Genomic DNA, 399186 nt, shown 5'->3' on the forward strand with positions numbered 1-399186 from the left:
TGCTATCTTTTTTATTTTTTCATACATCTAATTCTATTACAGATTTGTTAAAGGTCATCTCTTCATACACCTTTAAATTTTGATATATAGTTCCTAATAATGGTGCCGCTATAGAAAATTTCTCTGCTACATCCAGTAAATATCCTTGCAAGTGCTTCCCTTCAATAAATGAACCCTTTTCCATATCACGCTGCATCGATGACTTCATATCATACGAAATTTTATCAATCGTTTTCATATGTTCCTGGGCAATATTTTCCTTTACTGGAGCTCCTAATACTCTCATGATTTGTACAGATTCCTCAAACACATTACGGATAAAATCACGGCCGCCTTCACTTTCACGAATTGGTCCAATTGGTGCACGCATTAACGTTGTCACACCTGACATTACAGTAATAAATAAATATTTATGCCACATATCTTGCGTAATATTTTCACTTAAAACAAAACTAGACTTCGTACCTGCAAATGCTTTAGAAATATGCTTTACTCTCTCTGAATTTTGAGACTTAATTTCTCCAAACACAAGTCTGTTGGCAGCACTAGTTTGTACAATTTCTCCTTGATCGTTTAACGTCGTCTCGATAAAGCATAAACCGCCAATTACTTTTTCTTCGCCGAATTCTTTTTGTAGTAGTGATAAATGAGCGATACCATTTAACAATGGAATGATTACAGTATTTTCGCCAACAAACGGCTTCAAATCTTGAATAGCCTCGTTTAAGTGATACGCTTTTGTTGAAAATAAAATGACATCAAATGGAGAAGTTCTCTCTTCTTTCGTTATTAATTTCGGTTGGAAGGAAAAATCCCCGTTAACACTTCGGATTACAAGTCCTCTTTCCTCTAATTGTTTTTTCCGTTTACTACGAACAAGAAATGTAACATCTTCTCCCTTTTCGACTAATCTGCCACCAAAAAACCCTCCGACTCCACCAGCGCCTAATACTAAAATCCGCATACAGCATCCCCCTTTTCAAAATACAATTTTACAACTTTTAGTATACATAACATTATACATGTCCTCTGCTAAATAAGCTGAATTTTCACTCTCAATTGAGTATAAAACAGTGGTTATTTTCAAATAAATTTGGGCATGTTGTTTCTATAGCATATATGGAAAGGAAACAATGTAGATGGAGGCAATACAAACAATTGAGGAAAAAGGTGTAGCAACAGCTATATTCCAATTTATATTCCCGTTTTCGTTTAAAACTGGATATGAACAAAATATGTTCCCTTTCTTACAAAAAAACGATTTTCGTCCTTTTCGGCTCGATCATCTCGATGATGAAAATACATATTATGGGGAGTTTAAAGTTTCACATCAAAATATGGAAGCATACTATCTTTCATTTACAAATAAAATTCTCTTTCCTCACTCAGAGCATCAAAAGGGCTTGCAACGTTATTCAAAAGATCTTAACTTAACTGGACATTTAACAACAAACCTTATTTCAATTCCATTCAAGATACACTCTATTGATGTAACACTTTGTCCTTATGAACTTGGCTTCTTAACAATTCGAACAGAAGTAAACACTGCTCCAAACATGACTTTATCTGAAGCAATCGAATTCGCAGATCGCTTCCGTGTACTTGAAACTAAAACTGATACAAATGAGTCTATTTGTATTGAATGTAACGGAAAAAAGTATTCCCAAGTTGAAAAATTCATTTTTGGTTATTTATTTCATGGCGTAACTGATTTCTTTGAAAAGAAGAGATTAAGAAGTTCATACTTTCAAACCTTCCCTTTCTTTGAAGACCAGAGAATGTACGTCCAAACTTTATTGTCACTAAAAGAAGGTATGGAACTTAATGAAGTGGATGTTTATCGTACTTCCAGTCTTTCCGGATTAACAAGTGATGGTAAGCCATATGTGAGTGCAAGTAACCTTCCTTACATTCATAACTATTTAAAAAAACACGCTTACCAGAGATGGGCTCCAAATCGTTATTTCATTATGGAAGAACATATTTTTACATGTGTAACAAATGAAGGAGAACGCGAAATCGATAAACTTGCTAGTCAAATGTACGGAGAATTTTATTACGCTTTATTATTAAACCTATTCCATAAAATTGTTTTATTAAAAATGGCAAACGCCTATGCTGAGCTAAATATTGAACAAGATACTAATGAAATAGAGAAATTAATTTATTCGATTAATTCGTTCACTGCTAATTATTTTTCTTTAGAATTAGTATCTCAATCACAAAGTGAAGATATTTTCTTCCGCTTAAGAAAACTTTTTAATATTGAGGTTTTATACTCGAACGCGAAACAAAATCTTGATAGTTTGTTTAAATATCAAGAAAATGTCGCCTCAAAAAAAGATAGTCTCTTATTATTAATTTTAACGCTCTACTCTGTAGTTGGCCAAATGTTAGGGTTTACTATGATCGATCTTCTAAGAAACACCGATTCAAACAAAATATCGTCACCTCTTGAATTTTTCGCTCTATTAATTGCGATTAGCGGCATTGTCATTTCACTTATTTTAGGGGCTCAAGGGTTATACCAATGGGCTGTGCAGCACAAAAGAAGAAAAGCATGGGTAAAACAAACTGTACTGTCTGCTGTAAAAGAAAAAGAGGATAAAAATTAAAGAAGGTTATTTCCAAATATGTGGTATGCTGCAGTAAATGAAATTTTTATCAGCGATTTTTCAAATATATCGACTTACCGACAAATGACAGAACCGTATAACAAAAAAGGTACTCCAAAATAAAGCTTGGAGTACCTTTTTATTATACGAATTCAGCTTACTTCCCTGCTTCGATTTTCTCTAATGCAGCAGCTACTTGCTCTTCCGTTAATTCATGTTGTATTACGTAGCGGTTACGTGGACTTACACGACATTTATGAGAACATGCACGTAAATATTTCGCTTCGTTTTCTTCAGAACATAAAATTTTCTTATTACATTCTGGATTTGAACAGTTTACATAGCGCTCACATGGTTCACCTGTAAAGTGGTCTTTACCAACGATAACATGTTCTTTTTGATTTACTGGTACAGCGATACGCTCATCAAACACGTAACATTGTCCATCCCAAAGCTCACCTTGTACTTCTGGGTCTTTTCCGTACGTTACAATTCCGCCGTGAAGCTGACTTACATCTTCATAACCTTCACGAACTAACCAACCTGAGAATTTCTCACAACGAATTCCGCCTGTACAATAAGTTAAAATCTTTTTACCTTCAAGTGTTTCTTTGTTTTCTCTAATCCAATCTGGTAATTCACGGAATGATTCAATATCAGGTTTAATCGCACCTTTGAAGTGTCCTAAATCAAATTCATAATCATTTCGTGCATCAATGATAACTGTATCTTCTTGTTTCATTGCCTCATAAAAATCTTTTGGCTCTAAATACTTCCCAGTTATTTCGTGTGGGTTAATGTCATCTTCTAGACGAAGTGTAACTAATTCTGGACGAGGACGTACGTGCATTTTCTTGAATGCATGCCCTTCTTCTTCATCTATTTTAAATACGATACCATCAAAACGTGGATCATTGTTCATTGCTTCCATGTATTTTTCTGTTTGCTCTACAGTTCCAGAACAAGTTCCGTTAATACCTTCTTTTGCTACAAGAATTCTTCCTTTTAATTCAAGTGAATTACAAAATTCTAAATGCTCTGCCGCGAATTCTTCTGGATTTTCAATTGTTGTGTACATGTAATATAGTAATACTCTGTATGGTTTTGTAGTTGCCAATGTATTTCTACCACCTATCTAATTTTTAAAATCATGTATAAGTTAACGTTCATATCAAAACATATATAATAAGAAAATGAATCCCATTTTCTTTTCTTTATACTATTTTCTATCAGTTAACAAAAATAAAAAAACAAGATTACACATCAAAACACTATGGTTATGTTGTAATCCCAATATATTATATATCATACAAATGCAATTCCATCAATTAATATGCTGTATTATCGGCTTTATGTTCACATAAATTTCAAAAACAGCCCTTTAATTCACTATGTTTCCCCATGTCATCACACCATAAACTCCCAATTCATTTTACATTATCACACCATCTATTGCATAAAGGCATATAATTTGCATTAAGGAAACTTTCGTGTTCAAATGAAATTATCACATAACATATTTAAATGTATTGAAATAATGAGTAAGAATAAATACAATAATTTCATCAAGTTAACATTTTAAAGGGGAAAACTACTATGAATAAAGATATAACAAAAGATGAACATCTCCCTTCTGAAAGTACAACTGTACAATCAGCTCACTTAGCTTTAAGTGGAGAAACAAAAGGCTGGAAAAGACTGTTACCATTTTTAGGGCCCGCTTTTATCGCGTCCGTTGCTTATATTGATCCTGGCAACTTTGCTACAAATATCGCAGCTGGTTCACAATATGGATATTTACTATTATGGGTTATATTCGCTTCTAACTTAATGGCTGTATTAATCCAAACTTTATCGGCTAAATTAGGAATTGCTACAGGAAACAATTTACCCGAAATAGCTCGTGAAAACTTTCCAAAGCCTGTGTCTATCGGCTTATGGATACAAGGTGAACTCGTTATTATGGCTACAGATTTAGCTGAATTTATCGGGGCAGCACTCGGATTGTATTTATTATTTGGAATACCTATGTTACCAGCTGCTTTAATTACAGCAGTCGGATCATTTATTATTCTTGAGTTTCAACGCAGAGGATTTCGCTCACTAGAAGCTATTATTACAGGGATGATCTTTATTGTAGTAATAGCATTTGGGATCCAAGTTTTTTATGCAAAACCAGAATTAAGTCCCCTTCTTTCAGGACTATTTATTCCGAAATTCCAAGGTGTAGACAGTATATTACTTGCAGCAGGGATTTTAGGTGCGACAGTTATGCCGCATGCAATATACTTGCATTCTGCATTAACACAACGCCGCGTGGTTGGAACAACTGACGAACAAAAGAAAAAGATTTTTCGTTTCGAATTTATCGATATTATTATTGCAATGGTTATCGCTGGAGCAATTAATGCAAGTATGTTAATTGTAGCAGCTGCACTATTCTTTAAAAACGGTATGCACGTTGAAGATTTAGATGTTGCTTACACTCAATTTACCAACTTAGTAGGTCCTGTATCGGCTGCATTATTTGGGATTGGACTTTTATCAGCAGGTTTATCAAGCTCTTCTGTAGGTACAATGTCAGGTGATATTATTATGCAAGGATTCATTCGCATGCATATTCCGTTATATTTACGCCGATTTATTACAATGATTCCACCACTAGTTATTATCGCTTTAGGTGTAAATCCAACTTACGCTCTCGTTATGAGTCAAGTTGTCTTATCATTTGGTATTGCATTTGCACTAGTGCCACTTATTATGTTTACAAGTAATAAAAAGATTATGGGTGCACTCGTTAACCACCGTATAACAACATTTATCGCATGGATAATTGCAGCACTCGTTATCATTTTAAATATTTTCTTACTGTATCAAACGTTTGTAGGGTAATGAAAAAAGGGTATTCCAATTTTAATTTGGAATACCCTTTTTCAATTCATTATTTGTATTAATCCTATAAAGTCTTTTTAAAATAAATTATATAATTTATTTCCAGCCAATAATTTCCCTACAATTTGAATAATCTTTATTTTCAGATTAAATTATATAATAACAAATACATTCTATTTTCATGTGCAAAGGAGCGAAAATATGTTTCCTTTATTAAAAACTGAAAGACTTATTTTAAGAGAACTGACCGAAGAAGATGCACCGCGTATACTACAATGCTTTTCTAATACTAATGTACTGCGCTATTATGGCCAAAAACCGTTACAAGATGTTGATCAAGTGAAACAAATCATTCATAACTTTAAGCTCAGTTACAATGCAAGAAACGGTATAAAATGGGGAATCGAATTAAAAGACAAGAAAGAACTCATCGGTACCATTGGTTTTCACGATTGGTCTTCTGAGCATAAACGAGCCAATATAAGTTATGCCTTTTTACCTGAACACTGGGGAAAAGGATATGCGACTGAAGCTGTTTCTGAGGTTATATCATACGGTTTCCATACGATTCATTTAAAGCGGATCGGGGCAATTGTATTTCTTGAAAATGAAGCTTCCAATAAAGTACTATTAAAATTAGGCTTTGAAAAAGAAGGCGTTCTAAAAAATTATATGTATCAAGATGATATCCCATATGATACGAATTTTTACGCTTTATTAAAATCGGTTTAATAGAATTCATGTGTAAAAAACCTTACTTTTAAAAAGTAAGGTTTTTTGTATTTATTCATTAGCAATATAAGCATTCTTATAAGTATAAACACCACCAAATTGATGTTTTTCAATCCCTTTTACATACTCCTTTTGTACATACGCTGAGCCAATATGATAAAGCGGCGCCACCGCAGCATCTTCTAATAATACCTGCTCGGCTTCTCGCAACGCTTCCCATCGTTTTTCCCTATCTAGTACAAAATCCGTTTTCGCTTTCTTTATTAATTCATCGTAACGAACATTAGAATAATTCATTTTATTATTCGGATTCCCTGTCGTAAATAACTCTAAATAACTAATTGGGTCTTTATAGTCAGGTCCCCAATTTGCCATAGTTATATCGTAATCACCTGTTTGTTCTAACTGTAATTTTTGCTTAAATGGCTGTTGTTTAATTTGTATCGTTAATCCATGCAAATACTTTTCTAAGTCACCTTTTATATATTCTGCCATACGTTTTGCGTTATCTTGTTCAAATGTTAGAAACTCAAGGTTTACTTCGCCTACTCCAAGTTCTTTTTTCGCTTCTTCCCAAATCTTTTTCGCCTTTTGTAAGTCATATAGAGAAAGATCTCCGTTTTCTTTTCTAAAATCTTTGCCAGTCTCTTCATTTACATGACCAACTGGTACAAGTCCACTTGCAGGTTTTGCTCCGTTATTAATAAAGTGAGCAACGAAATCATCTTTATTTAACGCTAATGAAATAGATTGACGCACCTTTTTATTTGCTAACGCGGTATTTTTTTCATTAAAACGAAGCATAGCAATTCCAGGATCACTCGACATATGTAATTCCTTATTCCCCTTATACTTGTCTACAACTTGCGAATTAATAGGTACCCGGTCCAAATCTCCGGCTTCATATAAATTTACAGCTGTCATTGTATCCTTCACGATATGAAAGTTTATTTCGTCTAGTTTCACTTTCTTTTGATCCCAATATGTAGCATTTTTCTTTAATTGAAACTCTTGTTCATGCTTCCATTTTTCTAATACAAATGGACCGTTATATATGAGATTACTAGGTTCCAATGCATAATTGTTTCCTTGTTCTTTCAAAAATGATTCATGCTGTGGTAAATATATAGGTAATGCTAACAACTGTAAAAAATACGGAATTGGCTGTTCTAGTTCAACTTCTAACTTATAATCATTTATAACCGTAACTCCAAGTTCATCTAGAGACATTGCTCCCTTATTAATCTCTTTGGCATTTTTTACATAAAAGAGCATGGACGCATATTGAGATGCTGTTTCAGGGTTAATTGCACGTTTCCACGCAAACATAAAATCATTTGCTGTTACATTATCCCCATTTGACCATTTTGCATCTTTACGCAAGTCAAATGTATATTTCTTACCATCTTCACTTCTTTTAAACGATTTTGCTATGGCTGGAGTAGGCTGATCTTGATCATTTAATACATATAACCCTTCAAATATATTCTGCATAACGTGCGCTGATGTACCATCTGTTGTTTTCACAGTGTCCAGAGAAGGAATTTCTTCTGATACTGTTACATTTAACACTTGTTTTTTAACCTCTATGTCACTTTTATCCGCTTTATTATTACAAGCTGTTAATAATAAAGATGTAACAAGTGCCATTACCATTAAATGGCTCTTTTTTCGCTTCATGAGTTGTTCTCCTTAAATATAAAATATTATAAAGCGTAATATATTATAGCAGAAATATGAACAGAAAGATGCGACATTCTTTTGAATATTTATTCGTTCGAGAAAAAAGCTATCCTTTTAAAAAAGGATAGCTTTTTCAACTGCCACATAATTATCTATCTTTGTAAACCTCGTTTATAACGACTCGCTTCAAATATAATACGCTCTTCATCTAACGTTTTACATTCGCCATTCCAAACGACACGCTTTCCGTTAATAATTACATCGCTTATATCTTTTCCACTAGCTGCATATACCAGGTGCGATAACACTTCATCTGCTGGTTGTAAATGCGGCTTATTAGATGGGTCAATCGTAATAAAATCAGCACACTTTCCAACCTCAAGTGATCCTGTTTGTTTCATCCCGATTACTTCAGCAGCTCCTTTAGTCGCAAGTGTAAGAGCTGTTTCAACTGGTAACGCTGTTGCATCTTGGTGAATACCTTTTTGTAGTAAAGTCGCTATGCGCATTTCTTCAAACATATCTAAATTGTTGTTAGATGCCACACTATCTGTTGCAATTCCTACTTTCATTCCTGCCTCTAGCATCGCTTTTACATTTGCTATACCAGAACCTAGTTTTAAATTACTATTTGGGTTATGTGCTACTCGAACATCATGTTCTCCTAAAAATGCACGCTCATTTTCATTTAATACTACACCGTGTGCAATAACTGTTGGGCGTTTAAACAACCCGCAACTTGCTGCATATTCTACTGGACGTTTCCCGTACTGCGCTTCAATATCACGTACTTCACGCTCTGTTTCCGAAAGATGAATATGAACCATCGTTTGATTTTCTACTGCAATACGAGCGCACTCTTCTAACAGTTCTGCACTACATGTATATGGACTATGCGGTGCAACCATCGTAGTTAACATGCCACTTTCGTTATAGTAACGCTTCACATATTTCTCAGCTTCTTCGATTGCTTTCTTTTCATCGTCTTTCGTTCCGAAGCTAAATAAAGTTCTTGAAACAGCAGCTCGCATCCCACTCTTTGATACCGTTTCCATAATTGCATCTTGATCTACTCCAATTGGATTAAACATGTCAGAGAATGATGTTGTACCACTTTTCACCATTTCAAGTAATCCTAATTCCGTACTAGCAACCGCAAGCTCTGGAGTAAACTGACTTTCAAGTGGCCAAATTCTCGTCTCCAGCCATGGTTGTAATAACATATCATCGCCAATACCTCTTAAGAGACTCATTACAACGTGTGTATGTGTATTTACAAGCCCTGGTAAAACCCACTTTCCTTTCATGTCAATTACTTCATCTACTGCAAAATCATTAGCGAATTCTCCGCTCTTTACATCTATAATTTGATCATTTTCTACAATGATATATCCATTTTCTATCACTTCGTTTTGTTCATTCATCGTTACAATTGTAGCGTTTACATAAGTTGTTTTCAAAAGTATTTCCCCTTTCAACTCTATGAAGTTCCCTTTAATAAGTTACCACCATTATAGTAACTTATTAAAGATTAAGAGTCAAAAGATAATTTTAATTCTTTTGTTATTTTTTCCTTCAAAATGCTATATTGCTTTTCATTTGTATCTGCAAATGCTTCTTCCCGATTTGACTTTTCATCCATATAATTCAATTTCCCATTGAATTGAGTCTCTGTAAAATCAAATCTCTGCCCATCTATAAAGTTATAAAAGTGCCATACCTCTCTTACTTTTGTCTTTTTAATTTCTCCTCCGTATATGTCTTGAACGACAAGAGCTGTAACACCACATTGTCCCTTTGCTGGATTTTCAATTGTCCACTTTGAACTTGTTTCAATCGACCACGATTTTATTAGTGCTTCATATATTCTTTTTTCCTTTACATCATCCATTCTAATCTTCCCCTACTATTAATAGTTTTACACATCATATTTCAAAAGAGGCAGTAAACGACCCTTAAAGACAGTTGATGGTGTCTCTCCTATTAACTGTGCTCCCATTTTTAAGTAATATCCTTTTGCATTCGGATCACTATCAATTGTAAAGCTTTTTATTCCTAGTTCCTTTGCTTACTCTATTACAAACTTCCACATTATTTTTCCATACCCCTTTCCTTTGTAACGAGGATGAATGTATAAGAAATCGAGAGCTTTATCGTTATGTAAAAATGAGAAAAACCCAATCTTCGTATTATCGTTTTCTAAAACATATACAAAATTATTTTTTATGTACTCTTCCGTAATTGTTAAATCTTCCTTACAGGCAAGTATGAATTCTTCACTATAATTCCACGTTGCTTTTGAATGTAGTGCGAATTCACTTAATTCATTTGCTTCACTTAATAACGCTTCTCTTATCTTCATGATTCTTTTTCCTCACTTTCAATATGTAAACTACTAAATTGATTCGGAAAGCACTTCAAAAAACCTTTTATTTCCATAAATTAGAAATTACTTTTATAAATCTTTATTATAATCATTACGATTTTTAACAATTTATTTAAAGAAAAAGCTTTTTCTAAAACATGAGGAGTTTGTCCACCTCTTGTTTGTGCTTCTTCGTAATAAGCTCTTAGCTGGTCACGATACATTGGATGTACACAATTCTCAATAATTAGTTCCACTCTTTCTCTTGGCGCAAGTCCCCTTAAGTCAGCATACCCCTGTTCAGTGACGATAACATCTACATCATGTTCAGTATGGTCTACATGAGAAATAAAAGGAACGATGCTTGAAATGTTACCACCTTTCGCAATCGATTTAGTAACAAAGATAGCTAAGCGAGCATTTCTTGCAAAATCACCAGACCCACCAATACCATTCATCATTTTTGTACCTAAAACGTGAGTAGAGTTAACATTTCCGTATATATCTAATTCTAATGCAGTATTAATTGAGATTAATCCAAGGCGACGAATAATTTCAGGATGATTGGAAATCTCTTGTGGACGCATCATTAATTTGTCACGATATTTTTCAAAGTTAGAAAATACTTGTTGCATTTTCTCTTCAGAAAGCGTGATAGAACAACAAGAAGCAAAATTGACTTTTCCAGCATCCATAAGATCAAAAACTGCATCTTGTAAAACCTCGGAATATACTTCTAAATCTTCAAATTCTGAATCTAACATTCCGTGCAATACTGCATTAGCCACTGAACCAATTCCTGATTGTAACGGCGCTAAACGATTTGTTAATCGGCCTACTTTGACTTCTTCTCGAAGGAATTCTATTAAATGCTGTGCCATAATAACAGTTTCTTCATCCGGAGGAACAATTGTCGATGGCGAATCCAATTGATTCGTAAACACAATTCCCTTTACTTTTTCAGGATTTATCGGGATACCAATTGTTCCAATTCGATCATCCGTTTTTACGAGCGGAATTGGAAGTCTTACCCCTTGTTTACCTGGTTCATATAAATCATGCAGTCCCTCTAATTGCGTAGATTGAGCCATATTCATTTCAATGATAATAGACTTAGCATGTAAGGAAAATGCTAAGGAATTTCCAATTGAAGTGGTTGGAATAATCATACCATCTTCAGTAATCGCAACCGCTTCCAAAATAGCAACATCTATATCCATAACGTCAGCACGGAGTAACTCTGCTGTATGAGATAAGTGCTGATCCACAAATAAAAAGTCTCCGTTATTAATTCCTTTTCGCATAGTTGCATCGGCTTGGAAAGGCAATCTTTTCCCTAAAATCCCTGCCTCAGCAAATAATTTATCTACATCCGAACCTAAGGAAGCCCCTGTATAAACATTTACTTTAAAAGATTTATCATTCTTAACTCGATTTACAAGTGCAAATGGAACTGCTTTTACATCACCAGCACGTGTAAATCCACTTAAACCTAAAGTCATTCCACTTTCAATCCATGAAGCTGCTTCTTCGGGTGTAACTACGCGATCTTTTAATCGTTGATCCCTAATTCTATCTAAATTATTTTCCATATGTATTCCCTCTCTTAATGAATATTCATAATTATTTTACACATTAACACCATCAAAATAGGGGTTTTCTTACACAATGCCGAAAATTCAGATAAAACAGCGGATCTAGGTTCTAAAGCAGAAAATTTTAGAATCCTAGAAGCTTACGAAAATAGCTAGCGTATGACTGACTCACTGGTACCCTCTCTCCGTTATCCATAGAAAGTACAAAAGTAGAATGCGTATCAGGATAAATCGCTTTAATATGATTAACATTTACAATAAAGGAATCTTTCGGCAACAAGTATTCGAATTCTTGTAGCGAGTACTTATGTGTTCCTGTTAACTCTTCTGAATTCACATACGTCTTTTTATCTTTAGCTTCTAAATACATGACCTTTGAAAAAGGAACCGGAACCCATCCGTCTGTTGTTTTTAAAGTAACGACTGACTTACCATCCGTTAAAGCTGGATAAATTGCCGTCACGCAACCTTCAATCTTGCCATTATTTGAAAATGGTACCGCCATTCCATGATAAGGAATACCGAAAATATCTCGGTTAATAAACTCAGAGGCTTTTTGCTTCGTTACCATTGCTTTATGAGCAATCGTCCCTTCCTTAATAGGGTCCCCAGCGCTAATCTTTAAATCAATTCGTTTACTTGGCCGATAGTAAATATATTCTTTCGTATTCGAAACGGCAATTGATATTTCATCTGAAAATAATTCCCCAACTACATCTAGTAGTATACCTAATGTTTTATCTTCCATAGTATGAGCACCTCATTCACTATTATACTACTATTATGATTTAAAAAACCGTTCAGCAATTTGAACGGTTTTTTAAACAATTTAGTTTACCTTAGCCCCATAACATCTAGCTACCGCAACTGCCTGTGCTATATCTAATTTTACATTTTTCAAATTAAAGCTTGTAAAGTCAATTCTATCAACTATCGCTCCCTTTAAATTTGCACCGCTAAGTTTCGCCTTACCTAATTGTGCACCGGTTAAATCCGCTTCACGTAAATCTGCTTTTTCTAAATTACATTCATATAGGTCCGCTTCCATGAAACGTATACCCTTTAACATTTGTTTACTTAAGTTCGCAAACCTTAAATTCGTATATGACCAATCACCCGATATGATAGTTATTCCGTCTAAATTCGCTTCTTCAAAATCAGAGCCAGTCATTTTACATTCTTCAAACTTCGATACGAATAAATTCGCACCAACAAACTTACAATTCGCAAATGTAGTTCCTTGATGAATAGAAGCGTTAAAAAGAGCACCGGTAAAATCACATTCTATGAAGTTACAATTTTCAGTAGAAACTTCCGATGCATCTATCCCTCTAAAACGGCATTTTATGAATGTACTATTCTTCAATTCCTCTTCCTTAATCAAAACATCTTGAAAATCTATTTCTACATATTCTTTATTAACAAATTCACTCATAACTATTCCTCCAGCTCCTTAAAGAAACCTCACTTCAAAAAGTGAGGTTTCTTCTCATACAATATGCTTATCTAACCAAGAAATCAAATCTTGAAATACTTCATCTTTATTTACTTCATGGAACATTTCATGTCTGCCATTTTCATATAAATGCAGCGTTACATCTGTCACGCCGCATTTTTTATAATTTTCATATACTTCTTTTACACCTTTCCCCATATCCCCAACAGGATCACGATCTCCTGAAAAAATATGTATCGGAAGGTTTTTCGGTGTTTTTTTGAACTCTTCTAGTTTATTTACTTCTAATACACCAGAAAATAATTCTCGATAAAAACTCGTTGTACAAATGAATCCACATAATGGGTCCGCAATATATTTATCTACTTGACTGTTATCTGAAGATAACCAATCAAATTTTGTACGATTTGGTTTAAAGTGTGAATTGAAGTTTCCGAAAGATAAAAAATTTAACATTGGACTTTTCGTTTTTTCCCCGCGTAATTTCATCTCAATTGTCGCTACTTTATGACCGATACTTCCTAAAATCCCTGGATTTCCACCAGTTCCTGAAATAAGGAATCCATCATATAATTCACCTTTCAGTTGTACAGCACGTCTTGATAAAAAAGAACCCATACTATGTCCAAGTAAAAATAACGGGCATGTCTGCTCTTTTCTTATCGTTTCTGATACAAAAATAACATCAGAAACAGCCTCATTCCAACCTACATTTGGTTTAAAATGACCATAATCTTCTTCTCTTTTCACTGTTTTCCCATGACCTTTATGATCATGTGCATAAACACCATACCCTGCTTTTAATAACGCAGCAATAAAGTCTGTATAAACACCTGCATGTTCTGTCATACCATGTGCAATTTGAATAATTCCTCGCGGATCTCTTTCTGGTAGCCACTTACGTAAATAAATTTCCGATCCATCCAATGCCGTAACGAAACTTTCCTGTACGTTCATTTCGTCAGCCCCCAACTCTATTATGTATATCAAAAAATGAATATCCATTCATTATTCTTATTATGTATTATATGCAATTGCTTTCATTATGACAAATGCCGCACTTTTCCAATTAGCTCAATAACTATTATGTTGACGAATTTGAAATAAGATTATATAGTTACTTACATAAAGTAATTATTATATTTTTTGGGAGGTTTCTATTATGATGCCATCATTATTTTTAGCACACGGATCACCGATGCTTGCTATTCAAGATACAGACTATACAAGGTTTTTAAAAACACTTGGAGCAACATATAAACCGAAAGCGATTATTATTTTCACTGCTCATTGGGAAAGTGAAGCATTAACGATTTCTTCATCAGATAACGAATATGAAACAATTTATGATTTTGGAGGTTTTCCTCCTGAGTTATACGAAATCAAATATCGTGCGAAAGGTTCTTCTAACATTGCATCTATGTTAGAAACAAAATTTAAAAACAAAGGTATTCCAGTCCATCATAATATGACGAGAGGTTTAGATCATGGCTCATGGACTCTTCTGCACCGCATGTATCCAGAAGCAAATATTCCTGTCGTCCAAATTTCAGTCAATCCATTCCTTCCTGCAAAAGAGCAATTTAAGATTGGAGAAGCACTTAAAGGGCTTGGACAAGAAGATATTTTAATAATCGGTAGCGGTGTTACTGTTCATAACTTACGAGCTTTGAAATGGAATCAAACGACACCCGAACAATGGGCAATTGAATTTGATGATTGGATTATTAAACATATGCAGACTACTGATAAAGATGCATTATTTAATTGGGAGAACAATGCCCCTCATGCACAATTAGCAGTACCAAGAGCAGAGCATTTTGTTCCTTTATTTATCGCTATGGGAAGCGGTGAAAATAACGGTGAAGTCATTCACCGCAGTTATGAGATGGGTACATTAAGTTATCTTTGTCTTCAATTTTAAAGAAAAGGATGAAGCAATCGTTGCTTCATCCTCTTCTTTTTCATTCACTTAGTTAACTAACTTCCAAATGTCGTTTCTCTGATACCTCTTCGTTCTTATTATGAAAATAAACCCAAATGCACGCAATAAATAATAGTGATGATGTAGAGAAGAAAACATATTGGAAGCCCGCATGTGCTGCAATTTGTCCACCAAGTACTGGTCCAATCATATTTCCTAAAAACTGAAACGATTGATTATATCCAAATATTCGTCCCGTTACATGGGTTGGTGTATGTTGTTTTAGTAGAGTTTGTACGGAAGGTAATAATCCTGCTTGTGCGATACCTAATAAAAATCGAAGAATTAATAGTTGCCAAGCTGAGGTTACAAATGCTTGCGGGATAAAAATAATTCCTGCAGCAAACAACGCTACAACTAACGTTTTTTGAGGACCAATTTGATCTGATAATCTACCTAGCTTAGGAGCTGCCATAATAATAGCTAAACCTGTCGCAGACATGACTGCACCTGCAATCATTTCAATATGAGCTGTTCCTGGGCCTTCTAAATTCTTTACATACAATGTAATAATAGGTTGAATTGACATGTTCGCAAGTTGAATAATAAATGTTGTTACAAATAAACTAATAATTAAATGCTTTGCTGGAACCATCGTCCATACTTTTTTCTGTTGTACTTTTTTTGCTTGAGCGGAGTGATTCTCTTCATGTAGGAAGAAAAAAACGATGAGAAAAGAAAGGAATAAAAAAGCTCCTGTAACAAGAAAAACATGGCGCATTCCAATTAACTCCGACAAATAACCACCAAGTAATGGGCCAAGTAAAGAACCGCTCACGCCCCCAGTTGAAATTGTAGAAATTGCCCAACCTGAATGCTCTTTCGGAGTTTCTGCTGCAATAAATGTCATCGCCGTTGAAAGGAAACCAGATACCGCTCCCATCAAAAATCTTAGTGCGACTAGTTGATACACATCCGTTACAAACCCCATAAGCGTCATAATAATCGCCATACCAAGGCTCGCACGAATAAGCATCAATTTCCGTCCATGTATATCACCAAGCTTTCCCCATATTGGTGATACGATCGCACCCATTAAAAATGTTATACCAAATGCAAGTCCCGACCACTGTGCAATACTAGAAGTGCCAGTTACTCCTAATTCCTCAATATAAAAAGATAAAAAAGGAATTACTAAACTCATACCGGCTGCAGTGGTAAAACAACCTAGCCAACAAATCATCAAATTTCGTTTCCAGCTGGCCATTTTCACACCTTCTTTCTTTAGATACCCATTCTACACCCTTTCTTGTAAAAAGTTTAGTAATTTGCTTTATTTGTAAAATCCACTACAAAACCCGCTATTTTCTAGTGAAAATCACTACATCTCTACATTATTTTCATAAAAAAACCAACTCCCATATATGGAGTTGGTTAATTACTCTCTACCGGTATTAAACGTGCATTACAACATCGCTCATAAAACTCAACCGGACCTGCTTGTCCAATAATTGCGTATTCATATCCTTCTTTCTTCATACTATGTAAACAACGATATAACAATTGCTTCCCTACACCATTCACACGATTTTTTTTCGCTGTGCCCATTGGACCAAACAATCCCTTCTTTCCTCTCACTACATCATAACAAGCGAAACCTACTATCACTTCTTCTTGTTCTGCTATATAAATAGGTAAATTATCTTTATATGTACGAAATCCATACTCTATTGAATGTAACCAACGTTCACCAAATTCCTCTTTAACAAAACTTGCTAATTTTTCAAAATCAGAAGGGCTAGCCTTTCTAACAGTACAAATTAAATGATTATAAGTAGGAACAAAACATTTTAGATCGACCGCTAAATCTCTTGGCTCAGCTATAATACGTAATATATCTTTTTTTATTTGTACATTTCCAATAAACGTATCTACATGAAATAGTGCATATATAACATGTCCTTCATTCATTATTACTTGCTGGAAACGTTCCATACGTTTCTTCGCTATTTGTAAAATTTCTAGCACCTTATAAGATACCTTATATTGTCCTATTTTTTCATACTCTTGATACGGTGAGTCGTATTGTTTTCGTATTGAAAGTTTTTCTGAAAACTCTATCCCCACTTTACGGAACAAATACATATACAACTCGCTACAAACTCCAGTACCTTCTTTACACATACCGATAAACAGATGAGCTGGTTGAATGATATTACTTTCTGCCTCTTCTGCTGCAATCTTCAATATGTTATGAACACGTTTTGTAAATTTATACTCCTCCATATGTATCTCCATCCTCTATTACTTTACTAGTAAACCGTAACCATAAATAAGTGAAACGATTATTCCAACTACCAATATACCTGGCAATAAATTTGCCACCTTAATTTTAATAACACCAAGTAAGTTCAATCCAATAGCGGCTATCATAATACCACCTGTAGCTGTCATTTCCACTATAAATTGATTCATTAATTCTTTCGGGACCAAACTATTAATTTGTGTTGCAAAAACCGCAATCCCTCCTTCGTATAAAATAACTGGAATCGCCGAAAATACTACACCAATTCCTAAAGTTGTCGTTAATATAATAGAAATAAATCCATCGATAATCGCCTTTGTAAATAAAATATCATGATTGCCACGAATCCCGCTGTCGAGTGCACCAAGTATGCCCATCGCACCTATTGCAAAAATTAAAGTAGCAGTTACAAAGCCTTCTGATATGCTCCCTTTCCCTTTTGATCCAACTTTATTTTCTAGCCAATCCCCTAAATGTTTTAACTTTCTCTCTAATTGTAGCCATTCCCCGATGACGGTACCAATCACTAAACTTAGTATGACAACAAGAAAATTTTCACTTTTCAATGCCATTTGAAGCCCAAGCACAGTAACCGCTAAACCGATTGCATGCATAATTGTTCCCTTCATACTTTCTGGAATCCTACTAAATAATTTACCTAGTAAAGTACCAAATATAATACAAATCCCATTTACAACTGCTCCTAATATAACCATTTCTTATTCTTCACCCTTCGAATTCTTTATTTCTATATTTTGGTTTATACATTGATTTACAGGTTATCTATATGTTAACTTAATATTAAGAATATTAACAAATGTTTTCCACAACATAAACCGCAATTTTTTTTGTAGTAATACATAATGTGAAACTTTAATTAACGTGAGTTTTATTGCCCACAAATTGCGGTATAAATTTAAAAGGGACGGTATTTATGAAAACTTTACTAAAACGATTTCTGTTAATAGCCTTTTGCATTACACCAATTGTTTTATTAATTAACTACTCTTTTACTTCAAAAGCGAAAGACAAACCCGATTTGCAAAACAAATCTAGTAAAACCGCTTCAACAAGTGAAAAGAAAATAGAAGACCCGGAAATTACACTCACTTTCTCTGGTGATACAATGTTCGATTGGCAATTACGTCCTGTAATCGAAAAAAATGGGGCTGATTATCCATTCCAACATGTAAAAGAAGAAATAACAAAAGCTGATATTTCTTTCGTTAATTTAGAGTCAGCATTTACAACGAGAGAAAAGAAAGCTCCTGGACAACTGTTTTGGATTAAAAGTGATCCATCCACGCTACAAGCTATAAAAAACACTGGATATGACATCGTAAATATCGGAAATAACCATACACTTGATTATGGGCAAGATGGATTATTAGACACGATTTCTCACGTAGAAAAATTAAAATTCCCTTATATCGGAGCCGGAAAAAATGCAAAAGATGCATATACAGCACGAGAAATGACTGTAAAAGGGAAAAAGTTCAAATTTCTTTCCTTCGTTCGATTTATGCCTGATACGAACTGGGTAGCTGGTAACAATAAACCTGGTGTTGCAAACGGATATGATTTAAATCTCGTAACAAAAACAATTAAAGAGCAAAAACAAGATGCAGACTATTTAATCGTCTATATGCATTGGGGCGTTGAAAAATCAAATCGTCCGGTAGAATACCAAAAACAATATGTACCTAAAATGGTTGAAGCAGGAGCTGACGCGATTGTCGGGAGTCACCCGCATTGGTTACAAGGATTTGAGTATTATAATAAAGTTCCTATCGCTTATTCATTAGGTAACTTTTTATTCCCAAGTTATGTGAGTGGGAAAAGCGCCGAAACTGGCGTATTAACTTTAACTTTTAAAGGAAAGGATGTACAAATGTCATTCAATCCTTACATCATTCGTAACAACCAAGTTTCCCCTGTAAATGAGGAAGAAAAGAAAAAAGCTCTTCAATATTTACAAACAATTTCAACTGATGTAGAAATTGATGCTACAGGGAAAATAAAAAACAAACGAAACTAGACAGCTCAAGATCTATTTCTCTGTAACATACATTACAGAATAGGTAATGAACATGCTGAAAGACTTATTAGAAAATGTAAGTTTGTTAGAGAATATTTATAAAATATCTATAGCCGTTCTACTTTTATGTTCAATTTTCTCTGTTAGACTTCTAAAAAAAATAAAACGCGAACGAAAACTTACTACCTTTGAATTTACTATGTATGTAATCATTCGTATTGCGATACTCTTTTGGTTAACTAGCTTTATCCTTCTTGAATATGGAAAATATTTAGTTTAACTATAAAAAAGATAGATACAAGTAGCGTTTCTACTGCTTATATCTATCTTTTTTATTTCTAGTAAAACCGTATGTTATCCCTTTCCTTCTATTAAATAAGTAAATCAAACAAGATGGGATTTTTATTAAGCTCCATAAATTGAATATTATTTTCTTTAAAGCGAGTAATTAATTGCTCATAATCTTCTTTATGTTTCAACTCTACGCCGACTAACGCTGGACCATTTTCTTTATTATGTTTCTTAATGTATTCAAAGCGCGTAATATCATCTTCTGGTCCTAATCCTTTATCAAGAAATTCTCTTAGCGCACCTGAACGTTGCGGGAATTCAATAATGAAGTAATGTTTTAATCCTTCGTAAATGAGCGAACGTTCTTTCATTTCTTGCATTCTATCAATATCGTTATTTCCACCACTTAGCGTGCATACAACTGTTTTACCCTTTATTTCATCTCTATATAAATCAAGCGCTGCAATAGATAGTGCACCAGCCGGTTCAGCTACAATTGCATTTTTCTTATACAGTTCTAAAATCGTCGTACAAACTTTTCCCTCTGGTACTAAAACAATGTCATCAATTACATCTTTACAAGTTTCAAATGTTAACTTTCCTACTTTTTTAACAGCTGCCCCATCAACAAAACTATCTATTTTCTCTAATGCGACATTTTCATTTTGAAGAAAAGCCTCTTTCATAGATGCAGCTCCCATCGGCTCTACACCAATAACCTTTGTAGCAGGACTAACACCTTTCACATATGTACCAACACCTGATGCTAACCCACCACCGCCGATTGCCGTAAAGATATAGTCAACCGATTTCTCCATATCATGCATAATTTCAACTGCAACTGTCCCTTGACCAGCAACTACATACGGATCATCAAACGGATGAACGAACGTCATTCTATTTTCTTCACAATAGCGCTGCGCTTCTTGGAAAGAGCTATCAAATGTATCACCAACTAATACGATTTCCGCAAAATCACCACCGAAAAATTGTACTTGTGATACTTTTTGTTTAGGTGTTGTCGTCGGCATGAAGATTTTTGACGCAATCTTCAATAAATTACACGTATAAGCAACTCCTTGCGCATGATTACCAGCGCTCGCGCATACAACACCGTTTTGTAATTGTTCTTTTGATAAACTTTGAATTAAATTGTACGCACCACGAATTTTGAAAGAGCGAATCAATTGTAAGTCTTCTCGTTTTACATAAACGTCACAATCATATTTCTCAGATAAAACTGTATCACGTTGTAACGGTGTTTTAATAACGATATCTTTCATGCAATTATGAGCCATTAAGATATCTTCAATTTTCACTCTCTCCTTTACCTTCTGCACCATTATATATCATCCTTATCTCTTTTAAATTGGCTCAATCAAAATCCGGGATTTTTAGAACTGCACCTGTATTCGCCGATGTTACCATCTGTGCATAACGTCCAAGCCAGCCAGTTTTCACTTTCGCTTCTGGTCGTTTCCATTCTTTTTTACGCTTATCTAATTCTTCATCACTAACTCTTACTTCTAGCAAGCGTTCTTCAACATCAATACATACAATATCCCCTTGTTCAAGAAGTGCAATCGTTCCACCCGCAGCTGCTTCTGGTGAAATATGTCCTACTGAAATACCACGTGAAGCACCCGAGAAACGACCATCCGTTAATAGCGCAACATCTGCACCTAATCCCATTCCAGCAATCGCTGAAGTTGGCGCTAACATCTCTGGCATACCAGGGCCACCTCTTGGTCCTTCATAGCGAATAACAACTACATCGCCTTTCTTCACTTTTCCAAGCATAATGCCCGCAAGCGCCTCATCTTGTGAATTAAAAATAACGCAAGGTCCTTCAAAACGCTTTACCTCTGTTGCACCGCTTTTAATAACCGCTCCATCTTTCGCAAGGTTTCCTTTTAATATACGTAATCCCCCTTCTTCACTATGAGGGTTTTCGAGAGAATGAATAACTTCCTTATCTTTAATCTCTGCATGAGCAATGTTTTCTCTTAACGTCTGCCCGGTAGCCGTTATTCGGTCTAGATGAAGCACCCCTTCTTTTCGGCTCATCTCTTTCAAAATTGCACTAATCCCGCCCGCTCGATCAATATCTTCCATGTGCCAATTGGAAGCAGGGCTTACTTTACATAAATGTGGTACACGTCTTGAAACGGCATCAATGCGATTCATATCGTAATCTAAACCCGCTTCTTGTGCGAGAGCTAATGTGTGCAATACTGTATTCGTTGATCCACCCATTGCCATATCAAGCGCGAACGCATCATCAATCGCTTCTTCCGTTACGATGTCTCTTGGTTTAATATCTCTTTCAATTAAAATTTTTAATTTCTCTGCTGCTTGTTTAATTAACTCTTCACGTCTTGGATCAATTGCTAAAATACTCCCGTTACCAGGAAGAGCTAAACCTAACACTTCACATAAACAGTTCATAGAGTTCGCCGTAAACATTCCGGAACAAGAACCACAAGATGGACAGCCATGATCTTCAATATCCTTTAATTCTTCTTCTGAAATTTTCCCAGATTGATAAGCTCCTACTCCTTCAAAAACAGAACTTAAATCGACAACTTCTCCTTTAGATGTTTTTCCTGCTGCCATCGGGCCGCCTGAAACAAACACAGTCGGAATGTTAATACGTAGTGCAGCCATCATCATACCAGGTGTAATTTTGTCACAATTTGGGATACAAATCATACCGTCAAACCAGTGTGCATTTACAACCGTTTCTACTGAATCTGCAATAATTTCACGACTCGGAAGAGAATAACGCATACCGATATGTCCCATCGCAATACCATCGTCAACTCCAATCGTATTGAATTCGAATGGTACCATACCTGCCGCGCGAACTGCCTCTTTTACAAGTTTCCCAAACTCGTTCAAGTGCTTATGCCCTGGAATAATTTCAATAAAAGAATTACAAATCGCTATGAAAGGTTTATCAAAATCTTCATCTTTCAAACCAGTTGCTTTTAATAAACTACGGTGCGGCGCTTTATCAAAACCTTTTTTAATCATGTCACTTCTCATCTTGTCAAATCCCCTCTTACGTATTTTTCACTTACAATCACTTACTCTATTTTTTCACTAATTCTTTCGGTGCATGAATCCAGCTCATCATTTCACGAAGCTCTGCCCCTACTTTTTCTAACTGATGATTTCGCTCTGCTTTTTTCATCGCATTATACGTTGGACGCCCTGCTTGATTTTCTAAAATCCATTTCTTCGCAAATTCACCTTGCTGAATTTCTGTCAAAACACGCTTCATTTCCTTCTTCGTTTCATCTGTAACAATTCTCGATCCTGTTACATAATCTCCGAACTCTGCCGTATCTGAAATAGAATGGCGCATATTCGTTAAACCGCCTTCGTACATTAAATCAACAATTAACTTTAATTCATGCAAACATTCAAAGTATGCAATTTCAGGTCGATATCCACCTTCTGTTAATGTTTCAAAACCAGCTTTCACAAGCGCAGTTACCCCGCCGCAAAGCACTGCTTGCTCTCCGAATAAATCCGTCTCTGTTTCTTCTTGGAATGTCGTTTCAATTACGCCTGCACGTGTACAGCCTACACCTTTTGCATACGCAAGAGCTAAACTTAATGCTGTTCCTGTTGCATCTTGATGTACTGCCACTAATGCCGGAACACCATTTCCTTCTTGAAATACACGACGAACGAGGTGACCTGGACTTTTTGGCGCGACCATCGCTACATCTACGTAACTTGGCGGGTTAATTTGTCCGAAGTGAATATTAAATCCATGTGAGAAAAGTAACATTTGTCCTTCACGAAGATTCTCTTCTACCTCTGCTTTATACACATAAGCTTGCTGTTCATCTGGCAATAACATTTGTACAACTTGTGCGGTTCGAACCGCTTCTGAAACAGACATTACTTCAAATCCATCTGCTTTCGCTACTTCATACGACTTACCAGGACGAACACCAACTACAACTTCTACACCAGAATCACGTAAATTTTGTGCTTGCGCATGACCTTGTGATCCATAACCAACTACTGCAACAGTTTTTCCTTGTAATAACTATACATTTGCATCTTTCTCATAATATGTTTTCATATTCCATACACTCCTTATAATTTATTTACTTGCAGGACATCAATTAATTTTTTCAACTGACTAACAAGTAATGTCGCTTCATTTTCAGTACAAACTGCTGTGAGTTTCATTTCAGAAACACCACTTGTATCTCTTTCATTTAAATGTAAAGAAGAAATATAATAACCACGCCGAGCAAAAATCCCACTTATACGTAATAAGACGCTTGGCTCGTTATGAATAACGAGTGAAAAAGTATGACTCATTCTTCCCACCTCTTCATAATCATTTCGTTATTCCCTTTGTTTGGCGGAACCATCGGAAATACGTTTTCACCTTCTTCTACACAAAAATCAACTACGGCAGGACCTTCATGAGCAAATGCTTCTAACATCACTTGTTTCGCCTCTGTTGAATTTGTCGCTCTTAATCCCTTCACTCCATAAGCTTCTGCCACTTTCACAAAATCTGGCGATCCAATTTTTGATTCTGATAAACGATTTTCATAAAACATTTCTTGCCATTGCCTTACCATCCCTAAAAATTTGTTATTTATGATAAATACTTTTACAGGGATGTTATTTTCAGCAATTGTTTGTAGTTCTTGAATGTTCATTTGAAAAGAAGCATCACCTGCAATACAAATGACAAGTTCTTCTTTTTTAGCTAGCTGAGCACCAATTGCTGCTGGAAAACCAAACCCCATTGTTCCTAATCCTCCAGAGGTAAGGAACGTCCGAGGTTTTCTTGCTTTATAGAAGTGAGCAGCCCACATTTGATGCTGTCCTACTTCTGTTGTGACAATCGCTTCACCATTCGTTAATTCACTTACTAAGTTGATCACATGCTGTGGTTTTAACTCAGATTCTTTTTGCTTATAAGAAAGTGGATATTCTTCTTTCCATGCCTTTACTTTCTGAAGCCATTCGTCTGTTTGTGTATAAATAGACATATGTAACAACATGTGTAACGCTTTTTTCACATCACCAACAATGGGATGCTCTACAGTTACATTTTTATGAAACTCAGAAGGATCAATATCAATATGTACTTTTTTCGAGTGCGGAGAAAAAAGTTCTAATTTTCCTGTTACACGATCATCGAAGCGAACACCTAATGCAAGTAGTAAATCACATTCTGTTACCGCCATATTAGCAGCGTATGTCCCATGCATACCAAGCATCCCTAAAAACAATGGATCTCCCGGTGGATATGCACCAAGTCCCATTAAAGTTGAAACGACTGGAATACGGTTCTCCCTTGCGAATTCAAAAAGTTCATCGGATCCACCTGAATGAATGACACCTCCCCCAATATAAAGAAGCGGACGCTTTGATTTTGAAATTGCTTTAGCTACCTCTCTAAGTTTCATGCTGTCTGGTACAAGTTCTGGTTTGTACCCCGGAATATCAACTTCTTCATTAAAGAAACTGGTGACTTTTGCATTTTGAACATCTTTTGGAATATCGATTAATACTGGTCCCGGGCGTCCGCTTTCGGCGATGTAAAAAGCTTCTTGCACAATTCGTGATACATGATTTACATCACGAACTTGGTAATTATGCTTCGTAACAGGTACTGTAATTCCGACAACATCCGCTTCTTGAAATCCATCTTTACCAATTAAAGGCGTTGCAACTTGGCCGGTAATGACAACTAAAGGAATCGAATCCATATAAGCGTCTGCTAAGCCGGTAACTAAATTTGTCGCCCCTGGGCCAGAGGTAGCAAAGACTACCCCGACCTTTCCAGAAGCTCTCGCATATCCTTCAGCCGCATGAATGGCAGCTTGTTCATGACGAGTTAAAACATGTTTCAAACCACTTTCGTATAACGCATCGTATACTGGTAAGATCGCTCCGCCTGGATAGCCGAAAACGGTCGTTACACCCAATTTCTTCAAACATTGAATCACGTGCCCAGCGCCTGTCATTTCTTCACACTGTAACTTCTCATACGCTGTATACTGCTGCTTCATTTCAATTAACTCCTCTCCTTATTTATGCTAAGCTTTCCGTCAGCCCGGGAACACGTACTCCTCTTTCTCTCGTTAATTTTTTAAATTCTTCGGTCAATTGTTTCGTTACACTTCCTGGTTTCCCATCTCCAATTTCTCTCGAATCAACTTTTACAACTGGAATTAACTCCGCTGCTGTTCCTGTTAAAAATACTTCATCCGCTACATATACATCATGGCGAGTGAATGGTCTTTCCTCACATGGAATACTCAGTCGTTCACATAGCTCGATAACACTATTTCTCGTAATACCTTCTAATGCTCCTAAATAGGATGGTGGGGTTAATACTTTTCCATCTTTCACAACGAAAACATTATCGCCAGAACCTTCACAAACATATCCTTGTTGATTTAACATAAGAGCCTCTAACACTCCTGCTTGTGCCGCTTCAATTTTTACAAGTACGTTATTTAAGTAGTTCATTGACTTAATGCGTGGATCTAATGCATCTGGCGTATTACGTCTTGATGCAACAGATACAACGCTTAATCCATTATCGTAAAATTCCTGAGGGAATAACTTTAATTGTTCTGCAATGATAATAACGCTCGGTTTCACACAACTTCTAGGGTCGAGCCCTAAGTCACCTTTTCCTCGTGAAACAATTAAACGAATGTAAGCATCCGCATACTCATTTTTTTGCAACGTTTGTAAAACTGCTTCTTCCATTTCGTCAACTGTCAGTGGGACTGTAAGTAAAATAGATTTTGCCGATTCATATAATCGTTTTACATGTTCTTTTAAACAAAATACATTTCCTCCGTAACTACGAATCCCTTCAAATACACCGTCTCCGTATAAAAAGCCGTGATCATATACTGAAACAACTGCCTTTTCTTTTTCTACAAATTCCCCATTCATGTAAATGTACTGGTTTCCCATCTCACATCGCTCCTCTTTTTTTCTCTATTTTTTGCAATCTATTTCTACATCGATTGCTGAGATGAGTATTTTTAACAGAATATTCAGTATATAAATATTAAAAATATACTCGTCTCAACAATCGATTACTTACATACTTGTAGCAATCCATTGCTGAGACGAGGGAATCGTGGTACCACTCAGCTTCCTTACACTTCTCACGAAATATAAGCTCTGCAAGTCCAATTAGACTTTTGTTTTTCTATCGGGAACAAACCCGCTACTTTTTACTAATTTTCAAAAGTAGTGCTCCGAGGTGATTTTCAATGAGTGCATTGTTACCACCCTCACAGCCTCGGGGCAGCTCTCTGAAACAATCTTTATCATTTACTCTCCTCTTCCACGCATTCTCTTATTCTATTTTCTAAAATAAAAACTCTCGCCTCAGCAATCAACTACTACAATTTAGTAGCTTTGATTGCTGAGGCGAGAGTTTCGCGTTACCACTCAGCTTCCTTATACTTCTCGCGAAATATAAGCTTCGTAGGTCCAATTAGACCCCCGTCCTTTTACCGGAGACGATGCCGCCGCCCTCTACTCAGTTTCCCTTTCGCAAGCGATGCTCCGAGGTGATCTTCAATGATTTGATTGTTACTACTCTCGCAGCCTTGGAGTAGCTCTCTGAAACGATCATAATCATCTACTTTCCTCTTCTTTGCATATACAACATATAAAGTTAGAAAATTTTTAATTAACTTTTATTTGTTACACGTATTATAGGACGTTGTTCTTTTCTTTGTCAACATGTTTTTTCAAAAAAAATCTAAATTCATTCTATTTATTTTTTCTCAAATCAAAATTGGAATGAATTACTTACATACACTCATATATTGCTTAAGTATGTTTGCACTACTACATAAAGAAAAATTTATGAGGAGATGAGAAAACTATGTTAAAAGGGAAAGTAGCGTTAGTTACAGGAGCAAGCCGAGGAATTGGACGAGCGATCGCTAAACGTTTAGCAAATGACGGTGCATTGGTTGCTGTTCATTACGGTAATCGAAAAGATGACGCTGAAGAAACTGTTCATGAAATTCAATCAAATGGTGGCCAAGCTTTTTCTATCGGCGCAAATTTAGAATCCTTACATGGTGTAGAAAACCTTTATAAAGCTTTAGATACTGAATTACAAAAGCGCACTGGTGAAACACAATTTGATATTTTAATAAACAATGCTGGCATTGGTCCTGGTGCTTTTATTGAAGAAACGACTGAACAATTTTTTGATAGAATGTTTTCAGTAAATGCAAAAGCACCATTCTTTATCATTCAACAAGCACTGCCACGTTTACGTGACAATAGCCGAATTATTAATATTTCATCCGCTGCGACCCGCATTTCTTTACCTGATTTTGTTGCATATAGTATGACGAAAGGCGCTATTAATACAATGACTTTTACACTAGCAAAACAGCTTGGAGCACGAGGAATAACGGTGAATGCAATACTTCCAGGATTTATTAAAACAGATATGAATGCAGAACTCTTGAGCGACCCGATGATGAAGCAGTACGCTACTACTATTTCCGCTTTCAATCGCTTAGGTGAAGTAGAAGACATTGCCGATACTGCTGCATTCCTTGCTTCTCCAGACAGCCGCTGGGTTACTGGACAATTAATTGATGTGAGCGGAGGATCTTGTTTATAAAAAACATATATTTTCAAATCTTTTTTATTGCGCAATAAAACAATTTATATAATACTATATAAAACATATACATTTAGGAGGATTACAGCAATGTCCGAAAAAACATACGAACTCGCAACCTTCGCAGGCGGTTGCTTTTGGTGCATGGTAAAACCATTTGATGAACTTCCTGGTATTCATAAAGTACTTTCTGGCTATGCAGGAGGTCATGTAGAAAACCCAACATATGAACAAGTAAAAGTTGGAACATCTGGACATTTAGAAGTTGTTCAAATTACATTCGATCCTTCTATTTTTCCTTATCAGAAATTACTAGACTTATATTGGCCACAAATCGATCCAACTGATGATGGCGGACAATTCTTTGACCGTGGTCCATCTTATCGTACCGCTATTTTTTATCATAACGAAACACAAAAAGGGCTTGCTGAAAAATCAAAACAAGCTCTTGCAGAAAGCAGTATGTTTAAAGATCCAATCGTGACTGAAATTCGTCCTGCTGCACCTTTTTACGAAGCAGATGACTACCACCAACATTTCTATAAAAAGAATCCAGAGAAATATGCTACTGAGCAAAAAGAATCTGGCCGTGAAGACTTTATTAAAGAAAATTGGCAAAAAAAATAATAAAAACGCATCGTGCTTTTTTAGTACGATGCGTTTTTATTTTTGATAAAAGTACCATACAATTAACAGAACAATTGCTGTTAGTGACCAAAGTACTATCTCGTTTTTCACTCTATTCTTTTTCTTAGTCATTTCATTCCCTCCTAATAACAATTAAACATATTCAAGTTTTTCTTTGTTTAATTGTCCACCTTATATACATGAATACATCCTTACAAATTCTAATAGCAAGACCACCAATAATTCCGATTGCAATTGAAATTACTAACATCTGTCCAAAACTAAAAGAATTTGTGTACGTTATGTAGAGAACGATACATATAAGTAAAACATCCGGTAAAGAAAGTAAAAACCTTTTAAGCATTCCTTTATCTCCTCTATACTTTATTTATATCTTCTACTGTAATTTTGAAAGAAAGTTTGTTCAAAAATTCCATTTAGACCCTCATTTTACGAAAAATAATAAGAATCCCTTTTTAAAAGAGATTCTTATTCAGCAGATTTAAGTTTAATTATTTTCTACATATCCTATTCCATAATTACTCCTAAAATAGAATAATATTACTAATCATTTATTGTAAATTGACTATTTGCCAGGCGACCGAATGTCGCGCCAGCTACCTACATCACATTGGCCAAATTCATTATTACCTACCGCGACCACCGTGCCGTCTGATTTTAGTCCGACTGTATGTGCACAACCAGCCGCTATCGCTACAATATCGCGCCAATCGCTTACGTTACATTGACCATACTCATTCCAGCCCACGGCCACCACGGTACCGTCTAATTTTAGTCCGATTGTATGATTCGTACCAGCCGCTATTGCTACAATATCTATCCAGCCACTCACATCACACTGGTTATGTTTATCATTCCCCACTGCTGTCACCGTACCGTCTCGTTTAAGACCAACAGTATGAAGATACCCAGCCTTGACCGATACAATACCTCGCCAGCCACTTACATTACATTCCCCTTCTTTATTCCGGCCCACCGCTACTACCGTGCCATCCGATTTCAGGCCAACTGTATGACAACGCCCCGCCGCTATCATATCTTTGGGCCATCGCTTCACTTTTTCTCTCGATAAAAGGTAATCCATGTTTTACCTCCTTGCATATAAGCAACTGTATCATAATAGATATTTTTATCAAATTTCATTATAAATCTACATTTACAAAGAAAGCTTATTTTACTTCTTCCAAAAATAAAAACCTCCAGTTTAAATACTAGAGGTTTTCTCGTTATTTCTTCAAGCGTTCAATAAAATCGTTCAATTTATCTAGCGATTTCATATTCTGATTGCAAGCTACACCATCTTTGCAAATGTAGTTTCCCTTTTTAACGAAAGTTCCTGGTACATCACCTTTAATTTCAACTAAAAACATCCCTACTTCTTCATGCCCATGACATAATGAACAAATACTTTTTTTATTTAAACTTTGGAACGTTCCTTGCAGACCAACAAACTTATTTTTATCATTTTTCGCTATAATAAATTTCCTGCTTGATCCTTTGTCAATCCAGCTTAAATAAGATAATTCTTTCATATCCAGTTCTTCCATATCGGGAAGTTTTAGCTTTTTTGCTTTAGGAAATAATTTTTTTAATGTTTGTGCTGTAACTTCTTGAAACGGAATTACATACGGATTTATTTTCATTAAAAATGATTCTGCATCTTCTCTATTTTGAACTGTTAATACCGTATCAATTAACTCTTTCTGTTCATCGGTTAAATTCTCAAATACATGTATTATCTTTTCGATCGCAAGTGATTTTAACGCTTGAATTACACCTCTATCGTTTGCCGTTGCATGCCCGTTTGCTAAAATATAAGCTTGTGATTTTATAAAATTATATTGATCACTTCTAATAAACGCTTCCATCTTTATCACTCCATACAAATTGTTGATCTAGTTTTATTGTATACAATGATTACGTTTTTTGATATGTAAAAGATAACTTAGAAACAAACATTACATACATCACTTATTCTCTACCGCTGCATTTCCTGACAAAAGAAGCCATCATCTGTTTTCCATTCCGCATATAATACGTCTTCAAATTTAGTAATTCCTTTTTGCTTTATTTGTTTATAAAGCCACCCTTCATCAAATCCTGCTTCCCTCAAATTATCCTTAACTACTTTCCCATCACTAATTAATGAAATTGGTAAGTAGACAGGCTTATGTTTTAAACTTAAATCATTTATAGTAGGAGATTCGTATTTACTTTTTTTCAGAACGCTTATGTTTCCATTAGGTTCCAATATCATATATTCAACTTCTCGGATTGAAAATATATCTTTTTGTTGCCTAAGCATTTGTTGTAATTGGTTTATATCCAAATGATTCGATTTTAATTGATCTCTGTCAATATATCCATTACGAATAATAATAGAAGGATATCCTTCAAAAAACCTTCTTGTCCCCCTATATTTTTGCGTTATCACTTCTATTGCGTAAATTAATACTGTCCATACTAGTACCGCATATAAAATGGACCAGACTTTCACTTCAGGGTCATATATCGTATTTCCAACCAATTCTCCGAGTACAATGGCAGAAATAAAATCAAAAGGTGTTAGCTGCGATATTTGTGTTTTCCCTAATATTTTAGTAGCAATTAATAAAACAAAAAAACCAACAAAAAGTTCTATCGTTATTTGTCCAAGATGATTCATATATGTTCACCTTTCTGCTTTTCACTCAAATGTTATGTATCCAATTTAGTAAAAAATGGCACATTGTCGCTATTATCATGTCCATTCACATCCAATAAATACAAAACAAAAAGAGTCTGATTCAAAGTAATATATGAATCAGACTCTTTTCCTCTTATTTAGAATACACAATCTTTTTAATCGTTTCCCCAGAAAGAAAATATTCTTCTGCAAGTTGATGAATAGCAATCCCACTTTTAAACGCTTCTTTAATTGCTTTATTTCTTTCATCTAGTTGTTTTCTTCCGCCAGATCGTGTACCCCATTTATAATGTTTCGTTTCTTGTTTCGGAATGTAAATTGTTTCACCTTGTATATACTTTTGAATTTCAGTAATTAAACTCTCTGGTAAAACAGCATTAGCTTTTACGTATTTCATTTCTGCTCGCCCCTTATTTTTTATGGTTCATTTCAATAAGGTGCAAAGCCAAATATAAAAAATGATACGAGCTCATATAGGCGATTGTATATTACTTGTCTACCTCACGCAAAGTATCGCCATTTCCATACTTGGCTTTGCATGAGACGTTGCAGTGTCTGGCAATTGAATTATAATCGCCATATAAACACCTCCTAATATACCTTTTGCATTTTATTATATGATAAAATCCCTCTCCTTGCATCTTCATACTTTTTCAGCAATAAATAATTAATTTTGATATAATACTTTTTATTGAATCAAAAATCATTGTGAGGTTACGTTATGAGGAAAAAAATTATCATTACAATCGTTACACTATTCTTTATTATCACGGCATTATTCGGAACATACAAATTGATGAACGCAAGAAGCTTTCAATTATTTGGAGATTTAACACAACGCGTAGAAACAAATGAAAAAGTGATCGCTTTAACTTTTGATGATGGCCCTACTAACAATGTAAAACAAATATTACCGTTACTAGATAAATACAACGCTAAAGCTACTTTCTTTTTAATTGGAAATGAATTAGAGAAAAGTCTATCATTAGGAGAAGCTATCGCGCAATCTGGGCACCAGCTTGGAAACCATACATATTCTCATAAAAGAATGATTTTCAAAACACCTTCTTTTATTAAAGATGAAATAGAAAAAACGAATTCATTAATCCGCCAAACAGGATTTACAGACGAAATTGATTTTAGACCGCCTAACGGAAAAAAATTAATTGGACTACCCTATTATTTAAATAAAAATAATATTGAAACGATTATATGGGATCTTGAGCCCGATACTTTTTATAAATCTGCGGCTGATAAAATTAAATATGTTAATAAAAATGTAAAACCAGGTTCTATCATTTTACTGCATTCTATGTATGATGAGTCTGATGACAATTTAAAAACGATTGAAGGTATTTTAGATTCTTTATCTAAGAAGGGCTATCAGTTCGTAACAGTAAATGAATTGCAAAAAAGAGCAAAATAAAAAGAAAGGTGGCGTATCTTTGTATGATACGCCACCTTTCTTTTTATATAATGCCAAGTACATTTAAGAATACGATAATAATCGCAATTGGTGCGATAAAGCGAAGTAAGAATAACCATAATACGAATAGTTTATAACCTTTATTTTTACTTACACCTAGCTCTTTCATTAATACATCTTTCTTCATTTTTAAAGGAACAAAGATAGAAACTAATAATACACCAAGTGGCATTAAAACGTTACTTACTGCATAGTCCGCTAAATCAAAGACTGTCTTTCCGAAAATCTTCAGATCACTTAATATACCGAATGATAATGCTGATGGTACCCCAACAACGAAGATTAATAACCCTACGATTAAGGCCATTTTTTCACGTTTCCCTTTACCTTTTGATGTTAACGATGCAACACTAATTTCTAACATCGAAATTGCTGATGTAATCGTAGCGAAGAAGAATAGTAATAAGAAAACGATGAAGAATAATTTTCCGAATGCCATTTTACTGAAAATAGCTGGCAACACGATAAATAATAGTCCCGGCCCTTGAGATGGTTCCATTCCAAATGCGAACACAACTGGGAAAATTGCAAGTCCTGCAAGTAATGTAATAACAAGAGTTAAGGCTACGATAGAAAATGCTGAACGTGGTAAGCTTTCTTCTTTCGGTAAGTATGAGCTATACGTTACCATAACGGCTACCCCGACAGATAATGAGAAAAACGATTGCCCCATTGCGTATAATATAACTTCTGATGTTACATGTGAGAAATCAGGTTGTAAGAAGAAACGAACGCCTTCTCCAGCACCATCTAATGTAAGTGCACGAACGATTAATACAAAGAATAAAACGAATAGTGCTGGCATGAAATATTTATTTACTTTTTCAACACCATTTTGTACACCTTTACTTACGATGAAAATAGTAATAAGGATGAATAATAGCTGTGATCCAACTGCTAAATATGGATTGGAAATGATTTCACCAAACGTAGCTTCGTATGCTCCATTTCCTTCCCATAGTCTACCTGTAATTGCATTCCATAAATATAATAAAATCCAGCCTCCTACAACACTGTAGAAAGAAAGTAATATGAAACATGTTACAATTCCTAATTTACCTAACCAAGGCCATAACGTTTTAGGAGCAATCTCTCTATATGCATCGACAGCCTCTTTTTGTGTACTTCTTCCAATAACAAATTCAGCTAATAATAGCGGTAAACCAATTAATAATGTGAAACCGATGAAAATTAGGAAGAACGCTCCGCCTCCTCCAATGCCGGCCATATATGGGAATTTCCAAATCGCCCCAAGACCAATTGCCGAACCTGCTGCAGCTAATACGAAACCTAATTTCGATGTCCATTGCTGTGAATTCATTTATTAATCTCCTCTCTGTCTCTTTTTCTTTGTTACAATTCGGTATTTATATTGTTCTATCAATACTCTTTTCTAATACGTTCACTTCCTCCCTAATAATAAAAAACGCCCCTACGTAAATACGTAGGGACGACAAAAATATCGCGGTACCACCCTAGTTGTGAAGAATACTAAGAAACCACCTAAATAAAAATGCCCCTACGCAAAAACGTAGGGACGATAAAATATCGCGGTACCACCCTAGTTATGAAGCCACACCAAAGTTAGGACCTAAATAAAAAACGTCCCTACGTAAATACGTAGGGACGATAAATATCGCGGTACCACCCTAGTTGTGAAACAATCTTCACCACTTTATTTGATAACGGTATAAACTACCGTCTTTCATTTCCTCATAATGCGAGATTTATGAAAGATGCTCCAGGACGAACTTCATGAATAATCTATATACTGATTCACACCAACCATCAGCTCTCTGAAATAGGGAGATATTCACTACTATACCCTTTCATTGCCCAAATATTATTTTCCGAATTGATTACTATCATTTTTATCACACATTAAAAATAGTGTCAACTTATATTTTGAATTTTTATGTATTACAATCTATTTAAAAATTTGAAATATAAGTTTTAGTTTAGAAAACAAGTAGATTAGTACATAACGAATTCTAACAGGCAATAGAAAAAGAATTACGTATTATTGATACTTATTCCAGAAGAAAAATCATCTAGAAACATAACCTATCTCTATCTGTATTAGTTTTTAAGAGTTTGATGGATACCAAGAAAATTTCGCATCACTATCCAGTGGTCTATTTTTCGTTTCTTCTTTAATTACACGAAACCATTCATTTAAAATTTGAGTTTTGGGCAATTGAGCAGCAAGGTTATCTTCCCAAATTATATGTGAGAACCAGGCTTTCGTTTCCCATTCAAACTGCAATTGTGCGAACGAAATTATAGGGTGATCAGCTTCACGAAATTGCTCATTTACTGCATTTGAAACTTCTGGAGCTAGCGGTAACAACTCGTTCTGAATTCTATTTCTTATCGTCACATTTTCTAGCTGATCCCAGAAATACAATTGCCCATTTATTTGATAAAAAATATCAAATGAAGCCTCACCTTTCTTCAAATTCAATAATACGAAGGCACGTTCCACATCATTGTCAGCCGCCTTTACAGCATTAACAATTATATTTTGTGCCATTGATACCCAGTAACTAGTCGCTTCCTCTACCGGTGATTCAACATACAATTCTTCACTTAATTCATGAAGAGTGGCTTCTTGCTCATTTACTTTTTCAACTTTTTTAAAAAACCTATTAAAAAAACCCATAACTTCCCCCTTATTACTGTTTTCTATTTCACAAAATAAAAAATAGATTTTTCTTGCTCATCCACATTTACTCCTGGCGCGTATGTATGAACTTGTTGCAACACTTCTTCTATTAGCAACTCTAACTCCTGCACACTATTTTCTGGATTCCCTATTAATGTGTCCGCCATACGTTCATATAATTTTTCAGGTTTAATAGTCATTCGTTCCACATTATTAGGCATCCATTTAAACGCTGGATGATGTACGTACATTTTATTCAAACCAAATAAAACACCGAATACGTTCCTTTGTACTTCGCAAATAACGTCATAAAGCATAAGCCAATCTTTCCGTTTTAAAAGCGCCTTTCGATTGTGCCAACGATTACTTAACCATAGATTTTCTGAAATCATCCGTTTTACTAGTTCATCTGGATATGCCGCTACTTTTTCTTTTAATTCATTCACTTTCCCTTCTCCATACAAACTAACACCATCATGAACGGATGATACAATACATTGTTTTTCATAACTTATATCATATTGATCCACCACATCCGAAATCACTTTCTCTACTGTCTCTGTTAAAAAGTTACTAATCTCTAATTTAATTCCCTCTTTCGTTAAATACGTTTCCGACCATTCTTCTTCCTCATACGGATGATACGATAATATTTTCCCATCAATATGATAAATAGGGGCCCTACGATCCTCATCTTCCGGCGGTGTTGACCATAAAATATGTAATTCTATATCTGAATGTTCATCTTCAAGCTTTCTAGCTACTGAACCCGCTAAAATAATGGCTTCTACTTTCGGATTTTTCCTATAAATCTCTGACATCTCTATCGCTTTCTCTTTTAATCCCATTTCATTTCCCCCTAAAATTGCAGTAATCCCCTATATTCCATTTATCTATTTCGATATTACAGCTTGCATTACCTTTTCAAATTCCTACTGCATCATATTTCTATCCAAAAGCGCTGAATAACTTCACCAGTACGAGAAGAAACTATTTCATTTTCTAACACACCGCCGACCTTTTGAATCGTTTTAGCAGAACCGATATTGGATTTATCGCAAGTTATTAATACTTTCTGCAATCCTAATTTTTGCGCTTCAGCTAATGCAAGCTTTAGTTGTTTCGTAGCGTAACCGTGGCGACGTTTATTCGGATGGACACTATATCCAATATGACCGCTTTCCCGTAATAATTCTGGATTTAATCTATGTCTAATATTCACAAAACCTATAAGTTCTCCTTTTTCAAAACTTAAAAACTGACTAGATGGCATTCGATTAGCTAGTAAATTTTCTCCTAATTCTTGTTTACTCACTTTTTCAAACCATTCATCAAGAGAATCAAAGTTTTGTAAAGAACTACTTCCATGTGGTTGTTCCCCTGAGTGTAAAAACGCGTGTCTATACGCTGTAATATGCTCACTATATTCATGGGTTGGTTTTAATAGTTTCATTGTTCTTCTCCCCCTCTTTATTCCATAAAACAAACACCTTAATAGCAGTTATTCACTATTAAGGTGTTTCTATCCTTTTTATTCAAATAACCCCATACTCAAATAACGTTCACCTGTATCAGGCGCAATACATAAAACTTTTTTACCAACGCCTAGGCGTTTCGCTATCATGATTGCAGCGTAAACAGATGCTCCAGAAGACGGACCAACTAATAATCCCTCTTGTCTAGCTAAGTTTCTCATTGTCGTTAAAGCCTCTTCGTCTGCAATTTGAATAATTTCGTTATACACTTCTGTATTTAAGTTTTTCGGGATAAACCCTGGGCTTGTTCCTACTAGTTTATGAGGACCTGGTACACCACCTGATAAAACGGGAGATCCTTTCGGTTCCACTACTGCAATATATAAGTTTGGTAATTTCTCTTTTAACGTTTCACCAGTCCCTGTAATCGTTCCGCCTGTTCCTGCCGTTGCAACAAAGGCGTCAAGCTCTCTATCCATTTGTTCATAAATTTCAAGCGCAGTCGTATAGCGGTGAATATTCGGATTAGCTGGGTTTTCAAATTGTTGCGGAATAAAACTATTCGGTATTTGCTTTTGCAATTCTAACGCCTTCGCAATTGCTCCTGGCATTCTTTGTTCTGCTGGTGTTAAAACTACTTCTGCTCCGTATGCTTTCAATAAATTAATACGCTCTTTTGACATATTATCTGGCATAATTAAAATCGCTTTATACCCTTTAGCTGCTGCATTCATCGCTAAACCAATCCCTGTATTCCCGCTTGTCGGTTCAATGATTGTATCTCCTGGTTTGATGAGACCATTTTCTTCTGCAACGTGAAGTAAATTATAAGCAGCACGGTCTTTCACACTGCGCGATGGATTAAACATTTCTAGTTTCACATACACATCTGCTGCGTCTTCCGGAATAAATTTAGATAATCGGACGACAGGTGTATCGCCTATTAATTCTGTTACGTTTTCACATAATTTCATAGCGCATCCCCTATTCTATCGTTTTCTTATCACTTGGCAGTAACCATGAAGTGAGTCCAATTAATGGTAGACAACTACATAATAGCATAATAAATTGCAGGCTATATATATCTGCTAATTTCCCAAGAACTACTGCACCTAATGCTCCAAGTCCAAACGCAAGACCTACGATTAATCCTGACACCATTCCCACTTTTCCAGGTACAAGCTCTTGTGCATATACAACAATTACACTAAAACTACTTGAACTAATAAAACCGATACATAAAAATAACGGTACGACCCACACAAGTGAGACATGTGGTAATAACAGTGCAAGTGGCGCTGAACCTAACATTGAAAATACGATGATATTTTTCTTACCAAATCGATCTGCTAACGGTCCTCCGAAGAAAGTTCCTAACACACCAGCAATCATAAATGCGAATACGAAATACTGGGCATTTTTTATAGATAAACCGTAATGCTCTATTAAGTAAAATTGATAGAAATTCCCGATACCAGCACCGTACCAAGAGCGTACAAAAGTAAGAAAAACAAGAAGTATAATAACGAATTTAATGTGTGTACTTACAATTGCATTTTCCGCCTCAAGCGCAGCCCTCTTCTTCCTTCTTACAGCGCCGGTTGCTAATTCATTTTTGTACCAATTCGATACGAAAATTAATAATACAATTCCTACTGCTGCAAATGCTGTAAAACCTAATGAACCAATTTGACCGAGTGGAACGAAAATTAGCGCTGTAAAAATAGGAGCTAAGGAATTCCCCGTGTTTCCCCCAACTTGATAAATCGCTTGCGCTAACCCTCGTTTTGCACCTGCCGCCATATACGCAACACGAGCGCCTTCTGGATGAAAAACTGCGGAACCTAAACCAATAAATAAAACAGAAATAATAACAATAATAAAGTTTGGTGCAAACGCGAGTCCAATCATTCCAAGCATGCTTGAAAACATACCGAGTGGTAATAAAAATGGTGATGGCTTCTTATCTGAATACATACCAAACACCGGTTGCATAATCGATGACGTCATATTTAAAGCAAACGCAATCCACCCTACTTGCATATAGGATAAATTCATCGTTTTTTCCAAAATAGGAAACAACGCCGGCACAACTGCTTGCATCGAATCATTTAAAAAATGCCCAAAGCTAATCGCAAATAAAATTCGATATATTGTCGGTGTTTCTACAGTTTTTTTGTGTGAAACTGCCTGCATATGTGAATCTCCCCTTTCTGTACAAAATATATATTTATTACAGTAGGTGTAATAAATTCTGACTTTTGAAACATTTCTATTCTATACTGCTTTCATTTCTTTTTCCAGAAATATAACTTAACTCCCGTCATTGGCTTGCATCCTTGTAACTTTCAGCGGTAAAACAGTACAAAAAAAGACAACCCAATCACATACTGGGTTGCCTCTTACATTAAATTGCAAAATGCTTATACTTCTCGTAATCACTCGTCTTACATTCTATTTCTAATTTGGTACCTTCGTTTTCGTAACTCGTAGATAAAACGTGTGCATGATTATTGAAATACGAAACTACCTGTCCTTGATCATATGGAATTAACATTTCACACTTCGTATACTCTTTATAGATGTGTGAGCGAATCATTTCTACAAGTTCTTCAATTCCAACATGTTTCTTCGCTGATAAATAAACGCGATCTTCTTGCACTTTCGGAATTTCAACATCTACCATATCTGATTTATTATAAGCATAGATCGTTGGAATATTTTCTACTCCAATTTTCTTTAACGTTTCATTTGTAATATCAATTAATTGTTCATAATTTGAATTTGCGTAATCTACGACGTGAATAAGTAGGTCTGCTTCCGCTACTTCTTCTAACGTTGAACGGAACGCCTTCACAAGATGATGTGGTAATTTACTTACAAATCCAACTGTATCTGTTAATAAGAATGATTTATTATCTGGCAAATCAATATTTCGTACAGATGTTTCTAACGTCGCGAATAACATATCTTTTTCAAATACTTGTTTTTCTTCTGTACCATTATAAATTTCAAGCATTGCATTCATCGTCGTTGACTTTCCTGCATTCGTATAACCTACTAATGCTACAACAGGTATTTCATTTTTCTTACGTTGCTTTCGCTGCGTTTGACGCTGGGCAACGAGCGCTTCTAAATCTTTATTTAAAACTGAAATTTGTTCTTCAATTTTACGACGGTCTAACTCTAACTTCTTCTCACCGACACCTTTATTTTTCGTACCAACGCCGCCGCTCTGTCTTCCTAACGATTCACGAAGACCGATTAAACGAGGCATCATATACTGAAGATGGGCTACTTCTACTTGTAGCTGTGCTTCTTTCGTTTTCGCACGTTGCGCAAAAATATCTAAAATTAAAATGGTACGATCAATTACCTTACAATCTAAATCCTCTTCTAAATTTCGAATTTGTGAAGGAGATAACTCATCATTAAAAATGACCATATTCGCATCTATTTCTTGTACATACGCTGCTACTTCTTCAATCTTTCCTTTTCCGATATAATGCGATGGATTTACTCGTTGTAAATTTTGCGTTACTTGCCCAATTACCTCTACATCACAAGCTTCCGCAAGATTTGTTAACTCTTCCATCGAATATGCAAAATCATCTTCATTACCTACATTTACTCCAACTAAAACTGCTCTTTGTAATACTTCTTCCATATATTTATTCCTCCATTTCGATTACGTAAAATAAAAAACACAGGTCGCTGCCTGTGTTTTCGTAAACGGATAAGGGTTCATCAAAGAAATAGAAGAAAGCTGTGCTTTCATCCTATCTCATAGTAAAAAAAGTCCCAAAATCGTATACGTATCCACAATAAGTGTTCACCTATACAATCCCATTCTATTTATAAAGGCAAAACAAAAAGAGGGCGTATTCGTCCCTCCCTCTTTTTCACATATAAGCTTAATAAAGGGTTCCTTTAAAATAGGCAGACCAATCCCGTTCACTCTGTACACAGACAGAGCCTTTGAGCGCTATTCAATTATTGGCACAAAGTATTGAGACGTAATCTGATTAAGATCAAAGGAAGCCCCTCCGTTCATTTTAAGTTACATAAAGTGTAGCATAAGTAATTCGCTTTCACAAGGTTTAACAACCTATATCACACTAAAGAAAATCGTTATATTTTTACTTTAATCGTCATTTTTTGCGAATTTTTCTCACAATAAAAATAACAAAAGCAATTATCAATTTTAGAAACTTCTCGTATATTATTTTTACAACACTCGCTAAATTCCTTCATAGTAAGTTAAGTCGTTCAATACATCAAAAATCTATATTGACATTTTTATAACCTAATATTAGTATCAGGTTATAAAAATAAAAATTAGGAGATGTTCCTATGCATTCTAAATCTCGTATTACTGCAATTGGTACTTATGTTCCAAATCAAATATTGTCTAATAACGATTTAGAAAAGATGGTCCATACGAATGATGAATGGATTGTACAAAGAACAGGAATGAAGGAAAGAAGAATCGCTAGCGAAGAAGAATATTCCTCAAACTTAGCCATTAAAGCAATTAAAAATTTATGTACAACATATAAGAAAAACTTAGAAGATGTCGACTGTATCATTGTCGCTACTACTACTGCTGATTACGTTTTCCCTAGCGTTGCTTGCCAAATACAACAATACTTCAACATACCTCATACACTAGCTTTTGATTTAAATGCAACTTGTGCTGGTTTTACATATGGACTACACGTCGGTAATAGCTTAATCACTTCTGGATCACATGAAAAAGTACTTGTCGTAGCGACAGAGACATTATCTAAAGTTACTGATTATACCGATAGAACGACCTGTATTTTATTCGGTGATGGTGCTGGAGCTATTTTATTAGAAAGAGATGAAGACACCCCAAGCTTTATCGCTGCTCACATGGGAACAAACGGTGATGGCGGCATTCATCTATATAGAACAAACTTATCTACTACTATGAATGGCACACCACTGCAAACAAATGAAAAAATCGTTCAAAATGGAAGAGAAGTATATAAATGGGCAACACGTACAGTGCCAAAAGGCATAAAAGATTTAATACATACCGCAAATATGCCAGTAGATGATATAGACTGGTTCATACCCCACAGCGCTAACTTACGAATGATCGAATCTATTTGCGAAAAATCTCAAATTTCAATACAAAAAACATTAACGAGCGTGGAATATATGGGGAATACCTCTTCAGTCACCATTCCACTCGCTCTAGATTTAGCTATAAAAGAAGGGAAGTTAAATAATGGAGACACACTTTTACTATACGGATTCGGTGGTGGTCTTACACATTTAGGGCTTATTGTAGAGTGGAATTTAATTTAAGTGTATAAAAAGAGGCTCTAGTCAGTAACTAGAACCTCTTTTTCATTTAATTTCTTGCCCCTTTTCGAGACCATATCACAACAGGAATAAGTAATAACGCTAACACGCCTCCAGCCAATGACAATACCGCATAACTTGAATTCGCTACTACCATACCTGACATCGCTCCACCAGAAGCTCCAGCTAGCGCAATAAAAACATCTATTTTCCCTTGTGTTTTAGCACGTGTAGACGGTGTTGTGGAATCAACGATTTGTGCTGTACCACTTATCAATCCGAGGTTCCATCCTAGCCCAAGTAAAGAAAGAGCAACGATTAATAATAATAAAGAATCACTTGGCGCTATCGCAGCTATGACACCCGCTGCAAGTAAAATCACTCCACCAGCTATACTCATTGTAGTTCGGCCAATTTTATCAATTAACATTCCTGTAACGAGAGATGGAAGATACATTGCACCTACATGAAAACCTATCACAAGTCCTACTGCACTTAAACCGTGACCGTGGTGTCCCATATGAACTGGCGTCATCGTCATAATCGCAACCATCACTATTTGCGTAAGTATCATTACGATTGCTCCAACTGTAATACCTCGTTTATTTTCTTTCGCTTCTTCTGTTACTGGTTGCCCTTTATATGTATGTTCCTGTTTATATCTTTCTATTATGTTAGCAATAATTAACGGATCTGGACGAAGCATAACAAAAAGAACTAGACCCGCCAGTATAAATGCTGCTGCCGATAGTATGAACGGACCTGCAAGTTTAGGAACTCCAATTGAATGAGCAAAACTTCCCATTACCCCTACTAAATTTGGTCCTGCAACTGCACCGAAAGTCGTCATTACCATCGTAATACTAACAGCCGTTGCTCTCTGCTTCTTATCTGCTAAATCTGTACCTGCATAACGAGCTTGTAGATTCGTGGCTGTACCGGCACCATATATGAGTAAAGAAATAAGTAAAAGAATAATACTATTTGTTAAAGCTGCCATTACAACACCAATTGCTCCAAATCCACCTACTATGAACCCTGTTGCAAGACCTATCCGGCGTCCATATCGTTGCGAAAGCTTCCCTACTATGAAAGCTGCTAATGCCGATCCTAATGTAAACATAGCAGTTGGTAATCCTGCAAATGCATCTGTTCCAAGCATTTGCTGCGCAAGAAGTGCTCCCACTGTAATACCAGCAGCTAGTCCTGCACCGCCAAACATTTGTGAAATGCTGACGATTATTAACGTTCGTTTGTATAGTTTTTGTTGCTCTTCTTCTGTGTACACATGATTATCTATTAAAGCCCCTGCCTTATCTAGCAATTCCCCATCCTCCTTTTAAAATTAAGCCCTCTTGTTAATGTACTATGTATAACGTTACATATTCAATGGCATTTTCCATTCATCCCTTTCATTCTAAAAAACTTTCTAATCATACTCGACTTATCCCATGCTATATTAAAAATACTATTATTCACAATATGCAAGGAGGAAACAATGAAAAAAACAGGCTGCTATAGCCTGTTTTTCTTTACGCTTCTTCTACTAATCTTCCCCTTCTCTTTTTACTCAAAGCTTTCCCTTCCCAAAACAACAAACTTACGAAAGCACAAATTAAAATAATTGGCACACTTGCTTTATATAAATCTGTAAAACTCATAGCCATCTGATTCTTGGCATAATGATTCACATCATTTGAAAATGTGAGTACCTCTTTCTTTATACTTTCCTCTTGTTTTTCAACTTCTTTTGTCACTTGCCTCATAACTTCTTCTCTTTTTACATCTCTATATTCTACTGGAACTTCTCTTAATATTTCATCCGTCTTGTCGCGAATCAATTCTTCCTTTTTCTCTTTACTTAATCCTATTGTCATTGCATTTTGTTTCTTATTTATATTCGACTCTAAACTTTGATTCTCTATTTTCTCTTTAGTCATTTGTAAAATTTCAGTTTGCTCAGCACTATTCACATGAATATTACGCACCTTTTCTTCTGCATAACGATATACTTTTTCTTTATTTACAGTTAAATTGTGAGTTAAGTTAGAGACAAATATTGCAACCGCCAATACAATTCCAACTTGTCGTAACATTGATACAACACTTTGAGAAGCAGTTAACAGTTCTCCTTCAAATGAAGAAGCACTTAAAACTGTAATTGGCCCCACTACTAAACCATATCCAACACCTAATATCATACACGGAATAATAATTTCTATATTTGTTGAATGAACATCAATCATTTGCAACCAATAGTAGGAAAGCCCCATAACAAGAAATCCTGACAAAATAATAGTTACTTTTCCGAGTTTTTTAATTAAAGTTGCTGCAACTGGTGAGATTAAAAATATCATTGCTGAAATAGGTGTCACTAAAAAAGCCGCTTCAATTTCCGTCCGACCTTGTAGTTTCGTCAAGAACGTTGGAAGCAATACAGTAACTCCAATTAAAAATAAATTACTTAATATAACAACGATAGACGCTCCGACAAACATTCGATCTTGAAATAACTTTAAATTCACCATTGGGTTATGAATCTTTCGTTCTACTAAAACAAATAGAATAAGAGAAATAGTGCTAATTGCATAACAAGACAAAGCAATATTACCTTGCCATCCCCATGTATTACCTTTTACTAATATGAGAGTAAATGAAAAAATTGCTGTGCTACTTAATAGTAGTCCTATCCAATCTATTTTTGAGATAATACGTTCTTCATTTTTTATTTGTAGCATGATGCAACATAACACGATTCCTATTATACAAACCGGAACATTAACGAAGAACACCCATCTCCATCCTAAATTTTGCGTAATAATTCCACCTATCACTGGTCCCATAGCAGCTGACAATCCTTGTGTTACTCCTAAAATCGCAAGCGCAACATGCCTCTTAGCTAATGGCATAGCTGATACACCAATTACCATACTTGTTGGAAATAAAATCGCCGCACCAATACTTTGTATAAAACGAGAAAAAATAAGAAAATCACCTGTATTAGCAAAAGCGCAAAGTACCGATCCACCACCAAAAATCACCAGACCAAGAACATACATCTTTGCTTTTCCAAAGATATCAGCTATCCGCCCTAACGGAATGGCAAGTACTGCAATCGTCATTGTATAAACATTTAATACCCAAGACATCTTTTCTAATGAAGTATTTACACTCGATTGTATTGCTGGTAAAGCTATATTCATAATTGTCGTATCAATCATACAAAGAAAGATACCTAGACACATTAAAAAGACAATCTTAATACCCTTTGATTGTTCCATCTTTATATACCCCTTTATTTATTGTGAACGCGTTTTTCATTCTTCTGTTTTATTGTTTTCTTCCGCCTCTAACTCTTCTAATTTTTTCTTCAAAGTCTCTACTTGTGCACTATACGATGCAATACCTACATCTAGTGAAATTTCTTCGACGAAAGTAATACCTACTCTCCACTTTTCATATTTCAATCGAAGATCTGCAATGTACGCTTCTTTTCTTTCAATTTCATCTTTAATCCATTTTTTTATCGTCACATCATCACTATAGTTGCCAAAATACATTCTCATTAAAAAATCCGAACGTAAAACATCCTTCTCTACAGGCGTCTGCATATATTGATAAAACTCTTCACGTCCTTCATCTGTAATAAAGTACATTTTCTTATTCGGTTTCCCCTCTTGCATGACAACCTCTTTTTTTATTTTCCCCTCATTCTCCAATTGTCGTAACGTTGGATAAATCATTCCAAAACTTCCATCAAAAAAGTGGGTAAATACGTCTTCAAAAACAATTTTAATATCGTAACCAGACATTTCTTTTCCCATTAATAAACCTAAAACAACATCTCTTCCCTTCAAAGTAAAACCCCCACATATTATATAATCAATAATCATATNNATATGATTATTGATTATATACCTTATTCTGTTAATTGTAAAATGTTTCTAAATAAAAAAGCCCCATAATTTGGTTTTACCAATTCACAGGGCCATTTTCTTATTTACTCCTTCACACCTACATCTTGCAAAACTTCAATATCCTCTTTCATTTCATAATAATAAGAAGGCAATTCTATACCATGTTCTAAGAAATAATCCTCTATGAATGAAATAATGATTTTTAACGTTTTCACACGGGCATACAATTTATCGTTACTTTCAATAATATGCCACTTCGCATTTGGCTTACTTGTTCTTTCAAACATGTCTTCCATCGCTTCAACATACTCATCCCATTTTTCACGATTACGCCAATCTTCATCTGTAATTTTCCATCTTTTCAAAGGATTTTTCTCTCTATCGTTAAATCTCTTTAACTGTTCCTCTTTACTTATATGGTAGAAGAACTTCCCTATTATGTAATGGTCATCTGTTAGTAGTTTTTCAAAATCATTAATCTCATCATATGCTCTCATCCACTCTTCCTTTGTAGCAAAACCTTCAACACGCTCAACTAACACACGACCGTACCATGAGCGATCAAAAATGGTAATTTGCCCGTACTGTGGAATTTTGCGCCAGAAACGTTGCAAATAATGGTAACGTTTTTCATGAGGTGCAGGCGCTCCAATTGGATCTACTTGGAACCCACGTGGGTCAAGATGTTCCGTCACCCGCTTAATTGCCCCACCTTTACCAGCCGCATCCCATCCTTCCATAACAAGCATAACCGCGATTTTTTCTTCTTTCAAAATTTGTTGTAATGCTAATAAGCGCCTTTGATATTTTTCGAGTTTCTTGTTGTACTTAGATTTTGATTCAATTTTTTTCGTTAAATCTACTTTAGCAAGATGTCCATTTTCCATAAAACAAATCCCCCTTGTTGTATGACAATGTTATTTTAACATATTTTTGGTAATTTTTTCATATCCTAAAAAGCTGTGTAGGAACATCTCTACACAGCTTCCTTCTCTAATTTCACATTTAACTACATTAAAATAAATAATTTATACGGAACTCTTAGTATATTCTTTTTTTAAAACGTAAAAATAGCCCTTTTAAAAAGGGCAGTAATCTAAGTATAGAAAAAACAAATTTATTCTTTCTTACTACATACGTAATTATGCCAGCTATAAGAGTAGTGAATAAGATATTGATTCACTACTCACAATACTCACTTTACATTATATGGTATATTTACTCGTAAAAAGAAGATAATAACAAGTAAATCCATTAAAGAATGGGAGCTCTCAAAAAATGAAACGAAAAATATTAACTCTCTTTACGCTTATATGTTTAGCACTACCAATGCAAGCTAGTGCTTACACATTTCAGTCACTACCGATTGCGTCAAAGTCTAAACAATGGTATGTCGAAATTGATAAATCTCATAACTCAAACAAGCAAGCAATCCAGCCAAAGCAAGGTGTATTTGATACGTATAGTTTACTCGTAAAAAACATCGGTCATGATGTATCAAACGTATCTGTGGAAATACTTGATAACAATCCTACCTCTAAGGCTACCTTTAAACCTACTACACCTAATGAAAATATTTCTAAAAGTCATACAAGCTTTGAGTACATGGTATTCCCATTAGACTTTAATAGTCATAATTTTAAAGTTGTGATCACTTGGGAAGAAAAGAATTTCTCTTATAACGGCCATCCGGTAAATGAAGGTAAAAAAATGAAACAAACATTTGTATTTAATGAAGAATAAGTCCTAATTTCTTTAGGACTTATTCTTTCTTATGGATACCAATCGATACAGCACTACATCTTCCTATGCAAGATTGGTTTAAAGAGAGATTCCCATTATTTTTTGAAACAGGCACTTTTGAAATTCAACGTGTTTGGGATAATGAGCTAAATAAACAAATTTCTATGACAATTACCCATACATAAAAAAAGCTTGGAAACCTGTCCAAGCCTTTCTTACTTCTAAGTAATTTTTTCAATCTTATAATGAATATGTAAAAATTTAAGTCCAAATATCCACATGCTATGATGAGCTGTTAACATTTTATCCTTATCCTCTGTAATGACGAAAGTCTCTGCTAACGGTAAACGGATTGTTAAGAACTGAGTATGTAAATAAATACCCTCATCTCCCTGACCATTTTCTCTTAACTTACTAGTAATGATTAAATCATGACTATCATTATATATTTTCAAAATACCAGTCATATTCGAATAAGGTAAAGGTAAGGCGATATTCATATATGTCTCATTCTTATTTGTATGCTTTGAATAAAGAGCTACAAAAATAGATTCACCTGCTTCATTTTTCCTTAGCCAAGCCCTTACATTCTCTCTTCCATCTTTCTCATCTATTACATTAATGATAGAGCCATGCATCGTTTCCCAATTGCCGCCCATCCCTAAATGTATTTGTCCCACACGCTTACTCATTTTCTCATAACAAAATGCAAATGGGCGGAACCAACGAGCCCATTTAATATTTGATTGCAACTCATACTCTGTTGTATTTTCATAAAAACGAATAATACTTAAAGGTACCTTCGTCACGTCAAATGACTCACTATGAAAATCAGTTATTTGATCAACTAAACCGTTGTATTCCTTACTGCCTACTAAATTGCCGCTATATAAAAAAGCCTCACCAATTGCCACACTTCCTCTTAATTTACTCATTGGTTTCCCATAGTATTTATAATTCGGAACACTCTTTTCGATCATCCAGCCGACAAATGCCGGTAACGCTACTCCAATTCCATTGACAACACCATGAATCCAAACCATTTGAGCAATTGTAATCGTCATTACATGCTTCAAATTCCCGTATGAGTATATAAGTGAGAACATAATTGTAACCATGAGTGTACTAGACGAAACGATTAGTAGAATCTTTGCACTGATAGCATTAAATTTTGCTCTCCAAACGTAAAATCCATACCCATAAATCGCACATAAATATAGAAACACTGCAAAAAATTCAAATATTCTCGAGTATGTAATTCCTATTGCGACTGTCATAGGTGAAATCATGATGATAAACATAATAACATCATATACTTTACTTCTCTTTTCTCTTTTTCTCCCTATTAAACCAGCTGATAATGGCAATAGAAACGCCGAATAATGAAAATGTGCAGCTGTGAGTAAAACAATGTCAGAGCTAAACTGCATAATTGAAAGTTTTGCTACTGAAGCAAAAAACCAAAAACCACCTAAAAACAAATAAATAAACGCACTATCTATGGCGGTCTCTTCTAACGGCTTCCATCCTCTTTCTAGCAATCTACTTACACCAAATAACGCAACAATTCCTGTATATACAAACCAAACTAGCGCAAATACATAGTGATTTGTGACGAAAGCTAGCATTGCACAAATTGCTGCAATTGGATATAAAAACGATACGAATTTATAAAATAATAAATACGATCCATCTCTTTTTCTTTTATCAATAATACAAAGTGACATTGGTATAAATAATAAAACAGATAATAATATAATTGCTTCAACAGGATTTATATTCGACCGCTCACATAATAGAAAAACAACATAACCAGCAAGCCCAAATATTATATTTTTCATATCGTTTATTTCCTTTCCACAAATGTTCCCTTATATGAAAAAAGCGAGCCAATTAACGGGTTTCGTACTTGTACATGAATTCGAAAACACTGTAGTGTTGCATCATAACTTTCAACAATTTTTGCTTCACCATACAAGAATTTTGGCAACGGAATTTTTCTTCCAAACATATAAAACCATTGTTTCTTTGAAGCAATATGCATTGCCCCTAACTCATCGATATGAAAATGTAGTGTAGAAACGAGTAAATGTGGTTCGCCAAAATAATCTACAATTTCATTTTCGTTTTCATCCAATTGCATAACTGCGTTAAAATATCTTTTCTTATTATGAAAATAAAAAGTACGGTTCCACCTTACTAATTCTTGTCCATATTCATCTCGCTCAGCTATGTTTTGTATCGTAAATGGAATTTCCTCTCCTCGTTCCGAGAAAAACATTCGAAACTTCGATGCAATTTTCAATATAAATTTCACGAAAAAAGAGCCACCGTAAATTTCATCCATCTTTCCTTCCCCTGTAAAACTATTCTCTTCTGTAATGGCATAACGCTTCTGCAATTCAGGATGAAGATTTTTATAGGTATCCCCTAATAATCGTTCATACATATTAGCCATACACTTATCCCTTTCTCGCCCTCTTGCAATTTTTCGCGCTTGGTAAATCGAAACTATTTATATAACCGACAATTGATAACCCCATTAGAAGAACATTTAATGTAATCGGATTAAACGGCCCTGTAAAGCTTGCGATATTCGTAAATCCTGCCGCTAACGTTAAAACTAGTAATACAATAATATGCAGTATAAATAATTTTCGTTTTGTTAGTGGCAACAGCCATACGACACCGAAAATTATTTCTAACACCCCAATTATTTTAAGTATATATACACTACTTTCATTTGAACCAATTAATACAGAAAGCATCTTTACTTCTTCTGAATGAGTAAACAGTAGTTTCGGCACTATCCCTTGATATATCCATACAAAAGCAAATAAAAAGCATACGAGCCAATACGTCATTGTTCTTCTAATTAGTAACCTAGGATGAAGCCCCTTTTCTAACCATAATTTTAAGGCATCAAAACTCCAAGCGGTCGCCCAACCTAATAACGGACGAAAAATATAGGAATCTATTACATTTCCTATACGACCAAATCTTGTATCATAATCATATTGTGTCTCAAAATGGATGTATTCTTTATTCGGCGTATACTTCCAATAACCACGTCCTATTTGAATAAGAGATAATGTATTATCCGTCCAAAATTTTAAAGAGGAAATTCTTTCACCAGTTTCTTTTCTTATTTCACCTATTGATTCCCCTTCTCCAGCTATTTCAAGCCCAAATCCAATCTTTGTTTTATACAAAAACTTCTGTGGTTCTCCTTCTTTTTTCCCTAAATACGAAATTTCAGTAAAGCGAGCATCCCACTCTGTATGTATATCTGGTTCTTGCGTATATCTCCATAATTTTTCCATCGTCGTGTTCATTTTTGTCGCAACATAAATAGGCTGTTTCCTTTTCATTCTCCCACCTCCTATGCACTATAAGTTTAATGTACATGCAATGAATTTATTTTGCTACATTTTTCACAAACTTTTCTGGAAAAAGAAAGAATTTTTAAAATATATATAAAACACTTGATTCCACGAAAAATTTAAATTATTATAAAACAAATGTTACCAATAACTTCATAAATCAAACACTCTCGCCTAAAACGTGAGATAGAGGTTGCGATACTTATGAGTATTCTAATGGAGACACAGAGATGTCTATGAACTTAGATGAAAGGAAGTATTGCCGAAATTGATAAATTTCTCTGCATTTGTCAATTGGGGCTGTTTTCGAATAGAAACAGAACTGTCATATGTACAGACGTGTACGTATGAAGAGCTATCTACAAAAAAGAGATATCATTTTTTTATGATATTCCTTTTTTGGCGGTTTTTTTATTAGCTCCGTTTTCTGTTTCCCTTTTCCTGTAACAGCACCATCCTCACTTATTTGAGATGGTGTTTTTTGTTTGTCTTTCTGGTAACTACAGGAGTATTGGGATTTATATATTTCCTAATCTATTCTTAAAAATAGACGAAAGAAGGAATTTGTAATGGAAACAATTGTTCAAAAATTTGGTGGCACTTCTGTCGGAAGCGTCGAACGCATTCAACATGTAGCAAATTTAATTATTGAAGAATATGAACGAGGTCATAGCATTGTCTCTGTCGTTTCAGCAATGGGAAAAAGCACAGATGAACTTGTCGCACTCGCTAACGCTATCACAGAAAATCCAAGTAAACGTGAAATGGATATGCTTCTATCTACAGGAGAACAAGTAACTATTTCATTATTAACAATGGCACTGCAAGCAAAAGGCTATCATGCAATTTCATTAACAGGGTGGCAAGCAGGTATTACGACAGAATCTGTACATAGTAGTGCACGGATTACTGACATTCATACAAATCGTATTCAATCTTATCTTGCTGAAGGCACGATTGTTATCGTAGCTGGTTTCCAAGGTATAAGTGTAGAAAATGAAATTACAACGCTTGGCCGTGGTGGTTCTGATACGACTGCTGTCGCACTAGCCGCTGCACTTAAAGCAAAAAAATGTGATATTTATACGGACGTGACAGGCGTATATACGACGGACCCACGAGTTGTAAAAGATGCTTACAAATTAGACGAAATTTCTTATGACGAAATGTTAGAGCTTGCTAATCTCGGTGCCGGCGTATTACACCCGCGCGCTGTTGAGTTTGCTAAAAATCATAACGTAGTTTTAGAAGTTCGCTCAAGTATGGAACAAGAAAACGGAACAATTGTAAAAGGAGAATGTAACATGGAACAACAATCAATCGTTAAAGGTATTGCATTTGAGGATAACATTACACGTGTCACAATTAAAGGATTAGAACAAGGCTCGCTTTCAACAGTTTTCTCTACATTAGCAGCAGCACACATTAATGTAGATATCATAATTCAAAGTATTACAAATGAAGGAACTGTACACCTCTCCTTCTCCATTCATTCGAATGATTTAAGAGAAACTTTAGAAGTTTTGGAACAAAATCAAGAAACTCTTCACTATGAATCTGTAGAACATGAAAATCACTTAGCAAAAGTATCAATCGTAGGATCTGGCATGGTATCTAACCCAGGTGTCGCTGCAAATATGTTCACTACTTTAAAAGAAGAAGATATTCATATTAAAATGGTAAGTACATCAGAAATTAAAGTGTCTGTCGTTATTGACCGCCTTCATTTAGTAACAGGCGTTGAGGCGCTGCATCAATCATTTATGGCGAAAATTGAGCCTTTCGTGCAAATGAGCTAATCTCATCTATTTAGTAATACTAAAAAAATCATATTAATGTATTACATTCCTATTAAATAAAAAGCTGTTCGTTAACACGATGCTATATGACATATTAAAAAACACCTTGTCACATTTTCCTATACTGTGACAAGGTATTTTTAACTGAAAGGAATTTGTAACTACTTAGTAGTATAATTATGAGGATAATTAAATAATAGACTTTTATACATAAGGAGATAAGACTATGGCAAAAAACAAATTACTACGAATGGACAATGTCAGCATCGTTGTAGAATCCCTTGATAACGCAATCTCTTTCTTTGAGGAGATTGGCTTGAATCTCGAAGGTCGAGCCAATGTCGAAGGTGAATGGGCTGGTCGCGTAACTGGACTCGGTTCTCAGTGCGTAGAGATCGCTATGATGGCCACTCCAGATGGCCACAGCCGAATTGAACTTTCGCGATTTCTCACCCCTCCTACTATAGCAGATCACCGAACAGCTCCTGTAAACGCCCTCGGTTATCTACGCGTCATGTTCACCGTTGAAGATATTGACGAAATGGTATCGAGACTCACTAAGCATGGTGCAGAGCTCGTTGGCGAAGTAGTTCAGTACGAGAACTCGTATCGTCTCTGCTACATTCGTGGAGTCGAAGGAATTTTAATCGGTTTGGCGGAAGAACTCGGTAATAAGTAAGCAAGTGACGTTTTGTAAAAAAGAGGGAATAGCTCTATATTTAAGCTATTCCCTCACTTCTATTAAAACAGATGAATGTTTTCTTTTTTACAAGCTGCACGTAAATCGTCAGGCCATACAGAAGATTGAACTTCACCGATATGTGCTTTACGTAAGAAGTACATGCACATTCTTGATTGTCCAATGCCACCGCCGATTGTTAATGGTAGTACGTCTTCTAATATACCTTTATGGAAATCATACTCACGTTTGAAGTCTTCACCAGTTTTCGTTAACTGCTCATCAAGTGATTTACTATCAACACGAATTCCCATTGATGATAATTCAAATGAAGATTGTAGTACTGGGTGCCAGAATAAAATATCACCGTTTAATTTCCAATCGTCATAATCAGCTGCGCGTCCGTCGTGCTTTTCACCTGAACGAAGTGCATCACCAATTCCGATAATAAAGACTGCACCATGTTCTTTCGCAATTGCATGTTCACGATCTTTCGGTGTTAATTCTGGATATTTATCTTCTAGTTCTTGAGAAGTAATGAAAACAATCTCTTCTGGTAAATACTTTCCAAGGAACGGATATTTTTCAAATAAGTGATCTTCTAAATCTTTGAATATTCCATAAATTGTTTGTACTGTTTTTTGTAAGTAATCGACAGTACGCCATTCTTTTTGAACGATTTTTTCCCAATCCCATTGGTCAACGTAAATGGAATGCGTTGCATCAAGTTCTTCATCACGACGAATCGCGTTCATGTTTGTATATAAACCTTCACCAGCTTCGTATCCGTATTCATGTAATGCAAATCGTTTCCATTTCGCTAGTGAATGAACAATTTCTAATTCTTCTCCTGAATGTAACATATCAAATTCAATTGGGCGTTCTACACCGTTCAGGTGATCGTTTAATCCTGATTTTTTCGTTACGAATAATGGTGCAGATACGCGGAATAGTTCAAGGCGTTTTGCTAATTGGTCCTCGAAAAATGTTTTAACTTCCTTAATTGCGATTTGAGTCTCTCTTACTGTCATTAATGATTGATACATGGTGGTTTCCTCCTAAAATGTTTGGATGTTGTGAAAAGAAGCCAACAAAAAAAGCCCTTCTTTCCCAAAAAACTGGGACGAAAGGCTTTGGTTCCGCGGTACCACCCAAATTAGCAACAGAGGTTGCTCACTTATACAGTACGGAGATAAAATATCTCGATACTGTTCTTCTTGTAACGGCGAAGTTCCCGGCTAAGTCTACTTTCCTATAAAGGATTTCGGTTAGCAACTCCAGGAGGTTCTTCATAATAGGCTTCGTATCAGGCTCACACCACCCCTGACTCGCTTAAACTACGTCCTACTACTACTCGTCCTTTCATAGTCGTTTTGTTGTCACATCTCTGAAACATTTTATTAATGATTATTCTATACAAAAAATAAAGAAAGTCAACAAAAAGTTTTAAAATGTTTTTCAATTCTTTATTTTACGGCTTTATTGATTGTTGTTAATTTAACATCTTTACTTTTTCTGCCTCGTCAATCCAAAAAATGTTTCACTGATCGAAACTAACGTATACACAACAATTAATGTGATCGTTCGGAATATAGAATCCGCAGTATTTCTTATTATTTTCATTTTCTTTATAATTCCTTTCAGTTTACTTGCAATTTCATGATATACTATAGCATTCAAGCAGTTTATTTTTACTTAAAGTAATCATAGTCATTTATAAAGAGTATTTTCTAAATCATTGACTATTATCAAATAAGATTTTTATATAACGGAGTGATCATATGAGTAAAACGAAAGCAAAACCGAAAAAAGGTGTAGGACAAGGTACAGGAAGTAAAGGATGGAACCGTTGGCAATCAAGTGCAAAGAAAAAGGCAGCTGCCAAACCATACAAAAGTAAAGGTACAAAGAAGTAATTTAAATAACATTTGATTTCTTTACTTTGTACAAAACAAAATATAATTATTACAACAAAAAAGCTATGCCCTCATCAATTTGAAGGCATAGCTTTTTTATATTAAATCATTAAAATATCTCGAATTTCTTCCTCTGTGATTGAGGACAATTTCTCTTCTCCCGGCTCAATCACTTCAGCGATTAAATTTTTCTTACTTTCTTGCAGTTCATGCATTTTCTCCTCAATTGTTCCCTGAGCTACTAGCTTTATAACTTGCACTGTATTTTTTTGTCCCATTCGATACGCTCTATCGGCCGCTTGTTGTTCAACAGCTGGATTCCACCATAAATCATATAATATTACTGTATCTGCACCAGTTAAATTAAGTCCGGTACCACCAGCTTTTAAAGAAATGAGAAATAGCTCTCCTTCTCCTTCGTTAAACCGATCGCACAGCTCTACACGTTCCTGCGCTGGTGTACTCCCGTCTAAATAAAAGTATGGAATTGCTTGTCGATTTAACTCACGACCAATAATAGAAAGCATCTTCGTAAATTGAGAAAAAATTAATATTCTCTTCCCTGTACTTCTACATTCCTCTAGAATCTCTAACAGTTGTTCAAATTTAGCTGAACTTCCTTTGTAATCATCAACAAATAAAGCGGGATGACAACAAATTTGTCGCAATCTCGTTAAACCAGCTAAAATTCTAATTTTATTTTTACGTAACGTGTCTTTGTCTAAATGCTTCAACGTTTCTTCCCTTAACTTCGCTAAATAAGCAGCATAGAAACTCTTTTGATCGGGTAATAACTCCGATGATTGTAAGTGCTCTATTTTCTCTGGCAACTCATTTAATACGTCCCCTTTTAACCGTCTTAATACGAATGGTTTCACTCGCTTCGCTATATCTTCACGCCTTAAATCACCGAACTCTTTTCTTCCTGGTAATAATTCCGGGAAAACGACATGGAAGATAGACCATAGCTCTTCTAATGAATTTTCTACAGGTGTCCCCGTTAGTCCGAAACGGTATTCAGCTTGAATTGTTTTCACAGCTCTTGCCGTTTGTGTTGTAGGGTTTTTAAACGCCTGTGCTTCATCAAGAAATAGTGTATGAAATGGTCTTGCATATAATCTTATATCTCTTCTCAGTAATGGATATGACGTAATTATGACATCAAATTCCGCTATATCTTTCAAAATCTTCCGGCGCTCTGCTTGGTTTCCATCTGCAATAACCGCTCTAATATGCGGGGCGAATTTTTTCAATTCACTAAACCAATTATAAACAAGAGATGATGGTGAAACGACTAATATAGGCAGCTTCTTTTCTCGAATCTCAGGCAAAACAGAATCTATAAAAGCAATGCTTTGCAACGTTTTTCCAAGTCCCATATCATCTGCCAAAATACCGCCAAAACGGTAATAAGCAAGTGTTTTCATCCATTCGAACCCATATACTTGATACTTTCTCATTTCTGCATTTAAAGTATTTGGCACAGCAAACTTTAATTTTTTCGGATTTTGAATGTTTTCTACTAACTCTTGAACAGAATCATCCACACTTAAAACATTGCCTTCATGAAGTCCATTCATCCATTTTACACTCCGAATAAGCGGAACATTTACCTCTTCTCCATGTAAAAATTCTTTCCGAATACCTGATTCTTTTATAAACTGATTAATTTCATTAAACTCTTTACTCTCTAGCGATAAAAAAGAACCGTTCGCCAATCGATAATATTTACGTTTCTCTTCAAGGGCCGCTAATACACCTTTAATTTCTGCTTCTGGTATTCCTTTTATATCAAAACGAAATGACAACCAATCAATTCTTTCTTTTCTTCTCACTCTAATAAGAGGAACTACATCCCCTTTACTAATTCGCAATTTAATTGCTGTCGTCGCATAAATATCAACTAAACCTTTTAATGTTGGCACGACGTGATATAAAAAGTTATACTCAGCTTCTTCATTATGCATAAAGTAACCGCCTTCTGTTTTTGCAAAGGCACTTTCACTCATAATGTCTAAAATCTCTTTTTCCTTTTTCTCATCACGATTAAAAACAGACGGCTGTCCATCCTCTTCTAGCGGATTAATCATGACGTTCCCATAGTGAAATTCAAGACCTGCTAATAAGCGATTTTTCACGCGGTCTAAATACAATTTCGCTTTTAGCGAAGGTGTTTCAACACGATCCGATATTACTTCATCAATGTGTACAGTTCCGAGCTTCATTAATCCTGGTACAACTTTCCCGACGAAATGTTCCATCTTACTTTCTGGAATATAAAACTGATTACTATTTGAGCGACTTATCATCTTTTGTAATTCAATAAGTCGCATACAATCTTCAATGTGTAAGTGATATAATTTCCCATCGTAAAGTGCATTGTTATACATATCCATAACTCGTACACGATTTAGACCATCTATATGAAGTGTAAATCCGCCATTATTTCCCTTTGTAAATTCAAAGTGTAACGGCAACAAACCTTTTGAAACTTGTAATCCCTGAAACAGTTGTTCATTTTGTTTCAGCTGTACATATTCAACTTTAGAAAGTGAAGAGAGCATATCTTTCCATGAAGCTGGTGGTATGAATATCATACTTTCATCTTGTTTCGCATGTACTTCTAGCGCATCCTCATACATTTTTTCGTTATGATACATTTTAATGAGCTGCTGGATAATCGCATCCGTTTCTTGTTTAAAACTATGTACATCTGGCGTATATGTAAATTCATTTGAACAATGAAAAGACTCTCTTTTCTCCACCTTAGAAAGAAATTCTCTAATATGATTTATGAAATACACTTTGGCAAGTTTCAATTGAATTCCAAGTAGAGCTCCACCACTTCTCGTAGCTACTGGTGTACATATAAACTCAACATCTAATATTTCGCGTGTATCAAAACGGTGTTGTTTACTTTTTGGCCTCAGTGGTTTGTCCGCAAACAGCTGAAACATACCACTTGTCAATTGATCGTTTCTGTTACTAGTGGAGCTCATTCCACCTGTTTGTTGATTATAGTTTATTTGTATTAATACTGCTGCAACATGTTGACAATACGTTTGAAAAGACGATAATGAAGGACAACTACATTTTGCAACAACATCACCCTTTTTAGCTTTTTCTACTGTAACATGGAAATCCTCGTTCCCTTTTACTGTAGCCTCGCAAATTTCTTTATTTTTATCATAATGATTTATTATCACTTTATTTGATTTATAATAGGCTTCACCTCTTTTATATGAGGTCTCTCCGCACACTTCTTTAATAATCGATTTATTCAATGTGAAACTCATCGCTTTGACACTTCCTTAATATAAAACCATTTTCTCTTACTTAACATTTTACATGCTCCACGAGAAAATATAAAATGTTGATTTAACAAAAAAGATGCTTATTTATAAGCATCTTCTTCACTCTATTTCCATCAACCTCTTCGCCTCAAAATACAACACTTGAATAAACTTCTTTGTATTAATTCGCGTATGACCAGAAGATGCAAGTTCATCTTTCGTCATTTCTGTCATCCGTTTTCTAACTACAGTGAAATCGAAAAATTTTGGAGCATAGCTTTCAAATTTTGGATTTGAAAAGTCTGTTAGTCCTAAAGAAGCCAAATGATTTAACGACTGATAAATAGCTCGACGTACTCTTTGTTCAGACGCTTTTTTCTCTTTATCAATATCCGCCTCTAAAGCTATATCCCCTAATTTCCTTATCGTAATATGATGAAAAATTTCTTTTAACGCAGGAAAGCCAAAGTCAAATGTCTGTGCCTTTTCTTGACCATATAAATATTCCAGCATACTAAGTAAATCTTTACTTCCATTCTCTCCCGCAATACCGAGTTCTGATAGTAAAAAGCGCCCTAAATCCCCTATCTTTTTTCCTTCTTGTACTGGTTCAGTACGCAATTGCGGTTTTTCCCACTGAAACACGTTATTCAATGATTTTTGAATATCATGTATAGAACGCTCCAATCTAATACGCTCTATCACTTTGCGTACAACAGATACAACTTCGATTTTATTTAATGGTTTTGTAATATAATATTCTACACCAAATGTATATGCCTCACCTATAAGCTGCTTCGATTCCACTTGAGAAATCATAATAATTTTCCCCGTGAAAGTTGACGCAATGTGACGAACTGTTTCAATTCCGTCCCTCATCGGCATCAACAAATCAATAAATAAAATATCTATTTTTTTAAAATTTAGTTGATCCGCTTCAATAAAAGCTCCGTCATCCGCCTCACCAATTACTTCTCCAAGATCTCCATCTTCAATAATTTGCGACAGCATTGAACGGAAAACTTCATCATCGTCTACGATATAATAAAACAAATCTATTCCCCTTCCCGCTTTAAACTGCACTCCGGTAAACAAACGATAAACTTACACCCTTTTCCGGTTTCATTGTCTTCTAATCTTACTTCTCCGCCTAGCTCTGTTACCATTTCATGTATGTAAGAAAGTCCAATGCCTGTTGACGGTGTTCCTGTTTGATCATACTTGGAAGTAAACCCGGGCTTAAATACTAATTTTTTATACTTTTGTGCAATACCAGGGCCATCGTCAATTACTTCAAATATTACATGTTGCTCTCGTTTATATAAATCAATATGAATGAGACCTCTATCTTCAATTGCTTCCACTGCATTGGCAACTAAGTTATTAAAGATTGATAGCACTGTATACACGTGATATGCAGCGTGTTCACCTTCTATATATTTAGAAAAACGTATATCTTTCTCTAGCATTCCAGCGTACTTTTCATTTATTCTTACAATCATTTCTGTAAGCTCATGTCCGTCTACATACTCAGCTACATTTTTATCTAATAAGAGTTTAGATAATCCCGCAAAAATTCTTTGATTATCCTTTTTTATTTCGTGCACTTCTCCTGCTATTTTCAATGCTGTTTTATTATTGGGATCATCGTTCGCTTGTAAATTTCGATATAGTTGATATGCTTCTTGTGTAATTAACTCTGCATTTTGTAATGTCTTTTTCAAATGAACAGATTCCACATATAAATTAGAAAGATGCATTAACATGTTTTCATTTTCTTTTCGAACTTGCGATTCTTTTAATTTCGTTTCATATAAATTCATCATATTTAAAAAACCAAGTGCAAAGAAACTACGAAAAATAGCAATAATAATAAGTTTATTTACTTCAGAAATCGTTATTGTTGTACCGAGTACTAACATGTGATAGAACGCAAGTTCTGACATACTTGCAACAATTTCAATTGAAATGCCAAGGCATCCAATAATGATTGGTTTCTGATGGAACTTATTTACCCTGCAAAGCGAAAAAAGACTGCCATAAATAAAATAATAGAAGAACACAGGATAACGCAAATAAAATGATTCTGTCATATGAAATGAACCTTGCATGATCCAGTCAAGACATACTCGGAATAAGACTACAGATATACCAACAAGAATACCTGCAACTCCTGCTGGTACTCTTCTTAAAAATAATAATAAAAAGAAAAATAGCGGTGTACCGAAGCTAACTCGAAACGTATCATTAAAGGGATGAAAGTTCAGCTCCCCAGCAATAGGAACAACGACCATTAATATAATTAAAAGGGACATATCTTTCTTCCATAATTGATTCCAATTCAAAGGTGCCACTTCCTATACTTTTTTTCAGTAGTAAAGCGAAAGCCCGCTTATTGTTATAAACGGGCTTTTTTTCTATATTCTAACCTTTTCTACCGCTTTTATTTGGCGGTACTCCGGCTCCCATATTGCTTCTTTCACTGCCATCTTAATATCGTTATCACTTAAGTTCACTCTTGCAACACCTTCTGCAACTGCAACTTTAGCTACTTCAATTGCAACCATTTCTGAGATATTACGTAATTCTTCGACCTCTGGTAAAATAGGTGCTCCTGGCTGACTTGTATCTACCATACTTGCAACTGCTTCAGCAGCTGCTGCGAACATTCCATCCGTCATAACGCTTGCACGTACTACAATTGTTCCAAGACCAAGCCCTGGGAAAATAAGTGCATTATTTGATTGTCCAATCACATACGTTACACCGTTATATGTAACTGGTTCAAATGGACTTCCTGTTGCAACTAATGCTCTTCCTTCTGTCCACTCGATTACATCTGCTGGCTTTGCTTCAGCAAGCGGTGTTGGATTCGACATTGGTAAAATGATTGGTCTTTCTACGTGAGAAGCCATTTCTTTAATAATTTCCTCTTTAAATGCGCCCGCAACAGTAGATGTACCAATTAAAATTGTCGGTTTTACATGTTTCACAACTTCAGCAAGTCCGATCATATCATTTTGCTTCCACTCACTTACTTCCGCTTCTTTTCTTGCGTACGGAATTTGGAAATCAAGAAGGTCTTCCATATTATCTGTAACTAATCCGTTACGATCAATACACCAGAAACGCTTATATGATTCTTCTTCAGATACGCCTACGCGGACCATCGCATCTCTAACTTGATCTGCGATACCGATTCCAGCCGTACCAGCACCAAATACAACAACGCGGTGTTCACTTAATGGTACACCAGAAGCTTTCACTGCCGATAACACAGCAGCAAGTGAAACTGCACCTGTACCTTGAATATCATCATTAAATGTACAAATATCATGACGATATTTATCTAAAATTTTTCGTGCATTTCGAGAACTAAAGTCTTCCCAATGTAAAAGTGCTTTCGGGAATTGTTTATTCACTGCTTGTACAAATGTATCAATAAATTCATCGTAAGCTTCACCAGTTATACGAGGGTGACGATTTCCAATATAAAATGGATTGTTTAATAGTTCCTCACGATTTGTACCCACATCTAAAATTACCGGTAATACACGGCTAGGATCGATACCAACTGCGGCCGTATAAACAGCTAATTTCCCGATTGCGATGTTTATACCACCAACACCCCAGTCACCAATTCCAAGTATGCCTTCTCCATCTGTTACAACGACTAAATCAATGTTTTCAGCTGTTGCACCGATATTGGCGAATGCTTCTTCGATACCCGACGGATCGTTAATTGATAAATACACACCACGCGGTTTACGGTATTCATGACTATACCTTTGAATTGCTACACCGACTGTTGGTGTATATACAATTGGTAACATTTCACGTAAGTGATTTGTTAATATACGATAAAATAATACTTCATTTCGATCATGTAACGCTGTTAAATATACGTTCTTTAATAAATCATCCGGCTGAGAACAGAATTGTTCATATGCTCGGCGTGCTTGTTCTTCTAATGTTAAAACTGCTGGCGGTAATAACCCTTTTAAACCTAATTCTTCTCTCTCTTCTTGCGTGAAAGCGACCCCTTTATTTAAAAGTGGTGTCGATAATACTTCTACTCCTCTTAATGTCGTTTCTAATGAACCATTAGAAGCTACTGTAAACTTACTCATAACATCCCTACCTCTATTCATATATAGCATTTCTATATTGTAAACAAAAAAGAGGGGATTGTCCCCCCTCTTCTTTTAATTTTTCTTTAAAAGAGTTGCTCCTGCAATCCCTGGGTGCGTCATTTCGAATGGATCTAGAATTAACTCTAAGTCTTCTTGTGACAGTACACCGTTTTTCACACAAAGTTCTCGAACGGATTGACCTGTTGCAATTGCTTCTTTCGCAACGCGAGCTGCTGCTTCATAACCGATATGAGGGTTCACGGCTGTAATAATTCCTACACTCTTCTCAACATACTCTTTTAAGCGATCTTCATTCGCTTCAATTCCTTTTAAGCAATTATCTGTAAAGGCACGGAAACCGTTATTCATAATGCTAATAGATTGAAGTAAGTTGAAAACAAGTACTGGTTCCATAACGTTTAATTCTAACTGTCCTGCTTCTGAAGCAAGGCAAATTGTATGGTCGTTACCAATTACTTGGAACGCAATTTGATTAATTACTTCTGGCATAACAGGGTTTACTTTCCCTGGCATAATAGATGAACCTGGTTGACGAGCAGGCAACATAATTTCCGCTAAGCCAACACGTGGACCTGATGCCATTAAGCGAAGGTCATTCGCAATTTTAGACATATTCATCATACATACTTTCAGTGCTGCTGATACTTCTGTGTATGCATCCGTATTTTGCGTTGCATCTACTAAGTCTTCTGCACCAACAAGTGGCAGTTCACTAATTGTAGCTAAATGTTTTACAACTGCTTCAATATATTCTGGATCTGCATTTAAGCCTGTACCAACTGCAGTTGCTCCCATATTTACTTCATATAGATGTTGACGTGATTGCTTGATACGTTTCATATCACGTTCAAGTACGCGAGAATACGCTTTAAATTCTTGTCCAAGACGAATTGGCACAGCGTCTTGTAAATGTGTACGACCCATTTTAATAACATGATCGAACTGCTCTGCTTTTAATTCAAATACATCGTGCATATAACCCATCGTTTGTAATAAGCCTTCTAATGCATTTAATGTTGCAATATGAATCGCCGTTGGGAATGCATCGTTTGTTGATTGCGCCATGTTTACATGACTATTTGGACTAATATAATGATAGTCTCCCTTTTCCATTCCTAATAATTCAAGAGCACGATTGGCCATGACTTCATTTGCATTCATATTCATTGAAGTACCTGCTCCGCCTTGGATTGGATCTACGATGAAATGATCATGCCATTTTCCATCAAGAATTTCTTGAGCGGCTTCTGCGATCGCGCCGCCCTTGTTCAATTCCAATCTTCCTACATCTGTATTAGCAAGCGCTGCAGCCTTTTTTACAATTGCGAATGCTTTAATTAAGCCTTCATGGATTTTGTATCCTGTAATTGGGAAGTTTTCTACTGCACGCATTGTTTGTACGCCGTAGTATGCATAGTTTGGCACTTCTTTTTCACCTAAAAAATCTTTTTCAATTCGAACACCATTTTTAACTTCAGTTAATGTTGCCATGATTATTCACTCCTTAACGATTTCTTATGCTGCTTTTGTTTCTTTGACTGTTTCTACATATTGTTTTGCTTTCTCATTATCGAATTCGCCTTCCCACTTCGACATAACAATGGCCGCTAATGCATTTCCTAATACATTGACAGATGAGCGAATCATATCTAAAATGCGGTCAATTCCCGCAATTAACGCGATACCTTCTAGTGGTAACCCCATTGAACCTAACGTTGCTAATACAACAACGAACGATGCACCTGGAACTCCCGCCATACCTTTGGATGTTAACATGAGAACGAATAATAACGTTATTTGCTCCGTTAATGACATGTGCACACCGTACATTTGTGCAACAAACAATGCCGCTAACGCTTGATAAATAGCCGATCCAGTCAAGTTAAATGTATAACCTGTCGGAATTACGAAAGAGGCAACTGCCTTTGGACAACCGAACTCTTCCATTTTTCTCATTATATTAGGTAAAACAGCTTCTGAACTTGCTGTCGTAAACGAAAGAATCAGTTCTTCTTTTAAAATTTTCATTAATGTAAAAATGTTTACGCCAACCATTCGTGCATTAATACCTAATACAATCACAACGAATAGTATAACAGTTACGTATACAGCTAGCACTAGTTTTCCTAGCGGAAGTAATGTCGCTACACCAAATTTTGCAACCGTAACGGCAATTAATGCGAATACACCAAATGGTGCAAATTTCATCACTTGATTTGTAACCCAAAACATGGCTTCGAGTACGCCTTCAAAAAAGTTAAAGACAGGCTTTCCTTTTTCCCCAATTGCCGCAACTCCTAAGCCGAATAATACTGAGAAGAATATAATCGGTAATAGGTCACCTTGTGCAATCGATTCAAATACGTTTTTCGGTACAATGTGAACAATTGTCTCAGCAAAACCTTTCTTCTCGGTTGCATCTGCAGTTTGTTTATAAGAAGAAATATCACTTTGCTGTAAATTACTCATATCAACACCAGTACCTGGTTGGAATATATTCGCTGCAAGTAATCCCATTAAAATAGCAATTGTCGTAATAATTTCGAAATAAAGAATTGTCTTACCGCCCAGTTTCCCAAGCTTTTTCATATCTCCTACACCAGCTACTGCAACAATTAATGCTGAAATAACAATTGGTACTACAATCATCTTAATTAAGTGAATAAATATATCTCCAATTGGTGTGATATAAGAAATCGCCGTTTTATTGCCATAAAAGACTGCCCCTACTACAATCCCTAAAACAAGCGCTACAAAAATTTGTGTTGCCAATCCGAATTTTTTCATTTATGTTCATCCCCTTCATGCGAACGCTTTCAATTTGAATTTATAAAAGCTACTTACACATCTTATAAGCGAACCTACAAAATCATACAAAAACCTACAAGTTCGTCACAAAAAATTCAAATATTTTTCTTCTTTTTTTCATTGACACCATTTTGTTAAAAAACGATAAAATAAACTTGATAAGTAATCAGATTGTTTCGTATAATCAAAAAGATATATACTTAAAAAAAATCGAAATGAAAAGGAGTGGATGTTATGAGAAACTATACAAAGAAATTCGTCCTATCTTCTTCTTTTCTTTTTCATTTTCTTAAAAAGGAACAAAGGCATTCGCCTTTGTTCCTTTTTTATTGCGATCTATATAGGGGGAATAGTTATGAGACCATATAAACGTGTCTTAATTAAATTAAGCGGCGGTGCACTTGCCGATCAAACTGGAAATAGCTTTAACTCCAAACGATTAGAACATATCGCAAACGAAATTTTATCCATTGTTGATTTAGGTATCGAAGTATCCATCGTCATCGGTGGCGGTAACATTTTTAGAGGTCATCTAGCTGAAGAATGGGGAATTGATCGCGTAGAAGCTGATAATATCGGTACGTTAGGTACAATTATTAACAGCTTAATGCTTCGCGGTGTTTTAACAAGTAAAACAAATAGAGAAGTGCGCGTTATGACTTCCATTCCATTTAATGCAGTAGCTGAACCATACATTCGTTTGCGTGCAGTCCACCATTTAGATAACGGTTATATCGTTATCTTTGGAGGCGGAAACGGGCAACCGTTCGTGACGACAGATTATCCAAGCGTACAAAGAGCTATTGAAATGAATAGTGATGCCATATTAGTCGCAAAACAAGGTGTCGACGGCGTTTTTACAAGTGATCCAAAGCATAACAAATCAGCAAAAATGTACAGCAAACTAAACTATAATGATGTTGTTAGACAAAATATACAAGTCATGGATCAAGCAGCATTACTGCTTGCCCGAGACTACAATTTACCAGCACATGTCTTTAACTTTGATGAGCCTGGAGTGATGAAACGAATTTGTTTAGGGGAGCATGTAGGGACGTTGATTAATGATGATGCTTCATTGCTGGTGCATGAAAAATAATGATTTCCCACCAAAAAAGGGTGTCTTTTGTAGGCACCCTTTCCTAATTCATCATCACAAATAGAAGTCAACCAATCCCGCTACTTTCTCCTTACAACGCTCCCAAAAAGATAACTTTTCAAAAAACTCTTTCGTCATTTCTTTCGAATCATGAAAATCCTCTGTTAACGCCTTATTAACTTGTTCTACAATAGGACCACCATAAATATAAAAATTCATTTCATCATTTATATTGAAGCTACGCGAAGTAAAGTTTGTTGTACCTATAACAGTTAACTCATTATCAATCAGCATTAACTTTCCATGAAACATTCCTTTTTTATACCCATATACAGTAATCCCATTATTAACAGCCTGACGTATGTATGGATACGCCGCTTCTTTTATAAGAGGTAGATCTGGTTTATATGACCAAAGTATTTTTACTGTAACACCACGCTTTTGCGCCGCGATTAAAGCATTCATAGATTCTTTATTTTTCGCTATAAAATACGGCGTTGCAATTACAATTGAGTGCTGAGCTTGTTTTATGAGCTCTATATATTTCTCAGCAACGTAATGGCCATTGTAACTAGTCATAGTATGTAATGTATTCCCTTTGCTAGCCTTATTCGTACTTCTCTTTATATCTTCTTTCGTATCTCGCTTCCAATCTAAAGCGAATTGCTCCTCTAAATCTTTTGCTCCTTCTCCTTTAAGCCGTACATGATAATCACGCCAATATCCAAATCGCTTATCTTTCCCCAAGTACTCATCTCCTATATTAAATCCGCCTGTATAGCCAATTTCTCCATCAATCGTCGTAATACGGCGATGATTACGATGATGTAGGGAATAAAACCCGAATGGTAATTCCTGTTTTCTACTATATGTAAAATGCACGCCACTTTCCTGTAATTCTTTTTTCACCTTTCTTTCAAATGATAAATCGTTAAGTAAATCGACAGATAAATATACGTTTACTCCTTCTCTCGCCTTCTCTTTTAATAAGTTTAAAAAAGTATGGCTACTTTTATCATCCGACAAAATGAAAAAGTACGTGTAAATAGATTGCTTCGCCTCTCTTATATCAGTAAATAACTGTTTATAAAATGACTTTCCTTCTACATATAATTGAAAATCACTATAATGAGGAGCGTACTCTGTCGGCATATTTTTCCCGACTTCCATTTTTCTTCCGAGCGTAACGTCAATATGCATCCAAATTAAAACAAAAACGAAAATAGTAATTACAATAGAAGTAACTCGCAATATTTTTTTAATCATTTTGATTTCCTTCCGCTCATTTTCTTTCCACCTTTCTATTTTGTCATTCAAATTTAGATTTCATGCTTCATACAAAAAAGGATGCGACTTAACGTCACACCCTTTTCATATTAAACAAAGTTTCTCGCATCATTATTTCTTCCAAACTTATAAATAGCAATTAAGAAGAATGCTACTGCAAAGGCAAATAAGATTAAAATATTTAAATACAAATCTGAAATTGGAATTCCTTGTTGTAGCTTTGATACTGTGTCTAATAGCCATCTCTGCGGAAGAAAATCAGCTACTTTTTGTACCGCTTTTGGCATAATGTCATAAGGAAAATAACATCCAGCCAGTAAACATGTCGGTACAATAATCATATTTTGCAGTGCATTTGCTGATGCTGAGTTTTTCGAAAAAGCGACAAGGACTAACGATATTCCAATCGCTATTAAAGCAAATAGCATGAGTACACCAATCATCACTATGAAAGGCATATTGATATTTATATGAAAAATATTCGTTAGGAATAAGATTGTAATCAGAATTTGTACTGTTAATAGCAGCATATTTACCCCGACATTAGATAATATGAATTTCTTCCCATCTATCGGCGTTGATAAGAGTCTAAAATACGTTCTATTTTCTTTTTCTTTTAAAATATAACCTGATAAGTTCGCTGCTGAAAATAGCATAAACATAATAAGGTAACCCATCGTTTGGTTTGTCATATCTTTATTTTTCGAAGTATCTTCTAGCGTCTCAGTTTTCATTTTAAATGAACCTTTTTGATATCCTGCGTACATAGTATCAAATGCACTTTGATCTGTTCCTGCTACTTTACTAATAGCTGCTACATTATCAATATAATTGTATAAATATGATTTTATAAATCCTGTTACTTGATCACCTTTAATCGATGAAATTTCAATATGATTTGGTTTCCCTTCTCGAACACTTTTTGAAAAACCAGAATCTAATGTAATAACTCCATCAAGTTTTTTGAAAGTGAGTTTATCTTCTACTTCAGATTCTTTAATTTTACTTACCTTTACATGATTTAATCCTTCTAAAAATTTCACCGTATCATTTGCTATAGATTGATTTTCTTTATTAATAACCCCGATATTTAACGTCCCTTGCCCCATATTCCCATACATCGAGAAGGAGATTAGTGTTCCAATTATCGGCAAACTAATAATAATGAATAACCCTTTTTTATTTTTCAAAAGTACAGATAACGTTTTTTGTATGAGCCATAAAATATCTTTCATACTATAGCCCCTCCCGTCTACGTAATGCAATAATTGCAATTAATAAAAAGAGTGCTGAAATGCCAAGGTTTAAACATATTACCGGTAGTGCTGCTCCTACATCATTTGCATAAATAATTTTCATAACAGCTGTGTTTGCCCACGTTAATGGTGATAAATTCGTAACGAAATTTTCTTCTATTACGAAATATGCACCACCAAAAATAGAGGATAATTGCACAATAACCATAATAATTGCTCTAGATGATTCCGGTGTTTTTGTAATATATCCAATTCCTAAACCGAAGCTAATTGCTAGAAAAATTTGTGTTAATAAAATAAGAAATATGATTCCAAGATGGTCGCCCCAATTCGCTTGAAAAACAAATTTACTAAATAACATGACGAGTAATATGCACAGAGCATTTGCTACTAGGCTACCAAGTACTTTTCCAATGAATATTTCAGCCTTACTTATAGGTGCAGCAATGAGACGATCTCCTGTTTTACGTATTCGTTCTCCTCGAATTAAAGAACTCGCTCCCATCGCAGCATATAGTGCAATCATCGTTGTCATTACAACCGCGTAGTAATCCATAGAACCTGGTTTTTTCGCAGCTTGTAAAGATGTTTCTTTTATATAATCATTATGATTTCCGCTTGAAAAAACTGTGCTCACCTTACTAGGATCTACTTTTGCAACTTCGGCCGCTACATTGTACTTATCAACAAATGTTGTAAGCATGCCTTCCACAATACTTCCCTCAACACTACTTTTGTCACTTCCATAAAATTTTGCACCATCTTTATTTAACTCTACATAAGCAGCATATTTATTTTGCTTCACTTCTTCTTTCCCATCTATACCTTCGGAAGCTTTTTTAAAATGAATACCCGATTTATCGACTTCTTTCGTAAATGCTTCGAACGATTGAGAAAATGTGCTACTCGCTTCATCTTTGTAGAGCACTTGTATATCTTTAATCGCTTGACTATCGCTATCAAATGCATTCGTTAACGCTGTTCCTAACACAAGCATAAGTACAACCGGAAATGCTAACATAAAAACTAAAGTTCTTACGTCTCTGAAATCTCTTTTAATATGCATAACTGCAATATTGAAGATGTTCAATTGATGAACCTCCCTTTACCTTTTCTTCATTTACCTTTTATTTATCTCGTAAGTTTCTTCCAGTCAACGTAAGGAATACTGTTTCTAAGTTCGGGGCCTGCTCCTCTACCGAACGAATTTCAATATCATGATTAATGAAGTGCTGAATAATTTTATTTAAATTGTTTACTCCTGCATCCGAGTTTACTTTAATTACGTTCTCTTCAATTTGAACAGCTTTCACACCGTTTATCTCTTTTAACTTTTTTACATCTAAATTTTCTACTGACTTCACTTCAACCCAAATATCTTTCGTATCAGTAATAATCGCTTTTAACTGTTCTTTCGTACCTTCTGCAATTACTTTACCGTGATCTACAATTGCTATTTTCGTACAAATCTCTTCTACTTCTTCCATGTAGTGGCTCGTGTAAATAATGGTACTTCCCATTTCATTTAATTTTCGAACAGACTGGAGAATATAGTTTCTTGACTGTGGATCAATTCCCACTGTCGGCTCATCCATAATAATTAACTTCGGTCTATGAGCGATCGCACAAGCGATATTCAATCTTCGTTTCATCCCGCCAGAAAAGTTTTTCGGATAACTTTTATGTTTATCACTAAGCCCCACAAACTGAAGCGCTTCCTCTACTCTTGCTTTTAGCTCTGCTCCTCTTAAACCGTACAATCCAGCAAAGAATTTCACATTTTCATAGGCAGTTAACTCTTCATAAATCGCAATATCTTGCGGAACGATACCGATATTCATCTTCGCAAATCGATTATGTTTTTTTATATTTTTTCCTAATATGCTAATTTCACCTTCATTACTTCTTAACAACCCAGCAATCATATTTATCGTTGTACTTTTACCAGCACCATTTGATCCTAAAAAGCCAAATATCTCTCCTTCTTTAATAGATAAAGACATATTATCTACCGCGATGAAATCACCAAATTTTTTCGTTAAATTTTTAATTTCTAATGTATTCATCATTTCACCCCTATTTCGGTTTCTCTGCTTTTAGTATAAACAAAAAAAATGAACCTGCTCAGTGCAGAAGTTCATTCTTTTCACATGAGATTATTCACTTTTTTCATATGAGATGGTTCATCTTCGTCCCATTCTCTTATATCGGCAACAACATCGTCACTGAAAAACCACTTGTTCCATCTACAATAATTTTCCCATTTACAGACGCTGTTCGCTCCTCCATCCCCATAATACCGAGACCTTTCTTAACAAGAGCTGCGCCTTTTCCGTTATCCTTCACTTGCACCTTAACCATCTTATTAAGTACATGAATATCTATAGAAATAACTGTCGCATCAGCATATTTCATCGCATTTGTTAGTGCCTCGGTAACATTTTCACCAATAATTTTCCACTGAATGGGAGAAATCATATCTAAGTTTCCCTTATATACGAAAGGAATGTTTACATCATGCTTACTAGCAAACTCCTCTATGAATAATTTCATACGGTGAATGCCAATTTGCTCAGTTGGTGGCTTCATATTTTTTAATGTAATGCGAATACTTTCAATTCCATCTTTTGAAATATGAATTGCATTTTGTAATAACTCCGCAGATTTTTCTTTATCTATCCCCATTAATCTCTTTGCAGCTTCCATTTGAATTAATGCACCTGTCATCGAGTGACCAATTTTATCATGAATTTCTTGTGATAACCGATTTCTCTCTTCTAGCTTAAATGTGTATTCTGATTGTCTTATGTACTCTTTATTTTCATGTAAGTTTTTCGTAAGTCGTTGCATATCTTTTCGCATCTTATCATTTTGCGATTCAAGCTTTACTACACGTGATATATATCGATCTGCCATAGTTAAAACGAGAAAAGAAAATGCAACAATTAATCCATAAGTCATTCGAATGCTTTCATCTGTAATTGTAATTGGAAGCATCATAATAACAAAGCGTGACCAATTCTTGTCTATGTAATGGAATGTAATTTCGTATAAATTCAAAGGTAAAAACAAAATAAAAAACGGATGAACCCTCCATGTTAATAACATAACTACACTAATTGAAATACAAATCAATATTTTTTTGTACGTATCTTTTTTTAATATAGAGATTAGCACGTTTACAGAAAGATATAAAAGCAAAGCAAATATAACCCATGGTAAGTTCGTAACATTTGAATGTATGTAACTGAACACAATATATATAAAGACAATTAATTTACTTACAGTTAACCAAAATTCCATATCATTAATCTACTTTCCCTGTTAAGTAGTAAATCGCAATTTGTGTGCGATGTTCAAGTCCCGTTTTCCCTAAAACTGATGTAATATAATTTGCGATTGTTCCTTCAGATATAAAAAGCTGTTTCGAAATTTCTTTATTTGAGAAACCTTTTGCAATTAATGCGATAATACTAAGCTCTCTTTCAGTAAAAAGACTTTTATCTATTTTACATTCTTCCTCTTTACTTTCCATTAAATTGGACTTAATTTTATCGAGAACTACATCTTGCATAACAGTTTGGCCATTATATACCCCTTTTATTGCATCACGAATACGCTCCGGATCGTTATTTTTTAATAAATACCCTTTCGCTCCGTTTTTTACTGCATCCAAAATATATTCATCATCATCAAACGTCGTTAAAATAAGCGGTTTTGTTTTCGTCTCTTCACAAATAAACTTCGTCGCCTCTACACCGTTCATATTTGGCATACGAACATCCAAAAGAGCAATATCAACTTCATGCTTTTTACAATATGCTACAGCTTCTTCTCCATCATTTACTGTATCTACCACTTCGAACTCTTCATATGTATTTAAAATAATTTTCATGCCTTCTCTAATAAAAGAATTATCGTCTGCTATTAATATTTTAATTTTCATGTTTGTTAGTATGGACCTTCCTCCTACTAACATTCACATCCTTTCTCCGTATAACATTTCCTACTTGCTCATTATATACTTCTGCTTACCATTTTTTCACACTTTTTTCATCTAGCTCTTCTGCAAAAAATATATTATTCTTTTTTTACAAAATGTGTAGGGTGACTTATCATTCTTTACGTCTATATAATAGAATGCGTCAAAAAGGAGGGAGAGACCCATTGAGGAAAAACAATTAATTGAAAAAGCACAACAAGGAAGCGAACATGCTTTTCGTATCCTCGTGCAAACATATCGTCATTATATTTTTCAAGTTATCTTTTCTATTGTAAGACATGAAGAAGATGCGAAAGATGTTACACAAGAAGTATTCGTAAAAATTCACGCCTCTCTCCCAAATTATCAATTTCGCGGATTAAAAACGTGGATGGCACGTATCGCCACCAATCACGCTATTGATTATAAGAGGAAGAAAGCTCGAGAAAGTGAAGAACTCTCCTTATGTAAAGAAAATGAGGAAAATATACAGTCCTCTCATAATATTGAGGCTTTATTATTGACGAAAGAGCAGAAATTACTCATTGCTCAAAAACTGAGAGAACTTCCTGAAAATTACCGTGACGTCGTTCTCGCACATTACTTAGAAGAAAAAAGCTATCAAGAAATTGCTTTACAGGAAAACATTGAAGTAAAAACAGTCGAAATGAAACTGTATCGGGCAAGAAAATGGATTAAAAAACATTGGAAGGAGGAAGAGTTTCTATGATGCATTATTCAAAAGAAGATTGGCGCAATTATACATTAGATTTTATAGAAAGCAATGAACGTGAATCTATGGAAGAACATCTTTATGAATGTGATCATTGTTTAGCACTTTATATGGAAAGTATTGATGAACAACATGAAAACCTTCCAATGATAAATGATGATTCATTTACGAACGAAGTTATGACGCAAATTAATTTTGAAACACTACAGTCTAATGAAAATATAAAAACAACCTCACTAAAGCGCACGATCATTCACTACATAATTGCGACTGCGGCTACAATTATTTTTATGGTAAGTGGTTTATTTCAGTATATTTTTACAGCGACATCAAATTTAGAGAAATCTTCAAAACATAACGAGTCTTCTATCTCACAACAAATTGTAAACAAATCGGTAGACACATCGAAAAAGGACGGAGGTTCAAAGCATGAATAAAAATCCCTTTTTAGCACTTGTATTAGGGCTAATTCCTGGGCTTGGACATTTATATTTAAAGAAATTTGGACGGTTTATTTTATATAGCGGAGGGGCTGTATTTCTATTTATCTTTGCAGCATTTTGTACAATAGCATTAGGAGCCCGTGATATTGCTTTTCTTTCTCTATTTTTACTAGTCGTGTTATGGGCAATCAATTTATTAGATTTAGTTATCACTATTATTAATCAATCGAAAAAACAAGCTGCCGGAGAATTCATAGAATCCTCTAAAGAGAGCGAACGATTTTATATCATTCTCTTATCCATCATCCCTGGACTTGGCCATTTTCAATTAGGACTTATGCAACGCGGACTTACATTTTTAGTAGCTTGCACAGGAATCGGAAGTATGATCATTTTCGTTGCACTTTTAACATCGCAAGAAAGTTTTCTTATCTTCCTTATTACATTACCTGTTTTATGGATTTACAATTTCTTTGACGTTGTTCAGCAACTCCAGAAAAAAGAACGTGGCGAGCAATTAGATGATCGTACTATTTTCGAAGAGTTTGAAGAGCACCGCGAGCAAGGAAAGAAAAATAAAACATTTGCTTCTATTTTAGCGATGTTCCCCGGAGCAGGTCATATGTATTTAGGCTTACAACGCCGTGGTCTTCAGCTTATGGCAGCCTTTTTACTATCTATTTATTTACTCGACTTATTAAGACTTTCTGCGTTTTTATTTTTAGTGCCAATCATTTGGTTCTATAGCTTTTTTGATGCTTTACAGCAAACAGCAAAATACGGAAAAGAACGAGTACAAGACGAACCCATTATCGATTATTTTATAAATCATCAAAGATGGATTGGTATCGGATTAATTACACTCGGTGTTTATTATTTATTAGATCAAACAGTCCTTCCTATTTTGAATGATTATTTTGTAACTATATTTAATATTCATCTTAGTGAACTATATTATCGCTATTTCCAAACATCTATCGTTGCGCTCCTTTTAATTGGCGGCGGCTTTAAATTGTTACTTGGAAATAAAGAAAACAAAGGTGGGGCAAGCGAATGAGGACTTGGCGTGTTGGAACATTCTCAATGGGGCTTTCTATTATATCGTTAGGATGCTTTTTACTATTTTCAGTCGTAAAAGGAATTCAAGTATTAGATACACTAACTGCATGGTGGCCAGTTTTACTTATCATACTTGGAGCTGAAGTTTTACTATACCTTGTATTTTCTAAGAAGGAACAATCATTTATTAAATATGATATTTTCAGCATTTTCTTTATCGGCGTTTTAGGAAGCGTCGGAATTGCTTTTTACTGTTTATTATCAACTGGATTACTAGAAGAATTTCGTCATTCTATTAACACAACGAGACAAACGAGTAATATTCCAGACGGACAATTTGATATACCTGAATCTATCAAAAAAATTGTAGTAGATGCAGGGCATCAGCCTCTAACGATAGAGGGAAATAATACAAATCAAATTCACCTTTTGGGAACTTATGAAATGACGACGAAAGCAAATGAAAAACTCAATTTAAAACAAGATGATTTCCTTTCAGTTCAAACGGCTGGAGAAACGATGTATATCAATTTAAAATCATTACCTGTTCAACATACGTTATTTAGTTCAGCACCACAAGTGAAACCAACGCTTGTTCTTCCACAAAATAAAAATGTGGAAATCCGTGCTTCAAATAACGAACTATCTCTTTATCCAGGTCAATTACAAAATAATTGGTTTGTACAAGAAAGCTCAAGAGTGTCTGTCCATCTTGCAAAAGAGAGTGATGTTTCTTTAACAGCAGTAACGAATCAAAAAGAAACACACGGAAGCACACCTTGGGAACAAGTAGAAGATTTAACAAAAAAAGAAAATACTTCTTCAGAAGAACATCCAGAATTAAACAACCAAGAACATTGGTATAAAAATTCAATTAAAACTGGAAATGGCACGCACAAGTTAAATATTGAGAAAACTTATAATTTAAATATGAGCGTTATTGAAAAATAAGAAAAACCTTCCGCAATTGCGGAAGGTTTTTCTTATATAATCGCTTTAATTCCTTCTAACACTAATCCAATCATAAATCCGCAAACCGCCCCGTTCACTCGGATCCACTGCAAATCTTTACCGACATTATTTTCAATCATTTCGATTAACGTTTTATCGTCTAACTTATCAAGGTTTTCTTGTACAAGCTTACCAATTTTCGAATGGTTCTTCTCAATAAGATTCACAACTTGTTTTTGTAACCAATCTTCTATTTTTTGAACTGTCTGTTCATCTTCTTTTATTTTATTCATTTGTTTTTGTAAAAATGGAATAACATATTGATTAGCAAATTCTTCATTATTTACAAAAGCAACTGCTCTTTGTTGTACTTGCTCTAACATCTCTTTTATTTTGTCAGTAGCATTCCAATTCGCAATCCACTTTTCTTTCCAATTTTCTAATTCCTGTAATAAAGCTTCATTTTCTTTTACATTGATAATTTCTTGACGAATCTTCGCTAATATAAGTTGTCTTGTGCTATTATCAGCCTCTTGTAAGCTGTTAATATTACTAATGATAAACTTCTGCAAAATACCGCCAATTTTATCTTCATCTACAATATTCATAAATGATTTCAAAGTAAACTGCAAGAATCCATCTACTTTTATATTTTCCATCGCCTTCATACCTAAGCTACCGAGCTGGTAACGAGCTTCATCTTGCGCTGTCCAATCTTTTACCTTCACTAATATGTAATCAAGTGTCTTTTCATCATATTCTTGCACAACTAATTGATCAACAAGCACTTGTAAAATATTACTTGTATTGATTGTATGTAAATATGTTTTTAATTCTTTTTCAATAATAACAGCTAACTTTTCTGTATCTATTGTAACAATTGCTTTCTCTGCAATCGTTACAATCCCCTTTTTCACAGCATCAGACTGCATTTCTCTCTCAGCAATTTGCAGTACCATTTGTGCTAACTGCATCTCTTTTACTTTATTCGTAATACTTTCTTTCGTTAGCCATTCATTTTCTAACGTATGAATGAGCCCTTTCGTTACCCGTTTACGGTTTTTAGGTAACAAAGCTGTATGCGGAATTGGTATTCCCATCGGATGACGGAATAAAGCAGTAACCGCAAACCAATCCGCAAGTCCCCCAACCAATCCAGCTTCAAATCCACCTTGTATAATCTCTCCAGCTACCGTTCCTTGAAAAGGGATAGAAGCCGCAAAGCCGACACCCATAACCCCAAGCGAAATACCCGCTATATATTTAGTCTGTAATGACATCGTATACACATCCTCTTATTATGTAAAATAAAGCTTTTTTGTTATATTTATTCAATATTAGTTATCCTTTATATATACTATAAAGAACTATTGTGAAAATAACAAAGATTTTTATGTACATGAAAAAATGAGGCTACAACTAGCCTCATTTTTCTTATATCGTTAATTCCAAACCTTTCCTATAATATTCATTCATTACATCTTTAGGAACCATACTTCCACCCGTTCCCCACACAATATGAGTACCTTTTTTCACTTTCTCTGTTAACTGTTGCTTTTGTAAATACTCATCTTCTTTACACACTTTCACTGGCCCTATCATACCTGCTAGTGCAGAAGGCTCTAAATAAATATTCTCCGTATCAGCTAGTTCTTTTAACAATCTATATAACTCTTCATCGTTTACTGTATAATTTCCACTTAAAAATGGTTCCATCGTTTTCCCGACAAATCCAGACGGTCTTCCTACCGCAAGTCCATCCGCATCTGTTACATTATCAATTCCGATATCTTGAACGGCAATTTTGTCATGAAGGCCTGTCATTAAGCCGAGTAACATACATGGTGAGTGTGTTGGCTCTGCAAAGAAACAATGAACGTTGTCTTTATACAATAACTTTAAACCGAATGCTACTCCGCCAGGTCCTCCTCCTACTCCGCACGGAAGGTAAACAAATAAAGGGTGATCTTCATCTACTACAACCTCTAACTCTTCTAATTGCTTTTGTAATCGTGATGCTGCTACTGAGTATCCTAAAAATAGATCATGTGAGTTTTCATCGTCTACAAAATAACAGCTAGGATCCGCATCTGCCTGTCGTCTTCCTTCTTCTACTGCTTTGCTATAATCATCTTCATATTCAATAACGTTTACACCTTTACTTCTTAATAAACTTTTCTTCCATTCTTTTGCGTCTGCTGACATATGAACAGTTACATTAAAACCTAGATTCGCACTCATAATTCCTATGCTAAGTCCTAAATTCCCTGTAGAACCTACCGCAATTGAATACTTCGAGAAAAACTCTCTACATGTATCACTATCTAAAATGGAATAATCATCTTCTTCTGTTAACATTCCGTGCTGCAATGCTAGTTGCTCAGCATGTTTCAACACTTCATAAATGCCACCTCTAGCTTTAATTGATCCTGATATCGGGAGATGACTATCACATTTTAATAATAATTCTCCTAAAATAGGTTGCTTGTAATTTGTCTCTAAAGCTTCTTTCATAGAAGGTATTTTTACTAAAGGTGATTCGATTATGCCGTTAGTCCCTTTCGTTTCAGGAAAAACTTTCGCAATATATGGCGCAAAACGCTTTAATCTCTCTTCCGCATCTTTTACATTCTCTTCATTAAGTGGTGAATCTTTTATTGCCCTTTCATACTTTTCTATGTGTGGGTTTATCCAAAATACTTCTTTTGTTGCAATAAGTTTATTCACTAATGGGTATTCTGCTTGTAATGCCCCTATTTCTTTCATTTTGTTTCCTCCTTATATCCTTGTAGCTCACCATATAATAAATTATAATTAAATTAATTTTAATATAGTTTAACACAAATCGTTCACTTTAGTTAATTTTAATTTAATTTATTTAAATATAATTTAATAACCCTTGAGGAGATTTTCATTATGGAAAATATAGATATTGGTAAAAAAATTGAAAAACAAAGAAAAGAAAAAGGTTTAACTAGTAAAGAACTAGCAAAGATGGCCGATATTACACCATCTATGTTAAGTCAAATTGAGCGTGGGTCGGCTAACCCTTCTATTCAAACATTAAAAGTGCTTGCTAAAGCTCTTGATGTGCCAACATTTAGCTTTTTACTTGAAGATACAAATACAGACGATTTAATTGTACGTTCCCATAAACGAAAGAAAATGATTATCGATAATTTATCATATGAAATGCTTTCACCTGATTTCACTGGAAATTTAGCAACAGCAATTATGACCGTCCCGCCTAATACAGCTTCATCAGAAAATGTGCTAGAACATAAAGGAGAAGAATTAGCATTTGTCTTAGATGGGAAAATCACATTATATTTAAACGAGGAAGAATACGTATTAGAAACTGGTGACAGTGTAAAGATACCTGCTTATTTAAAGCATAAATGGGTGAATCATTTTGAAAAAAACGCGATAGTTTTATTTTCTGTTACTCCGCCGATTTTTTAATGTATAAATAAAAACAGGATGGTTCTTATAAAATGCGGATTATCCTGTTTTTATTAAATAAGAAAGTGAAATTTTTGTTAAAAACTTAACAGTTGGACCCAATCCGAACAATCCTCCTAAAAACATATTTACAACTGAAACTATCCCTCCCATTGATGCTAACGTATCATGAGTCAGATTCATCCCACCACTACCAGAGGCACTTGTAATATTCACATAAAAATAAGAAATACGTAAAAATTAATTGATTTTTCGGAATTTTGTTGAAAAATATGGTAAAATCACTCTTATACTTCTTCTATTTTGTTATTATAGAAATAATTAAATTAGGATACTTTTATCGGATGGGGGAATATATAATGAGTGTGTTATTAAAAGGGCATGAACAGATTGTCAACGAATTAAACATTTTATATCAAGTAATGGTAGCGGAGCAATTAATTGAAGCGAAACAATTAAAAGAAAAAATAGAGAAACAGATTAATAAAATTGAAGCTGATCAAAATCTATCGCTTTACTACTCCCTACTAAACTTTAAATATAAGGTCCTAACCGATTGGACAAACATTAAGTATGATACTTTTAGTCAAATTGTTCGTTTAGACAATCCAATAACTGAAGACTTTATTACTTATTATTATCACTTTTTTAAAGCTGAACATGCTACCATTATTGGAAATTATGATGAAGCAAAAAAAGAATACGAAAAAGCTGAATCCCTTTTAAAACATGTACCAGGCGAACTAGAAGAAGCTGAATATAAATATAAATTTGCTATATTTAATCACCATACAAACAAACCACTTACAGCAATCAATTATGCAAATCAAGCTAAAGAGATTTTCTCAAAATATCCACGTTATGAAATTAAAATAGCTCTATGCGAAAACATTTTAGGCTCATGTTCTGTTTATTTAAAACAATTCGAACAAGCCGAAGAGAACTATAATTCAGCAATCAATATTTTACAAAAGCTGAAAGACGATACACTAATCTTAAAAGTTCGAAATAACTTAGGTTGGCTCTACTCTTCTCAAAATCTATCAACCCTTGCTATTAGACATCTTACAATAGTTACAAACAAATTACCTAAACACCTAAAAGCCAATTTTCTACAAGCCAAAGAACATTTTATTTTAAATGAAAAAGAACTTGCAAACCATTGGGTTCAAAAAGGCTTAGAAATTTGTAATGAATTAAATAATCAAGAATATAAACACCATTTCACTATCTTAAAAACACAACACACTGGTATTCTAGACGACTTAGAAAACGCAATCATTGCAGGCACTACATATTTTAACAGTAAAGAATTATACGATTATGCACAAGAATATTACGAATTATTAGCAGTAGAATTTCATAAAGTGAATAAAATAGAGAAATCTCAAAAATATTTTTTCAAAACTTACGAAGCAAAACAAAAATTATTAACTAAGGAGGCACTAAGATAATGAAAAAGATTAGTTTAGCTATTTTAACCTTTACATGCATACTTGCTTTTGGATTTAATAATTTTACTGAAAGTCAACAAGCAAAACAACTTCCAAAATGGGATACAGATAAACAAGAAACACATGCAGACCTATAGAAACCTAAAAACCCCTAATAAAGGGGTTTTTAGATTTCTACAATATAATGATTTAGCATATGATGAAGAAATATGCTTATAAAAGATAGCCATACACAGATACTCTCTGTACATGGCTATTTTTTATTTTTTCGACACTAACAAAATCCCTAAACTAATAATACAAAAGCTCATTATTTGCTGTGCTGATAGACCAAACAGAACCGAATTTTGTTCACTAACAAGCGAAATAATGATTTGAGCAAACCCCTCAATAATTAGAAAAACACTTATATTCTTTCCATTTCCAAGCCTTTCATTTTTCATCCATAAAAAGCCCATTATACAAAGAGCAAGGATGATCTCATATACGAAAATAGGGTGATATAAAAGTTTAGATTCATATATTTTTATTCCCCATGGTAGTGTCGTTTGTGCGCCTACTTCATGATGTAATAGAAAATAAAAGATAATACTCACACACAGACTAAAAGGCAATACATCAAGTAAAATACGAAGCGAAAATTGCTCCTTTTTACTTTTCCAAACAATGTATACACTCGCAATTACGCATCCTACTACAATATGTTGCATACTCCCAACAGCTAATATTGCTTGCACTGGCGCCCCAAAAGCCCATACAGGATTTAAAATTACTGGCGCAAACTTCCATACAAATACGATGATAATAAAAGCATTTGTTACGGCATCCATCATTTTTTCATATGATACATTTTGATGCCTCATCTTTCGTTTCATCAACATAAATCCAAATAAACTTCCAATTATAAGAGATATGGGTTGTAACCTCACGATCCACTCCATCGTCACGAAATCTCCTTTTAATTCTCAATCAATTTCTTAAATTTCTTTTCTAATTGATCTGGTGGTAATACACCTCGTACATGATCTACTATGATTCCATCTTTATTAACAAAAAATGTCGTCGGTAAAGAGAATACTTTATAATCTAGTCCAGCTACTCCGTCCATATCTAGTAGAACAGGAAACTCAAACCCATAGCGATTAGCAAATGCGCTTGCTTCTTGTACTGGGTCACTAACAGTTGCATTCACCGCAAAAATTTCAACATCCTTTTTATATTTATCATACATATGAACTAAGTCAGGTGCCTCCATTTCACACGGCCCACACCATGATGCCCAAAAATTAATAATATACGGTTTTCCCTTGGCATCATTTAACGACTGCAACTTTCCGTCTAATCCTTTTAATGTGATGCCAGGTGCTTTAAAACCTACTTGTGGTAATACTTCTTTCTCTTGTAACTCTGCTTGCTTTGCTTTTCTTTCCTTTTCTTCTTTCTTTGAATTATAAAAGTTAACCCCCGCCCAAACGAGAGCACCTACTAGTATAATAGCAATTAGTTTCTTCACTTTTCTTCCTCCTCATTTTTAAAAGCCTGTAAATCCACCGAATAGACGAATAAAGAATGCTGTAATTTTCGTCATTTGATTTGTATACAATAAAATACCTGTTACAATCATCATTCCACCGCCAATTTTCATCATGACATTCGCATATGTAACAATCCATTTTACCTTCCCAATAAAGAATGCCATCACGAAAAATGGAACCGCAAACCCAAGAGTATACGCTGTAATATAAAGAAGTGCCCCTTCAGGATTCGTCGCGCCAAGCATGAGTACAGCTGAAAATATCGGTCCAACACATGGCGTCCAACCCGCTGCATATGTCATACCGACTAAAATCGAGCGAATATATCCAGTCGATTTACTTCTATACTGCACCTTTTTCTCTGCCATAAGCCACTTAGGCTGAAACAAGCCCGTCATAAATAGCCCCATTAAAACAATAAAAATCCCACCAATTTGTTGAATCAATTTTTGGTTAGATGAAAATGTTATTCCAATCCAGCTTACCGATAAACCTAACGCGTAAAATATAACCGAAAATCCGATCATAAAAAATATGGTATGTATAATCGCTGATTTTTGCATAATCCCACGATTTTCTTTTAAATCTTGGATAGACACACCTGTAATATAAGATAAATAAGATGGATATAACGGTAAAGAGCACGGTGATATAAATGACAATACTCCCGCCCCAGCCACAAGCCAAATTGTTAAATCTGCTGCATTCATTTTATTCCCCCTAAAACACTACAATAAGTAGTGTTTATTCTTAAAAAAAAGAGGCTATATGCACTCTCCGACAATAAGTACAACCGACATACAGAATAAACCTACTGTTACATATACCGAATTCGTATGTAACGGAATAGTAAGCTTAACAACCTTTTCATTTAACACTTGCTCGATTCGTAAATTTATTGCTGTTTTTGCAAATGAAGCGGTAACACATCGATTTTCCATTGTCTTTATTTTAATTAATTTTAATAACGCGCTACCTAACTCAAATGAAGATTCCATTTTTTGCATCGCATATTTATCAGCAGCTAGCTCCTGATACGTATGATATCGCTGTAACAACCCTTTTAATATCGGGATGTACATCATTCCTTCTGCTAATAACGTAAAACAAAATAATTTTAGCGGATCCCAATTCTTTTGATGATATTCTTCATGGAAAATAATTGCATCAATTTCTTCATCTGAAAACGTCTGAAGCAAACCTTCCGACATGACAACTTTCGGACGGAATAATCCAATTGTAAATGCCGCAACTTCCGTAGTCGGCAATATATATATTTGTTTTCCTTTTCGGATGAAAGGGATAAGTACTTTTTGTAATTTTTTACTATAGAAAAATTGTCGCCAAATTCTTTTGCACACGATTAATATAGTAAGTAATAATAATCCAGCGATTATAATACGAATCAGCGATAATTCTTTCATATGTTTTTCTAACTGGAACAAGCAAAAATTTGAAAGAAAGAACATCTTATTTTGAAACAGAAATGGATATGTAACGTAATACACTAACATACTGAAAAAGAGGGTACTAACAATTACTGCTAACAATACGATTTTACGCATTTGCCATTTCATTTCATTAATCCTCTTTTTTTAACTGACTCAATTTGTCTTCTAACTTTTTTATTAAAGTCGGATCAGCCTGCTCTAACTCATCTAACATATGATTTACAACTAAATCTCCAAATTCCCCCATCAATTCCTGTGTCATTTTCTTCGTTTGCTTGGATAAGAATTCTTCTTTTGTTTGTACAGCACGATATATGCCACTTCTTTTTACAATCTGTTTTTCTAAGTGTAACTTCTCTACTAACCTGTTCATAACTGTCATAACAGTGTTAAAATTCACAGGCGATTCTTCACTTAATTTCTGCTGCACTTCTTTAATCGTAATACCTTTGTTAGACCAAACAATCTCCATAATTTTCGCTTCAAGCGGTCCAAAGAAATGATTTAACCCGTGCTCATTTAATTTATAGTTTTGAGTAAACATAGTATGACTCCTTTCACACTACGAATTGTAGTACAAATTAAATAAAAGGTCAAACACGAATGAGATACACTAAAATTCACTACTTATAAATACGTACGCCATTCCATTAATTATAAGCCTAACTTATCTCCAAATGTATCAAAAAGATACTGCTCTAATATTTGTACACTAAACTTCTCATTACGCCCAAGTGCAAATAATTCCCGATCTTTCGCTACGATAGTATCTAACGGAATAGCTACATTATCCACTATTTTTGTAATTTCAATTATATTACTTTTTACATTTACTTCTGTTTTAAATTCAACATTTTCTAACACTATATGTGAACGTCTTCCTGATGCAAAAAAAGTAAAATTAGGATTTTTAACAACGCCAATTTCAGTCTCTAACGCATATAAATAGTGAAAAATTACATCTCTGTGCCCATCTTTTATTATTTTTTCATCCTTCTCATCGTCTAAGTATTCTTTCAGCTTCGTTGTAAATTCAAATCGAAAATCCACTTTTTTCACGCTCCTTCTTTGTATTTCATATTAAATAAATATATTGAAATAATTTTACCATATTGTAATACAACTTCCTATTAAAAGTAAAAACTGTTTTGGAAAATCGCTATTATTTCCGATTTCCTTTTAAAATATAAATATAAATTCAATATGAATTAATACTTCATTATATCTATTTAAACATATTTTTTCCATTTTTTGAAACATTAGTATGAAATACTATATATCAATGAATGGTTTCTAATTCACTGATATATATAATCAGTGTTTTCTTTACTATTCCGATATACTTAAGCTACATTTTCTAATTATTGATTACATTACAGAAGGAATGTAACTCTCTTCTATCGAATTTTTATATAACAAAAATGATTAGGTGGTGCTTTACTATGAAATTAGCTGTCATTGGTGGCGGTGATTTACAAGATTCAAATCACTTGCCTATTAATGAACGCCTTATAGAATTAACAAATAAACAGTATCCAAAAGTATTGTTTATTCCAACGGCAAGTCATGATGATGAAAGCTATATAAAATTATTTTTAGACACGTTTGAAAAACAATTACATTGTGAAGTACAAATTTTACGTACTACAACAGATTCACCTTCTAAGTATGAAATAGACGAGATGATTCATTCAGCCGATTTAATTTATCTAGGTGGCGGGAATTATATTCACATGTTTACGCAATGGAAAGAACATAGACTCGATGAAAAATTATTATTGGCTCTGCAACAAGGAACACTTATTGCTGGTTATAGCGCTGGTGCTATGTGTTGGTTCACGTCTAGTATCCGATCAGATTATGAAGGTTCTGGTTATATAGAGAGTAACGGATGGGGGATTGTTAATAAAAGATTTTGTCCACATTATAATCAATTAAATAGAATGAACGCCTTCCATTCCTTTTTACAAAATCATCAAGGGAATATAGAAGGAATTGCACTGGAGGATAATTGCGCTTTATATATTACAGAGGAATCCTTTGAGATTATCGGTGAACCAGAAAAAGCGTGGGAGTTTTATATGAGTGATAAAACACTCATTAGACAACATTTTGATATAACTTTAAAAAGCTATTTGTAAACCTGCACCTACAAAAAAATGTCCCTAAGTCAAATAACTTAGAGACATTTTTTCTATTTAACTAACTAATCGTGTAATTCGTTTCTTTTGCCATGAAAGCTTATAATATGCATACTGTAGTATTAAGCTGACAATAAATGCTGCTGGATACCCGATCCAGATCCCTTCTATTCCAAGACTTGTATGGTAAGAAAGATAATATGCTACGGGTACTTCCACAAGCCAAATTGAAACAACTCCAATAACAGTTGGCCAAAGTACTGTACCACTCGCTCGCATTGTCGCACTAATAATTTGTGCATGACCGAAAATTAAATAACTCCATAACGTAATCATAACTAAGCTATGAGCAATTTCAATTGTAGTTTGACTCGTTAAAAATAGTGATAAAATGTCTCTTGAGAATAAGTAAATAAGAGCTATTAACACACCACCGATGACGTAGTTCATAATAATTCCGACCTTCACAACTTTCTGCAATCGATCAAATTGATTCGCCCCAATTGATTGTGCTGCAAAAATAGAAACTGTAATACCAAGGCTAACTGCTGGCATTTGTACATAACTTGCAACTTGATTCACAACTCCGTAAGCAGCTGTTGCATCCGAACCGTAACGATTTACAAACGCGATTACAGCAATTTCAGATAATGAAACTAATATCATATTAATACTCGCTGGAATACCGAGCCTTAGCAATAGCTTTAATAACTCCCCATCCATTCGAAGGTATTTTCTAACCGTGCTATCTAGTTGTAATGGGTGATTTTTCTTCTTTAAATACAAAAGCATGACAATAAACGTAATAACTGTAGATATAACAGAGGCATAGGCTGCTCCATACACATCTAATTTCGGAGCTCCTAACCATCCAAAAATAAGAATTGGTAATAAGATCATATTTAGCGCTGTACTTACAATTAAAAAGTAAAATGGCGTTTTAGAATCTCCTGTACCTCTCATAAATGTTGTGTATGCGAAATATAAAAATAATACTGGCATCGATATAAATAAAATTCGTGCATAATGTACACTTATTTCAATAATATTTTCTGGCGTTCCCATTAGACGCATAATATCCATCGCAAAAATACTGCCTATTATCGCCAACACAACTCCAATAATAAAGGTAAATGTCAGCGTCGTACCAACGATAGCTTTTAAACGATCTTCGTTTTTAGCACCAAACGCCTGACCAATTAAAATAGAGCTTCCTGAACCGATACCAATTACAAATGAAACGAGCAAGAAAAATAATGGGAAGAATGCTGATATAGCCGCTAAATCATTAACTCCAAGCCATCTTCCTACTACTACCATACCAAATAATTGTCCAACTGATTGTAGTACATTACTTAATAATAATGGTACTAAAAACATCGACATCGATTTCCAAATCGGTTTACTCTCACTTTCCAACTTATGTGACTCCGCACCTTCTTTATTGTTATCTGCAGGTGGTTTCAAATTTCATTTCTCCTTTTATTAAAAATCAATTTTCAATATCTATCTCTTTGTATAGTTGTTATAATACTGTGCTTCTATTCACTTTCTTTTCGTATGATTATAACTTCACCCAATATTGACTTCCATCGGCTGTTCGATCTAAAAATCCATACTCGATTAAATATCTTCTTAAAGTTACGAAATCAGGGTATACATTTTCTATCACTGTATTTACTTCTTTTTCAGTATACTTTTTATTACTATCAAACTTCTTTACTAAATGACGTAATATAATTAATTTACGCTTTTGTTTTTTCGGAAATTTAGAAAGAGGTCCATCTAATCCTTCTGTAAAATGAGCTTTTAATACTTCATCATTTTCTTCTTCCGTAATATTGTATCGATCATCCACCATCGTTGCTGTTCTATGAATTGGTACAAATTTCGTTTGTACTTTTGATTTTTCTTCTGATAATTCCATTAGAGCTAAAAATACTTTTGCTTGCTTCATTTTCTCTCGCAGTGTAAATCGATGATTACGAATTGTTGATGTACTTCCGCCATCCAACTCTTTTACAATTTCTTTATCATTCAGTCCCATATGGAAAAACTGAACCATTTTCTTTTGTAAATCCGTTAAACCAGTAAATTTCTTATCCATATTTAACAAATAATCAAACATAGACGTATGCTCATTTTGAATATGCAATCGGACGAACTTCTCTGCTTCATACAAAACTTGATTATCTTGATAAATAACACCTTTAATAAATGTTTCACCACAAGCTAAGCAAATGTACTCCTCTTTTTCTCCATCAAACACATACCCTTTCTTTAATTCCTCTATTGACGCATCCCAAAACTTCTCTGAAATACCACTCATACTAAACACTCCTTCAAAATGTTTATTCAAAAACCAAACAAATCACTATAACGTTTATTACCACTTCACCATCTTATCATAACACAAACAAACATTTCAACATTTCGTTTACCCATTTTATAAACTTTTATAAAAACATCTACCGAAAGGGTTTAATACAACGAAAAGCGAATGTGTTTATAGAAATTCATTTTATATGATGTGGATTAGAACATGGATATTCTTCAAGACTCTTGGTTTACCGTTAAGCAAATTGCACAGAATACATATGCGATTAGTGAATATGGAACCGGTATTCATCCATTACAAAACTTCAGTATTCAATTTCAACTACAAAAAAGATGTTTCCGTATAAGAAAACACCTTTTACTTTTTATCCCACATTTAAGGGCAGTAAGACTCCCACATCAAAATTCAGCGGAAGCAAAGAAGTTAAATGAGGGCGGGCTGCCCTTAAAAGCCCGATTGGTGAGGGCTAATAATCAGTTGATTAAAGTTTCAATTTATATATTCTATTTACAGTCTCTACTAAAACCTTACTTGCTTGTACAAATGTATGCTTTCGATTTCTATCTTCAACAAATTTATTAGCACAACTACTCATAATCATCATACAACTAATTATGACTAACACTATCTTTCTATTCTTGTAAGTCACTTCATGTCACTCCACTATTACAAAACTTCTTTTGAATTTATCCTATCAAGAAATTTTACATGAATAATAAAACGTGTGAATATGCAATTCTGCATATTCACACGTTTTATCAAAATGTTATGATTTAATTTAGTTAAAGAACAAGTATACCGAGGTGACTAACTTGAAATTTAAAGCGAAAAAAAATCCATTCCACGTCATTTTCATTACATTATTTCTAATTATTTTTTTCGTTTCGTTATTCTTCCAAAATGAAAATTCTATTTTTTTCACTCTCATGATGCTATTAAATATCGTGAATCTTTCTTCATTCTATTTCTCTCACTACAACGTAACGGAATCATCTCTTGTTGTAAAACACGGTTTCATACTTCGTACTGAAATCCCATTTAAAGACATTCGCCATATTAAGTACTCTGGCAAAAAACTTCGTTCAAAAAAATGGACTAGGCAACAATTAGAAATTAATTATAATTTATTTGACTCAGTGACCACTTTCGTACCACAAGAAGAAGAAAAATTCATTTCACTCTTAAAAGAGAACTGCCCACAGATGAAAGTAATGAATACGCCTGCTAACAAATAATATATTTTGAAGCTTGCAGTATTGCAAGTAGATGAAACATAAAAATGAACATCAAAAAAGCCAAGATTCTATACTAAGAACCTTGGCTTTTTCTATTACTCTTTTGGAGCAATCATTTTCTTTGGATCTACAATTTCATCAAATTGCCCTTCTGTTAGTAGCCCAGATTGCAATGCTGCTTCTTTTAAAGTTAATCCCTCTTTATGAGCATACTTCGCAATTTTCGCTGCATTTTCATATCCGATATGTGGGTTTAGCGCTGTTACAAGCATTAGTGAACGATTCACATTTTCATTAATTACTTCTTCATCTGCTTCAATACCAACTGCACAATTGTCATTAAACGAAACAATTGCATCCGCTAATAAGTGAGCTGATTGTAAGAAGTTATAAGCAATAACAGGTTTAAATACGTTTAACTCAAAGTTACCTTGGCTCGCAGCAAATCCGATTGTTGCATCATTCCCCATCACTTGCGCTACAACCATCGTTAATGCTTCACTTTGCGTTGGATTTACTTTACCTGGCATAATAGAGCTTCCTGGTTCATTGGCTGGAATAATAATTTCTCCAAGACCACTACGTGGACCACTTGCAAGCCAACGTACATCGTTAGCGATCTTCATTAGATCTGCAGCTAATGCTTTTAATGCACCGTGAGTATATACAACTTCATCATGGCTCGTTAATGCATGGAACTTATTTGGTGCAGAAACAAATTGTTTACCTGTAAATTGACTAATTTCCTCTGATACCATCTCACCAAATTTAGGATGAGCATTAATACCTGTTCCAACCGCAGTTCCACCAATTGCTAACTCTTTCATATATGTATTGCTCTCTGCAATCATACGCTCTGTTTTTTCAAGCATACGGTGCCATCCGCTAATTTCTTGCCCTAAAGTTAACGGTGTTGCATCTTGTAAATGTGTACGACCAATTTTTATAATATGTTCAAATGCAGTTACTTTTTCTGCTAAAGTTCCTTTTAATTTCCTGATTGCTGGTAATACGTGATTTTCTACTGCGATTACACAAGCTACATGGAGCGCCGTTGGAAATGTATCATTTGAACTTTGTGACATGTTCACATCATCATTTGGATGAATATGTACGTCAGATCCATTCTCTTTCAAAATTTGATTCCCACGATTTGCAATTACTTCATTCACATTCATGTTTGACTGTGTACCACTACCTGTTTGCCATACGACAAGCGGAAAATGTTCATTCCATTTCCCTGCAATCACTTCATCAGCAGCTTCTACAATTGCTTCTGCTTTTTCTTCTGATAACTTTCCTAATTTTTGATTGCTAAGCGCTGCACTCTTCTTTAAAATTGCAAATGCTTTTACAATTTCAAGCGGCATTTGCTCTGTTCCAATTGGAAAGTTTTCTTTACTACGTTGTGTTTGTGCTGCCCATAATTTATCAGCTGGAACTTTTATTTCTCCTAATGTATCTCTTTCAATTCTGTACTCCATGTTTTCATCCCCTTGAAAATATAATACCTACATCTCTTATAATAACAGACTTTTTCTTAAATGATAAGAATTCTCACTCTTATATATAGATATTTTATATTTATTTTAAAAAATTCCTCTTGACCTAAACTTAAGTTTAGGCTGTATCCTTTCCATTGTAACCTACTATAACACTACTGGAGGAATTCAATATGAAAAAATATGCTTTTATAACAGGTGCGAATAAAGGAATTGGATATGAACTTGTTCGTCAATTAGCAGAAAAAAATTATCACGTATTTTTAGGTGCTCGTAATGAACAACTTGGACAACAAGCCGTAGACTCTTTAAATGTTTCAAACGTTTCCTATATTCAAGTAGATATTTCAAATTCACAATCCATTCAAGAAGCAACAAAGAAAATTCACGAAACGACTGACCATTTACATTTATTAATTAATAACGCAGGCATTGCATTAGACTTCAATACGCTACCTAGTGAATTAAATATTGAAACTTTACGCCAAGGATTTGAAGTTAACTTTTTTGGAACTTTCCAAATGATACAAGCCTTTTTACCATTATTAAAGAATTCAAGCAACAGTAAAATACTAAATGTAACAACTGACATGGCCTCACTAACAATGTTTGCTAATGGTGAAACACATCCAAAACTGCTATTAATGCTTTAACATTAGCTTTTAGTAAAGAATTTGCTACTAACGGTCCAGAAGTATTTGGGATAACTCCTGGTTTTACAACTACTGATCTTAATGGAAATTCCCCTGGTGGCCATACAACTATTGAAAGTGCTAAAATTATTATTAAATATGCATTAAGTGAAACAAACTATAATGGTAAAATACTAAATAAAAATGGCATTATACCTTGGTAACAAAAGGATGAATGATATGTATTATACAATTGGGCAAGTCGCCAAAATGCAACACTTAACTATTTCTCAAATACGTTATTATGATAAACAAGGACTGTTCCCTTTTCTGCAAAGAAATGAAAAAGGAGATCGAGCTTTTGATGAAGAAGCACTCAAATACTTAGAAATGATTTTGTGTTTAAAAAACACTGGTATGCCTATTCAAAAAATAAAACAATTTATCGACTGGTCTATGGAAGGAGAATCTACCATCTTTCAACGGTTGGAATTAATGAAACAACAAGAGACCAATGTCTTACAGCTCATCCAAGACACTGAAAAAAAACTTAAAAAAGATACAACAAAAAATTGCTAAATATGAGAATGAAGTAACTTCAGCAGATGCTATTACAAAATAAAAAATCACCTTCTACATATTGTAGAAGGTGATTTTTATTTTATGATGCTTGCTTTCCTTTATCTGCATCATCTACATACCAGATGAATTTGCCTGTATATCCGTAAATAACTGCTAAAATTAACGATACGAAGCTTAACCACATAAACGGAACGTATGAGAACGTTGCTACACCTAAAATACCCGCCATAAAAATACCATTATCAGACCATGGAACCATACCTGAAGTTAACGTTCCACCTACTTCTGAGTTACGCGCTAATACACGACGGTCTATTTTTAATTTATCATAGCTATCTTCCATAATTTTTGGTGTTAAAATTAGTGATACATACATCGCACAACCAAATATATTAGCTAAGAATGCCACGATTAATGTAGACAATGTTACATTACCTGCAGAATTTAATTTCTTCTCAAATTTTGATACGATTACTTTTAAAACACCTAGTTTTTCAAGTAATCCACCAAATCCTAAACCGAAAATAATAACAGCTACTGAGCCAAGCATGCCGTTAATTCCACCACGGTTTAATAACTTGTCAACAAACTCAACACCAGATTGAATTGAGAATCCGTTATAAGCTGTTCCAATCGCCTCTCCAAAGTTCATCCCTTGGAAAAGAGTTGCCCAAATTGCACCAATTAAAGCTCCCATTGCAATTGTTGGCATAGACGGTTTCTTCATCGCTAATAGAACGATAACAATGACCGCTGGAATAAGCATCCATATTTTAATATCAAATTGCTTTAATAAAGCTTCTTTTAAAAATTCTACTCGATTCAAATCTACATTATCGCCGCCATACATCCAACCAGCTACAGTAAACATAATACTAGTAATAATATAAGCTGGAACATCTAATACGAGCATAGCTCGAACGTGAGCAATAACATCTACTTTCGCCATAGAAGCTGCAAGAACTGTGCTATCAGAAAGTGGTGATAATTTGTCGCCGAAATAAGCTCCTGAAAGAACTGCACCAGCAACAAGCGGAAGTGGTAAACCAAGTCCTTCACCAATCGCCATCATAGCAATACCTGCTGTTCCCACTGTTCCCCAAGACGTTCCTGTTGCGATAGAAGTTATAGAACAAATAATTAATGTTGCTAATAGGAATATGCTAGGGTGAATAAATTCTAATCCATAATAGATTAATGTTGGTACTACCCCACCAGCAATCCACGTTCCAATTAAAGCACCTACTGCAACTAAAATCAGTATTGCTTCTAATCCGTTAGAAATCCCTTTCGTAATTGCATCTTGCAATTCTTGATAACGAAATCCTAATCTTAATCCAAGCGCAATTACTAAAAACCATGAAATAAATAGCGCTAATTGAATTGGGAGATCAAAAATCGTTTGGAAGGAAAAGACAACAGCAAGAAATAGTAATAAAAGAACTATGATTTCTAGCATCGATGGTAATCTTACACTTTTCATTTTTTTCTCTCCTTACAAGTCGATAACATGACGTATGTCGTCTTACATGTATGTAATATACAATTAGCGAAGACAAAACAAAATTTTCATATTATTTCGATTTATTTTTCCAGTATAATATATTCACAACCCTTTCTATTGTAAAAGTAGATTACGTTTTTCGCAATGAAAAATATAAAAAATGTTGTATTTTTATTTATCCCGATATTTTCGGCCAATAAGACCTCCGCCTTAAAATTCAGTAAGCGCAAAGCACTTAGATAAGAAATTAACTACTGTAAAATTCCGAATTGATATGAACGTATTAAAGCTTCACTTTATTTACAAAGAACAATCCCATACTAACTTTTTTAATATTTGCTGCAACAAAACTTTTTACAACTATCTTCACTTTTTAATTAACACCATTATTTTCTACACAAAAAATAGGGCACACATCATTAAAATGATGCATGCCCTATCTTTATTTATACATATTTTGTATTTCTTCTTTATTTTTAAGTATTTCCTCAAACTTATCACTACAACCCTTCGGAAATAACACTCCCAGTCCATATGAATGCGCAAATTGAAAATGCGGGTACTTCGCTTTTACCTCATCCCAAAACTGATATACGCCGAAATCACCACTTCTAACTTCAATATCATGAAATAATACAATACCGTTTTTCGCGACTTTCGGTAGCCATGTGTTATAATCGTGAGAAACAGCTTCATACGTATGATAGCCATCAATATGCAAAAGATTTATCGTTTCATCTTGAAACCGGTCTACAGCATCATCAAAAGTAGATCGAATTAAATTTCCTATATTAAGGTAGTTATCGCTCACTACTTTTTCTACTATTTGAAAAACCCCTTCTCCATATGGACCTGTATGCCCATCTCCAGCCCAAGTATCTACTGCAAAGCATTTAGTCGATAACCCTCCATCTTTTACTCCCTGACAAAAACTGAAGAAAGAAGCACCTAGATGTGTACCTAACTCAACTAAAGTTTCTGGTTTTTCAAATCTTACTAAGTCATATGCAAAATCTAAATGTCCACTCCACGCAGATTGTGACCGAATAATAGGACTAAATGTTTCAAATTCAAATGATGGTTTATGAGTAACCCAGTTCATCGCATAACTCCTTCTGCACATATTTTTAACAAACCAAATTACTCTTATCTTTATTTTTTTATCGCCTTGATTATGATTCTATTTCATGAAAATATGAAGAATTTATTCTTTTCTATTGAGGTAAAGCGTCATATACATATGGTTCAGTTGGCTTATTAATTTTCTCGATTTTGTTTACTTTTACAAGTGGAAAGACTGTTCCTTTATATGTCGTTTCATCTAATAATCCTGTTATTTTCACCCATGTTTCTTCTGATATTTTTTCAACATTTTGCCCGGTAACAATCATCCCCCAGACTGATGCATCCGCAATACAACAAGTTATGCCATATCGAGCCACTACTGCTTTATTACCCGTCACATCCTTATCATTATATATAAACCCTGAGAATATAATTTCTTTCCCTTTAAACCCTTTTACATCTTGACCAATTATACTCATTGTTTGAACATAATCCTTATCCTCTACTTGTAGTTTATGCTGTCCTAACATACTTTTTACTACTTGCTCTTCCGTTTCATAAGTCGTTGATAAATTTGATGTTTCATCTGGATCATCGAATACCTCTCGCCCATCAAAATCATCCTGTTTCCCCTCTTTTTCGTTCCCTTCCATACTTCTCGCCTGTACACTTTGATTCATACCCCTTTTTCCTGCTAAACTTCCATCAATTGTTACATTTCCAAATAGAAAAGCACTAATAATCGGAACAACAAATAAAACATATACAAAGAAACTTTTCATCCCTGATTTTAATGCTGTATGATGCTTACAACAATTACAATCATCCTCTTTTTCTCTCCCATCTCTCCAAACTTGTAAAGAACCAAGAAGTAAAATCACTACAAAAGCTATATACGTAAATTTAATCATTTTTGGAGCGATAAAATTATAAATATTCCCTGTTACAAGTAGTTTAAATAAGAGCATTGCTAAACCAATTAAAATAATACCACGAATATAGCGATGATATGCCTTCTGCTCCTCTTTCTCCATTCTTTCTCACCTCCTATAACATTATAATTTGCAGGATGGTATACACAGATACAATGACAATTCCCATTAAAAAGAATACAAATTTCTTTTGAAAATATGCAAATAGCATTAACGTATTTTTCATATCAAGCATCGGCCCAAACACAAGAAATGCGAGAAGTGCCTTTACTGAGAAAACATGTCCAAAAGATGCCGCTATAAAAGCATCGGCTGCAGAGCAAATTGATAAAACATAACCAAATCCCATCATAATAAAGGGGGCAATTACTTCGTTATGTGCTACTGCATCCAGTACATTCCGATCAAAAAACGTTTGAAATACACTTGCTAAAAAAGCACCAATCAATAAATACTTACCAGTATCAAAAAACTCATCTACAGTGTGATTCATAACATCTTTCCAACTCTTTTTTTTGCTTGTTTGAACTGAAACCTCTACGTCTTTTAAAACATTTCTTTCGCGATAGCAATAATACACAATTAGACCTATGAATAGAGCAACTAAAATTGTTATCCCAAAGCGTGCATATACAACATAATCATTTTTTTGAAACGCATATACAGTAGATAAAAAAACGACTGGATTCATAATGGGTGCACTCAGTAAAATAACAATGCCTACATGAAGTGGTAACCCCTTTTGAATGAGCCTTCTTACAATTGGTATAATGACACATTCACACATTGGAAAAAGAACTCCCACAAATACTGCTGGAATCATTGCAACAATCGGAGATTTCGGCATTACTTTTTGAATCATATCTTCCGTCACAAACACTTGAATAAATGAAGAAACAATTACCCCTAATAAAATAAAGGGTATTGCTTCAAAAATGATACTTAAAAATACTGTATTCACATTCAACCATTCCTGTGGTATATTTTTGTGCAAATTTGCTAGACTTGTAAAATCTACAAAAAATAATAAAAAGAGAAACATAGCGATAAGAGCTATGCCTACTAATTCTTTTGAAACTCTATTAAAGACCAAGCTTCTCGCCTCCATTTTATTTATATGTAAACATGTGCTTGTCCAAATGCTTCATACTACAGCACAAATTTTATAGTCTATTTCTATTCTCAAATCGTAATCATTATGATTTATTATTGATTTTTCTTTTTCCATCGTTTAATATAAAACGTAATCATTACGATTTAAGGGGAGATCATTTCATGAAAAAAGTACCTATCACTGTATTAAGTGGGTTTTTAGGATCTGGAAAAACTACCTTACTACATCACATTTTGACTAATAAGAACAACTTAAAAGTAGCTGTTATCGTTAATGATATGAGCGAAGTAAACATTGATGCATCTCTTATAAAAAAGGGTGGTTTTTCACGTACGGAAGAGAAATTAGTAGAAATTCAAAATGGTTGCATCTGCTGTACACTACGAGAAGATTTAATGATAGAAGTGGATCGTCTTGTTGAAAATGGTGATATTGACTATATTATTATTGAATCTTCTGGTATAAGTGAGCCTATTCCAGTTGCTCAAACGTTTACTTATACAGACGAAGTTCTTAACATTGATTTAACGAGAAATTGTCGCCTCGATACGATGGTTACAGTTGTAGATGCAAATAGGTTTTGGGATGATTTTGCAGATGGAGAAAGTTTATTAGACCGAAAACAAGCAATCGATGAGAATGATACCCGGGAAGTTATTGATTTATTAATAGATCAAATTGAGTTTGCAAACGTAATTATTCTTAATAAAATAGATTTGCTAGAAAAAGAAGATGTGATAGAGCTTCATCATTTACTAAAAAAATTAAATCCTAATGCAAAAGTTCTTAAATCTTCGTTTAGCAAAGTACCATTACAAGAAATTTTAAACACAAATCTATTTAATTATGAAGAAGCCAGTCAATCGGCCGGCTGGATACAAGAATTAAATAGTGAACATCATACACCGGAAACGGAAGAATACGGTATCAATTCCTTTGTTTACCGTCGCAAATATCCTTTCCATCCCGAGCGCCTTATGAATTGGCTAGAAAAATGGCCTTTAGATGTTGTAAGAGCGAAAGGATTCTTCTGGCTCGCATCTCGTAATAATATGATAGGGCTTCTATCTCAAGCAGGTTCCTCTATTACAATTCAAGGAGCCGGTGAATGGATAGCCGCATTACCTGAAACTGAAAGAAATCAAATGATTGCAGAAGAACCAGAAGTATTAAAAAACTGGGACGAGCGATATGGAGATCGAATAACTGAGCTCGTATTTATCGGTATTGATATGAATCGTTCTGTGATTGAACAATCATTAGATGATTGTCTATTAACAGAAAAGGAAATGGAACAAAAGTGGAATACATTTATTGATCCTATTCCGGCTTTTACTTATACTTCATAATAATTAATAAAAGGCTTCAGTAGAATGAAGCCTTTTTATTTTATAGCACTCTTATTTAATAGGTTTGCTTTAATTATAAATACAACTGTACCTAAAACAATTAATATAGTATATATGTTACCAACTACATCACCTATTTTTTCTAAGCCAAGCGGTAATATTATAGTAGCAACTCCGACTATATAAGAAAATGCTCCTGAAAGCTTCACTAATTTATTTTTATCTCCAACAAACGTTTCTTCTTGATATCCTGCTAACAAAAACAACCTCTAAAGAACAGCACCCTATTATTCAAGCGCTACAAAAACAAGATGAAAAACAAATGGAACAAATGATGTCTCAAAACTGGCTCCGTCCCATGAAAGAAATATAAAAAATGATTTCTATGAAATAATAAAGCTGGCTACACAAAAGTGTAACCAGCTCCTTATTTACTAATCTATGTGCTATGCCTGAATATTTGCGTAATCCTCAATATCTTCATACTCTTTTTCTAATTCCTCTAAAGACAGCTCGTATAATTGTCGGTCACGAATTTTAAACACACCTGCTCCAATTAACTCATCAATTAAATGCCTCTTACGATTTTCAACAGCAAAACGGAGTTGACTACTCATCTTTAAAAAAACTCCTTTCCACGATCATTGAAAATGATAATCTTTATCAATTACCACTTTTGATTATAAAAGATGACTCTTTATAAGTAAAGTAATTTCATGAAATATTTACCTGACAAAGTATTTGTGGCCACATTATATATATGTATGCCGTGCGAAAAATGTTATGACACATTTTCTTATCCTTTTTCTTTCATACTTTGCAGGTTGTCTCACTATGATTAAATTCACCATCTATTTCTACTTGAATGGTGACATGTTCTACATGAAACTTCTCCTTTAATACATCCGTAGCCTCTTTTAATACATTTTGCGTTTCATCACCTTTAATAATCAAATGGCAAGTTAATACTTGAAAATCAGATGTGACAGACCATATGTGCAAATCATGAACTTCTTTTACAACCGTAATATTTAATAATGTACTTTTTACCTCTTCAACATTTATGTGCTGGGGTGCACCTTCCATTAATATATGGACGGTATCACGTGTTACACGCCATCCACTAATAATGACTAAAATAGACACAAGAATACTAGCAATCGCATCAGCAACCGTCCATCCGAAAAATTTAATACATAGCGCTGCAATAATCGCTCCGACTGATCCTAATAGATCGCCTAATACGTGGAGGAAAGCACTTCTTAAATTCAAGTTCCCCTTCACATCTCCGCCTCTCATTAATATCCAAGCTGATAAAATATTAATAAGCAGACCAAGTACAGCAATAATGAGCATCCCATTACTAGCAATCTCAACTGGTTCTTTAAAACGGCGGATTGCTTCAATAAAAATGTATACCGAAATGACAATAAGAACGACACCGTTACATAATGCTGCTAACATTTCGACTCGCTTATATCCATATGTTTTCGCAGTTGTTGCTGTTTTTTCTCCGAGCTTAAACGCAAGTAAACTTAAGGCTAAAGATACCGCATCACTTAACATATGCCCCGCGTCAGATAATAGTGCTAAGCTATTTGTTACAAATCCACCAACAACTTCTGCAATCATAAAACTTGTTGTTAGTAGGAAGGCAATTAGTAACGCCTTTTTATTTTTTGAATGACCATGATCATGCGAATGTCCCATACGAATACTCCTTTAAGTACAATATCTGTATGTTAGTATGAAACAAACTCCCCATCTTTATCCCGAATTGACTGATTGTAAACGCCCGCTTCCTCTGTATACACACTTCGCTTCTTTTTAAACAATCCCTTTTTCTCAAATAAAACAAGACTACTTCTTTTTTATTTTCATATTGTTTACTAATGAAAGAATTTTTAAGGAGGTTACTAAAATGAAACGTTTATTTCTCTGTATGGAACGTGAACTTGTTGTAGTGAAAGAACAATATGATGACTATGAAACGACTTACCACTTACAAAATATGCAACCTACCTGTATCGCTGTTGATCCATTTCAAAAAAATCGTGTATATTGCGGAACATTTGGACGAGGTCTATGGTTAAGTGACGATAGCGGGGATTCATGGAGACCAATTGGAGATTCTTATCGTTACTTTGATTTTCCTAAAGAAGATGGTATTTTGCACTCCTCTATCACTTCCATAACAATAAGCTCAAATGAACAAGTTAACGGATATGGTGTCGTTTATGTTGGCACAGAACCGAGCGCTTTATTCCGCTCTGAAAATGGTGGTGAAACGTGGACTGAACTTAAAAATATGAAATCATTATTATCTTCTTATACGTGGGCATTTCCGCCTAGACCTTTTACCCATCACGTACGCTGGATTACAGTTGATCCAAACAACCCTAATACAATACACGTTTCAATCGAAGCTGGTGCTGTTATTCAAAGTAATGATAAAGGGCATACATGGATCGATAAAAAATTCGGTGCCCCTATCGATGCTCATCAATTACTTATGCACCCTGAAGCACCAAATCGCCTTTATGCATCATGTGGTGACGGATTTATGGGCGGACCTGATCGTGCATATCTTGAAAGTTATAACAATGGAAACAGCTGGATCTCATGCAGTGAAGGACTTGAACATCATTATTTATACAGCATGGCTATCGATCCCGCTGATTGCAATACGATTCTCGTTTCAGCTGCACCGAGTGCTGATCTCGCTCATCACCATATTCCTTATGAATCTTATATTTATCGAAAAACGAAAGATACTCCTTTCCAGCAAGTACAACAAGGACTACCATCCGCAATCGGTACAGTCATTTCGATGTTTGCGACAAACAAGGCAGAGCCACATACGTTTTACACGTTAAATAACAACGGCGTGTTTCAATCCAATGATAGCGGCGAATCGTGGGAACAACTAAACATTCCGTGGAAAGATGAGTATAAAACGCAGCATCCACATGCGTTACTCGTAACTAGTTTTTAGCGAAAAGAGAGACTGCCTAATGTTTTTAGGCAGTCTCTCTTCTATTTCTTTAAATCAATTACGATATCATCTAGAACAATATCTTTACTCTTCGCTTCTTTTTTCGGCACTTCAATTTTCTTCTCTTTTCCATTCACATACTCCACTCCACCATGATTTTCAGGTGTATGCACTCGCAAATTCACATGAGGCGTAACGATAAGCTTTGTAGCATTTTTATTCAATTTTTGGAATGTAGTACTCCAACTACTTTTATGTGGTTCTGCTACTGTACCCGTTCCGCCATTTCCTTCACCAGCGTATTGATTTCCTAAATCATCTTTTATTTCTAGCTCAACATCTGCACTATCCCATATGCGCCTTAATGCCTTAGATTCTTCCTGATTATAAAAAACGATAAATGACATAGGTGTTACTTCCATTTTGTCTATATTTACTTTTATACCTTCTTTTTCGGAAATCCCATTAACTTTTATATCCTTACTATCCATCGCCTTTAAAGTAAGAGCAAAATTCCAATTCCCTTTTATTGATTTTTTTTCTTCGTACATATTAATTGATTCCATATTCCATCTAACATTTGCAACGTCCATTCTTTTACTACCAAGATCACTTGTTGTAGTCATACCTACATATTTTTTATCTCCTACTTTCGTAGTTTTAGAACTTCCAGCCGCACCATTAGACATGCTTACTTGCGGGGAACCAAATATGCTCGGATGCTCTCCTAAATCTTTTTCACTTTCGATAGAATACGTTATCGTTACAGTTCTCCCATCAAACACAGCATCATTAATTGTAACCTTAACCCCATTACTCTCTCTCGTCATATTCAATTCAGTCGAAAACTCTTTATAATTTTCATGTAGCCCTGTTCTACCATTATCTAAAAATCGGAATATATCTCCTACTATAGGAAGACCTCCAGCATAGGTTGGAAAACCAATACCAAGTGTTGCAACTGATAGTCCTACTAAAATAGATGCAGCAGCGACACCTTTTTTCCAACTTTTCATCTTTTTCTTCGTACGTATCGATTGTTTTACATTACGCTTCACTTTTTCTTTTTCAATTTCAGAAGCCTCAATTTCCTCTAGTTCTTTTTCATCTATATCAATATCATTTAATAGTTCATAAATGTCTTTCATATTGCACTACCTCCAAAACTAATTTTCGTAGCATTTTGTTGTAGTTTCTTTTTCCCCCGGTACACTCGATTATCAATTGCTGCCCGAGTTAATCCTAACTTGTCACCTATTTCCTCTGTCTTCATACCAAGTAAATATTTCATAATGAATACCTTTTGATCTAACGGTTCTAATTGATTAATGAGCTTCAATAATTCTTCCCTATCTTCCATAACGATTAATTCGTCTTCTGCTGATTTTTCTGTACTGATATGAAACTCATCTGAAATAATTTCTACTTTTTTAGTCGCTTTTCGGTAATAATCAATTGCTTTAAACTTTGCAATCGCTGCAATCCACTTTTTAAAATCACTCGGCTCTCCATGGAATTTATTTGCGTTATTCCAAATGGAAAGAAATATATCGTTTATACATTCCTCTATGAGTCCATCATTTTGAATTGGAAGTAGAACTTTATGCGTGATCCCCTTTATGAGTGGTAAGTATGTATCGACAACAAATTCTAACGCGCCTTCTTTTTGCCGCTGTAATCTTTTTATAAAATTTTTCTCATTTGATTTCATGTAGCGATTCCCCTTATTGTTTTGTAAAAGCTTTTACACCCTATATAACGTCTGAAGAAATTTTTTCTCTCATCTTTTTTATTTTTTGTATGTAATGGAATACTTCCCCTTAGCCATTGTCTCACATGACTATGCGTTCAAAGAAAATTTTCTCAAGTCTACAATTTAATTCATGTAGTACACTATTTATATAGTCATTCTTTAATTTGGTGTACATTTTATTTCATTAATATATTTTTAAAATTAGGAGATGAGATGTGTATGTGTGGAATTACAGGTTGGGTAAATTGGAATAAGGATCTCTCCAATGAACATGTTATTTTAGAAAAGATGGCAAATAGTATCCAGCATCGTGGTCCTGATGCTGAAGGATTTTGGTTTTCACCTCGCGCGGCCTTTGCACACCGACGTTTAATTGTTATTGATCCAGAAGGCGGGACGCAGCCGAAGACATTTCGTGCTGGTGATTATACGTATGCTCTTACTTATAATGGAGAAATTTATAATTTCCGTGAACTGAGAGAGCAACTTCAAAAATGTGGTCATACATTTGAAACCCATTCAGATACAGAAGTATTACTACATGCTTATTTAGAATGGAAAGAAGACTGCGTACGACATTTAAACGGAATTTTCGCTTTTGCATTATGGGATGAACAGAAGCAACAATTGTTTTTAGCACGAGATCATTTAGGTGTAAAACCGCTCTTTTTTACAGAAAGAAATGGCAGTATTATTTTCGGCTCTGAAATTAAAGCATTATTAGCGCATCCATCTGTCCCTGCTGAAATTGATGCGGATGGAATAAATGAAATATTTGGATTAGGCTTATTTCGCACTCCAGGATGTGGTGTGTTTAAGCATATTCAAGAAGTACGTGCTGGACATTCTATAACATTTACACGTCATAAAAAAGTAGTTACGAAGTATTGGAATTTAGAAAGTAAGATCCATACAGACTCTATAGAAGATACATCTTCGCATATTTTATCTATTTTACAAGATACAGTAAAAAGACAATTAATTGCCGATGTTCCTCTCGTTTGTATGTTATCAGGCGGATTAGACTCTAGCGGTATTACTGCACTTGCAGGTAAAGAATTTGCAGAGGAGCACGAAACACTTCACACGTATTCAATCGACTTTTTAAATAGCGCCAAAGATTTCGAGCTGACATTTGCTCGCACTGGCTTAGACGCTCCTTGGGTAAAACGTGTTTCCGAACATGTAGGGACATCGCATCATGACATTATTGTGAATGCTGAAGAATTAGCAAATCACTTATTCGTTCCCCTCCATGCGAAAGATTTGCCAAGTGCAGGCGAAATGGAAACTTCACTATATTTACTATTTTGCGAAATGAAAAAAGATGCAACCGTAGCTTTATCTGGTGAATCGGCTGATGAAGTATTCGGGGGATATCCTTGGTTTCATCAAGAAGAACTACTGTATGTAGATAAGTTTCCATGGTTAACAAACTGGAAAAACACATCTTCTCTATTATTAAACGAAGTAACAAAGCAATGTAATCCTGAACACTATATCAATAAAAGATTCCATGAAGCTGTTCATGAAGTACCTACTCTTGAAGGGGAAAGTAAAAAATCCGCGAAACAACGCCAAATGTTTTATTTATTTTTAACGAGATTCCTTCCTTTCTTACTTGACCGTAAAGATCGTATGAGTATGGCTGTTGGTTTTGAAGTTCGTGTACCGTTTTGCGATTATAGATTAGTTGAATATTTATGGAATGTTCCTTTCAACATAAAAAGTATTGATAATATTGAAAAAGGCATTTTACGTAGAGCACTACAACCAGCTTTACCTGACGATGTACGCAATAGAAGAAAAAGTGCTTATCCAACTTCACAAGATCCACACTACTTACAAACAATCCGTAATTTAACACTTGATATGTGTAGCAATAAAAACAATCCTATTTTCTCACTTATTAACCATTCCATCTTACTTTCAATTGCTAATCAAAGTAATAAAGAGATTAACAATTTTGAGGCAAGAAGTGCCATGGAGTATATGCTACAAGTAAATGAATGGTTGAAAACATATCATATTCATATTGCTTAACAAAAAAGAGTTCAAGGATAAAAACCTTGAACTCCTTTTATATTAATTAGCACATTGTTTATTATCAGTATCAATAGACCATCCAATAATCGTGGCACAATCTCTACCTTTCCACTGCAATACATTTGTTAATACGGGCTCAATCTGCAAGCAACTTCCGTCGTGTAATATTTCTACTAAAGATTGATCATCATCAAACCTTCGTTTGTCACACTCTAAAATACCATCTGTTGCCATTACAATGTGATTCATTCCTTTTTCTAATCCTCTTACACCTGACGTAAAGCAAGGTGTATTTGCTGCAAAAATATTTTTCCTACCAATATATTCGTAATTTTTCCGTTTATTTAATCGTCCTTTTCCATTTTTCGTTTTCTCAGAATGGAATAAATACGCGAAACAATCACCAACTGATAACCAATATAAAAATTCGCCTTTTCGTAAACAAATTAAGCAAGCGAGTTCCTCATCATCTTGATCACATTTTTTAATAAATAACTCATCTGTAAATAACGCTAATAAGTACATATGTGTATGATGAAAAGCTAAATGTATTGGATATGAGAATAACTCTTTTAGTTTTTCTTTTCTTGCCAAAATCGCTTCTATTATATAATCTATATTTTTTGTTTTGTGATGTGTATCAAAAATCATAACAAATTCAAATTGTAATTCAGGATCCCACCAAGCAAGCACCGCATCTCCTCGTTCATATGCATCACTCTCTTGATTCCCCCCATATACGCCGACTGAAAGAGGACCACATTTTTCAACATGTATTTCATCTACATACATCTGTTCATGACTAATCCATTTGAATGTATTCACAGCTATCATCCTCTCTCTTGCTAAATGTATACCTTTACACATAGATTACCTTATATTTCAATAAAAATAAACTTTTTCAACATTTTTTATCCAAATAAAAGGATTTTATTTCTAAAATAACGAATATATCTTACTATACGATATAAAAAGGGGATTTATTATTATGAACAACATTAATCAACATTGGGAGAGCATTTATTATCACTTACGATACGAATACGAGGACAACCTTTCCCACCAAGCAATTCGTATTTTACAAATCGTTTCTCGTGAGAAAGATATAACAATTGGAAAAGTCGCTACTGAGCTTAGTCTTTCTCATAACACAGCGTCTGAACACATAAAGCGCCTTATTCAAAAGGGCTTCATCGTTAAAGAGAGAAATAAACAAGATGAAAGAGTGGTAAACCTTACATTAACAATTGAAGGGATTGAAGTATTAGAAAAACATACTTTACTGGATAAAGAAAAGATAAAAATATTAGAATCACAGTTATCAAAAGAAGAACAACAATTAATTGAAAAAGCATTTTCGTTATTAGCGAAGGAGGCAAAATATGCATTTCCTCGTTAAAGTAATCGTTTCGGCACTTATTATCGGCGTTATCACTGAAGTTGCTAAACATTTCAGTACGATAGGTGGCTTTATTGCTGCCCTTCCACTCGTTAGTTTACTTAGTCTATTTTGGATTTCATTCGAAGGCGGGAATAAACAAGAATTAAGTCAATTTGCTTTAGGGGTATTATATGGATTCCCCGCATCAGCACTACTATTATTTATCGTCTATATTGGTTTAAAAAATTCATTTACACTTAGTACATCTGTCCTACTCGGTATAGGTGTTTGGTGTATCGTTTTTGCTTGTCGAAAATTATTTCAAGCTTAGGAGGAATTAACATTCATAAACTTGTAGAAATAATGGGGCAAAATATAGAAGTACATATAAAAGGAAGTGGTAAACAAACTGTAGTCATTCAAACCGGAATGAGTTGCTCATTTTATGATTGGTTTCCTATTATAGAAAAGCTTTCAGAGTACTTTACAGTCGTTTCATACCATCGCCCAGGTTACGGAAAAAGTGATGTAGGCCATCAGCCGCGTACAATAAGGCAAGTTACAAAAGAGCTACATATGTTACTAAACAAACTAGCTATTCAAGAGCCATTTATTCTAATCGGTCATTCCTACGGAGGATTATGTGCACAACATTTTGCGATGTTACATGAAGATAAGCTGCAAGCACTTATTTTAGTTGATTCTACTTCGATGAACTTACACCGTTTAGATGAACTTCATTTACCAATTTCTGATCAAACTGATTCTGATGATGTTTGGTTTCAAAAATATAATATGTATTCCAAAATGGATGTAGACACACTTTATAATGAACTAAAATCTATGCTCGCCAATCAATCAAAACAGCAAATTGAATTCTCTACCTCCGCCTCATTATATAAAGCGACAGCTTCTGAACTATCTGAGTGGAAAAACTGTGCTCTCTCACTAAAAGAGCTATGTAAAACATTAGAAATACCATTAATCGTTATCGGTAGAGATCCTCAATATTCTATTACTCAATTGACTAATGGTGGCATGCCAAAAGAGGAAGCAACACAACTTGAAGCAATGTGGCAAGAACTAATTCATGAACAATTACACCTCTCAACTAACAGCCACTATATTCTTGCCCAACATGCTAGTCACGGTATAGAAAATGATCGACCAGATATTATTATTGAAGCAATTCATTTCTTACAAATCAAAAAAGGAAGCAACTAAAGCTGCTTCCTTACTTATCTTCTATTCATAATCTTCTTCATCATCGATTTCTTCGTAATATGAACTACCATTACTTACATATATAGGGCCATTCGCAACATCAATACGTAGTACCCACGCCCATGGCACAGCTAAACGTTTATGTATCGCTCGCCAAAAGCTCATTGATTTTCTTTCGTACTCCTGGAACTCCTGAAGTAACTCTTTGTAGGAGGAACCGTCTAACTGAATATTTGCTTCTAACAAACGAGAATGAGCATAGTACTGTAACTCTAGTTCAGCAGCAATTTCCATTTCTTCTTCCGTTGCCATACCAATAATTGTTCCATCTTCTGGTGCAATTTCATATACGTTTTGAACTTCAATAAGCCCTTCTTTCTCTTTCTCAAACATGTAAACAGCCTCCTTTAACATATATTTTTTATGTTACAAAGTCATACTTCTACAATAACTTCTCTGTTTCCTCTTTTTTTGATAAACTTTTACAAAATATTTAACCGATGACCTGTTTTCTCTATTCTTTCAGCAGAAATGAAGCGATTTTTATCAAAATTTAATTTATACACATCAGGCATATGAAGTGTTTTCCAAAACTCAAAATCATATTTCGAATTAAAATAATTCATTAGTAATACCATAATATTCCCATGCGTACCTATTACAATGTTCTTACCTTCATATTGTTTTAATATATTTTGCATACATATTACAGCGCGCCTTTGTGCGACATCACTCGATTCTCCGCCTTCGTATGCAAAACTCCAATCTTTCCACACATTCTGCATAGCAACATTAAAATCTGCTACTGGCTCTGTACCCAATAATCTTTCACGCAAATCTTCTTCTGTTTGTATTAATAATTTATATGTATTCGCAATTCCTTGTACAGTTTGGATCGCTCTTTTGTACGGACTAGAAATAACAACATCAATATGTTTATCTTTTAATAAATGCGTTACATTCTCTGCATCACAGTGCCCTTTTTCAGATAAAGGTCGTTCCCTTTCTTCTTTTGTATATGTAGAGTGGGCATGGCGAACGAAATAGATTGTCGTCATTTATTCATCTCCCTTTTCCGTTTTTATCCAAATTCAATACATTACCATCAAATCCCTTTACCTTTATTATAAGTACTGTCAAATTTAAATGTTGATTTTCATATTAATAAAAGGGAAACACCTCATATGGTATTTCCCTCAATTAAAATAGACTACATCCAATTAAATACTTTATCAATTTTATTTCTATCGTATTCTAATATCCAATCATTATATGTATTATAAATATCCCTAATTGTATCAGGAGAGATAGCTAATACATCACAACCTCTATCATCATAAACGTGAAATATAGTATTCTTGTTAACATTTATAAAATACACCCTATGAAAAATACTCGGTTTTATTCCCATATCTTGATTACAAATTGCTTTTAGCATAGGAATGTATGTAAAGTCAGAGATTTCACATTTCAAAGTATATCTATGTGTTTTATATGCTCCATCTTCATCTGGAAAAACATAAGGGATTGTATTTTTCTGTAACTTAAACAAATCGGACTTCTCTTTGACATACTTAGAAAAGATATTCAATTTCTGTTTGAAAGTTTCACCGTTTGCATTGTCATTTACATCCACTACAATATAAATATCATCTTTTGTTGAATGTAAAGACTGAAATAAAGTAATCGTCCTTTTATAAACGCCTTCTAAATATAGACAATTTTCATAAATGTTATTACAATCATAGTCCACACCTAATCTAAAACGAATACCAATATCCCAATTATAAAATAGAGGTGGTCTAAGTTCTAAATTCGGAAACGTTTCAAGCATATACTCATTCAACCTCATCTCAATACCTACCTTTAATACCATGTTGTTTACATAATAAAATTATTTCATTATAATTTATTTCTAAACTCTTCATCTGTTATAGCATCTTGAATAAAATAATTTATATTATTTCTCAGCTTTTGATATACAACTTGATCTTCTATATCGTTAAACATAATTACAACTTCTACTTTATTCCCTTTCTTATCTGTAGTATACAAGCTTTTTGTCAATACGAATGCGGTAGAACCACCTTTTTGCCCCGCAAATTCTAACTTACTATTATTAACTGTTCCTTTGAAAATATTCTCGATTTCTTCCTGCATTGATTTTGGAAAATACTTTCTACTATTTATTTTTCCCATTATACTCATATAATCTTTAGCGTTTGCACCCACTAATCGATCTGACCAAATTCGCTGAAATTCCATATCTACTTTTAATGGAATATCCCGCTTTTTCCATTCTTCCTCATCTTTCATCCATTCCTGTATTTGTAACACATGTTTATTATATTCATCTTTTGACATGTTACGTAACGTTTTTAATGACTGATTTTCTGGCACATGAAGTTCTTTTTCTACGTATCCTCTCATATATAGTGCAGCCGTATAAGAAGTGAACTTATCATGACTAGTAAGCTCTAACTCTTTTATACTTTCATTTACTCTTTCTATTCCAAGCTTTTCTAACAAATATGTTGTATTTGCATTAGAACTATAATGAATCATTCCTTTAGCGACTTCTTCTAAAGCGATTTGTCCATTTTTCACTAATTCTCTCGCTTTGGCATCTTCTAACCAGTTAGGATGTGCTCCACCATCAGTATCTTTAACGTAATATTTTTCTAGCTCGTGCAATGAAATTTGTTCATCACGACTTATTTTTCCTTCTGAAACTTGCTTAGCAAATTCAACTGCTATTAAGATTTTTGCCATACTTGCTAATGGCAATTTTTTATTTTCATTTATAGAAGTTAATACTTCTCCATTTCTTTTAATAAGTAATGAACATGTTTCATCTTCTTTATGTTCTTTTATGTACTTTAATACGTAATCAGGATCTTCTTTTGACAAATAGTAATTCATAATAACAAAGAAAGCTATAACAGCTACTATAATGACTCCTGCAATTATTCCTATAATCTTTAATATGTTCACAATATACCCCCTCTAAAAAATTTCCTTCTATATCATAATTATACCGAAACGAATTACAAAATTATACAAAAACGAATAAATATTCCTACAAGCAAAGAATCATTTTTTTATTTCACACTGTATTGTATGGAAAATCTCATGAATATGTCTAACTTTCACACAACAAAAAAACATGCCTTCATTAGGAAAGCATGTTTTGTGATATCCTTCACATTGTTTAGTTAAAAAATAAATGTTTACTTACCATGATGTAACATTAAATCACTAAGTTCTTCTTCAATGTGATTTAATTTCGCAACGCTTTCTTTCCATTTATGAATATAACGTGAAACCCCAACAAAAAACAAAACAATAATTGTGGAAAGAATAATACCATATACGATTGCTACAGTACTCATAGTTACACTTCCTTATAATTAGTAATGTGGTTATTAGTTATATTTTTATTATAAACCTTTTTCTTTTAAAATACTTCAATTTCAACTTTTTGTAACAAAATTGATTTTTCTAATATTTCATTCGTAAAAATGGCATATTTTTCACAAATTATACAAAACTTCACCATATGTACTATTACCATATGAGTTATATTATTAAATAGAATAAAGGGGATGATTACTATGACGACTTGGTTTATTGTAATGTTAGTTGTATTTGGGGCATTTAAAATTATCGTTTCTAGCCTTCCTAACACTGTTATTGAATCCATTATTAGCAAGTACGAAACACATCCAAAACTTGAAGAAGAGAATGTGACTATTACAATTCACGGAAATAACGTAGAAGGCGAACAGAAATCAAAAATTATTCATGATTTTAACGAAGGTTTATTTTTAGATCGCTATTATGCACCACCCCATAATGAAGGCACTCCTTTAATTATCAATGCAAAACGTGGTAAAAAAGATTTCACATTTTATATTTACAGTCATGAAGAGCATGTTGATGTTGTAAAACAATATAAAAAGAAGGTAGTTGCTTATAGTTTACGCTCTAAAAATCTTCAAAATAGTGATATGTTCGTGTCAGCTGATTTAGCTTAATACTCATATATAAAAAGGAATCCATGGCATATGGATTCCTTTTTACTATTTACTGAAAAATAAGCTCTGTCTTCAAACTATCTTTCGGTAACAACCAGCCTTTTTTCTCTAAACTCGCCATTAATAATTCCCTTTGTTTTGTCGCAATACTTTCTTCATTTGTTTTAAATGACACTTCTATTACGAAGTCATCTTCTAATTTTCCGGTATTACTTAATGGCCAAATTTCAATATTTGCTTTTATGTTTTCAAACTCTCCTGTATATCGTTTCATTAATACAGGACCGTAAATACGGGAATTCTTTAACATCTCTTCTCCCCAATTTGTATACAACCATCTGTTCATTTTCCCTGGTAATTTTTCCATTAACATATTTTGAGCAGCTTGTTCATTTGGTAAATCAAGTATTCCATATCCTTTAGCACTGTAACTTTTCTTATTTGAAATGCTTAATGTTTTCTTCTCAAATCCCCAATCTATTTCCGCCTCATAACTATCCGTATTACTATCGAATCCTTCTTTTTTAGCTACTTCTAGTGCATCTTGAATTACACCATTTTGAATAGGATATCTTTTTTTATATGTTAGTTCAAAATCTTTACTAAATTCTTTCTTTCGAATTCTAGCAAACCAACCTTCATCACTTAAACTTTTATTTGCAGTATCTAAAAATTGTACTTGTATTCTTTCATATTTTGTACCAGCCTGGAAATGTTCTAGCACCTCTTGCTTCATCTCTTTGTTATAACCTAATACTTGTTCTGGCTTCAATAATAACTTTACTTCAAAACTAGGTTTCATTGGACTAGCAGCAAATCCTTCCTTAACGTTATAAAGAAAACAACAAAAGAAAATACTTACGAATACAAATACTTTTTTCATATACCTATCCCCTTTACATTTTAAATGACTTCTATACGTTCCATTGCAAGTGAATATACATTTTCATATCCTGCTGTACTTAGCTTTTGTTGTAATCGATCCGTATCCTCTTTCAAAGCATGCACTAGCACCGTATGTTCTGGTAATAATGTATTTAACATCTCTTTAACGTCTTTTATACTTTGGTGAACTTTATACGGAACTCGCTTCACCCTACATGTACTCCTTACATGTTCTTTCATAACTCTTTCTGCAAAACTCCCTTTCGCAATATGCCCAGTAAAAATAACGGAATTACGTTTTTCATTCCGAAGCTGTTCATAGCATAACTGTGCTCGTTTCGTTTGCATATTCGCATCACTCATTACAACTATTCCATAACTATTTTGCATACTAATGTCATTATCCATAACGATTATGTTTCTTTTTAAACTCTCCATAATCCATTTAAGTTCTTCATTATTTTTTATCCAATCTTTATATATGAACATCTCTTCAAATCCAGCCAAAATTTCTTTATCTACTATAAGCGGAAATTCTTTATATCGTTCATATAAATACAATACTATATCTTGCGCCCTACCAAGTTGTGGCAGCGGTAGCAATGCTATTCCTTTATTCTGCATAACTCGCTCAATTTCTGCACATAGATCATCTAATCTTTCATTTTGCGAAACATCATCTGTGTGGTAAGCGGCATCTACAATTGCAACTTTTATATTGTGGCCCAATTTCTCAGGTAAATTAGCTCGTAGTATATTAGACTCTGCTGAATAATCGCCGGAATAGAACACGTATGTATTACACAAATCAACTAAAAACCAAACAGCTCCCAATACATGCCCACTATATCCCCATTGAAACCGCAATGTAGGAGTAATTTGTATCCATTCATTTGGATTACTAATCTCATCAATACATACATAATTTAAATCTTTTATGTGTTGGTCGCTATAAGGTAAATTCCACCCTTGCATCACATTATAGTTTCTCCATTTTTCATAATATAACGGCAGTTGCTCCTTCGTATAACGAGTCGTCCAAATTTTTTTCTTATATCCATACTTCGCTAATAAAGGTAAACCCATCGTATGATCTTCATGAATATGTGATAAAAATACCGCATCTAAAAATGGAACAGCTTCTCTCTCTATTTCTGGATAACTCTTCTCATATGATCGATTAATACCACAATCAAATAATATTTTCGTCTCTTTATTTTTTACAAAATAGCAGGAGCGACCGTATTCTCCTGCCCCACCCCATACTTCTATCCTCATCATGCTACCCCTTTTCGCTTTTGCTCCATATGTTGTAGCAGTAATAAGCACATTGTTGTAAGTCCAACAGAAACAACGGCCATCGCCATGCCTATAGATACTTCACCCTGTTCAAATTGAGCAAAAATAAACGTTGCTGACGTTTCTACTGATGGAGGTAATACGAGAAGCGATGCTACTAACTCTCTTATCGAAATTGTAAATGTCATCGCCCATCCAGCAAGAATGCCTGGGATAATAAGAGGCAATATTATTTTTCTAAAAATATAAATATAATTTCCCGAAAAAACACTTCCTGCCTGCATGAGAGAATCATCAATTTGTCCGAGTGATGATTTTACATATTGCACCGTGTAAGGTAAAAACAGCACAACATACGTTACGATAACCATGACTGGTGTATTGTAAATTGACAGGGCCATATATGGTGAATTCCAAAATAGAATAAGACCTACAACCATAACGATTCCTGGTACCATATTGGGTAACATACCGCACATATCGAGCCATTTTTCAGAGTTTTTTTTCCCCTTTCGAATCATAAGTGCCAAAAAGACTCCAATCATTACCGCAATAATCGCTGTTACGAGTGAAAAAAGAAAACTATTCCATAAAGCCTCTAATCCCGGAGATCCCATTGTAAACAATGCCTCATAATGGCTTGTTGTAAAGTTATTTACATGTAAACCGCCGCCTCTTAATTTTGACAAAGAAGCAATCAGTATAGAAAAGTATGGAATTCCAATTGATACGATTAATAAACCAATTACATACATCCATGCTACAACGCGCGTAAATATAGACAAAGTATATCTTTTAGATTTCACACCTTTTCCACTAACCATTGCATATGAATACTTTCGATTCAATACATTTTGCATATACCAAATGAGCATACAAGCACTAAGTAATAAAGAAGATAATGCTGTTGCACTACTAAAATCAATTGGCCAACTCGAAATAAATTTATGGATTTCTGATGTTAACACGTGGAATCCTATTCTACGTCCGAATGTAGCCGGTGTTCCAAATTCAGCAATCGTCTTTACGAAAATGAGTAAAGCACCCATTACATAACTTGATACTAATAACGGCAATATTATTTTTCTTAAACGATAGAAAAAACTTCCGCCATGAACTGCTGCAGCTTCTTCTTTACTACTCCCAATCTGAAGTAACGTGTTTTTCAGCATGAAATAAAGGAATGGGAATAAATGCAGACTCATAATTAAGACCATACCTCCTAAACTAAAAAACGATGATGAAACTATCTTTAACATCGGAAAAAATTGTTCAAAATAGCCGTTAGGTTGCATGAACAAAATCCAGCCCATCGATCCAATATACGGCGGTGTCATAAATGGAATCATAAAAACAATATCTAACTTACTATACTTTCCTACATCTGTTTTGCTCATAATAAACGCCAATGGAAATGCAAATATTGTAGCTCCTATTACAACGAGTACACCTAGAAGCATCGAATTTAGAAAAATCCCAGCTAATCCACCACTCTGCATCACTTCAAAAGGCTTTAAAAAGTTCCAACTGCTATTTTCATATACACTAGAAAATAAAATAAGAAAAAGTGGAATGACGATTAACATCGCCACAAGTAATAACGCTATCGTCATTCCAACTTGTCTTACTGATACGAATCGATTTACCATGGAATCACCATCTTATTGAAATACTTTCTTAAATTGTTTTCCTATTTCATCTTGCTCTTTCTCAACTGTTTTCCAATCAATATTTAATACTGGAATCTCTTCTACATTCGGTCTATTTTCAGCTTTTATATCTGTTCTACCAGGCAATAAATACGCTTTAGAAACTTGTTTTTGTACATCATCGGATAATAAATAATCAATAAACTCTTTTGCGCCTTCTACATTTTTACTATCCTTCATAATCCCCGCTGCGCGTGGACTAATAACTGTTCCGCTTTTTGGATATACGATATCAACAGGTTCACCCTTTGCTTTTGCGCTATACGTCATATAATCAACACCCGCAATTACCATATCTTTCGCACCTGTTACAACTGGATCTAACGCTTCCTGGTTTGCTCCTGCTACTGTAACTTCATTTTTCTTAAGCTGTTCAAATAAATTCCATCCATCTTTTCCATTCTTTTTCACATATCCTGTTACAAAGTCTAAAGCTGAACCTGAAAGTGCTGGATCTGGAAGATTCACTTTTCCTTTCCATTCCCCTTTCGTTATATCGCTCCAATCTTCAGGCGCTGTCTTCACATTTTTTGTATTGTACACAATCCCTAATGCTGAAGCACTATACCCGAAATAATGTCCTTTATCATCTGACCATTCAGAACGCAGCTTATCAGCTTGTTTCGCTTCTTTATAAGCTAACGTTTGACCCTCTTTCTTTAATCCTTCCATCGCTGGTAATGATGCAAGTACGACTACATCAACGACTGGATTTTTCTTTTCAGCTTCCATTCTCGCTAAAATTTTACCAGTTGTCCCTTGAAACATTTCCACCTTTATACCAGTTTTCTTTTCAAATTCTTTTTGAATTTTTTCTGCTAACCCTTTTGGCCCTGCACTATATACAACAATTTTCTTTTCATTCGTATTTTTACTTTTTGCATCTGCATTGCCTGTCTTTGAACTACACCCTGTTACTACAGCCGAAAATAATAAAGTACATACAAATAAAGACTTAAGCGAACTGAATTTCTTCATACGATTCTCCCCCTATATGATGAATACATTTTTTTGGCACATATAACGATACTGGTTTACCGATACTTAATTTACTATTGTGATAAGCTGTCCATATTCCGAGTGCCCCCATGTTTACTTTTATTTCATACCGTTCTCCTACATATGTAACGTGCTTAATTTCACCTGTATACATTTCGCACACTTCATTTTTCGTCCAGCTTACATGCTCTGGACGAACCATTTTTTTACCCTCTACAAGCCAATTCGCCTTACCAACAAATTTGGCAACAAATTCATGAGACGGTTTCACATAAATATCTTCCGGTGTTCCTTTTTGTAATACTTCTCCTTGTTTCATGACAATAATTTGGTCTGACATTGACATTGCTTCTGTTTGATCGTGAGTGACATACAGTGCAGTTAAACCAATGGAATGAACGATATCCATAAGCTCTATTCTCATTTCTTCTCGTAAAATTGCATCGAGTGCACTTAGCGGTTCATCAAATAAAATAAAATGAGGTTTTGTTACAATTGCTCTAGCGAATGCGACACGTTGTTGCTGTCCACCAGAAAGTTCGTGTGGATACCTTTTCTCCATACCTTGCAGGCGAACTCGCTTTATCGCATCTTCTACTTTTTCTCGTAAATGATTTGTTTGCTTTGTAGCCCTTAAACCAAATGCAACATTGTCAAAAACAGTCATGTGCGGCCATAAAGCAAAATCTTGAAATACCATACCGATATTCCGTTCATGAGGAGGTGTCTTTATCTTTTTTGCAGCAGAATACATGCACTGGTCTCCAAAATATATTTCTCCCTTATCCGGTTCTTCAAGCCCTGCTATCATTCTAAGTAAAGTCGTTTTCCCACACCCCGAAGGTCCTAAAAGTGTAGTGAATTCCCCTTGTTTCATTACAATCTGCAACGGCTTTAACGCCTGTGTTTTTCCAAATGTCTTTTCTAATCCACTAATTGTAATATCCATTGCTTCACCTCTCTCCCCTCATTCTTAACCTGCTTTCATTCTATATGGAAGATTTATACTGAATGTTAATGTACTGTAAAGATTAAATTAAAAAACTTCTAATAAACTATTTATTTCTATAGATTTTTTCTATAGTTAAAATAAAAAAGGCGGCAATTCATAATGAATCTCTTAAAATTAGAAATTGTAGTACTTATTAAGAAATACAAAAAGCTTACAATTGTTGCAGAAAAACTTGGCGTTAAACAACCAACTATTACATTTCATATAAAAAGCTTAGAAGAAGAACTCGGTGTGTCTTTATTCGAATTACGTTCTGGAAGGTATTTCTTAACAGAGGCTGGTGAGGCTTTGCACCATTATGCTTCTAAAATAGATGCACTTATGAAAGAAGCTAGACGTGTCACGCAAGAGTTTAAAGATTTTAATAAAGGTGCTATAACAATCGGCGCTAGTTATGTACCAGCGACTTATCTTTTGCCAGAAGTCGTTCATGAATTTCAATGTGAATTTCCCAATATAAAAATAACGCTACTAGTTAAAACAGCCCCTGAAATTCGAATGATGCTACAAAATCACGAAATCGATCTTGGGATAATTTCCGCTGCTCCATTTGATGAACCACTTTTAAAACAAACGAATATAATACCTGATACACTTGTTCTTGCCTTTTCCAAAGAACATCATTTTTCAAAGAAAGAAAATGTATCGTTACAAAATATCGAAAAGGAACGCATACTATTGCATCGTAATCCATCTACAACGAGAGATTTACTTACAAAATGGATGTCAGTTCATAACATTACATTCCAATCAGAAATTGAATTAGACTCATTAGAAACGATGAAACAAATTTTAAAATATGGTAATGGAATTGCCTTTATTTCTAAACTTGCTATTGAGCAAGAAATACAACGAAATGAGTTATGCTATATACCAATCCCAGAATTTGAATTTCAGCGTAATATTTATACGATTCATCATGAGGACAGATGGAATTCTAAAATCATTTCTTTTTTACTACAGAGCATCCATTCATTTGCAACAAAAAATTAAAAGGCTGTCGTTATGCACGACAGCCTTTTACACTATAAATCTATTTATTTTTCTTTGCCTCAATTTTTGCTTGCGCCTCTTCAGCCTTATCTAATGCTTCTGATACTTTCTTCTCTTTTTCTTTCACTTCATCTATACTATCGACAGCTTTAATAATTTTATCGATTCCTTCTTCTTCTACCTTTCTACGCTTTGCTACTCTTTCATTCACTTTCTCTTCTACATCTTTTGCTTTTTGAAGCATATTCTCTGCATTTGATGTTACAGCTTTTTCAAGTGCATCATCTTTTTTCTTTTGTAACACTTCATTTGCAATGTCTTTCGCTTCTAAATACTTACCGTCTTTTAATGCTGTTGCCCCGTGATCCATTTTCTCAGCAACTTCTTTATATGATTTCGCTTCATTTCCTGATTTCGCTTTTTCTGCTTTTTCGAACCACATTGTTGCATCACTATACTTTTCATCTTTCAATGATTGCATACCTGTTTCAATATATGTGTCATAATTGCTACATCCAGCCATTACGATTAATAGAAAAAGCATAACAAAATTTAATTTTTTCATGCTGTTGTCTCCTTTTCTTTGCAAGCTCACTTTACTTTAACATACATGAAAAAGAGTTTCAAAAACTAAAATACTAATTCGGTCATTTTTATTTCATTAAGTCAAATTTCCTTTTAGGCAGACACATCCACTTGCTTTTTCATTACATGCTTCTTTACTCCTACTAATACAACTAACAATAAGCCTCCGCCTAATGTCATCATAACAATGCTAGTTGGCAACATATCTAATAATAATCCATACACAATCATACCGAGTGGTGCGATTGCAGTAGAAATTGTTTCAAGTAAGCCGAAAACGCGTCCTAAATAATTGGGATTTGTCGTCTTTTGCAAATGTACTTGCATCGGAATATTTACAACCATCATTGATATACCAGTTAACATCATAAAAGCGATATAGTAAATAAAACTTGCTACTTTCGGAATGGTGACTACTAATGGAAACACTGTACATAAACTCAAGCTCGCAAATAAAAACAACCCAATATAAACAGAGCGAAACGGATTATTCACTTCTTTACGTACTGATAACGCAATTGCACCAATTAACATCCCAACTGCTAACATTCCCTCTACAACACCGAGTTGCTTCGAAGATAGATGCAAATTTTGAACAATAATATATGGAAGTGAAACGAAAAGTGCACTCGCAAAAAAGTTTACCCCTACTGCAATTTTCATTAAACCATATATTTCATGCTGTCTTTTTACATATGAAAACCCTTCTTTTATACTTGTCAAGAAATGCTCTTTACTTTCAGCCATGTCTTTTTTATATAAATCGAATACGATAAATAATTGTACAATTACCGCTAAAAAGAATGTAATGCTATTTAGCAGGAAAAACGATTTAATTGAAAAGAAACCAAATACAACTCCACCAATAATCGGTGCTAAAATATTTGATAAAGATGCTGCCGTCTGGTTCAAAGCACTCGCTTTTTGAATACGTCCTTCATCTACTAAACTTGGAATAGATGAAGTTAATGCAACAGAATAAAAACTCGCACAAATTGATAATAATGCTGCTGAAACATAAATAAACAGAAGTGATGGCCCAAAAGTAGTTGCAAGGATAAACATAATAAGCATTGTTAAACTACTTAACAAATCAGTACCGATGACAAGCCATTTTCGATTAACACGGTCAGCTACAGCACCAGCAATCGGTCCACAGATCAGCCTTGGAATCGATCCGCAAATAAGCGTAGTTGCAAACCCCATTCCTGAACCCGTTGTCTTTAATACGTATAATCCCATTGCAAACGTATAAATACCCGCTCCTAACAAGGACGTCATTTTTCCAATCATCATTAAAATAATATTTCTCGTTGCAATCTTCATTTTCCAATCATTTTGACCTATATTTATATCCCCCATTATGACACTCTCCCCTTAAAAGTTAAATTATGTTAAACTTATTATATAATCAACTTTCCAATTTTTACAATAAAAAGTTTAATTGTATTTAACTTTTAAATTATAAAGGAGCATATAATGGCTACTCTCGGTGCAAAAATTAAAACGTTACGAAAAGAAAAAAAGCTTACTCAAACTGATTTAGCAGGTTCAGAGCTGACAAAAAGTATGCTAAGCCAAATTGAAAACGGAAAAGCTACACCTTCCATGAAAACATTACAATATATTGCTGAAAAACTTGGATGCGAAACGAGTTTTTTACTAGAAGATGATGATGTGGAAAAGATAGAACTCATTCAACAAATGGAACAACTAATAAAAGCAAATAAGTACGATGAAGTATATGAGATCTTACTACCTATCGTTCAAAAAGAGCTACCTCCTACTTTGAATACCGCTCGTTTATATAAACAATTTGTAACAGCTGCGGCTAAAATGAAAGATTACAATATTGAACATTACGTGGAAAAGGCTACTTCTATTTTTGAAAAATATACGTTATACCGGGAAAGTACGGAAACAAAATTAAAATTATCCTTTACGATATTCACACGTAAAAAATATGCTGAATGTTTACAACTCATTGCTAGCATCCGAAATGACTATGAAGAGAAACATTTAGAAATGGATCTCATTATACATATCGAGTTATATTTATATGAGGCGATTATTTTTCTTGCATATGGTAATTACGAACAATGTGAAAGTGTCATTTTAGATGCGCTTGCATTTTCAAAAAAACATCAAGTGTATTATAAAACAGATGAATTTTACCGTATTTTATCTTACCAAAAAGTCCTAACGGCTGATAAAGAACAATATTTACATTACATAAAAAAATCAGAGCAATTTGCCATTTTTACAGAAGATACTTTATCTGCAGCGGTTATTAATCTTTTAAAAGCTTACTACTACAACACAATTACTCATGAATATACTATTGCATTAGAACATGTAGAACAATTTCGAGAACAACTAAAAGATGAGCGAATTTTTCAAGATGATGGATCGTATTATCTTGAAAAAGGAAAAGCTTTGTATGGTTTAAAACAATACGAAGAAGCTTTAAAAACATTACAACGTGCTATCATACCAGATTATATAAACCATCCACTTGATCACGCACGGCTTACAACAGCTGGGGCATATCGTGCTCTTTGTTATGTCAAACTTAATGATAAAAAAAGAGCTCTTGAAGAAGTAACAGAAGCATATGAAATCGTACAGTCCTATCCTGATTCCATCTTTTCTTCATTTATTAAAGAAACATTACAAATAATACAAAAACTTTAAGGATGTCTCAAAATGGTATATTATTCCTCTTTTTTAGCAAAGATAATAATGATGGGAGGAATATAAATGAATATACAACGTGCAATAGAGCTTTCTGTGTCAGCGGAACAAGCCAATGTCAGTTTTCAAGGCATGCCTGTTATGATTCAACACGTCGATGAAAGCAATGAAACCGCCCGCATATATGAAGTAAAAAACCCAGGACGCGAATTAACTGTTCCAGTTAATAGCTTAGAGGAAATATAAGAAATGCCACTTCTCTTTTGAAGTGGCATTTTTCTTATGAATCAAAAATACAACTATTATTTCTTCTAATTTTTTAAGCTTATAATAAGAAAATGTAAATTTTATACTCTAACCCTATATTTTGTGATATTTTATACTCTGGAAATAATTAAATCTTTATAGATGAATAATATAAATTTTTTTCTATTTCCCACTCTATACATAAAGGAGGAATTGTATGAGCCTCTCTATATACGAAGGTTTAGGTATTATTTTTTTCGTAATCATTATTACTTACGCCCTTGCACACAAATATTTATGGTCAAAAAAATTACTTATTATTCTATTTCTCATTTGTAATGCTATTTATCTTATTTGGCGAACTTTTTATTCGTTACCAACTATTAATCTCATAAGTATTATCGCTGGTATTATATTGTTAATTACAGAATGGGCTGGTTACTTACAATCTATCGTTTTTAGCATTGTTTCATGGAAACCATATAAACGGAAAGAAGTACCATTATCCACTTTTGAAAAACTACCTACTGTCGACATATTTATTGCCACTTACAATGAACCGATCGATTTGTTAAAACGTACTGTAGCTGGTTGTACGTTGATTACTTATCCGAAAGAGTTACTAAACATTTATATTTGTGACGACGGGCGCCGTGAAAGTGTAAAGCAACTTGCGGCAGATTTTTCTGTTCATTACATAACTCGCACCGAAAACAAGCATGCAAAAGCTGGAAATTTAAATCATGCGATGCTTCATTCAAAAGGTGATATTATCGTAACAATGGATGCCGATATGATACCACGAGCTAACTTTTTAGAGCGAACGATTGGATATTTTTCTAAAAATAATGTTGTATTCGTTCAAGCACCACAAGTTTTTTATAATGCTGATCCTTTCCAATATAATTTGTTTTTTGAAGATAACATCGCCAATGAACAAGATTTCTTTATGCGCCAGTTAGAAGAAGGGAAAGATCGCTTTAATGCTACGATGTATGTTGGTAGTAACGCCCTATTTCGCCGCACCGCGCTTGAAGAAATTGGAGGATTTGCGACTGGAGTTATTACTGAAGATATGGCAACTGGTATGCTACTACAAGCTAACAAATGGGAGACTATATTTGTCAATGAAACACTAGCTGTTGGATTATCCCCAGAAACATTTAGTGATTTATTAAAACAACGGGACCGCTGGTGTAGAGGGAACATTCAAGTCGTAAAAAAATGGAATCCTTTCACTATAAAAGGATTATCTTTTATGCAGCGTCTTTTATATGCAGATGGAATTCATTATTGGTTTTTCGGTGTTTATAAAATGATATTTTTATTAGCACCGCTATTATTTTTAGTATTTGATATTTATAGTTTAGAAATTAATTTCATGCACTTATTTATGTTCTGGGCACCTGCCTTTTTAACATCACAGCTTATTTTCAAAGCTGTTTCTAATAAAAAACGAACAACTACGTGGAGTCATGTGTACGAAGTTGCTATGGCTCCTTATATGGGATTTGCTATTTTATCAGAAATTTTCTTACGTAAAAAGTTTCAATTTCATGTGACAAGAAAGGGAGTTCAAAATAATACAAGGCATTTTTTATGGATTGCAAGCATCCCTCATCTCATATTACTCATTTTAACAATTATTGCACTTATTCGAGCAACACTTATGCTCTTATACCCTGAGCAATATTATATTGAAAGAGAGAGCTTATATATTAACATTTTCTGGTTACTATACAACGGGATAGCTATTGTCACTTCACTATTTGTAGCATTTGAAAGACCGCGTTTTCGAAATTCAGAACGTTTCGTAGTAAATTTACCAGGTACTTTATATGCCGAAGATATGATCATTTCTTGCAATATCCTTGATATTAGTGAAACGGGGGCACGTTTTGAATTAGATTCCTCCATTCCATTTGAAACTTTATCAAGTCTATCTTCCTATATGCTATCTTTTGGCGAGGTAGAAAAGATTTATAGTACAAAAAAATGGATTCGGAGACAAGAAAGTTCTGTACAAGTTGGTGTATCATTTGATGATGTATCCCATGAGCAATATTGTAAACTCATTCTTCATCTATTTAGTAAACCGGTTAATGACCGGGTGGAAAAGGTGTACGATAAAGCATTTCTTACACTAGCAATTGCATCTTTCATAAAAAACACAAAAAAAGCACCAAGACAATTTCGCAGGCAACATATACGTGAGCAACTGATGTCTCCTGGAACATTGCATATGAATGGGATGCCGATTGAAGCGACCATTATCGACTATAGTACAGGTGGGTGCCAAGTACAAACGAACATCCCTCTTGTGATTGACCAAATTATACAAGTAACAATGGAAGAACGTAATATTCAAAAGAAAAATGCACAAGTGTGTTGGATTCAAAAAAAGGGTCGTAAAATATATGCTGGATTAAAATTCACAGCGTAAAAAAGAAAAGAAGCGTCGTGCTTCTTTTCTTTTTTACATGCTAAAATACTTATTAAAGGGGGGAATGTATATGAAAAATACTTCACAAAAAATGAGTCATTATTATGCCGTGATATTCACTTCTAATTTATCAAATGATACAACAGACTATAATACCGTTGCCGAAACAATGGAGGAACTTGCAAAGCAACAACCTGGATTTTTAGGTGTAGAAAGTGCACGAGGTAATTCTGGACTCGGAATAACAATTTCTTATTGGGAATCACTTGATGCAATTGAAAATTGGAAGAAGAACGCCTTACATAAAGAAGCGAAAAAAAGAGGTCGTGAGCAATGGTATGAAAACTTCCATCTGCGTATTTGCCTTGTTGAGAAAGAATTTAAGTTTCAAAGAGGCACAATATAACTATGAAGGAAAAATTAGCTCTCGTTATTGTTCATGAAATATATGGTGTGAACGACCATATGCATCACGTTACCGAGCAATTTACTTCATCTCATATTGACGTATTCTGTCCTAATCTTCTGCACTTACAACACGCATTTCATTATCGTGATGAAGAAAAAGCATATGAACATTTTGTAAATCATATTGGATTTAATGATGGAAAAGACCAAATTGAAGCATTCATCAATACCCTTTCAAGCAATTATACACATATTGGACTTATCGGCTTTAGTGTTGGAGCTACCATCTCATGGCTATGTAGTAACAATCCGAAAATAGATTTTATCATCGGATGTTACGGTTCTCGTATACGCGACTATGTTCACATAAAGCCTACATGCGCTACACTACTTATATTTCCTGAAAAAGAAGCTAGTTTTTCAGTATCCTCTTTAATTCAAACATTGCAGCAACAAAAAAATCCTTTACTAGAAATACAACAACTACACGGTGAACATGGATTTCTAAATCCGTACACTGAAAAATATAACGGGCACTCTACAAAACAAGCATACAATGTAATAGATTCATTTCTTGTAAAGTGAAACTTTATTAGTTTTTTATTTGGGTTATTGTTGTTAGTTATTTCGGGGATGTAATAGAAGAAGGAAGAAAAGCCAACATTCAACTTTTCTTCCTTCTATCTTTACCTTTAGCTTTCACTGTCACTGATTCACAAGGTGTATAATATATTTGAGGTGTCGCCTTATCAACAAACATCATAAACGTAATAAAGCCGATAATAAAGAAAATAAACAACGTTAACAAAATTGCTCCTATCGTTAAAAGTATCATAACACCACCCCTATATTTTTCATGTTATTACACCTTTCGCTATTATATGAGCGTAATCCTTTTTAGAAAAAGAAACGTAACAAAATAATCACAACCACTCCCGTTAATACTGTACCTAATAAACTACGAGTATATATCGCTACAAGAAATGTGGGAATTGCTGCGATAAGGTAATCCCACTGCATCGTCTCATGCATAAATAAAACTTGTGCTAAAAGCGCTGCTAATATCGCAATTGGTATGTAATTTAACCATTTTAAACCCCAGTCAGGAATTTGTAGTTTGCTAAATACGAGTAGAGGTAAAATACGTGGCACGAGTGTAACAGCTCCTGCTGCTAGTAAAAGTAATAATACATCTAATCTCATTTCCATTTTTCAATCACCACTCCAATCGTCGCAGCTAGTAAGGTTGCGATAATAACCGCTATACTATCTGGCATAAATAGGTGTGAAACGTATGCGATGATAATCGCTACAATTGCAACACTTAAATGAATTGCTAGTTTTGGTTTACTACTTATGAGCTGAAGAACAAATAATCCAATAAACATCGCTGGTAATGCATAATCCATCCCGTATGTATGTGGATCTGGTATCCACTCACCAAACAGTCCACCAATAATAGTAGCAAGAATCCAATTTAAATACGCTGTTACGTTAAGCCCGATCATCCATCTTTCACCTAAATATCCTTTTTGCGCCGCGTGTTGCACTGCAACGCCGAAAGTTTCATCTGTAATTTGCGAACCGATGATTAAGTTTTTAAATAGAGGAATTTTCGTAAAGTACGGCGCGAGTGCAGCACTCATAAGAAGGTGGCGCAAGTTAACAAAAAATACAGTAAAAATAATTGCGGAAGCAGGAGCACCGGCTGCATACATACCAGCTAATATAAATTGGGCAGAACCTGCATAAATTAAAGTGGACATAAATGCAATTTCAATGATAGAAAAACCTGCTGTTTTTGCAATTACACCAGCTGCTATACCGATGCTCAAGTAACCAAATACAGTTGGTAAACAATCTTTTACTCCTTGCTGAAATGTATCATCGCTCTGCAAAGCTACATGTGCCTGAGCTTTACTCATCTCTATCATCCTCCATTCCTTCTAAAGTTCGTTTTCCTGTTACGACATGAACTAAATCTATATTTTCACGCCATAACGTATCTAACTTATCAGCTCCAAATTCCTTCGTGATTTCTTCAACCATAATATCGTGCCGCACATACTCTGTAGCAACGAGAACTAGCGCTGGGTCATACGTTGTAACGGCCCATGAAGTGCTATCATTTGAGAAGTTCGCAATTAATACTTCCTCTCCATCACGCGCAATAACAGTTAAATGACCACCCATTCTCTTTTCAACAACGTGAGGCGTCATATAATTATGGTGAAACGTCGCTCCTATTTTTGTTTCTGGAGCTCCAAATAAGATTGAAAATATATGTACGCCTTCCTCTTCCTTTTGATAAACGTATGGCTCAATTTCATGCACTTGATCTTCCCATACAGAAATCCATAATTCTTCCTTTGCCCTATTAATTATATTGCATATTTCTTTTAAAACACGATCATTTGAGCGAATATGCGAAATTACATCTATTTGTCGCTCTTGTTCTAAACAATTTAATTTCTCATCTAAAAATTCAAAGGACTTTTCAAAGTCTTTTCGCATTCGATTCATTAATTCGGTAGCTGGTACTGGTACATATTTAACTGGTTCAGAAGGTACAATATGCACTGCTCCTTTATCCATTAACTTACCGAGTACCTCGTAAATCATAGAACGAGGTACTCCTGTTTGTTTACTCACTTCATAGCCAGTTACTGGGGAATGTTTTAACAATCCAATATACGCTTTACATTCATATTGGGAAAATCCTAACTTTTGTAATTCCTTTATAATTTCATCCATCGGTAACCCCTCACAATCTAAATCGCTCTTACTTCAAAACGGCGATTTTGCTTCCCTTTACTTTTTACTTTATCAATAACAAGTGTTCCTATTTCACTCGTATTTTTCACATGTGTGCCTCCACAAGCTTGTTCGTCTAAGTTTTCAATTGTAACAATGCGGATTTCTTGGATAGTAGTTGGCAGGAGATTGATTGCTGTTTTAATCATTCCTACAGCATTTTCTGCTTCTTCGCGGCTCATATAACGAGTGGAAATTTCTTTATTTTGCTTAATAAGTTTATTCACTTCCTCAACAATTTCTTCTACTTCCACGCTCGATAACTCTTGTAACTCATTAAAATCGATACGTGCTTTATCAGGATAAATTTGATTTCCGGTGCATAGAGCTCCATACTTTTCATAAACTACAGCTCCGATAAGATGCAGTAAAGAGTGATGACGCATTAAATTATGACGTCTTTCCCAATTAATCTCTAATTTAACTGGACCTAATTTTACTTGAGCTTCATCTTTTATATAGTGAACTATTTCTCCCTGCTCCTTCTTTACTTTTTCAACTTCAAATACAGACCCATCTTGTACAATGACACCCGTATCACATTCCTGTCCTCCACCAGTTGGATAAAAAACTGTTTCTTTTACAAATACTTTATTCCCTTCCACTCTTATCACTTCTGTCTCGCAACTCGTTTTGTATGCATCTTCTAAATATAATGCCGTTTTCATACTCTCACCTCTTTAGTAGTTATAGTTATACCTACTAATATAAAAAATAATATTCATACAGTCAACTTATATTTCAGAATTTTTAATTTTAAATAAAAAAAGCCTTTTATAATAAGGCTTTTTTCTACATGCTATTATTTATTTTAACTGTAAAGTATTTAACATGTTTCCCGCCAAATGCTCCCGTAAAGTAGAACCTGTATACTCTTCTCTAAATACTCCCGCCTTCACAAATAAAGGAATGACTTCACTAAAGAATAGATTTAGTGACTTGGGAGGTCCTCCTGGAATAGCAATAAATCCATCTAACGCTCCGGCCTCAAACCTATCCATAATTTGCTTCGCAACGTCTTTTGGTGTACCAACCGCAACCCAATGAGCCGATCCAACAACTTCTGGTCGCTCTAGTATTTGTTCAACTGTTGGTTCATTTTTAATAATGAAATGCCGTAATAATTCTGCATGTGTTTTACTACGTACAGTTTGATCCCGACTTGGCAGCATCTCTTCGGTAATTTTACTTTCTAGCGGAATCCCTCTCGCATCTAATCCGAGAACCATTTCAAGTAACGCATATCTCTTCTCTTTTGTGAGATGTTGATGAGCTTGTCTATGCATTTCTAGCGCCTCTTCATATGTATCACCTATAAAGAAATATAATCCAGGTAATACGCGTATAGCATCTTGCTTCCGGCCATGCTGTTCTGCTCTTCTTCTTAAATCTTGACGAAGTTCAATACCTGACTCTACATCTGGCGTTGCAGCAAAAATTGCATCTGCAACAGAAGCAGCAAAATTCCGACCAGACTCTGAAGCACCGGCTTGAAATAATGGCATTTCTCCTGATATATGCTGTGGGATATTCAGCGGACCTTTTACCTCAAAATATTCACCACTATGTTCAATTGGCTTGGCCATCTCTCTAATAACTTCAGTGTTATCTATTTTCAACACTTCATAAGGATGACTCCTCCAAAGTTTTCTTACTAACTCTGTACATTCTGCTGCTTTCGCATATCTCTCCTCAGATGATGGCATCCCTTCCTCACCAAAGTTTTCAGCACCGTCAATTGATGTAACAATATTCCACCCTACTCGGCCGTTACTAATCCAGTGTAACGATTGTAATTGCCTTGCTAATATATATGGTGGATAAAATGAAGTTGAAGCGGTTGTAACGACTCCAATTTTTTCAGTTGCGTACGCAATAGCAGTAAACAATAATGTTGGGTCTAAAATTACATTCCCTTTATTTCTAGCAATTAAATCTGGGTGGGCCACTAAATAATCGGCTTTAAAAACAAAATCTAACTTAGCCTTTTCTGCCTGTAGTGCCAACTCTACTTGCTCATCAATTCCGGAATTAAACTCATTCTCTTGTTCTTTCTTTCTAGAAATTAAACATAATCCAATGCAAAGTTGATTCTTTTTAGACATCTTCACACCATCCCCTTATTTTTAATTCACTTAGTTAAACAAATGTTGCTGTCATTATGAAATTCTATTCTTATGAAAATAGATAAAATGATATTGATAATCATTATCATTTTATGATGTAACTGTAATAAAAGCAATAACAAAAAAGACTCCCACTTTTGGAAGTCTTTTATCTCAATATTTCATTCGCTTCTTTTTCATAAATTTTATCAAATGACGTCATAACACGCTGTGATGCTTGAATCATTTTTTGATCCGTCATAAGATCTGCCATCTCTTTCGTCATATCAACATTTGAATTTTCTAGCATATGATTTTTTACTATTCCTGTTCCGTTCGGTAAATTAGCAATGTTTCCTTCTGCTAGTGTAAAGCTTTTGTTCTCACGTTGCACGAGACGAGCATTCGTTTCGGCATCTACTGTTTTTGTTTGTAAACGAGCAATATTATTTTGTGTTACTTCATCATATAATGTACCGTCTGCTTGTACAGCAACCTTTGCTCCTTCTGGAATACGAATACGCTCATTATTCTCTCCCATTACGAAAGCACCTGAAGATGTTTGTAAATAACGATCACTATTTAATGTGAAACTACCATCTCTCGTTAAAAACGTTTCATCATTTTTAGAAGTAACGAAAAATGATGTTGTGCCGGCCGCGCCGTCATCTAAAAAGAAATCTGTAGCGCTATTTGTCATTTGTATATTTCCTTGTACTAAATTCACATGTGTTGCAGCTGGTACTACAGCGTAATCGACCGAACCGATATTTGTTACCGCCCCATCTCCTCGGCGATATGTGTCTTGTACATCAAATACTTTAGACGTCATATTTTCTGCTTTAAATCCTGTCGTTTGAGCATTTGCAACGTTATTCGAATGAACATTAATACGCTGCATGTAATTCATCATACCCATAGAACCTATATAAAGACCGTTCATATTCGTTTGAATAAGGCAAGCGCCTTATTCTTCACCTCTTTTCTACGATGTTTGTAACATTTGTTTCGCTAAATGTTCAGCTGTAGCGATATGTATATTTTTCCTTATGTCTTGGCCATCTGTCATTAATACAATAGGAGCTGATGATACTGCTGGAATTTTCAACAATTCGCCACTACTTGCTGTTTCATCAAATTTTGTAAACACAATACCATCTATATGAATATCTTTAAAGTTTGTAATGATTTCAATCATATCTTTACTTTTCATCGAAGCTGATAACGTTAAACAAATATAATCTGGTTCTACTTGTCCCATCGTTTCAATCATTTCTTCCACTGTTTCTGACTTACGATAATTTTTTCCGGCTGTATCAATTAAAATATAATCGACGCGTGCTTCTTCTTTAAAATACGTAAGCGCTCTTGTCATTGCAGCTTCATCACGCACAGCAATTACTTCCGATCCAATTGTCTTTACGTTATCTTGCAATTGCTGCACTGTCCCTATGCGAGAATGATCTGTCGTTATAAAACCAACTGTTTTGTTCTTACCGTGAAATTGCCATGCCATTTTGGCGAGTGTCGTCGTTTTACCAACGCCAGTTGGACCGATTAATGCGATTGTTTGTACTTCTTTTTCAAAGACGTTTTCCGTATTAAAATGAGATTTCATATCTTCCAATATGTACCTGATAACTTCTTCTTCTGTAATCATCGTTGCATTTTCAAACTTTATTTTTAACTTTTCAGCATATGCATAAATGAAATATTGTTCTACATCGTTTTGTTCTAGCATCCGAATTACTTTTTGAATAATAAACGGTACAGATTCTTGATTTTCTTTCTTTGGAGCTACTTCTTCTTTCTTTACCTGAACGACTTGTTTCACAACTTTTTTCTTTTTCGTTACTTCCGCTTCTTTCGTCGGTTTCACAACGACAATTCCTTTTTCGAACAGCTTTAATAGTTTCTCTTTTTTTCTTGCCCATTCTTCACTATTTCCTGTTTGCATCGCCGCGTATGACATAGAAGTCGTTACGTTTTCTAAATTGTGCAGTACTGATTGAATTCCATTCGCCTTCACAATTTGTTCTGAAGGATCATTCACAACATCCATTAACTGTTCATGAAATTGAGCTGTACCTTCATTCACTTCTTCCTGTTTTTCTTCTGGAAAAGCAACTAACATTTCATAATCCTTTTTCCAGAAAAACGGTATATTTCGTTTTACACTTTCATCGACAACGTAATAATAATCTGTACCATATTGGTCAAATAACTTTCGATACAATTCATTTTTCGAAGCTGCTTTTATTCGCATTAACGCTTCTTTCTTTTCTGTACTTTCCATTACTTCACCCCCTACTATTCAATATAGGCAATTTGATCCACAACAATTTCTGGTGCTAATTCGCTAATACAAAGTACTTGTGCTTCCACTTGATAACGTTCTAGCAGTCTTACGATCGCAAATCTAAAATCTTTTCTACGTGTTAATAACACTGGTTCTCTTCCCATTAAACGTGCTTGCTTAAAGACGCGCTGCACTTGCTCAACGACACGTGTTTCTAAATCTAAATCCCAGTTTAATAAGTAACCTTGATATGAATTATTCACAACATCCGCATCTAACTCAATTGAATCAGAGAAGAGCGCTGCATATATTTTTCCGTCCGGATTTTTCGCATTTTCACAAATAACTTTTGAAATACATTCACGAACAAATGATGTCACACCGTCAACGTGGTTTTGATAAATTTCTTTGCCGTCAATAATACCTTCAATAATTGTTGGTAAATCACGAATAGAAATACCTTCTTTTAGAAGTTGTTTAATAACATTTTGAACGAGTGATAAATCAATTTCTTTCTTCTTAATCTCTTCTAATAGAACGCCATTATCATTTTCAAGCGAGTTAATTAAGTCTTTTACATGTTGACGCTGAATTAATTCATGAAGATTACGTCTAACAACAACATCTAAATGTGTAATTAATATGCTAAGTGGCTCTAACACTTGATAGCCTTTCATTTGTGCATCTTGCACCATATGCTCTAAAATCCAATATCCATCTTCACCGAAAATTGGATCTTTAGCTGGCTCTGCATCTAAATCAGCCATTACGTTCGGTGTTTTCAGTGCTAATAAATAACCTGATTTTAAAACACCTTCAGCTGCCTTAGCACCTTTAATTCGAATAATGTAACGTCCGCGTGGTCTAAAGCTCGTATTATCTTTAAAGTTAATTCCAGGAACGTTAATACCAAGGTCAGTAATAATCGACTTCCGCATAAGAACAACTTTATCACGAGCTGTTTCCCCGTTAATTTTCTGCTTTACAAGTGCTGCTAAATCTAAACCGAGTTCTACAATAATCGGATATTTATCCGTAAATACTCCGAATGAATCTTCCACTTGTTGCAGTTGCTCATCTTCGCCTTGAATCATTTCTAATTCTTTTTGAAGCTCGTCTTCTTTTTCTTTCTTTATTCGATTTTTATTACGAATGCCTAAGAAGATAATCGTTCCACCAACGAGTGCGAATGGTAGAAACGGTAGCGGAGTAAAAATACCCATTGCGATAAATAAACCACCTAGTGCATATACAACGACTTCATGCGCTAATAACTCTTTAAAGATACCTTCTGTTACTGTATCCGGTGAGCCGTCAAATACACGCGTTACGATAATACCTGTTGAAATTGCAAGCATTAATGAACCGATTTGGTTTACGATTCCGTCACCGACAGTTAACTGTGTATAATGAAGAGCTGCATCTGCAAAGCTCATTCCTTGCTGCATCATGCCGACAATTAAACCGAAAATAATGTTTACGAATAAAATGACAATCCCGAAAATAACGTCCCCTTTAATGAACTTTCCGGCACCATCCATCGCCCCGTAAAACTCTGTTTCCATATTTAATTTTTTTCGTTTTGCCTGTGCATCTTTTTCTGAAATAATACGCTGGTTTAAATCAGCATCGATAGACATTTGTTTCCCCGGTAAAGAATCAAGTGTAAAACGAGCTGCTACTTCAGCTGTACGAGATGCACCGTTTGCAACGATAAACTGGAATATGATTAATACTGTAAAAATAACGATACCAATTAATAAGTTTCCGCCAATTACGAACTGGCCGAACTCTTCAATAACATGACCTGCATTTCCATCTGTCAAAATCGCTCGCGTCGTCGAAACGTTAATCGATACGCGGAAAATCCCGATTAATAACAACATCGTTGGAAATGACTTTAATTCATCCCACTCGTTAATACTTGTCGCTCGCATATAAATAAGCACTGACATACTTAGTAGAAAAACGATAATGATATCAAGTATAAATGGTGGAAGTGGAATTAAGAGCGCCACTACGAATGACGCTGCTAAAAAGATAGAAAAATAGGTTCTTGCAGACTCTATCTTAAACAAAGAGATCTCCTCCAAACGCGCTATTACACTTCAAGTTCGTTCGTCTGAATTAAATAGCGCATAACTTCAATTACAGCTACGTATAAATCTTCTGGAATCGTCTCATCTTCCTCGACCTGATAATATAAAGAACGAGCAAGCGGACGGTTTTCCACCATTGGTATTTCTTGTTCACGGGCAAGCGTTCGTATATATAATGCGAGCTCATCTTCCCCTTTTGCAACGACAATTGGTGCTGCATCAACGTGTTTATTGTAACGAAGTACAACCGAAATATGCGTCGGGTTGTTCACAATAAACGTTGCACCATCCATCTTCTTCGCGATTGTCCCTTGCAAGATGGCATGCATAAAGTTTTTTCGTTTCCCCTTTACTTGCGGGTCCCCTTCATTATCTTTATGCTCCCTTTTTACTTCTTCTTTTTTCATCTTAATATCTTGCTCGTACTCCCATCTTTGATAAATGAAATCGATAATAGAAAGAACGATTAAAATAATTAAAATGGCTAAAAAGATAAATTTAATTTGGCTAATAATTTCAGTAAGTGACGCTGTCCAGTTAAATCCAATCATACTAACAATCTTCTCTAAATTCTTTTTAAAGAGAACGTACGAAACGTAACCGATTAATCCCATATAAAACAGTGATTTCAAAATATCTACTAAACTTTTACGACTAAACAATCTCGTAAAATAGTTTTTCGGATTAATACGTGACGCTTTCGGTTTAATGACTTTAGAAGAAAATAGGAAGCCGACTTGAATCATATAATTGAATAAATGAAAAGCATATACGAGTATTAATATCGGAGCCGATACTTTCAGTAATAAAATCCCCATTAAATAAAAATACTCGGTTGAATCTGTATTTTTTCCAATTTGATCAAACAGCACCGCTACGGAATTCGCAATCTCAAACCCTAGCCAATCTCCGAAGAAATAAACGACAACTGCTAATACAAGTATGGAAAATAAATTATTTAAATCTTTACTCCGGGCAATATTCCCTTCTTCACGCGATTTTTTACGCTTCTGCGGGGTGGCCTTTTCTGTTTTATTATCCTTTGCCATGCGCGTCCCCCTACTTCGTTAAGAAAAAGTTAAATAGTTTCGTATACTCTTCAAGTAATACATCCGTCATATTTTTAAACACATAACCGAGCATCGGTACACTCATCGCAATAAACAAAATCCCACATGTAATTTTAATTACGTATGCATTCATAAAAACGTTTAATTGCGGAGCATTTTTTGCAATTAAAATAAGAACAAAGTTAATGATGAATAAACTTCCCATAAGCGGCAGAGCAATTTCAACCGCTGATGTGATCGCAAATAATAACGTTGCGAGTAGACTATCTAAAAAACTAGTCGTCAACAATTTTGAAATCGCCTCTGTATATTGAAACGACTTTAAAATAGTGGCAACGAAATAGTTAATGCCGCCCAGTGAAATAAAAATAATAAGAAAAAATATATCAAAAATTGTTGATAGCAAAGTGGACTGTGACCCTGCATTTACATCAAACAAACTTGCTTGTGATAAACCAATATCAAAGTCTAAAATATGCCCTGCCATTTTCGGAATGTTCCACAGCATTTCTACAATTTTTGAAAGTGATAATCCAATTACAATTTGCGTTCCTGCATAAGCTGCAACGTCCCAAACTGTCTTGATGTGAGAGACATCCACTTGATCCGCCACTGTAATTGAAAGAGCGAGTCCAACTGTAACCTTCGCCATTGCTGGAATGGATCGGCCTGAGAAAAACGGTAAAAAATATAAAAATGAAGTAATGCGACAAAACGCAAAAAACGTTGCCGCCCATAATTCCATATTCATTTCAGTTCACCTATCTTAGTACGAACGCAATAGCGATGGGATTTTATCAAATAAATCTAAAATAAGCATCGTTAACTCTTGGAACATCCACGGACCTAAAATGATAATTACGAGCACAATACTCGCCATTTTCGGTAAAAACGTCAGCGTTTGCTCTTGAATTTGCATCATTGCCATAATAACCGCGATAATAATAACGACAATCAGACTTACAACGGCAATCGGCATTAAAATCATAACCCCTTTATAAAAAAAGGTTTGGAAAATATCTATAATTGGTGACGTATTCATTTATATGACTCCTATCACATAGCATCAAACGCTTCAGGCGACCGTCTTAAACATAATATCGACAATTTTTGTATATCCACCTAAATATACGAAAACGAGTATTTTAAACGGTAAACTTAAAATCATCGGCGGTACCATCATCATCCCGAGGTACATTAAAAGTGTACTAATAATCAAATCTATAAATACAAACGCTAAATAAATGAACATCCCTGTTAGTAAACCTTTTTGAATTTGCGTTAACGTAAAGGATGGCACGAGTGTAAATAAGGAAAGATCTTTCAAATCTTTCGGCAACTCTTCTCCGCGTACTTTCAGCATCATTTTCAAATCATGCTTATACGTATGCTTTGACATATATTCTTTCATAATAGGAGCTGTCGTTTCCGCAGCTTGACTTACTGTTATTTTCTCTTTCGTCATCGGATCCCACACATCGCTCTTCAGTTGCCCGAGTACAGGCTGCATCGTAAAGAGTGATAAAAATAATGCAAGTCCAACAAGCACTTGGTTTGGTGGTAAATTCATTACCCCAAGTCCTTGACGTGTAATCCCTAGAACGATCATAAAATAAGTAAAATGTGTAAATAATAGAACGATAGAAGAAGATAATGATAAAAGGGTAACGAGCGCAAATAGTTGTACACTTGAATTACTCGTAAACTCTTTTCCATTTTCAAAATTAATAAAACCGTTCGGGGCTGCATACGCTGGATTTACAAAAATAATTGAAAAAACGATAGAAAATACGAAAATAACGGCTAATACTGATAACTGTTTCTTTATTCTCATGATGGATCCTCTACTTTTTTCGTTTCACTCTTCACCGCGTCTTCTAGTGCTTGTTGAAACTGATTTCCTGTTCCGGTTAATTGCACAGACTGTACACCGTTATTACTAATAACAGTGAACACTTGCTTTCCGTCCACTTCAAATAAAAAGGCACTCGTTTGATGATTTAAATAAACGCCGTCTTTTACTTGAATATGGCCATTTTCACCCTGCTTAAAAAACTGCTGTTTGCGCGTCTTTTTCGTCATATAATATGCACCGTAACCGAGCGCACCAAACAGTAAAACGACTTGAAATAAGGTCGTCATATACGACATATGACTCCTCCTCTACTCTTTATCTTGCATTTGACTTTGCGCTTTCATAAGCGCCGCTTGTTTCTTATCAGCTTCAATTTCAGAAATGATAATACCGAATTTCTCGTCCATTACGATTGCTTCACCGATGCCGACTTTCATATTACTTAAATACACATCTACTTTATGTCCTAAGTTTTTCTCTACTTCAAGAACATCGCCAACCTTTAGCTGCTTCACATCACCAAGCGTAATAGATGACTTTCCAAGCTTTACACCAAGTTCAATCGAAATATCTGAAACAGTATCAATATGTGCTTTACCTGCTTCATTTCGCTTTCCTGCAAAATCTTCTAATCCCATTAATGACACAGGAGATACTTCATGCTTCATATGGATCCTCCTACTCTACAAAACTTTTAAATAGGAGCGCCTTACGCGTTCCATCTTTTCCAATAAAACAATTAAATTTATGCTTTCCATCTACATAACCAAGTAATTCATCCGAAACTTTCGTATGAAGCGGAATAATATCGCCTTCTTCAATTTGTTCAATCTCACTCATTGTCATTTTCTGCTCACCAATTGCAACGTGAACAGGTTTGTACACTTGATTTACTTTCACTTCCACTTCAGACGTATACTTCCTACGTTTGTCCGAAGAATGTTCGACAATATTTTCAGACGTTAACTTATCCATAATTTCTTCAACAGATAAGAACGGAATCCCGATACGCACCGTCGTATTCCAAAAATCTGTTTTCATATTTACGTTAAGTAATGAAATGATATCGCTCGCTGTCGTAATCTTTAATGCATTCGGATCTGTTTCCGTCGTTACAAATTTCGGTTCAATCGCAACAACACTTTCAAATGATTGCTCTAAATTTTTACAAAGAAGCAAGAATATATTATCAAGCGTTAAAAACTCAAATGCTGTTAACGGTCTGCGCATCGTAAAGTTACGCTTACTATCTCCGCCAAGCCAACATTCATGAATATAAATAACGAATGCTAAATCAATCTCAATAACAATTTCTCCAAGCTCTGGTAAACCGAGATCAATCACGCAATATAAATAATAATCTTTCGGCATTTTCTCCACATACTCACTCGTAAATGGAACTTGCTCAACTGTTGAAGGCTCTAGTTCAATTGGAATACGCATACGCGCTGATAACGTCTGTGACGTCTGTTTTCCAAACGTAGAAGCAATCGCTTGCAAACTACGTAAATGCTCAACACCGAACTTCTCTGGTCTATTAAAATCATACTCTTGAAATTTCTCTTGCTTTCCTGCTTCTTGTGCGAAAGCTGGCATTTCCTCGCCTTCATTTACCGCCTTCAGCAGGGCATCAATTTGCTCTTGGCTTAATTTTTCGCCACTCATGACAATCCCCTTCCCTACCTTTTCAATTCAACGATTTCAACGTACATCTTCCCATTCTTCGTTAAAATCTTTCCGGTTCCAATCTCTTCATTCTCAAGCATAAGACGCACCGTATTTTTCGTTGAATTTTCAAGACGATACAATGTACCTTTCGTAATATGAAGCAGATCTTCAATTTTCTTTTTCGTATTTCCGATTTCAAAATAAATTGTTAACGGAATATCATCTTGTAATTTCAAATCTAGCCAACTCCCATATCATGTTCACGAAAATTTCATGTTCTCTCTATATATGAAACTCCCTATTTTGAAACGTCGATATTTAATATTTTTTTAATATATCCTTGCGTTTCTTTAAATGGCGGCACGCCTCCGTACTTTCTCACATTCCCAGGACCAGCATTGTAAGAAGCAAGCGCCAATACTAAGTCGCCATTATTTTTCTTTAAATAACCACTTAACTCTTTCACGCCACCTTCAATACTTTCAGCTGGTGAAAAGGGATTCTTCACACCCATCTCCTTCACATTCGCTGGCATAAGCTGCATAAGTCCCATCGCACCGGCATGTGACACCGTTTTCGGATTAAAATTAGACTCTACTTCAATCATTTTTTGAATTAACGTTTTTGGAATTCCGTATGTACGACTTACACGATCAATAATATCCTCATACTTCCCTTCATTGGAAGAACGTATTTTTTGAATATTATACTTCTTCGTTAATTCCCACGTATCAACAGCCTCATTTTTCGTTTCTGGGAAACGTCGTTCAAACTCTTTTTGCGCAACTTGCACTTCATCTGCTTTCTTCGTTTCAGCCTTTTCTTCAGGCTTACTCGCTTCCTCTACTTTATTAATAGTTTCTTCAGGCTTATTAACAACCGCTTCTATTTTCGTAGATTGTACCGGCTGACTCATATCTTCTATGTTTGCCGGCTGCGTAGTAGCCTTCGTCTCCTTCGCAGGTTCACTCTGCAACTTCTCTTGAAAACGACTACTAACAAATGCTTGTGGACTACTTAGCTTTTGCTGAATTTGTCCTTTTTTATATGCAAGCACTTCTTTTACTATATTTCCAACTATCATAATATCACCTTTTCGGTAAACAAAGATAATCTAATATTAGAGTTTTTTTTTAAAGTTTGCAATAATCCTTTTAATAATTATGTAATAAAAAAATGAATATATTGTTAAACTGTTATTTTTTTATATTTATTAATTCGAATTTTTAGTTGACACCCGCTATGACAGGGATTACAATAAATCTCGAAATTGATTTTTTCGCATATTACCGTTTTTCAATTTGCAGAAAAGTCAATATAAAAAAATGGGGGTTCTTAACATGAGAATTAATACAAACATTAACAGCATGCGTACGCAAGAGTACATGCGCCAAAACCAAGCTAAAATGAGTAACGCTATGGACCGTTTATCAAGCGGTAAACGTATCAACAACGCTTCTGACGATGCAGCAGGTCTTGCAATCGCAACTCGTATGCGTGCTCGTGAAAGTGGATTAGGAGTAGCCGCTAACAACACACAAGACGGTATTTCATTAATCCGTACAGCTGATTCAGCAATGAACTCAGTATCTAACATCTTACTTCGTATGCGTGACCTTGCAAACCAATCTGCAAATGGTACAAATACATCTGAGAACCAAGCAGCTCTAGATAAAGAATTCGGCGCATTAAAAGAGCAAATCAATTACATCTCTACTAACACTGAATTTAATGATAAAAAATTATTAGATGGTTCTAATGAAACTATTGCAATTCAAACATTAGATAACGCTGATGAAGGTAAGAAAATTGATATTAAATTAGCAAACGTTTCTACACAATCACTAAGTATTGATAAACTAACAATTGGTGGCGCATCACAAAAAACAATTGATGATGTTGCAGGCAAATTTACTGCACTTAATACAACAACTACTACTGACAAAGCTGATATTCAAAAAGAAGTTGATGCTGCTATGAAGGAATTCGATAAAGTTAAAGGATCTATGTCTGCAGCAGATGCTAAAGCCGTTACTGACAAATTAGCAGACTACAATAATGCCGCAGATACAGATGTAGCTAAAGCTGCTGCAGCTAAAGCCTTAGGCGGTGCGTTCGATAAAACAAAAGTAACTGTTGCTAATCCTAATGCTGCTGTCGCTGCAATTGACTCTGCACTAGAAAACATTGCATCTAACCGCGCAACTCTAGGTGCTACATTAAACCGTCTTGACTTTAACGTAAATAACCTGAAGAGCCAATCTTCTTCTATGGCTTCAGCTGCTTCTCAAATCGAAGACGCTGACATGGCGAAAGAAATGTCTGAAATGACTAAGTTCAAAATCTTGAACGAAGCTGGTATCAGCATGCTTTCTCAAGCAAACCAAACTCCACAAATGGTTTCTAAATTATTACAATAAGCCATTTGAGTTAGTTTCCTGAATAAACCTCTCTGCTTGCGGAGAGGTTTATTTTTTCTATATAGATGAATTATTTGTAAAATATTTCTTTTTTCAGGCGGCAGAGAGCCTATGCGATTGTGTATAAGCGGTCAGTACCTATTTTAATCCTCCTCTTATGTTAAAACACAAACAGCAAATGAGCATAAGCCTTTTTTATTTTTTCATGACCGTGTATTAGCTTTAGAACACTAACTATATCAATCTATAAGGAGTGTCTATTATGCGTATTGGTACGAATGTTTTAAGTATGAATGCTAGGCAGTCGTTGTATGAGAATGAGAAACGTATGAATGTTGCAATGGAGCATTTGGCGACTGGTAAGAAGTTGAACAACGCTTCGGATAATCCCGCTAATATTGCAATTGTGACTCGAATGCATGCGAGAGCAAGTGGTATGCGCGTGGCGATTCGTAATAATGAGGATGCGATATCAATGCTTCGCACGGCAGAAGCTGCCCTTCAAACTGTGACGAATATTTTGCAGCGTATGCGTGATTTAGCTGTTCAATCCTCAAACGGTACAAATTCAAATGAAAATCGTAATTCGCTGAATAAAGAGTTTCAGTCTTTAACAGAAGAAATTGGCTATATTGTCGAGACGACTGAGTTTAATGATTTATCCGTATTTGACGGTCAAAACCGTCCTATTACATTAGACGATATCGGTCATACGGTACATATGACGAAACATATTCCCCCTTCCCCTACCCAACATGACATCAAGATTTCAACAGAACAAGAAGCAAGAGCAGCGATTCTTAAAATTGAAGATGCTTTACAAAGTGTGTCACTTCATCGTGCCGACCTTGGTGCTATGATAAATCGTTTACAATTTAATATTGAAAATTTAAATAGTCAAAGTATGGCGTTAACAGATGCTGCATCTCGAATTGAAGATGCAGACATGGCGCAGGAGATGAGTGATTTTTTAAAGTTCAAATTATTGACTGAAGTTGCACTTAGTATGGTTTCACAAGCGAACCAAATTCCGCAAATGGTCTCTAAACTACTACAATCATAAAAATGAATCTTCCATCTTTGGAACGATTCCATAAAAACAAAAGGGAAATACATATAAACTATGTATCTCCCTTTTATTTTGTACCCAAATTTTATTACTGTGTTACCGTCATAACTTGTCCGCTACGGTCAACCATTATTTTCATTTTTCCGTCTTGTGCATTATATAGCCCAAGTTTATGTAATTCCATTTTACAATCTTGTACGAAAGTTGGTAATTTACGAATTTGATCGATATCAGAACTTGTAATGAAATGAATTAAAAGCTGCGTCATACCTTTAATATCTTGTACAAGCTCTTCTTTCTCTCGTTTTAACCTTTCATTTTCTAGTTGTAACGACTGCAATTCACCTTCTAGACTACGTGTATTCTTTGCTTCTCTAAAACGCCCTGCCGCCATACTAGAAAGCTTATAAATACCTTCCATAAACTGATGTAGTTCGTCTTCTTTCCTTTCACTACATTGATTAATTGTTTCAAAGTTATCAACGATACCAGATATAACTGTTACAAGATTTTTTTCATCCTCTTTATGCTGGATTTCTTCTTTTAATTCGTACTCGTTTTCTTGTTTTCTTGCAACGATTGTTTCTTTTACTGGTATATATTTTCGCTTTCGTCCTGGTTTTTGTTTTTCAATATTTTCAAACGGTATTTCACGTTTTTTCAATTTATAATACGTATTTTGCAATTGACTTTCTGTTTTTGGAAAAAGATTTAGTTCATTTTTACTTACGTATTTTGAAATATTTAAAATGTTTAAACCGTGACGTTGACAAAATTGATACACTTCATACAATAGCTCTAGTTCAGACTTCAGCCATGTAATTGCTGATTTTTCGTACGCTCGCATCCCGCCATTTTTTTCTATATCTATTTGAAATAATACCATTCTATTATGTAAATCAACTAATTCTTCATACTTTACTTGGAATTCTTTTTCTATTTTTTTTAATTCCACCTCTAGTTGCATATCGTTCATTTTATTATTTGACATGTTTTGTAAAAGACCTAATACATTAATTGCTGTGTGGTGATACATAATCTGTGCCACTCCCCCTCATCCTTTCACAATTCTCATCTGACTCCCATGTCTTTTAAGAAAATAGCAATTTTTATATATCCATATTATAACAGTTCGAAATTATCTGTCAAATGATAAACATACAAAAATGTATAGAAAGTATAAAAATTTGGAAAATGTTTTTTATTAATATGTAAAATTGCATATTAATTACATTTAATTATATTATATGGTATTTTGAATGTTTTTTCACCGAAAAAATTTGCGTTACCACGAAATGTTACTAAAGTAATCAAAAAAATACGTTCACTTATATTTTCAAATCAAAAATCTCTAAATAAAGATTATTCACACATACAGCGACAAACACCCAAGAAACCTTTCATTTTTCTACCAATTTAAAGTATATAATACTAAAAAGGAACTAGCCAATGCTACACATGGCTAATTCCTTCCCCTCTCTAACAGAATAGAGTTATAAACCCAGTCTTCAAATCCTCAATCGAAGTCTCACTTCTTCTTACCTAAAACTACTTCATACCTTTGAACTCACATCGCATGAGACTCTATTAAGCACTGAAAACTTCCTTACATAAGTAGTTTCTCTATTCCTACTCAATAGAAAAATGTTATACACCAGCTCTTCTACTTACCTATAACCACTCCATATGTCTCGTCTCAACATCGCATAGGGCTCTTATTAAGCACTGACCGCTCAACACTTGGCTAGAGCTTCTATTCCGGCTAAATAGAAGCTTTTAAAGCACTAACTTATCAACTAAACCAATTAGCTCTTGAATATCTGGCTTACTTACTTGAGCATTTGCTCCTACAGCTTCACCTTTATGGAATAATTCATTTGTAATTAATGAAGAGAAAATAATGACTGGTAAACGATTCATTACTTCACTATCCTTAACCACTTTCGTTAAATGATGTCCATCCATTTTTGGCATTTCAATATCCGTAATTAGCAAGTGAATATGTTCAAACATTTTTTCGCCTTGCTCTTTCGCTAATTTTTCAATTTGCGCTAACGCTTCTGCACCATTGCTGAAGAAGTTCATTTTCGTATATCCAGCTGATGATAATGTTTCTTCTAATATTTGGCGAAGCATCGCTGAATCTTCTGCAATGTAAATTACTTTTTCAGCTCGATCTGTTTTTTGTTCTAATCCTGCAATTGATTTATTGTCATAACCAGTGCCGCTAATTTCACATACAATTTTTTCATAATCTAATAGTAAGATGATTTTTCCATCTAGTTTTACAATACCAGATGTCGTTTCTTCTAGTCCCATAGATAATGAAGCTGGTTCATCAATTTGTTCCCACGAAATACGTTGAATACGATGCACTTCATCAACGCGAAAAATAACTTTCATTTGGTTTAATTCTGAGATGATAAATTTCGTTTGATCAAGTGGCTTTGTTGACTTTAAATTAAGAGCCATTGCCAAGTTAATAACAGGTAAAATTTCACCACGTACTTGAACAACACCTTCAACTGCATGATGAGATTCTGGCACAGTTGTAACAGGGAATGGATTAATGATTTCACGTACTTTCATTACATTAATACTAAATAGGTTTTCACCAACAGTGTACGTAACAATCTCTAATTCATTTGTTCCGCTTTCTAATAAAATACTTTGTGCTTGTGACATAAAGGTGTCGCTCCCCTTCCATTAATTCCGTATATCTAATTATTAAGCTTTATAAAAGAGAAAAAGTCAACTACCTATATAAAAAATATAGATAGTCGATCGATTCATTTTATTAAAAAACAATTAATCTTGTATAAAAGAAGCAAGTGCTTCTAATAACACTTCTTGCGCCCCTACAATTTCTGTCGGCATTGCTTCCCATTTTTTCGAAAGCTCCGTCTCTACTCTTATTCTTAGCTCAGAATTCATTTCTGCTAGCACATATTCTTTCGTTGCTATATCAACATCAAGTAGCGCGAGTGCATATAATTCCGGGTCATTTATTTTTTCGAATAATCGTTTTAATACCACCGGTGCTATATGTTTTAATTTTTCAATATGAATTTCCTTATCCGAAAATAGTAACTCATATTGAATAAACGTAACATTTTCTTTAATCACTTTAAAATAGCAATTATTTTTTTTATCATTCACAAAATAACCGTTTGGATCGGCAATAATACTCTCTACTTTACGGATTAAATCTGGCAAACTATTCGCCGCCATTACAGTCCGCTGCTCAACCTCACTCGGCGAAATGAATGTAACGCGATACTTATTTTGCGCCATCCTCCTCACCTCTCCTTTTATAGAAATTCAGTCTAATTGTATACTACAACTACCTTAAATTAACTTAAAACTATTTTATACTACCACTTCTTACACTACCACACTACTCTAGTAACGCTACATATCTCTGGTCTTACACATCGGTCGGGACTCTATTAGGCACTAACCGCTCCAAAACATCGCCAGGTCCTCTCTCAAAACCTAAAAAGTGCTTTTAAGAACCTTTCAATAACTCTATGTTATTAAACCAAAACGCTATCTGCTGATCCGTAATATTTGGCAACATAACAAAAAACTCACGACACTTCATCTCATCCTTAAACAGTTGATACTTCCAAACGCTATCGCTACCAACACTTATGAAATAAAACTCATGGATACGGCCAATGATTGCTTGTTTTTCGCCAAATGAATACGGAGGCACTTGCTTAATTTCAAATTGATCTGGTAAATATACATGCTCTTCTCGTTCTATTTTTAATACTTGCTCGGCAAGTTCACGTTTATTTTCGAAAAAAGGCAATTGTAAAATTCGCTCTTGTCTTGTCATACGAATAAAAAACCCTTTCTACTCCATTACATTTTTTCTTTACGATATATTATCGAATTAAGTTTACAACTTCATTTAATACTTCATCTGAAACTTTAATCACTTTCGCATTTCCTTGGAATCCGCGTTGGTATAACATTAAGTCAACGAATTCTACAGATAAATCTACATTGGCACCTTCTTGTGCACCACCACGTACTTTACCTGCACCGTTTTGACCAGATGCACCAAGAGCTAAAATACCTGTTGTATTCGTCGCTGTATAGTTACCATTACCTGTTTTCATTAGTCCGCCTTCGTTCGGGAACATCGCAACAGCTAATTGACCAGCTGATTTCATACTTCCATCAGAATATTTTACCATCACATATCCACCGTCAGCAATGAAACAATCTTTAACCGTCGCTGCTGCTCTACCATCTACGTCTGTTACTGATAATGTTTTATCTGTTGGATGGTTTGTTAAATGACTTAAGTCTAATTTTATAGAGCCGCCATCAAATGGAATATTGGCCCCTTGCTCTTTCGGATTTGGATTTCCAACAGCATCAAATGTCATATTACCACCTGCACCTGGAACATCCTTAAACTCTGTTTCTTTTTTCGAGTCATTACGCATTTGTACTTTATATGTATAATTATGTTCGCTCGTTTGTTTAAACTCGACACGCATTGTCCATGTATTCCCCGCATTATCATATACAGGTAAATCTTGTGTAATTTGTTTTTCACCAGTTGGAATATTACCTTTAATTGTCCCTTTCGATGTTCGAATACCACCAATTGCTGTTCCCATTGGAATTTGCAACGGTCCTGGAATTCCAGATAAATCAACTTCACCAGTTGCCTCATTCGCAGGGTATGCAAATACATATTGACCTTCAGTATTCGTAATATAGTAATCTGAAGATATCCCAAACGTACCTTTACGAGTAAATTCCATATTTCCGCCTTTTGAATCACCTACAACGAAGAAACCATTACCTTCCATTGCGGCTTGTGTTTTGCCACCTGTTAACGTAATTGTACCATCACTATAATCGGTAACTGTACCACTCATTTTCACACCATTACCAATACTTTTCGGATTTGTTCCTGCGTATTTACCGTCACCTTTTGCACCAATCGAATTGTTATATAGTAAATCATCAAACATTGCTTTTTGTTTTTTATAACCTACTGTTTGTGCATTGGCAATATTATTTGAAGTTACACTTAATGCATTTTGTGTTGCATTCATCCCTGTAATACTTGTATATAACGCTTTAATCATAACGTATGGACACTCCTTATGAATTTGTAGTTTTTACTTCTTCAGTTACTTTTTGATCGTCTTTCTTTGCGTCTTCTGGGTTCGTTTCCCCAATCGGTTTATCAGACACTCTCTCAACGAAACGAAGAGATACAACCTTATTATTAATAACGAGCTGTACATCGTTATTTTCCGCAAGGCGAACTGTTTCTACTTGACCGGTTACTTTGTTTCCGTCACCGTCAACACCTCTTACGTATTTACCTAAAAACTTCATTCCACCATCAAGTGCTGTTGAATACATCGTTGATTGCAGCTTATCTACTGCTTTCGTCATATTCTGTACTTGTTCCATAAGAGATAACTGCGCTGTCTGATTCATCATTTGATTCATATCCATCGCATTAAATGGATCTTGATGTTGGAAACTTGATAAAAACAATTTTAGGAAATCATCTTTCCCCATTACCCCAGGAGTCTTTTGCGCTCCTGCCGAAACTCCATTACTTTGTTGCACTGGCGATTGTACACCATTAACAGGTACATTACTTTTTTGCGCTCCTGCTTGTAACGGAATATGATTTGTACTCGTTGTATTTAATCCAACTGTTGGCACGCTTTATTCCTCCAATAATCCCGCAAATTCTGTTGATTGTTGTTTTTCATGATTTGTATTTGCTAATTTCTGTTTTTGCCTTTGCTCTTGTTCTCGCTGTTCTTTACGATTTTCATCTTTATCTGAATAGCTAATTTGAATATTGATTTCTTTTTCTTTTAACTTTAATTTCAATTCATCAAAAATGATTTCAACACGTTTTTTCGCATCGTGTTTTTCCATTTCTACGTGAACATCAATTTGATCTCCGTGTTTTTTCATAAACACTGTTAATGTACCAAGTTTTTCTGGATTTAACTGAAATAAAACACGTTCTTGTTTCACTACAAATTTTTGCAGCGCTTCTACTTGTGCTTCCATTTTCTTTCCTAAGTCAGGTAATGAAACTTTCTCAGCACCACTATTTGATTTCCCTACTTGTTCGGTACTCGTCGTTTTATTTAATAACTCTGCACCTGCAGAGCTCGAATCATTTAATGCATCAACCTCTGGCAACTCTACCTTTGCATCATCGCTCTCAAGTTTCGGAAGATCTACCTCTTTAGACTCTTCTTGTTTCTTTGCAATATTACAAGTTTCTGTTTCTACAACTTTCAATGCTTGCATCGTTTGCTCTGGCATCTTCATTTTGTCTAATACCATTTGCATTGTATCTTCTAAACATATAGCATTTTTGATATTCATATTTGAAAGAAGTTCTTGTAATTGTTGTAATTCAGCTGCAGGTAATTCATTAAGTTTAATATTGCCATATTCTTTATATAGCTCTTGTATTTTTTGTATGTATTGATATAACAATTCCGGCTGCACATGTAATTGCTCAATTGCAACCATTTGCTCAGATACAGCTAATAACAACTGTTCTGTCTCTTTTTTTTCTTCTTTCTTTACAATAGGCTCTTCTTTCGTTACCGATTTTTTAGAAAGAATATAATCTTTTTTCTCTTCTGTTGGTGCTTCTTCTCGTTTCGTTTTCTCCGTTTGCGGCTGTTTTTTATTTTCCATTCTCATCGTACGATCGAATGAAGAATCTTCATTTTTTGATTGTACTTCTAGCCCTTTTTCTTTTTGCGGAGGTAAACTTTGTTGCACCGGTAATACAGACTGTATCACTACATTCACCTCATCCATTCATACACATTTTCAAATCCAGAAGCATTTTTTCTTCCAGCTTTTCTTGTGCTTTCGCAAGCTTTTTGCAATCTTCTTGATACATCTCATCAATGACACGTTCTTTTTCTTTTACTTGCTCTAAAAGGCTTTCATTTTTTTGAATAAAACCTTCCGTTTTTTTAATTTTTCGATTCCATTCTTCTATTCTTTCAGGTGAAAACGTATGTGAAGAAAGCATGCCCGCCATAATACGTTGCCCAGTTTGTACGACTTTACTACGCGATTTCACAACATATAAATCATATTCTTTTTTTTGTTCTATTTTTCTTTTTTCAGCTGTTAATTCATACACTTCTTTTAAAATATTTTCTTTTTCTTGATTTATTTGCAATTTTATTGTGTCGTACTGCTGTTTATCCACCTGTTTTCATAGCCCCTTCCTATTATAACGTTCTCTTTTTCTATTATATAGTTTTTTTCCAAAAAAATCTGTGAAATATTAAAAAACAAAAAAATAAGACCTCTTAGGCAGAGGCCTTATACTATATGGTGTATCGCTTGAACGATATCATCAAATTGGAAACTATCCGATCGACCTTGCTTTAAAAATGTATTTATACCTTCTACTTTATTTTTACATTCAAAAATATAAGCATTTTCTTCATTTTCTTGAATCGTTCCTAACTTAAAATACAATTCATTTTCTTTATAAATTGATAAAATTTTCCTCATTTCATTTGCAAGTTGCCAATGATGTGGTGACACGATTTCTTCCATAATCCTACTTACTGAATCTAATACTGAAATTGCAGGATAATGACTAAGCGTTGCAAGCTCACGCTTTAATACAATATGTCCATCTAAAATACCACGTGCTAAATCTGGTACAGGGCCATTTAAATCGTCCCCATCAACAAGCACCGTATAAATACCTGTTATAGATCCCTTTTGTGTTTTCCCGGACCGCTCTAACAGCTTCTTCATATAACTTTCCATTAACAGTGTTTTACCACCAATCGGTAACTCTTTAACAGCAATATCAACACTTCTTCGTGCATCGGCAAAACGAGTAACAGAGTCCATCATAAGTAATACGTTATTGCCTTGATCACGGAAGTATTCAGCAATAGACGTTGCAAGCTTCGCTGCACGAAGTTGCATAAGATGACTTTCATCTGACGTCGCTACAACAACGACGCTTTTTCGCATCCCTTCCTCGCCTAACTCTTTTCGAATAAAGTCTTTTACTTCCCGGCCACGTTCTCCTACTAAACTAATAACGTTTATATCAGCTTTTGCATTTTTTGCTATCATTCCAAGTAAAGTAGATTTACCAACACCTGACCCAGCAAAAATACCAATCTTTTGACCGATACCAATTGTTAGCATAGAATCAATTGATTTTATTCCTGTTTCAAATACATCGGTAATCTCTTCACGTTCAAATGCATGTATAGGCGGTGCATCTAGTTTTATTTTCTGTAATGGAATGTTTTCAGCTTCCTCATTTAATACTTCACCATTTGCACTTAACACTTTTCCGAGTAAGTGATTACCACGTGGTACAACAACATCTTCTGAAATTAAAGTCACTGAATCTCCATAACATACTTTTTCTGTCTGTTCAAATGGAAGTAGCATATTATTTTCTTTTTCAATGGCAATCACTTCACATAAGACCTTATGTTCTCCAACGAAGCAAACATCTCCAATCTTCGCTTTCGGCCCTTTTGCTACGAAAAACTGTTCTTGTACACTATGAACTTTGCCTACTTTCGTATACAGTGGTGTTTCAATGAACTTATTCCATTTTTCGTTCTCATTCATTAACAGACGGCTCATACATTTTGCTCCTCAAATAACTTCTCTTCTTCCCATTTCTGACGAAGTTTCGCAAATATAGGTGCAAATTTAAATTCAAAGAACTCTTTCTCTTCTTCCAGAACAAATTCACCAAACTGCAAGGAGAAATCATATTTCCATTCTACTAATTGTAGTAACCAATATTCTTTCGTATTTTCCTTCTCTTCTTGAATACGTTCAAACGTTTCTGGATGTACTGTAATGATTAATTTTTCAAATGAAGTTGGCAATGTTTGCACGATGCCAGTTAAAATAGGTAACACATCAAGCGATCGTGAATCTACCGCTTGATTCACGATTTTTTCTGCTAGATGAAAAGATTGATCCCATAATAACTCTGTCCATTCATATGCTGTTTCTTGTTGTTCTTTTTGAAACTGCACACGCGCTGCTTCCATCTGTTCCATTTGTTCATGAATATGCATTTGAAATTGTTCTTTATCTTGTAATAACTGCTGCCGCTCTCGTTCTAGCATTTGCTTCTCTTGCCTTAGCTGATTCATTTCCATATGTAATGACTCTTGCTGGGCGCGAAGCTCTGCATGATCAGCTTGTAATTCTTCCTCTTCTATTTGAACTGAAGCTGGTTTTGGAAATTGTAATTCATACGTTTCTTCAGAAAAAGAAACAGAATTCTTCGGAATTCTGTTTTTAAATAAGGACATCCTCTTCACCTCTTTGAACGATAATTCTTCCTTCTTTCTCTAGCTTTTTCACTGTACCAGTGATCGTTTGCTGTGCTTTTTCAGCATCCGTCATCTTAAGCGGTCCTAAGCCATCTAATTCTTCTAGAATCATCTCTTTACGGTTTGAAGACATACATGTAAATAGTTTCTCTTTAATTTCTTCTTTTGCAATTTTAAGTGCTTTCGCAAGAACACCGTTATCTGTAATTTCTTCTAATACACGGCGAAGCGCAAGATCTTCAAGACCAAGTAAGTCTTCAAAGACAAACATATTTTCTTTAATTTTCTCAGATAACTCATAATCGACTTCATCCAGCTTTTGAAAGACTGTTTTTTCAACACCACGTGAAACATTATTTAAAATGTTTACGATTGTTTTCAAGCCATCAGTTTTATTAATTGCACTGAATGCCATATTATTTAATTTCGATTTTAACAACTCACCAATTTGATTAATTAATTCACCATCAACTTGTTCTAACTTCGCAATACCCATTACCGTCTCTACTCGTTTATGATCTGGCAATCTCTCAATTAATTGAGAAGCAAGCTGCGGTTTAATATAAGAAGCGATAATTGCAATTGTTTGTGGTGATTCATCATTAAGCACTGTAAGAAGTGGCTCTAAATCTGTAAGTGAATTTAAGAATTCAAATGGATTATCTTTGTTATACCAAAGATCTTCCAATAATTTTTCCAGTTCGTCTTCTGGCATGTTTTTAAATATGCGACGAATGTATTCTTTATCTGGAGTGACTAAGTTCAATTCTTTTACATTTAGTTCATATAAGAACTCTCCCAGTACATTTTCTAACGTTTCTGGTTTATATACACGAAACTTCGCGATTTCACGAAGTAATACTTCTTTTTCCTCAGCTGTCATATATTCAATGACTTTTGCTGCCACCCCTTCTTCTAATGTACGAATAAGGATGGCAGCTTTTTCTTTGGAGGAGATTTCATCTAACATCGTTGTTCCTCCCTTACTGTCCGTTTAGCCATTTTTTAATTACTTTTGCAGTACCTTCTACATGTTCTTTCGTAGCATCCTGCACTTGTTCATCTAACGTTGGTTCTTTCGGTTCTTCTGGTTCAGGTTTTGGCTCTGGCACTATTTTTTCTTCAGGAATTTCCAAGATACTTTCATTACTTGCAGCAATTTCATCTTCTGCTAAGTATTCTTCATATTCCTCTTCTTCTTCTTTCTTTCTCTTACGTCTTGCTAATAAGAACCATACTAGACCACCGATCGCTAATAAGCCAGCTGTAATTCCACCGAATAACCACCAGTTCATGCCACTTTTTTCTGGCTCTTTCTCTTTTTCGACTTTCGGCTGATCGAACTGAACAGTTACAACGTTAACTTGACCATTTATAAAGTTACCGTTCGGATCAGCTTGAAGTCCTGCCGCTGTTCCGATTGCTTCTTTAAAAGTTGTCATATCCATTCTACGTTTTACTAGCGTATCATTATCTACCCATACAACAACATTTGTTTTCGTTAATTCTGGGTGTTTCTTAATTGTTTCAACTGTTTTATCTATTTCATAGTTTTCGATTTTGTTACCATTTTTATTATCATAGACAACTTTACCATTTTGATTATTGTTCGTACCGTAGTTTGGCACTTCACCGTTCGCTGTAATACCAGCACCTTGCTTCGGATCTGCCCCTTCTTGCGCAGTAGAGCTTTCCTCTTGCTCTTGTTTACTACGAAGTACACCTTTATCACCATATTTCTCTGACTGACGTGTAACTTCATCGTAGTTTACAGATACTTTCGTATTCACTTTATATTCATTCGGTTTAAACATCGTCATTAACGTTGCATCAATATCTTGTTTTAATTTACCTTCAAGTTGGTGCTGCATCTCTACTTCTTTCTCATAAGAAGAAGAACTACTAGAATGTGCTTCATCTGTCCCTTTTGAGATAACACCTTTTTTACTATCAATAACGCTTACTTCTTCTGCCTTTACACCAGGAACTGCTGCACTTATCATTTGCTGTATACCTGCAACTTGATCAGCTGTTAACAATTGGCCACGCTTCACCCCAATTGTAATCGCCGCTGTTCCTTTTGCTTTTTCTTCATCAAAAATTGTCTCTTTTTCAGGCAATGTAATTTGAACATTTGCCGTTTCAACTGTCGCAAAGTTTCTTACAATATCTTGCTCCAATTGCTTCTTCGTACCGACAATTTGCTTCATTTTTTTATCTTGCTCACTTGAACCGAGCGAGCTTTCTAATAAAATTTCCTCACCGCTTTTAGAATTAAACGGTAAGCCCATCCCATTCATTTCTTTTCGAACCCATGGAGCATCATTCTTTTGCACACGAATCGAACCATCGGTCGCTAATTGATAATCGACACCTAACTTCGATAATTCTGCTGTAATCTCTTGTTTATCTGTATCATTTAAATTTTGATATACAACAACATATTTATCTGGCAAGGTGAAGTATAAAAGTGCTCCTGTTACAATCGCTAAAAGCGCAGCACCAATTACTAACTTATGCCACGTTTTTAACGATCGGATAACATTTTTCATCTTTTCCATTTAAACACACCCGTCTACTTTCCTAAATTTGCATATTAATTAGTGACTTATAATTTTCAATAAGATTATCACGTACGAGAGCAGCTGTTTTCATTTGAGACTCAGCTTTCTTTTGCTGAATTAAAACGTCATGTGTTTCTCCTACCCCTTTAGTTAGTAAATCATATACTGCTGTTTGCGCATTGTTTTGCGTTTGATTCATATCTTCCAATAAATCAATAAACTTTTTCCCCTCAACTACAGATGTTTGAGAAGTTTTCGGTGCACCAATTGACTGAATTGCTCCAAATGGTTGTGTATGTAACATTGGTTGGATTTTCATATTACTATCTTCCCCCTTATCCTCGGCCGATTTCTAAATCTTTATCAAGCATTTTTTTATTCGCATTTAATACACTCGTATTTGCTTCATACATTTTTTGAGCAACCATAACATTCGTCATTTCAGCAGTTACATCAATATTTGGATAACGTACATATCCTTCTTCATTTGCGTGCGGATGCGTCGGATCATACACTAAATTTTCCGTTTTGTCTGCTTCAATACTTTTTATCTTTACTCCGTTAGTAGGAGCCCCATCTAACATACTTGCAAAACTATTGTTTGATTCTAGCACCACACTACGACGCTCATATAAATCTGTCCCCGGAGCCGCCGTCGTATTTGCATTTACAATATTGTTAGAAGTAACTTCCATCCACTTTCTCGCTGTCGTTAGCCCTGAGCCACTTGCATTAATTGCCTGAAACATCCGTTGTCTCTCCTTCTACCTTTAACGTCCGCGTGCCGCTTGGTTAATTGCATATTGTGTATTAATTGCGTTAACTGAAATACCGTATAACTGATTTGTTTTCATTAAATCTAGCATTTCTGTCGTTACATCCACACTATTTCCGTCTTTATTCGTTTGCATTGATTTTGTTTGAATCTTTGCATATGTATTTTTCGTATTTACTGTCGGCAAGTGCATTTCATTCGTTTGATATAAATCTGGATTGCTCTTTAAATCAGCCGCATTGTTTTTATATAATGCACTACTTTTATTCATCTGCTCAGCAAATGTTACATCTTGTGCTTTATAGCCAGGTGTATTTGCATTTGCAATATTACTAGAAACAGTATTTCGTTTCGTCACTAAATAATTCATATAATGGCTTACATCACTCACTAAATCTGGCATATTCCACACCCTTTCTTTTCTAAATTAATGATCCACTGATAGAAGTTTCACTTCATTATTTATTTTCTTATATGCATTTATTAAAATATTTACTTTTATGTACCCCTACATATTTTATTCCATTTTTCCATTGTTGTCTTTAGAAAAATACAAAAATATAAAAAAGAATGCAAAAAACTGTATACACACAGTAATCTATACAACATTTCAATATATGAACTATAAACTAAAGTCCATTTTTCTATTATTTAGATTACTATTATTTTTCATCACAGTCATAAAATGAAACCTCAATCAGCGGAGTTCTTTATGTAAACGAAGGAATAGACCCCCTTTTAAAAGGGGAATCTGTTTCCAAACGTTATTATTAATATTTACCGTAAAATGAATTAGCCTTCATTCGTCCATCATTTGTCATAATCATTTCTTCCAAAATCTTTTGCTTATCCCGAATATGCTGTGCTGCCTTAATAATAAATGGGCTTACTTCTGCTGCAACTTGCGTACGCGTTTCTTCATCCAATGTCATCATCCAGCGATTTAACATCTCACTCTTCTCAGCAAACTCTCTGTCTGACACTTGCAATTCACCGATTTCATTAAAACAGCTGACAAACGTCCGATAAATATCATTGTTCATTTTCAAGTGCTCCGCGGTAACCGTCTATTAAATCTTGCAACACTTTCACAATTGCATCAATATCTTTCGCTTCACGCGTTACTTTCATCGTTTGAATTTGAATGCTAATCCAATCGTATAAACCATATAAGCTATCATATAAATCTTTCGTAATTTCAGGATTCAATTGAAGTTTTAATTCTTCAAAAATACGTTCTAACTTTTCAAGAAGTGCGTCCCCTTCTTGTAAGTTAAAAGTATGTAAAAGTTCTTCTAAATTACGAAACTCTACAATACATCTTTCATAAATAAAAATTGTATTTTTAATCGGATTACTCGTCATAATATCATTTTGCATATAACGTTGCCATGCTTGCATATGATCACTTCCTCAACTTTCATTAATCATCACTTTTTTGTTTTGTCATTGCTTTAATTGTTTTTAGTTGGCTATCAAGCGCCGCCAATGTACTTTCTAGCTTTTGATACTTCTTCACAATTTCATCTTGCTTTTGCAAGTTTTGCGTCTCAATATCTTTAATCTTTTTATCTAAATCACTTACACGTGAATCAATGTTTTTAACTCTCTCGCCGACTACGCCTTTATCACCGAATAGTTTATCAAGCGGTTCTTCCATCATTTTTCCTAAACCGTTAGAACTAAAGAAAAATTGCTTCGCTGCATCTGGCTTCTCTTTTAATGCTTTCGTTAACTTTTCGTCATCAATTTCCATCGTTCCATCTTGCTTTAATTGAATACCAAATGTGAATAAATAATTACCATCTTGAGAAAATGTTACGACATTGTTCATCGCTTGACGTACACTTTGCATAATAGCTTGACCTTGGAAAGCTCCACCTTTTCCAGCAAAGATATCTACTGTAGAAACAGCTTTATTATAATCAGCTACCATTTTTTTAATAACATTCGATGCATCTGTTACGTTTGAGTCATTTACTGTAAATTTTAGGTCTATACCTTTTGTTTTGGGATCTGTTGTTGTACCTGCATCTGGCGCCCCTTCTACTTTCGGCTCAGTTACCTTTAACAACTCAATTTTCACACCGGGAAGAGCTTCAATTGTATTCGTAGAACTTTCATCTGTAATACCATTAATACTATATTTAGCATTTTGTGCTTCATTGATTGTATTGAGCGCTTTGCCATCCGCGTTAGCTAAACCAATATCTTGAAATAGCGTAGATGTGTTCGCCTCAAACTTAATCTGTCCATCTGTTCCCTCTTTTTTAGAGGTCATGAAAATTTTATTTCCAAGTGTATAAGCTGATACGCCATAATCTCCATCATTAATCTTATTAATTAAATCTTTATATGTCATATCTGTTGTTACTTTTAATTCTTTACCGCCTAGTTTTAATGTTTCATCTTTAGGAAGCTTTGCATTTATATCTTTAATTTCATTAGAAGCTATTTGATGACGTTGCGCGAGCTGTGTAATTGTCATATTAAAAGTTCCTGCAATTGCACCACCATCAGCTTTTACATTAATATATCCGTCTTGTGATGTTGTTACTTTTTTCTCATTCCCTTTAAAAGCCGCTAAGTTTTTAAAAGTTTGCGTGAAAGAGCTAAATTCTGATTTCAAACTTGTATATAATAATTTATCATTTGTAAGGTCGTTCTTTTCTTTCGTATACGGTGTCTTTTTCATATCTAACGCATTCATTTCTAATTCAACGAAGTGAGAAGTATCGATCATATTATTTCCAAGATTCCAAATCTGTTGTCTACCACCAATGCCTGTCATCGTTCCTGCCATATTTATCACTCCTTATTATTTACATATAATCTAAGATGCTCGTTTTACTCATCGTACTAACAGCTTTAAGCGTCGCTTCATACGTTGCATTTATATATGCTAAGTCAGAAATTGCGACCGCTAAATCAACATCCTCAATTTCTTTACGGTTTTCTTGAAGCGCTAAGTTTTGCTCGCTTAAAATTGTTTTAAACGTCTCCATTGTATTCATTGTTGAACCAACTTCAGTTGTACGGTTAATGATGCCATCTAAGTTTGTCTTATTTTCTCCTAATAACGGTTGTAACGCTTTTTGATCACCTTTTTGCATCGCTTCGCTCATCTGTTTTAACGTTTTTATAACCGGAGATAATAATGCTTCTCCGTTACGAAACGCTTTTAATTCATAACCGTCATTTAGTTGCCAATTCACATCATCTTTTCCACCTTGATATGTACCATCTTCTGTAAATGGTTGCTTCTCCGCACTATCACCACCGAAAATATAACGGCCTTGCTCTTTCGTATTTGCTAAATATACAACTTGTTTTAAAATTTGATCAATCTCTGCACCAATGGCTTTCAATTCTTTTTCACCATTTGGCTCATTTAATGCCTGTACCGTTAATTGATCTGCTCTCGTTAAAGATTTAAAAATACCTTGTAAAGTATTCTCAGTTTGTGTTAATACATTTTTCGAATCCGCTATATCTTTTTGCATTTGCTCCATATTCGCCAATGAATGTTGAATCGCAAATGACTTACTTGCCGCAAGTGGATCTTCACTCATAAGAAGGTTTTTCTTCCCTGAAGTTACTTGATTTCGATGATATTGCTGTTGCACGTTCAAATCCATTAACTGATTCTTTGCCCAGCTTGCATTTTGAAATGTTGATACTCTCATTTCTATCTCCTCCTTATATATTTTCAATCAATTATTATCACTTATCGAATAATCGAAAATAGACTATCAAACACTTCATTCATCGTAGTAATAGCTTTAGAGTTTGCCACGAAGTATTTTTGGAAGGCCATTAAATTTACCATTTCCTCTTCCATATTTACCCCTTCGACGCTCATTTTTTCTTGCTGAATGCCTTCTAATAAGTCCCCATGAATTTTTTGATAACCATTCACTGCACTTTTATCAGATGCAACACGAACTATAAATTGGTCTAATGCTGCTTTATAAGAAAGACCTTCTTTATAATCTCCATCTGTAATTGCTGCTAGTTTATTTGCTGTTTCAGCAGATATTTTCATTTTCGAAATATCTTTTTGGAATTCTGGATTTAACTTCATATCCTTCGCATAATCTCCAACGAAGAAATCTTTTCCCATTACTGTATTCACTTGACTTTTCACTGAACTCATTAAGTCTTCAAGATTTTTTTTATAATCAACAATTTTCGCTTTCGTATCAATCGCTGATTTTATTGCTCCGCTAGTTACAGAGATTTCTGAACCGTAAATCTCAACTGACATTGGGTCTTTTTCTTTATTTAATTGAAGTGGATATGTATCTTGCCCATTTACTGTTAAAATACCATTCATTCTAACGCTCGCGATATTAGGATTCATAGATTCATAAGATACTTCGATGTTTGCATACTTAGACATCTCTGTAACGATGCGATCTCGCTCATCTAAAAGTTGATTCGGTACTTGTGTACCCGCTTGTCCAATTTTATGATTCGCTTCTGCTAAACTAGCAGCAAGACGATTAAATTCATTAACATGCGCTTCAATATCTTCTGCCGTCTGCGCTTCCACTGTATCTAAGTTTTTCGCAAGACGATTTACTTGACTTGTGAACTTCCCAGTTTCAGAAATTAATGTATCGTAGTAGTTTGGTTGTTCTGGATTTTTTGCCACTTCACGAAAGGCATTAAAGAAACCGTCCATTAAACTAGATAATGAATTCTTTCCTGTCGTTCCAACCATAGACTCTACACGTGATAAAGTCGAATTCATATAGTTATAATAAGAGAGCTGAGATAATTGATCATTAAACTGCTTCGTCTTTACCTCATCAGTAATACGGTCAACACCTAGCGTTTGTACACCGTAACCAATTCTCTGTTCTGGCGTATGACCATTACTTGCTCCAACAGATCCGTAATTCACCATTTGACGCACATAACCCGGTGTATGAATGTTAGATAAGTTTTGTTTCGTTGTTTGTAATCCCATTTGAGCCGCTAGCATCCCTGATAGCGGTGTATTATAATCAGATAATCTCATAAAGCTTCACTTCTCCTTTACAATAGTTCATTCATAAAGATTTGCGAATTATTGTTTCGCTCTAAATTATATTCAGAAACAGAATCCACAATACTTTCTGTAGTTTTTAATAGTACGTTTAAGTAATATTGATTTTTCAAAAGAATCATTTTTACATTCTCTTCTAATTCAGTTACGTTTTTTTGTAATTCTTCCATTTTTTCAATTTCTTCTTGAGAAAAATACGAAAATAATGCACTTACACGAGATGCTTCAACATCTTTTTCTTTACAAAACTGAACAACCATTTCTTCGAATGAGCTAGATAGTCCTTTTAAACCATCAATGTACTGCAATTGTTCTACTTGTAACTTTTGAACTGCATTTATATCTTTATTTTTTAAATTCTCATATATTTGCTCTCCAAGCGCTTGAATATTTTCATACGCCTTTTGTATAATAACGAGCTTTTCATATAATTGTATGTACATATAGCTTCCTTCCTTTTACAAGACTAAATTCACAATTAAACCATGGATTTCTCCAATTTGATTTAACATTTCTAAATGTCCTGTTTTCGTATTAATTAAATTCATAACATCTTCTAATTCATTCAATCCCATTTCTGCCTGTTTCACAATCGTCATTTTCTGTGAATATCCATAACGTGGGTGACGAGACATGACATCTTTATACTGCAATACATTATCAACGTAAAAATTCAAAAATGATTTTACTGTATTTTTGTATTCCATTACATTATCAAGCGTTAATTCCATTTCAATTTTTTCTTTAATTTCTCCAATATTATCGACAAACGCTTCCATTTGTTCTAGTAATTTATCTTTTTTCGGATCTGCATGCAAATTATCCGAAAATGCAAGTCCTGTCCTGACATTTGCATCTTTCGGCATTTGAGTAGCAGGCGGTATATGCGATAAAATTGGATTATGCGAGATAGAACGTAGCATACATATCACCTATTTATTTTTTTATTTCTTCCTAAACTTAATCGTAAAATCCAGTTATTTATAATTATACTCTGAACAGTAATATTTTGCAGTTATTTTTTATAAAAGATATGTTACAATTTAGCATGAGGTGGCACAATTCTATGAATATTTTCCTTTGTGGTTCAAATCAATTAACAGCATTAGATCAAGAAGAAATTAAAAAATTTTTAACTGACTATGCTCACAAACATAAAATTTACATATTATGTTATAAATCTATTGAAAATGAGGTTCTTCGTTTTTTCGTTGAAAATGAAAGACTCGCTCAAAATTTATGCCTTTACACGCTGCAACCATTGCAAGCAATAACAGATGAATTTCAAGAAGTCGTTGATTACTTAAAAAAACACGGAGCCGAATATGTTGCTTTCGATCATCCTTCTGACTCCATTTACCGATCAGATTATATGTTTTTTGTTAAACAAATTATTGAAGACACTGATCTAGTTCTCTGTTTTTATAATGGGGACAAACATACATCTGTCATCCCTGTCGATGTTGCAAAAGAAGCAGGTATTGATGCTGTCATTTATGATTTACCAGGATTACATGAAAAGCAAATGAAAAAAAGCTTTGAACAAAAAATTCGTATGATGTAAAGGGGGCGGCACAATATCATTATTGTGCCCATTGTAAATATGATAATTGAACAAGATTATGATCATTTTATCGCGAGTTTTAAACAACAATTCAATATGGATATCGCTTCGTATAAGCAAGATAGAATGCGCCGTAGAATCGATGCTTTCATTTCGAGAAAAGGCTTTGAAAACTACACTAATTTTTTAAACAAATTACGTGCTGATCAAAATTTATTTTTAAATTTTATTGACTATATTACAATTAACGTTTCAGAGTTTTTTAGAAATAAAGAACGATGGCAAACTTTAGAGTCGAAAGCACTACCTAAATTACTCGAACAAAATAGCGGAAAATTAAAGGTATGGAGTGCCGCTTGCGCTGCTGGTGAAGAACCGTATACACTTTCTTTAATTTTATCAAAGCATCTAGCTCCATTTCGTTTTGAAATTCAAGCAACAGATCTTGATTTTCATATTTTAGAAACTGCAAAACGCGGTCAATATACAGAACGTTCGTTAAAGGAATTACCTAATGATTTGAAAGAACGTCATTTCACAAAAGAGAATGATCTATATTCATTGCATCAAAACATTAAACAAAACGTCTCGTTTAAACAACATGACCTTTTAATGCAGTCGTTCGATACAAATTATGATTTGATTATTTGTCGCAACGTAATGATATATTTCACAGAAGAAGCAAGAGTAAAACTTTACGAAAAATTTAGTCGTTCTTTACGAAAAGGCGGTGTACTATTTGTTGGTAGTACGGAACAAATTTTAACACCCGAGCGTTACAATCTTCAGCGATTTGATACATTCTTCTACGAAAAAATATAAAAAAGGTCGTCACAATGGAGTGACGACCTTTTTACATAACTCGAATTAAAATAATACCGACAATCCATATGAAGAGAAAAAGAAACGTCATAGACCATTTATGTTCTTGCATCGTTTGTTTCAATGCCTGTGATAATTGTGTCATGTTCATTTCCGCAAGCGCTCTCCATACACTTACATCCCGATCTTTAGCAATGCGGTCTGTAACGCTAATTAAAATTGTTTCGTTAGACAATTTCGTTATATAAGCAGTAATAACCGTTACCATCAAATTTATATTTCCTTCTGAAGAATCACTTTCCACTCTAGAAATAAGTGCGCTCACATCTAGTAACGGAATATGTACTTTTCTACCAAATGATAGTTGTACTTCAGCGAAATCATATGTTCCATCTAACAAAGGAAGGTCTTTTATATGCGCCTGCTTAACAAGCCCTTGTAGGCTTCTAATTACTTGTTCAAATATTTTTTCTGTTTGCTTACCTTCTCCAGATAACGTATGTAGCTTTTTAAAAAGTTGTAACACTGTATCCATCTCTTTAGAAAGCATTTCCTTCATAATCTTTCCATCACTTAAACTTGCAAGTAAAATACCTATTTCATTATTTTTCGAAATAATTTTAGACTGTCCAGTAAACACTAAATTGCTACGCTTTCGTTCTTTCTGGATTTCATGCTCCGAAATAGCTGCAGGCTGTTTTAATGGTTGTAGCGTCTTATCTTCAATTGTCGTACGTTTAATCTCCATTTAAGCGCCTCCACTACTATGAAATAATTAGCCCCATTCTTTATTACTCTTTAAAACTAAAAACAGTACGAATAAACCTGACATGATAGTAAACACATCCGAAGCTTGTACTCCCTGTTCACCTTTTTCTTCTTTCTTGTCTTTTGATTCTTCTTTTTGTTCTTTCTTTTTAGAGGCAACTTGTTTGTTATTTTTCTCTTTTTGGTCCTTCGCCTTATGTACTTCCTTGTTGTCTTCGAACGGCTCTTTTATGACGTAAGTAAATTCCTCTTTCTCTTTCAACGGTTCTTTTATAAACTTATTTACTTTCTCATCTTGCTTCGGAATTTGAACAACTGGTAATTTTTCTTCTGGAAGCGGGTTTTTGACTTTCAAATCCTCTTGCTTCTCATTTTCTTTCTTATCTTCTAATTCATTTTCTAGTTTATTATCTAATTTATCTTCTTTCTCTTTCTCTTCTATCTTTTTGTCATCTTCGTTTTTTGGCGCCAAAATAGAAATGGTATATTCACTTTCCTCAACAAGTTTATTACCTGCTGCATCTATTATCTCTACATGTAATTCGTATGGCCCAGCTGGCAATTCTTCTGTTATTTCAAATACTTTTTGCCAATCCATATCATACTTGTTGTAGTCTAATAAAAACGAAAGCTCTTTATTTTCTTTCCCTTTTAATGTAACGCGCACTTCTTTTACAGCCGATTCTATATCTGACGCTTTTACTCGTATATGTATAGAATCTCCCTGTTTTCGTTCAACTAAGTTTTCTTTTACTTCATCAATAGTAACTTCCTGTAACTTTGGCAATTCTTTATCTATAGTAGGCGTTTCATTTTTAATACGAATGAGCGGGACTTTCAATTCATTTTTTATGAGGTCTTCTTTCTCATTCTCTTTGTAACTTTGAAAGAGCTGAAGATTCCAATCACCTTGCAAATCAAAATCCCCTGCTTTATAGTTAGCAACCCAGCTCTTCGTTTCTTCATCATACTCAAAAGATAGCATTCTTTCTTGCGCATATTGCTCGCCATTTTTTTGTAACTGCAATATACCTTTCATGCTTTGAATGTTTTTCCCATTTGGTTCTACAGCAATTCGCACTTCTTCGCCAACTTTAAGCTCCGGCTTATTTACTGTAACAATTCCTTGTTCCGTTTCTATCTTTCTTCCACCCAATTGTTTATTTACTGCTTCTTGTTGTTCTACTTCTTGTTGTTTTACTTCTTTTTGTTCTACTTCTTTTTGTTTCTCTTCATCTTGTTTCGTTTCCACTTGCTCTGACTTTTCTTCTTGTACATTCACTTCATTTATTTTTTGATCTGGCTCAATTTGTTCCTCAGCCTGACTTTGCAAGGGGAAGAACAAGCACACATGTATGCATAGCCAACTCATTAGAAAAAACTTTACGTTTTTCATCTACTAGTTCAAACTCCTATTTCAATGCCTTATAATGATTTCGTTACTTTTACTCCGAAAAATCCATCTACATTTACAAGTTCACCATACGCCACTAATACATCATTTACATAAATACGAATCGGTTCATCAATATCCTCATCTAGTACAACTGCTTCATTTTCTTGTAAACTTAATATATCTTGAATCGTTTTCACTGTACTTCCAAATACAAATTTCACGTTCATTTCTACATTTTGTAGAATGGACGTGTCCATATATACTGGCTCCATTTGTTTTACTTCTTTAAATTCAATAGGTTGCACAACTGGTTCTACAATTTTTTCTTCTTCAATTTCTTCTGTGGCAATCTCTTCTTCTTCCACCATTGGATACAGAAGTCGCCTTACCATTTCTTTCGCTTCAGAAATCGGCAAAATTTGATACATTTTCGATTGAAGCAGATCACCAATTTCAAGATTGAACGTAATTTGAACGAGTTCGTCCACTTCCATTGAATCTCCCAAATACTCCATTTCTTCTTTTAACGTTACAAATTTAACATTTGGCGGCGTCATGTCCATTTTTTCTTGAAACATTTCTGACATCGCCGTAGCAGCATGCCCCATCATTTGGTTCATAATCTCTTTAATACCGCTCAGTTCTAATTCAGTCAACTCTTTTTCCGGATCAACTTCCCCTGTTCCCATCATCATTAAATCTACCATTGTTAAGGCGACATCTTTTGTAAATACGAATACATTCTCATTCTTTAGCCCTTCAACAAAGTCGACATTTAAAATAACAAATGGTACTGGTACTCCATCATAATGCCGAACATTGATTGCTTCCACATTTGGTGTACTAATTGTAACTGGCTGATTTAAAAGCGTTGACAATACTGTTGAAGCGGAACCAATTGAAATATTTGCAATTTCACCAAGCACATCTTTCTCTTCTTGTGTTAAATGCTCTTTTTCAACTTCTTCTACAATCTCAGTTTCCACTACTTCTGCTGTCTCGTCTTTTTCTTCTACTCCACCAGATAATTGCATTAATTTATTTACCATTTGTTTCGCATGCTCAACAGAAACAATTTGTACAAGTTTAGAGTTTACAAGATTATCTATCTTTAAATCAAACGACACTTTAACAATCGTATGATTTCCATCGATTTCAGAGATTTTCTCCATTTCTTCTGATAACTTTACAACTTTAATCGTCGGCGGAGACATATCTACTGTATCTTGGAAGAATTCCGACATAGATGTAGCTGCGAATCCCATCATTTGATTCATCGCTTCTTGTACAGCACTTAGCTCTAATTCACCAAGTTCTTTTCCGTCCTCCACCTCGCCTGTTCCCATCATCATTAAATCAGCAATAGACAATGCAACATCTTGCTTAAGGACAAGAAGGTTTTCCATATCTAATCCTTTTGTAAAGTGAATGTTTAATACAACATGTGGAACTTCGACATCTCTTGAATCATATAAATCTACCAACTCTATGCGAGGAGCAGTAATGCTTACTTGCCTATTTAAAATTGTTGATAATACAGTCGAAGCTGAACCAAATGATATATTTGCAATTTCGCCAAGAATATCGCATTCTTGAGGCGTTAAATGCTCATTTTCTTTTTCTAGCACAATCGTGCTCGTATCCCCTTTTGTGTGTTGCTCAGGCATTTTCCCTGCCTCCTCATTTCTGTTTTTCTATCAAATGATATAAACTCTCATTTGATTTTAGCAAACTTATTATATAAAACGTTAATATGTATTTATTGCCATTATTAGAGTAGTAACGATTAGTCAAAAAGCTCCCCAATTGTATACAAGTGGGGAGCTTTCCTTCATTCCTATTATAAACCTTCTGGGTTTAAAATGAGGACCACTCGTCCATCACCGAGAATCGTCGCACCAGAGAAATAATTAGAACTCTCTGCAAAGAAGTCACCTAATGACTTTAAGACTATTTCTCTTTGACCGATAATTGTGTTTACAATAAGTCCATAGCTGCGATGTGTATTACGAACAATTAACACAGGAACCATTTGACCATCATATGACGCAAACGCCTCATCTACTGTTTTTTCACCAAATACAGTACTTAAATGTTTCACTTCAATAATTTGATTACGATAATTTAACACATCTTTTCCTTGTAAGGATTGGATGTCTTCTTTCTTAATTCGAATTGCTTCAACGATATTTCCAAGAGGTAAAGCATAACGCTTATCATTCGTTTGAATAAGCATAGATTGAATAATAGACAACGTTAACGGAAGTTCAATTCTAAATGTACTTCCCTTTCCTTCCTCAGAATCAATAATTAAATGTCCACCTAAACTATGAATCGTATGTTTTACAACATCTAATCCGACACCGCGTCCAGAAAGATCTGATACAACTTCAGCTGTACTAAATCCTGGTTGGAAAATAAGATCAAACACTTCACGATCTGTTAATCTATTCGCATCTGCTTCAGTTACAACGCCATTTTTAATCGCTTTTTCTAATACTTTCCCTTTATTAATACCGTTTCCATCATCCGTAATTTGAATAACGACATGATTTCCACTATGAAAAGCTTCTAATTTAATAGTACCTGTCTCATTTTTACCTGCATCACGTCGTTTTTCAACAGTTTCAACACCGTGATCGATTGCATTTCGAATTAAATGAACGAGCGGATCACCGATTTCATCAATAACAATTTTATCTACTTCAGTATCTTCACCTGTAATTTGTAAATCGATTTTTTTCCCTAAATCTTTCGCTAACATACGTACCATACGCGGGAAACGATTGAACACAGTTTCAATTGGCACCATACGCATATTTAATAGTACATTTTGAATATCTTTTGAAATATCGCCTAATCGATTTAAATGTTCAATTAGTTCCTTGTTTTGAATCGTTTGAGCCAATTCATCAATGCGCCCACGTTCAATTACACTTTCTTCAAACATATTCATTAATCTTTCAATTTTCTCTAATTGAACACGAATTGAACGATTCTCCACTTTAGCATTTTTCGTTTTTGTAGTACTTTTAGCTGGCTGATTCGTTGCCACTATCGGTGATTCTACCTGCGTAGCCACAGCTGGTTGTAGCGTTTCTTCTACTTGCACAACTTCTTGTGTAACGACTTTTTTAGAAGCTACTTCCCTCGATATAGGTTCTCCTTGCTTTACTTCCACTTTCTCAATTTCAGAAACATGAAGTACTACTTGTTTCAATTCTTCTATACTACAATCCGTATCCATAAATACTGTAAATTCAAATCCGAAAGCATCTGCTTCAATTTCTTCAATACTCGGAGCTGTTTTTTGTATATTCCCCACATTTTGTAATGCTTCAATACACATAATGGCACGTACTGCTTTTAAAATTGCTTGCTGTTCAACTGTTATATGCACTGCATGCGAAACTGCATCATCGTTGTCTATATGATTTTGCTCTATATGTTCCGTAGTAGTTTCTACATTACCGTTCAATAATGCTTCTAATTTCTGTTTAGTTGAGACTACATCAATATTGCCCATTCCACCTTGTTGCACATCTGCAACCATCTTCTCCAAATTATCAATGCACTCAAAAATCACATCAATAATATCCGCATTTACAACTATATTCCCATGACGAATTTCATCTAACACATTTTCCATCTTATGTGTTAAATCAGCCATCTCCGTAAATTCCATACTCGCAGACATACCTTTGAATGTATGAGCGGAGCGGAATATTTCTCCTACAACATCCATATCAGCAGGATTTTGCTCTAACACTAGCACATTTTCATTTAGCGACTGTAAATGTTCTTCTGACTCTTCAAAAAATATATTTAATAGATCTGTTTGCATTTTTATCCCCTACCTGTCTAACAAACATTTCATTTATGTATAACAATTTAGTGTTTTATAATGAGAAAAAAGGGGGCCACACGTCGATCCGCTATCACTGTTTTGATTCCTTGTGGCACCCCTTCTATATTAACTATTTGCTACTTTTGTTAAAGCTTCAATTACACGATCCGCTTGGAATGGCTTTACAATAAAGTCTTTTGCCCCGCCCTTAATTGCATCTAATACCATACCTTGTTGTCCCATTGCAGAACAAATAACAACCTTTGCACTTGAATCAATTTTAATAATTTCTTTTAATGCTTCAAGCCCATCCATTTCTGGCATAGTAATATCTAATGTTACAATATCAGGTTGAAGTTCTTTATACTTTTGAATTGCTTCTACCCCATTCTCTGCTTCGCCAATAACTTCAAATTCAGCATTACTTTTTAATAAGTTTTTAATCATCGTTCGCATAAACATCGCATCGTCTACTACTAAAATTTTATGTGCCATTCTTTTTAATTCTCTCCTTCTATGTATAAATATATCTTAATATTTCACCTTATCATTCTCACTCATTATACAAAATAAAATGATAAAATTTAATATTTTTTTAAAAGAATTTTCGTATTTTTATTATTTTATTATTAAAATAATAATATACTACTCTTTTATATAAATAACAACGCGACGGTTTTTTTCCCAGTTTTGCGGTGAATCATTTGGTACAATTGGCTTTGTGTCTGCATATCCTACCGCAGCTAGCCTTTTATCATCCACATTATACACTTCAATTAAATGGTGAATCATATTTGCCGCTCGTGCTGAAGATAACTCCCAATTTGAAGGGAATTTCTCGTTATGAATAGGTCTACTATCTGTATGTCCCTCTACAACAATTGGGTTAGGTACGGATTGAAAAAATCCAACTAATTGACTTATTATCCCTTTCGCTTCGGGCTTAACGTTTGCATCGCCTGTATCAAATATTAAATTATCTACTATAACGACGCTTACCCCTGTATCCTCTCGATATACATTCACTTGACTAATACCGTTATTATCTACATACGCTTTTAACTTCTTATATAATTCATCCATTCTCTTTTTTGAGATCATCTTTTCATCATTTTTTTCATGTGAAATATCCGGTATTGTATTTTCCATTACTTTTGCATCTACTTGCCCCGTATCACTAAACTTTTCAAGCATCTTTGACAATTTTACTGCATCTTGCTTTGATGTAGCAACTAGTAATACAAAGAAAGTTAATAATAACATTGTTAAATCTGTAAAAGTCGTCATCCAACGAGGCGATCCCTTTTGCGGTCCTTTACTCATCATACCACTCCTTGAAATATTAGGCTGCTCCTTTTACCTTTTTTACCTTTGTTTCGTATACGTATGTATCCAGTTTCAACTTTAATTTAGAAGGGATTTGTCCACGATACAATTCTGAAATTGCTTCTATTACAAACTTCTTCTCTGTATATAAATCTTCAATACCACGATATACTTTTTCCGCAAGAGGGATTGCAATCATATTCGCAAGTACGGACCCATATAATGTCGTTAACATCGCAACTGCCATCCCTGTACCAATTTGCGATGTATCTTGTAAGTTTTGGAGCATAATGATAAGACCGATTAACGTACCAATCATTCCCCAAGCTGGAGCAAAATCACCAATTTTATCTAATAATGCTGCTCCTTTTCTTAACTCATACACTTCCGTTTCAATATCTTTCAGTAACACTTCTTTTAATTCATCTTCATCGTAACCGCTTAACATTAATCGAATTCCTTTCTGAATAAAAGGATTGTCTACTTGCTCTCCATCAACCTCTAAAGAAAGCAAGCCGTGCTTTTTAGACTTTTTCGAAAAATCGACAAACAAATCCGTTAACTGTTCTAAATCTTCTTCTCTTCTATGTAAAACAGTAAAAATGCTTTTCGTATATTTTTTTATTTCTCCAAATCGATATGCCACAACAATTGTCGCTGTTGTTCCCCCTATGACAATTAAAATAGATGAAACATCTAAAAAGTTTTTAAAAGCTTTTATTCCACCGCCGCCAAGCATAATTGCCGCTATCACTATAATGAAACCTACTATAATGCCCACTGGGCTAGAAATATCAAACTTCCTTTTTCTTCTTTGTGGTCTAGCTAATACTTGATTTTTCTCTCCCATATTTCTGCCCTTTCCTTTCCATTTTTATATAACATTTTTTTATTTTAATAATACGTTTTCACATATAACATGTATTATACGCTTATCATCTGTTTATCGCAATATACTCATAAAATTGACACATTTCATTTCTATATTAGAATTATAGTATGGATAAATGAGGAGGATCACGATGGAACACAACATTTTACAAGTCATTGCATTAGCAGAAAAACTAAAATATGAAATGCGACATAGCTGGCTTTCTAACGGACGTCAAGAAAGTGTTGCCGAACATACATGGCGTATGTCTCTAATGGCTATTTTAGTTGAACCTTATTTGGATCAAAAAGTAAATATTGAGAAATTACTTAAGATGGTTATTATTCACGACCTAGTCGAAGCCGAAGCTGGTGATATCCCTGCTTTTGATACGATGAATAGTCACGAATTACAACTACAAAAACAAAAAAATGAACTAGAAGCTATTTTAAATATTAAACAAACATTAACAAGTTCTCTCGGTGAGGAATTATATGACTTATGGATGGAGTTTGAAGCGAAAGAAACGTACGAAGCAAAAGTTACTAATGCACTCGATAAACTTGAGGTGAAAATCCAACATAACGAAGCTGATATTGATACGTGGTTACCAATTGAACATAAAATGACATTCCAAGTAGCAAAGCATACAAACTTTGATTCTTTCCTATCTAAATTACAAAAAATTATTGAACAAGATGGAGAAAAGAAGTTAATTGCTGCCGGTATTGATGTTGAGGCATGCAAGCAATAATGAAATAAGACACTCAACAAGAGTGTCTTATTTCATTATTGTTGATATAGCCTGCTTATAAATAAGCTGTTGTTTTCCATCCACTAATATTAAAACTGTAAATTTATCTACTCCAACAACTTTTCCTACTATTCTAACGCCACTCTTTAAGAAAATTGTAACTGTACCTTTTTCTTCTTTTATTTGTTTATACAATTCTTCCTGTAAATGTTCCAATTACTGTCCTCTCCTTCTCGTGAAACATCTTAATATAAAAAACTATAAATTTTTTATTTATGCACTTTGTCTTTTCCATTCATAAACTTATTAATTAGTATATCTAAATCTCGGCTAAATAACAAAACTTTATCATGATCCAATCCGTGTCTCGCAACAAGTTGAATTAACTCTTTCTTTTTGTTTTCTATTTTATTTTGTAATTGTCCCATCTCCATCTCTATACTAAAACTCCCTTTTCCCATAATATTACTTGTAAAATTATAGTACATATTCTCTCATAAAAAAATAAAAAAATGGTTTTTTTTACAATTTTTTATTTTTTTATGCCTAAATTACGAATCACGTAAAGGTTCATTTACAAATCACTAACATACAATCCTAATGAATCTACAGGCATTTGTCTAATTATAAATGAGACTGGCTCGTTTTCTATACAAAAAACATACTGTATATAGTAGTCCATGAACCATATAGATTAACTTACTAAAAAGGAGGAAAACATATGAGTTATGGTGGAAGTTGCGCTGGTTTCGGCGGTGGATTTGCTTTGCTTATCGTACTATTCATCCTTCTAATCATCATCGGATGTAGCTGTTGGGGTGGCGGCGGATACGGATATTAATATATCCTATCCTTGACAAATGAACTAAAAACTATAGAAAAACAGCTCATATTTGAGCTGTTTTTTTCATACTTTCGTATGAATTTATATCCCTCTTATTTGCGATTTCAACTAACAAAATATCGTTTAATATGGAATAAGAAACATTTTTCACTGATATAAAAGATCGTTATACATACATATTACAAACAAAAATTATTTTAACATTAATTCTTGTCGGCATTTCATGGGGCATTATTGGAGGCGCTTATCAGCTACTCCTAACGATCTATGCCGAGAGAATTTTCCACACTAACATTGGAATTTTATATACAGTTCAAGGCATTGGGCTTATGATTGGAAGCCTTCTCGTTAATCTTTATATGTCTCATAATAAAGAAAAAATGAAAAAAGTATTCGGTTGAGCCTAATTATTACAAGGAATTTTCTTTCTCGGATTCATTCTATCCGATCAACTTATTATCGGTATCGTTACTTTATTCTGTATGCGCATAGCAGGAGGAATCCTCGTTCCACTTGATACGACATTACTTCAAACTTACACACACGAAAATATGATGGGTAAAGTTTTTTCATTCCATTATTCCGTTTACGGATCTCTTATTCAGTTATCTATGTTTTTTACAGGAGGGCTGTTAGAAATTCTTTCTCCTCAAATAATTGGCAGTTTATTAGCTACATGCTGTATTTTTGTAAATTTTATATGGCTTTTCTTGTTTATCGCGGGGATCTCAGTGAATAATCTAATGATAATCAATAGATTATTCACTGAGATCCCATTCATTATTTGTTTCCCAATAATAAAATTGCTTAAAAATGTCAGTCTAATTTTTTAGTTAATGATCCTTATATGGCAACACTATTTGAGAAAAAACTAGATATTTATGTTAAAATATAAATAAGTTTGTGAAAGTTTGCACTTAAATAAGAGACTTCAACTAGTTAAACTTGATTAAAGAGGAGGGCTGTTTTGGGTATCACATTCATTTTCATATGTATTATATTAGTGGCTTCTATTCTGCAAGCAAGTACAGGTTTTGGCTTTTCCATAATGGCAACCCCTTTCTTACTTATGTTATTTTTACCACAAGAAGCTATACAAATAAACATTATTTTATCTTTAATTATCTCCATTTCACTCATTTGGAAAATAAGAATGGACGTTGATTTTGTTCTACTGAAAAGGTTTATTTTGGGAAGTATAGTTGGTGTACCTTTTGGTATTTTAATCTTCATTTCCGTTAACATAAACACTTTTAAATTAGCAGTTAGCATCCTACTCTTACTATTAACATTGTTGCTAATATGCAAAGTTAAGGTTAGATCAACACAATCTAGAGATTTCATAGTTGGTGGATTATCTGGTCTTTTAACGACAAGTATCGGTATGCCAGGTCCTCCCCTGTTACTTTATTTTACAGGAACTAATACTGAAAAAGAGAAGTTAAGAGCAACTACATTAGCTTTTTATCTGTTTATATATTTCATTAGTCTAGTAACTCAAATACTCTTTACTGGCACAAACAAAACCATTTGGGAATCAAGTTTTTATGCCATTCCAATTTTATTTTTAGGTTTGTTTATAGGTCAAATTATTTTCAAATGGCTTAATCAACGGATTTTTAAAATATTTACGTATATCCTTTTAAGTTGTACGGGTATGTATCTTCTTATTGAAAGTTTGCATTTATTATAGAAGTTGCTTTAGGTTATGCATTAAGAATTAGGTTTCGAATGAAATATCATGATGTATTTTTAAACGTGATAATGTAAAAAGCGGCTATTATGCCGCTTTTTACATTATCAAATTGGTCGATATTAAACCAAATGACAGTAAATACATCGTTATAACAATCATCCACATATTGTTTTTCAATAGGGTTACTTAATGATTTATGAATAATGTACAAAATTAATTTTCCATATTGATCAATCACTTCTTTCAAAGCATCTTGATCATGTTTTTTCATAGCTATAATTAAATCCTCTTCAGAATTGAAAATCATAAGCATCTTCCTTCCTCAGTTCCCCTTTAGCAGCTGCTTTTACTTACTATTGGCATTTCATTCTCTTTTTCTATCACTTTTGTAAAAAATTATTAATTTTTATTTCTATGTATATGATAACAAACAAAATACCTAAGTTCAGAAAGAATAAAGAACTTTCTGGCCTTAGGTATTTCTCCTTCCAAAAAAGGCAAACCCACATCACAGGTTTGCCTCTTTACTCACTTCTTATTTAAGCCTTTTTCACTTAAAAACTCTTTCATATGCATTCTTTTTTCTTTGGACATAAATGAACTCATTGATTCCGTCCACGTTACGTTTTTTTGATTTGATGATCTTTCTTTGTAATACGCGCTCATCGTTTCATCATATTCATTTAGTAATTCATCATATTTCTGTTCATTATATCCATTTTCATGAAGAACTGCTGCTACTGGTAAACGTGGTTTAACTCCATGTTCTTCATCTGGTACACCGACTGTCATTCCGAATACAGGATATACTTTATCCGGTAAATGAAGCAATTCGCTCACTTCTCTCGGATTATTACGAATACCACCAATATAACAAATACCGTAGCCTAATGACTCTGCCGCTAGTGCTAAGTTTTGCGCAAAAAGTGATGCATCTACCGTCGCAACGATAAAGTCTTCTACTCCCTCATGCTTTATCTCTGTACCATGTTTTTCACATGCAATTTCAAGTCGTTTTAAATCTGCACAACAAATAAAAAATGCTGCACAGTCTTTCACATGGCGATTTCCGGATAGCTCTGCTAGTTTAGCTTTTAATTCCTGATCTGTTACATATATAACAGAATACGCCTGTACAAAATGTGATGAAGCTGCATGTTGTGCAGCGTGCACCATCTTTTCTACTACATCTTTCGGAATGGATTCTTCTTTATATTTACGAACTGAAACATGTTGCTCCATCTTATGTATCATCTCATTCATGAAAATCACTCCTTTTTTCTCTTCATAATGAAAAATTAACATACCTTTTTCAATATTCACAACTTATAAGCACAAAAAGAGCAATTCAAAAAGAATTGCTCTTTTTTAAAACGTTTATCAATACGGTAAATGAAATTATACTTATCTTATTACGCCGTTTTCAAAACTTTAATACCTCTGACGATATTCCAAATAAAGTAATAAATTCCTACAAGAATGAACACTGCATATGTGATAATCATTCCAATTCCAGCACCGTCAGATTGATCGAAACCTAAACCGTACATTCCTGATACTGCTAGTCCTCCAAATAAGATTGCGTATGGGAAAACATGTGACCAAAATGCTTTTTTTGCGTGATACTTCACTTCATCTTCTGCAACAAAGTACACGATAATTGGTAGTAAAAATGGTGCAAAAAATATACTAAAGTAACATAACGAAGATAAAATATTATTTCCTTTCATCCGATTCACCTCTAAATAGTTTTTGTTACCTTCATTATGTCAGGAAACCATTCCAGAAACTATCGCTTTACCTTTCACGAACGTGACATATTTGTAAGATTTTCCTCTAAAATAATCCCGCCTGAAATTTCAGGCGGGATTATTTTCTCTATATTCGATTCATAAACCAATATTGTGTAATTGCTAAATATTCTCGTACATTCGATGGAATGATGATTGGTTTCGGTGTTTTTGCCGGAAGACCTTCTAATTGTAAACCTTGTTTGGCCGCTATTTTTTTCGCTCTAAACATATGAAAATCGTTTGTTACGATCATACCTTTTTTCATATCGGCTGGTATTAACGGTTTTGAGAATGTAATGTTCTCATCTGTGCTCGTAGATTTGTCCTCCATTATAATACGGTCTTCTGCGATGTTTTGTTTTATTAATCCTTGTTTCATTGCTAATGCTTCTGAAATGTCTTCACCTTTTCCTTGTCCGCCAGATACAATAGCAATTGTTTTCTCATGTGATTTTAAATATTCAGCTGCTTTATCAATACGATATTGCAATGAATAAGATGGTTTCGTCCCATTTACTTTCGATCCTAGTACAATTATGTAGTCAGCATCGTAGGTTGCATTCATATGCCCATGCTTATAAATGTGATATTGTAAAAAACCCATATACACGGCGCAAATCATTATGACAACTAAAATGCACTTCATTATTTTCTTCTTTCTCATATTCATATACTCCTATTTTCTTTTACTTCCTTCATGATAATATCCATTTATTTGTTTGTATACAGACAGATTTCAATAAACCCTAATTTATCCTCTGAAAGGTAATATTTATATTACTTTCGGGAATAGTAAGTACAACTTTACACGAAGGAGTGTCTCTATTGCTTCTCTTTTTATGTAACGTGTCGTTCTTTTTTATCTTATTTTTACTATCGCTTAAGTTACTCGGTAAATCCGCGTTAGCACAACTAACTCCTCATGATTTTGGGGCTATAATTTTTTTATCTTATTTAGCTTTCCAGGCCATACCCGTCTCTGGTGCTTTACAAGCATTTCTCGGTATGGTTGTTATCACATGTTTACATTTACTCCTTACAAAATTAAGCCTATTTAACAAACTAAATCGCTTTATTCTCGGACACCCTATCATTTTAATTAAACATGGTGATATTATTTTTGAGAACTTACAAAAAAGTAGATACCCCATTGCAGAACTCCTTTCTAATCTTCGCGTTGCAGGTTATCCAAGTGTTCATGAAATTGAATACGCTATTTTAGAAGCGAACGGCGCTATTAGTATTTTACCAAAAAGAGAACTTGTACCATTAACTCCAAAAGATTTAAACATAGATGTTAAGTATGCTGGGTTACCAATTGCCCTTATCGTCGATTCACAAATTCAATATGATAACTTAAAGTTAATACATAAAAATGAAAAATGGTTATATAAAGAATTAAAAGAAAAAGGAATTACAAATATTAAAAACGTTGCCTTTGCTTCTGTTCAAGAAACGGATGGATCTTTTGCGATTAGTTTAAAGGAATAAAAAATCCCCTTAATTGCTTAAGGGGATTTTCTTCATCATATCGCTTCTTTCTCTCCTGCCATATTTAATGGAACAGGATGTTTTATACGATTCATCGTAAATACGATAATCGCTGTCATTACTTCCGCAACTGGCATAACGAGCCAAATTCCGTTTATCCCAAATAATTTTGGCATAATCCATAACAATGGAAGAATAAATAGTAATCCTCGGCTCATTATAATAAGTACTGATTTCTTCGTTTGTCGCACTGATTGGAAGTACTCTCCATACACAATGTTATAACCTAAAAATACGTATTGGATAAAGAATAAACTAATACCTGTTAAGGTTAACTCCAATAATTCTGGAGATTGAACATCAAATAAACCAATGATATATTTCCCGAAGAATAATCCGACAATTATCGCAACGCCTCCGAGGACAACTGCAATTTTCACAGCAAACTTCAATCCTTCACGCAATCTTTCTGATAAGTTTGCACCATAATGGAAACTAGCAATTGGTTGCAATGCAGCACCTACACCGAAGAATAGTAGTAATGTCATTGCATGAATACTATTCACCATCGCATAGGAAGCTACTCCTACTTCTCCTGCATATTGGACGAATGCGATATTAAAACCAATCGTTACAATTGCAACCGTACTTTCTGCTGTAAAACTTGGGAAACCAATCACCATAATTTGTTTGACAGTATCCCATTCAAAATGGAATTTCGTCCACTTTAAGATACTACTTTTTCTAAAGAAATGAGTTAATAATACAAGGAAACCAATCGCTGCCGAAAGAATAGTCGCTGAAGCAGCACCTGTTACGCCCCATCCAAAAATAAAAATAAAGATGTAGTCAAACACGATATTTAATACAGCCGTTACAACAAGACCTGCCATCGCTAAATTAGGATTTCCATCATTTCGAATAAATGTACTTAAAATATTTTCTAAAACGTATATCATTCCAAATGTTAATAATACGTGTAAATAGTCTAATGCATACGGTAAAATCACTTCATTTGCACCAAATAAGTATGCTAAATCTTCTATTCTCCATAAGCAAATAGCTGCTAAAACACCTACGATAACAACTGCTACCGTCATTGATTGAGTAAAAATAGACCTTGCTCTCTCTCGTTTATTTTCACCTAATGCAATGGAATATAACGTTGCCCCGCCCATTCCAATCCATAATGAAATAGAGAAGAAAATCGAAAAGGCTGGAATAGCCACGTTCACTCCTGCTAAACCGTTCGCCCCAACTCCTCTACTAATCATAACCGCATCAATTACAATATTCACTGACATTAATACCATTCCGAGGACGGCTGGTATTAAATATGAAATAAATAAGCTTTTTATCGGTTTTTCTCTTAACTTTTCTGTTGCTTCCATACTCTAATATGCTCCTTTTTTTCAACTCTCTTTTCTTAGTTTAAACCTTCAAGTAACTTGAAGGTCAATAGAGAATTAAAAAATAAGTAACTTAATTATCGTGTTTGATCCTCATTTGTAATTATACGAGTCTTACAACTTATTGCTTTATTTTTTCATTATAGGAATTTGAATTTCTGTTACTTGCTCCTCAGGATCTTCTGTTACAGACCAATCAATCAATCCAATCTCAATCGAATCTCCATGTACTTCGTAACCTTCTTTATCAATGTATGTAAGTAACTCCTTGTACGTTGCATCTGTTTCTTCATATGGTCCATGATGATAAGAACAAGCATATAAACCTTCTTTAATTTCATCTGAAGTATGCACTTCATACGGCATATAATCCAAAAGAATAAATACACTGCTATATGCTTGAAACTCATTTTGCATTAATCCTTTTTTCGCAACAGTTACACCAATATCTCCAGAAAATAAACTATCATCCATTTGCCTCATATTTTTTTGCAACGAATGGATGTAGTACTCAAACATATCATCCGTCGTATTCGGGGCAACCGCAATTGCTGTAATTTTCCGCTGCGGGATCTCTTTAATTACCATTTGTTCAGCTTTTGCTTTTGTTGCTTCCTTAATTAAATGAATTCTATGCTCCATTTTCGCCAAAGCATACTCAATTTCTCTTTGTTTTTTCAACATCATTTCTTGTTGTTTTTCCAGTAAATTGAGTGCGTATGCTGGATTTCTTTCATCAATATATTTTTTAATTTCCTTTAATGGAATGTTTAATTGGCGTAAAAACTTAATCGTATCTAATAGTGAAAATTGATCGATTGTATAATAACGATAATTCGTTTGAGGATCAACAATGGACGGATGAAAAATTCCTTTTTCATCATAATACCTTAATGTAGATTCTGCGATATTATGCATTTTTGCCATTTCTCCAATTGTAAAACGTTTATTTAATAACATCTTTTATTTCCTTCCATTTCTATTTATTTCATTATATGTTCATTTTGTCTTCAAAACAAAAAAGAATTCCCATACGAGAATTCTTTTTTTACTATTAAACCTCTATTATTATAGGAAGAATCATCGGCTTTCGTTTTGTATTTATATATATATACTTCCCTAACGCTTCTCTTACCTCCCTTTTCAAAATACCCCAGCTATTCACATTCTCTTTCTTTAAATTATTAATTGTAATAACAGCTAATTTATTTAATTCTCTTAAAAATTCTTCTGAATCACGAACATAGACAAATCCACGAGAAATAATATCAGGACCTGAAATTATTTCTCCATCCACTTTATTAAAAGTAATAACTATAACGAGCATTCCATCTTCTGAAAGTTGTTTACGATCACGTAATAATGCATTTCCAACATCTCCAATTCCTAATCCATCTACATATATATTTCCTGCCTGTATTCTTCTAGATTGAATTGCCACTTCATTACTTATATCTACAACATCTCCATTACGTACGATAAAGATATTTTCCTTTTCAATACCAATTGATTCTGCTAACAAACTATGGTGATGTAGCATTCTAAACTCTCCATGAATTGGAATAAAATATTTTGGCTTCATTAATGTAAGCATTAACTTCAACTCTTCTTGATATGCATGACCGGATACATGCACTCCAGTAGAACTACCTGATCCGTAAATCACCTTTGCTCCTAATGCAAATAAATTATCGATAATTCGAGAAACGTTACGTTCATTTCCTGGGATAGGGGTCGCGGCTATAATAACCGTATCTTCTGGTAAAATATCCACTTGTCTATAGTTTCCACTCGCTAAACGCGCTAAAGCTGCCATCGGTTCTCCTTGACTTCCTGTACAAAGTATCGCTACCTGCTTTGGATCTAAACGATTTACCTCACTCGCTTCAATTAACATGCCGTCTGGAATATGTAAATATCCTTTCTCTAGAGCAACTTCTACTACATTTACCATACTTCTCCCGAGCAAAGCCAATTTTCGATTTGTTTTTATACATGCTTCAACTATTTGCTGAACACGATTCACATTAGAAGCAAACGTAGAAATAATTACTTTTCTATTTGCTTTCATAAATATTTCCTCTATCCGTTCTCCTACTGACCTTTCTGATGGAGTAAAACCTGGGCGTTCTGCATTTGTGCTTTCAGATAATAAAGCTAGTACACCTTCACTTCCTATTTTAGCCATTTTATGAATATCAGGATGTTGATTATTTACTGGTGTTAAATCAAATTTAAAATCACCTGTATGTACTACAGTACCTTCTGGTGTATGAAAAACAATACCGAGACAATCCGGAATACTGTGGTTCGTTTTAAAAAAGGTTGCCTTAATAGAACCACAATCAATTTCTGATTCTGAATGAATAACGATTAATTCCGTATCATTTTGAAGATTGTGTTCCTTTAATTTAATTTCAATTAAACCTAACGTTAACTTTGTTGCATAGATTGGTACATTTAGTTGTTTTAAAAAATATGGTATTCCGCCAATATGGTCCTCATGCCCGTGCGTTACTACTAAACCGCGAATTTTTTCTTTATTTTCTTGTAAATATGTGACGTCTGGAATTATTAAATCAATCCCTAATAAACTTTCATCTGGAAATTTAGACCCACAATCAATGACGACAATATCATTTTCATATTGGATAGCATACATATTTTTTCCTATTTCATTTACTCCACCTAAAGCAACAATAGACAAGTTATTTTTTAATGAATTCAAATGATAAAACCTCCTTTTCACATTTATAATTCGTGAAATAGCATTTAGGCTTTATTATTTGTAATGAAAAAGGACTTCATACTATTTTATACATATAAAATTCACACGCTACTCTTACACCTATATCTCAATAAGACAGCTTCTTCCCCAAAAAGCTCCCATTTTTTCATTGATTTTTTATAAAATCTATTATATATTAATTACAGGTTCAAATTACAAGTTCAAAAGAACTTGTAATCAGACCCTTTTGTTTAATGGGTTTTACATATTTTCATTAGGCAAATTCCGAGAAATCGTATGATAAAATTAAAAATGACGAGGAGAGGATCAGATGGAATTCGAATTTTTCTTTCAAATTGCACTTATTTTATTAAGTACAAAGCTTGCTGGTGATCTTAGTGTTAGATTAGGTCAACCTTCTGTGCTAGGTAAATTAATTGTCGGTATCGTTATCGGCCCAGCTATATTAGGTTGGATTGAAAATTCAGAGCTTCTAACTCAATTAAGTAATGTCGGTGTTATTCTTTTAATGTTTATGGCAGGACTTGAAACAGACTTAGATGAATTAAACGCAAATCGCAATTCTTCTTTAGCAGTTGCACTCGGGGGTATCATTCTTCCATTCGTAGGTGGTTACGTTTCCGGTCTTGTTATGGGAATGGAACAAGGAAACGCTGTATTCTTAGGGTTACTTCTGTGCGCGACAAGTGTTAGTATTTCCGTTCAAACACTTCGTGATTTAGGTAAAATGAAAACACGTGAAAGTACGACGATGCTTGGAGCCGCTGTATTTGATGATATTCTTGTTGTTATTTTATTAGCATTCGCAATGAGCTTCTTAGGCACAGATGATGTTAACTTAACAATGATTATCTTGAAGAAAGTAGTATTCTTCGCTTCTATTATTTTAATCGGATGGAAAGGTGTACCAGTGATTATGCGCTGGTTATCACCACTACGCGTATCTGAGTCTATCGTGAGCGCAGCTCTTATCATCTGTTTCTCATTCGCATATTTCGGCGAATTATTAGGAATTGCTGGTATTATCGGTGCTTTCGCTGCTGGTATTGCAATTTCTCAAACAAACTACAAACATGAAGTAGAAAAGAAAGTAGAACCAATTGCTTACGCTATGTTCGTTCCAGTATTCTTCGTTAGTATCGGTATGAATATTACATTTGACGGTATTGGCAATCAAATTTGGTTCATCCTAGCATTAACAGTAATCGCTGTATTAACAAAACTAATTGGTTGTGGTGTTGGTGCACGCATGACTGGATTTGATGCAAAGTCTTCTGCAATTATCGGTTCTGGTATGGTTTCTCGTGGTGAAGTTGCACTTATCATCGCAGGAACAGGACTCTCTTCAGGTCTATTAGCACAAGATTACTTTACAGCAATCGTTATTGTCGTTATTTTAACTACAATGATTACACCACCAATGTTAAAATACACTTTTGGTGCTAAAGATAAAGCAATGAATGAAAGCAAGTAAATAAGTTTACTATAATAAAAGGAGATTGCTATCTTATAAAATAGCAATCTCCTTTTTGTTTTACCCTTAAACAATCTCGTTCTTTTTTAACCATTTTTCAAAAATAATTCGTGCTTCTTCATCATCGATATCATTACTAAATGAATACACCTTAATGCCATAATCATCTATATATTCGCCTAGTTTCATTTCCTCCACTTTCTTATAAAAACCGTCTACCTCATAGTGCGGAAGATAAGCATCCCAAACTGGTTCATTTATTCTTTTGTACGCCGTCACTTCTAAATCATATCCATCTTCATAATATCCGATGTGATAATGTTTGTTCGGATCATATTTCTCCATTAAAAGTCCCCTCCTACTAAACAAAAGCGAGCCTTATATTACAGCTCGCTCCTCTCTCTATTTATTAAATACGTTCCATCGCCGTCTTCAACGTTCCAACAACAAAGGCAATTTCTTCACTTGAAATAATAAGCGGCGGTGCTAATGTTAAGACGTTATTATATCCTGCTGTTGTCATACCGTTGCGTCCTATAATTAAGCCCTTTTCTTTACAAGCATTTACGACACTTGCAATTTTGTCGTTATCAATTGGCTCTTTCGTCTCTTTATCATTTACTAGTTCGATTCCAACTAATAGACCTTTTCCTCTAATATTCCCAACAAGCGGATGTTCTCCAATTTCATCTTTTAGTTGCTCTAATAAAAGGGAACCCATTTGCGCAGATCGCTCGATTAAATTTTCATTTTCCATAATCTCTAAGTTTTTAAGTGCTAATGCACAAGCTGCTGGATTTCCACCAAATGTATTAATATGTCGGAAGAATTCATACTCTCCCTGCCCTTTAAATGCTTCATATATTTCTTTTTTCACAGCTGTTGCAGATAATGGTAAATATGCGCTCGTAATGCCTTTTGCCATCGTAATAATATCTGGCTTCACATCATAATTCATAAATCCAAATGCTTTTCCTGTACGACCGAAGCCGCAAATCACTTCATCACTAATAAGCAAGGCACCGTGTTTTTGACACGTCTCATGAACAGCTTTCATATAGTCTTGTGGTGGCATTAAAATGCCCCCACCTGTAATAATTGGTTCCATAATAAAAGCGGCAATTGTTTCACTTAATTCCCACGTCATAACACGATCGACTTCTTTCACACATTCTACATCATAAATATGCTGCCCTTCAATCCCAGGCATACGGTAACAATCCGGTGGTGTTACGTGTAAAAAGCCTGAAGCAAACGGCTCATATTGATATCTACGCTGCGCTTGTCCCGTCGCTGCCATTGTCGCCATTGTATTCCCGTGATACCCACGATAACGTGACATAAATTTATAACGATGTGGTTCACCTTTTTGCGCATAGTATTGCCTTGCTATTTTAAAAGCTGTTTCGTTCGCTTCTGAACCACTATTTGAGAAGAAAATAACATACTCTCCCCCAAGCCACTCATTTAACTTTTCAGCAAGCTTTATAGCTGGTTCATGAGATTGTGACATCGGAAAGTATGATAATGTTTGTAATTGCTTATAAGCCGCTTCTGCGAGCTCCTTTCTTCCATATCCACTATTCACACACCAAAGACCACTCATACCATCTAAATATCTTTTTCCTTGTATATCTTCAACCCAGCACCCTTCAGCTTTTGCCCCTACCATTGTACTATTTGGACTAAAGGGACGCATTCCGTGCCAAACATATTGCTCATCTTTTGCTAATAATTCATCAGTTTGCTTCGTTTTCATCATTACTTCCACCTTCCATAACAACTTATTTTTCACAAAAGCTGCGCTGGTGCCATGATGACTTAAATTTCTCCCTGCTATTTTCATTCCACAAAATTAAGACAAATCCTACTTACAAATCAGTAATATTTACAAGAAAATGACAAAAGAAAAAAGAGCTTTTCTTATCTATCGAAAAGCTCCTCTTTTATTTAATGTGAAGACGCATCACTAATACCGTGACCAGTATTAGATTTCACAAGAATTTCATCAAATTTCGCTGCATCTTCTTTCTTACTAGATAAAACAGTTCCTAAATATGCTGCAAGAAATCCGAGCGGAATTGAAATAATTCCTGGTGTCGTATATGGGAATATCGCTTCCCCAACAAAAATAGCTTTTCCAGCTACAGGGTTCCAAACATTCGGACTCAACGCTACGAGAACAATTGCTGATACGAGCCCTACAATCATACCGGAAATAGCACCCGTTGTATTAAAACGCTTCCAATATATTGTAAATAAAATCACTGGTAGATTTGCACTCGCTGCAACTGCAAATGCTAATGATACTAAAAATGCTACGTTTAATGTTTGGGCAAATAATGCAAGTATGATAGATAGTATCGCTACGCCAATAGATGCATACCGAGCCATAGATACTTGCTCTTTTTCTGTTGATTTCCCTTTGCGAATGATCTCATTATAAAAATCATGAGCGAATGCTGATGCTGCCGTTAATACGAGACCTGCCACTACAGCCAAAATTGTTGCAAAAGCAATTGCTGATACGAAAGCAAATAAGAAATCTCCACCTAACGCTTTTGCTAATAAAGGTGCCGCCATATTACCAGCTGGGTTCGCTTTAATAATCGCTTCATTTCCTACAAAAGCCGCCGCACCAAATCCTAAGAAAATCGTCATAATATAAAATGCACCAATTAACCACGTCGCATATACGACAGATTGACGTGCAGTTTTTGCATCACGTACTGTAAAAAAGCGGACAAGTATATGTGGTAATCCAGCTGTACCAAGTACTAGTCCTAAATTTAAAGAAAGTGTATCAAGACCATCCTTATACTTTACACCTGGATTTAAAAATGAATCTTTTAATGGTGTAGCTGTTTTCATTTGAGCGAACATTTCAGTCACGCTGAAGTTGAATTTTGCGAAAACGATAACAGAAATAATAAACGTACCAGCCATAAGTAATACAGCCTTTACAATTTGTACCCAGCTCGTTGCTGTCATACCACCAAAAATAACATACACCGTCATAAGTGTTCCAACGATTAATACAGATGTCGTATATTCAATTCCTAATAATAATTTAATAAGTGCACCCGCGCCAACTAATTGTGCAATCATATAAAAGATAGAAATCGTCATCGTATTAAGAGCTGCGACTCCGCGAACTTTTTTCGCATCAAAGCGTGCTGCAATCATATCCGCCAAAGTGTACTTTCCTAAATTTCTAAGCGGTTCTGCAACAAGATATAGTACAACTAAATAAGCAACTAAAAAACCGATACTATAAAAGAATCCATCAAACCCAGTTAATGCGATTGCTCCGGCTATACCAAGGAATGAAGCAGCAGACATATAATCTCCAGCAATGGCCAGACCATTTTGCCAACCAGTTAATCCCCCTCCAGCCGTATAAAATTCACTCGCATTTTTCGTTTTTTTCGATGCAAAATAGGTTATGACAAGCGTACCAAGAACAATAATTAAAAATAGTGCAAACGCAGTAGTATTCAAGTTCAGCCCCTCCCTTTTTGCATATCTTGCAGAATTTTTCGGGAGATTTCATCAAATGATTCTGCTTTTTTGCTATAAATCATACATAGTGCCCATGTCATGATAAATTGGGAAAAAGCAAATACCCACGCCCATGTAACGTCACCAAATGCAGGTGTATTGAGCACCTTTGAATACGATGTTAAAATAGGTAATGCGATAAAAAAACTAAAAAAGAAAATACTCATTGGAATGATAAACTTCTTTTTCGTATTTAATAACAATTGAAATTCTTCCGACTGAACGACCTCTGTATAATTCACCTCATTTTGCAACTTACGTGCTGACGTATCATCTCGTTTCATTAACCGATCCCCTCTCTTACTTGAAATGCAATTCCCCCTTGCATACCTAAAGACTAAATTTTATAAATATTCAGAAACTTATACTTATTGTAGACAATCCGTGCATTCATGCAAAGATTTTTTGATAGACATTTTTCGGCAATTTCCCCTAAATTTTTAATATACTTTTTCAACATAAAGTGACACCTTACTTATTTTTTCCTCATTAAGACAAAAGCAGTGCTTAACGCACTACTTTTGTCTTTTTTTCCTTTTCTAAATTACGAGCTGTTTCGCTTAACTCAACCTCTTTTCCGTCTTTAAGTGTTCCAAATATAAAATCGAATACTGGATTTGAAACACCGAACCAAAACTTTTCGTTTTTATAATGGTGTAATATATGTTGTTTTTTTAGCCATCTTCCAAACTTAGTGACGGGACGAATCGGTCTATGGGCAATATAATGTTTCCATTCGTAAACGAGCAGCATAATAATCATTCCGATTCCAAATGAAAGTGTAATAGTAAGACTTTTTGTAATACCATATGCTATAAGTAAATATATAGTAAAACTAGGTATACTAAACCATACAGGTAAAAACAAAAGTTTTAAATCATCTGGATATACGTGGTGATCATAATGTAATCTTCTTAACATTTTTAATAGAAATGTGTTTTTAGGTGGCTTTATATGGAATAAAAAACGATGTGTCATATATTCATTCAGTGTATAGAAAACAATTCCAAACATACATGCTAACATGCCAAACCACGTTAAAAATTGCATTTTTAAAATAATAATGAAAATAAATAGAATGCTATACATAATGACGATATCATATTGTAAAAAGAACTCTTTCCCCACTTTCTTCATCTTGTTTCCCCCTTTTCCAAAAAAACAGCCGCAACATATCGTTACGACTATTTCTTTTCTATTCTTATTCTATTCACTTTACAAATTTGCCTGCTGTTCTATTGTCGAGAAAAAATTGTTTGGTCCAAATATATTTTGCTTTGGAATAATATGTTCCACTGCAAACACTGTTACTTCTCCTCTTTGCACTTCTCCAATAATGAGACCAAATATTTGATGATTTACTGCAAACGTCGGTTGCTTTGTTTGTAGCAATCTTGCAGCATTATGAAATACTGCTTCATATAGTGGATTTCTATCAGTAATTTCTTTTCGGATTTTTGGCGCTAACGTAATTATAATTTCTTTTCCGTCAATAGTGGTTCGATACATAAAAATCTCCCCTTCAATCTTATGTGAACAACTGTAAAGCTTTGTATGCAAAATGTATAGAGTAACCTACTAAAATAATACCTGCTCCGGCTGTTATGTAGCCAAGCGCTTTTGGTTTTAATAAAGTTCTTCCAAAATGTACAGAAAAAGCAATATTTAAATTCCATAAAATAATACCTGCAATAATGCAAAGACTGTACAAAAAAGCTTCTTGTTTCGTTACCTTCGTAAGTAATGAGCTAAGTGTACTTCCGTATATACCAAACCAAAAAACAAGATTTAATGGATTGGATATCGCAATTAAAAATCCTGCCATAAACGATTGCTTAAGACCACCTACCTCTTCTTTTTTATATTCCATGTTTGAGTGGGAAATTCCTTGTTTTACACTTTGAAATCCTAAATAAAATAACAAGAAAAAACCCGTGCAATACATGAAGGCTTGTACATATGTATACATAAACACAGAAGATAAACCGAAATAAATGAGAAGCATAAATAAAACATCTGCAGTCATTCCACCAATTCCAACAACCCAAGCATGCCAAAACCCACGTTCAATTCCTCGTTTTAACATTTCAATATTAATCGGCCCTACTGGCGCAGCTAATGAAATACCTAATACGATTTGCTGAATAATTGCTCCAATCATCGCTCTATCCTTTCTACTCTCTTTACTACTAGTTAATGATGTAATTTGAAAAAATAGACTAGCTTTCATAATAAAATACCCTTTTTTATCCAAAATATACAAAAGAGCCATCTAGGTGATGGCTCTTACTTTTCTATCCTATGAAGAAAAGGACATTTCCCTTTTATTGGTTCTACATCGTCTCCTATAAAATATTGTTTCCATTCACGATGCTCTGGGTCACCATAATGACTAATGTTAGGATGTTTCGGCAATTGATCCCACTTTTCAACTCGCTCACGGACCATTTGTCTTGAATATGCTCCTTTAGGACGATCCCCCTCTAATCCATCAAAAATAGTGCGTGGCTGAAACCCAATAACGAGAGAATTCCCTAAATGTCTAGTTTTTCGCTGTTTATAAGCTGGCGCGTTTCCAAATGCGAATATTGGCTCACCACAAAATGAAAATTCCCATAAATAATGGTCTGGATCTTCAGGAATTTGCTTTGGCCATGCTTGATTATCGTTTTCATGTAAATACTGTAACACTTTCCAAAAGGAATCACGGTAATATTCGAGTGATCGTTCTTCACATTCCGGTTCTACAAAAAGGAAAAAGCCCCTTCTTACAATCGGCCTCTCTTTCATTAACTCTAAAAAAGATAACATTGTATGCGGCAAATGACTCCAATCATTATGAGAAAGAAATGAATAACGAAGTTCATTCTTTTTCAAAGCTGTTAAACCGAAATAACATGGAAAAGTTGGTTCTAACACGACACTTGAAAAAATCTCAAATTCTTTTGCAACCCAATCCGGTATGTCGGTTCTCGTTCTCATTCCTTCATTATCTAATAAGTACGACCTATTCATTCTTTCACCTCGTTATGTATAGCATTCAATTAAGAATATTACATACTCGGCCTGTCCTATACCTATTTAAAAATTTGATTGGAAAATTATTTAAAAATATAAAAAATAAAACCGCTTACTTGACTAAATTCTCCCAATTCGTGTATATTTAAATTAATCATTTAGCAGAATATTCAAGAATATAGCATTTTTAGTTTATATTATTTCTTTAAATGAATTTCACTAAATGAAAATAGTAAACGCTTTTAGGAGGAATTGTAACATGCAAGGAAAAGTAAAATGGTTTAACAACGAAAAAGGTTTTGGATTTATCGAAATGGAAGGCGCTGACGATGTATTCGTACATTTCTCTGCTATTCAAGGAGACGGCTACAAAGCTTTAGAAGAAGGTCAAGAAGTATCTTTCGACATTACTGAAGGTAACCGTGGACCTCAAGCTGCTAACGTAGTAAAACTTTAATCCAACATATAACAGGAGGTTACCTTACTTGGTAACCTTCTTTGTTATTCCTTTGTATATTTCCGTTTTACAGAGCAAAAACTATGTAAAATGCGCACTATACAAAGGAGGAATTATTAATGGGATCAGAAGTAAATGATTTTGAAGAAGTAAAATTCCGTGTAGAAACAGCACAAAAGATGGTAGGTTCTGCAACAATTTCAATGGATCCAGACACATTAGAGCATGCCACTACTGCAGTAGAAGCAGCTCGCTCACAGCTTGAAATTATGAAATCTGTTGCAGTAGATTTAGATGAACCATTTTTAATGAACGAGGAAAAGAAACTAAGCAAATGCGAGCAGCAATTAAACGAAGCAAAGCACTAAAAAACATCCAGAGAATTTTCTCTGGATGTTTTTTTATGACAACTGTTCTCCATACTTTTTCAATGTTTCTCCAACTGTACATTGTCTTATACAAAATGAATGTGCATAATATTTACTATTTGTCTTTCGATTATGTTCTCGCAAGAAACATCCTTCACAATATGTTTCTAATAAGTCATTTACCTCTGTAATGAGTTGCTTTTTATCCACCTTTGCACCTCTCTATTCGGTTATTTCTTTATGACTATCAATGACTGTCCCTTCTAATGCTTGCGTTGCTAATTGATGTGCTTCTTTATTTTGTTTTCTAGATATCGGATCACATACAAGTTTTAATTTCATTTGCTTCGCCTTTTGTTCAATTTGATCTAAATAATGGTTTAAATGCTCATCATAACAAGGCCATTCTCCCGCCAATTGCTGCAATACAACTTGAGAATCTCCGCGAAGTGTAACTGCTTCATATTTAATCCCTAATTCCTCGAGTATATTCATACCGTATAATAGTGATGCATATTCCGCTTCATTATTATCATCTATACCTTCTATATATGCATTGCGGCGAATGCGGTAGTTTGTATTTCCTTTTTTATAGTACACACATATACCAACGCCAGCTTCTTTCGTTTGCACATCATACCCCCCATCAAAATAAACGAGTATTTCTTGGGGCTCTTCCTCTACTTGTTTACTCAGTTTTTTCATTTCCTTTAATGACCATTCTGCATCCATTTCATCGTAAAATAAAAGTTCCTTAGCTCTTCCTGTTTTCTCAAAATCCTCTGCAAATTGAAGTATTTCTTCTATGTTCATATAATCTGTTGTTAATTCCGTCTGCAATCCTCGCTTCGTTTTATACAACCAATGAATTTTATATTTCATACTAGATTCCCCTTATATAAGACTTCTTATATGTAGCCAGCTAATGAAAGCCTCACTTTATTTTATTATATTTTATCTAGAGTCACAGCATTATATTCAATATGATTACATACAAAAAGAGCTATCCCTATAGGAATAGCTCTTTCATCTATTACATAAATCTTTCAAATTGTACTCGCTTATTAATCCAGTACATTACAGGCATACCAATGGCCATTACAACAAATTCACCGACTGCACATGTTAACCAAGACAACATAAATGGTAAACCCAATGCAAGATGAAGTTCAATTGCAATCATAAACATTGTAATCGTAAAGATAACCGTATTAAAAATCATACGAGCCCAAACACCTTTAATAAATCGCATAGAAATAATCGTTGCAACTAATGCAAGAATAGATTGCCCTACTCCAAATACTAAATCATAAGCGATCATAGGTGAGAAAAAGAGATTCGTTAAAAATACACCTAATACAATTCCGTAAATTGCTTTCTTGTTAAATACAATGAGATGATTAAACATCTCTGAAATACGAAATTGTACATTCGTAAAGCCAAATGGCTGAATAAGCATAGAAACAGCAATATATAATGCCGCTAAAATACCATTGCCGACTAAAGTTCTAATATTCATGACAAAATCTCCTTAGTTTTTTTACGTGGGATGGTTTCGAACCACGTTATTCTTTTTTTTAGCAACAAGATTATATTTTACGTGGTAGCCCCTCTTTCGTCAATAGATTCCTATCATGAACTACCTTTTTTCTTTTAGACAACGTATAATGAAACATATGAAAGATTTAGGAGGTTTCACTTCATGATAGCAACAATCCAAAATGAAAAAGTGATCGTTTCCATTTCTGACAAAGGTGCAGAATTACAAAGCGTTCGCTTAAAAGAAGACAACACACAATATTTATGGCAAGGTGATTCTACATATTGGGGACGCCGTGCACCAATTTTGTTCCCAATTGTCGGCCGATTAGTAGATAATACATACTACGTAGACGGTAGACCATATTCATTAACACAACACGGTTTCGCTCGTGATCTTACTTTCTCTGTGAAAGAACAAAGTGAAACAAAGATCACTTATATCGTTACTAATAATGAAGAAACGTTAAAAAAATACCCATACGAATTCGAATTACTCATTTCTTATGAGCTAGAAGGACAAAGCGTTCATGTAACATATGAAGTAAACAATCCTACTTCTAAAGAGATGTTCTTCTCAATTGGGGCACATCCTGGATTCAACTTCCCTTTATTGGATGGTGAATCATTTACAGATTATCACTTATCGTTTAATGGTTCGGAACGCTTAGAAACAAGCGTATTAGAAGGACCTTACCTTTCAAACAAAAAGCAATTAATCGCTGAAAATACAACTGAATTGCCACTTACATATGATTTATTCAAAAATGATGCGCTTATCTTTGAAAATATGAATACGAATGAAATTTCGATTCGTTCTCATAAACATAATAAATTTGTAAAAGTAGAATTTGATGGCTTCCCATTTGTCGGCGTATGGACACCAGGGGATAACGCACCTTTCTTATGTATTGAACCTTGGTATGGAATCGCTGATGAAGTAAATCCAGCAAAAGATTTCAAGGACAAAAAGGGAATTCAATCTTTACAAGCGAATGAAACATTTACATGTCGTTACAGCATCACAATCGGATAACTACTCTATCCCCTACTTCAAAAAAATATTTAAGTAGGGGATAACCTTATAATTTGGAGGTTTCTCATTTTGATTGAAGTATATATTGATGGTGCATCAAAAGGAAATCCTGGTCCTTCTGGTGCAGGAGTGTTTATTAAAGGCGTTCAGCCACCTGTACAATTATCATTACCACTTGGAACAATGTCCAATCATGAAGCAGAATACCGCGCTTTACTTCTAGCATTAAAATATTGCATCGAGCATAATTATAGCACTGTCTCTTTTCGTACAGATTCCCAGCTTGTCGAACGGGCTGTTGAAAAGGAATACGCAAAAAATAAAATATTTGCACCTCTTTTAGATGAAGCACTACAGTACATAAAAAACTTCGATCTCTTTTTTATTAAGTGGATTCCAAGTAGTCAAAATAAAGTAGCTGATGAATTAGCTAGAAAAGCTATATTACAAAATTAACGGGGGTATGAGTGTGAAAAAAGATTGGATTGCTCCTCTTGCTTTATTATTTGTCTCTTTTATTTGGGGAGCTACGTTTGTTGTCGTTCAAAATGCTATGTCTTTCGTTGGTCCATTTACCTTTAATGGTATTCGCTTTTTATTCGCTGGAATTATTTTATTATTCGTTCAAATGATTTTCTCAAAAAACACTTCAAAACAAGATATAAAACAGAGTAGCCTCGCTGGATTAATCGTTGGGTTCTTTTTATGTGTTGGCTATGTATTACAAACATTTGGCTTACTTTATACAACTTCTTCAAAAGCAGGTTTCTTAACAGGGCTTAGTATCGTTATGGTACCAATTTTGTCTTTTATCTTTTTAAAACAAAAAGCTACCATTTTTATCGTACTTGGTATTGCTGTAGCAACAGCAGGTTTATACTTATTAACAGTTGCTGATTCTTTCCAATTAAATATAGGAGATATACTTGTTCTCGGTTGTGCAATCGCTTTCGCTGCCCATATTCTTATTAACGGCTTCTTTTCTAAGAAAATATCACCTTTATTATTAAGCACATCTCAAGTATTAGCTGTTGGTATATTTTCTTCTATTTGCGCTTTCTTGTTTGAAGATTGGGAAAAATTATTTTCAGTATCACTATGGACGAATCAATCTTTTTTATTCGCACTCTTTCTAACTGCCCTGTTTGCAACATCTATTGCTTTTTTCATTCAAACATCGGCCCAAAAGCACACTTCTCCAACGAGAGTAGCAATTATTTTCGCAATGGAACCCGTTTTTGCTGCATTAACAGGCGTTCTCGTTGCGAATGAACAACTTTCTATTTCTGCTATTATCGGATGTCTATGTATTTTCCTGGGCATGATTTTTGTTGAATGGCCTTCCAAAACAAAAAAAGAAGCGCAGGCTGCGTGAAGTTATGCTTGTAACTTCCGCATAAAAGCCTTAGCGCTTTTTTTATCTGTAATTTCTTCCTCTTTCAATCGTTCTAATAACGCAACGAAATAACTACCATCAAACTGCAATTGATGTTTAATTGTCGCTTCTATTGCTGCGTTCACAATCCCATCAGACGCACCAGTATATCCTTGTCCGAACATAATAAACCCTTGTGCTTCCTCTGATAATTTAAATCCTTTCGTATGTAAGAATGAAAGATAATCTTCTACTGTTTGCATGTTATTCCCACCTACTCAAAAATTCTCCATCTCCTATCATACATGTTTTTACACGCTATGAGAATGAAATTTCTTTGACAACTTTGTAAATCGCTCTTCTAATTCGCTTGCAATGGAGGATTTCCTAACAATCTGAAGGAATATGTACAGTGGAACTTATTTCATATTAAAGGGGAGACACGATGAAACAAGCACTATTAATTATCGACGCTCAACAAGAATTAATTGATGGAAATGAGCAAGAAAATGAAGTTTTTCGTAAAATCGAGCTATTATCTACACTAAATACAGCCATGCAGAAAGCAATAGATTCCAATGCTCTTATTGTTTTCGTAAGAGATATCGATGTTGCTTCTGGCAGCGGAGAAGGATTTGAAGTACATAATCAAATTCAAGTACCTCAGTCTGCAATCTTTATTAATAAAGCAGCAACCAATTCATTCTACGGCACTTCTTTACTTGAACTTTTAAAAGAAGAGAAAATTGGCCATATCGTTATCGGTGGATGTAAAACAGAGCATTGTATCGACACCGCAGTTAGAACTGCGACTGTACAAGGATTTGATGTTACATTAATTAAAAACGGTCATTCCACAACTGATTCTAACGTATTATCTGCAGAGCAAATTATTGCTCATCACAATAAAACTTTACACGGTCATTATAACGTTGATCATTTTTCTATGGTGAGAGATATCGAGGAAGACCTCTTTCAGCCAACTCATGACCAATATCGTGATTAAATTAGCTCAAAAAAGAATCCTTCATTTAAAAGGATTCTTTCTTTATCCAAAAATTTGTGCTGCAATACTATATAGTTCACTATTTCTTTTTATTAACCGATTACTATTTTTCATCATAATTGGTGGTGTATTCACCTTTTTAAAACCAGCAATCTCTAATTCTTTCATGAAATCGTTCTTTCCTTCTGGTACATCCATTCTTAATTTTCCATTATGCCCTCTTGCTAAATCATGTACCATTCTCATCGCCATCGCATTATTTTTAGCAACGACTGGTCCTATTATTTTATTTTCTGGCGTTTGTATACTTATACCGTATCCTACTACATTTTCTTTCGTATCCTTTACAACGACACACTGCTCACTTTGCATAATTCTTTGTTTTAAAAACTCGTTTCGGCTTGTCCCAAATGCGCCTTTATCTATTTTTATTATTCCTTCTAAATCACTCTCTTTATAAACCATCATATATTCTTCATTTTCTGCACATTTATGATTCGCATTGTACGAGTTACAAATATATTTAGAAACATAGCTTACTACCCTAAATCCTAATGTTTCATATAAGGGCTTCCCTTCATCCGTAGCAATAAGCATACATGGAGTTTGAGCTGATACGCTATTCATACATGAATTCGTTATCATCTTTCCAATCCCTCTCCCCTTATAATCTGGATGTACAATTACCATTCCAATAGATGCCAACGCCTCCCCGTATAATATAATTGCTGCGCTAGCAATAAGTTCCTTTCTCTCATTCCAGACGCCGTATACAATACCTGAGTTAAAAACTGCTTCAATTTCTTCTCTGTTATAATCCCAGCCAATATAAGAAGATAACGCTACAATATCGCCTATTTGTTCTTTCCTAAGACGCTCCACCCTAATTTCCAATTCAATCATACTCCATCCCCTTATCTAGACATTTAAATCATTATTACTAAATCAACTTGTACATGTTTCCCTTTATTTGTCACACACATATGTTATTTTGACCAAGACTATATTGTAAATGAGGTGACAACATGCCCATTACGAATCGATTTTCTACCACCACTAACGGCGCACTCGCTATTACAGGTAATACTTTAGGCTTAAGTAAAATTAGTAATCAAAACCGTGCTGGTACAATCGGGGCCATTGGTGCGTTCGTAACTACGAATACAGCTTTACAAGTTCCTACTTTTCCTGCTGGTACAACATTAAACTATACACAAAATAGTTCTACCGCTATTTTAAATATCCCTGCTGGCAGTACTATTCTTTACGCAGAACTCATATGGGGAGGAAATTATTTAACTCGCGATCAAAATATTACAAGTGTTCTAGGAAATCCCGTTTCATTTACGACACCCGTTTCAACATACTCAATTACTCCTTCAGCTGTTACAGCTTCAAATCAAACATTCGTTTCAAACTCTATTACATTTGGCTTTTATACTCGTTCAGCAGACGTAACAACTCTTATTCAAGCGGGAGGTTCTGGTTCCTATACTACAGGAGCTGTCCCTGGACTTGTTGATCCTTTAGATGCTTCAAATGGATCTATTAACTCGGCTGGATGGACACTCATTGTCGCTTATCAAAACGGAACATTGCCTGCAAGAAACTTAACCATTTACGTAGCTGGTAACCGTGTTTCTGCTGATACTGGTAGTGCAGATGTAGCTGTTTCAGGATTTTTAACACCCGCAGGAGGACCTGTAAGCGGGAGATTATTCTTAAGCTCCACTGAAGGAGATGCAGATTTAACCGGGGATCAAGCATTATTTGGACCAAATTTCAGTTCATTAAATGCTTTATCTGGGCCAAATAATGCTGTAAATAACTTCTTCGGTTCTCAAATTAATAATGCTGCTGGAAACTTAGATACAACTGGGACATTTGGAACGCGAAATCAAAGTGCTTCTACAGGCACAAACATCTCCGCTGGGAGACAGGGCTGGGATATTACTTCTATTGATATTTCTCCTTATTTAACAAACTCACAAGTGTCCGCCGCAATCCGTTTAACAACTAACGGAGATGCGTATATGTTAAATACAGTCGGTTTACAAATCAACATAAATTCACCTACTATACAAGCAACGAAAAGCGTGAATAAAAGTGTTGCTGCAATTGGAGATATTCTCACTTATACAGTTACGATCCCTAACACCGGACTTCTTCCGGCGAATAATGTTACCTTTACAGACATTCTCCCTAACGGGACTTCCTTTATACCTGGCACTGTAACAGTAGATAATGTCCCGCAAACAAACGCAAATCCCGCCGCTGGTATATCTCTTGGAACAATCAATAATGGTGCTTCTCGTACAGTAACTTTCCAAGCTACTGTCGTTTCTCTTCCAAGTCAAAACCCTATCTCTAATACCGCTAATATTACATTTCAATATACACCTATCGCCGGAGGAACAACCTTTAACGGTCTTGCAACAAGCAATTCTGCTGGGACACAAATTAACCTGGCAGATATTAATGGAACAAAATCAGTCAACAAAATTTTTACCGATATTGGTGAAACATTAACTTACAGTATTGCCTTAGCTAATATAGGAAATATCGCTGCAACGAACGTTATATATACGGATCCAATCCCTAGCGGAACTACTTTCATTCCAGGAAGTGTAACTGTTAACGGAGTTACTCAAGCTGGAGCGAATCCCGCTAATGGTATATCAATTGGTTCGATTGCCGCAAATTCCACTACTACTATTTCATTCCAAGTGCTCGTTCCTTCTATCCCTCAAACAAATCCAATATTAAATAGTGGAACAACAACATATCAATATATTCCTATACCAAATCAACCTGCAGTAAGTGGGACTGATACGACAAATATCGTATCTACTCAAGTGAATAACGCTACTGTAACAATGGTAAAAGCAGTAGATAAAAATTTTGCAGATATTGGTGATACACTAACGTACACCGTTTCTTTTACAGGTACAGGTAATACAAATGCGAACAATATTATTTTTACAGATGTCATTCCTACTGGAACAACTTTTGTTTTAAACAGTTTAACAATAGATGGCACTACACAAGTGGGCGCAAATCCCGCTAACGGCGTGAACATTGGATCCATCCCAAGCGGCACAACAAAAAATGTTACATTTCAAGTAGTAATAAACACAATACCCGCGTCAAATGTCGTATCTAATGGATCAAATGCTTCTTATCAATATACCGTCAATCCTATCCAATCACCCGTTACAAAAAACATTTCTTCTAATCTCGTTTCCACTCAAATTAACAATGCGAATGTAACATTAACAAAATTAACTAACAAACAATTTGCCACAATTGGTGAAACGATAGGTTATACAATTCTTATTACAAACAGTGGAAATACAGCCGCTAATAACGTACAACTAACAGATCCACTTCCAAATGGAACGATATTAACATTAGGTTCGGTAACGCTCAACGGCGTTTTGCAAAATGTAGATTCTCTCGTTGCTTTACCTATTGGCACAATTCCTGCTGGAGCTACTTTTATCCTCTCTTTCCAAGTAACAGTTATTAATATTACTTCACAAAATCCTATCCTTAATAACGCTTTTGCCTCTTACATTTACACTGTAAATCCAAGTCTGCCACCAACTTCAAAAACAGCAAATTCTAATTCTGTTACATCTACAATTAGACTAGCAAATCTCCATGCTAATAAATCTGTAGATAAGACGTTTGCGGAAGTTGGCGATGTATTAACTTACACCTTTGCTCTTACTAACGATGGAAATGTTGCAGCAAACAACGTATTACTATCCGATTCCATCGCGAATGGCACTTCCTTTGTACCGAACAGTGTTATAGTTAACGGTGTTACTCAGCCGGGCATAACACCAGCTAGCATCAATATTGGTAGCATCAATGCTAATACTACAATTACAGCTTCATTCCAAGTAGTAATAACTAGCATTCCAAATCCAAACCCTATTTCAAATAGCGCTTTCGTCTCCTACAACTTTATCGTTGATCCAAACGCTTCACCTGTAAATAAAAACACTACTTCAACCACTACGTTTACTCAAGTAAACGATGCAAATGTCATTTCAGCAAAAACAGTGGATCAAGCGTTCGCTACCGTAGGGGATATATTAACTTATACTGTTACTTTGACGAATGCAGGAAGTGTTTCTGCTGATAGTCCTACTTTCGTAGATACAAATCCAGACGGTACTACCTTTATTCCAAACACTTTTCTTATTAATGGTGTACTCCAAAATAACGCAGATCCAAATATAGGTGTTCCACTACCTTCCATTCCTGCTAACGGCTCACTTACCGTCTCTTATCAAGTAACCGTCACCTCTTTACCAACACAAAACCCAACGATAAATTCATCTAGTACACAGTATAGTTTTATTCTAAATCCGGGAGATCCACCAACTATAGAAATATCTGTAAGTAACACTGTAAGTACACAAATTAATTTAGCTAATGTAGTTATTGTCAAAGAAGTAGATTTAACTATCGCCGATGTAGGGCAACCAATCACATATACAATTTCTTTAGCTAATCTTGGCAATACTACAGCAAATAATGTTATTGTTACTGATATAATCCCTAATGGCACCACTATCGTACCAAATAGTATTTTTATAGGTGGTGCTTTACAACTAGGTGCAGATCCCAGTACCGGTCTTCAAGTCGGCTCCATTCCTTCGGGTGGTTTTACAACGATTGTTTTTCAAATAAGTGCAAATGGGCTACCTTCACCAAATCCAATTCAAAACAGCGCTTCACTTCAATATAGCTTTATCGTTGATCCAAATTTACCCGCTCTTGTTAGAAACGCTGCTAGCAATATAGTAACTACACAAATTAATACTGCTAATATCATTGCTACAAAGCTAACAAGCACAAACTTTGCTGATGTCGGTGATATCATATTATATGCGACTATTTTAACAAATAACGGGAATATCCCTGCTGCTAATGTAACGTTTACAGATATCATTCCAGCGGGTACCCTCTTCATTCCTAATACTGTAACGATTAATAATGTCCCTATAGCTAATGCAAATCCTGCTAACGGCATTTCGATTGGTACGATAGGAGCAAATTCATCACGCACCGTTGCATTCCAAGTTTTTGTACCAACTATCCCTGCTGTAAATCCGATTACAAATCAATCAGGCACAACATTCCAATATACGTATGATCCATCCAAACCCGCTGTGATGCAGATGGTTGCTTCTAACACTGTACAGACAACTATTAATAACGCCTCAATTGCCGCTACTAAATCGGCAGATAAACAGTTTGCTAACGTAAATGATATTATTACGTACACGACTACTTTAACGAATAACGGGAATACACTTGCATCAAATGTAATATTTACAGATGTAATCCCAAACGGGACATCGTTCATTCCTAATAGTGTTACTGTAAACGGGAATGCACTGCCTAATGTCAATCCAGCTAGCGGAATTGCAATCGATCCAATAGATCCGAATACAAATACGATCATCTCGTTCCAAGTACAAGTAAATTCTATCCCGAACCCGAATCCAATCCCGAACCAAAGTAATACAACGTATCAGTATGTCATAGATCCTAACTTACCTCCAGCATCCGCTAATGCGCTGAGTAACGTAATAACAACTCAAATCAATAATGCCACGATTATCGCTACAAAATCAGTGAACACACCGAATGCTACAATTGGAGATATCGTTACTTATACAATTGCAGTTACGAACACAGGAAATATCCCTGCTAGTGCTACAGTTTTAACAGATGGGCTTGGACCTGGTGCATCCTTCATCCCAAATTCCGTTACAATAAATAACGTTTCCCAACCTGGATTAGATCCTTCATTAGGGATTCATTTAGACGATATTTCACCAGGAAACACTACTTTCATTACATTCCAAGTGAAAATTCTGGCTATTCCACCTAGTGGAACTTTAACGAATAATGCTCTTGTAAACTACGAATATGCAGTGAATCCAGCTGAAACGCCAGCTATTGGTAGTACCGTTACAAACACAACAGTTACACCGATTATTGACGCTACTTTAGTAATAAATAAAAGTGCTAGTACAACTTTCGCTACGATTGGTGATACAATTACATTCACTTCATCTGTTACAAACACAGGAAATACTACTGCGAACAACATTGTTTTTACAGATACAATTCCAAACGGTACTACCCTTGTCCCAAATAGCTTTAAGATAAATGGTGTAACCGTCCCGAATGCAAATCCACAAAACGGTATCAATATTGGTAACTTAAATTCAAATGCATCGGTTACACTCAGTTTCCAAGTAAACATCACAACGCTTCCAAACCCTAATCCAATTCCGAACAAATCATCGCTTCAATATAGCTTTATTGTTGATATAAATGAACCGCCTGTTTCACGAACAGTTCAATCCAATACAACTTTTACGCAAGTAAATTCAGCTTCCGTTATCGCAACGAAAACTGCGAGCAGTGCATTTGCCGCTGTTGGCGATACAATTACGTATACAACTACTCTCACTAATAGCGGAAATACTACCGCAAACACACCTGTTTTTATCGATATATTACCAACTGAACTTTCATTCGTTCCTGATAGCGTACAAATTAATACCATCCCACAACTTGGATTTAGACCAGATAGCGGAATCTCTTTAGACTCAATTCCAGTTGGAGGAACGACAACAATTAGCTTTCAAGCTATCGTTGGCTCAATACCAGCTACAAATCCAACTTTGAACCAATCCAGTACGACATACTTGATCATTGTTGACCCTACCCAGCCACCGGTGACAGAAACAGCTACAAGTAATCCAACTTTAGTTCAAATTAATGAAGCAATTATTCAAGCAACGAAAAGTGTGGATCGACTATTTTCTGACGTAGCACCTGGAAATTCATTTTTAACGTATACAGTTTTATTAGAAAATGTAGGGAACACAACTGCTACGAATATCATTTTTACAGATCCTATTCCAAATAACACAATATTTATAGAAGATAGCGTTCGAGTCGGCGGAGTTTTATTGCCTGGGGTAAATCCAGCGAATGGAATACCAATTGGGGATATTATTGCAGGAGATTTTACAAACGTCACCTTCCGCGTTCAAGTAGTTAGTATTCCAAATCCAATTTTCACAATTGGACCTGGTGGACCAAACTCACCGGTTGTAAATAGTGCCTCCATTGACTATCAATTTATTACAGGACCTAATTTACCACTCGTTTCAAGAAGTACGACATCCAATCCCGTTGCGACACAAATAAATTCCGGAGAAATTGTGGCAATCAAATCTGTAGATAAAACTTTCGCAACGATTGGCGATACAATTTCTTATACAATTACATTAAGTAACCCTGGAAATGTCACTTCACAAAATATAATTTTCACAGATATTTTACCTGACGGAACGACATTCATATCTGGCACTCTTACAAACGATTCTGGTACACAGCAAATCGGAAATCCAGCTAGCGGGATACAGATTGGAAATATAAACCCAAATGGAACGGCCGTTATTTCTCTCAACGTACTTGTTACAAACATTCCAAGTATAAATCCTATCTCTAATTTTAGTTCCATACAATTTGAACATGTGATTGATCCTAGCCAACCTTCTGCATTACAAACAGCTGTATCTAATACAGTTTCAACGACCATTAATAGCGCAGTATTAACTACAACAAAAAGTGTTGATAAATCTATTATTTCCGTCGGGGATACACTTACGTATACAACGACTATTACGAATACAGGAAATACACCAGCTACAAATATAACTTTTACAAGTGCGATTCCTCCTAGTACTACTTTTGTACCAGATTCGGTCACTACAAATGGCATCCAGCAGCTTGGTGCACAGCCAGCACTCGGAGTAAATATACCAAATATCGCTCCTGGTGAAACAGTAACTGTTACTTTCCAAGTAAATGTGATTTCTGTTCCCCCTTCAAGCTCAATTATGGGTAACGATACAATTTTATATTCTTATACTGTTGATCCAAACGGAACTCCTGCTACTACTTCTACTTCAACAAACATTGTTACAAACCCTGTATTAGATGCTATGATAATGATGATTAAATCAGTTGATCAAACAATTGTAACGCTAGGTGATACCATTACCTATACGACAATTTTAACGAATAATGGTAATACAAATGCAACGAATATTACTTTCACCGACCTTATACCAGATGGTACAACGTTTATTACTGATAGCGTTACAATAGATGGCATCACGCAAATTGGTCTTAATCCTAATACAGGTATAACGATTGGAGCAATTGCTCCTAACAGCTCAATATCTATAGCATTTCAAGTTACCGCTACTTCTACACCTGTTCAAAATCCTATTGCCAATTCCGCTAGTGCTTCTTACACATTTATCGCTGATCCAAATGCCCCTATTGTTTCAAGAAATGTTACTTCAAACACAGTGTTCACTACGATTAATACAGCTACCATTCTTTCATTAAAACAAGTCGATAAATCCTTTAGTCGTATTGGAGACACACTCACTTATACTGTCGCTTTAACAAACAATGGAAACTCATCCGCACAAAATGTTATATTTACAGATACAATGCCGAGCGGAACTACTTTTATTGCAAACACATTCTCTATTAATGGGGTTCCTCAAAGTGGTGCGGATCCATCGAATGGTGTGAATATTGGGACTATAACAGCCGGGACTACAGTAACCGTTTCGTTCCAAGTTACTGTAACGTCATTACCAACGGAAAACCCCATTGTAAATTTCTCATCAACATCGTACCAATTAGTCTCACCACCTGATGCAGAAACTTCAATTAGCAATCCTGTTTCAACGCAAATTAAAGAAGCCATATTATCCATGACGAAAAATGAAAGTGTATCCTTTGCAGATATCGGGCAAACTGCTTTTTATACTACTTCTATTACCAATGTAGGAAATACCGATGCAACTAACATTGTTTTCACAGATGTATTACCAAGTGGACTCACATTTGTTCCTAACACATTAACTGTCAATGGCGTTTTACAACCTAACGCGAATCCAAATACAGGTGTATTACTTGCAACACTTCCACCAAATGAAATATATAGTATCGTCTTTCAAGTGACAGTGAACAGTATTCCTCCTAGTAACCCAGCACCAAATACAGCATCAACGACGTATGAGTTTACTGTTGATCCAGGTAATCCGCCAGTATCGAGTACAGCTACTTCCAACACTACACTCCTTCAAATAAACAACGCAACTATTATTAGCACAAAAACAGCAGATCTTACTTTCGCGGATGTTGGTAATACAATAACATTTACACTTAACCTCCCTAATACCGGGAATGTGACTGCAACTGATGTAACTATTATTGACATTCTTGATAGTAATTTAAGTTTCGTTCCAAATAGTTTCACAGTTAATGGGCAAACCATTCCAAACGCTGATTTATCTACTGGTGTAAATATTGGTTCCATTAATGGTGGTAATGCGGCAATCGTTACATTCCAAGCAACTGTTATTACACTTCCAACACTTAATCCCATTTCTAACTCTGCTTCTATCACATATCATTATGTCGTTGATCCTAGCCAGCCACCTATTACAACTTCCAATCAATCTAATACAACGACAACACAAATTAATAGCGCTACCCTTACTGCACAAAAAAATTCAAATGTATCTACGGTAGATATCGGGCAGGATATTACCTACACCGTTACAATTACAAATAGCGGAAATGTTAGTGCGACGAATGTTATTTTTACCGACCTTATTCCAGACGGAACTTCCTTTGAACCGAATAGTTTTACACTGAACGGAACTAGCATCCCAAATGCAAATATCATTACAGGCGTTCCAATTGGTGATATTGCGCCAAACGAATCTGTCATCGTAGCATTCCATATTAATGCCAATGAAATTCCGCCTATAAATCCAATTACTAATCAAGCTAGCGTTAGCTTTCAATATATCGTTAATCCAGCTAATCCTCCGGTTTCAAAAAACATTACTTCTAATAGCGTTTCAACACAAATTGAAAGTGCTATTTTAAATACGATTAAAATAGGAGATAAAGCATTTGCAACGATTGGTGATACGATTACGTATACAACAACTATTACGAATACAGGAAATATCCCAGCTAACAATGTTGTATTCTCAGACCCTATACCATCGTGGACACAATTTGTTGCAGGATCAGTTGTTGTTGATGGAACTCCATTAACATCCGCTTCTATCATTGACGGCGTTGGCATAAATACAATAACTCCAAATCAAATCGTAACAATCGTATTCCAAGTTCAAATTGTAAGCAACCCAACAACGCTCACACCTGAACTCCAAAACTTAGGATTTGTTAACTTCCAATATAACGTAGGCAATGCATTACAGGCTCAACCTGGCAATGTGGAAACGAACGTCTTCGTTACCTCTATTAATTCAGCAATACTTTCAGCTGTAAAAACTACTAATACAGCCTTTGCAAATATTGGAGATACAATCACTTATACAGTTTTGATTCAAAATAATGGCAATACAAACGCTACGAATGTAAATTTCTCAGACATGGTTCCAGCAGGAACAACCTTTGTTGAAAATAGTTTTACTGTAAATGGAAGTAGCCTTCCAGGCGCAAATCCAAATAACGGAGTTAATATCGGAACAGTTAACGCGGGTAGTTCCTTAACCGTTACTTTCCAAGTCATTGTTACATCAACCCCACCTTCAAATCCGATTACAAACGTAGCATCTATTCAATACGCATTCATCGTTGATCCAGCCTCTCCTCCTGTTACAAGTACGATAAATTCTAATAGCGCTTCAACACAAATTAATAACGCGACTGTTACAACTGTTTTACAAGCAAATCGAACAATCGTATCTATCGGAGATGTAATTACGTATACAGCAACATTAACGAATACTGGAAACTTCCCTGCAAACTCTGTATTACTCATTAACGGAGTTCCTGAAGGAGCATTATTTGTTCCAAATAGTGTTACGCTCAACGGGATTTCACTTCCAGATGCAAGTCCAACTCTTGGTATTCCAGTTGGTATTATCGCACCAGGTGATTCCGCTACTATTACGTTCCAATTTCTTGCAAGTTCTATTCCACCGCAAGGAGCGATTATAAATCAAGCACTTACAAGTTACACGTATATTGTCGATCCAAGTCAACCTCCTGTTACAGCAACATCCTCGTCTAATACGGTTAATACAGCTGTTGTTGATGCATCGTTATCCGCAATTAAAAGTACAGATTCTCTCGTACAATCTACTGACGGTACAATCACTTACACAGTAGTCGTTCAAAACAACGGAAATACTACTGCAAATACAGTTACTTTAACAGATTTGGTCCCAGAAGGAACTGCATTTATTCCGAATAGCGTAACTATTAATAGTGTTTCCGTTCCAGGTGCCGACCCTAACGTAGGAATACCATTAAACCCCATCGCACCGTCAGAAATCGTCACTGTAACATTCCAGGTTATCGTTCAATCTATTCCAAGCGTGAACCCAATTTCTAATACAGCCCGTATTGACTATACTTTTATCGCCGATCCAACTGCTCCTATCATCTCTCGAACAATTACTTCGAATCCAGCTTTCACACAAATTTCGGATGCGACTATCCTTTCTTTAAAAGCAGTCAATGCACAACAAGCAACAACAGGTGATATTTTGACTTATACAATAACATTAGAAAATACAGGAAATATCCCAACTACGAATCTCACATTTTCAGACACTATCCCTCAAGGGACTACCTTTGTAGAAAATAGTTTTACACTTAACGGAACAGCTATACTTGATGCCAATCCTAATGTAGGTGTTACTTTGCCTAACCTAGCTGCAAACGCTACGCACCTTATTTCGTTCCAAATTCTTATTAACGATTCATTCTCGCAAGAATCAATTACAAATCAATCCAACACAACTTATACAATTCAGCCAGACCCAGGGCAACCGCCTATTACTGAAACATCTACTAGTAATATCGTCATTACAAATTTCGTGCAAGCACAATTGACAATTACAAAAACATCCAATCCAACAACTGTTGATATTGGCGGAACTATACTTTATATTTCTGAAGTAAAAAATATCGGCAATGTTGACGCAATAAATATTAATTTCACAGATTCTATTCCAGCTGGGACTACATTCGTTCCCGATAGTGTCACAATTAACGGTATCCTTCAGCCAGGTGTAAATCCAGAAAACGGAATACCGATTGGAACAATTCCAGCAAACAGTTCCAAAACGATACTATTTCAAGTGCAAACAAATAATCCACCTACTGAAACCGAAATTGTAAATCAATCTTCAGCAACTTACCAATATGTAAGTATTCCTGCAGCCCCACCAGTAAATCGTTCTGCAAATTCTAATATCGTTACAACATCACTTCAAAATGCAAATATTATTTCTGTTAAAAGTGCGGATGTAACTTTCGTATCAATCGGGCAAATTATTACCTACACAAATACACTTCAAAATATAGGAAGCGTTCCAGCTAACAATACCGTTTTCATTGATAACATTCCAGAAGGTACTATATTCATTGAAGATAGCTTAGCAATAAATAATGTAATTCAGCCTGGCGCTAATCCTGAAAACGGAGTAACTCTCGGCACGATACAACCAAATGAAACAGTCACTATTTCATTCCAAGTACAACTTACAAATATACCAGAGGGCAATACAGTCATTAATATTTCAGACACTTCGTACGAATACCAAATTGACCCTAGTTCTCCAATTATTCAGCGTAGATCGTTATCAAATGCAGTAAATACTGAAGTGCGGACGGCAAATGTTAGTGCCAGTAAATCCGCCAATAGATCCATTACACGCATTGGTCAAATCATCACATATACAGTCGCAGTTACAAACGCCGGTACAGTACCTATTACAAATACTCTCCTAATTGACGCAATTGCAGCTGGGACCACATTCGTTCTAAATAGCATTCTTGTAGATGGCATACCGAGACCTAATGAAAATCCAATTACCGGTATCAACCTTGATATTATCCTTCCAAATAATACAATTATTGTTACTTTTCAAGTAAGCGTAGTCTCTATACCGCCACAAAATAACATTAATAATATCGCAGTCATTCACTATGAGTATGAACCAGACCCAAGCGCACCACCAATTTCAGAAACGACATCTTCCAATAGTACAAATATACAATTTATTGATGCTATTCTTATTGCTACAAAATCCGCTAATACTGTATTAGCTAACATTGATGAAACCATTGAATATACAGTATTCATTCAAAATAACGGATCGACTACAACTAACTCCATCTTTTTTACAGATACTATAGCGGATGGAACAGTATTTATTCCAGGAAGTGTAATAGTTAACAATACTGTACTTCCTGCAGCAGATCCGAATATCGGCTTTTCCATTCCTAATGTCGCAGCAGGTCAAATAGCTACAATAACATTCCAAGTTTCCGTTACGAATTTACCTGTTGTAAATCCAGCACCTAATACTGCAAACATCGTCTACGACTTTATTTTCAATCCTGACTTTGCACCAATTCAAAAATCTACTACTTCCAATACTACTTTCGTTCAAATTAATGATGCTGATATCGTTTCACTTAAAACTGTTGATTTGACCTCTGTAACAATTGGTGACATTTTAACTTATACAACAACTTTAACGAATACAGGGAATACGGATGCCACTGCTGTTGTATTTACAGACAATATACCTGATGGAACAACTTTTATTGACGGTAGCGTTTTAGTAAATAACATTCCTCAGCTTAACGCCAATCCAAGTGCAGGTATACTTGTAGGAACGATTACTCCTAACACTTCTATCCCAGTCACATTTTCTGTTACCGTCGTAGCTCTTCCTGCTAGCGGCCATGTTCAAAATCAATCAACTTCTCGTTATACAATAAACGCGGAAGAACAAATATCGACTAGCAATATTACCTTCACTGAAGTTATTTCTGCTAATGTAATTGCGACAAAAACAACGCCTATCCAATATGCTGACTTACAAACTATCATCCCTTATACAATTTCCATCATAAATAACGGAAATATACAAGTCGAAAACATTATTGTTACAGATATCATCCCAGCAAATACGAGCTTTATAGAGAATAGTGTTATCGTGAACGGCAATGCTCGGCCAAATGACAACCCTCTTAACGGTATACAAATTGATAACATTCCGCCTAATACGACAGCAACTATTCTATTCCAAGTACGGGTTACTTCGATTCCACAAACAAATCCAATCTCTAACACGAGTACAATTGAATATGAATACACGGTACCAGATCGACCACCTATTACCGAAACTATTATTTCATCAGCTGCCGCAACAGAAATTAATCACGCGAATTTGAATAGTAATAAGGCTGTTGACCTTGCATTTGCAACGGTTGGTGATACGTTAACGTATACGATTACACTAAATCAAACCGGTAATGTTGCAACAAATGATGTAAACGTTCAAGATATTATTCCTCAAGGTACTACGTTTATAGAAAATAGCGTCATTGTAAACGGAGAAGCTCTTCCAGGAGTGAATCCAGTAAGCGGCATACCAATTGGCACTATAATTGTTGGTGGAGATGCTATCGTTTCATTCCAAGTAACTGTGACTTCTATTCCAACACCAAATGAACTAAACAACAACGCAATTACTACTTTTAACTATATAGTCAACCCAAATAACGTACCCGTTACAAATACGACTACAACAAATACCGTCACAACTACTGTCCAAAATGATAATGTCATTGCCATAAAATCTGTTGATGTAACGAATGCCTTACCTGGTCAAACTTTAACGTATACAATTACGATTACGAATAGCGGTAATGTAACGATTGAAGACCTTCTTGCCATAGACACCGTACCAATAGATACGACTTTTGTTGCTGATAGTGTTACGATTAACGGAATCAATCAGCCTAATGAAAATCCTGAAAATGGTATTACGTTAGGAAATCTTGCTCCTAATGAATCTGTTATTATTACGTTCCAAGTGACAATATCTTCTTCTACTCTTCAATCTACAATTAATAATGATGCTTCTGTTTCCTATACCGTTATCATTGATCCAACAAAACCACCTATTACAATTACAAAACAAACAAATACCGTTACAACGACAGTCATTGATCCGATGGTTCGCATTGAAAAAACAACTGACAAATCTATTGTCGTTATAGGAGATATCATTACATTCACATTAGCGGTATTTAATCACTCCCCCATTCCGACAATCAGTACTTCTGTTATAGACAGCATTCCAGCTGGTACAACATTTATAGAAAATAGCGTAACAATTAACGGTACTTCGGTTCAAAATGTTCGTCCAGACACTGGTATTAATATTGGTTCTTTATCTGCAGATACAGTAGCAACTATAACATTTCAAGTTCTCGTAACTTCTATTCCTTCAAACAGTACAATTATAAATTCTGCAACAGTTACCGCTGCTTTTCAATTGACACCACAGGATCCAATTATTACTTTCATTGTTAATTCAAATATTGTTCGTATACCAGTTCAATTTGTAACTGCAACAGTCACGAAAAACGCTTCCGTCAGCTCCGCTTATTTAAACCAATACTTTGATTACACGGTGCGTATTACAAATACTTCCGAAATTTCACTCTCAAATATTTCTTTACAAGATACCATTCCAGCAGGTTTACAATTTATAAACGGCACTGTCTTTATTAACGGTGAACGCTCTCCACTAGCGAACCCAAATATCGGTTTCCTAGTTGCCACTAATTTAGAGCCAACTGAAACAATTATCGTGTTATTCACCGTACAAGTAATAAGTCCACCTATTAATAATCAATTTAAAAATACGGCCAATATTTCGTTACAACTTCAAGTCTCGCCTACCGATCCACCAATTACAGTAACCGTTACAAGCAACGAAAACATCGTCACCTTTGTTCCAGAAAATCCAGACGAAACACTTCCAAATTTAAATTGCTTCTTTGACGGTGAACGCTTCATACGGATTACTCCCCAAAATGCAAGAAATTACCTTTGGACTTGGATTTGGTGGAATTAAATTAAAAAAGAGATTGTAGTTTGGTTGAAACCAAATTACAATCTCTTTTTCATTGCCTTTATCACACTACGTTATAACTCGTCCAAGGATATACAATTAAGCATCACCTCAAGTTATTTTAGTCGTAATAAGTTGGCCAGCTTCATTAATAGTAACTTTCCATTTCACTCCACTAGCTGTCTTCATGATTATGCCTTTACTTGCCTCTATTTCAATATCTCCAAACATTCTTCCACCAGTTGTAGCTAACCAAGCATTCCCATTTTCCATAGAAGACCTTGCAAAAATGCGATTAATTCGAAAACGCTTATGATCTTGAGAATAACCACTTAATGTAATTCTTACTTTATATAGTTGATTCGCCTTCATATTCGATATAATTGTATCGCCTACATTTAATGGAACATCCGATGCGATAACCCAATTTCCAGTTGCGCTTAATGCATATTCAATTTTAATTTTTTTCGCGCTTTCTCCCCATCCAAAATACATTCCAAAACAATTTAACATTTGTATTGGTTTTTTCGTAAAATCCAGTTCAATGACAACTGGATTACTATCTGGAACGTCAATATAGTTTACACTTTGTTCATCTATTAAATTAAAGCAATTTGCGAGATTTCCACCGTACGGTACTTTCCCACTTACTTGCTTAACAATATACTTTTGCTGAGCATTTACTAATATATCATCTTGATTGCCTATTAAGTGAGGTTTATTTAACGTAATCGGTAACTGAATTCGAAGAGATTCTTCATAGGTAGACTTACAAACATTGTATTGCCCTTTATCTACAATAGTTGTCGAAAGCAGATTTGAAAAAAGGTAGTTACGATGAGAATTAGAAGAAAATTCAATGACAATTTGTTCACTACTCATCCGGTACGTATCCCAAATCATACAATCAAATGTATTATACGCACCTGAGCAACGAATTACTTTTTTCGTTTGTTGTCTACATTGCACTTGAATATCATGAAACGTATTTCCTGAACTTTCATTTGGCAAATCACTATTTCCATCTACTTCAATCCCATACCCGCATCCATCAATAAATATAGATTGAAATACATTGGCGTTAATCCAGCAAGGTGTATTGATATCATTTATATATTCTGTCTTCAAATGTATTGCAGTTTGAAAGTTTTTAATTTGAATAAATTTAACTTGAAAGAAACTAATAAAATCCCATGCCTTTTGACAATAAAAATGTATAGCTTTTCCTTTATACGATGGGGTTGCATTTACTATATTTATATTTGATATAACCGATTGATTAGGTACTTCGATTTGTTGTGAACCAGAAACATAAATAACAGCAGATTGAAACAATGGATTTATAACTTGAATAGTACCACCAATTACCGAAGCGTTACTTTGTAGCTCAAATGCATTAAAATCCCCATCAATTTGCAGCGTTACGGTAGGATCTAACTCTAATCTTACATTTGATTTAATAACAATTGGCTTTACAATTTTGTACGTATTTACTCCTGTAATTCTTACCGTCGAAATTCGGTTAGCTACACAATAATCAATAGCTTGTTGAATTGCTAATGAACTATCATTTCCTGAGTTCGGAACTGCGCCAAAACAATTAATATGAACGCTACTTTCTGGCACACAACCTTCTTGGGAAGAAATATATTCTGACAAAATAAATTCACTCCTCATATTACCTTTTTCATATAATATGTGAGTTCTCTCTTAAAAGTTTCTATAATAAAAAAAACAAACGACCTACCCGGTCATTTGTTTAATTCATATATATTTTTCGTTTCTTCTATCATTTTAGTTAACGAGAAATACCTCACTGCTTTCTCTCGTGCTTCGAGTCTAATAGCATTTACCTTTTCTTCATTCCCTTGTAGTTCCTCCAGTGCACTTGCGAATTCCAATTCGCAATATTCAGATACCAAAACACCTGATTCTCCATCTATTACCGCTTCATGTATTCCGCCAACATCTATTGAAACAATTGGTGTCCCTGTAGCCATCGCTTCAATTACTACCATTGGAAATACTTCACGAAAAGATAATAAAAGTAAGGCATCCATTTTCCCTATAAACTCATGCGGTTCTGAAATATTTCCTAGCATCTTTACACTTTGTCGCAATCCATATTTTTCTATTTCTTTCATAATCGATTCTTTCTCTGGTCCATCACCAGCAATATAAAACAGAAAATCATGTCTCTTTTTCAACACATTTGCAATTTTGACAAATAGTTGATGGTTTTTCTCTTTGGATAATCTAGCTAATATCCCTATTTTATATGTAGATTCTTTCTTTTTCTGCTGGAATAAAAACTTTTCAATATCGACACCGTTATAAATTGTATTTATTTTTTCTTCTGCTACATGAATTGAGATTAAATTATTCTTTTCAAACTCACTTACTGTAATAATATTGTTCACATATTTATTCATGAAATAACGAAAAAGCGTTGGCATTTTCTTTTCTAATATCGTTACATTATGTTTCGTATAAACAATTTTTATCTTTTTTTTAATAAACTTTTGAAGTAGCAAAGCATATAATACCATTCGCAAACTATTTGCATGAATAAGTTCTATCTTTCGTTTACAAATTTCGTTTCGTAAATAATAAATATTTCTCAAATGATTCCATCGACTAAGTAATATAAAATTTTCTTTTCTAGTAAGAGATTCATATAGTTCTCCATTACCTGCAGCTGTATAAATCTCAAAATCCTCATAATGCAAATTACTTTCCAATTTACAGAAATAGCTCTCGGCTCCGCCAGTTATCAATTTATCTGTCATCAACAGTATATTCATAATTGCGTCTTCCCAACTACATTGATTTTATTTTTTTTATAAGCATGATAAGCATACTTACTAAAATAGTAAAAAATTTGCACCGAATTCAGTCGTTCTTGTTCCCTTAACAATTTCCAATACCGGAAAGCTGCTCTAATTTTATTTCTAGAAACAGAATTTGTAACAATTCTATATTTTGCTAATACTTGCTGTATCCCTTTTGCTTCATACCCTTCATGTAATAAGTTCAGCCATAACGCTGTATCTTCCGGCTGTATACTAGGCATTTCGACATACGGAATTTTTTCACGATCAATCATCACTGTTAAACACCCGATAATTGTATTCCCTGCTAAATAATGATAGTCAACAGATTTTGGTACACTCACTTCGCGATTTAGTTCATTACCATTTTCATCAATTAAACTATACGACGCATATGAAAAAGCAATATTCATTTCTTCCATAAATAATAATTGTGTCTTCAATTTATGCGGCAACCATATATCATCACTATCTAAAAAGGCAATGTACCTTCCTCTCGCCTCTTGAATCGCTAAATTCCGAGCTTTAGCAGCACCGACATTTTCTTTTAATGATAATAACCTAATTCGTGAGTCTCCTTCTATTATCTCTTTAATTTTTGCGGCAGATTGGTCGGTTGAACAGTCATCAACGATAATCATTTCCCAGTTTTCATACGATTGATTCTGTACAGATAAAATTGTCTCACCTATAAATCGTATACTATTATAAGAAGGTGTTATTACAGAAACATAAGGCGGCTCGTTATGTGCTGATAGACATTTTACCATCTATCTTTCTCCTTCCTTCATATATTGAAATATACTTCACAACAACTGCTAAAAATAAAAAGAACGCTTCGTTAATAATGAGTGACAATGACATCATCTGAAATAAAAATGCAATCATAGTCAATAGAAGGTATGGTTTTTCACGAAATAAAGTATGCTGCGCTAGCTTGAACATTAATATGAATAAAAACGCGCTATATAGAAGAAAACCAATTGTACCCGATTCAGACAAAATTTCTAAAAATGTATTGTGTACATATAATTTTTCATTAAATTGATACTCATAATAATTCGAAAAGTTAAAAGCACCGATTCCGATATATGGATTGGATAAATAATATTTAAAAGCAGCTTCCCATAATGTAAATCTACCACTTCCATTATCATGGGAAAAATCAGAGATTCGTTTATTTAATATGTCATCTAATTGGCCCCCCATTACACTATTCGATAAACTAAAAATAACTAAACTAAACAATACTAAGCTCATAATTATTTTTACTTTTTTAACGAAACTAGACATACATATATATACAAAAACGACAAGTACAAGAGCTAATATACCGCCCCTTGAAAAGGTTAATAGACTCGTCGTAACACATAAAATCAACCCTAATATATTGGTGATATTTTGTAAATTCGTCATATAGTACATAAAAAATATTGTATTATAGAAAATGAAAATATTAGGATCATCTAGCAATCCAATTAACCGTGGATATCCTCTATCAACTAATAACCCAGCAAAAATTTCTCTCTCTTCTCCACCGTATAAACCAAAGTATTGTAAACCGATTATATAGAGTATTAGACTTACAACATTAAATACTACTCCTACATAAGCAATAGATGATTCAAGTACCACTATTTCAGTATTCCCCAATAAATTCCTCATTATAAAATAGCATCCTAAAACGAGTAGCACGCCAAAAATCATACGAATACTAGCATTTAAATACATAGAAAGAATTCCACTTAAACAATAAATGAAATAAAACAGTAAAAATACAACTTCATGAAAATATAACTTTTGAATATGAAAGTCTTTAATTGTTAAACAAAAATATATGACTAAAAAAATCATATATACCTTCAATGAAAATCCAATATATAAATTGTATTTACTTAACATAACAAATAATATTAGAAGAATAATCCATCCCATCGATACTTTCATATTATTTCCCATAGGCTATATCCCCTGTTTCGTAATATAATCCTTTTTGCGTATTTTTCTTATAAAAGAAAGAAGAAGTTTTTTTAGCTCATAATCATATAGGAATATGGCAGCTACTACAATTAGTATATTAAGAACAAGCGCAATCAAATGATATGTATGCACTATATATTGCACTCCAATAAAGGTTACACCAAAATAAATTGTATACGGTATTACAATTTGGAATACAATTTTTTTCTTCACTACACTTACCGCTATATATCCCACTAAAGCGACGATTTCAAATAAAACCATAGCGTATGCCGCTCCTATCACTCCACCAATAATACTAAAGCTATAAAGCATAACCCCACCTATCACCAATGCTACACACTGCACAACAGTTCTTTTATTTTGACATCCACTCGTCGTTAAACCGTCAGCAATGGCAATATTTAAACTTTGTAGCACAATAAGAAATGATAATATTTGGAGTGGTTCTACTGCATTGCTCCATTCTTCATGAAAAAATATAGAAATAAAGTATGGTGCTAAATGATATAAACCGATCGTCATACATATTCCTACAATCGCCATTGATTTAATTTGAAGCAAATTTAATTTCGTATGCTCTTCTAAATTATTCTGGTTATAATGCTTAAAGAGCACTGGAAAAAATGCACCTGCAATTACCCCTGGTACTTGATATAAAGCTGCTGGCATCCGGTACGCCACTGCAAAAACACCTACCATATTTAATGGCAATGTATAGTTAAGCAAGATAGGCGCTAATTGTGGCGTACCCATTATTAAAAAACCGCTAATAATAAAAGGAGTTAATTGCCAAAATAACGCTTTATGAATTACGACTTTCATATTCATTTTCGTCTTTCTTCTCATGATATATATACTGAATAAACCGCCGATCATATACCCAAAAGCATATAAGCGAGCCGTTACATACACCGGTAACTCTCCGAAAATACAAAAACATGTAATTATAATAACAACCGATGATGATACAACTTTAATGAGCGCTATATACTTCATACGTTCCGTCAGTTGAAAATAGGCAATCCCTATGTTTTGCCAAGTTAATCCTATTAACATGAAAAACATTACGTTTATCATCATATAAATTAAATTTTTATCTACATACATATAATGAATAGAAATATAACCGATGATAGAAATAAAAATAAGTAGAATCATTCTTGTTTTTATATACGATGATAAAATCTTCTCTAAATCTGCTCCATCCTTTGCCCCTTCTCGAAGAAATGTATTACTAAGTCCTAAGTCTGTAAAAAATAACATAACAAACGTCACTGCTATGGCAACACTAAACATCCCATAATGTTGTGCGTTAAAAAAGTTTGCTAAAGCAATTAAACTGACAGCCTGAAGAAGGTTAGCTAAAATCGTGCTATAAAATAGATGGATAATATTATTTAGAATAGATCTACCCATACCAGTTCTCCTTTGCAAGTAACCTACTTACATATGTTGTTTGTTTACATATATATTTATCTTGCACCATTACCGTTCAATACAATTAAAACGGTCTTACATAAAATACGGATGTCCATCCGAATCGTTTTCATTTCAATATACTCCATGTCTAACCTCAACTTTTCCTTTGGATCAAGATTATACCCTCCATTTATTTGTGCCCATCCTGTTAAGCCTGGTTTTACCATTAAACGATCCTTAAATTCTGGAATATACGCATCAAATTCATTATAAAAAAACTCTCTCTCTGGTCTAGGACCTACAAAAGACATATCTCCTCTTAAAATATTTAAGAGTTGTGGTAATTCATCAATTCTCGTTTTTCTTATAAACAATCCAACTTTTGTAATTCTTTGATCATGTTCTTTTGCCCATTGTGGTCCGTTCATTTCAGCATCCTTTACCATCGACCTTAATTTAAATACATTAAACTTCTTCCCGTTTATACCTAAACGTTCTTGAAAGTAAATTGGAGCCCCTGATGTTTCTAAAGTAATCATAATACAAAAGAACAACATAATTGGTATCGTTAATAGTAACAATATGATTGAAAATATAATATCAAACAAGCGTTTTACACTTCGATTCAATATGCTAGGCTTTTCTTGAGCCGGAATCGTATACAACTTGGCTTGATTTGTTTCACGAATCATGGATCGTTACCCCCACATTCAAGAATATAAAATTATACCTATTAATTCACATTCTTTTCTCTTTATATCCGCTATTACTTTTTGCACTGTACGTAGTGAATCTTTTCGCTTTTTAACTGCTAAAACCACTCCATCGCACTTCCCTGCAATAATGTGCGTAGCAGGAAGGTCAAATACTTCAGAGGAATAAAAGAAAATGTAATCAAAATCTTCTTTCCACTTAGCAATCGCATTATCAAATTCATCCATAGCAATTAAGGGTGTCCCTGTGTGTACTGTTTTTTTTGCAGGAATACAATATAAGTATTTAGACAAATTACTAGAAAAAGATTCATAATTGCAGGGGGAAGAACTTATTATATCGTTTACTGTTATCATGTGATTACTTTGTAATAATACATGTAGTTTAGGGTCAGAAAAATTCACATCAATAAGTAACACCTTTTTCTTCATTTCCGCAAACACTAGCCCCATATTTACTATAAGCGAGGCAACAACACCTCTGTCCTTCGTTGAACTAACTGTGAACAGTTGTTTTCCAGATTTTTTCAGCTCGTGATATACCGTATAAAACTGCTCTTTCATCAGATCATCATGCATATTGAATGGCAGCTGTTTCTTTGTCCTAAACATCGACATGTTCACCTCGATATATAGATGATTGTTTATCAACCTCTGTAGGTTTCTTTTTTCTATTCGGTTTCATATTTATGTAACCAATAACAGAAACTGTAGTTATTTTCTCTAAATCCTGTTCCACGTATATACGTTCATCAAAATAATCTCGAAATACAGCTAAACCTATACCAACAAAAAAACTAACAATTAAAGAAATAGGAATGATTAGTTGAAATTTCGGAAACAATTTTTCGGCCTGTTCCTGTAACTCAGGATCAGTTAATACTTTCACTCCTTGTACATTTGTGTACTGTTGAAAGCTTTTTTGTGATTGCTCTGCCAATGTCTTTACTATGTCTTTCACGACTTTCGGATTGGAATCTTTTACTGTAACAGTTACAATTTGTGAGTTGTCCGTATTTACCACCGAGATTTTTTGTGCTAATTCATAACTTGATTGCTCTAATTTCAAAGTTTTTTTAACTGTTGAAATAATTAATGGGCTTTTTAAAATATCGACATACGATGTTACTAGTTGCTTATTTTCTTGTGTTTTATTTGTTGAATTTTCCTTATTAAACTCATCTAAATTCCCAACAAGAATTTGCGTTGAATATTGATATGACGGCTTTAAAACATACATAGAGATAAGAACTAAAGAAGCGGTTAAACAACACATCGTTAAAATAATCGTTACGAATCTTCTTTTCAATAATTGTTGAAAATCTTTTATACTCATTTCTTGCTTCAATTATTTCACCGCCCTTTTCTGAATAACATCCTGCAAGTCACTCTTTACAGATAACCCTTTCTCCTTTCTATCCACTTGTTTTGTTACATACTTTCCGACTCTCAATGCAAATTTTTCTACATATATATACGAAAGCATTGCAAATATAAACGAAAAAACAAGTGAAAAAATTAAAATAATAGGCAACGGTAATATTTTATGGAGCATGTATATAAGGGAAAATAACGATATAATATGATATAAATAAAGACTGTAAGAAATCTTCCCCAAATATAATAAGTATTTATTACGTAGTAAGGACGACAAAGTTGATATTGACAAGCTTAATATGACAAATAGACATGCGCTTATCGCCACTACATAGTCTCGAAATATAAAATTATTGAGCACTTTCATTTCTCCAATAAGCCCTTCATACATAAAAAGTAAAATCGCAAATAAAAACCATGCAATTTTCGTGTTTTTAGTACAATTACTATAAAAAACTATTAAATTATTTTTATACTTCGCAACTAGTGCTCCTAGTAAAAATAGCACCGTATAATGCAAAGTTAATGCATAGCTTGTTAATGTTAAGCCCGAACGAAACAAAAATAATATGATGACAGAACATATACTAAAACTAAACAATAATAGTAATGAACCCCTTAACGTTTTTCGTAAGCAAATCATCAAAATTAACGGGAAAATTATTGATATTCGCATTTCATGGACAAGCGACCAAATCACACCGTTATATGCATCTGTATTATATTTCCCAACCAATAAAATATGTTGTGCGATTAAGCTTGAAGAACTTTCAATCGTCCATGAGCGATTAAACCATTCACTTAAATAAGAAATACCATATTCACTAATTGTAGTCTGGCATATAATCGCTATAATTATTGCCACAATATAAGGAATATATATTCTGCATATACGTTTTAAAAGGTATGACCCATAGCTACTATAGTTTTTTTGAATAGATTCATACAAAACAAATCCGCTCAAAACAAAAAAGATAATAACAGATTCGTTACCACTACTAAAAATTAGACGAGCAGGTGTTTCTTTTAATAGATACACAACAAATGGTTTATTATCTTCATAACTGTAATTTTGAAATGCTGAAAAAATCATTAAATGATGACCAATCATTACTACTAATGAAGAAATCCCTCTTATAGAGTCCAATTCTTCGTATCTCTTCATCTTTTTACATCAACTCCTAATGAAATGATACTAATCATTTCAAAGCGACATCTTTATTCATATTCCTCTCCTTTCTTTTCATTCCAATTTTTCATATTAAAATGATTTTATAGTATAAATTTGAGTGTATTGTAACATTTTTTGTAATATTATGAATAGTAAATCTCAAAAATTGGTATATACCAATTTCAACCTCGAAAAATGAGTAATATTGATAGAAAAACACTATAAAAATATCTTGCATATTTACAAAATTAAAGAGATGAATAGCGTTTTTTCAATATAAAATAAAAAAGATAGCCTATATAGGCTATCTTTTTTATTTTATTTAATTACTGGCACCACTATATGCTACATGTCGTTTCTCAATTCTTTCTTCAATTTCTTTCATATTTTCTTTATTATTTAATAGTGATTGTTTATTTTCAATTAATAATTGTTTAAAAGATTTTCTCACTTTTTTTCTCATTTTCATTGTCCTCCTTGGGGGATGGTTTATATAAAAGATAAAGAATTATCTGTGTGTCCTTATAATAATTGATTGTTGTGAATTCTATTTGAACTTCATATGAAAATTCCGTTTATTTTCTGACAACTTTGTGAACACGAAAAAAAGACTCTCTAAAACTATGTTGAAATTAATTCACTTCATTATAAAAATTACTATTTCCATCAACTTTTATCATTATATCTTGTCGAAACATTTATATATTTAAAATTGATTTCGACATAATTTTATTTACTATAATACTGTTTATAAAAACAAAAAGAAGGTGTTGCATAAGTCAAAGTTCGACTTATGCAACATCCCTCTTTCTAAACTATTTATAGCATATTTATTAATATTTCAGGTCTTCCCCAATTCATTTCTTCACAAACAAATTTAAGTTTTTCTTCATCCATTGTGTGTAGTCCCTCTTCTAGTGCACATGAAATTGGAACTTCACAGTGAATTTGTGCTAATTGCAACGAAATATTTAAGTTCTCTAAATCACTTTCAATCTTCGTACGCTGCGCTTTCGTTAATGATTCTACATTTTCTAGTACAGCGGATACTGTTCCGTGCTCTTGAATAAGCTTATACGCTGTTTTTTCACCGATACCTTTTACACCTGGATAATTATCACTTGTATCTCCCATGAAAGCTTTTGCATGGACGATTTGCCACGGCTCTACACCTTTTTCTTCCATGATTTTCTCCGGTGTGTAATATTCGTAATTTCCAATTCCTTTACGCAGAAGCATAACTGTAACGTTCTTATCAACAAGTTGAAGTAAATCTGTATCACCAGTTAAAATATAAACTTCAGCTTCATTGCAATATTGTTTTGCAAGCGTACCGATACAATCATCGGCTTCGTAGCCTTTCATACCGATAACTGGAATGGATAATTTCGCAGTCATTTCTTGCACTAAATCAAATTGAGGAATTAATTCTTCTGGTGGCGCTGCACGATTTGCTTTATAATTCGAGAACGATTCTGTTCTAAATGTCGTACTTCCCATATCCCAGCATGTAACGATATGTGTTGGTTCGATCGCTTGCGTAGCTGTTAACAAGTGTTTCATATAACCATGAATCCCGTTCGTAGGGGTTCCATCTTGTCGTTTCATAAATTGTCCGTAGACACTTGTTGCGTAAAAAGCACGAAATAATAGTGCCATACCATCAACTAATAATACTTTTTTCATAATTCCTCTCCTATTAAAAAAATAATAACCTCACGTTATCACGTAAGGTTATATAAATAGATTACCATTCTACGTTTTTGCTCAACTTTGTCTATTATACATGGTTTTTGTATATTTAGCACCATTCACACATTAAGACATCCTACTACAACAAGTATGCAATATGCCTGAATACGTATTTTTTCCAGTAGAAACAACGACAGCCTTTGCATTTCCACTAACAATATGCGAACCTTTAAAACATACATTTTCAAGCTCAAGTGGATTATAATCTTTCATCCGTTTTAATGGAATAAATCGTTTACGTTCAAGGTGATAGCAGCTTTCAAACTTCTCTATACTCGCTTCGTTTCCCGTTAACACAGACTCATTTACTAATAAATCATCTGCATAAATAATACGTACATCAGCTGGCACAGCATCTCCAGCCGAAAGAAAAATCATATCTCCAGGTACAAGTTCTTGCACTGGTATCTCCATCATTTTCAGTTCACTATTTAGCCCTGTACTACTAGAACATTCTACTCTAGATACAGTAATCGTTTCACGTTGTAACTCATCACACACACGTTGTTTTGAAAAACCTGGGATCATGCCACCAAGCTTCATCATTACTTCTGCAAGAAGTGCTCTTTTTGAAGTTAGTTCATTTCGGCCATATACTTGAATACGTTTTTGTGCCTCTTTCATTGATAGTCCGTCTCTTGTTGTTTTAAAATATGCAAATACAGATTTTACATCTCTTGTTGCAATTTCAATTAATAAATCTTTATTTTTTTGAAGCATTGTTTGTTCTTTTATTGATTTTTTACTTAGTTTATATGACGTGTTACCCACAGTTTTGTTTGCATATAACATATTATCGTCTCCTCCTTTACAACATAGGAAGAAACGCTTTGTTTCTCAATTTATCCACTTTACTGTGAAAGTGTCTAGCGCTTTATAAACGCTACATTGTGATAAATATAGAGGGAGGAACAAATCGTTTCCTGCCTACATCATATATTTTTGATTTGAAGTATATGGGTAACGGAACCGAGTCAGAATTTGACATGCTCCTCACCTCCTCGTTTAATTTTATAGTTTATACTATGAAATTACTCATAGCTTGGTAACAAAAAAGACCCCTACCCTTAAGAGAGTAGTGGCCATTACATACACAAATAAACGATTTCTAATATAATTAGAAATCTACGGACCTCTCCCTCACCGAGTTTTAGCACTGTATAGCATAGGTACATTACCAGCTACGTTAAGAAAAACCTTAATTCGATCATTCCTGTTGACCCATTGGCGTCTCTCGACATTTTTGGGCAGTAGCATTTCTCTATACAGGAGCCTCACCTAACAGAGACTTATTTTCATTACATTGAAAATGTTACTCTTATTTAAAATAGATGTCAACCGTAGCCTACAATTTTTTCAAAAGGTATGGCAAACTAACATATATAAAGTGAAACTTTAATCAGTGGGGTTTTGTTCATCCCCCACTGATTATTAGCCCTCACCAATCGGGCTGCCCGGCAAATAGCGGAATAAAATAAAAAACTTTACGTTTAAACGTAAAGTTTTTAATAAGTTATACAGCCAGCAATTACAATCCCAATTGAAAGCGATAAAAACATAAGAAAAAGACCGACTGCTTGATTATCTTCTTCAAGACTTTTGTTTATATTAAAGCGTGGTGTAAGCCACTCAGCTAAATAAAAAACGATAATTTGAGCCAAAATCCCAACTGCTCCCCACGAAATCATATCAAGAAGTGAAATTGAATTAGCTGCTGTCGAATATAAAACAATAGCTAACCCAAGTAATCGTCCTCCAAGCACATAGCTTACCGCCTTATTCCCTTGAGCCATTAACTTAAATTCCTTAACTTTCGTTGTCACTTCCATCAAGAACAGACCAATACATAAAAGTCCGAGTGTTACTGCTAAATATGATAAAAAATTAATCATTTTTCCCCCTCCTTTTTATACCTACCGGTAAATAGTACGATTCATTTCCTGTAATCTTTTCTCCCGCGCGAATACCGATACTACTTGCTTTTCCAGCAATTAAAAAAGAACCAAACACATACGACAGTTTCTCCATCCCTTTTTCTGTTTCCAAGGATACGACTGGAAGTTCTATATACTTTTGAAATATCGGCAGTGAAGTTTTATACGTTTGATGTGCATTTTGAAGCATAATATTTTCATCCTTATCGCGAATCGTAATTGTATCTCCTTCTCTACCAAATGAAGGTTTTTGAACGAAAGAACCTTTTCCTAAAAATAAATCTGGTTCTAAATATGTAGGTAACATATATTCTTTAATCCACTGTTGTTCCTCGTTTGTATAAAAGACTTCTTCTTCTGCTAACCCCCAAATAAGACACTGAATTGATTTTGGCTGAAGTAAAAATGCTGACAAAGGATTTATTATAAAAAGCTTTCCGGCTTTTACAAGTTGCAGCAGTTCCACACCTACCAAATCTCCTGTTTCAGGATCTTGATCCTCAATTAAATCTTCTATCGGATATGTTTGACGATATAAAACATCAATCTTCGCCCCATCTTTATCAACTAGAGCACCTTTCGTAATTCTAAGTTCTGACATTGGCACTACTTTATTTTCAACATGGCATAACTGACTTAAATACATAGTCGTATTCCAATCCTCAATATGTTCATGATGTGCTGTAAAAACAACATTTGGATTGTCTAATCCCTTTGTCGCTTCCATTACAGCTTTCGTAACACCAGAAGATAGTAATCGTTCTTGATCCGAGTTTGGATCATCATAACCTAGGTTTTCACAAACTTTTCCATTCATTTGAAAGCATTCCATAATAAAAGTTGGTGTATCACTATTAAACTCAAGCATTTTAATTTGGTTATCAACCGTTATAACGAAATCAAATCGTGAAATAACAGATTCAGGATATAATCCTTTCATTCTAATGAATGATAAGCTCGCAGGAGGAAAACCAAGCTCAAGAATCTGTTCGTCACTTAAATTTCGCAAAAGTCTAGCAGTCTTAAAAAATATTTTACCCATTCGTTCAGTCGCTAAGTGTAATTGTTCCAAAGTCTGATTTGTTATAGAAAAAACATGAAACAAACTATATTCACATTCATATAAATCCGACCAAAAATTCGGATATTTTAAATAAAAATCTTTTCGATCCCTTATGTATTGCGACATATTTTAGCCCCCAAATCCTCCCTTTGAACCGCTTCCAATTCCACCTTTAAATTCAGCAGACGATTGATACGATTTAAACGCCGATGAATTTTTAAAAGTGGATTTATTTTGATAATATCGCCCACCATAGAAATAATGCCCACGATAACCTGAACTACTATCATCACACTGCCATACCCCAAGTTCATCATCCCAATCCCAATCAGAACAACTATTATCATTCGGTTTTGGGGGAAGATCTTGTGCGCAACCAAATAAAGTGCCAGTCATTAAAGACGTTACGACACCACCTACTAGCCATTTCGTTTTTGTCACCTTCGCACTCCCCTTTTTAAATTCTATTCCTATTATATAGGATGGCATGATAAAGTAGAAGAAAAAGGAAGAAGAGGGATGAAATGCGCTTAGAATATCGACTTAATGATGAAACGAAAGGGTATCCTGCTTTATGGAACTACGCCAATATTTCTAATTCTGAAATCATCGCACGCATGACTTGTGAATATTTTATTAAAGAGAAAAATACTTATGTTGTTACTGCAACTTCGGTTGATCCAGACGGAACAGCAGTTATTTATATTCAAAAAGAAGTTTTCGCCAATGACCCTTCAGACCCTACATACTCCCACATCGGTTTTGAAATTAGAGAACTAAGTGAAACGAGTTCAAGCTTAGTAGATAGTCAAGATGTATGGAACTACGAAGAAATTTTACCATCTCTTCATTCAGATATTATATATATTCAGCGAGACGGCATGTCTATGGAATTCTCCTTGGATTCAAGAGAGATTGATGAAGACAGAAAGTGCTACATTTATTACGGAAACTTCACAGGTGAATCAAGATAATATTGATATATCTATGCAACAAAAAAACCTTACGTATAAAACGTAAGGTTTTTATATAGCCCCACATATGCCGTTCTCTCTAGATGTCCATAAACCTGCTCTCACAGGTGGATGCTCTCACAAATGTTTGTAACTTCCTTCTTAAAAAGATGGCATGTTAGCTACATTTAAATATTGAACTTCCATATTAAACTTATTGGTTTAAGACATGCATAAGCTACGTACACCGTAGGAATTTTATATAAGGTTAGTTGAAATAAGACCCCCGCACGTGCCGCTCCTCGTAAATGTCCAAAAACCCGCTACTCGCAGGTGGATGCCCTCACAGTTACCGTACATCTTCCTCCACAAGGAAGGCTTGATGATGGTCGCTAAATATTGAGCTTCCGTATAACTAACATCGGTTTTAGACATAAATAAGTTACGTACACCGCAGGATGTATTATTTACTTGTCGTTATATTATCACATTGTTTCCAATGTGTAAAATACAAAGTTTTTCGAGCAATCTCTTGCTTGTGACCTTATTTTAATACAAATTATTTTTGCATGCAAGTGATTAATCTTCTTCTTTTGCAATTTGATTTTCTGGATAAGAAATCCAATCACTCCAGCTACCCGCATACAATTTAACATTTTGGAATCCAGCCAATTTTAACGCAATGATATTTGGACATGCCGTAACACCAGAACCACAATATACAATGGTTTCCTTATCTTTCGACAGATTTTGGAATCGTCCTTGTTGCTCAGCTTCATTCTTAAATTGTCCTGATTGCAACATTCCATCCTTCCAAAAATAGTTTGCTGCTGTCGGAATATGTCCTGCTTTATGATCGACAAGTTCCTCTACACCAGCATAACGTTTTGGCTCTCTTGAATCAATTAACGTAACATCTGCACCTGCCTGGATATTCTCTCTTACTGTTTCCATCGATACAAGCATATGATCTTGTATGTTTGTTTTGAATGTTTTTCGTATAACAACAGGAATTTCCGTTGTTGTCGGTAGTCCATTCTCTTTCCAAACCGGGAAACCACCATCTAATATATATACTTTCTCATGTCCTACATAGTTACATAACCACCATAAACGAGCAGCATTTGCACCAGCTTGACTGTCATACGCAATTACTGTCGTATGTTCATCAATACCAACCTCCGAAAGCTTGTCCGCAAACTCTTCAATGCTTGGCAACGGGTGGCGGCCACCATGCTCTACTATAGGACTTGATAAATCTAAATTCAAATCAAAATATAAAGCATGAGGAATATGTTCTTCTTCATACTTTTCTCTACCCCAATTAGGATTCGCTAAATCAAAACGACAATCGATTACACGGACGTTCTCATCTTCTATATGCTCACGTAACCATTCGACTGTAACTATCATCTTTAACGACCTTCTTTCTCTTGTAAACGACTTACATACTCCATAACCATTTCTTCTGTAACATATTTACGCTGCAAGGTAACACCATTTTTTGCAAGATCATTAATTTGCTTTGTTACAACATTAATGACATCAACCGAAAATTCTTTCCCATTTGACGCAAGAGATACGGCTGCTTCAATAGCTGCTTCACGCTGCGCATCTAATTGTAAACATGCTTTTACACTTTCATTTTGTTTACGAGAATGTGCTGTAATTGCTTTATGTACTTCCATCTTCTCTTCCCCCTAAATAAGTTATACGTTCTAATTCAATTCCATTGCAAGCCGAATCATATCACGGCATACAATGCCATTTTCAATAATCTCTTCTTCATAATGCTTTGAAAAGTAATCAAAATCAATAGAAAAAATACGAAATCCACATTTTTGATATAAAGCAAGTTGTGAAACACTAGAATTACCTGTACCAATTTCCAGTTTTGACATACCATATCCTTTAGCAGTTTCTACAGCATGACTTACTAGCTTCTTTCCAATCCCTTTTCCTTGCACATGCTCTGCAACCGCAATATTCATGATTTCCATCGTCTTTGGCCTTGTTTCTAAAAGAACATATACACCGATAACGCTACCCTCTTGCTTTGCTACGTATGTTAATCCTCTTTGTACATATGTAGCTATTTGCCGTTCACTTGGATCAGCAAGTAGCAATAAAGACTTCGGTATAGCTTCTTCTTTCGAAATATACTCTATTACTACACCCATAAAAATTCCCCTTTCTCTATTGTTCTAAACCCTTCTTGTCTACCATAAGTAATAGAAAGGAGGGGTTCATCATGGACAACAATGAGAAAAAATGCAACGTCATCTCTATTGATGGAAAGAAGAAGAAAAGCGACACGTATTCCTACCCAAAATTAGTAGTAGAAAACAAAACATATGAATTTTCTTCATTCGTCTTATGCGGTGAAACACCAGATGGCAGACGACTCGTTCTTACTCATATGATTTCTACCGATGAATTTGCTGGATTTGTCAAATCTTTAGATACTGTACTGCAAAAGAAAATTGAACGAATCTTTTTCTCATAACGACTATATAACATAAATTTCTTTTTCAATCTCTACTAACTGCTTTTGCAATTGTTCTTTACTTTGTTCATATAGAGATACATCGATCGTTTCAGCCAATGCAAACAATATACTTTCATAATAGTTCATCACATCTTGTTGCATCACTTTTTGGAATAAGTTCCACTTCATATCCCATTCTTGCTTATAATGATGAACAAATAAATCTTTTTCATCGGCTACATAGTTTGATACGAGCGGTTCTAATACAGATTTAGCGTCTTCTTGCATAAAAGCTTTGTCATTCTTTTCAAAAAAGCTTTTCTCATTTTTAAAATGTGCCAGTGCTTTTTTGAAATCTTTTATTTCAACTGAAGGGAACGGTTCTTTATGTGTAATATCTTTATATTCATACTCCACTGTTCCATTCATAGAAATTGATTGATTTTCTACTTTACAGTTCACTACAATTTCGTCCTTTGCACGCTTCATCGCTTCGTCTATCCATTTTTCAAGACGTAATGATGTCGCACGCATTTCTTGTAATAAATCATGCTGAATAAATGCTACTAATTCCATAACACACTGTTGCAATTGTGTTTTCACATTTCCATCCGTTCGAAGTGACGCCGGATTAATAAATTCAGTAAACACATCGTTATAGCGTAGGAATAGACGCTGTTGCACGTAATAAAGCAACTCTTTCACTTCATTTTGCATCGCCTGTTCTTCAGCAAGTACACTATATGATGAAATGATATGAAGTAGTTGACCACGCTCTGCTTCATATTTTTTCGTTTGCTTCTCTTTCTCTTCATTCCCCTGCTTTGCACCATTTATCATGTTTACTAAAAGCTGATCTGCCCCTTGCAACGCACCATATAGAGCATGCACAGAAACAAGCATTAAATCTCTCATCATAAAGGACGTAAATGATTCCTCAAACTTAGTAATTCCAGAGTTTTGTAAAATACCATACTTCTCTTTTTCAACATTCTTTCCTTGTTTCTCTTCAAGCGCACATAAACTTGAAATTGCAAATAAACGCGGATTTCTAATACCGTATTGCAGTAGCTGATCTGCGATATAACCTTTTACCATTTCAAGTTCTTCTTCAGACTCTGCTAAATCCGCCGCATTAATTAAGAAGAACATTTTATCAAGGGCAAAGGTATCCTTTACACGACCAAGCTGAATTAAAAATTCACGATCAGCACGAGAGAATACATGGTTATAATATGTTACAAATAAAATAGCATCTGCGTTTTTAATATACTGGAATGCAACATCCGTATGGCGAGCATTAATAGAATCCGCTCCAGGTGTGTCTACAAGCGCTACTCCCTGCCTTGTTAAAGCACAATCATAATAAAGCTCCATATACTCAACGAAGCATGATTTTTCTTCGTTCGCTACATAATCAGAGAACTCTTCTAATGTAACTTGTACTTGTTCTCCTAAATAAGTAGAAACTGCATCATACCCTTTTTGTACCGCTCGTAAAAAGCTAAATGTTGTTTTTTGCTTCCCAGTTGGTGAAGGATATTTCATAACTTTATCAATTTGTGCTAACGCCTCATCTAACGTAGTAATCTCATAATGAAACAGCTTATAAACAGCTTTCATATCTTCTAATAAAGCTTGCTTTGATTTGAATTGAACCATTACTGTTCCGTGTGGTTTTTCCTCTGTAACCGGCAAAATTTGATTAATCGTTGCCGTCGTCGGATTTGGTGATACAGGAAGTACCTTCTCACCTAGTAAGGCATTGGCAAATGATGATTTCCCAGCACTAAAAGCTCCGAATAACGCTACTGTAAATTGTTTCGTTTCCACACGACGCCTTTTTTCTATTACCTCTTGCTGTACATGTTTCAGCGCTGGCAATGGCTCTAATATCATTTCAGCTTTCTTCACTTTCTCTAATATACGCTGAATATTTAAAACTGCTGTTCCTTTTATCTCTTCTTCATGAGCCGCCCCGTTATCATTTACAATCTCCTGCTCTTGTAGTGTAAATTTCTCACTAACAATTTGTTTTTCACGTTGCAATATCTCCTCTATTTGCAATCCTTCTGGTGTAGCAACACGCTCGCGCCAAATATTTTGTAAATAACTTTCATATGTCTCTAAATTGTTACTGTATTGTAATTCCGTCTCTTTTGCCGTTTGCAACATCGTATATTTTTCAATCTCTTGTTCCATACGAGCAACTGCTTCCTTCACCTTTTGCTTTAAAACGACTGCACTTTTATCAAAAATTTGCTGAGCTTTTGTAAAATAACGTTTCTTCAGTTCATTCGCTACATCCGCTGTATAAAGAAGTAAGTAATCACCTGTGAAACCTGCACCTTGTTTAATGACTTCAGCTAACATTTCTGGTCCAAAAGCAATTTCTAAAGCATATATGTCTTTCCCAATTTCCTCCGTGAACAATCCTTCTTCTTTTAAGAAGGCCACAATAAATTCTTTCACATGAAAATCAAGTTGCGTTTCAACAGTCTTTTGAAGGGCAGAATAAAACGCCTCTACACGTCTTTGTTTTTCTTGCTCCGTCTTTCCTTTTGCAAATAGCAAACCAACTTTAAACTTTGTTAATTTCGTTTCTAAATATGCATTTGCCAATTCTCTCATTTCAAATGGCATTAAATACGCGTTATCTAATATAGCTTGTAAACCTTTTATAAATTCGTTTCTCACATGAGATTCTTTACTAGCCTCGCGATGTTTAATTTCCGTTAGCTCTTCTTTCTTTTCAACTATTTCTGAAATCGAAAGCGGTGATGCTAACTCTTCCTCATATGTCAAAAGAGCTTTTTCATTTTCAGAAAGAATAAACGAGAAATGTTCCCCCATTAAATATTCTGTTTCTCGCTCCATTCCATCTCTTACATACTGCTCTTTTTCTTTCATAATAGATGTAATTAATGTTTCTAAGCTTCCAATTTCATTTTGTGGATGGTTCATCATTCTTAATGACGTATAATAAACTCCATCTACTTCAATATCCCAGTTAGAGAACGATTGTTTTACACTATCTTTATAATCCTCAAACGATAATTCATTTTCTTTATGTTTATCTATTTGATTTACAACGAGATAAACCGTTTTATTACGTTGTTTCAATTCTTTAACAAATTGTAAATTCACTTCCGATTGGACGTGATTATAATCCATCATATAAAAAATTACGTCTGCTAGATGCAGCGTTGATTCTGTCGCTAATTGATGGGCATCATCTGTTGAATCAATCCCTGGTGTATCAACTAACATAACACCCTCAGGAATTGGCGCATCATTCCGATAAATATGAACACCAATTACCTCATCACCGTCTTTACAAATTTGTTTTAATTCTTCCGCTGAATATGCACCATCATATTCGTACTGTTCTCCAGATTTAATCGTTACAACAACACGATCAAATCCCTTTTCAATTTTAACGACGTTAGCGCTTGTCGGAATTGGACTTGTTGGTAACAACTGTGCTTTATATAGATGATTCATCATCGTTGATTTCCCTGCAGAGAAGTGACCGCAGAACGCTATCATAAGCTGTTCTTGTTTATATTTTTGAATCACCTCAAACAACTTTAAACTATTCTCTGCATCGCCGTGTTTTTGCCACTCTTCATAAAAACAAACAAGTTTTCTCATACCGTTTGTCTGTACTATGTTTGTCATCCCCTTGTTCCCCTTTATCCAAGATGTATATACTTTTCCCTGCTATTTGCGAGCTCATAACCAGTGAGAGTTACACCTACCCATTGATTACAGTTTCACTTTACTATCATACTAAATTTTCAGCATATTCTCATTAAAAATAAAAAATCCCTTTCATTCTTTTTACAAATGAAAGGGATTTTATGTCATATCACTCATTTTGCTGTTCCTACTCCATTTAAAACATACTTTGTAATAACTGCATATACAACGACTGTACCTGCTACTAATGCATATACCATACTTACGCACCAACCTTTTTTGATAATGATTATCACTTTTGAATACAGTTTATCATTAAAGAGAATCATTATCAACACTTTTCATAAAGAAAGCCCCTTATAGGAAGGAGCTTTACTGCCTGTTTTGAAGAAGGTTAAAACTTGTTGTGCACTCTTATTATATCTCATAATACGCATCTTAACAGTTTTAAAAATTGGAAATTACCTATATACCCTCTTCTTTACATTTTGTATAATAAAAGGGAATTACTTAACAAGGAGGAAAATAATGACACAAAACATTTCACAAGGCGAGAGGATACATTCCATCGATATTATTAGAGGAATAGCTGTATTAGGTATTTTTCTTGTTAACTGGCCAATTATTGCCGGGGTTGACTCACGTGATATTACAGGAATTTACGAAGGGATAGACAGCTATATTCGCCTATTTTACGATATGTTTATTCAAACGAAATTTTATACAATTTTTTCGTTTTTATTCGGATTAGGTTTTTATATTTTTATGAATCGTGCTGAGGCGAAGACCGATCGTCCAAAAACTTTGTTTGTTCGCCGCTTACTTATCTTATTATTATTTGGGTTCTTACATTACGTTCTTTTATGGGACGGTGACATTTTACATACTTATGCAATTACCGGGTTTTTCTTATTTTTATTTTACAAAAGAAAGACACGTACTATTTTAATATGGTCAATTGTACTATTAAGTTTCATGCAATTGTTCACATTATTAGGTTCTCTTGTCATGTTATTAGTGCCGGTAGATGAACTAGGCCTTTCCATAGCCATTATGCCGTTAGAAAACTGGGGCTTACAAATTACAGACAGATTCTATTCTTTCTATTCTGAAGCAATAAGTAACAGTCTTATTATGCTTCCTGAAACACTAGGATTGTTTTTACTCGGATTATATGCCGGTAAAAAAGACATTTTCCGCCGTGCTAAGGAATTAGATCCAAAACTTAAAAAATGGCAAATCATTATGTTCATTTTAACATTACCGATGTGGTTTATTATGGTTTACTTCTTTATGAACAATCAACCATACACACCATTTTCACTTATGGGTATTACGATGATAAGCGGAAAGACATTGTTCATCTTCTACATTGTCACGTTAATGCGTTTATTACAAAAAGAAAAATGGCAAACAGTATTACGTCCATTCCAATACGTTGGACGAATGGCGTTAACGAATTACATCTCACATACAATTGTTACATTACTTGTATTTGGGCTACTATTCAAAAATGATTATCTTGCTCCATTATGGGTTGGACCACTATTCTGCGTCGGTTTCTACACGTTACAAATCTTTATTAGCCGCTGGTGGCTTTCACATTACCAATACGGGCCACTTGAGTACATTTGGCGTCTTGGTACTTACGGGAAAATGATGCCACTTAAAAAGAAAAGCAAGGTCTCATAACGAGACCTTGCTTTTTTACGCTTCTCTTACTGCACTTTGCATAGACACCGGCTCTTCTTTTACTTTCACTTTGCGCTGCGGCACCATATTAAATACGATATTTAACAATACTGCTGATGCACTTCCAAGTACAATTCCGTTATCTGTTAAAATACGAATGCTTTCTGGAAGTTGTGAGAATAATGTAGGAACGACTGTTACGCCAAGCCCAATTCCAACAGAACATGCAACGATTAATAAGTTTTCTTGTCTTCCAAAGTCAACGCTACTTAACATTTTAATACCATATGCCATAACCATACCAAACATTGCGAGCATAGCACCGCCAAGTACTGACTTCGGAATAATTGTTGTGATAGCTGCAATTTTCGGAATAAACCCAAGAGCGATTAACATACCACCGCAAGTATAAATAATAACGCGATTTCTTACTCCAGTTAATTGAACAAGTCCTACGTTTTGAGAGTATGTTGTATATGGGAACGCGTTAAAAATACCACCTAACACCATCGCTAATCCTTCTGCACGATACCCTTTTGTTAATTCTTTTTCACCGATTTTTTTATTGCAAATATCAGATAATGCAAAGTATACACCTGTTGCTTCTACAATCCCTACACAAGCAACGAGAATCATTGTAATAATTGGTGTTAATTCAAATGTTGGTGTACCGAAGTAAAATGGCTGAATACCATGGAACCAATCCGCCTCTCCAACTGCTTGCAAGCTTACTTTCCCCATAAATGCTGCAACGATAGTACCGAACAACAAACCTAATAGAATAGAAATTGAACGGATAAACCCATCAAAGAAACGATACATAATGATGATAAATAATAACACTCCAAATGCTAACGCTAAGTTTTCAAGACTTCCGAAATCTTTGCTTCCTACTCCACCAGCCATATCATTAATAGCGGCTGGAACAAGTGTAACTCCAATTACTGTAACGACAGACCCTGTTACAACTGGTGGAAACAGTTTTACAAGCTTTCCAAATAATTTCGCAAAAATAACAACGAATAACCCGGCAGCAATAATTGCCCCATAGATAGAAGACACACCGTATTGTTTTCCAATTGCAATCATCGGCCCAACCGCTGTAAATGTACAACCAAGTACAACTGGGAGTCCAATACCGAAAAAGCGATTTGATAATGCTTGTAAAATTGTCGCAACGCCGCACATTAATAAATCAATTGAGACTAAGTATGTTAACTCTTTTTGATTTAAACCAAGTCCGCCGCCTACAATAAGCGGTACGATAATTGCGCCAGCATACATAGCAAGCATATGCTGCATACCAAGCGATGCAATTTTAAATGGATGCTGCTTCATTGCTTATTTCACCTCCGCAGTTTCATGCTGTACAAATGCAACTGTGCCGTTATCAAGTGATGCAATTTCTGCTAGTGATTCAACACGAACGCCTTGTTCACGAAGCTTCTTTCCTCCATCTTGAAATGCTTTTTCAATAACAATTCCAATTCCTGCAATACTCGCTCCAGCTTGCTCTACTAAACTCATTAAACCTAAAGCAGCCTGACCGTTTGCTAAAAAGTCATCGATGATTAATACACGATCATTTTCATCGATATGATTGCGAGATAATGAAATTTCATTCGTTTCTTGTTTCGTAAATGAGTATACGTTTGCAACGTACATATTATCTTGTAACGTTAACGATTTACGTTTTCTTGCAAAGATTACTTTTACACCAAGCTCTAATGCAGCCATAACTGCTGGTGCGATGCCTGAAGATTCAATCGTTACGATTTTTGTAATGTTCTCTTCTTTAAAACGTTTAGCAAATTCTTTTCCAATCTCTTGCATAAGTACTGGGTCAATTTGATGATTTAAAAATGCATCTACCTTTAATACGTCACCAGATAAAACCTTTCCTTCGTTCAAAATCTTTTCTTGTAATACTTTCATGTTTGTTCCCCCTCTTATGCAATAAAAAACTCCAAAAGCCGCCACCACTCGTTACAAGTGAGAGACGCGCTTTTGGAGTTTCGCAAAAAAGAATGCTAAACAAGCAATATATTCGTCCTCACTCATAGTCAAAGTATTTACGGTACTTCGGTAGAAACTTGCAGGCCATATCCCCGCGATTATATGAGTGTAGCTAACTATTTATTTTATAGATGGATTATAACGCACTTTTTATACTTTGAAAAGTATTTATTAACAAAACACGTACAAATTTTATAAAAACATCATTTTCGTTCGAGTTTTGTAAACTCTTACATATTATTTCAAAGCGTCGTTAAAACAATTGGCCCATCTTTTGTAATTGCAATTGTATGCTCATATTGCGCTGATAATTTCCCGTCCATCGTTCTTGCAGCCCATCCATTTAAATCTACTTTCGAATATCGCATACCTACATTTACAATTGGCTCAATTGTAATTACCATTCCTTCTTGCAACTCAGGCCCTTGTCCTTGTTTCCCAAAATGAAAAATTGCTGGTTCTTCATGGATCTCTTTACCTATTCCATGTCCCGTAAAGTCTCTTGCGACAGAAAAACCTTCATTTGCTACGTAACTCTCAATTGCATACCCAATGTCTCCTACATGATTACCGATTACCGCCTGATCAATCCCTTTATACAATGCATTCTCAGCTACTACCATTAACCTTTCCGCTTCCTCAGAAACATTTCCAACTCTATACGTCCAAGCAGAATCTGAAAGACCACCATTTAAGTTTACTACCATGTCAATTGTTACAATATCTCCTTCATTTAAAGGAACATCGGCCGGAAACCCATGACACATTTCATCGTTTACAGATGCACATATCGCATATGGATACCCATTGTAACCTTTCTGTTCAGATGTGGCACCATGCTGTTTTAAATACATTTCAACAAACGTATCAATCTCTTGTGTCTTTATACCTGGCTTTATCATTTTCGCAATTTCTTTATGACATGAAGCAAGTAATTTTCCAGATTCATGCATCAAATCTATTTCATTTTTCGTTTTAATTGTAATCATACTACCTCTACCTTTCCTTGCTAAACCTACTATTTACTACTAAAATTCTATCATACACATCTTCTTCCACAATTTCCAATTACAAAAGCAAATATCCTTTATCTCTATTTTCCGAATATAAATTTTTAGTTAATTCGATTTTTAAGATATTATATCTAGTATTTTTTATTGATATTTACTTATAAACAAAGTATAGTGTTACCATACTATTAAAAGGAGGATTATTAAAGATGATGCACGCAGGAAGACTACGTCAGCAAACTTTGAACAATAAGTAACTTAATATGTTCAAAGGCTCTGTTTTCATAAAGCAGAGTAAACGGGATTAGTCTGCACATTTTTAATAATCTTCAACGGAAGAGTACACTTTCCACATGAAGAAAGGCAGATATACGTCTGTCTTTTTTTCGTATATTTTTTCATACAAAGAGAGGCGTTTATTCATTATATCCTCGTTTACTCTTAACCACAGACAGAAGCTCGTCTGTGGTTTTTTTATGATTACATTTCCTTATATCTCGCTACTTTAATCATATTGATGTAGTTAGAAACAATTAGTAACAGAAAACATTAAAATTAGAATAAACATTTGGAGGAAATGGGAATGAATACACTTAAAGTTAAACAATTAGCAAATAAGGAAGGACTAAATATATTAGAAGATTCAATAGTAATTAATGAATCTGGCGTTGACTTTCAAGTAGCACACGTTAAAGAACAAAACGGAGATAAATGGATACTAAGAATTCCTCGTAGACCAGAATCTATGAGACATGTCCAACGAGAAAAAAAAGCATTAGAACTTATGAAAAAACATGTAGAATTCCAAGTTCCTGATTGGTCTATATTCTCTGAGGAACTAATCGCTTATAAACAACTAAGTGGCGTTCCTGCCGCTACTATCGATATAGAACGACAAGAATATATATGGAACTTTAATGAAAAGAATGCACCAACTGAATACAATATTTCATTAGGAAAAGTTCTAGCGAATTTACACTCATTACCTCAGCAAAAATTTAATAATATAGGTGTTGAAATTCTTACTGCTAATGAATTAAGAACTTCTATGAAACAAAGGATGAATCGAGTGAAGGAACAATACCACATCAATCAAAACTTATGGGATCGTTGGCAAGCATGGCTAGCTGAAGACTCTTTTTGGCCATCTCATGTAGGAGTAAAGCACGGGGATATACATCCAGGTCATATCCTGATTGATAAGAAAAATAATGTAACTGGCTTAATCGATTGGACAGAAGTAGGGATAGCTGATGTATCTATCGATTTCGCTTCCCATTATCTGCTCTTTGGGAAAGATGGACTAACAAAGTTAATTAATTCTTATGACAATTCTGGCGGTAAAACTTGGTCAAGAATGGATGAACATATTATCGAACTTCTAACAACAAATAGTATCACTGTTGCTGAATACGCTCAAGTATCAGGTTTGAAAGACATGCATGAAATAGCTGTACACATGCTATCAACTGAAAGTTAATGAAGTTGCAAAAAACAGAAGAACCCTCTTCTGTTTTTTGTTATTTTCCACATATATAATTCATTTTCAAAAACTCAAAACAACTACCGTTTGTTTTTTGTATAAACGTCCCAACTGCTTCAAACCCTGCCCTTTTATATACTTTAATAGCTCTCTCATTAAATTTCACTACTGATAGTGTTATATAATTGCACCCATATTTTTCTTCACTAAAAGCTAGTCCCGCATTCACGAACTGTAAACCAAATCCATTGCCAGTTATATCAGGTCTCATTCCAAGTCCTATATCAACCGTTCCATTATTCATTTTACAAACAGTAAAAAAACCAATGAGAGTGCCATTTTCCTTTACAGAAAATGTATGATTCCCTCTACTCTCATCATGTAAAAACTCATCTAAATCTTCTTCATCTGCCGCTATATCATAAAAAGAATATTTCCCTTCATAGTGCCAGTTATATGCAATCTCTTCCGCTTCTTCTTGCGTCATTACTGTATATGTATAAAGCATTCTTTTATCCCCCTTAAAAAAAGAGCTGCAATTAAGCAGCTCTTTTTTATAACTCATAAATTTCTTTATACTTCGCTTCTAAATAATCTGCTAAGTAGTTTGCATTTAATCCTTCGCCTGTCACATCTTCTAAAATTTCAAGTGGCTTTTTCGTTTTACCGTATTGGTGAATATTTTCTGTTAACCATTCACGAATTGGTGTTACGTTTCCTTCTTCTAATAATGCGTCAAAGTTCGGAATGTCTTTTAACATTCTTTGCTTAAACTGTGCTGCATACATGTAACCAAGCGCATAAGATGGGAAGTATCCAAATGAACCACCAGCCCAGTGAACATCTTGCAATACACCTTGTGCATTATTTTCCGGACGAATGCCTAAATATGCTTCCATCTTATCATTCCAAGCTGCTGGTAAGTCCTTCACTTGTAATGTACCATCAAATAATTCTTTCTCAAGCTCATAACGAACCATAACATGAAGCGGGTATGTAAGCTCATCTGCTTCTATACGAATGAATGACGGTTTCGATTCGTTAATTGCATCATAAAACTCATCAACTGACATATCATCAAATTGACCATTGCTATACTCTTTTAATAAATCATAATTCTTCTTCCAGAATGATTTATTACGGCCGATAAAGTTCTCAAAGAATAATGATTGTGATTCGTGAATACCCATAGATGTACCACTGCAAAGTGGTGTACCTTCAAATTGTTCTGCAATATTTTGTTCATATACTGCATGACCACATTCATGAATTGTTCCAAAAACAGCCATACGAAAATCTTTTTCATCATAGCGTGTCGTAATACGAACATCCCCTCTATTTAATGTAATTTCGAAAGGATGTACTGTTTCATCAAGACGACCTGCTTCAAAGTCATAATTCAATTGCTTCAATAATTCTAATGTAAAGTTCTTTTGTTTTTCTTTTGAAAATCGTTCCGATAAAGCACTTGTTTTTAATCCTTTTTTAGACTCAGAGATTTCTTTTACAAGCGGTACGATGTGCTCACGAAGTTGACCAAATACGTGATCTAAAACTTCCACTGTAATACCTGGCTCATACATATCTAATAATGTATTGTATTTATATGTTTCATAACCCCAATATGTAATAAATTTCTTTTTAAATTCCACAATTTTTTCTAAGTACGGGCGGAACATTTCGAAATCAGATTTTTCGCGAGCTTCTTCCCACACACTCTCCGCTTTCGCTTCTAATTTCACATAAGCCTCATATTCAACTTGTGGAATTTTTTTATTTCTATCATATTCTTTCCGGCACTCTTCAACCATTTTCTTCGTCGTTTCAGAAAGTTTATCTTCGCGTATTAAAGCTTCAAGCTCTGTTAAATAGTTTCCCATCTCATCTGAAGTCGACATAGCAAACACTTCTGACGAAAGCATACCAATTACTTCAGAACGCTGATCCACACCTTTTTTTGGTGCACCTGTTCTTAAATCCCAAAACATTAAACTTAATGCTTCTCCATAATTCTGTATCTTCTTCACGTATGTTAAAAATTGTTTTTCTACTTCATATGTAGCAACTGTCATCGTATAAAAGCCTCCTTTTTCTACCTCAAACTTAATTCGACACGGAAACATAAATTCCTTTTATAATAGAAAAAAGCTTGGCAAGCGCCAAGCTTTTTCCTTATAATTCTTTACCTTCTACTGGCAGTACATTTTTCACAGCTGCAACTACTTTCTCATCTTCTGAATCAGATAAGAAGATTGATATAGCACCTTTATCGTCGCTCGTACGAATTAAACGTCCGATCCCTTGACGAAGTCGTAAAATCATATACGGTACATCTACATCCCAGAATGGATCATTTACGTGCTTACGTTTCGCTTCAAACACAGGATCGTTTGGAGGGAATGGTAATGACCAAATGATAACATGTGATAATGATGAACCTGGAATATCTAAACCTTCCCATAAATGAACGGCACAAAGTACAGTCTCTTCTTCATTTTGGAAACGAGAAACGAGCTGACTAATTTCCTGATCTCCTTCATATAGGAACGGAACTGACATTTGTTCTTTACTTACATATTCTTTAAACGCTGCAAGTTCTTGTGTTGTACGGAATAATACAAGCGTACGTCCATTTGTTTTTTGTATATTTTCAAGTGTATATTGACACTTTCTTTCCCATTCATTTTCTTTCGTATGCGATAGTAAGTTTACCGCCATTTGCTCCTCATAATCAAACGGTGAGGCAACTGAGAATGATAAGTAATCTTTTACCCCTAGACTATTTGCTGTAAATGCGAATGAATCGTTGTTCGATAATGTCGCAGAAGAGAAAATATACGGGATTTTCTTCGAGAATACTTTCTCTTGTAACACCTCTTCAACTGCACGCGGCATAATAACTAACGTGAAGGCACCATCACCTTCTTCACCCCATGTAATTACATTTTTCTCGTGCATAAACAGACGAAGTGAATGTTCTAACACATCTAAATGCTCATCAACGATATTTAAGTCATACGTGTTTACTGTATGCATTTCACTTTCAAATACTAATGCATCACCGACTTCACCAATTTTTGCATAAAGTCGCTTCGCTTCAGCTGTTACTTTTTCTGTCACAGTAATTTCTAAACGATCAGAACCGGCAATTTCCTTTTTATTCTCTTGTAACACATCAAAGAATCGCTCTGTTTGCCAAATTGTTTCTTCTACTAAATGTGCAAACTCCTCGCGAATATCGTTTTGCAACAATCTCGTTAAAAGTTGCTCCATCATCGTTTGCTTTAAACGGTATGTTAAAGCTTTTTGAGCTGCATATTCTACAAGATGTCCTTCATCGAATACAACGCAGCTACTTTCTGGTAATAATGGAATTTGCCCTTCACGCTTACGAGCATCGTACGTCCAAATATGATCCATATAGAAATCTTGAGAACAAATAATTAAATCTGCTGCTTTACGATAATGTTCACGAGAAAGAGTTTGTCCACAGCGATGACGAGAATCACAAGTAAAGCAATCTTGGAAGTAATCCCAATTTACTTTTGACCATTCTTCGTCATTTAAAAGTGGAAATTCTTTTCTGTCACCATAGTGAGTAAAGTTTTGCATCGTACCATGATCGAATACAAACTGTGGTAACTCGTAATATACGTCTTCAATTACTTCTGGAGCTCGTCCACTCATAACATCTTCAAGTTTACGTAAGCATAAATAATTATCCATTGATTTTGCAAGCCTTACATCAACAGATAGCCCTAATGCTTCAGATAACTTAGCAATGTCCCCTTCTTCTTTCACAAGCTGCTCAATTAACGTTTCATCTGCACAAGCAATAATAGCTGGTTTCCCAGTATAACGCGCGTAACAAATTGCATATAGAAGATATACAATTGTTTTCCCTGTTCCTACACCCGCTTCTGCGAACATAACTTTCTTTTCTTGGAAAGCGCGTTCTAACTGAAACGCCATAAAAATTTGTTCATCACGCTCTTCAAAGCCTTTTTCCGGAAGGATGTCGTAAAATACATCTCCAATCCACTCATTCAACTTATCATAAAAATTATCTTGTTTTCCTACTTCAAATGGTAATCTCTTCTCAGTAAACATCCTTAGCCTCCAACCAAAAAGTTTTTCTATAAAAAGATAATAGCAACTGCTACGCATATGTATGCATTTGCTTTCCCCTGTTGCCATACATAGAAATTCACGAAAAAAAATTTTCCTTTCGAAAAAGGAAAATTTTCTTCTATATTAATGACTTTAAATACCGTTTATCAATCGCTGTTTCATGTGAAAGAGCTGACAAATATTCTTCTTGTGCTTTTTGTATTTCATCTACAATCGCACCTTGACTATCCACTTCTTTTCCGAGCTCATCATACGTACGGTGAATAGCTTTTTGAATCATTGATAATTGGAAACTATCCATATCACTTCCTCCTTTACGCATTACATAATAGCCAGTATATGCGCGCTGAAGGAGTTTTATACTATGAATTACGCGGTGGACGTTTTCCGAAGTATTGGTAGTAATCTGTACGGATAAATCCGTTAAACAGTTTACGCTTCTTCGACGCATCTTTTCCGTAACACTTCTCAAATGCTTCGTAGCTTGTTAATACATACGCTGACCATGTATCTAACGGACGGAATACTTGTCCCATTTCTTTATACAGTTGTTCAACGAGTGCTTTTTCACTTAAACGTTCTCCGTATGGAGGATTCGTTACAACGTAGCCATAATCCTCTTTTGTTGTGAAATCTTTTACCTGCATTTGTTTAAATGTAATTAAATCACCTAAACCTACTTCTTCTGCGTTATCTTGAGCAACTCGAATCATACGATGATCAATATCTGATCCTATGATTTGTAATCGTTGATCATAGTTCGCTAAATCTTCAGCTTCTTGACGCGCTTCACGCCAGTTTTGTTTACCTACCCAGCCCCACTCATCTGATGCGAAACCACGGTTAAATCCTGGCGCAATGTTTTGCCCAATTAATGCCGCTTCAATCGGAATTGTACCTGATCCACAGAATGGATCAACAAATGGACGATCTGGCTTCCAGTTTGTTAATTTAATTAAAGACGCAGCTAATGTTTCTTTTAACGGAGCTTCCCCTTGATCCATACGGTATCCACGTTTATGAAGTCCAACACCACTCGCATCAATTGTTAATGTTGCAATATCCTTGAGCATTGCAATCTCGATACGGAATAACGGACCATCTTCTTCAAACCAAGTTGTACGTTTATATGTTGTTTTTAATTTTTCAACGACAGCCTTTTTAACAATACGTTGGCAATCCGAAACACTGAATAATTCAGATTTTAAAGATTTACCGATAACAGGGAACTCGCCATTCTCTGGAATATAATCTCCCCAGTTTAATGCTTTCGTTTTTTCAAATAGCTCATCAAATGTTGTTGCTTTAAATTCGCCAACTTTAATTTTTACACGATCCGCAGTACGTAACCATAAATTCGTGCGACAAATCGCCTTTTCATCTGCTTCAAATGTTACTTTGCTGTTTTCTACTTGACATTCATAACCAAGATCGCGAACTTCTCGGGCAACTAACGCTTCAATACCCATTGCCGCTGTTGCAATTAAAGTAACTTTTCCCATTTGCATTCACCTCTTATGTATATTCAAACAATAATTAATAGCAATTGTTCCTATTAATCATTACATTTTACGAAAAATTTTCTCATTAACCATTTTAACTCATACTTTATAACTTCATACAAATAAAAAGCCCTCCTCTAACAAAGGAGAGCTGAGTTATTTCATAGTTGGTTCATAACGTTCTGTAAGCCATGTTCTGTTCCTTTGTACTACAAACGGCCCACGCCTCGTACTCCGGTGGCAATCATCTATCTACAGGTTATAAAACCTGTCCTTTCCCGTCGTTCATTTCCTTGGAAAAGATTCCCCTACCATTATTTGGGTTTCTCGCTCGTGGGGTTTACCTCGTTCCACTCCTATCATTTCTTCAAGGACTTCGTCACTGTGGCACTTTAAAGGTAGTCAAACCATATCCGAAAGGACTTAGGTTTTTTCCCTGCCGTTAAACCAGCCTTACAGCCAGAATACCCTAGCTTATGAATTGGCTAGGCACGAACACTACAGCCATCTCAGGCCGTGCGAGCATGGACTTTCCTCTACAACGTTGGCGTTGCAGCGATTACCCAAACGTTATGACATCCATTAGTATAGTGGAAACAAAAAGATTTTGCAACGTTTTTTTCTATGTAAAATGCTTAAACCTTTTCCCACCTTACATCATTCGTATAACTTACTTCCAAATACAGCTTTTTCTAAGTTAGATAAGCGTTTTAAAATATCCGTATTCGTGTTGTTATAAACCGGTTGTGCAACTGGTGTTTGTACAGGTTGTTGTGGAACTTGCGTTACTGCTAGTTTTTGTTCCTCTAATTCACGCTTTAAACGAGCATTTTGTTGCTTTAATTGCTCAAACTCTTTGTGGAAAGCTTCATAGTCTTTAATGATCATATCAAGAAACTTATCTACTTCTTCTTGCTGATAACCTCTCATACCTGTTTTAAATTCTTTTTCTAAAATATCTTTCGCTGTTAATTTAATTTTATCCGAAATCATTTTCTTCACCTCAAATTTTTACCAAAACTTTCATTAACTAAATTTTTTCAGAAACAATGCTTTTTGTCAATCATATATACGAGTACTATATTACATATTACTCTGCATTATTCCACTGTTCCTCTTCTATTATATCTTGTAACTCAGAAAAAAGAATGAAATAACTGTGATAATTTTCTATTTCCCCTTTTTTCTTTGCTGTTTCTACAATATATTTGGGACTTCCTGGTTTTTCTTCATCGTATACCGCTAAAAGTGCATCACTTTTTTCAATAAAAAATTGATTTTTTAATTTAAATTGCTCTGGGCTTTCATACTTCCGTTTCGTGATACTATCAACATGGTCTGCTTGAGAAAGAATAAATTCGTAATATTCACGATTATCTTCTTTCCAATTTTCTTCTTGTTCTAAAAACGGAGTGAATACCGCTAATTTTAAATCTGGATATTCTACTTGAATTTCAAAAACAACTTCAGCAGCCCATAATTCTACACCTAACTGGCCGCTTATTATAACCCATTCTAAACCATCTTCTACAAAAGTGGTTAATTTACGGTGTAATGCCTTTTTTATACACCCCACCCCTGGATGATCATTTTTAAATATTCCAAGTTCAAATGGCTTATATCCTGTTACTGCAATAACTTTCATATCAACACTCCAATTACAAAAAAAGAACTAGCATTTCGCTAGTTCTAACATATCATTTACTTTTTAAATATTCCACCAACGTTTGGTCCGATATTTGGACCTACTGGTGATACATTGTTTGGTAAAAACGGTGATACATTTGGTCCTGGTCCAAACGGTGATACATTCGGTCCTGGCCCAAATGGAGATATTTGATGACCGTGGTGATGATGACCATGGCCACACGGTCCACATCCACCGCCGAATCCTGGGTCGATTGGGTCCACAACATTTACATTTGAATTTGTTTGTGGGAAGAAGTTTTGGTTTTTAATTTGTTGATGATGTACATGTGTTGTATGTGTTGGGAAAATGTGTGGCACCACCGTTGTTGAAAAAGAGTGTGTTACGCATTGTTTCGTCGGATGAACGACAGGAGCAGTTGTACAAATAGGTCCTACAGGCTTATGCCCTCCAAAACAAGGATGACAATGATGCATAGTTTTTTCTCTCCTCTCTCGTTAAAAAAATCTGATTACACTTTACAGTATGAGAAAAGAGAGAAAGCCGTTTGTTATATATACCCATTTATTACAAGGAAATTTGTCTAGTCCTTTATTTCATATACCATACTTTCATAGACAACTCTTCAACATTACTTACCAAAAAAGCCTCCAACTTGCTTTACAATACCTGTCACCTGATTCATCGCATTCATCATTTGTCCAGCTGTATTCATCATTTTATTTACATCATAGTTACCATCGGATGTTTTAAATTGAGAAACAAAACTAGAAAACTGACTTGGCTGTTGTTGCTTTTGTTTACTCTGCGTCGGGTACGGCTGTTTTGGTGGATAAAACATCGCTTGTTGATTAGCATAGGGCGATGGTGGTGGCATATAATATTGCGAATTCATATAAGGCTGCTGCTGTTGTTGATTCATGTATGGTTGCTGAGCTTGTGATTGTTGAGCTTGATTCACATAAGGTTGCTGCTGTTGTGATTGTTGAGCCTGATTCACATAAGGTTGCTGCTGTTGTGGTTGTTGAGCTTGATTCATAAACGACACTTCAAACGGTTGATAATAATTTTGATTTCCATAATAAGGCTCGAAAGGATACATATTATACCGTAAATATGTATCCGTATTATATTGGTACATATTTTGCTGTGCATATGGATTTGTTTGCTGATATACGTTAGATTGTTGAAACATGCATTCTCTCCTCCTTCACATAAGTTTCTACATATATAATATGTACCTATAAAATAATATGTGTGATGGAGTATCTGTCTATTTTTGTCGGAAGTTTAAATTTTTAAAAAATTAAAAAAGAAAACCCTTCCATGCTATGATAATTAAGAAGAAGATTCTCATGGGGGAGGAATCAACATGGTATTAGGGGATTTAAAACAAGCGTTTTCTCAAAAAAAGGGGTATTGCACAGAGAATGCAAATGAATTATTAGACTTTGCGAGACATTGGTATCTCGAAGGAAAAATATGCATTTCAGATTATCGAACATTAATAAAAGAATTAGAAATAAACGGCGCAACAAAACCTACAACAATGACAGAAGCATAAAAATAACAAGAGGGTTCTCCCTCTTGTTATTTACATTGCTCAACTATATTTTGCAAAGTATACGAAATGGCTTGGTGTGTTTCAAAGAATCGTTTACCTTTACCTTTATTTACAAAGCATTGTAACACATTCGTTTGTAAATTATCGTATACTTGATCAATTTGCTGTACATGTATATACTTTGGCTTTTCTTCTTTAATCCACGTATAAGCTAATTCTTTCCACTTCTTTAATTCCTCATCTACCATGTCTACAAATGGTTTCATATCCTTATAAAAGTCGTATTCGATTAGTTCTCTTTTTTTTATATTCGCTTCATTATTATACTGCATGAGTTTTTCTGAAGACTGTATTAATGCTTCATTCTTCATCTCTTTCCCACCTTATTATGCACTCACTACGACGTTTTGAAATGTCTTTACCCAATTCCCTTTTTCTTCGTGATGCACTAATTTATTTTCCATATGTTCAATATGCATTTCTGTTATTTCTATCTTATTACATATTTTTTCACTCGCATCCTTTAATGCATGATTCATTCTAATCCCTATATTCATTTCCAGCAAATCGAGAGAACTTAACATTTGATCCATTTTTTTCATTACATCTTCCTTCTGAACCATCGCCATATACAAAACGCCTCCTTCTTTGCTTTTCCTTTGTCATGTAATTTCGCCGAACGATTCACCACTCCTGCCCACATGACAAAACTAGTTGTTATTCGTCAAAGAAATCATTTCGTATGTCATTTATAGAAATGGTAACAATACAAAAAGGAGGTGTAGTACAATGGCAAAGAACAAAAATGAAAAAAAGAAAAACCAAAACAAACAACAAAATAAACCCGAGACTGGCAATCCAAAGCTAGATGGTCCAAACTTCCCTGCTACATAAAGCGAGACTTTATTACGTACGGTTAAATTTCAAGTCACCCTTAATCTCCTACTAGCATTACGTTTTGAGATTAAAGTCGTAGCAAGCATAGCAGGATTATTTCAAATTAAGAAGTCCCGTCTTCAAAATGGAAGACGGGACTTCTTTTTCATTATATCATGAACTCATCCATCCTTTTAACGAAACGATTTACGATAGATATCCTATAGATTTGTTCCCTCTTTCTCCTATACCATTCTGTTATATTAACTTCCTCTTTAGGTTCTTCAAGTACAAATAGCACATTCATTTTCATATTTGCACAAAACCAATCTCTCATTTCTATTTCTTCATGTAAAACAACAGGATAACTATCTCTAAGTGCTGGCGTACACGATTTTCTAGTTTCCTTTGAGTAAAATTCATAATCTTCTCTAGACCCAGTATGTGTAGTTTGCACTGCAAACTTATAAAACGAACCATTATAAATTGGATGAAACAATAACCATGCTAATTTTTTTCCCAGTTCTATACGCTGTTGTAACGTTTCAAATTGATAAACCGAAAATCCATACATCCTCCCTTCAATTGTTGGGAAGATAACTGCACTAATATGAAATCTTTCTTGTACTTTAAAAAGTGCAGTATGGAATACATGTTTTTTAAAATATGTGCTCTCAATGACTGGTTTTTGAATTTTATTTTGTTCATTTATAATAAGGGCTGTTATAAGCCTATTCATATCTCTTTTCTCCCAGAAAAGTAACCATTCTTTTTCCATAAAAATTGATACGCTGAAATATTGCAACAAATGAAAGAGAGGTGTACGTCTCTTCTTACTTTCCTCATACAATAATAGCTGAGGAAAGGCATCTAAGAAAATAATCCAATTAGCTTGTTCGTACAGAAGAAATAAATGTTTTTTTACCGTTTTAGGTAAAACAGTAGCATAATATCTCCCTTCTAAATCGGTCATATTCCATCCCGCATTTCTCGAAACCATACTCGCTAAAAAGGCCCACCTGATTTCACTATTTCTTAAATAATATTCTTGATAAGATTGTGTCCGAGAAATATTGTCCACATTAGCTATTTCTGTTTTCTTTGTAATATTGCGAATGATTGCTTTTTCTTCCTCTGTACAAAACTTTTTTTCTCGATTTTGTTTAATTTTCATATAATCATTCCATGTCAACATAAATAAGTCATCATACCTTTCATCAAAAAGGTCACATCTTTTTTCATTTTTTGATATAATCACCTTTGTAAGTAATTCTTAGTAAGTTGGGAGTGGACACACTATGACCATTCGTTACCCAAATGGAAAAAGGTATAATCAAGCTTCACAACCTCAAAAAACACCTATAAAAACACATACTTATAGCAACAGAGGTATGTCCCTTGAAGAGGAATTGAATGAAACAAATCAATATTACTTAACCCATAATATTGCATGTGTACATAAAAAACCTACACCTCTTCAAATTGTAAAAGTAGATTACCCCGCTCGAAGTGCTGCAGTGGTAAAAGAAGCGTATTTTAAACAACCTTCTACAACAGATTACAACGGTGTATACAAAGGGAAATACATCGATTTTGAAGCAAAGGAAACAAAAAATAAAACTAGTTTCCCACTTCAAAACTTCCACCTTCATCAAATAGAACATATGAAGCAAGTGGTTGCTCATAATGGAATTGCATTTGTCATTATTAAATTTACACTTTTTGATGAATTTTATTTATTAGATGCAAAACATATTATTGCATTTTGGAATCGTCAAAATACTGGTGGACGCAAGTCGATTACGAAAGAAGAAATAGAAGAGCATGGATCCTTATTATCATGCGGTTATCACCCTCGGATTGACTATATCCGTGTACTAGACACGGTTTATTTTTCGTGATAGAGTCATCACTAAGGCTCTTTTTTCGACTTTTGGGGAGAGAATGAAAGGTAGGAGAAAGTATAATGTCAGATAATTATCGTTCTCGTACAGAACGAAATCATGTGAAAAATCAAGAGAAAAAAACACATAAAGAAGAAAAACCAAAGAAAAAAGGCTCCTTTTTCAAGAAATTCCTTATAGGTTGTCTACTTCTTGGTATCGTTGGTCTCGTAGCCGGCGTTTCCGCTTTCTTTGTTATGGTAAAGGACGCTCCAAAATTAGACAAATCCAAACTCGTTAATCCTTTATCAACAAAGTTTCTTGATAAAAACGGGAATTTCTTCTATGAATACGGTGCTGAAAAACGAACGCATGTTACTTATGATCAAATTCCAAAAGTAGTTGAAAATGCATTCCTTGCAACTGAGGATTCGCGTTTCTATGATCATAATGGAATTGATTTTAAACGAACTACAAAAGCAGTTATGGAAAATGTCACTGGTGGTTTCGGTTCCCAAGGTGGTAGTACGATTACACAGCAAGTCGTTAAAAACTATTTTCTAACGATGGATAAAACTGCTAAGAGAAAAGTACAAGAATGGTACTTATCTTATAAATTAGAGCAACAATACTCTAAACATGAGATTTTAGAAATGTACTTAAATAAGATTAATTTAGGTAACCGTTCATATGGTATTGCGACAGCAGCGCAAAAATATTATGGTAAAGATTTAAAAGACTTGCAATTACATGAAGCTGCTATGCTCGCTGGTTTACCCCAAGGTCCAAACATTTATGATCCAACAAAAAAGGAAAATGTTGAACGAGCAACAAATCGTCGTAATGTTGTATTATCATTAATGAATCGACATGGTTATATAACAAAAGAAGAAATGAATAACGCCGTTAAGATCCCAGTAACAGAGGGCCTTCAACCGTCTTCAGAAGTAACTGAGATGAAGTATCAAGCATTTTTAGATGCGGTTGTAAAAGAAGTTGAAAAAGAATATCCTGATGTAAATATCGGTTCAGATGGTTTAACGATTCATACAACACTTGATCAAGATGCTCAAGATTACGCTGACAAAATTATGGATGGCAATCTTATTAAGTATCCAGACGATCAATTCCAAGGGTCATTCGTATTTATGGATACACAGTCTGGAGAAGTTCGAGCAATTGGTGCTGGACGTAAAGAAAGTAAGTCTACTTTCAAAGGTCATAATATGGCAACTGATTTAAAACGCCAAGTTGGTTCAACAATGAAACCAATTTTCGACTACGGTCCGGCAATTGAAAATTTACAATGGTCTACATACCATCAATTAAACGATTCAGAGTATACGTATTCCAATGGTAAAAAAATACAAAATGCAACAAAGAGCTACAAAGGTGACGTTTCACTACGTGAAGCTTTGAAAAAGTCATTAAACATTCCAGCTTTAAAGACAGCACAAACAGTTGGTCTTAATAAGTCAAAAGAATTCGCTGAAGGTTTAGGCATGACCTTTAAAGAAGGAAAAGTCTACGAATCAACAGCAATCGGTAGTAACGAGGGGTCTCCATTGGAAGTAGCAGGTGCATATGCAACCTTCGGTAATAGTGGTAACTATAATAAACCACACTTCGTAAAAGAAGTAACCTTCCCGGACGGGAAAAAGAAAAGCTTTAAACCTAAGGAACAACGCGCAATGCAAGACTATACAGCTTACATGGTTACTGACGTTCTTCGTGACGTAGTAAAACCTGGTTCTGGTGGTACAGGTCCAACAGCATACGTTTCAGGTGTTGACGTAGCAGGTAAAACAGGAACACAAAACTTTGATGCATCAGTTCTTCAAAAATATGATATCCCAGCTGATGCAAACAGAGATAGCTGGTTTGCTGGATATACACCACAATACACAATGGCTGTTTGGACTGGTTACGAAAAAGATGGTCCAAAAAATTATGTTAGTGATCGCTCCACTAGAATTGCACAGCAAATGTTCCAAATAATGATGAGCAAATTCGCTACAGATAAATCACGCTTTGAACGTCCTTCTTCTGTACAAGAAATAAACGGAGAGTTATACGTTAAAGGTGCGAAAAAAGATGCAATTAAACAAATTAAAGTAGATGCCCCTAGTGGTCTGAATGTCACTTTTGATGGCGCTAGCACAGTTACACTAAACTGGTCTGGACCAGCAGAAGTTGACGCATATGCAGCCAGCTATAAAGCAACTGACGGTTCAAGTGGTAGCCTATCAATAAGTGGTACGACAGCTACTCTTGGTGGTATTAAACCAGGTGTTACTTACAGCTTCTCTGTAGTAGCGAAAAAAGGTACTGGAACAAGCCCAGCAATTGGTGCATCCTTCACTGCGCCTGGCGGAACTCCAGATGCGAAAAAAGCTGATGAAGAGGCTAAGAAAAAGGCCGATGAAGAAGCTAAGAAAAAAGCTGATGAGGAAGCCCAGAAAAAAGCTAATGAAGATAAAGTAAAACAAGACGAAGCTAAGAAAAAAGCTGATGAAGAGGCTAAGAAACAACAAGAACAGCAGCAACAAGAACAACAACGTAAACAGCAAGAAGAAGCTCAAAAGAAAGCTGATGAGGAAGCTAGAAGAAAAGCTGAAGACGAAGCTAAGAAAAAAGCTGAAGACGAAGCTAAGAAGAAAGCTGAAGAAGAGGCCAAGAAAAAAGCTGAAGACGAAGCTAAGAAACAACAAGAACAGCAACACCAAAATACCGGAGGAGATACACCTCAGGCAGACGGTGCTGTTGTTACAACAGAGTCCTAATAAACAAAAAAAGAAGTCCGTTTCTCTTAACGAGAAGCAGACTTCTTTTTTGTTATCATTTTCTTTACAAACAGCTTTTCTATTTCGATATATAACTGCGCTAATTGAATATAAGAATGATAATTACTCGGTTTCTTTATAATGAATGAATACCTTTCCATAAAATTAACAGGTTGCACTTTTAATTTATTCGTATTTATTTGCATTTCATTCAAACTATGAACAGGTTGCTCATTTAACCAATAGACAACCGATAACAAGTGAGCTGCAAAAAGAATCATTGGCCCCTCAGCCTCTTGCTTATCTCTATTTCGAAACAGTATAGCAATGTCTTCATGCTTATTTTTCCATACATTCAACACTGCTGGAATACTGTTTTCAATTTCCTTCCATGGCTCATACTGTCTTTCAATATCAAATATAAAGTAAGTATTTTGTATTATTTCTTCAAAAGACTCGTCTGTATGATACTCAATTGAATTTACGCTTTCTTTAAAAAATGGTAAGCAATGAAATTCTTTCGGTATTTCTATAACTCGCTCCATCCTTTATTTCACCTTCATTCGCTTCTTTCCTTCACGACATACTTCTAACAGCCTGCACTCCTCACATTGCGGTCGTTGTGCTTTACAGTGATAACGTCCAAAGAAAATCATACGATGATGCGTAACCCCCCACTCATCCATCGGTACTTTCTTCATTAACGTTTTTTCTACTTCTAACACAGAGTCTTTCCATCTACAAATCGCTAATCGTTTACTCACTCGCTCCACATGTGTATCAACAGCAATTGCCGGAATCCCAAACGCTACGGAAACTACAACATTCGCTGTTTTCCTTCCTACACCTGGTAATTTCGTAAGTTCATCTCGATCGCTCGGTACCTCCCCATTATAGTCATCTAATAACATTCGGCATAATTTTTGAATGTTTTTTGCTTTATTTCTATACAATCCGATAGAGCGTATATCTTGTTGTAATTCTTCTAGAGAAACACTTAAATAATCTTCTGGTGTTTTATATTTTTGAAATAAATTTCTTGTCACTTTATTTACAAGTACATCTGTACATTGTGCAGATAACGCCACCGCGATTACAAGTTCAAATGGATTGTCATGAACCAATTCACAATGTGCTTCTGGATACATATCCGCCATTGTGTCTAAACAATAACGGATTTGCGTTTTGTTAAGCATATTTCCCCTCCTATATTACTGCTCCAACCAATTATAAAAAGGCACTTTACCAGTAAATTTCGTCTCTTGTTTTGTCATTTGTTGTGCTCTTTGTTGATTCGCTCTAAATTTTTGACCTTGATTTTGAGCCTGATCTACCGTTTTAATTCCATTCTTTTTCCACTCAAATAAAATACGATCAATATATCGGAAATTTAGTTTTCCACTCATTACAGCTTCTCTAAGAGCCGCTTGAATTAAATTTGGATGATGTTGATCTTGGTCCTCCCACATTCCTAACGTTTCACATTCGAACGGCGAAAGTGGTCTTCCAAATTCTTTTTCGAATACTGTATATAAATTTACTTGCAGCTGTTTTTTTTCTTTTTGCTCTTCCTCTATTGATTCATCCATTAAGAAATGTAATATTTTTTCCCATAACGGTTGTAAAGAATAACTTTCGCACATCATCGCTTCTGATCTTTGTCCACCTTCTAGTGATAAAAAACCTTTTTGAATCAACGCCTGAATTATTTCCATACATTTCATTTCTGTTATCGTCATCCGTTCAGAAATCTCTGAAGGAGTCGGAAACGAATTACCTGATTCTAAAAATGTATGTATATGAAGTACAACCATAAATTCCGTCTCATTTAAACCTAATTTTTTATAATGCATCATAAGCAATTTTGGAATTGCAATGCTTCCCTGCTCAAACCACTGTAACATCATTTTCTTTTTCATCACCAAACACCTCGCTCTCTAGTATAACACACCTTTAGCTATTTCTTTTTGCCACAATTCGTCAAAAAAACCTCCCCATTAATAGGGAGGTTTTGTATATTACATAAATGAAATATACAATTAAGCTTGCACTTTACTTTTCATAAATGTATGGATGCGTTCCAATGCTTTCTCTACTTGTTCAAGAGATGTCGCATATGATAAACGAACATTATTTGGAGCACCAAATCCTGTACCTGGTACAAGAGCCACTTTTTCCTCTTCTAATAGAGCTTTTGCCCAATCATCAACTGTTGCATATCCTGATAAAGCTACAGCTTCTTTTACGTTAGGGAATAAGTAAAATGCACCTTGCGGTTTAATACAAGTAAAGCCAGGGATTTGAATTAATTTATCATAAATGATGTTTAATCTCTCTTCAAAGGCTTGACGCATTGTTTCCACAGGTTCTTGTGAGCCTGCATATGCCGCAATTGCGCCGTATTGAGCGATTGAAGTAGGGTTTGACGTACTATGACTCGCTAAGTTCGTCATCGCTTTAATAAGCTGCTTATTTCCTGCAGCATATCCAATACGCCATCCTGTCATAGAATGAGATTTAGATACACCATTAATAATAAGTGTTTGTTCTTTTAATGCATTAGAAAGCTGGGCAATTGAAATATATTCTACGCCACCATAAATTAATTTTTCATAAATTTCATCAGAAACAATTAAAATATCATGTTCTAAACATACTTCTCCAAGCTGTTGTAATTCTTCTTTGCTATAAATCATTCCTGTTGGATTGCTCGGTGAATTAATAATAACTGCTTTCGTTTTCTCTGTAATTGCCTCACGCAGCTGCTTTGCTGTAATTTTGTACTCATTGTCTTCTAAACCTTCTACATAAACCGGCTTACCGCCAGCAAGCTTTACTTGCTCTGGATAGCTTACCCAGTAAGGAGTTGGGATGATAACTTCATCTCCCTCATCAAGTAATACTTGGAATAATGTATATAATGCATGCTTTGCGCCATTACATACAATAATTTCAGATGGATCATACGCAATACCTTGATCGCGAGTAAATTTCTTCACAATTTCTTGTTTTAACGATTGTAATCCACCTGTTGGTGTATACTTCGTATGCCCTTCTAACATCGCTTTATGTGCAGCATCCATAATATGCTCTGGTGTATTAAAGTCAGGTTCCCCTGCCCCTAATCCAATTACATCATGACCCTCTGCTTTTAATGCTTGTGCCTTTGCTGTAATCTCTAAAGTTGAAGACGGTGTTAAAGCAGCTACTCGCTTTGCTAATTTCATTTGTAGTTCCCCCTACATCTATTTTTCAATGCTATATCGTCTTAAAAATTTTCCATCTTTAAATTCAAGATAGTAATAACTATAACGATTGTCATCATCAATATATGTAACTTCCCATAGTGGTACATCATTTTCAAAGCCTAATTTCACTTTCATAATCTCTTTCGGCTTACTTTTTGATTCCTTACTTTCATTGCCGACTTGTTCTACTGTTCTTTGTATAGCCTCTTTTTCAGAAATACCTTCGCTCTTTTTCCTTACTACAGTATCCCCTTTTTTCTCAGGCACCCAAACGATAAGTTGTTCTCCCTTTTCATCTGTACCTTGCACGACTATATATGCAGATTTTCCGTTGTAATAATCAACAGATTTCACCTTTGTAAGCTTTGCTTTTTCTTTAGCAATTTCTACAAATTTCGACTCTTTTGGAATTTTCTTTCCCATCGCTTTATTATAAACATACGCCCCATATATTCCGCTAGCAACGATAACAATAATGATTGCAAAGATCCACTTTTTCATTGTATCGCTACGTTCTGTAAATCGTAAATACAGCTGTTTCTTTATCTTTTTCGTCTAATGCTAGTCCGAACATGAGGTCCTGCTCTTTTAACGTACGATTCAAACTATCAACAATTTTATACAAATCAGACGAATATTTAATACGCGTCGTTGATAGTACTTCGATTTTCTTCTCCATGAAAAAACTCCTCCGTTACACAAAAATTTCTAATTATAGAAGAACGCAATGCGGTTACAATAAGAGTACATTCTTTACAACCCCTGCTTCATCACCCATCTATTATAGCAGGACATGTACAGCAAAAAAAGGTTTCAAGTCGAAAACCAACACATTTTGTATACAAGAAGTAAGAAAAATAAAATTCCTCCTACCCACATTTTTTACGCCTGAAGTTTATAAGTACTTCAGGCGTATTTTTCTTCCATTTTTATTCATTTAATGGTTCTTCTAATTGTACTAATAATTCTTCTAATGGCCCTTCATAAAGAGGTACGTTAGGGATCGATTGTAGAAATCGTTTTCCATAGGAAGAACTCGTCAAACGACGATCTAACACTACTACCGTTCCTGTATCTGTATTCGTTCGAATTAAGCGGCCGAATCCTTGTTTGAAACGTAATATTGCTTGTGGCAACGCTAATTTAGCGAATACATCCTCACCTTGATTTTTTAGCCACTCACCTTTCGCTTCCATCATAGGTTGATGAGGAGGCGTAAATGGTAGACGGACAATAACAAGACAACTTAAGGCATCTCCTGGAATATCTATCCCTTCCCAGAAACTACTCGTCCCTAATAAAATTGATTTGTCGAACTCTTGAAACTTTCGAATTAAGCGGCTTCGACTTCTATTATTCACACTTTGTGTGAGTAATAAATAACCCTCTAATTCATCATTATTTTTTAAATTCGCATACGCTTCTTTTAACATTTCATACGAAGTGAATAAAACAAGCATTCTGCCTTTTGTGGCTTTCGCTATCTTTGCAATATGTTCCGATACAGATTCAATATATCGCTCATTACTTACTTGCTTAATAAAAGGTACATCCGTTGAAACCATTAATTTCATTTGTTCATCATAACGAAATGGCGACGGAACCTTTAAAGTATTTGGAGCGAAATCATGTAAACCAAGTTCCTCTTTTATATAATCAAACGTATCGTTAACTGTTAGTGTTGCGGATGTAAAAATAACACTCTTTTTTTCTGTTAAAAATTTATCAGCAAATCTTTCACCAATATGAACAGGCTGTGCATATAGAACTGTTGAATGAATCGTCCCTTTCGTTTCAGTCTCCATCCAAGTTACATACGAATTCTTTTCTAATACGAGTAACTGTAATGATTCTGCCATCTTTCTCAGCAACTCAATTAAATGCATAAATTCACCTGTTACAACATGCATCTCCCATTCTAACTTACTTTGCAATATATCCACTTGCTTCTCAAGAGCAGTTACTACCCTTCTTAATTCATATATAAAACGATTTGTTAATTCGACGATACTATCCCACAACTTACCTTTTTCTAGTTCTGCGTTATACCTATAGATGAGCGGCATATTATTTGTTCCTTGTTCTTGCTTTGTTTGTTTAAATATAAAATTACGTAACATTTGGAAGAGTTCATCCGCATCAAACTTAAGTTCCTTCAAACTATAACTTATCATACGGAAAGTTGAACGAGATGCTTGCTCTGATTTTTTCATCATTTTATATACTTTGGAGAGTACATCTTCTGTTTCTAGCGTCCCAAGACGAGATATAACCAATTGAAAATACATACAAGAGAACTGTTCACCCAATGTTCTACTCGCAGCTTCTTCAATATGGTGAGCTTCATCAAAAATAATATGTTCGCATGAAGCAAACAGCGGTTCTTCACTTGAAAAATCTTGAAATAATAACGCATGATTTGTAATAACGATATCTGCAAATAAAGCTTTATTCTTCGCTCGCTGGTAAAAACAACGACTAAACCAATTACTTTGCATACCGCCTGGACTATACGCATCACTACAAATACGATTCCAAAGTAACTTTCCGCCCTCAGGAATATTTAATTCGTCTCGATCACCCGTTTCAGTTTGCAATAGCCAAACTAAAATCTTGGCTTTCGTAAGTGCCATATCATAATTTTTTTCTTCCTCTTGTAAAGCATACTCAAATTTGTGTAAGCAAAGATAATGCTTTCTTCCTTTTAGAAGAGCTGCATCAAATGAAAATGGCATTATTTTTTGTAATAACGGAATTTCTTTTTCTAATATTTGTTGTTGGAGTTGTACCGTTTGTGTACTTATAATGACAGGTTCTTCTTTTCTCTTTGCAAAATAAAGACTAGGAAGCAAATACGCAAGAGTCTTTCCTGTTCCTGTACCGGCTTCAATTAGTGAAAAACGAGAATCTCTTAACGCCGTATATATCTCTTTCATCATCAGTTGTTGACTTTCTCTTCTTTCAAACTTTGGCATATGTGATTCCAATTTATCCATCGTTTTATTCAAGAAAGCATCAAACTTTGATGAACACGTTTCTCCAAGGTTTAAGGAATAGTTCCGCTTTTTCAGCGCAATATTTCGATGTATTTCATACTCCGCTATATCTTCTTTACCATGCATTACTTTCTTTAAAATATTTTCAGAAAGCACATCAGCTATATCACTTTGAAACACGTCGCTTAATTCATAAAGCGATTGCAACGTGACAAGTGGTAACTTTACAATTTCATTTAAAAATTGTAAAAATAATTCCGCTGTTGCAAGAGCATCACTATCCGCACGATGTGGTTGATCATGTTCTAGTTCGTGCTTCTTAGCTAAATCACGTAATTTATAACTATCAGCTGTCGGTAAAAGAATTTGAGCCAATTCAACCGTGTCGATTTTAGGACAATGTATTTCTGTATATCCAGCCTGCCTTAATTCTTCATTTAAAAAATTCCAATCAAAGTGAACATTATGCGCAACGAAAGCCGCACCTTGTAATAGCTCAACAATCATCGGGGCTACATCTTGAAATAACGGGGCTTGTTTTACAAGACTTTCATCAATCCCTGTTAATTCTGTAATAAATGGTGGGATCTCTCTCTTTGGGTTAACAAAAGACGAAAAAATCTCCAATATCTCTCCATCTTCTACTACAACAGCTGCAATTTGGGTAATTTTATCCTTCCCATCTTTCCAGGAGTTCCCTGTCGTCTCTAAATCAACAACGACATAACGCTTACTCATATATGTAACACCTCAATTTCTTACCGTTCAAACAACAATAATTTATATAATGTTACTATACCACGTTTTATCTCATCTTAATGAAAAGATGCACAAAAAAGCTATCCCCGCAATGGAGATAGCTTTTCTACTTATAATATCGTACCCGCTTTTTCAGCACCTAACATTTCAATAATTTGATTATTGTCGTCTAGTACTGCAATTTTTGGTTCTTGTTTATGAACCTCTTCTTCCGTAACTAGCCCATAACAAATAATAATTACTTTGTCCCCTGGTTGTACAAGCCTTGCCGCAGCACCGTTTAAACAAACAACACCACTACCGCGTTCCCCTTTAATAACGTATGTCTCTAAGCGAGCACCATTATTATTATTTACAATTTGGACTTTTTCATTTTCTACAATATTTACTGCATCCATTAAATCTTCATCAATTGTAATACTACCTACATAATTTAAATTTGCCTCCGTTACAGTTGCACGATGTAACTTTGCTCTCATCATTGTGCGAAACATAGATGCTCCCCCTTATTTAACCGTTAATGTTATATTGTCAATTAATCTTACATTTTCAAATTTAACTGCAATAGCTAAAATGATTCGTCCTTCGACTTTCTCTACCATTGTTAATGACGGATATGCATATAAATCCGCATAATCTACAGTGCCTTTCGTATGCGTCTCAATATACTCTTTCACAAGATTTGTAATGATTTCCGGATTACGTTCACCTGCCTCAATTCTTTCTTTCGCTATACATAGACTGCGGTATAAATGAAGAGCCTCTTCACGTTCATCTTGTGATAGGTACACGTTACGAGAACTTTTCGCTAATCCATCTTCTTCCCTTACAATATCAACTGGTACGATTGTAACTGGAATATTGAAATCAGTTACAAATCCTTCAATTACTGCAACTTGTTGAGCATCTTTCATACCGAAATAAGCACGCGTTGGCAGCGTAATATTAAATAGTTTCATTAGTACAGTTGCAACACCAGCAAAATGACCAGGTCTTTGTTTACCGCATAATACGTCCGTGCGTTTCACAACTTCTACTGTTGTTGTTTGTTCTGATGGATACATTTCTTCTACACTCGGATAAAATAAATAATCTACACCGTTTTCTTTTGCTACATTTTCATCTCTATCAATATCACGAGGATATCGATCTAAATCTTCATTTGGGCCAAATTGCAGCGGGTTTACAAATACACTTAAAACTACAATTTCATTTTCTTCTCTTGCCTTACGTAATAAGGTAGCATGCCCTTCATGTAAATAACCCATCGTTGGAACAAAACCAATACTTTTTCCACTTGCATGCAGTTCGTTTGTAATTTGCTGCATCTCTTGCACTGTAGTTACGATTTTCATTATTGTTTTCCCCCGTATAACGCTAAGCGGTCTTCTTCTTTCATTGTGAACGAATGTTTTTCTTCAGGAAATTGCCTTGTCTTTACTTCAGTAACGTATTGTGAAATCCCGCGCACAATCTCCTCTTGAACAGAAGTATATTGCTTCACAAATTTTGGAACACGATTTACGCCATATGAGATAAGATCATGATAAACAAGCACTTGCCCATCTACTTTTTGTCCTGCACCAATCCCGATTGTTGGTATTGTTAGTTGTTCTGAAATAAGTTCTGCTAACTGCATTGGTACACATTCTAACACAAGCGCTATTGCACCAGCTTCTTCACATTTCTTTGCATCTTCTATTAATTTTTTTGCACTCTCCGCATCTTTTCCTTGCACTTTATATCCACCCAACACTCCTACAGATTGAGGTGTTAAACCTAAATGCGCTACAACAGGAATTCCTGCGTTCGTCAAATATTGAATCGTTGATATAACTTCTCCAGCACCTTCTACCTTCAATGCGTGCGCCCCGCTCTCTTGAACGATGCGGCGTGCATTCATCATCGTTTCTTGTAATGATACGTGATACGACATAAATGGCATATCAGTTACAATAAACGTCTCTTTCGCTCCGCGGCGTACAGCTTTCGTATGATGAATCATATCCTCTACTGTTACAGGTACTGTTGAATCGTATCCGAGTACAACCATTCCAAGAGAATCTCCAACTAAAATCATATCAACTTCAGCTTCTTCTGCTAATTTAGCAGATGGATAATCATACGCCGTTAGCATTGTAATCGGCTCACCTTGCTCTTTCATCTTCAAAAAATCTGTTTTTGTTTTCAAAAACTACTCCTCCTTTATGCAGGAGAGAGGAGATGGCCGAAATCATATAAAAAACCCCTCTGGCCATAAAAGGGCAGAAGGGTTTTGTGTTAGTCGGCATTATTCATCCCTCTGTCCCAGTCCGTTATTGGATCAAGGCAGAATCCAAGTTATTATTTTTCATATTACTTCGAATCATGGTGCAGTTCACTCTGATACTGCCCACATTCGAACTAATTATAGCAAACTACAAAAAGGAATTACTACATTTTTTTGAAAAAATAATTTTTTATTCTTATTACGGTATATGAAATTTAACAAGAGAGTATATATGCTATAAAGTGAAAATTTAATCAGCCCGACAAATAGCGGGATAAAGTTTTTATAGATAATTCAATCTTGAAAAGATACATGTTTTTTCAACGCATGTTAAAAAAATCTAAGTTAATTTCTTCTATAATCAATTGAACTGTATAGTATAACTCTTAAACTAATGATGCAGGTTAATTGAGGAAAAGTACTTAACAAAGGAGAATTGCAGATGTCTATGAACAGGTGGTTATTTCGATTCAGCAGTTTGCTTGTAATGATTGTATGGTGGATGTCTTTAGGATCCTTTCATGTATTTGCCTCAGTTAATGTCGTAACACAACCCACCGATTTAACGAACGTGATTGAGGTTGAACTAAATGATGATTACTTTAATCCAAATGTCATCACGATTCCGCTTGAAGGATCTACAACATTACTATTGAAAAATAAAGGTAAAAACGAGCACACCTTTACAGTGAAAAAACTCGGCATTGACGTCGTAGTCGAGTCAGGAAAAGAAAAGAATATTACCGTGAAACCTAAAAATACTGGTACATATGAATTAATATGTCGATACCATCTTCTTAAAGGAATGGAAGGCAAAGTAATCGTCAAATAACATGCCAGGCCAACTAGACGGAAGATATTTTGAAGTGAACTTTAAATATGAAAAGAATTTATTATCATGTTACAAATTCAACTCAAAAATATTGAAATAAAAAGAAGTTCCAAAAGAGGAACTTCTTTTACTTAATTTCGATATCTGCAGAATGAATATGATGTACTTTCCCCTCATGATCCTCCAGAAGTAATACACCATCCTCTGTGATTCCTTTCGCTAACCCCGTAATCGTCTCTCTCATCGTTCGAGCAGTAATTTCTTTCCCGATGCTCACAGCGTAACTTTCCCAAAGAATTTTAATGACAGAGAAACCATTTTGTAAATACTCTTCATATAATTTTTCTAGTTGTAAATAGATTTGTTGCATAAGTTCTGCACGAACAATCGGCTTACCTGATTCAATCGCTAATGAAGTAGCAATGTGCTGAATTTCTTCATCAAAATGTTCTTGCTTTTGATTCGCATTAATACCGATGCCCATAATGACAGCATTAATTTTATCAGGATCCGCTTGCATTTCTGTTAATATACCTACAGCCTTTTTACCTTGAATTAAAATATCATTTGGCCATTTTATTCCCACGCCTACACCTGTACATTTTTCAATTGCCTGTGCAACACTAACAGCCGCTAACAAAGTAAGTTGCGGTGCATGATGAACTGGAATCGATGGGCGTAAAATAATACTCATCCAAATTCCTGTTCCTTTTGGTGAATGCCATTTTCTGCTTAAACGACCTCTTCCCGCTGTTTGTTCTTCTGCTACAACGATAGTTCCTTCTTCTGCACCTTCATAAGCAAGTTTTGCTGCAATGTGCTGCGTTGATTCAACAGTTTCTTCAAAATACACTGTTCTACCAATTCGCTTCGTTTGTAGCCCTAACTGAATTTCATTAGCAGTCACTTTGTCTGGCTTACTTGCAATTCGGTAACCTAATCGGCGCACAGCTTCAAGTTCATATCCCTCACTCCGGAGATCTTCCATATGTTTCCACACAGCAGTTCTTGAACAACCAAGTTTATCACTAATCGTTTGGCCGGATACAAACTCGCCATCCGCTTCAGAAAAAACTTGTAATAACTGCTTTCTTATAGTAGATTGCATCCTTGCAGCCACTCCCTTATACGCTCTTTCTCATTAACTACGTTTCCTTTTACAATTGCTTCCTCGATTTTCTGAAGCATGTCAGCAACCCACGGACCAGGCTTTTTGTTTGCCCAGTTTAATAAATCATTACCAGTCACATTCATTTCTTGACGACCCTGGATTGGCAATGCATGAAACATTGATTGTACTCGTTTAACAGATGTAGGATTATAGCTTTCAATCATCGCTTCATATACTCTCTCTGCCATTTCAGCGATATAAATTCCCGTTTTATAAAGAAGGACTGTATCCCAATCCTTCTCCTTTCTAGTACGGATTGCCAATAAAACTGCAACAATATCTTTTATTTTTTTATTCGAAAACTTCCATTGACGTAAAAAGACAGATGGATGTTCTTCTCCGATACAATATAAGAAAAATGCCCACGCCTCAATATCCGTTTCGAAAGAATCCCATTTATACTGCGTAGCTTTTAACAGTCTCTCTTCTGACATTTGTAAATATGGCAAATGAGAAAATAGCTTCGTCTCTACTAATTCTTTGAGACCTTTCACACAATATGTACCAGTTAACAATTTCTCAAACTCTACTGTAATGCGCTCAATTGCTATATGTTCTAGCAAATGTCCATACGTTTCAATCGCTTGCTTCGTTTTCGTTTCTAATGAAAAACCTAACGCGCTTACAAACCGAATACCACGCATCATTCGCAGGGCATCTTCTTGAAAACGATCCGCAGCATTTCCAACTGTCACAATTTCTCTCTGTTGAATGGCTTCCTGTCCAGCAAATAAATCAACCATTTCGCCTTCTTCTGTCATAGCAATTGCATTCATCGTGAAATCACGACGTTTTAAATCCTCTTCTAATGAACGAACAAATTGAACACTACTAGGTCTTCGAAAATCTTCATATTCGCTTTCTGTTCGAAAAGTAGTTACCTCATAAGGCTCACCATTTTCTAAAACAATCACAGTTCCATGCTCAAGACCAACAGGAACATTTCTTGGGAATATAGCCATCACTTCTTCTGGTAAAGCAGATGTCGCAATATCAATATCTCCAATCGGCCTATCGATAATAAGATCTCGTACGCTCCCACCAACAAAGTAAGCCTCATGTCCTTGTTGTTTTAATGTCTCAATAATAGAACTAGCTTTTTTAAATCTTTCCATTTTTGTCATCCCTTAGTACGTCATAGTAAATCGTTTCATATTGTGAAACAATTTTTTCTGAGCGAAATTGCTCATAAACACTTTCTCTTGCTCGTTCTCCCATATTACGGTGAAGTTCCTCGTCCTTTAATAGCTGAGTAGCTTGATTTGCCACTCCTGTTGTATCGCCAACTTCACATAAATATCCTGTTTCCCCGTGTTGAATAACCTCTGGAATACCTCCAACCCGTGTTCCGATACAAGGTACACCACACGCCATTGCTTCTAATAAAACAAGACCAAAACTTTCCTTCTCTGATAGAAGCAACATTAAATCACTCATCGCAAGTAGTTCTGCAACATTATCTTGCTTCCCTAGGAATAAAACACGATCTTCAATATGTAAATTCTTCACTATCTGTAAAATCGTACAGAATTCTGGTCCGTCTCCAACAAGAAGCAACTTCGCATCTACTTCTTTAACAATTTTAGCAAATGCCTCAACAACATCCTGCACACGTTTCACTTTACGGAAATTCGAAATATGAATAAGTACTTTTTCACTCTCACTTATACCGTATTCTTTCTTTAATTGAGACATATTACGTTTGAAATATACACGTTCGTCTATAAAGTTATATACCGTTTGAATTTCTTTACTTGGTTTTACAAGCTCATGCGTTTCGTTAATTAATGAATGCGAGACAGCAGTAACAACATCCGATTGCTCAATACCAAAACGAATTAAATTATTTAACGAAGGGTCGGAACCTAACACAGTAATATCTGTTCCATGCAAGGTTGTAACAATTTTAATACGCTCTCCGATCATTTGTTTTGCTAAATATGCACAAATTGCATGTGGTATTGCGTAATGCACATGTAAAATGTCTAAGTTTTCTCTTTGTGCAACCTCTGCCATTTTACTTGCTAACGCTAAATCGTATGGTGGATATTGAAATACAGAGTACTGGCTTACCGTCACTTCATGAAAATATATGTTTGGATATACTTTATTTAACCGGAATGGTAAACCCGATGTAATAAAGTGAATTTCATGCCCGCGTTCCGCCAATTGCTTTCCTAATTCTGTTCCAACAACTCCAGAACCACCTACAGAAGGATAACATGTAATACCTATTTTTAATTTCATTTACATCCCCCTAATAAATCAGCATGTAATAAAACCGGTTTCTTACTCATAAATCCCTCGGCATACAAGACTCCAACTTCTTTTCCAAACATCTTCTCACGAGCAATCACAGTTTCAACGTATCCTTCTGTTAACGGTGTCTTAACACCATCACTTCCTGTTGAAAATTGACTTTCATATGCTTCTAATGCTTCCACCTTTATAGAGAGGTACTCACTTATATCTATACAAAAATTCGGTTTATGAAAACCATTAATCATATAATTATAAAAAGACTCCACACGATGTGGTGAAAGTTCCGGCATATATTTACGGATTCCTGCTGAAAAAATAGCCTCTTCCACAAGCTTTGCACAATTTGCATGATCTGGATGACGATCTTCATAGTATGGCGCAAAAACTAGTTTTGGTTTATATGTACGGATCACCTTGACAATTTCACGTATATACTCTTCTTTCATATACAAACCACGGTCTGGCATCGCTAAATTCAGCCTCGTTTTTACTCCCATTATACGAGCTGCGACCTCTGCTTCTTCTTTTCTCAACTCTATCGTTCCATTGGAAGAAAGATCAGCTTCTGTTAAATCACAAATACCTACTTCATACCCTTGCTTTGTATATTTAGCGATGGTACCAGCCATGCCGATTTCAACATCATCGGCATGAGCACCAAACGCTAATATATGTAATCCACTCATAATTGTTCCCCTCATTTTCTTAACTTACGATAATCTAAATCTCCTCGCTCTAATGCGTGCATCAACATTTCAGCACTTGCCATATTCGTTGCAAGTGGAATCGCATATACATCACATAAACGAAGCAATGCATTCACATCCGGTTCATGCGGCTGTGCTGTTAATGGATCGCGGAAGAAAATCACCATATCTAAATCGTTTTTTGCAATCATTGCACCAATTTCTTGATCTCCACCAAGAGGGCCAGATTGATATCTTGTTACAACTAATCCAGTCGCTTCCATAATACGAAGCCCTGTCGTTCCTGTTGCAAATAATTCATGTTGCTCAAAAATTGGTTTATATGCGTATGCAAACGAAACCATATCATTTTTCTTTTTGTCATGTGCGATTAAGGCAATTTTCATCCGTTGTCTCCCCTTTAGTCGATAATATTTTCTAAACCGTACACAAGATGATCAAGGTTCATTACTGTCTCAATTGATAGTTTTACACCTGACATAAATGATGCACGATTGAATGAATCATGACGAACTGTTAACATTTGTCCATCTCCACCAAACATTACTTCTTGGTGTGCAATAAGCCCTGGCAAACGTACACTATGAATGTGAATACCGTCTACATTTGCACCACGTGCACCTGCTAGTTGCTCTACTTCATTTGGATGACCTTGCTGCTTTGATTCACGATTTTGACGAATTAATTCTACCGTTTTTACAGCTGTACCAGATGGTGCGTCTAATTTTTGATCATGATGTAATTCAATTACCTCAACATCTTGGAAATATTTCGCTGCCATTTGTGAGAATTTCATCATAAGAACTGCACCAATTGCAAAGTTTGGAGCAATAATTGTTCCTACTGCTTTTTCTTTTGCATTCTCTGTTAAACGTGCCAATTCTTCTTCTGTAAATCCAGTTGTACCAATAACAGAACGAAGTCCACGCTCAACTGCAAGTGTAACGTGTTGTTTCCCAACTTCTGGTGTTGTTAAATCTAACAACACATCTGCTTCTACTTCATCTAAACAAGTATGTAAATCAGCGTAAATCGGTGCATGTAATGCTGGCATGCCAGGTAAATCAGAAATCTTCTCACCACCATGCTTATAATCCACTGCTGCTACTAAATTAAAATGTTCCGTTCTTTCCATAAGAAGGACTGCTTCATGTCCCATACGTCCTCTTGGTCCGGCGATAATTACTTTAATTTCTTTCATTATTCTTTCTCTCCCTCATCAATACGTGTCCAGCGATCTTTATCACGTGTATTAAATTTATTCATTACAATGTTATGTGCTGTCTCTAAATCAATATTTAAACTATTTGCCATACAAATCATAACAAATAATACATCTCCAAGCTCTTCTTCAATACTATTTTCTTTTTCAGTTGTTTTCTTCGGTTTCTCACCATAATAATGATTTACCTCTCTTGCAAGCTCTCCCATTTCTTCCGTTAAACGAGCCATCATTGCAAGCGGACTGAAATAACCTTCTTTAAACTGACCAATATATGCATCTACTTCTTTCTGCATATCTTTCATCGTTTTTGCTTCCATACTATTCACCTCTAATCCTTCCTCTTTCATGTTAGCCAATTCATCGCGATTTGACAAATATTATTCCCCGCCAAACACCTATTTGCGACCCTTTTTTGGATAGACTATAATAAAGTGAAACTTCTTTTGCGATTTTTGCAAAAGATCAGCCCGAACTAATCGGGTTCCTACGGCTGGTTCGCCTTTCTTCAGAACTTTATCTCCTACAAGCCGTTGGTACGGGGTAAAGTGAAACTTCTTTTATGTGCTTTTCGCAAAAAATCAGCGCACACCAATCGGGTTGCAACTAGAAATTACTTATTATTATGTTTTACTGTTTCAGCGGAGCAATGCAATCATTACATAATTAGGGGGATTTCTATATGACATCAAAATTGAAGATGCGAAATATTATTTTTATTTTAATCGGTTCCGCTATATTTTCTTTCGGTATTGTCAATATCAATATTGAAAACCACCTTGCAGAGGGTGGGTTTACTGGTATTACACTATTATTGTATTTTTTATTTAAGTTTGATCCTTCCTACTCAAACTTAATTTTAAATATCCCTATATTTTTTATTGGTTGGAGGTTACTTGGCAGAACGACATTTTTATATACATTAATCGGCACCTTTAGCGTATCTTTATTTCTATGGATTTTCCAGCGTTACGAAGTGCTAAACTTACATTTAAACTTGCAAAATGATATGACACTCGCAGCTTTATTCGCTGGGGCATTTATAGGTATCGGCCTTGGAATAATATTTAAATATGGCGGGACTACTGGCGGTGTAGATATTATCGCACGACTAGCTCACAAATATGTTGGCTGGAGTATGGGAAAAACAATGTTTATGTTTGATGCTGTCGTTATCGTAGTCTCTATTCTTACCTATTTATCATACCGCGAGGGCATGTATACGCTAGTTGCTGTTTTTATCGGTGCTAAAGTCATTGATTTTATGCAAGAAGGGGCTTATGCTGCAAAAGGAGCGACTATTATCTCAGAGAAAAACGATAAAATTGCTGCCAAAATTTTATCTGAAATGGAGCGCGGAGCAACCTTTTTAAAAGCCGTTGGATCGTATACAAAAGTGGAACGTAACGTATTGTATTGCGTTGTTGCTAAAAATGAAATCGTGAAATTAAAAAATATTATTACGTCTGTAGATCCTCATGCTTTTGTCGCTGTAAGTGATGTACATGATGTAGTTGGTGAAGGATTTACGTTAGATGAAAATAAAAACCCTTTACATAATTAAATGTAACTAGAAAAGCACCTTAGCTTTTCTAGTTTTTTATTACAAGTCTTTTAAGCTTCTCCAAATCCTCATAAATAAGCTCCAATAAACTCCGATTATAAAAAATAGAAGCTGGATGAAAAGTTGGAAAAACATGATATTCATTCTCTGACCATATAAACTCTGCACTTTGCATATCCTTTAATTTTTGAATGGGCTGTTTTAATAATTGCCCATGTACATCTGTGATTTTTTTATTTTTTCCTGTTAAACGTTGAAGACCGATATTTCCAAGCGTGACGATAAGCTTCGGATTTATTTTCTCTAATTCATAATCTAATAAAGGCGCATGGGCAACTATTTCTCCTTGATTTGGCGTTCTATTATACTTTTTTTGTATGATTTCACCATTTCGTTCTTTTTTCTCTCGCCATTTATAAGGTCTACTCCGAACAGCGCTCGTAATATATACTTCTTCCCTTGTAACGTGAATACGCTCTAAAAAACCCATTAATTGTTTTCCCGCCCTCCCGCTAAACGGAATCCCATTATGAATTTCTGTTTCACCAGGCGCTTCTCCTAACAACATAAATTTGGGATTTTCAGGGCCTTGTCCACTTAAAAAACCTTCTAGTTGATAAGGAGCACTACGCTCTTTCACTTGTTTTACTAAATGGTCTGGATATTTCATTTCCCCCCACCGCCTTTCCGCATTACTTCTATTATTTCTATTTGCAATACATTATATAATTCAAGCCACACAACAAAAAAAGACTATCAAAATTGATAGTCTTTAGTCGTCGCTACGCTGCATACCAGTATACATTAATACGAGACGTAATAATTCAAATACCGCTACAGCTGCAGCTGCTACATATGTTAATGCTGCCGCATTTAATACTTTACGAGCTTGGCCATATTCATCTGTTGATACAATACCTAACGCTTCAATTTGTTGCATCGCACGCTTTGACGCATCAAACTCAACTGGTAATGTAACGAGCTGGAACACAACACCTGCTGCCATTAGAATGATACCTAATAACAACAAACCAGACATTTGTGCAAATATACCGATTAGGACGAAAACCCAAGACATATTCGAACCAAAGTTTGCAACTGGCACTAACGAATGACGAACGCGCATAAATTTGTAATCTTTTGCATCTTGAATTGCGTGTCCTACTTCATGTGCTGCAACTGCCGTACCAGCAACTGAATGTCCATAATAGTTATCTGTTGATAATCGAACCGTCTTAGCGGTTGGATCATAATGATCTGATAAATGACCTGGTGTTTCTTCTACAGCTACGTTGTATAATCCATTTTCATCTAAAATTTTTCGAGCCACTTCCGCTCCTGTCATACCTGATGTTGAATAAACTTGTGAATACTTGCTATAGGCACTACGTACTCTTGACTGTGCATACAACGGTATGATCATTATGATCGCGAAGTAAATTAAATAAAACATCATGAACCTCCATTGAAGTTTTAATTATAGTACTTCTCATTCTATTTTCTTCTGCCACTATTGTCAATAAATAAACCTTACAATCCATATCTTTACTTATTACATTATCTATTTTTAGAATGTACATTACTTTTTCTTTTCTCTCTCTCTCCTTTATACTTTCTCCATCCAACATAAGTTAATGTGAATAAAATAAGTCCCCCAGTAATTGTCATAAACCAAATGAGAGAGGGTGCAATTTCATCCTTTTTTACTGTGTGAAATATCTTTTGCAAATCCCCTTTAATAATCCCTAATTGCATTTGGCCGCCTTTCGTTTTTAACATAACGTTACGAAATTCATCCAAATAAGATAAATGAGCATTTACACGCTGTACCTCGTTTTCTGGCAAAGCAATCATTAAGCTTGGATAAATAATATTGAATTCATTTAAAAATGTATTTAACGTTTGTTGAAACTGCCCAACATCTTCTTTTTTCATCGCTTTTTCCATTTGAGAAAAGGCATCCATTACTTTTCTTTCTCTTTCCATCCAAAGCGGTTGATATTTCGATACTTGCGCATCAACAGCAAGTTGTAATGCCAGCACATTATCCATTTTAGCTTGCTTACCTAAACCTTCTTCAAAGAGCGATTGTTGCGCCTTGTCGTAAGCTAAAGAAATAACTCTAACTTGATCTGGTGTTACTTCCTGCTTCTTTTCATTCCCCTTGATTAAAAATTGCTCTGAGAAAAGTTGTAATACTTGTACTGCTTTTTCATCTTCATTACGCTTCACTAACTGTAACGAGTCATCTAACAACCCTGTTAGCTCATTCCACTCTTCAGCATATATACGTAATGGAAACATTATAATTAGAAATGCTATCAATCCAATTAATGTTCTCTTCATCCCGGTCCCCCCTATAACTACTAGTACAAAATATGTTAATTGGGACAAGAATAGAACAGAACTGAACCGAAAAATATATTATCGTTTTACAAAGAAAAAATTCTCTTTAAGCAGAGAATTTTTTCTTTGACATCCTTTTCTTTTTTACGAAATATCTATATAAACTATAACAAAGTATACTACCACCTAAAATGAATAATAAAATAGCACACGCAGCATGCATAAAGAACTCCTCTGGTAGCATTAATATAACTGGATCCGTTTCAATATCAAACATCCAATAATCATTACTGAATAAAAGCTTATGGAATAATACAAAGCTCTTTTCAAAATTAATAGCGATTGGTAACATAAGCGCTATCGGAAAAATGATTGTTAAAATCGATCCGTGCAGTAAAAACTTTTCATTTTTCTTTTTTAATAAATAAATTCCGCCTATCACTGCAATCATAATTGTCGCATACATCACATATTGAATCTTTACTAAAATATTTTTAACATCTACAAAATGAATACGGCCATTTGTAGACATATCTAATGTTGGCAAATGTAATGCTCCGTCATAAAACGGGGATAAATATGTAATAAGCACATCGTAATTTCTTTTAATTTCATCCTTCGTCATATCCGCTAAATCAGGAATATTTAAAAAATCAATTTCAAAATAATACAGCCATTTTCCATACACAACTGCCGTTGTTGCAAGTGCAAAAATAGAAAATGCTATGCTATATGAAACAATTAAAGTAATCAATCGATCCAATATTTTTGTACCACTCTTATTTTTCTCCATGTTCTCCCCCTAAATGTTCTAACCATCATAAAGAAAATTGTTTCCTGTGCTCACGTAAGCAACAATAATATGTAATACATAGTACAGCAACGCTTAACCAAAACGTAAAATAACCAATTTCCTCTACAAACAAATGCATAATTCCATATCGCGGCATTTGCCAAAATAAATAATCAATTGCATCGTTATGCAACGTCCACACACCCGCTACTATAAAATGCCATTTTTTTATACGGTAAAATGGAGCATATAAAACACCTTGCACCGCCATCGCAAAGTGCGAAAGCATTAACATGTAGCCCATAAGGCCAATAGGACCTTTTACGTAAATCATAATCGCATTTACAACAACAGCCCAAATACCATATTTTATTAAAGTAACAATCGCTAGCGCTTCTATTAATCCCCAGTTTCTCTTTGTCAAAAAAGCAATTAAAACAAAGACAAAAAAGAGACTCGCCATAGGACTATCTGGTACAAACGGCCAAAATATAGGTGACGTTTCTTTCAATTGATTTCCGTACCATATAAACCCGTAAATTGTACCTAATATGTTAACAACCAATAAAAATAATAATACCGAGCGTTGTCTTAACATTGCATACAAGTACACCAATCTGTATGTCCAACACCTTTCAAGCAAAGTAATTCATTCACTAAATCCTACTCTATTATAACAAACTTCATCCAACTAAATAGAAAAGCTGACTACAAATTTTGTAGTCAGCTTTTTATTATTTTTTATTATACTTTGCAACGAATTCCGAAAGCTTCTTCAGTTCCTCATCTGTACCTTTAAATACACCTTTAGGCATGGAACCTTTTCCATCTTTCGCAATTTTAGCAATTTCTTCTGGCTTTAAAGTTAAGTTTTGCAGTGCTGGTGCTGCCGCCCCGCCCTGTAAGTTGTCACCATGACATGTTAAACAAGTATTTTTTTGCATTAATTTATAGCCATCATCATTTTTATCAACTGGCGCTGTTTTTACAATTGCTCCTTGTTTCTTTGCAGCTTCCCAGTCGTGGTGTGCTACAGATTCCCAAGTTAAAAAGATAATCGATGCAATTGCTAAAAGCATAAATCCAGTTGCTACAGGACGCTTCAATGGACGTCTTTCTGGACCTCGATCAAGAAATGGAGCTAACAGTAATGCACCAAACGCAATCCCTGGCATAATAAACGCTCCAATTACAGTAAATGAACCGGAAGCATAAGAATACTTTAATAACTGATACAAGAATAAGAAATACCAATCTGGAAGTGGTATATATCCAGCATCTGTTGGATCCGCCATTCTCTCAAGTGGCGACGGATGCGCCACTGTTAAACATAAATAACCGATTAAAAAAACTGCACCAACCATCCATTCTTTTAACAAGAAGTTCGGCCAAAATGCTTCTGTTTTCCCTGGGTATTCAGAATAGTCTTTTGGAATATTTGGTTTCCGAGCTACTGGTACCCGAGAATCTCCTACAAACTTCATCCCTTTGCCGCGATGCATAATCTCCCTCCTTTAGTTCTTTCCCCTTTAATTTAGCAATCTCTTATAGTGGACCGGAAATACCTTGTTTGCGAATCATGATGAAGTGGAAGGCCATTAAACCTAGAAGTGCTGCTGGTAAGAAGAAGACGTGAATAGCAAAGAAGCGAGTTAATGTTTGAGCGCCAACAATTTCGGAATGACCAGCGAGTAATGTTTTAATATAAGGACCAATGAGCGGTGTTTGCTCTGCAATTTGAATCCCTACTTTTGTAGCAAATAAAGCTTTCATATCCCACGGTAATAAATATCCGGTAAAACCAAGACCTAACATAACAAAGAAAATAAGAACACCAACAATCCAATTTAACTCACGGGGCTTTTTATACGCACCTTGGAAGAAAACTCTGAGTGTATGTAAAAACATCATTACAATTACGAGACTAGCACCCCAGTGGTGCATACCACGAACAATTTGCCCATAAGCAACTTCATTTTGTAAATAGTAAACGGATTCCCAAGCATTTTTAATATCAGGCACATAATACATCGTCAAAAACATTCCAGATAAAATTTGAATTACAGTAACGAAAAAGGTAAGTCCTCCAAAGCAATAGACGAATGCAGAAAAGTGATGTGCCGGGTTTACATGTTCAGGTACTTCATGATCAGCGATATCACGCCATATTGGTGTAATATCTAATCTTTCATCTACCCAATCATAAATTTTATTTAACATCTACTTTGCACCCCCTCTTGGCTTTGCTTTTCCTAGATACAGCGTTCCATCTTTCACTTTAGACTCGTACACATCAAGCGGAGCAAGGGGTGGCGTACCCTTAATGTTCATCCCATCTTTTGTATAACGCCCCCCGTGACATGGGCAAAAGAATTGATTCGGATGTGCTTTGTCCGAATTCCAGTTAACTGTACATCCTAAATGTTTACATACTGGAGAGAACGCAACAATGTCTCCGCTTTCATCTTTATGAACCCAAGCCGATTTTGGTTCTTCAGACTTGTACCAACCATCAACCTGCTTCACTTTAAAATCGAAACGCTTCGGCTCTGTTGTAATATCCTTTACTTGCGCAACAGCAACCATATCTGTTCCGGCTTCTTTTCTTAACACCGGATCAAGCGCAAATCGCGTCATCGGCATTAAAATACCGGCAGCCATAAAGCCTCCTACCCCTGTGAGTGTGTAATTTAAAAATTGTCTTCTTGACACGCGATGTTCTTTCTCGCTCACGAAAATTTCCCCCCTCTATCAGAAATTGTCCCCTCGTGATAAATTATATAAAAAATAAAAACTAGGACACTATCATGATATAATACGCTCATGCACAGGTCAATATCATACTACTCATAATAATAAGAACTTTCTGTTTATTGCGAGTTTCCCCACTTCTCTTCCAACATCACCATTATATTTTTTATATGTGCATGAATAACTTCTCTCTTTGCTTGATCACTAAATTGTTCTAATGCTAATGAAGGAAACCAAAATAAATCTCCCTGTAACTCTTGTATATCCTCTTTCCATGAAAAATCACTTGTAACATAAGCAATATGCTTAAAACCTTCTCTTCGTAAATGATTTGTCCATTCTTGCAAACGACCTTTTTCATTCTTTTGACTTTCTACTAAATACGTAAAAGCAGGCAGTAAAAGCACTCTTCCTTTATACTCTCTTTCCAATTCCATACTCAACAATTCGATAAATTCACCTTGTTCTACAACCATTTTTATTTCTTTCGCTGCCGAAATTGATAAAAGCGGTATTACTCCTGTATCAACATACTCTCTTGCTTGCTCAAACTGTTCCACATCTTTTACAATCCATTTCAAATTTCTTCCCCCCTTCATTTACAAATGACAGAACTTTCACTTTATATATATTAAACCATACTAAAAGAGGTAAAAAAAGAAAAACTACCCAATATAGGTAGTTTTTCTTGATAAAAGTCTGAAATTTGTAAAAATATTAATCCAAATACATTCTATAAAGTTTTTAACTCTGCCGTTAATCTATGAAACGCTTCCTTATCTTGCTTATCTAACGCTTCATCAATTTGTTTCAAAAGGCGTTCTCTTCTAAACGAAAATACACTTTCTTCCAAAAACCTTTCTGCAAGTAAACGATCTTTTTCATTTACTTCAATATGCTTTGGTAGATATGGGTTTTCTTCTAATACAGCTACATAATTCGCATTTTGAAACGATGATTTAAAGTTGAGTTGAATATAAATATCCTCATCTCGATTTAAACGAATATCATGAAACGATTTTTCAGCATCTGTTGTCATAACATTTTGTTTAAAAAAGTGAAACGGTGTGTCTTTCACACAATTCGCTGACATCACTAAGCCACGCGGACAATATTTTGCATGCTCTACGAAGTGGACTTTATGCATCAATTGGTCGTGACTCATTAAATAATTCAGAATCCATACACATTCACGCTGTTTCAGTTGGTAATTATTCAAAAACCATTTTACAAAATCCTTCTTCTCGTTTACAGAAACAGGGGTATTCATAGCAATTAAGTCCCTCCTCTGTCTTTCTCTTTTCTTTTTAGATTCAAGAAGCGGCATTCAGTTTCCTTCCAACTTATGAAAAATCCTCTAAATTATATAACAACTCTTCAATATGAATTTGTGTCGGGTCTAGTTGTAATAACTGGGTAAATACTTCTTTCGCCTCTTTTCGCTTTCCTTCTTCCAATAAGAAATAACCGTATTCTTCTAAGAAGTCTGGATGATTCTTAAAAGAAGTATATGCACTTTCATAGTGTTTTAATGCATCCGAATACATTTCTAATTGTTTTTTTGCATACGCAAGGTCCCAAAGTAGTTGTGTATCTGGTTCTCCACTATCAATAGCACGCTCTACAATTGCAATTAAATCTTCGTACTTTTCTTGTTCTTTTAAGATATACGCATATTTTAATGTTGCGCCTAAATGCCCTGGATCTAACTCAAGTGCTTTTTGAAGAACTTCCTCTGCTTCTACTATTTTTCCTAATTTCGCCGCAATGTTCGCTAACTCTACATAAAACGGAACTGAAAGCTCATCTACTTTAATTCCTTCATGAAGCGTTTCATAGCTTTCTTGAAGCATTCCTTCTTTTTCATAGCTTTTCGCTAAATACATGTACAGTGATGCGTACTCAGGGTCTAATTCTTTTAGTTCTTGCCAAGCACCGATTGCTCTCTGATATTCTTCACCTTGGTATAATGTGAAGGCATATCCAAATAATGAGTGAATATCTTTTTGTTCCTCTAGGCCTGCTTCATAATAAGAAATCGCCTCTTCCCAGTTTCCAATCGCACTTAACGTTTCTGCAAGACGAAGTGCGATTACAACACCACCCATTACTTTATGTTCCGCTAATAGCGATTCATAATAAGTAATTGCCTTTTGTTCTTCACCTTTACTACTATATAATTCTGCTAACCCAAACGTAATAACAGGTTCATCAGGCATCATTTCTTTCGCCTTTAATAGTTTTTGCTCTGCTACATCATCAAAACCTTGCATTTGGAATAAATCTGCAACAAGTAATAAAGATTGAACATATAAATCGTCATTTTCTGGAATATCATGAAGTACTTCAATCGCTTCATCTTCTTTATCTAGATCAATATATAATTCTGCTAAAAATACAGTGAATTCACTTTCTTCCGGATACAGTAAACGTAAGTCTTCAGTAATCGCTAATGCCTCATCTGTAAATCCAAGTGTATGATAGTAACGAGCGATATCATACTTCTCTTCATCATTTGCAATTTTTAATTGTTCTTTTAATAATTGTAATCCTTTTTCCGCTTCACCATTTTCAATATATGAAACAACTTGTTCAAACTTTTGCATAAACGTCTCCTTTAATTCTAAAAAATATTCTCTTCTGTTCATTTACCCCGCTATTAACGGGCAGTAAGACCCCCACCTCAAAATTCAGCTAAGGCAAAGAAGTTAGTTTGGGGATCAACTGCCCGTAAAAGCCCGATTGGTTCAACTAATAATCAGCGGGGGATAAACATCCCCCCACTGATTAAAGTTTCACTTTATCATAAGCAACTCACTGTTAGAACGCAACCTTTAGAATGAGCATGCTTCTTCTTATACTTCTTCTTACAGAGTAGGTAATTGTTCAAAAGGTTCGGATATGACACCGATACCTTATCATCATCTTCTATTGTACCGCTTTCTTTTATGACCGTGCAAATAACTTCTCTCACTAATTATCAAGCCATACAAACCGTGATTTACAGAACAACTTAATTACCAGTCTTCAACCTTTATTTTTAATACGATAAAAAAGGCTCCTATAATAGGAGCCTTCACAATCTCTTAAGAATATGTTTCTTCTTTCTGTACTTGCTCATTTACAAGCTCTTTCAGCAACTCTATAATTTCATCATTTTCTTCTTTCAAACCGACAGTAATACGAATACCATCATCGATACCAAATGCAGCACCAGAACGAACGATATATCCTTTTTTCATTAATCGTTCGAAAGCTTCATTACCCGGTATACCAAGTTTTAAGAAAATGAAATTTGTTTGAGATGGATAATAGAATACGTTATATTCTTTACAAAATGCATAATACTGATTTAGACCTTCAGCATTCTTTTTCACACAATCTTGTAAAAAGGCTTGATCTTCTAATGCAGCGAGTGCTACAGATTGCGCTACAGTTGATGTATTGAATGGTAACCTTGCTACTTCTAGCTGTCCGATTAACTTCGCATCCCCAATCGCATATCCAATACGAAAAGCAGCTAAACCATATGCTTTTGAAAACGTGCGTAAAACCATAAGATTTTCATACTTTTCAAGAAGTGGTAATGTTTGCGGATAGTCTTCTGCTTCCGCGTATTCATAATATGCTTCGTCCATAATAACGAGAGCCGACTTAGGAACCGATTCTAAAAATGAAAGTAATTTTTGTTTCTCAACATATGTACCTGTCGGATTATTCGGATTACAAATCCATACAATTTTCGTTTTATCATCTACTTGCTCTAGCATTGCATCTAAATCGTGAATACCATCTTTAAGTGATACTTCACGAACTTCTGCTCCTTCAATAACAGCATGGTGATGATATTGTGAAAACGTAGGATTCGCCATTACAACGTTTGTTCCTTCATGTAGTAACGCTCGGCTAATCATTTGAATGACTTCATCTAATCCACTACCAAATAGTAGTTGTTCTGCTTTTACACCTAAATGTTCCGCTACTTTTGTCCGAAGTTCAAAGGCATATCCATCTGGATAAAGGGCATATTGGCTCGCTAAAGAAGTTAATGCTTCTGTCACACGCGCTGAGCAACCGAATGGATTTTCGTTCGATGCTAATTTCACAATTTTCGATAATCCATATTCCCTTTTTACTTCTTCAATGTTTTTCCCAGGTACATATGCTCTCAAAGTTAACAATTGCTCTTTCACTCTCATTTTTCTTCCCCCAGTCATTTCATTCAATTTGATTACAATACAGTTATAGCCCCTTACTGTAATCTTTTATCATAACCGTCACTATTACGAGAATACCTCTAAATGAGCACTTCACAACACTTCGCTATCATTTTAAACCATATCTTTTTGAAATGCCTCTAACGCAATATGAACAGTCTCATCTGAAATAGATACGACATTCACTACCCCATATTCCTGCATAAGCACCATATGAATTGCTCCTGCATTTGCTTTCTTATCTTGTTTCATCAATTGAACGAGGCGCTCTACATTCAAATCTCTTGGCATTTTTGGATAGCCGTATTTCAAGAACCACTGCTTCATATCTTCATAAGCAAGATTAACCTTGTACACTTGCTCACTTAAAAATATGGCGAATAACATTCCAACCGCTACGCCGTCACCGTGAGTAATATTTCCATACCCTAGCTCTTTTTCAAGAGCATGTCCTAACGTATGTCCAAAGTTCAAATGGGCACGTACACCCTTCTCTGTTTCATCTTGTGATACAACATTTGCCTTTACAGGAATCGCCTTCGTTAATATATGGATTAACTTCTCATCACGAAGATCCGCTAATGTTTGCACTTCTTCTTTTAACCAATGATATAGCTCCACATCACCAATAAGAGCATGCTTTATCACCTCTGCATAACCTGAACGCCACTCTTTTTTAGGAAGAGACTGTAAAAACGGTGTATGATATACAACTGCTTCTGGCTGATGGAATGCACCAATCATATTTTTACCTAACGGATGATTAATCGCTACTTTCCCACCTACTGCGCTATCGTGCGCTAATAAAGTCGTCGGAACCTGCACAAAGCGAATACCACGCATAAACGATGCAGCAACAAAACCAGCTAAATCTCCAATCATTCCGCCTCCCAGTGCAAGAATTAAAGAATTTCTATCTAATTTATTTTCAAGAGCTGACGTATGAGCCGCATAGAAATTTTCGAAAGACTTCTCTTTTTCGCCACTTGGTACAACAAACGAAAACACGTCCTGCTCCACTTGTAATGCATCGATAACTGTCTGTAAATGTAGTGATGCAACAGCTTCATCTGAAATGATCATTACGTTAGATACAGCTGGCTGCATATTTTGAACGATCATTGTTAAGTGTGACAACGCTTCTTTACCAACATGTACATCATATTCTTTTGATTTCGTTTGAATATGTATGTTTCCCATTAAAATCCCCTCGCATATTCATTATGTTTCTCAATATTTTCACGAATCAGTTCCATACGATCTAATCCGAATTGTTCTATTAAAGCTGTTGCTAATTCCCAAGCCACAACCGCTTCTGCAACGACACTAGCTGCTGGTACTGCACAACTATCTGAACGTTCAATGCTCGCTGTAAAAGGCTCTTTCGTATCAATATCTACACTTTGAAGAGGTTTATAAAGTGTAGGTATCGGTTTCATCACACCGCGCACAACAATTGGCATTCCAGTCGTCATACCACCTTCCAATCCACCTGCATTATTTGTTCTTTTTGTATATCCATGCTCCTCATTCCATAGAATTTCATCATGAACTTCACTTCCCGGTCTATGCGCTGCTTCAAAACCAATTCCAATCTCGACACCTTTAAAAGCATTAATACTCATAATTGCAGCTGCTAATTTCGCATCCAGTTTTCGATCATAATGCACGTAGCTACCTACTCCAATTGGCATTCCTTCCACAATTACTTCAACGATTCCACCAATTGAATCACCATTTGCTTTCGCATCATCAATCGCTTTCATCATTTGGTTACCAGCTTCGTCATCTAAGCAACGTACAGGAGATGCTTCTGTAATACTCTTTAATTCTTCAATTGAACTATACGTAACCTCCTTAGCTTGTACACCGCCAATTTCAATTACATGGCCCGCCACTTTAATACCAAGTTCTGCTAACACCTTTTTAGCAACCGCACCAGCAGCAACACGCACCGTCGTTTCGCGCGCTGACGAACGTTCCAGTACATTCCTCATATCTCTATGACCATATTTAATTGCACCATTTAAATCAGCATGCCCAGGCCTTGGTTTTGTCACTTTCCTTTTCATCTCTTTTTCTTCTTGTTTCGTTAAAGGTTCTGCACCCATAACTTTTATCCAATGGGCAAAATCACGATTTTCAACAACGAGTGCAATAGGGGAACCTAATGTTTCTCCATGTCTAACACCACTTAAAATTTGCACTTGATCCGTTTCAATTTGCATGCGTCTACCACGCCCATACCCCTTTTGCCTTCTAGCTAACTCTTCGTTTATATCATCCGCTACTAAAGACAATCCTGCTGGAACACCCTCTATAATTGTTGTAAGTTGCGGACCATGAGATTCACCAGCTGTAATATATCGCATACGTTATTCCTCTTTTCGTATATGTATTTATCTCACTATATTAACTTTTATCATTCTAAAAATATTAAAGAAATTATATCATATATCGACCATTTTCTTATTCTATATTTCCGATAGGCCTAATTTAAATATCAATATATCATAACAGCTCAAACTTCGTAACTAATTGAAAATAAAAAAAGTGCAAGAAGAATACCCCTATTCTTCTTGCACTTTTTACTATTATCACAGTGATTAAAGCGTTTACAAATTATTTCAAAATAATTAGTAAATCCATTCATTCATTAATTTTGAGTAGTCAACTAATTCTTCTTCTTTAAAGAAAATAGCAATCTCGCGCTCTGCGCTTTCTAAAGAATCAGAACCATGGATAATGTTTTTCGCAACAGTTACACCGAAATCTCCACGAATTGTTCCAGGAGCTGCTTCATGTGGTCTTGTTTTCCCCATCATGTTACGCGCTGTATCTACTACACCTTCACCTTGCCATACCATTGCGAACACAGGTCCAGATGTAATAAAGTCTACTAACTCACCAAAGAAAGGTTTTTCCTTATGCTCAGCGTAGTGTTGTCCAGCAATTTCCGGAGTGACTTGCATTAATTTTGCACCAACTAATTGAAAGCCTTTTTTCTCAAAACGAGCTACAATTTCCCCAATGAAGGCACGTTGTACACCGTCTGGTTTTACCATTAGAAATGTTTTTTCCATAAAAAATCTCTCCACTTCTGAATTATGTATGTAATTGTATATCCCCACACACATATTATCACCCTTATCACAATTGTGCAATAGTTTTGAAATAGAGAGATTATTTTATTTTTTAGAATAAACATTAAAATTTTCGTTTTCCAATATACTTTGCAACATTTTGTAATGCGTACTTTGCTTGTCCACGTGGGAGTGGTTTTATTATTTCTAAAGCTTTATGTAAATAACGTTCACTAAACGCAAATGCTTGATCAATTGCTGTACTATTTTTTACAGCATCAATAATTTCTTGCATTTCACTTGCTGTTGAATTTTCATGTACAGATGTGATTTTCTGACGAAGTACGGGATCTTCCATCGCATATAAAGCAGGAAGTGTAATATTCCCTTGTAGTAAATCTCCACCAGCAGGTTTTCCAAGTTTCTCTTCTGTAGAAACGAAGTCTAAAATGTCATCAATAATTTGATAAGACATTCCTACAAAATACCCATACCAAAATAGACGATTTACCGTATCACGATTAGCACCAGCAGCAATCGCTCCCAATTGACAACTCGCGGCAATTAATAATGCTGTTTTTCGCTTTATTCTTCTTAAATACGTTCTTAAATTTTGGTCATAATTGTATTTATCTTTAATTTGTTCAATTTCACCTTTACAGACTTCTAAAATAGTATGCGATAACGCTTGATGTGCCTCTGGAATTTCGATATTTGTTATACATTCAAGAGACTTAGCGAACAGATAGTCCCCTGTATACATCGCAATACGATCTCCCCATTTTGCATTCACAGTCGCACTGCCGCGTCGTAAAAATGCAGCATCAATAACATCATCGTGAACAAGAGAAGCCATATGAATAAGTTCTAACGCAACAGCAACATGCTTAATTGCATCTAACTTATAATCTCCAAATTTCCCTGCAAGCAACACAAATACAGGACGAATTCGCTTCCCACCAGCTTCAATAAGCTGTAATGCTGCCTCTTCTACTAATGGCTGTTCAGAAGCGACTGTCTTTTTTAATTCTTTTTCTATCACATTAATATCCGATCGTAAAAAAGAGTACATAAGTTGTAACTTCATATTGTTCACCTTAACCTAAAACTTCTTTTTTCTATTTTGATTCTGGTTTAATACCTAAATGCATCGCTGCTACCCCAAAAGTAAATGGTTTTACTTGCACACGTTCAAGTCCAGCTTGCTCAAACATTTGAGCCAGTTCTTTCATCCCTGGGAACGTACTAGCAGATTCTTGAAGCCATGAATATTCTTTATAACTTTTCGCAAACATCTTTCCAAATAACGGCATGATATATTTAAAGTATAAAATATACCCTTGTCGAAAACCAATCATTGTTGGTTGAGATGTTTCTAAACAGATTACTTTTCCACCTGGTTTTACTACACGTGTCATTTCTTTTAATACGTGCATATAATCCGGTACGTTACGTAAACCAAACCCAATCGTCACATAATCAAACGTATTATCTTCAAATGGAAGTTCCATTGCATTCCCATGTAGAAGTTCTACTTGTTTTAATTGTAACGCCTCTACCTTTTGCTTACCGACAGATAACATATTTTCACTGAAGTCTAAGCCAACAACCTTTCCTTGTTCACCTACCGCTCCAGCTAGCGCAATTGTCCAATCTGCGGTTCCACAGCATACATCAAGCGCTTGACTACCTGGTTGTACATCCATAATTCGCATCGTTTCTTTACGCCACGCTTTATGTCTTTGAAAACTAATTACAGAATTCATCACATCGTATTTATCAGAAATCTTTTCAAATACGTCATGTACTCTTTCTTCTTTTGATTGTTGCATGCTCGTACCTTCTTCCAATGTAAAATTGCTTATGTCTTCTATTTATCCCTTAACACAGAATTTATTTCATTAATGTCTATGTGATTTTCTAAAAATTGTTTTTCTTTCTTTCTCAATTCCATCATCCAACTATTAATCACTACTTCTGCTTTATCCCCTAAAGCATCTTGCATCGCTTGAAAAACAGGTGAATGTTGTTTATCAGCATACAATTGAATTTCTTTTTGAAGACGATTTCCACCTAATACGTATGTGATAAATGGCTTCCAATGTGATAAATGAAAATGATCACATGTTTTTTGAAGGAGCGCAGACTCAATCGTTACTACGCTTTTCATTATGTCATCCGTCGTTTCATGCGCTTTTTGGTATAACATAATTTTGTGTTCATTTATCTCTTTAATTCCTTCAGCAAGTGCACGAATTAAAACAATATCACGATTCATAGACAATAAATAATAATATAGTCCACTATAGTAATCGCCTGCAAGTACTGTTAATTGACGACATTTATGCGATTCAATCGCTTCCTCGCCTGCTTTATTTGATACCTTTTCATGCGTATCAAGCGCAATTTGCACAAGCATAATCGTTACTACGTAATGCTCAATTTGTTCTATATGTAAGTTTGCACTCTTTAAAGCACCATATAACAATGCTATCTTTTCTTCATCAATAAATGGTTCTTCAATATAGTTTATAAAATAAGGATGGCGTAATTTCTCCATCAATTTCTCTTTTATACCCGCATACCCTCCGTAGATGTCACACACAAAAAATCACCCTTGTTTTCTAATTCATAAAACTTATTATAACACATACACTCTATTTTCTATAACCAAAACTTGGCTACACCTACCATTCATGTAAGCAATTTTTCTAATCTCACTCTGTCTAGCTAAAACTATATCATTTATTTACTAAAAAAAAAAAGAAAAGCAGTTTCCCGCTTTTCTTTACTTCGTTTTAATAAACGATAAAATTTCACTGCGCGCTGCAGCATCATTTTCAAGCACACCACGCACTGCTGTCGTTACTGTTTTCGCACCTGGTTTTTTCACACCACGCATCGTCATACACATATGTTCTGCTTCTACTACTACCATTACACCATGAGGCTCTAATACTTCCATAATAGAGTTCGCTACTGTTGATGTAATACGTTCTTGCAGTTGTGGACGACGTGCAATTGTATCTACAGTACGAGCTAATTTACTTAACCCTGTCACCTTTCCACCTTGCGGAATATATGCAACGTGAGCAACTCCATAGAATGGAACTAAATGATGCTCACACATCGAATAAAATGGTATATCTTTTACTAGTACAAGCTCTTCGTGATCTTCTCCGAATACTTTATGCAAATGCTCTTTCGGATCTTCATGCATACCTGAGAACACTTCTGCGTACATTTTTGCAACACGTTTTGGTGTATCAAGTACTCCCTCACGATTTGGATCATCCCCAATCGCCTCTAAAATAAGGCGTACTGCATGTTCAATTTGTTCTAAATTAACTTTTGCCATCCGCTAGCCCTCCCGAAAACCTAAAAGTGATACGAACACATTCTAGCATATTTATGTTTTTAAAAGCAAAAAGAAGAGTTCCCAAAAAGGAAACTCTTCTTCCCTGTTAATATGTAAGGATTATTTAACCGCATCTTTTAACGCTTTACCAGGTTTGAATGCAGGTACTTTACTTGCAGCGATTTCAATCTCCTCACCTGTTTGTGGGTTACGACCTTTACGAGCCGCACGCTCACGAACTTCGAAGTTACCGAATCCGATCAGTTGTACTTTATCACCTTGTTTTAAAGCTTCTAAGATAGAATCAAAAACAGCGTCTACTGCTTTTGTTGCGTCCTTTTTAGAAAGGGAACTTGCTTCTGCAACAGCATTGATTAAATCTGTCTTGTTCATGCCATTCACCTCCTCCCAAAGATAAGACTGTATAATGATCATAAAATGAGTCTTACTTTCATTTGTAGGCAATTTTTACAAATTCTATACTACAAAGATGTAGATAAATCATTATCAACGCCTATATTATACGATTCTCCTTTATAATTCAATATTTTTAAGGAAATTGTTACTGTGAAAATGTGAAAATCTGATGAAACTTGACAATTTACAACAATGTATTAGATAATGACTGTTTATTTTTCTATTTTATAATCAAAAAAAAACAAAAAATCCCTCTACAATGAGAGGGATTTTTCTTATAGTATAATCGCAATTAATCCGCCAGATCCTTCATTAATAATTCTTTCTAGCGTTTCTTTTAATTTATATCTAGCGTTTTCTGGCATTAAGGATAATTTCGCTTGAATTCCTTCTCGAACAATTGAGCTAAGCGAACGTCCAAATATATCAGAATTCCAAATTGATAACGGGTCATCTTCAAAATCTTGCATTAAATAACGAACTAATTCTTCACTTTGCTTTTCAGTACCAATGATCGGTTCAAACGTTGACTCTACATCTACTTTAATCATATGAATGGATGGCGCTACCGCTTTTAACTTCACACCAAACCTTGAACCGTGACGAATAATTTCTGGCTCATCTAAGCTCATATCTGCTAGCGCAGGCGCTGCTACACCATATCCTGTTTGTTTAACCATACGCAGTGCGTCTGCGACTTGGTCGTATTCTGTTTTCGCATGAGATAAATCGAGCATAAGCTTCAATAAATGATCTTTCCCCCGAATTTCTACCCCTACTACTTCTTTTAAAATCTGATCATATAATTCATCTGGCGCATATAAATCAATCTCCGCCACACCTTGCCCCATATCAATGCCAGCTAAGCTCGCTCGATCAATAAATTCATATTGACTAAACTGCCAAACAACCCGATCCACATCACGAAGACGTTTTATATCCTTCACAGTTTCTTGAACTGCTTCTTGATAACTTTGACGCAACCAATGCCCTTCATTTAGCACCATTACCCAGCTCGGAAGGTTCACATTCACTTCTAATACAGGGAATTCAAATAGCGCTTCACGAAGTACATTATATACATCTGTTTCTCTTAAACTCTCCACACTCATTGCAATAACCGGGATATCATATTCTTCTGATAAACTTTGGCGTAATTGCTCTGTATCTGGATGATACGGCTGTACCGTATTAATTATCATAATGAAAGGTTTTCCTACTTCTTTCAATTCATTTACAACGCGTTCTTCTGCCTCTATATAATCTCTTCTTGGAATTTCACCAATTGTTCCATCTGTTGTAATTACAACACCAATTGTTGAATGTTCTTGAATTACTTTACGCGTGCCGATTTCTGCAGCTTCATGGAATGGAATAGGTTCTTCATACCAAGGGGTATTAATCATGCGCGGGCCATTCTCATCTTCATAGCCCTTCGCTCCTGGAACCGTATATCCAACACAATCTACTAATCGAATATTCACTTCAAGTCCTTCATCTACTTCGATAGAAACCGCTTGGTTTGGAACAAACTTCGGTTCCGTCGTCATAATTGTACGACCAGCAGCACTTTGAGGCAATTCATCCTGCGCTCTTTGACGGTCAGACTCATTCTCAATATTTGGAATAACTACAAGTTCCATAAATTTTTTAATGAATGTTGATTTCCCTGTTCGAACAGCTCCTACAACTCCAAAATAAATATCACCGCCTGTTCGTTCTGCAATATCTTTAAAAATATCTACCTTTTCCAAGTGATTCCCTCCCTCAAAATTTTTGGGAATAATTCCGCGTTTATAGTCAACTAATACCTTCTCTAACGTTGCCTATAATATCTGATATAATATAATGGTATTCTAGAAGTTCGGACAATATATCATATAATTTTGTCCAATTTCATATGACTATTAAAAAATATCTTTTGTTTGCATCGTAAGTTGTATAACATAAAAAACCTTTCTTCTAGAACTTATTCACTAAAAGAAAGGTTCATGACTTATGATTTTAAAAAAATTGGTTCTCCGTCCTTTACTGTGTACGGTAAAGAATAAGCTGGTACAAACGGGGAACCTTTCGAAAGTATATTTCGAATATCTTCTCCCTCCGTAAACTGCCCTTCATTTTTTTTCAAAGCGTCATATAAGTCGATTCTATAATCAACAAAAACTTCTCCTTTTTCATTAATTACAAAAGGAAGTCCTTTACCAGAATATGGACTTGTCACTTGTGGCACATCTTTATATCCTAGTTTTTTAAAATCCAATTCATATACACCATCTGAAATTACTTTTTTAAAAGGTGGATATTGATGTTCATCACGATACATCCTAAGCTTTAAAGATAGTTCCTGAATTTGTTCAGCCATCCTAACATCAATTAACTTTACTGTTGGATTTGTTTCAACGTCTATTAATACGTATTGATATACTCCTCCACTTTCATATGCATTCCCTGGTGCTTCTTGTATGTAACGCGGGGCAATCTGTTGAAAGTCGATTGGATACTTTTGATAAATAGGTGTACTCATATCCCTCGTCTTAATTGGCAATATCCCATCATTTTGCTCCTTAAATGTCACAACAGCTTTTTGAACAACCTGTAGCTGATCTTCATAAGGAACCGCATTTTGCTTCATATTTTCTTTCGGATACAGACACCCCGTTAAAAGGCTCATACAACAAAATATTAAAATAATATGGACTTTTTTCACTAGCATCACCTTTTCATACTAATATAACTTGCTCCGTATGTAGTATTTTCGAGACCATTCCATTTACTGCTGTACAGGTCCACTAAATACAACAAGAAAAATAACAATTCCTGACACAACCATAAGGGTGTACGCTACTAACGCTGTAATCCCTTTCAAAAATTTATTCTGTATTTTATGTCTACTTAATAAAATAAAACTTACTGCAAAAAACATAAATCCAATTGCCCCTAAAGCCAACCACATTTTCATAAGCCCTTCTGACATATACACACCCCTTTTTATTAATCTATTTTTATACTATTTTAACAAATTAAAATCTTTAAACAAATACAAAAAGAACATTTTACTACAAATTACGAATATGTAACTTTAATCAATAGGTTTTTCAGCATTTTCCACTAATCTAGATAAAAATAAAACCGAAGCGATTGTATCTCTCGCTTCGGTTGACCAAATATGCCCAAAAACAGCTCTATTCCCATTCTTTCATGGCTATCATATGCAATCTACAAACTCTTTGTTTCTCATAATTTATTTTTTAAACATTTTGCTTAACGAGCCAAAATCTGCTGGCATATTATTATTAATAATCGCTTTTACAATTTGATCCTCTTGCTCTTTCGGCACTTCACGTCCCGCCATAAGAGCCACTTGATGAATTAATTGACGAAGTACAGTTTCATCACGTAAATTCGCATTTTGCACGGATGACGCTAATTTAAAAATATCCTCTTTATTTACTTTCGCTTCCTTCTCAATATTATTAAAAATGTTATTATCCATTCTTTTCACCCTCTCCTCAAGTTACTCTTCATCCTATGCAAAAATAAAAAAATGGTGAAAAGACCCATAAAATAAAAAAGCGACAGAAGTACAAATGTACTTCTGTCGCTTTTCTTTACAGTAAGTCAGGTATAGCTTCCACTTCATGTTTTCGAACACGTCCCATCAATGAGCCTACCGCATCTTTTACGTTATTCCCATTGAACAGCACGTCATATAAAGCAGCTGTAATCGGCATTTCAACTTCCATTTTCTCTGCCAATTCATGAGCAGCTTTCGTTGTTCTTACACCTTCTACAACCATACCCATGCTTTCTAACACTTCTTCTAAAGAATGTCCTTTTCCAAGCATATTTCCAGCGCGCCAATTTCGGCTATGAACACTTGTACAAGTTACAATTAAGTCTCCCATACCGGTTAGACCAGCAAACGTTAACGGATTCCCGCCCATTTTTCTTCCTAAACGAGCAATCTCTGTTAAACCACGTGTCATCAATGCCGCTTTTGCATTATCACCTAATCCAAGACCATCAGTTATACCAGCAGCTAATGCGATAATATTTTTTAACGCACCACCAAGTTCAACTCCAACGATATCTGGATTTGTGTATACACGGAAATAACTATTCATAAATAAATCTTGTACTTCCTCAGCCGCTTCCATACGCTTTGCTGCAGACGTAACTGTTGTCGCTTGTCGTAAACCAACTTCTTCAGCATGACTCGGTCCAGACAATACAACAACATCTTTAATTAAGTTCTCTGGAATTTCTTCCTCGATCACTTCCGAAATACGTTTTGACGTACCAGGTTCAATCCCTTTACTCGCATGAATCCAAGTAATCGGTTCTGTAACAATTTCTTTCATCTCTTGTAATACATCTCTGTACGCTTTCGTCGGTACTACTAGCAGTACTGTATTTACATCTACTAATGCTTCTTCTAAAGAAGAGTAGGCTACGATTGTGCTTGGCAATGTAATGCCTGGGAGATATCGACTATTCTCATGTTTCGTATTCATTTCATCCATAAGTTCTGAGCGATTTCCCCAAATACGTACATCATGTCCATTGTCAGCTAATACCATCGCTAACGCTGTTCCCCAGCTACCTGCTCCTACTACTGTGATTTTTGTCATAAAATCACATCCTCTCCATTAGTCTCTTGCTCGAGCAATAATGTGAATCGGCGTTCCTACAAAACCGAACGCTTCACGTAAACGATTCTTTAAGAAGCGCTCATATGAAAAGTGCATTAATTCTGTATCGTTTACAAACACAACAAATGTCGGTGGTTTTACCGCAACCTGTGTCGCATAGAAGATTTTCAGACGGCTACCATTATGAGTCGGTGTTGGATTCATCGCTACCGCATCCATAATTACATCGTTTAATACGTTTGTTTGTACACGGATACTATGGCTTTCATTTACCTCATTGATAACCGGTAATAACGTTTGTGTACGTTTTTTCGTTTTTGCAGATAAGAATACAATCGGTGCATAATCCAAGAATTGGAAATGAGCACGAATATTTTCTTCAAATGCTTTCATTGTTTTTTCATCTTTTTTCACTGCATCCCATTTGTTTACAACGATAATAACAGCTCGTCCTGAATCATGAGCATATCCAGCGATTTTTTTATCTTGCTCAATAATTCCTTCTTCTCCGTCTAAAACAACTAAAACAACGTCAGAACGTTCAATCGCTCTAAGTGCACGAAGTACACTATACTTTTCTGTACTTTCATATACTTTTCCTTTTTTACGCATACCAGCTGTATCAATGATTACATAATCTTGATCATCTTTACTATATGGTGTATCGACAGCATCACGCGTCGTTCCTGCGATATTACTTACAATTACACGTTCTTGACCAAGAAGTGCATTTACAAGCGATGATTTCCCTACATTTGGACGTCCAATTAAAGAGAAACGGATTGTTTCATCGTCATACGCCTCTTCTTCAATCTTTGGAAAATGATTTGCAGCTTCATCTAACAAATCACCAAGTCCTAAACCGTGTGTACCTGAAATCGGGAATGGCTCGCCAAATCCTAATGAATAAAAATCATAAATATCACTACGCATTTCTGGATTATCAACCTTATTTACCGCAAGTACAATTGGTTTTTTAGAACGATACAAAATTTTAGCAACTTCTTCATCCGCTGCAGTTACACCATCGCGACCATTCGTCATAAAAATGATAACATCTGCTTCATCAATCGCAACTTCCGCCTGTTGACGAATTTGTGTCAAGAACGGCTCGTCTCCAATATCAATTCCACCTGTATCAATAATGTTAAACTCATGATTTAACCATTCTCCCGCACTATAAATACGGTCTCGAGTTATACCTGGGATATCTTCTACGATTGAAACTCTTTCTCCAACTATTCTATTAAAAATAGTAGATTTTCCTACGTTCGGGCGGCCTACTATTGCTATTACTGGTTTCGGCATATACTTTCATCCTTTCAACTTGCTTCTGTTTATTATGTAAAAAACCCTTCTTTGTGCAAGAAGGGATTTGCATTCCAGAATATTTCTCAACGTATCAAAACACCTCACATTATAACACACGTTCCTAATGTTTCACAATAATATATACATTCTCTTGTAAGCGATGCGCAATACCATCTAAAATTGCCTCTAAATTATTTGCAACAAATTCTAGTTCCTCCATCGACTCACAAACAAATAAAGGAGCACCACCTGCAAATTTTTCTGGCGCTGTTGTAATAACTGCCAGGATAACGCTTTCTAACATCATCTCTTATCTCCCCTTCCTTTCGGGGCTTCCGATGACATATGGACGGCACTTTCTAACGTTGGTACATTTCCTATAACACTTATCGCTTTCTCTGCATCTTGATCTTGCGGTAAGACAAAAATTCCAACCCTACCATCCTCTAAATCACGCTTTGCTAACGGTACAAGCGCTGGTGTACCAGAATCTCTATAAATCCCTAGCGCCACCGAAACATCGTGTAAAACAGCTTGCCGTTGCCCTAAATTTGAGATTGTCACCATCGCATCAATTGATTTCGGTTTTAAAATAAACCCCATGCCATATTTCATAATCTCTTCTTGCCTCGCCGGTAATCCAATATTCATAATATAAATATTATCAATATACAGTCCTGCCCCTTCAAAACGAAGGGGCACGTGCTCAATTTCAACAAGATCATGTAGCCTTTTTCCAGACATTAATTTTTTCGCAATAAAAAATGCGATTATAGCCATAATTACTCCCGCAATCCATGAACGGAACCCTATATACGCAAATGTCGTTGCAAACGACGTTAACATCGCCAAATAGTTGCGACTTTCAAAAACCAATGCAATTCCTTCAATATATGTATTTCCACGCGGTACGAGCTCATATCCATCTAATTGTTGAAGCGTGTTTCTTTCCATATTACGTACATCACGAAATTGTGTTGCCGCTAACGTAAGAAATGTAATGGCAGAAAAATCTTTTTTCAAAATAGACGGGATTGCAATCGCTCCTAAAGCAGCTGCAATTAACCCCATTGCAATATGAATAATTTTCCCATGCAGCCTCGTCGGATATTGCCGCGTATCCGTCCGAAGCATTAACACTCTTGTAACTGTCCCCGCTATTACGCCGCATAAAATGGCTGATGTATATTCAGTCATGCATTACCCTCGCCTTTCTTTTACGTGTTTTTCTCTTAAACTGTTCCATGTATACTGATGCTTTTGCAATCCAAAACAATACTGCCATGAATAATGTAGAAACGGCGACGATATCAAAAAATGCTAAACTACCGTAATCATATGGAAAATTCAATTTCCGAAAAATAAATGTCACTAGCAACTCTCCTTGTAACATCCCTACATATAGGGAACATAATCGTAATATGCGATCCCCATGCAATAACACCGATGCATACACAAGAGCACTACTTAGCAGAAACACTCTATCCACCACAATCCAAATCGGATCATATATTTCTAACAAATGAAAACTTGTATATAACATTGCAATAATAAGTGCCGAAAGTAAGCTATATAATTTTTTCCAAACAGAATATAGCGTAATTCCTATAAAAGAAATAATACAAAGTAGAAGAGCATTTACTGATACCACGAATGAGGCAATCGTTACATGTAACGGAGAGCAAATTATAAAAATCATTATACAAGCGCCTAACTTCCACCGAATAGGGTCCTTTTTCATAAAAAAGGTTACGATGATCCACCCTATCCAAGCTACAAAATAAAAAGTACTTCCATCCATCAACTTCACCTCCTATGTTTTCCATTATGGGAACTTTTTATGAAAGTTAATCCACTTTATTTACGCATAGTTTTTTCTTATAACAGCAACACTTTTAACAAGGAGGTGTTATTTATTATGGGTAAAGATCGCCAAGAACGAAAACTACGAGAATCACGCCGCGTTGAATCTGATCGTAATCAATCACTACAATATCCAGGTGCAACTGGACTTGATACACCAGAGCAGGCTCGAAAACAAAACCAGCACTAATTAATACAAAAAGACGGTTTCGATGTTGTACGAAACCGTCTTTTGCATAATCATTTTAATGATTTTTATTTATATTGAAATAATATTTTGTGTACTATATCCTCCTATCACTTCTTTTACCCCCACCTATTTCCCTTATAAAAGCAAGTCCTCTCAAAAATCCAGTAACTAATCATCTTCATTTTTTAACCTTTTTTCAATTACAATTTTTATAAAATACCAATTCCATTCTCCACTTTATATTACGAGAAAGAAAAGAAAACAAAAAATCAACCGAACGGTTGATTTTTTATCTCCTACTATAATGCGCAGTATCAATACCACGCTGCATTAACCAATGATATGTTTCACCTTTTACAACAAGAGGTACAGATTGCAACTCTTCTATCGTCTTCGCACCAAGAGCTGTCATAATAAATTTCAAATCTGTATGTAGAAGCTCAATTTCATCCACTAATTTCTCGATACTATCTTGCATTAAAATACGTAAAAAGTAACCAGCAAACGCAGTTGTATTCGCCCCTAATGCGATTGCTTTCGCTACGTCAAGCGCTGTCTGTATACCCCCTGATGCAATAAAAGAGAGGTTATTATTTGTAGAGGTTGCTTCAATAATCGAGGTTGCTGTTTGTATGCCCCAGTTATTAAAATAAGAAAGCATTCGCTGTCTTCTTTCATTTTCAACAGCAGCAAAATTCGTACCACCTTGCCCACCAATATCAATTGCCGTTACACCTACGTTCGCTAACTGTTGCATTGTTTCCTTACTCATCCCAAATCCAACTTCTTTTACAATGACAGGAACTTTACTATTTAAAACAATTTTCTCAATACGCTGAAGTACGCCAGTAAAATCACGGTCTCCTTCTGGCATCGTTAACTCTTGTATGACATTTAAATGAATTTGCAATGCATTCGCTTCAATCATATCAACGGCACGCTCTGCCTGCTCGATAGTTGCCTCACTACCTAAATTAGCAAAGAAAATACCATTTGGGTTTACCTTTCTGATCACCTTATAAGAAGCAGCCTCACTTTCATCTTTTAACGCCGCCATTTGCGAACCTACAGCCATAGCAAGGTTATGTTGTTTCGCTACATATGCTAATTGCTCATTGATATGTAACGTTTTCTCTCCTCCACCACCAGTCATCGCATTGATAAAAATCGGCGAACTTAGTGAAAGTTCGCCGATTTTTGTTTCACATGTTATTGTGTCATAATTTGAATTTGGCAAGCTTTGATGCACAAAATCAATATCATGAAAGCCATGCGTACGAGACTGACCAGTAGAAAGAGCGTATTCAATATGATCTAATTTACGTTTTGCCCTTACCACTTGTACCCCTCATTATTTCTTTAATTTTTTCAGTTGTTCACCAATAATATCACTTAATTGGAAAGTAGCAGAATCAGCATTTGGCTCATACTGACTATAATCTTCAATTACATTATTTTCCTCAAGCACTTCTTTTATACTTAAAGAAATACGTTTCTCTGCTGCGTGAACTTCAAGTACTTTCACTTTTACTTCTTGTCCCATTTCCAATACTTCATTCGGATTTTTCACGTGACGATTTGCAATTTGAGATACGTGTACAAGTCCTTCAACGCCAGGTAAAATCTCAACGAATGCACCAAATGTAACGAGGCGTTTTACTACGCCCTCACGAATATCTCCAGCTTTTATTTCGCCAGCAACGTTTTCCCAAGGTCCTGGTTGAGCTGCTTTAATCGATAAAGAAATACGTTGTGTATCAGCATCAACAGATAACACCTTTACCTTAACCTTTTGACCTTGCTCTAAAACTTCAGAAGGTTGCTCTACACGTTCGTGTGAAATTTGTGAAATGTGAACTAAACCGTCCACGCCACCAACGTTAACGAAAGCACCAAAGTCAGTTAATCGTTGCACTGTTCCTTCAACAACGTCCCCTTCTTTTAATGAAGAAATTGCTTCTTTTTTCTTAGAATCTAGTTCTAATTCTACTACCGCTTTATGCGAAAGGATTACACGATTTTTTTCACGGTCTAATTCAACAATTTTCACCGCTAACGTTTTACCTTTATAGTCAGTAAAGTCTTCTACATAATGTACTTCTACAAGTGAAGCTGGGATAAAACCGCGAACCCCAAGATCCACAACTAATCCGCCATTCACAATATCTTTTACAGTAACATCAAACACATGACCAGAAGTAAATTTCTCTTGTAATTCTACCCATGCTTTTTCTGCATCAACAGCACGTTTAGACAAGACAAGATCATCTTCTTCTAATTTAATAATTTTCAACTCTAGTGTTTGATCTAATTCTACAACATCGCTTGCTTTTTCAATATGAACGTTAGCTAATTCACTAATTGGAATTACGCCATCTGTTTTGTATCCAACATTTACAAGCACTTGTTTCTCTTCAACTTTCGTTACAGAACCTGTAACAACGTCACCAACTTGTAATTCTTTTGAATCCATAACTTCTTCATTCATTTTCTCTACCATGGAAATACCTCCCTACAGAATTGACAAAGCATTTTTTATGTATATACGAAATGAAAACAAAGTTTTCATTTGCATGTTTAAGAATTTCTCATCACATACTTTTTTCAATACCATTCATAAGAAAATATATTAAACCTATATAAATAGTATACAGCAAAACCAGCTTGAAAAAAGTATGTTTTGAAATATAATAGCGAATATATTCTGACAGTTTTATTCCTCTTTAACTAACTTCTTACAAATCAGCTCATTTGTCAAGGAAAGAGACTCACAATTCACGTATCCTTTACATTTCTATTTAAACAAAAAAGAAAGGGGATCATCCCCTTTCTTTATTTCGCAAACACTCCTGAAACAATACTCATAATTTTTTGGACAACTTCTTCAATTGATAAAGAAGTCGTATCTAATTCCAATGCATCATCAGCCTTTTTTAGTGGAGAAACTTCGCGTTCTGAATCTAATTTATCACGCTGAGCAATTTCTTCTTTTAGCTGCTCTAAATTAGAATCGAAACCTTTATTTAAATTTTCTAAATGTCTTCTTTCCGCTCTTTCTTCAACAGAAGCAAGCATAAAGATTTTCACTTCAGCATCCGGTAATACATGTGTACCAATATCACGGCCGTCCATTACAACACCGCCTTTTTTCGCTAAATCTTGCTGACGGCGTACCATTTCTTCACGAACAAGGCGATGCTTTGCTACAATAGATACTCGATTCGTCACATCAGGTGTACGAATTACTTCAGAAACATCTTGTCCATTTAAAAATACAAGCTGTGTATTTTCTCCTTGCTGAAATTCAATATTTACATTCCTTACAACTTCCATTAACTGCTCTTCATTTTCAATATCTACTTTTTGTTCAAGGGCTGCATATGTAAGCGTACGGTACATTGCGCCTGTATCAATATAAACGTAAGAAAGTTCCTTCGCAACAACTTTTGCCACTGTACTTTTACCAGCAGCTGCTGGACCATCTATAGCAATTGAAATTCGTTTATCCATTGTAACACCTCATTTTTTCACTTATAAAACAAAACGAAAAGCAGGTGTTCACCCTGCTTCTTCTCATTTGCTTCACGTCATTAAATCCTCAATTATTGTAGCATAATCCTTCATAGAAGAAAATGAAAACTACCTATTCACCTGTAAGATTTCCGCTTTGTCTTTTACCATGACACCTTCATAATAAACAATTTTAGATAAATATTTCACTGATGACTTATGTATAAATAACAATTGCACAACAGAAAGACAAATAAATTGTATTATTAATATACGAATAAAAATTCTCTCCATCTTTTCCACCGTAATTGCTCCCTCCTATACTATATTTACACATCTCGTTTCGTAATTTTATACATCGTACATATAGCAGTTAATTTTATTGTCATTTGCGAGGCATACTTTTATACATTTCCATTGTCGAATTTACTAAAAACATGTTATGTTCTAAATGTATTTTTTACTTGAAAGGGGTATAAGAATTGAAAAGAATCCTAGTTTTACACACAGGTGGAACAATTGCAATGGAGGAGGATAAAGAAACTGGAGTCGTACAACCAGGTGAAAAAAATCCTCTTTTAAAATTCATTCCTGATTTAGAAGGCGATGTTGATTTAATCGTTGAAGATGTGTTCCATTTACCATCTCCCCATATGACACCGAGCGAAATGTTACAATTACAAGTCATCATTGATGAAAGAGTAAAACAAGACAACATTCATGGCGTAGTCATTACGCATGGTACTGATACATTAGAAGAAACAGCCTATTTCTTAGATTTAACAGTACAAGCAACTATTCCGATCGTTGTGACAGGTGCAATGCGCTCTAGCAATGAATTAGGTGCTGACGGCCTATATAACTTCTTATCAGCTGTAAAGGTTGCTAGTTGTGATGAAGCTGCAGAAAAAGGTGTTTTAGTCGTATTAAATGACGAAATTCATTGCGCTACAAATGTAACGAAAACACATACAAGTAATGTCGCAACATTCCAAAGCCCACAATACGGACCAATTGGAATGGTAACAAAACGCGGCGTTGTCTTCCATCACGCTTTAGTACATCATGAAACATATACGATAAACACAGTGTCTAAAAATGTAGTTGTTCTAAAAGCATATGCTGGCATGGATGATACATTATTAGCAGCAATCGAAAATCTTCCTGTAGACGGTATTGTTATCGAAGCGCTCGGACAAGGTAATCTACCTCCAAGAACACTTCCTAGTCTAGAACGATTATTAAATAAAGGTATTCCTGTCGTATTAGTTTCTCGCTGTTTCAACGGTATCGTTCAAGACGTATATTCGTATGAAGGTGGCGGTAAACACTTAAAAGATATGGGCGTTGTATTCACATACGGCTTAAATGCACAAAAAGCACGTATTAAATTACTTGTCGCATTAGAGAATACAAATTCTCATGAATCCATTCAAAATATGTTTATGCACGAATAAAAAGGAGTTGTCGAGATTTTCTCGACAACTCCTTTTTATTTTTCTCTTGATGCAATGGTTTGCGCAATCGCATCTCCATGAAATCTACCGTTCTCGATAAATATTTCATTTGCATTATTTCCAGCAGCAATGACACCTGCAATGAAAATATTTTCAGCATTCGTTTCCATTCTATCCTCTGTATAAATTGGACGTCCTGTTTCTTCATCAATCTGAACACCCATCTTCGTTAAGAAGCTATGATCAGGATGATAACCAGTCATCGCAAATACAAAATCGTTTTGGATTGTATAAACTTCACCATCAACTGTAAACGTTAATGTATGCTCAGTAATTTCTTTCACATGAGCCCCGAAATGCATTTGAATTGTACCGTTTCGTACTAACGCCTCAAATTCCGGCAAAATCCAAGGCTTTATGCTTGGCGAATACTCAATTCCACGATACAGTACCGTTACACGCGCACCAGCTTTAACAAGTTCTAATGCGGCATCTACACTCGAATTTTTCCCACCTATAACTACTACGTCTCGATCAAAATAAGGATGCCCCTCTTTAAAATAGTGAGCTACTTTCTTCAATCCCTCACCTGGAACATTCATATAATTTGGATTATCATAATATCCAGTTGCTACAACAATATATTTCGCTATATATGTTTCTTTACTTCCGTCACACTTTGTCGTCTCAACTTGAAAAACTCCTCCATCTTTTTGAACTTTCTCCACTCGCTCAAAAGCATTTACACGTACAGATTTACGTTTTACTACTTCACGATAATACGCAAGCGCTTGATTTCGAACTGGCTTACGATTTTCTGTAATAAAAGCTACATCACCAATTTCTAATTTTTCACTAGAAGAGAAAAATGTTTGATGAGTTGGATAATTATAAATGGCATTTACAATGTTTCCTTTTTCAATTACTAACGGATTTATCCCTACCTTTTGCAACGAAATCGCTGCCGCTAATCCGCACGGACCGCCTCCGATTATAATAACTGTTTCTTTCTGCATACTCGTCCACTCCTAGTCTTCTACCAATACACTATTTATAAAAACAAGAAAAAACCTACTTACAGCAGTAGGTACCTATCTTTATTGTATTCATTTTTCATATATTTGTCATCTAAACGAAACGTACATCCGATAGACATCTGCTAAAAACTGCTGAAATTTAATACCTTGTTTCCCTAATACATTCTCAGGATCAATCTTTCTAGCTGGATCAAGCGTTTTATGTGACACGATATCTTTTTTCGGATTTAAGCCAAAGTTTTGGCATAAATACGCATGATACCATGTAAAACGATTATATGCTTCCCAAAAGTTAACATCACCGCCATAACAAAGTTCCACTCCAATGGCCGCCTTATTCGCGTCATAGCCGTATAAGTCATTATCCGTCGGCACACCATATCGAACATGATACGCAACTTCATTTATAGGAATAATCTCCAATATTGTTTTATCATCTATAAATGTATGCGCCGAAGCTTTCGGTTGTAATTCATTAAAGTAATCTCGATTTCCTATCGCATTGCTTCCTGGATTCCCCGTATCATGGCTTACAATAAATCTCACTTTAGTCAGAGGAATCCCCGGCCGTGAACTTCCATATCCAATATAGTTGCGTTCTATAGGAAACATCGCCATTGCTACCAACTCCCGCTCTAGAAGATTACCTTACTTCCTTATATATGTATTCGGTAGCAACGTCCTTATCGCATATTTCTTACACGAAGAGAAAATCGAAAATATTTGAAGTGAACACCATAAACAACAAGATACTTACAGCCACTCCATAAAAACCGTAAAACCAAACACAATCTTCTTTCGTATCTAAACCGAAAAATTTATTTACCGATTGTAATAATGTGCCACGCTTGCTTTGTTTGTTTCGTAATACTTCCACTCGCTCTACAACATCTGCTGGCATCATAAATCTTTGGTCTACTGTCATTTTCATCATTTATCTCTCCTTAAAATCATTTCCGTTTTGTTTATCTAAGGAGAGTATAGCACGTTTGTTCGTATAGAACAAACGTGCTTTTTTTATTTTTATTTTATTTTTCAGCAAGCCAAGTAAAAATTGAGATTACAACGGCAATAATCGGCCCTACTACAACCACACCAAATATCAAAAACAGTAGCCCTTCCCCGAACATTCTAACGGTACTTACTTTTCGAGCTTTCATCGTTCTTGCAAGTTCTCCCTCTAACCTCTTAACCTTTTCTTCTAATTGTTCTACTCGTTCCAGCATTTCATTCTCCATATATAACACCTCATTTAATACTTCAACAAAAAAACGTGATTCCCTCGAAAGGAAATCACGTTTTCTCAAGATATAATATTTTATACCCAACCTCTGAAGCGGCTTGCTTCAGCCATTTTACGAACACCAACCATGTACGCCGCTAAGCGCATGTTCACTTTACGAACTTGTGCTGTTTCATAAATAGAATCAAATGATCTTACCATTACTTTTTCTAAACGTTGTTCTACTTCTTCTTCAGTCCAGTAGTATCCTTGGTTATTTTGTACCCACTCAAAGTAAGATACTGTTACACCACCAGCACTTGCTAACACGTCTGGAACAAGTAAAATTCCGCGATCTGTTAAAATTTTAGTCGCTTCTAATGTTGTTGGACCATTTGCAGCTTCAACAACGATTTTCGCTTTAATATCATTAGCATTTTCTTCTGTAATTTGGTTCTCAATTGCAGCTGGAACTAAAATATCGCAATCAAGTTCTAACAATTCTTTATTTGAAATTGTATTGTTAAATAGCTTTGTTACTGTACCGAAGCTATCACGACGGTCTAATAAATAATCAATATCTAATCCGTTTGGATCATGTAACGCACCGTAAGCATCTGAGATTGCAATAACTTTCGCACCTGCATCATGCATAAATTTAGCTAAGAAGCTACCAGCATTACCGAACCCTTGGACAACAACGCGTGCACCCTTAATATCAATGCCACGTTTTTTCGCAGCTTCACGAATACAAATTGTTACACCTTTCGCTGTTGCTGTTTCACGGCCATGTGATCCACCTAATACAAGCGGTTTACCTGTAATAAATCCTGGTGAATTAAATTCATCAATACGGCTATACTCATCCATCATCCATGCCATAATTTGAGAGTTTGTGAATACATCTGGAGCTGGAATATCTTTCGTCGGACCTACGATTTGGCTAATTGCTCGTACATAACCGCGGCTTAATCTTTCTAACTCACGGAATGACATTTCACGTGGATCACAGATAATTCCACCCTTACCTCCACCATATGGTAAATCAACAATACCACATTTTAAACTCATCCAGATTGAAAGTGCTTTCACTTCATTCTCTGTTACATTCGGATGGAAGCGAATTCCACCTTTCGTTGGACCAACAGCATCATTATGTTGTGCACGATACCCTGTAAATATTTTAACAGTCCCGTCATCCATACGAACTGGTATTTTCACTGTCATCATACGAATTGGTTCTTTTAATAATTCATATACTTCGTTTGGATAACCCAATTTTTCTAACGCTTCACTAATAACAATTTGTGTTGAATTCAATAGTTCAAAATGTTGTTCCCTTTGTTGTTGTGTTTTTGTTTGAGTTCCCTTTTCGGCTACCATAGTAAGTAAACCCCCTGTAATTTCACTTGTTTAGTAAACCTTCATTGCCTAGTATACACCCTTAAATTTGGAATGCAATAGAAAACGCTAACAAATATATACAAACTATTTTCTGTTGCAAGCGTTTTCACTATTATTATAGTCCTTTTATTACTTTTAGAAAAGTAAAATACTTAAATATTTAAATATTTTTTATTTTACTCAAACATACTCCCATAAAACTGCATATTTTATTTTAAAAAAGTATGTTGGAGTATTTACAATCATCCCTTCCCTTATCCAAATAAAAACAAAACCTCAGCTATGTTGTATTAGCTGAGGTTTTGTTTTTTCACAAAGTAATTGTGTATTTGTTCTATCGCATTAAAATCCATTAATTCTTTACCGTACTCCATGATGCGATAAATAGTTGCGGTAGACGGATTACCGTATTCCGCTAAAATAGCTATAAAATCCGCCTTTAACAATTGAATTTGTTCCTCTTCTTCCATCCAAAGATAGAAGCGCTTATCCCACGTATATAGCTTTCCGCCAGTTACACCAAGGTTATATAAGCGATTCGACAGGTTAATTATGTCATCTAGCGTAGCAAACTCATATAATATATGCTCACTTTCATCTAGAGTCACTTGCATTTCAATAAACTCGTCACGAAACTCATCATCTGTATCCATTTCTTGATTTTCTTTCGTTACAATTACAACCATCCCTTGTGCTTGTAGAGAAAATACTTCAACTGCAATCGGACCATCTGCTTCAAATCCTAATTCCTTATTTGCTTCTTGCATCATATCACGAAATAATTGCTGTACTTTCGGCGCATTTCTCCATAAATCTTCTTTCGTTAATCCTCGTTCAGATAAATCATCAAATGTTAGAAAAATTTTTATCTTATTGTAATTTAATCGTTCCAGCCTCATCTCATACCCTCCCTACGTAACCAATGCATCTAATTTTTATTATATGAAATAGAAAATAGATGGTTCTTTTCGAACAACTATTCCGACATTTTTAACCATTCATCCCATTCTTCTTTTGTATCACCAATTAAGGTTGTTTCAATGTCCAACTGGTTTAGAACGCCTAGCTTTCCGATAAAGCCAACAGAAAGAGATTCCCTTTTTTCTTGTAATAAATTTATAAAGTTCATCGTCTTTTTCATTTCTTGTTCGTCAGCACAAGATACAAATACATATTTCGGCTGTATTTCTTCTACCGCTGACAACATACCATCTTCAGCTAAGCTTGTCCTAATATATATCGCCTCATATCCTTTTAAGCGTAAATACGTTGAAAAAATAAATCCTTGCAATGCATTCTTTTCTAACACAATAACTTTGTGTAAAGAGGAAAACATTGAGGCATTGTGATACACCATTCCTAGACGCGTTTGTAAAAATGATAGTGCATATTGGAATTGCGCCATTGAAATCTCATTATTATTTTTTGACATTAATAAATTGTCTGTCACTCGAAGAACGATACTGGCAACAACCTTCTCTGTTGAATATATACTAAAAGCTTCGTTTAATAATGCAGTAATTGTAATTTCATCAAATTTTAACAAAGCTTGTAGCAAATCGTCCACTAAAACAACTTCTTTATCGAAAGGTATCTCTTTTTGAACTGTACTCTGCAAACGATTCTCTTCTAATAACTGAACTGCTTGTCCAATCATCATACCGGAAGAAACTTTTTCCATTAACCATTTTAAAATTTGAATATGTTCTTCTGTATATAAACGATGCCCAGCTTGATTCCGCTTTGGGGCAATAATTTGATATCGTCTTTCCCATGCACGAAGCGTACTCGGCTGAACTCCAATTATATTCGAAACAGCTTTTATATTATATTTTCCACTAAGAGTTGGCATCATTTCCCTCCGCACAATGTAATGATATGTGTTTGAGCAGGTGCTCGGAAACGAAGTGGTATCAATGTTGTTCCGTACCCATTACTAACAAAGAGAATCGTATTCAAATGGTTATATACGCCACCTTTTAAATATTTTTTAGATGGGAATAATCGGATTTGTCCCCCATGCGTATGTCCACTTAATACAAGTGAAATCTGCTCATTTCCAGACATCTTTTTTATTATATCAGGGTTGTGACTAACTAAGATACGAAAACCTTCTTCTTTACAATCCGCCAATGCCAAATCTAGACGATCACGGTGCAATCCAACATCATCTATACCGAGCAAACAAATTCTCTCTCCTAATTCAGACTCAAATACCACTCTTGTATTATCTAAAACTTTTACGTTATTTTCTAATAATAACGCATCTAATTCATGATATTCTATCTCATAATCATTGTTTCCCCACACAAAATATACAGGAGCTATCTCTCTTAACTTTTGGATATTCGCAGAGATTTTTGATAAAGAGACACCTTTCTCTGCTAAATCTCCTCCGATAATTACTAGATCTACTTTTCCTTTTACTTGTTCAATTAACAAATTCGAAATAACTCTTCTATGAATATCAGAAATAAAAAACACATTTACTTTTTGAAAACTTTTCGGAAATTCTTTAAATACTAAAGTATGTTCCAACACCGTATTACGCGTCGCTTCTTTATACATCACAAGAAGTAATAAAATCCCCATGCCTATGAGAGTACTGAATAATATAATCCATATCATATTTTTTACTCCCCTCCTCATAAAGATAATCCTAGGCTTTTATAACAAATTGTGATCGCCTAATTCACTAGCTCTCTTGCTTTGTGGATTTATCTTTTATCGGAATTTTTAATTCTTGCCCTGCACTCACTTCATCTTCTTGCAAGTTATTATACTTTTTAATGACTTCAATCCCATTTTCATCCGAAAAATATTGCTTCGCTATACTTTCTAAAGTTTCTCCCTCTTTCACAGTATGCGTTATCGCTTTTTCAGACTGTTTCTGTGAATCAGATTTAGCTGAATCAAAGAAGATTACTTCAAACGCACTTTTCCCGGCATTATTACTATCGCCCTTCACCTGAATATATTTATCCGTATACCACAAAATACTAATTGGCAGCAGAATGAATAGAAATGTTAAAACCCGGACGAAAATGTGATTTATTTTAAACTTTTGTTTTTTCTCTTTATTTCTATGAATTTCACTACGCGGCGGTAAACTTTCTTTTTCTTCCACTCGCTCAACTTCTAATTCCTCTTCAAAATCAGGAATTCGTTTCCTCATGTTGTTCACCACCACCTTCCATTTATTTTCTTAATTGGAGTCCCATTATAAAATCAACAAGAAAGTGTGCAAAGATTGTTATAAACAAATTCCCTGTCCATTCAAATACATAACCAAAGACAAAACTAATGAAACAGACGAAACAAAACAAAAATGGCTTTGTTATATAACGAATATGTAACACTGCAAATACTAAACTCGCAATTACAATTCCAAAATGAGTCTGCACTACACCTCTAAATAAAAACTCTTCTGCAAAACCGATTACGAACGTAATAACGAGTAAATGTAGAACCGACATTCCTCGAAACATCTTATCGTTAATACCACCATCATCAAACCAAGACTCTGGAAACACTCGCATTGCAACATAATCTAATAACACAATACCAATCGCTAACAAACCACCTATAATAAGTATAGATACTGGTTCCCATTTCCATAAATTAAACACTTCTTTTACATCTTGAAATAATATATATGCTAGTAAACAGCCAATACCGATAATAATTAACTGTGTTATATATAGATTCAGCCTTATTTCCTGCGGACTCATATCTTCAACATTATGCCTTTGAATGTTCATCATTCCTCCATCTTTTCTAGGCCGAAAAGCTTTTGTAACTCTGTTTCCCAATTATAGTCGAAATCCGATTGTTGCGCTCGTCTTTTTTTATAATCTTCTTTTGTAATACCGCAATAATCGCAGCAATTATTTAACTCTTTCTCTTTCCTATAACCGAACTGTTGCAGCACATATTCACGTCTACATCCTTTAACTCGTATCCATGACTTCATATTTTCTAATTCACTATATTTATTACGCAACCTTATTTCTACTTCAGCTATTAATCGGTTCATAATTTCATCTGACAAACCCTCTAATAATAATCTTCGTTGTTGTATAATTCCAACCTGTTCGAGATGATAACGAACGAAACGCCAATATTGCTCATTAAATCTTGCTGCATTATAACAAATTTCTTCTACATCTTCTATTGGTAATTCTTTCGTTTGAAACATTCTTTCTTGTAGTAAAGAAAATAAAAATTGTATTTGCGACTTACTTGGCAATTCATCCTCAATGATTGAAAGTGGTAAATCATGATCCAACGGACTACACAATAAAATAGCTATACTCGGTTTGCCATCTCTTCCAGCTCTTCCGATTTCTTGTAAGTAAGAAGCTATATTAGTTGGATAATGAAAATGAATAATATATTGCGTATTCGCCTTATTTACCCCCATACCAAATGCACTTGTACATATTACAAGCTGCAATTGATCGTTCATAAACTGCTGTTGAATTAACATACGCTCTTCATGTTCCATACCACCATGATAAAAAGCTACACCAGTAACACCTTTCCCTCTCAAGTATTCCGTTAACCTTTCTGTCCACGCTCTACTTGAACAATATACAATCCCCGGCCCTTGTAAATACATCACCTGCTCCAAAAGCGCCTCTTTCTTTTCTTCTATCGTCTCTACAAATTGCACCTCCATTGCAATATTAGGACGGTCAATAGAGTATACATGTTCCGCGGCACCCTTTAAATTTAAACTGTCTGCGATATCTTGCAGTACCCCTTTTGTCGCTGTGGCTGTCAATGCTAACACTGTAGGAGAACCAATATTTTCAATAACTACATTTAGTTTCTTATAGTCCGGTCTAAAATCATAACCCCATTGAGAAATACAATGAGCCTCATCAACAACAAATAATGAAATATGAATTTTCTTCAATTCCCTAATTAATAACTCCGACTGTAACATCTCTGGTGAAACAAAAATAAATTTATATGAAGATAATTTTTTCATCGCTTCTCTTTTTTCATTTAATGTCCGAAAACTATTAAATGCTATCACTCGGTTTTTCACAACATACTTTAATTGTGTCACTTGATCTTCCATTAAAGATAATAACGGCGATACAACAAGCACTGTTCCTTCTCGCATAAGCCCCGGAAACTGATAGCACATAGACTTTCCTCTTCCAGTCGGAAGCATTGCTATCACATCTTTTCCTTCTAATAAATCTGTAATAACTCCTTTTTGACCTGGACGAAATTCAGAATATCCAAACCACTTATATAAATATTCTTCAAGTTTCATTTACACCCTCCATCCGCGCTAATACAAGACGAACTTCAAAATAAGAGATATCTTCTCCAATCGCTTGTTTCAAAACACGTAACTTCCGCGTTTGCAATGCTTCAATTACTTTTATTACTTTGTCTATCTTTTCTTTTTCCATAAACATTTCAATAGAAAAATCTTTTTCTCGCAAAGCAATTTCAACAAAATGATCTTCTATCGTTGCAACCTTCAAATTCCGAATCGTTGCTATTTCTTCTAAAGAACGCCCTTGTCTCCAAAAATTATATGTTTTTTTCGTGGATAAACTAAATAGTTCAGCTCTCTCATTTGGATAAGATATAATTTCAGCTAATAGCGGAAATTCATTTTCTTTATCACGAACTTCTTGTATAAAGAAATGCATTGTACCCCAAAATAAAAAATACACCCTGAACATATCTTGTTTCGTAATTTCTGCTAATTGTTGCAATGTACAACCAATCCGTTCATAACCCGTTAGTCGATATGTTACAATCGTCGCTTCTATCGCATTACTTTTTTCTAAAAGATTATGTACTTCCGTCCACAGTTTTCTCGCCAATTCACTTCTCTTATATGGCCTTCCTGTTAGAAAACGTTTCACCCACATCATTATTTCTGTATCTTGTTGAATCGGGATAAACTTAGTATTATTCTGTTGTAAATTTGATATAGTTTGAATAATCAATGACAATTTTTTCCAAAATGTTTCACCTAATTCTCCATAATGTAAACCATGCAAATGCGCTGGAAAAGCATAAACTTCCTCCCATTTATGTAACTGCGTTTTACCCTTAGGTGTTAACACATATGTATTTTCATGTATTTCTTGAATAAAATCTGCTTGCAACAACTTTACAACTTCACCATCATAGTCATTTCTATTTAATGATTTATATATTCCGAACAAAAAAGAAATTCTAAACATATTTCCATCTTGTAAAGTTTGCGAAGAACGTTTGCCCTTTAGTAAATAATAAATAGATGAAACGGTTCTTTCACCATTCAATTGTTTTAAACAATGCAACAAAGTATATTGTATTTGCATGACCGCTTCCACCTTCCAATCTTAACTTCATTCTTTTCAGTACAATTACACTATCTACTGTCGCTCATTAAACTTATCATAATAAGAACTATATACTTGTATATATTCTATTGTATCAAACGAAATCATATTTACGTATTTTGAAAATCTTATGACATAATTCAAAAATAAGTTGACACTCTAATTGATAAGCATTATCATTATAATTTTATGTTGAAAAGTTTTACAAACCGTTTTACAATAAGGTTATAATTTTTATGGCAAGCTTTTCACATACATATTATCAGGAGGGAAAAAAGATGGCAAAATATACAATCGTTGATAAAGATACTTGTATTGCATGTGGTGCTTGTGGCGCTGCTGCACCAGACATTTATGACTATGATGATGAAGGTATTGCATTTGTAACATTAGACGATAACCAAGGTATCGTTGAAATTCCAGATGTATTAATTGAAGATATGATGGATGCATTCGAAGGCTGTCCAACTGACTCAATTAAAGTTGCTGACGAATCATTCGACGGAGACGCTTTAAAATTTGAATAGTCTTTTATTAACTTCAAAAAATGCCCCTCATATTGATGAGGGGCATTTTTTGTATCTAAATTTTATTTTCCTTAATAAAAAACCATTAGTAGTTCCACACTACTAATGGTTTATATATATTATGCATTTTTCATTTTTGCAAACACCCATACTTTCAGGCGTGAGAATAATGCCACAAATACAATTGTTACAACAATTCCTTTAATTAAATTAAATGGTAAGATTGCCGTTACAACCGTTGTTCTTATAGCTTCGCTAGACATAGCTGGTGAATTTAAAAACCAAGTGTACGCCGGGAATATGATGATGTAGTTTAATACACTCATAATAAGTGCCATTGTAATTGTCCCTAGCATTAACCCTGTCGTTAAACTCTTCACAGTACGATACTTTCTAAATAAGAAAGCTGCTGGTCCAATAAATAAACATCCTGCAATAAAGTTTGCAATTTCTCCAACTGGTACTCCCGTTAAACTTCCTTGAATCCCGTAATGTAAAATGTTCTTTATTGCCTCTACAATCACTCCAGCTACTGGTCCAAAGATAATTGCTGCAATTAGAGCTGGTACATCACTAAAATCAATTTTCAAAAATGGCGGAAGCCCTGGGAACGGGAAATCTAACATCATTAGTAAATATGCAATACTACTTAGCATCGCTACACTCACCATCTGCACCACACTGTTTTTTTGTTTCATCTTTCTCTCTCCTTTTCCATCGATCTTCTCATGGAAAGTGGAAAGGTTCTGCTATGCCTATTTTTTCATAGAACGAAAAAACCCTTTGTGTTTTACACAAAGGGAGAATTTAAGGCACATCAAACAGACGTTCAAATCCATATCTTTTTTGAACGCTTGAACCTCCATCTTCTCCCATCCAGACTGTACTGTCGGCTTTGGAATCACACCAAATCCTGCCTTAACGGCTCGCGGGCTTAGAACAAAATCATAAATAGTTCATCACCGCCGGTCGGGATTTTCACCCTGCCCCGAAGATAGACCGATATTCTATTTTCCCCTTCATTATACAACAACCTCATAACATTGTGAACAAAAAAATTGTAACTTATTTAAAATTAGTTATTTATTTTTCGTAACAATAAATAAATTGCGAGATATTTTACAATACAATCCATATTTTTTATTATTCGGCATTTCTCTTTTGAATTACCTAGTCATATATAATTAAAAGTGATAAGATATTGAATTGTTAAGATAAGAACATTTTCTGAGTTATGGAGGAAATGTCATGAAAAAAGAAAAGAGACATTCTATTCGAGAAGCAATGAAAAAAAACTTAAGAAAAGAATACTTTTACTTAAAAAAAGAATTACTTTTCTACTGCCCAATTGATTTAGGCACATTCTCAAACGAGACATACTATGCTACTTTCGATGAAGATGGCATCAGTATTTATCAGTATGATAAAAAAACAGAAAGTAAATTAAAATTGTGTGAGCGTCATCCGTGGAAAAGTTGGAGTAAAGTGAAGATTGATCACTATTTGACAACTTCTCAATTTATTTTTCAGGGTGAGCGAAATTGGATCTTATCCCTTTTTCAAAAAGGAAAAGAAGCTCAAAGAATTATTGAAGAGCATACATCTTTACAAACAGAAGTTGTTTCCCGCTCTTTCTTAAAAAAACTTCCTGGTTTTCGTTCTAATACACCACTGAATAAATACATCGGTAGCATTTGTTACACTGCACTTATTGCATTTTTATTAAAATGGATGATTCCATTTCAAGCACCACAAATCGCCCTGTATTCTATTTCGATTGGTTGTATGCTTCTTGGCCTACTTTGTTTGACAATCGGTTTAATTGAACCGACTATCGTACTGTTTCGAACAAAAGAGAAAACAAGAACAAAAGTTTTTTACTTATATAGCTATTTAGCTATTTCTGGATTTATATGTGTCTTTATTTTTTGGTAAAAGAAGCCGTCCCAAAATAAATTTTGGGACGGCTTTCTTTTAGATATAAATACTCTAATTCACTCAATACTTCTAGCAGAAGCGCCCATATAATTTCATTTACATTGAACCTTATTTAAGAATATTCAAAGTTTAATTTTTGAGACGTTACCTTTACTTAACATATAATTGTTGATTAGGATAAATTAGCTCTTGCTGCAATCCATTTTTTTCTTTAATTTCCTTAAGTGTCATACTAAATTTCCGTGCAATACTAACTAAAGTATCCCCTTTTTGTACGACATATAATGATGAAGAAACAACTTCATTTCTTTGTTCACTTAAAACAAGCAATGGGTTCATCGCATTCTTTTTCGCCATCGTCCATCTTCCTTGATGAAGTTCTAGATGTAAGTGTGCACCTCGCGATTCTCCCGTGTTCCCTACTTCTCCAATTTTTTCACCTTTTGAAATATAATCTCCTTGACCCACATATCTCTTATTTAAATGTGCATATACAGCCTCATATTCTCCGTGTTTAATAAATACAACATTTCCATAACTACTTGAATAATAAGACTTCGTTACCTTACCATCTTGGATAGCTGCCACAGGCGTTCCAATCGGTGCAGCTACATCAATACCATAGTGTTTTCCATGCCTTGTCCCAAAATAATCACTTATCTGACCTTCAACAGGCCATGTCCATCGATTTTCTTCTGCATAAACATGTAATTGAGATACAAACAGTATACTCAATAACATGACTCCGCATTTTAAAACTTTCATATACATCCTCCGTTTTCTAATTACCACCATACCTTCTCTATTTTGGTATATTACAGAAAAAAGTATACAAAAAAAGAAAGTGAATTACTCCACTTCCTTCTCTTTCTTATCACGAAAAACTAATGCACTACGGTTATACTCCACATCTTTCACTTGTAATCGGGCATTTATTACTCTAGCTACTGCAAATAAATAGTCAGATAATCTATTTACATACTTTAGAACAACTTCATTTATTTCTCCTTCTTTTTGTAAGGACACGATACATCGTTCTGCTCGCCTTACAACTGTACGTGCAATATGAATAGCAGCTGCCGACTCGCTTCCACCTGGTAAAATAAAGCGCTCTAGCGGCGGTGCTTCTTCTATATACAAATCAATCTTTCTTTCTAAGCTTTCAACCATCTCAATTGTCACCTTATAAGGAATTTTTTGTTCCACTATTGCCAAGTCTCCTCCGCAATCAAATAGCTCATGTTGAATATTTTCAAGCTCATTGTAAATATCTCTATAAGTCCCGCCTTGAAGCTTAGTCATTGCATATCCGATATGAGAATTCGCCTCGTCTATTGTTCCATATGCTTCCACACGGATATCATCTTTATCAACCCTACCGCCTATTACACTTGTCGTTCCTTTATCTCCTGTTTTTGTATATAATTTCATTTCTTCACAGCACCTCTCTTGTTATTCTTTATTCGAGCAACATAGAAAAAAGTTCTACCATTCTTTATTTAATTGAGTTTACAAAAAAATAAAAAACAGCAGAACTTTATTCATTATCAACTTTAAAAACACATATCTAAATTATACGATTCGGTAAATATACAGAGAATGTAGTTCCTTCTCCAACAACACTTGAAACAGAAATTTTACCATCATGACCTTGAACAATATTTTTCGCAATCGCAAGCCCGAGTCCTGTTCCACCCTTTTTCCCACGTGTTCTTGCTTTATCAGCTTTATAGAAACGATCAAATAAAAATGGAATATCCTCTTCTGGAATGCCTGCACCCGAATCTTGTACTTCAAAAATGAGGCCATTATTTTTCGAATCAATTACAAGCGTTACATGTCCGCCTGCGTTTGTATGACGTATTGCGTTATCAATTAAATTCGTCAATACTTGCTCCATACGATCTGCATCAAACGGGTATTGTTCAATTGAATCTTTGAAATCAACCGTTAACGCGACCTCTTTATCCTTTGCAATCCCTTGGAATTTACGACCTATTTTTTCAACGAAAGGATGAATATCAACTTCACCTATATGTAACTCTACATTACCACTTTCCATGCGTGCTAAATCTAATAATTCATTTACAAGTTTACCTAAACGAACGGATTCATCATAAATGATTTGAACAAAATCATCAATTTCTTCTTTCGTTTGCACAATATCATCTAAAATCGCTTCACTATACCCTTGCAGCATTACCATTGGTGTACGAAGTTCATGCGATACATTCGCAATAAAGTCTTGACGCATCTTTTCAAGACGGCGTTCTTCCGTCATATCTCGCAGTACCGCTACAGCTCCACGAATTTTCGTTTGATTGTAAAGCGGCGTCATAAGAACTACATAGTTCCCTTTTTGTAAATTAATTTCAACAACTTGTTGTTGTTCACTTTCTACAACAAGATGGAATAGTTCCACAAGTTCAGAAGGTAGTTTTTTACTTAGCTCTATCTCTTTTTCTTCTTGCCAAACTTGTAAGAAATGTTCGGCCGGCGGATTAATTACAACGACTTCACCTTCTTGATTTAACGTAATAACCCCATCTGCCATACTACTTAAAATACTAGCTAACTGTTCTTTTTCTTGCTGCAGTGCATTCATATTAAACTTCAACTGTTTCCCCATTTGATTTAAGGCCGTTGCAAGCTCACCAATCTCGTCCTGAGACACCATAGGAGCTTTCGCATCAAACTTCCCACGCGCCACCTCAAAAGCAACTTCACGCATTTTACGGAGTGGTGCTGTAATTCGAGTAGACAAGAAGAATGCAAAGAACGTTGTTAATATAATCGCAATCCCTGCTGATAAGAATATAAAATCAGTCGTTCTCTCCATGCCTTGTATCGGTACTTGTAAAGATTCGTATACGAACACTGCACTTTGATTTTTTGACTGCACTGGTTTTCCGACAATCATAATATCATTTTCAGTGTTTTTATTCTTTCTACTATTAGAGGCTTTTCTAATGTTATTCTTAATTTCTTTTTTGTCTGTAAAAACAGCCGCTAATTCTTTATCTTCTTTCAAATCATCCATTGTAAGAGTGACTAACCCTTCTTGTTTCGGCGAAGATGATATTTCTTTACCATCTTCTACAATAATGATCCTTGAAAGTGAATCAGAGAATTTGTACGCGATATTCTCAATCGTTTTTACATCGGCACCTTCTTCAATTAACTCTGAAACACTTGTTGCAACTTTTTGAAGCCTATCTTCACTCATATCAACATAATATGTTCTAAAAAACTGTGAAAGTAAAATCGCAACAAATCCAAGCACAAACGAAACGAGAAGTAATATAGTCATCCATAACTTCCCTACTACACTTCTCCAAAGCATCAGTCGTTCACAACCTCAAATTTATAACCTACGCCCCAAACGGTAACAATCATCTTCGCAGCATCTGGTGATTTTTTACTTAACTTCTCACGTAAACGCTTTACATGCGTATCAACTGTACGTAAATCTCCGAAGAATTCATATTGCCATACTTCTTTTAACAATTGCTCACGATCGAATACTTTATCAGGAGCTTTCGCTAAAAATAATAGTAACTCATATTCTTTCGGCGTTAAGTTTACTTCATTACCATCTGCAGTAACACGGTGTGCATCGTTATCAATTGTTAAGTGCGGGAATACAGTAACATCTTTTGTCGTTGTATCTTGTGTAAAGAATGTTGTTGGTACAGCACGACGTAATACCGCTTTCACACGTAGCACGACCTCACGTGGACTAAATGGCTTTACAATATAATCATCTGTTCCAACTTCAAATCCTTGTACTCTATTTACTTCTTCACCTTTTGCTGTCAGCATAATAATTGGTGTCGCTTTCTTCTCACGAACCCCTTTACATACTTCAATGCCATCTTTACCAGGCATCATAAGATCTAATAAGATTAAATCGTAATCATTTTGCAACGCCATTTCTAAAGCTGTATCACCATTATCTGCTTCTTCAATTGTGTATTGTTCTCTTTCTAAGTACATTTTCAATAAACGACGAATACGATCCTCATCATCTACAATTAAAATTCTTGATTCATTTTCCATCTCTACCCGCTGCGTACTCTCACCTCAGCGGTTCACACCTACCCTTCTTTACTATTATGTTGCGCTATTCTCGTTTATTTAAGCAATCTTCTAAATGTTTCACTTCCCATATTATGCTTCACAAGAATAATAAATTTTGTTCAATTTTTTTCCAAAACTATGTATTTTTTTTGAACAGTATATAATGTCCTCGACATCATTTTACAAAATCAACCGCTACTTTGTCATGTTTTTCTCAAAAAAGAAGAAAAGTTGACAAAAATAAAATAGGAAAGTGACATGCACTCTCCTATTTTATTTCTCTATGCATATGAATGTAAACCGGCAATAATTAAGTTTACTACAATAAAGTTAAACATAATAATTGCAAAACCAATTACTGCAAGCCAAGCTGATTTCTCTCCATGCCACCCTTTAGATAATCGTAAATGTAGTACTGCAGCATAAAAGAGCCACGTTATAAGTGCCCAAACCTCTTTCGGATCCCAGCCCCAAAAACGCGTCCACGCTATTTGAGCCCAAATCATTGCAAAAATTAACGCTCCTAATGTGAAAACTGGGAATCCAATTGCAATAGATCGATATCCGATTTCATCTAGTAAATCACTATTCGTATTCTTTACTAACGGCTGAAGTGCCGCCGATACTCGCTTCCGTAAAACAAGCCTTAATACAATATAAAGTAATGTTCCAACTAACACTGACCAAATAACAGTATTTAATTTTTTCGCATTTACAATCGCTGGAACTTCAACTACCGGTTCTAATTTATTTTCTGTCTGTAACTTCCCTTCATGCGGTCCTACTAAAGCTGGAAGATTGTACTTCATTTCCAGTTGTTGTTCATTTTTATCAACCCATTGAAACTTCGCTTCATATTTCATACTAGAAAATACCGTTGTTACTCCAATAAATCCAACTGTACAAACAAGCGTAAACACTACCGTCTCTAGCCAAAATGTCCGTTTACTTCTCGTTGATTGATCTACATTTTTTAATAAATACATGACGCCCGTAATAAAACTAATCGCTAAAATTGCTTGTCCTGCTGCTGCAGTCGTCACGTGAATATGTAACCAATTACTTTTTAAAGATGGAATAAGCGGAGATATTTCCCTCGGAAACATACTTGCATAGGCAATTAATAAAAGCGCAACTGGTAATGCAAATAGTCCAATTATACTTACGCGGTACATAAAATACATTACAATAAATGCTCCTACAAGCATCATGCCGAAAAATGTACCGAATTCAAAAAAGTTACTAACTGGCGCATGCCCTGATGCAATCCACCTTGTAACAAAATATACTGTTTGTGCTATAAACCCTAAAATTGTAATTGTTATTCCTACATTTGCCCATTTATGACCCTTTTCTTTAATGGCTCCACCAAAAAATAGAGTCGCAATTAAATATAAAATAAATGCGGTAAAGAGAAAGTTACTACTTATTTGCACCATATCGTTTCCCCACCTTAACTAATTTTTTTATCGATTACTTTATCATTTGGCTGTGGAATTGCTGTACCTTCTATTACTCTTTCAATATCTTTCTTTAAACCGAACCAATTTTTATTCGTATGCCCTGCAATCCACCATTCATCATTAACACGTTGTATCCAAATACGGCGATGATTCCAATACATACCTTGAATGACACCAACCATAAATATAAATCCTCCAATACCGAGAATCCAAAGCGTTAAATCTTTTCTTACAGTAAGTGCTGTTGCATTTTGCATTTCAACACCCGCAAACGACATTTTATATTTGTTGTTTCCATCAGGTTCTATATTTTGCTGAATACCAACAAAACTCACTTCACCATCTGGTGTTTCAGGTGTAAACATTTTAAATACAAATGCAGGATTGTTCGGTAATTTCGTTTTTGTATTCGGTTTTCCATTCTCATCAAAATAAAAATCAGGAAAATAGCTTAATAGTTCTAGAGAATAACCATTTCCTAAATCATATTTTTCCTTAGGATTCGTTAAATCTACTTTAATCGGTCCCCATTTTTGATTATTTTCTTTATTTTGCAAGTTGAAGGACATACTTTTAAATTCACTTTCTTTATAATCCACTTGATACACTGCAAATTGATCAAATTTCAGTGGTTCATTTACTCGAATTTCCGCTTCTTTTACTTTTTCCAACTTTGGTTTTTGCCCTGCTATATTTTCGCCCACAGCTTTATATAATACAGCATTCGTTTGGAAGTTTTTCGCAATCATTTTATCGCCTACACGATCAATCGCTTCCTCAAAAACTTCCTTGTCCTTACTTTTATCATAAACTTCTTTTATAAATTTCTCGTTTTTTAAGTAGTATTGTCCATCCGTCCCTGGTATTTCTTTCGTTTCACCATCACGTAACCAAAGTGCTTCGTCTACGTACATACTCGGTAAAAAACGAAGCATCGCACCGAATAAAAAGATAATAAGACCGATATGATTTACATATGGACCCCAACGCGAGAAGCGTCCCTTTTCTGCTAAAACGTTTCCGTCTTCCACTTTCACGTTATAGTTTCTTTTCTTTAAATTCTTTTGCACTCTTTCCAGGTCACCATCTTGCGGTGTACCAGTCCCATATAATCTCTGTCTCTTTAAAAAACTAGGATGTCTTTTTACGCCTTGCTTTTTTAAAGCTTTATAAAGTGGAATAACGCGGTCTAAACTACATATCACAAGTGAAATACCGATAGAAGCAATCAAAATCATATACCACCATGAACCGTATAAATTATTAAATCCTAATTGATAGTATAATTGCCCTAAAAATCCGTATTCTTGCTTATAATATTCAGCTGGTGCAATCCCTGGAGTTATGTACATTTCTTGCGGAAAAATAGTTCCTATCGCTGATGCAGCTAAAGTTATTACGATTAGCCATACACCGACTTTTACAGAAGAGAAAAAGCTCCAAATTTTATCGACTATCGTTTTTGTTTGCGTGAGAGATCTCCGTGCACTCCCCTCATAGCGCATATCCAATAGTTTTGCATTTTCATTGCTTTCAAATGGTTTCCCGCAAGCTTCACAAAAAACGGTTCCTATCGGATTAACATGTCCACATTCACATTTAATTTCTTTCAACACTCTCACCGCCCCTGTATCTATATGTACTATTGTATATTCTAACCTCGAGTTACCGCAATACTCAGAATTTTTAAATCAGAGGCACTATAGACACGCACCTCTTATGTAAAGGCTTTCTTTATTACGGAGTAATTTTCTTTAAATACTCTTCTAACTGTTCTTTCGTTTGTTCACCTATAATTTGCTCCACTACTTTTCCATCTTTATCAATCAAAAAGCTTGTCGGTAATGGACCTACTCCATATGTTCCTATAATCTTTTGTCCTTTATCAATAGCAACTGGGAATTTCAAACCATATTGGTTCACAAAGTTCTTTACTGCAATATCCGTTTCATCTGCATCTAACGCTATGATTTCAACGCCTTTTTCTTTATACTTTGGATATAATTCATTCATATAAGGCATTTCTTTTTCACAAGGTTTACACCACGTACCCCAAAAGTTTAAAAATACACCTTTTCCCTTTAAATCTTTTAGTTCAATTTTCTTCCCTTCTAAATCTGTCACAACAAAGTTAGGTGCTTCTTTTCCGATTTGCATTTTCTCTTTATTAGCAAAGAATCCTTGATAAAGGGTAAATCCTACAGCACCACATAAAATGAGTAGAATAATAACGCGAAATAATAAGCGATTTTTCTTCATATTACCTCTCCTCTCCTCGGTAAATGTTATGTATTATCTTCTGTAAATGTTGTATTGAATAAATCACCAGCAGAGCACTCCACTGGTGAATTTTTAACTCTATAGCTTATCTTGGCTTTGTAGAAGCAAGCGCGCGTAATTGTTTCACCTCATGTGGTGTCAATTCTCTCGCATCACCAGGTCGCAGGCTTCCTACTTCTAAGAAAGCATAACGTTCACGTTTTAATTTCACTACTTTACAGTCTAACGCTTCAAACATACGACGTACTTGACGATTACGTCCTTCATGAATTGTTAATTGTACAATAGCCATCTCTTTACGCTTGTCCCAAGAAATAATTTTCACATGTGCTGGTGCTGTTTTACCATCTTCTAATGCAACACCGCGTTCTAACATGCGAATTTTCTCACCTGTTAATGGGCCTTTTATTTTTGCAACATACGTTTTTTCAACTTTATATTTAGGATGCATTAATATATTTGCGAAGTCCCCGTCGTTTGTCATTAATAATACTCCTGACGTATCATAATCTAGACGTCCGATTGGGAATAAACGTTGTGTAATTTCAGGGAAAAAGTCTGTTACAACACTTCTACCTTTATCATCTGATACACTTGAAATTACACCAGTTGGTTTATATAGTAAAAAATAAACAGGTTCTTCTTTTTCAAGAGGGATGTTATTTACTTCTACTTTATCTTGAGGAGTTACTTTTGTTCCTAACTCTTTCACTATTTTTCCGTTAACTTTCACTTTTCCTTGCTGAATTAATTCCTCAGCCTTTCTTCTCGATGCAATACCTGCTTGCGCAATCACTTTTTGTAATCGTTCCATTTCTTTTTTTCACCTCGAATTTATCTTACCTTACATTAGAAAGACTTGGCAACCGCATACGCTTTACGGTTATTCGCTCCATCTCCCTTAAACAACATAGCGATGATATTAAACATATAAAGGTCAAATCATGTTTTTATCCTTTATTATTGTCCATATTTTTCATATTTCTCACAATAAAAGTTCATCATTTTGTCAAAAATACTGCATAAAAAAACCACTATTAAGCTACACCTTAATAGTGGTCGTATACGTATTATACGCGAAATAGCATAAAAAATGAATAGCTTTACTGAAACAATAGGGAAACAAAGACAATCGAGCAAATAATTCCGATTAAATCTGCAAAAAGACCTACTTTTAATGCATCTCCCATTTTTCTAATACCAACAGCTCCGAAGTATACTGTTAAAATATAAAAAGTCGTATCTGTACTCCCTTGCATCGTAGAAGCTAATCTCCCAATGAATGAGTCTGGCCCATATGTAGCAATTAAATCAGTCGTAATACTTAGACCAGCAGAACCTGAAATAGGACGTATTAGTGCTAATGGAACGATTTCTGCTGGAACGTGAATTAAATCTAGCATTGGCTTCATTACTGATATCATTGCATCTAGCGCACCTGACGATCGGAATATAGAAATAGACACAAGCATTCCAACCATAAACGGTAAAATGGAAATTGCAATTTGAATCCCTTCTTTTCCTCCCTCAACGAACGATTCATACGTCGGCACTTTCTTTATCGTGCCATATAAAAGGATAAAACCAATTACACAAGGGATTACCCATAAGGAAATTGTATTTACAATACTCATTTTTTCCGCCCCTTTCTACTCCTTCTTCGGTAAAAATAGCGGTCAATCCAAATTGCTCCAATCATAGAAAGTACTTGTGCAATAAATGTTACCCCAACAATTTCAGTAGGATTGGCTGATTCATATGTCATTCGAATTGAAATGACTGTCGTAGGAATTAATGTAATAGCTGATGTATTTAATGCTAGAAACGTCACCATAGAACGGCTCGCCGAATCCTTTCCTCCATTTAACTCTTTTAGTTGTTCCATCGCTTTAATACCAAGAGGGGTTGCTGCATTACCTAGACCAAAAAAGTTTGCCATCATATTTGATAGAATAAATCCCATGGACGGATGATCCTTTGGTATTTCTGGAAACAACCTTTTTACTATCGGCATAAAAAGTGAAACTAATTTTTTTAACAATCCGGCTTCCTCTGCAATTTTCATTAAACCAAGCCAAAATACTAAAACACTAATAAGTCCTATACAAATCGTTACTGCATCTTTTGCTCCGTCAAATACAGCCTTATTCACTTCTTCCATCGTTCCATTTATCATGGCGTATACAATCCCAATGACAGCCATCGCTACCCATACGAGATTAACCATTGTTCCCAACACCTATCATGTAAGAAAAAATTTCTTTCACATTATTCCAGTAAAGTCCCGTTGTAGCTACTAACTTCCGTTTACTATAAAATAAATTCCGTTCTCCAACTTTCTCATTGCCAACATAAACATCTGTCTTTCCAACCTTTACTCCATCCTCAAGCGTTATACTTTTATCCAGTTCAACTTTTAATAATACGTTCTTTCTTTCCTCTTCAGTTAACGGCACGGAAAAACTATTTTTCGTATAAACATGGTTGGCATACTTCTTTTCATTTATTTCAGCAATTGCTCCTTGTCCTAAAACTTTCGTTTGCTTGAAACGTTCAAATCCTTTATCAAATAGATTCATATGATCATCCCAATCACTAGAAGCACTCAAAGTTACGACAATTAAATCTAGTCCATCTTTTGATGCCGTTGTAACAAGCGTTCTTCCTGCTTTCTTCGTAAAGCCTGTTTTTCCTCCTGTTGCAAATTCATAATAAGACGTTACCAACTTATGTTTATTTTTCCACGGGTAATCCCAAGAATCGGATTTATACGTTTTTGTTCCAAAGATTTTTTTAAATGACTCGTTTCCCATTGCATACTTCGTTAATAACGCCATATCGTAAGCCGACGAATAATGTGATCCATCTCCATCTAAACCATGAGGGTTTGAGAAGTGAGTATCTTTCATTCCAATTTCTTTCGCCTTTTCATTCATTAAATATACGAATCCATCTATACTCCCACCCACACTTTCAGCAATTACTTGCGCTGCGTCATTACCAGATCTAAGCATGAGTCCGTATACTAAATCTTCTAACTTCACTTTTTGTCCAGGCTTTAAATAGATTGCTGATCCTTCCACCCTCACCGCTTCATTGCTAACTGACACCATTTCTTTCATCTTCCCTGATTCAGCAGCTAACAAGGCAGTCATAATTTTTGTTATACTAGCAATTTTTTGAGGTTCATGTTCTGCTTTTCCGTATAATACACGACCAGACTGTTGCTCCATTAATACAGCATTTCGAGCACTGACATTGCTGTTCATCTTTGCATATGTAGGAATCGGCATAACGCTTGCGTACATAATAAGAAGCGTAATGATTACACAAATTCGTCTCATATTTCCCCCCACGTCCTTTTGGCACTTTTTGTACAAGTGTATGCTTGGCCTTTTAAAATATGAACGAAATCTTCCTTCTGCTTCCATTAAAAAAGACGCAGAGAATTTGCGTCTAATATGGTGTCCATTCAATTTGTTTCGCAGTTTCAAACCTTTTTTCTACATCAGGCCAATTTACAACATTCCACCAGTTTTTAATATATTCATCTTTTCGATTTTGGTATTGTAAATAATACGCATGTTCCCAGACATCTAGTACAAGGAGTGGTATCGTATCCCATTGTGTAAATAATTGATGAAGTGTACTTTGCAAAATTTCTAACCTTCCAGACCGGGGCACCCAAACGAGAATTGCCCAGCCTGAACCTTCTACTTTAGAGGCCGCTTCTGTAAAATGTTTTTGGAAACGTAAAAAGCTCCCAAAATCTTGTTCGATTTGTTGTGAAAAAGCACCTCTTGGACTCCCACCACCGTCTTTTTTCATGTTATTCCAAAATATCGTGTGTAAGTAATGACCTGACCCATGAAAAGCCGCTTCTCTTTCCCAATGCTTAATTAAATCAAATTGATTTGTTTTTCTCGCTTCTTCCATCATCTTCTCTGCTTTATTTAATCCTTCCACGTAACTCCGATGATGTTTATCATGGTGTAACATCATAATTTCTTTAGAAATATAAGGTTCTAACGCATTATACGGATAAGGTAATGGCGGGAGTGTATGTCCTCCAATTGGAACAGCTCGTTCGCTATCCCCTCTTTCATATAATTCATATTCCTCTTCTTCTTGCATAAATACTTCCTGCAAGTGATGCTGAATATGTTCTACATCATCACTTATTTCATACATAAACTCTGCATCTGTTTCATACTCATGCTCTTTCATACGCTCTAACAACGCCTGAATTTTATAAGCAAGCATATGGACATCATACACTTCCATTGCGCGGCTATCTAATACGTGAAGAACACTTTCACACCAATTTTCTACTTCATGAAAGTAATCTGTAAATACACCTTGCTGATTCATGTTGCACCTCCCTAATGCTATCCACTTAACTATATTCAATGAAAATCCCTTATATAACTGTACAAAAGGAAAAGAAGCTAAGTCACCTTAGCTTCTTTTCCGCAATCAATATTTGTGTAACATCTTTGTCTGATAATCCGTCTCATAATATTCTAGTTCTTCACGCATCAATTGAAATTTACCTTCTAAACTCTTCATCACTTGCCCCAAAGATGCAGGTGGTGTTTGTTGAAAAACGATAGAATTTTTTCCTGTATATGCAGACCGACTATTTTCATACCAATAATCACTCTTTGGTGAAAAAAACTCTGCAATTACTTGATGGTAAATCTTATATAAAATTTTTTCAGCTGCTGTTTTTCGAAATGGCTGACTATTCAACAAAACAAAACATGCATCATGTCCTTCTTCGCAAAAAACGAGAAGTCGTCTCATTGATGCTAATAACCCTTTATAATATTGCTCATTCCCTGCTGGTGTTTCCTCTAATAAAGAAGGCAACGTATGATAATTTACATAATTGGTTATCAAATTAATAGCATCTTCTAAAAATATAGAAACTTGTTCTGTTTGATTTTCAACCATCAAATTAGACATTTTTTCTCTCTCCTTTGCCATTTCACGCTATTTCTACTCTTTTATTTTTATGTAATTCAGCCAATATTTCTTGTACTTTCGACACCGTTCCCTCATCAAAATATTGTTGAAATTCTTCCAGGTTATTTAAATACAAACGTTTTTGCGCACGAAGTTCCCTATCCTTCACTAAACAACATATCGCTACAATATCGCGCAAATATATGTTTTGTTCTTCTACTTTATACACTGGATTTCCTTCAAAAGGAGTAATTTCTTGTAAAACTTCTTCAAAATATCGAACGTATAAAACCGAAAAAGTTTTCTCTTTATCATTTAATATATATGTCACTTCAGATCTGTTAAAAAAATCTTCTGATGTATTAGGTTTCGCCTTTTCTAACTCATATCCTACATAACCTTTTATAATCATATACTCCCCTCCACCTTCTTTCATCTTATTCTAACTTAATTTTCTGATAAACAAAATATTCTTTTAAATATACCTATATAAAAAATAGCTCCCCTATACAGGAATTTACCTTTTTATTTTTCTTGAAGTTTGTCATAATAATATTATTGTCTCAGTTTTCTTATACAAGGAGAGTTGTATTTATGTCGTTTTCATGGAAACGTTTCTTACAAATCGGGAAAATTATCTTCCCATTTGTTGTATTAACAATTGTATTCTTTCAAGCAAAAAAAGAATTAGCGGGCATTTCTTTTTTAGAAGCGATTGATACAATTAAAAACATTCCAACTGGAGGAGTCTTTTTAGCAATTACACTTGGTGCATTCGCTGTATCAACAATGTTCTTTTATGACTATGTTATGCTTCGTTACTTAAAAGCTGATATCCCTGTCCAAAAGATTTTCCGTATCTCGTGGATTGCTAATACTTTAAATGGATTTATCGGGTTTGGTGGTCTAGTTGGAGCTGGCGTACGCACAATGCTTTATCGTCCATACATAAAAGAAAATGGAAAACTTATTAAAAGTATCGCTTGGATGACAACTGCCTTTATTAATGGATTAGCCATTCTTTCATTTCTTGGTCTTATCGGAATATTAGACACGAGATTTATTTTGCATGAAAAACCATGGCTATGGCCTGTTCTTATCTTCTTTGCTCTTTTCGTCCCTATATATATCGGATTTTCTAAATTAAAAAATAGAAAAGCGATGCAAACAGAGGGACAAGAAGAAGAGGAGAAAAACCCAACTGTTTTATACTCATTAGTTTCATTAGTCGAATGGGTATCTGCTGGTATTGTTATGTACGTCATATTACTATTATTTGGCATTGAAATCGAATTCCAAAAGTTTTTAGGCGTATATGTCATTGCTGCTTTAGCTGGTGTCGTTAGTCTTGTTCCTGGTGGTCTTGGATCATTTGATCTTGTCTTCTTAACTGGGCTTGGGCAATACGGCATCGATACAGGTGTTTTGCTTCCTGCTATGTTATTATATCGTCTCGTCTATTACATCTTACCATTCTGCCTTGGTCTCATTTTTGCAGCTTTTGAAATGACAGGAGTAGCCATTAAAAAGTTTGAAGATAAACCCTTTATTGCGCCTGCATTAGAGACAACTGGTGTTATATGGACTTTGCAGCGTGACTTTCTAGGAAAGTTAGGTTCTTGGGCATCTGCTGCTTTAACAGTATTTGCTGGCTTAATGGTTATTTTATCAACTATTCTACCGACAAGTATAAATCGGGCACACGCCTTACATATTCTAGCTCCAAAACATCTTATTCAATTTTCTTTTAGCTTATCGCTAACATTCGGTATTCTCCTCCTCATTCTTTCACGAGGGATATATTACGGAACAAAACGTTCTTATTATATGACGATTGTTTCTTTAATTGGAGCGGCTATTTTTAATACACTAAAAGGAATTGATGTTGAAGAAACTTTTATTTTATTAATCGTACTCGCTGTATTGTATATGCTTCGTAAAAGGTTTGTACGTGAGAAAATGGAAGTCTCACTTTCCGATATCGTAAAAGTTTTTATATTCCTACTTGTAACGTTATATTTATATAAAAACTTAGGTATTTTATTTGCAAGTGCAAAAGAAGCTTTCCAACCTGATTTTGTCGTTCGTAATATTACACAAGTGAAACGAAGTGCATTAGCAGCTGCCTTTTTTGTTCCTACTTTTTTACTAATTGGTTCACTCATTGCAAATCGTTATCGAAATGAATTTCCCGGGCAACCAGCTAATGATAAAAGATTACAAAACTTCTTAGATGAACATGGTGGAAATGTACTTAGTCATTTAGGTTTTTTAGGAGATAAACAGTTCTTTTTCAGTAGTGATGGAAAAGCACTCATTCTCTTCTCAATAACTGGAAAACGACTTATTGTACTAGGTGATCCAATCGGGGACCCTTCCTCCTATCGTACTGTATTGCAAGAGTTTTTAGCTGAGGCTGATCGATTTGGATACATTTGTGTATTCTACCAAATTGAAAGTAAATGGATGAGTTTATATCACGATTTTGGTTATAACTTCTTTAAGCTCGGTGAAGAAGCTGTTGTTGATTTAAATACATTTACAATAACAGGAAAGAAACGCGCTGGCATGCGAGCTACTTTCAACCGTTTTGAAAGAGAAGGCTATACATTCTCTATTCATGAGCCACCTTTCTCAGACGAATTATATGAAGAGTTAAGAAAAGTTTCAGATGCATGGCTTGGTGGAAAAAAAGAGAAAGGTTTTTCACTCGGATACTTCGATCGTGAATATATTAGTCGCGCTCCCATTGCAACATTATCTGATGCGGATGGAAAAATTATTGCATTCACAACATTCATGCCCGTATATCAAAACGGATCATTATCTGTCGATTTAATGCGATATTATCCAGATGCGCCTAGCGGCATTATGGACGCAATTTTCATCCACTTATTCCAATGGGCAAAAGAAAATGAATACCACTCCTTTAATATTGGTATGGCACCACTTTCAAATGTTGGTTTATCCACACAGTCTTTCTGGTCTGAACGAGTGGCTGCTGCAATCTTTAATAACGTTCGTTATACGTATAGTTTCAGCGGATTACGACATTTTAAAGAAAAATATAAACCAGCATGGAGCGGTAAATATTTAGCATTTAGGAAGAATCATTCTTTACCAATTACAATGCTCTCTGTAACAAAATTAATAGGAAAAAGAAAAAACAGCTAAATTCTTAGCTGTTTTTTCTTTTTTGAACTTGTACAATAAATTCTTTTTCATATTTCTTACCATTTATATAGAAATTCCCCCACATTTTATACGTACCCTCGGCAGGAAATGTAATACGGTATTGTAATTGTTCATCCGTATCCACAGGCATAGCGTATAAAAAGTTCTCCTTCGTTTCATCCACGATATAGAGTGACTCTACTTCTCCTCTCTCTGAATGTAATTTCAATTTTTCACCCTTTTTCGCTTGAAACTGAAATGTTAACGTAACTGGTTCATTCGGATGTAATGCGCCAAATAAAAGAGAAACTTCATACTCCCCTATTTTTTTTGTAAGTACACTGTCGATTGGAAATTTCACTTTTTTCTTATTGTTCTCCTCTTTCGTTCTACCAAAATCTTTCCTAGCGAATGACTCTACGGACTTATTTTTATCTTCGTATAAAAATATCGTATATTCTTCATCTTTCGCTATTTTTGAAGATAACTTATATGACCCGTTCCCTGCAAATGTAGGTTTAATTTGTTGTATGTGTTTTAACTGTCCATCTACAATCACTGCCCGTATTTGATCATTTACACCACGAATTTCATTATTCTTTTTGTTTAACAACTGAAATACAATATCTACTTTCTCATTTCCCTTTCCATTTGACACATCCCACTTTACTTCCTGAACATCTCCTACAGTCTCTTCGTTTTCTTGATATTTTTTTATGTAAAATCCTCCTGCCACAATAAGTACTAACGCAATAAGCCCAATGACAAGATTTTTCAAAACATCACCTACCATTTTTATTGTCTCTGTTCACATAAAACTTCTTAAGCTATATATTCTAGATTATGATTTATGAAATCCTCCTATTTTGCACATATTACAAATAATAAAAAGATTTTAATTGAAAGGATTCGTAGTGTATAATGCAAATGATATTGATTTCTATCAATACATTATAAGGAGGACTTTTCATGAGTGTACATATCGAAGCAAAACAAGGCGAAATCGCTGAATCTATTCTATTACCAGGTGATCCATTACGTGCAAAATATATCGCTGAAACATTTCTAGAGGATGTTACTTGCTATAATAACGTACGTGGTATGTTAGGTTTTACTGGAACTTATAAAGGAAAACGTGTATCTGTTCAAGGTACAGGTATGGGTGTTCCTTCTATTTCTATTTATGTAAACGAATTAATCCAAAGCTACGGAGTTAAAAATTTAATTCGCGTTGGCACTTGCGGTGCAATTCAAAAAGATGTAAAAGTTCGTGATGTTATTATCGCAATGACGGCTTGTACTGATTCTAATATGAACCGTTTAACATTCCCAGGATTTGATTTCGCACCAGCTGCAAACTTTGATCTTTTAAAGAAAGCTTACGATGCTGGAACTGAAAAAGGATTACACGTTCGTGTCGGTAACGTCTTAACAGCAGATGTGTTTTATCGCGAAAGCATGGACATGGTTAAAAAACTTGGAGATTACGGTGTATTAGCAGTAGAAATGGAAACAACTGCTCTTTATACATTAGCAGCGAAATACGGCGTAAATGCATTATCTGTATTAACAGTTAGCGATCACATCTTCACTGGCGAAGAAACAACATCTGAAGAGCGTCAAACTACATTTAACGAAATGATTGAAATCGCTTTAGATGCAGCAATTCAACAATAATACACTAAAGAACTTGTCATACGTCTGGCGAGTTCTTTTTATGTGACTTTTTATAAATAACTATTTTATAAAGAGACAGATTTCTCCCCTCTACTTTATTGTAACGTTTGTTATAATAAAGTGAAACTTTAATCAGTGGTTTTTTTCCATCCCCCACTGATTATTAGTTGAACCAATCAGGCTTTTACGGACAGTTGATCTCCCACCTACTAACTCCCTTGTATTCGCCGAATTTTGAAGTGGAAGTCTTATTGCCCGAGCGGGATAAAGAAATCATTTACAGTATTTCTCATAAGAGGTGACGCAGTGAAAAACAGAAGTATCGTCTTTAAACTATTTTTATTAACATCAACTTTATTTACAATAATATTCCTACTTTTTTTCCTAGGACAATCTCTATTTTTAGAGAAATTTTATATTAATAAAAAAGTAAAAACAGTTCAAACTGCTTTTGAAAAATTCGTAGATAATTATGACAAAAGTGATAAAAGTTATGAGAAAGTTAGAAAACTAAAACAAGAATTTCATGATAAAACAAATGCCGATATGCAGTTTTTGGATTCTAACGGTATTATTAAAAGTGATAACAATTACTATATCGATGTATTTAATCCCAACAATAATAAACAGTATTCCATTCCACTCAATAACCTTTTAACACCAGAAGAATATAATAAATTCGAAAATTTAGGTTTAAAAAAAGATGTAATAATTAATGTTGATGGAGTCGTACAAGAGAATAATATTATTACACCACAAAAATTAGGAACAAATTATAATCAATGGCAAAACGAACATTTCTATTCGGATTTTCAGTCAATTAATGGTAATCCTTCTAAGAATAGACTTGCAAGCCGATACAAATCTACAACTCGTATCGTCTTTACAGGTGTTATAACTAAGTTACAGCTCCCATCAAAAGCTGAGGTTCGTCTTGCAAATGATATTGAAACATTACAAGCCGTTCAATATTTTGCAGATATTATTAGAGATGGCACTTCTAACTCGAACCAATTAAACACTTTCATATTAGATGGCGGCGAAAATATAAAAAATAGTATCTTTGTAAAGCCGATTATAGAAAACGGAAAGATTACAGAATATGCTTTTGCGATAGCGTCTTTACAACCCGTTAATGAAGCGATGCTAGTTTTAAAAGACTATTATGTTTATGCCTTAATCATCGTGTTTCTCGTTATTATTTTGTTATCCTTCTACTACTCAAAAATCATTGTTAAGCCATTAATTAAAATGAATCGTGTTACAAAAAAAATGGCTAATTTTGATTTCAGCGAGAAATTACCTGTTACAGCCGACGATGAAATTGGTGGGCTTTCCGGCAGTATCAATACATTATCTGTAAATTTAAAAGATCGAATCGATCGATTAAATGTTGCCAATACAAAGTTACAGCAAGACATTGAACGTGAACGTCAATTAGAGAAAACAAGAAAAGAATTCATTTCTGGCGTATCACACGAATTAAAAACACCACTGAGTGTAATTAGAAGTTTTGCAGAAGGTATTAAAGATGGTGTTAGTAAGGATACTTCGTATTATACTGATGTTATTTTAGAAGAAACAGAAAATATGAACAGGCTGATTGTTGAAATGTTAGAATTAGCAAAGTTAGAATCTGGTACTTACAAACTAGATATGACGACGTTCTCAATTGGTGAATTAACGCAACAAGTCTATACAAAATTATTATTTAGCATGGAAGAAAAGCATCTACAAGTGAACGTCGATGCAGACCCTTCTATACTTGTTAAAGCAAATCGTAGCCGTATTGAGCAAGTAGTTGTGAACTTACTAAGTAATGCAATCCGCTATACGCCGGATGGAGAAAAAATACAAGTCTCCATTATAGAAGCAGAAGATACCGTAAAAATCGAAATCGAAAATACAGGAAACCCTATCCCTGAAGAAAGTCTTGAAAAAATTTGGGATCGCTTCTATCGCCTAGATGCATCACGTAGCCGTCACACCGGAGGTACCGGTCTCGGATTATCTATTGTAAAAAACATTTTAGACCTCCATCATGCCGAGTACGGTGTGTATAATACGACTAACAGTGTTGTATTCTATTTCAATTTACAAAAAGTAAAAGAAGTCAAATAATTTGTCTTAATTTCACTAGGAGTTCACATGAAATTCACACTCTCCCTTTATAGTAAGAAACAAGTTAATCCTTTCCTTTACACATATAAAAGAGGAGAGTGCGTGAAATGAAACAAGCAGGACAACCTATTCAAAATGAAAAACAATTAGAAACTATCAAAAATATACTTTTACAATCTTCGAAACGTGATGGCTTATTATTCGTATTAGCTGTAAATTCTGGCTTAAAAGTAAGTGAAATCTTACAATTAAAAGTTAGTGATGTAATCGATGAAAATGAAAATGTTCGCCATTCCATTTTATTTTACAATGAAAAAGTGAAGAAACATAAATGGTTTGCTGTAAATGAAGACTTACAGCACGCAATCGAAGACTACATGAAAGAACGTAAAACTTGGAAACGTAATGAACCATTGTTAAAATCTCAAAAAGGAACAAAATCTATTACGAGACAACATGCATGGTACATTTTAAACAAAGCTGCAAAAGAAGTTGGATTAGAAGGGATTAGCTCACATACACTTCGAAAAACTTGGGGTTATTGTGCATACAAATCAGGTGTTGATATTGCATTTTTACAACACTTCTTTGATCACAGTACTCCATCAAAAACTTTAAAGTATATCGGTATTGCTTAATAACTCTTATACATAAAAAAGGTCACCATTTGAAAATTTGGTAACCTTTTTTATATTTCATATTCTCTTTTCTTGTCTCTCCTATACTGTAGTGGTACTCTAATAATAAGGGGGAGAAATTATGAACACACTTACAATTGAATTACCAAAAGAAACGGCTGAAAAACTTGATTTATTAAAACAAGCTTACGAAAAGAAAACAGGTGCTTCTATCTCTGAGAGCACTCTCGTGCAAACACTTATCTCAAAAGAATTTATCCAGGCGATAACTCCTTTTGATTTACAACAATTCATCAACGGAAAAGAACAGCATTAATGCTGTTCTTTTTTTATCTCTATTTAAAATATACAAAGTTTTTTATATATTTTTAGAAAAACCATTGACAATGATAATGATAACCATTATCATTTATTACGAAGCCAACAATTGATGAATCAACCAAACGCTCAGTAACATTGTTACCCCTCTTTTTCATATAGAAAGGCACTGTACATTCCCCCTGTTTGTACAGTGCCTTTCTTGTTTATTATCATTCAAAAAAATTTAATTGCTCCGGCTTCGGCTCACCATATGTAATGTTCATCATTTTCATAAGCTGTTTCGCATTATCTGCTGCATCCCCACCTGAATTGTTGTTAAACAGTACGTATATATCCTTTGTTTTCTTTTTTAATTGCTCTAGTCGTTCCACCCATTCTTCCAGTTCTTTATTGTTGTAGCGATATAAACAACGAACCGCTCTCCAATTTTCCCCTTTATCAAGCCAACCATGAACATTTCGACCGTGAAAACGTATTAATGCCATGTTTGAATTCGTAACCTCTAATACGAGTGGCACAGAACCTATCCCAGCCTGTGGTTCATCACAAATTGTATGAACCCATTTCTCCTGTTCTAGAAACTGTAACGTCTTATCTCTCATTTCTGGATAAAACCATGTTTGATTTCGAAATTCTATTGCACATGGTAAACCTTCCATTTTTTCTTTCGTATATCGAAGAAAATCTACATTTTTCTTTTTGCAATCAAACCATGGTGGATATTGAAATAAAATTGTTTTTAATTTATTAGCTTCTATTAAAGGAAGAATGGACTGCTTATACACATCAAACATCTCATCAAACGTAGAAAAAGGAAATTCCCCTTTCATATGTCCTGTCATTCCTTGATACGCTTTTACGACAAAAGAAAAATCTTTCGGCGTTTCCATTGCCCATTTTATATAATTTCGTGCAGGTTGCATCGCGTAAAATGAACTATCCACTTCCACAATAGGAAAATACTCACTATATGTTCGTAATTTATTTCTATTTTCATAGGAATCTACGTATAAAGAATCATGATCTCCCCATCCTGTCACTCCAATGAACAGCACATATATTCCTCCCTTTTTAACTTTATCTTCTATTCACTCCCCAAACACTTTTGCTAATCAATTTCATTAAGTGGCCCTTTCTTTAAGAGTATCCTTATTAAAATATGATATACTATATGGAAGAATTTTTAAAATGAGGGGTTATTTATTTATGCTTCCAAACGATGCTACTGTATCTCATGAAAAACGAATTGAAGAACTAGAAAATAAAGTGCGTTTTTATGAAGAACTTGTAAATCAATTACCACATCATTTCACATACAAAAATCCACATATTGGTTTACAAATAAAGAAAACTAGAGCAACTCATTCCATTCAAGAAATACCAAAAGAGAATAAAGAGGCTCATTTTCAACTTACTTGTGATTCATTATTCTTATTTGAACAACTTGAAAAACACTTTGTACATATTTTTGATGCCTTTTCACATCATGTAACCTTTGTCGATAGTAAAGGGAATATTACTTTATGTAATCAAGTTGCCGCAGATGATTTCGGTGTAATACGAAATGATATTATCGGAAAACCGATTCAACAATTACTAAACTTGCCGGAAGAAAAAATTAAAGCGATTGAAACATTAAGAACGGGAACAGAAATATATAATGAAGAAGTTTTAGACAAAAACTATGGCATTATAAACAACCGAATTATTCGCGATTATAACGGGGAGATTTTTAGGGTTATTAGTGTCTTTCATTATTTAAACACAGAGCGTGATGCAGAGAAGTTTTCGTTAGCAGGACGAATCGCAGCCGGAATTGCACACGAGGTACGAAACCCTCTTACGACAGTACGAGGATACTTACAATTTTTACAAGAAAGTGTTTCTCCATCAAATAAAGAGTTATTTAAAAGCTTACTTATCCCTGAATTAGATCGTGCAAATAGTATTATTACAAAATTTTTAGCCATTTCAAAAACACGTGAATTTACAAGAGAACCGTTTCCTATTAATACATTTTTATGCGACTATATTCAACAGTTACTAGCTAGTGAAGTCTTCTTGCATAACATTTCAATTGATTATAACTTTTCTAATGAATTAGATGATATTTTAGTCAATATTGATCGACATGAACTTGTTCAAGTATTTTTAAACCTATTTCAAAATGCCGTCGATGCTCAAGGCGAAAAGCCTCTTTCTATTCAAATCACTAGTTATCGCCTAGATAACTTCGTTCGGATTACTTTCACAGACAATGGAATTGGTATTCCTCTAGCTATTCAAGAATATATCTTTGATCCATTCTTCTCAACGAAGGATTCGGGGACAGGACTAGGCTTATCAGTAACAAAAAAAATCATCCAAAATCATAACGGTACGCTCAAAATGACTAGTGATCCAGACGGTACAACCTTCACTATTTCTATTCCGATTTTACCTAAAGTAAATCGTGAAGCAATTAACTTATAAAATGAGAATGCTGTTCTATTAACTCCCTTTAATTGTTAAGCACACTCTAACAATTAAAGGGAGTTTTTTAAAACATATAGATTTTTCTCTACTTCTTTATTGTTCGTGTTAGGTAGGTAAACTTCTTATTTTTTGAGAAATAGTAGTTTGTCCATCACGAATTTAATTTAAATTTCATTATAATATATAGTAACGACTATTATTCTATGAAAGAAAGGAATGCAAAGATAAACAACAAAAATAAAGGGAAAGTATTTTATGGTAATGATTGTTGCGAAGTAAGAGCTTGTAGTTATATCAACATCTCTAAGTCCGAACTTAAATAATTTGTTAGACTTCTTCAAGCTCTCGGCCAAGCTATTCAAGCTGTCTTAGTTCAATATGGATCTGGTTCCTAGGTGGAGGCGCTACTGGACCAGCGGGTACTCCGATTCGGGTAACTATAGCTGCAATAGGAAACTCCAATGCTCAAACAATATCAACTGGAATTAATATTCAATTAAATCAAGTTTTTGAAATAAATAATATTAACTTTAATGACACTACACATACTTTACAGGCGTATATGATATTAGTTTCTCGGCATCTACAACTTTCCCAGGCTCTTCACCGTTTGGATTCGGTATTTCATTCAATGGCCAACCACCTACTCGTAATTTTTCAACTAATGTTATCGGTAGTGCTGTTTCTTTCTCTACAATTGTTACTTTACAAGCTGGTACAACGATTTCTGTACAACCTACAGCAAATACTATTTCTATTCCTAACACGGGCGATACAACTGCGACACTATCTGTACTCCGAATTTACTAACCACAATTTCCGATAATATTTTGGGAGGACTAAACACATTTATAAGTAATAGGTGTGATTTTGATTGTCTATTAAATCTCTCTTTTAATAAAAAAGGAGCACTTATTTGGGAGGATAAGTGCTCCTTCTTTACGTTTCTTTACCTCAAATTTACTCTATCTTAATCCTCATTTTGTATGATAAATAATGAAGTCAAAGATATGAAAGAGGGATGAAAAATGAGAGTTATGTCACCGATACGCATTTGGATTGCTCTTATGATATGCATTATTTTATGTGTAGGTTTTTTTTTAACTCTAAAATATTCTACTATTTCAAAAGCAGAGAGAAAAACAGTTCCATACACACTTTTGTATACGAAACAAAACAACATCCTTTATTCCAATTCCACAAATAATGAAAAAAAAGTTATAAAAGGAATGCTTATTACGAAAGCTTCTAGTTACGAAACTCTACTTCAAATTACTGAAACGATTAAAGATCAGTATACAAATAAAGGAATTGATGAAATCACGCTGACTATCCATAATGAAGATAATGGTAGTTATGAAGAAGAATTACCATACGAACCGATTAGTAAAGGAACAATAATCATCACATACGATTCTCAATCCTTTGGCAGTACCAACATTACTCTTAATGAATAGTAGCATTTACCCCACTAATTATGAGCTCACTTCATTTTTCACATGAGAAAGAGGCGAATAACGAAATTCGCCTCTTTCTTTTACCATAACGATGGAATCCACTCTTTCACTTTATTAAACCACTCTTGCTGTTCTTTTTTCCTTTTTTGTTCTTCTTCTTGCCTTTTCTTTTCTTCTTCTTTTCTTCGCTTTTCTTCTTCAATTGTTTGCAATTGTTTTTTATAGTCCGCCTCAGATATTAACGACAATTGGAACGCTTTTTGGGCTGGGTTTGCATTTGCTTTTTTCATGATATCCCGGAACATCGTCGTTGTAATTTGACTACCACCTGGAACATAATGCTCGCTATCTGTTTTGTCATATCCTACCCAAACTGCACCTACTAAATCTGGTGTGTATCCTACAAACCACGAGTCCTTTGCCCCTACGCTCGGGCCATTTACAAGTTGAGTAGTCCCTGTCTTCCCTGCTGTATCAACATTAGTAACTTTCGCTTTTCCACCTGTTCCCTTTTCTACAACACCTTTTAATAAATACGTCATCTTTTGAGCAATTTTCTCACTCGTCACTCGTGTCTCTTTCTTATACCATTTCCCTATTATTTCCCCTTCAGCATTTTGAACTTCTCTAATTGCATGAGCCTCTACTTGAACCCCATCATTAGCAAATGTACTATATGCTTGGGCCATTACAAATGGTGATGTCCCTACATGCATCCCACCTAAAGCAATTGGATACGTACGGTCTTCTGGTACTAACGGAATACCAAATCGCTCTAAAGATTTCAATCCTTTATCTAATCCTATTTGTTCTAATAGCCACACAGCGGAAACATTATACGACTTTGCTACCGCTTCATACATTGTCACATTACCATGAAAGGCCTGATCACTATTTTTCGGTTCATATTCTTTAATATGAAATGGTTCATCTTTTAATATATCGTATACTTCATACCCTTGTTCTAAAGCGGGTACATATACAGCTAGAGGCTTTAATGTTGAACCTGGCTGTCTTTTTAATTGCGTAGCATGATTAAATTGTAAAAACTGATATGGTCCTCTACCTCCAACTAAAGCTGGAACACCGCCTGTTTTTGGATTTATAAGGACTACACCCGTTTGCATAAGTTGATCTGAGCCACTATCTTTGAAATAACTATCATTATTCACAACATCTTCTACAGCTTGTTGTTTTTTCGGATCAAGCTCTGTATAAATACGATAACCACCTGCTAAAATTTCATTTTGTGTTAATTCATACTTATCCATCGCTTCTCTAACTATATAGTCTACATATTGGGAGTATTTACCTTTGTATTTATCATCAACCCCACGTTTTAATACAAGGCCTGACTCTTTTTCTTTATTGTATTGCTCTTCAGAAATATATCCTTGTTCCTTCATTAAACTTAATACGACATTACGTCGTTCAATTGATTTATTAAAGTTTTTATAAGGAGAATACGCAGACGGCGCTTTAATTAAACCTGCAATCGTTGCAGCTTCTGAAATTGATAAATCTTTTACCTCTTTATCAAAATAAGATTTAGCTGCCCTCTTTATTCCCCAAGCACCTTCCCCAAAATAAATTTGATTCATATACATTTCAATAATTTCATCTTTTGTATAAGTACGTTCTATTTTTTTGGTTAAAAAGTATTCCTTTATTTTACGAGAAAATGTACGATCTTGTGTCAGAAATACATTCTTTGCAAGCTGCTGTGTAATTGTACTTCCCCCTGCTACAACTTCTCCTGCTGTAATATTTTTAAAAACTGCACTTATAATTCCACTATAATAAATACCATGATGGTTAAAAAAACCCTTATCTTCTACTGCAACAATTGCCTGAACCATAATATCAGGAATATCTTTTCTTTTAACACCTTCTGTTTTCGAAGAAGCTAATTTAGTTGCGACCTCATTATTTGCATCATAAATTAAAGTCGGTTGTGGAACAGCTTGTTTTAATTCAGATATGTCTTGAATGGATATTATTATATTTATAGCAATAAATAGAGTAATGAGTACACTTCCCAATACAATTAATGAATTACGAAGTTTCTTCCTCTTATTGAACCACTCAAGCATTTTTTTAAAATGAGTGTTCTTCAATTTCATTCGTTCACTTCCTTCATTTATTTACACTCTTCTTTTTAAAAAGAAGAATATACCGCCTTTTAAATTTACTATAATAACGTAGTCATTCCTATAGTGTAAAGCTTTTCTTTTACATTCATACTTTTTGCAAGAAAAGGACATTCTACAAGTAAGATATTCACTATTGGATATTAATATTATTAATAGAACAACGAGAGTTATGTTAAGTTTTTGTAAACTTTTCGATAAAATGTTTTAAAAAACGACAGTTTTTTGTTAGAATTGATTAGCCAATATATTTTACATATATTACTTTTGTGGGGGTAACAATAATGGTCTTTAAATCAAAAAAAGATAAATTTTCTGAAATGTTAATGAATGTTTCCGAAAATTTAAAAGAAGGCGCGCAGTTTTTCGTGGAGTATAAAATTAAAAATGCTAGCGATTTAAAAGAGTTTTCTATGCGCATGAAAGAGTATGAGTCAAAAGGTGACTCATTTATTCACGAAATCATTATGGAGCTAAACAAAGCGTTTATTACTCCAATTGAACGTGAGGACATCCTACAACTTGCAATGAGTATGGATGATGTATTAGACGGATTAGATCACAGTGCTGGTCTGTTCGAAATGTATTCTATTACAGAAGCTGATGAATACATGATTAAATTCGTGGAAGCAATCAATCAATGTGCGATTGAGATTGCAAACTCTGTTGAACTACTGTCTAAAAAGAAGTTAGTCGACATTCGTACGAACGCGATTAAGATTAAGGATTACGAATCACAATGCGATGATATTCGTCGTCATGCGATTAAGCACTTATTCTCTCGTGAAAAAGATCCGATTAAGATTATTCAATTTAAAGAGATTTACGAAGAGCTTGAAGAAGTAGCTGATAGCTGTCAAAGCGTTGCAAACGTATTAGAAACAATTATTATGAAGAACGCGTAAGGAGTTTGATCATGGATACACTCTTGATACTGACCGTTTTAGTAGTCATTTGCGCTTTAGCTTTTGACTTTATCAATGGATTTCACGATACAGCAAACGCTATTGCAACGGCTGTTTCAACGAAAGCTCTAAAGCCTAGACATGCAATTATTATGGCAGCTATTATGAACTTTTTAGGTGCAATGACATTTACAGGTGTAGCAAAAACGATTACAAAAGATATCGTTGACCCATTTGCTTTACAAAATGGTTCTCTTGTAATTTTAGCTGCTTTGCTTGCGGCGATAGCATGGAACTTAATTACTTGGTACTACGGTATCCCAAGTAGTTCTTCGCATGCAATTATTGGCTCAATCGCAGGTGCAGCCATTGCTGCTGCTGGTATTAGCTCATTAAACCTTAAAGGATTCATTAAAATTCTTGAAGCTTTAATCATTTCACCAATTATCGCTTTCGTTATTGGTTATATCGTTTACAGTATTTTTAAAGTGGTCTTTAAAAACTTTAACTTAACGAAAACGAATAAAAACTTCCGTATATTCCAGATTTTCACTGCAGCATTACAAGCCTATACACACGGTACGAATGATGCACAAAAAGCAATGGGAATCATTACGATGGCTCTTATGGCTAATAACTATCATACTTCTAGCGATATCCCGTTCTGGGTACAATTATCTTGTGCTATCGCAATGGGACTTGGTACTTCTGTCGGTGGATGGAAAATTATTAAAACTGTCGGTGGACAAATTATGAAAATTCGTCCTGTAAATGGTGTAGCTGCCGATTTATCATCATCACTTGTTATTTTCGGTGCAACATTCATTCACTTACCGGTTAGTACGACGCACGTTATCTCTTCTTCTATTTTAGGGGTTGGTGCTTCTCACCGTGTGAAGGGGGTAAAATGGGGAACTGCAAAACGTATGTTAATTACATGGGTTATTACACTTCCTATTTCAGCTTCTTTAGCTGCTCTGTTTTACTACCTATTACATTTTGTTTTCTAATCAAAAGTCGTCTTCCTTATTTTTCTAGGAAGACGACTTTTTTGTGAACAAGCCTATTTCTCATTAAAAAGCGTGTATAATAATTGGTGGATAAGTTATTTAGAGGAGTTGGCAATTTTGGAATACATCATGTTACTTTTCATCGGACTAATCGCCGGGACAGTCGGCAGCCTAGTTGGGCTTGGAGGCGGAATTATTATTGTTCCGTTATTAATTGGATTACACAGTTTATCACCACAACTTGCAGTAGGGACTTCTATGGTAACAGTCGTTTTCACAGGACTATCTTCTACCCTTACTTACATGAAGCATAAGCGAGTGGATTATAAAAGTGGACTTATTTTATTTATCGGAAGCGGTCCTGGTGGTATTATCGGATCATGGGCAAATAAATTTTTAAACCAAGACACATTTTCTTTATACTTTGGGATTTTCCTTATATTCGTCTCAATTCTACTTATGCTTCGAGACAAATTAAAACCTCTTTCCCTCTCAAATACGTCTGTAATTAAGCGTTCTTTTACAGATAATGATGGAAATGCTGTACACTACCAATTCCCACCGTTTCTTGCTATCTTTATCGCCTTTATAGTTGGGTTTATATCTGGGTTATTTGGAATTGGTGGCGGTGCCTTACTTGTTCCAGCAATGATGCTTCTTTTTGCATTCCCAGCACATATTGCAGTAGCAACTTCAATGTTCATCGTATTTCTATCAGCAATTGTAAGTTCTGCAACTCACATCTCACTTGGAAATGTCAGCTGGATTTATGCATTAATCCTTATTCCTGGTGCATGGATCGGCGGAAAAATCGGGGCTTACATTAATACAAAACTGAGTGGTAACGCCGTAATTAATTTATTACGTATTACGTTAATTATTCTTGGAACTAGATTAATCATTATTTCCCTTTTATAACGTATTCTTTTTAGAATGCGTTTTTCTTATACACATGAATATAAAAATCCTCCGAGGAGAACAAATAAAATTAAACAAGCACTTAATAACATATAATTTGAAATATGTACTTTCTTCAAGTTGACCACTCCTATAACTGCGACTGTTATCTTTATGATAGCGAAAAAATAGTTCACTTGCAGTTACAGAGTGCTAACAATGCAAAATCAATTATTACAAATTTTATCCTTATATTTCATTTCTTTGTATATTCTATCGATTTAATAAAAAAAGATGTCATATTGACATCTTTTTTAGTGAAGAAGTGACCATCCCATAAAGTCTTCATGTACTTGGCACGCCCTCTTATCGTTTCGATCATATAATTCAGCATAACTATCTGTTTCTTCATCATAAGCCATCGTATAAATAATTTGGCCGTCTACTTCAACGGATAAAACGACTCCACCTTTCATCTCTTCTACATGAATGATAGCATTCGCCGGAATTCTCATATCCGTCATTCTTATCGCATCTAACAATATACTAAACCCCCTACAGCGTATTCATTGCTAGTACTATTACACACTAAATAGTATACTACTGTAATAGCATACATTTCGTCAATGAAATTGCTGTTGAAATAGCATATTGTCTATATACATATACGCTAAAATAGAAGAAATAGAAACATATTAATGGGGGGCTAACATTGATTCTACACAAAGGAGATGTACTATTCCGTCAAGGCGAGGACGGTCCTTTATACTTTATAAAAACAGGCTTATTAAAAGTAGTTCGGCTAGAAGAAGACGGAACACCATTTTTATTCAACATTATCGTTCCAGGTGAAACGATACCTCATCATTCTTTAATTTCACCGAAAGAATATCACGGTACAGCTATCGCTTTAATAAAGACAGAAGTGGAACCGATCACTAGTAGTGAATGGTACGAGAGACTTCAAGCAAATCCCGAATCGTATGCCAACATCGCTATGCAATTGCAATCTAAATTAAGAATGATGCAACAACGAATTGATCAATTGACAACTGTCTCTCCGAAAGAACGTCTTCATCGTTTACAAGAATGGTTCACATTATATTTAGGTGACATTCCTATATATGAAATATTAACACAAACTGAAATTGGTCAACTGATAGGCATACGCCGTGAAACAGTTAACCGTTTATTACGAGAACAAATAAAAAACGAGGTAAAATAAATACCTCGTTTTTTTGTTTATTCTCATCTGTCTTATTGTAAGCTTGTTGCTGGGCCGAAAAATTCATAATGAATATGCTCTTGTTTCACACCTAAATCAGTTAGTGCAGCATTTATATGCTTCATAAATGCTACTGGACCACAGAAATAAAATTCTGCTTCAGTTGTCTGAATAATAGTTTTTAACCATTCGCTTTCAACGAAACCTTCTTTATCAAAGTTCTTCATTTCTAAATCTTTTTCAGTCGGTGCAGAATAACAAGTATATGCTTTAACTTGTTCATATTCATTTTCTACTGCCTTAACGTGTTCTTTCATTGCATGTGTATTACTATTTATTGCTGCATGAATAAAATATACATTACGTTTTGAATCTTGTTCAATTAACGTATTTAACATACTCATCATCGGTGTAATCCCTACTCCACCACTAATTAGTACAACTGGTAATGTTGAATCCATATTTAACACGAAATCTCCCGCTGGTGCACTTACTGGTAAAACATCTCCTTCTTTTACATGTTCATGTAAGTAATTAGACACTTTACCGTCTGGTGTATCTACACCTTTTTCTTTCTTTACACTAATACGATAATATTCTTTCCCAGGTGCATCGGATAAACTGTATTGACGATTATGTGTATATGTCTCACCTTCAATATTGATTTGAACCGTTACATATTGACCTGGGATGAATGAAGAAACTTTCCCTCCATCTTCAGGTTTCAAATAAAATGACGTAATAACATCGCTTTCCTTCACTTTTTTAACAATCACAAAGTTACGGAAGTCTTTCCATCCACCTTCTTTATGTGCAGCTTCTTCATACATCTCTGCTTCAATGCTAATAAATGCATCAGCAATGACACCATATGCTTCTCCCCATGCATTTAAAACTTCATCAGGTGCACCTGCGACCTCTTTAATGGCACGTAGTAAACATGTACCTACAATCGGATAATGCTCAGCTTTAATACCTAAACTTCTATGCTTATGACCAATTTGTTTTACAACTGGAATAATTGCTTCTAAATTATCAATGTACGTTGCAGCTGCATAAACAGCATTCGCTAACGCTTGTTGTTGTCTTCCCTTTTTCTGATTCGTATGGTTGAAAATATTCAATAACTCCGGATGTTCTGAAAATAAAATTTCATAAAATCTCGTTGTAATTTCAACGCCTTTTTCTTGTAATAATGGTACTGTTGACTTTACGATTTCAATTGTTTTTGCACTTAACATTGTATCCCACTCCTCTATTTCCTTAACTGTTTTTAGTTTAACTGAATCTTATAATGCAGATTGTGATTTTAATCACTATTAACACGTTGTTTTTGTGAATAATATATGAACATTGTACTTACAAAAGAAAATAAGCTAACTAGAATTCTAGCTAGCTTATTATTTTGTTTGTATAGCTTGTTCAATTACTTTTATATCTTTCCCCTCGCCAAACTCTGTATACCCCCAGATATTCGTTTCCCCCCTATATTTATTTACGATAATATCCAAGTCATGATATACACGGTGGGCATACACTACATACTCAATATTTTGAAGTTCCACACCTTTTTTTACAATTTCATAGCTTCTATTTACATCGCGTTTTATTTTTTCATTCTTTATTTCCGTATGTATATTTTTTAAAGATGGTTCTTGTTGTTGAAACCATTGCTTAAATTGATTCCAATCCCCGTCTGTATAATTCTCTGCTTTACCGTAATTTAAGAAATTATTATAGCTTTCATGTCTCATTCGAATAAAATCTAGCACTTTTGTCTCTTCTTGCACATCTTCTACTTGAGCTATTGTATTTACCTCAGCAGGCTTATTCGCATAATGTAACAGCACTTTCATAAGACTATAACTCGCGATGATCATTACGATAATAATCCCGAATACACGTAGCAATTTCTTCATATACAGAACTCCTTCTCTACTAAAGATATTATAATGTATGGCTATACTTGTAACATTCTCTCGTAGAAATATACTTCCTGTATAAATTCTTCCTATCATTTCGACAATATTTTTCTATACATTTCTCGTTGGCAAATGTTCTTGTAAAACAATATATCCTTCATAAGCTGTGTAACCGAGTATAGCCATTAATCCGATATAACAAGCAAATACTGTCCATTTCGTTTTCGCATCCACTTTATAATAGTTTTCTTGTTGTTCTTTTTCTATTTTCCATTTATTTAATTTTCTTTCTGACGCTTCAAATGCTTCCCTTATGTGAATTGTATACTCATCTTTTTCATCTTCATATGGAACATAATCTAACGGTTCGAACTTCGGTAAAAGATACTCTAACACTTCCATTTTTTGAAGTTCACCTATTTGTAACTCTTTTTCCCGTTCTCTTTGTCTTAATGCATTCATCTCATGATGCATCATGTATATAGTCCGATGTACAGCACCCGTTTCTTTTAATTCCTCTTCAATCCTAGCAACATATTCTTTCATCCCATCAATTTTATGCCCTAATTCCTTAATCGGCTCATCTCTCTTTATCACTCTATATAATTCCATACAACCGATAATAACAATAAATCCTCCCAAAATACTTTTAAAGTAAATTGAATAGCCAAGTAATAAAATAAGGCCTGCTCCCCAAATTTTAGTGCTGACAACTGAAATAATTCGCCCACCATCTAGCGGCGAAACGGGAATTAAATTAAAGAAATTAATCATACTTCCAAGCAAAATAACAAGCGCCCAAAATGGTTCTTTCGTCATTATGTAAAGCGGTATCGCAGGTAAATATGACAGAAGCCCGAAAAGCGGACCCATATAGGCAATGTAAGCTTCATCTTTTGCATTTTTCGGCATCTCTTTCATTCCAATAAGAGCCCCCATAAATGGGATAAAGATTGCTGGCGATGTTGGAATCCCTTTTCTTTTCGCAGCCCATAAATGGCCCATTTCATGAACAAACAACAAATAAATGAGCGCCACCCCAAATTTCCAACCATATAGAACTGCGTATGCGCCAAGGGATAGAAACATACTAAATACCGTTGAAAACTTTGCTAATTTAAAAATTGCAAATACCCACTTTAACTTAGACAGTAAAAATAATCCTATGGCAACAATAATTCCCCATAATCCTTTTTTATTATTTTTCATCTCTCTCCTTTAACCCCCTGTAACGAGTCATACAAGCTCATCAAAAATTATTCTCCTCTTTATTATGACATATTTTTTTCTATTGTTAGAAATAATGTTTATTTAATCCATTTTTAGCCAAAAATATAAATAAAGGAGGTATATACGAATGAATTTACAATCTCTCATAATAAGTGTTTTATCATTTTTAGCTTCAACTCTTATTTTTTATACAGTGAGCTATGTATTATTATTAGATTGGTTGCCAAATCACTTACTTATCACTCTTATCATTCTTTCCGCTCTTATGATTTCATTTCTTATTACACGAAAATCAATGAATGAGCCATCTGCAAAAGCAAAATAATAGAGAGGGTGTTCTTCTCCCCTCTCTATTATCATTTCCTAGGAAAGGCTATATAGAATTTACAATTCAGTTACAGCCAATAAGGGCCTTACCCCAAAATTCAGTTGAAACAAAGAAGTTAAGTGAGAGTCAACGCCGAATTGGCAAAGACTATTAATCAATGAGAAATGAGCAGCCTCCGCCGATTAAATTCTCACTTTATCTTTGGAAATTCATTTTTTCACCATACTCTTTAACGATTTGAATTATATTTTGAAACACACCTATTTTTTCTTTTTCACTGTTTAATATTTTTAAATCATACTTTTCGTAATATGTTTCTAATGATTTTAATTGTGATTCTGAAGCGCCTTTTACCTGCACAGTAGCATGCAATTCATATTGCTTATACCCTTCCTTTACTTTTTCACCTAAAATCATTTCACTCTCTTTTGCTCCAATTAATTTTTGAACTTTTTCTGGGAAAGTGAGTTGCAAATAATATTCTTGTTCCTTCACTAACTTGTTGTATAGTGATTGTGAAATCGTATACCGTACCATATAATTCACGTTTTGATCGCCTGCTTTAATATGAAACGCGGTAATCTGCAAATCTTTTTTTGTTACCTCCGTTAAAGGACCTACCTGCATCTCTTCTTCTTTTTGTTCTGAAACATTTGGAAATATAGCCAAAAGCTTTTCCGTATCTTTTTCATTCAACATATACATAACTTTCTTATATTGCACCCATCCTCGTCTATCTTCTCCCCTTAACCATGCATAATAAGTTTCTTTTTTCCCCTCTCTACTAATTTGTATTTCATATTCAGGTTCACCGAAGCTTCCGGTTATTTCTTGTTTCTCAGCTTTATCCAAAATGTCTATTACTAACTTCGCTTCTGATTCCTGCAACTTTTTCTCTTTATGTTTTTTTTGTATAACGGTTACCCCTATTGTTTCTTTCACTTCATTCACCGTCTCTTCTACTTTTTTTGTTTCTTGTTTTTGCTCAGCTTGACCACAAGCTGCTAGTAACATAACAAATAACAACAATACATATTTCCCTTTCAAATTAATCCTCCTTTTACGATAAGAAATTCTTATAATCTTCATACATAAAACAAAAACGTGACATCCTATTAAATAAGTTATACTAATCATTGAAAGGAGGTCTTTATCATGTCCATTAATTTTCATGATGCAAATAATAAATACACATACGCAACAAGAAACGCTCATATTTCTTGGGCTGAAATGGTAAAAAACATTACAGACATACAAAACAAGCAAATAATTGATATTGGCTGCGGTGGCGGGATTTATACGAAAGAACTTGCTCTTATGGGAGCCAAAAATGTTGTGGGACTTGATTTTTCAAAAGAAATATTACAAGCTGCAAAAGAAAATTGCAACAATTTCCCAAATATTTCTTTCATCCACGGTGATGCACATAATATCCCATACCCTAACGAAACATTCGACATAGTTATTTCGCGCGCAGTTATTCATCATTTACAAGACATTCCTACATTTTTATGTGAAGCTTCTCGTATATTAAATAAAAACGGTGTACTTATTTTACAAGATCGAACGATTGAAGATTGTACAGTTCCAGGAAGTCCCGAACACATTCGTGGATATTTTTTCTCTATATTTCCAAAACTCATTGAAATAGAGTCAAAAAGACGTCCAAAAACCAACACGATACAGAAAGAATTACAAAAACATTCTCTTCACGTGCTTCCCACACAAACACAATGGGAAGTACGAAAAATACATGATTCTGTAGAAGCATTGCTACAAGATTTATCTCCTCGAACAGGTCGATCCATTCTATATGAGTTAACAGATGATGAACTTTCTCAACTTCTACAACATATACAGACCACATTACAAAACGTCTCTCCTATTATTGAAAGAGATCGATGGACAATTTGGAGCGCCATGAAGTTGTAAGGAAGGAAGCCTCACAAAATAATGTGAGGCTTCCTTTCTTTCATAATCTAATTTTGCAACACTCTTGATATCCTCCACTTCTGGCCTGTGCACTTCCACACTTCGGACATACTAAATATCTAGACTGATTTGTCAACAAACTACCTTTTTGAAAGAGTAAAACTTCTGCTTGTTTAAACGAACGCGAATAATATAACCACATAAAACCAATTATAGCAATAATGCCAAATAATACTCCCATCGCAAGCATTTCAGTCACCTCTTTTGGTTTGTTCTTTCCAGCAAGTGGATTGTTGTAATATTCTCTGTAAATTCAAATAATCCCTTCTTTACTCCTATAAATATCAACTTTCTCTATAAATTTTACAATTCTCCACAAATTTTTACTCCCATTTTACAATTCATTATTCCTTTTGCAACAACGAATATTACTTTCGATATTTCCGTATATAAATATATCTTTCAAAAAACATATTGACTTTCTAAAAAAAACATGCAACAATACTGTCAGAATACTTGAATAAAAATTCATTGACGAGAACGAGTACGTTATAGAACTGTTCCCCAGAGAGTTGGCGATTTGCTGAAAGCCAACGTTCAGTGCGTAACCGAAAATCATCTCCGAGAAGTAGAACCGAATGTTACAGTAAGTTCTTACCGGCCGTCCCCCGTTACAAGGAACACGTATCATGTTGTACGTTGCAAAGCCGTATACATATAGATTTATTTCTACATGTGTAAATTAGGGTGGTATCGCGGGTAAATATAACTCGTCCCTTTCTTTAGGGACGAGTTTTTTGTGTTCTTACAAATGAATTTAAAAAAGGAGGAAAAACAATGAACACTGTATCAAAAAAACATATTTTTTTCACGGGTCTTATGCTATTTTCTTTATTTTTTGGGGCAGGTAATTTAATTTTCCCTCCCATGCTTGGCCAAAACGCAGGTGAAAACTTTTGGCCCGCAATGATTGGATTTTTACTAACAGGAGTTGGCTTACCACTACTTACTGTTATCGCAATTTCTCTATCAGGAAATGGAATGCAGCAACTTGCAAGTCATGTTCATCCATTATTCGGAATTTTCTTTACGGTAGTTGTATACATTGCCATCGGTCCATCCATGGGCATCCCACGTGTTGCAAATGTTGCTTATGAAATGGGTGTTAGTTCTTTCTTACCAGAAACAATCCGCTCTAGCAGCCTAGTGCTATTTGTATATACAATCATATTCTTTACTATCGTATTTTGGCTGAGTTTAAATCCATCTAAACTTGTCGATCGTATTGGAAATATATTAACACCTATTTTATTACTCTCAATTTTCTTATTGTTTGTTAAAAGTGTCTTTACACCACTTGGACAATCAGGACCAGCTATGCAAGAGTATCAAACTTCTCCAATCTTCAAAGGCTTTATGGAAGGGTACTTAACAATGGACACCATTTCAGCACTTGCATTTGGAATTATCGTTGTAAATGCAATTCGCTCTAAAGGTGTGAATGATCGTAAGTCCATTGCCATCGCCACAGCAAAAGCAGGGCTTATTGCCGCTACAGGACTCGTACTTGTATATGGTGCACTCGGCTGGCTTGGGACAACTAGTGTCTCTCTCGGATATGCAAAAAATGGTGGACAGCTACTTACTGTTATCGTACAACAATTATTCGGCCCATACGGTTTGCTCCTATTATCTCTTATCGTTACACTCGCTTGTTTAACGACATGCGTTGGACTCGTATCTGCGTGCAGCCAATATTTTTCAACATTATTGACTACATTTTCATACAAAACGTTCGCGAGTATCATTTGCGCATTAGGATTATTAGTTGCCAACTTAGGTTTAACAAAAATTATCGCAATCTCTGTTCCAATTCTACTTGTTGTATATCCAATTGCGATTGTACTCGTACTACTATCGTTACTTCATAAATACTTCGGTGGATATCGCTCTGTTTATGTAGGTGCTTTAATCGGAGCAGCAGTTGTGAGCGTATTTGATGGATTAAAACAAGGCGGTATTCCAGTCTCGTTTATCACGTCCAACTTTGAATTTATTCCTTTATATAATGAAGGAATAGGCTGGCTATTACCAGCATTAGCCGGAGCACTTATCGGATTTACTATCGCTAAACTAAGCGGTGCTAAAAAAGTTCCCTTAATAACCGACGCAAAAGCATCCTAAAAAACTCCCGAAAGGGAGTTTTTTTACATTTGATAAGCAGTATGATTAAAACTACTTATTTTATACGCTTTCGTATAATATTCAATATTCGTATCAACTGTTTCTACCTTAACAACATCATAGCAGTCTTCTTGCTTTACTAAAAATAAATAGTATTCCTCTGTTGCCTCAATAATCGCAATTTTATCTGTTTCAACATTATATTGTTCACAAAGCGCTTGTAATGCGTTCACATAATCCCCTAATTTTTTAGACTTATCCATTCCGAATATAGTTTGAACTAACATATACATTCTCCCCTTTGTATGTACTGTTAACAACTTAATGATAACGCTTACATTTATTAGCGTCAATAAAAAGATTTGATGCAAACTAATAATCAATGGGGATAGTCCCCCACTGATTAAAGTTGCACTTTATCATTTCGTTAATTGATGTCTAAATGCATAAATAACCGCCTGTGTCCGGTCACTTACATTTAGTTTATTTAATATATTACTCACATGTGTCTTTACTGTTTTGAGGGCAATAAACAATTCATCTGCAATCTCTTGATTACTTTTCCCCTCTGCAATTAATAACAAAATTTCAGACTCTCTTTCTGTTAACTCCTCATGCAAAGGTTGCTCTTTCTTTTGACGCATACGGGACATCATTTTCCCGGTAACTTTCGGCTCTAATACCGTTTCTCCATCATAAGTAGCTCGTACAGCGTCCGCTATATCACTTGCTCTTGATGTTTTTAATAAATAACTAGTCGCCCCAGCCTCAATAACAGGATACAATTTTTCGTCATCTAAAAAGCTTGTTACAACTACAATTTTTGCTTCTGGCCATTCTTGAATAATAGCACGTGTTGCTTCGACACCATCCATCTCATCCATAACAAGGTCCATTAAAATAATATCCGGTCTTAATTGCAGTGCTAATTCTGATCCTTTTTTTCCATTTTCAGCTTCCCCGACCACTTCAATATCTGGTTGTGTAGATAAATATGCCGATACACCCATACGAACCATTTCATGATCATCGACAAGCAATACTTTTATCATACTTCTCCCCCTCTCTCAAGCATAATTGGTACTTTCACTTCTATTTGTGTACCTTTGGCCGGGAAACTCAGTACCTTGAGTGTCCCACCAATTTCATGAACACGCTCTTGCATCGATCTTAAGCCATAGGAACCGGCTTTATTAACGCCTACTTCAAACCCAACACCGTCATCAATGATTTTTAAAATCGCATATTGATCAATTTTTCGAAGGCGCACTTCTGTTTTCTTTGCCTTCGCGTGTCGCAACGTATTTGATAGCGCTTCTTGCACAATACGGAATAAATGATCTTCTACACCTTTTTTTAATTCTATTGGCTCAATAAGCCATTCAATTTTCATATGTTGTTTTCGCGATAATTCCGTTAATAATTCCTCTATACCTTCTGTCAGTTTCTTACCTTCCAATTGTACAGGACGTAAATGAAGGAGCAATGCTCTCATTTCTGATTGAGCATTTACAACCATATTTTCAACAAGTTGTAATTGTTTTTTTGTCACATCTGGAAATTCAGTTATTTGTTCATTAATCGCTGACATCATCATCGACATTGCGAAAAGCTGCTGACTTACTGAATCATGCAACTCCCTTGCTAAGCGATGCCTTTCTTGAGAAATCGCTTCTTGTCTCATCTCTTCATTCCAATGAGCTCGTTCATTCGTTACTTTTTGAAAGAGTCCAGCTTGCTCCTCTAATCGACGAGCCAGAACGATTACTTTTCGCTCCACTTCATGAAATTCATCATCCGCAGTAAACGAAACATCACTCGGAAAATTCCCTCGCTCTACTTCAAATAGAAAAGTATTTAATCCTTGTATACGCTGCTCTATATAGTAACCGATTGCATATCCTACAATTCCCCCGATAAGTAAACTTGTAGTCATAATAAACAAGCCAATTGGAACAGAAGCGATGGATTCCTTCCATAATAAATCATACACTTGTTGCTCGCTTTTCCATACATATACAATTGTACAAATGAGTGCGATACTAACAGAGGACAACATAGAATAACGAATATACATCCACGAAATATTTTTTTGTTTCTTCATTATACTTTCCTCACTTCCGTGTCGCCTACGACAAGCGAAGAAATAATTTTAATACGACGAGGAGCCTCTTTATACTGCTCTGTTCTAAATGTAACATTGCGGTTAAACCCTGTCTCTTCATGACCTGGCAAGAGCACACGGCCGACAATAACAGAGTGATTTAAAGAAAGTTCAATATCATATGGCACATATAAACGAATATTACCAACGACACCTCGAATAACAATTACTGTTTCTCCTTCTGGAATCATAGCAGTTGTTAAATCTATTTCCACATCACAAGCACCATATTGAACATTAATATCCTCAAGTTCATAAATATGATCCATCATTCGTACATTGCCTACAAACATATTTTTCAAATATGGTTCTGTACGATATATTTGCTTCTCTTCGTCTATAATCCCTTTTTCTTTAATTTCAACCTTCATTGCTTTTTGCTGATGTCCTTGTTGAATCAATTGATAACCAATTAAAGCTAAACAAGCAAATACGACAAGAACAAATGCTGCTGATGAAAATAAGAAAAATAAAAATACGATACCACCAACAAATAAAAATACATTCCCCCGTACATAACGATTCTTTTTACGATAATGCCTTCCAAACATAAGCATAATAAATGCAAAAATGAGACCACCTGGTTCAAAATGTCCAAGTATCATATCAAGAAAAAGACCGAACCCAAATATGATGAGGAGCATCCCCATTAATTGTGTCTTTGAAAAATGTTTCTTCACTTCAGCTCCCCCCTTCTTGTCACATATACATAGAAGAAAAGGCATTGCTTTCCAACACCTTTTCTCCTATCACTATATCATAAGCCTGTTTTATAATATACTACTATTATTTTGTTAACTCTTTCGTTAACGATACATCATTCTTTTCTTTCATTTCACGCTCAAGTTTTGCAATTTTCATATCAAATGTGTCACGCTCATGCCCTTCATTCATACGAGTTTCTAAGTCACGAATGTGATCTTCAATTTCTTCAAATCGTAAGAACGGATTATTTTCATCCATTTTATGCATCGCAGTATTCATCCGACGATTTGCATGTGCCATATTTTCACGTGCCATTAGTTCCATACGCTTTGCGTGCATTTCTTTTAATTTATTTTTCATTTCGGAAAGACGACGCTCTAACTCATCAATTTGCTCTACAACACCTGCATACATTTCTTCTAATCGAGTTACTTGCCCTTCATAATAAGCTACCTCTTCTAACGCACGTTCGTGCAATTGTAATTCGCCTGCTTCTTGAGCAACGATAGCTTGCTTTGATCTTTTATTAACGAAATAACGTGCTTGCTCAAGCTCACGAGCGAAGTTAGATTTTAATGTTTTATGACGCTCAATTAACTTCTCAATTTTTGTTATTTCACGCTCACTATCACGTAAATATTGGTTTAACATCGCAATTGGATTTTTTCTTTCCTTCTCATCTAACACGTTATGAAAATCAGCTAAAATTGCATCGCGTACACGTCCGAATAAAGATTGTTTCATTATAAATCTTCCTCTCTTCTACTTTAATTATAATTTGATTTATTGTTTTAGTTTTTCATTAATTTGTTCCACTCATCTTCAAAGTTGCTATATGGTTTAGAACTTTCTGGAGCAGATTCAACAACTACATCTTTTTCTTTTTTCCACTCACGGTATCCGTAGTATAAAACCACTAAAGCAGCGATACCGATTAATGCTGGTGAATGAGAAAGTGCAATGGATAAACCGATTAAACCAACAATACCCCAAGCTAACTTTCCAAAAAATGATTTAGCTCGCACAAATGATTTATAGCTCCAATATACAACTCCTGCTCCGATTGCGAATCCTACAATACCAGCAAGACTACCAAGAGCAATTAAAGCCAAAATACCGGCTGCGATAAACGCTAGAAATTGTTTCATCTTGTGCTTGCCTCCCTTCGATTTGATACTCTTATCTTAACTATTTTTTCATCTTTCCATAACGAGCTTAAGAACCGTTTTTAACTCAGACTTAAGACCGAGTCATATTCAGCCCTTTACGCAAAAAAACGTGCAGAGTCTATTCTCTGCACGTTTTTTAATTACTAACGTTCATATTAGATTAAGCTGTTTTATGATACTTTTTTTTCTCAGCTACTTTCGAAAACCTTGGAAACCCAATTAAAATAGAAACAATCCCACATACTCCAACTAAAATTGGATAAAATGCATATGGTAACAATTCAACCGGAGATAACGCTGCAAATCCTGCTGCCGTTAACATTTGGGCACCGTACGGGATCAACCCTTGCACACAACATGAGAAAAGATCTAATACACTCGCTGATTTACGAGGATCTATTTCATATTGATCCGCAATATTTTTTGCAAGCGGGCCTGTAAAAATAATCGAAATCGTATTATTTGCTGTACACATATTCGTCATACTCACTAAACCAGCAATACCAAATTCCGCTCCTTTTTTCGAACGAATATTACGTGTTAATACATTCATTAAATATTGAATACCACCATTATATTGGATTAATTCAACCATACCGCCAATTAATATAGCAAGTAATACTAACTCCATCATACCGCCCATTCCAGTCGTTACACTTTTAAAGAAACTTTCTAACGTGTAACTTCCATCTATAAGACCGATAACACCAGATAGTACAGTTCCACCAGTTAATACGATAAGTACATTCCAGCCAAGTAGAGCTGTAATAAGTACTCCTGCGTACGGTAAAATCTTTATCCAATCAAAGCTATGCGCTTTAACCTGCGTATCACTTCCTGAAGTAACTATTACTAATAGTACAATTGTAATAATAGCCGCTGGTAATACAATTAAAAAGTTCGTTTTAAACTTATCTTTCATTTCTGTTCCTTGTGAACGAACAGCTGCGATTGTTGTATCTGAAATAAATGATAAATTATCACCAAACATCGCTCCGCCAACAACAGTAGCCATCGTAAGCGCAATTGAGATATCAGTTTGACCACTAATACCTACAGCAATTGGTGCTAACGCTGCAATTGTTCCCATTGAAGTCCCCATAGCTAATGAAATAAATGCACCAATAACAAAGATTCCAGCTACGATAAATCCTGGCGGTAAAATAGTTAACGCTAAATTAACAGTTGAATCTACCCCGCCCATTCCTTTAGCAGTTTCAGAAAATGCACCAGCAAGCACAAAAATTAATACCATAATCATAATATCTGGATTTCCTGCACCTTTAGCGAACCGCTCTACTTTCACATTAAAACTTTCTTTACGATTCATCACTAAAGCAACTCCTACAGCAATTGAAATCGCTACAAGTATCGGCAATTTATAGAAATCACCTGTAATAATTCCAGAACCAATAAATAGCGCCAAAAATATCCCAAGTGGTAATAAAGCTAAACCATTTCCTCTCGTTTCTTTCAAAGTACCATCTCTCCCTAGTTTCAACCTTTTTCTAATGAATAACAAAAGACCTCTTCCGATGAGAAGAGGTCTTATACATCTATAAGAAACACTCTTCTCATCTTTCAAGCACACGCTTGCTGGATTTGGCACAGCACTCTGAAATCGAGTCCGCTGCCGAGGCATCGTAGGGCCAGTCCCTCCGCCTCTCTTTATAAGAAGGTTTCATATTTATTTTTTAATAATAATTTCTTCCCTAACTTTACTCGCTTACAAAACAAAAGTCAATTATTTTTTGTATAGATTTTTTTGGTAATTATACAAAAATTTGAATACAACAATCATTTTAACTTTTCGATTTCTTCTTCCAATATTGAAATCCAATAAAATTCACTATTTTTTATTGCTGCTAATATCCATTTCGTAGTGTACCAAGCTAACTCATACTCTTCCTTCGTGACATCGCCACTTTTATAAGCATCCTCTAGCTCTTCTTCATCTAATATATACACCTTACCGCTGGGTAATAATACTACATCTAAATATAAATCATCAAAATACGGTAAACCACGATCGTCTATTTCATATTCTTTCGTCACATCAATATAATATTGCACTAAATTGTGCCTATCATCTAACATAGCTGTAATCGCAAAGTTCTTTCCATTAATGAAATATTGAACCCACGTATACCCATCACTTGCAATACAAATTTCTTTACCATCATATTCTTTACAACTAGGCTCTCTCACTTTTTTTATATCCAGTATTCCGAGCATTCCCTCTTCCACTTGCTTAACCGTATAACTCTTTTCTATTAGTCTCTTCCACGAAGCACCGTCACCATATTTACGTTTCATTATGTCTGCTCCTCTTCTATATACAGAAAAGCTCCCACATATTATGTGAGAGCTTGTTCATATTATAATTAAGCAGCTTGACCCTTTTCAGAAATCTCTTTTAAATAAGCTTGTCCTTTTTCAGCGTCATATTGACCTTCCCACTTAGACATAACTACAGCTGCTAAAGAGTTTCCTACAACGTTAACTGCTGTACGAGCCATATCTAAAATACGGTCAATACCAGCAATGAACGCTAAACCTTCAGGTGGAATACCTACTGTACCAAGTGTCGCTAATAATACAACGAATGATACGCCCGGTACACCTGCGATACCTTTTGATGTAACCATTAATACAAGTAATAATGTAATTTGTTGTGTAATAGATAAATCAATACCGTACATTTGTGCCAAGAAAATCGCCGCAATTGCTTGATATAAAGTTGATCCATCTAAGTTAAATGAATAACCTGTCGGAATAACGAAAGATGTAATTGCTTTCGGACAACCGAATTTCTCCATTTTCTCCATGATTTTCGGTAAAACTGTTTCTGAGCTTGCTGTAGAATACGCTAAGATCAGCTCGTCTTTTAAAATCTTAAAGAATTGGAAAATGTTAATTCCAAATATTTTCGCTGTAAGTCCTAAGACAACTACGACGAAGAAGATCATTGCTCCATATACGACAATTAGTAATTTCCCTAATGGAATTAATGAAGCAAGACCAAATGTAGAAACTGTAACACCAATTAGTGCAAACACACCAAATGGTGCAAATTTCATAACTTGGTTTGTTACATAAAACATTGCGTCAGCTACACCTTGGAAAAATTGAAGAACTGGTCTTCCTCTTTCACCAATTGCTGCTACACCTAAACCAAATAGTACAGAGAAGAAGATAATAGCAAGCATATCTCCGTCAGCTAATGACTTCATAATGTTCGTTGGAACAATATTTACAAATGTATCTGCAAATGAATGACTTTGTACTTGCTCTGTTGTATGTGTATATTTTGAAATATCTGTCTTTGTTAACTGCTCCATATTCACGCCTTTTCCTGGTTGGAAAATATTCGCTATTAATAGACCAACAATAATTGCAATTGTTGTAATAATTTCAAAGTAAATAATTGTTTTTCCGCCTAGTCGACCTAGTTTTTTAACATCGCCAACACCAGCAACCCCAACAACAATACTTGCTACAACAATCGGTACAACGATCATTTTAATTAATCGGATGAAAATATCACCAATTGGTTGTAAATAACTCACTACAGCCGGATTGCCAAAGAAAATCGCCCCAACTGCAATACCAAGTGCAAGTCCTATTAATATTTGCCATGCAAGTCCTATTCTTTTCATATTTGTTGTAACCCCCTCTTCGATGTGTCACTCTATCTCTCATTCTATCTCTATAAAACTAAGAAATTAAGAGTATTACATATTATTCGACAATTCACTACATTTTGTCCCTGTTAAAAATCATAAATCAAAATTTAAAATCTGACAACAAAATAACTTTGCTCGAACACAAATAATTTTCTTGACAAAAAATAAACTCATGTCAGAAAACCTCACATGAGAACGATTCCTTACTAGTATTTCATTGGCTTTCTAAGTAATATTTCACCCCATAAAAACTCTTACTTCCCTCCTGTATTTTACAAATAAATCAAAAATTTACCTTTGTTACACATATAAATAAAATGTAAGTACTATGACAATTAAAGTTGAAAAATGATAAATTCCGACAAAACTTAGCAATTTTATAAAGTTTTCTTTACATTATGATTACAACGATAGACACCCTTCTTCTTATGATATATAACATTCATAGGGAAAGGAGTCAGACAACAATGAAAAAGAAATTTGCAGCGTTTAGTGTTTTAGCAGCAGGAACGATTTTTGCTTCCCCGTTACTTTCACCCGTATACGCTGAAACGAATCAAGATAAATTAACTAACATTCAATCTGAATTAGAAGGCAAACAAAGTGACTTACAAAATAAATCAGTCGAGAAAGAACAAATAGAAAAAGAAATTCAAGAATTACAGAAGAAAATCGATGAATTAACTACTTCTATTAATAAAAACGAGGCTGAATTAAACGATACAAAAAAAGAAATTAGCAAAACACAACAAGTAATTACTGACAAAAAGAAACATATAGAACAATTACAAACAAACATAGATACACGTCAGGAAGTTATTAAACAACGATTACAATCTATGCAAGAAAAACCGCGTACAAATATCATTACAGAAGTATTAACAAACTCTACAAACATTGCTGATCTTGTTGATAATATGTACTCCGTAAGTTTAATATTAAACAACGATACAGATATTGTAAAAAAACAAACATCTGATCAAAATGCTGTAACTACAGAAAAAGAAGCTGTTGAGAAAAAAGAACAACAACTGAAAGAATCTGAGCAAAAACTAGAACAAAAACAGCAAGAATTACAAAATAACCAACAACAGCAACAAACTCTTATTAACGATCTACATACGAAAGTAGCAAAAGTAGATTCAGAGATTGAAGGATTAGAAGAATCCAAAGGGATTTTAGAAAATCAACGTCAAGCTGTTCAAAAAGCAATTGAAGAAGAAAAACGTGCCGAAGAAGCTCGTAAAGCGGAAGAAGCTCGCCAGGCAGAAGAGGCTCGCAAACAACAAGCTACTAAATCTGCTCAAGCAACTCAAGCAGCTCCAACACCACATGATACAAATATCGGTGGCTTTATCAAACCAGCAGCTGGATCAAAAACATCCGGATTCGGTGTACGTTCTTTAGATAACCATAAAGGAATTGACATCGCTGCTTCGGGAACGGTTCCAATTATCGCTGCTGCAGATGGCGTTGTTATTCGCTCAGAATTATCATCTAGTTACGGAAACGTAGTGTACTTATCTCACCGTATAAACGGAAAAACATATACGACAGTATATGCTCATATGAATAGCCGTTCCGTGTCGAATGGACAAACTGTAAAACAAGGCGATCAGCTTGGATTTATGGGGAATACGGGCCAATCATACGGACAACATTTACACTTCGAACTTCATCTTGGAGAATGGAATGTCGGCAAGACAAACGCAGTTGACCCATCTACTTATATCGGATTATAAAAAACCTCGGTGCCTACCGAGGTTTTTTATTTACACTTCACACAATATAGGCATTCTACATAAACTATAACTAAATGCCTATAGTTTACGAGGTGATCCATATGAATACGCAATTACAACAAAAAATAGAAGAAGCTAGAACGACATATATCGGCCGGATATTTACATTTGGCGGCTCAGTTTTATTTTTAATCGGTTCATTCCTCGCAGTCACCACAGCCTATAAAGCGTATAATCGGCTATTACATTCATCAACATAAAAAAGACGGTAGATCCCCGTCTTTTTTATGCAAACATTTTAAATATACCTATCGCATTTAAAAATACAATTATTACAGTTACCGGAATGACATAACGAAGTAAGAAGAACCAAATGTTAAATAACGTTTTCCCTTTCGTTTCCGTCACTTCTAATTCTTTCATCAACAATTCTTTACTCATTTTATTTGGTACAAATAATGAAATAGCTAGTACTCCTAACGGCAGCAATACGTTACTTACTGAAAAGTCGACTAAATCAAAAAATGTTTTCCCGAATATTTTCACGTCACTCATTATTCCAAATGATAACGCTGATGGAATACCGACTGCAAAAATAAGAATACCAATTAATAATGATGCTGACGGACGCTTCTTCTCATTACCTTTCGCAACAGATGCTACTACAATTTCAAGCATTGAAATTGCTGATGTTAAAGTCGCAAAGAAGAATAAAATTAAAAACATAATAAAGAAAAATTGACCAAATGGTATTTTTGCAAATACTGCTGGAAGGACGATAAACAGTAATCCCGGTCCTTCAGTCGGTTTAACTCCTAATGCGAAAATCGCTGGGAAAATTGCTAATCCTGCAAGTACTGTAACAAAAACAGTTAAACTTACAATAGATGTTGCTGATTTCGCTAAATGTTCTTCTTTCTTTAAATACGAACTATACGTTACCATTACCGAGGCACCTACAGTTAGCGAGAAGAAAGATTGTCCCATCGCATATAAAATCGTATCTGCTGTAAGCTTTGAAAAATCTGGCTTTAAGAAGAACTCTACTCCAGCAAAAGCACCATCGAGTGTTAACGCACGAACAATAATCGCTATAAATAAAATAAATAATAGCGGCATCATGTACTTACTTGCCTTTTCTATACCTTTCTCTACACCTTTACTTACCACAAAAATTGTACAAAGCATAAAGATAAATTGTGCTCCAATCGCACTTAACGGATTTGAAATCGTTTCACCAAACAATTGTCCATAATCAGCTACTCCATTCCAGAAACTGCCTGTCACACTATAATATAAATAAAGTAAAATCCATCCACCTACAACACTATAAAAAGATAGTACACTAAAACAAGTAACAACTCCCATACGACCAATCCAAGGATATAATTTGCTATTTGGCACTAATACTTTATAAGCTGTAACCGCCTCTTTTTGCGTGCTACGTCCAATAACAAACTCCGCTATTAGAAGAGGCATACCTATAAATAAAGTTAATAGTAAAAATACAAGGAAGAATGCTCCTCCCCCGCCATTACCTGCAACATATGGAAATTTCCATATCGCACCAAGACCTACTGCGGCTCCGGCTGCTGCGAGTACAAAGCCTATTTTCGACGTCCATTGCTGTGTTTCTTTCATCATAAATTCTCCTTTTCTGAATATTTAAACTTTTGTTAATTATACACTTTCATTTCATACTCGCACACCTCCTTTAGAAAATAAAAAAGTCCTCTACACGCAAATATGCATGTAGAGGACGATATATGTAATGTAAATACCGTGGTACCACCTCAATTGGATTGATAAATCCCACTTGTTCAAGTACAGGAATAATTCCGATACTCTATCCTTTTAACGGCGGAACCCGGGTTGCCTACTACAATGTTCAACATACCTCTCGCAAGCCCATTCTGTATAATTTATCGTACCGGGCTCCCACCTAACCCCAGCTCTCTGAACGCATCAAATATACGTACTCTTCTTGCTCATCGATTTCATCTATTGAAGTTACTTGTGATTATAAATTATATTTTTATATTTGTAAAGCGCACTTTATCTTTTATTATTTTAAAACCTTTTCCTCTAATTCTCGCAAAAAACTTTCTCTTTTCCCCTCGTTTTGCATATATACTGATTTCAACACTTCCTGGAGCAATATATTTCGTTCCCTCTTTTCTAACTGTAAATCTTTTAACTTCACCCTTACTTCATATAAAAAATCTAAATACGATTCATATGTCTCATCATATTTATTTGCAATCTCATCTCGAATTTTTTTTGCGAGCTTCGGGCTCGCTCCCCCAGTAGAAACTGCTATATTAAGCAAACCACGATGAATCGCTGCCGGAAAATGAACATTACCACTTTCCGGATTTGTAATAACATTTACTAATTGATTCTCCGCGGCATCTTCAGCAACTTGTTCATTTAATATTGAATCACTACTCGCTGCAACAACTAAAAAAGCACTTTTAATATCACTTTTTTCATATTCTCTTTGATACCAACGAATTTTCTTTTCTTCCACAAGTTTTACTAAATTCGCATCTAATTCTGGACTGATTACAACTATATCTGCACCTTGTTTGAGTAAAGGAATAATTTTAAATCCTGCAACTTTTCCCCCACCAATAACAACAACACGTTTCTCATTAACTCGCACTGTAAGTGGATACATACTGATCTCCCTTCAATAACTCCGTCGTTTTCTGAATTAACATATCTTGAAACGCTTCATTCTTCCCTAAATATGGACTGATTTTTATCTCTTCCAATTCATATTGGCGCACTTCTTTCTCAATATGTTTCATAAGTAAACCTGTAAATAACAAGTAAGGCAGTACAACGATGTTCTTTTCTTTTCGTTCTACAACTTCCTTTAACTTCTCCTCAAATTTTGGCTCTGCAGCCGCTAAATAACAAACTTCTACTTTTTTAACCTTCTCTTCCGTTTGAAATAAAGAGGCAATCCAGTTTATATCTCTTAATACTTCAGGATCACTGCTCCCTCTTGCAACGAGAAGTAACGTCACTTCATTTTTATCTTCCTGTTCGATGCCACTTCCGCTATACACCGATTTAACAAGTGTTTCTGACACACCAAACGGATTACCATAAGTCACTTTAACATTCGGATATTGATTCTTGAGCTTTACCAATTCAAACGGGATATCTTTTTTTACATGACCTGCCGCTAATAAAAAAACTGGAATAACAATAACCTCTGTAGCACCACGCTTCAAACATATACGGAACCCTTCATCAATATTTGGATTCGCTAACTCTAAAAAACAAACTTCTTGAATATTCGCTTCTATACGACTCATACACGATGTAATAAATTGAATCGCCTCTTCTTTTGCTGTCTTCAAACGACTTCCATGACATATATATAAGACGGCTTTCATTTTACAACACTCCACTTACTTGATAAGCATTTTCCGTTTGCTTCTCAAACCAATGAATTTTTTCTCTAAAACGGACAACTTCTCCAATTACAATCATGCTCGGATTTTGAATTTGCTCTTTTTTCGCAACATCTACAATTGTCCCTAACGTTCCAACAACTGTGCGCTGCATAGACGTCGTCCCCTGCTCAATAATAGCAGCTGGCGTACTTTTATCTTTTCCATGCTTCATCAGTTGTTCGCATATGTAGGATAAATTACTAACCCCCATATATACAGCTAACGTCTCTACACCTTTCGCTAAATTTTCCCATTTCACTTCTTCTTTAGCACCTTCTTTCCTATGCCCAGTCACAATAGCAAAACTTGCACTTGCATCACGGTGCGTCACTGGAATACCAGCATAAGCAGGTGCAGCTATTCCAGACGAAATGCCTGGGACGATTTCAAATGGTACACCTTGCTTTGCTAATGCTTCCGCTTCTTCTCCTCCTCTACCAAATACAAATGGATCACCGCCCTTAAGCCTCGTTACAACTTTTCCTTTTTTCGCATATTTAATAAGAAATGTGTTAATTGTCTCTTGCTTCATCGTGTGATAATTCGGGAGTTTCCCGCAATAAATTAAATCCGCTTCAGGCTTTGCATATGAAAGCAATTCTTTATTCACGAGACGGTCATATAAAATAACATCTGCCTTCTCAATACATTTCAATCCTTTAACAGTAATTAAATCCGGATCGCCAGGACCCGCTCCAACTATATACACCTTCCCCATCATCTCTCCTCATTTCTTCTATTAAAATGAAACTTCCATTCGTATATAAGAATGGAAGTTTTTATTTTTTCGTATTACTGATCTCTACTCATGAATAACAAATGCCGCACCTTTTCGAATCTTCTTTTTTTCAAATAAGGAGATTTCCTTTACTTCTGGCAACGGTAAAAAATGCTTTTCAAGCTCAATCTCCGCAAGCTTAAATGCCTGCTCTTCACTTTGAGCAACAACAACAATCGGAACGATATTATTCGCTAACACAGCTTCAAATCGATATAATTCCATATTGCCCCTCCTAAGACGCTATTACTTCTTCTAACACGTTATTTAAAGCTATTTGCAATGTATCTACACCGATACGTCCGACAAAATCATAAAATGTTTCGGCAGGTAACTTATTCTCTTTAAAATAACTTATAAATGATGCGAGTACATCCGGTAAATCCTCGCCATCTATTTTCCCTTTTAACTTTTGATTATAGGCACCGCCATCTAACAACGTTCCACCTACATATATTTCAAATGCTTCAACAATCCCTTTTTCCTTCGTTTTCATTTTTACCCCTTGTAATCCGATGTCAGCAATTTGACGTTGACCACATGAATTTGGGCATCCTACCATATGAATTCGAACTGGAACATCAAGTGCAATTTCTGTATCTAAGTATTCTGCAATTTTCCGTAATCTTTCTTTCGTTTCTACTAGAGCAAGATTGCAATATTCAATACCAGTACATGAAACCGCATGACCAATAAATGATTTCGGACTTGCAGATATCGCTTCAAACAACGGTTCACTTAATAAACCCGTTACATTTTCTGGTGGAACATTCGGAATGATGAAGTTTTGTGAGTTACACGTACGAATTTGTCCATTTCCATACTGCTTTGCAATTCTTGCAATCTCAAACATTTCTTTTGCATGTAAACGACCTACCGGCACATTAAAACCGACATATTTTAATCCATCTTGTTTTTGATCTTGAACACCATAAAAATAGCCTGCATTCCATCCTTTAAGTGCACTTTCTCCTTTACTTTGCAATGGTCCTGTATACTCTATTAGTTTCTCTTTAAATTTCTCTGCTCCCCAGTCTGCAACAAGAAATTTCAAACGAGCTAAATGACGTTTCTCGCGATATCCAAAATCACGGAATATAGTAGCAATCCCAATTGCTACCGCCTTCACTTCTTCTGGTAAAACGAACACATCTAATTCATCAGCTAAATATGGACGGGCTGATAATCCACCGCCTACTTTTATATGAAAACCAACTTTTTTCTCACCGTCTATTTCTTTCGTAGCAGGTGTAAATGCAACACAGTTAATCTCTGCGTTTGCCGAGTTATAAACGTTAGAACTAATAGACATTTTAAATTTACGTGGTAAGTTAGAAAACTCTTCATTATGTTGGAAATAGTCATATACCTCCTTCACAATATGCGTTGTATCAAACAGTTCATTCGCATCAATTCCTGCAAGTGGATTACCTGTAATATTACGTGTTATATCACCACACGCCCCTGCTGAAGATAACCCAACTCTTGCTAATCTTTTAAAAATATCTGGCATTTGCTGAATTTCTAACCAGTGAAACTGAATCGCCTGTCTTGTCGTAATATCTATTACATCACGTCCATAATCCTCAGCGATAGAAGCAAGCACTTCCGCCTGCGCATTTGTAATAATCCCTGAAGGAATATTTACACGCATCATAAAATAGCCAGCTTCTTTCGGTCTTTGCAAATACAATCCTGCCCATTTAAATGCGTCCCACTCTTCTTTCGGAATAGATTCGAATCCATTTTCCGCATAGTAAGGAATATCATTAAAAATTTCCAAACCATCTTTTGCTAATTTATTTTTCTCAGTCTGATTTAATTTTTCATTATTAGCCCATACTTTTTCATAACTCATTTTTAAATCCCCCTATATAAAGTGAAACTTTAATCAACCCTCACCAATCGGGCATTTACAGCCTGCTCCAGCCGAATTTTGAGGTGGGCGTTTTACTTCCCAGCAAACAACGGGACAAAACTACGCTCTTGTAAGTACTTCACGATTTGTTCTGCACATTCTTCAATAGAATACTTGTGCGTTTCTACAATTAATTCCGCTCGATCTGGTTCCTCATACGGTGAATCAATACCTGTAAAATCTTTAATATCACCTTGTCTCGCTTTTTTGTATAACCCTTTTGGATCACGTTTTTCACACTCTTCAATTGGACATTTTACAAACACTTCTATAAACTCATCTGCCGCTAATAGATCCCTAACTTGTTTGCGATCTACTCGAAATGGTGAAATAAATGCTGTAAGGACAACTGTTCCTTGATCTACAAATAACTTTGCCACTTCGCCAATACGTCTTATATTTTCCATGCGATCACTTTCAGAAAATCCTAAGTCTTTATTTAAACCGTGGCGAATGTTATCCCCATCCAGCACATAATTTCCAATATTCTTTTCAAACAGTTTACGAGCGACCGCATTCGCTACTGTAGATTTACCCGAAGCTGATAAACCAGTAAACCAAATTACAAAACTGTGATGTCCATTCTTCACTCTTCTATCATCTTTTGAAACCGAAGCTATATGCCAAGTAATATTCGTATCCATCTCGTTCTCTCCCTATTCTGTTACTACTTCTTTTTTTAAACCTTTAATTAGCACTTCTACTACTTCTTTACGACTAAATGTACTTGGCGGAATCTCACCGTTTCTTAATAATTCTCTTACTTTCGTACCCGATAAAATAACATGATCTTCTTTTCCGTGCGGACATGTTTTCGTTGAAGCCATCGCTTCACATTTCGTGCAGTAAAAACTATGTTCAAAGAATAGTGGTGTAATGCCTAACTCTTCTATCGTAAAATTCGTGAAGATTTCTTGCGCTTCGTATGTTCCGTAATAATCTCCTACTCCGGCATGATCACGCCCTACAATAAAGTGTGTACATCCAAAATTCTTTCTTACTAACGCATGAAATATAGCTTCCCTTGGTCCTGCGTAACGCATTGCAGCAGGAAATACACTTAAAAAGACACGATTTTTCGGATAATAGTTTTGAAGGAGTACTTCATAGCTTTCCATTCTTACATCAGCAGGAATATCATCCGATTTCGTTTCTCCAACGAGTGGATTTAAAAAGAGACCATCTACAATTTCAAGAGCAGATTTTTGAATATACTCATGGGCACGATGTACCGGGTTTCTCGTTTGAAATCCGACTACTGTTTTCCACCCACGTTTTTTAAATTCTTCTCTCGTTTCAATTGGGTCTAAACGATAAGAAGGAAATTGATTATTTTCAAAGCGTTTTGTTAGAATAATAGTTCCTCCAACGTAAACGTTTGGCCGTTCATATAACTTTTTCACTCCTGGATGAACCTCATCCGTTGTTTTATATACAAGTAACGCTTCTTTTTCTTTATCTGGTACGAAAATATCTTCTATTTGAATAACACCATATATATTTCCATTGTTGACAAGCTTTACTTCCTCTCCAGTCTTCAGGCTTTCTGCGACTTCTTCTGTTACCGGTAATGTAATCGGTATACTCCACACACTACCATTTGCTAAACGAAGCGTTTCTACGACTGAATCATAATCTTCCTTCCCTAAAAAACCAGTAAGCGGGCTATATCCACCTGTCGCCAATAGTTCTAAATCACTTAAAGCAATATTGTCTAATTTAATTTCTTTTTCAATTTGTGATACCTCATATGTCTCATCTATACGGTTTACTAATTCGTTTACTGTGCTCATTTTCTATATCCCCTCTTAGCTTTATTTCAAGATTCATCTTATTGATAATGAAGACCACATTCGGTTTTCATTTTCCCAGCCCATCTACCATCTCTTGAATCGCCACCATCCCCTACAGGTAAAGTACATTTCTCACACCCAATACTTGGATAGCCAACATCATGCAACGGGTTATACGGCAGGCTATGTTTGTATACATATCGCCAAACTTCTTTCCACGTCCAATGAATGAGTGGACAAACTTTAATAGATTGAAAACGATGATCTTGATTTATAAACTTTGTATGCTTACGTGTTTCTGATTGTTCCCTTCTTAAGCCCGATATCCATGCTTTTTCCACGACTAATGATTTTTCTAAAGGTAAAATTTTTCTAATCTTACAACAAAGATTCGGATTGCTCTCCCACAGTTTTTCACCATGCAACTTCGCCTGTTCATCAAGTGTAAGTTCTGGCTGTTTTTCTATAATATTCAATGAAGGAAATCGTTCCCTCACTCTTTGAATTAATTCATACGTTTCTTGAAAATGAACATTTGTATCTAAAAATACAACTTTAGCAGATGGATTTACTTGGTTTATAAGGTGCAGCAATACCATACCTTCCACCCCAAAGCTACATGCATAGACGATTTCATCTTTATACTCTTCATAAGCCCAATTTAATACTGATAACGCGCCTTTTGTTTCATCTTCTTCCGAAAATGAAACAACATTTTCTTCCCACGTTTCATACGTCAACATGTTTTTTCCCCCTGTAAAAGCAAAAAGACGGTTTTAACCTAATGAAAATAGGTTAAAACCGCCTCTAGTTTTTCTAGTCAGCGCTTTTCACTTTAAACGTACTTTTTCACTTTTCTCTAACTGAATTACTTTTCCATCTTGCACAACAATTGTAATTGAACCATATTTCATATCAGCAAGCATCGCTTCAATCTTCTCGGATACTTCATCAAAATGTTCCCGTACACTCACGCGAACAGCCCCCCTTTTTATTCATAAAAAAAATCTTTCCCATTTCGAAAAGACTGTTCGGTAATATATTTTACCTTATCTTTCAAAATGGATTCCATTTTGCTGGATTTAGCACCTTGCTTTCTATAAGCAGGTTGCCGAGCTTCTTCGGGCCAGTTCCCTCCGCTTCTCTTGATAAGCTTTGTATTTGTATTTTATCACAATTCTGATTTTTTTCAATCCTAGTTTTCCGATATATTTTAATTATTTTATTTTACAAAAAAGGAATTGCCCCTCCGAACAACTCCTTTTCTATTTAGACAAGCTCTTTAATACGTATGCGATCGTTCCCAATAATATTTTCATATGTTTCGCGTTCCACAACTACTTGCGATGTTCCGCCTTTTGCAAAGACCACGGCTGGTCTTCGAATCCGATTGTAATTATTCGCCATCGAATACCCGTAGGCTCCTGTACAGGAAACTGCTAGTAAATCAGCAGAAGCGACTTTTGGTAAATGAATATCCCAAATCAACATATCTCCACTCTCACAGCATTTCCCAGCAATCGAAACGAGTTCCTCATTCTCATCATTCCCTCGATTCGCTAACATTGCTTCATAACGCGCACTATATAAAGCAGGTCTTAAATTATCTGTCATTCCACCATCGACTGATACATATTTCCGAATACCAGGAATATCTTTCACAGATCCAACTGTATAAATTGTTGTCCCAGCATCACCTACAATGCTACGGCCTGGTTCAATCCATATTTCTGGCAATGGATATTCACATACAGTAAATTGTTCTCTCACTGCACTTGTTACAGCTCGCACATATGTCTCAAGAGTTAATGGTGTATCCGACTCTGTGTAGCGTATTCCAAATCCCCCGCCTACATTTAACACTTTTACTACATAGTTTGTTTGCTCTCTCACTTCTTCTAAAAATTGGCGAAGAACTTCAATTGCTCGAACAAAACCAGCTGTTTCAAATATTTGCGATCCGATATGTGAATGAATCCCTAGCACATTATAATTTGATTTTTGTAAAGCAAATCCAATTGCCTGCATCGCTTGACCGTTTGAAACGCCAAATCCAAATTTCGAATCATCTTGGCCTGTTGTAATATATTCATGTGTGTGCGCCTCTACTCCAGGTGTTACACGAATTAATATGTTCACAAATTTTCCATGTTGCATCGCTAAATCGTGTAAAATTTCTAATTCAAAGAAATTATCTACGACAAAACAACCAATATTCGCCTGAAGAGCCATCACTATCTCTTCTTCTGTTTTATTATTTCCATGAAAATGAATACGTGATGCTGGAAATCCAGCTTGGAGCGCAGTATATAATTCTCCCCCAGAAACAACGTCTAATGACATATTCTCTTCACGAGCTACTCGGCACATCTCCATGCACAAGAACGCCTTGCTTGCATATGCTACTTGATAAGAGAAACCACTTTCTTTAAAAGCACGATGAAACGCTCGGCATTTTCCTCGAATAGACTCTTCATCGTATACATAAAGTGGTGTTCCGTATTGCTTTGCTAGCTGCGTCGTATCGCACCCTCCAATTTCTAAGTGTCCTTGCCCATTAATTCGGCTTGTGCCGTGTAAATACATTTAAATTCCTCCCTTATTTCCTCTAAAACTCATAACCCCAATCTTCTATTCATTGCAGCACGCTTTTAGATAGACAAAAAACGCGCGGAACAATGTTCACACGCGTTTCTTATTAGGAAAAATATATATTGAAAAAATAAACGAGTTGTTATCTCCTCAAAATAAGAAACCGCATCAACATCTCCAAATAGCTCTCCATAAAATAAATCTTATGACAGTACTACATTTATTCAATGTAGTCCCAATATATGAATAAGATGGTTATTCTTATATTTCGGCAATAGTCCCTTTCAACCTATGATCACAGATTCCATTAAATCTCCCATAGCTTACTCTTTCCTATCGCGGCCTCTACCTTTGAGAGTAGATGAGGTAAGTCTATTTAATTTTCAAACATCTAATTGTTGCTATTAACAATACCAAAGGACCATTTTATTTGTCAAACAATTTTTTATATTGTTTTTTTACAGTTTAATTTTGTATCGTTTGGTAAGCGCTTTACTGAAATCTTTGTCACTTCCCATTCGCCTTCTTCGTTATTAAATGTAATCGTTACCTTCTCAAATGGTGGAGCAATTTTCCCAGCAACACGTTCATACTTTGTCACTTCAATACTTGCTTGAAATAAATATGTACCGCTATACACTTTTTTTAAACTAATAATTTTAGGACATTGATAAGGTTTCAAACTTCCATATTGTTTTTCAATTGCTTTATTTATTTTTGGAAATAAAACAGAATAAAGTGCATCTTCCATAAGAGGTGCATCATATTGAGCTACCGACACACTCGGTGAAGTAAAAAGTATAACACTACTGCATGCTATAAAATATAATAATTTTCGCATTATAACCTCCGTATATCACGCGATTCTTTCTACGTACGATAATTATCATACATAGAAATTCTGTTTTATTGTCTCCCACCAATCTTTTTCTACTCGATTATTATAAAAAAGCCCACAACCCCCTTTTATTTTCGTATAATGATACTCATAGTATAATAATCATAATAACAAAGGACTGTTCGTATATATAAAAGGAGTCGTTAAGCAAACTGACTCACAAGAACTGTCATGCTTTTTAGGAGAGGAGTATATTATGCTACAACATCTGTTTCCAAAACTGCGATTTGCACTCGTTGCAGTCGTTTTACTATGGATTAAAACATATATTGTGTACAAGCTAGCATTTGATATTAAAATTGATAATTTCTTTGAAGAATTCATGCTTTTTATTAATCCACTAGCTGCGTTACTTTTATTTTTCGGCTTAGCTTTACTTGCATCTAAGCACCGAAACCGAATTATAATTGGAATCAGTTTTATACTGTCATTTATTTTATTTGGAAACGCAATGTTTTATGGGTTCTATAACGATTTCGTTACTTTCCCGGTTTTATTCCAAACAAACAATATGGCTGATTTAGGGACAAGTATAAAAGAACTCTTTACGTACAAAACATTACTTTTATTTGCAGATGCAATTATTTTAATGTTTATTTCGCGTAAATTCCCATCATTTGGCGACAAAACACCACTTTCCCGCTCAGAGAAGCGAACTTTCTTTAGCGGTGTAACAGCTTTATTAGCACTACAAATTGTTGTATCAGTTATTTATAAACCACAAATGTTCTCACGCTCATTTGACCGTCAAACTGTTGTGAAAAATTTAGGTTTATACACATATCATCTATTTGATATTACACTTCAATCCAAGTCTTCAGCTGAGCGTGTATTTGCAAGTGGCGATGGATTTTCTGAAATTAAGAACTATACAGACTCAAAAGACAAGCAAGTTGATAAAAACTTATTTGGAGCTGCAAAAGGTAAAAATGTAATTTTAATTTCAATGGAATCTACACAAAGCTTTGTTATTAATAAAAAAATAAATGGAAAAGAAATTACACCATTTTTAAATGAATTTATTAAGGATAGCTTCTATTTCGATAACTTCTATCATCAAACTGGACAAGGTAAAACTTCTGATGCTGAATTTATCGTTGAAAACTCACTTTACCCACTAGATCGTGGTTCTGTATTCTTTACTCATGCAACAAATGAATACACAGCTACACCAGAACAATTAAAGAAATACGGATATTCTTCCGCCGTCTTCCATTCAAACGATAAAACGTTTTGGAATCGGGATGTAATGTATCCTACACTTGGATATGATCGTTACTTTAATTTAAATGATTACGTAGGAACGGAACAAATGTCTGTCGGTTGGGGATTAAAAGATAAAGAGTTCTTTGAACAATCTATTCCAAAGTTAAAATCTTTACCGCAACCGTTCTATACAAAATTTATTACATTAACAAATCATTTTCCGTTTCTTCTAAATCCGGAAGACCAATATGTTGATGAATTCAACTCAGAAAGTGGTGTTGTAAACCGCTACTTCCCAACTGTTCGTTACACAGATGAAGCTCTTAAATTATTTATTAAACAATTAAAAGAAGAAGGACTGTATGATAATTCCGTTATTGTCATTTATGGTGATCATTATGGTATTTCCGAAAACCATAACGCAGCTATGGCACAGTTCCTAGGAAAAGATACTATTACACCATTCGATTCTATGCAATTACAACGCGTTCCTCTTATTATTCATGTGCCTGGTCAAGAAGGAAAAGTTGTTTCTAAAGTATCTGGTCAAATTGATATTAAACCAACGCTCCTTCATTTACTTGGTATTAAAACAAATAAATCCGTTGAATTTGGAACTGACTTATTTATTAAAGAAAAAGACCCGCTTATGGTAATGCGTGATGGTAGCTTTGTTTCTGAAGAGTATGTTTATACAAAAAATATGTGCTACAAAAGAAGTACGGGTGAAGAAGCTGACATGACGCTATGTCAGCCGTATGTTGAAAAAGCAAAAACAGAATTAAAACTCTCCGATAAATTAATTTATGGAGATTTATTACGTTTCGATCCTAATAATCGATATAAAACCGGAACGATGACAACGAAATTTGAATAGTAAAGGAAGCAACTTTATACAAGTTGCTTCCTCTTTTTATTTTCACTTAATTTATTCCTCATCCTTCTATGAAATCTTTCACAAATTGGTAATTTCTTTCGTATGAGGAATAAATTTATGGTATGATAAAATAAGTAAACTTTCATACACTAATTAAGAATTTATTACAGAAAGCAAGGGATCAGATTTTGTATAGAGCAGCTATTCCAAACTTATTTACGCTCGGAAATTTATATAGCGGATTTTTATCAATCGGCTATGCATCTTTAGGATATTATAAATCAGCTGCTATTTTAGTACTTATCGGGATGATGTTAGATAGTCTTGATGGTCGTGTTGCTCGTTTATTACGTGTTGATTCACAAATGGGAAAAGAGCTCGACTCGCTTGCAGATGTCGTAACATTTGGTGCAGCACCTGCTGTTTTAATGTATTACACATCTTTCTCAAACTACGGAATCATCGGATTATACATAGCGGGATTATTCCCTCTTTTCGGGGCATATCGTTTAGCACGATTTAATGTAACACCATCTTCTACTTCAATGAAATATTTCACTGGAGTACCGATTACAGCAGCGGGAGGGCTTGTTGCTTTCTTAACATTATTTTCACATACCATTCCAAAAATCGTTCTTATTACCGTATTTGTAACGTTCGCATTTTTAATGGTGAGCCGCATTCGTATCCCAAGTTTAAAAGATGTACCAATTCCACGATATAGCATCATTATTACACTATTTTTAGTTGGAATCATTATTACAATGTATCAAACAGGATTTGGCAATTTTTCTGTTTTCTTATTCATTGCCATTCCACTATATATTTTGTACATGTTATCTCAATTCATTAGACAAAGACCGTCTAAAAAAGCGAATAAAGAAAAATAAGAAACCTTCCGAGTCCGGAAGGTTTCTTTTTATTTTGTGACTAATACCTTTTGATTTACAGGTGTTACTGGCTCTTCGCCGTTTAATACAGCTAAAATATTTTTGACAGCCATTTCAGCCATCGCATCACGAGTTTCAAACGTTGCATTCCCTACGTGTGGAGCAAGCACTACATTCTTTAATTCTTTTAGCTCTTCTGTAATTTTCGGTTCAAATTCAAACACATCAAGAGCTGCCCCTTCAATTTCATTCGTTTTTAATGCATGAGCAAGTGCCGCTTCATTCATAATTGGTCCACGTGAAGCATTTACAATATACGCTGTTTTCTTCATCATTTTAAACTGCTCTTCATCAATCATATGATGTAATTTTGGATTATAAGCACAGTTAATTGTAATAAAATCTGCTGTTTGTAATAATTCTTCCAACGTCACATACGTTGCTCCCAGTTCACTTTCAGCTTCAAGCTTACGATTTGGCCCTGTATATAAAACACCCATTCCAAATGCTCTCGCACGTTTTGCAACAGCCTTCCCGATTTCTCCAAGACCAATAATTCCAATTATCTTACCGTGGACTTCTCGTCCTAAGAAAAATAACGGTGCCCATCCGTTAAATCCAGTCGTACGACATAACGTATCCCCTTCAGGAATTCTACGCGCCGCTGCTAAAAGAAGTGCAAATGTTAATTCTGCAGTCGCTTCCGTTGATACTTTCGGTGTATTCGTTACTGCAATTCCTTTTTCCCCAGCATACGTGTAATCAATATTGTCGTAACCAGCACCATAGTTTGCAACAATCTTTAAATGAGGCGCTGCATCAATAACTTCTTTTGGCACCTTTGTTGAAAGTAAACTTAACAATGCATCTTTATCTTTTACACGCTCTGTTAATTCATCTATAGAAATTAACTCCTCTTTATCGTACATTTCTACATCATGATCTTTTAATAGTTCTAATCCAATTTCTGGAATTTTTCCCGCTACTAATATTTTTGCCACTACTAACACCTCTTCTATAGAAAATAAGATATCTCTTATATTTCATTGTAAGAAATCCATATATAAAAACCAAGGAATTTGATTATAGTTTTGAAAATCGACACTTTTCCATAAAAAAAGAGGAGATACAACTCTCCCCTCTTCTTACGCTTTTTCCTGCGATTCTTTTCCGAGCTTCACATCAATAGTTCCTTCTGCAACCGTATCGCTAATTTGCTCCTCAATAACCGATTGAGATGCAGCATTCGTTTCAGACGTATAAGCTTGTTGCTGTGCAACTTGTACATTTTGTTTATTTTGTTGTTTCGCCATTTCTTACCCTCCTTTTCATTCTTTCTTATTTTGAACAAAAAGGACGGTTTTCATCAAAAAATCGCGTTTCATTTTAAATTTGTTACTTCTTCTTCAAGCAACCTCATTACTCTTGCTCGCTTCGTAAATGTTGCGACCTGAGTAACACCGTGAGCTCGTAATGTTTGTACATTTTCTTGTACATAATTCCCTAAATCATTTGGATAATGGGCATCCGAAGAAATCGTAATTGGAACACCATACTTAGCTAATACTTGTAAATATAGTGGACTTGGGCACATCTCACGAACAGGGTAACGATAGTACAGTCCTGCATTTATTTCTGTTGCCGTATTCGTTTCTACTAACGCACAGGCAATTTCCTTATAATAAGAAAGCTGTTCATTCTCATCCAATCGATAATTAAATACTTTTATATTATCAAGATGAGCGATAATATCAAATAACTCTGTATGAATCGCACTCTCAACTGTTTTAAAAAACGTATCGTATAATGTGCGTAGGTCATGCACCTCAAAATATTCTTTCGTATCCGGATTATCAAATCCCCAGCCATTTAGAAAATGAACGGAACCAATTACATAATCAAAGTCTCCTAGCGCTAATAATTCTTTTAACTCTCCTTCACAATCAAGAAAATAATCCGCTTCAATTCCAAGTTTAAGTGTGACACCTCTTTTACTCCATCGTTCTTTCGCTTCTTCAATTGCCTTTGTAAAATCATACAGTGAAACTACCCTTACTTGATCTAACCATTCCTTCTGTATACGACCAAGCTTAGAATCACTAATATCTACATATTTTTCATAATATCCTTGCGCTTCATGAAAACGATATAGATGATCAACAATTCCCACTTCTTTTATTCCTTTTCGCACAGCTTCTTCTAAATAGAGATCCATCCATTCTTTTGTAAATGGCCCTTCCTTCACACGCTTTTGCAAACGCTCTTGTGTTTTCATAAGCCAATCAATAGAATGCCTTTCTTGAAGCGGTTCATAACATTCCAACGCTTCATTTATTTTAGCAAGCCATCTTATTGAATACGGTCCTTCTTCTAAGTGAAGATGATAATCTACTTTCATATACATTCCCCCTTATAATGTATCTATTTCCCTTCTATCCCCAACTCTCGAAAGCTTTCCATTTCGTTCTTTCACCTCTCGCATGACATCTTCCAATGCAATATTTTTTTCAGCCAATAAAACGAAACAGTGATAAAATACATCAACCATTTCTTTCACTACTTCTTCTTTATCATTATTTTTACATGCGATAATTACTTCAGCGCACTCTTCACCAATTTTCTTTAAAATTTTATCTTCTCCTTTTGAAAATAAATAATTTGTATACGATTCAGGAAGTGGGCTTTCCTTTCGTTCTTCAATTGTTTTATACAGCAACTTAAAGGCATTTTCCATATGTATCCCCCCTATATAATTTGATAGTGAAAGCATGTCTTCTCCCCCGTATGACAAGCAGGCCCTACTTGTTTCACATTCACAACAATTGAATCTTGATCACAATCTAAGTATAGAGATTGCACATATTGAACATTCCCTGATGTTTCTCCCTTATTCCATAACGACTGCCTCGAACGAGAATAAAACCATGTTCTTTTCGTCTCTAACGTTTTTTCATATGCGTCTTCATTCATATAAGCTAGCATTAAAACTTCTTTCGTACCTTCTTCGATGACAATTGCTGGTATTAATCCTTTTGAAAAATTAGGTTTCATAACCGCACCTCAACATTTGCATCTCTTAATTTTCGCTTTACACTCTGCACTGTCGCCTCACCATAATGAAATATGGATGCCGCTAACGCTGCATCAACCGTTGTCTTTTGAAAAACTTCTATAATGTGATCCGTATGACCACAGCCCCCTGATGCGATGACTGGAATGGAAACACTTTTTGAAATCTCTTCTGTTAAACGAAGATCATATCCACTTTTCGTTCCATCTGCATCCATACTCGTTAACAAAATTTCACCCGCCCCGAGCTTAACAACACGCTTCGCCCATTCTATAGCATCCATTTCTGTGTCAACTCTTCCACCGTTGACGTATACGTTCCATTTATCTTCCGCTACTTTTCTAGCGTCAATTGCAACGACAATACATTGTGATCCAAAGTGTTCTGCCCCTTCTTCGATTAGCTTCGGGTTTCGCACTGCCGCTGAGTTTATTGAAACTTTGTCTGCTCCAGCTCTTAGTAAATTGTACATATCTTTCACACTTGAAATCCCCCCGCCAACCGTAAGAGGAATAAATACTTTTGCTGCTGTTTTTTCTACAACATCTATAATCGTTTTTCTTCCTTCATGGGTCGCCGTAATATCTAAAAATACGATTTCATCTGCCCCTGCCTCGTTATATGCTTCAGCTATTTCAACCGGATCACCGACATCTTGTAATCCTATAAAATTTACACCTTTTACGACTCGCCCTTCTTTCACATCTAGACATGGAATAATTCGTTTCGCTAACATAACTTCGTTACCTGTAATACTTCTTCTAAATCAATCTTTTTCTCGTAAAGCGCCTTTCCAATTATTACACCATATATATTCATATCATTTAACTTTTTCACATCTTGAATAGATGCCACTCCTCCAGAGGCAATGAGACGAATGCCCACACTTTTTTGAAGTAACGTCAATTGTTCAAAATTTGGCCCTGCAAGCGTCCCGTCTTTCGAAATGTCTGTAAACACAATCGTTTGAACACCTAAACTTTCCATTTGTTTCGCTAAAATAATATAAGAAATTTCAGACAAATCAAGCCAACCTCTCGTTGCTACGAAACCATTTTTCGCATCAATTCCAACAATGATTTTCTCTTTATATAGATGAACTGCTTCCTCTAAAAATGACTTATCATAAAGAGCCGCTGTTCCTAAAATCACTTTTTCTACACCTACTGACAATAACTTCTCCACCGCTTTAAGTGAACGAATTCCTCCTCCCACTTGCACAGGAATACGTACCGCCTTGCAGATTTTTTCAATGACGAGAAAATTTAGCGACTCGCCAGCAATTGCACCGTCTAAATCAACAATGTGTAGTATTTCCGCTCCAAGCTTTTCAAATATGATCGCCTGCGCTACCGGATCTTCATTCATCACCGTTTCTTTACTAAACTCTCCTTGATAAAGTCTAACGCATCGCCCTTCCTTTAAATCGATAGCCGGGAAGATTTCCATGCTTCTACCACCCCTTGAAAATTTTTTAATATTTGCATGCCAATTTCACCACTTTTTTCTGGATGAAACTGTGCACCAAATACATTTCCTTTCGCTACAAACCCTGGTACTTGCATTCCATAATCACTTACTCCGCATACAATTTCATCTGGACAATCCGCGTAATATGAATGAACATAATACACGAAAGAACCATCTACTAATCCATTCCAAAGCGGAAATTCTCTTTCCTTCCTTAATTCATTCCATCCCATATGAGGAATTTTATACGAAACTTTTAACTTACGAATTTCCCCTGGTAGTAAACCTAACCCACTACAACCTTTTAGTTCCTCACTTCGTTCAAATAAAAGCTGCATGCCCAAACATATACCGAGGAGTGGTTTTCCTATATCACAAACTTCTTTTAGTACACACACTAAATCTCTTTCTTCTAATACTTCCATCGCTTTCGGAAATGCACCTACTCCCGGTAAAATCACGCCATCGCTTCTCAATATCTCTTCTTTATCACTCGTTACAATGTGCTCTGCCCCAATATATTTTAATGCTTGCTCTACACTACGAATATTCCCCATTCCATAATCTATAATGGCAATCAATTACAACATCCCTTTCGTTGAATTTACACCAGTAATGTTGGCATTTTTTTCGACCGCTTCTCTAAGCGCTCTACCAAAAGCTTTAAATAATGCTTCAATTTTGTGATGTGTATTACTTCCATATAGAACGCGCGCATGTAATGTAATATTGGCAGCATGTGCAACTGCTCTAAAAAATTCTTCCGTCAATTCTGTATCAAAATCCCCGAGCTTCGGATTTGTTAATTCCCCTTGAAATACACAATATGAGCGTCCACTTATATCAATTGCGACAAATCCTAAAGATTCATCCATCGGTACATACGCTGAACCGTAACGATTAATTCTCTCTTTATTTTGCAATGCTTCTTTCAAGCAATTTCCGAGTACAATTCCAACATCTTCAACGGTGTGATGTGCATCGACAAATACATCACCTTCTGCCTCAACTTGCAATCCAAATCTTCCATGTCTAGCAAATAAAGTCAGCATATGATCGAAAAAACCAATCCCCGTTTGAATAGATACATTCGTACTTTCATCAAGCTGCAAACTTAATTTAATTTTTGTTTCTGTCGTCTGACGTACTTGACTGGACTGACGCATTATTTTTCCTCCTCAAACCTTATTTGGATTGCTCTCGCATGTGCATGTAACCCTTCTTTATTTGCAAGCTCTACAATATGATGCTGTACATTTTTTAATGCTTCCTCCGTATAAGAAATAAAACTTGATTTTTTCACGAAATCATCGACTGATAACGGAGAAAAAAATCTTGCCGTTCCGCTCGTTGGTAATACATGATTCGGTCCCGCCAAATAATCCCCGAGCGGTTCAGGTGCATATGGCCCAAGGAAAATAGAGCCTGCATGTTTCACATAATCTAGAGCATTCATCGGTTCTTTTATATGTAACTCTAAATGTTCTGGAGCAATTTCATTTGATAACTTTAGTGCCTCCTCTAAAGAAGGAACGATAAAGATGGCTCCATTTCTATTTATTGATTCACGTGCAATTTCACTTCTTGGTAACATTTCTAACTGTCTTTCTACCTCTTTTTCTACTTCTTTAGCTAGTTCCATATTCGTTGTAATACAAATTGCCGTTGCTCTCTCATCATGCTCTGCTTGCGATAATAAATCCGCTGCGATATATTTTGCATTACCTGTTTCATCCGCGACAACTACAATTTCTGATGGACCAGCAATCATATCGATATTTACTATTCCGTATACTTCTCGTTTCGCTAGAGCGACGTACAAATTTCCCGGTCCAACTATTTTATCCACTTTCGGAATCGATTCCGTCCCGTATGCTAAAGCCGCAATTGCTTGCGCGCCACCTATCGTATAAATTTCATCTACCCCCGCAAGATTTGCAGCAGCTAATATATGAGGATCAATTCCTTCTTTCCTCGGCGGTGTTACCATTACAATCTTTTTCACACCTGCGAGTTTCGCCGGCAATACATTCATTAATACTGAAGAAGGATATGAGGCTGTCCCACCCGGTACATATACACCTATATTTTCTAATGGCCGAATGAGCTGTCCTCTAATTATGCCTTTACTTTCACAATCGAATATTGAGTACTTCTTTTGCTTTTCGTGATACGAAACAATGTTTTTCTTCGCCTCTTTTAAAGCTTCTAAAAATGAATTCTCTACAAGCATACTCGCTTGCTGTATTTCTTCTTCACTTACACAAAAATCTTTCATCTCTACACCATCAAACTTTTTTGTATAGAAAGATAAAGCCTCATCTTTCCCTTCCCTTACATTTCTAATGATTTCTCTTACACTTCTTTGAACAGTTTCTTCTATTATATTAGCGTTTTCTCTTAGCACTTTTATTTTAGATAATGCCTCCTTAAAGTCTTCATAAATGATTTCCATTTTAAGTCCTCCTATTTCCCTGATAAGATTTCTTGCTCCATCATATTTACAATACTGAATATTTCGTCTTTTTTAGTTTTTAAGGCCGCCTTATTTACAATCATCCGAGCCGATATAGAGTGCATTTCCTCAAATACAATAAGTCCATTCTCTTGTAATGTTTTTCCTGTTTCAACAATATCTACAATTGCATCTGCCAATCCAAGAAGAGGAGCGATTTCTACAGAACCTTCTATTTTAATAATTTCTACGTCCTCTCCCTTATCATGAAAATAAGTAGAAGTAATATGTGGGTATTTCGTAGCAATTCTTTTCTTCCGGTAACTTTTCGGATTATACGTAGGAATAGAAGCAACACAAAACTTACAAATCCCTACTCCTAAATCCAGCATTTCATAAATATCTTTCTCGTTTTCCATTAAAATATCTTTTCCAACGATCCCAATATCAGCTACCCCATGTTCTACATAAGTAGCAACATCAACCGCTTTTACTAAAATAAATGAAACATTTGTATTTTTACTTTGAAATACAAGCTTCCGACCTTTATTTTTGAGTTCCGAACAATCAATTCCAATCTGCTCAAAGAGTGGAATTACATGTTTTTCTAATCTTCCTTTCGTTAACGCAATTTGAATGTTACGCATGAAGTCTCTCCTTCTTTCTGGACTACCCATTTCTCATTCCACACATATTCCACTAAGTATTCATTCTTTGCCTCAACGACCGTTCCTATTTTATTTTTTCTTGCAAATTGAAAGGTATCGCTTAAATTAGAGAATAGAGATAACCAGGCATTTTTCCCGTCCTTTCGAAGTAAATTTCGTAACCTTTCTGCTTCTGCTAATCTATTTAACTCATAATGAATCACAATATCAATTTGATTTCGTTCATATGGTTCTTGCTGCTCTTGTAGCGCCTTCACAATTTGATTTACTTGCACCGCGAGTCCAACAGCCGGCAGCGTTTCTCCAAAATTCCCAATTAGCTCATCATATCTTCCGCCACTAACGATTTCTTCTCCAATTTCATATATATATCCTTTGAAAATAACACCCGTATAGTAATCTAAGTGTTGAATCATGCCTAAATCAATTGATATGTAAGAACCATATCCTAACGTTTCCATTGTTTCATACATTTCTTTTACTCTTGCAATTGCCATTTTCATTTCATTACTTGAAGCAAGCTTTTCTGCTTCCTCAATAACTTCTAAATTTCCAAATAGCCTCGGTAATTTCTCAAGTAATCTTACTGTCTCATCGCATCGATCTAATTTCTTTTCTCCGATGAAATTTGAGAGGGCAGCATAATTTTTACTTTCTATATACGTTCTAAGTACCCTTTCTTCTTCATCATGGATGGAGAGCTTTTTTACAATACATTTATATAACTGTACTTGCCCAATCTCAATTGTAAAAGATTGCACATTCAACTTTTGAAGTGCTTGAATGACACTTATTACGCATTCAATTTCAGCTCTTACATTATCAATCCCGATAACTTCAATACCACTTTGTACGATTTCATTATATTTTCCAGAATGGGATTCATTTGCTCGAAATACATTCCCGCTATACGTCACTTTAAGTGGCGTATCCCATCTCTGTGTTCCAATAACTCTCGCTAAAGGAATTGTCATATCTGGACGTAAAACGATAATCCTTCCCTTTTCATCAAAAAATTTATACATCTTCTCTTCATCTATCGGTCTATTTTGAAATGCAAAAACATCATAAAATTCAATTGTAGGTGTTCTTATTTCCTCATAACCTCTCTCTAAAAAAGTAAGCCTTAATTTTTGCTCCACTTCTTCAATTAATGTACATTCTTCGAATAAATAATCTCTCGTTCCATTCGGGTTTGCCCGCTTCCATTTTGTCATCTAAATTTTCACACCTTTCCCCTTCTAATGTATGCCGATTTCATTCACCTAAGCCGAAAATAAAAAGAGCCTTGTAGACAAAATACCTACAAGGCTCTTCAATAGAGTGTAGGTACAACGGGAATACCCCTTGTACCTACACGTTTTCACGCTAGGTTCAAGGGTTTCATGTATGATGATGTAGTTGTGTAAGCATTGTAATAGATCGCACGATATTCATAATACTTACTCCCTTTCTCCTCTGATTTTCACATAGTATATAACAGTTAATTTTGAATGTAAATACATTTTTAATATTCCGTCACTTTTTTAATATAAAGCCACTTTTCTTTCATACTCTTTTATTTCTTGTTCATATTGCATTGTAATACTAATTTCATCTAAACCATTTAATAACTTCTCTTTCCACATTTTCTCGATTGTAAAATGGAATCTATGCGTATTCGTTGTAATTACTTCATTTTCTAAATCAACTGTGATTTGTTCCCTCGCATCTGTTTTAGCAAGTTGTTCACGCATATCTTTATCCATTACAATCGGTAACATGCCATTCTTCATACAATTCATATAAAAGATATCGGCAAATCCTCCAGCGATAATAACGCGGAAACCATAATCAGCAAGCGCCCATGGAGCATGTTCTCTTGACGAGCCACATCCAAAATTATCACCTGTAATTAATATGCTGGCTCCTTTTCTTTCTTGTGCATTAAGAGGAAAATTAGGGTTTTCTTGGCGATTATTATCATATCGCCACTCATCAAATAAAAACTTCCCAAACCCAGTTCTTTCAATTCTCTTTAAATATTGCTTCGGAATAATTTGATCTGTATCAATGTTATCATTCATCAGTACTGCGGCAGTACCTTTATGAATACGAAATGGCTCCATCATAACTCTCCTTTCTAATATCAACAAAATGACCATATAACGCAGCCGCAGCCGCCATTGCCGGGCTAACTAAATGCGTTCGTGCTCCCTTTCCTTGTCTTCCTTCAAAATTGCGATTTGACGTAGAGGCACAATGTTCTCCTTCAGGCACTTGATCTGGATTCATACCTAGACACATTGAGCATCCGGGCTCTCTCCATTCAAATCCAGCTTCTTCAAATATGCGATGTAATCCTTTATGCATCGCTGCTTCTCTTACCCTTTGAGATCCGGGTACAACAAGTGCTCGCACACCTTCTTTTACTTTCTTACCTTTCACGACAGATGCAGCAATTTCTAAGTCAGAAAGCCTAGAATTTGTACAAGATCCAATGAAAACATGTTGAACTGGAATGTCATACGTACTTTGTCCGGGACTCAATCCCATATAAGAAAACGCTCTTTCGTCATTTGCATCATACTTTTCTGGCAATTTCTCATCAATCCGAACACCCATACTAGGATTTGTTCCCCACGTAACGTACGGCGCTAAATCCGTAACATCTACTGAAATATGTAAATCATAAACTGCATCTAAATCTGTATAAAGTTCTGACCATTTTTTCTTAATAGATTCATAGTCTTTCGGCGCATATTTACGCCCTTTTACGTAAGCAACCGTTTTTTCATCTGGTGCAATAATACCAGCCTTTGCTCCCCCTTCAATTGCCATATTGCAAAGCGTCATCCTCTCTTCCATATCCATAGCATGAATGGTCTCTCCGTAAAACTCCATTACGTAACCTGTTCCAACTGCTACTCCGTACTTTGAAAGGAGATGTAAAATAATATCTTTCGCATAAACACCTTGCGGTAACTTTCCTTTTAACTCAATGCCCATCGCTTTCGGCTTTCGTTGCCATAACGTTTGCGTTGCCAATACATGTTCCACTTCACTCGTACCAATACCAAACGCTAGTGCACCAAAAGCACCGTGTGTTGCTGTATGACTATCACCACAAACAATCGTTTTTCCTGGCTGTGTGAGTCCAAGTTCTGGTCCTATAACATGAACGATCCCTTGCTCTTCATCTCCGATATCCGCTAATGGCACCTGAAATTGTTTACAATTTTCCCGAAGTGTATCTAGTTGCTGCTTCGCAATACGATCGGTAATATTCCAAACATCTTTCGTTGGAATATTATGATCCATCGTTGCAAATGTTAAATCTGGTCTGCGGACTCTTCGATTTGTAAGCCGCAAGCCTTCAAAGGCTTGCGGTGACGTTACTTCATGAACAAGATGTAGATCGATATATAATAAATCCAATCCATTTTCATTAGTCGCAACTACATGTCTTTCCCAAAGCTTATCTAGTAACCTTTTCCCCATTATTTTCCTCTCCCTACTAACGCTTGCTCTTCCATTTCTTGAATAACTGCCTTTGTAAATGAAATTGTCGTTTCAGTCCCCCCGATATCTGCTGTACATTTTCCTGATTTAAGGACTGCAGAAACTGCTTCTTCAATTGCATATCCTTCCCTCGTTAATCCGAACGATTGCCCAAGCATCATTGCAACAGAACGCATCATCGCAATTGGATTCGCCTTATTTTTCCCCGCAATATCCGGCGCTGATCCGTGAATAGGCTCGTATAATGAAGGCCCCTTTTCAGCGTGACTTGCTGATGGAAGCATTCCTAATGATCCAGCTAATACTGAAGCCTCATCACTTAAAATATCACCAAATAAATTTTCCGTTACAATAACGTCAAATCTTCCTGGATTTCGAATTAATTCCATAGCCGCTGCATCTACTAAAATGTGTTCTACTTCCACATTTGGGTAGCGAAGTGCTACTTCTTCTGTCACAGTTCTCCATAGTTTACTAGACTCTAAAACATTCGCTTTATCAATAGATGTTACTTTTTTCTTCCGCTTATTCGCTAATTGAAAAGCATACGAAACGATACGTTCAATTTCATGGCGATGATACGTAAGTGTATCTGTCGCCACTTCTTCCGTTCGCTCTTTCGGATAAGAAAAATAAATTCCGCCTGTTAATTCACGAACGACAACGAAATCAATTTCATCCGCATTTTTTAATGGTGATAAATGTGCAGTTGCACTTTCTACCGTTACAGGGCGAACATTCGCAAATACACCGAGTCCTTTTCTTAATGCTAATAATCCTTTCTCAGGCCTTTCTTTCGCACTATCCCACCTTGGTCCACCTACTGCTCCAAGTAAAACCGCATCACTCGCTAAACAGGCGGCAAGTGTTCGCTGTGGTAATGGTTGCCCAGTTAAATCGATAGCAACACCACCAAAGTACTCATCTTGCAAATGAAAATGATGTCCATATAGCCTTTCTACCATATGCAATACTTCCTTCGCACTTTCCATAACTTCTGGACCGACACCATCACCAGCTAAACAAACGATACGTTTTTCCATTTTTAACACTCCTTTTAACTGAATTTTCAGAACTTTAATTTGATAGGTGAGGAAAACTTCTCTCACCTATCAAATATTTATTTCACAAGCGCTATAAGAGATTTTAATTTCCCTGCTGCATGGACATAAGCTCTCGCCGACGCTTCCAATACGTCTTGCGCAACTCCGAAACCTGATATTTGGTGACTACCTTCTTTTAATTCAACATGAACGTGAGCAAGTGCATCTTGACCTTGTGTAATAGATTGTATGCGATAATCTGCCAATTCACATTCTAGTCCTAAAATTCTTTGAATCGCATTGTATATCGCTTCAATACTACCAGAACCAGTGGCTGCATCTTCATATACATTTCCTTCCTCATCCTTCAGCACAACTGTTGCGCATTGTGTACTATTTGATACGAAATGCACTTGTAATTGCGTAATGTTATATTGCTGGGCTGCAAATGCTGCTTCACCAAGCATAAGTGCGCGTAAATCTTCCTCAGTAATTTCCTTTTTACGATCAGCCAATTTTTTAAACGCTTCGAATACCGCATCTCGCTCTTCATTTGTAAATTCATAACCAAGCTCTTTCATTTTTTCCGTAAACGCATGACGGCCAGAATGTTTCCCAAGTACAAAGAGATTTTGAGATTCTCCTATAAGCGCTGGTTCGATAATTTCATAAGTTGTTACTTCTTTTAGAACCCCATCTTGGTGGATGCCTGATTCATGAGCAAATGCATTCGCTCCAACGATTGCTTTATTTTTCGGTACAACCATACCCGTTAACCTGCTTACTAATGTACTCGTCGCCTTAATCTCTTTTAAAGTCATAGAAGGTTCTGCTTTATAAAAATCTTTTCTAATATGAAGAGCAACCGCAACTTCTTCTAACGCTGCATTCCCTGCTCTTTCTCCAATGCCATTAATCGTTCCTTCTACTTGCAATGCTCCGCCTTCAACCGCAGCTAACGAATTTGCTACTGCCATACCAAGATCATCGTGACAGTGACAAGAAAAAATCGCTTTTTCATATGATGGAACGGATTCTTGTAAGTATTTGAAAAGAGAATAATATTCTTCTGGATTCGTATATCCAACTGTATCCGGAATATTAATTACATTCGCTCCTGCGCGAATCGCAGTTTCTACTGCTTCAGCTAAAAATGCTCTCGATGTTCTTGTCGCATCTTCTGCAGAAAATTGTACTGTCGGAAATAATGATTTTCCAAGCGTAACCGAACGATGAATACTATTTAACACGTCTTCTTTTGACATACAAAGTTTATATTTCATATGAATATCACTCGTAGCTAGAAATACGTGTAGACGAGGAGATACAGCACCTTTCACTGCTTCATATGCTCTTCGAATGTCACTTTCTTTCGCTCTAGCTAAACTCATAACCGTAGCATTTTGAATTGTATTCGCGATGCGTTTTACTGATTGGAAGTCACCTTCGGAAGCTGCCGCGAATCCAGCTTCCATTACATGAATACCAAGCCTCTCTAATTGCCTAGCAATTTGTAATTTCTCTTGTTCATTTAAATTTACTCCTGGTGATTGTTCGCCATCACGAAGCGTTGTATCCATGAACAAAATCTGCTTCATATTATTTAATCCCTACCTTTACTCGCGGCTGTACGAAAGGCATCATTTCACGTAATTTACGTCCAACTACTTCAATTTCATGTTCATTCTCTTTCTCATTTGTCGCGTGGAAATTTGGTCTTCCTGCTTTATGCTCTGCAATCCAGCCTCTTGCAAATGTACCATCTTGAATTTCTGCTAATACTGCCCCCATCGCTTTCTTCGTATCTTCAGTAACAACGCGTGGTCCTGATACGAAGTCTCCCCACTGCGCTGTATCTGAAACTGAATATCTCATATTTTCAAGTCCACCTTCATACATAAGGTCAACGATTAGCTTCAGTTCATGTAAACATTCAAAATATGCAAGTTCAGGCTGGTATCCCGCATCAACTAACGTTTCAAACCCTGCTTTTACAAGTGCAGTCACTCCGCCGCAGAGTACAGCTTGCTCTCCAAATAAATCTGTTTCTGTTTCTTCTTTAAACGTCGTTTCTAATACACCAGCTCTCGTTGCTCCAATTCCGTCAGCATAAGAAAGTGCTTTTTCAGTCGCAACTCCTGTTGCATCTTGATATACGGCAAATAGTGCAGGAACAGCCCCGCCCTCGGCGAACGTACGGCGTACGAGATGCCCCGGTCCTTTTGGCGCTACTAGAAATACATCTACATTAGCTGGTGGTTTTACTTGATCAAAGTGAACATTAAATCCATGTGCGAACACGAGAGAATTTCCGGCTTGTAAATTTGGTTCAATTTCAGCTTTATATACTTCTGGTTGTAATTCATCAGGCAGTAGAATCATTACTACATCAGCTTTTTCCGCTGCTTCTGCTACTGTATATACAGAAAATCCATCTTCATTCGCTTTATCCCAAGACTTACCTTTTCTTAAACCTACTACTACATCAAATCCGTTATCACGTAAATTTTGCGCATGCGCATGACCTTGCGAGCCATATCCGATGATTGCTACTTTCTTTTCCTTTAATACATTTACTGTTACATCTTTCTCATAATAAACTTTTGCCATTTTCATTTCCCCCTATATTTAAATGATTATTGAATTAACATAACTTGCTTATCTTGTTTTTTCATACTACGTGTAAATGCTGTTACACCTGTTCTCGCAATTTCTTTCAAACCGTATGGTCTAAGTAATTCAATTAACGCTTCCACTTTATCTTGTGTACCTGTTACTTGCACAACTATGGAATCCTTCCCAACATCTATTACAGCGGCTCGAAACGGTTCAATTAAACTATATAATTCCGCCCTTGCTACAGAAGTTGCTACTTTAATAAGAGCAAGCTCTCTAGCAATCATCGCTTCTTCTGTAATATCTGATACTTTCAGAACATCGATTTGCTTATGAAGTTGTTTAATTAACTGCTCAACTTGCTGTTCACTTTCCACATGCACAACTATCGTCATTCGCGATATATCTGATGATTCCGTATGACCTACTGAAATACTTTCAATATTAAAATGTCTTCGTGTCATAACCCCTGTAATTCGGTTTAACACACCACTTTGATTTCGAACTGTCGCTGTAACAATTCTCTTCACCTTTTTTCCACTCCTTCCATTTGGTGAACGCCTTTCCCGGGCGCAACCATCGGCATAACTTTCTCAGATTGAAGTACACGGCAATCAATTAAGACTGGTTCTTTTAATTCAATCGCATGCTTCAACTGCTTCTTTGCAAGAAGTGGATCATCAATACGAACAGCTTTTATACCATACGCATTCGCAAGAGCGACGAAATCTGGTTGACACGACAATAAGGAATGTGAATATCTTTGATTATAAAATTCGTCTTGCCATTGCCTTACCATTCCTAAAGCTTCATTATTTAAAATAAATACTTTAACAGGTAAAGAATGTTCTTTTAATACACTTAATTCTTGTAGAGTCATTTGAAACCCAGCGTCACCAACAATTGCAATGACTAGTTCTTCAGGCTTTGCGATTTGCGCACCAATTGCTGCTGGAAAGCCGAATCCCATCGTTCCCAATCCGCCAGAAGTTACCCATTTATCTGGATTTTTCAGCGGATAATATTGCGCTGCCCACATTTGATGTTGCCCAACGTCTGTTGTTACAATCGCTTCTCCTTTCGTGATTTCATATAGCATATCAATTGCGTATTGAGGTTTAATACTTTCAGAGTTTCGTTTATAAGAGAATGGATACTGTTCTTTTCTACTCTTTAATAAAGAGATCCATTCATGATGATTTCCTTTCCTTCCTTCTAGTTGAAGTAATACTTCCAATGCCCGCTTAGCACTTGCAACAATAGGAATTTCAGTCGACACATTTTTTCCGATTTCTGCTGGATCGATATCGATATGCGCGACAGTCGCTCCTTTAGCAAAATAAGCTAAATTTCCAGTAAGCCGATCATCAAATCTCGCGCCTACATTAATGAGTAAGTCGCATTCATATAACGCCATATTGGCTGTGTAAGAACCATGCATTCCCCCCATCCCTAGAAAAAGTTCATCATCTGGCGGAAAGCCACCAAGACCAAGTAATGTATGCACAACAGGAATTTCATATTTACGCGCAAAACTTGTTAACTCTTTTGATGCTTTCGCATGCAATACACCTGCTCCAGCTAAAATTAACGGCTTGTTTGCAGCACTAATTGCTTGTAATAATTTGTTTATTTGGAGTAAATTCGGTTCATAATTTGGGTTGTATCCTGGTAAATCCATTTGCACATCATTACATCGTTCTCCTTGCTCTACTACCATATCTTTCGGAAGATCGATCACGACTGGGCCTGGTCTTCCTGTTTTAGCAATATGAAATGCTTCTTTAATAATTCGAGGTAAATCTGAAGCCTTTCGCACTTGATAGTTATGTTTTGTCACCGGCATTGTAAGCCCCATAATATCCGCTTCTTGGAAAGCATCACTTCCAATTAACGTTGTTGCTACTTGCCCTGTAAATACAACAAGTGGTAATGAATCAATCATCGCATCTGCTAGACCAGTAATCACATTTGTAGCACCTGGACCACTCGTTGCAATGACAACCCCTGGATTACCAGTAATTCTGGCATACCCTTCAGCAGCGTGAATTGCTCCTTGCTCATGCCTTGTTAAAATATGAGGAATTTCACAATCATACAGTGCATCATAGAGAGGTAAAACAGCACCACCAGGATAACCGAAAATCACTTCTACTCCTTCCTTTTCTAGCGCTTCTAACAATAGCTGTGCACCAGTTGCCAGTTTCTCTTCCGTTTTTGAAGACATTGTTCTTATAAGCCCCCTTTTTGAAAACCTTTATCAATAAAAAAAATCCTACGTCCACACTCCAGCTATGTGCTGAAGGGACGAAAGATTTCGCGGTACCACCCTTCTTTGCAAGAATACTCTTGCCTCAGTGACCCATAAATGGATCTAGCTAATAACGGAGCTACCGTCTAAGCCTAGACAAATGCTTCAGCTTAGCACTCAAGGGCGATGTTCGTCGACGTGAACCATCGGTTTTCAGCAACCACCGACTCTCTGTGAGGCTTCACAATCAACTACTCCTCCCTCTCAACGCTTTCTTATGTTATAAAAAGTTGTTATCCAACTTTATTTTCTTCGTAAATTTTCTCTCCATCTTCTATAACTAACTTTCGGAATTCTTCCAATAAACGATTCGTATGTGGACCCGTTTGCCCTAAACCAATCGTTCTACCATCTACTGTCGTAACAGCAATAACTTCAGCAGCTGTTCCTGTTAAAAACACTTCATCAGCTACATATACATCATGTCTTGTAAATAACTCTTCTCTTACGTCATATCCAAGTTTTTCGCCGATTTCTAAAATGGCGTTTCGTGTAATACCTTCTAACGCTCCAGCAGAACTTGGTGGTGTAATTAATTTATTTCCTTTAACAATAAACACGTTATCTCCTGATCCTTCAGCTACATATCCTTGATCATTTAACATAAGTGCTTCTTGTACTCCAGCTAATTTCGCTTCAATACGAACTAAAATATTGTTTAAGTAATTTAAAGATTTTACTTGAGGGGATAAAACATCGGGACGATTTCGGCGCGTTGCAACTGTTACAACTGGAATCCCTTTCTCATAATATTCTTGTGGGAATAAAGATAATTGTTCTGCAATTACTACTACATTCGGCTTCTTACATGAATCGGGATCCAATCCAAGATTTCCTGCTCCTCTTGATACAACAAGGCGAATGTATCCATTAGATAATTTATTTTGTCGAATCGTCTCAACAACAATATTCGTTACTTCATCTAATGAATATGGAATTTCTAAAAGGATTGATTTTGCTGATTCATACAACCGGACAAGATGCTCTCTCAAACGGAAAACATTACCGCTATAAACTCTAATTCCTTCAAATACTCCATCGCCATATAAATAGCCATGATCATATACCGAAACTTTTGCTTCATCTTTCGGAACAAATTCTCCATTTAAGAAAATCCATTGCTCATTCACTGGAAGTGCCTCCTATGTTCTATGAATTTTTTATTGTTTCCTAGTTTACTCTCCTTTTTAAATAAATCAAGTAAATTTTTAGAAAATTTATAATCTTTAATCGTACGTACATCTTTAATTATATTGATTTAACAACATTGTTAACGTTTACAAAAAGTCTGAAAATTTTTTTCGCCAATTTTCACTAAAAAAATATTTGTTTAAAAGAAGGATTTTCATCAATTAATACGAATCTATTGTATTCAATAAACGGACGTCCGATTTTATAAATCCGGGAATATATAACGAATTTTGCTGAAAAAGGGGGAAAATAACAAAAATAGCGCTGTCTAAAAATAACATTCATATTTTTCATTTCGTAATCATAATCCTATTTTTAAAAAACAATTTGTCAAAATGAAGGAGGAAATAAATATGGCATTTGTACAAATTAAAGGAACGAGACAAGAGGTAGTAGAAATGTTGCAATTATTTGATCTAATGGACACGAAAGGTTTTTGTAAATTCGATAATTACGTAGAGGTAGAACCAAACACGCAAGAACATAATCATTTTATTGCTTCAATCGACATCCATTCAAATACTTCTTCTGCACAAGATACATTAAACGATCAATTCGTTAGTCAAATGCTTACTGGCGTATATAACGACTAAACAAAGATTTACTTCCTACCGTCTTTTCATAAATATATGCAGTGAACTTGAGCATACTAGCAATTAGATGGTAGGAGGTGAGAATTATGGCTAGAATTGGCGTTGAAAACTCATTAACAGACGTTCAACAAGCTCTTCAGCAACAAGGTCATGAAGTTGTTACACTTAACTCAGAACAGGATGCACAAGGGTGTGATTGTTGCGTTGTAACTGGGCAAGATTCTAATGTGATGGGCATTGCAGATGCATCAATTAAAGGATCAGTCATTACAGCTCACGGTTTAACAACGGATGAAATTTGTCAACAAGTTGAAATTCGCACTTAAAAAAAGAAAGAGGACTCCTTTTGAAAAGGAGTCCTCTTTTTTATATTCACCTAACGGGAAAGTAACATATACTGGATGAAAGCCCTACCTCTCTCTCATCATTACGGTTCCACTGACCGCTCCTTGATTCACTAGTATACCTATAAAGCTTACACTTATAATTTATAGGGTTTGTTCACAAAAGTTGTTGGTAAGACTACCCGATCTTTCGCAAACTTTTCGTATTACATTTATAAGATTTATTTACTTTATACTAGCTGTAACCGAGACACGAATTAAAATTTTAACATCAATAAAATAACTTGTCAACATTTTTTGTAAATTAAAAACAGACAGTAACGGTTTGTCTGTTTTAGAATGGAGCTTTTTCTTTTATTACATATACAACAAAACCGCTTACTAACATACATAAACCAACTACTAAGTTTTTGATATTAATCATAAATTCCTCTCCCTTATTCCACACATCATATATATTTACAGTTCAATTATTCCGATCATCCTAAAGCGCACTTTTTCTAATATATCATAATTCCTAAAAAATGCAAGTTCACTTTTGGCGACCATTTACAAATTTATCTACAGTGCTTGGTACCGTATTTAAAGCCTTTTCAATTAAATGTGTACTACTATTGAGGTGTAATACTTGCACACCGTTAGAACCGACTACTAAAAAAGCAACTGGGCTAATAGAAACCCCAGCCCCGCTTCCTCCTCCAAATGGATGCCCTTGCTTTTTCTCTTTATGCTGATTTTGCCCACCGTTATGTTTTTCAGTAATGAAATCCCCTTTAAAATCACTTCCACCAGCTCCAAAACCAAAAGCCACCTGAGATACTGTTAATACTACATTTCCGTCAGCTGTTGAGACCGGGCTCCCAACAATTGTATTTACATCTACCATCTCTTTTAAATTTGTCATTGCCGTTTTCATTAAATTTTCAATTGGATGTTCCATTATGTATTGCACCCTTTCCTCATTATTCCTTTTTATACTTTCCAAAATAGAGGAAGTCATACTAACTTTTCCTATTTCAAGAAAACATTTTCCTCCTTTTAAAAGATACTACTCCCTGTACATGCTCCGGTATAGTGAAACTTTAATCAGTAGGATGTGTACGTAGCTCGACTCCCACAAATAGCAGGATAAAAAAGAAAAAGAGATACATACTACTATTGAACCTTGTTATGAAAGGAGTCATGACTTTGACTGAGAAATTTGATGATTATAAAAGAAGAGATAGAATAGATAGTGATTATAGTGACTATAAAGAAGAGTACGCCGCTGAGGTTGCACCACAACGCATTGATTATGATTACGATGATAAAGACGATAAAGATGTTGTAAAATCATCCGCCGCTGGATCAACTGCTGGTTTTATCGCTCTTGCGCTATCTATCTTATCGCTATTTACATTCCCAACACTATTTGGTCTTGTTTCTGTTTTACTCGGTATTTACGCTTATAATCGCGGAGCTACTGTAACTGGCGGTATCGCTGCAGTTGTCGGTGGGATTGCTGCACTTATCGCAATTTTATTCCGAGTAGCACTTATTGGTTTATTGTTCTCCCTGTTCTAAAAAAGAAAAAGGTATCTCGCTTAACGCGGGATACCTTATCCTGTAAACACATCTTCCGATGGATATTTTATTTTTTGTTTTGCTGGTCGCGCTAAAGAAAACACAAGTGTTAACGGTCCAATTAATCCGCAAAACATAACAAACATAATAATACATTTTCCGAATGCCGAGAGCTTTGCAGTAATTCCCATCGTTAATCCGACTGTGCCAAACGCTGATATTGTCTCAAATAATAATTGAATAAAGCTGAAGTTTTCTGTAAGCATTAATATAAATACCGCTGTAAAAATAAGTATTTGACTGGCAACAGCAATCGCTAAGGCCCTCGTTACTGTCGACATTTTAATTGTACGCTGAAATAAAACAATTTCTTCCTTTTTTCTAAAGAAAGAAAGGACAGATGTAATTAAGATAACAAACGTTGTTAATTTAATTCCTCCACCTGTTGATACACTTCCTGCACCAATAAACATTAAAATCATCGTAAATAATATAGATGATTCTTCCATACCTCCATAGTCAATCGTATTAAATCCAGCTGTCCGCGGGGTAATACCTTGAAAGAAGGAAGCCCATAGTTTTTCATTTAAAGATAAATTCCCTAACGTCTTCACATTATTATATTCCAATACAAAAATTACAATCATTGCTATAACATTTAACACTACTGTTCCAATAATCATTATTTTTGAGTGAAGTGATAATTTTCGAAAACTGCGACTATACCATATATCAATTAATACGGTAAAACCGAGTCCACCTATTACAATTAAAGAGCAAATCCCAATATTAATAATGGGATCCCCTACATATCTTGTTAAATTATCTGGCCATAAAGCAAATCCTGCATTATTATAAGATGCAATTACATGAAAAATACTATAGTATAAACCTTTTCCAAAACCAAACTCTGGAATAAAGCGAAACGATAAAAAGATGACCCCAATAAGCTCAATACAAATCGAAAATATAAAGACACGCTTTACTAATTTTACAAGACCACCTATATTTGTTTGATTAAATGCTTCTCCAATTAATAAACGATGGCGTAATCCGATTTTTTTGCCTAATACCCAAACAATTAAAATGGCAATTGTCATAAGACCTAGACCACCTGTTTGAATTAAAAACATAATAACAATTTCGCCAAACATCGTAAATGTACTTGCTGTATCCACTACTCCCAAACCAGTTACGGTCGCTGCTGACGTTGCTGTAAAGAAAGCATCTACCCAACTAATATGTGCTTTCGTTGCGAATGGTAACTTTAATAACAAACCGCCAACCACAATTAAGCAGAAAAAACCTAATGCTAATATTTGTGGTGGGTTTAATCGTATAAGACGATTATACAGCCCTTGTTTTTTTGTTACTTCCATATCACTAACTCCCTTATTAAAGTGAAGCTTTCCCCTCATAAATAAAAAGCTTTTAAAAAGCCCTTAAACAATTGGGACAAACCTTATATTCTTATAATATAGTTGAGCATAATCCTTTTTTTCATAGATTACAACTTTTATTTATATTCAGATTCCTTTTTGTTTTATGCTGGAAAACTATATATCCTAGCTCAATATTGCTAGCAATAACAATTTCATATGTACTATTTTTCAAATCCCCATATCTTTCACTCTATGTTCACATAGAGGTCACATCCACCTTTTATAGTATATGTATCGAAGCTGTTCCTCCCTAATTTTTAAGACATTCCCCAGTGTCTTTGAATAGCTTCCATCCCTAATTAAATTGACATAAATTGTCCCCTTCCTTGACCATCTTATAAATGATGGTCTTATTTTTTTGTCTTTCTATCTTTTCTTTAAAACTCCCTCTCTCTTTCAC

General features: G+C 35.0%; 407 protein-coding genes, 3 other RNA genes, 9 pseudogenes, 8 riboswitches and 7 other annotated features. Of the genes and pseudogenes, 95 read left to right on the plus strand and 324 right to left on the minus strand.

The features are described 5' to 3' along the window. Positions 1-19: 19 nt before the first annotated feature. Positions 20-964 (minus strand): 2-dehydropantoate 2-reductase, encoded by a 945-nt coding sequence (gene panE, locus CN409_RS16695; protein ID WP_001221905.1) that lies wholly within the window; start codon positions 962-964, stop codon positions 20-22. Between the two features lie 175 nt (positions 965-1139). Here panE and CN409_RS16700 point away from each other — a divergent pair, with 175 nt between their 5' ends. Further along, positions 1140-2615, plus strand: coding sequence for a hypothetical protein (locus CN409_RS16700; RefSeq protein ID WP_000387459.1), 1476 nt, complete (start codon positions 1140-1142; stop codon positions 2613-2615). Between the two features lie 157 nt (positions 2616-2772). Here CN409_RS16700 and trhO read toward each other — a convergent pair whose 3' ends face one another. Continuing rightward, a complete protein-coding gene (trhO, locus tag CN409_RS16705; RefSeq protein WP_000246235.1) occupies positions 2773-3732 on the minus strand; it encodes an oxygen-dependent tRNA uridine(34) hydroxylase TrhO in 960 nt (319 codons plus the stop codon). Between the two features lie 479 nt (positions 3733-4211). On the opposite strand from trhO, the gene CN409_RS16710 reads away from it, so the two are divergent. Both CN409_RS16710 and CN409_RS16715 read left to right on the plus strand, forming a co-directional pair. Continuing rightward, complete coding sequence (locus CN409_RS16710; protein ID WP_001030674.1) at positions 4212-5507, plus strand: Nramp family divalent metal transporter; 1296 nt, start codon at positions 4212-4214, stop codon at positions 5505-5507. Positions 5508-5708: 201 nt separating this feature from the next. After that, positions 5709-6239 carry a GNAT family N-acetyltransferase gene (locus tag CN409_RS16715; RefSeq protein ID WP_000484220.1) on the plus strand — a complete coding sequence of 177 codons (531 nt, stop codon included), beginning with the start codon at positions 5709-5711 and terminating at the stop codon, positions 6237-6239. A gap of 51 nt (positions 6240-6290) precedes the next feature. Here the strand turns inward: CN409_RS16715 and CN409_RS16720 are convergent, their stop codons facing one another. The 8 genes and pseudogenes from CN409_RS16720 to CN409_RS16755 all read right to left on the minus strand — a co-directional run bounded on the left by CN409_RS16720 (position 6291) and on the right by CN409_RS16755 (position 14295). Beyond that, on the minus strand, positions 6291-7919 hold the full coding sequence (locus CN409_RS16720) for a peptide ABC transporter substrate-binding protein (protein ID WP_000823502.1): 1629 nt from the start codon (positions 7917-7919) through the stop codon (positions 6291-6293). Between the two features lie 155 nt (positions 7920-8074). Continuing rightward, entirely contained in the window at positions 8075-9400 is a 1326-nt protein-coding gene (locus CN409_RS16725; protein WP_003309343.1) for a bifunctional S-methyl-5'-thioadenosine deaminase/S-adenosylhomocysteine deaminase, read from the minus strand. Between the two features lie 53 nt (positions 9401-9453). Continuing rightward, on the minus strand, positions 9454-9813 hold the full coding sequence (locus CN409_RS16730; RefSeq protein ID WP_000342908.1) for a YunG family protein: 360 nt from the start codon (positions 9811-9813) through the stop codon (positions 9454-9456). Positions 9814-9840: 27 nt separating this feature from the next. Then, positions 9841-10284: pseudogene (locus CN409_RS16735) on the minus strand (GNAT family N-acetyltransferase). Between the two features lie 80 nt (positions 10285-10364). Next, positions 10365-11879, minus strand: a complete 1515-nt coding sequence (locus tag CN409_RS16740; protein ID WP_097981440.1) for a succinate CoA transferase — start codon at positions 11877-11879, stop codon at positions 10365-10367. A 127-nt stretch (positions 11880-12006) separates the two neighbouring features. After that, positions 12007-12630, minus strand: a complete 624-nt coding sequence (locus tag CN409_RS16745; RefSeq protein ID WP_097981442.1) for a LytTR family DNA-binding domain-containing protein — start codon at positions 12628-12630, stop codon at positions 12007-12009. 81 nt (positions 12631-12711) lie between these two features. After that, on the minus strand, positions 12712-13317 hold the full coding sequence (locus CN409_RS16750; RefSeq protein WP_001288924.1) for a pentapeptide repeat-containing protein: 606 nt from the start codon (positions 13315-13317) through the stop codon (positions 12712-12714). A gap of 54 nt (positions 13318-13371) precedes the next feature. Beyond that, complete coding sequence (locus CN409_RS16755) at positions 13372-14295, minus strand: alpha/beta hydrolase (protein ID WP_001102605.1); 924 nt, start codon at positions 14293-14295, stop codon at positions 13372-13374. A 205-nt stretch (positions 14296-14500) separates the two neighbouring features. Between CN409_RS16755 and CN409_RS16760 the strand changes: the two genes are divergently transcribed. Continuing rightward, the gene (locus CN409_RS16760; RefSeq protein WP_000982885.1) at positions 14501-15262 is read left to right on the plus strand and encodes a DODA-type extradiol aromatic ring-opening family dioxygenase; all 762 of its coding nucleotides are present in this window, start codon (positions 14501-14503) and stop codon (positions 15260-15262) included. A gap of 52 nt (positions 15263-15314) precedes the next feature. Here CN409_RS16760 and CN409_RS16765 read toward each other — a convergent pair whose 3' ends face one another. The 3 genes from CN409_RS16765 to CN409_RS16775 form a co-directional block, all read right to left on the minus strand. After that, a complete protein-coding gene (locus tag CN409_RS16765; protein WP_000179292.1) occupies positions 15315-16529 on the minus strand; it encodes a multidrug efflux MFS transporter in 1215 nt (404 codons plus the stop codon). Between the two features lie 167 nt (positions 16530-16696). Then, positions 16697-17548 carry a GNAT family N-acetyltransferase gene (locus CN409_RS16770; RefSeq protein WP_000393444.1) on the minus strand — a complete coding sequence of 284 codons (852 nt, stop codon included), beginning with the start codon at positions 17546-17548 and terminating at the stop codon, positions 16697-16699. Between the two features lie 18 nt (positions 17549-17566). Next, entirely contained in the window at positions 17567-18283 is a 717-nt protein-coding gene (locus tag CN409_RS16775; RefSeq protein WP_000236049.1) for a DUF554 domain-containing protein, read from the minus strand. A gap of 218 nt (positions 18284-18501) precedes the next feature. Here CN409_RS16775 and CN409_RS16780 point away from each other — a divergent pair, with 218 nt between their 5' ends. Next, positions 18502-19605: a CapA family protein gene (locus CN409_RS16780; protein ID WP_000854495.1), complete on the plus strand. Its 1104-nt coding sequence runs from the start codon at positions 18502-18504 to the stop codon at positions 19603-19605. Between the two features lie 52 nt (positions 19606-19657). After that, the gene (locus tag CN409_RS16785; protein WP_000910225.1) at positions 19658-19885 is read left to right on the plus strand and encodes a hypothetical protein; all 228 of its coding nucleotides are present in this window, start codon (positions 19658-19660) and stop codon (positions 19883-19885) included. A 91-nt stretch (positions 19886-19976) separates the two neighbouring features. Here CN409_RS16785 and ilvA read toward each other — a convergent pair whose 3' ends face one another. From ilvA to ilvE (CN409_RS16815), 6 genes and pseudogenes are all read right to left on the minus strand, one after another. Beyond that, complete coding sequence (gene ilvA, locus CN409_RS16790) at positions 19977-21239, minus strand: threonine ammonia-lyase IlvA (RefSeq protein ID WP_000250342.1); 1263 nt, start codon at positions 21237-21239, stop codon at positions 19977-19979. Between the two features lie 31 nt (positions 21240-21270). Continuing rightward, positions 21271-22944, minus strand: coding sequence for a dihydroxy-acid dehydratase (gene ilvD, locus CN409_RS16795; protein ID WP_001255822.1), 1674 nt, complete (start codon positions 22942-22944; stop codon positions 21271-21273). Between the two features lie 46 nt (positions 22945-22990). Next, positions 22991-23998: pseudogene (gene ilvC / locus CN409_RS16800) on the minus strand (ketol-acid reductoisomerase). Positions 23999-24012: 14 nt separating this feature from the next. After that, complete coding sequence (locus tag CN409_RS16805; protein WP_000019916.1) at positions 24013-24243, minus strand: ACT domain-containing protein; 231 nt, start codon at positions 24241-24243, stop codon at positions 24013-24015. Next, positions 24240-25955 carry an acetolactate synthase large subunit gene (gene ilvB, locus CN409_RS16810; protein ID WP_000813467.1) on the minus strand — a complete coding sequence of 572 codons (1716 nt, stop codon included), beginning with the start codon at positions 25953-25955 and terminating at the stop codon, positions 24240-24242. The genes CN409_RS16805 and ilvB (CN409_RS16810) overlap by 4 nt, the downstream gene beginning before the upstream one ends. Before the next feature lie 22 nt (positions 25956-25977). Next, the gene (gene ilvE / locus CN409_RS16815; protein ID WP_000528163.1) at positions 25978-26877 is read right to left on the minus strand and encodes a branched-chain-amino-acid transaminase; all 900 of its coding nucleotides are present in this window, start codon (positions 26875-26877) and stop codon (positions 25978-25980) included. A gap of 151 nt (positions 26878-27028) precedes the next feature. After that, positions 27029-27268 (minus strand) — a binding site (T-box leader). A 67-nt stretch (positions 27269-27335) separates the two neighbouring features. Further along, positions 27336-27581: a binding site (T-box leader), on the minus strand. Between the two features lie 224 nt (positions 27582-27805). Between ilvE (CN409_RS16815) and CN409_RS16820 the strand changes: the two genes are divergently transcribed. Both CN409_RS16820 and msrA read left to right on the plus strand, forming a co-directional pair. Beyond that, positions 27806-28564: an SDR family oxidoreductase gene (locus tag CN409_RS16820; RefSeq protein ID WP_000911802.1), complete on the plus strand. Its 759-nt coding sequence runs from the start codon at positions 27806-27808 to the stop codon at positions 28562-28564. A 90-nt stretch (positions 28565-28654) separates the two neighbouring features. Next, a complete protein-coding gene (gene msrA, locus CN409_RS16825; RefSeq protein WP_086398506.1) occupies positions 28655-29191 on the plus strand; it encodes a peptide-methionine (S)-S-oxide reductase MsrA in 537 nt (178 codons plus the stop codon). Positions 29192-29354: 163 nt separating this feature from the next. Here msrA and CN409_RS16835 read toward each other — a convergent pair whose 3' ends face one another. From CN409_RS16835 to CN409_RS16860, 6 genes and pseudogenes are all read right to left on the minus strand, one after another. Further along, the gene (locus tag CN409_RS16835) at positions 29355-29555 is read right to left on the minus strand and encodes a hypothetical protein (protein ID WP_000919318.1); all 201 of its coding nucleotides are present in this window, start codon (positions 29553-29555) and stop codon (positions 29355-29357) included. A gap of 222 nt (positions 29556-29777) precedes the next feature. After that, a pseudogene (locus CN409_RS16840) lies at positions 29778-30245 on the minus strand (RCC1 domain-containing protein); the annotation flags it as partial. Next, positions 30175-30330 (minus strand): hypothetical protein, encoded by a 156-nt coding sequence (locus CN409_RS32380; RefSeq protein ID WP_240518645.1) that lies wholly within the window; start codon positions 30328-30330, stop codon positions 30175-30177. The gene CN409_RS32380 and the pseudogene CN409_RS16840, both read right to left, overlap by 71 nt. A gap of 108 nt (positions 30331-30438) precedes the next feature. Further along, a complete protein-coding gene (locus tag CN409_RS16845; RefSeq protein WP_000387067.1) occupies positions 30439-31080 on the minus strand; it encodes a FusB/FusC family EF-G-binding protein in 642 nt (213 codons plus the stop codon). Positions 31081-31190: 110 nt separating this feature from the next. After that, positions 31191-31877, minus strand: coding sequence for a DUF421 domain-containing protein (locus CN409_RS16855; protein WP_001015971.1), 687 nt, complete (start codon positions 31875-31877; stop codon positions 31191-31193). Between the two features lie 154 nt (positions 31878-32031). Next, positions 32032-32295, minus strand: coding sequence for a CD3324 family protein (locus CN409_RS16860; protein ID WP_000878325.1), 264 nt, complete (start codon positions 32293-32295; stop codon positions 32032-32034). 324 nt (positions 32296-32619) lie between these two features. Between CN409_RS16860 and CN409_RS16865 the strand changes: the two genes are divergently transcribed. Continuing rightward, positions 32620-33324 carry a polysaccharide deacetylase family protein gene (locus CN409_RS16865; protein ID WP_001227581.1) on the plus strand — a complete coding sequence of 235 codons (705 nt, stop codon included), beginning with the start codon at positions 32620-32622 and terminating at the stop codon, positions 33322-33324. Positions 33325-33367: 43 nt separating this feature from the next. On the opposite strand, the gene CN409_RS16870 is transcribed toward CN409_RS16865, so the two are convergent. From CN409_RS16870 to hflX, 7 genes are all read right to left on the minus strand, one after another. Continuing rightward, complete coding sequence (locus tag CN409_RS16870) at positions 33368-34705, minus strand: sodium-dependent transporter (RefSeq protein ID WP_001088185.1); 1338 nt, start codon at positions 34703-34705, stop codon at positions 33368-33370. Positions 34706-35003: 298 nt separating this feature from the next. Next, positions 35004-35226 (minus strand) — a binding site (T-box leader). 244 nt (positions 35227-35470) lie between these two features. Continuing rightward, positions 35471-36046, minus strand: a complete 576-nt coding sequence (locus CN409_RS16875) for a hypothetical protein (RefSeq protein WP_097981445.1) — start codon at positions 36044-36046, stop codon at positions 35471-35473. A 23-nt stretch (positions 36047-36069) separates the two neighbouring features. Continuing rightward, positions 36070-36897, minus strand: coding sequence for a DUF4037 domain-containing protein (locus tag CN409_RS16880; RefSeq protein ID WP_000523177.1), 828 nt, complete (start codon positions 36895-36897; stop codon positions 36070-36072). A 92-nt stretch (positions 36898-36989) separates the two neighbouring features. Further along, positions 36990-37502: a GNAT family N-acetyltransferase gene (locus tag CN409_RS16885; protein WP_000771300.1), complete on the minus strand. Its 513-nt coding sequence runs from the start codon at positions 37500-37502 to the stop codon at positions 36990-36992. A 78-nt stretch (positions 37503-37580) separates the two neighbouring features. Beyond that, positions 37581-38498, minus strand: a complete 918-nt coding sequence (gene cysK, locus CN409_RS16890; protein WP_000762276.1) for a cysteine synthase A — start codon at positions 38496-38498, stop codon at positions 37581-37583. 10 nt (positions 38499-38508) lie between these two features. Continuing rightward, a complete protein-coding gene (locus tag CN409_RS16895) occupies positions 38509-39720 on the minus strand; it encodes an MFS transporter (protein ID WP_001149399.1) in 1212 nt (403 codons plus the stop codon). Between the two features lie 211 nt (positions 39721-39931). Beyond that, positions 39932-41191 (minus strand): GTPase HflX, encoded by a 1260-nt coding sequence (gene hflX, locus CN409_RS16900; RefSeq protein WP_000393288.1) that lies wholly within the window; start codon positions 41189-41191, stop codon positions 39932-39934. A gap of 686 nt (positions 41192-41877) precedes the next feature. Between hflX and CN409_RS16905 the strand changes: the two genes are divergently transcribed. Then, the gene (locus CN409_RS16905; RefSeq protein WP_000555770.1) at positions 41878-42861 is read left to right on the plus strand and encodes a ketoacyl-ACP synthase III; all 984 of its coding nucleotides are present in this window, start codon (positions 41878-41880) and stop codon (positions 42859-42861) included. A gap of 46 nt (positions 42862-42907) precedes the next feature. Here CN409_RS16905 and CN409_RS16910 read toward each other — a convergent pair whose 3' ends face one another. The 4 genes from CN409_RS16910 to CN409_RS16925 form a co-directional block, all read right to left on the minus strand. Next, entirely contained in the window at positions 42908-44182 is a 1275-nt protein-coding gene (locus CN409_RS16910) for an MFS transporter (protein ID WP_000884518.1), read from the minus strand. Positions 44183-44390: 208 nt separating this feature from the next. Then, entirely contained in the window at positions 44391-46139 is a 1749-nt protein-coding gene (locus tag CN409_RS16915; RefSeq protein WP_000438124.1) for an MFS transporter, read from the minus strand. 36 nt (positions 46140-46175) lie between these two features. Further along, positions 46176-46715: a PadR family transcriptional regulator gene (locus tag CN409_RS16920; protein WP_000678344.1), complete on the minus strand. Its 540-nt coding sequence runs from the start codon at positions 46713-46715 to the stop codon at positions 46176-46178. Positions 46716-46858: 143 nt separating this feature from the next. Next, positions 46859-47662, minus strand: a complete 804-nt coding sequence (locus CN409_RS16925; protein ID WP_000427314.1) for a polyphosphate kinase 2 family protein — start codon at positions 47660-47662, stop codon at positions 46859-46861. Between the two features lie 391 nt (positions 47663-48053). Between CN409_RS16925 and CN409_RS16930 the strand changes: the two genes are divergently transcribed. Then, entirely contained in the window at positions 48054-48518 is a 465-nt protein-coding gene (locus CN409_RS16930; protein ID WP_000823338.1) for a hypothetical protein, read from the plus strand. A 29-nt stretch (positions 48519-48547) separates the two neighbouring features. Beyond that, positions 48548-48703: pseudogene (locus CN409_RS16935) on the plus strand (DNA mismatch repair protein MutT); the annotation flags it as partial. A gap of 36 nt (positions 48704-48739) precedes the next feature. On the opposite strand, the gene CN409_RS16940 reads toward CN409_RS16935, so the two are convergent. From CN409_RS16940 to CN409_RS16950, 3 genes are read right to left on the minus strand one after another with little or no spacing between them, the layout of a single operon-like run. Beyond that, complete coding sequence (locus CN409_RS16940) at positions 48740-50359, minus strand: YndJ family protein (protein ID WP_000789396.1); 1620 nt, start codon at positions 50357-50359, stop codon at positions 48740-48742. Positions 50360-50364: 5 nt separating this feature from the next. After that, positions 50365-50976, minus strand: a complete 612-nt coding sequence (locus CN409_RS16945) for a DUF4166 domain-containing protein (RefSeq protein WP_000002648.1) — start codon at positions 50974-50976, stop codon at positions 50365-50367. 4 nt (positions 50977-50980) lie between these two features. After that, positions 50981-51889 carry a DoxX-like family protein gene (locus CN409_RS16950; protein WP_000823953.1) on the minus strand — a complete coding sequence of 303 codons (909 nt, stop codon included), beginning with the start codon at positions 51887-51889 and terminating at the stop codon, positions 50981-50983. Between the two features lie 191 nt (positions 51890-52080). Beyond that, a riboswitch (Lysine riboswitch) is annotated at positions 52081-52267 on the plus strand. A gap of 203 nt (positions 52268-52470) precedes the next feature. On the opposite strand from CN409_RS16950, the gene CN409_RS16960 reads away from it, so the two are divergent. Both CN409_RS16960 and CN409_RS16965 read left to right on the plus strand, forming a co-directional pair. Next, positions 52471-53700 (plus strand): aspartate kinase, encoded by a 1230-nt coding sequence (locus CN409_RS16960; RefSeq protein ID WP_000448041.1) that lies wholly within the window; start codon positions 52471-52473, stop codon positions 53698-53700. Positions 53701-53926: 226 nt separating this feature from the next. Beyond that, positions 53927-54379, plus strand: coding sequence for a VOC family protein (locus CN409_RS16965; RefSeq protein ID WP_001107256.1), 453 nt, complete (start codon positions 53927-53929; stop codon positions 54377-54379). A gap of 62 nt (positions 54380-54441) precedes the next feature. Here the strand turns inward: CN409_RS16965 and asnA are convergent, their stop codons facing one another. After that, the gene (asnA, locus tag CN409_RS16970) at positions 54442-55425 is read right to left on the minus strand and encodes an aspartate--ammonia ligase (RefSeq protein WP_000284912.1); all 984 of its coding nucleotides are present in this window, start codon (positions 55423-55425) and stop codon (positions 54442-54444) included. A 70-nt stretch (positions 55426-55495) separates the two neighbouring features. Beyond that, positions 55496-55754, minus strand: a binding site (T-box leader). Positions 55755-56160: 406 nt separating this feature from the next. Here asnA and CN409_RS16985 point away from each other — a divergent pair. Next, the gene (locus CN409_RS16985; RefSeq protein WP_000047588.1) at positions 56161-56295 is read left to right on the plus strand and encodes a DUF3934 domain-containing protein; all 135 of its coding nucleotides are present in this window, start codon (positions 56161-56163) and stop codon (positions 56293-56295) included. A gap of 101 nt (positions 56296-56396) precedes the next feature. Here CN409_RS16985 and CN409_RS16990 read toward each other — a convergent pair whose 3' ends face one another. The 6 genes from CN409_RS16990 to CN409_RS17015 all read right to left on the minus strand — a co-directional run bounded on the left by CN409_RS16990 (position 56397) and on the right by CN409_RS17015 (position 66529). Next, complete coding sequence (locus tag CN409_RS16990; RefSeq protein WP_000011068.1) at positions 56397-59591, minus strand: DEAD/DEAH box helicase; 3195 nt, start codon at positions 59589-59591, stop codon at positions 56397-56399. A 117-nt stretch (positions 59592-59708) separates the two neighbouring features. Then, on the minus strand, positions 59709-60641 hold the full coding sequence (locus CN409_RS16995; protein WP_000500296.1) for a response regulator: 933 nt from the start codon (positions 60639-60641) through the stop codon (positions 59709-59711). 2 nt (positions 60642-60643) lie between these two features. Continuing rightward, entirely contained in the window at positions 60644-61942 is a 1299-nt protein-coding gene (locus tag CN409_RS17000) for a sensor histidine kinase (RefSeq protein WP_003256022.1), read from the minus strand. Between the two features lie 63 nt (positions 61943-62005). Then, on the minus strand, positions 62006-63718 hold the full coding sequence (gene malS / locus CN409_RS17005; RefSeq protein WP_000033289.1) for an oxaloacetate-decarboxylating malate dehydrogenase: 1713 nt from the start codon (positions 63716-63718) through the stop codon (positions 62006-62008). A 75-nt stretch (positions 63719-63793) separates the two neighbouring features. After that, positions 63794-65233: an aspartate ammonia-lyase gene (gene aspA / locus CN409_RS17010; protein WP_000224183.1), complete on the minus strand. Its 1440-nt coding sequence runs from the start codon at positions 65231-65233 to the stop codon at positions 63794-63796. Between the two features lie 24 nt (positions 65234-65257). Continuing rightward, positions 65258-66529, minus strand: a complete 1272-nt coding sequence (locus tag CN409_RS17015; RefSeq protein ID WP_000713293.1) for a cation:dicarboxylate symporter family transporter — start codon at positions 66527-66529, stop codon at positions 65258-65260. Between the two features lie 376 nt (positions 66530-66905). Here CN409_RS17015 and pyrH point away from each other — a divergent pair, with 376 nt between their 5' ends. Then, positions 66906-67649, plus strand: a complete 744-nt coding sequence (pyrH, locus tag CN409_RS17020; RefSeq protein ID WP_001248060.1) for a UMP kinase — start codon at positions 66906-66908, stop codon at positions 67647-67649. A 54-nt stretch (positions 67650-67703) separates the two neighbouring features. Here pyrH and CN409_RS17025 read toward each other — a convergent pair whose 3' ends face one another. The 6 genes from CN409_RS17025 to CN409_RS17050 all read right to left on the minus strand — a co-directional run bounded on the left by CN409_RS17025 (position 67704) and on the right by CN409_RS17050 (position 74138). Then, the gene (locus CN409_RS17025) at positions 67704-68915 is read right to left on the minus strand and encodes a phospholipase D-like domain-containing protein (protein ID WP_000591942.1); all 1212 of its coding nucleotides are present in this window, start codon (positions 68913-68915) and stop codon (positions 67704-67706) included. A gap of 110 nt (positions 68916-69025) precedes the next feature. Beyond that, entirely contained in the window at positions 69026-70171 is a 1146-nt protein-coding gene (locus CN409_RS17030) for an ABC transporter permease (protein WP_097981808.1), read from the minus strand. A gap of 1 nt (position 70172) precedes the next feature. Continuing rightward, the gene (locus CN409_RS17035; RefSeq protein ID WP_001020189.1) at positions 70173-71282 is read right to left on the minus strand and encodes an ABC transporter permease; all 1110 of its coding nucleotides are present in this window, start codon (positions 71280-71282) and stop codon (positions 70173-70175) included. Between the two features lie 37 nt (positions 71283-71319). Further along, on the minus strand, positions 71320-72258 hold the full coding sequence (locus CN409_RS17040) for an ABC transporter ATP-binding protein (protein ID WP_001093814.1): 939 nt from the start codon (positions 72256-72258) through the stop codon (positions 71320-71322). A gap of 136 nt (positions 72259-72394) precedes the next feature. Then, positions 72395-73495 carry a sensor histidine kinase gene (locus CN409_RS17045; RefSeq protein ID WP_016077885.1) on the minus strand — a complete coding sequence of 367 codons (1101 nt, stop codon included), beginning with the start codon at positions 73493-73495 and terminating at the stop codon, positions 72395-72397. A gap of 4 nt (positions 73496-73499) precedes the next feature. Further along, the gene (locus CN409_RS17050) at positions 73500-74138 is read right to left on the minus strand and encodes a response regulator transcription factor (protein WP_000694093.1); all 639 of its coding nucleotides are present in this window, start codon (positions 74136-74138) and stop codon (positions 73500-73502) included. Between the two features lie 283 nt (positions 74139-74421). Between CN409_RS17050 and CN409_RS17060 the strand changes: the two genes are divergently transcribed. From CN409_RS17060 to exsE, 4 genes are read left to right on the plus strand one after another with little or no spacing between them, the layout of a single operon-like run. Beyond that, a complete protein-coding gene (locus tag CN409_RS17060) occupies positions 74422-74904 on the plus strand; it encodes an RNA polymerase sigma factor (RefSeq protein WP_240518641.1) in 483 nt (160 codons plus the stop codon). Next, positions 74901-75344 (plus strand): hypothetical protein, encoded by a 444-nt coding sequence (locus CN409_RS17065; RefSeq protein WP_000972351.1) that lies wholly within the window; start codon positions 74901-74903, stop codon positions 75342-75344. The genes CN409_RS17060 and CN409_RS17065 overlap by 4 nt, the downstream gene beginning before the upstream one ends. Beyond that, positions 75337-76407 carry a hypothetical protein gene (locus CN409_RS17070; RefSeq protein WP_097981811.1) on the plus strand — a complete coding sequence of 357 codons (1071 nt, stop codon included), beginning with the start codon at positions 75337-75339 and terminating at the stop codon, positions 76405-76407. The genes CN409_RS17065 and CN409_RS17070 overlap by 8 nt, the downstream gene beginning before the upstream one ends. Next, entirely contained in the window at positions 76404-77360 is a 957-nt protein-coding gene (gene exsE / locus CN409_RS17075) for an exosporium protein ExsE (protein WP_001261433.1), read from the plus strand. The genes CN409_RS17070 and exsE overlap by 4 nt, the downstream gene beginning before the upstream one ends. A gap of 32 nt (positions 77361-77392) precedes the next feature. Here the strand turns inward: exsE and CN409_RS17080 are convergent, their stop codons facing one another. Further along, positions 77393-78640, minus strand: coding sequence for a DUF445 domain-containing protein (locus CN409_RS17080; RefSeq protein WP_000058309.1), 1248 nt, complete (start codon positions 78638-78640; stop codon positions 77393-77395). Between the two features lie 154 nt (positions 78641-78794). Next, positions 78795-80126 carry a D-serine ammonia-lyase gene (locus CN409_RS17085; protein ID WP_000658546.1) on the minus strand — a complete coding sequence of 444 codons (1332 nt, stop codon included), beginning with the start codon at positions 80124-80126 and terminating at the stop codon, positions 78795-78797. A 150-nt stretch (positions 80127-80276) separates the two neighbouring features. On the opposite strand from CN409_RS17085, the gene CN409_RS17090 reads away from it, so the two are divergent. After that, on the plus strand, positions 80277-80822 hold the full coding sequence (locus CN409_RS17090; protein WP_000427637.1) for a helix-turn-helix domain-containing protein: 546 nt from the start codon (positions 80277-80279) through the stop codon (positions 80820-80822). Positions 80823-80861: 39 nt separating this feature from the next. Here the strand turns inward: CN409_RS17090 and CN409_RS17095 are convergent, their stop codons facing one another. Further along, complete coding sequence (locus tag CN409_RS17095) at positions 80862-81038, minus strand: hypothetical protein (protein WP_003309331.1); 177 nt, start codon at positions 81036-81038, stop codon at positions 80862-80864. Between the two features lie 143 nt (positions 81039-81181). On the opposite strand from CN409_RS17095, the gene CN409_RS17100 reads away from it, so the two are divergent. Together CN409_RS17100 and CN409_RS31890 are read left to right on the plus strand one after the other, a co-directional pair. Beyond that, positions 81182-82276 (plus strand): response regulator aspartate phosphatase, encoded by a 1095-nt coding sequence (locus tag CN409_RS17100; protein ID WP_000114844.1) that lies wholly within the window; start codon positions 81182-81184, stop codon positions 82274-82276. Further along, positions 82276-82413 (plus strand): hypothetical protein, encoded by a 138-nt coding sequence (locus CN409_RS31890; RefSeq protein WP_000724012.1) that lies wholly within the window; start codon positions 82276-82278, stop codon positions 82411-82413. The genes CN409_RS17100 and CN409_RS31890 overlap by 1 nt, the downstream gene beginning before the upstream one ends. Before the next feature lie 123 nt (positions 82414-82536). On the opposite strand, the gene CN409_RS17105 is transcribed toward CN409_RS31890, so the two are convergent. The 6 genes from CN409_RS17105 to CN409_RS17130 form a co-directional block, all read right to left on the minus strand. After that, the gene (locus CN409_RS17105; RefSeq protein ID WP_097981813.1) at positions 82537-83217 is read right to left on the minus strand and encodes a prolipoprotein diacylglyceryl transferase family protein; all 681 of its coding nucleotides are present in this window, start codon (positions 83215-83217) and stop codon (positions 82537-82539) included. Between the two features lie 17 nt (positions 83218-83234). Continuing rightward, complete coding sequence (locus tag CN409_RS17110) at positions 83235-83789, minus strand: TlpA family protein disulfide reductase (protein ID WP_000733184.1); 555 nt, start codon at positions 83787-83789, stop codon at positions 83235-83237. 18 nt (positions 83790-83807) lie between these two features. Then, on the minus strand, positions 83808-84521 hold the full coding sequence (gene ccdA, locus CN409_RS17115) for a cytochrome c-type biogenesis protein CcdA (RefSeq protein WP_000990435.1): 714 nt from the start codon (positions 84519-84521) through the stop codon (positions 83808-83810). A gap of 54 nt (positions 84522-84575) precedes the next feature. Then, complete coding sequence (locus CN409_RS17120; RefSeq protein WP_000871954.1) at positions 84576-85388, minus strand: M56 family metallopeptidase; 813 nt, start codon at positions 85386-85388, stop codon at positions 84576-84578. 4 nt (positions 85389-85392) lie between these two features. Beyond that, a complete protein-coding gene (locus tag CN409_RS17125; protein WP_000495050.1) occupies positions 85393-85806 on the minus strand; it encodes a BlaI/MecI/CopY family transcriptional regulator in 414 nt (137 codons plus the stop codon). Between the two features lie 110 nt (positions 85807-85916). Then, complete coding sequence (locus tag CN409_RS17130) at positions 85917-86312, minus strand: DUF3942 family protein (protein ID WP_000347524.1); 396 nt, start codon at positions 86310-86312, stop codon at positions 85917-85919. 392 nt (positions 86313-86704) lie between these two features. Here CN409_RS17130 and CN409_RS17135 point away from each other — a divergent pair, with 392 nt between their 5' ends. Continuing rightward, on the plus strand, positions 86705-87403 hold the full coding sequence (locus tag CN409_RS17135) for a peptidase E (RefSeq protein ID WP_000762125.1): 699 nt from the start codon (positions 86705-86707) through the stop codon (positions 87401-87403). A 57-nt stretch (positions 87404-87460) separates the two neighbouring features. Here CN409_RS17135 and CN409_RS17140 read toward each other — a convergent pair whose 3' ends face one another. Further along, the gene (locus CN409_RS17140) at positions 87461-88870 is read right to left on the minus strand and encodes an MATE family efflux transporter (protein WP_000804121.1); all 1410 of its coding nucleotides are present in this window, start codon (positions 88868-88870) and stop codon (positions 87461-87463) included. Positions 88871-88967: 97 nt separating this feature from the next. Further along, on the minus strand, positions 88968-89732 hold the full coding sequence (locus tag CN409_RS17145; protein ID WP_000014491.1) for a DUF2087 domain-containing protein: 765 nt from the start codon (positions 89730-89732) through the stop codon (positions 88968-88970). A 213-nt stretch (positions 89733-89945) separates the two neighbouring features. Here CN409_RS17145 and CN409_RS31895 point away from each other — a divergent pair, with 213 nt between their 5' ends. Both CN409_RS31895 and CN409_RS17155 read left to right on the plus strand, forming a co-directional pair. Continuing rightward, on the plus strand, positions 89946-90323 hold the full coding sequence (locus CN409_RS31895) for a hypothetical protein (RefSeq protein ID WP_002162860.1): 378 nt from the start codon (positions 89946-89948) through the stop codon (positions 90321-90323). Positions 90324-90553: 230 nt separating this feature from the next. Further along, positions 90554-90976 (plus strand): PH domain-containing protein, encoded by a 423-nt coding sequence (locus CN409_RS17155; protein WP_000669083.1) that lies wholly within the window; start codon positions 90554-90556, stop codon positions 90974-90976. 95 nt (positions 90977-91071) lie between these two features. On the opposite strand, the gene fumC is transcribed toward CN409_RS17155, so the two are convergent. After that, a complete protein-coding gene (gene fumC / locus CN409_RS17160; protein WP_000456612.1) occupies positions 91072-92460 on the minus strand; it encodes a class II fumarate hydratase in 1389 nt (462 codons plus the stop codon). A gap of 191 nt (positions 92461-92651) precedes the next feature. Between fumC and CN409_RS17165 the strand changes: the two are divergent. Then, positions 92652-93334: pseudogene (locus CN409_RS17165) on the plus strand (SDR family NAD(P)-dependent oxidoreductase). A gap of 16 nt (positions 93335-93350) precedes the next feature. After that, positions 93351-93732: pseudogene (locus tag CN409_RS17170) on the plus strand (MerR family transcriptional regulator). A gap of 39 nt (positions 93733-93771) precedes the next feature. On the opposite strand, the gene nhaC reads toward CN409_RS17170, so the two are convergent. The 4 genes from nhaC to CN409_RS17190 form a co-directional block, all read right to left on the minus strand. After that, positions 93772-95175 (minus strand): Na+/H+ antiporter NhaC, encoded by a 1404-nt coding sequence (nhaC, locus tag CN409_RS17175; RefSeq protein ID WP_000843986.1) that lies wholly within the window; start codon positions 95173-95175, stop codon positions 93772-93774. Between the two features lie 463 nt (positions 95176-95638). After that, positions 95639-96298, minus strand: a complete 660-nt coding sequence (locus tag CN409_RS17180; protein ID WP_086402955.1) for a class I SAM-dependent methyltransferase — start codon at positions 96296-96298, stop codon at positions 95639-95641. A gap of 112 nt (positions 96299-96410) precedes the next feature. Next, entirely contained in the window at positions 96411-97295 is an 885-nt protein-coding gene (locus CN409_RS17185; protein WP_086402956.1) for a TIGR03943 family putative permease subunit, read from the minus strand. A gap of 13 nt (positions 97296-97308) precedes the next feature. Beyond that, positions 97309-98301, minus strand: coding sequence for a permease (locus tag CN409_RS17190; RefSeq protein WP_003309320.1), 993 nt, complete (start codon positions 98299-98301; stop codon positions 97309-97311). Between the two features lie 167 nt (positions 98302-98468). Here CN409_RS17190 and CN409_RS17200 point away from each other — a divergent pair, with 167 nt between their 5' ends. Beyond that, entirely contained in the window at positions 98469-99656 is a 1188-nt protein-coding gene (locus tag CN409_RS17200) for a GTP-binding protein (protein ID WP_000757662.1), read from the plus strand. 35 nt (positions 99657-99691) lie between these two features. On the opposite strand, the gene CN409_RS17205 is transcribed toward CN409_RS17200, so the two are convergent. Beyond that, a complete protein-coding gene (locus CN409_RS17205) occupies positions 99692-99922 on the minus strand; it encodes a DUF3784 domain-containing protein (RefSeq protein ID WP_102981840.1) in 231 nt (76 codons plus the stop codon). Positions 99923-99930: 8 nt separating this feature from the next. Between CN409_RS17205 and CN409_RS17210 the strand changes: the two are divergent. Then, positions 99931-100029, plus strand: a pseudogene (locus CN409_RS17210) (GntR family transcriptional regulator); the annotation flags it as partial. 73 nt (positions 100030-100102) lie between these two features. Here CN409_RS17210 and fbpA read toward each other — a convergent pair. Then, positions 100103-100273 carry a Fur-regulated basic protein FbpA gene (gene fbpA / locus CN409_RS17215; protein WP_000098300.1) on the minus strand — a complete coding sequence of 57 codons (171 nt, stop codon included), beginning with the start codon at positions 100271-100273 and terminating at the stop codon, positions 100103-100105. Between the two features lie 193 nt (positions 100274-100466). Then, positions 100467-101366, minus strand: a complete 900-nt coding sequence (locus CN409_RS17220; RefSeq protein WP_000510030.1) for a cation diffusion facilitator family transporter — start codon at positions 101364-101366, stop codon at positions 100467-100469. A 211-nt stretch (positions 101367-101577) separates the two neighbouring features. Here CN409_RS17220 and CN409_RS17225 point away from each other — a divergent pair, with 211 nt between their 5' ends. Next, positions 101578-102651: a WD40/YVTN/BNR-like repeat-containing protein gene (locus tag CN409_RS17225; protein WP_000825316.1), complete on the plus strand. Its 1074-nt coding sequence runs from the start codon at positions 101578-101580 to the stop codon at positions 102649-102651. Between the two features lie 41 nt (positions 102652-102692). Here CN409_RS17225 and CN409_RS17230 read toward each other — a convergent pair whose 3' ends face one another. After that, on the minus strand, positions 102693-103799 hold the full coding sequence (locus CN409_RS17230; RefSeq protein ID WP_000653118.1) for a DUF4179 domain-containing protein: 1107 nt from the start codon (positions 103797-103799) through the stop codon (positions 102693-102695). Next, entirely contained in the window at positions 103796-104362 is a 567-nt protein-coding gene (locus tag CN409_RS17235; RefSeq protein WP_000840029.1) for a sigma-70 family RNA polymerase sigma factor, read from the minus strand. Before CN409_RS17235 ends, CN409_RS17230 begins: the two co-directional genes overlap by 4 nt. A 261-nt stretch (positions 104363-104623) precedes the next feature. On the opposite strand from CN409_RS17235, the gene asnB reads away from it, so the two are divergent. Further along, positions 104624-106447, plus strand: coding sequence for an asparagine synthase (glutamine-hydrolyzing) (gene asnB / locus CN409_RS17240; protein ID WP_000334020.1), 1824 nt, complete (start codon positions 104624-104626; stop codon positions 106445-106447). Between the two features lie 42 nt (positions 106448-106489). On the opposite strand, the gene CN409_RS17245 is transcribed toward asnB, so the two are convergent. Beyond that, positions 106490-107317 carry a PP2C family serine/threonine-protein phosphatase gene (locus CN409_RS17245; RefSeq protein ID WP_097981814.1) on the minus strand — a complete coding sequence of 276 codons (828 nt, stop codon included), beginning with the start codon at positions 107315-107317 and terminating at the stop codon, positions 106490-106492. A 121-nt stretch (positions 107318-107438) separates the two neighbouring features. On the opposite strand from CN409_RS17245, the gene CN409_RS17250 reads away from it, so the two are divergent. From CN409_RS17250 to CN409_RS17260, 3 genes are read left to right on the plus strand one after another with little or no spacing between them, the layout of a single operon-like run. Beyond that, complete coding sequence (locus CN409_RS17250; protein WP_001059787.1) at positions 107439-107849, plus strand: MarR family winged helix-turn-helix transcriptional regulator; 411 nt, start codon at positions 107439-107441, stop codon at positions 107847-107849. Continuing rightward, on the plus strand, positions 107833-108162 hold the full coding sequence (locus CN409_RS17255) for a DUF3147 family protein (RefSeq protein WP_097981815.1): 330 nt from the start codon (positions 107833-107835) through the stop codon (positions 108160-108162). Before CN409_RS17250 ends, CN409_RS17255 begins: the two co-directional genes overlap by 17 nt. Beyond that, a complete protein-coding gene (locus CN409_RS17260; RefSeq protein WP_140161759.1) occupies positions 108123-109055 on the plus strand; it encodes an alpha/beta fold hydrolase in 933 nt (310 codons plus the stop codon). The genes CN409_RS17255 and CN409_RS17260 overlap by 40 nt, the downstream gene beginning before the upstream one ends. 21 nt (positions 109056-109076) lie before the next feature. Here the strand turns inward: CN409_RS17260 and CN409_RS17265 are convergent, their stop codons facing one another. The 6 genes from CN409_RS17265 to CN409_RS17290 form a co-directional block, all read right to left on the minus strand. Continuing rightward, positions 109077-109448, minus strand: coding sequence for a hypothetical protein (locus CN409_RS17265; RefSeq protein WP_000461779.1), 372 nt, complete (start codon positions 109446-109448; stop codon positions 109077-109079). 89 nt (positions 109449-109537) lie between these two features. Further along, positions 109538-110113 carry a histidine phosphatase family protein gene (locus CN409_RS17270; protein ID WP_097981817.1) on the minus strand — a complete coding sequence of 192 codons (576 nt, stop codon included), beginning with the start codon at positions 110111-110113 and terminating at the stop codon, positions 109538-109540. Between the two features lie 152 nt (positions 110114-110265). Next, positions 110266-110889, minus strand: a complete 624-nt coding sequence (locus CN409_RS17275; RefSeq protein WP_103577597.1) for a DUF3885 domain-containing protein — start codon at positions 110887-110889, stop codon at positions 110266-110268. Between the two features lie 68 nt (positions 110890-110957). Next, entirely contained in the window at positions 110958-112049 is a 1092-nt protein-coding gene (locus CN409_RS17280) for a serine hydrolase (RefSeq protein ID WP_086389899.1), read from the minus strand. A 236-nt stretch (positions 112050-112285) separates the two neighbouring features. Beyond that, the gene (locus CN409_RS17285) at positions 112286-112447 is read right to left on the minus strand and encodes a hypothetical protein (RefSeq protein WP_000108702.1); all 162 of its coding nucleotides are present in this window, start codon (positions 112445-112447) and stop codon (positions 112286-112288) included. A gap of 65 nt (positions 112448-112512) precedes the next feature. After that, a complete protein-coding gene (locus CN409_RS17290) occupies positions 112513-112629 on the minus strand; it encodes a hypothetical protein (RefSeq protein WP_002011946.1) in 117 nt (38 codons plus the stop codon). A 40-nt stretch (positions 112630-112669) separates the two neighbouring features. Here CN409_RS17290 and CN409_RS17295 point away from each other — a divergent pair, with 40 nt between their 5' ends. Then, positions 112670-113092 carry a YfmQ family protein gene (locus CN409_RS17295; protein ID WP_000214589.1) on the plus strand — a complete coding sequence of 141 codons (423 nt, stop codon included), beginning with the start codon at positions 112670-112672 and terminating at the stop codon, positions 113090-113092. Positions 113093-113141: 49 nt separating this feature from the next. Here CN409_RS17295 and CN409_RS17300 read toward each other — a convergent pair whose 3' ends face one another. From CN409_RS17300 to CN409_RS17320, 5 genes are read right to left on the minus strand one after another with little or no spacing between them, the layout of a single operon-like run. Beyond that, positions 113142-113975 carry a hypothetical protein gene (locus CN409_RS17300; protein WP_000755319.1) on the minus strand — a complete coding sequence of 278 codons (834 nt, stop codon included), beginning with the start codon at positions 113973-113975 and terminating at the stop codon, positions 113142-113144. Between the two features lie 20 nt (positions 113976-113995). Next, positions 113996-115258: an MBL fold metallo-hydrolase gene (locus tag CN409_RS17305; RefSeq protein ID WP_033668886.1), complete on the minus strand. Its 1263-nt coding sequence runs from the start codon at positions 115256-115258 to the stop codon at positions 113996-113998. Next, the gene (locus CN409_RS17310) at positions 115255-116925 is read right to left on the minus strand and encodes an ABC transporter permease (RefSeq protein WP_097981818.1); all 1671 of its coding nucleotides are present in this window, start codon (positions 116923-116925) and stop codon (positions 115255-115257) included. Before CN409_RS17310 ends, CN409_RS17305 begins: the two co-directional genes overlap by 4 nt. A 12-nt stretch (positions 116926-116937) precedes the next feature. Then, entirely contained in the window at positions 116938-117963 is a 1026-nt protein-coding gene (locus CN409_RS17315) for an ABC transporter substrate-binding protein (protein WP_063675190.1), read from the minus strand. Then, on the minus strand, positions 117941-118933 hold the full coding sequence (locus CN409_RS17320; RefSeq protein WP_000355542.1) for an ABC transporter ATP-binding protein: 993 nt from the start codon (positions 118931-118933) through the stop codon (positions 117941-117943). The genes CN409_RS17315 and CN409_RS17320 overlap by 23 nt, the downstream gene beginning before the upstream one ends. Positions 118934-119095: 162 nt before the next feature. Here CN409_RS17320 and CN409_RS17325 point away from each other — a divergent pair, with 162 nt between their 5' ends. Then, positions 119096-119989, plus strand: coding sequence for a LysR family transcriptional regulator (locus tag CN409_RS17325; RefSeq protein WP_001050622.1), 894 nt, complete (start codon positions 119096-119098; stop codon positions 119987-119989). Positions 119990-120029: 40 nt separating this feature from the next. On the opposite strand, the gene CN409_RS17330 is transcribed toward CN409_RS17325, so the two are convergent. Next, positions 120030-120554, minus strand: coding sequence for a DUF4398 domain-containing protein (locus CN409_RS17330; protein WP_000735853.1), 525 nt, complete (start codon positions 120552-120554; stop codon positions 120030-120032). Between the two features lie 113 nt (positions 120555-120667). Further along, positions 120668-121936: an MFS transporter gene (locus tag CN409_RS17335; protein WP_000502461.1), complete on the minus strand. Its 1269-nt coding sequence runs from the start codon at positions 121934-121936 to the stop codon at positions 120668-120670. 117 nt (positions 121937-122053) lie between these two features. Between CN409_RS17335 and CN409_RS17340 the strand changes: the two genes are divergently transcribed. The 5 genes from CN409_RS17340 (at position 122054) to CN409_RS17360 (ending at position 126950) form a co-directional block, all read left to right on the plus strand. After that, positions 122054-123268, plus strand: a complete 1215-nt coding sequence (locus tag CN409_RS17340; protein ID WP_044783905.1) for a helix-turn-helix domain-containing protein — start codon at positions 122054-122056, stop codon at positions 123266-123268. A 66-nt stretch (positions 123269-123334) separates the two neighbouring features. Next, positions 123335-123514, plus strand: coding sequence for an H-type small acid-soluble spore protein (locus tag CN409_RS17345; protein WP_001025734.1), 180 nt, complete (start codon positions 123335-123337; stop codon positions 123512-123514). 217 nt (positions 123515-123731) lie between these two features. Next, complete coding sequence (locus CN409_RS17350; RefSeq protein WP_044783904.1) at positions 123732-125957, plus strand: glycosyltransferase; 2226 nt, start codon at positions 123732-123734, stop codon at positions 125955-125957. Positions 125958-126027: 70 nt separating this feature from the next. After that, positions 126028-126363: an antibiotic biosynthesis monooxygenase family protein gene (locus CN409_RS17355; RefSeq protein WP_000799455.1), complete on the plus strand. Its 336-nt coding sequence runs from the start codon at positions 126028-126030 to the stop codon at positions 126361-126363. Between the two features lie 2 nt (positions 126364-126365). Continuing rightward, a complete protein-coding gene (locus CN409_RS17360) occupies positions 126366-126950 on the plus strand; it encodes a dienelactone hydrolase family protein (RefSeq protein ID WP_000660112.1) in 585 nt (194 codons plus the stop codon). A 79-nt stretch (positions 126951-127029) separates the two neighbouring features. On the opposite strand, the gene CN409_RS17365 is transcribed toward CN409_RS17360, so the two are convergent. The 18 genes from CN409_RS17365 to CN409_RS17450 form a co-directional block, all read right to left on the minus strand. Then, the gene (locus CN409_RS17365; protein WP_000602229.1) at positions 127030-127200 is read right to left on the minus strand and encodes a DUF3951 domain-containing protein; all 171 of its coding nucleotides are present in this window, start codon (positions 127198-127200) and stop codon (positions 127030-127032) included. A gap of 62 nt (positions 127201-127262) precedes the next feature. Next, positions 127263-127574, minus strand: coding sequence for an AzlD domain-containing protein (locus tag CN409_RS17370; RefSeq protein ID WP_000425944.1), 312 nt, complete (start codon positions 127572-127574; stop codon positions 127263-127265). Next, a complete protein-coding gene (locus tag CN409_RS17375; protein ID WP_000030479.1) occupies positions 127565-128290 on the minus strand; it encodes an AzlC family ABC transporter permease in 726 nt (241 codons plus the stop codon). The genes CN409_RS17370 and CN409_RS17375 overlap by 10 nt, the downstream gene beginning before the upstream one ends. Next, positions 128283-129119 (minus strand): TrmB family transcriptional regulator, encoded by an 837-nt coding sequence (locus CN409_RS17380; RefSeq protein WP_016077897.1) that lies wholly within the window; start codon positions 129117-129119, stop codon positions 128283-128285. The genes CN409_RS17375 and CN409_RS17380 overlap by 8 nt, the downstream gene beginning before the upstream one ends. Before the next feature lie 17 nt (positions 129120-129136). Continuing rightward, complete coding sequence (locus CN409_RS17385; protein WP_000844967.1) at positions 129137-129847, minus strand: alanyl-tRNA editing protein; 711 nt, start codon at positions 129845-129847, stop codon at positions 129137-129139. A 138-nt stretch (positions 129848-129985) separates the two neighbouring features. Continuing rightward, a complete protein-coding gene (locus CN409_RS17390) occupies positions 129986-131284 on the minus strand; it encodes an NtaA/DmoA family FMN-dependent monooxygenase (RefSeq protein WP_000038859.1) in 1299 nt (432 codons plus the stop codon). Between the two features lie 169 nt (positions 131285-131453). Continuing rightward, a complete protein-coding gene (locus tag CN409_RS17395) occupies positions 131454-132227 on the minus strand; it encodes a flagellar basal-body rod protein FlgG (RefSeq protein WP_001013934.1) in 774 nt (257 codons plus the stop codon). 42 nt (positions 132228-132269) lie between these two features. Continuing rightward, positions 132270-133580, minus strand: a complete 1311-nt coding sequence (gene flhF, locus CN409_RS17400; RefSeq protein ID WP_097981820.1) for a flagellar biosynthesis GTPase FlhF — start codon at positions 133578-133580, stop codon at positions 132270-132272. A gap of 14 nt (positions 133581-133594) precedes the next feature. Continuing rightward, positions 133595-135661, minus strand: a complete 2067-nt coding sequence (gene flhA / locus CN409_RS17405) for a flagellar biosynthesis protein FlhA (protein WP_000472586.1) — start codon at positions 135659-135661, stop codon at positions 133595-133597. 23 nt (positions 135662-135684) lie between these two features. Continuing rightward, positions 135685-136731 (minus strand): flagellar type III secretion system protein FlhB, encoded by a 1047-nt coding sequence (gene flhB, locus CN409_RS17410; protein WP_044783902.1) that lies wholly within the window; start codon positions 136729-136731, stop codon positions 135685-135687. Positions 136732-136741: 10 nt separating this feature from the next. Further along, positions 136742-137503: a flagellar biosynthetic protein FliR gene (locus CN409_RS17415; protein ID WP_001055718.1), complete on the minus strand. Its 762-nt coding sequence runs from the start codon at positions 137501-137503 to the stop codon at positions 136742-136744. A 15-nt stretch (positions 137504-137518) separates the two neighbouring features. Further along, positions 137519-137794, minus strand: coding sequence for a flagellar biosynthetic protein FliQ (locus CN409_RS17420; RefSeq protein ID WP_001098080.1), 276 nt, complete (start codon positions 137792-137794; stop codon positions 137519-137521). Between the two features lie 33 nt (positions 137795-137827). Further along, complete coding sequence (locus CN409_RS17425) at positions 137828-138586, minus strand: flagellar type III secretion system pore protein FliP (RefSeq protein ID WP_044783901.1); 759 nt, start codon at positions 138584-138586, stop codon at positions 137828-137830. Further along, positions 138583-138903: a hypothetical protein gene (locus tag CN409_RS17430; protein WP_000121176.1), complete on the minus strand. Its 321-nt coding sequence runs from the start codon at positions 138901-138903 to the stop codon at positions 138583-138585. Before CN409_RS17430 ends, CN409_RS17425 begins: the two co-directional genes overlap by 4 nt. Before the next feature lie 12 nt (positions 138904-138915). Then, positions 138916-139275, minus strand: coding sequence for a flagellar motor switch protein FliN (gene fliN, locus CN409_RS17435; RefSeq protein ID WP_000680010.1), 360 nt, complete (start codon positions 139273-139275; stop codon positions 138916-138918). A 10-nt stretch (positions 139276-139285) separates the two neighbouring features. Next, entirely contained in the window at positions 139286-140272 is a 987-nt protein-coding gene (gene fliM, locus CN409_RS17440) for a flagellar motor switch protein FliM (RefSeq protein WP_000012361.1), read from the minus strand. A gap of 14 nt (positions 140273-140286) precedes the next feature. Continuing rightward, a complete protein-coding gene (locus tag CN409_RS17445) occupies positions 140287-140511 on the minus strand; it encodes a flagellar motor switch protein FliN (protein WP_000775712.1) in 225 nt (74 codons plus the stop codon). 62 nt (positions 140512-140573) lie between these two features. Further along, positions 140574-141359, minus strand: coding sequence for a lytic transglycosylase domain-containing protein (locus CN409_RS17450; RefSeq protein WP_097890466.1), 786 nt, complete (start codon positions 141357-141359; stop codon positions 140574-140576). A gap of 256 nt (positions 141360-141615) precedes the next feature. Here CN409_RS17450 and CN409_RS17455 point away from each other — a divergent pair, with 256 nt between their 5' ends. Together CN409_RS17455 and CN409_RS17460 are read left to right on the plus strand one after the other, a co-directional pair. Further along, a complete protein-coding gene (locus CN409_RS17455) occupies positions 141616-142695 on the plus strand; it encodes a flagellin N-terminal helical domain-containing protein (RefSeq protein WP_001222344.1) in 1080 nt (359 codons plus the stop codon). 262 nt (positions 142696-142957) lie between these two features. Next, entirely contained in the window at positions 142958-143758 is an 801-nt protein-coding gene (locus tag CN409_RS17460) for a flagellin N-terminal helical domain-containing protein (RefSeq protein WP_063675180.1), read from the plus strand. 94 nt (positions 143759-143852) lie between these two features. Here the strand turns inward: CN409_RS17460 and CN409_RS17465 are convergent, their stop codons facing one another. The 22 genes from CN409_RS17465 to CN409_RS17570 form a co-directional block, all read right to left on the minus strand. After that, complete coding sequence (locus CN409_RS17465) at positions 143853-144800, minus strand: DNA-binding domain-containing protein (protein ID WP_000274693.1); 948 nt, start codon at positions 144798-144800, stop codon at positions 143853-143855. Positions 144801-145540: 740 nt separating this feature from the next. Next, positions 145541-146449: a chemotaxis protein gene (locus CN409_RS17470; RefSeq protein ID WP_000075943.1), complete on the minus strand. Its 909-nt coding sequence runs from the start codon at positions 146447-146449 to the stop codon at positions 145541-145543. A 123-nt stretch (positions 146450-146572) separates the two neighbouring features. After that, complete coding sequence (locus CN409_RS17475) at positions 146573-147058, minus strand: hypothetical protein (protein ID WP_000068301.1); 486 nt, start codon at positions 147056-147058, stop codon at positions 146573-146575. A gap of 214 nt (positions 147059-147272) precedes the next feature. Next, positions 147273-147608, minus strand: a complete 336-nt coding sequence (locus tag CN409_RS17480) for a DUF3964 family protein (protein ID WP_000198166.1) — start codon at positions 147606-147608, stop codon at positions 147273-147275. A 49-nt stretch (positions 147609-147657) separates the two neighbouring features. After that, positions 147658-148881 (minus strand): flagellar hook protein FlgE, encoded by a 1224-nt coding sequence (locus CN409_RS17485; protein ID WP_000588320.1) that lies wholly within the window; start codon positions 148879-148881, stop codon positions 147658-147660. A gap of 16 nt (positions 148882-148897) precedes the next feature. Continuing rightward, complete coding sequence (locus CN409_RS17490; RefSeq protein WP_001143462.1) at positions 148898-149476, minus strand: flagellar hook assembly protein FlgD; 579 nt, start codon at positions 149474-149476, stop codon at positions 148898-148900. Between the two features lie 3 nt (positions 149477-149479). Next, a complete protein-coding gene (locus CN409_RS17495; RefSeq protein ID WP_044306869.1) occupies positions 149480-150589 on the minus strand; it encodes a flagellar hook-length control protein FliK in 1110 nt (369 codons plus the stop codon). Between the two features lie 10 nt (positions 150590-150599). Next, positions 150600-151010 (minus strand): hypothetical protein, encoded by a 411-nt coding sequence (locus CN409_RS17500; protein WP_000360864.1) that lies wholly within the window; start codon positions 151008-151010, stop codon positions 150600-150602. Positions 151011-151126: 116 nt separating this feature from the next. Continuing rightward, on the minus strand, positions 151127-152431 hold the full coding sequence (gene fliI, locus CN409_RS17505; RefSeq protein WP_097981822.1) for a flagellar protein export ATPase FliI: 1305 nt from the start codon (positions 152429-152431) through the stop codon (positions 151127-151129). Then, positions 152428-153117: a FliH/SctL family protein gene (locus CN409_RS17510; RefSeq protein WP_016082179.1), complete on the minus strand. Its 690-nt coding sequence runs from the start codon at positions 153115-153117 to the stop codon at positions 152428-152430. The genes fliI and CN409_RS17510 overlap by 4 nt, the downstream gene beginning before the upstream one ends. Then, complete coding sequence (fliG, locus tag CN409_RS17515) at positions 153104-154108, minus strand: flagellar motor switch protein FliG (RefSeq protein ID WP_000883364.1); 1005 nt, start codon at positions 154106-154108, stop codon at positions 153104-153106. Before fliG ends, CN409_RS17510 begins: the two co-directional genes overlap by 14 nt. A gap of 13 nt (positions 154109-154121) precedes the next feature. After that, a complete protein-coding gene (fliF, locus tag CN409_RS17520; RefSeq protein ID WP_097981823.1) occupies positions 154122-155699 on the minus strand; it encodes a flagellar basal-body MS-ring/collar protein FliF in 1578 nt (525 codons plus the stop codon). Between the two features lie 22 nt (positions 155700-155721). Next, positions 155722-156021, minus strand: a complete 300-nt coding sequence (fliE, locus tag CN409_RS17525) for a flagellar hook-basal body complex protein FliE (protein ID WP_000701672.1) — start codon at positions 156019-156021, stop codon at positions 155722-155724. Between the two features lie 16 nt (positions 156022-156037). Continuing rightward, positions 156038-156451, minus strand: coding sequence for a flagellar basal body rod protein FlgC (flgC, locus tag CN409_RS17530; protein WP_000484685.1), 414 nt, complete (start codon positions 156449-156451; stop codon positions 156038-156040). A 21-nt stretch (positions 156452-156472) separates the two neighbouring features. Further along, positions 156473-156880 (minus strand): flagellar basal body rod protein FlgB, encoded by a 408-nt coding sequence (flgB, locus tag CN409_RS17535; protein ID WP_001113110.1) that lies wholly within the window; start codon positions 156878-156880, stop codon positions 156473-156475. 367 nt (positions 156881-157247) lie between these two features. Further along, complete coding sequence (locus CN409_RS17540) at positions 157248-157520, minus strand: hypothetical protein (RefSeq protein WP_001058090.1); 273 nt, start codon at positions 157518-157520, stop codon at positions 157248-157250. Next, a complete protein-coding gene (locus CN409_RS17545) occupies positions 157510-157878 on the minus strand; it encodes a flagellar export chaperone FliS (protein ID WP_016077910.1) in 369 nt (122 codons plus the stop codon). The genes CN409_RS17540 and CN409_RS17545 overlap by 11 nt, the downstream gene beginning before the upstream one ends. 22 nt (positions 157879-157900) lie before the next feature. Then, a complete protein-coding gene (locus CN409_RS17550) occupies positions 157901-159280 on the minus strand; it encodes a flagellar hook-associated protein 2 (RefSeq protein ID WP_016077911.1) in 1380 nt (459 codons plus the stop codon). 19 nt (positions 159281-159299) lie between these two features. Then, positions 159300-160163 (minus strand): flagellar hook-associated protein 3, encoded by an 864-nt coding sequence (locus CN409_RS17555; protein ID WP_016077912.1) that lies wholly within the window; start codon positions 160161-160163, stop codon positions 159300-159302. Positions 160164-160204: 41 nt separating this feature from the next. After that, positions 160205-161503, minus strand: coding sequence for a flagellar hook-associated protein FlgK (gene flgK, locus CN409_RS17560; protein WP_016077913.1), 1299 nt, complete (start codon positions 161501-161503; stop codon positions 160205-160207). A gap of 17 nt (positions 161504-161520) precedes the next feature. Then, positions 161521-161973, minus strand: a complete 453-nt coding sequence (gene flgN, locus CN409_RS17565) for a flagellar export chaperone FlgN (RefSeq protein ID WP_000275875.1) — start codon at positions 161971-161973, stop codon at positions 161521-161523. Between the two features lie 15 nt (positions 161974-161988). Further along, the gene (locus CN409_RS17570; RefSeq protein WP_000946318.1) at positions 161989-162453 is read right to left on the minus strand and encodes a YaaR family protein; all 465 of its coding nucleotides are present in this window, start codon (positions 162451-162453) and stop codon (positions 161989-161991) included. Between the two features lie 143 nt (positions 162454-162596). On the opposite strand from CN409_RS17570, the gene CN409_RS17575 reads away from it, so the two are divergent. After that, positions 162597-163094, plus strand: a complete 498-nt coding sequence (locus CN409_RS17575) for a flagellar motor switch protein FliG (protein WP_001020110.1) — start codon at positions 162597-162599, stop codon at positions 163092-163094. A 39-nt stretch (positions 163095-163133) separates the two neighbouring features. After that, positions 163134-163916 (plus strand): protein-glutamate O-methyltransferase CheR, encoded by a 783-nt coding sequence (gene cheR, locus CN409_RS17580; protein WP_000582876.1) that lies wholly within the window; start codon positions 163134-163136, stop codon positions 163914-163916. A 31-nt stretch (positions 163917-163947) separates the two neighbouring features. Here the strand turns inward: cheR and CN409_RS17585 are convergent, their stop codons facing one another. The 7 genes from CN409_RS17585 to CN409_RS17615 all read right to left on the minus strand — a co-directional run bounded on the left by CN409_RS17585 (position 163948) and on the right by CN409_RS17615 (position 172103). Next, a complete protein-coding gene (locus tag CN409_RS17585) occupies positions 163948-164664 on the minus strand; it encodes a hypothetical protein (RefSeq protein ID WP_000403964.1) in 717 nt (238 codons plus the stop codon). A 27-nt stretch (positions 164665-164691) separates the two neighbouring features. Continuing rightward, complete coding sequence (locus CN409_RS17590; RefSeq protein ID WP_086389883.1) at positions 164692-166080, minus strand: transglycosylase; 1389 nt, start codon at positions 166078-166080, stop codon at positions 164692-164694. A gap of 29 nt (positions 166081-166109) precedes the next feature. Next, positions 166110-167747, minus strand: coding sequence for a flagellar motor switch protein (locus CN409_RS17595; RefSeq protein WP_097981824.1), 1638 nt, complete (start codon positions 167745-167747; stop codon positions 166110-166112). Positions 167748-167920: 173 nt separating this feature from the next. Continuing rightward, positions 167921-169924 carry a chemotaxis protein CheA gene (locus CN409_RS17600; protein ID WP_001192626.1) on the minus strand — a complete coding sequence of 668 codons (2004 nt, stop codon included), beginning with the start codon at positions 169922-169924 and terminating at the stop codon, positions 167921-167923. 129 nt (positions 169925-170053) lie between these two features. After that, on the minus strand, positions 170054-170422 hold the full coding sequence (locus CN409_RS17605) for a response regulator (protein WP_000940568.1): 369 nt from the start codon (positions 170420-170422) through the stop codon (positions 170054-170056). Between the two features lie 150 nt (positions 170423-170572). Further along, positions 170573-171250, minus strand: coding sequence for an OmpA family protein (locus CN409_RS17610; protein ID WP_000033627.1), 678 nt, complete (start codon positions 171248-171250; stop codon positions 170573-170575). Positions 171251-171269: 19 nt separating this feature from the next. Further along, entirely contained in the window at positions 171270-172103 is an 834-nt protein-coding gene (locus CN409_RS17615) for a flagellar motor protein MotP (protein WP_000504191.1), read from the minus strand. Between the two features lie 172 nt (positions 172104-172275). On the opposite strand from CN409_RS17615, the gene CN409_RS17620 reads away from it, so the two are divergent. Beyond that, a complete protein-coding gene (locus CN409_RS17620; protein ID WP_097981826.1) occupies positions 172276-172878 on the plus strand; it encodes an HD domain-containing protein in 603 nt (200 codons plus the stop codon). A 27-nt stretch (positions 172879-172905) separates the two neighbouring features. On the opposite strand, the gene hfq is transcribed toward CN409_RS17620, so the two are convergent. Continuing rightward, positions 172906-173094 (minus strand): RNA chaperone Hfq, encoded by a 189-nt coding sequence (gene hfq, locus CN409_RS17625; protein WP_000400667.1) that lies wholly within the window; start codon positions 173092-173094, stop codon positions 172906-172908. Between the two features lie 53 nt (positions 173095-173147). Continuing rightward, complete coding sequence (locus CN409_RS17630) at positions 173148-173366, minus strand: aspartyl-phosphate phosphatase Spo0E family protein (RefSeq protein ID WP_000291690.1); 219 nt, start codon at positions 173364-173366, stop codon at positions 173148-173150. A 233-nt stretch (positions 173367-173599) separates the two neighbouring features. On the opposite strand from CN409_RS17630, the gene CN409_RS17635 reads away from it, so the two are divergent. From CN409_RS17635 to CN409_RS17645, 3 genes and pseudogenes are all read left to right on the plus strand, one after another. Then, on the plus strand, positions 173600-173719 hold the full coding sequence (locus CN409_RS17635; RefSeq protein ID WP_000120179.1) for a YjcZ family sporulation protein: 120 nt from the start codon (positions 173600-173602) through the stop codon (positions 173717-173719). Positions 173720-173859: 140 nt separating this feature from the next. After that, positions 173860-174447: pseudogene (locus CN409_RS17640) on the plus strand (MFS transporter); the annotation flags it as partial. Between the two features lie 242 nt (positions 174448-174689). Beyond that, on the plus strand, positions 174690-175415 hold the full coding sequence (locus CN409_RS17645) for a sulfite exporter TauE/SafE family protein (RefSeq protein ID WP_000513088.1): 726 nt from the start codon (positions 174690-174692) through the stop codon (positions 175413-175415). A 46-nt stretch (positions 175416-175461) separates the two neighbouring features. Here the strand turns inward: CN409_RS17645 and CN409_RS17650 are convergent, their stop codons facing one another. The 4 genes from CN409_RS17650 to CN409_RS17665 all read right to left on the minus strand — a co-directional run bounded on the left by CN409_RS17650 (position 175462) and on the right by CN409_RS17665 (position 177875). After that, positions 175462-175725 carry an RNA polymerase gene (locus tag CN409_RS17650; protein ID WP_097981827.1) on the minus strand — a complete coding sequence of 88 codons (264 nt, stop codon included), beginning with the start codon at positions 175723-175725 and terminating at the stop codon, positions 175462-175464. A gap of 221 nt (positions 175726-175946) precedes the next feature. Continuing rightward, positions 175947-176681, minus strand: a complete 735-nt coding sequence (gene nfsA / locus CN409_RS17655) for an oxygen-insensitive NADPH nitroreductase (RefSeq protein ID WP_001004528.1) — start codon at positions 176679-176681, stop codon at positions 175947-175949. 149 nt (positions 176682-176830) lie between these two features. Beyond that, positions 176831-177148 carry a magnetosome magnetite crystal formation protein family gene (locus tag CN409_RS17660; RefSeq protein ID WP_000678054.1) on the minus strand — a complete coding sequence of 106 codons (318 nt, stop codon included), beginning with the start codon at positions 177146-177148 and terminating at the stop codon, positions 176831-176833. A 148-nt stretch (positions 177149-177296) separates the two neighbouring features. Continuing rightward, a complete protein-coding gene (locus CN409_RS17665) occupies positions 177297-177875 on the minus strand; it encodes a YdcF family protein (protein ID WP_001227671.1) in 579 nt (192 codons plus the stop codon). A 161-nt stretch (positions 177876-178036) separates the two neighbouring features. Here CN409_RS17665 and CN409_RS17670 point away from each other — a divergent pair, with 161 nt between their 5' ends. After that, entirely contained in the window at positions 178037-178702 is a 666-nt protein-coding gene (locus tag CN409_RS17670) for a DUF421 domain-containing protein (RefSeq protein WP_000923923.1), read from the plus strand. A gap of 35 nt (positions 178703-178737) precedes the next feature. Here the strand turns inward: CN409_RS17670 and CN409_RS17675 are convergent, their stop codons facing one another. The 3 genes from CN409_RS17675 to CN409_RS17685 form a co-directional block, all read right to left on the minus strand. Next, complete coding sequence (locus CN409_RS17675; RefSeq protein WP_000388401.1) at positions 178738-180093, minus strand: MATE family efflux transporter; 1356 nt, start codon at positions 180091-180093, stop codon at positions 178738-178740. A 147-nt stretch (positions 180094-180240) separates the two neighbouring features. Further along, the gene (locus CN409_RS17680; protein ID WP_000925914.1) at positions 180241-181071 is read right to left on the minus strand and encodes a MerR family transcriptional regulator; all 831 of its coding nucleotides are present in this window, start codon (positions 181069-181071) and stop codon (positions 180241-180243) included. Between the two features lie 94 nt (positions 181072-181165). Further along, on the minus strand, positions 181166-182839 hold the full coding sequence (locus CN409_RS17685) for a ribonuclease J (RefSeq protein ID WP_097981829.1): 1674 nt from the start codon (positions 182837-182839) through the stop codon (positions 181166-181168). A 331-nt stretch (positions 182840-183170) separates the two neighbouring features. On the opposite strand from CN409_RS17685, the gene CN409_RS17690 reads away from it, so the two are divergent. Beyond that, entirely contained in the window at positions 183171-184334 is a 1164-nt protein-coding gene (locus CN409_RS17690) for a cation:proton antiporter (protein WP_000393875.1), read from the plus strand. 66 nt (positions 184335-184400) lie between these two features. On the opposite strand, the gene CN409_RS17695 is transcribed toward CN409_RS17690, so the two are convergent. The 8 genes from CN409_RS17695 to CN409_RS17730 form a co-directional block, all read right to left on the minus strand. Then, complete coding sequence (locus tag CN409_RS17695) at positions 184401-184679, minus strand: DUF3986 family protein (RefSeq protein WP_000417071.1); 279 nt, start codon at positions 184677-184679, stop codon at positions 184401-184403. 64 nt (positions 184680-184743) lie between these two features. Beyond that, the gene (locus tag CN409_RS17700; RefSeq protein WP_141527712.1) at positions 184744-186093 is read right to left on the minus strand and encodes an aspartate aminotransferase family protein; all 1350 of its coding nucleotides are present in this window, start codon (positions 186091-186093) and stop codon (positions 184744-184746) included. Positions 186094-186284: 191 nt separating this feature from the next. Further along, positions 186285-187835 carry a solute symporter family protein gene (locus CN409_RS17705; RefSeq protein ID WP_001098235.1) on the minus strand — a complete coding sequence of 517 codons (1551 nt, stop codon included), beginning with the start codon at positions 187833-187835 and terminating at the stop codon, positions 186285-186287. Between the two features lie 2 nt (positions 187836-187837). Continuing rightward, on the minus strand, positions 187838-188179 hold the full coding sequence (locus CN409_RS17710; protein WP_000817366.1) for a DUF485 domain-containing protein: 342 nt from the start codon (positions 188177-188179) through the stop codon (positions 187838-187840). Positions 188180-188402: 223 nt separating this feature from the next. Beyond that, positions 188403-189032, minus strand: coding sequence for a sterol desaturase family protein (locus CN409_RS17715; RefSeq protein WP_000755405.1), 630 nt, complete (start codon positions 189030-189032; stop codon positions 188403-188405). Positions 189033-189110: 78 nt separating this feature from the next. Continuing rightward, a complete protein-coding gene (locus tag CN409_RS17720) occupies positions 189111-189404 on the minus strand; it encodes a hypothetical protein (protein WP_000286367.1) in 294 nt (97 codons plus the stop codon). A 19-nt stretch (positions 189405-189423) separates the two neighbouring features. Continuing rightward, positions 189424-190167 (minus strand): LysE family transporter, encoded by a 744-nt coding sequence (locus CN409_RS17725; RefSeq protein ID WP_001196842.1) that lies wholly within the window; start codon positions 190165-190167, stop codon positions 189424-189426. 14 nt (positions 190168-190181) lie between these two features. Beyond that, complete coding sequence (locus CN409_RS17730) at positions 190182-190910, minus strand: YqcI/YcgG family protein (RefSeq protein ID WP_001082150.1); 729 nt, start codon at positions 190908-190910, stop codon at positions 190182-190184. Positions 190911-191172: 262 nt separating this feature from the next. On the opposite strand from CN409_RS17730, the gene cspB reads away from it, so the two are divergent. Then, positions 191173-191370, plus strand: a complete 198-nt coding sequence (gene cspB / locus CN409_RS17735; RefSeq protein WP_001161731.1) for a cold shock-like protein CspB — start codon at positions 191173-191175, stop codon at positions 191368-191370. A gap of 119 nt (positions 191371-191489) precedes the next feature. Continuing rightward, positions 191490-191738, plus strand: coding sequence for a DUF2564 family protein (locus CN409_RS17740; RefSeq protein WP_000534400.1), 249 nt, complete (start codon positions 191490-191492; stop codon positions 191736-191738). A gap of 33 nt (positions 191739-191771) precedes the next feature. On the opposite strand, the gene CN409_RS17745 is transcribed toward CN409_RS17740, so the two are convergent. The 3 genes from CN409_RS17745 to CN409_RS17755 form a co-directional block, all read right to left on the minus strand. Further along, positions 191772-191948, minus strand: a complete 177-nt coding sequence (locus CN409_RS17745; protein WP_000358801.1) for a zinc-finger domain-containing protein — start codon at positions 191946-191948, stop codon at positions 191772-191774. Between the two features lie 12 nt (positions 191949-191960). Continuing rightward, on the minus strand, positions 191961-192620 hold the full coding sequence (locus CN409_RS17750; RefSeq protein WP_000875533.1) for a ribonuclease H family protein: 660 nt from the start codon (positions 192618-192620) through the stop codon (positions 191961-191963). A gap of 151 nt (positions 192621-192771) precedes the next feature. Then, on the minus strand, positions 192772-193257 hold the full coding sequence (locus CN409_RS17755) for a QueT transporter family protein (RefSeq protein WP_001026464.1): 486 nt from the start codon (positions 193255-193257) through the stop codon (positions 192772-192774). A 6-nt stretch (positions 193258-193263) separates the two neighbouring features. Continuing rightward, positions 193264-193308: riboswitch (PreQ1 riboswitch) on the minus strand. Positions 193309-193440: 132 nt separating this feature from the next. On the opposite strand from CN409_RS17755, the gene CN409_RS17760 reads away from it, so the two are divergent. The 3 genes from CN409_RS17760 to CN409_RS17770 all read left to right on the plus strand — a co-directional run bounded on the left by CN409_RS17760 (position 193441) and on the right by CN409_RS17770 (position 195688). Then, a complete protein-coding gene (locus CN409_RS17760) occupies positions 193441-194313 on the plus strand; it encodes an aldose 1-epimerase family protein (protein WP_086389880.1) in 873 nt (290 codons plus the stop codon). 69 nt (positions 194314-194382) lie between these two features. After that, positions 194383-194769, plus strand: a complete 387-nt coding sequence (locus CN409_RS17765; protein ID WP_000573877.1) for a reverse transcriptase-like protein — start codon at positions 194383-194385, stop codon at positions 194767-194769. Between the two features lie 13 nt (positions 194770-194782). Further along, positions 194783-195688, plus strand: coding sequence for a DMT family transporter (locus CN409_RS17770; protein WP_140161755.1), 906 nt, complete (start codon positions 194783-194785; stop codon positions 195686-195688). A 2-nt stretch (positions 195689-195690) separates the two neighbouring features. Here the strand turns inward: CN409_RS17770 and CN409_RS17775 are convergent, their stop codons facing one another. Continuing rightward, a complete protein-coding gene (locus CN409_RS17775; protein ID WP_001195212.1) occupies positions 195691-195951 on the minus strand; it encodes a DUF6123 family protein in 261 nt (86 codons plus the stop codon). A 182-nt stretch (positions 195952-196133) separates the two neighbouring features. Here CN409_RS17775 and CN409_RS17780 point away from each other — a divergent pair, with 182 nt between their 5' ends. Continuing rightward, positions 196134-196694: a cysteine hydrolase family protein gene (locus CN409_RS17780; protein WP_000806312.1), complete on the plus strand. Its 561-nt coding sequence runs from the start codon at positions 196134-196136 to the stop codon at positions 196692-196694. Positions 196695-196736: 42 nt separating this feature from the next. Here CN409_RS17780 and CN409_RS17785 read toward each other — a convergent pair whose 3' ends face one another. After that, positions 196737-197597: a GNAT family N-acetyltransferase gene (locus CN409_RS17785; RefSeq protein WP_000571020.1), complete on the minus strand. Its 861-nt coding sequence runs from the start codon at positions 197595-197597 to the stop codon at positions 196737-196739. A 122-nt stretch (positions 197598-197719) separates the two neighbouring features. Here CN409_RS17785 and CN409_RS17790 point away from each other — a divergent pair, with 122 nt between their 5' ends. Continuing rightward, positions 197720-212752 carry a DUF7507 domain-containing protein gene (locus CN409_RS17790; RefSeq protein WP_097981832.1) on the plus strand — a complete coding sequence of 5011 codons (15033 nt, stop codon included), beginning with the start codon at positions 197720-197722 and terminating at the stop codon, positions 212750-212752. A gap of 108 nt (positions 212753-212860) precedes the next feature. Here CN409_RS17790 and CN409_RS17795 read toward each other — a convergent pair whose 3' ends face one another. The 15 genes from CN409_RS17795 to CN409_RS17865 form a co-directional block, all read right to left on the minus strand. Beyond that, on the minus strand, positions 212861-214408 hold the full coding sequence (locus tag CN409_RS17795) for a glycoside hydrolase family protein (RefSeq protein WP_000006070.1): 1548 nt from the start codon (positions 214406-214408) through the stop codon (positions 212861-212863). A 92-nt stretch (positions 214409-214500) separates the two neighbouring features. Continuing rightward, entirely contained in the window at positions 214501-215553 is a 1053-nt protein-coding gene (locus CN409_RS17800) for a glycosyltransferase family 4 protein (RefSeq protein ID WP_001023692.1), read from the minus strand. Further along, positions 215550-216350 (minus strand): glycosyltransferase family 2 protein, encoded by an 801-nt coding sequence (locus CN409_RS17805; protein WP_000237677.1) that lies wholly within the window; start codon positions 216348-216350, stop codon positions 215550-215552. The genes CN409_RS17800 and CN409_RS17805 overlap by 4 nt, the downstream gene beginning before the upstream one ends. Then, on the minus strand, positions 216325-217539 hold the full coding sequence (locus CN409_RS17810) for an O-antigen ligase family protein (protein WP_000527867.1): 1215 nt from the start codon (positions 217537-217539) through the stop codon (positions 216325-216327). The genes CN409_RS17805 and CN409_RS17810 overlap by 26 nt, the downstream gene beginning before the upstream one ends. A 3-nt stretch (positions 217540-217542) precedes the next feature. Further along, positions 217543-218979, minus strand: a complete 1437-nt coding sequence (locus CN409_RS17815; RefSeq protein ID WP_141527713.1) for an oligosaccharide flippase family protein — start codon at positions 218977-218979, stop codon at positions 217543-217545. A 56-nt stretch (positions 218980-219035) separates the two neighbouring features. Further along, positions 219036-219674, minus strand: a complete 639-nt coding sequence (locus CN409_RS17820; protein WP_000617647.1) for a sugar transferase — start codon at positions 219672-219674, stop codon at positions 219036-219038. An 18-nt stretch (positions 219675-219692) separates the two neighbouring features. Further along, positions 219693-220313, minus strand: a complete 621-nt coding sequence (locus CN409_RS17825; RefSeq protein ID WP_041488115.1) for a CpsD/CapB family tyrosine-protein kinase — start codon at positions 220311-220313, stop codon at positions 219693-219695. Then, positions 220300-221043 (minus strand): YveK family protein, encoded by a 744-nt coding sequence (locus tag CN409_RS17830; protein ID WP_000807060.1) that lies wholly within the window; start codon positions 221041-221043, stop codon positions 220300-220302. The genes CN409_RS17825 and CN409_RS17830 overlap by 14 nt, the downstream gene beginning before the upstream one ends. Then, entirely contained in the window at positions 221044-222237 is a 1194-nt protein-coding gene (locus CN409_RS17835) for an acyltransferase family protein (protein ID WP_000833052.1), read from the minus strand. A gap of 328 nt (positions 222238-222565) precedes the next feature. Beyond that, complete coding sequence (locus CN409_RS17840; RefSeq protein ID WP_001228048.1) at positions 222566-222706, minus strand: FbpB family small basic protein; 141 nt, start codon at positions 222704-222706, stop codon at positions 222566-222568. Between the two features lie 356 nt (positions 222707-223062). After that, positions 223063-223929, minus strand: a complete 867-nt coding sequence (locus CN409_RS17845; protein WP_000757068.1) for a 5'-3' exonuclease — start codon at positions 223927-223929, stop codon at positions 223063-223065. A 132-nt stretch (positions 223930-224061) separates the two neighbouring features. Continuing rightward, positions 224062-224787 (minus strand): P-type ATPase actuator domain-containing protein, encoded by a 726-nt coding sequence (locus tag CN409_RS17850; protein ID WP_000964950.1) that lies wholly within the window; start codon positions 224785-224787, stop codon positions 224062-224064. Positions 224788-225122: 335 nt separating this feature from the next. Then, positions 225123-225288: riboswitch (M-box (ykoK) riboswitch) on the minus strand. Positions 225289-225500: 212 nt separating this feature from the next. Further along, a complete protein-coding gene (locus CN409_RS17855) occupies positions 225501-225887 on the minus strand; it encodes a DUF350 domain-containing protein (protein WP_000606873.1) in 387 nt (128 codons plus the stop codon). Continuing rightward, positions 225880-227118 carry a glutathionylspermidine synthase family protein gene (locus CN409_RS17860; RefSeq protein ID WP_000084926.1) on the minus strand — a complete coding sequence of 413 codons (1239 nt, stop codon included), beginning with the start codon at positions 227116-227118 and terminating at the stop codon, positions 225880-225882. The genes CN409_RS17855 and CN409_RS17860 overlap by 8 nt, the downstream gene beginning before the upstream one ends. Before the next feature lie 3 nt (positions 227119-227121). Beyond that, positions 227122-227433 carry a hypothetical protein gene (locus CN409_RS17865; RefSeq protein ID WP_000169030.1) on the minus strand — a complete coding sequence of 104 codons (312 nt, stop codon included), beginning with the start codon at positions 227431-227433 and terminating at the stop codon, positions 227122-227124. An 83-nt stretch (positions 227434-227516) separates the two neighbouring features. On the opposite strand from CN409_RS17865, the gene CN409_RS17870 reads away from it, so the two are divergent. Beyond that, positions 227517-227966 (plus strand): hypothetical protein, encoded by a 450-nt coding sequence (locus CN409_RS17870; RefSeq protein WP_001235522.1) that lies wholly within the window; start codon positions 227517-227519, stop codon positions 227964-227966. 54 nt (positions 227967-228020) lie between these two features. On the opposite strand, the gene ssrS (CN409_RS17875) is transcribed toward CN409_RS17870, so the two are convergent. The 5 genes from ssrS (CN409_RS17875) to CN409_RS17895 form a co-directional block, all read right to left on the minus strand. Then, positions 228021-228204: non-coding RNA, 6S RNA (ssrS, locus tag CN409_RS17875), on the minus strand. Between the two features lie 21 nt (positions 228205-228225). Further along, a non-coding RNA gene (gene ssrS, locus CN409_RS17880) (6S RNA) lies at positions 228226-228408 on the minus strand. A gap of 116 nt (positions 228409-228524) precedes the next feature. After that, complete coding sequence (locus tag CN409_RS17885) at positions 228525-229358, minus strand: sulfurtransferase (RefSeq protein WP_000637581.1); 834 nt, start codon at positions 229356-229358, stop codon at positions 228525-228527. 2 nt (positions 229359-229360) lie between these two features. Further along, positions 229361-229633: a YpbS family protein gene (locus CN409_RS17890; protein WP_000451820.1), complete on the minus strand. Its 273-nt coding sequence runs from the start codon at positions 229631-229633 to the stop codon at positions 229361-229363. Between the two features lie 30 nt (positions 229634-229663). Beyond that, on the minus strand, positions 229664-230125 hold the full coding sequence (locus CN409_RS17895) for a GNAT family N-acetyltransferase (RefSeq protein ID WP_000539328.1): 462 nt from the start codon (positions 230123-230125) through the stop codon (positions 229664-229666). Positions 230126-230196: 71 nt separating this feature from the next. Here CN409_RS17895 and CN409_RS17900 point away from each other — a divergent pair, with 71 nt between their 5' ends. Beyond that, on the plus strand, positions 230197-230451 hold the full coding sequence (locus CN409_RS17900) for a DUF3931 domain-containing protein (protein ID WP_000369740.1): 255 nt from the start codon (positions 230197-230199) through the stop codon (positions 230449-230451). A gap of 3 nt (positions 230452-230454) precedes the next feature. Here the strand turns inward: CN409_RS17900 and CN409_RS17905 are convergent, their stop codons facing one another. Both CN409_RS17905 and CN409_RS31900 read right to left on the minus strand, forming a co-directional pair. Next, positions 230455-234114 carry a dynamin family protein gene (locus CN409_RS17905; protein ID WP_081143527.1) on the minus strand — a complete coding sequence of 1220 codons (3660 nt, stop codon included), beginning with the start codon at positions 234112-234114 and terminating at the stop codon, positions 230455-230457. Positions 234115-234308: 194 nt separating this feature from the next. After that, the gene (locus CN409_RS31900; RefSeq protein WP_153587184.1) at positions 234309-234473 is read right to left on the minus strand and encodes a hypothetical protein; all 165 of its coding nucleotides are present in this window, start codon (positions 234471-234473) and stop codon (positions 234309-234311) included. Positions 234474-234663: 190 nt separating this feature from the next. Here CN409_RS31900 and CN409_RS17915 point away from each other — a divergent pair, with 190 nt between their 5' ends. Then, complete coding sequence (locus CN409_RS17915) at positions 234664-235827, plus strand: DUF418 domain-containing protein (RefSeq protein WP_000193087.1); 1164 nt, start codon at positions 234664-234666, stop codon at positions 235825-235827. A 15-nt stretch (positions 235828-235842) separates the two neighbouring features. Here CN409_RS17915 and pbuX read toward each other — a convergent pair whose 3' ends face one another. From pbuX to CN409_RS17930, 3 genes are all read right to left on the minus strand, one after another. Further along, complete coding sequence (pbuX, locus tag CN409_RS17920) at positions 235843-237165, minus strand: xanthine permease PbuX (RefSeq protein ID WP_000809215.1); 1323 nt, start codon at positions 237163-237165, stop codon at positions 235843-235845. Between the two features lie 3 nt (positions 237166-237168). Next, positions 237169-237762, minus strand: a complete 594-nt coding sequence (locus tag CN409_RS17925; protein WP_000866481.1) for a xanthine phosphoribosyltransferase — start codon at positions 237760-237762, stop codon at positions 237169-237171. Positions 237763-237867: 105 nt separating this feature from the next. Then, positions 237868-237969, minus strand: a riboswitch (purine riboswitch). A 116-nt stretch (positions 237970-238085) separates the two neighbouring features. Continuing rightward, positions 238086-238832 carry a type I methionyl aminopeptidase gene (locus CN409_RS17930; protein ID WP_000628412.1) on the minus strand — a complete coding sequence of 249 codons (747 nt, stop codon included), beginning with the start codon at positions 238830-238832 and terminating at the stop codon, positions 238086-238088. 604 nt (positions 238833-239436) lie between these two features. Between CN409_RS17930 and mphL the strand changes: the two genes are divergently transcribed. Further along, positions 239437-240333, plus strand: coding sequence for a macrolide 2'-phosphotransferase MphL (mphL, locus tag CN409_RS17935; RefSeq protein ID WP_081143526.1), 897 nt, complete (start codon positions 239437-239439; stop codon positions 240331-240333). A gap of 40 nt (positions 240334-240373) precedes the next feature. Here the strand turns inward: mphL and CN409_RS17940 are convergent, their stop codons facing one another. From CN409_RS17940 to CN409_RS17985, 10 genes are all read right to left on the minus strand, one after another. Further along, positions 240374-240844, minus strand: coding sequence for a GNAT family N-acetyltransferase (locus CN409_RS17940; protein WP_000967501.1), 471 nt, complete (start codon positions 240842-240844; stop codon positions 240374-240376). Between the two features lie 46 nt (positions 240845-240890). After that, positions 240891-242408, minus strand: coding sequence for a carboxypeptidase (gene ypwA, locus CN409_RS17945; protein ID WP_086389874.1), 1518 nt, complete (start codon positions 242406-242408; stop codon positions 240891-240893). 100 nt (positions 242409-242508) lie between these two features. Continuing rightward, positions 242509-244446, minus strand: coding sequence for an ATP-dependent DNA helicase (locus tag CN409_RS17950; protein WP_000493696.1), 1938 nt, complete (start codon positions 244444-244446; stop codon positions 242509-242511). 139 nt (positions 244447-244585) lie between these two features. Continuing rightward, entirely contained in the window at positions 244586-244768 is a 183-nt protein-coding gene (locus CN409_RS17955) for a DUF3921 domain-containing protein (protein WP_000376895.1), read from the minus strand. A 61-nt stretch (positions 244769-244829) separates the two neighbouring features. After that, a complete protein-coding gene (locus CN409_RS17960; RefSeq protein ID WP_000521224.1) occupies positions 244830-245969 on the minus strand; it encodes a THUMP domain-containing class I SAM-dependent RNA methyltransferase in 1140 nt (379 codons plus the stop codon). Positions 245970-246149: 180 nt separating this feature from the next. Further along, positions 246150-246540: RNase P RNA component class B (rnpB, locus tag CN409_RS17965), an RNA gene on the minus strand. 86 nt (positions 246541-246626) lie between these two features. Further along, complete coding sequence (gene gpsB / locus CN409_RS17970) at positions 246627-246962, minus strand: cell division regulator GpsB (protein WP_000622431.1); 336 nt, start codon at positions 246960-246962, stop codon at positions 246627-246629. Positions 246963-247059: 97 nt separating this feature from the next. Beyond that, positions 247060-247614, minus strand: a complete 555-nt coding sequence (locus CN409_RS17975; protein WP_000862927.1) for an SLOG family protein — start codon at positions 247612-247614, stop codon at positions 247060-247062. 56 nt (positions 247615-247670) lie between these two features. After that, positions 247671-248093, minus strand: coding sequence for a CotD family spore coat protein (locus CN409_RS17980; RefSeq protein WP_000546292.1), 423 nt, complete (start codon positions 248091-248093; stop codon positions 247671-247673). A gap of 155 nt (positions 248094-248248) precedes the next feature. Further along, a complete protein-coding gene (locus tag CN409_RS17985; protein WP_000487716.1) occupies positions 248249-248812 on the minus strand; it encodes a YppG family protein in 564 nt (187 codons plus the stop codon). Positions 248813-248989: 177 nt separating this feature from the next. On the opposite strand from CN409_RS17985, the gene CN409_RS17990 reads away from it, so the two are divergent. Further along, positions 248990-249181, plus strand: coding sequence for a YppF family protein (locus CN409_RS17990; protein WP_000242652.1), 192 nt, complete (start codon positions 248990-248992; stop codon positions 249179-249181). 26 nt (positions 249182-249207) lie between these two features. On the opposite strand, the gene CN409_RS17995 is transcribed toward CN409_RS17990, so the two are convergent. Continuing rightward, positions 249208-249552 carry a YppE family protein gene (locus tag CN409_RS17995; protein ID WP_000786936.1) on the minus strand — a complete coding sequence of 115 codons (345 nt, stop codon included), beginning with the start codon at positions 249550-249552 and terminating at the stop codon, positions 249208-249210. Between the two features lie 15 nt (positions 249553-249567). Next, the gene (locus CN409_RS18000) at positions 249568-249810 is read right to left on the minus strand and encodes a hypothetical protein (protein ID WP_001252036.1); all 243 of its coding nucleotides are present in this window, start codon (positions 249808-249810) and stop codon (positions 249568-249570) included. A gap of 85 nt (positions 249811-249895) precedes the next feature. Here CN409_RS18000 and CN409_RS32675 point away from each other — a divergent pair, with 85 nt between their 5' ends. After that, entirely contained in the window at positions 249896-250075 is a 180-nt protein-coding gene (locus CN409_RS32675) for a hypothetical protein (protein ID WP_003277508.1), read from the plus strand. A gap of 151 nt (positions 250076-250226) precedes the next feature. Here CN409_RS32675 and CN409_RS18010 read toward each other — a convergent pair whose 3' ends face one another. Beyond that, complete coding sequence (locus CN409_RS18010; RefSeq protein WP_003277507.1) at positions 250227-251252, minus strand: DUF2515 domain-containing protein; 1026 nt, start codon at positions 251250-251252, stop codon at positions 250227-250229. Positions 251253-251355: 103 nt separating this feature from the next. Between CN409_RS18010 and recU the strand changes: the two genes are divergently transcribed. After that, positions 251356-251958, plus strand: coding sequence for a Holliday junction resolvase RecU (recU, locus tag CN409_RS18015; RefSeq protein WP_000155599.1), 603 nt, complete (start codon positions 251356-251358; stop codon positions 251956-251958). 65 nt (positions 251959-252023) lie between these two features. After that, positions 252024-254723: a PBP1A family penicillin-binding protein gene (locus CN409_RS18020; RefSeq protein ID WP_017762953.1), complete on the plus strand. Its 2700-nt coding sequence runs from the start codon at positions 252024-252026 to the stop codon at positions 254721-254723. 26 nt (positions 254724-254749) lie between these two features. Here the strand turns inward: CN409_RS18020 and CN409_RS18025 are convergent, their stop codons facing one another. From CN409_RS18025 to panB, 10 genes are all read right to left on the minus strand, one after another. Then, a complete protein-coding gene (locus tag CN409_RS18025) occupies positions 254750-255268 on the minus strand; it encodes a YpoC family protein (RefSeq protein ID WP_000442661.1) in 519 nt (172 codons plus the stop codon). A gap of 3 nt (positions 255269-255271) precedes the next feature. Then, positions 255272-255919 carry an endonuclease III gene (gene nth / locus CN409_RS18030; RefSeq protein ID WP_000933035.1) on the minus strand — a complete coding sequence of 216 codons (648 nt, stop codon included), beginning with the start codon at positions 255917-255919 and terminating at the stop codon, positions 255272-255274. A 15-nt stretch (positions 255920-255934) separates the two neighbouring features. Continuing rightward, entirely contained in the window at positions 255935-256642 is a 708-nt protein-coding gene (dnaD, locus tag CN409_RS18035; protein WP_000728537.1) for a DNA replication protein DnaD, read from the minus strand. 120 nt (positions 256643-256762) lie between these two features. Then, positions 256763-257950, minus strand: a complete 1188-nt coding sequence (gene aspB, locus CN409_RS18040; protein WP_000761569.1) for an aspartate transaminase AspB — start codon at positions 257948-257950, stop codon at positions 256763-256765. 18 nt (positions 257951-257968) lie between these two features. Continuing rightward, positions 257969-258472, minus strand: a complete 504-nt coding sequence (locus CN409_RS18045) for a cell wall elongation regulator TseB-like domain-containing protein (protein ID WP_000758741.1) — start codon at positions 258470-258472, stop codon at positions 257969-257971. Between the two features lie 7 nt (positions 258473-258479). Beyond that, the gene (locus tag CN409_RS18050; RefSeq protein WP_000412179.1) at positions 258480-258650 is read right to left on the minus strand and encodes a YpmA family protein; all 171 of its coding nucleotides are present in this window, start codon (positions 258648-258650) and stop codon (positions 258480-258482) included. A gap of 250 nt (positions 258651-258900) precedes the next feature. Beyond that, a complete protein-coding gene (gene dinG, locus CN409_RS18055) occupies positions 258901-261705 on the minus strand; it encodes an ATP-dependent DNA helicase DinG (protein WP_017762952.1) in 2805 nt (934 codons plus the stop codon). 131 nt (positions 261706-261836) lie between these two features. Continuing rightward, positions 261837-262220 (minus strand): aspartate 1-decarboxylase, encoded by a 384-nt coding sequence (gene panD / locus CN409_RS18060; protein WP_000490186.1) that lies wholly within the window; start codon positions 262218-262220, stop codon positions 261837-261839. 12 nt (positions 262221-262232) lie between these two features. Then, positions 262233-263081 (minus strand): pantoate--beta-alanine ligase, encoded by an 849-nt coding sequence (gene panC / locus CN409_RS18065; protein WP_000707008.1) that lies wholly within the window; start codon positions 263079-263081, stop codon positions 262233-262235. Next, complete coding sequence (gene panB, locus CN409_RS18070; protein ID WP_000851105.1) at positions 263081-263917, minus strand: 3-methyl-2-oxobutanoate hydroxymethyltransferase; 837 nt, start codon at positions 263915-263917, stop codon at positions 263081-263083. Before panB ends, panC begins: the two co-directional genes overlap by 1 nt. A gap of 520 nt (positions 263918-264437) precedes the next feature. Between panB and CN409_RS18080 the strand changes: the two genes are divergently transcribed. Further along, a complete protein-coding gene (locus CN409_RS18080; RefSeq protein ID WP_000062380.1) occupies positions 264438-264827 on the plus strand; it encodes a cupredoxin domain-containing protein in 390 nt (129 codons plus the stop codon). A 127-nt stretch (positions 264828-264954) separates the two neighbouring features. Here CN409_RS18080 and CN409_RS18085 read toward each other — a convergent pair whose 3' ends face one another. From CN409_RS18085 to CN409_RS18115, 7 genes are read right to left on the minus strand one after another with little or no spacing between them, the layout of a single operon-like run. Continuing rightward, positions 264955-265935 carry a biotin--[acetyl-CoA-carboxylase] ligase gene (locus CN409_RS18085; protein WP_001192058.1) on the minus strand — a complete coding sequence of 327 codons (981 nt, stop codon included), beginning with the start codon at positions 265933-265935 and terminating at the stop codon, positions 264955-264957. Beyond that, positions 265920-267113: a CCA tRNA nucleotidyltransferase gene (locus CN409_RS18090; RefSeq protein ID WP_000439312.1), complete on the minus strand. Its 1194-nt coding sequence runs from the start codon at positions 267111-267113 to the stop codon at positions 265920-265922. The genes CN409_RS18085 and CN409_RS18090 overlap by 16 nt, the downstream gene beginning before the upstream one ends. Beyond that, positions 267100-268245, minus strand: a complete 1146-nt coding sequence (bshA, locus tag CN409_RS18095; protein ID WP_000768317.1) for an N-acetyl-alpha-D-glucosaminyl L-malate synthase BshA — start codon at positions 268243-268245, stop codon at positions 267100-267102. Before bshA ends, CN409_RS18090 begins: the two co-directional genes overlap by 14 nt. Then, positions 268242-268946, minus strand: a complete 705-nt coding sequence (bshB1, locus tag CN409_RS18100) for a bacillithiol biosynthesis deacetylase BshB1 (protein WP_000015660.1) — start codon at positions 268944-268946, stop codon at positions 268242-268244. Before bshB1 ends, bshA begins: the two co-directional genes overlap by 4 nt. 11 nt (positions 268947-268957) lie before the next feature. After that, entirely contained in the window at positions 268958-269353 is a 396-nt protein-coding gene (gene mgsA / locus CN409_RS18105; RefSeq protein ID WP_000684765.1) for a methylglyoxal synthase, read from the minus strand. A gap of 14 nt (positions 269354-269367) precedes the next feature. Beyond that, complete coding sequence (dapB, locus tag CN409_RS18110; protein WP_000658810.1) at positions 269368-270168, minus strand: dihydrodipicolinate reductase; 801 nt, start codon at positions 270166-270168, stop codon at positions 269368-269370. Beyond that, positions 270168-270509: a nucleotide pyrophosphohydrolase gene (locus CN409_RS18115; RefSeq protein ID WP_014894810.1), complete on the minus strand. Its 342-nt coding sequence runs from the start codon at positions 270507-270509 to the stop codon at positions 270168-270170. Before CN409_RS18115 ends, dapB begins: the two co-directional genes overlap by 1 nt. 362 nt (positions 270510-270871) lie before the next feature. Here CN409_RS18115 and CN409_RS18120 point away from each other — a divergent pair, with 362 nt between their 5' ends. Then, positions 270872-271753 (plus strand): YitT family protein, encoded by an 882-nt coding sequence (locus CN409_RS18120; RefSeq protein ID WP_079245299.1) that lies wholly within the window; start codon positions 270872-270874, stop codon positions 271751-271753. Positions 271754-271781: 28 nt separating this feature from the next. Here the strand turns inward: CN409_RS18120 and CN409_RS18125 are convergent, their stop codons facing one another. The 29 genes from CN409_RS18125 to CN409_RS18270 all read right to left on the minus strand — a co-directional run bounded on the left by CN409_RS18125 (position 271782) and on the right by CN409_RS18270 (position 296485). Beyond that, the gene (locus tag CN409_RS18125) at positions 271782-272423 is read right to left on the minus strand and encodes a uracil-DNA glycosylase (protein ID WP_000876853.1); all 642 of its coding nucleotides are present in this window, start codon (positions 272421-272423) and stop codon (positions 271782-271784) included. 102 nt (positions 272424-272525) lie between these two features. Further along, entirely contained in the window at positions 272526-273209 is a 684-nt protein-coding gene (locus CN409_RS18130; protein ID WP_003258828.1) for a zinc metallopeptidase, read from the minus strand. Positions 273210-273310: 101 nt separating this feature from the next. Beyond that, positions 273311-274099, minus strand: a complete 789-nt coding sequence (gene ypjB, locus CN409_RS18135; RefSeq protein ID WP_079245298.1) for a sporulation protein YpjB — start codon at positions 274097-274099, stop codon at positions 273311-273313. Between the two features lie 106 nt (positions 274100-274205). Further along, complete coding sequence (gene lit / locus CN409_RS18140; RefSeq protein ID WP_000414366.1) at positions 274206-274892, minus strand: lipoprotein intramolecular transacylase Lit; 687 nt, start codon at positions 274890-274892, stop codon at positions 274206-274208. Positions 274893-274917: 25 nt separating this feature from the next. Beyond that, positions 274918-275508 (minus strand): lipoprotein heptaprenylglyceryl N-acetyltransferase LhaT, encoded by a 591-nt coding sequence (gene lhaT / locus CN409_RS18145; protein ID WP_000262838.1) that lies wholly within the window; start codon positions 275506-275508, stop codon positions 274918-274920. A gap of 118 nt (positions 275509-275626) precedes the next feature. Continuing rightward, complete coding sequence (gene qcrC, locus CN409_RS18150; RefSeq protein ID WP_000554601.1) at positions 275627-276394, minus strand: menaquinol-cytochrome c reductase cytochrome b/c subunit; 768 nt, start codon at positions 276392-276394, stop codon at positions 275627-275629. A 43-nt stretch (positions 276395-276437) separates the two neighbouring features. Next, positions 276438-277112 (minus strand): menaquinol-cytochrome c reductase cytochrome b subunit, encoded by a 675-nt coding sequence (gene qcrB, locus CN409_RS18155; protein WP_000932700.1) that lies wholly within the window; start codon positions 277110-277112, stop codon positions 276438-276440. After that, positions 277113-277625, minus strand: coding sequence for a menaquinol-cytochrome c reductase iron-sulfur subunit (gene qcrA / locus CN409_RS18160; RefSeq protein WP_001290420.1), 513 nt, complete (start codon positions 277623-277625; stop codon positions 277113-277115). 137 nt (positions 277626-277762) lie between these two features. Continuing rightward, the gene (locus CN409_RS18165) at positions 277763-278242 is read right to left on the minus strand and encodes a YpiF family protein (RefSeq protein ID WP_003258820.1); all 480 of its coding nucleotides are present in this window, start codon (positions 278240-278242) and stop codon (positions 277763-277765) included. A 134-nt stretch (positions 278243-278376) separates the two neighbouring features. Beyond that, positions 278377-278913, minus strand: a complete 537-nt coding sequence (locus tag CN409_RS18170) for a ReoY family proteolytic degradation factor (RefSeq protein ID WP_001095925.1) — start codon at positions 278911-278913, stop codon at positions 278377-278379. A gap of 73 nt (positions 278914-278986) precedes the next feature. Next, on the minus strand, positions 278987-280249 hold the full coding sequence (locus CN409_RS18175; RefSeq protein WP_001168695.1) for a tetratricopeptide repeat protein: 1263 nt from the start codon (positions 280247-280249) through the stop codon (positions 278987-278989). A gap of 480 nt (positions 280250-280729) precedes the next feature. Further along, on the minus strand, positions 280730-281842 hold the full coding sequence (gene hisC, locus CN409_RS18185; RefSeq protein ID WP_001264022.1) for a histidinol-phosphate transaminase: 1113 nt from the start codon (positions 281840-281842) through the stop codon (positions 280730-280732). Between the two features lie 132 nt (positions 281843-281974). Then, positions 281975-283060, minus strand: coding sequence for a 3-dehydroquinate synthase (gene aroB, locus CN409_RS18190; protein ID WP_000526805.1), 1086 nt, complete (start codon positions 283058-283060; stop codon positions 281975-281977). Continuing rightward, positions 283060-284232, minus strand: coding sequence for a chorismate synthase (gene aroC / locus CN409_RS18195; protein WP_001269378.1), 1173 nt, complete (start codon positions 284230-284232; stop codon positions 283060-283062). Before aroC ends, aroB begins: the two co-directional genes overlap by 1 nt. A 264-nt stretch (positions 284233-284496) precedes the next feature. After that, entirely contained in the window at positions 284497-284943 is a 447-nt protein-coding gene (ndk, locus tag CN409_RS18200) for a nucleoside-diphosphate kinase (RefSeq protein ID WP_000415883.1), read from the minus strand. A gap of 124 nt (positions 284944-285067) precedes the next feature. Next, a complete protein-coding gene (gene hepT, locus CN409_RS18205; RefSeq protein WP_000776078.1) occupies positions 285068-286030 on the minus strand; it encodes a heptaprenyl diphosphate synthase component II in 963 nt (320 codons plus the stop codon). 31 nt (positions 286031-286061) lie between these two features. Next, positions 286062-286775, minus strand: coding sequence for a 2-heptaprenyl-1,4-naphthoquinone methyltransferase (gene menG / locus CN409_RS18210; protein WP_001187674.1), 714 nt, complete (start codon positions 286773-286775; stop codon positions 286062-286064). Positions 286776-286813: 38 nt separating this feature from the next. After that, positions 286814-287548, minus strand: coding sequence for a heptaprenyl diphosphate synthase component 1 (locus CN409_RS18215; protein ID WP_000332840.1), 735 nt, complete (start codon positions 287546-287548; stop codon positions 286814-286816). 183 nt (positions 287549-287731) lie between these two features. Continuing rightward, a complete protein-coding gene (gene folE / locus CN409_RS18220; protein WP_001151482.1) occupies positions 287732-288301 on the minus strand; it encodes a GTP cyclohydrolase I FolE in 570 nt (189 codons plus the stop codon). 120 nt (positions 288302-288421) lie between these two features. Next, positions 288422-288694: an HU family DNA-binding protein gene (locus CN409_RS18225; RefSeq protein ID WP_001043860.1), complete on the minus strand. Its 273-nt coding sequence runs from the start codon at positions 288692-288694 to the stop codon at positions 288422-288424. Positions 288695-288993: 299 nt separating this feature from the next. Beyond that, on the minus strand, positions 288994-290472 hold the full coding sequence (gene spoIVA, locus CN409_RS18230) for a stage IV sporulation protein A (RefSeq protein ID WP_000416521.1): 1479 nt from the start codon (positions 290470-290472) through the stop codon (positions 288994-288996). Between the two features lie 242 nt (positions 290473-290714). Further along, entirely contained in the window at positions 290715-291428 is a 714-nt protein-coding gene (locus CN409_RS18235) for a hypothetical protein (protein WP_000755479.1), read from the minus strand. Positions 291429-291491: 63 nt separating this feature from the next. Next, positions 291492-291695: a DUF2768 domain-containing protein gene (locus CN409_RS18240; RefSeq protein ID WP_001289006.1), complete on the minus strand. Its 204-nt coding sequence runs from the start codon at positions 291693-291695 to the stop codon at positions 291492-291494. A gap of 267 nt (positions 291696-291962) precedes the next feature. Continuing rightward, positions 291963-292214 (minus strand): stage VI sporulation protein F, encoded by a 252-nt coding sequence (locus CN409_RS18245; protein WP_000369753.1) that lies wholly within the window; start codon positions 292212-292214, stop codon positions 291963-291965. A 115-nt stretch (positions 292215-292329) separates the two neighbouring features. After that, positions 292330-293352: an NAD(P)H-dependent glycerol-3-phosphate dehydrogenase gene (locus CN409_RS18250; protein WP_000161783.1), complete on the minus strand. Its 1023-nt coding sequence runs from the start codon at positions 293350-293352 to the stop codon at positions 292330-292332. An 18-nt stretch (positions 293353-293370) separates the two neighbouring features. After that, complete coding sequence (gene der, locus CN409_RS18255) at positions 293371-294681, minus strand: ribosome biogenesis GTPase Der (RefSeq protein WP_001125890.1); 1311 nt, start codon at positions 294679-294681, stop codon at positions 293371-293373. A gap of 124 nt (positions 294682-294805) precedes the next feature. Beyond that, on the minus strand, positions 294806-294991 hold the full coding sequence (locus CN409_RS18260) for a capping complex subunit for YIEGIA (RefSeq protein WP_000979048.1): 186 nt from the start codon (positions 294989-294991) through the stop codon (positions 294806-294808). After that, on the minus strand, positions 294988-295881 hold the full coding sequence (locus CN409_RS18265; RefSeq protein ID WP_000141605.1) for a YIEGIA family protein: 894 nt from the start codon (positions 295879-295881) through the stop codon (positions 294988-294990). The genes CN409_RS18260 and CN409_RS18265 overlap by 4 nt, the downstream gene beginning before the upstream one ends. Next, a complete protein-coding gene (locus tag CN409_RS18270; protein WP_000349104.1) occupies positions 295874-296485 on the minus strand; it encodes a YphA family membrane protein in 612 nt (203 codons plus the stop codon). The genes CN409_RS18265 and CN409_RS18270 overlap by 8 nt, the downstream gene beginning before the upstream one ends. 117 nt (positions 296486-296602) lie before the next feature. Here CN409_RS18270 and CN409_RS31470 point away from each other — a divergent pair, with 117 nt between their 5' ends. Continuing rightward, positions 296603-296737 (plus strand): YpzI family protein, encoded by a 135-nt coding sequence (locus CN409_RS31470; RefSeq protein WP_000513902.1) that lies wholly within the window; start codon positions 296603-296605, stop codon positions 296735-296737. 289 nt (positions 296738-297026) lie between these two features. Here the strand turns inward: CN409_RS31470 and CN409_RS18280 are convergent, their stop codons facing one another. The 4 genes from CN409_RS18280 to CN409_RS31905 form a co-directional block, all read right to left on the minus strand. Further along, complete coding sequence (locus tag CN409_RS18280) at positions 297027-298076, minus strand: type 2 isopentenyl-diphosphate Delta-isomerase (RefSeq protein ID WP_097981836.1); 1050 nt, start codon at positions 298074-298076, stop codon at positions 297027-297029. Positions 298077-298088: 12 nt separating this feature from the next. Continuing rightward, positions 298089-299237 (minus strand): 30S ribosomal protein S1, encoded by a 1149-nt coding sequence (gene rpsA, locus CN409_RS18285; RefSeq protein ID WP_097981838.1) that lies wholly within the window; start codon positions 299235-299237, stop codon positions 298089-298091. Positions 299238-299569: 332 nt separating this feature from the next. Next, positions 299570-300247, minus strand: a complete 678-nt coding sequence (cmk, locus tag CN409_RS18290) for a (d)CMP kinase (protein WP_000361254.1) — start codon at positions 300245-300247, stop codon at positions 299570-299572. A gap of 129 nt (positions 300248-300376) precedes the next feature. Continuing rightward, complete coding sequence (locus CN409_RS31905; RefSeq protein WP_000413849.1) at positions 300377-300550, minus strand: YpfB family protein; 174 nt, start codon at positions 300548-300550, stop codon at positions 300377-300379. Positions 300551-300729: 179 nt separating this feature from the next. Here CN409_RS31905 and ansA point away from each other — a divergent pair, with 179 nt between their 5' ends. Then, positions 300730-301704: an asparaginase gene (ansA, locus tag CN409_RS18300; RefSeq protein ID WP_000822011.1), complete on the plus strand. Its 975-nt coding sequence runs from the start codon at positions 300730-300732 to the stop codon at positions 301702-301704. Positions 301705-301739: 35 nt separating this feature from the next. Here ansA and CN409_RS18305 read toward each other — a convergent pair whose 3' ends face one another. From CN409_RS18305 to CN409_RS18360, 12 genes are all read right to left on the minus strand, one after another. Next, complete coding sequence (locus CN409_RS18305) at positions 301740-302720, minus strand: YpdA family putative bacillithiol disulfide reductase (RefSeq protein WP_001168517.1); 981 nt, start codon at positions 302718-302720, stop codon at positions 301740-301742. 108 nt (positions 302721-302828) lie between these two features. After that, on the minus strand, positions 302829-303359 hold the full coding sequence (locus CN409_RS18310) for a peptidoglycan recognition protein family protein (RefSeq protein WP_001240655.1): 531 nt from the start codon (positions 303357-303359) through the stop codon (positions 302829-302831). Positions 303360-303438: 79 nt separating this feature from the next. Beyond that, positions 303439-303675, minus strand: a complete 237-nt coding sequence (locus CN409_RS18315; RefSeq protein WP_002083150.1) for a DUF3961 domain-containing protein — start codon at positions 303673-303675, stop codon at positions 303439-303441. A 94-nt stretch (positions 303676-303769) separates the two neighbouring features. Beyond that, positions 303770-303979 (minus strand): hypothetical protein, encoded by a 210-nt coding sequence (locus CN409_RS18320; protein ID WP_000426765.1) that lies wholly within the window; start codon positions 303977-303979, stop codon positions 303770-303772. 80 nt (positions 303980-304059) lie between these two features. Then, positions 304060-305346, minus strand: coding sequence for an NAD-specific glutamate dehydrogenase (gudB, locus tag CN409_RS18325; protein WP_000225173.1), 1287 nt, complete (start codon positions 305344-305346; stop codon positions 304060-304062). Positions 305347-305657: 311 nt separating this feature from the next. After that, positions 305658-306266 (minus strand): genetic competence negative regulator, encoded by a 609-nt coding sequence (locus CN409_RS18330; RefSeq protein ID WP_001235399.1) that lies wholly within the window; start codon positions 306264-306266, stop codon positions 305658-305660. A gap of 77 nt (positions 306267-306343) precedes the next feature. Further along, on the minus strand, positions 306344-307219 hold the full coding sequence (locus tag CN409_RS18335; protein ID WP_001142721.1) for a MerR family transcriptional regulator: 876 nt from the start codon (positions 307217-307219) through the stop codon (positions 306344-306346). Further along, the gene (locus CN409_RS18340; RefSeq protein WP_000637802.1) at positions 307219-307995 is read right to left on the minus strand and encodes a metallophosphoesterase; all 777 of its coding nucleotides are present in this window, start codon (positions 307993-307995) and stop codon (positions 307219-307221) included. The genes CN409_RS18335 and CN409_RS18340 overlap by 1 nt, the downstream gene beginning before the upstream one ends. 67 nt (positions 307996-308062) lie before the next feature. Further along, a complete protein-coding gene (locus CN409_RS18345; RefSeq protein ID WP_001231548.1) occupies positions 308063-308542 on the minus strand; it encodes a LysM peptidoglycan-binding domain-containing protein in 480 nt (159 codons plus the stop codon). Positions 308543-308564: 22 nt separating this feature from the next. Next, positions 308565-309128: a CPBP family intramembrane glutamic endopeptidase gene (locus CN409_RS18350; protein ID WP_001025781.1), complete on the minus strand. Its 564-nt coding sequence runs from the start codon at positions 309126-309128 to the stop codon at positions 308565-308567. Continuing rightward, on the minus strand, positions 309128-310657 hold the full coding sequence (gene recQ, locus CN409_RS18355) for an ATP-dependent DNA helicase RecQ (protein ID WP_000762978.1): 1530 nt from the start codon (positions 310655-310657) through the stop codon (positions 309128-309130). The genes CN409_RS18350 and recQ overlap by 1 nt, the downstream gene beginning before the upstream one ends. Beyond that, positions 310647-311708, minus strand: a complete 1062-nt coding sequence (locus CN409_RS18360; protein ID WP_097981839.1) for a YpbB family protein — start codon at positions 311706-311708, stop codon at positions 310647-310649. Before CN409_RS18360 ends, recQ begins: the two co-directional genes overlap by 11 nt. A gap of 299 nt (positions 311709-312007) precedes the next feature. On the opposite strand from CN409_RS18360, the gene CN409_RS18365 reads away from it, so the two are divergent. Then, positions 312008-312256, plus strand: coding sequence for a ferredoxin (locus CN409_RS18365; RefSeq protein ID WP_001151993.1), 249 nt, complete (start codon positions 312008-312010; stop codon positions 312254-312256). 119 nt (positions 312257-312375) lie between these two features. Here CN409_RS18365 and CN409_RS18370 read toward each other — a convergent pair whose 3' ends face one another. Beyond that, positions 312376-312954, minus strand: a complete 579-nt coding sequence (locus CN409_RS18370) for an ECF transporter S component (RefSeq protein ID WP_000810856.1) — start codon at positions 312952-312954, stop codon at positions 312376-312378. 162 nt (positions 312955-313116) lie between these two features. Then, a riboswitch (FMN riboswitch) is annotated at positions 313117-313256 on the minus strand. Between the two features lie 248 nt (positions 313257-313504). Between CN409_RS18370 and CN409_RS18375 the strand changes: the two genes are divergently transcribed. Beyond that, a complete protein-coding gene (locus CN409_RS18375; RefSeq protein WP_000711799.1) occupies positions 313505-314191 on the plus strand; it encodes a hypothetical protein in 687 nt (228 codons plus the stop codon). A gap of 153 nt (positions 314192-314344) precedes the next feature. Here CN409_RS18375 and CN409_RS18380 read toward each other — a convergent pair whose 3' ends face one another. The 14 genes from CN409_RS18380 to CN409_RS18445 form a co-directional block, all read right to left on the minus strand. After that, positions 314345-314959: a peptidoglycan DD-metalloendopeptidase family protein gene (locus tag CN409_RS18380; protein WP_000866113.1), complete on the minus strand. Its 615-nt coding sequence runs from the start codon at positions 314957-314959 to the stop codon at positions 314345-314347. Between the two features lie 84 nt (positions 314960-315043). Continuing rightward, on the minus strand, positions 315044-315625 hold the full coding sequence (locus CN409_RS18385) for a cob(I)yrinic acid a,c-diamide adenosyltransferase (protein WP_000781274.1): 582 nt from the start codon (positions 315623-315625) through the stop codon (positions 315044-315046). 136 nt (positions 315626-315761) lie between these two features. Next, entirely contained in the window at positions 315762-317537 is a 1776-nt protein-coding gene (resE, locus tag CN409_RS18390; RefSeq protein ID WP_000964692.1) for a sensor histidine kinase ResE, read from the minus strand. Further along, a complete protein-coding gene (gene resD, locus CN409_RS18395; RefSeq protein WP_000426861.1) occupies positions 317537-318253 on the minus strand; it encodes a DNA-binding response regulator ResD in 717 nt (238 codons plus the stop codon). Before resD ends, resE begins: the two co-directional genes overlap by 1 nt. Positions 318254-318555: 302 nt before the next feature. Further along, complete coding sequence (gene resC, locus CN409_RS18400; RefSeq protein ID WP_000250089.1) at positions 318556-319713, minus strand: cytochrome c biogenesis protein ResC; 1158 nt, start codon at positions 319711-319713, stop codon at positions 318556-318558. Positions 319714-319727: 14 nt separating this feature from the next. Further along, on the minus strand, positions 319728-321353 hold the full coding sequence (resB, locus tag CN409_RS18405; protein WP_000910521.1) for a cytochrome c biogenesis protein ResB: 1626 nt from the start codon (positions 321351-321353) through the stop codon (positions 319728-319730). A gap of 121 nt (positions 321354-321474) precedes the next feature. After that, positions 321475-321996 (minus strand): thiol-disulfide oxidoreductase ResA, encoded by a 522-nt coding sequence (resA, locus tag CN409_RS18410; protein WP_000742193.1) that lies wholly within the window; start codon positions 321994-321996, stop codon positions 321475-321477. A 106-nt stretch (positions 321997-322102) separates the two neighbouring features. Next, positions 322103-322831 carry a 23S rRNA pseudouridine(2605) synthase RluB gene (gene rluB, locus CN409_RS18415; RefSeq protein WP_000440553.1) on the minus strand — a complete coding sequence of 243 codons (729 nt, stop codon included), beginning with the start codon at positions 322829-322831 and terminating at the stop codon, positions 322103-322105. A gap of 289 nt (positions 322832-323120) precedes the next feature. Continuing rightward, positions 323121-323651: a spore maturation protein SpmB gene (gene spmB, locus CN409_RS18420; RefSeq protein WP_000029514.1), complete on the minus strand. Its 531-nt coding sequence runs from the start codon at positions 323649-323651 to the stop codon at positions 323121-323123. After that, complete coding sequence (gene spmA, locus CN409_RS18425) at positions 323648-324244, minus strand: spore maturation protein SpmA (RefSeq protein WP_000247810.1); 597 nt, start codon at positions 324242-324244, stop codon at positions 323648-323650. Before spmA ends, spmB begins: the two co-directional genes overlap by 4 nt. Continuing rightward, positions 324237-325361, minus strand: coding sequence for a D-alanyl-D-alanine carboxypeptidase family protein (locus CN409_RS18430; RefSeq protein ID WP_001252627.1), 1125 nt, complete (start codon positions 325359-325361; stop codon positions 324237-324239). The genes spmA and CN409_RS18430 overlap by 8 nt, the downstream gene beginning before the upstream one ends. A gap of 112 nt (positions 325362-325473) precedes the next feature. Next, positions 325474-326388: a superoxide dismutase gene (locus CN409_RS18435; RefSeq protein WP_001075736.1), complete on the minus strand. Its 915-nt coding sequence runs from the start codon at positions 326386-326388 to the stop codon at positions 325474-325476. Between the two features lie 105 nt (positions 326389-326493). After that, on the minus strand, positions 326494-326985 hold the full coding sequence (locus CN409_RS18440; protein ID WP_000067555.1) for a YpuI family protein: 492 nt from the start codon (positions 326983-326985) through the stop codon (positions 326494-326496). 22 nt (positions 326986-327007) lie between these two features. After that, positions 327008-327397: a hypothetical protein gene (locus tag CN409_RS18445; protein WP_000584359.1), complete on the minus strand. Its 390-nt coding sequence runs from the start codon at positions 327395-327397 to the stop codon at positions 327008-327010. Between the two features lie 182 nt (positions 327398-327579). Here CN409_RS18445 and mprF point away from each other — a divergent pair, with 182 nt between their 5' ends. Beyond that, positions 327580-330159, plus strand: a complete 2580-nt coding sequence (gene mprF / locus CN409_RS18450; protein ID WP_000010842.1) for a bifunctional lysylphosphatidylglycerol flippase/synthetase MprF — start codon at positions 327580-327582, stop codon at positions 330157-330159. A gap of 4 nt (positions 330160-330163) precedes the next feature. Here the strand turns inward: mprF and CN409_RS18455 are convergent, their stop codons facing one another. Next, entirely contained in the window at positions 330164-330952 is a 789-nt protein-coding gene (locus CN409_RS18455; RefSeq protein WP_000232602.1) for a hypothetical protein, read from the minus strand. Positions 330953-331128: 176 nt separating this feature from the next. Between CN409_RS18455 and deoD the strand changes: the two genes are divergently transcribed. The 4 genes from deoD (at position 331129) to CN409_RS18475 (ending at position 334911) form a co-directional block, all read left to right on the plus strand. After that, positions 331129-331836 carry a purine-nucleoside phosphorylase gene (gene deoD / locus CN409_RS18460; protein ID WP_000110707.1) on the plus strand — a complete coding sequence of 236 codons (708 nt, stop codon included), beginning with the start codon at positions 331129-331131 and terminating at the stop codon, positions 331834-331836. A 306-nt stretch (positions 331837-332142) separates the two neighbouring features. Next, positions 332143-333957, plus strand: coding sequence for a sensor histidine kinase (locus CN409_RS18465; RefSeq protein WP_000797506.1), 1815 nt, complete (start codon positions 332143-332145; stop codon positions 333955-333957). Positions 333958-334064: 107 nt separating this feature from the next. Beyond that, entirely contained in the window at positions 334065-334595 is a 531-nt protein-coding gene (locus CN409_RS18470; RefSeq protein ID WP_000806236.1) for a tyrosine-type recombinase/integrase, read from the plus strand. Positions 334596-334716: 121 nt separating this feature from the next. Beyond that, positions 334717-334911, plus strand: a complete 195-nt coding sequence (locus tag CN409_RS18475) for a DUF3924 domain-containing protein (protein WP_001094856.1) — start codon at positions 334717-334719, stop codon at positions 334909-334911. Positions 334912-335125: 214 nt separating this feature from the next. On the opposite strand, the gene CN409_RS18480 is transcribed toward CN409_RS18475, so the two are convergent. Then, on the minus strand, positions 335126-335971 hold the full coding sequence (locus CN409_RS18480) for a DUF72 domain-containing protein (RefSeq protein ID WP_000897362.1): 846 nt from the start codon (positions 335969-335971) through the stop codon (positions 335126-335128). Between the two features lie 151 nt (positions 335972-336122). Between CN409_RS18480 and CN409_RS18485 the strand changes: the two genes are divergently transcribed. From CN409_RS18485 to CN409_RS18495, 3 genes and pseudogenes are all read left to right on the plus strand, one after another. Beyond that, positions 336123-337388: an ATP-binding protein gene (locus CN409_RS18485; protein WP_000937232.1), complete on the plus strand. Its 1266-nt coding sequence runs from the start codon at positions 336123-336125 to the stop codon at positions 337386-337388. Between the two features lie 206 nt (positions 337389-337594). Next, positions 337595-338201 (plus strand): annotated as a pseudogene (locus CN409_RS18490) (Gly-Xaa-Xaa repeat protein). Between the two features lie 218 nt (positions 338202-338419). Beyond that, positions 338420-338848 carry a hypothetical protein gene (locus tag CN409_RS18495; protein WP_097981841.1) on the plus strand — a complete coding sequence of 143 codons (429 nt, stop codon included), beginning with the start codon at positions 338420-338422 and terminating at the stop codon, positions 338846-338848. An 80-nt stretch (positions 338849-338928) separates the two neighbouring features. Here CN409_RS18495 and CN409_RS18500 read toward each other — a convergent pair whose 3' ends face one another. Then, complete coding sequence (locus tag CN409_RS18500) at positions 338929-340971, minus strand: transglycosylase domain-containing protein (protein ID WP_000769249.1); 2043 nt, start codon at positions 340969-340971, stop codon at positions 338929-338931. Between the two features lie 311 nt (positions 340972-341282). On the opposite strand from CN409_RS18500, the gene CN409_RS18505 reads away from it, so the two are divergent. From CN409_RS18505 to CN409_RS18515, 3 genes are all read left to right on the plus strand, one after another. Continuing rightward, positions 341283-341903 carry a DUF47 domain-containing protein gene (locus CN409_RS18505; protein ID WP_000231445.1) on the plus strand — a complete coding sequence of 207 codons (621 nt, stop codon included), beginning with the start codon at positions 341283-341285 and terminating at the stop codon, positions 341901-341903. Positions 341904-341914: 11 nt separating this feature from the next. Next, positions 341915-342913, plus strand: coding sequence for an inorganic phosphate transporter (locus tag CN409_RS18510; RefSeq protein WP_000380276.1), 999 nt, complete (start codon positions 341915-341917; stop codon positions 342911-342913). Between the two features lie 117 nt (positions 342914-343030). Further along, positions 343031-343831: a sulfite exporter TauE/SafE family protein gene (locus tag CN409_RS18515; protein ID WP_000455760.1), complete on the plus strand. Its 801-nt coding sequence runs from the start codon at positions 343031-343033 to the stop codon at positions 343829-343831. A gap of 293 nt (positions 343832-344124) precedes the next feature. On the opposite strand, the gene CN409_RS18525 is transcribed toward CN409_RS18515, so the two are convergent. Continuing rightward, the gene (locus CN409_RS18525; protein WP_000882911.1) at positions 344125-344352 is read right to left on the minus strand and encodes a hypothetical protein; all 228 of its coding nucleotides are present in this window, start codon (positions 344350-344352) and stop codon (positions 344125-344127) included. Between the two features lie 170 nt (positions 344353-344522). On the opposite strand from CN409_RS18525, the gene CN409_RS18530 reads away from it, so the two are divergent. Beyond that, the gene (locus tag CN409_RS18530; protein WP_000600585.1) at positions 344523-345035 is read left to right on the plus strand and encodes a Crp/Fnr family transcriptional regulator; all 513 of its coding nucleotides are present in this window, start codon (positions 344523-344525) and stop codon (positions 345033-345035) included. Between the two features lie 32 nt (positions 345036-345067). Here CN409_RS18530 and hmpA read toward each other — a convergent pair whose 3' ends face one another. The 3 genes from hmpA to CN409_RS18545 form a co-directional block, all read right to left on the minus strand. Continuing rightward, complete coding sequence (hmpA, locus tag CN409_RS18535) at positions 345068-346276, minus strand: NO-inducible flavohemoprotein (RefSeq protein WP_000947319.1); 1209 nt, start codon at positions 346274-346276, stop codon at positions 345068-345070. A gap of 159 nt (positions 346277-346435) precedes the next feature. Next, the gene (locus tag CN409_RS18540; RefSeq protein WP_081143518.1) at positions 346436-346954 is read right to left on the minus strand and encodes a hypothetical protein; all 519 of its coding nucleotides are present in this window, start codon (positions 346952-346954) and stop codon (positions 346436-346438) included. A 114-nt stretch (positions 346955-347068) separates the two neighbouring features. Next, on the minus strand, positions 347069-348166 hold the full coding sequence (locus CN409_RS18545) for a site-2 protease family protein (RefSeq protein WP_000794496.1): 1098 nt from the start codon (positions 348164-348166) through the stop codon (positions 347069-347071). Between the two features lie 148 nt (positions 348167-348314). Here CN409_RS18545 and CN409_RS18550 point away from each other — a divergent pair, with 148 nt between their 5' ends. Continuing rightward, positions 348315-348512 carry a hypothetical protein gene (locus CN409_RS18550; RefSeq protein WP_001053359.1) on the plus strand — a complete coding sequence of 66 codons (198 nt, stop codon included), beginning with the start codon at positions 348315-348317 and terminating at the stop codon, positions 348510-348512. A gap of 198 nt (positions 348513-348710) precedes the next feature. Here CN409_RS18550 and CN409_RS18555 read toward each other — a convergent pair whose 3' ends face one another. After that, positions 348711-349562: a YhfM domain-containing protein gene (locus CN409_RS18555; RefSeq protein ID WP_000677055.1), complete on the minus strand. Its 852-nt coding sequence runs from the start codon at positions 349560-349562 to the stop codon at positions 348711-348713. Between the two features lie 108 nt (positions 349563-349670). Here CN409_RS18555 and CN409_RS18560 point away from each other — a divergent pair, with 108 nt between their 5' ends. Beyond that, positions 349671-350447 carry a class I SAM-dependent methyltransferase gene (locus tag CN409_RS18560; RefSeq protein ID WP_000026263.1) on the plus strand — a complete coding sequence of 259 codons (777 nt, stop codon included), beginning with the start codon at positions 349671-349673 and terminating at the stop codon, positions 350445-350447. Positions 350448-350487: 40 nt separating this feature from the next. Here CN409_RS18560 and CN409_RS18565 read toward each other — a convergent pair whose 3' ends face one another. Continuing rightward, positions 350488-350697, minus strand: coding sequence for a hypothetical protein (locus CN409_RS18565; RefSeq protein ID WP_000880630.1), 210 nt, complete (start codon positions 350695-350697; stop codon positions 350488-350490). 272 nt (positions 350698-350969) lie between these two features. Next, positions 350970-351228, plus strand: a binding site (T-box leader). Positions 351229-351284: 56 nt separating this feature from the next. On the opposite strand from CN409_RS18565, the gene brnQ3 reads away from it, so the two are divergent. After that, positions 351285-352631: a branched-chain amino acid transport system II carrier protein BrnQ3 gene (brnQ3, locus tag CN409_RS18570; protein WP_001099171.1), complete on the plus strand. Its 1347-nt coding sequence runs from the start codon at positions 351285-351287 to the stop codon at positions 352629-352631. A 23-nt stretch (positions 352632-352654) separates the two neighbouring features. Here brnQ3 and CN409_RS18575 read toward each other — a convergent pair whose 3' ends face one another. The 9 genes from CN409_RS18575 to gltP all read right to left on the minus strand — a co-directional run bounded on the left by CN409_RS18575 (position 352655) and on the right by gltP (position 360328). After that, positions 352655-352993 (minus strand): DUF3922 domain-containing protein, encoded by a 339-nt coding sequence (locus CN409_RS18575; protein WP_118961699.1) that lies wholly within the window; start codon positions 352991-352993, stop codon positions 352655-352657. Between the two features lie 57 nt (positions 352994-353050). Next, a complete protein-coding gene (locus CN409_RS18580) occupies positions 353051-353683 on the minus strand; it encodes a response regulator (RefSeq protein WP_000598702.1) in 633 nt (210 codons plus the stop codon). Further along, positions 353680-354735, minus strand: a complete 1056-nt coding sequence (locus CN409_RS18585) for a sensor histidine kinase (protein ID WP_000744327.1) — start codon at positions 354733-354735, stop codon at positions 353680-353682. Before CN409_RS18585 ends, CN409_RS18580 begins: the two co-directional genes overlap by 4 nt. Next, a complete protein-coding gene (gene liaF, locus CN409_RS18590; protein ID WP_000716094.1) occupies positions 354735-355475 on the minus strand; it encodes a cell wall-active antibiotics response protein LiaF in 741 nt (246 codons plus the stop codon). Before liaF ends, CN409_RS18585 begins: the two co-directional genes overlap by 1 nt. 106 nt (positions 355476-355581) lie before the next feature. Continuing rightward, positions 355582-356244, minus strand: a complete 663-nt coding sequence (locus CN409_RS18595) for a PspA/IM30 family protein (protein ID WP_000814131.1) — start codon at positions 356242-356244, stop codon at positions 355582-355584. 47 nt (positions 356245-356291) lie between these two features. Then, a complete protein-coding gene (locus CN409_RS18600; protein ID WP_000808640.1) occupies positions 356292-356648 on the minus strand; it encodes a lmo0954 family membrane protein in 357 nt (118 codons plus the stop codon). A gap of 181 nt (positions 356649-356829) precedes the next feature. Beyond that, positions 356830-358146 (minus strand): Na+/H+ antiporter NhaC family protein, encoded by a 1317-nt coding sequence (locus CN409_RS18605; protein WP_000665498.1) that lies wholly within the window; start codon positions 358144-358146, stop codon positions 356830-356832. 94 nt (positions 358147-358240) lie between these two features. Beyond that, a riboswitch (SAM riboswitch) is annotated at positions 358241-358346 on the minus strand. Positions 358347-358466: 120 nt separating this feature from the next. Continuing rightward, positions 358467-358985: a ribonuclease FAU-1 family protein gene (locus CN409_RS18610; protein ID WP_000824630.1), complete on the minus strand. Its 519-nt coding sequence runs from the start codon at positions 358983-358985 to the stop codon at positions 358467-358469. Between the two features lie 68 nt (positions 358986-359053). Continuing rightward, the gene (gltP, locus tag CN409_RS18615) at positions 359054-360328 is read right to left on the minus strand and encodes a glutamate/aspartate:proton symporter GltP (protein WP_000821134.1); all 1275 of its coding nucleotides are present in this window, start codon (positions 360326-360328) and stop codon (positions 359054-359056) included. Between the two features lie 494 nt (positions 360329-360822). Here gltP and CN409_RS18620 point away from each other — a divergent pair, with 494 nt between their 5' ends. Together CN409_RS18620 and CN409_RS31910 are read left to right on the plus strand one after the other, a co-directional pair. Further along, on the plus strand, positions 360823-362097 hold the full coding sequence (locus tag CN409_RS18620; RefSeq protein WP_081143516.1) for a murein hydrolase activator EnvC family protein: 1275 nt from the start codon (positions 360823-360825) through the stop codon (positions 362095-362097). Positions 362098-362198: 101 nt separating this feature from the next. Beyond that, positions 362199-362357 (plus strand): hypothetical protein, encoded by a 159-nt coding sequence (locus tag CN409_RS31910; RefSeq protein ID WP_001096007.1) that lies wholly within the window; start codon positions 362199-362201, stop codon positions 362355-362357. Between the two features lie 25 nt (positions 362358-362382). On the opposite strand, the gene CN409_RS18625 is transcribed toward CN409_RS31910, so the two are convergent. The 12 genes from CN409_RS18625 to CN409_RS18685 form a co-directional block, all read right to left on the minus strand. After that, entirely contained in the window at positions 362383-363738 is a 1356-nt protein-coding gene (locus CN409_RS18625; protein ID WP_000665434.1) for a sodium-dependent transporter, read from the minus strand. 111 nt (positions 363739-363849) lie between these two features. Beyond that, positions 363850-364098: a binding site (T-box leader), on the minus strand. 64 nt (positions 364099-364162) lie between these two features. Further along, entirely contained in the window at positions 364163-364777 is a 615-nt protein-coding gene (locus tag CN409_RS18635; protein ID WP_000283361.1) for an NAD(P)-binding protein, read from the minus strand. Next, positions 364752-365507 carry a sirohydrochlorin chelatase gene (locus CN409_RS18640; RefSeq protein WP_042597455.1) on the minus strand — a complete coding sequence of 252 codons (756 nt, stop codon included), beginning with the start codon at positions 365505-365507 and terminating at the stop codon, positions 364752-364754. The genes CN409_RS18635 and CN409_RS18640 overlap by 26 nt, the downstream gene beginning before the upstream one ends. Before the next feature lies 1 nt (position 365508). Continuing rightward, positions 365509-366285, minus strand: a complete 777-nt coding sequence (cobA, locus tag CN409_RS18645; protein WP_081143383.1) for a uroporphyrinogen-III C-methyltransferase — start codon at positions 366283-366285, stop codon at positions 365509-365511. Between the two features lie 84 nt (positions 366286-366369). Further along, on the minus strand, positions 366370-366570 hold the full coding sequence (locus tag CN409_RS18650) for a DUF3906 family protein (RefSeq protein ID WP_000424929.1): 201 nt from the start codon (positions 366568-366570) through the stop codon (positions 366370-366372). A gap of 10 nt (positions 366571-366580) precedes the next feature. Then, entirely contained in the window at positions 366581-368203 is a 1623-nt protein-coding gene (locus CN409_RS18655) for a nitrite/sulfite reductase (protein ID WP_000119600.1), read from the minus strand. Positions 368204-368295: 92 nt separating this feature from the next. Then, complete coding sequence (cysC, locus tag CN409_RS18660; protein WP_000380490.1) at positions 368296-368907, minus strand: adenylyl-sulfate kinase; 612 nt, start codon at positions 368905-368907, stop codon at positions 368296-368298. Between the two features lie 12 nt (positions 368908-368919). Continuing rightward, on the minus strand, positions 368920-370056 hold the full coding sequence (sat, locus tag CN409_RS18665) for a sulfate adenylyltransferase (RefSeq protein ID WP_000108784.1): 1137 nt from the start codon (positions 370054-370056) through the stop codon (positions 368920-368922). 38 nt (positions 370057-370094) lie between these two features. After that, the gene (locus CN409_RS18670) at positions 370095-370799 is read right to left on the minus strand and encodes a phosphoadenylyl-sulfate reductase (protein WP_000959017.1); all 705 of its coding nucleotides are present in this window, start codon (positions 370797-370799) and stop codon (positions 370095-370097) included. A gap of 87 nt (positions 370800-370886) precedes the next feature. After that, a complete protein-coding gene (locus CN409_RS18675) occupies positions 370887-371030 on the minus strand; it encodes a YezD family protein (protein WP_000116158.1) in 144 nt (47 codons plus the stop codon). Positions 371031-371102: 72 nt separating this feature from the next. Next, positions 371103-371211: riboswitch (SAM riboswitch) on the minus strand. 114 nt (positions 371212-371325) lie between these two features. Then, positions 371326-372642 carry a diaminopimelate decarboxylase gene (lysA, locus tag CN409_RS18680; protein WP_000280641.1) on the minus strand — a complete coding sequence of 439 codons (1317 nt, stop codon included), beginning with the start codon at positions 372640-372642 and terminating at the stop codon, positions 371326-371328. 180 nt (positions 372643-372822) lie between these two features. Then, positions 372823-373004, minus strand: a riboswitch (Lysine riboswitch). An 89-nt stretch (positions 373005-373093) separates the two neighbouring features. After that, positions 373094-373489, minus strand: coding sequence for a DUF3888 domain-containing protein (locus tag CN409_RS18685; RefSeq protein ID WP_001228823.1), 396 nt, complete (start codon positions 373487-373489; stop codon positions 373094-373096). 253 nt (positions 373490-373742) lie between these two features. Between CN409_RS18685 and CN409_RS18690 the strand changes: the two genes are divergently transcribed. Both CN409_RS18690 and pssA read left to right on the plus strand, forming a co-directional pair. Then, positions 373743-375629: an LTA synthase family protein gene (locus tag CN409_RS18690; RefSeq protein WP_000939085.1), complete on the plus strand. Its 1887-nt coding sequence runs from the start codon at positions 373743-373745 to the stop codon at positions 375627-375629. A 188-nt stretch (positions 375630-375817) separates the two neighbouring features. Next, on the plus strand, positions 375818-376519 hold the full coding sequence (pssA, locus tag CN409_RS18695) for a CDP-diacylglycerol--serine O-phosphatidyltransferase (protein WP_000285417.1): 702 nt from the start codon (positions 375818-375820) through the stop codon (positions 376517-376519). A gap of 29 nt (positions 376520-376548) precedes the next feature. On the opposite strand, the gene CN409_RS18700 is transcribed toward pssA, so the two are convergent. The 20 genes from CN409_RS18700 to ilvE (CN409_RS18795) form a co-directional block, all read right to left on the minus strand. Then, positions 376549-377520, minus strand: coding sequence for an NAD(P)-dependent oxidoreductase (locus tag CN409_RS18700; protein WP_097981842.1), 972 nt, complete (start codon positions 377518-377520; stop codon positions 376549-376551). A gap of 144 nt (positions 377521-377664) precedes the next feature. Next, positions 377665-377832, minus strand: coding sequence for a DUF4025 domain-containing protein (locus CN409_RS18705; protein ID WP_001118893.1), 168 nt, complete (start codon positions 377830-377832; stop codon positions 377665-377667). 68 nt (positions 377833-377900) lie between these two features. Continuing rightward, positions 377901-378917 (minus strand): histidinol phosphate phosphatase domain-containing protein, encoded by a 1017-nt coding sequence (locus tag CN409_RS18710; RefSeq protein WP_081143385.1) that lies wholly within the window; start codon positions 378915-378917, stop codon positions 377901-377903. A 12-nt stretch (positions 378918-378929) separates the two neighbouring features. Continuing rightward, positions 378930-379253, minus strand: coding sequence for a phosphoribosyl-ATP diphosphatase (hisE, locus tag CN409_RS18715; RefSeq protein WP_000426355.1), 324 nt, complete (start codon positions 379251-379253; stop codon positions 378930-378932). Between the two features lie 11 nt (positions 379254-379264). Beyond that, the gene (hisI, locus tag CN409_RS18720) at positions 379265-379570 is read right to left on the minus strand and encodes a phosphoribosyl-AMP cyclohydrolase (protein ID WP_000803959.1); all 306 of its coding nucleotides are present in this window, start codon (positions 379568-379570) and stop codon (positions 379265-379267) included. After that, entirely contained in the window at positions 379567-380325 is a 759-nt protein-coding gene (gene hisF / locus CN409_RS18725; protein ID WP_000880105.1) for an imidazoleglycerol phosphate synthase cyclase subunit, read from the minus strand. The genes hisI and hisF overlap by 4 nt, the downstream gene beginning before the upstream one ends. Continuing rightward, complete coding sequence (gene hisA, locus CN409_RS18730) at positions 380319-381038, minus strand: 1-(5-phosphoribosyl)-5-[(5-phosphoribosylamino)methylideneamino]imidazole-4-carboxamide isomerase (protein WP_042597451.1); 720 nt, start codon at positions 381036-381038, stop codon at positions 380319-380321. The genes hisF and hisA overlap by 7 nt, the downstream gene beginning before the upstream one ends. Further along, complete coding sequence (gene hisH / locus CN409_RS18735) at positions 381011-381640, minus strand: imidazole glycerol phosphate synthase subunit HisH (RefSeq protein WP_000560346.1); 630 nt, start codon at positions 381638-381640, stop codon at positions 381011-381013. The genes hisA and hisH overlap by 28 nt, the downstream gene beginning before the upstream one ends. Then, a complete protein-coding gene (gene hisB / locus CN409_RS18740) occupies positions 381641-382225 on the minus strand; it encodes an imidazoleglycerol-phosphate dehydratase HisB (protein ID WP_001249962.1) in 585 nt (194 codons plus the stop codon). Continuing rightward, entirely contained in the window at positions 382225-383514 is a 1290-nt protein-coding gene (gene hisD, locus CN409_RS18745) for a histidinol dehydrogenase (RefSeq protein ID WP_000402915.1), read from the minus strand. Before hisD ends, hisB begins: the two co-directional genes overlap by 1 nt. An 11-nt stretch (positions 383515-383525) precedes the next feature. Continuing rightward, positions 383526-384161: an ATP phosphoribosyltransferase gene (gene hisG / locus CN409_RS18750; RefSeq protein WP_001244492.1), complete on the minus strand. Its 636-nt coding sequence runs from the start codon at positions 384159-384161 to the stop codon at positions 383526-383528. Beyond that, positions 384137-385399 carry an ATP phosphoribosyltransferase regulatory subunit gene (locus CN409_RS18755; RefSeq protein ID WP_000170302.1) on the minus strand — a complete coding sequence of 421 codons (1263 nt, stop codon included), beginning with the start codon at positions 385397-385399 and terminating at the stop codon, positions 384137-384139. The genes hisG and CN409_RS18755 overlap by 25 nt, the downstream gene beginning before the upstream one ends. A 309-nt stretch (positions 385400-385708) precedes the next feature. Then, complete coding sequence (gene leuD / locus CN409_RS18760) at positions 385709-386290, minus strand: 3-isopropylmalate dehydratase small subunit (RefSeq protein WP_000433191.1); 582 nt, start codon at positions 386288-386290, stop codon at positions 385709-385711. Next, complete coding sequence (gene leuC / locus CN409_RS18765; protein ID WP_000518094.1) at positions 386268-387662, minus strand: 3-isopropylmalate dehydratase large subunit; 1395 nt, start codon at positions 387660-387662, stop codon at positions 386268-386270. Before leuC ends, leuD begins: the two co-directional genes overlap by 23 nt. Beyond that, entirely contained in the window at positions 387662-388726 is a 1065-nt protein-coding gene (gene leuB, locus CN409_RS18770; RefSeq protein WP_000415383.1) for a 3-isopropylmalate dehydrogenase, read from the minus strand. Before leuB ends, leuC begins: the two co-directional genes overlap by 1 nt. A 77-nt stretch (positions 388727-388803) precedes the next feature. Further along, on the minus strand, positions 388804-390324 hold the full coding sequence (leuA, locus tag CN409_RS18775; protein WP_000809594.1) for a 2-isopropylmalate synthase: 1521 nt from the start codon (positions 390322-390324) through the stop codon (positions 388804-388806). Position 390325: 1 nt separating this feature from the next. Further along, positions 390326-391336, minus strand: a complete 1011-nt coding sequence (gene ilvC, locus CN409_RS18780; RefSeq protein WP_001151745.1) for a ketol-acid reductoisomerase — start codon at positions 391334-391336, stop codon at positions 390326-390328. A 26-nt stretch (positions 391337-391362) separates the two neighbouring features. Beyond that, positions 391363-391872, minus strand: coding sequence for an acetolactate synthase small subunit (ilvN, locus tag CN409_RS18785; protein ID WP_000822952.1), 510 nt, complete (start codon positions 391870-391872; stop codon positions 391363-391365). Further along, positions 391869-393569: an acetolactate synthase large subunit gene (gene ilvB / locus CN409_RS18790; protein ID WP_081143387.1), complete on the minus strand. Its 1701-nt coding sequence runs from the start codon at positions 393567-393569 to the stop codon at positions 391869-391871. Before ilvB (CN409_RS18790) ends, ilvN begins: the two co-directional genes overlap by 4 nt. Before the next feature lie 73 nt (positions 393570-393642). After that, positions 393643-393870: a binding site (T-box leader), on the minus strand. A gap of 16 nt (positions 393871-393886) precedes the next feature. Further along, entirely contained in the window at positions 393887-394783 is an 897-nt protein-coding gene (gene ilvE, locus CN409_RS18795) for a branched-chain-amino-acid transaminase (protein ID WP_001005485.1), read from the minus strand. 414 nt (positions 394784-395197) lie between these two features. On the opposite strand from ilvE (CN409_RS18795), the gene CN409_RS18805 reads away from it, so the two are divergent. Continuing rightward, positions 395198-395437 carry a DUF3911 family protein gene (locus CN409_RS18805; RefSeq protein WP_081143389.1) on the plus strand — a complete coding sequence of 80 codons (240 nt, stop codon included), beginning with the start codon at positions 395198-395200 and terminating at the stop codon, positions 395435-395437. A gap of 86 nt (positions 395438-395523) precedes the next feature. Further along, positions 395524-395763 (plus strand): YkuS family protein, encoded by a 240-nt coding sequence (locus CN409_RS18810; protein WP_000101020.1) that lies wholly within the window; start codon positions 395524-395526, stop codon positions 395761-395763. Between the two features lie 352 nt (positions 395764-396115). On the opposite strand, the gene CN409_RS18820 is transcribed toward CN409_RS18810, so the two are convergent. Then, positions 396116-396205 (minus strand): hypothetical protein, encoded by a 90-nt coding sequence (locus CN409_RS18820; RefSeq protein WP_000608225.1) that lies wholly within the window; start codon positions 396203-396205, stop codon positions 396116-396118. A 108-nt stretch (positions 396206-396313) separates the two neighbouring features. Continuing rightward, on the minus strand, positions 396314-396781 hold the full coding sequence (ytfJ, locus tag CN409_RS18825; RefSeq protein WP_002083119.1) for a GerW family sporulation protein: 468 nt from the start codon (positions 396779-396781) through the stop codon (positions 396314-396316). 188 nt (positions 396782-396969) lie between these two features. On the opposite strand from ytfJ, the gene CN409_RS18830 reads away from it, so the two are divergent. Continuing rightward, positions 396970-397344: a hypothetical protein gene (locus CN409_RS18830; protein WP_000136546.1), complete on the plus strand. Its 375-nt coding sequence runs from the start codon at positions 396970-396972 to the stop codon at positions 397342-397344. 35 nt (positions 397345-397379) lie between these two features. On the opposite strand, the gene CN409_RS18835 is transcribed toward CN409_RS18830, so the two are convergent. Further along, complete coding sequence (locus CN409_RS18835) at positions 397380-398723, minus strand: TrkH family potassium uptake protein (RefSeq protein ID WP_000454114.1); 1344 nt, start codon at positions 398721-398723, stop codon at positions 397380-397382. Positions 398724-399186 lie beyond the last annotated feature (463 nt).

Source organism: Bacillus sp. AFS012607, assembly GCF_002558005.1.
In the GTDB taxonomy this organism is placed as follows: domain Bacteria; phylum Bacillota; class Bacilli; order Bacillales; family Bacillaceae_G; genus Bacillus_A; species Bacillus_A thuringiensis_S.

What these genes read in the sequence shown, in the direction of transcription:
- panE (WP_001221905.1), bottom strand. Translation starts at nt 964, where the DNA reads ATGCGGATTTTAGTATTAGGCGCTGGTGGAGTCGGAGGGTTTTTTGGT.
- CN409_RS16700 (WP_000387459.1), top strand. Translation starts at nt 1,140, where the DNA reads ATGGAGGCAATACAAACAATTGAGGAAAAAGGTGTAGCAACAGCTATA.
- CN409_RS16710 (WP_001030674.1), top strand. Translation starts at nt 4,212, where the DNA reads ATGAATAAAGATATAACAAAAGATGAACATCTCCCTTCTGAAAGTACA.
- CN409_RS16715 (WP_000484220.1), top strand. Translation starts at nt 5,709, where the DNA reads ATGTTTCCTTTATTAAAAACTGAAAGACTTATTTTAAGAGAACTGACC.
- CN409_RS16720 (WP_000823502.1), bottom strand. Translation starts at nt 7,919, where the DNA reads ATGAAGCGAAAAAAGAGCCATTTAATGGTAATGGCACTTGTTACATCT.
- CN409_RS16730 (WP_000342908.1), bottom strand. Translation starts at nt 9,813, where the DNA reads ATGGATGATGTAAAGGAAAAAAGAATATATGAAGCACTAATAAAATCG.
- CN409_RS16740 (WP_097981440.1), bottom strand. Translation starts at nt 11,879, where the DNA reads ATGGAAAATAATTTAGATAGAATTAGGGATCAACGATTAAAAGATCGC.
- CN409_RS16745 (WP_097981442.1), bottom strand. Translation starts at nt 12,630, where the DNA reads ATGGAAGATAAAACATTAGGTATACTACTAGATGTAGTTGGGGAATTA.
- CN409_RS16750 (WP_001288924.1), bottom strand. Translation starts at nt 13,317, where the DNA reads ATGAGTGAATTTGTTAATAAAGAATATGTAGAAATAGATTTTCAAGAT.
- CN409_RS16755 (WP_001102605.1), bottom strand. Translation starts at nt 14,295, where the DNA reads ATGAACGTACAGGAAAGTTTCGTTACGGCATTGGATGGATCGGAAATT.
- CN409_RS16760 (WP_000982885.1), top strand. Translation starts at nt 14,501, where the DNA reads ATGATGCCATCATTATTTTTAGCACACGGATCACCGATGCTTGCTATT.
- CN409_RS16765 (WP_000179292.1), bottom strand. Translation starts at nt 16,529, where the DNA reads ATGGCCAGCTGGAAACGAAATTTGATGATTTGTTGGCTAGGTTGTTTT.
- CN409_RS16770 (WP_000393444.1), bottom strand. Translation starts at nt 17,548, where the DNA reads ATGGAGGAGTATAAATTTACAAAACGTGTTCATAACATATTGAAGATT.
- CN409_RS16775 (WP_000236049.1), bottom strand. Translation starts at nt 18,283, where the DNA reads ATGGTTATATTAGGAGCAGTTGTAAATGGGATTTGTATTATATTTGGT.
- CN409_RS16780 (WP_000854495.1), top strand. Translation starts at nt 18,502, where the DNA reads ATGAAAACTTTACTAAAACGATTTCTGTTAATAGCCTTTTGCATTACA.
- CN409_RS16785 (WP_000910225.1), top strand. Translation starts at nt 19,658, where the DNA reads ATGCTGAAAGACTTATTAGAAAATGTAAGTTTGTTAGAGAATATTTAT.
- ilvA (WP_000250342.1), bottom strand. Translation starts at nt 21,239, where the DNA reads ATGGTGCAGAAGGTAAAGGAGAGAGTGAAAATTGAAGATATCTTAATG.
- ilvD (WP_001255822.1), bottom strand. Translation starts at nt 22,944, where the DNA reads ATGAGAAGTGACATGATTAAAAAAGGTTTTGATAAAGCGCCGCACCGT.
- CN409_RS16805 (WP_000019916.1), bottom strand. Translation starts at nt 24,243, where the DNA reads ATGAGTCATACTTTTTCACTCGTTATTCATAACGAGCCAAGCGTCTTA.
- ilvB (WP_000813467.1), bottom strand. Translation starts at nt 25,955, where the DNA reads ATGAAGCAGCAGTATACAGCGTATGAGAAGTTACAGTGTGAAGAAATG.
- ilvE (WP_000528163.1), bottom strand. Translation starts at nt 26,877, where the DNA reads ATGGGAAACCAGTACATTTACATGAATGGGGAATTTGTAGAAAAAGAA.
- CN409_RS16820 (WP_000911802.1), top strand. Translation starts at nt 27,806, where the DNA reads ATGTTAAAAGGGAAAGTAGCGTTAGTTACAGGAGCAAGCCGAGGAATT.
- msrA (WP_086398506.1), top strand. Translation starts at nt 28,655, where the DNA reads ATGTCCGAAAAAACATACGAACTCGCAACCTTCGCAGGCGGTTGCTTT.
- CN409_RS16835 (WP_000919318.1), bottom strand. Translation starts at nt 29,555, where the DNA reads ATGCTTAAAAGGTTTTTACTTTCTTTACCGGATGTTTTACTTATATGT.
- CN409_RS32380 (WP_240518645.1), bottom strand. Translation starts at nt 30,330, where the DNA reads ATGATACAGTTGCTTATATGCAAGGAGGTAAAACATGGATTACCTTTT.
- CN409_RS16845 (WP_000387067.1), bottom strand. Translation starts at nt 31,080, where the DNA reads ATGGAAGCGTTTATTAGAAGTGATCAATATAATTTTATAAAATCACAA.
- CN409_RS16855 (WP_001015971.1), bottom strand. Translation starts at nt 31,877, where the DNA reads ATGAATCATCTTGGACAAATAACGATAGAACTTTTTGTTGGTTTTTTT.
- CN409_RS16860 (WP_000878325.1), bottom strand. Translation starts at nt 32,295, where the DNA reads ATGAAATACGTAAAAGCTAATGCTGTTTTACCAGAGAGTTTAATTACT.
- CN409_RS16865 (WP_001227581.1), top strand. Translation starts at nt 32,620, where the DNA reads ATGAGGAAAAAAATTATCATTACAATCGTTACACTATTCTTTATTATC.
- CN409_RS16870 (WP_001088185.1), bottom strand. Translation starts at nt 34,705, where the DNA reads ATGAATTCACAGCAATGGACATCGAAATTAGGTTTCGTATTAGCTGCA.
- CN409_RS16875 (WP_097981445.1), bottom strand. Translation starts at nt 36,046, where the DNA reads ATGGGTTTTTTTAATAGGTTTTTTAAAAAAGTTGAAAAAGTAAATGAG.
- CN409_RS16880 (WP_000523177.1), bottom strand. Translation starts at nt 36,897, where the DNA reads ATGGGATTAAAAGAGAAAGCGATAGAGATGTCAGAGATTTATAGGAAA.
- CN409_RS16885 (WP_000771300.1), bottom strand. Translation starts at nt 37,502, where the DNA reads ATGAAACTATTAAAACCAACCCATGAATATAGTGAGCATATTACAGCG.
- cysK (WP_000762276.1), bottom strand. Translation starts at nt 38,498, where the DNA reads ATGAAATTATGTGAAAACGTAACAGAATTAATAGGCGATACACCTGTC.
- CN409_RS16895 (WP_001149399.1), bottom strand. Translation starts at nt 39,720, where the DNA reads ATGCAGGCAGTTTCACACAAAAAAACTGTAGAAACACCGACAATATAT.
- hflX (WP_000393288.1), bottom strand. Translation starts at nt 41,191, where the DNA reads ATGGAAGAAGTATTACAAAGAGCAGTTTTAGTTGGAGTAAATGTAGGT.
- CN409_RS16905 (WP_000555770.1), top strand. Translation starts at nt 41,878, where the DNA reads ATGCATTCTAAATCTCGTATTACTGCAATTGGTACTTATGTTCCAAAT.
- CN409_RS16915 (WP_000438124.1), bottom strand. Translation starts at nt 46,139, where the DNA reads ATGGAACAATCAAAGGGTATTAAGATTGTCTTTTTAATGTGTCTAGGT.
- CN409_RS16925 (WP_000427314.1), bottom strand. Translation starts at nt 47,662, where the DNA reads ATGGAAAATGGACATCTTGCTAAAGTAGATTTAACGAAAAAAATTGAA.
- CN409_RS16930 (WP_000823338.1), top strand. Translation starts at nt 48,054, where the DNA reads ATGAAACGAAAAATATTAACTCTCTTTACGCTTATATGTTTAGCACTA.
- CN409_RS16940 (WP_000789396.1), bottom strand. Translation starts at nt 50,359, where the DNA reads ATGAAAAATATAATATTTGGGCTTGCTGGTTATGTTGTTTTTCTATTA.
- CN409_RS16945 (WP_000002648.1), bottom strand. Translation starts at nt 50,976, where the DNA reads ATGGCTAATATGTATGAACGATTATTAGGGGATACCTATAAAAATCTT.
- CN409_RS16950 (WP_000823953.1), bottom strand. Translation starts at nt 51,889, where the DNA reads ATGAAAAGGAAACAGCCTATTTATGTTGCGACAAAAATGAACACGACG.
- CN409_RS16960 (WP_000448041.1), top strand. Translation starts at nt 52,471, where the DNA reads ATGGAAACAATTGTTCAAAAATTTGGTGGCACTTCTGTCGGAAGCGTC.
- CN409_RS16965 (WP_001107256.1), top strand. Translation starts at nt 53,927, where the DNA reads ATGGCAAAAAACAAATTACTACGAATGGACAATGTCAGCATCGTTGTA.
- asnA (WP_000284912.1), bottom strand. Translation starts at nt 55,425, where the DNA reads ATGTATCAATCATTAATGACAGTAAGAGAGACTCAAATCGCAATTAAG.
- CN409_RS16985 (WP_000047588.1), top strand. Translation starts at nt 56,161, where the DNA reads ATGAGTAAAACGAAAGCAAAACCGAAAAAAGGTGTAGGACAAGGTACA.
- CN409_RS16990 (WP_000011068.1), bottom strand. Translation starts at nt 59,591, where the DNA reads ATGAGTTTCACATTGAATAAATCGATTATTAAAGAAGTGTGCGGAGAG.
- malS (WP_000033289.1), bottom strand. Translation starts at nt 63,718, where the DNA reads ATGAGTAAGTTTACAGTAGCTTCTAATGGTTCATTAGAAACGACATTA.
- aspA (WP_000224183.1), bottom strand. Translation starts at nt 65,233, where the DNA reads ATGGCAACATTAACTGAAGTTAAAAATGGTGTTCGAATTGAAAAAGAT.
- CN409_RS17015 (WP_000713293.1), bottom strand. Translation starts at nt 66,529, where the DNA reads ATGAAAAAATTCGGATTGGCAACACAAATTTTTGTAGCGCTTGTTTTA.
- pyrH (WP_001248060.1), top strand. Translation starts at nt 66,906, where the DNA reads ATGAGACCATATAAACGTGTCTTAATTAAATTAAGCGGCGGTGCACTT.
- CN409_RS17025 (WP_000591942.1), bottom strand. Translation starts at nt 68,915, where the DNA reads ATGATTAAAAAAATATTGCGAGTTACTTCTATTGTAATTACTATTTTC.
- CN409_RS17030 (WP_097981808.1), bottom strand. Translation starts at nt 70,171, where the DNA reads ATGAAAGATATTTTATGGCTCATACAAAAAACGTTATCTGTACTTTTG.
- CN409_RS17040 (WP_001093814.1), bottom strand. Translation starts at nt 72,258, where the DNA reads ATGAATACATTAGAAATTAAAAATTTAACGAAAAAATTTGGTGATTTC.
- CN409_RS17045 (WP_016077885.1), bottom strand. Translation starts at nt 73,495, where the DNA reads ATGGAATTTTGGTTAACTGTAAGTAAATTAATTGTCTTTATATATATT.
- CN409_RS17050 (WP_000694093.1), bottom strand. Translation starts at nt 74,138, where the DNA reads ATGAAAATTAAAATATTAATAGCAGACGATAATTCTTTTATTAGAGAA.
- CN409_RS17065 (WP_000972351.1), top strand. Translation starts at nt 74,901, where the DNA reads ATGATGCATTATTCAAAAGAAGATTGGCGCAATTATACATTAGATTTT.
- CN409_RS17070 (WP_097981811.1), top strand. Translation starts at nt 75,337, where the DNA reads ATGAATAAAAATCCCTTTTTAGCACTTGTATTAGGGCTAATTCCTGGG.
- exsE (WP_001261433.1), top strand. Translation starts at nt 76,404, where the DNA reads ATGAGGACTTGGCGTGTTGGAACATTCTCAATGGGGCTTTCTATTATA.
- CN409_RS17080 (WP_000058309.1), bottom strand. Translation starts at nt 78,640, where the DNA reads ATGTCATTACAGACTAAATATATAGCGGGTATTTCGCTTGGGGTTATG.
- CN409_RS17085 (WP_000658546.1), bottom strand. Translation starts at nt 80,126, where the DNA reads ATGAAAGAAATAGGGGCATTACAAGCAGAATACCCATTAGTGAATAAA.
- CN409_RS17090 (WP_000427637.1), top strand. Translation starts at nt 80,277, where the DNA reads ATGGAAAATATAGATATTGGTAAAAAAATTGAAAAACAAAGAAAAGAA.
- CN409_RS17100 (WP_000114844.1), top strand. Translation starts at nt 81,182, where the DNA reads ATGAGTGTGTTATTAAAAGGGCATGAACAGATTGTCAACGAATTAAAC.
- CN409_RS31890 (WP_000724012.1), top strand. Translation starts at nt 82,276, where the DNA reads ATGAAAAAGATTAGTTTAGCTATTTTAACCTTTACATGCATACTTGCT.
- CN409_RS17105 (WP_097981813.1), bottom strand. Translation starts at nt 83,217, where the DNA reads ATGGAGTGGATCGTGAGGTTACAACCCATATCTCTTATAATTGGAAGT.
- ccdA (WP_000990435.1), bottom strand. Translation starts at nt 84,521, where the DNA reads ATGAATGCAGCAGATTTAACAATTTGGCTTGTGGCTGGGGCGGGAGTA.
- CN409_RS17120 (WP_000871954.1), bottom strand. Translation starts at nt 85,388, where the DNA reads ATGAAATGGCAAATGCGTAAAATCGTATTGTTAGCAGTAATTGTTAGT.
- CN409_RS17125 (WP_000495050.1), bottom strand. Translation starts at nt 85,806, where the DNA reads ATGTTTACTCAAAACTATAAATTAAATGAGCACGGGTTAAATCATTTC.
- CN409_RS17135 (WP_000762125.1), top strand. Translation starts at nt 86,705, where the DNA reads ATGAAATTAGCTGTCATTGGTGGCGGTGATTTACAAGATTCAAATCAC.
- CN409_RS17145 (WP_000014491.1), bottom strand. Translation starts at nt 89,732, where the DNA reads ATGAGTGGTATTTCAGAGAAGTTTTGGGATGCGTCAATAGAGGAATTA.
- CN409_RS31895 (WP_002162860.1), top strand. Translation starts at nt 89,946, where the DNA reads ATGGATATTCTTCAAGACTCTTGGTTTACCGTTAAGCAAATTGCACAG.
- fumC (WP_000456612.1), bottom strand. Translation starts at nt 92,460, where the DNA reads ATGGAGTACAGAATTGAAAGAGATACATTAGGAGAAATAAAAGTTCCA.
- nhaC (WP_000843986.1), bottom strand. Translation starts at nt 95,175, where the DNA reads ATGAAAAGTGTAAGATTACCATCGATGCTAGAAATCATAGTTCTTTTA.
- CN409_RS17180 (WP_086402955.1), bottom strand. Translation starts at nt 96,298, where the DNA reads ATGAACTGGGTTACTCATAAACCATCATTTGAATTTGAAACATTTAGT.
- CN409_RS17185 (WP_086402956.1), bottom strand. Translation starts at nt 97,295, where the DNA reads ATGGAGAAAGAGGAGCAGAAGGCATATCATCGCTATATTCGTGGTATT.
- CN409_RS17190 (WP_003309320.1), bottom strand. Translation starts at nt 98,301, where the DNA reads ATGGAGGCGAGAAGCTTGGTCTTTAATAGAGTTTCAAAAGAATTAGTA.
- CN409_RS17200 (WP_000757662.1), top strand. Translation starts at nt 98,469, where the DNA reads ATGAAAAAAGTACCTATCACTGTATTAAGTGGGTTTTTAGGATCTGGA.
- fbpA (WP_000098300.1), bottom strand. Translation starts at nt 100,273, where the DNA reads ATGAGTAGTCAACTCCGTTTTGCTGTTGAAAATCGTAAGAGGCATTTA.
- CN409_RS17220 (WP_000510030.1), bottom strand. Translation starts at nt 101,366, where the DNA reads ATGGGACATTCGCATGATCATGGTCATTCAAAAAATAAAAAGGCGTTA.
- CN409_RS17225 (WP_000825316.1), top strand. Translation starts at nt 101,578, where the DNA reads ATGAAACGTTTATTTCTCTGTATGGAACGTGAACTTGTTGTAGTGAAA.
- CN409_RS17230 (WP_000653118.1), bottom strand. Translation starts at nt 103,799, where the DNA reads ATGAAAGACATTTATGAACTATTAAATGATATTGATATAGATGAAAAA.
- CN409_RS17235 (WP_000840029.1), bottom strand. Translation starts at nt 104,362, where the DNA reads ATGAAATCAAATGAGAAAAATTTTATAAAAAGATTACAGCGGCAAAAA.
- asnB (WP_000334020.1), top strand. Translation starts at nt 104,624, where the DNA reads ATGTGTGGAATTACAGGTTGGGTAAATTGGAATAAGGATCTCTCCAAT.
- CN409_RS17245 (WP_097981814.1), bottom strand. Translation starts at nt 107,317, where the DNA reads ATGTGTAAAGGTATACATTTAGCAAGAGAGAGGATGATAGCTGTGAAT.
- CN409_RS17250 (WP_001059787.1), top strand. Translation starts at nt 107,439, where the DNA reads ATGAACAACATTAATCAACATTGGGAGAGCATTTATTATCACTTACGA.
- CN409_RS17255 (WP_097981815.1), top strand. Translation starts at nt 107,833, where the DNA reads ATGCATTTCCTCGTTAAAGTAATCGTTTCGGCACTTATTATCGGCGTT.
- CN409_RS17265 (WP_000461779.1), bottom strand. Translation starts at nt 109,448, where the DNA reads ATGTTTGAGAAAGAGAAAGAAGGGCTTATTGAAGTTCAAAACGTATAT.
- CN409_RS17270 (WP_097981817.1), bottom strand. Translation starts at nt 110,113, where the DNA reads ATGACGACAATCTATTTCGTTCGCCATGCCCACTCTACATATACAAAA.
- CN409_RS17275 (WP_103577597.1), bottom strand. Translation starts at nt 110,889, where the DNA reads ATGCTTGAAACGTTTCCGAATTTAGAACTTAGACCACCTCTATTTTAT.
- CN409_RS17285 (WP_000108702.1), bottom strand. Translation starts at nt 112,447, where the DNA reads ATGAGTACTGTAGCAATCGTATATGGTATTATTCTTTCCACAATTATT.
- CN409_RS17290 (WP_002011946.1), bottom strand. Translation starts at nt 112,629, where the DNA reads ATGGTAATAGTACATATGGTGAAGTTTTGTATAATTTGTGAAAAATAT.
- CN409_RS17295 (WP_000214589.1), top strand. Translation starts at nt 112,670, where the DNA reads ATGACGACTTGGTTTATTGTAATGTTAGTTGTATTTGGGGCATTTAAA.
- CN409_RS17300 (WP_000755319.1), bottom strand. Translation starts at nt 113,975, where the DNA reads ATGAAAAAAGTATTTGTATTCGTAAGTATTTTCTTTTGTTGTTTTCTT.
- CN409_RS17305 (WP_033668886.1), bottom strand. Translation starts at nt 115,258, where the DNA reads ATGATGAGGATAGAAGTATGGGGTGGGGCAGGAGAATACGGTCGCTCC.
- CN409_RS17310 (WP_097981818.1), bottom strand. Translation starts at nt 116,925, where the DNA reads ATGGTAAATCGATTCGTATCAGTAAGACAAGTTGGAATGACGATAGCG.
- CN409_RS17315 (WP_063675190.1), bottom strand. Translation starts at nt 117,963, where the DNA reads ATGAAGAAATTCAGTTCGCTTAAGTCTTTATTTGTATGTACTTTATTA.
- CN409_RS17320 (WP_000355542.1), bottom strand. Translation starts at nt 118,933, where the DNA reads ATGGATATTACAATTAGTGGATTAGAAAAGACATTTGGAAAAACACAG.
- CN409_RS17325 (WP_001050622.1), top strand. Translation starts at nt 119,096, where the DNA reads ATGAATCTCTTAAAATTAGAAATTGTAGTACTTATTAAGAAATACAAA.
- CN409_RS17330 (WP_000735853.1), bottom strand. Translation starts at nt 120,554, where the DNA reads ATGAAAAAATTAAATTTTGTTATGCTTTTTCTATTAATCGTAATGGCT.
- CN409_RS17335 (WP_000502461.1), bottom strand. Translation starts at nt 121,936, where the DNA reads ATGGGGGATATAAATATAGGTCAAAATGATTGGAAAATGAAGATTGCA.
- CN409_RS17340 (WP_044783905.1), top strand. Translation starts at nt 122,054, where the DNA reads ATGGCTACTCTCGGTGCAAAAATTAAAACGTTACGAAAAGAAAAAAAG.
- CN409_RS17345 (WP_001025734.1), top strand. Translation starts at nt 123,335, where the DNA reads ATGAATATACAACGTGCAATAGAGCTTTCTGTGTCAGCGGAACAAGCC.
- CN409_RS17350 (WP_044783904.1), top strand. Translation starts at nt 123,732, where the DNA reads ATGAGCCTCTCTATATACGAAGGTTTAGGTATTATTTTTTTCGTAATC.
- CN409_RS17355 (WP_000799455.1), top strand. Translation starts at nt 126,028, where the DNA reads ATGAAAAATACTTCACAAAAAATGAGTCATTATTATGCCGTGATATTC.
- CN409_RS17360 (WP_000660112.1), top strand. Translation starts at nt 126,366, where the DNA reads ATGAAGGAAAAATTAGCTCTCGTTATTGTTCATGAAATATATGGTGTG.
- CN409_RS17365 (WP_000602229.1), bottom strand. Translation starts at nt 127,200, where the DNA reads ATGATACTTTTAACGATAGGAGCAATTTTGTTAACGTTGTTTATTTTC.
- CN409_RS17370 (WP_000425944.1), bottom strand. Translation starts at nt 127,574, where the DNA reads ATGGAAATGAGATTAGATGTATTATTACTTTTACTAGCAGCAGGAGCT.
- CN409_RS17375 (WP_000030479.1), bottom strand. Translation starts at nt 128,290, where the DNA reads ATGAGTAAAGCTCAGGCACATGTAGCTTTGCAGAGCGATGATACATTT.
- CN409_RS17380 (WP_016077897.1), bottom strand. Translation starts at nt 129,119, where the DNA reads ATGGATGAAATTATAAAGGAATTACAAAAGTTAGGATTTTCCCAATAT.
- CN409_RS17385 (WP_000844967.1), bottom strand. Translation starts at nt 129,847, where the DNA reads ATGAAAACGGCATTATATTTAGAAGATGCATACAAAACGAGTTGCGAG.
- CN409_RS17390 (WP_000038859.1), bottom strand. Translation starts at nt 131,284, where the DNA reads ATGTCTAAAAAGAATCAACTTTGCATTGGATTATGTTTAATTTCTAGA.
- CN409_RS17395 (WP_001013934.1), bottom strand. Translation starts at nt 132,227, where the DNA reads ATGAACGGTCTTTATATAGGTTCTATGGGTATGATGAATTACATGCAG.
- flhF (WP_097981820.1), bottom strand. Translation starts at nt 133,580, where the DNA reads ATGGAAAGTACAGAAAAGAAAGAAGCGTTAATGCGAATAAAAGCAGCT.
- flhB (WP_044783902.1), bottom strand. Translation starts at nt 136,731, where the DNA reads ATGGCAAAGGATAATAAAACAGAAAAGGCCACCCCGCAGAAGCGTAAA.
- CN409_RS17415 (WP_001055718.1), bottom strand. Translation starts at nt 137,503, where the DNA reads ATGAATATGGAATTATGGGCGGCAACGTTTTTTGCGTTTTGTCGCATT.
- CN409_RS17420 (WP_001098080.1), bottom strand. Translation starts at nt 137,794, where the DNA reads ATGAATACGTCACCAATTATAGATATTTTCCAAACCTTTTTTTATAAA.
- CN409_RS17425 (WP_044783901.1), bottom strand. Translation starts at nt 138,586, where the DNA reads ATGAGAATAAAGAAACAGTTATCAGTATTAGCCGTTATTTTCGTATTT.
- CN409_RS17430 (WP_000121176.1), bottom strand. Translation starts at nt 138,903, where the DNA reads ATGTCGTATATGACGACCTTATTTCAAGTCGTTTTACTGTTTGGTGCG.
- fliN (WP_000680010.1), bottom strand. Translation starts at nt 139,275, where the DNA reads ATGAAGCATGAAGTATCTCCTGTGTCATTAATGGGATTAGAAGATTTT.
- fliM (WP_000012361.1), bottom strand. Translation starts at nt 140,272, where the DNA reads ATGAGTGGCGAAAAATTAAGCCAAGAGCAAATTGATGCCCTGCTGAAG.
- CN409_RS17450 (WP_097890466.1), bottom strand. Translation starts at nt 141,359, where the DNA reads ATGATAGTTGGAAATATAGTAAAAGAAGTGCTTGCATATAAAAAAGGA.
- CN409_RS17455 (WP_001222344.1), top strand. Translation starts at nt 141,616, where the DNA reads ATGAGAATTAATACAAACATTAACAGCATGCGTACGCAAGAGTACATG.
- CN409_RS17460 (WP_063675180.1), top strand. Translation starts at nt 142,958, where the DNA reads ATGCGTATTGGTACGAATGTTTTAAGTATGAATGCTAGGCAGTCGTTG.
- CN409_RS17465 (WP_000274693.1), bottom strand. Translation starts at nt 144,800, where the DNA reads ATGTATCACCACACAGCAATTAATGTATTAGGTCTTTTACAAAACATG.
- CN409_RS17470 (WP_000075943.1), bottom strand. Translation starts at nt 146,449, where the DNA reads ATGTCACAAGCACAAAGTATTTTATTAGAAAGCGGAACAAATGAATTA.
- CN409_RS17475 (WP_000068301.1), bottom strand. Translation starts at nt 147,058, where the DNA reads ATGGCGCAAAATAAGTATCGCGTTACATTCATTTCGCCGAGTGAGGTT.
- CN409_RS17480 (WP_000198166.1), bottom strand. Translation starts at nt 147,608, where the DNA reads ATGACAAGACAAGAGCGAATTTTACAATTGCCTTTTTTCGAAAATAAA.
- CN409_RS17485 (WP_000588320.1), bottom strand. Translation starts at nt 148,881, where the DNA reads ATGATTAAAGCGTTATATACAAGTATTACAGGGATGAATGCAACACAA.
- fliI (WP_097981822.1), bottom strand. Translation starts at nt 152,431, where the DNA reads ATGAGCCGTCTGTTAATGAATGAGAACGAAAAATGGAATAAGTTCATT.
- CN409_RS17510 (WP_016082179.1), bottom strand. Translation starts at nt 153,117, where the DNA reads ATGTCCTTATTTAAAAACAGAATTCCGAAGAATTCTGTTTCTTTTTCT.
- fliG (WP_000883364.1), bottom strand. Translation starts at nt 154,108, where the DNA reads ATGTTAGATGAAATCTCCTCCAAAGAAAAAGCTGCCATCCTTATTCGT.
- fliF (WP_097981823.1), bottom strand. Translation starts at nt 155,699, where the DNA reads ATGGAAAAGATGAAAAATGTTATCCGATCGTTAAAAACGTGGCATAAG.
- fliE (WP_000701672.1), bottom strand. Translation starts at nt 156,021, where the DNA reads ATGAAAATCCAACCAATGTTACATACACAACCATTTGGAGCAATTCAG.
- flgC (WP_000484685.1), bottom strand. Translation starts at nt 156,451, where the DNA reads ATGTTTCAGGCAATTAATGCAAGTGGCTCAGGGCTAACGACAGCGAGA.
- flgB (WP_001113110.1), bottom strand. Translation starts at nt 156,880, where the DNA reads ATGCCAGATTTAGTGAGTGATGTAAGCCATTATATGAATTATTTAGTG.
- CN409_RS17540 (WP_001058090.1), bottom strand. Translation starts at nt 157,520, where the DNA reads ATGAACAATGATATTTATCGGACGTTTGTCAGCTGTTTTAATGAAATC.
- CN409_RS17545 (WP_016077910.1), bottom strand. Translation starts at nt 157,878, where the DNA reads ATGCAAGCATGGCAACGTTATATGCAAAATGATATTATGACGAGTAAT.
- CN409_RS17550 (WP_016077911.1), bottom strand. Translation starts at nt 159,280, where the DNA reads ATGGCAGGAACGATGACAGGCATTGGTGGTAGACAACAGATTTGGAAT.
- CN409_RS17555 (WP_016077912.1), bottom strand. Translation starts at nt 160,163, where the DNA reads ATGAGAGTATCAACATTTCAAAATGCAAGCTGGGCAAAGAATCAGTTA.
- flgK (WP_016077913.1), bottom strand. Translation starts at nt 161,503, where the DNA reads ATGAGATTATCTGATTATAATACACCGCTATCAGGGATGCTAGCGGCT.
- flgN (WP_000275875.1), bottom strand. Translation starts at nt 161,973, where the DNA reads ATGTACATACAATTATATGAAAAGCTCGTTATTATACAAAAGGCGTAT.
- CN409_RS17570 (WP_000946318.1), bottom strand. Translation starts at nt 162,453, where the DNA reads ATGCTACGTTCTATCTCGCATAATCCAATTTTATCGCATATACCGCCT.
- CN409_RS17575 (WP_001020110.1), top strand. Translation starts at nt 162,597, where the DNA reads ATGAATATTTTCCTTTGTGGTTCAAATCAATTAACAGCATTAGATCAA.
- cheR (WP_000582876.1), top strand. Translation starts at nt 163,134, where the DNA reads ATGATAATTGAACAAGATTATGATCATTTTATCGCGAGTTTTAAACAA.
- CN409_RS17585 (WP_000403964.1), bottom strand. Translation starts at nt 164,664, where the DNA reads ATGGAGATTAAACGTACGACAATTGAAGATAAGACGCTACAACCATTA.
- CN409_RS17590 (WP_086389883.1), bottom strand. Translation starts at nt 166,080, where the DNA reads ATGAAAAACGTAAAGTTTTTTCTAATGAGTTGGCTATGCATACATGTG.
- CN409_RS17595 (WP_097981824.1), bottom strand. Translation starts at nt 167,747, where the DNA reads ATGCCTGAGCAACACACAAAAGGGGATACGAGCACGATTGTGCTAGAA.
- CN409_RS17600 (WP_001192626.1), bottom strand. Translation starts at nt 169,924, where the DNA reads ATGCAAACAGATCTATTAAATATATTTTTTGAAGAGTCAGAAGAACAT.
- CN409_RS17605 (WP_000940568.1), bottom strand. Translation starts at nt 170,422, where the DNA reads ATGGCACATAAAATTTTAGTAGTAGACGATGCGATGTTTATGCGAACG.
- CN409_RS17610 (WP_000033627.1), bottom strand. Translation starts at nt 171,250, where the DNA reads ATGAGTAAAGGACCGCAAAAGGGATCGCCTCGTTGGATGACGACTTTT.
- CN409_RS17615 (WP_000504191.1), bottom strand. Translation starts at nt 172,103, where the DNA reads ATGGGAGAGAAAAATCAAGTATTAGCTAGACCACAAAGAAGAAAAAGG.
- CN409_RS17620 (WP_097981826.1), top strand. Translation starts at nt 172,276, where the DNA reads ATGGAACACAACATTTTACAAGTCATTGCATTAGCAGAAAAACTAAAA.
- CN409_RS17630 (WP_000291690.1), bottom strand. Translation starts at nt 173,366, where the DNA reads ATGTACTATAATTTTACAAGTAATATTATGGGAAAAGGGAGTTTTAGT.
- CN409_RS17635 (WP_000120179.1), top strand. Translation starts at nt 173,600, where the DNA reads ATGAGTTATGGTGGAAGTTGCGCTGGTTTCGGCGGTGGATTTGCTTTG.
- CN409_RS17650 (WP_097981827.1), bottom strand. Translation starts at nt 175,725, where the DNA reads ATGATTTTCAATTCTGAAGAGGATTTAATTATAGCTATGAAAAAACAT.
- nfsA (WP_001004528.1), bottom strand. Translation starts at nt 176,681, where the DNA reads ATGAATGAGATGATACATAAGATGGAGCAACATGTTTCAGTTCGTAAA.
- CN409_RS17660 (WP_000678054.1), bottom strand. Translation starts at nt 177,148, where the DNA reads ATGAAAGGAAATAATATTTTATCTTCGTTATGTTACTTTAGTATATTT.
- CN409_RS17665 (WP_001227671.1), bottom strand. Translation starts at nt 177,875, where the DNA reads ATGAGAAAGAAGAAAATAATGAAGTGCATTTTAGTTGTCATAATGATT.
- CN409_RS17675 (WP_000388401.1), bottom strand. Translation starts at nt 180,093, where the DNA reads ATGGAAGCAACAGAAAAGTTAAGAGAAAAACCGATAAAAAGCTTATTT.
- CN409_RS17680 (WP_000925914.1), bottom strand. Translation starts at nt 181,071, where the DNA reads ATGTTATTAAATAAACGTTTTACAATTGGAGAAATGGCAAAAATGCAT.
- CN409_RS17690 (WP_000393875.1), top strand. Translation starts at nt 183,171, where the DNA reads ATGGAATTCGAATTTTTCTTTCAAATTGCACTTATTTTATTAAGTACA.
- CN409_RS17695 (WP_000417071.1), bottom strand. Translation starts at nt 184,679, where the DNA reads ATGGAGAAATATGATCCGAACAAACATTATCACATCGGATATTATGAA.
- CN409_RS17700 (WP_141527712.1), bottom strand. Translation starts at nt 186,093, where the DNA reads ATGAAAACGAAGCAAACTGATGAATTATTAGCAAAAGATGAGCAATAT.
- CN409_RS17710 (WP_000817366.1), bottom strand. Translation starts at nt 188,179, where the DNA reads ATGAAACGAGATGATACGTCAGCACGTAAGTTGCAAAATGAGGTGAAT.
- CN409_RS17715 (WP_000755405.1), bottom strand. Translation starts at nt 189,032, where the DNA reads ATGAAGAAAGTGGGGAAAGAGTTCTTTTTACAATATGATATCGTCATT.
- CN409_RS17720 (WP_000286367.1), bottom strand. Translation starts at nt 189,404, where the DNA reads ATGTATCGAACCACTATTGACGGAAAAGAAATTATAATTACGTTAGCG.
- CN409_RS17725 (WP_001196842.1), bottom strand. Translation starts at nt 190,167, where the DNA reads ATGGCTCTTTTGTATATTTTGGATAAAAAAGGGTATTTTATTATGAAA.
- CN409_RS17730 (WP_001082150.1), bottom strand. Translation starts at nt 190,910, where the DNA reads ATGAATAGGTCGTACTTATTAGATAATGAAGGAATGAGAACGAGAACC.
- cspB (WP_001161731.1), top strand. Translation starts at nt 191,173, where the DNA reads ATGCAAGGAAAAGTAAAATGGTTTAACAACGAAAAAGGTTTTGGATTT.
- CN409_RS17740 (WP_000534400.1), top strand. Translation starts at nt 191,490, where the DNA reads ATGGGATCAGAAGTAAATGATTTTGAAGAAGTAAAATTCCGTGTAGAA.
- CN409_RS17750 (WP_000875533.1), bottom strand. Translation starts at nt 192,620, where the DNA reads ATGAAATATAAAATTCATTGGTTGTATAAAACGAAGCGAGGATTGCAG.
- CN409_RS17755 (WP_001026464.1), bottom strand. Translation starts at nt 193,257, where the DNA reads ATGAATATTAGAACTTTAGTCGGCAATGGTATTTTAGCGGCATTATAT.
- CN409_RS17760 (WP_086389880.1), top strand. Translation starts at nt 193,441, where the DNA reads ATGATAGCAACAATCCAAAATGAAAAAGTGATCGTTTCCATTTCTGAC.
- CN409_RS17775 (WP_001195212.1), bottom strand. Translation starts at nt 195,951, where the DNA reads ATGCAAACAGTAGAAGATTATCTTTCATTCTTACATACGAAAGGATTT.
- CN409_RS17780 (WP_000806312.1), top strand. Translation starts at nt 196,134, where the DNA reads ATGAAACAAGCACTATTAATTATCGACGCTCAACAAGAATTAATTGAT.
- CN409_RS17785 (WP_000571020.1), bottom strand. Translation starts at nt 197,597, where the DNA reads ATGATTGAATTGGAAATTAGGGTGGAGCGTCTTAGGAAAGAACAAATA.
- CN409_RS17790 (WP_097981832.1), top strand. Translation starts at nt 197,720, where the DNA reads ATGCCCATTACGAATCGATTTTCTACCACCACTAACGGCGCACTCGCT.
- CN409_RS17800 (WP_001023692.1), bottom strand. Translation starts at nt 215,553, where the DNA reads ATGAATATACTGTTGATGACAGATAAATTGATAACTGGCGGAGCCGAG.
- CN409_RS17805 (WP_000237677.1), bottom strand. Translation starts at nt 216,350, where the DNA reads ATGGTAAAATGTCTATCAGCACATAACGAGCCGCCTTATGTTTCTGTA.
- CN409_RS17810 (WP_000527867.1), bottom strand. Translation starts at nt 217,539, where the DNA reads ATGGGAAATAATATGAAAGTATCGATGGGATGGATTATTCTTCTAATA.
- CN409_RS17815 (WP_141527713.1), bottom strand. Translation starts at nt 218,979, where the DNA reads ATGGGTAGATCTATTCTAAATAATATTATCCATCTATTTTATAGCACG.
- CN409_RS17820 (WP_000617647.1), bottom strand. Translation starts at nt 219,674, where the DNA reads ATGATTCGTGAAACAAATCAAGCCAAGTTGTATACGATTCCGGCTCAA.
- CN409_RS17825 (WP_041488115.1), bottom strand. Translation starts at nt 220,313, where the DNA reads ATGTCGATGTTTAGGACAAAGAAACAGCTGCCATTCAATATGCATGAT.
- CN409_RS17835 (WP_000833052.1), bottom strand. Translation starts at nt 222,237, where the DNA reads ATGAAGAGATACGAAGAATTGGACTCTATAAGAGGGATTTCTTCATTA.
- CN409_RS17840 (WP_001228048.1), bottom strand. Translation starts at nt 222,706, where the DNA reads ATGAGAAAAAAAGTGAGAAAATCTTTTAAACAATTATTAATTGAAAAT.
- CN409_RS17845 (WP_000757068.1), bottom strand. Translation starts at nt 223,929, where the DNA reads ATGAAAAAAGTATTATTAGTTGATGGTATGGCACTATTATTTCGTGCT.
- CN409_RS17850 (WP_000964950.1), bottom strand. Translation starts at nt 224,787, where the DNA reads ATGTTATATGCAAACAAAACTGTGGGTAACACGTCATATAAACTAAGT.
- CN409_RS17855 (WP_000606873.1), bottom strand. Translation starts at nt 225,887, where the DNA reads ATGATTAATTTTTTATCATATTTAGCAGTAACACTCGGACTTTTATGT.
- CN409_RS17860 (WP_000084926.1), bottom strand. Translation starts at nt 227,118, where the DNA reads ATGTCGCAATACATAAGGGATCGAAAAGATTTTTATTTAAAATATCCG.
- CN409_RS17870 (WP_001235522.1), top strand. Translation starts at nt 227,517, where the DNA reads ATGCGCTTAGAATATCGACTTAATGATGAAACGAAAGGGTATCCTGCT.
- CN409_RS17885 (WP_000637581.1), bottom strand. Translation starts at nt 229,358, where the DNA reads ATGATAGTTACAGTCGAATGGTTACGTGAGCATATAGAAGATGAGAAC.
- CN409_RS17890 (WP_000451820.1), bottom strand. Translation starts at nt 229,633, where the DNA reads ATGGAAGTACATAAAGCAATTACAGCACATTCTCGTAAACAAAATGAA.
- CN409_RS17895 (WP_000539328.1), bottom strand. Translation starts at nt 230,125, where the DNA reads ATGGGTGTAGTAATAGAGTATATTTCGAAAGAAGAAGCTATACCGAAG.
- CN409_RS17900 (WP_000369740.1), top strand. Translation starts at nt 230,197, where the DNA reads ATGGACAACAATGAGAAAAAATGCAACGTCATCTCTATTGATGGAAAG.
- CN409_RS17905 (WP_081143527.1), bottom strand. Translation starts at nt 234,114, where the DNA reads ATGACAAACATAGTACAGACAAACGGTATGAGAAAACTTGTTTGTTTT.
- CN409_RS17915 (WP_000193087.1), top strand. Translation starts at nt 234,664, where the DNA reads ATGACACAAAACATTTCACAAGGCGAGAGGATACATTCCATCGATATT.
- pbuX (WP_000809215.1), bottom strand. Translation starts at nt 237,165, where the DNA reads ATGAAGCAGCATCCATTTAAAATTGCATCGCTTGGTATGCAGCATATG.
- CN409_RS17925 (WP_000866481.1), bottom strand. Translation starts at nt 237,762, where the DNA reads ATGAAAGTATTACAAGAAAAGATTTTGAACGAAGGAAAGGTTTTATCT.
- CN409_RS17930 (WP_000628412.1), bottom strand. Translation starts at nt 238,832, where the DNA reads ATGATTACAATTAAAACGAAAAATGAAATAGATTTGATGCATGAATCT.
- mphL (WP_081143526.1), top strand. Translation starts at nt 239,437, where the DNA reads ATGAATACACTTAAAGTTAAACAATTAGCAAATAAGGAAGGACTAAAT.
- CN409_RS17940 (WP_000967501.1), bottom strand. Translation starts at nt 240,844, where the DNA reads ATGCTTTATACATATACAGTAATGACGCAAGAAGAAGCGGAAGAGATT.
- ypwA (WP_086389874.1), bottom strand. Translation starts at nt 242,408, where the DNA reads ATGACAGTTGCTACATATGAAGTAGAAAAACAATTTTTAACATACGTG.
- CN409_RS17950 (WP_000493696.1), bottom strand. Translation starts at nt 244,446, where the DNA reads ATGTTTACTGAGAAGAGATTACCATTTGAAGTAGGAAAACAAGATAAT.
- CN409_RS17955 (WP_000376895.1), bottom strand. Translation starts at nt 244,768, where the DNA reads ATGGATAGTTTCCAATTATCAATGATTCAAAAAGCTATTCACCGTACG.
- CN409_RS17960 (WP_000521224.1), bottom strand. Translation starts at nt 245,969, where the DNA reads ATGGGAAAAGTTACTTTAATTGCAACAGCGGCAATGGGTATTGAAGCG.
- gpsB (WP_000622431.1), bottom strand. Translation starts at nt 246,962, where the DNA reads ATGATTTCGGATAAAATTAAATTAACAGCGAAAGATATTTTAGAAAAA.
- CN409_RS17975 (WP_000862927.1), bottom strand. Translation starts at nt 247,614, where the DNA reads ATGAAAGTTATTGCAGTAACAGGATATAAGCCATTTGAACTTGGAATA.
- CN409_RS17980 (WP_000546292.1), bottom strand. Translation starts at nt 248,093, where the DNA reads ATGCATCATTGTCATCCTTGTTTTGGAGGGCATAAGCCTGTAGGACCT.
- CN409_RS17985 (WP_000487716.1), bottom strand. Translation starts at nt 248,812, where the DNA reads ATGTTTCAACAATCTAACGTATATCAGCAAACAAATCCATATGCACAG.
- CN409_RS17990 (WP_000242652.1), top strand. Translation starts at nt 248,990, where the DNA reads ATGGTATTAGGGGATTTAAAACAAGCGTTTTCTCAAAAAAAGGGGTAT.
- CN409_RS17995 (WP_000786936.1), bottom strand. Translation starts at nt 249,552, where the DNA reads ATGAAGAATGAAGCATTAATACAGTCTTCAGAAAAACTCATGCAGTAT.
- CN409_RS18000 (WP_001252036.1), bottom strand. Translation starts at nt 249,810, where the DNA reads ATGGCGATGGTTCAGAAGGAAGATGTAATGAAAAAAATGGATCAAATG.
- CN409_RS18010 (WP_003277507.1), bottom strand. Translation starts at nt 251,252, where the DNA reads ATGTTGACATGGAATGATTATATGAAAATTAAACAAAATCGAGAAAAA.
- recU (WP_000155599.1), top strand. Translation starts at nt 251,356, where the DNA reads ATGACCATTCGTTACCCAAATGGAAAAAGGTATAATCAAGCTTCACAA.
- CN409_RS18020 (WP_017762953.1), top strand. Translation starts at nt 252,024, where the DNA reads ATGTCAGATAATTATCGTTCTCGTACAGAACGAAATCATGTGAAAAAT.
- CN409_RS18025 (WP_000442661.1), bottom strand. Translation starts at nt 255,268, where the DNA reads ATGGAGCGAGTTATAGAAATACCGAAAGAATTTCATTGCTTACCATTT.
- nth (WP_000933035.1), bottom strand. Translation starts at nt 255,919, where the DNA reads ATGCTTAACAAAACGCAAATCCGTTATTGTTTAGACACAATGGCGGAT.
- dnaD (WP_000728537.1), bottom strand. Translation starts at nt 256,642, where the DNA reads ATGAAAAAGAAAATGATGTTACAGTGGTTTGAGCAGGGAAGCATTGCA.
- aspB (WP_000761569.1), bottom strand. Translation starts at nt 257,950, where the DNA reads ATGAAATTAGCAAAGCGAGTAGCTGCTTTAACACCGTCTTCAACTTTA.
- CN409_RS18045 (WP_000758741.1), bottom strand. Translation starts at nt 258,472, where the DNA reads ATGAAAAAGTGGATCTTTGCAATCATTATTGTTATCGTTGCTAGCGGA.
- CN409_RS18050 (WP_000412179.1), bottom strand. Translation starts at nt 258,650, where the DNA reads ATGGAGAAGAAAATCGAAGTACTATCAACGACGCGTATTAAATATTCG.
- dinG (WP_017762952.1), bottom strand. Translation starts at nt 261,705, where the DNA reads ATGAGTAAGCGTTATGTCGTTGTTGATTTAGAGACGACAGGGAACTCC.
- panD (WP_000490186.1), bottom strand. Translation starts at nt 262,220, where the DNA reads ATGTTTCGCACAATGATGAGAGCAAAGTTACATCGTGCAACTGTAACG.
- panC (WP_000707008.1), bottom strand. Translation starts at nt 263,081, where the DNA reads ATGAAAATCGTAACTACAGTGCAAGAGATGCAGCAAATTACAAACGAA.
- CN409_RS18080 (WP_000062380.1), top strand. Translation starts at nt 264,438, where the DNA reads ATGTCTATGAACAGGTGGTTATTTCGATTCAGCAGTTTGCTTGTAATG.
- CN409_RS18085 (WP_001192058.1), bottom strand. Translation starts at nt 265,935, where the DNA reads ATGCAATCTACTATAAGAAAGCAGTTATTACAAGTTTTTTCTGAAGCG.
- CN409_RS18090 (WP_000439312.1), bottom strand. Translation starts at nt 267,113, where the DNA reads ATGGAAAGATTTAAAAAAGCTAGTTCTATTATTGAGACATTAAAACAA.
- bshA (WP_000768317.1), bottom strand. Translation starts at nt 268,245, where the DNA reads ATGAAATTAAAAATAGGTATTACATGTTATCCTTCTGTAGGTGGTTCT.
- bshB1 (WP_000015660.1), bottom strand. Translation starts at nt 268,946, where the DNA reads ATGAGTGGATTACATATATTAGCGTTTGGTGCTCATGCCGATGATGTT.
- mgsA (WP_000684765.1), bottom strand. Translation starts at nt 269,353, where the DNA reads ATGAAAATTGCCTTAATCGCACATGACAAAAAGAAAAATGATATGGTT.
- dapB (WP_000658810.1), bottom strand. Translation starts at nt 270,168, where the DNA reads ATGAAAGAAATTAAAGTAATTATCGCCGGACCAAGAGGACGTATGGGA.
- CN409_RS18115 (WP_014894810.1), bottom strand. Translation starts at nt 270,509, where the DNA reads ATGGAAGCAAAAACGATGAAAGATATGCAGAAAGAAGTAGATGCATAT.
- CN409_RS18120 (WP_079245299.1), top strand. Translation starts at nt 270,872, where the DNA reads ATGACATCAAAATTGAAGATGCGAAATATTATTTTTATTTTAATCGGT.
- CN409_RS18125 (WP_000876853.1), bottom strand. Translation starts at nt 272,423, where the DNA reads ATGAAATATCCAGACCATTTAGTAAAACAAGTGAAAGAGCGTAGTGCT.
- CN409_RS18130 (WP_003258828.1), bottom strand. Translation starts at nt 273,209, where the DNA reads ATGATGTTTTATTTAATTTACTTCGCGATCATAATGATCATACCGTTG.
- ypjB (WP_079245298.1), bottom strand. Translation starts at nt 274,099, where the DNA reads ATGAAGAGAACATTAATTGGATTGATAGCATTTCTAATTATAATGTTT.
- lit (WP_000414366.1), bottom strand. Translation starts at nt 274,892, where the DNA reads ATGGAGAAAAATAAGAGTGGTACAAAAATATTGGATCGATTGATTACT.
- qcrC (WP_000554601.1), bottom strand. Translation starts at nt 276,394, where the DNA reads ATGCATCGCGGCAAAGGGATGAAGTTTGTAGGAGATTCTCGGGTACCA.
- qcrB (WP_000932700.1), bottom strand. Translation starts at nt 277,112, where the DNA reads ATGTTAAATAAAATTTATGATTGGGTAGATGAAAGATTAGATATTACA.
- CN409_RS18165 (WP_003258820.1), bottom strand. Translation starts at nt 278,242, where the DNA reads ATGAAGGGGGGAAGAAATTTGAAATGGATTGTAAAAGATGTGGAACAG.
- CN409_RS18170 (WP_001095925.1), bottom strand. Translation starts at nt 278,913, where the DNA reads ATGAATACCCCTGTTTCTGTAAACGAGAAGAAGGATTTTGTAAAATGG.
- CN409_RS18175 (WP_001168695.1), bottom strand. Translation starts at nt 280,249, where the DNA reads ATGCAAAAGTTTGAACAAGTTGTTTCATATATTGAAAATGGTGAAGCG.
- hisC (WP_001264022.1), bottom strand. Translation starts at nt 281,842, where the DNA reads ATGAGAGTGAAAGAGCAATTGTTAACTTTGAGAGCATATGTACCTGGG.
- aroB (WP_000526805.1), bottom strand. Translation starts at nt 283,060, where the DNA reads ATGGGAAACATACATATTCAAACGAAATCAAAAGAATATGATGTACAT.
- aroC (WP_001269378.1), bottom strand. Translation starts at nt 284,232, where the DNA reads ATGCGATATATTACAGCTGGTGAATCTCATGGTCCGCAACTTACAACA.
- ndk (WP_000415883.1), bottom strand. Translation starts at nt 284,943, where the DNA reads ATGGAAAAAACATTTCTAATGGTAAAACCAGACGGTGTACAACGTGCC.
- hepT (WP_000776078.1), bottom strand. Translation starts at nt 286,030, where the DNA reads ATGAAGTTACAACTTATGTACTCTTTTTTACGATCGGATATTAATGTG.
- menG (WP_001187674.1), bottom strand. Translation starts at nt 286,775, where the DNA reads ATGCAACAATCAAAAGAAGAAAGAGTACATGACGTATTTGAAAAGATT.
- folE (WP_001151482.1), bottom strand. Translation starts at nt 288,301, where the DNA reads ATGGCAAAAGTTAATTTAGAACAAATTGAACATGCAGTACGCCTTATT.
- CN409_RS18225 (WP_001043860.1), bottom strand. Translation starts at nt 288,694, where the DNA reads ATGAACAAGACAGATTTAATCAATGCTGTTGCAGAAGCAAGTTCCCTT.
- CN409_RS18240 (WP_001289006.1), bottom strand. Translation starts at nt 291,695, where the DNA reads ATGTCAGAAGGGCTTATGAAAATGTGGTTGGCTTTAGGGGCAATTGGA.
- CN409_RS18245 (WP_000369753.1), bottom strand. Translation starts at nt 292,214, where the DNA reads ATGGATAATAACATTTTTAATAATATTGAGAAGGAAGCGAAAGTAAAT.
- CN409_RS18250 (WP_000161783.1), bottom strand. Translation starts at nt 293,352, where the DNA reads ATGACAAAAATCACAGTAGTAGGAGCAGGTAGCTGGGGAACAGCGTTA.
- der (WP_001125890.1), bottom strand. Translation starts at nt 294,681, where the DNA reads ATGCCGAAACCAGTAATAGCAATAGTAGGCCGCCCGAACGTAGGAAAA.
- CN409_RS18260 (WP_000979048.1), bottom strand. Translation starts at nt 294,991, where the DNA reads ATGATGTTAGAAAGCGTTATCCTGGCAGTTATTACAACAGCGCCAGAA.
- CN409_RS18265 (WP_000141605.1), bottom strand. Translation starts at nt 295,881, where the DNA reads ATGACTGAATATACATCAGCCATTTTATGCGGCGTAATAGCGGGGACA.
- CN409_RS18270 (WP_000349104.1), bottom strand. Translation starts at nt 296,485, where the DNA reads ATGGATGGAAGTACTTTTTATTTTGTAGCTTGGATAGGGTGGATCATC.
- CN409_RS31470 (WP_000513902.1), top strand. Translation starts at nt 296,603, where the DNA reads ATGGGTAAAGATCGCCAAGAACGAAAACTACGAGAATCACGCCGCGTT.
- rpsA (WP_097981838.1), bottom strand. Translation starts at nt 299,237, where the DNA reads ATGGTAGAGAAAATGAATGAAGAAGTTATGGATTCAAAAGAATTACAA.
- cmk (WP_000361254.1), bottom strand. Translation starts at nt 300,247, where the DNA reads ATGGATAAACGAATTTCAATTGCTATAGATGGTCCAGCAGCTGCTGGT.
- CN409_RS18305 (WP_001168517.1), bottom strand. Translation starts at nt 302,720, where the DNA reads ATGCAGAAAGAAACAGTTATTATAATCGGAGGCGGTCCGTGCGGATTA.
- CN409_RS18310 (WP_001240655.1), bottom strand. Translation starts at nt 303,359, where the DNA reads ATGGCGATGTTTCCTATAGAACGCAACTATATTGGATATGGAAGTTCA.
- CN409_RS18315 (WP_002083150.1), bottom strand. Translation starts at nt 303,675, where the DNA reads ATGATGAAAATGACAGTAGACCAAAGATTTATGATGCCAGCAGATGTT.
- CN409_RS18320 (WP_000426765.1), bottom strand. Translation starts at nt 303,979, where the DNA reads ATGGAGAATGAAATGCTGGAACGAGTAGAACAATTAGAAGAAAAGGTT.
- gudB (WP_000225173.1), bottom strand. Translation starts at nt 305,346, where the DNA reads ATGGTAGCCGAAAAGGGAACTCAAACAAAAACACAACAACAAAGGGAA.
- CN409_RS18330 (WP_001235399.1), bottom strand. Translation starts at nt 306,266, where the DNA reads ATGAGGCTGGAACGATTAAATTACAATAAGATAAAAATTTTTCTAACA.
- CN409_RS18335 (WP_001142721.1), bottom strand. Translation starts at nt 307,219, where the DNA reads ATGCCAACTCTTAGTGGAAAATATAATATAAAAGCTGTTTCGAATATA.
- CN409_RS18340 (WP_000637802.1), bottom strand. Translation starts at nt 307,995, where the DNA reads ATGATATGGATTATATTATTCAGTACTCTCATAGGCATGGGGATTTTA.
- CN409_RS18345 (WP_001231548.1), bottom strand. Translation starts at nt 308,542, where the DNA reads ATGAGGAAACGAATTCCTGATTTTGAAGAGGAATTAGAAGTTGAGCGA.
- CN409_RS18350 (WP_001025781.1), bottom strand. Translation starts at nt 309,128, where the DNA reads ATGAACATTCAAAGGCATAATGTTGAAGATATGAGTCCGCAGGAAATA.
- recQ (WP_000762978.1), bottom strand. Translation starts at nt 310,657, where the DNA reads ATGAAACTTGAAGAATATTTATATAAGTGGTTTGGATATTCTGAATTT.
- CN409_RS18360 (WP_097981839.1), bottom strand. Translation starts at nt 311,708, where the DNA reads ATGCAAATACAATATACTTTGTTGCATTGTTTAAAACAATTGAATGGT.
- CN409_RS18365 (WP_001151993.1), top strand. Translation starts at nt 312,008, where the DNA reads ATGGCAAAATATACAATCGTTGATAAAGATACTTGTATTGCATGTGGT.
- CN409_RS18370 (WP_000810856.1), bottom strand. Translation starts at nt 312,954, where the DNA reads ATGAAACAAAAAAACAGTGTGGTGCAGATGGTGAGTGTAGCGATGCTA.
- CN409_RS18375 (WP_000711799.1), top strand. Translation starts at nt 313,505, where the DNA reads ATGAAAAAAGAAAAGAGACATTCTATTCGAGAAGCAATGAAAAAAAAC.
- CN409_RS18380 (WP_000866113.1), bottom strand. Translation starts at nt 314,959, where the DNA reads ATGAAAGTTTTAAAATGCGGAGTCATGTTATTGAGTATACTGTTTGTA.
- CN409_RS18385 (WP_000781274.1), bottom strand. Translation starts at nt 315,625, where the DNA reads ATGAAATTATATACAAAAACAGGAGATAAAGGAACGACAAGTGTAATA.
- resE (WP_000964692.1), bottom strand. Translation starts at nt 317,537, where the DNA reads ATGCTTTGGAGAAGTGTAGTAGGGAAGTTATGGATGACTATATTACTT.
- resD (WP_000426861.1), bottom strand. Translation starts at nt 318,253, where the DNA reads ATGGAAAATGAATCAAGAATTTTAATTGTAGATGATGAGGATCGTATT.
- resC (WP_000250089.1), bottom strand. Translation starts at nt 319,713, where the DNA reads ATGGTGCAAATAAGTAGTAACTTTCTCTTTACCGCATTTATTTTATAT.
- resA (WP_000742193.1), bottom strand. Translation starts at nt 321,996, where the DNA reads ATGAAGAAAAATCGCTTATTATTTCGCGTTATTATTCTACTCATTTTA.
- rluB (WP_000440553.1), bottom strand. Translation starts at nt 322,831, where the DNA reads ATGGAACGATTACAAAAAGTGATTGCGCAAGCAGGTATTGCATCGAGA.
- spmB (WP_000029514.1), bottom strand. Translation starts at nt 323,651, where the DNA reads ATGAGTATTGTAAATACAATTTCCTTATGGGTAATCCCTTGTGTAATT.
- spmA (WP_000247810.1), bottom strand. Translation starts at nt 324,244, where the DNA reads ATGGTTAATCTCGTATGGGTAGCGATGGCTGTCATTGGGATTGTATAC.
- CN409_RS18430 (WP_001252627.1), bottom strand. Translation starts at nt 325,361, where the DNA reads ATGAGACGAATTTGTGTAATCATTACGCTTCTTATTATGTACGCAAGC.
- CN409_RS18435 (WP_001075736.1), bottom strand. Translation starts at nt 326,388, where the DNA reads ATGAATCAGCAAGGTGTATTTACAGATTACTTTCATGAAGTAGAAAAT.
- CN409_RS18440 (WP_000067555.1), bottom strand. Translation starts at nt 326,985, where the DNA reads ATGTCTAATTTGATGGTTGAAAATCAAACAGAACAAGTTTCTATATTT.
- CN409_RS18445 (WP_000584359.1), bottom strand. Translation starts at nt 327,397, where the DNA reads ATGATTATAAAAGGTTATGTAGGATATGAGTTAGAAAAGGCGAAACCT.
- mprF (WP_000010842.1), top strand. Translation starts at nt 327,580, where the DNA reads ATGTCGTTTTCATGGAAACGTTTCTTACAAATCGGGAAAATTATCTTC.
- CN409_RS18455 (WP_000232602.1), bottom strand. Translation starts at nt 330,952, where the DNA reads ATGGTAGGTGATGTTTTGAAAAATCTTGTCATTGGGCTTATTGCGTTA.
- deoD (WP_000110707.1), top strand. Translation starts at nt 331,129, where the DNA reads ATGAGTGTACATATCGAAGCAAAACAAGGCGAAATCGCTGAATCTATT.
- CN409_RS18470 (WP_000806236.1), top strand. Translation starts at nt 334,065, where the DNA reads ATGAAACAAGCAGGACAACCTATTCAAAATGAAAAACAATTAGAAACT.
- CN409_RS18475 (WP_001094856.1), top strand. Translation starts at nt 334,717, where the DNA reads ATGAACACACTTACAATTGAATTACCAAAAGAAACGGCTGAAAAACTT.
- CN409_RS18485 (WP_000937232.1), top strand. Translation starts at nt 336,123, where the DNA reads ATGCTTCCAAACGATGCTACTGTATCTCATGAAAAACGAATTGAAGAA.
- CN409_RS18495 (WP_097981841.1), top strand. Translation starts at nt 338,420, where the DNA reads ATGAGAGTTATGTCACCGATACGCATTTGGATTGCTCTTATGATATGC.
- CN409_RS18500 (WP_000769249.1), bottom strand. Translation starts at nt 340,971, where the DNA reads ATGAAATTGAAGAACACTCATTTTAAAAAAATGCTTGAGTGGTTCAAT.
- CN409_RS18505 (WP_000231445.1), top strand. Translation starts at nt 341,283, where the DNA reads ATGGTCTTTAAATCAAAAAAAGATAAATTTTCTGAAATGTTAATGAAT.
- CN409_RS18510 (WP_000380276.1), top strand. Translation starts at nt 341,915, where the DNA reads ATGGATACACTCTTGATACTGACCGTTTTAGTAGTCATTTGCGCTTTA.
- hmpA (WP_000947319.1), bottom strand. Translation starts at nt 346,276, where the DNA reads ATGTTAAGTGCAAAAACAATTGAAATCGTAAAGTCAACAGTACCATTA.
- CN409_RS18540 (WP_081143518.1), bottom strand. Translation starts at nt 346,954, where the DNA reads ATGAAGAAATTGCTACGTGTATTCGGGATTATTATCGTAATGATCATC.
- CN409_RS18545 (WP_000794496.1), bottom strand. Translation starts at nt 348,166, where the DNA reads ATGAAAAATAATAAAAAAGGATTATGGGGAATTATTGTTGCCATAGGA.
- CN409_RS18550 (WP_001053359.1), top strand. Translation starts at nt 348,315, where the DNA reads ATGAATTTACAATCTCTCATAATAAGTGTTTTATCATTTTTAGCTTCA.
- CN409_RS18560 (WP_000026263.1), top strand. Translation starts at nt 349,671, where the DNA reads ATGTCCATTAATTTTCATGATGCAAATAATAAATACACATACGCAACA.
- CN409_RS18565 (WP_000880630.1), bottom strand. Translation starts at nt 350,697, where the DNA reads ATGCTTGCGATGGGAGTATTATTTGGCATTATTGCTATAATTGGTTTT.
- brnQ3 (WP_001099171.1), top strand. Translation starts at nt 351,285, where the DNA reads ATGAACACTGTATCAAAAAAACATATTTTTTTCACGGGTCTTATGCTA.
- CN409_RS18580 (WP_000598702.1), bottom strand. Translation starts at nt 353,683, where the DNA reads ATGATAAAAGTATTGCTTGTCGATGATCATGAAATGGTTCGTATGGGT.
- CN409_RS18585 (WP_000744327.1), bottom strand. Translation starts at nt 354,735, where the DNA reads ATGAAGAAACAAAAAAATATTTCGTGGATGTATATTCGTTATTCTATG.
- CN409_RS18595 (WP_000814131.1), bottom strand. Translation starts at nt 356,244, where the DNA reads ATGAAACAATCTTTATTCGGACGTGTACGCGATGCAATTTTAGCTGAT.
- CN409_RS18600 (WP_000808640.1), bottom strand. Translation starts at nt 356,648, where the DNA reads ATGAAACAATTTCTAGCGTTTATCGCAGCCGGTATTTTGGCTTTAATT.
- CN409_RS18610 (WP_000824630.1), bottom strand. Translation starts at nt 358,985, where the DNA reads ATGAAACGTAAATATGGTGACGGTGCTTCGTGGAAGAGACTAATAGAA.
- gltP (WP_000821134.1), bottom strand. Translation starts at nt 360,328, where the DNA reads ATGAAAAGAATAGGACTTGCATGGCAAATATTAATAGGACTTGCACTT.
- CN409_RS18620 (WP_081143516.1), top strand. Translation starts at nt 360,823, where the DNA reads ATGAAAAAGAAATTTGCAGCGTTTAGTGTTTTAGCAGCAGGAACGATT.
- CN409_RS31910 (WP_001096007.1), top strand. Translation starts at nt 362,199, where the DNA reads ATGAATACGCAATTACAACAAAAAATAGAAGAAGCTAGAACGACATAT.
- CN409_RS18625 (WP_000665434.1), bottom strand. Translation starts at nt 363,738, where the DNA reads ATGAAAGAAACACAGCAATGGACGTCGAAAATAGGCTTTGTACTCGCA.
- CN409_RS18635 (WP_000283361.1), bottom strand. Translation starts at nt 364,777, where the DNA reads ATGTATCCACTTACAGTGCGAGTTAATGAGAAACGTGTTGTTGTTATT.
- CN409_RS18640 (WP_042597455.1), bottom strand. Translation starts at nt 365,507, where the DNA reads ATGAAAGCCGTCTTATATATATGTCATGGAAGTCGTTTGAAGACAGCA.
- cobA (WP_081143383.1), bottom strand. Translation starts at nt 366,285, where the DNA reads ATGGGGAAGGTGTATATAGTTGGAGCGGGTCCTGGCGATCCGGATTTA.
- CN409_RS18650 (WP_000424929.1), bottom strand. Translation starts at nt 366,570, where the DNA reads ATGGAATTATATCGATTTGAAGCTGTGTTAGCGAATAATATCGTTCCG.
- CN409_RS18655 (WP_000119600.1), bottom strand. Translation starts at nt 368,203, where the DNA reads ATGAGTTATGAAAAAGTATGGGCTAATAATGAAAAATTAAATCAGACT.
- cysC (WP_000380490.1), bottom strand. Translation starts at nt 368,907, where the DNA reads ATGGATACGAATATTACTTGGCATATAGCTTCGGTTTCAAAAGATGAT.
- sat (WP_000108784.1), bottom strand. Translation starts at nt 370,056, where the DNA reads ATGAGCACAGTAAACGAATTAGTAAACCGTATAGATGAGACATATGAG.
- CN409_RS18670 (WP_000959017.1), bottom strand. Translation starts at nt 370,799, where the DNA reads ATGTTGACGTATGAAACGTGGGAAGAAAATGTTGTTTCATTTTCGGAA.
- lysA (WP_000280641.1), bottom strand. Translation starts at nt 372,642, where the DNA reads ATGTATTTACACGGCACAAGCCGAATTAATGGGCAAGGACACTTAGAA.
- CN409_RS18685 (WP_001228823.1), bottom strand. Translation starts at nt 373,489, where the DNA reads ATGCGAAAATTATTATATTTTATAGCATGCAGTAGTGTTATACTTTTT.
- CN409_RS18690 (WP_000939085.1), top strand. Translation starts at nt 373,743, where the DNA reads ATGCTACAACATCTGTTTCCAAAACTGCGATTTGCACTCGTTGCAGTC.
- CN409_RS18705 (WP_001118893.1), bottom strand. Translation starts at nt 377,832, where the DNA reads ATGGCGAAACAACAAAATAAACAAAATGTACAAGTTGCACAGCAACAA.
- CN409_RS18710 (WP_081143385.1), bottom strand. Translation starts at nt 378,917, where the DNA reads ATGAAAGTAGATTATCATCTTCACTTAGAAGAAGGACCGTATTCAATA.
- hisE (WP_000426355.1), bottom strand. Translation starts at nt 379,253, where the DNA reads ATGGAAAATGCCTTTAAGTTGCTGTATAAAACAATTGAAGAACGAAAG.
- hisI (WP_000803959.1), bottom strand. Translation starts at nt 379,570, where the DNA reads ATGAAACCTAATTTTTCAAAAGGATTAATACCAGCAATTGTCATCGAA.
- hisF (WP_000880105.1), bottom strand. Translation starts at nt 380,325, where the DNA reads ATGTTAGCGAAACGAATTATTCCATGTCTAGATGTGAAAGAAGGGCGA.
- hisA (WP_042597451.1), bottom strand. Translation starts at nt 381,038, where the DNA reads ATGGAAATCTTCCCGGCTATCGATTTAAAGGAAGGGCGATGCGTTAGA.
- hisB (WP_001249962.1), bottom strand. Translation starts at nt 382,225, where the DNA reads ATGCGTCAGTCCAGTCAAGTACGTCAGACGACAGAAACAAAAATTAAA.
- hisD (WP_000402915.1), bottom strand. Translation starts at nt 383,514, where the DNA reads ATGGAAATCATTTATGAAGACTTTAAGGAGGCATTATCTAAAATAAAA.
- hisG (WP_001244492.1), bottom strand. Translation starts at nt 384,161, where the DNA reads ATGCGTAACATTCAAATTGCGTTAACGAAAGGAAGATTAGAAAAACAT.
- CN409_RS18755 (WP_000170302.1), bottom strand. Translation starts at nt 385,399, where the DNA reads ATGACAAAATGGAAGCGGGCAAACCCGAATGGAACGAGAGATTATTTA.
- leuD (WP_000433191.1), bottom strand. Translation starts at nt 386,290, where the DNA reads ATGGAGCCATTTCGTATTCATAAAGGTACTGCCGCAGTACTGATGAAT.
- leuC (WP_000518094.1), bottom strand. Translation starts at nt 387,662, where the DNA reads ATGGGGAAAAGGTTACTAGATAAGCTTTGGGAAAGACATGTAGTTGCG.
- leuB (WP_000415383.1), bottom strand. Translation starts at nt 388,726, where the DNA reads ATGGAAAAACGTATCGTTTGTTTAGCTGGTGATGGTGTCGGTCCAGAA.
- leuA (WP_000809594.1), bottom strand. Translation starts at nt 390,324, where the DNA reads ATGAAGCAGATTTTGTTCATGGATACAACGCTTCGTGATGGCGAACAA.
- ilvC (WP_001151745.1), bottom strand. Translation starts at nt 391,336, where the DNA reads ATGGCAAAAGTTTATTATGAGAAAGATGTAACAGTAAATGTATTAAAG.
- ilvB (WP_081143387.1), bottom strand. Translation starts at nt 393,569, where the DNA reads ATGTCTTCAAAAACGGAAGAGAAACTGGCAACTGGTGCACAGCTATTG.
- CN409_RS18805 (WP_081143389.1), top strand. Translation starts at nt 395,198, where the DNA reads ATGGCATTTGTACAAATTAAAGGAACGAGACAAGAGGTAGTAGAAATG.
- CN409_RS18810 (WP_000101020.1), top strand. Translation starts at nt 395,524, where the DNA reads ATGGCTAGAATTGGCGTTGAAAACTCATTAACAGACGTTCAACAAGCT.
- CN409_RS18820 (WP_000608225.1), bottom strand. Translation starts at nt 396,205, where the DNA reads ATGATTAATATCAAAAACTTAGTAGTTGGTTTATGTATGTTAGTAAGC.
- ytfJ (WP_002083119.1), bottom strand. Translation starts at nt 396,781, where the DNA reads ATGACTTCCTCTATTTTGGAAAGTATAAAAAGGAATAATGAGGAAAGG.
- CN409_RS18835 (WP_000454114.1), bottom strand. Translation starts at nt 398,723, where the DNA reads ATGGAAGTAACAAAAAAACAAGGGCTGTATAATCGTCTTATACGATTA.